This is a genomic window from Paenibacillus sp. PK3_47 (genome assembly GCF_023520895.1).
Lineage (GTDB): Bacteria > Bacillota > Bacilli > Paenibacillales > Paenibacillaceae > Paenibacillus_AQ.
Genome location: NZ_CP026029.1, coordinates 1,901,525 through 2,362,897 on the forward strand (window position 1 = coordinate 1,901,525; position 461,373 = coordinate 2,362,897).

General features: G+C 50.0%; 393 protein-coding genes, 15 tRNA genes, 7 rRNA genes, 1 pseudogene, 3 riboswitches and 2 other annotated features (2 of these 421 only partly in view). Of the genes and pseudogenes, 51 read left to right on the forward strand and 365 right to left on the reverse strand.

Annotation, left to right across the window (positions count from 1 at the left end; translation table 11 throughout):
- The 5 genes from C2I18_RS08560 to C2I18_RS08580 form a co-directional block, all read right to left on the reverse strand.
- Nucleotides 1-521, reverse strand: partial view of a SulP family inorganic anion transporter gene (locus C2I18_RS08560; RefSeq protein ID WP_481857927.1) — the start only. 937 nt of this gene lie to the left of the window's left edge; the window shows 521 of its 1,458 coding nt (coding positions 1-521); it begins with the start codon at nt 519-521; its stop codon lies off the left edge, out of view.
- Between the two features lie 191 nt (nt 522-712).
- Nucleotides 713-1,789 (reverse strand): bifunctional 3-deoxy-7-phosphoheptulonate synthase/chorismate mutase, encoded by a 1,077-nt coding sequence (locus C2I18_RS08565; protein WP_249900809.1) that lies wholly within the window; start codon nt 1,787-1,789, stop codon nt 713-715.
- Nucleotides 1,790-2,238: 449 nt separating this feature from the next.
- Nucleotides 2,239-4,503 carry a PAS domain-containing hybrid sensor histidine kinase/response regulator gene (locus tag C2I18_RS08570; RefSeq protein ID WP_249900810.1) on the reverse strand — a complete coding sequence of 755 codons (2,265 nt, stop codon included), beginning with the start codon at nt 4,501-4,503 and terminating at the stop codon, nt 2,239-2,241.
- A 277-nt stretch (nt 4,504-4,780) separates the two neighbouring features.
- On the reverse strand, nt 4,781-5,206 hold the full coding sequence (locus C2I18_RS08575; protein WP_249900811.1) for a response regulator: 426 nt from the start codon (nt 5,204-5,206) through the stop codon (nt 4,781-4,783).
- A 147-nt stretch (nt 5,207-5,353) separates the two neighbouring features.
- Nucleotides 5,354-6,028, reverse strand: a complete 675-nt coding sequence (locus tag C2I18_RS08580) for a Na-translocating system protein MpsC family protein (RefSeq protein WP_249900812.1) — start codon at nt 6,026-6,028, stop codon at nt 5,354-5,356.
- 206 nt (nt 6,029-6,234) lie between these two features.
- On the opposite strand from C2I18_RS08580, the gene C2I18_RS08585 reads away from it, so the two are divergent.
- Nucleotides 6,235-6,777: a glutathione peroxidase gene (locus tag C2I18_RS08585; protein WP_249900813.1), complete on the forward strand. Its 543-nt coding sequence runs from the start codon at nt 6,235-6,237 to the stop codon at nt 6,775-6,777.
- A gap of 79 nt (nt 6,778-6,856) precedes the next feature.
- Here C2I18_RS08585 and C2I18_RS08590 read toward each other — a convergent pair whose 3' ends face one another.
- The 10 genes from C2I18_RS08590 to C2I18_RS08635 all read right to left on the reverse strand — a co-directional run bounded on the left by C2I18_RS08590 (nt 6,857) and on the right by C2I18_RS08635 (nt 18,099).
- Nucleotides 6,857-7,201 (reverse strand): 4Fe-4S binding protein, encoded by a 345-nt coding sequence (locus C2I18_RS08590; protein ID WP_249900814.1) that lies wholly within the window; start codon nt 7,199-7,201, stop codon nt 6,857-6,859.
- The gene (locus C2I18_RS08595) at nt 7,198-8,802 is read right to left on the reverse strand and encodes an FAD-binding protein (protein ID WP_249900815.1); all 1,605 of its coding nucleotides are present in this window, start codon (nt 8,800-8,802) and stop codon (nt 7,198-7,200) included. Before C2I18_RS08595 ends, C2I18_RS08590 begins: the two co-directional genes overlap by 4 nt.
- A 765-nt stretch (nt 8,803-9,567) precedes the next feature.
- Complete coding sequence (locus tag C2I18_RS08600; RefSeq protein WP_249900816.1) at nt 9,568-10,368, reverse strand: alpha/beta hydrolase family protein; 801 nt, start codon at nt 10,366-10,368, stop codon at nt 9,568-9,570.
- 22 nt (nt 10,369-10,390) lie between these two features.
- Nucleotides 10,391-11,470: an ABC transporter substrate-binding protein gene (locus C2I18_RS08605; RefSeq protein ID WP_249900817.1), complete on the reverse strand. Its 1,080-nt coding sequence runs from the start codon at nt 11,468-11,470 to the stop codon at nt 10,391-10,393.
- Between the two features lie 492 nt (nt 11,471-11,962).
- On the reverse strand, nt 11,963-12,295 hold the full coding sequence (locus C2I18_RS08610; RefSeq protein ID WP_249900818.1) for a 4Fe-4S dicluster domain-containing protein: 333 nt from the start codon (nt 12,293-12,295) through the stop codon (nt 11,963-11,965).
- Nucleotides 12,292-13,902, reverse strand: a complete 1,611-nt coding sequence (locus tag C2I18_RS08615) for an FAD-dependent oxidoreductase (protein WP_249900819.1) — start codon at nt 13,900-13,902, stop codon at nt 12,292-12,294. Before C2I18_RS08615 ends, C2I18_RS08610 begins: the two co-directional genes overlap by 4 nt.
- A 23-nt stretch (nt 13,903-13,925) precedes the next feature.
- Entirely contained in the window at nt 13,926-14,822 is an 897-nt protein-coding gene (locus C2I18_RS08620) for an ABC transporter permease (RefSeq protein ID WP_249900820.1), read from the reverse strand.
- Nucleotides 14,823-14,837: 15 nt separating this feature from the next.
- Nucleotides 14,838-15,641 (reverse strand): ABC transporter permease, encoded by an 804-nt coding sequence (locus C2I18_RS08625; RefSeq protein WP_249900821.1) that lies wholly within the window; start codon nt 15,639-15,641, stop codon nt 14,838-14,840.
- Between the two features lie 116 nt (nt 15,642-15,757).
- Complete coding sequence (locus C2I18_RS08630; protein ID WP_249900822.1) at nt 15,758-16,534, reverse strand: ABC transporter ATP-binding protein; 777 nt, start codon at nt 16,532-16,534, stop codon at nt 15,758-15,760.
- A 248-nt stretch (nt 16,535-16,782) separates the two neighbouring features.
- A complete protein-coding gene (locus C2I18_RS08635) occupies nt 16,783-18,099 on the reverse strand; it encodes a PQQ-binding-like beta-propeller repeat protein (RefSeq protein WP_249900823.1) in 1,317 nt (438 codons plus the stop codon).
- A 286-nt stretch (nt 18,100-18,385) separates the two neighbouring features.
- On the opposite strand from C2I18_RS08635, the gene C2I18_RS08640 reads away from it, so the two are divergent.
- On the forward strand, nt 18,386-19,489 hold the full coding sequence (locus C2I18_RS08640) for an LLM class flavin-dependent oxidoreductase (protein WP_249900824.1): 1,104 nt from the start codon (nt 18,386-18,388) through the stop codon (nt 19,487-19,489).
- 113 nt (nt 19,490-19,602) lie between these two features.
- Here C2I18_RS08640 and C2I18_RS08645 read toward each other — a convergent pair whose 3' ends face one another.
- The 3 genes from C2I18_RS08645 to C2I18_RS08655 form a co-directional block, all read right to left on the reverse strand.
- Nucleotides 19,603-19,881, reverse strand: coding sequence for a hypothetical protein (locus C2I18_RS08645; protein ID WP_249900825.1), 279 nt, complete (start codon nt 19,879-19,881; stop codon nt 19,603-19,605).
- Nucleotides 19,882-20,689: 808 nt separating this feature from the next.
- Nucleotides 20,690-20,929 carry a hypothetical protein gene (locus C2I18_RS08650; RefSeq protein ID WP_249900827.1) on the reverse strand — a complete coding sequence of 80 codons (240 nt, stop codon included), beginning with the start codon at nt 20,927-20,929 and terminating at the stop codon, nt 20,690-20,692.
- A 4-nt stretch (nt 20,930-20,933) separates the two neighbouring features.
- The gene (locus C2I18_RS08655; protein WP_249900828.1) at nt 20,934-21,935 is read right to left on the reverse strand and encodes a TIR domain-containing protein; all 1,002 of its coding nucleotides are present in this window, start codon (nt 21,933-21,935) and stop codon (nt 20,934-20,936) included.
- A 174-nt stretch (nt 21,936-22,109) separates the two neighbouring features.
- On the opposite strand from C2I18_RS08655, the gene C2I18_RS08660 reads away from it, so the two are divergent.
- On the forward strand, nt 22,110-23,252 hold the full coding sequence (locus C2I18_RS08660; RefSeq protein ID WP_249900829.1) for an N-acetylmuramoyl-L-alanine amidase family protein: 1,143 nt from the start codon (nt 22,110-22,112) through the stop codon (nt 23,250-23,252).
- A 65-nt stretch (nt 23,253-23,317) separates the two neighbouring features.
- Here C2I18_RS08660 and C2I18_RS08665 read toward each other — a convergent pair whose 3' ends face one another.
- Entirely contained in the window at nt 23,318-24,889 is a 1,572-nt protein-coding gene (locus C2I18_RS08665; RefSeq protein ID WP_249900830.1) for a response regulator, read from the reverse strand.
- A 51-nt stretch (nt 24,890-24,940) separates the two neighbouring features.
- Nucleotides 24,941-26,761, reverse strand: a complete 1,821-nt coding sequence (locus C2I18_RS08670) for a sensor histidine kinase (RefSeq protein ID WP_249900831.1) — start codon at nt 26,759-26,761, stop codon at nt 24,941-24,943.
- A gap of 118 nt (nt 26,762-26,879) precedes the next feature.
- Between C2I18_RS08670 and C2I18_RS08675 the strand changes: the two genes are divergently transcribed.
- From C2I18_RS08675 to C2I18_RS08685, 3 genes are all read left to right on the forward strand, one after another.
- Complete coding sequence (locus tag C2I18_RS08675) at nt 26,880-27,767, forward strand: carbohydrate ABC transporter permease (protein ID WP_249900832.1); 888 nt, start codon at nt 26,880-26,882, stop codon at nt 27,765-27,767.
- The gene (locus C2I18_RS08680; protein WP_249900833.1) at nt 27,767-28,603 is read left to right on the forward strand and encodes a carbohydrate ABC transporter permease; all 837 of its coding nucleotides are present in this window, start codon (nt 27,767-27,769) and stop codon (nt 28,601-28,603) included. Before C2I18_RS08675 ends, C2I18_RS08680 begins: the two co-directional genes overlap by 1 nt.
- Before the next feature lie 107 nt (nt 28,604-28,710).
- Entirely contained in the window at nt 28,711-30,024 is a 1,314-nt protein-coding gene (locus tag C2I18_RS08685; protein ID WP_249900834.1) for an ABC transporter substrate-binding protein, read from the forward strand.
- Between the two features lie 517 nt (nt 30,025-30,541).
- On the opposite strand, the gene C2I18_RS08690 is transcribed toward C2I18_RS08685, so the two are convergent.
- The 3 genes from C2I18_RS08690 to C2I18_RS08700 all read right to left on the reverse strand — a co-directional run bounded on the left by C2I18_RS08690 (nt 30,542) and on the right by C2I18_RS08700 (nt 35,725).
- A complete protein-coding gene (locus tag C2I18_RS08690; protein WP_249902051.1) occupies nt 30,542-31,822 on the reverse strand; it encodes an Nramp family divalent metal transporter in 1,281 nt (426 codons plus the stop codon).
- A gap of 273 nt (nt 31,823-32,095) precedes the next feature.
- Entirely contained in the window at nt 32,096-33,778 is a 1,683-nt protein-coding gene (locus C2I18_RS08695; protein ID WP_249900835.1) for a glutamine--tRNA ligase/YqeY domain fusion protein, read from the reverse strand.
- A gap of 66 nt (nt 33,779-33,844) precedes the next feature.
- Nucleotides 33,845-34,105 (reverse strand) — a binding site (T-box leader).
- A 63-nt stretch (nt 34,106-34,168) separates the two neighbouring features.
- A complete protein-coding gene (locus C2I18_RS08700; protein WP_249900836.1) occupies nt 34,169-35,725 on the reverse strand; it encodes a tetratricopeptide repeat protein in 1,557 nt (518 codons plus the stop codon).
- Between the two features lie 308 nt (nt 35,726-36,033).
- Between C2I18_RS08700 and C2I18_RS08705 the strand changes: the two are divergent.
- Nucleotides 36,034-36,201, forward strand: a pseudogene (locus C2I18_RS08705) (oxalate decarboxylase); the annotation flags it as partial.
- Nucleotides 36,202-37,281: 1,080 nt separating this feature from the next.
- Nucleotides 37,282-38,349: an LLM class flavin-dependent oxidoreductase gene (locus tag C2I18_RS08710; protein WP_249900837.1), complete on the forward strand. Its 1,068-nt coding sequence runs from the start codon at nt 37,282-37,284 to the stop codon at nt 38,347-38,349.
- A 98-nt stretch (nt 38,350-38,447) separates the two neighbouring features.
- Here the strand turns inward: C2I18_RS08710 and C2I18_RS08715 are convergent, their stop codons facing one another.
- The 13 genes from C2I18_RS08715 to C2I18_RS08775 form a co-directional block, all read right to left on the reverse strand.
- On the reverse strand, nt 38,448-39,413 hold the full coding sequence (locus C2I18_RS08715; protein ID WP_249900838.1) for a glycoside hydrolase family 43 protein: 966 nt from the start codon (nt 39,411-39,413) through the stop codon (nt 38,448-38,450).
- Between the two features lie 52 nt (nt 39,414-39,465).
- The gene (locus tag C2I18_RS08720; RefSeq protein WP_249900839.1) at nt 39,466-40,320 is read right to left on the reverse strand and encodes a carbohydrate ABC transporter permease; all 855 of its coding nucleotides are present in this window, start codon (nt 40,318-40,320) and stop codon (nt 39,466-39,468) included.
- Nucleotides 40,321-40,323: 3 nt separating this feature from the next.
- Nucleotides 40,324-41,295 carry a carbohydrate ABC transporter permease gene (locus C2I18_RS08725; RefSeq protein WP_249900840.1) on the reverse strand — a complete coding sequence of 324 codons (972 nt, stop codon included), beginning with the start codon at nt 41,293-41,295 and terminating at the stop codon, nt 40,324-40,326.
- 64 nt (nt 41,296-41,359) lie between these two features.
- Nucleotides 41,360-42,775, reverse strand: a complete 1,416-nt coding sequence (locus C2I18_RS08730) for an ABC transporter substrate-binding protein (RefSeq protein ID WP_249900841.1) — start codon at nt 42,773-42,775, stop codon at nt 41,360-41,362.
- A gap of 186 nt (nt 42,776-42,961) precedes the next feature.
- The gene (locus tag C2I18_RS08735) at nt 42,962-44,260 is read right to left on the reverse strand and encodes an extracellular solute-binding protein (protein ID WP_249900842.1); all 1,299 of its coding nucleotides are present in this window, start codon (nt 44,258-44,260) and stop codon (nt 42,962-42,964) included.
- A 38-nt stretch (nt 44,261-44,298) separates the two neighbouring features.
- Complete coding sequence (locus C2I18_RS08740; protein ID WP_249900843.1) at nt 44,299-45,099, reverse strand: response regulator transcription factor; 801 nt, start codon at nt 45,097-45,099, stop codon at nt 44,299-44,301.
- The gene (locus tag C2I18_RS08745; protein WP_249900844.1) at nt 45,096-46,856 is read right to left on the reverse strand and encodes a sensor histidine kinase; all 1,761 of its coding nucleotides are present in this window, start codon (nt 46,854-46,856) and stop codon (nt 45,096-45,098) included. Before C2I18_RS08745 ends, C2I18_RS08740 begins: the two co-directional genes overlap by 4 nt.
- 233 nt (nt 46,857-47,089) lie before the next feature.
- Entirely contained in the window at nt 47,090-48,808 is a 1,719-nt protein-coding gene (locus C2I18_RS08750) for an ATP-binding protein (protein ID WP_249900845.1), read from the reverse strand.
- Nucleotides 48,805-49,866 carry a cobalamin B12-binding domain-containing protein gene (locus tag C2I18_RS08755; RefSeq protein WP_249900846.1) on the reverse strand — a complete coding sequence of 354 codons (1,062 nt, stop codon included), beginning with the start codon at nt 49,864-49,866 and terminating at the stop codon, nt 48,805-48,807. Before C2I18_RS08755 ends, C2I18_RS08750 begins: the two co-directional genes overlap by 4 nt.
- Nucleotides 49,867-50,685: 819 nt before the next feature.
- Nucleotides 50,686-51,540 carry an alpha/beta fold macrolide esterase gene (mle, locus tag C2I18_RS08760; protein WP_249900847.1) on the reverse strand — a complete coding sequence of 285 codons (855 nt, stop codon included), beginning with the start codon at nt 51,538-51,540 and terminating at the stop codon, nt 50,686-50,688.
- Nucleotides 51,541-51,879: 339 nt separating this feature from the next.
- A complete protein-coding gene (locus tag C2I18_RS08765) occupies nt 51,880-52,119 on the reverse strand; it encodes a DUF6199 family natural product biosynthesis protein (RefSeq protein ID WP_249900848.1) in 240 nt (79 codons plus the stop codon).
- A gap of 57 nt (nt 52,120-52,176) precedes the next feature.
- Nucleotides 52,177-52,710: a chromate transporter gene (locus tag C2I18_RS08770; RefSeq protein WP_249900849.1), complete on the reverse strand. Its 534-nt coding sequence runs from the start codon at nt 52,708-52,710 to the stop codon at nt 52,177-52,179.
- Nucleotides 52,711-52,723: 13 nt separating this feature from the next.
- Nucleotides 52,724-53,329 (reverse strand): chromate transporter, encoded by a 606-nt coding sequence (locus tag C2I18_RS08775; protein WP_249900850.1) that lies wholly within the window; start codon nt 53,327-53,329, stop codon nt 52,724-52,726.
- A 306-nt stretch (nt 53,330-53,635) separates the two neighbouring features.
- Between C2I18_RS08775 and C2I18_RS08780 the strand changes: the two genes are divergently transcribed.
- The gene (locus C2I18_RS08780; RefSeq protein ID WP_249900851.1) at nt 53,636-54,823 is read left to right on the forward strand and encodes an ROK family protein; all 1,188 of its coding nucleotides are present in this window, start codon (nt 53,636-53,638) and stop codon (nt 54,821-54,823) included.
- Nucleotides 54,824-54,887: 64 nt separating this feature from the next.
- Here C2I18_RS08780 and pgmB read toward each other — a convergent pair whose 3' ends face one another.
- The 7 genes from pgmB to C2I18_RS08815 all read right to left on the reverse strand — a co-directional run bounded on the left by pgmB (nt 54,888) and on the right by C2I18_RS08815 (nt 63,368).
- Nucleotides 54,888-55,565 carry a beta-phosphoglucomutase gene (gene pgmB / locus C2I18_RS08785; RefSeq protein WP_249900852.1) on the reverse strand — a complete coding sequence of 226 codons (678 nt, stop codon included), beginning with the start codon at nt 55,563-55,565 and terminating at the stop codon, nt 54,888-54,890.
- 32 nt (nt 55,566-55,597) lie between these two features.
- On the reverse strand, nt 55,598-57,880 hold the full coding sequence (locus tag C2I18_RS08790) for a glycoside hydrolase family 65 protein (RefSeq protein ID WP_249900853.1): 2,283 nt from the start codon (nt 57,878-57,880) through the stop codon (nt 55,598-55,600).
- A gap of 17 nt (nt 57,881-57,897) precedes the next feature.
- Nucleotides 57,898-58,587: an MgtC/SapB family protein gene (locus tag C2I18_RS08795; protein WP_249900854.1), complete on the reverse strand. Its 690-nt coding sequence runs from the start codon at nt 58,585-58,587 to the stop codon at nt 57,898-57,900.
- 39 nt (nt 58,588-58,626) lie between these two features.
- Nucleotides 58,627-60,300: an ABC transporter permease gene (locus C2I18_RS08800; RefSeq protein WP_249900856.1), complete on the reverse strand. Its 1,674-nt coding sequence runs from the start codon at nt 60,298-60,300 to the stop codon at nt 58,627-58,629.
- A gap of 48 nt (nt 60,301-60,348) precedes the next feature.
- Nucleotides 60,349-61,359, reverse strand: coding sequence for an ABC transporter ATP-binding protein (locus tag C2I18_RS08805; protein WP_249900857.1), 1,011 nt, complete (start codon nt 61,357-61,359; stop codon nt 60,349-60,351).
- A gap of 112 nt (nt 61,360-61,471) precedes the next feature.
- On the reverse strand, nt 61,472-62,566 hold the full coding sequence (locus C2I18_RS08810; protein ID WP_249902052.1) for an extracellular solute-binding protein: 1,095 nt from the start codon (nt 62,564-62,566) through the stop codon (nt 61,472-61,474).
- Nucleotides 62,567-62,597: 31 nt separating this feature from the next.
- Complete coding sequence (locus C2I18_RS08815; protein WP_249900858.1) at nt 62,598-63,368, reverse strand: endonuclease/exonuclease/phosphatase family protein; 771 nt, start codon at nt 63,366-63,368, stop codon at nt 62,598-62,600.
- Between the two features lie 228 nt (nt 63,369-63,596).
- Between C2I18_RS08815 and C2I18_RS08820 the strand changes: the two genes are divergently transcribed.
- Nucleotides 63,597-64,376 carry an AraC family transcriptional regulator gene (locus C2I18_RS08820; protein ID WP_249900859.1) on the forward strand — a complete coding sequence of 260 codons (780 nt, stop codon included), beginning with the start codon at nt 63,597-63,599 and terminating at the stop codon, nt 64,374-64,376.
- 70 nt (nt 64,377-64,446) lie between these two features.
- Here C2I18_RS08820 and C2I18_RS08825 read toward each other — a convergent pair whose 3' ends face one another.
- The 4 genes from C2I18_RS08825 to C2I18_RS08840 all read right to left on the reverse strand — a co-directional run bounded on the left by C2I18_RS08825 (nt 64,447) and on the right by C2I18_RS08840 (nt 69,103).
- A complete protein-coding gene (locus tag C2I18_RS08825; protein ID WP_249900860.1) occupies nt 64,447-65,544 on the reverse strand; it encodes a PRK06851 family protein in 1,098 nt (365 codons plus the stop codon).
- A gap of 141 nt (nt 65,545-65,685) precedes the next feature.
- A complete protein-coding gene (locus tag C2I18_RS08830; RefSeq protein WP_249900861.1) occupies nt 65,686-67,512 on the reverse strand; it encodes an APC family permease in 1,827 nt (608 codons plus the stop codon).
- A gap of 107 nt (nt 67,513-67,619) precedes the next feature.
- Nucleotides 67,620-68,447 (reverse strand): alpha/beta fold hydrolase, encoded by an 828-nt coding sequence (locus C2I18_RS08835; protein WP_249900862.1) that lies wholly within the window; start codon nt 68,445-68,447, stop codon nt 67,620-67,622.
- A 206-nt stretch (nt 68,448-68,653) separates the two neighbouring features.
- Nucleotides 68,654-69,103 (reverse strand): MerR family transcriptional regulator, encoded by a 450-nt coding sequence (locus C2I18_RS08840; protein WP_249900863.1) that lies wholly within the window; start codon nt 69,101-69,103, stop codon nt 68,654-68,656.
- 175 nt (nt 69,104-69,278) lie between these two features.
- On the opposite strand from C2I18_RS08840, the gene C2I18_RS08845 reads away from it, so the two are divergent.
- Complete coding sequence (locus tag C2I18_RS08845; protein ID WP_249900864.1) at nt 69,279-70,130, forward strand: aldo/keto reductase; 852 nt, start codon at nt 69,279-69,281, stop codon at nt 70,128-70,130.
- A gap of 103 nt (nt 70,131-70,233) precedes the next feature.
- On the opposite strand, the gene atzF is transcribed toward C2I18_RS08845, so the two are convergent.
- The 4 genes from atzF to C2I18_RS08865 are packed head-to-tail and all read right to left on the reverse strand — an operon-like array spanning nt 70,234 to nt 76,997.
- Entirely contained in the window at nt 70,234-71,973 is a 1,740-nt protein-coding gene (gene atzF, locus C2I18_RS08850) for an allophanate hydrolase (RefSeq protein ID WP_249900865.1), read from the reverse strand.
- Nucleotides 71,970-75,614: an urea carboxylase gene (uca, locus tag C2I18_RS08855; RefSeq protein ID WP_249900866.1), complete on the reverse strand. Its 3,645-nt coding sequence runs from the start codon at nt 75,612-75,614 to the stop codon at nt 71,970-71,972. The genes atzF and uca overlap by 4 nt, the downstream gene beginning before the upstream one ends.
- Nucleotides 75,607-76,281, reverse strand: coding sequence for an urea amidolyase associated protein UAAP2 (locus C2I18_RS08860; RefSeq protein WP_249900867.1), 675 nt, complete (start codon nt 76,279-76,281; stop codon nt 75,607-75,609). Before C2I18_RS08860 ends, uca begins: the two co-directional genes overlap by 8 nt.
- A complete protein-coding gene (locus C2I18_RS08865; RefSeq protein WP_249900868.1) occupies nt 76,281-76,997 on the reverse strand; it encodes an urea amidolyase associated protein UAAP1 in 717 nt (238 codons plus the stop codon). The genes C2I18_RS08860 and C2I18_RS08865 overlap by 1 nt, the downstream gene beginning before the upstream one ends.
- 79 nt (nt 76,998-77,076) lie before the next feature.
- Nucleotides 77,077-77,185: riboswitch (guanidine-I (ykkC/yxkD leader) on the reverse strand.
- A gap of 246 nt (nt 77,186-77,431) precedes the next feature.
- On the opposite strand from C2I18_RS08865, the gene C2I18_RS08870 reads away from it, so the two are divergent.
- Nucleotides 77,432-78,769, forward strand: a complete 1,338-nt coding sequence (locus C2I18_RS08870) for an APC family permease (protein WP_249900869.1) — start codon at nt 77,432-77,434, stop codon at nt 78,767-78,769.
- A 259-nt stretch (nt 78,770-79,028) separates the two neighbouring features.
- Here C2I18_RS08870 and C2I18_RS08875 read toward each other — a convergent pair whose 3' ends face one another.
- Nucleotides 79,029-80,162: an RHS repeat domain-containing protein gene (locus C2I18_RS08875; RefSeq protein WP_249900870.1), complete on the reverse strand. Its 1,134-nt coding sequence runs from the start codon at nt 80,160-80,162 to the stop codon at nt 79,029-79,031.
- 91 nt (nt 80,163-80,253) lie between these two features.
- Here C2I18_RS08875 and C2I18_RS08880 point away from each other — a divergent pair, with 91 nt between their 5' ends.
- Nucleotides 80,254-80,742, forward strand: coding sequence for a hypothetical protein (locus tag C2I18_RS08880; protein WP_249900871.1), 489 nt, complete (start codon nt 80,254-80,256; stop codon nt 80,740-80,742).
- Nucleotides 80,743-81,369: 627 nt separating this feature from the next.
- Here the strand turns inward: C2I18_RS08880 and C2I18_RS08885 are convergent.
- The 43 genes from C2I18_RS08885 to C2I18_RS09090 form a co-directional block, all read right to left on the reverse strand.
- On the reverse strand, nt 81,370-82,425 hold the full coding sequence (locus tag C2I18_RS08885; RefSeq protein WP_249900872.1) for a hypothetical protein: 1,056 nt from the start codon (nt 82,423-82,425) through the stop codon (nt 81,370-81,372).
- 148 nt (nt 82,426-82,573) lie between these two features.
- On the reverse strand, nt 82,574-84,514 hold the full coding sequence (locus tag C2I18_RS08890) for a UvrD-helicase domain-containing protein (RefSeq protein WP_249900873.1): 1,941 nt from the start codon (nt 84,512-84,514) through the stop codon (nt 82,574-82,576).
- Complete coding sequence (locus C2I18_RS08895; protein ID WP_249900874.1) at nt 84,511-86,496, reverse strand: ATP-dependent nuclease; 1,986 nt, start codon at nt 86,494-86,496, stop codon at nt 84,511-84,513. Before C2I18_RS08895 ends, C2I18_RS08890 begins: the two co-directional genes overlap by 4 nt.
- A gap of 275 nt (nt 86,497-86,771) precedes the next feature.
- On the reverse strand, nt 86,772-88,190 hold the full coding sequence (locus C2I18_RS08900; protein WP_249900875.1) for a TnsD family Tn7-like transposition protein: 1,419 nt from the start codon (nt 88,188-88,190) through the stop codon (nt 86,772-86,774).
- Nucleotides 88,191-88,263: 73 nt separating this feature from the next.
- On the reverse strand, nt 88,264-90,066 hold the full coding sequence (locus tag C2I18_RS08905) for a TnsD family Tn7-like transposition protein (RefSeq protein WP_249900877.1): 1,803 nt from the start codon (nt 90,064-90,066) through the stop codon (nt 88,264-88,266).
- Nucleotides 90,066-91,802 (reverse strand): ATP-binding protein, encoded by a 1,737-nt coding sequence (locus C2I18_RS08910; RefSeq protein WP_249902053.1) that lies wholly within the window; start codon nt 91,800-91,802, stop codon nt 90,066-90,068. The genes C2I18_RS08905 and C2I18_RS08910 overlap by 1 nt, the downstream gene beginning before the upstream one ends.
- Entirely contained in the window at nt 91,795-93,975 is a 2,181-nt protein-coding gene (locus C2I18_RS08915; RefSeq protein ID WP_249900878.1) for a Mu transposase C-terminal domain-containing protein, read from the reverse strand. The genes C2I18_RS08910 and C2I18_RS08915 overlap by 8 nt, the downstream gene beginning before the upstream one ends.
- 32 nt (nt 93,976-94,007) lie before the next feature.
- Entirely contained in the window at nt 94,008-94,847 is an 840-nt protein-coding gene (locus C2I18_RS08920) for a TnsA endonuclease N-terminal domain-containing protein (protein WP_249900879.1), read from the reverse strand.
- Nucleotides 94,848-95,139: 292 nt separating this feature from the next.
- Nucleotides 95,140-96,176, reverse strand: a protein-coding gene (locus C2I18_RS08925; protein ID WP_249900880.1) for an IS630 family transposase whose coding sequence is annotated in 2 segments (ribosomal slippage) — nt 95,140-95,676 and nt 95,679-96,176 — 1,035 coding nt in all. Because the reading frame shifts where the segments join, the coding sequence is not laid out codon by codon here.
- A gap of 225 nt (nt 96,177-96,401) precedes the next feature.
- Nucleotides 96,402-97,073 (reverse strand): dual OB domain-containing protein, encoded by a 672-nt coding sequence (locus C2I18_RS08930; RefSeq protein ID WP_249900881.1) that lies wholly within the window; start codon nt 97,071-97,073, stop codon nt 96,402-96,404.
- Between the two features lie 22 nt (nt 97,074-97,095).
- Nucleotides 97,096-97,536, reverse strand: coding sequence for a DUF488 domain-containing protein (locus C2I18_RS08935; protein ID WP_249900882.1), 441 nt, complete (start codon nt 97,534-97,536; stop codon nt 97,096-97,098).
- 11 nt (nt 97,537-97,547) lie between these two features.
- Complete coding sequence (locus C2I18_RS08940) at nt 97,548-97,991, reverse strand: DUF488 family protein, N3 subclade (RefSeq protein WP_249900883.1); 444 nt, start codon at nt 97,989-97,991, stop codon at nt 97,548-97,550.
- Nucleotides 97,992-98,056: 65 nt separating this feature from the next.
- The gene (locus C2I18_RS08945) at nt 98,057-98,641 is read right to left on the reverse strand and encodes an AbrB/MazE/SpoVT family DNA-binding domain-containing protein (RefSeq protein ID WP_249900884.1); all 585 of its coding nucleotides are present in this window, start codon (nt 98,639-98,641) and stop codon (nt 98,057-98,059) included.
- 1,125 nt (nt 98,642-99,766) lie between these two features.
- Nucleotides 99,767-101,599 (reverse strand): glutamine--fructose-6-phosphate transaminase (isomerizing), encoded by a 1,833-nt coding sequence (gene glmS / locus C2I18_RS08950; protein WP_249900885.1) that lies wholly within the window; start codon nt 101,597-101,599, stop codon nt 99,767-99,769.
- Between the two features lie 656 nt (nt 101,600-102,255).
- A complete protein-coding gene (glmM, locus tag C2I18_RS08955) occupies nt 102,256-103,596 on the reverse strand; it encodes a phosphoglucosamine mutase (RefSeq protein ID WP_249900886.1) in 1,341 nt (446 codons plus the stop codon).
- A gap of 113 nt (nt 103,597-103,709) precedes the next feature.
- Nucleotides 103,710-105,182: a CdaR family protein gene (locus tag C2I18_RS08960; RefSeq protein WP_249900887.1), complete on the reverse strand. Its 1,473-nt coding sequence runs from the start codon at nt 105,180-105,182 to the stop codon at nt 103,710-103,712.
- Nucleotides 105,175-106,005 carry a diadenylate cyclase CdaA gene (gene cdaA / locus C2I18_RS08965; RefSeq protein ID WP_249900888.1) on the reverse strand — a complete coding sequence of 277 codons (831 nt, stop codon included), beginning with the start codon at nt 106,003-106,005 and terminating at the stop codon, nt 105,175-105,177. Before cdaA ends, C2I18_RS08960 begins: the two co-directional genes overlap by 8 nt.
- A gap of 202 nt (nt 106,006-106,207) precedes the next feature.
- Nucleotides 106,208-106,822: a zf-HC2 domain-containing protein gene (locus C2I18_RS08970; RefSeq protein WP_249900889.1), complete on the reverse strand. Its 615-nt coding sequence runs from the start codon at nt 106,820-106,822 to the stop codon at nt 106,208-106,210.
- A 126-nt stretch (nt 106,823-106,948) separates the two neighbouring features.
- The gene (sigW, locus tag C2I18_RS08975; protein WP_249900890.1) at nt 106,949-107,515 is read right to left on the reverse strand and encodes an RNA polymerase sigma factor SigW; all 567 of its coding nucleotides are present in this window, start codon (nt 107,513-107,515) and stop codon (nt 106,949-106,951) included.
- A 620-nt stretch (nt 107,516-108,135) separates the two neighbouring features.
- Entirely contained in the window at nt 108,136-110,928 is a 2,793-nt protein-coding gene (gene ppc / locus C2I18_RS08980; RefSeq protein ID WP_249900891.1) for a phosphoenolpyruvate carboxylase, read from the reverse strand.
- Nucleotides 110,929-111,780: 852 nt separating this feature from the next.
- Nucleotides 111,781-112,065 carry a holin gene (locus tag C2I18_RS08985; RefSeq protein ID WP_249900892.1) on the reverse strand — a complete coding sequence of 95 codons (285 nt, stop codon included), beginning with the start codon at nt 112,063-112,065 and terminating at the stop codon, nt 111,781-111,783.
- Nucleotides 112,066-112,089: 24 nt separating this feature from the next.
- Nucleotides 112,090-112,785 (reverse strand): M15 family metallopeptidase, encoded by a 696-nt coding sequence (locus C2I18_RS08990; RefSeq protein ID WP_249900893.1) that lies wholly within the window; start codon nt 112,783-112,785, stop codon nt 112,090-112,092.
- Nucleotides 112,757-113,149 (reverse strand): hypothetical protein, encoded by a 393-nt coding sequence (locus tag C2I18_RS08995; RefSeq protein ID WP_249900894.1) that lies wholly within the window; start codon nt 113,147-113,149, stop codon nt 112,757-112,759. Before C2I18_RS08995 ends, C2I18_RS08990 begins: the two co-directional genes overlap by 29 nt.
- Nucleotides 113,150-113,334: 185 nt before the next feature.
- Nucleotides 113,335-113,634, reverse strand: a complete 300-nt coding sequence (locus C2I18_RS09000) for a hypothetical protein (protein ID WP_249900895.1) — start codon at nt 113,632-113,634, stop codon at nt 113,335-113,337.
- Nucleotides 113,635-113,712: 78 nt separating this feature from the next.
- Complete coding sequence (locus C2I18_RS29620; RefSeq protein ID WP_275100971.1) at nt 113,713-113,844, reverse strand: hypothetical protein; 132 nt, start codon at nt 113,842-113,844, stop codon at nt 113,713-113,715.
- A 51-nt stretch (nt 113,845-113,895) separates the two neighbouring features.
- Nucleotides 113,896-114,390 carry an XkdW family protein gene (locus C2I18_RS09005; RefSeq protein ID WP_249900896.1) on the reverse strand — a complete coding sequence of 165 codons (495 nt, stop codon included), beginning with the start codon at nt 114,388-114,390 and terminating at the stop codon, nt 113,896-113,898.
- Nucleotides 114,391-114,406: 16 nt separating this feature from the next.
- Entirely contained in the window at nt 114,407-116,449 is a 2,043-nt protein-coding gene (locus C2I18_RS09010) for a pectinesterase (RefSeq protein WP_249900897.1), read from the reverse strand.
- Between the two features lie 12 nt (nt 116,450-116,461).
- Nucleotides 116,462-117,073 (reverse strand): YmfQ family protein, encoded by a 612-nt coding sequence (locus tag C2I18_RS09015; RefSeq protein WP_249900898.1) that lies wholly within the window; start codon nt 117,071-117,073, stop codon nt 116,462-116,464.
- 2 nt (nt 117,074-117,075) lie between these two features.
- Nucleotides 117,076-117,411, reverse strand: coding sequence for a hyaluronate lyase N-terminal domain-containing protein (locus C2I18_RS09020; RefSeq protein WP_249900899.1), 336 nt, complete (start codon nt 117,409-117,411; stop codon nt 117,076-117,078).
- 12 nt (nt 117,412-117,423) lie between these two features.
- Nucleotides 117,424-118,446, reverse strand: a complete 1,023-nt coding sequence (locus tag C2I18_RS09025) for a DUF2793 domain-containing protein (RefSeq protein ID WP_249900900.1) — start codon at nt 118,444-118,446, stop codon at nt 117,424-117,426.
- Nucleotide 118,447: 1 nt separating this feature from the next.
- Nucleotides 118,448-118,861 carry a phosphoglucomutase gene (locus C2I18_RS09030; protein ID WP_249900901.1) on the reverse strand — a complete coding sequence of 138 codons (414 nt, stop codon included), beginning with the start codon at nt 118,859-118,861 and terminating at the stop codon, nt 118,448-118,450.
- Nucleotides 118,862-118,863: 2 nt separating this feature from the next.
- Nucleotides 118,864-119,922: a baseplate J/gp47 family protein gene (locus C2I18_RS09035; protein ID WP_249900902.1), complete on the reverse strand. Its 1,059-nt coding sequence runs from the start codon at nt 119,920-119,922 to the stop codon at nt 118,864-118,866.
- Entirely contained in the window at nt 119,915-120,346 is a 432-nt protein-coding gene (locus tag C2I18_RS09040; RefSeq protein ID WP_249900903.1) for a DUF2634 domain-containing protein, read from the reverse strand. The genes C2I18_RS09035 and C2I18_RS09040 overlap by 8 nt, the downstream gene beginning before the upstream one ends.
- Entirely contained in the window at nt 120,343-120,642 is a 300-nt protein-coding gene (locus tag C2I18_RS09045) for a DUF2577 domain-containing protein (protein WP_342760336.1), read from the reverse strand. The genes C2I18_RS09040 and C2I18_RS09045 overlap by 4 nt, the downstream gene beginning before the upstream one ends.
- A complete protein-coding gene (locus C2I18_RS09050) occupies nt 120,643-121,605 on the reverse strand; it encodes an XkdQ/YqbQ family protein (protein WP_249900904.1) in 963 nt (320 codons plus the stop codon).
- Nucleotides 121,606-121,616: 11 nt separating this feature from the next.
- Nucleotides 121,617-122,372, reverse strand: a complete 756-nt coding sequence (locus C2I18_RS09055) for a LysM peptidoglycan-binding domain-containing protein (protein ID WP_249900905.1) — start codon at nt 122,370-122,372, stop codon at nt 121,617-121,619.
- A 1-nt stretch (nt 122,373) separates the two neighbouring features.
- On the reverse strand, nt 122,374-124,446 hold the full coding sequence (locus C2I18_RS09060; RefSeq protein ID WP_249900906.1) for a phage tail family protein: 2,073 nt from the start codon (nt 124,444-124,446) through the stop codon (nt 122,374-122,376).
- A gap of 192 nt (nt 124,447-124,638) precedes the next feature.
- The gene (locus C2I18_RS09065; RefSeq protein WP_249900907.1) at nt 124,639-125,061 is read right to left on the reverse strand and encodes a phage tail assembly chaperone; all 423 of its coding nucleotides are present in this window, start codon (nt 125,059-125,061) and stop codon (nt 124,639-124,641) included.
- A gap of 107 nt (nt 125,062-125,168) precedes the next feature.
- A complete protein-coding gene (locus C2I18_RS09070; RefSeq protein WP_249900908.1) occupies nt 125,169-125,639 on the reverse strand; it encodes a phage tail tube protein in 471 nt (156 codons plus the stop codon).
- Nucleotide 125,640: 1 nt separating this feature from the next.
- Nucleotides 125,641-126,963: a phage tail sheath family protein gene (locus tag C2I18_RS09075; protein WP_249900909.1), complete on the reverse strand. Its 1,323-nt coding sequence runs from the start codon at nt 126,961-126,963 to the stop codon at nt 125,641-125,643.
- Nucleotides 126,963-127,145 (reverse strand): hypothetical protein, encoded by a 183-nt coding sequence (locus C2I18_RS09080; protein WP_249900910.1) that lies wholly within the window; start codon nt 127,143-127,145, stop codon nt 126,963-126,965. Before C2I18_RS09080 ends, C2I18_RS09075 begins: the two co-directional genes overlap by 1 nt.
- A complete protein-coding gene (locus tag C2I18_RS09085; RefSeq protein WP_249900911.1) occupies nt 127,126-127,557 on the reverse strand; it encodes a phage tail terminator family protein in 432 nt (143 codons plus the stop codon). Before C2I18_RS09085 ends, C2I18_RS09080 begins: the two co-directional genes overlap by 20 nt.
- Nucleotides 127,558-128,029: 472 nt before the next feature.
- The gene (locus tag C2I18_RS09090; RefSeq protein WP_481857928.1) at nt 128,030-128,542 is read right to left on the reverse strand and encodes an ArpU family phage packaging/lysis transcriptional regulator; all 513 of its coding nucleotides are present in this window, start codon (nt 128,540-128,542) and stop codon (nt 128,030-128,032) included.
- Nucleotides 128,543-128,845: 303 nt separating this feature from the next.
- Between C2I18_RS09090 and C2I18_RS09095 the strand changes: the two genes are divergently transcribed.
- Both C2I18_RS09095 and C2I18_RS09100 read left to right on the forward strand, forming a co-directional pair.
- The gene (locus C2I18_RS09095; protein ID WP_249900912.1) at nt 128,846-129,292 is read left to right on the forward strand and encodes a helix-turn-helix domain-containing protein; all 447 of its coding nucleotides are present in this window, start codon (nt 128,846-128,848) and stop codon (nt 129,290-129,292) included.
- Between the two features lie 44 nt (nt 129,293-129,336).
- On the forward strand, nt 129,337-129,750 hold the full coding sequence (locus tag C2I18_RS09100) for an ImmA/IrrE family metallo-endopeptidase (protein ID WP_249900913.1): 414 nt from the start codon (nt 129,337-129,339) through the stop codon (nt 129,748-129,750).
- Between the two features lie 514 nt (nt 129,751-130,264).
- On the opposite strand, the gene C2I18_RS09105 is transcribed toward C2I18_RS09100, so the two are convergent.
- The 20 genes from C2I18_RS09105 to C2I18_RS09200 all read right to left on the reverse strand — a co-directional run bounded on the left by C2I18_RS09105 (nt 130,265) and on the right by C2I18_RS09200 (nt 138,270).
- A tRNA-Pro gene (locus tag C2I18_RS09105) sits at nt 130,265-130,338 on the reverse strand.
- A 16-nt stretch (nt 130,339-130,354) separates the two neighbouring features.
- Nucleotides 130,355-130,428, reverse strand: a tRNA-Gly gene (locus tag C2I18_RS09110).
- Between the two features lie 12 nt (nt 130,429-130,440).
- Nucleotides 130,441-130,514, reverse strand: a tRNA-Pro gene (locus tag C2I18_RS09115).
- A 6-nt stretch (nt 130,515-130,520) separates the two neighbouring features.
- Nucleotides 130,521-130,597: transfer RNA gene (locus C2I18_RS09120), tRNA-Arg, on the reverse strand.
- Nucleotides 130,598-130,603: 6 nt separating this feature from the next.
- Nucleotides 130,604-130,678, reverse strand: a tRNA-Gly gene (locus C2I18_RS09125).
- 7 nt (nt 130,679-130,685) lie between these two features.
- Nucleotides 130,686-130,769, reverse strand: a tRNA-Leu gene (locus C2I18_RS09130).
- Between the two features lie 20 nt (nt 130,770-130,789).
- Nucleotides 130,790-130,862: transfer RNA gene (locus tag C2I18_RS09135), tRNA-Lys, on the reverse strand.
- A gap of 5 nt (nt 130,863-130,867) precedes the next feature.
- Nucleotides 130,868-130,942 (reverse strand) — tRNA-Gln (locus C2I18_RS09140).
- 53 nt (nt 130,943-130,995) lie between these two features.
- Nucleotides 130,996-131,071, reverse strand: a tRNA-Val gene (locus C2I18_RS09145).
- Nucleotides 131,072-131,108: 37 nt separating this feature from the next.
- A tRNA-Glu gene (locus C2I18_RS09150) sits at nt 131,109-131,183 on the reverse strand.
- Between the two features lie 11 nt (nt 131,184-131,194).
- A tRNA-Thr gene (locus C2I18_RS09155) sits at nt 131,195-131,270 on the reverse strand.
- A gap of 1 nt (nt 131,271) precedes the next feature.
- Nucleotides 131,272-131,347 (reverse strand) — tRNA-Asn (locus C2I18_RS09160).
- A gap of 6 nt (nt 131,348-131,353) precedes the next feature.
- A 5S ribosomal RNA gene (gene rrf / locus C2I18_RS09165) occupies nt 131,354-131,470 on the reverse strand.
- 77 nt (nt 131,471-131,547) lie between these two features.
- Nucleotides 131,548-134,473 (reverse strand): 23S ribosomal RNA (locus C2I18_RS09170).
- Between the two features lie 244 nt (nt 134,474-134,717).
- Nucleotides 134,718-134,793: transfer RNA gene (locus tag C2I18_RS09175), tRNA-Ala, on the reverse strand.
- Nucleotides 134,794-134,888: 95 nt separating this feature from the next.
- Nucleotides 134,889-134,965, reverse strand: a tRNA-Ile gene (locus tag C2I18_RS09180).
- A 40-nt stretch (nt 134,966-135,005) separates the two neighbouring features.
- Nucleotides 135,006-135,122 (reverse strand): 5S ribosomal RNA (gene rrf / locus C2I18_RS09185).
- A gap of 109 nt (nt 135,123-135,231) precedes the next feature.
- Nucleotides 135,232-136,789: ribosomal RNA gene (locus tag C2I18_RS09190) — 16S ribosomal RNA — on the reverse strand.
- Together the 16S, 23S and 5S rRNA genes with 14 tRNA genes alongside form the textbook arrangement of a ribosomal RNA operon.
- Before the next feature lie 399 nt (nt 136,790-137,188).
- On the reverse strand, nt 137,189-137,419 hold the full coding sequence (locus C2I18_RS09195) for a hypothetical protein (protein WP_036692450.1): 231 nt from the start codon (nt 137,417-137,419) through the stop codon (nt 137,189-137,191).
- Nucleotides 137,420-137,658: 239 nt separating this feature from the next.
- On the reverse strand, nt 137,659-138,270 hold the full coding sequence (locus C2I18_RS09200; protein WP_249900914.1) for a stage II sporulation protein M: 612 nt from the start codon (nt 138,268-138,270) through the stop codon (nt 137,659-137,661).
- Nucleotides 138,271-138,427: 157 nt separating this feature from the next.
- On the opposite strand from C2I18_RS09200, the gene pdaB reads away from it, so the two are divergent.
- A complete protein-coding gene (pdaB, locus tag C2I18_RS09205; RefSeq protein ID WP_249900915.1) occupies nt 138,428-139,231 on the forward strand; it encodes a polysaccharide deacetylase family sporulation protein PdaB in 804 nt (267 codons plus the stop codon).
- Nucleotides 139,232-139,260: 29 nt separating this feature from the next.
- On the opposite strand, the gene C2I18_RS09210 is transcribed toward pdaB, so the two are convergent.
- Both C2I18_RS09210 and C2I18_RS09215 read right to left on the reverse strand, forming a co-directional pair.
- Nucleotides 139,261-140,079 carry a PPK2 family polyphosphate kinase gene (locus C2I18_RS09210; RefSeq protein ID WP_249900916.1) on the reverse strand — a complete coding sequence of 273 codons (819 nt, stop codon included), beginning with the start codon at nt 140,077-140,079 and terminating at the stop codon, nt 139,261-139,263.
- Nucleotides 140,080-140,220: 141 nt separating this feature from the next.
- On the reverse strand, nt 140,221-140,811 hold the full coding sequence (locus C2I18_RS09215; RefSeq protein ID WP_249902056.1) for a KinB-signaling pathway activation protein: 591 nt from the start codon (nt 140,809-140,811) through the stop codon (nt 140,221-140,223).
- A 127-nt stretch (nt 140,812-140,938) separates the two neighbouring features.
- On the opposite strand from C2I18_RS09215, the gene gerD reads away from it, so the two are divergent.
- Entirely contained in the window at nt 140,939-141,607 is a 669-nt protein-coding gene (gerD, locus tag C2I18_RS09220) for a spore germination lipoprotein GerD (RefSeq protein WP_249900917.1), read from the forward strand.
- Nucleotides 141,608-141,660: 53 nt separating this feature from the next.
- Here the strand turns inward: gerD and C2I18_RS09225 are convergent, their stop codons facing one another.
- The 40 genes from C2I18_RS09225 to C2I18_RS09420 all read right to left on the reverse strand — a co-directional run bounded on the left by C2I18_RS09225 (nt 141,661) and on the right by C2I18_RS09420 (nt 165,555).
- Nucleotides 141,661-142,770, reverse strand: a complete 1,110-nt coding sequence (locus tag C2I18_RS09225) for an Mrp/NBP35 family ATP-binding protein (protein WP_249900918.1) — start codon at nt 142,768-142,770, stop codon at nt 141,661-141,663.
- A 92-nt stretch (nt 142,771-142,862) separates the two neighbouring features.
- Nucleotides 142,863-143,609 (reverse strand): N-acetylmuramoyl-L-alanine amidase CwlD, encoded by a 747-nt coding sequence (gene cwlD, locus C2I18_RS09230; RefSeq protein ID WP_249900919.1) that lies wholly within the window; start codon nt 143,607-143,609, stop codon nt 142,863-142,865.
- Nucleotides 143,610-143,687: 78 nt separating this feature from the next.
- Nucleotides 143,688-144,857 carry a sulfate adenylyltransferase gene (gene sat, locus C2I18_RS09235; RefSeq protein WP_249900920.1) on the reverse strand — a complete coding sequence of 390 codons (1,170 nt, stop codon included), beginning with the start codon at nt 144,855-144,857 and terminating at the stop codon, nt 143,688-143,690.
- Nucleotides 144,858-144,891: 34 nt separating this feature from the next.
- A complete protein-coding gene (locus C2I18_RS09240; RefSeq protein ID WP_249902057.1) occupies nt 144,892-145,584 on the reverse strand; it encodes a phosphoadenylyl-sulfate reductase in 693 nt (230 codons plus the stop codon).
- Between the two features lie 192 nt (nt 145,585-145,776).
- Nucleotides 145,777-146,169, reverse strand: a complete 393-nt coding sequence (gene rpsI, locus C2I18_RS09245; RefSeq protein WP_249900921.1) for a 30S ribosomal protein S9 — start codon at nt 146,167-146,169, stop codon at nt 145,777-145,779.
- Nucleotides 146,170-146,189: 20 nt separating this feature from the next.
- Entirely contained in the window at nt 146,190-146,627 is a 438-nt protein-coding gene (gene rplM / locus C2I18_RS09250) for a 50S ribosomal protein L13 (RefSeq protein ID WP_249900922.1), read from the reverse strand.
- A 186-nt stretch (nt 146,628-146,813) separates the two neighbouring features.
- Complete coding sequence (truA, locus tag C2I18_RS09255) at nt 146,814-147,608, reverse strand: tRNA pseudouridine(38-40) synthase TruA (RefSeq protein WP_249900923.1); 795 nt, start codon at nt 147,606-147,608, stop codon at nt 146,814-146,816.
- A 225-nt stretch (nt 147,609-147,833) separates the two neighbouring features.
- A complete protein-coding gene (rplQ, locus tag C2I18_RS09260) occupies nt 147,834-148,199 on the reverse strand; it encodes a 50S ribosomal protein L17 (RefSeq protein WP_019908254.1) in 366 nt (121 codons plus the stop codon).
- A 43-nt stretch (nt 148,200-148,242) separates the two neighbouring features.
- Complete coding sequence (locus tag C2I18_RS09265) at nt 148,243-149,187, reverse strand: DNA-directed RNA polymerase subunit alpha (protein ID WP_249900924.1); 945 nt, start codon at nt 149,185-149,187, stop codon at nt 148,243-148,245.
- Between the two features lie 129 nt (nt 149,188-149,316).
- Nucleotides 149,317-149,712, reverse strand: a complete 396-nt coding sequence (gene rpsK / locus C2I18_RS09270) for a 30S ribosomal protein S11 (protein WP_062520357.1) — start codon at nt 149,710-149,712, stop codon at nt 149,317-149,319.
- Between the two features lie 19 nt (nt 149,713-149,731).
- A complete protein-coding gene (rpsM, locus tag C2I18_RS09275; protein ID WP_249900925.1) occupies nt 149,732-150,100 on the reverse strand; it encodes a 30S ribosomal protein S13 in 369 nt (122 codons plus the stop codon).
- Between the two features lie 19 nt (nt 150,101-150,119).
- Nucleotides 150,120-150,233: a 50S ribosomal protein L36 gene (gene rpmJ, locus C2I18_RS09280; RefSeq protein ID WP_003322638.1), complete on the reverse strand. Its 114-nt coding sequence runs from the start codon at nt 150,231-150,233 to the stop codon at nt 150,120-150,122.
- A gap of 53 nt (nt 150,234-150,286) precedes the next feature.
- On the reverse strand, nt 150,287-150,502 hold the full coding sequence (infA, locus tag C2I18_RS09285) for a translation initiation factor IF-1 (protein WP_018753971.1): 216 nt from the start codon (nt 150,500-150,502) through the stop codon (nt 150,287-150,289).
- 2 nt (nt 150,503-150,504) lie between these two features.
- Nucleotides 150,505-150,813: a KOW domain-containing RNA-binding protein gene (locus C2I18_RS09290; protein WP_249900926.1), complete on the reverse strand. Its 309-nt coding sequence runs from the start codon at nt 150,811-150,813 to the stop codon at nt 150,505-150,507.
- An 11-nt stretch (nt 150,814-150,824) separates the two neighbouring features.
- Complete coding sequence (gene map, locus C2I18_RS09295; protein WP_249900927.1) at nt 150,825-151,577, reverse strand: type I methionyl aminopeptidase; 753 nt, start codon at nt 151,575-151,577, stop codon at nt 150,825-150,827.
- Nucleotides 151,578-151,581: 4 nt separating this feature from the next.
- On the reverse strand, nt 151,582-152,226 hold the full coding sequence (locus C2I18_RS09300) for an adenylate kinase (protein ID WP_249900928.1): 645 nt from the start codon (nt 152,224-152,226) through the stop codon (nt 151,582-151,584).
- Nucleotides 152,227-152,322: 96 nt separating this feature from the next.
- Nucleotides 152,323-153,621, reverse strand: a complete 1,299-nt coding sequence (gene secY / locus C2I18_RS09305) for a preprotein translocase subunit SecY (protein WP_249900929.1) — start codon at nt 153,619-153,621, stop codon at nt 152,323-152,325.
- Nucleotides 153,621-154,061 (reverse strand): 50S ribosomal protein L15, encoded by a 441-nt coding sequence (rplO, locus tag C2I18_RS09310; protein ID WP_249900930.1) that lies wholly within the window; start codon nt 154,059-154,061, stop codon nt 153,621-153,623. The genes secY and rplO overlap by 1 nt, the downstream gene beginning before the upstream one ends.
- Before the next feature lie 40 nt (nt 154,062-154,101).
- Nucleotides 154,102-154,287 (reverse strand): 50S ribosomal protein L30, encoded by a 186-nt coding sequence (rpmD, locus tag C2I18_RS09315; protein WP_019908243.1) that lies wholly within the window; start codon nt 154,285-154,287, stop codon nt 154,102-154,104.
- A 14-nt stretch (nt 154,288-154,301) separates the two neighbouring features.
- Nucleotides 154,302-154,799: a 30S ribosomal protein S5 gene (gene rpsE / locus C2I18_RS09320; protein ID WP_036652980.1), complete on the reverse strand. Its 498-nt coding sequence runs from the start codon at nt 154,797-154,799 to the stop codon at nt 154,302-154,304.
- A 27-nt stretch (nt 154,800-154,826) separates the two neighbouring features.
- Nucleotides 154,827-155,195: a 50S ribosomal protein L18 gene (gene rplR / locus C2I18_RS09325; protein WP_249902058.1), complete on the reverse strand. Its 369-nt coding sequence runs from the start codon at nt 155,193-155,195 to the stop codon at nt 154,827-154,829.
- Nucleotides 155,196-155,283: 88 nt separating this feature from the next.
- Nucleotides 155,284-155,826, reverse strand: coding sequence for a 50S ribosomal protein L6 (rplF, locus tag C2I18_RS09330; RefSeq protein WP_249900931.1), 543 nt, complete (start codon nt 155,824-155,826; stop codon nt 155,284-155,286).
- Nucleotides 155,827-155,856: 30 nt separating this feature from the next.
- On the reverse strand, nt 155,857-156,255 hold the full coding sequence (gene rpsH / locus C2I18_RS09335) for a 30S ribosomal protein S8 (RefSeq protein ID WP_249900932.1): 399 nt from the start codon (nt 156,253-156,255) through the stop codon (nt 155,857-155,859).
- Nucleotides 156,256-156,287: 32 nt separating this feature from the next.
- On the reverse strand, nt 156,288-156,473 hold the full coding sequence (locus tag C2I18_RS09340; protein WP_036589425.1) for a type Z 30S ribosomal protein S14: 186 nt from the start codon (nt 156,471-156,473) through the stop codon (nt 156,288-156,290).
- A gap of 45 nt (nt 156,474-156,518) precedes the next feature.
- A complete protein-coding gene (gene rplE / locus C2I18_RS09345) occupies nt 156,519-157,061 on the reverse strand; it encodes a 50S ribosomal protein L5 (RefSeq protein WP_249900933.1) in 543 nt (180 codons plus the stop codon).
- A 30-nt stretch (nt 157,062-157,091) separates the two neighbouring features.
- Nucleotides 157,092-157,445 carry a 50S ribosomal protein L24 gene (gene rplX / locus C2I18_RS09350; protein ID WP_019908235.1) on the reverse strand — a complete coding sequence of 118 codons (354 nt, stop codon included), beginning with the start codon at nt 157,443-157,445 and terminating at the stop codon, nt 157,092-157,094.
- A 59-nt stretch (nt 157,446-157,504) separates the two neighbouring features.
- Nucleotides 157,505-157,873 carry a 50S ribosomal protein L14 gene (gene rplN, locus C2I18_RS09355; RefSeq protein ID WP_036680556.1) on the reverse strand — a complete coding sequence of 123 codons (369 nt, stop codon included), beginning with the start codon at nt 157,871-157,873 and terminating at the stop codon, nt 157,505-157,507.
- A gap of 38 nt (nt 157,874-157,911) precedes the next feature.
- Nucleotides 157,912-158,178: a 30S ribosomal protein S17 gene (rpsQ, locus tag C2I18_RS09360; RefSeq protein WP_249900934.1), complete on the reverse strand. Its 267-nt coding sequence runs from the start codon at nt 158,176-158,178 to the stop codon at nt 157,912-157,914.
- A 43-nt stretch (nt 158,179-158,221) separates the two neighbouring features.
- Nucleotides 158,222-158,419 (reverse strand): 50S ribosomal protein L29, encoded by a 198-nt coding sequence (gene rpmC, locus C2I18_RS09365; protein WP_019908232.1) that lies wholly within the window; start codon nt 158,417-158,419, stop codon nt 158,222-158,224.
- Nucleotides 158,409-158,843, reverse strand: a complete 435-nt coding sequence (gene rplP / locus C2I18_RS09370) for a 50S ribosomal protein L16 (RefSeq protein ID WP_249900935.1) — start codon at nt 158,841-158,843, stop codon at nt 158,409-158,411. Before rplP ends, rpmC begins: the two co-directional genes overlap by 11 nt.
- Nucleotides 158,844-158,845: 2 nt before the next feature.
- Nucleotides 158,846-159,511, reverse strand: a complete 666-nt coding sequence (rpsC, locus tag C2I18_RS09375; RefSeq protein ID WP_019908229.1) for a 30S ribosomal protein S3 — start codon at nt 159,509-159,511, stop codon at nt 158,846-158,848.
- A 13-nt stretch (nt 159,512-159,524) separates the two neighbouring features.
- The gene (gene rplV, locus C2I18_RS09380) at nt 159,525-159,857 is read right to left on the reverse strand and encodes a 50S ribosomal protein L22 (protein ID WP_019908228.1); all 333 of its coding nucleotides are present in this window, start codon (nt 159,855-159,857) and stop codon (nt 159,525-159,527) included.
- A gap of 33 nt (nt 159,858-159,890) precedes the next feature.
- Nucleotides 159,891-160,169 carry a 30S ribosomal protein S19 gene (rpsS, locus tag C2I18_RS09385; RefSeq protein WP_019908227.1) on the reverse strand — a complete coding sequence of 93 codons (279 nt, stop codon included), beginning with the start codon at nt 160,167-160,169 and terminating at the stop codon, nt 159,891-159,893.
- 77 nt (nt 160,170-160,246) lie between these two features.
- Nucleotides 160,247-161,077 carry a 50S ribosomal protein L2 gene (gene rplB / locus C2I18_RS09390; RefSeq protein ID WP_249900936.1) on the reverse strand — a complete coding sequence of 277 codons (831 nt, stop codon included), beginning with the start codon at nt 161,075-161,077 and terminating at the stop codon, nt 160,247-160,249.
- A gap of 27 nt (nt 161,078-161,104) precedes the next feature.
- Nucleotides 161,105-161,398, reverse strand: a complete 294-nt coding sequence (gene rplW, locus C2I18_RS09395) for a 50S ribosomal protein L23 (RefSeq protein WP_068727663.1) — start codon at nt 161,396-161,398, stop codon at nt 161,105-161,107.
- The gene (gene rplD / locus C2I18_RS09400) at nt 161,398-162,021 is read right to left on the reverse strand and encodes a 50S ribosomal protein L4 (RefSeq protein WP_249900937.1); all 624 of its coding nucleotides are present in this window, start codon (nt 162,019-162,021) and stop codon (nt 161,398-161,400) included. The genes rplW and rplD overlap by 1 nt, the downstream gene beginning before the upstream one ends.
- A 25-nt stretch (nt 162,022-162,046) precedes the next feature.
- Nucleotides 162,047-162,670 (reverse strand): 50S ribosomal protein L3, encoded by a 624-nt coding sequence (gene rplC / locus C2I18_RS09405; RefSeq protein WP_249900938.1) that lies wholly within the window; start codon nt 162,668-162,670, stop codon nt 162,047-162,049.
- Nucleotides 162,671-162,711: 41 nt separating this feature from the next.
- Nucleotides 162,712-163,020, reverse strand: coding sequence for a 30S ribosomal protein S10 (gene rpsJ / locus C2I18_RS09410; protein ID WP_005544556.1), 309 nt, complete (start codon nt 163,018-163,020; stop codon nt 162,712-162,714).
- Nucleotides 163,021-163,360: 340 nt separating this feature from the next.
- Nucleotides 163,361-164,686 (reverse strand): globin-coupled sensor protein, encoded by a 1,326-nt coding sequence (locus C2I18_RS09415; protein WP_249900939.1) that lies wholly within the window; start codon nt 164,684-164,686, stop codon nt 163,361-163,363.
- Nucleotides 164,687-164,925: 239 nt separating this feature from the next.
- Nucleotides 164,926-165,555 (reverse strand): Crp/Fnr family transcriptional regulator, encoded by a 630-nt coding sequence (locus tag C2I18_RS09420; RefSeq protein ID WP_249900940.1) that lies wholly within the window; start codon nt 165,553-165,555, stop codon nt 164,926-164,928.
- Nucleotides 165,556-165,807: 252 nt separating this feature from the next.
- Here C2I18_RS09420 and C2I18_RS09425 point away from each other — a divergent pair, with 252 nt between their 5' ends.
- Together C2I18_RS09425 and C2I18_RS09430 are read left to right on the forward strand one after the other, a co-directional pair.
- Nucleotides 165,808-166,257: a V4R domain-containing protein gene (locus tag C2I18_RS09425; protein WP_249900941.1), complete on the forward strand. Its 450-nt coding sequence runs from the start codon at nt 165,808-165,810 to the stop codon at nt 166,255-166,257.
- Between the two features lie 44 nt (nt 166,258-166,301).
- Nucleotides 166,302-166,643, forward strand: a complete 342-nt coding sequence (locus C2I18_RS09430) for a cupin domain-containing protein (RefSeq protein ID WP_249900942.1) — start codon at nt 166,302-166,304, stop codon at nt 166,641-166,643.
- Between the two features lie 132 nt (nt 166,644-166,775).
- Here C2I18_RS09430 and tuf read toward each other — a convergent pair whose 3' ends face one another.
- The 25 genes from tuf to C2I18_RS09555 form a co-directional block, all read right to left on the reverse strand.
- Nucleotides 166,776-167,966 carry an elongation factor Tu gene (gene tuf, locus C2I18_RS09435; protein ID WP_249900943.1) on the reverse strand — a complete coding sequence of 397 codons (1,191 nt, stop codon included), beginning with the start codon at nt 167,964-167,966 and terminating at the stop codon, nt 166,776-166,778.
- 106 nt (nt 167,967-168,072) lie between these two features.
- Nucleotides 168,073-170,151 (reverse strand): elongation factor G, encoded by a 2,079-nt coding sequence (gene fusA, locus C2I18_RS09440; RefSeq protein WP_249900944.1) that lies wholly within the window; start codon nt 170,149-170,151, stop codon nt 168,073-168,075.
- Between the two features lie 47 nt (nt 170,152-170,198).
- Nucleotides 170,199-170,669, reverse strand: a complete 471-nt coding sequence (gene rpsG, locus C2I18_RS09445) for a 30S ribosomal protein S7 (protein ID WP_019908219.1) — start codon at nt 170,667-170,669, stop codon at nt 170,199-170,201.
- Between the two features lie 45 nt (nt 170,670-170,714).
- Nucleotides 170,715-171,134, reverse strand: coding sequence for a 30S ribosomal protein S12 (gene rpsL, locus C2I18_RS09450; protein ID WP_068727684.1), 420 nt, complete (start codon nt 171,132-171,134; stop codon nt 170,715-170,717).
- Between the two features lie 133 nt (nt 171,135-171,267).
- Complete coding sequence (locus C2I18_RS09455; RefSeq protein WP_249900945.1) at nt 171,268-171,519, reverse strand: ribosomal L7Ae/L30e/S12e/Gadd45 family protein; 252 nt, start codon at nt 171,517-171,519, stop codon at nt 171,268-171,270.
- Nucleotides 171,520-171,702: 183 nt separating this feature from the next.
- Nucleotides 171,703-175,314: a DNA-directed RNA polymerase subunit beta' gene (rpoC, locus tag C2I18_RS09460; RefSeq protein ID WP_249900946.1), complete on the reverse strand. Its 3,612-nt coding sequence runs from the start codon at nt 175,312-175,314 to the stop codon at nt 171,703-171,705.
- A 104-nt stretch (nt 175,315-175,418) separates the two neighbouring features.
- Nucleotides 175,419-178,964 carry a DNA-directed RNA polymerase subunit beta gene (gene rpoB, locus C2I18_RS09465; protein WP_249900947.1) on the reverse strand — a complete coding sequence of 1,182 codons (3,546 nt, stop codon included), beginning with the start codon at nt 178,962-178,964 and terminating at the stop codon, nt 175,419-175,421.
- Nucleotides 178,965-179,382: 418 nt separating this feature from the next.
- Complete coding sequence (locus C2I18_RS09470) at nt 179,383-179,985, reverse strand: class I SAM-dependent methyltransferase (RefSeq protein ID WP_249902059.1); 603 nt, start codon at nt 179,983-179,985, stop codon at nt 179,383-179,385.
- 135 nt (nt 179,986-180,120) lie between these two features.
- Nucleotides 180,121-180,483: a 50S ribosomal protein L7/L12 gene (rplL, locus tag C2I18_RS09475; protein WP_249900948.1), complete on the reverse strand. Its 363-nt coding sequence runs from the start codon at nt 180,481-180,483 to the stop codon at nt 180,121-180,123.
- A 64-nt stretch (nt 180,484-180,547) separates the two neighbouring features.
- Nucleotides 180,548-181,051, reverse strand: a complete 504-nt coding sequence (rplJ, locus tag C2I18_RS09480; protein WP_249900949.1) for a 50S ribosomal protein L10 — start codon at nt 181,049-181,051, stop codon at nt 180,548-180,550.
- A gap of 64 nt (nt 181,052-181,115) precedes the next feature.
- Nucleotides 181,116-181,267, reverse strand: a sequence feature (ribosomal protein L10 leader region).
- A gap of 68 nt (nt 181,268-181,335) precedes the next feature.
- Complete coding sequence (gene rplA / locus C2I18_RS09485; protein WP_249900950.1) at nt 181,336-182,028, reverse strand: 50S ribosomal protein L1; 693 nt, start codon at nt 182,026-182,028, stop codon at nt 181,336-181,338.
- Nucleotides 182,029-182,109: 81 nt separating this feature from the next.
- A complete protein-coding gene (rplK, locus tag C2I18_RS09490) occupies nt 182,110-182,535 on the reverse strand; it encodes a 50S ribosomal protein L11 (protein WP_042131235.1) in 426 nt (141 codons plus the stop codon).
- A gap of 75 nt (nt 182,536-182,610) precedes the next feature.
- Nucleotides 182,611-183,144, reverse strand: a complete 534-nt coding sequence (nusG, locus tag C2I18_RS09495) for a transcription termination/antitermination protein NusG (RefSeq protein ID WP_020427084.1) — start codon at nt 183,142-183,144, stop codon at nt 182,611-182,613.
- 21 nt (nt 183,145-183,165) lie between these two features.
- Nucleotides 183,166-183,357: a preprotein translocase subunit SecE gene (gene secE, locus C2I18_RS09500; RefSeq protein ID WP_249900951.1), complete on the reverse strand. Its 192-nt coding sequence runs from the start codon at nt 183,355-183,357 to the stop codon at nt 183,166-183,168.
- 20 nt (nt 183,358-183,377) lie between these two features.
- Complete coding sequence (rpmG, locus tag C2I18_RS09505) at nt 183,378-183,527, reverse strand: 50S ribosomal protein L33 (protein ID WP_074086515.1); 150 nt, start codon at nt 183,525-183,527, stop codon at nt 183,378-183,380.
- A gap of 378 nt (nt 183,528-183,905) precedes the next feature.
- Nucleotides 183,906-184,550: an RNA polymerase sporulation sigma factor SigH gene (gene sigH, locus C2I18_RS09510; protein ID WP_020427086.1), complete on the reverse strand. Its 645-nt coding sequence runs from the start codon at nt 184,548-184,550 to the stop codon at nt 183,906-183,908.
- 163 nt (nt 184,551-184,713) lie between these two features.
- Entirely contained in the window at nt 184,714-185,235 is a 522-nt protein-coding gene (locus C2I18_RS09515; protein ID WP_249900952.1) for an NYN domain-containing protein, read from the reverse strand.
- A gap of 2 nt (nt 185,236-185,237) precedes the next feature.
- Nucleotides 185,238-185,999, reverse strand: coding sequence for a 23S rRNA (guanosine(2251)-2'-O)-methyltransferase RlmB (gene rlmB, locus C2I18_RS09520; RefSeq protein WP_249900953.1), 762 nt, complete (start codon nt 185,997-185,999; stop codon nt 185,238-185,240).
- Between the two features lie 33 nt (nt 186,000-186,032).
- The gene (locus tag C2I18_RS09525; protein ID WP_249900954.1) at nt 186,033-186,470 is read right to left on the reverse strand and encodes a Mini-ribonuclease 3; all 438 of its coding nucleotides are present in this window, start codon (nt 186,468-186,470) and stop codon (nt 186,033-186,035) included.
- Nucleotides 186,467-187,873: a cysteine--tRNA ligase gene (gene cysS / locus C2I18_RS09530; protein WP_249900955.1), complete on the reverse strand. Its 1,407-nt coding sequence runs from the start codon at nt 187,871-187,873 to the stop codon at nt 186,467-186,469. The genes C2I18_RS09525 and cysS overlap by 4 nt, the downstream gene beginning before the upstream one ends.
- 55 nt (nt 187,874-187,928) lie before the next feature.
- Nucleotides 187,929-188,618 carry a serine O-acetyltransferase gene (cysE, locus tag C2I18_RS09535; protein WP_249902060.1) on the reverse strand — a complete coding sequence of 230 codons (690 nt, stop codon included), beginning with the start codon at nt 188,616-188,618 and terminating at the stop codon, nt 187,929-187,931.
- Between the two features lie 456 nt (nt 188,619-189,074).
- Nucleotides 189,075-190,538, reverse strand: coding sequence for a glutamate--tRNA ligase (gene gltX / locus C2I18_RS09540; protein WP_249900956.1), 1,464 nt, complete (start codon nt 190,536-190,538; stop codon nt 189,075-189,077).
- Nucleotides 190,539-190,594: 56 nt separating this feature from the next.
- Complete coding sequence (gene ispF / locus C2I18_RS09545) at nt 190,595-191,083, reverse strand: 2-C-methyl-D-erythritol 2,4-cyclodiphosphate synthase (protein WP_249900957.1); 489 nt, start codon at nt 191,081-191,083, stop codon at nt 190,595-190,597.
- A gap of 2 nt (nt 191,084-191,085) precedes the next feature.
- Nucleotides 191,086-191,778 carry a 2-C-methyl-D-erythritol 4-phosphate cytidylyltransferase gene (gene ispD / locus C2I18_RS09550; RefSeq protein ID WP_249900958.1) on the reverse strand — a complete coding sequence of 231 codons (693 nt, stop codon included), beginning with the start codon at nt 191,776-191,778 and terminating at the stop codon, nt 191,086-191,088.
- 93 nt (nt 191,779-191,871) lie between these two features.
- Nucleotides 191,872-192,960, reverse strand: a complete 1,089-nt coding sequence (locus tag C2I18_RS09555; protein WP_249902061.1) for a PIN/TRAM domain-containing protein — start codon at nt 192,958-192,960, stop codon at nt 191,872-191,874.
- Nucleotides 192,961-193,172: 212 nt separating this feature from the next.
- Here C2I18_RS09555 and C2I18_RS09560 point away from each other — a divergent pair, with 212 nt between their 5' ends.
- Nucleotides 193,173-193,568, forward strand: a complete 396-nt coding sequence (locus tag C2I18_RS09560) for a nucleoside triphosphate pyrophosphohydrolase family protein (protein WP_249900959.1) — start codon at nt 193,173-193,175, stop codon at nt 193,566-193,568.
- 110 nt (nt 193,569-193,678) lie between these two features.
- On the opposite strand, the gene pssA is transcribed toward C2I18_RS09560, so the two are convergent.
- From pssA to C2I18_RS09620, 12 genes are all read right to left on the reverse strand, one after another.
- Entirely contained in the window at nt 193,679-194,416 is a 738-nt protein-coding gene (pssA, locus tag C2I18_RS09565) for a CDP-diacylglycerol--serine O-phosphatidyltransferase (protein WP_249900960.1), read from the reverse strand.
- A gap of 65 nt (nt 194,417-194,481) precedes the next feature.
- Nucleotides 194,482-195,558, reverse strand: a complete 1,077-nt coding sequence (gene disA, locus C2I18_RS09570; protein WP_249900961.1) for a DNA integrity scanning diadenylate cyclase DisA — start codon at nt 195,556-195,558, stop codon at nt 194,482-194,484.
- Nucleotides 195,559-195,571: 13 nt separating this feature from the next.
- Nucleotides 195,572-196,939, reverse strand: a complete 1,368-nt coding sequence (radA, locus tag C2I18_RS09575) for a DNA repair protein RadA (protein WP_249900962.1) — start codon at nt 196,937-196,939, stop codon at nt 195,572-195,574.
- A 226-nt stretch (nt 196,940-197,165) separates the two neighbouring features.
- Nucleotides 197,166-199,628, reverse strand: coding sequence for an ATP-dependent protease ATP-binding subunit ClpC (gene clpC, locus C2I18_RS09580; protein WP_249900963.1), 2,463 nt, complete (start codon nt 199,626-199,628; stop codon nt 197,166-197,168).
- A 37-nt stretch (nt 199,629-199,665) separates the two neighbouring features.
- Nucleotides 199,666-200,730 (reverse strand): protein-arginine kinase McsB, encoded by a 1,065-nt coding sequence (gene mcsB, locus C2I18_RS09585; protein WP_249900964.1) that lies wholly within the window; start codon nt 200,728-200,730, stop codon nt 199,666-199,668.
- 28 nt (nt 200,731-200,758) lie between these two features.
- On the reverse strand, nt 200,759-201,283 hold the full coding sequence (gene mcsA, locus C2I18_RS09590) for a protein-arginine kinase activator protein McsA (RefSeq protein WP_249900965.1): 525 nt from the start codon (nt 201,281-201,283) through the stop codon (nt 200,759-200,761).
- A 28-nt stretch (nt 201,284-201,311) separates the two neighbouring features.
- Nucleotides 201,312-201,773 (reverse strand): CtsR family transcriptional regulator, encoded by a 462-nt coding sequence (locus C2I18_RS09595; protein ID WP_249900966.1) that lies wholly within the window; start codon nt 201,771-201,773, stop codon nt 201,312-201,314.
- 348 nt (nt 201,774-202,121) lie between these two features.
- Complete coding sequence (locus tag C2I18_RS09600) at nt 202,122-203,294, reverse strand: GNAT family N-acetyltransferase (RefSeq protein ID WP_249900967.1); 1,173 nt, start codon at nt 203,292-203,294, stop codon at nt 202,122-202,124.
- Nucleotides 203,295-203,711: 417 nt separating this feature from the next.
- Nucleotides 203,712-203,828: ribosomal RNA gene (gene rrf / locus C2I18_RS09605) — 5S ribosomal RNA — on the reverse strand.
- Between the two features lie 126 nt (nt 203,829-203,954).
- A 23S ribosomal RNA gene (locus tag C2I18_RS09610) occupies nt 203,955-206,882 on the reverse strand.
- A gap of 239 nt (nt 206,883-207,121) precedes the next feature.
- Nucleotides 207,122-207,197 (reverse strand) — tRNA-Ala (locus C2I18_RS09615).
- A gap of 96 nt (nt 207,198-207,293) precedes the next feature.
- Nucleotides 207,294-208,849, reverse strand: a 16S ribosomal RNA gene (locus C2I18_RS09620).
- A gap of 409 nt (nt 208,850-209,258) precedes the next feature.
- Between C2I18_RS09620 and C2I18_RS09625 the strand changes: the two genes are divergently transcribed.
- Nucleotides 209,259-210,515: an MFS transporter gene (locus C2I18_RS09625; protein WP_249900968.1), complete on the forward strand. Its 1,257-nt coding sequence runs from the start codon at nt 209,259-209,261 to the stop codon at nt 210,513-210,515.
- A gap of 186 nt (nt 210,516-210,701) precedes the next feature.
- Complete coding sequence (locus C2I18_RS09630) at nt 210,702-211,973, forward strand: molybdopterin-dependent oxidoreductase (protein WP_249900969.1); 1,272 nt, start codon at nt 210,702-210,704, stop codon at nt 211,971-211,973.
- Between the two features lie 96 nt (nt 211,974-212,069).
- Here the strand turns inward: C2I18_RS09630 and C2I18_RS09635 are convergent, their stop codons facing one another.
- From C2I18_RS09635 to C2I18_RS09735, 21 genes are all read right to left on the reverse strand, one after another.
- Complete coding sequence (locus C2I18_RS09635; RefSeq protein WP_249900970.1) at nt 212,070-213,128, reverse strand: hypothetical protein; 1,059 nt, start codon at nt 213,126-213,128, stop codon at nt 212,070-212,072.
- A gap of 13 nt (nt 213,129-213,141) precedes the next feature.
- The gene (locus C2I18_RS09640) at nt 213,142-214,428 is read right to left on the reverse strand and encodes an ABC transporter permease (RefSeq protein WP_249900971.1); all 1,287 of its coding nucleotides are present in this window, start codon (nt 214,426-214,428) and stop codon (nt 213,142-213,144) included.
- Nucleotides 214,425-215,144 carry an ABC transporter ATP-binding protein gene (locus C2I18_RS09645; RefSeq protein ID WP_249900972.1) on the reverse strand — a complete coding sequence of 240 codons (720 nt, stop codon included), beginning with the start codon at nt 215,142-215,144 and terminating at the stop codon, nt 214,425-214,427. Before C2I18_RS09645 ends, C2I18_RS09640 begins: the two co-directional genes overlap by 4 nt.
- A gap of 11 nt (nt 215,145-215,155) precedes the next feature.
- Nucleotides 215,156-216,877, reverse strand: a complete 1,722-nt coding sequence (locus C2I18_RS09650; protein ID WP_249900973.1) for an alkaline phosphatase — start codon at nt 216,875-216,877, stop codon at nt 215,156-215,158.
- 190 nt (nt 216,878-217,067) lie between these two features.
- Nucleotides 217,068-219,080, reverse strand: coding sequence for an NAD-dependent DNA ligase LigA (gene ligA, locus C2I18_RS09655; RefSeq protein ID WP_249900974.1), 2,013 nt, complete (start codon nt 219,078-219,080; stop codon nt 217,068-217,070).
- Nucleotides 219,081-219,179: 99 nt separating this feature from the next.
- Nucleotides 219,180-221,549 carry a DNA helicase PcrA gene (pcrA, locus tag C2I18_RS09660; protein ID WP_249900975.1) on the reverse strand — a complete coding sequence of 790 codons (2,370 nt, stop codon included), beginning with the start codon at nt 221,547-221,549 and terminating at the stop codon, nt 219,180-219,182.
- 61 nt (nt 221,550-221,610) lie between these two features.
- Nucleotides 221,611-222,321: a heptaprenylglyceryl phosphate synthase gene (pcrB, locus tag C2I18_RS09665; protein WP_249902062.1), complete on the reverse strand. Its 711-nt coding sequence runs from the start codon at nt 222,319-222,321 to the stop codon at nt 221,611-221,613.
- A gap of 166 nt (nt 222,322-222,487) precedes the next feature.
- Nucleotides 222,488-223,351: a phosphatidylinositol-specific phospholipase C/glycerophosphodiester phosphodiesterase family protein gene (locus C2I18_RS09670; RefSeq protein ID WP_249900976.1), complete on the reverse strand. Its 864-nt coding sequence runs from the start codon at nt 223,349-223,351 to the stop codon at nt 222,488-222,490.
- A 92-nt stretch (nt 223,352-223,443) separates the two neighbouring features.
- Nucleotides 223,444-224,844 carry an undecaprenyl-phosphate glucose phosphotransferase gene (locus tag C2I18_RS09675; RefSeq protein ID WP_249900977.1) on the reverse strand — a complete coding sequence of 467 codons (1,401 nt, stop codon included), beginning with the start codon at nt 224,842-224,844 and terminating at the stop codon, nt 223,444-223,446.
- Nucleotides 224,841-225,740, reverse strand: a complete 900-nt coding sequence (locus tag C2I18_RS09680) for a glycosyltransferase family 2 protein (protein ID WP_249902063.1) — start codon at nt 225,738-225,740, stop codon at nt 224,841-224,843. Before C2I18_RS09680 ends, C2I18_RS09675 begins: the two co-directional genes overlap by 4 nt.
- Before the next feature lie 226 nt (nt 225,741-225,966).
- Entirely contained in the window at nt 225,967-227,016 is a 1,050-nt protein-coding gene (locus C2I18_RS09685; RefSeq protein ID WP_249900978.1) for a glycosyltransferase family 2 protein, read from the reverse strand.
- 162 nt (nt 227,017-227,178) lie between these two features.
- Nucleotides 227,179-228,042: a dTDP-4-dehydrorhamnose reductase gene (rfbD, locus tag C2I18_RS09690; protein WP_249902064.1), complete on the reverse strand. Its 864-nt coding sequence runs from the start codon at nt 228,040-228,042 to the stop codon at nt 227,179-227,181.
- A gap of 8 nt (nt 228,043-228,050) precedes the next feature.
- Entirely contained in the window at nt 228,051-229,073 is a 1,023-nt protein-coding gene (rfbB, locus tag C2I18_RS09695; protein WP_249900979.1) for a dTDP-glucose 4,6-dehydratase, read from the reverse strand.
- A gap of 74 nt (nt 229,074-229,147) precedes the next feature.
- Nucleotides 229,148-230,341, reverse strand: coding sequence for a glycosyltransferase family 61 protein (locus C2I18_RS09700; protein WP_249900980.1), 1,194 nt, complete (start codon nt 230,339-230,341; stop codon nt 229,148-229,150).
- Nucleotides 230,342-230,354: 13 nt separating this feature from the next.
- A complete protein-coding gene (locus C2I18_RS09705; protein ID WP_249900981.1) occupies nt 230,355-231,662 on the reverse strand; it encodes an ABC transporter ATP-binding protein in 1,308 nt (435 codons plus the stop codon).
- A gap of 16 nt (nt 231,663-231,678) precedes the next feature.
- Entirely contained in the window at nt 231,679-232,458 is a 780-nt protein-coding gene (locus C2I18_RS09710) for an ABC transporter permease (RefSeq protein WP_249900982.1), read from the reverse strand.
- 31 nt (nt 232,459-232,489) lie between these two features.
- The gene (locus C2I18_RS09715; RefSeq protein ID WP_249900983.1) at nt 232,490-234,337 is read right to left on the reverse strand and encodes a class I SAM-dependent methyltransferase; all 1,848 of its coding nucleotides are present in this window, start codon (nt 234,335-234,337) and stop codon (nt 232,490-232,492) included.
- A 14-nt stretch (nt 234,338-234,351) separates the two neighbouring features.
- Nucleotides 234,352-235,953 carry a glycosyltransferase 61 family protein gene (locus tag C2I18_RS09720; protein WP_249900984.1) on the reverse strand — a complete coding sequence of 534 codons (1,602 nt, stop codon included), beginning with the start codon at nt 235,951-235,953 and terminating at the stop codon, nt 234,352-234,354.
- Nucleotides 235,954-235,962: 9 nt separating this feature from the next.
- The gene (locus C2I18_RS09725) at nt 235,963-236,907 is read right to left on the reverse strand and encodes an NAD-dependent epimerase/dehydratase family protein (RefSeq protein WP_249900985.1); all 945 of its coding nucleotides are present in this window, start codon (nt 236,905-236,907) and stop codon (nt 235,963-235,965) included.
- Complete coding sequence (locus C2I18_RS09730; protein WP_249900986.1) at nt 236,904-239,939, reverse strand: glycosyltransferase; 3,036 nt, start codon at nt 239,937-239,939, stop codon at nt 236,904-236,906. Before C2I18_RS09730 ends, C2I18_RS09725 begins: the two co-directional genes overlap by 4 nt.
- 103 nt (nt 239,940-240,042) lie before the next feature.
- The gene (locus C2I18_RS09735) at nt 240,043-241,251 is read right to left on the reverse strand and encodes a glycosyltransferase (RefSeq protein WP_249900987.1); all 1,209 of its coding nucleotides are present in this window, start codon (nt 241,249-241,251) and stop codon (nt 240,043-240,045) included.
- Nucleotides 241,252-241,568: 317 nt separating this feature from the next.
- Between C2I18_RS09735 and C2I18_RS09740 the strand changes: the two genes are divergently transcribed.
- On the forward strand, nt 241,569-244,139 hold the full coding sequence (locus C2I18_RS09740; protein WP_249900988.1) for an O-antigen ligase family protein: 2,571 nt from the start codon (nt 241,569-241,571) through the stop codon (nt 244,137-244,139).
- Between the two features lie 116 nt (nt 244,140-244,255).
- Here C2I18_RS09740 and galU read toward each other — a convergent pair whose 3' ends face one another.
- Together galU and C2I18_RS09750 are read right to left on the reverse strand one after the other, a co-directional pair.
- Entirely contained in the window at nt 244,256-245,143 is an 888-nt protein-coding gene (gene galU / locus C2I18_RS09745) for a UTP--glucose-1-phosphate uridylyltransferase GalU (RefSeq protein WP_249900989.1), read from the reverse strand.
- A gap of 264 nt (nt 245,144-245,407) precedes the next feature.
- Nucleotides 245,408-247,927, reverse strand: a complete 2,520-nt coding sequence (locus C2I18_RS09750; protein WP_249900990.1) for a U32 family peptidase — start codon at nt 247,925-247,927, stop codon at nt 245,408-245,410.
- 264 nt (nt 247,928-248,191) lie between these two features.
- On the opposite strand from C2I18_RS09750, the gene rfbA reads away from it, so the two are divergent.
- Both rfbA and rfbC read left to right on the forward strand, forming a co-directional pair.
- Nucleotides 248,192-249,070, forward strand: a complete 879-nt coding sequence (gene rfbA / locus C2I18_RS09755) for a glucose-1-phosphate thymidylyltransferase RfbA (protein ID WP_249900991.1) — start codon at nt 248,192-248,194, stop codon at nt 249,068-249,070.
- A gap of 21 nt (nt 249,071-249,091) precedes the next feature.
- Nucleotides 249,092-249,646 carry a dTDP-4-dehydrorhamnose 3,5-epimerase gene (gene rfbC / locus C2I18_RS09760; RefSeq protein ID WP_249900992.1) on the forward strand — a complete coding sequence of 185 codons (555 nt, stop codon included), beginning with the start codon at nt 249,092-249,094 and terminating at the stop codon, nt 249,644-249,646.
- A gap of 135 nt (nt 249,647-249,781) precedes the next feature.
- Here the strand turns inward: rfbC and C2I18_RS09765 are convergent, their stop codons facing one another.
- From C2I18_RS09765 to uvrB, 5 genes are all read right to left on the reverse strand, one after another.
- Nucleotides 249,782-251,740: a stalk domain-containing protein gene (locus C2I18_RS09765; RefSeq protein ID WP_249900993.1), complete on the reverse strand. Its 1,959-nt coding sequence runs from the start codon at nt 251,738-251,740 to the stop codon at nt 249,782-249,784.
- Nucleotides 251,724-252,827, reverse strand: coding sequence for a S1C family serine protease (locus tag C2I18_RS09770; protein WP_481857905.1), 1,104 nt, complete (start codon nt 252,825-252,827; stop codon nt 251,724-251,726). Before C2I18_RS09770 ends, C2I18_RS09765 begins: the two co-directional genes overlap by 17 nt.
- Before the next feature lie 296 nt (nt 252,828-253,123).
- Nucleotides 253,124-253,333 carry a hypothetical protein gene (locus C2I18_RS09775; protein WP_249900994.1) on the reverse strand — a complete coding sequence of 70 codons (210 nt, stop codon included), beginning with the start codon at nt 253,331-253,333 and terminating at the stop codon, nt 253,124-253,126.
- Nucleotides 253,334-254,347: 1,014 nt separating this feature from the next.
- The gene (gene uvrA / locus C2I18_RS09780; RefSeq protein WP_249900995.1) at nt 254,348-257,221 is read right to left on the reverse strand and encodes an excinuclease ABC subunit UvrA; all 2,874 of its coding nucleotides are present in this window, start codon (nt 257,219-257,221) and stop codon (nt 254,348-254,350) included.
- 469 nt (nt 257,222-257,690) lie between these two features.
- The gene (gene uvrB / locus C2I18_RS09785; protein ID WP_249900996.1) at nt 257,691-259,682 is read right to left on the reverse strand and encodes an excinuclease ABC subunit UvrB; all 1,992 of its coding nucleotides are present in this window, start codon (nt 259,680-259,682) and stop codon (nt 257,691-257,693) included.
- A 181-nt stretch (nt 259,683-259,863) separates the two neighbouring features.
- On the opposite strand from uvrB, the gene C2I18_RS09790 reads away from it, so the two are divergent.
- Nucleotides 259,864-260,649 (forward strand): flagellar motor protein, encoded by a 786-nt coding sequence (locus C2I18_RS09790; RefSeq protein WP_249900997.1) that lies wholly within the window; start codon nt 259,864-259,866, stop codon nt 260,647-260,649.
- Nucleotides 260,646-261,548, forward strand: coding sequence for a flagellar motor protein MotB (locus C2I18_RS09795; RefSeq protein WP_249900998.1), 903 nt, complete (start codon nt 260,646-260,648; stop codon nt 261,546-261,548). Before C2I18_RS09790 ends, C2I18_RS09795 begins: the two co-directional genes overlap by 4 nt.
- Nucleotides 261,549-262,136: 588 nt before the next feature.
- Here C2I18_RS09795 and gcvH read toward each other — a convergent pair.
- Nucleotides 262,137-262,529, reverse strand: a complete 393-nt coding sequence (gene gcvH / locus C2I18_RS09800) for a glycine cleavage system protein GcvH (RefSeq protein WP_249900999.1) — start codon at nt 262,527-262,529, stop codon at nt 262,137-262,139.
- 182 nt (nt 262,530-262,711) lie between these two features.
- Nucleotides 262,712-262,805, forward strand: a riboswitch (glycine riboswitch).
- Nucleotides 262,806-263,055: 250 nt separating this feature from the next.
- Here gcvH and gcvT point away from each other — a divergent pair.
- Genes gcvT through gcvPB form a run of 3 tightly spaced genes read left to right on the forward strand, consistent with a single transcriptional unit; the run spans nt 263,056 to nt 266,986 of the window.
- Nucleotides 263,056-264,180: a glycine cleavage system aminomethyltransferase GcvT gene (gene gcvT / locus C2I18_RS09805; protein WP_249901000.1), complete on the forward strand. Its 1,125-nt coding sequence runs from the start codon at nt 263,056-263,058 to the stop codon at nt 264,178-264,180.
- Nucleotides 264,177-265,529: an aminomethyl-transferring glycine dehydrogenase subunit GcvPA gene (gcvPA, locus tag C2I18_RS09810; protein WP_249901001.1), complete on the forward strand. Its 1,353-nt coding sequence runs from the start codon at nt 264,177-264,179 to the stop codon at nt 265,527-265,529. Before gcvT ends, gcvPA begins: the two co-directional genes overlap by 4 nt.
- Nucleotides 265,526-266,986, forward strand: a complete 1,461-nt coding sequence (gene gcvPB, locus C2I18_RS09815; RefSeq protein ID WP_249901002.1) for an aminomethyl-transferring glycine dehydrogenase subunit GcvPB — start codon at nt 265,526-265,528, stop codon at nt 266,984-266,986. The genes gcvPA and gcvPB overlap by 4 nt, the downstream gene beginning before the upstream one ends.
- Before the next feature lie 83 nt (nt 266,987-267,069).
- On the opposite strand, the gene C2I18_RS09820 is transcribed toward gcvPB, so the two are convergent.
- The gene (locus C2I18_RS09820) at nt 267,070-267,897 is read right to left on the reverse strand and encodes a helix-turn-helix domain-containing protein (RefSeq protein ID WP_249901003.1); all 828 of its coding nucleotides are present in this window, start codon (nt 267,895-267,897) and stop codon (nt 267,070-267,072) included.
- A 569-nt stretch (nt 267,898-268,466) separates the two neighbouring features.
- Here C2I18_RS09820 and C2I18_RS09825 point away from each other — a divergent pair.
- From C2I18_RS09825 to C2I18_RS09835, 3 genes are read left to right on the forward strand one after another with little or no spacing between them, the layout of a single operon-like run.
- Complete coding sequence (locus C2I18_RS09825; RefSeq protein ID WP_249901004.1) at nt 268,467-269,483, forward strand: ABC transporter ATP-binding protein; 1,017 nt, start codon at nt 268,467-268,469, stop codon at nt 269,481-269,483.
- A gap of 19 nt (nt 269,484-269,502) precedes the next feature.
- Nucleotides 269,503-270,309 (forward strand): ABC transporter permease, encoded by an 807-nt coding sequence (locus C2I18_RS09830; protein WP_249901005.1) that lies wholly within the window; start codon nt 269,503-269,505, stop codon nt 270,307-270,309.
- Nucleotides 270,310-270,327: 18 nt separating this feature from the next.
- Nucleotides 270,328-271,125 (forward strand): ABC transporter permease, encoded by a 798-nt coding sequence (locus C2I18_RS09835; RefSeq protein WP_249901006.1) that lies wholly within the window; start codon nt 270,328-270,330, stop codon nt 271,123-271,125.
- 103 nt (nt 271,126-271,228) lie between these two features.
- On the opposite strand, the gene C2I18_RS09840 is transcribed toward C2I18_RS09835, so the two are convergent.
- The 3 genes from C2I18_RS09840 to C2I18_RS09850 are packed head-to-tail and all read right to left on the reverse strand — an operon-like array spanning nt 271,229 to nt 274,505.
- Nucleotides 271,229-272,392: an ABC transporter permease gene (locus tag C2I18_RS09840; protein WP_249901007.1), complete on the reverse strand. Its 1,164-nt coding sequence runs from the start codon at nt 272,390-272,392 to the stop codon at nt 271,229-271,231.
- Nucleotides 272,385-273,554, reverse strand: coding sequence for an ABC transporter permease (locus C2I18_RS09845; protein ID WP_249901008.1), 1,170 nt, complete (start codon nt 273,552-273,554; stop codon nt 272,385-272,387). The genes C2I18_RS09840 and C2I18_RS09845 overlap by 8 nt, the downstream gene beginning before the upstream one ends.
- 15 nt (nt 273,555-273,569) lie before the next feature.
- Nucleotides 273,570-274,505 (reverse strand): ABC transporter ATP-binding protein, encoded by a 936-nt coding sequence (locus C2I18_RS09850; protein WP_249901009.1) that lies wholly within the window; start codon nt 274,503-274,505, stop codon nt 273,570-273,572.
- Nucleotides 274,506-274,680: 175 nt separating this feature from the next.
- Here C2I18_RS09850 and C2I18_RS09855 point away from each other — a divergent pair, with 175 nt between their 5' ends.
- The gene (locus tag C2I18_RS09855) at nt 274,681-275,835 is read left to right on the forward strand and encodes a sensor histidine kinase (RefSeq protein WP_249901010.1); all 1,155 of its coding nucleotides are present in this window, start codon (nt 274,681-274,683) and stop codon (nt 275,833-275,835) included.
- A gap of 36 nt (nt 275,836-275,871) precedes the next feature.
- Nucleotides 275,872-276,528: a response regulator transcription factor gene (locus C2I18_RS09860; protein WP_249901011.1), complete on the forward strand. Its 657-nt coding sequence runs from the start codon at nt 275,872-275,874 to the stop codon at nt 276,526-276,528.
- 978 nt (nt 276,529-277,506) lie between these two features.
- Here the strand turns inward: C2I18_RS09860 and C2I18_RS09865 are convergent.
- The 5 genes from C2I18_RS09865 to ftsE form a co-directional block, all read right to left on the reverse strand.
- Nucleotides 277,507-278,817, reverse strand: coding sequence for a PDZ domain-containing protein (locus C2I18_RS09865; RefSeq protein WP_249901012.1), 1,311 nt, complete (start codon nt 278,815-278,817; stop codon nt 277,507-277,509).
- 184 nt (nt 278,818-279,001) lie between these two features.
- Complete coding sequence (locus C2I18_RS09870) at nt 279,002-280,468, reverse strand: S41 family peptidase (protein WP_249901013.1); 1,467 nt, start codon at nt 280,466-280,468, stop codon at nt 279,002-279,004.
- A gap of 131 nt (nt 280,469-280,599) precedes the next feature.
- A complete protein-coding gene (locus tag C2I18_RS09875) occupies nt 280,600-281,907 on the reverse strand; it encodes a murein hydrolase activator EnvC family protein (RefSeq protein ID WP_249901014.1) in 1,308 nt (435 codons plus the stop codon).
- Between the two features lie 51 nt (nt 281,908-281,958).
- Nucleotides 281,959-282,873 (reverse strand): permease-like cell division protein FtsX, encoded by a 915-nt coding sequence (gene ftsX, locus C2I18_RS09880; protein WP_249901015.1) that lies wholly within the window; start codon nt 282,871-282,873, stop codon nt 281,959-281,961.
- Nucleotides 282,863-283,549, reverse strand: a complete 687-nt coding sequence (gene ftsE, locus C2I18_RS09885; protein WP_249901016.1) for a cell division ATP-binding protein FtsE — start codon at nt 283,547-283,549, stop codon at nt 282,863-282,865. Before ftsE ends, ftsX begins: the two co-directional genes overlap by 11 nt.
- A gap of 427 nt (nt 283,550-283,976) precedes the next feature.
- On the opposite strand from ftsE, the gene C2I18_RS09890 reads away from it, so the two are divergent.
- On the forward strand, nt 283,977-285,410 hold the full coding sequence (locus C2I18_RS09890; RefSeq protein ID WP_249901017.1) for a VanW family protein: 1,434 nt from the start codon (nt 283,977-283,979) through the stop codon (nt 285,408-285,410).
- A gap of 198 nt (nt 285,411-285,608) precedes the next feature.
- On the forward strand, nt 285,609-286,025 hold the full coding sequence (locus C2I18_RS09895; RefSeq protein WP_249901018.1) for a CBS domain-containing protein: 417 nt from the start codon (nt 285,609-285,611) through the stop codon (nt 286,023-286,025).
- Nucleotides 286,026-286,079: 54 nt separating this feature from the next.
- Here the strand turns inward: C2I18_RS09895 and C2I18_RS09900 are convergent, their stop codons facing one another.
- The 8 genes from C2I18_RS09900 to gspE all read right to left on the reverse strand — a co-directional run bounded on the left by C2I18_RS09900 (nt 286,080) and on the right by gspE (nt 294,745).
- Entirely contained in the window at nt 286,080-286,685 is a 606-nt protein-coding gene (locus tag C2I18_RS09900) for an IseA DL-endopeptidase inhibitor family protein (protein WP_249901019.1), read from the reverse strand.
- Nucleotides 286,686-286,893: 208 nt separating this feature from the next.
- A complete protein-coding gene (pilO, locus tag C2I18_RS09905) occupies nt 286,894-287,550 on the reverse strand; it encodes a type 4a pilus biogenesis protein PilO (protein WP_249901020.1) in 657 nt (218 codons plus the stop codon).
- Complete coding sequence (gene pilM / locus C2I18_RS09910; RefSeq protein WP_249901021.1) at nt 287,534-289,162, reverse strand: pilus assembly protein PilM; 1,629 nt, start codon at nt 289,160-289,162, stop codon at nt 287,534-287,536. Before pilM ends, pilO begins: the two co-directional genes overlap by 17 nt.
- Before the next feature lie 16 nt (nt 289,163-289,178).
- Nucleotides 289,179-289,928, reverse strand: a complete 750-nt coding sequence (locus C2I18_RS09915; protein ID WP_249901022.1) for a prepilin peptidase — start codon at nt 289,926-289,928, stop codon at nt 289,179-289,181.
- Between the two features lie 272 nt (nt 289,929-290,200).
- Complete coding sequence (locus C2I18_RS09920; RefSeq protein ID WP_249901023.1) at nt 290,201-290,674, reverse strand: type II secretion system protein; 474 nt, start codon at nt 290,672-290,674, stop codon at nt 290,201-290,203.
- 131 nt (nt 290,675-290,805) lie between these two features.
- Nucleotides 290,806-292,014 carry a type II secretion system F family protein gene (locus C2I18_RS09925; RefSeq protein WP_249901024.1) on the reverse strand — a complete coding sequence of 403 codons (1,209 nt, stop codon included), beginning with the start codon at nt 292,012-292,014 and terminating at the stop codon, nt 290,806-290,808.
- Nucleotides 292,001-293,062: a type IV pilus twitching motility protein PilT gene (locus tag C2I18_RS09930; protein WP_249901025.1), complete on the reverse strand. Its 1,062-nt coding sequence runs from the start codon at nt 293,060-293,062 to the stop codon at nt 292,001-292,003. Before C2I18_RS09930 ends, C2I18_RS09925 begins: the two co-directional genes overlap by 14 nt.
- An 18-nt stretch (nt 293,063-293,080) precedes the next feature.
- Nucleotides 293,081-294,745, reverse strand: coding sequence for a type II secretion system ATPase GspE (gene gspE, locus C2I18_RS09935; protein ID WP_249901026.1), 1,665 nt, complete (start codon nt 294,743-294,745; stop codon nt 293,081-293,083).
- Nucleotides 294,746-295,113: 368 nt separating this feature from the next.
- Between gspE and C2I18_RS09940 the strand changes: the two genes are divergently transcribed.
- On the forward strand, nt 295,114-299,649 hold the full coding sequence (locus C2I18_RS09940; protein ID WP_249901027.1) for a choice-of-anchor A family protein: 4,536 nt from the start codon (nt 295,114-295,116) through the stop codon (nt 299,647-299,649).
- Nucleotides 299,650-299,751: 102 nt separating this feature from the next.
- On the opposite strand, the gene C2I18_RS09945 is transcribed toward C2I18_RS09940, so the two are convergent.
- Genes C2I18_RS09945 through C2I18_RS09955 form a run of 3 tightly spaced genes read right to left on the reverse strand, consistent with a single transcriptional unit; the run spans nt 299,752 to nt 302,672 of the window.
- Entirely contained in the window at nt 299,752-301,599 is a 1,848-nt protein-coding gene (locus C2I18_RS09945) for a hypothetical protein (RefSeq protein WP_249901028.1), read from the reverse strand.
- A complete protein-coding gene (locus C2I18_RS09950) occupies nt 301,589-302,116 on the reverse strand; it encodes a type II secretion system protein (RefSeq protein WP_249901029.1) in 528 nt (175 codons plus the stop codon). The genes C2I18_RS09945 and C2I18_RS09950 overlap by 11 nt, the downstream gene beginning before the upstream one ends.
- The gene (locus tag C2I18_RS09955; RefSeq protein ID WP_249901030.1) at nt 302,100-302,672 is read right to left on the reverse strand and encodes a prepilin-type N-terminal cleavage/methylation domain-containing protein; all 573 of its coding nucleotides are present in this window, start codon (nt 302,670-302,672) and stop codon (nt 302,100-302,102) included. The genes C2I18_RS09950 and C2I18_RS09955 overlap by 17 nt, the downstream gene beginning before the upstream one ends.
- Nucleotides 302,673-302,857: 185 nt before the next feature.
- On the opposite strand from C2I18_RS09955, the gene C2I18_RS09960 reads away from it, so the two are divergent.
- Entirely contained in the window at nt 302,858-303,643 is a 786-nt protein-coding gene (locus tag C2I18_RS09960; RefSeq protein WP_249901031.1) for an alpha/beta hydrolase, read from the forward strand.
- A gap of 140 nt (nt 303,644-303,783) precedes the next feature.
- Here C2I18_RS09960 and argH read toward each other — a convergent pair whose 3' ends face one another.
- The 26 genes from argH to C2I18_RS10090 all read right to left on the reverse strand — a co-directional run bounded on the left by argH (nt 303,784) and on the right by C2I18_RS10090 (nt 335,853).
- Nucleotides 303,784-305,199: an argininosuccinate lyase gene (gene argH, locus C2I18_RS09965; RefSeq protein WP_249901032.1), complete on the reverse strand. Its 1,416-nt coding sequence runs from the start codon at nt 305,197-305,199 to the stop codon at nt 303,784-303,786.
- A gap of 123 nt (nt 305,200-305,322) precedes the next feature.
- Nucleotides 305,323-306,558: an argininosuccinate synthase gene (locus C2I18_RS09970; protein ID WP_249901033.1), complete on the reverse strand. Its 1,236-nt coding sequence runs from the start codon at nt 306,556-306,558 to the stop codon at nt 305,323-305,325.
- Between the two features lie 1,036 nt (nt 306,559-307,594).
- The gene (gene argF / locus C2I18_RS09975; RefSeq protein WP_249901034.1) at nt 307,595-308,563 is read right to left on the reverse strand and encodes an ornithine carbamoyltransferase; all 969 of its coding nucleotides are present in this window, start codon (nt 308,561-308,563) and stop codon (nt 307,595-307,597) included.
- Complete coding sequence (locus C2I18_RS09980) at nt 308,560-309,846, reverse strand: aspartate aminotransferase family protein (protein ID WP_249901035.1); 1,287 nt, start codon at nt 309,844-309,846, stop codon at nt 308,560-308,562. Before C2I18_RS09980 ends, argF begins: the two co-directional genes overlap by 4 nt.
- Before the next feature lie 138 nt (nt 309,847-309,984).
- A complete protein-coding gene (argB, locus tag C2I18_RS09985) occupies nt 309,985-310,803 on the reverse strand; it encodes an acetylglutamate kinase (protein ID WP_249901036.1) in 819 nt (272 codons plus the stop codon).
- Nucleotides 310,804-310,842: 39 nt separating this feature from the next.
- Nucleotides 310,843-312,075 (reverse strand): bifunctional glutamate N-acetyltransferase/amino-acid acetyltransferase ArgJ, encoded by a 1,233-nt coding sequence (gene argJ / locus C2I18_RS09990; protein ID WP_249901037.1) that lies wholly within the window; start codon nt 312,073-312,075, stop codon nt 310,843-310,845.
- A 21-nt stretch (nt 312,076-312,096) separates the two neighbouring features.
- The gene (gene argC, locus C2I18_RS09995; protein WP_249901038.1) at nt 312,097-313,146 is read right to left on the reverse strand and encodes an N-acetyl-gamma-glutamyl-phosphate reductase; all 1,050 of its coding nucleotides are present in this window, start codon (nt 313,144-313,146) and stop codon (nt 312,097-312,099) included.
- A gap of 180 nt (nt 313,147-313,326) precedes the next feature.
- Nucleotides 313,327-314,211 (reverse strand): YitT family protein, encoded by an 885-nt coding sequence (locus C2I18_RS10000; RefSeq protein WP_249901039.1) that lies wholly within the window; start codon nt 314,209-314,211, stop codon nt 313,327-313,329.
- Nucleotides 314,212-314,311: 100 nt separating this feature from the next.
- Nucleotides 314,312-315,425, reverse strand: a protein-coding gene (prfB, locus tag C2I18_RS10005; protein WP_249902066.1) for a peptide chain release factor 2 whose coding sequence is annotated in 2 segments (ribosomal slippage) — nt 314,312-315,352 and nt 315,354-315,425 — 1,113 coding nt in all. Because the reading frame shifts where the segments join, the coding sequence is not laid out codon by codon here.
- A 482-nt stretch (nt 315,426-315,907) separates the two neighbouring features.
- On the reverse strand, nt 315,908-318,412 hold the full coding sequence (gene secA, locus C2I18_RS10010) for a preprotein translocase subunit SecA (RefSeq protein WP_249901040.1): 2,505 nt from the start codon (nt 318,410-318,412) through the stop codon (nt 315,908-315,910).
- A 284-nt stretch (nt 318,413-318,696) separates the two neighbouring features.
- Complete coding sequence (hpf, locus tag C2I18_RS10015) at nt 318,697-319,254, reverse strand: ribosome hibernation-promoting factor, HPF/YfiA family (RefSeq protein ID WP_249901041.1); 558 nt, start codon at nt 319,252-319,254, stop codon at nt 318,697-318,699.
- A gap of 222 nt (nt 319,255-319,476) precedes the next feature.
- On the reverse strand, nt 319,477-320,937 hold the full coding sequence (locus tag C2I18_RS10020; protein ID WP_249901042.1) for an S-layer homology domain-containing protein: 1,461 nt from the start codon (nt 320,935-320,937) through the stop codon (nt 319,477-319,479).
- Between the two features lie 403 nt (nt 320,938-321,340).
- Entirely contained in the window at nt 321,341-321,538 is a 198-nt protein-coding gene (locus C2I18_RS10025; protein ID WP_068724647.1) for a cold shock domain-containing protein, read from the reverse strand.
- Between the two features lie 228 nt (nt 321,539-321,766).
- Nucleotides 321,767-322,102 carry a flagellar protein FliT gene (locus C2I18_RS10030; RefSeq protein WP_249901043.1) on the reverse strand — a complete coding sequence of 112 codons (336 nt, stop codon included), beginning with the start codon at nt 322,100-322,102 and terminating at the stop codon, nt 321,767-321,769.
- Nucleotides 322,095-322,487: a flagellar export chaperone FliS gene (gene fliS, locus C2I18_RS10035; RefSeq protein WP_249901044.1), complete on the reverse strand. Its 393-nt coding sequence runs from the start codon at nt 322,485-322,487 to the stop codon at nt 322,095-322,097. Before fliS ends, C2I18_RS10030 begins: the two co-directional genes overlap by 8 nt.
- A 27-nt stretch (nt 322,488-322,514) precedes the next feature.
- Nucleotides 322,515-324,407: a flagellar filament capping protein FliD gene (fliD, locus tag C2I18_RS10040; RefSeq protein ID WP_249901045.1), complete on the reverse strand. Its 1,893-nt coding sequence runs from the start codon at nt 324,405-324,407 to the stop codon at nt 322,515-322,517.
- 20 nt (nt 324,408-324,427) lie between these two features.
- Nucleotides 324,428-324,817 (reverse strand): flagellar protein FlaG, encoded by a 390-nt coding sequence (locus C2I18_RS10045; protein WP_249901046.1) that lies wholly within the window; start codon nt 324,815-324,817, stop codon nt 324,428-324,430.
- A 246-nt stretch (nt 324,818-325,063) separates the two neighbouring features.
- A complete protein-coding gene (locus tag C2I18_RS10050; protein WP_249901047.1) occupies nt 325,064-326,116 on the reverse strand; it encodes a nucleotidyltransferase family protein in 1,053 nt (350 codons plus the stop codon).
- A 26-nt stretch (nt 326,117-326,142) separates the two neighbouring features.
- Entirely contained in the window at nt 326,143-326,808 is a 666-nt protein-coding gene (locus C2I18_RS10055; protein WP_249901048.1) for a class I SAM-dependent methyltransferase, read from the reverse strand.
- Nucleotides 326,809-326,828: 20 nt separating this feature from the next.
- Nucleotides 326,829-327,818, reverse strand: coding sequence for a GNAT family N-acetyltransferase (locus C2I18_RS10060; RefSeq protein WP_249901049.1), 990 nt, complete (start codon nt 327,816-327,818; stop codon nt 326,829-326,831).
- A 2-nt stretch (nt 327,819-327,820) separates the two neighbouring features.
- On the reverse strand, nt 327,821-328,900 hold the full coding sequence (neuB, locus tag C2I18_RS10065; protein ID WP_249901050.1) for an N-acetylneuraminate synthase: 1,080 nt from the start codon (nt 328,898-328,900) through the stop codon (nt 327,821-327,823).
- A 2-nt stretch (nt 328,901-328,902) separates the two neighbouring features.
- Nucleotides 328,903-330,069: a UDP-N-acetylglucosamine 2-epimerase gene (gene neuC / locus C2I18_RS10070; protein ID WP_249901051.1), complete on the reverse strand. Its 1,167-nt coding sequence runs from the start codon at nt 330,067-330,069 to the stop codon at nt 328,903-328,905.
- On the reverse strand, nt 330,062-331,231 hold the full coding sequence (locus tag C2I18_RS10075) for a LegC family aminotransferase (RefSeq protein ID WP_249901052.1): 1,170 nt from the start codon (nt 331,229-331,231) through the stop codon (nt 330,062-330,064). Before C2I18_RS10075 ends, neuC begins: the two co-directional genes overlap by 8 nt.
- Nucleotides 331,228-332,226 carry an NAD-dependent 4,6-dehydratase LegB gene (locus tag C2I18_RS10080; protein WP_481857929.1) on the reverse strand — a complete coding sequence of 333 codons (999 nt, stop codon included), beginning with the start codon at nt 332,224-332,226 and terminating at the stop codon, nt 331,228-331,230. The genes C2I18_RS10075 and C2I18_RS10080 overlap by 4 nt, the downstream gene beginning before the upstream one ends.
- A gap of 24 nt (nt 332,227-332,250) precedes the next feature.
- The gene (locus C2I18_RS10085) at nt 332,251-334,068 is read right to left on the reverse strand and encodes a motility associated factor glycosyltransferase family protein (RefSeq protein WP_249901053.1); all 1,818 of its coding nucleotides are present in this window, start codon (nt 334,066-334,068) and stop codon (nt 332,251-332,253) included.
- Nucleotides 334,069-334,191: 123 nt separating this feature from the next.
- Nucleotides 334,192-335,853 carry a flagellin N-terminal helical domain-containing protein gene (locus C2I18_RS10090; RefSeq protein WP_249901054.1) on the reverse strand — a complete coding sequence of 554 codons (1,662 nt, stop codon included), beginning with the start codon at nt 335,851-335,853 and terminating at the stop codon, nt 334,192-334,194.
- 296 nt (nt 335,854-336,149) lie between these two features.
- On the opposite strand from C2I18_RS10090, the gene C2I18_RS10095 reads away from it, so the two are divergent.
- Nucleotides 336,150-337,721 carry a DUF2920 family protein gene (locus C2I18_RS10095; RefSeq protein WP_249901055.1) on the forward strand — a complete coding sequence of 524 codons (1,572 nt, stop codon included), beginning with the start codon at nt 336,150-336,152 and terminating at the stop codon, nt 337,719-337,721.
- Between the two features lie 92 nt (nt 337,722-337,813).
- On the opposite strand, the gene C2I18_RS10100 is transcribed toward C2I18_RS10095, so the two are convergent.
- The 72 genes from C2I18_RS10100 to C2I18_RS10455 form a co-directional block, all read right to left on the reverse strand.
- Nucleotides 337,814-338,578, reverse strand: coding sequence for an acylneuraminate cytidylyltransferase family protein (locus tag C2I18_RS10100; RefSeq protein WP_249901056.1), 765 nt, complete (start codon nt 338,576-338,578; stop codon nt 337,814-337,816).
- Complete coding sequence (locus C2I18_RS10105) at nt 338,578-339,528, reverse strand: Gfo/Idh/MocA family protein (RefSeq protein WP_249901057.1); 951 nt, start codon at nt 339,526-339,528, stop codon at nt 338,578-338,580. Before C2I18_RS10105 ends, C2I18_RS10100 begins: the two co-directional genes overlap by 1 nt.
- A gap of 1 nt (nt 339,529) precedes the next feature.
- Nucleotides 339,530-340,507, reverse strand: a complete 978-nt coding sequence (locus tag C2I18_RS10110; RefSeq protein ID WP_249901058.1) for a Gfo/Idh/MocA family protein — start codon at nt 340,505-340,507, stop codon at nt 339,530-339,532.
- Between the two features lie 207 nt (nt 340,508-340,714).
- A complete protein-coding gene (csrA, locus tag C2I18_RS10115) occupies nt 340,715-340,951 on the reverse strand; it encodes a carbon storage regulator CsrA (RefSeq protein WP_249902068.1) in 237 nt (78 codons plus the stop codon).
- Nucleotide 340,952: 1 nt separating this feature from the next.
- On the reverse strand, nt 340,953-341,399 hold the full coding sequence (fliW, locus tag C2I18_RS10120) for a flagellar assembly protein FliW (RefSeq protein WP_249901059.1): 447 nt from the start codon (nt 341,397-341,399) through the stop codon (nt 340,953-340,955).
- A gap of 126 nt (nt 341,400-341,525) precedes the next feature.
- A complete protein-coding gene (locus tag C2I18_RS10125; RefSeq protein WP_249901060.1) occupies nt 341,526-342,092 on the reverse strand; it encodes a DUF6470 family protein in 567 nt (188 codons plus the stop codon).
- Between the two features lie 15 nt (nt 342,093-342,107).
- The gene (flgL, locus tag C2I18_RS10130) at nt 342,108-343,025 is read right to left on the reverse strand and encodes a flagellar hook-associated protein FlgL (RefSeq protein ID WP_249901061.1); all 918 of its coding nucleotides are present in this window, start codon (nt 343,023-343,025) and stop codon (nt 342,108-342,110) included.
- 14 nt (nt 343,026-343,039) lie between these two features.
- Entirely contained in the window at nt 343,040-344,635 is a 1,596-nt protein-coding gene (gene flgK, locus C2I18_RS10135; protein WP_249901062.1) for a flagellar hook-associated protein FlgK, read from the reverse strand.
- Nucleotides 344,636-344,692: 57 nt separating this feature from the next.
- Entirely contained in the window at nt 344,693-345,193 is a 501-nt protein-coding gene (locus tag C2I18_RS10140; protein ID WP_249901063.1) for a flagellar protein FlgN, read from the reverse strand.
- A 12-nt stretch (nt 345,194-345,205) separates the two neighbouring features.
- Entirely contained in the window at nt 345,206-345,493 is a 288-nt protein-coding gene (gene flgM, locus C2I18_RS10145) for a flagellar biosynthesis anti-sigma factor FlgM (RefSeq protein WP_249901064.1), read from the reverse strand.
- Between the two features lie 108 nt (nt 345,494-345,601).
- Nucleotides 345,602-346,009 carry a TIGR03826 family flagellar region protein gene (locus C2I18_RS10150; RefSeq protein ID WP_249901065.1) on the reverse strand — a complete coding sequence of 136 codons (408 nt, stop codon included), beginning with the start codon at nt 346,007-346,009 and terminating at the stop codon, nt 345,602-345,604.
- A gap of 135 nt (nt 346,010-346,144) precedes the next feature.
- Nucleotides 346,145-347,011 (reverse strand): ComFC family protein, encoded by an 867-nt coding sequence (locus tag C2I18_RS10155; RefSeq protein ID WP_249901066.1) that lies wholly within the window; start codon nt 347,009-347,011, stop codon nt 346,145-346,147.
- A 16-nt stretch (nt 347,012-347,027) separates the two neighbouring features.
- Nucleotides 347,028-349,022 (reverse strand): ATP-dependent helicase ComFA, encoded by a 1,995-nt coding sequence (locus C2I18_RS10160; protein WP_249901067.1) that lies wholly within the window; start codon nt 349,020-349,022, stop codon nt 347,028-347,030.
- Between the two features lie 279 nt (nt 349,023-349,301).
- Nucleotides 349,302-349,748 carry a hypothetical protein gene (locus tag C2I18_RS10165; protein ID WP_249901068.1) on the reverse strand — a complete coding sequence of 149 codons (447 nt, stop codon included), beginning with the start codon at nt 349,746-349,748 and terminating at the stop codon, nt 349,302-349,304.
- A 189-nt stretch (nt 349,749-349,937) separates the two neighbouring features.
- Nucleotides 349,938-350,660 (reverse strand): response regulator, encoded by a 723-nt coding sequence (locus tag C2I18_RS10170; RefSeq protein WP_249901069.1) that lies wholly within the window; start codon nt 350,658-350,660, stop codon nt 349,938-349,940.
- A 4-nt stretch (nt 350,661-350,664) separates the two neighbouring features.
- A complete protein-coding gene (locus C2I18_RS10175) occupies nt 350,665-351,822 on the reverse strand; it encodes a sensor histidine kinase (protein WP_249902069.1) in 1,158 nt (385 codons plus the stop codon).
- Nucleotides 351,823-351,879: 57 nt separating this feature from the next.
- Nucleotides 351,880-354,609: a stalk domain-containing protein gene (locus C2I18_RS10180; RefSeq protein ID WP_249901070.1), complete on the reverse strand. Its 2,730-nt coding sequence runs from the start codon at nt 354,607-354,609 to the stop codon at nt 351,880-351,882.
- Nucleotides 354,610-355,055: 446 nt separating this feature from the next.
- On the reverse strand, nt 355,056-359,108 hold the full coding sequence (locus C2I18_RS10185) for an Ig-like domain-containing protein (protein WP_249901071.1): 4,053 nt from the start codon (nt 359,106-359,108) through the stop codon (nt 355,056-355,058).
- Between the two features lie 205 nt (nt 359,109-359,313).
- Nucleotides 359,314-360,516: a methionine adenosyltransferase gene (gene metK, locus C2I18_RS10190; RefSeq protein ID WP_249901072.1), complete on the reverse strand. Its 1,203-nt coding sequence runs from the start codon at nt 360,514-360,516 to the stop codon at nt 359,314-359,316.
- Nucleotides 360,517-360,716: 200 nt separating this feature from the next.
- Nucleotides 360,717-360,989: an alpha/beta-type small acid-soluble spore protein gene (locus C2I18_RS10195; protein WP_249901073.1), complete on the reverse strand. Its 273-nt coding sequence runs from the start codon at nt 360,987-360,989 to the stop codon at nt 360,717-360,719.
- A 151-nt stretch (nt 360,990-361,140) separates the two neighbouring features.
- The gene (locus C2I18_RS10200) at nt 361,141-361,677 is read right to left on the reverse strand and encodes a hypothetical protein (protein ID WP_249901074.1); all 537 of its coding nucleotides are present in this window, start codon (nt 361,675-361,677) and stop codon (nt 361,141-361,143) included.
- An 82-nt stretch (nt 361,678-361,759) separates the two neighbouring features.
- Complete coding sequence (locus C2I18_RS10205; RefSeq protein WP_249901075.1) at nt 361,760-364,522, reverse strand: autotransporter outer membrane beta-barrel domain-containing protein; 2,763 nt, start codon at nt 364,520-364,522, stop codon at nt 361,760-361,762.
- Nucleotides 364,523-365,032: 510 nt separating this feature from the next.
- Entirely contained in the window at nt 365,033-365,374 is a 342-nt protein-coding gene (locus tag C2I18_RS10210) for a hypothetical protein (RefSeq protein WP_249901076.1), read from the reverse strand.
- 150 nt (nt 365,375-365,524) lie between these two features.
- On the reverse strand, nt 365,525-369,400 hold the full coding sequence (locus C2I18_RS10215) for an S-layer homology domain-containing protein (RefSeq protein WP_249901077.1): 3,876 nt from the start codon (nt 369,398-369,400) through the stop codon (nt 365,525-365,527).
- A gap of 157 nt (nt 369,401-369,557) precedes the next feature.
- Entirely contained in the window at nt 369,558-370,685 is a 1,128-nt protein-coding gene (locus C2I18_RS10220) for a glycosyltransferase family 4 protein (protein WP_249901078.1), read from the reverse strand.
- A 113-nt stretch (nt 370,686-370,798) separates the two neighbouring features.
- Complete coding sequence (locus C2I18_RS10225; RefSeq protein WP_249901079.1) at nt 370,799-371,557, reverse strand: WecB/TagA/CpsF family glycosyltransferase; 759 nt, start codon at nt 371,555-371,557, stop codon at nt 370,799-370,801.
- A gap of 7 nt (nt 371,558-371,564) precedes the next feature.
- Complete coding sequence (gene csaB, locus C2I18_RS10230) at nt 371,565-372,701, reverse strand: polysaccharide pyruvyl transferase CsaB (RefSeq protein ID WP_249901080.1); 1,137 nt, start codon at nt 372,699-372,701, stop codon at nt 371,565-371,567.
- Nucleotides 372,677-374,713, reverse strand: a complete 2,037-nt coding sequence (locus C2I18_RS10235; protein ID WP_249901081.1) for a DUF5693 family protein — start codon at nt 374,711-374,713, stop codon at nt 372,677-372,679. The genes csaB and C2I18_RS10235 overlap by 25 nt, the downstream gene beginning before the upstream one ends.
- 106 nt (nt 374,714-374,819) lie before the next feature.
- The gene (locus C2I18_RS10240; RefSeq protein ID WP_249901082.1) at nt 374,820-376,538 is read right to left on the reverse strand and encodes a phospho-sugar mutase; all 1,719 of its coding nucleotides are present in this window, start codon (nt 376,536-376,538) and stop codon (nt 374,820-374,822) included.
- 49 nt (nt 376,539-376,587) lie between these two features.
- Complete coding sequence (gene fabZ, locus C2I18_RS10245) at nt 376,588-377,010, reverse strand: 3-hydroxyacyl-ACP dehydratase FabZ (RefSeq protein ID WP_249901083.1); 423 nt, start codon at nt 377,008-377,010, stop codon at nt 376,588-376,590.
- A gap of 269 nt (nt 377,011-377,279) precedes the next feature.
- Complete coding sequence (locus C2I18_RS10250; RefSeq protein WP_249901084.1) at nt 377,280-377,513, reverse strand: DNA-directed RNA polymerase subunit beta; 234 nt, start codon at nt 377,511-377,513, stop codon at nt 377,280-377,282.
- An 8-nt stretch (nt 377,514-377,521) separates the two neighbouring features.
- Entirely contained in the window at nt 377,522-378,343 is an 822-nt protein-coding gene (locus C2I18_RS10255; protein WP_249901085.1) for a flagellar hook-basal body protein, read from the reverse strand.
- A gap of 52 nt (nt 378,344-378,395) precedes the next feature.
- The gene (locus C2I18_RS10260) at nt 378,396-379,271 is read right to left on the reverse strand and encodes a flagellar hook-basal body protein (protein WP_249901086.1); all 876 of its coding nucleotides are present in this window, start codon (nt 379,269-379,271) and stop codon (nt 378,396-378,398) included.
- Nucleotides 379,272-379,320: 49 nt separating this feature from the next.
- On the reverse strand, nt 379,321-380,319 hold the full coding sequence (gene mreB / locus C2I18_RS10265; RefSeq protein ID WP_249901087.1) for a rod shape-determining protein: 999 nt from the start codon (nt 380,317-380,319) through the stop codon (nt 379,321-379,323).
- Between the two features lie 182 nt (nt 380,320-380,501).
- Nucleotides 380,502-380,789 carry a sporulation transcriptional regulator SpoIIID gene (gene spoIIID, locus C2I18_RS10270; protein WP_038597396.1) on the reverse strand — a complete coding sequence of 96 codons (288 nt, stop codon included), beginning with the start codon at nt 380,787-380,789 and terminating at the stop codon, nt 380,502-380,504.
- A gap of 218 nt (nt 380,790-381,007) precedes the next feature.
- Nucleotides 381,008-381,745 carry a stage II sporulation protein SpoIIQ gene (spoIIQ, locus tag C2I18_RS10275; RefSeq protein WP_249901088.1) on the reverse strand — a complete coding sequence of 246 codons (738 nt, stop codon included), beginning with the start codon at nt 381,743-381,745 and terminating at the stop codon, nt 381,008-381,010.
- Between the two features lie 61 nt (nt 381,746-381,806).
- Nucleotides 381,807-382,949 (reverse strand): stage II sporulation protein D, encoded by a 1,143-nt coding sequence (gene spoIID, locus C2I18_RS10280; RefSeq protein WP_249901089.1) that lies wholly within the window; start codon nt 382,947-382,949, stop codon nt 381,807-381,809.
- Between the two features lie 155 nt (nt 382,950-383,104).
- A complete protein-coding gene (gene murA / locus C2I18_RS10285) occupies nt 383,105-384,466 on the reverse strand; it encodes a UDP-N-acetylglucosamine 1-carboxyvinyltransferase (protein WP_249901090.1) in 1,362 nt (453 codons plus the stop codon).
- 197 nt (nt 384,467-384,663) lie between these two features.
- Nucleotides 384,664-384,921: a DUF1146 family protein gene (locus tag C2I18_RS10290; protein WP_249901091.1), complete on the reverse strand. Its 258-nt coding sequence runs from the start codon at nt 384,919-384,921 to the stop codon at nt 384,664-384,666.
- 237 nt (nt 384,922-385,158) lie between these two features.
- The gene (locus tag C2I18_RS10295; protein WP_249901092.1) at nt 385,159-385,575 is read right to left on the reverse strand and encodes a F0F1 ATP synthase subunit epsilon; all 417 of its coding nucleotides are present in this window, start codon (nt 385,573-385,575) and stop codon (nt 385,159-385,161) included.
- A 116-nt stretch (nt 385,576-385,691) separates the two neighbouring features.
- On the reverse strand, nt 385,692-387,089 hold the full coding sequence (atpD, locus tag C2I18_RS10300) for a F0F1 ATP synthase subunit beta (protein WP_249901093.1): 1,398 nt from the start codon (nt 387,087-387,089) through the stop codon (nt 385,692-385,694).
- 123 nt (nt 387,090-387,212) lie between these two features.
- Nucleotides 387,213-388,082 (reverse strand): ATP synthase F1 subunit gamma, encoded by an 870-nt coding sequence (gene atpG / locus C2I18_RS10305; protein WP_249901094.1) that lies wholly within the window; start codon nt 388,080-388,082, stop codon nt 387,213-387,215.
- Between the two features lie 247 nt (nt 388,083-388,329).
- Complete coding sequence (gene atpA, locus C2I18_RS10310) at nt 388,330-389,841, reverse strand: F0F1 ATP synthase subunit alpha (RefSeq protein ID WP_249901095.1); 1,512 nt, start codon at nt 389,839-389,841, stop codon at nt 388,330-388,332.
- A gap of 11 nt (nt 389,842-389,852) precedes the next feature.
- Nucleotides 389,853-390,404, reverse strand: coding sequence for a F0F1 ATP synthase subunit delta (locus tag C2I18_RS10315; RefSeq protein WP_249901096.1), 552 nt, complete (start codon nt 390,402-390,404; stop codon nt 389,853-389,855).
- Nucleotides 390,401-390,889 carry a F0F1 ATP synthase subunit B gene (gene atpF, locus C2I18_RS10320; RefSeq protein ID WP_249901097.1) on the reverse strand — a complete coding sequence of 163 codons (489 nt, stop codon included), beginning with the start codon at nt 390,887-390,889 and terminating at the stop codon, nt 390,401-390,403. The genes C2I18_RS10315 and atpF overlap by 4 nt, the downstream gene beginning before the upstream one ends.
- A gap of 97 nt (nt 390,890-390,986) precedes the next feature.
- A complete protein-coding gene (gene atpE, locus C2I18_RS10325) occupies nt 390,987-391,199 on the reverse strand; it encodes a F0F1 ATP synthase subunit C (RefSeq protein WP_039877624.1) in 213 nt (70 codons plus the stop codon).
- Between the two features lie 108 nt (nt 391,200-391,307).
- Nucleotides 391,308-392,075: a F0F1 ATP synthase subunit A gene (atpB, locus tag C2I18_RS10330; protein WP_249901098.1), complete on the reverse strand. Its 768-nt coding sequence runs from the start codon at nt 392,073-392,075 to the stop codon at nt 391,308-391,310.
- 29 nt (nt 392,076-392,104) lie between these two features.
- On the reverse strand, nt 392,105-392,482 hold the full coding sequence (locus C2I18_RS10335) for an ATP synthase subunit I (RefSeq protein WP_249901099.1): 378 nt from the start codon (nt 392,480-392,482) through the stop codon (nt 392,105-392,107).
- The gene (locus tag C2I18_RS10340) at nt 392,475-392,708 is read right to left on the reverse strand and encodes an AtpZ/AtpI family protein (RefSeq protein WP_249901100.1); all 234 of its coding nucleotides are present in this window, start codon (nt 392,706-392,708) and stop codon (nt 392,475-392,477) included. The genes C2I18_RS10335 and C2I18_RS10340 overlap by 8 nt, the downstream gene beginning before the upstream one ends.
- A 178-nt stretch (nt 392,709-392,886) precedes the next feature.
- Nucleotides 392,887-394,047: a non-hydrolyzing UDP-N-acetylglucosamine 2-epimerase gene (gene wecB / locus C2I18_RS10345; RefSeq protein WP_249901101.1), complete on the reverse strand. Its 1,161-nt coding sequence runs from the start codon at nt 394,045-394,047 to the stop codon at nt 392,887-392,889.
- Between the two features lie 63 nt (nt 394,048-394,110).
- Nucleotides 394,111-394,740 carry a uracil phosphoribosyltransferase gene (gene upp / locus C2I18_RS10350; protein ID WP_039877631.1) on the reverse strand — a complete coding sequence of 210 codons (630 nt, stop codon included), beginning with the start codon at nt 394,738-394,740 and terminating at the stop codon, nt 394,111-394,113.
- Between the two features lie 462 nt (nt 394,741-395,202).
- Complete coding sequence (locus tag C2I18_RS10355; protein ID WP_249901102.1) at nt 395,203-396,450, reverse strand: serine hydroxymethyltransferase; 1,248 nt, start codon at nt 396,448-396,450, stop codon at nt 395,203-395,205.
- Nucleotides 396,451-396,538: 88 nt separating this feature from the next.
- Nucleotides 396,539-397,192, reverse strand: a complete 654-nt coding sequence (locus C2I18_RS10360; RefSeq protein WP_249901103.1) for a TIGR01440 family protein — start codon at nt 397,190-397,192, stop codon at nt 396,539-396,541.
- An 82-nt stretch (nt 397,193-397,274) separates the two neighbouring features.
- Nucleotides 397,275-397,357: riboswitch (ZMP/ZTP riboswitch) on the reverse strand.
- Between the two features lie 50 nt (nt 397,358-397,407).
- Nucleotides 397,408-397,995, reverse strand: a complete 588-nt coding sequence (locus C2I18_RS10365; protein WP_249901104.1) for a low molecular weight protein arginine phosphatase — start codon at nt 397,993-397,995, stop codon at nt 397,408-397,410.
- Between the two features lie 51 nt (nt 397,996-398,046).
- Nucleotides 398,047-398,613, reverse strand: coding sequence for a manganese efflux pump MntP (locus C2I18_RS10370; RefSeq protein ID WP_481857930.1), 567 nt, complete (start codon nt 398,611-398,613; stop codon nt 398,047-398,049).
- 596 nt (nt 398,614-399,209) lie between these two features.
- Nucleotides 399,210-400,427: an L-threonylcarbamoyladenylate synthase gene (locus C2I18_RS10375; protein ID WP_249901105.1), complete on the reverse strand. Its 1,218-nt coding sequence runs from the start codon at nt 400,425-400,427 to the stop codon at nt 399,210-399,212.
- A gap of 170 nt (nt 400,428-400,597) precedes the next feature.
- The gene (gene spoIIR / locus C2I18_RS10380) at nt 400,598-401,341 is read right to left on the reverse strand and encodes a stage II sporulation protein R (RefSeq protein WP_249901106.1); all 744 of its coding nucleotides are present in this window, start codon (nt 401,339-401,341) and stop codon (nt 400,598-400,600) included.
- Nucleotides 401,342-401,409: 68 nt separating this feature from the next.
- Nucleotides 401,410-402,603, reverse strand: coding sequence for an FtsW/RodA/SpoVE family cell cycle protein (locus C2I18_RS10385; RefSeq protein ID WP_249901107.1), 1,194 nt, complete (start codon nt 402,601-402,603; stop codon nt 401,410-401,412).
- 209 nt (nt 402,604-402,812) lie between these two features.
- Complete coding sequence (locus C2I18_RS10390; RefSeq protein WP_249901108.1) at nt 402,813-403,997, reverse strand: FtsW/RodA/SpoVE family cell cycle protein; 1,185 nt, start codon at nt 403,995-403,997, stop codon at nt 402,813-402,815.
- Between the two features lie 146 nt (nt 403,998-404,143).
- A complete protein-coding gene (locus C2I18_RS10395; RefSeq protein WP_249902071.1) occupies nt 404,144-405,133 on the reverse strand; it encodes a N5-glutamine methyltransferase family protein in 990 nt (329 codons plus the stop codon).
- Nucleotides 405,134-405,158: 25 nt separating this feature from the next.
- Nucleotides 405,159-406,226 (reverse strand): peptide chain release factor 1, encoded by a 1,068-nt coding sequence (gene prfA, locus C2I18_RS10400; protein WP_249901109.1) that lies wholly within the window; start codon nt 406,224-406,226, stop codon nt 405,159-405,161.
- Nucleotides 406,227-407,134: 908 nt separating this feature from the next.
- On the reverse strand, nt 407,135-408,235 hold the full coding sequence (ychF, locus tag C2I18_RS10405) for a redox-regulated ATPase YchF (protein WP_249901110.1): 1,101 nt from the start codon (nt 408,233-408,235) through the stop codon (nt 407,135-407,137).
- A 332-nt stretch (nt 408,236-408,567) separates the two neighbouring features.
- Nucleotides 408,568-409,041, reverse strand: a complete 474-nt coding sequence (locus tag C2I18_RS10410; protein WP_249901111.1) for a GNAT family N-acetyltransferase — start codon at nt 409,039-409,041, stop codon at nt 408,568-408,570.
- 38 nt (nt 409,042-409,079) lie between these two features.
- Nucleotides 409,080-410,153: a type 2 isopentenyl-diphosphate Delta-isomerase gene (fni, locus tag C2I18_RS10415; protein WP_249902072.1), complete on the reverse strand. Its 1,074-nt coding sequence runs from the start codon at nt 410,151-410,153 to the stop codon at nt 409,080-409,082.
- A 198-nt stretch (nt 410,154-410,351) separates the two neighbouring features.
- On the reverse strand, nt 410,352-411,839 hold the full coding sequence (locus C2I18_RS10420; protein WP_249901112.1) for a phytoene desaturase family protein: 1,488 nt from the start codon (nt 411,837-411,839) through the stop codon (nt 410,352-410,354).
- Nucleotides 411,836-412,984 (reverse strand): glycosyltransferase family 2 protein, encoded by a 1,149-nt coding sequence (locus C2I18_RS10425; RefSeq protein WP_249901113.1) that lies wholly within the window; start codon nt 412,982-412,984, stop codon nt 411,836-411,838. Before C2I18_RS10425 ends, C2I18_RS10420 begins: the two co-directional genes overlap by 4 nt.
- The gene (locus tag C2I18_RS10430) at nt 412,981-413,718 is read right to left on the reverse strand and encodes a lysophospholipid acyltransferase family protein (protein ID WP_249901114.1); all 738 of its coding nucleotides are present in this window, start codon (nt 413,716-413,718) and stop codon (nt 412,981-412,983) included. Before C2I18_RS10430 ends, C2I18_RS10425 begins: the two co-directional genes overlap by 4 nt.
- On the reverse strand, nt 413,687-414,475 hold the full coding sequence (locus C2I18_RS10435) for a carotenoid biosynthesis protein (RefSeq protein WP_249901115.1): 789 nt from the start codon (nt 414,473-414,475) through the stop codon (nt 413,687-413,689). The genes C2I18_RS10430 and C2I18_RS10435 overlap by 32 nt, the downstream gene beginning before the upstream one ends.
- On the reverse strand, nt 414,476-415,351 hold the full coding sequence (locus C2I18_RS10440; protein WP_249901116.1) for a phytoene/squalene synthase family protein: 876 nt from the start codon (nt 415,349-415,351) through the stop codon (nt 414,476-414,478).
- Complete coding sequence (locus C2I18_RS10445) at nt 415,323-416,864, reverse strand: phytoene desaturase family protein (protein ID WP_249901117.1); 1,542 nt, start codon at nt 416,862-416,864, stop codon at nt 415,323-415,325. The genes C2I18_RS10440 and C2I18_RS10445 overlap by 29 nt, the downstream gene beginning before the upstream one ends.
- A complete protein-coding gene (locus tag C2I18_RS10450; protein WP_249902073.1) occupies nt 416,861-418,336 on the reverse strand; it encodes a phytoene desaturase family protein in 1,476 nt (491 codons plus the stop codon). The genes C2I18_RS10445 and C2I18_RS10450 overlap by 4 nt, the downstream gene beginning before the upstream one ends.
- Before the next feature lie 265 nt (nt 418,337-418,601).
- Nucleotides 418,602-419,519 carry a MerR family transcriptional regulator gene (locus C2I18_RS10455; protein ID WP_249901118.1) on the reverse strand — a complete coding sequence of 306 codons (918 nt, stop codon included), beginning with the start codon at nt 419,517-419,519 and terminating at the stop codon, nt 418,602-418,604.
- Nucleotides 419,520-419,896: 377 nt separating this feature from the next.
- On the opposite strand from C2I18_RS10455, the gene C2I18_RS10460 reads away from it, so the two are divergent.
- Complete coding sequence (locus C2I18_RS10460; RefSeq protein WP_249902074.1) at nt 419,897-421,357, forward strand: phospholipase D family protein; 1,461 nt, start codon at nt 419,897-419,899, stop codon at nt 421,355-421,357.
- A 103-nt stretch (nt 421,358-421,460) separates the two neighbouring features.
- Here the strand turns inward: C2I18_RS10460 and cls are convergent, their stop codons facing one another.
- The gene (gene cls, locus C2I18_RS10465; RefSeq protein WP_249901119.1) at nt 421,461-422,969 is read right to left on the reverse strand and encodes a cardiolipin synthase; all 1,509 of its coding nucleotides are present in this window, start codon (nt 422,967-422,969) and stop codon (nt 421,461-421,463) included.
- Between the two features lie 227 nt (nt 422,970-423,196).
- Here cls and C2I18_RS10470 point away from each other — a divergent pair, with 227 nt between their 5' ends.
- Together C2I18_RS10470 and C2I18_RS10475 are read left to right on the forward strand one after the other, a co-directional pair.
- Entirely contained in the window at nt 423,197-424,126 is a 930-nt protein-coding gene (locus C2I18_RS10470) for a TetR/AcrR family transcriptional regulator (protein ID WP_249901120.1), read from the forward strand.
- 54 nt (nt 424,127-424,180) lie between these two features.
- Nucleotides 424,181-427,366 carry an efflux RND transporter permease subunit gene (locus tag C2I18_RS10475; protein ID WP_249901121.1) on the forward strand — a complete coding sequence of 1,062 codons (3,186 nt, stop codon included), beginning with the start codon at nt 424,181-424,183 and terminating at the stop codon, nt 427,364-427,366.
- A gap of 98 nt (nt 427,367-427,464) precedes the next feature.
- On the opposite strand, the gene C2I18_RS10480 is transcribed toward C2I18_RS10475, so the two are convergent.
- Complete coding sequence (locus tag C2I18_RS10480) at nt 427,465-428,160, reverse strand: TorD/DmsD family molecular chaperone (RefSeq protein WP_249901122.1); 696 nt, start codon at nt 428,158-428,160, stop codon at nt 427,465-427,467.
- Between the two features lie 339 nt (nt 428,161-428,499).
- On the opposite strand from C2I18_RS10480, the gene moaA reads away from it, so the two are divergent.
- Entirely contained in the window at nt 428,500-429,501 is a 1,002-nt protein-coding gene (moaA, locus tag C2I18_RS10485; RefSeq protein ID WP_249901123.1) for a GTP 3',8-cyclase MoaA, read from the forward strand.
- A 139-nt stretch (nt 429,502-429,640) separates the two neighbouring features.
- Here moaA and C2I18_RS10490 read toward each other — a convergent pair whose 3' ends face one another.
- A complete protein-coding gene (locus C2I18_RS10490) occupies nt 429,641-430,252 on the reverse strand; it encodes a LysE/ArgO family amino acid transporter (RefSeq protein ID WP_249902075.1) in 612 nt (203 codons plus the stop codon).
- Nucleotides 430,253-430,483: 231 nt separating this feature from the next.
- Here C2I18_RS10490 and C2I18_RS10495 point away from each other — a divergent pair, with 231 nt between their 5' ends.
- Both C2I18_RS10495 and C2I18_RS10500 read left to right on the forward strand, forming a co-directional pair.
- The gene (locus C2I18_RS10495) at nt 430,484-432,010 is read left to right on the forward strand and encodes an aminotransferase-like domain-containing protein (protein ID WP_249901124.1); all 1,527 of its coding nucleotides are present in this window, start codon (nt 430,484-430,486) and stop codon (nt 432,008-432,010) included.
- Nucleotides 432,011-432,076: 66 nt separating this feature from the next.
- Complete coding sequence (locus C2I18_RS10500; protein ID WP_249901125.1) at nt 432,077-432,682, forward strand: TetR/AcrR family transcriptional regulator; 606 nt, start codon at nt 432,077-432,079, stop codon at nt 432,680-432,682.
- Here the strand turns inward: C2I18_RS10500 and mobA are convergent.
- Nucleotides 432,638-433,279 (reverse strand): molybdenum cofactor guanylyltransferase, encoded by a 642-nt coding sequence (mobA, locus tag C2I18_RS10505; RefSeq protein ID WP_249902076.1) that lies wholly within the window; start codon nt 433,277-433,279, stop codon nt 432,638-432,640. The genes C2I18_RS10500 and mobA overlap by 45 nt on opposite strands.
- Nucleotides 433,280-433,432: 153 nt before the next feature.
- Between mobA and C2I18_RS10510 the strand changes: the two genes are divergently transcribed.
- Entirely contained in the window at nt 433,433-434,671 is a 1,239-nt protein-coding gene (locus C2I18_RS10510) for an MFS transporter (protein WP_249901126.1), read from the forward strand.
- A 75-nt stretch (nt 434,672-434,746) separates the two neighbouring features.
- Here the strand turns inward: C2I18_RS10510 and C2I18_RS10515 are convergent, their stop codons facing one another.
- The gene (locus C2I18_RS10515; protein WP_249901127.1) at nt 434,747-436,462 is read right to left on the reverse strand and encodes a glutamine--tRNA ligase/YqeY domain fusion protein; all 1,716 of its coding nucleotides are present in this window, start codon (nt 436,460-436,462) and stop codon (nt 434,747-434,749) included.
- A gap of 198 nt (nt 436,463-436,660) precedes the next feature.
- Here C2I18_RS10515 and C2I18_RS10520 point away from each other — a divergent pair, with 198 nt between their 5' ends.
- Both C2I18_RS10520 and C2I18_RS10525 read left to right on the forward strand, forming a co-directional pair.
- The gene (locus C2I18_RS10520) at nt 436,661-436,906 is read left to right on the forward strand and encodes a DUF2164 domain-containing protein (protein WP_249901128.1); all 246 of its coding nucleotides are present in this window, start codon (nt 436,661-436,663) and stop codon (nt 436,904-436,906) included.
- 39 nt (nt 436,907-436,945) lie between these two features.
- Complete coding sequence (locus tag C2I18_RS10525; protein ID WP_249901129.1) at nt 436,946-437,494, forward strand: GNAT family N-acetyltransferase; 549 nt, start codon at nt 436,946-436,948, stop codon at nt 437,492-437,494.
- A 139-nt stretch (nt 437,495-437,633) separates the two neighbouring features.
- On the opposite strand, the gene C2I18_RS10530 is transcribed toward C2I18_RS10525, so the two are convergent.
- From C2I18_RS10530 to C2I18_RS10620, 19 genes are all read right to left on the reverse strand, one after another.
- Complete coding sequence (locus C2I18_RS10530; RefSeq protein ID WP_481857931.1) at nt 437,634-438,287, reverse strand: MOSC domain-containing protein; 654 nt, start codon at nt 438,285-438,287, stop codon at nt 437,634-437,636.
- Nucleotides 438,253-438,783, reverse strand: coding sequence for a GNAT family N-acetyltransferase (locus C2I18_RS10535; protein WP_249901131.1), 531 nt, complete (start codon nt 438,781-438,783; stop codon nt 438,253-438,255). The genes C2I18_RS10530 and C2I18_RS10535 overlap by 35 nt, the downstream gene beginning before the upstream one ends.
- Nucleotides 438,784-438,860: 77 nt before the next feature.
- Nucleotides 438,861-440,078, reverse strand: a complete 1,218-nt coding sequence (locus tag C2I18_RS10540; RefSeq protein WP_249901132.1) for an MFS transporter — start codon at nt 440,076-440,078, stop codon at nt 438,861-438,863.
- A gap of 101 nt (nt 440,079-440,179) precedes the next feature.
- Entirely contained in the window at nt 440,180-442,273 is a 2,094-nt protein-coding gene (locus C2I18_RS10545; protein ID WP_249901133.1) for a molybdopterin-containing oxidoreductase family protein, read from the reverse strand.
- A gap of 342 nt (nt 442,274-442,615) precedes the next feature.
- Nucleotides 442,616-443,443 carry a formate/nitrite transporter family protein gene (locus tag C2I18_RS10550; protein WP_249901134.1) on the reverse strand — a complete coding sequence of 276 codons (828 nt, stop codon included), beginning with the start codon at nt 443,441-443,443 and terminating at the stop codon, nt 442,616-442,618.
- A gap of 240 nt (nt 443,444-443,683) precedes the next feature.
- A complete protein-coding gene (locus C2I18_RS10555) occupies nt 443,684-445,048 on the reverse strand; it encodes an FAD-dependent oxidoreductase (protein WP_249901135.1) in 1,365 nt (454 codons plus the stop codon).
- Nucleotides 445,049-445,360: 312 nt separating this feature from the next.
- Complete coding sequence (locus C2I18_RS10560; protein ID WP_249901136.1) at nt 445,361-446,995, reverse strand: formate--tetrahydrofolate ligase; 1,635 nt, start codon at nt 446,993-446,995, stop codon at nt 445,361-445,363.
- A gap of 240 nt (nt 446,996-447,235) precedes the next feature.
- A complete protein-coding gene (locus C2I18_RS10565) occupies nt 447,236-447,712 on the reverse strand; it encodes a glutathione peroxidase (RefSeq protein WP_249901137.1) in 477 nt (158 codons plus the stop codon).
- Nucleotides 447,713-447,861: 149 nt separating this feature from the next.
- Nucleotides 447,862-448,200, reverse strand: a complete 339-nt coding sequence (locus tag C2I18_RS10570; RefSeq protein WP_249901138.1) for a DUF3243 domain-containing protein — start codon at nt 448,198-448,200, stop codon at nt 447,862-447,864.
- Nucleotides 448,201-448,348: 148 nt separating this feature from the next.
- Nucleotides 448,349-449,296: a M15 family metallopeptidase gene (locus tag C2I18_RS10575; RefSeq protein ID WP_249901139.1), complete on the reverse strand. Its 948-nt coding sequence runs from the start codon at nt 449,294-449,296 to the stop codon at nt 448,349-448,351.
- A gap of 175 nt (nt 449,297-449,471) precedes the next feature.
- Nucleotides 449,472-451,280, reverse strand: a complete 1,809-nt coding sequence (locus C2I18_RS10580; protein WP_481857906.1) for a DEAD/DEAH box helicase — start codon at nt 451,278-451,280, stop codon at nt 449,472-449,474.
- 257 nt (nt 451,281-451,537) lie between these two features.
- Nucleotides 451,538-453,208: an AarF/UbiB family protein gene (locus tag C2I18_RS10585; RefSeq protein WP_249901141.1), complete on the reverse strand. Its 1,671-nt coding sequence runs from the start codon at nt 453,206-453,208 to the stop codon at nt 451,538-451,540.
- Nucleotides 453,209-453,577, reverse strand: coding sequence for a phasin family protein (locus C2I18_RS10590; protein WP_249901142.1), 369 nt, complete (start codon nt 453,575-453,577; stop codon nt 453,209-453,211). It lies immediately after the preceding gene.
- Nucleotides 453,578-453,645: 68 nt separating this feature from the next.
- Complete coding sequence (locus tag C2I18_RS10595; protein WP_249901143.1) at nt 453,646-454,284, reverse strand: ThuA domain-containing protein; 639 nt, start codon at nt 454,282-454,284, stop codon at nt 453,646-453,648.
- 101 nt (nt 454,285-454,385) lie between these two features.
- Nucleotides 454,386-455,198 carry a uroporphyrinogen-III synthase gene (locus C2I18_RS10600; protein ID WP_249901144.1) on the reverse strand — a complete coding sequence of 271 codons (813 nt, stop codon included), beginning with the start codon at nt 455,196-455,198 and terminating at the stop codon, nt 454,386-454,388.
- A gap of 194 nt (nt 455,199-455,392) precedes the next feature.
- Nucleotides 455,393-455,788, reverse strand: a complete 396-nt coding sequence (locus C2I18_RS10605; protein WP_249901145.1) for a Fur family transcriptional regulator — start codon at nt 455,786-455,788, stop codon at nt 455,393-455,395.
- Between the two features lie 72 nt (nt 455,789-455,860).
- Nucleotides 455,861-456,958 carry a Ger(x)C family spore germination protein gene (locus tag C2I18_RS10610; RefSeq protein WP_249901146.1) on the reverse strand — a complete coding sequence of 366 codons (1,098 nt, stop codon included), beginning with the start codon at nt 456,956-456,958 and terminating at the stop codon, nt 455,861-455,863.
- On the reverse strand, nt 456,955-458,055 hold the full coding sequence (locus C2I18_RS10615; protein ID WP_249901147.1) for a GerAB/ArcD/ProY family transporter: 1,101 nt from the start codon (nt 458,053-458,055) through the stop codon (nt 456,955-456,957). Before C2I18_RS10615 ends, C2I18_RS10610 begins: the two co-directional genes overlap by 4 nt.
- Nucleotides 458,056-459,429: a spore germination protein gene (locus C2I18_RS10620; protein WP_249901148.1), complete on the reverse strand. Its 1,374-nt coding sequence runs from the start codon at nt 459,427-459,429 to the stop codon at nt 458,056-458,058.
- A gap of 156 nt (nt 459,430-459,585) precedes the next feature.
- On the opposite strand from C2I18_RS10620, the gene C2I18_RS10625 reads away from it, so the two are divergent.
- Nucleotides 459,586-461,136, forward strand: coding sequence for an FAD-dependent oxidoreductase (locus C2I18_RS10625; RefSeq protein WP_249901149.1), 1,551 nt, complete (start codon nt 459,586-459,588; stop codon nt 461,134-461,136).
- Nucleotides 461,137-461,233: 97 nt separating this feature from the next.
- On the forward strand, nt 461,234-461,373 hold the 5' end (the start) of the coding sequence (locus tag C2I18_RS10630) for a 3-ketoacyl-ACP reductase (RefSeq protein WP_249901150.1). It continues 580 nt past the right edge of the window; the window shows 140 of its 720 coding nt (coding positions 1-140); the start codon lies at nt 461,234-461,236; its stop codon lies beyond the right edge, outside the window.

Here is a 461,373-nt window from a genome sequence, read left to right on the forward strand (position 1 = left end):
ACAAGTGCAGACGGCACTGCCTTCGTAAAGCGCGGAACTGTGTAGATAATAACCAGTGTTAATGCTACTAAGGCATACATCACCCAGCCCTGTCCCACGAAATGCGTCAGCTGCGCCATAAAAATCAGTATTGCCAGCGCGTTGACAAAGCCGGTCATGACCGGCTGCGGCAGAAAGGTAATGAACCTGCCCAGCTTCAGCATGCCCATTATAATCTGGAAAATCCCGGCGAGAACGGTTGCCGCGAACAGGTACTCAATACCGTGATTCAGCACAAGACTGCCCACAAGCAAAGCCATGGCACCTGTAGCGGCAGAGATCATCCCCGGCCGGCCGCCGGCAAACGCGGTCACAACCGCGATGCAGACAGAGGCATACAACCCTACCATCGGACTGACTCCCGCGAGAATGGAAAAGGCGATGGCTTCAGGAATCAGGGCCACAGCCACGGTCATTCCTGAGAGCACATCGCTCCGGGTGTTGGAAAACCACCCGTTATTTAATTTATACTGCTTCAAAATTAAGCTTCCTCCTGTGTCTGATAAAGTGGTTGGGCTCCTTCACTTAGCCCTGGTCCGGTGCAACGCCAATGTGAATTATTGTACCCGACCTCCCCTATGCGGCACAAAAGGCAAGCTCCATCTTGTAAGCGCTTGTTTCGCCATTTATCTCGCTAATTCTTTTATTATTGCGCAAATACTATAAATTTAACTTAACGGTACAGGCCTGAGGCTTTAACTTCATTGAAGAAATGGTTGAACTCTTCAATGTTCAGCTGCTGCGCAGCATCGGATAACGCTGTTGCCGGATCAGGATGCACTTCAACCATAATGCCGTCCGCCCCGGCGGCGAGCGCGGCTTTGGCGCATGGAATCAGAATGTCCTTGCGGCCGGTGGAGTGGGTCACATCGACCAGCACCGGCAAATGGCTCTCCTGCTTCAGAATCGGTACCGCGGAAATATCCAGCGTATTGCGCGTCCATTTCTCATAAGTGCGGATCCCCCGTTCAATCAGCATGACCTGCGTATTGCCGCGCGACATAATGTATTCGGCTGCATGAAGGAATTCCTCCATTGTGGCCGCGAGCCCGCGCTTCAGCAGCACCGGTTTATCCAGTTCTCCGGCTGCCTTCAGCAGCTCGAAGTTCTGCATATTACGTGCACCGATCTGAATGATGTCCACATAATCCAGCGCAGGCTCCAGATGTGCCGGGTCCACAATCTCGCTGATGGTCAGGAGCCCATATTCGTCAGCTGCTTCGCGGAGGATGCGCAGGCCGTCCATGCCCAGTCCCTGGAAATCATATGGAGAGGTCCGCGGTTTGAACGCCCCGCCGCGCATCACCTTAATACCGGCCTTCTGCAGCGCAGCCGCAACTGTGCGGGTCTGCAGCTCGCTCTCCACAGAGCAAGGGCCTGCAACCATCACCGAAGACTGTCCGCCGATCGCAATGTCACCCGGCAGAACAATAACGGTATCTTCCTTTTGGCTTTTGCGGCTGACCAGCAGGCTTTTCTTATGTTCGGCAGACTGAAGATCAAGCGAAGCGGCGAAAATTTGCTTGAAGAGGCTGCGGATCGTCCCGCTTGTGAAAGGCCCTTTATTATTCGCCACCAGCTTCTCCAGCATCGCCTTTTCACGTTCCGGATCAAATTTAGGTACGCCCTGCTTTTCTTTTACCACTCCGATGGCCTGAACGACCTTGGCACGCTCCGAGATCAGTTCCAGCAGCCCTCCGTTGATTTCATCCAGACGGGCTCTCAGCTCATCCAATTCCACATTACTCATTACCTTCCACTCCCTCTTCTAAATTATTCATTTCTGTGAACGCAAAAAAGCCCCCCGCCGCAAGGGACGAGGAGCCGTGGTACCACCCTTATTTAGAGATTAATCCGAACAATGGCTGCTGAACACAAAGATTCATCCACACAGCCTGGAACCAACTCTCTTATACCCGGTAACGCGGGGCGCGGGCCTTCCTACACATATCTGCTGCAGCAAATACTTTCAGGGACCGACTCGGAAGTGAACTTCAGCGCCAAACGTCTCATGAGGGTGCTCTCAGTCTCCGGCACGCCTTCCCTGTTAAGATCCGCTAATGGTGCTTACTCTCTTCGTCATTGTCATTCATCTTTGGGCTGGCGCGTCTTGTGCACCAGTGATGCTATCTTAATCAATATGAGTTACCGGCGCAAGATATTCATGTACCGCTGGGCAGCTTTAACGCAGTACAATGTTCAGAAAAATTTCCCGATAATTGATGTAACGGCCTCACTCCTCAGCGGCTTGCTGATATATTCATCCATCCCGGCCTCAAGACATAATTCACGGTCACCCTTCAGCGCATTCGCTGTCACCGCAATGATTACCGGCACTTTCCCGGCAGGCAGGGTCTGCTTAATGATTCTGGTCGCTTCCAGCCCGCTCATTCCCGGCATCTGGATATCCATGAAGATCAGATCATAAGCTTTGCTGCCGACCATCTGTACCACCTGCAGCCCATCAACGGCAACGTCGACGTCAAAGCCCCGCTTCTCCAGAATTTTGCGCAGTACGATCTGGTTAATCTCATTATCCTCGGCTACAAGTATGGACAAGGGGCGCCTGACACTGTCTGTACCAGGTAATGCAGGGGTTATGCCGCTGCCGTAGCTGTTCTCCTGTTCAAGTAGCACAACGGTAAAAATAAAGGTTGCACCTGTTTGCGTATTCGTATCCAGTGCAATATGTCCGCCCATCAGCTCGACGAGCTGCTTCGTAATCGCCAGCCCAAGCCCCGTACCTTCATGACGCCTGTCCATAAAATGATCCAGCTGGTAAAACGGCTCGAACAGCCGGCTGCGCGCACCTTCCGGAATTCCGATTCCCGTGTCGGCCACCGTAAATTGCAGCGTGACCCGGCCCTCGGCTCTGGCTGCGGTCTGCACGCTTATGGTTACCCCGCCGGTATAAGTGAATTTGACTGCATTGCCGACCAGATTAAGCAGCACCTGCTTCAGCCGCTCCCCGTCACCAATTAACTGCCGGGGGACATCAGGGCTCACTTTAACCGACACTTCTAAATTTTTCGCCTCAGCTTTCAGCAGCAGCAGCTCCAGCGCTGAGTCAATGCAGTGGCTAAGGACAAAGGGGGCATTATGCAATGCCGTTTTGCCCGCTTCGTTCTTGGAAAAGTCCAGGATATCGTTAATGATATTCAGCAGGGTATCCCCGCTCTGCCGGATGATATCCAGATACTCCCGCTGAATGGTGCCCGGCTCGGTCATATCCAGCAGCAGGTCCGTCATTCCTATGACCCCGTTCATCGGCGTACGGATTTCATGGCTCATCATGGCCATAAATTCGCTTTTGGCCCGGTTCGTATTCTCAGCAGTCTCTTTGGCAATAAGCAGCTTTTTCTGTTCGGTTATGTCCTTGACGATAATGTAAAAGCCGACCGTTGCTTTGTTGATAATGATTGGGGCAATGGTCGTCAGCACCTCGACAGAATGTCCGTCCTTATGCCAGATCAGGTCAATGCTGCGTTCGCTGTGGTTGCTGTGGCTGCTGTTAATGCAATAATGGATAACTTTATCCACGTGATGTTCACCGATAATCCGCCCGATATTCATGCCGATCAGTTCAGGAATGGTGAAGCCGGTTAACTGGCAGGCCTGCTCATTTCCGTTAATAATGTTCCCTTCAAGATCCAGAGAGATAATGGCATCGTGATTATATTTTTTCAGGGACGTATACCGTTCAATGGACTCCTGCAGCTTCTGCTCCACAATCTTGCGTTCCGTGATATCACGCCCTACAGCAAGAATCCCCTGGTTATCCCCGTCTTCTATAAAACGCAAAGTAAATTCTATCCATGCATAATGCCCTTCGGCATGCAGAACCCGCATTTGTATCCCCCGGGCTTCAACTACATTTTGCCTGTTCAGAACAGAAAGGTCGTCATGATGAATGAGTCCGCGGATATCACGGCCAATCAGCATATCCGGTTCATATCCGAGGACTTCCTGAATGGAGGCTGAACAATATTTGCAGATGTTATCCGGCGATGCAAAATACACGATGTCCCTGATATTCCCGGCAATCAGCCGGTACAGGTCCTCCAGCGGCATACCGGAGATTTCCCGGGACGCACTGTCCTTGATTTCTGTTACACGAACCGCGTAGTACGCTCCCTCAGCAGGGTTCTCACCGGCCGTAAAATGAACCCTCACAGGAACCGGTGCGCCGTAAGCATGAACCAATGTTAAACCGCATTCAAAAAAAGAAACCTCTCCAGAGCTGAGAGCCTCCATCATTTCCCTATGTATCTTCACAGAATCGGCGTGCAGCAGCTCACTGAACTCACGACCACGAAGCTGTTCCTCTGTAAATCCGAGCAAAATTGTTATTGCGGGACTTACACTCGTCCATTTCCCGTCCACGGAAAGGAAAGCTGATCCGACCATCCCTGTTTTGGCCATATCTCCAAATTGGGAACCGTCCCCTGCCTGCTGTCTTAACATCTGACCACCGCCTGTGTATGGAGTATTAAACGGTATTCCCTTATCTTAAAATCTTTAATATTAATATCTTGCATATCCGGGTGAAAGTCAATTGATAATCTTACCAAACATGACACCTTTGAATGAATAAAATAACCCATTAAATTGCAAAATTATCCTACGGGCTGTGTTATATCTTCTCATAAAAAAGAAGCCCTGTACAAGCGGCTCCAAAAATAATATTAACTGCTGTTGCCTAAACCGGCCTTCAGGAAGAGCTCTCCCCGGCTCCCCGCCTTTAATTGTCATTTTGTTCCCAAGTCACAGCTATGGATGCGTAATCCCCGGCTAACAGGGATTTCACTAAATTTATAAAGTCTGTAACCTGAAGAGGTTTGGTAATGTAAGCGGCAAATCCTTTTCCCCTGGCACGCTCGACATCCGAGGTTTGGGCAAAGGCGCTGATCGCCACTACCGGGATATGACAGGTCTTTGCATCTAATTTCAAGCATTCCAATGCCTCATATCCATTTAGGCCGGGCAAGCCGATGTCGAGAATAATGAGATCCGGCAGCTGCTGCCCTGCAATACTGAGCCCGAGTTCCGCCGTGTCAGCTTCCAGCAGCAGCACAGATGGCAGCTTTTTTTTGAATATATGGTGCATTAATGCCATGTTGAGCTCATTATCCTCTACATACAGTACGGACTGCCTGTATTCCTCCATTAGCAAAGTCCCCCTACAGTGTCTGCTGCGCATATACCTAAGATCCGGAAAAAATAAAAAGCCGAAGAAAAGGGACAAATCCCCCTTCTTCGGCTCATGTTCGGCTCATTCGCATGTCCGACTCATTTCCGCCTCAAGTATGCTGTTTTATTTAAAAGTATATGCGATCACACTGGTATCTTTGTCAAAATCCCAATCCACATAAATGTCCGACAGTTCTTTTCCGAGCATCGGCGCAATGGTGGTTGTATCCTCAAGATATCGTTTTTCCATCTTCCGTTTGGTTGTCTTCAGTGTATTCTCATAGCCCAGGCCAATTAATTCCTTCTCCAAAGGAATCAGAATACCCTCGCGTTTAATGATCAGTGTACGGGAGCCCAGCCACCAGGAGTCTGTGAACTCAGGTTCCTTCTGCACCTTTCGGCTTACTTCATTGATTTGGGCATGAACTTCGTCTCGTCCGGCGTAATCGTCGATCTCTGCTCCGTTATTCTTGATGAGTGCAACGATCATACCTGATGCATTATGTATACCCCAATCATAAAAAATCTCAGTGACCTCAATAGCCATCTCTTCCTTCAGGTAAGCCGAAAGCTCGGGAAGCAGGGATTTCATCAGCAGCTCCCGCGTGTAACGGAATGCCTGCTCCTCTTCCTTATTTAACAGAAACCTCTCCACTGGCCCGATAAAATTGCGGATATGCAGGGCGATGCATTGCTTCCCGATAGAAGCATGAATGGATTCCGGTCCTTTCCCGAAGCGCTCTCTTAGAAGTCTTCCTGTAAAACTGGAAAGTTGGCTAGTAAGTTCTGTAGTGCTCATTAAATTTCCTCCAGCATTATATTCTTTTATCTGTCCGGGGAGACGCTCCGCCTGCTGAAAAAACGGTTCGTACATCTTAGTATAATCTCAACTGACTCCTTCGTACACAAAAAAATATAAATTCCAGTTTGACAATAACAATTTAATTGTTTACAATTTAATTACCTAAAATATTATTATACATATACTGGAAGGGCGAACCGTCTATGAGCATCTATTCCTACACCGCCCGCAACATCCGCGGCAAAGAAATCAGCCTTGAACAATACAGGGACAAGGTCCTCCTGATTGTAAATACCGCCAGCAAATGCGGCTTCACTCCGCAGTATTCCGATCTTCAAAAGCTCTACGAGAAATATAATGAACAGGGTTTTCAAATTCTCGGCTTCCCCAGCAACCAGTTCGGTGAAGAGCCCGGCACGAATGATGAGGTAGATATTTTTTGCCAGATTAATTATGGAGTTAGTTTTCCCCTTTTTGAGAAAATTGATGTCAAAGGAAATAATAAACATCCGTTATTTGCGTACCTGACAGAGCAGGCAGAGTTTGCCGGCTTTGATCCGGGTCACGCAGGCAGCAGGCTGCTGCATAAAATGCTGGAAGAACATGATCCTGCATCACTTACGGACAATGAGGTGAAATGGAACTTCACCAAGTTCCTTATCGACCGCAAAGGCAATGTGGTGGAACGGTTTGAATCCCCTGTTGATCCGCTGGATATTGAACCGGCTATTGAGCAGCTGCTGTAAAGAAGTCAAAGCAACAAGGGTGTCCGCGGGACACCCTTGTTTTTGCGTGGGATCATACAGTTTATGAATGCCTGGCCTTTCATGGGCTGCGGTGGGCTTCAGTAAACACCTCAAAGAAAGGTGTAGTATCCCGCTCGGCCATTGTGTCAGGCGCTCCGGCGCTCCAGCCGATCTCTGCCCGCCAGCTGCCAAGCAGGCCTGAAGCAATCAGCTCCTGCTCCTCCACCTGAACGGATATCTCGCCTTGGGGCGCTACGTATAACGCATCCGCGGGACAGTAAGCCTCGCACATGAAGCAGGTCTGGCAGTCCTCCTGACGGGCAACGGTAGCAAGCTTGCCGTTCATCTCGAAGACGTTCGTCGGACAGACCTTCACGCACAGCTTGCAGCCGATGCAGCGGTCTGCAATGACCAGTTCAATCATATTGCCTGCCCCTCTCTCTGCACCTTCAGCTCATGGGCATGCGGCACTTGTTCCGTACTAATGCTAATCCTGTCAATCCCTGAGAGGATCAGCCGGTGGGTCTGGCGCGGATCCAGCGCCGGATATTCCGCCAGCCGCTGCAGGCCGCGGCTTTCCTTGCGGGCCAGCGCAGCGGTGTACATCCAGCGCCCGGCCTGAAGCATGGCCGCCGCTTCCCGGGACTGTACGATGCCCTGCACTGTGGCCGGAGGCCGGTGGGTGAGATAGGGCATCAGGCTGTCCAGCCGCTTCAAGGCTGCGGCCACGACGGGTTCGCTGCGGAAGTAGTTAATCTGCAGCGGCAGGATTTCACGCTGGACGGCCGCAATCAGCGGCTTCGGGTCCAGCGCCCCGCCGGCATCGGCGCCAGCCGGCAGGCCATAGCGGCCCGCCGCGGTGAGCAGCCGGCTGTCCGCCCCGCGCGGCTGCGACAGCGCGTGCCGCGCCGCTCCCCGGCCAGCCCAGCTGCCGCTGCAGATGGCCCAGGAAGCGTTATAGGCACCGCCGCCGGAGATGGCGCCGGTTACCTTCTCGCGCGATGCGGCATCTCCGGCCGCATAGAGCCCCGGCACCGTAGTGGCACAATCGGTGCCGGTCAGGCGCAGGCCCCCCGTGCCGCGCATCGTGCCTTCATAGCGGAGCGTAAGCGGAAATTTATCCTTGAACGGATTAATTCCGGCCCGCTCCAGCGGCATGAAGAAGATCGGGTGGGCATTGCGCAGAAACTGCTGCTTCGCCTCCGTATCGGCGAGATCCAGCGAAGCATAGACCGGCCCCTTCAGCATCAGCTCCGGGATGCTGCCAAAGGTCCGGTCACCCTTGTGCAGCGGCCGGCCTTGCGCATCATACAGCGTGGCCCAGGCCAGCATCCGCCCGCGCGTAACCGTTCCCTCAGCGAAGCTCGGTGCATACTGCCGGGTAAATTCCATCCCCGACAGGTCTGCCCCCGCTTCTGCCGACATCAGCAGGCCTTCGCCTGTCAGCACATTGCAGCCGAGGCCTTTGCTGAGAAAAGCGCAGCCCCCGGTGGCCATAACCACTGAGTTGGCCTGGACCTCCCAAGCCTCGCCTGTCAGCCGGTTAATCCCGCGCGCCCCGCCTGCCCCGTGTTCATCATGGAGTAATTCCAGTGCCGGGGACTGGTCCAAAATCTTTACTCCGGCCTTGCGGACGACCCGCCGCATAAGCTTCATATACTCCGGGCCATGCAGATGGGTCCGCAGCGGGTTGCCGTTTTCATCCTTGGGGAACGGATACCCCCACTGCTCCACCAGCTCCAGATTGTGCCAGACCTGATCCAGCACACGGTGAATCCAGGCATTCTCCGACAAATAGCCGCCCGCCTTCAGCCTCGCCTGAACCGCTGCTTCCCGCAGCTCCGCTTCCGGGGGAATGACCAGCAGGGTAGTTCCTCCCGGAGCGGTTGCCCCGCTGGTTCCAAGATACCCTTTGTCGGCCAGAATGACCCGCGCTCCCTGTGATGCAGCACTCCATGCCGCCCAGGCTCCGGCGGGGCCTCCTCCCAGCACGAGCACGTCTGTTGTCCATTGCTGCTGCGGCATTCCAGTCCCTCCTTTAGTTTGTGTCAGCTTCAGTTTGCAGTGGCGCACTGCTTCCATAGATTGCTTAAAAACAAAGGCAAATTCCGTTCTATCGTATTTCGTGCAGATTTGCGTTATATAGATTGAACTTGTGATTCTTCTATTTTGAATCGTCGTGACTCCAGAGAATGTTTGGACTTCCGGCCGCTGCCCGCCTGCAGACTTCTCTTATCTATACCGCTGTTCGCAGTTGAAATCGCAGACTGTCTACGCTTTCGATGCGGGCTTTCCTACAGAAAGCTTTCAGGCGGACGCTATCGCTCCTACAGTCCCAAATTTTTCCTCCGCCCTATTTCCTTATAAAAAATTTTCAAGTTCATTCTATATCGTTGGATTTTCTCCAGCTAAATCTGCCTTTTTTCATCATTAACGATCTTTAGTTGGAAATCCTCCAGTTAATCAGGCGGCTAAGGGCCTTTAATGGCTAATTCAGCGTATTTAGATGGAGTTTTTCCAACAACCATTTTAATACCGGCCTTTATTGGCAGATTAGATGGAGAAATTCCACTTAGCTTAGCTGTCCACGCCTCCTGAGGTCATTCTCCATAAAACGCCCAATCAGCAGCCCTGTATTTCGGTCAGCAGACATTCATGCCGCTCCTTTGGCGGCACTTAAGACGATGAAATTTCGAGGATTCCATAACAATGCCCTCACTGCGGACACTGTTCTTTCAGGATAGAATCCGGGGTGGCGGACGCAAAACAGCAAATCCACCCCGTTAATCCTCAACCCAGCTTTTCCTGTAAAAAAGCTATCGTCTGCGCCAAAGCTTCATAAAGCTCCCTTGTCGCCCCCTCGTAAGGCTCTTTCGTGTTAAAGGTGTGGTCCGCACCCTGCAGTGACAGATAGCGGTGCTGCGGAGCCGTTTCCCGGAAGCCTGCATTCTGCTGCAGCAGCGACTCCCGGTCCTGATCCCCTTGAATGACCAGCGCTGCCGAAGTCAGGCCAGTCAGTGCCTGCTCCAGATTGAACTGCTCCTTATTCTGCTGCTGGTCCTCCTGGATCACCTGTTCCTGGAGCGTAAGCTCCGGTTCGCTGCCCGTCAGCGGCCGGACCGGGGCAGAGCCGCCGTTCCAGACCACCAGCGCCTTCACTTCCGGATGCCGGGCTGCGAACAGGATATTGCTGCCGCCTGCCCGGCTGTGCCCGAGAATGGCCAGGCGGGCAGGGTCAGCCTGATCCGCCAGCGGCAGCCTTCCCGCCTGCAGGCTGTGCAGCACCTGCTCCAGATCCAGCAGCTCACGGCTAAGCGTAGCTGCTTCGGCCGCCTGCTGCGGGCTTATGCCGGCGGCAGTGCGGGCTGCGATACGCGAGAAATTAAAGCTGACGGTGTAGAAGCCGCTCTCCGCAAGCCTGCCGGACACCTCAGGCCAGAAGGCCCAGTCCTTGTGCCCCCTGAACCCGTGGCTGAGGATCAGCACGGGCTTCGGGGCTTTTCCGGAAGATACCTTTACCTCTCCCTCCATATAGAGGCCGTTATCCAACGGGATGCTGAAGTGCTCCACCACCAGTGTTTCCTTGCTCATAAAATCCCCTCCAGGTTCGCGTTTATTGCAGCTGCCAGTCAGTAATATTGAAATCCTTTTTGGCCAGCTTCTCCTCCACAAGGAAGTTCTTCGTGCCTTCCAGCAGCTTCGTGCCCTCCTCAGTGAACGCTGTATCCTTGATATCGCTGATCGGATTCACCTGCTTAGCCAGCTCTGGAGTCGTATCATTAATTTCGGCAAGAAATTGATAGTACTCCTCTTCATGCTGCTTCAGATCGGCCAGCGCCTTTTCACGCGCTTCGTTCCATACCTTCGGGAAATCCGGGAATTTCTCCAGATATTCTTCAGAGACGACAGTGGCGCTAGAACCCAGCAGATCCGGATGCTTGGAAGCATCATCGAGGTGGGTATAGCCTTCCTCGATCAGCTTCAGTGCCGGTACGCCAAGATTCGTTGTCGCATCCACATCCCCGCGGGCGAGCGCCGCAGTAGCATCCGGAATGAGCATGTGGACCAGCTTATAGTCAGTTACACCCTCCTGCTGCAGCAGCCCGACTACATAGCGGTGCATAAAGGAGCCTTTTTGGATCGCAATCGTTTTGCCTTGCAGATCCTTGACGCTCTGCGGGCCGTCCTTCTTGCCGATCAGATAGCCGACCGTATGGGCCGAGGATTGAGAGATGAGGCGTGTTTTGGCACCGGAGGCATAGGCAATAATGGCCGGTGTGTCCCCCAGACTGCCGATATCGAGCCTGCCGCTGATCAGTGATTCCGTCTGGTCCGGGCCGTTCGGGAACCCGGTGAGCTTCACTTCGGTGATGCCGTGTTTCTTCAGCTCCTCCTGGATAATTCCCTTATAAAATCCCCAGCCCTCCGCGCCTCCCGGCACATTCAGCTTGTTGGAACCGATATAGCCAAAGTTCAGCACAGCCGGAACATTGCTGCCAGTCTCACTGCCTGCAGCCTCAGCAGTGTCCGAGCCTCCCGCCGCCGGAGAAGCCCCGTTGCCGGAGCCGGCGTTGCTGCCGCAGGCCTGAAGCACCAGCATAAAGGTAAGTAACCCTGCAAAAAGCATGAACCGTCCTTTCCTCGACTTGCCTTTACCGCCTTTGCTCTCCTGAACCTCTCTGTACGTCTTCATTCCCTGATCTCCCCTTTTTTTTAGGTATATAGATTCAATTGGTAATTTTTCTATTTGGAATTGTTCAGGACTACAGAGAATGTTTGGACTTCCGGCCGCTGCCCGTCTGCAGATTTCTCTTATTTGTACCGCTGTCCGCGGTTGAAATCCGCAGCCAAAGGCGGACGCTATCGCTCCTACAGTTCCAAACTTCTCCTCCGCCCCTCTTTCCTAATAGGATATTTTTCAATTTCATTCTATATAGATTGAACTAGTGATTTTTCTATATAGCGATTGGGGTGACTCCAGAGAATGTTTGGACTTCCGGCCGCTGTTGTCCCCAGATTTCTTGATTTGTACCGCTTCTCGCGGTTGAAATCCGGTGACAAAGGCGGACGCTAACGCTCCTCCAGTTCCAAACTTCTCCTCCGCCACTTTCTCCTAATATCCAATTTATAAGTTCAATCTATATATAGTAAATTATTAATGTCCTTAATCCTGCTTAAAGCTCGCTTAGAACCCTGCCCGGGCCGCCAGCTTTACCATAAAGTCATGACTTGCCACCGGCTTCCTGCCTTTGCCCCAGCCTACCTTTTCCCGGTAGCCGCCGAGCAGTCCCTTTGCCTGCAGCGCTTCTTCAGTCACTCCTGTCACCTGCTCGGAGTCCGGCGCTACATACAAGGCATCGGTAGGGCAATATAGCTCACACATGAAGCAGGTCTGGCAATCGCTCTGCCGGGCAATGACGGGAATTCCGTCCTCTACCCGGTCAAACACATTCGTCGGGCAGACGGATACACACTGGTTGCACTCTACACACCTGGCAGCGCTGATGACTTCAATCACAGTAATACACTCTCCTTTGCAACCTCTTCCGTCTTCACCCAGACCTGATCAAGCCCGCCGCTGATCAGCCGGTGATGCTGTCCGTTGTCCGTTTCCTTGTAATCTTCACGCTTATGCATGCCCCTTGTCTCCGTCCGGGCGAGGGCTGAGCTGTACATCCAGCGGGCCGTTGCTGTCATCGCTTCAGCTTCGCGCGCCTTCACACCCTCCGGAGTCCGCTGGATTTCCCGGCTGCGCTGCTCCTTCCACAGTCCGTCCAGACGGCTCAGCGATTGATTCAGCCCCTGCTCCGTACGGAACAGGTTAATATCATACGGCTTGACTTCATCCTGTACGGCCGAGATAAATTCCGCTGTTCTGGAGGCCGTTCCCGGCTTCACTTCCTGGTGTACCAGCGGCGAGGAAGACAGCCCTTTAGGTGCACGGTCAGCAGCATGCTGCCCGAGACCCGCAGCATAAGCTGCCGCCCCTTCTCCGGCAAAGGAGCCGGAAGACATCGCCCAGGCAGCGTTATGGCTGCCGCCTCCGGTAAATCCGCCGCAGATCAGCTCCCGGGTAGCCGCATCGCCCGCAGCGTACAGGCCAGGAACGCCAGTGCCGCAGTTTTCATCAGTAATGCGGATGCCTCCGGTCCCGCGGACCGTGCCTTCCAGCCGCAGAGTAACCGGAAAGGCATCTTTGAAAGGATTGATGCCCCGGCGGTCAAAAGGCAGGAAGAAATTTGTCTGCGCCACCCGCAGCAGCGGCTGTAAATCCTCGGATGCCCCGTCCAGCTTGGCATACACCTGACGTCCGGCTAGCAGGTTCCGGGCTATGACTGAGCGCCCCTTCTTGGAGCCGGCCCCTTCCACCACACTTCCGTCCTCATAATAGAAGCTGGCGTAGCTGTAATAGGCCGTCTTCGTCACAGAGGAGAAGGTCGGGCAGATCGCATAGGCATTGGAGAATTCCATGCCCGACAGGCTTGCCCCGGCTTCAGCCGCGAACAGGTAACCATCGCCGGTCAGAACATTGCAGCCCAGTGCCTTGCTCAGAAAAGCGCAGCCTCCGGTCGCAATGACTACAGCTCCAGCCTGGACGCTCCAGCTCTCCCCGCTCTGGGTCTGTACTCCCGCAGCCCCGGCAACACCGTGTTCATCAGCCAGCAGCTCAAGCACCGGGCTGTGATCCAGAATCTTCACGCCTGCCTTCTTGACCAGCTTGCGCATCAGCCGCATATATTCAGGCCCCTGCAGGCTTCTGCGGTATTGATTGCCTTCTTCATCCAGCGGAAAAGGATAACCGGATACGCCAAGGCGGTTCATATTCTCATAGGTCCGGTCCAGCACCCGGTCCATCCAGCGGTGCTCTGCCAGCTGTCCGCCCATGGCGTACCGGCTGGCTTTGGCTTCTTCGCGCAGCCTTGCTTCCGGCTTTACATACCAGACACCGGTACCGGACGGAGCGGTTGCGCCGCTTGAGCCGCAATAGCCTTTATCTGCGAGGATCACCTTCACTCCTTTGGCCGCAGCCGTAAGTGCAGCCCATGTTCCCGCCGGGCCTCCGCCAATCACCAGTACATCTGCCTTCAGATTCAAAGCACCCTGCAATGCCGAAGAATTATTCATGTTTCCTAGCCCCCTTGGATGGATTAACCCTGATAGCTGTCACGCCAGCTCAGGAATTTGCGCTCAATGACGCGGAACAGAGAGTCAATCAGCTTGCCGACAACCGCGAAGATAATGATGCCTACAAAGATAACCTCAGTGTTGGAATTCTGCTTGGCTTCATTAATAAGGAAGCCTACACCTGACTGTGAGCCAATCAACTCGGCAACGACCAGCCCGATCCAGGCTACCGCCATCGACAGGCGCAGACCGAGCAGAATACCGGGCAGCGCCGCCGGAAGAATCAGCCGCCGCAGCTTCTGCAGCGGGCTGAAGCCAAGCACCCGGGCAACCTCGAACAGCTTGTTGTCCACTCCCCGGATGCCCATAAAAGTATTAATATAGAGCGGAAAAAATGAGCCGCTCATAATAATGACCACCTTCGACAGTTCACCAAAGCCAAACCAGAGAATGATCAGCGGCGCAATCGCCAAATGGGGAACAAGCCGCAGGACCTGAACACTGGGGTCAAGCAGATACTCCGCCCGGCGGAACAATCCGGTCAGCACCCCGAACAGCAGGCCCAGAATCCCGCCGATCAGAAACCCGGTCCCGGCCCTTCCGATACTGACCCCTAAATGATGGGTAAGTTCACCGGTAGCCGTCAGGCCGGCAAAAGCAGACAGAATGGACAGCGGGGTCGGCAGGAATTCCGGTGAGATAAGCCCGGCGCTGCCGGCCGCCTGCCACAATATAATGACCGCTGCGGGGATGACCACTCCGGTGCCCCATTCCGACAGCAGGGATTTCAGACGCTGTCCCGCAGAGGGTCCTGATTGTTCAGCAGCAGCTGGTAATTTGACGGGTCCTGTTCCGCTGTAATCAAGCGTTTCCCTTACCCCTTTGGCAGTCTTGATGATTGCTTCTACTCCATCGCTCATGACGCTCTTTCCCTCCTATCCTTGATAGCTGTCCCGCCACCGCAGCAGCCGCCGTTCGATCAGACGGACAACAGAATCGCTCAGCAGGCCGGCAGCGGCGAAAATAATGATTCCGACGAACACAACAGGCGTATCAGCGAACTGGCGCGCATCGGACATCATATATCCGATTCCGGAAGTAGAGGCGATCAGCTCGGCAACGACCAGCCCCAGCCAGGATAATCCCAGCGACAGGCGCACACCCAGCATGATGTTCGGCACCGCCGCCGGCAGCACCAGCCGGAGAATCTGCTGCATCCGGCTGAAGCCGAGTACCCTTGAGACTTCAAACAGCTTGTTGTCAGTGCCGCGGATACCCATGAATGTATTGATGTATACCGGAAAAAAAGCACTTTTGGCGATCAGCAGCACCTTGGATTCCTCCCCGATCCCGAACCACAGAATGAACAGCGGCACCACTGCCAGACTGGGGATCATCCGGATCATTTGCAGCGAAGGGTCAAGCAGCTTTTCCGATCTGCGGAACAATCCGACCAGCAGCCCTAACAGAAGTCCGAGTCCGCCGCCGAGCAGAAATCCGGTGAAAGCCCGGACCGCGCTGACCTTAAGATTGCTCCAGAGAATCCCGTCCGCCGCCAGTGTAATGAATGACTGGGCGATGGTATACGGGGTGGGGAACAGCATCTCCGATATGAATCCGTAATGTCCAAGTATCTGCCACAGAATCAGAAGGCTTCCCGGCAGCAGAAGCCCTAGTCCCGCAATGGCTGCTTTTCCCGGCTTACCGGCCGTTCTGACTGCCACAGCCTGATTACTCATATAAGTCACTCCTTTTATCTAACAATTCACATCTACTAAGTCGGGTATAGAACAGTGAAAAGTTGTGTTTTTTTATTAATTAGCTGAATTAACATGACGGAAGGCGTATGCCCTGTTTAAATGCCTGCCCCATCCGTCAGCTCAAGCTCCTCTACCTTCTCAAAATAATTAAGCACCTTCAGGCGCAGCTCCTGGAAAGAGTTCGTTGTTTTTTTGCGCGGATAAGGCAGATCAATCGGCACGATTTTGCGGATTTTGCCTGGACGCGGCTCCAGGATTACCACACGGTTGCCCAGAAAGACAGCTTCATCAATATCATGCGTGACAAAAATCATCGTGGTCTTGTTCCGCCGCCAAATGTCCAGCAGTACAGTCTGCATATGGGCCCGGGTAAATGCGTCAAGCGCCCCGAACGGCTCGTCAAGCAGCAGAATTTTCGGGTTCCTCAGCAGTGCCCTGGCAATTGCTACCCGCTGGGCCATCCCTCCTGACAGCTCGCGCGGATACGATTTCTCGAAGCCTGTCAGCTTTACCAGTTCTATCAGTTCATCTACTTTACGCCGGATATCGGGCCTGCCAAGCGGCAGATCGGACGCGATATTCTTCTCAACAGTCAGCCAGGGGAACAGCCGGTGCTCCTGAAAAATAAATCCTTTGTCGATTCCCGGCCCGAGTATCTCCGTGCCTTCCAGCGTCACGCTGCCGGTATATCCGGTATCCAGGCCTGCAACGATTCGCAGCAGTGTGCTTTTGCCGCAGCCGCTGGGGCCGATCACTGTAATGAACTCCCCTTCCTGTACATGCAGATCCACCGCATGCAGTGCCTTTACCTGCCCTCCGGCAGTGTCAAAGCTCTTATTCAGCTGCGTGATAGACAGTAATGCCTCTCCCATTCCTGCTCCTCCTTGCTGGTCATTAATTTCAGTGAATACAAAAAAACAGAGGAACCTCACGTATAATTACGAGGGCACCTCTGTCTGAACAGTCGGCAGTATATAATCCTGAGTAAAACAATTTGAATTTGTGCATTTAAAATATCATCTATCCGAAAGTCTGTCAACAAAAATACACATTTTAATTTGGATGCAGGTAAAAGCTGCCCTTGCAAAACGGAAGCCTCATGCAGGAGAGCATAGTGCTGTTATTTCACCTTGAGACTGGCCGGTTCCTGAAAAGCCGTAACTTTTCCTTTACTCTGGACCAGGATCATTCCGCTTTCCTGCAGAGTCGGCCCGTAGGCGGGACCCGTGGTTTTCAGCTGCAGTAGTGCCGCTCCGGTCAGCAGGTTCATTGCAATGATCCGTCCATCTGTAAGGGCGATATACATTCCATGGCCGAGCAGGTCGAAACGGGCGATTTTTCCTCCGCCATAGTAGGTGACTAACCCCTGGTTGGCTGTTTTTATGCCATACACACTCTCTCCGTTGCTGAACAGTATACGCCCGTCATAAGGGCCGGCGGCATAGGTAAAGGTCTTATCGGTTCCGGCAACCGAGTAGGCTGTTTTTGTTGCTGTCTGCGGGTCGGCATTCGCCGGATAGCTGTAAACGGTCGGACCTCCATTGATATATACCCGGTTATCGCTGATCCATGCCCGGCCTCCACTGCTGAGGGCATCCACCGGATTGATGTTAAGCGGGTTGTACTCCGCCGATTTCAGCACTTTGCCGGTTTTGGCATCCAGCGTATCCAGTGTAGTCAGCGGCACCAGCTCCATAAGGTTGGCGGTCCGAAGCGAGATCAGCGTCCCGCTGCCGGCGGCAACGGGAAGTGAGTGATTGCCTGAATCCCACACCTGCTTGCCTGTCGTCCGGTCAAAAGCATGCAGTAGCTCATAGGAATAAGCTCCTGATACTGTATTCCCTGCCAGTACAAGATTCCCCTGAACCTGGATAGGCTGCTGCAGCCCTTCGCTGTAATTATCCTTCCACTGGAATTTGCCGTCCTTTAAGCTGTACGCCTGAATGTCTCCGCTAAACGCCAGCAGCTGGTTCTGATCGGCCACAAGCTGGGTTACCGCTTTGCCCGGGACCGCAGACTTCCACTTGATTTTGCCGTTGGCCGCCTCCACCGCATAAAGGGTACCTGTCTGCGAGCCTGCAAAAAGGACTCCGTCCCGGTACAGAATCGGTGCTGTCAGCTTGGAGCCTTGCCTCCATGCAGCCTTTCCGTTCTGCACATTGAAGGCAACCAGCTGGCCTTTTTGAATGCCGTATACTTTGCCGCCGCCGGCTGCTATGGAGCCTCTGCCTGTAGCGTATTCATCACTTTGCAGATCGATATCTGCAGACCAAGCCGCTTTCACACCGGGAAGCTCAGTGTAAGGCTCCGAAAAGTTGTTTCCGATGTAAGAAGTATGGGGATCATAAGCAGCGGACTGTACAGAACTTGCGGCAACCAGCATGCTCAAACCGATAACAGCGGTGAAAGCGGCATTTTTTACATTTATACTCCACATGTTTGTTTCCCTCCCGCACTTCGTATGCAAAAGAACAATTCATTCCTGTGGCCCTCGTTTAAGGAGCTCCACTTCTTGTTCCTATGCAACCTTGAGTATATATCCGGCTCCAAAGTATTTTCAATAATATTCCATATAGAGATATGTTAGCGCTGATAATTAAAGGACATTTATTCATATGCTTACATTTTGTAAGCTGTTATGTTATAATCATCCGTATTCCTTCTAACACCGGACAAGCTTACACATTTACATTAAATATTCTAATAGCAAGGGGTAAGGAAGCATGGAGAACCAAGTTAAACCAGAGGCAGTGCCAGAGTTCGAATTTGGCATTTATACACTGGGTGATATCGTCACCGACTGCCATACAGGACAGAGAATCAGTCCGCAGCAGCGGCTGAATGAAGTGATTGCTGCAGCCAGGCTTGCCGACGAGGCAGGACTGGATATCTTCGGTGTAGGTGAGCATCACCGCCTGGATTTTGTGATCTCTGCAGTGCCGGTAGTACTCGCCGCCATTTCGCAGGTAACAAACAGGATTAAGCTGACCAGTGCGACCACTGTGCTGAGCACCATAGATCCGGTAAGAGTATTTGAGGATTTTGCCACCCTCGACCTGCTGTCAGGCGGCCGGGCGGAGATTATTTCGGGGCGCGGTGCTTTTCTGGAGTCATTTCCTCTTTTCGGATATGAACTCGAAGACTACAAGAAACTGTTTACAGAGAACCTCGATCTGCTGCTTGAACTGAACCGGCACGAGGTGATGAACTGGGACGGCTCCTTCCGTTCTCCGCTTAAAAATGCGGAAATCGCCCCGCGCCCGCTTCAGCAGAAGCTTCCGCTCTGGGTAGGCATCGGTGGCTCGGCGGAAAGTGCCGAAAGAGCCGGCACCCTTGGCGTCGGAATGGCCATCGCCATTCTAAGCGGCAGCCCTGAGCCGTTCCAGAATCTTGCCGACACGTACCGCCGCAGCGGTGCCGCAGCCGGACATGCACCGGAAGCGCTGAAGATTGCCATCACGAGTCACGGCTATATCGCCAAGACTTCACAGCAGGCGCTGGATGAATACTACCCTTACTACTACAGCTACCGCAATGCCATCAGTCCGAAGCCGGGGCAGGATTACAGCGTCTCGCGCAGTGAGTTCGGCCGCTACGTCTCTCACGATAATACGCTTGCCGTCGGCAGTCCCCAGCAGATCATTGAGAAGATTCTGTATCAGCATGAGCTGTTCGGTCATCACCGCTTCATGACCCAGCTGGATATCGGCGGTCTTCCCTTCTCCAAGGTTGCGTCAGCCATTGAACTGCTGGCCACCGAAGTGGCTCCTGCCGTGCGGCGTGAACTTGCAAAGAAGAACAGCGGCTCTGCCTCACAGCAGAATTAATCTGCGTAAAAGCCGGCAAAACTACACAGATTCAACATGATGCATTACCTGAAAACAGATCAACCATGGTCAGATACGGCCATAATTGATCTGTTTTTTTCGCTCAGCGTTATTCATAAATGAGGACTATGGACATGACCATTGGGATCGATCATATATTTGACCGCTGCTTCTGTATCTGAAATAACCATTGTAAATTCATTTTCTGCAAAAAAGTCATCGGGTGCTACACTTACTCTGACTAACCAGACCGGACCATTCATGTTATCGAATTCACCATAGAATTGTATGGAGCGCTCCAAATGATCTGAAATATCACCTGATAACTTATATTTTCTCTTATACGCTTTGGCAATGCTCCGAACTATATCCAAAGTTAATCGGGGATCCACTGTGCTCTCCTCCCAGGCTCTCAATTGAAGTTTATAACTGGCGGTAAAATTCAGCCCCCTTTTGCCCACTTACAGCGGAAACGAGACCAGTGTATGCGAAAAATCGAGTACATTGGGACGCGGCGAAGGAAATTAGCACATTATACACGAAAAACCGAGTACATTGGGACGCTGCGAGAGGAAAGTCGCACATTATACACGAAAAACCGAGTACATTGGGGCGCGGCGAGGGGAAATTAGCACATTGTACACGAAAAACCGAGTACATTGGGACGCGGCAAAGGGAAAGTCGCACATTGTACACGAAAAACCGAGTACATTGGGACGCGGCGAGGGGAAAGTCGCACCGATTATACACGAAAAATCGAGTACATTGGGACGCGGCGAAGGAAATTAGCACATTATACACGAAAAACCGAGTACATTGGGACACGGCGAGGGGAAATTAGCACATTATACACGAAAAAACGAGTACATTGGGACGCGGCGAAGGATATTAGCACATTATACGCGAAAAACCGAGTACATTGGGACGCGGCGAAGGGAAAGTCGCACATTATACACGAAAAATCGAGTACATTGGGACGCGGCGAAGGGAATTACTGTGCTTCAGTTACTGCTGGCCATGTATGATCCGTTCTATCGTTCGAGCCTGAAACTCTCACTTTCTATCGGACAGGTCTTAGTGGTTCCCCGTTCCCCGTTCCCCCCACCCGCACAGCGGGTGGTTTTTGTTTCGCACATTTCACGCACACAACTGGCTAAAGCCATAATAAAAGGGGGCCCCGGCCGGGACCCCCTGTATTATTCAGGCGAACGAAGGCTTGTTATTATCAACCTTCCCGCTGATCAGCTTCTTGTATTCAACATCTCCGCCTTCGGGTGAAGGTGCAATAAAAACATTATGCGGCGAGGCCGCAGGCTTCACGGGGCGGCTGCCTCCAGACGCGCTTCTGGGGCGGCCCGGACGGCCGGAGCTGCTTCCGTTCCCTCCTGCAGAGCGGCGGACAGCACTTGAAAGACTGACGATCCCCTTCATATTCTTCATGCTCTTAGTCCCCTCCCACTAAATGATTGGCGGTACGGAATAAATCGCGGTTATGCGATACAACTGCCGTAAGATCCTCTGCAGACAGTCCGTCATTGCCGGAAAAATGAACCGACAGGACATGCTGCTCACCTAAAGGATAGCATAGGATATAGACCTCCGCAACTTCCGTACGCTGGAAAAAGGTCCATTCCTTGTTTAAAAATGCATCCAGCACGCCGGGTCTATTTCCGGATTGCCCGTTAACAGAAAAGGGATAAAAATGCCCGCGCCCCACATTTCCTCCTACCTGTGCCAGACCTTCATTATTGCTGGCCCGCCACAATGCCGCGCCGCTTACCCGGAAGCCTGCCGGCAGCAGGAAAGAATTACGGACGGCCTCGCTGAGCGCCTGATATTTCTCTGCAGGTTCAGGTCCGGCCACATTGCTATTATATTGCCAAAAGAAGTGAAGGATGCTTTCTCTCCGCTTAATCTCCTGCTTCAGCTGCTCCAGTTCCTTATGCGGATCAGGATAGCTCCCCTGCTCATGAATGCGGTCGATGATCTTCCCGCAGCTGACATCGACGGCAGCCACCGGATTATCATGTTCCCATTCATATTCCAGCGGTGTCAGTCCTGACAGATCGGACAGCAAGTGGTACTCCTCAATATTTTGTCCGGGGATTAAGTCACTCCGGGGTGACACCCGGTCCGGCAGCAGACAGAAGACACGGCTTCTCCGCAGCCTGGCCCAGAACAATCCCATTTCAAACTGCGTATTGTCCCGGGTTACATAATAATATTTCCCTCTGATCCTGGCTACATCATCCGGAGAAAACACAAATACGGCAAAATCACTCTCATCGAGATGCCGCTCAAGCGCTTCCATCGTGTATTCATTGGCGCGGAACGCGTCGGCATACCAGGGATGGACCTGGGCCTCACGCTTCAGCTGCTCATGTATGGCCCGGGCATAACGAATGGATTCTCTGGAAGATCCGATAAACAATTTTGGTCTGGTCACGGCGGCACTCCTTATCTCCCGATATGGAACAATTATACAGGTCATTGCCGCTTTGGAACAGAGGTTCTATCCTGAAACAAAATCATCCGAAATCATCTAAATTTTTAACCAAATCCTGTTCTCCTGCCGAAGAAAAGGGTAATAGAATATATTATGGGGGAAACGAGGTCTGGTATGAACAAAATAATACATATTGCAGTGCTGGCAGCCAGTATGTTGACATCCGGCGTAGTTTTTGCTGCAAAACCGGTGGACGCCGCCTCAGCATATTCTGCAAAAGTGTACGCGAGCTCACTGAATGTGCGCAGTGAACCGGCGGAAAGCGCCGCAATTGTCGGGTCCTTAAAAAACGGGGCGGTTGTCACTGTAACCGATGAGCAGCACGGCTGGATGAAGGTCAAAGCAGGCTCCGTATCCGGCTGGGTGGCCGGCTATTATCTGAAGAGGGTCAGCGGCACAGGCAGCGGTTCCGGCAGCAACTCAGGAGCAGGCACTGTGGTACAAGCATCAGCCCGGGTTAGTGCAAGCAGCAGCGGTACAGCAACTGTAACCGCCAATTCCCTGCGCATCAGGGGAGGACCGGGAACGGGTTACAACGTGATAGGGTCACTGAAAGCCGGAGATTCCGTAACAGTGTTAAGCCGCCAGAGCGACTGGGCACGGATCCGCACTGCGGGCGGAGAAACCGGCTGGGTCTCCGGCCAGTATATCACCGCGGGAGGCAGCAGAAGCAGCGGCAGCATCCGGAATGTAAGCGCCAAACCTTCCGGCAGTATCCGCGGCAAGCTGATTGTCATTGATCCGGGGCATGGCGGCAGCGATCCCGGCATGGTCGGAACCACTTATACGACCATGGAGAAGGACCTTACACTGCAGACGTCATTTTATGTACGCGATTACCTGACAGCCAAAGGAGCCCGTGTGGAAATGACCCGGACCCGCGGAAATCAGAAGCCGACCCTCGCCCGGAGAGTCCAGATTGGCCATTCCCTGTCTGCGGATGCTTTTGTCAGCGTCCATTACAATTCGTCACCGAAGAAGGTGTCCGGCACATTGACCTTCTTCTACTCCGAATCGGATGACTTGCGGCTGGCCCGGTCCATTGAGAACCGGCTCGGCCAGGGCATCGGTCTGCGCAGCAACGGCTTGTCTTACGGCAATTATCATATCCTGCGGGAGAACAGGCTCCCTGCCGTACTGGTCGAGCTGGGCTTTCTCAGTAATCCTTCAGATGAATCCATCGTCCGCACGTCCAGTTATCAGAAAAAAGCAGCCAAAGCAATCGCCGACGGGCTGGCCGATTACTTCGGAGGCTAAAGAGCAACAGACCCGGCTGCCCGCTTGTGCAGATTGCCGGCCGGTCTGTTTCGCCGCCACCTGCCTTACTGCCTGCGGTATTCCCGCGGCGTCTGGCCGGTGGCTTTTTTGAATACCCTGCTGAAATATTTCTCATCCTCATAGCCGACCAGCTCCGCGATCTGCGACAGGCGCAGATTCGTATGCTGCAGCAGCGCCTTGGCTTTGTCTACCCGGAGTCCGGTCAAATAATCGGACAGATTCTCCCCAGTGACCCCTTTGAACTTCCGTGACACATTCTCCCTGCTGATAAAAAAGCGTTCGGCAATATGCTGCAGGGTCATGTCACTGGCATAGTTCTGATTAAGATACTCCCTGATTTCCTGTACCAGCCTGGCGTCCGGCGTCTGAGGATTGCCCCGGGACAGCTGCAGCAGCAGCGCCTTAAGCTGATTGCCCCAGTCTTCCGCAGAGAACAGCCCTTCCCTGTCGTAACACAGCGTAAGCGCAGGCTCAGCCTCCGGTCTCCAGCGGGTAAGCACAACAAGAATCTCCTCCTGCAGGCGCTGCATCCGGCTCTCCGTAAGTACAGACATTCCGGCAAGCCCTCCTGCCCATTCACCGGCAGCCTGTTCCATTTTGTCATCATCGCCTGACAGCACAGCCAGCCGCAGCTTTTCAAGCAGCGGTTCTGCGGCAAATTCCTCCCCGGGTCCCTTCTCCGGTGCAAGCTCCTTATAGCGGTGGATTCTCTCCTCCTTCTGCAGGAGATTACGCCCGTTCAGCGCCTCACGGGCCTGCAGGAAAGCGGTCTGCAGCCCTTCCGGCAAAGGCTGCGCCAGGCTTAGGCCGATGTCCATCTGAATGCCGTAAGTGAGCAGCATGGATTCGTTAATACGGCGCAGGAGGTCCTCCGCTTCCTGGACTCCTTCCGCCCAGAACAGCATCACGACTTCAGCTCCGGCCTGCCAGCTCCGGAAGGCAAAGCCTTGGCTTCCGGGGGAGAGCAGCTCGTTGCAGACATTCGCCAGCACAAAGGAAGCCAGTCCGGCATCGCCATGCAGCCGCTCCAGCAGGCGGCAGTGCGCACCCTGCAGGGAAATAACAGCAATGCGGCAGACTGACGCGTTCTCCGGCATCGCCAGTTCTCCGCATAAGGCCGGCTTTACTTCCAGGAACGCTCCTTGTCCGGAGAGTAGATCCGAGAGTACCTTGTCCCAGTAAAGCGGACGGAGCACGTTCAGCTGCATAGTCTGGCGGCGGACCAGCCTGCGCTCCTCCTCTTCTGCCAGCCACAATTCAAAGGCATGCTCGGCAGCTTCAATCAGCTGCCTGCTGTTCAGCGGCTTCAGCAGATAATCCGTGCCTCCGTATACAATCGCAGGCTTAACATATTTGAAATCCTGATAACCGCTGATCACGATGGTTTTCGTATTCGGATAATGGGCATGCAGCCACTCCAGCAGCTGTGCTCCGTCCATCAGCGGCATCCGCATATCCGTAAACACTACGGCCGGCTGCTGCTCCTGCATAATTGCGGTCGCTTCCTGTCCGTTGGTCGCCTCGTACACCTCAGAGATCTGATATTTGTCCCAGGGGACAAAATAGCGGATGGCTTCCCGCACAGGCTTTTCATCATCTACAATCAGCACTTTCATCGGCCATGCCCCTCCATCCGTGTTGTAATAGTTCTTCAAGCTATATGCTGCTTACTCTCCCGGAGACAGCGGAATCCGCAGTGTAACCGTGAGTCCCGCCCCCTCTTCACTGCACAGCTGCAGCTGCGCTCCGCTGTTCATTTGCAGCTGCAGCCGGGCCAGTACATTGATCAGCCCGATTTCCTCCCGCCCCGTTCTGCCGCTGCTCTGCAGACCGGCCGTAACTTCCTCCAGCCGCTCAGGTGAAAGCCCTTTGCCGTTGTCCTGAACGGTGAGGTTAAGGCAGCCCTGCAGATCCAGGGCGCAGCTTATAGAGATGACTGCTTCATGAATCCCATCCGCAAAGCCGTGTTTGAAAATATTCTCGACAATCGGCTGCAAAATCATCTTTGGTACGATAATCCCCAGCGCAGCCTCCTCTGCGTCAATATCCAGCCGCAGATTCTCCTCCCCGAACCGCTCGGTTTGCAGAATGACGTAATTCCGCACATGCTCCAGCTCATCCCTGAGCGGCACGGCAGCCCGTTCCGTATTCATCGAATAACGCATCATACTGCCCAGCGAATAGATGAGCTCATAGATCTTCGGCGCGTTATACCGCAAGGACAGGCTGGCGATGGACTGCAGCGCATTGTACAGGAAATGCGGGTTAACCTGGGCCTGCAGCGCTTTTAACTGGTTCGTTTTGTTGGCCAGCTCCAGGCGGTATTCCTGGACAATCAGCTCATTGATCGTCCGGGTCATCCCGGTGATTTTGCGGGTCAGCAGGCCGAATTCATCCTCCCGTTCGGCATCGACATGGGCGTCAAGCTGGCCGATCTGCACCTTCTGGGTGAAGGATATCAGCTTCTTGATCGGTCTTGTGAATCCGATGGAAATCAGCACCGCCGTGATTCCGCCAAGAATCAGAAAGATTACGCCGATGACGGCATTGAACCGGGTAATGACCCGCGCATCGCCATACAGCTCTTCGTAGGGAATCAGCTTGATGATGCTGCCTTTGAACAGCGGCTCCTCTATCCGCTGGAACATCACAATTCCGTTGAATCCGTCCTTTTTCCAGGTGTAATGCCCGCTGTCCTGCCCTGCCGGAAGCCGGCTCCAGCCTGCCGTGACCGGCTTGCCGATCCACTCCGGATCTGAAGCGAATAACGCCTGGCCTTGTTCATTCAGCACATAGAGATGCTCCGTATCCGCATTGTATACAGATTTCATGATCCCCTCCAGCTCAGACAGGCGGAAATCAAACGACAAATCAGCCAGAACCTCACTGCTGGGCGCCCGGTATACCGGAAAATGTGCGGTAAAAACCGGCACCGTGCCTGATTTAAGGTTGGGAAAACGGGATTTCACGCCATACTGATGATCCATATGCGTAACTTCGATAAACGGCCGGCCCGAGCCGTCAGGATTGACCGCCGGAACATAACTGTTATTGGTTTCACGGCGGAAAATTCCGCCGTGCAGCAGATTGGACTGCTGTGCAGCCCGGACATACAAATGAATCTGATAGGTATTCCGGTCGGACAGCAACAGGTTAAACAGCTGCGTCGATATGACCGCCCGGTTATCGGGCAGACTTGTGTCAGCAGGGATATTATCGGGACTTTTGGCGGTAAGCAGGGTGGTATAGAACGAGCCGGGCACATTAATTCCGCTGTACATCGACATGGCCCGCTGGTTCATGGTATCAAAGTAGCTGCCGAGATTAGACTCTCCGAGCGTCAGGAGCTTTGTGTTCTGCTTTTCGGACTGCTCGGTCACCGACTGCCTGGTGTAAAAATACGAGAAGGTAACGGATATTCCGGACGGAATCACCGAGGCCAAAAGCACAAGTGCCATAAGCCGGGTGCGGATGCTGTTTCTGAACATGCTGGGCCTCCTGCAATATAATCCACTTTTATAATCATCAAATTGAGTGTTGGCAAAGGTAAGCTGTTCCTATAATGAAGGGGTGAACCGCCAGAAAACTATACAAAGGAGACTCCATATGAGAAAAGCTCTACGCCTGCAAAATGGCTGGGGACAGCAAATTGTGTTCCTTGGGCCCTGCCTGCTCTTTTTCCTGACCATTGTGGTTACACCCTTTATTCTCGGCTTTTATTATTCTTCAACCGACTGGAACGGGCTGGATCTGGACAAAGCGGTCTGGACAGGCGCCGCCAACTGGAGACGGATTCTGAGTGACGACAAGTTCTGGGATTCGCTGCTCTTTACGCTGCGCTTCACGGTTATCTCCGTCATTGCCGCCAATGTGCTGGCGCTTCTGCTCGCTTTTATGCTGATGACCACACTGAAGACCAAGAAGCTGCTGCGCACTGTATTTTTTATGCCAAACGTCATTGGAGGTATTCTGCTGGGATACATCTGGCAGTTCATCTTCACCAAGGGCTTCGCGACGGTCGGCGAGCTTACCGGGATTTCCTTCTTCCAGCTGCCTTGGCTGGGTACGCCGGGTACCGGGTTCTGGGGCCTGGTTATCGTGTTCGTCTGGCAGACGGCCGGTTATATGATGGTTATTTATATCGCAGCACTGGCCGGCATTCCGAAGGATCTCGTTGAAGCCGCCCGGATTGACGGGGCACGCGCGCCGCAGCTGTTCAAAAGCGTCTATGTACCTTTAATCATGCCGGCCATCACGATCTGCCTGTTCCTGACGACCTCCAATGCCTTCAAAATGTTCGACCTTAACCTGTCGCTGACCAAAGGCGGCCCGGGCACGTCAACACAGTCGCTCGCTTACAACATTTATGCCGAAGCGCTGATCAACAACCGTTACGGATTAGGTACGGCCAAAGCCCTGCTCTTCTTCGCCGCGGTCTCACTGATTACAGTCACCCAGGTATGGATCACCAAACGAAAAGAGGTGTCCGCGTAATGAACAGCAGCAGATACCGCCCCCGCAACTTTATGCTGGAGATCATCGCCATTCTGCTGGCGCTCGTGTTCCTGTCACCGTTCTATCTGGTGCTAAGCAATTCCGTCAAGGGACTGAAAGAGATTCTGATTGATGCCGCCTCCTTCCCGCAGGTGTTTCAGTGGAGTAACTATTCGAAGGTGTGGGAAGCTATCGATTTTCCGCAGGCCTTCTGGAACTCGCTGCTGATTACGCTGCTGAGCGTCATTTTCATTGTCCTGTTCAGCTCCACGGCCGCCTACCAGATTGTCAGAAAGCCTTCGCGCTTCAATGCTTTTGTATTTCTGCTGCTCGTCTCTGCGATGATCATCCCTTTCCAGTCGCTGATGCTGCAGCTGGTGCGGGTAACGAGTATTCTGGAGCTGCGCGGCGAGCTGTACGGGATCGTGGCCTGCTATCTCGGCTTTGGAATGCCGCTGTCGGTCTTCCTGTTCCACGGATTTATCAAAACCGTACCGTTTGAGCTGGAAGAGGCTGCCCGGGTGGACGGCTCCAATCCATACGGCGTCTTCTTCAAAATTGTTTTCCCGCTGCTGCTGCCGATCATCGTAACCGTGATCATTCTCAATACACTCTGGATCTGGAATGACTATCTGCTGCCGGTGCTGGTCATCGGGGGCAACAAGGATCTGACTACGCTGCCTGTTGCTGTGACCAAGTTCTTCGGCCAGTACACCAAAAAGTGGGATCTTGCCCTGGCAGGCCTGGTGATGGCCATTACGCCGATCCTCCTGTTCTTTCTGCTGCTGCAGCGTTATATTGTCGAAGGGGTTACTACAGGCTCCATCAAGGGATAAAGCGTTTGCAACAATATCCACTTTTTCAGGCAAAATATTAAGTGTAAGTGTCCGCTCAGATGCATTAGTATCAAGTTGCAAAGAATACAGATCAGGGAGGTTATATTATGAAAAGAAAATCCGCATTCCTTTTGGCAACCGTTTGCACACTTATTATCGCAGGTTGCGGCAACGGCGGCAATACTAATTCCGCAAGCAATGGAACCGCTGCCAATAGCGGTAATACGCCAACCGAAAACACGGCTGAAGCGACCGCCGCTCCTGCCAAAGACGTGACGATCAAGATGTTCCAGTTCAAAGTGGAGATTGCCGAGCAGCTCAATGTCTTGGCCGAAGAATATGAGAAGGAAACCGGCGTCAAGGTTGAAGTGGAAACCCATGGCGGCGGTGAAGATTACGGTGCACTGCTCAAAGCGGAAATCGCCTCGGGCTCCGAACCGGAAATTTTCAATAACGGCGGATATACCGCGCTCGTCCCTTATATGGACCGTGCCACTGATCTCTCGGATGAACCCTGGGCTGCCAATCTGATCCCTACCTCCAAAGCTCCGGCCACTGTAGACGGCAAGCTGTACGGCATGCCGATGAATGTCGAAGGCTACGGCCTCATTTATAACAAAGATCTGTTCGCCCAGGCAGGCATTACGGAAGAACCGAAAACACTGACCCAGCTGAAGGACGCCGCCGCCAAGCTCAAAGCTGCCGGTATCACGCCGTTTGAAGCTACCAATGAATGGTGGTCGATGGGAATTCACCTCGTCAACGTCGGGCTCGCCCATCAGCCGGATCCGAAGAAATTTATCGAAGATGTCAAAGCAGGAACGGCAACGATCAAAGGCAATGCAGTGTTCGAACAGTGGCTTGATCTGGTAGACGTTATTTTTGACAATGCACAGGATAACAAGATGACAACAGACTATGCCACCCAGGTCGCTGAATTTGCCTCCGGCAAAGCGGCAATGATGCTCCAGGGCAACTGGACACAAGGCGATATCGACAAAATCGATCCTGCGCTGAATCTCGGCCTGCTCCCCCTCCCGATCAGCGATGAGGAAGGTACAATTCTTGTAGGCGTACCAAACAACTATATTGTGAACAGCAAATCCGAGCATCCGGAGGAAGCGAAGGCCTTCCTGAACTGGCTCGTGACTTCAGAAACCGGCAAGCAGTATATCACAAAGGAATTCAAATTCATCCCGGCGGAAACGGACATTGAAGCTGCGGCAGAAGACATCGGCCAAGTGGCGGTTGCCGTTCAGGAAAAGGCTGCTACGGCACTGGGCTGGAACTGGGATATGTTCCCGGACGGTGTAACCCAGGGCTTCGGCGCAGCCATGCAGGAATACCTCGGCGGCCAGATCGGCCGTGATCAGCTCCTGGAGAAGCTCGACAAGGCTGTGCAGGATATTGTGAAGCAGTAGCTCATGTGAAAAGGGACCGTCCTTGGGAGGAGGGTCCCTTTTAAGTATTCCGGCAAATGGGATGGTAATAAAGCTGGCCTGTGTTCTATAGCACATTGCGCGGCAGAACTCCAACTCATTAGCCGATACCTGGATTATGAATCAATAATCTATAATTCATTCCATACAGCAGCTTACAATTCATTGTCTTAGATGGAATTTGTCCAACTAATCTCGATCAATATTGAACATTAGCGTACCTTATTGGAATGTATCCACTTACTTTGGCCAGTACGGCGCTTTTCCGGTATATTTACAGGTATTAGATGGACTTTTTCCGACTAAATCAACTTATTTTGCTCATAACGAAGAAATAGCGGGACTTTTTCCATTTAGGAGCTCGAATCATGGTCGCATTAGCTCCCTCAGTCACATTAACTGTTCTTTTGCCACGTTACCTATCCAAGCTGCATTACCGCTCTTTTGCCACGATACATCGTTTAGTCACTCTAGCTATTCTCCAGGCACCGCAGTCATATTACACAAACATCTCCACAATCAGGAACAGATTCAGCGACACCACCAGCGCAGAGATCATCCAGCCGAGAATGGTGGTTATCCGGTGATTGACCAGCCCGTTCATGATCTGGCGGTTGCTGGTGAAGATCACCAGCGGAATGAGGGCAAAGGCAATCCCGAACGATAAAACAACCTGGCTCATCACCAGTGCAGTGGTCGGGTTAATGCCGAAGGCAATGATCGCCAGCGGCGGAATGATTGTAATGGCCCGGCGCAGATAGAGATTGATTCTCCGGTTAATGAAGCCCTGCATCACGACGTCACCGGCCATGGTTCCGACCGAAGAGCTCGACAGTCCGGCAATCAGGAGGCCCAGCCCGAAGGAAATGGCAGTAACCGGTCCGGCCAGCTGGCGGAACTGCTCAAAGGCAACATCCAGATCCTCAACCACAAGCCCGTTCTTAAAGAACAAGGCAGCAGACACGATAACCATCGCCATATTCACCGCACCGGCAATCAGCATCGCAATAACGATATCGATCATTTCCAGCTTAAAAATCTGTTTTTTCTCTTTATCATCCTGTCCCACCACCCGGCTCTGGGTCAGTGAGGAGTGCAAATAAATGGCATGCGGCATAACGGTTGCCCCGAGAATTCCTGCCGCCAGCAGAATGCTGTCCACACCCTGGAACTGCGGCGTAAAAATTCCGGTCACCACCGCCCCTGCATCCGGCTTCGCCATAATTACCTGAAACGTAAAGGCCAGCACAACAACCATGACCATCGCGGCAATTCCGGCCTCAAGCGTACGGTAACCGCGCCGCTGCAGCTCCAGAATAGCGAATGATCCGGCAGCTGTAATCAGTGCGGCGGGCAGCATCGGAATCCCGAATAACAGATACAGCCCGAGGGCTGCCCCGATAAATTCCGCTAAATCGGTAGCAATAATGACCAGTTCACTCTGTATCCACAGAAAAATCGAAGTTTTCTTCGAGAACCGCTCCCGTGCTACTTCCGGCAGGTTCTTGCCTGTGGCAATGCCGAGCTTGGCGGACAACGACTGGATGAGTACGGCCATCAGATTGGAGGCAAAGATGACCCATAACAGCAGATATCCATATTTCGAGCCTGCCGTAATATTTGTCGCAAAATTCCCGGGATCCAGATAGGCCACTGAAGCGATAAAAGCCGGTCCCAGGAAGGGCAGCAGTCTCTTCAGCCCCTTCACTTCCCCGTTTAATACAGCCTGTGCCGACGTTGTGTTCCTGGCATGATTTATAGTTTGGGGCGCTTCCCCTATAGTGTGTTCTGCCACTTGAAAAACCTCCTCTTGCTGTAAAAGTTGTCCCTACACATCAAAGTTTCCCATGTGCAACTTTTAACCTGAATTTATTATATTCCTCTCCTTGAAAAAAGTAAATGTAATTTTCATGGTTACTCTCATGGAAACCATATCTATCTTTAACTCCATTCGGCATCCGGCAATCACCAAATATCCGTACCACACCTCTGCTTTCTGATACGTAAAAAAAAAAGCGAGGCCAGGTATTCCTGACTCTCGCCCTTTCAGCTTCTACTTATTAGCTTTCCACGAATCCTTCAGCGGAACAATTCTGTTGAACACCAGCTTCTGTTCATTGGACAGCTTGTTGTCCACACAGAAATAACCGTGGCGCATGAATTGAAATTTATCCTCCGGCTTGGCAGCCTGCACGCAGGGCTCCAGCAGACATTTTTCCAGGATGGTGACAGATTCCGGGTTGATGACCTCTCCCCATGACGCTGTATCGTCAGCAGGCCCCTCGTGATCCTTTAACAGCTTATCATAGAGACGGACCTCAGCTGCAACCGCTTCTGCAGCCGGTACCCAGTGCAGTGTGCCTTTGACCTTGCGTCCGGTAAACCCGCTGCCGCTCTTCGTTTCCGGATCATATGTGCAGTGCAGCTCGGTGATCTCGCCGGTTGCTTCATCCTTAATTACTTCATGGCATGTAATAAAATAAGCGCCTTTAAGCCGCACCTCGCCGCCTGGTGTTAGCCTGTGGAAGCCCGGGGAAGGCTCCTCCATGAAATCCTCCCGCTCAATGTAGACGGCTCCCGCGAACGGAACCCTTCGGGTACCCAGCTCTTTGTTCTCACTGTTGTTATCAATTTCGAGCAGTTCAGAGGCTCCTTCAGGGTAATTGGTGATTACTACCTTGAGGGGGTCCAGCACGGCCATTATGCTTGGCGCGTTTGCTTTAAGGTCTTGTCTCAGACAGTGCTCCAGCAGGGAGAAATCAACCATTGTCTGATTGCGGACCATTCCGATCTCCCGGACAAACCTTCCGATACTCTCCGGCGTAAAACCTCTTCTGCGCAGTCCGCGCAATGTTGGCAGTCTCGGGTCATCCCAGCCGTCGACGTAGTTCCCGGCAACCAGCTGGCGCAGATATCTTTTGCTGGTGACGACTCCCGTCAGATTTACCCGGCCAAACTCCCGCTGCTTCGGTGCTTCCGGCACTCCCAGTTCATTCAGCACCCATTCGTAGAGCGGACGGTGATCCTTGAATTCCAGCGAGCACAGGGAATGGGTCACGCCTTCAATGGCATCCTGAATCGGATGGGCAAAATCATACATCGGGTAGATGCACCAGGTATCCCCCGTCCGGTAGTGTTCTGCATGGATAATCCGGTACAGCACAGGGTCCCGCAGGTTGATGTTCGGTGAGCCCATGTCGATTTTGGCCCGCAGCACTTTGGCTCCGGCAGGATACTCTCCGTTCTTCATCCCGCTGAACAAGCGCAGATTCTCATCAACAGTACGCCCGCGGTACGGGCTGTCGGTTCCCGGTTCGGTCAAGGTGCCGCGGTACGCCGTAACCTCTTCCGGTGACAGGTCACAGACATAAGCTTTACCTTTACGGATCAGGGACACTGCGCTGTTATAGATCTGTCCGGAATAGTCGGAGCCGTAATATACATGTTCCCCCGGACTGCAGCCGAGCCAATTGATATCTTCAATAATTGCCCGCACATATTCCATATCTTCTTTGAGGGGATTGGTATCATCGAAGCGCAGATGGAACCTGCCGTTAAATTTCCGGGCCATGTCACAGTTCGTATGGATGGCAAAAGCACTGCCGATATGAAGATACCCGTTAGGCTCCGGCGGGAACCTTGTACAGATTTCCCTGCCGTACACGCCATGCTCCACATCTTCGCGGATCAGCTTCTCCATATAATTTTCCGGTGCCGCACCGTTTATATCGCTCATTTCAAATTCCTCCTGTTTATGTGGTAACCGCAAATAAAAAAAGAACCCCACCTCCAAGACATCTGTCTTGGGGACGAGATTCTCGCGGTACCACCCCAGGTTCATCAATATGTCGCCATATTAATCTCATCAAGTACGGCCTCTGCGCGAACGCAAGGCTTATACTCTAGCTCTGTAACAGGAGCACCTGTTGCACCATCCCAGGGATTACCGGTTCCGGTGTACCGCTCAGAGGCTTGGTTCAACCTGTCCTTCCCTGCCCCTTTTCAGCATCCGGGGCTCTCTGTGAGGGAACGGCAGGTCTACTCTTCTCATCATCGCGTTTCATTATTTTGATTAGAATACCTTAAGATTACACAATTTGTAAAGCCTATGCTTAGCCCTTAACTGTCAGCCCTTGCTGAGCGCAGCCAGCAGATCCAGTGCTTCCTCGTGCTCCGGTTCCAGAACCAGTGCCCTGCGTGTGTATTCCAGCGCCGCAGCGTCATCCTCAAGCTCATAGCTGCAAATGGCCAGACAGTACAGTACAGTAACCACCGGCTCCTCTTCAGCCGCCTCCAGCGACTGTTCCAGATACCAGAGGGCATCCTTGTACTGCTCCATCTCGAACAGCAGCAGTCCGCAGTCCAGCGCCAGATCATATCTCTGCGGCATCGGATAGTATCCTGCCCACATGACCCTTATACCATGCTGAAGATCCAGCAACTCTTCTTCATTTGCCTCCGGCAGCAGGGCGGAAATCCGCTCCGCACTTTGAATAAGCATCTCGGCATCGTAACCGCCCAGGCGCCAGAAAGCCAGAAGCTGCTGCAGATTCACCGAATCGTAGTTCTGGTCCACCCACAGCTTCAAGCTGAAGAAATCATCCGGTCCGAAGCGCTCGACATTCCTCCGGTAGGCCAGTCGGGTCTGGGCATGTCCTGCCGGATCTTCTACCTTGAGAATCAGACCGACATTCAGATTCACATAGTGATGGGGAGTGAACAGCGAGAGCGCACCCTTTTGTTCAAAATAAAACTGCATGGCATGATAGTTGGCCGTCAGGGAAATGCTGCCGTGATGCATCAGCTTCGGCGGCTCGGCAAATCCCCAGTTCTCCAGCCGGTGGTCGCCTTTGTCGGCGGTCAGCAGCAGAAATCCGCCTTCAGAGAGCGAATCCAGCCGCTCCATGCAATGCAGCGCTGCTGCCGGAAAAAGGATGTGCGCATCCTCCATCTTTTCCTGATAATATGCGATCACTTCGTGATACGGGTAAGATCTATCCTCGTATTCCGCAGCACGGCGGTAATAATATTCCGGAACAAGATCCCTCAGCACCTCAGAGGTTCCCATGGTGTCAGCTTGTTCGGGATATGTCAGCGATACCTCACACTCATAGATTTTGCCTTCATCCACATACAGCAGCTCCTGCTGGATGCTGTCAAAGAAATAATTGGCGATGACCAGCAGCGGCTGCTTCAGCCCGCCCGGCCGTATTACCGTTCCGCTCTCTGTCAGATGCAGCTCGGTGTCCGCCACGGCATCAAAGCGTGCAAAGTCGAGCAGCCCCTGCTCCACATAAGGGATGAGACCGGGATGCTGCTGCCAGCCGGTGATATTTTTAAGGGGCAGATCACTCATTACATATTTGAACGGCGGCAGTGTCAGGCCCGCATATTCAATCAGCCGGCACAGCTGATGAAGCACATGAAAGGCAAGGCGTCCCGCACCTGCACCCAATTCCAGGATGTATACCGGCTCGTCGGTCCCGCCTTTGGCCGCCCGGTCCTGCAGATAGCCGAAGATGATCTCGGCATAGCCAGTCCCGACCATCGGATTACTCGTAATATACTGCGGGACCTGGTCATTATTCCATGCCTGCATCCCCGCCTCTTCATAATAAGCGCGCTGCAGATCCCAAATCGGGGCTTCACTGAAGCGGTAGCGTTGTTGTCCGCTGTTCGTCATGTTCTTTTAACCTGCTCTCTACAATTCTTGGTGATCAATAACATTGATTATATCCAATATTATAGCCTGTGTCCGCACATTCCATCTCTTGCTCATCATAAAAGTGAGTTTTCCGCATATATATCCTCATTGAAGATTTACGGCAAATACAGGGAAAGGGGCATCCCGATGGCCTCAAATGAACAGGAAGCAGACAGAAACAGGCAGGTTTCCTCAGCCGATACAAAGCGACGATGCGGGCAATGTGGCTCTTGGACCCCGTGATTTTATGCGGGACCGGGAGAACCCCGATATGTTCGCACCCCAGCCGGTTCGCCGACGTCTCTCTAAACCAATGGATGGCACTCACCCCTGAAGAGCTCGTCAGCGGCAACCTGAGCGCCGGTTCGGAGCTGCTTATAGACGCACTGCACAAAGTAAAATGGCCTGTATTGAAATATCCCGGTTATGGATATACGGAATATTTTATCCCCTGAAGTACTAATGGCGTTGGTTTATTCATAGTGTAAATTAGGGGAACGAAGCAGCTTCTTGGAGAGGAGAAAAGGTCCGAAGAGCCATCCTTGCACGGGATTGGAGGTCGGACTCAGATGAGTACAGATCAGCTCATTGCACTGCTCGTTCTTGTTATCATGATTATTCAGCTGGCCGTCAAAAAAGGAAAGTAACAGTATGAAGCCAAGCGCAGCCGGAGTGATCCGGTTGCGTTTTGGCTTTTTGTGCGGTATAAACGGGATCGCCTGCCCTACTCCGTCCGGCCTAACGCTCGGAACTTTTGATGGATGGCAGCGGGCAGCAGCAGCTTTTGGGCATCATACGTCAGGAACTGCTCCGGCAAACTATTTTCCAGGACAGGCCTGAGACAGCAGGCGCTTGAGCGAAGCAAGCTATAGAGACTATATAGATGTAAACGGTGCTTTGGCGAGCAGCACGGGTGTAAAGTAAAATGAATGCGATGGCGTGGTGTGATGACGTAGTGTGATGGCGTAGTGTGGTTGCGTAGTATGGCGGCGTAGTGTGATGGCGTAGTGTGGTTGCGTAGTATGGCGGCGTAGTGTGATGGCGTAGTGTGGTTGCGTAGTATGGCGGCGTAGTGTGGTGGCGTGATGTGATGACGTAGTATGGTGGCGTGGGTGCGATTGCGTGGTGTGGTGGCGTAAGACGATGGCGTAGTGTGATAGTAAAGTGCAATGGCATAGTGTGAGACTATAGTGTAAGGCTGTAACGGACCCAGGATCCGTTATTAACCAAAAAATCAGGGCTCTGTAAGGCTAACGGACCCAGCGGGCGTTATTTCCTGACATTGAGCCCAAATCTGCGGCAAAGTGAGGAAATAACGGAACTACGGTCCGTTAGCCTGCCAAAAAGGCTGAATTACTGAAGATAACGGAACTACGGTCCGTTAGAGCAGCGGATGGCCGCATGAACAACACTTCGGCCAAGCCACTGAGCAAATGGATCACAGTCTAACTTGACTATTTTATTTTCACTTACTAAAGTTGAGAAACATTAAAAAGTATAGTAAACTATTCTCATGAAGAAGGAGGCGGACTAAAATGGGCCAACCGGAAAAAAAGATGGAAATAGGAATCAGCACATTTTTGGAGACAACACCTGACCCGGTAACGGGTCAAACGATGAGCCATGCCGAAAGACTGCGTGAAGCGGTGGAGGAAATTGTACTGGCCGACCAGGCCGGGCTGGACGTATACGGGATCGGCGAGCATCACCGTGCCGACTATGCCGGCAGCGCCCCTGCTGTTGTGCTGGCCGCAGCTGCCGCTATGACGAAGCATATCCGGCTGACAAGCGCCGTGACCGTATTGTCTTCTGACGATCCGGTCCGCGTCTATCAGGACTTTGCCACGCTGGACGGCATTTCAAATGGACGGGCTGAGATTATGGCGGGCCGGGGTTCTTTTATCGAATCCTTCCCCCTGTTCGGCTACAGCCTGGAGGATTATGACGAATTGTTCGAAGAAAATCTGGAGCTGCTGTTGAAGATCAGAGCCTCGGAGAAGGTCACCTGGCGCGGCGGCCATCGTCCGGCCATTAATAATCTGGCGGTATATCCCCGTGCGGTCCAGGACCCGCTCCCGGTATGGATTGCCAGCGGCGGAAATCCGGAATCGGCGATCCGTGCAGGCGTACTGGGACTTCCGATCGCCTTCGCGATCATCGGCGGAATGCCTGAACGGTTTGCACCGCTGGTCAATCTCTATAAGGAAGCGGCCGCAAAGGCAGGCCACAATCCTGACAAGCTGCAGATTGCTACGCATTCCCACGGCTTTGTAGGGGAAACGACCGAACAGGCTGCCGCCCTCTTCTACCCTTCCACCCAGGCACAAATGAATGTGATCGGGCGTGAACGGGGCTGGAGCCAGCCGTATAACAAGGCAACCTATGATGATGCCCGCAGCCTGAGAGGCGCACTGTATGTCGGGGATGCCGAATATGTAGCGGAGAAGATCATTCTCCTGCGTAAAAACCTGGGCGTTACCCGCTTCTTCCTCCACGTCAATGTCGGCACCATGCCGCACCGCGAGGTACTTCGTGCAATCGAGCTGCTTGGTACCAAGGTGGCACCAATTGTTCACAAGGAGCTGGCTCAAAGCGGAATCTGAGCCTTTCATGACAACAGCGGCCGATTAATAGCCGCAACCAATAAAATAAAGAGCCATGTTGAGGAACGGTCAACATGGCTCTTTTTATAGAACAAACATTAAAAGGTCACAGACCGGATTCTGCCGTCCTCTTCATAATGGAGCTCCGTAAACTTGATACTCCGCTTGTGGTCCACACCGCCTGACAAGGATGCGTCATGGTAGAACAAATACCATTTCCCGTTAAATTCAACAATGGAATGATGGGTGGTCCAGCCAACCACCGGATTCAGGATCACACCCTGATAGACAAAAGGTCCGCAGGGCTTATCGCTTACCGCATAGACAATCTTATGGGTCGTACCGGTGGAATACGAGAGATAGTATTTCCCCTGATACTTGTGCATCCACGGACCTTCAAAATAACGTCTGTCCTCATCCCCTGCAAGAATGGGATTCCCTTCTTCATCGATGATGCTGATCTCCTCAGGCTGTGATTTGAAGGACAGCAGGTCGTCACTCAGCTCCGCCACCCGGGGGCCGTAAGCAGGTTCACCCGGTTCTTTTTCCGCCGGATCAGGCTGGTAATTCCCAGTCCCCCACTTTTCCAGTTGGCCTCCCCATAAGCCGCCGAAATACATGTAGGCCCTGTCATCCTCATCAATAAATACGGCGGGATCGATGCTGAAGCTCCCCTCAATATAGTTCTCCTGGGCTTTAAAAGGGCCGGCGGGAGAATCAGATACAGCCACGCCTATGCGGAAAATCCCCTCTTTGTCACGGGCAGGGAAAAACAAGTAATAGCTCCCCTTCCGGTACGCCGCATCCGGCGCCCACATTTGCTTCGAAGCCCAGGGCACGTCCCGGAGATGAAGCGCCAGCCCATGATCCACACAAGGTGACTCCGGACCCTCCATAGACAACACATGATAATCTTCCATTGCATACTGGTCACCGTTATCGTTCGTAGGCCCGTCATGATCGATATCATGGGACGGGTAAATATACAGCTTGCCCTCAAACACATGAGCTGAAGGGTCGGCTGTGTACAGTTCGGTAATTAACGGCTCATTCATTGCTGCCATAACAGGATTCTCCTCTTCATTAAAATTCAAATCATTCATTGGGAATGAAGCCTTACTCCTTAACGCCACCCAGCGCTACGCCCGCGATAATGTATCTGGATAACAGGAAATATACCACAAACAGAGGTAACGCCGTCAGAGCCAGCCCCATGTAAATCGAGCCAAACTCCGTCTTGTAAATATCGCCGCGCAGCAGGCTGACCATTACGGGCATCGTGTATTTTTCCTTCTGTGTGAGCAGGATCAGCGGCATGAACAGATTGTTCCAGTTCGCTACAAAGGCAAAGATAGCCTGTGTTGCCACAGCCGGCATCATCAGCGGAAGAATAATCCGGTTAAAGGTCTTGAATTCACCTGACCCGTCCACGCGCGCCGCCTCCACAATCTCAAGGGACAGGGTCGCGAGCAGGTACTGGCGCATGAAGAACACCACAGCCGGTGCTGCAATGGCAGGCAGAATCAGCGGAAGGAAGCTGTTGGTCCAATGGATTTTATACATAAACTGATAGAACCCGATAGCGCTTGCCTGGGAAGGAATCATCATCACACACAAGATAAAGGTAAAAAACGGCTTGCGCAGCTTCCAGTCATAAGTAACCAGCCCGTAGGCCGACAATGAGGAGAAGTATACCGTTAAGACGGTTGCAGAAGCAGAGATAATGAACGAATTCAGGAACCCCTGTATGGGATCAAAGCTCTTGTCGAGCAGCACCCGCAAGTTATCCATCATATGAGTGGACGGGAGCAGGGAGAGCCCGCTTTGGATTTCAGCTGTAGAGCGGGTAGCGTTGACAAACATGATCCAGAACGGGAGGATACTGAGCACCGCCAAAAAGATGCAGACGATATAGATAATGGTCTTGTTGACTCTACGGGTAACGGTTTCACCTTTAGGACTCGGATTCATGTTCTACACCTCCCTGGCAGCTGATGCTTTGGCAGCTTTTCTATAGTTTTTCTCCGCTTTTTTCAGCTTCCCGGCGTCGCGGTCACGCATTAAATAGAACACCACACTGGACAGTACTGCTGCAATGACGAACATAATCATGCTCGCTGCGGCAGCGCGGTTATACATATAGCTTCCCTTAAAGGCCTGCCCGTAAATGAACATCGATGTAGTAAGCGTAGAGTCATCCGGTCCGCCCGCCAGGAACAGCTGAGGGATATCGAACATCGTCAGACCGCCAATCATTGATGTAATGAGCGTGAACAGCAGAATCGTCCGCAGACTCGGCAGCGTAATCCGGAAAAAGGTCTGGAAGCCGTTCGCACCATCAATTGCTGCAGACTCAAAAAGTGCGGGGTTAATCCCCATAACGCCTGCGACCAGAATGATCATCGTGTTGCCGTACCACATCCAGAACTGGATGAACGCCACAATTCCCCGCGCTGTCGTCTTATCCTGAAGGAAAAAAATCGGAGCATCGGACCAGCCCATCATTTCAACAATGCTGTTCATAGGACCCATCGGATAGGCGAACAGGGTACTGAAAAGTACAGCGATTGTACCTGCAGTGATGATATTGGGCATGTAGAGCAGAACCTTGAATGCTCCCTGTCCCTTTATGTTGAGGCGCTTGTTCGTGAACCAGGCGGTCAGCAGAAGCGCAAGAGCAATCTGAGGAATGAAGTTGACAATCCAGAGCAGTCCGGTGTTAATCAGGGACTTTCTGAAGGAGACGTTGTCAAAGAGCAGGTCTTTGAAATTCTGAAAAGGGTTATCCAGAATATGAATCGGCTTGGGTATTAACCCCTGCATATCAGTGAACCCGATAACTGCGGTATACAAAATGGGATATAACGAAAAAATCAGAAAGGCCAGGACAAACGGAAACGTAAAGATATAGCCGTATTTTGCGTAGTTCACACCTTTGCGGCGCATGATTTCACCCCTTTAGTGGATAGGAAGGGACGGGATCACTCCCCGCCCCTTCACTTTCTTCTTTTTATTCGCTGTCGATACCCAGCTGGTCTTTGACCTGCTGCTTGAAGGTTTCAATCGCTTTGTCGCGGTCCTTGTTGCCGGCAGTATACTCACGGACCTGGTCGCGCCATAACTTGTTAATGGTTTCATCGTACTGTGTCAGGTTCTTACCGGAAGCGTTGGCGTTAGCCGGTACAAATACATCGAACATATTTTGCCCGCCGAGCAGCGGAACTTCGCCATTGGACTTCGACATGACAACAGAGGAAGCCACACTGTCCTTCGTGCCTTGCTCGCCCTCTTTCATCGTTCCGTTAGCCCAGAAATACTGGAGTCCGGTTTCCGAAGAATCGAGTGTTACCCATTTGATAAAGTCTGCAGCAGCTTGTTTTTTGGCATCGTCTTTGGTCACGTCCTGGTTGGCAAGCAGCCAGGTGCCGCCCCAGAAGAAGCCAGTCGGCGGTTCAGTAACGGCCCAGTCACCATTCGTGTCTTTGACTTGCCCGCTCATTGTATAGTTGATCAGCCAGGCAGGACCAAAGAAACCGAAGACCGGTTGCGCGCCGGCGCCGGACATATCAGCGTACCATGCTTCCGTCCAGTCTTGTGTATCATTATGATAGCCGTTATCCTTCAGCTTTTTGGAGAGATCAAGGAACTCTTCACGCTTCGGATCGATATGCAGCTTGCCGTCAACAATCCAGCCTTTTTCAGAACTGTTTTCAATGGCATGCCAGATATCGCCGTCTCCGGACACGATTCCGTATCCTTTGGCTTTCAGCTTCGCCGCGGCTTCGTAGAATTTCTCCCAGCCGGGTCCGACTTCAGCTTTGATGGCAGCCGGATCATCTGTTCCAAAAACATCTTTGGCAATGGAGCGGCGGTAGATGAAAGCCCCGCCTGTCGCCTGATAGCCGAGCCCTTTCAGCTGGCCGTCTTTGCTGCCGATATCAATGGAATACTGGGCAATGCCCGCATCCTTAACCATCTGATCGTCAAGGCCCAGATCTGCATAGTTAGCCGCATAACCGGAAGCATCTCCCTGCGTATATTTGAGGACAAACGCCGCTTCAGCCGCAAAAATATCCGGAGCATCTTTTCCGCCGGCCGCAAGGGCCTGGTCCAGCGCAGGCTGATAGGCACCATCGGTAGTCGCAATAACCGTAGTTTTGAATTCCACATTGGCTTCAGGATGGGTTTCCAGATACTTTTTGGTCATGTTCGGAATTTCGTCCGTGAAGCTCCAGAGATTGAGGGTTACCTTCTCCCCGTTCCCCTTGGCCGGAGTAGTCTCCGCTGCATTGGCTGATGCTGCCGGAGCGGAGCCCCCGTTCGCTGAATTGGAATTTGAATTGTTGTTGCCGCTGCAGGCTGTGAGCGCAGATGACATTACGAGCAGTGTAGAGAGCCCTACCAGAACACGTTTCATGCTTTTCATACTTTGCCTCCCCTTTTGTTTAAGCCTTCGGTTTTATGTAACCGCATACATAATTATATAGCTGATGTCCCCCTTCCATAAGGAACCTGCGATTGGGAAAACTTCCACTATTTTTGGATTCGGCTGCATTTAGGGCGTAAAAAAACACCAGGGGAATCCTCCCCCGGTGTCCTGATGAGCTGTAATCTATTTATCTGCTTTCAGCGCCTCATCCTGCTTCTTGATGAAATCCTCCGGAGTTACCGCTTTACCGAACAGCGCCTGCACCTGATTAATATGTGTGCTGGAAGCCCCCGGCTTCATTTGGGTATCCAGGTAAAGCGTTACTTTATGGGCTTTATTCAATTCATCCAGCAGATCAATAAACAGCTGCGGCAGCTTGATGGATGCAGTATCTACTTTGGTAGCCGGGATTACGCCCGCATCCACCACCGATTGCTCTCCCCACTTCCGGATAAAAAAGCTTACGAACTGCTTGGCTTCCAGGGGATGCGCAGAATTCCGGGATACGAACAGGCCGGTCCCCGGGCCGCCTACCCAGTCATCCACATTCCCTTTGCCGCCTGCAACAGCCGGGAATTTGAAATAGCCGATCTTGTCCTTAAATTCCTGGGGTACCCCCGCAGTTGTCGTATAGTCAGGCAGCTCCCAGGTCCCCGTTGCAAACATGGCGGATTCCCCGCTTATGAACTGGAGCTTGGCCTCCTCATTGGATATCCCGTTATAGCCTTTGGTGAATGTGTTGAGATTTACCAGCTCCTGCACTGCTCTGGCAGCCTCAAGCAGGGAGGGGTCCGTAAAGTCCTGGTTGGCCACGGCTTTATCCATCAGATCCGGCCCGCCGATACGGTCGGCCAGGTACATGTACCAGAAGGAAGACGGCCAGCCTTCCTTGCCGCCGAGGGTAACAGGAGTCACACCGTTTTCGTTCAGCTTGCGGACGATTATTTTAAGCTCACCCAGGGTCCGGGGAGGCTGCAAACCGTATTTCGCAAATATTTCCTTGTTGTAGTAGACAGGTACAATATTCAGCTCCACCGGGAGAGCATAGGTTTTTCCGTCAAAAGAATAGGCTTCCGTAGTACCGGCTACAAACTTCCCGTTCAGCTCCCCCTGCAACAGATCATCCATGCCGGCAAACTTATTGCCTTTGACATAGGGATCCATAAACCCGGCTGCCCAGGTAAAACCGATATCAGGCAGATCATTGGATGCGGCAAGCACGGTAAGCTTGCTCTTGTACTGCTCGGTTTCAAGCGCCTCTGTCTTAATGATAATATCGGGATTGGCTTTTTCAAACTCGCTGATAATGTCTTTAACCATTTTGTTCTGCGCAGAACGGCTGCTGTCCGGCCATAAATGCATGATTTTCAGGGTGACCTTATCGCCGCCCCTGTTCATATTGTCCCCTATATTCTGCCCGTTCCCGCCGCAGCCGGTGACGATCAGCAGCATGACCAGAAGCAGAACACCAGTTAGTCTCATCCTCTTCGTCGGTACCTCCCCCTTCCGGCATCAAGCCTTCACTCGCCTTCGGCTTCCGCATCATTCCTCATGGACCGGAACTGCCCGGGACTCATGCCTTCATGCTCTTTGAACAGCTTATTGAAGTATTTCACAGCCTGATAACCGGTCCGGCTGGCAATTTCCGCTATGGGCAGATTGGTCTTCAGCAGCAGCTCTTTCGCTTTCTGCAATTTTCTGCGGGCGACATATTCACTGAAATTCATCCGGCACTGCTCTTTGAAAAGCGCGCTGAAATAACTCCCGTTCAGATGAACATGCCCGGCGACTTCCTGCAGGCTGACCGCCTCTCCGATATGCGTCTCCACAAAATGAATGGCCTGGCGGACCGGATCGCTTAATGCGGCTTCCTCATTCCTGATGGCCATTAGCTTCGGGTCAGCCATTCTGCGCATGAAAAGGATACGTTCCCGCTCTTCCCCGGCCTTCAGGGCTTTCTCCACAGCTTCTATCAGCTTCTCCCGGCTGACCGGCTTCAGCAGATAGTCCACTACCGACAAATGAATGGCCTGCTGGGCATATTCGAATTCCGCGTAGCCGGAGATGAGAATAACGGATGGCTGCGACCGGGTTTTCTTCTCCCTCATTTGGCTGACCAGCGCCAGGCCGGTGATTTCAGGCATACGGATGTCTGTAATGATGAGCTCCACGGGAATATCCTCGAGCATTTGCATTGCGGCTACTCCGCTGCTTGCGGTCAGGACCTCAAATTGGCCCGCCGCCCAGACGCCAAGCAATTTCTTAATTCCTTCTCTTGATCTCGGTTCATCGTCAACGACCAGAATCGTCCGGCTCTTCATCCTATTTTGCCTCCTTGGACAGGAATTTCGATGTGTATACGGGTGCCTTGACCCTTCCGGCTGTCGATGTGCATCCCGGCACTTTGCATGCCCGTTCCCGGAAAAAACAGCTGAAGCCGTTTCTGCACATTGGCAATCCCGACTCCGGAATTTTTGGAGGAAGTTACCTGCCCGCTGCCCAGCTCTTTCATCAGGGCGCCCAGCTGTTCCTCATCCATGCCTATCCCGTCGTCCTCTACTGTAATAGCGATTCTTTCTTCTCCGCCGGTCACCGTCAGCTTCACCCGGCCGGGCTCAATCCTGCTCTCTACGCCATGCAGTATGGCATTCTCCACCAGGGGCTGCAGGAGGAGCCGGGGCAGATCCACATCCTGAACCTCGGGAGGAGCGTCGATTTCCCATTCCAGACGGTCTTCAAAGCGCATTTTCATGATGAATAAATATCTGCGGATATGCTCCAGTTCATCACGCAGCTTCACCCACCCGTCCCCGCTCTGCCCGGTAATGGTATACCGGAACAAATCAGACATGGCAACGACATACCCGGCAAGCTGATCTTCATCCTTATCCACCAGCGACCAGTACAGCACATCCAGGGTATTGAACAAAAAGTGCGGATTGATCTGGGCCTGAAGGGCCTTGAGCTCGGTGTGGCTCCGGGAGAGTTCCTTCTCATAGACCAGCCCGATCAATTCGTTAATGTTATCAATCATTTTGTTATATGAATAATTCAGCTCCTGAATCTCCATAGTGGATGATACCTTTTCGGTAGGCTTCAGAATGCCAAGCCGGGTACTTCTCATCGCCTTGATCAGTTTAAACACAGGACGCGTAATGAGGGTAGACAGGAAAAAAGAAAGCACGGTGAACAGCACAGTGCCCATAACAGCCGATACGACGATGGTCGTCCGCAGCACCGATGTGCCTTTGGTAATTACGTTAACCGGCGTTAAAATCAAGAGTGTCCAGCCAGTTACGGAAGACCGCTGCTTGACCACAATAAAGGAACGGTCACCGATGGAAGCAACCTGTTCATTGTTGCTTCCGGCAAGCATGGCTGCCGTCTTTTGGGAAATGGTATCATCGTTTGAGGTGATCAGCCGGCCGTCGGAAGCGAGGAGCAGAACCGTCTCCCTTTCACCCTCACCGGCCAGAGAGGCATCCAGCGCAAACTTGCTGCGGTCGGCGCGGATGAGCAAATATCCGCCTGCCGTGAAATACTTGTCAATGAGACTGATCTGCCGGATGGCCAGAAGCGATGTGGAATCATACGGATCGATGCCGTACCAGACCAGGCTTCCTTCCTTGCGGGCCGCCAGCTCAATCCAATCCTCAGGCACTTTCCCCCTAAGGCTGCTGTCATCCAGCGGATACAATCTTGCTCCGTCCCTGTTATACAGCTCAACAGACTTAATGCCATCCGTATACAGCTGGACCAGATTGATAACAGGCGGTAATTCCTGCCGCTCCGCAAAGGTTGGGGACTGGCCCTCTATATCACGTAAAAGCAGCTGCTGGATGTAATCGTTGGTTGATACCAGCGTCGTCAGCGAATTGATCTGTTCCAGAATGCCTTCCAGCCTGCCGTTCGCCTGAACTGCAGTTTGCTGTATATGCTTCTCCGCGTTGTTCTTGAGCAGTGTAGAAACCGAATGGAACGTAATCGCACCGACGAATGTCAGAATGATGAGCATAACGGCGAGAAAACCGAGCAGCATCTGGCTCCTCAGTGTATTTAATTTTAATCTCGATGGCACCCAGCGCACGCGTTCCCTTCCTCCCTCCGCCAGGAGATTATGTACGGTTCATCCGCCCAAGTAAGGGCTTTCAGACCTTTCAGTCACTATATTAGCATGTCTTCCGGATATCCGCTAAGGAAGATTTGTCCGGCCCGCAGAAGCCCCAATACATGCCAAAAAATCCGGGATACCTGTACAGCAGGCCATCCCGGATTTTGGGTCAACTCATTTATATTCAATTTATGCCACCATTACCGCTCCGCCAGCAGACATTCCAGCTCCCGGCTGGCTTCCTCATATGCCGGGGCAAGCTTCGGCAGCAGCTTCGCAGCCTGGTCATATCTCTCTGCTCCGGCATGCTCTTCAAGCAGTGCGCATAAATGGGCAAAATACTGTACGCCGATGCTCAAGCTGCCCGACTTCATATTATGGGCAAGCCCGGCCATCTCCTCCAGGTCCTTCGCTGCTGCCGCCTTATTCAATAAGGCGAGCTTGTGCGGTATGTCATCTTTGAACATCTCCACCAGTGTGCGGAGCAATTGCGGATCTTCCGCATTATCCATTTCCAGGATGCCGGCCAGCGTATCCTGCTGAAGTACCGGGATGTTGTCTTCCTTGCCCAGCCATTCCTCCACAAGCTGGCCCAACTTCTCCAGATTCAGCGGTTTAACCGCCAAATCATCGAGTCCGGAATTCATGAACCGTGCCCGGCTCTCCTCTGTCCCGTCTCCGGTAACGCCGATGACCGGAACTCTAGGCCTTGCCCCGGATGCCTCCAGTTCACGGATGATCCCCACAGCTTCAGCACCGCTCATTCCCGGCAGGCGGCTGTCCATCAGGATCATTCCGTATTCCTTAAGCTTCCAGGCTTCTACAGCTTCGCTGCCGCTGCTTACCACATCCACCCCGGTGATCCCCAGCTTCTTGAGCTGCATCTGCAGCAGGGTGCTGTTCAGCGCGTTGTCTTCAACGACCAGCACCGGCAGCGCGCGGAGTCTGTCCTTGCCCCGTGGCGCTTCCACAGCAGCCTGCGGCTCCTGCACGGCCGGTGTCTTGTTCATCCAAAGCTCAAACCGGAAGGTAGAGCCTTGTCCGGGAGCACTCTCTACTGTAATCGTTCCGCCCATCAGCTCCACCATAGATTTACAGATCGATAAGCCCAGCCCGGTCCCCTCTGCTGCCAGCTCCGGTTCCCGGCTAATCTGCGAGTAAGGCCGGAATAGCGCGGCCTGATCCTTCAGCGGGATACCGATGCCCTCGTCCCGGACTTCAAAGCACAGCTTCTGGCAGCCCCCATCCTCACCGGCCAGACCCGCCTTCACTTCTACTTCACCGCTGCGTGTGAATTTCACCGCATTGCCCAGCAGATTGATAATAACCTGAAGAAGCTTCGCAGCATCTCCTTCCAGTGAATCGGCCACTCCGTTCCCAACCTGCCATTTCAGCGTGTTTCCGCGCTTCGCCGCTGCTGAAGAGAGCAGGCTGGCCGCATGCTGAAGCAGCTTGCGTATACTGAAGGGAGCTGTATTCAGTTCCATTTTGCCGGCTTCAATCTTGGAAATATCGAGCAGATTATTGATCATCTGCAGCAGGTACTCTGCCGACTCATGGATCACCTGCAGGTAACCCTGCCCCGCTTCGCCGAATTCCTCTCCCGCCAGCAGCTCAGCCATTCCCAGGATGCCGTTCATGGGTGTACGGATTTCATGGCTGACCGTTGCCAGAAACAGGCTTTTGGCCCGGTTGGCCTGCTCTGCCCTCTCCTTCAGCTCAATAAGTTCCGCATTCTTCTTGGCCAGCAGCCGCTGCATTGTAATCAATTCATTATTCATCGCCGAGAACTCGGCCAGAACCTCTTCTTCCCTGCGCTGCCCTTCTATCACTTGGTGTGACAGCTTCTCGATGGTCTCTCTCAGTTTGAGGATTTCCTGCTCCTGACCTGTCATCTTGTCATATCCCGCCTTCGTCATACAATAGGGACAAGCTGCTCCGCTATCTCCAGTGCACGTTTCGCGTCCGGTGCATATCCGTCGGCACCGACCTTCTTCCATAATTCGGCATCTATATTGAACGGCATTCCGCCAACCATAATGTTCAGACCGTCAAGTTCGCTATTCTTACGAATGGCGGCAATCAGGCGCTGAGCCTCCGATACATGGAAGGTCATCGTAACAGAAACAGCCAGCAGGTCTGCAGGCTCCTCTTTCAAGTAACGTATCAAGCTTTCCGATGGCATATTGGAACCCAGATAGTAGGTGTTCCAGCCTTCCATTTCGAAGAAATCCGCCAGCATCCGCAGTCCAATCTCATGCAGCTCCCCGCCTACGCCCACCGCCACCATTCTTCTGCCGCCGGTCTGCGCGCGGATCCAGCGCGGGTAGAGCTGGGAGATAATGCTCTGGGTACAGGCTGTGCAGTAATGCTCCTGGGCTACAGTGATCTTTCCCGTCTGCCACAAGCGCCCGATTTCATACTGGCTATCCTGGAAAATATGCAGATAAATCTCCTGGATCGGCACCCCGCTGTCCAGCAGCTCTACGATTAAATCCGATGCCCTGCGCCGTTCCCCGTCCAGTAGCAGCTTCAAATACTGATCCGCCTCACGGAAATAAGGCTTCTCCGGCTGAAGGAACGGAGCAAGACTCACCTCTTCAAGCACATGGTACATGCCCATATCGAGGTAGCTCAGAATCATTTCCTTTTCCGGTGATGGGAGCTCTATGCTTATGGCTTCCTTCATCAAATCGAGATTAACCCGCAGATCCTCTGCTGTAATCTTGTACTGCGCAAGCAGTACTTTAAGCCAAATGATATAGTTTATAAAAAGAAGCGGACTCGCAAGTGACACACTTTCCGCCAAATAGCGCAAATGGTACAGGGAATCCTGTCTTGTTCTTGCTTTTCCGGAGGGACCAAATCTGTCCATTAATTCCGGCTGCCGTTTATACTGGCGCAAAGTGACTTCCTCCGCCAGCTGTTCGGCAATTTGTTTGAGCCGCTCTCCTGCATCCTGCTGATCAGTGTACACAACACCACCCCTTTATTTAACGCAAAGCCGTTAATGTTATGAATCTATCCTATGTCAGGATTGGGGACATGATACGGGGGCCTCAAAGCCTTGAAGCTAAATTAAAGGCCTTTTATCGCGGTATTTTACCCTCTGAGGTACCGCAAAAAAAAAACGGTAACTATGTATATTGTACAACAAATTTGCAGGTTTTACGGGAAAATTAGCAGAAAAGCTGCCAAACTATATATGGGAATATACAAATTAACGCTCCTGACGCCTGTGCCAGCTTACCGCAGTTTATTGATTCTCTCCACTTAAATTCGGTATATTTAATCGTTCACTATGATTAGTTGGAAAACAGGATTAGGCGGAGAAAGCCAGGCTGTCGGGAAAGTTTCGGCAGCCTTCTTTATGTGACTTTGTTTCACACGGTACCGCGTTAACGAAGCCTGCTCCAACCCATCACCTCACGCGCACCAGAACCTATTCATTGCTTGGAAATGCTAAGGCTAACGGACCCTGGTTCCATTAATTTGCCCTAGAGGTGTGTTTTGGGATTCTAACGGACAATGGTTCTGTTATTTCATCCGAAAGGGCTTAATAACCCCATCATTTAGCAGCATAAAGGAACTACGGTCCGTTAGCGATGGAAACGGGGCGATTTTCGGCAAATAACGGACGCAGTGTCCGTTAGCGTGCGAAAGAGGACGAAACTAATAACGGACGCAATGTCCGCAGATATAGAAATACAGCAGCAAAACAAAGGATGCCTGCCTCAGCAGAACATCCCCGATTTTGAAAGCTCAGCTGTAGACAACGGTGTTTACAGAAGCAGATTTACTCCTCTAACCCGGCGGCCGACGTTGCGTGCCTTAACACAGCAGCAATCACCGTATCCCAATCGTTCACATGAAGCTCATGGCCGGTCCCCTCCAGCGTCAGCAGAACCGCCCCCGGGATTTCCTTCGCCAGATGCTGGCCGTGCACATAAGGAATAATCGGATCTTCTGTCCCGTGAATAATGAGCGCAGGCACTTGGATTTCGGCTGTCCGGGACAAGTAGGCTTCTCCTCCGGTCACCAGCTTGTGATTGTCCATACTGGCTATGTTCACACTTCTGCTGAATTCCAAGGCAGCCAATTCATATACCTTCGCTTCATCAAAAGGATGCTTGGAGCCCACCAGTACTCTCGATCTGCCAACCCCAAATTTCGCCACGGAGTCCACATCCGCCCAATCTACCGCATCCATATTCGAAAAATAATCCATCACCCGCTTCTCCATCGGAGGAAGGTCCGGAGCAAAATTGGACGCGGCCAAAAGAGTAATGCTCAGCACGCTCTGCGGATGACGCAGCGCGAGAATCTGAGCAATCATTCCGCCGAGCGACATGCCCAGGATATGCGCCTGCTGAATGCCGTAAGCATCCATAACCCGTACTGCATCATCTGCCATGTCTTCGAACGTATAGCCCGGATAACCAGGTTCATAAGATGTAGAACGCCCGACATCCCGGTTATCATACCGGATGACGAACAGCCCCTCATCCGCAAGCTTCCGGCAGAATTCCTCTTCCCACCAAATCATGGATGACTGTGCACCCATAATCAGCAACATAGTCGGGTTCCCTTCCTCCCCGAAGCTGTCTGTACAAAGTTCAATCCCGTCCATGTGTATAATCCGCTCGTTCATCCCAATCCCCTCCATTATGTTTGGAAAATAAAAAAAACAGGCTGTCAGCCTGTGTATCCAGTGATCGGAGAATCGGAAATGGACGCGTCAGTCTGCAGGAAGAGAGAATCTGACCCTCTACCCTAATCACTGAATAAGGTGTCCATGCAGATAACTATTCTCCGATTACTATTTACACAACATAGTCCTAAACTGCTGTTCAAGTCCCTGTGCAAAACATGCATCGAAAAATTAGTTAGCCACACGTAACCCCTCCGTCCGTATGAGTTAAGGTCATGCTAACATAGAGTCTTTTGGGATGTCAACGACTGGTAAATCAAGCAAATCTCTTTTCTTGCATCATGTATTAATAGCCCGCAGAATCACTACAATTCCCAAAACAGCAAACAGCGCCCCCGCTGCGACTGCCATCAAACCGGTAAACTTGCGGGATTCGATATAAGCTCTGCTGGGCTCGGAATCTCCGCGTACCTTCCAACCCTCATTCATCCGCCACCCGGCTTCCGGATTACGGCGCACGTATACACCGCCGATCATAGCAGCGATTCCGAGCAGTACCATCATTATTCCGCCAGCCATACTCCCATCCCCCTTTTGTGAGTTATACGCAGGAATTTAGGGAATGTTTTCCTTTTTTTAAAATAAAACAATCCCTGCCACCGCCGACAACAGGATGACTGCGAACGGATGGATTTTGTACTTGATCACGGCCATAAGGCAGCCCCCGCAGATCATTAACATCCCCAGGGTGGTCCAGCTGAACAAAGGTTCCCGGGTTCCTCCAGCGCCAAAGTGGATTGCGGCATAGACGATAAGCCCTGTAATGACCGGACGCAAGCCGTAAAAGGAGGACCGGAGCCACCGGTTATCCTGCATGCGGAGAAAAAAAGAGGCACACAGGATGACGATCAGCAGTGAAGGCAGTATGATTCCGATGGTAGCGGCAATTGCCCCGATGATGCCCATCCGGGAATAGCCTATCAGAGTAGCGGTATTCGTAGCGATAGAACCGGGGGCCATTCCTGCGAGGGCAACAAGCTCCTGAAACTGCTGAACCTCCATCCATCCTCTATCTGTAACCTCACGCTGAATAAGCGCTATAACGGCATAGCCTCCGCCGAAGGAGACCGCCCCTACTTTTAAAAATACAAAAAATAAACTCCATAACACACGACCAGCACCTTTATATATAATATTCGGGGTAATTCAGTTCCAGTTTGTTCGGCTTCTCTTCTTTTTCTGTAGGAGCGGAGTAACCCATAGCCCGTTTGACAGAAATCACAGTCACACCCAGGAGCGGGCCTCCGAGAATGAGGTATAGGGAATTAAGCGGTGTAAACAGCAGCACCAGCACACAAATCCCTGCAATGATAAGCGTCGCTGTGTCTATAATGGAAGTCTTCCCTACTTTAAATGCAGCCACTATGATTAAGGCAACCACTGCAGCGTGAACTCCCTTCAGAGCAGCTTCCACCTTGGGAATCTCTTTGAACATCATGCCGAAAATGCTGAGAATAAAGACTATGGCAAAAGTCGGCAGTGTAATCCCTATGACAGCTGTCACCGCACCAAGCACTCCTGCAAGCCTATACCCGACAAAAGCCGCTGAGTTTACAGCCACACCGCCGGGAGCCGAGCCCGCTACGGACACCATATCCCCTACTTCCCCCGGATTCAGCCACTTCTTCTTCTCTACGATTTCCCGTTCAATGGCCGTAATCATGGCATACCCGCCGCCGAAGGTCGAAGGGCCAAGCTTCAGAAAAACAGCAAATAACTGGATAAGCATTGTAAAATTGACGGACTGACTACGCTGTATTTGCATATAGCACCTCTGATCAGGTTATATTTCATCATCATCTAATTATAGCATGTTAATTTCATTCTGGAATTAAGTCTTTGCCTATTCTTTGAATAAAGTTGAAATCGACCTGAAAATGGCTTAAATTATATCCATCAGGCGCATTTTAAGCCCAAGTTAATTCCAATTCACACTAAACCTCATTAAATCTATATTATTTACTGGATAATACGTACTTCCTGGTCTATACTACAAATATCCCGACCCATCCACTTGGAAATGGAGTAAAAATCAATGCTGAAACATTCCCATTTTTCAATTCAAAAGCAAATCTATGAACGGATCGCATACCTCGGAACCGTGTCCAAAGCTGAATTGCTGGAGTTTTTCTCCATAACCAGCAGCAGCATGACCCGCATCCTGGAAGATCTGCTCTCGCAAAAGCTGATTATGGTATCCGGTCTTGGCACATCCACGGGCGGACGTAAGCCTATTCTTTTTCAGACCAACCCGGATTACGGTTATCTTATAGGCCTCGACATTTCGCGGCTCAGTTCCTCGCTTGGATTGTTCGACCTGCATCTGAAACCATTATCTACAGTCCGCTGGGAGATGGACCGGAGTCTCACGCCTGAACGCCTCCTTGAGCTGGTGGCAGATGCAGCCCGGCAGATGTTAGCGGATCATCATATTGCGCATGAGCAGGTCCTGGGCATGGGAGTCGGCGCCGTAGGTCCGCTCGATCCGGCACAAGGGATGATGCTGCAGCCCGAATATTTTCCGTCTGAAGCCTGGAACCAGGTTCCGGTCAGCAGGCTGCTGCAGGAGAAGCTTCATTTCCCGGTACAACTCGATAACGGGGCCAACACAGCGCTGCTTGCAGAATACTGGGCACTCCGCAATGAAGCCTGCAAGAATATGCTGTATGTCCATTCAGGGGTGAACATCCGGTCTGCCATTATGACAGGGGGCCAGATTCTCCGGGGTGCCGCTGACACCGAAGGCGCTGTCGGACAAATGATCATTCAGACAGGAGGGCAAAGACTCAGGGGCAAGGGGAATTACGGCTCTCTTGAAACTTATGTATCGATCCCTTCCCTCGAAGAACGTGCGCAGTCCCAGCTCAAAATAGGCCGTGAAAGCCTGCTCTCAGCGGTCCCTCCGGAGCGCGTGACCTTCCCTGCCCTTGTGCAGGCTCTGGAAGAGAATGACCCCCTGGTAAAAGAGCTGTTCATCGAGACGGCAACTTATCTGGGCGTCGGGCTGGCCAATATGATTAATACGGTACATCCCGAATATGTAATTTTGGGCGGAGCCCTGATGAATGCCAACCCGCTGGTCTATGACACAGCCATTCAGGTTGCCCGCAAAAATATTTACACCTATCCCCGGTACAACCCTGTATTCTCCCCGGGAATCCTGAGGGAGGAAGCCGTGCTGACCGGAGCTGCGCTGCAGATTCTTCAGGGCTGGGAGTGGTAAGCCAGGACCTGTCTCCCTTATAAACACAAAGAAACCAGACCCCTTAAGATCTGGTTTCTTTATATTACGGGATCAGGCTCCGGAAAAAGGAATCCCGGATCTCTTCCCAGCACAGCTGGTCTGTTGACTGGACCAGGTAATCGGACCCTGGCAGCTGTTTCCCTACACCGACGGCGAACATCCCGCTTGCGTTTATCGCCTGGATACCTGCCGGCGCATCTTCAACTCCGATAGAATAGCGGGGATCCGCCCCGAGACCGGCACATGCTGTCAGAAAAATTTCCGGGTCCGGCTTGGAATACCTGATAAGCGCCGCATCTGCAATATAATCGAAAACAGGCTCCAGCTGCAGAGACTGCAGCACTGTTCCGGCATTTCTCGAAACCGAGGCAAGCCCGACCGGAATACCGGCTTCCTTGACCGAAGCGATGAATTCCGGTATGCCCGGCAGCACATCCTCCGGTGTCAGCTGTGTCAGCAGCCGGCAGTAATGCGCATTTTTCTCAGAAGCAAGCTGCTCTTTCTCTTCCGGGGAATAGCGGTCCTGCTGGCCTCCCTCGCGCAGAATCTCCTCCAGGGAATCCATCCGGCTGACGCCCTTCAGCCTTTCATTGAATGCCTCGTCAATCGTGATGCATAAGCGCCCTGCCAGCTGTTTCCATGCCGCATAATGAAACCGGGCCGTGTCTGTAATGACCCCGTCCAGGTCAAATACAACCGCCTCTATTCTTGTATCAGCCATTCCTGCTGCTCCTCCTTCATCCCGCCCGCCGGTCAGCGTCCTTCACCTTGTGAAGTTAAACGGACTTCCTCTCCCGATATACGAATTTTCAATTCATCTCCGGCCAGCAGCTGGACGTTTGTTCCCTTCCGGTCAACAGTGATTGACAGCTGTCTGTTCAGGTACATAATAGTGAATGCATACGAATCCCATTGCTTCGGAAGAACCGGCGCCAGCGACAGCCCGCTGTCCTTGATGCGCAGTCCGGCAAAACCGAATACGATGGCCATCCAGGTCCCGCCCATGTTAGCCATATGGAGACCGTCCTTGGTATTGCCATGGGTGTTGTCCAGATCCATTCTCGCTGTTTCAATGAAATAATCATACGCTTTGTCCACTTCTCCAAGCTTGGAAGCCATAATACTGAAGACACAGGAGGACAAGGAGGAGTCGTGTGTCGTGATTTGCTCATAATAATGGTAGGAAGCCCGGATGACCGCTTCGTCCTGTTCGTCTTCGAGCAGAAAGTGCGCGAGCACCGCGTCAGCCTGCTTGCACACCTGGTAACGGTATAAAGTCAGCGGGTGGTAATGCAGCAGCAGCGGATACTTGTCCGCTGGCGTCCCCTTCAAATCCCATACCTGCTTATGCAGGAACGTATCATCCTGGGGATTGATTCCCAGCTCCGGATCATACGGCAAATACATCCGTTCAGCGGCTTTCAGCCAATCAGCGGTCTCCTCTTCCGTAATCCCCAGCTTTGAGATTAGCCCTGTAAGCGCCTCAGGCGAACACTCCTTCATCTCTGCCACCACACGGGCAGCCCACTTCAAATTATATTTGGCCATCACATTGGTATAGTAGTTATTATTCACAATTGCTGTATATTCGTCCGGCCCGGTTACAGCATCAATCTTGAACTTACCTTCATGGTAGTGCCCGACATCGATCCATAGCCGTGCGGTCTCGGCCAGAAGCTCTGCTCCGTAACGCTCGACGAATTCGAAATCCCCGGTGACCATATAATACTGGACAAAGCTGTAGGCAATGTCTGCGCTGATATGATATTGGGCGGTTCCTGCCGGAAAGTATGAGGAGCATTCACCGCCTGAAATGGTCCGCCACGGAAACAAGGCGCCTTTGGCATGTCCCATTTCCCGGGCGCGCATCCGGGCGCTGTCCAGCAGCGAATACCGGTACAGCAGCAGGGACCTGGCAATCTCCGGGTTGGTCATCAAAAAGACAGGCAGCATATAAATTTCCGTATCCCAGAAATAATGCCCTTCGTAGCCTTCACCTGACAGGCCTTTGGCTGCGATATTGGAATAGCGGTCGCGGCCTGCCGATTGGAGCAGATGGAACAGGTTGAAGCGGATGCCCTCCTGAAGCGCCTGGTCTCCCCCGATTTGAATATCGGTATGACGCCAGAACTCCTCCAGATACCTCCTCTGCTCTTCAGCCGCTTCCTGAAAGGACAATCCGGACAGCCCGCGGCTTACCTCATAGGCTGTCTGCAAAGGGGCTCCGCCATGCCGGAGTGTATCCGTGAACACATTCAGCTTCGTAAAGACAACCTTCTCCAGCAGCCTGAAGCTGATTACCGTCTCGACACACTCATCCGAACGGGAATATTCGAAGCTGTGCTCAAGATTAACACGGCATGTGGAGACACAGGCGGCCTTAAGCCCGGAGCGCAGCGTTTCAGCCTCCATACCGGCCATCTCCCCCTCTGTCTCCGCTGCCGTAACCTGCAACAGCTTGGCATGGCCGGAGCCGACCCGCGGATCATCCGGATCCGAGAAGTTCGTGACATCCCCGCGGAGCAAGGATCTGACAGTTACCTTTCCATTAAAGTTAACGGGCTCAAGGGAGATTTCCTGAATGAATAATTCTTGGCGGCGGAAGGAGACCAACCGTTTGAAATGCAGTTTAAGCTCCTTGCCTTGCGGGGAGCACCAATGAATATACCGCTCACTGTAGCCTTTATCCATGTGCAGCGTGCGGCGGTACTCCACAATTTCCCCTTCCTGGATTGAAAAACGCTCCTTTGCTTCTCCTTCGCCGAGATCAATCAGCACGGTCTGCGCGTCCATAATATTAACAAGCTTCTGCTGGGTTTCGGGAAAAGCGTTCAGCTTCTCCCCGTACGCAATATCTGTGATATCGTGAAAAGCATTCAAATAGGTTCCGCGGATCGTACCGGATGCCGCAGCGGAGGTATCATATTCCTCAAGGTTTCCGCGTACCCCCAAATAACCGTTTCCGGTAAAGTAAAGGCTCTCTTCTTGAAACAAAGCTGTGTAATCTGACTGGTTGGATTGAATAGTCCAAGACATGAGTAACGGGTTCCTTCCTAGTTTGAAATTTCGATCGATACGACTCCATCCATATCAGAGATTCTATGGTATAAGTCGGTAATGGACTGGCTGGAGCTTACTTTGGTCCGCAGCTCCAGCAAATGGACAGCATCCTTCTTGATGTCTTTGATTCTTGAATGCAGGATGCGGATCTTATTGTCCTTGATATTGTCGATAATCTGCTTCAGTCCGTCCGGATTGTCAATGGTGATCAGAATGAGATGCTCACTCCCCAAATGCTTCATCGGCCTGCCGAGCAGGAAGGGAATAAGCTCGACGCTGACGATCAGCAGCCCGACTACCGCGATTGCTTCTTTATAGAAGCCTGCACCGACGGCAATGCCGATTCCGGCAGCCCCCCAGATCATGGCCGCTGTCGTCAGACCTGAGATGTGGTCATTGCCCCGTCTCAGAATAACGCCGGCTCCGAGAAACCCGATGCCTGAGACAATCTGTGCGGCCAGCCGCAGCGGGTCCATTTGAATCACAATACCATGCGTGCTTTTTCCTGCATGATAAGCGGTTTCCATGGAGACGATGGTCAGCAGGCAGCTGATGATCGCGATCACCGAACTGGTTTTCAGGCCCAGCGGCTTTCTCCTGATCTCACGTTCCAATCCGATAACAAAACCGAGCAGTGCGGCGAGGCCGAGCTTCATATAGAGTTCATTGTTCAACCATTCCATGGGACCGTCCTTTCAAGCAGAGCCTCCGGTAAAAAAGCTTCAGCTTTTGCTCCTTCTTCCGTATACAAAATAGAGCGTCAGGGTGGACATGATCATAAGGATCACCGTGTACACGAGAGTCAGCGCCTTCGCATCTCCCATAGCCTGCGGGTCCGTGCTGTTCTTGACTACGATCCCGAGCGGTTCGAACAGCGGATGGTACAGAAACACCGTTACATCATAGTCGGCCAGGATCCCGTTAAAGTTCAGGGCCAGCACGGCCAAAGTTGACGGAAGGACGATCGGAAGCAGTACTCTGCGGAAGGTATAGAACGGCTTCGCTCCAAGATTGCGGGCCGCATCCTCCAGACTGCTGTCTATGCTGAAGAAGGAGGCTTTTACCATCCGCAGCGTAAACGGAATATGGACAATCACATAAGCCAGGAACAGCATCCAGATCGTCCCTACGAGCACGGAATTGCCGACAATCCACCGGGGTACCCCGAACGTCACAATCAGCCCGATAGCAATCAGAGTGGAAGGCAGAATCCACGGTATAAGCAGTGCATACTCCAGCATGGCGGACCAGCCGTTTTTGTATTTATGCAGAATCCGGGAAGCCATCAGGGCAATCGCCACAACCGTGACCGAAGCCGCTGCTGCGTAGCAAATGCTGACCAGATAAGGTCTGAATGCCGACAAGCTGGAGAACACCCGGATATAATTATCCAGACTGAAACTGCTGAAGGACAACGTTCCCGAATAAATTGCCTGGGCGTTGGTAAAGGAGAAAAGCACGATCAGGACAACCGGAATAGCATAAATTAAAAAGACAAAGTAAGCGATAAGGTGTGTGACAATATTGCCCGCTTTATGATTGATTTTTTGCTTGACCAGCTCTGACTTAACCTTGGAAACCGACATGAAATTGCCTTTACGCTCAAAGCGGATCATGATGGTCAGAAGAATCAGGGTCGCAATCCCCAGAATAAGCGCCAGCAAGGCGGCCAAGTTCCGGGAGGTTACACTTTTGGAAAATGTTAAAATCATGGGTGTAATGGTCTGAAAATCAGTACCGCCCAGAATCAGCGGAGCCGATGTCGCCGCAAGTCCTGTCAGGAAGACGAGAATCGTGAGTGCAAAAATGGTAGGCTTCAGGACAGGAAAAACAACGCGCCATAAAATATAGAGGGTGGAAGCGCCCATATTCCTTGCAGCTTCTACCGTCTGGTAATCCACCTTCCGGATGGCATTGCTCAGAAACAGCACATGATTGGATGTACAGGCAAAAGTCATGACGAACAGGACCGCCCAGTATCCGTGAAACCATGTCGTGTCAAAGCCCGGAAAGATTCCCGACAACAGTCTTGTCATAAAGCCTGTCTCTCCGTAAATCAGCTTGTAGCCGGAGACCAGAACCACACCGCTGTAGATCAGCGTCGTGAAGTAGCCGAGTCTCAGCAGCTTCGCACCTTTGATATCAAAATAATCTACGACGAGAACAAGAAAGATGCCTACTACATTCACAGTAACGACCAGGGAACAGGCCAGCAGGAAGCTGTTGTACAAGCTTTTCATCGCCCGTTCCGAACGCATCAGCTTCTCAATCGCTTCAAACGAAAATTTGCCGTCAGAAAAGAAAATTTCATAATAAATATTCAGGTTGGGGTAGATCAGAAAGGCGATGACGAACCAGGCGATCAGCCCGTACATGATCAGGGCTGTCGGCTTCATGGGCAGCCAGCCTTTAATTATCTGCGCTAGCAATCGAATGTCACTCCTCTAGTACTGAAGAATATCTGCAGGGTTGATATACACGTCGATTTCATCCCCGACACCGGGCTGCACCGCTCCGCTTTCGGTTTCCACCGTCTTTAACAGTCCGCCTCCGGCCATCTCAAGCGTATGCTTCGTGTATAAGCCATAGAATTCCTGATCTACAATTCTGCCCTTCAGCTTTACCGTGCCCGGTCTTTGGGCCTCAGGAGAGAGGTTTACCTTTTCATTGCGGATATACGATTTCTTGCCTGGGTCGATCTTGTGCTTCAAATCGCTGCCCTCAATGATAGACGGGTCCATCCAGTTAATATCCCCGATGAAATTGCATACAAACTCGGTTCTGGATTGATTGTAAATTTCACGCGGCGTACCGACCTGCTCGACAGTGCCTTTATGGAACACGGCAATGCGGTCGGACAGCGTCAGCGCTTCTTCCTGGTCATGCGTAACATAAATCGTAGTAATGCCGAACTTCTTCTGCAGCTCCTTAAGCTCATTCCGGAGCTGGACCCGCAGCTTGGCGTCCAGGTTGGACAACGGCTCATCCAGTGCAAGGATGCTTGGCTTGAGTACAAGCGCTCTGGCGATAGCAACACGCTGCTGCTGTCCGCCTGACAGCTCGGATACCTTCTTGGCCAGCTGTTCATCACTCAGGTCGACCTTGGCGGCGATCTCTCTTACCTGTCTGTCGATTTCCGCCTTGGGCATTTTTTTAACCTTCAGGCCAAACTCGATATTCTCATACACGTTCAGTGTCGGAAACAGGGCATAGCTTTGAAACACCATACCAATTCCCCGCTTCTCAATAGAGACGTTCGTTACATCCTTGCCGTTTACCAGGATCTGTCCCTCTGTAGGCTGGATAAAGCCGACCAGACTGCGCAGGATCGTCGTCTTGCCGCAGCCCGACGGACCGAGGAAGGTGAAGAATTCACCCTCTTTAATGTTCAGGTTCAGATTCTTGATGGCATGGAAATCACCGAATTTAATCTGGATATCCTTGAATGTGATCATATATACCCCTTGTTCACTTGTAGTAGTGGAATATCAGCAGACTGCATAACAGCTCTCCTGTATGCAGTCTGCCGGCAAACCCTTAATGATGACCTGCTGACAGCAAATCCTTTTACTTTTTGATCTCGAGCTCGATTTTCTCTACCCATTGCTCGATATGATCAGAGATGAAGCCCCAATCAAGCTGCTGGGCTTTCAAGTCCGCATACAGGTTCTGAACTTCCTCAGGAGCCTTTTCAACAGCTTTGGTATTGGCCGGCATCGCACTGAACTGTGCAGCGAATTCACCCTGAACCTCAGGGGTACCCATCCAGTCTACAAAACGCTCCGCCGTCTCCAGTTTCTTCGTTCCGTTATTAATAGCAGCATGCTCAACAATCATCGGAACACCAACCTCGGGCGCCACAGTTCCTGCCGCTACGCCATATTGCTCGGTCTTATTCTTGAGCGTACCGGATACCACAGTGATGAGCGGAGTTTTGCCGCTGGCCAGGTTGGCATACGGGTCTTCCCCTTCGACTGCCGGAACGCCGTTGTCGAACATTTGGGTGATCTCATCCCATCCCTGCTGGGAAATGCCCATCTCTCCGCTCTCATCGGTATAGCGCGTTAGAATTCCGGCTACTACCAGCTGAGGCGTAATTTGTCCGAGGACTGTTGGTGCCTCATACTTGCCGTGGAACTCCGGATTCTGCCACAGGTCTGTCCAATCCTTTGGCGCCTGCTCAGGCGAGATGATCTCCGGATTATACCCCAGCAGAATCGCCTGCTTGATCAATCCATGGTAATATCCGTCCGGATCGTTCAGGCCTTCCTCCACATCTGCGGCCCAGGAGGGTTCGTACTCTGCAAGCACATTTTCACTCTTCAGTCTTTCGTACAGCATGTTGTTCAGGCCGTAAATGACGTCGGCTACCGGATTGTTCTTCTCCGCAATCAGGCGGTTGGTCAGATCGGCGCCGCCTGCTCCCACAATCTCAATATCAAAGCCCGCTTCCTTCGCTTTTTCGGTCAGCCACTCGCCGCGTCCGTCAGAGTTGGCGTTCGTATAAACGATCAGCTTCTCATTCTTGGCACTTCCGGAGTTTGCTCCATTACTGTTTGCGCTTCCTGTGTCTGTATTGCCGCCGGCCCCCGAGTTACCGCCGCATGCGGTTACAATGAGTGCCATGGATAAAGTCAAAGCTGAGAGCATAAATTTTTTCATCATAGGTGAGTTTCGCTCCTTATAAGGTAAGTTAAATTTCCAGAGTTGCTGTAACAGGATAATGATCCGAAGGGTATTTCCGGTCAAAGCTGTCGGTTACCGTCCGGGTCTTCAGCACTTTCGCCTGCTTGTCTGTAAAAATATAATCGATTTCCTTCAGCTGATCCCATGGAATATCGTAGCGGAAACCGGTGAATGTGCCCCAGGGTCCATAATGTGAATCAGCCGCTCTGCGGGTATCCGTCAGCTGCCCTGTAATCTCCCGGTAGCATCTTTCGTCCGGAAAAGCATTGAAATCCCCTGTCAGTACAACCGGGAGATCCCCGCCGTGATTACGGATCCAGTCCAGAATAATCAGAGCGCCGCGGTATCTGGCTTCCTCGCTGATATGGTCCAGATGGGTGTTCATAAAATGAATCCGGTTCCCGTTTCTTTTGTCCCGCAGCCTTACCCAGGTACAGATCCGGTTGCAATCAGAGCCCCATGACTTGGAAGGAACCTCCGGTGTCTCCGACAGCCAGAAGGTGCCTCCGTCTTCCTTGGTGAATACCGACTTTTTATAAAAGACGGGACTGTGTTCGCTTTCAGGATTATGATCACGGCTGATGCCTTCCACCTCATAATCATCAAGTGCCGCCAGGTCCCTCAGCTGATTGCCCTGCGCTTCCTGCAGTCCGAAGACGTCCCAGCTGTAATGCCTGATCAGGCGCAGCATATGCTCCTTGCGGAACTCCCAACCGTTCTCTCCATCCGCCGGACTGTCAAAGCGGATATTAAAGGAAGCCATTTCGTAAGTAGTCATCGCTGTTCTCTCCCCCCTTAAAAGAGTAGTTTGCAGTTTTTTTGCATCCGGCTTGTAAACGCTTTAATTTTTTCATTGCCTTTCTTATAGCGCACAACTGCCTGCTTTCTTCTTTCTATACCCCTAATGTCAGGAACCAGTTCTGTGTTACATATTGAAGTCTATAAGTTTATGCCTTATAATGCTGTTAAAAAATACAGATTTTTAATAAAAATTAAAGGTGAACCTATGGCAAACTCTATTAACAGTACCGTCAATCCCGTCCCCAAAAAAATCATCAGGCAGTTTATTGAAGAGCGGGTCAAAAACAGGCAGCAGTTCTACGTACATCCTTCCTACAATTCGGAGCAAAAAATGCTGCAGGCCCTGTCCAAAGGGCTGTTCGACGAGGCGGCCCAGGCGCTTGATGCCATCAACCGGCAGGAGCGCGCCACACTGGCCCGCAGCCATGTCCGTTCCTTGAAAAACTCGCTGATTTGCACCTGCACCTTGTTCACGCGTGCCATTATTAACGGAGGCGTCCATCCGGAGAATGCCTATAATTTAAGCGATGTTTTTATCAGGCAGATTGAGGAAACTAACGGGGTGGAAGAATTGAAAGCGCTTGAGTATGAAATGCTCCATTCCTTCTTCTGGACGCTGCGCAAGGAAAAGAAACCGGCCTATAACTCCATCGTCAATAAAACGATTTCTTATATTCATGAGGAGATGTTCGCGGAGCTGACCCTGGAACAGCTTGCAGCCAAGGTAAATGTGCATCCTTACTACTTGTCCGGCCTTTTCAAACAGGAGGTGGGCCTGTCCATTTCCGAGTATATCACCAGAAACCGTATAGAGGATTCCACCTATTTTCTGATTCACAGTGACCTCCGTATCCTGGACATCTCTGTATTGCTCGGGTTCTGCAATCAAAGCTACTATACCCGCCAGTTCAAGAAATATATGTCCATGACTCCGCTGCAGTACCGCAACCGGTATTCGGAGCAGGAGGAACCGCACGCTTTTTAATCCGGAAGAGGCTTACCCTGCGAATGGCAAATACCTCCGCGGAGTAAGCCCAAGGCTGGCTCAGGCAATATTAAATGCTAGCCTGTATACTTCCCAGTTCAGTGGAAATCCGGTTTCTGGCGACATCCACCACGCTAAAATCCATTGCTGCGACATAAATCTTCTCCAGTTCATCCCGGTGCACCTTGGCCTCTGCCAGCGCGGCTATCGCATCCTTCATTTTGGCCTTATATTGTGCGCTTACTTCCTCAAGCGGTCCGGCAAAACGCTCATCCGTTCCCGGTGCAACAATGGCTTCATACGTATCGATGATCACGTCTCCCTCCCGGTCCGGGTAATATTCATGCGGGCTGGTGCTGTCAAAGATCGCAAAATCAAGCTCACGCACAATGACCATATCCAGACTGTGCGGATCAAATCCGCAGTGATAAATTTCCGTATCCAAGCCTCTTTTCTCTGCCTCGGCGGCGATTTTTTTGAGCATGGTCGATTTGCCTGTTCCGGCCCGGCCTTTGATGAAGAACCGTTTGGACAGCCCTTCGGTCAAATTAGGTACAAAGTCAACCGCCCCTGCCGGCGTTGCTGCGCCCAGAAACCGGTGCTTAACGTCAGCACTCTTCTGAAGATGCGCTTCACCAAACAGCTGTTCCAGCATCCCGGCTGTTAATTGATCCGCCTTGCCGAAGTCCATATGCTCAAAGTAAATCTTTTCCCATTCGTCATGAATGTTCAGGGCCTCTGCGAACCTGCTGTACGCTGCCGCGTAGGCATCAGCAACCTTCCGGTTAATTTCCTCAATGATCTCCCTTTGGCCGATAAGTGCGGCAGAGTCCCACGCTTCCCCCAGGTTCACGTATTCCTCAACTGCTCCGGGAGCCTTGGGCTCGATCACATGGGGCGCAGTCCCGTCAACAATGCCCGCGCCCAGCGCCGGAATAATGACCCCGTCAATGGAATCCTTATCCGATGAACAATGGATCAGCTCGATATTGTATCCCCGCTCCGCCCATTCCGTGCCGATCGCTTTCATCAGAGAGGATTTTCCGGTGCCGGGGCCGCCTTTCAATATGAATATCCGCCGGAGTCCCTGAAGATTCGATTCGAACAAATTGTAGAAGCCAAGAGCCGTATTGCCGCCTGCAAAATATCTTGAAATCCTCGCAGCCATACATCCACTTCCTTTCCCGTTGTCGCCTGGCAGGCTTATAACCATACAATATGCGTCAGGTATTTGTGAGGTGCAATTTCACATAACAAAAAGCCCATACCCTTAACTTCTTAAGGATACAGGCCTCTAGAGCAGAACCGTTTATTTTTTCAGATGATAAGGCACAGTAGTCACGATAACATCGCTGCGGAACAGCAAATGCGCTCGGATCAGCAGACTCGACTGGTTATGCAGGATGTTATGCCAGCCTTTTTTCGGAATGAACTGGGGAATAATGACCGTTACTTTATGATTCAGCTCGGCTGCTTTCCAGTTCACCGTATCAATGAATTTGGTAAGCGGCTGAATGATGCTGCGGTATGGCGTATACAGGGTCACCAGACGCACGTCCGGCTGCCACTTTTTCCACTTCTCCTCAAAGGCGGCTTCCTCTTCCCTCTCAAAAGGCACGTACACGGCAATAATCTGCTGCGGATTCAGCGATTTGGCATACTCCAGCGAGTTCTCAACGACATGCGTAACCCCGGCGACCGGCACGATAATGACATTGCCTTCAATTTTAATGGTTTCCTCACAGGTAGTTATTCTAAGCTGATCCGCAATCGCCTCGTAATGCTTATGAATCCGGTGAAAAATCAGCAGTAGAATCGGCAGGAATACAAACACCGGCCACACCTGCGTAAATTTGGTCATGAAGAACATCATGGTTACAATAAAGCTGATCAGCGCACCCACCGTGTTAATAATGAACTTCGGCATCCAGCCTGCCGGCTTTTCCCGGAGCCATTTCACCATCATCCCGGTCTGGGATAACGTAAAGGGAATGAACACACCGACCGCATATAAAGGAATTAACTGCTCTGTCTCTCCCTCAAATACATAAATCAGGAGCATGGAGAGCACCCCGAGGATGATAATGCCGTTGGAATACCCCAGCCGGTCCCCCCGCATCGTGAACATCCGCGGAATGAACTTATCCTTGGCCAGATTTACAGCGAGTAAAGGAAATGCGGAATACCCGGTGTTAGCGGCCAGAATCAGGATTAAGGCAGTAGTTCCCTGTATAAAAAAGTACATCGCATTCCGTCCAAAGGTCTGTTCCGCAATTTGTGAGACGACAGTGACGTCAGCACGGGGTGCAACGCCATAATAGTAGGCCAGCACCACAATTCCGGAGAACAGGACAGCCAATAATCCACCCATGGCGAGTAAGGTTTTGGCTGCGTTGGACGCCTGCGGACTTTTGAAATTGGGAATGGCGTTCGATATCGCTTCTACCCCGGTTAACGCCGAGCTCCCGGAAGAAAATGCCCGCAGCAGCAGGAATAAGCTGATCCCCGCCACCGGAGTGCCCAGAGGTGTATGCAGCTCTGCCGGGACGTTACCTGACAGAATATTATACAGACCTGTACCGATCAGAATGAATAAGGCCAGCACGAACAGATATACCGGATAAGCCAATACGGAGGCCGATTCCGTCACACCTCTCAAGTTCAGGATCGTAATCAGGAGCACGAAAATAATGGCGATCATCACTTTATGCTCATGCAGACTCGGAAAAGCGGAAGTGATCGCATCTGTTCCTGCCGATACACTTACAGCCACCGTTAAAATATAGTCCACTAACAGTGAACCGCCGGCAATCAATCCAGGGTAGCGGCCCAGATTTTCCTTCGATACAACATAGGCTCCCCCGCCGTGGGAGTAAGCAAAGATAATCTGCCGGTAGGATAAAATTAATGCAGTAAGCAGTACCAATACGCCAATCGCAATCGGAATCGAGTACCAAAAGGCTGCTGCGCCTATGGTGACCAGGACAATCAAGATCTGTTCCGGACCGTACGCCACGGAAGACAAGGCATCGGATGACAGAATGGCCAGTGCCTTCTTTTTGTTTAATTTTTGCTCCCCTAATTCGGTGGACTTCAAAGGCCGGCCGATCAGGAATCTTTTTAAAAATGAGATCATGGTTTCTTCACCACTCCTGTGAATAAACAGAATAAAAAAAGACCACAGAACAACATTCCGTGACCGAACACTTCACATGACAGCTCCGCTCTCTCTATGCGTACGGGTTAGATGCCATGTTCTATCAGACGTTTCCGGTTCAGATGCACCTTCTCCAGAAACTGGCTGAGCAGCTGATTGAATATTTCGGGCTGGCACAGGTTGCTGGGATTTAAGGCGTCCGGAATGACGGCAAATTGTGCATGCGGCACCTGCTCCGCCATGTCTTTCATACAAAGAACACCGTATTCCATACCATCTCCCGCCAGAAATAACGCAGGATGAGGATATCCCTTATGAAAAGGGGCAGCATCCGGCCGGGCCATCGCCAGTCTTTGCTTATACAGCTCGCGCGGACGTTTCTCCAGCATGCTGCTGCGGATCACCTGATAGGCCAGCCCCCACCGCTGATACATCAGACGTATGGAAGGCAGCACCAGCTCGCTGGGCGCATAATAGGTGAACCAGCTGCAATAGGCTGCAGCCACCTGAAGCTTATCGATCAGGGAGAAGGAGGAAGAATCCCCCCGGCAGAAGCTGTCCGCGACCACCACCGCTTTGACCCGTTCGGGATATTCCCTGGCAATATACTGTGCAACCAGACCGCCGTAAGAGACGCCGACAAACACTGCATCCCGCAAGTTAAGCTCGTTCAGCAGCATGATCAGATCCGTACCCTGTGTCTCAATAACCTTCTCTTTGGATTGCATCAGCCTGCCCGACTTCCCGTTTCCCCGCAAATCACACAGGATCACCTGATAGTCCTCGGAGAAAAACTCCAGCTGGGACTTGAACATCGTATGTGTCAGACCGTGTCCATGAATAAATACAATTGGCTGGCCGCTCCCTTCCCGCTCATAGTAGAGCGAAGTTCCATTCAGGATTGCAACTGCCAAGCTCATCACCTCATATCAGTTAAAAAAAAGTCCAAACGGAAAACCACCCTGCCCGCATATCACGGGCAGGGTGCATAATCTAATCCCAAACACAGTCTAGCATTTAGAATGTTAATGTAGGATTAGGGATTCCATCAGAGTATTAAGATTGCATTAAGATCCGGCGGAAAAACGGGCTGCTTTGTACTACCGGCGCGGGCCTTCCCTTACGCCTTACGGACAGGAGGCGAGTAGAACACATCCGCATGCATATGCTGAATTTCGTCCCAGTTGGCGGGATTGGCCGAATCCGGCAGGCGCTGCTCCAGAATAGCCTGATACAAGGCCGTTTTTTGTTCCAGATGGGCCACATGCCGTTTGGCTTCTTCGAGCTGGGCAAGTGCCGCTTCTTTATGCTCCATAATGAGTGCGAAGCGCTGCGGAATCGTCTCATCCCCTTCGAGGCAGAGATCGACGTACGTTTTGATGGCTTCAATCGGCATCCCGGATTGCTTGAGGCATTTGACGCCATGCAGCCAGTTGACTGATTCTTCGTCGAACATCCGGATGTTGTTGTGATCGCGCTGCAAGCTTGGCACCAGGCCTTTATCTGTGTAAAAGCGCACGGCATGCTCAGTGAGTCCCGTTAACCGGGCGGCTTCTTTGACTGTATACATAGGAAAACTCCTTGGTTCATGAATTTTTATAAAGGCCGCTTGACTTCGTGTAACACGAAGGTCTTAAGCTGATTGTAATGCAAGCCCGCCGCAAGCGGAAGCCCCGCTGCAGTATCTCCTTCCCGGGATACGCGCCGTTTGCTGCCCTACATTTAAATCACTAGGAGGAATTACAATGCAGACCGTAACATTGAACAACGGAGTTGCTATGCCAATCATCGGCTTCGGCGTCTACCAGATTCCTGATGCTGAAGAATGCGAAAATGCGGTATATGAAGCGCTGATGACCGGCTACCGCCTGATCGACACTGCCGCAGGTTATCTGAACGAGGAAGCGGTCGGACGCGCAATCAAGCGCAGCGGCGTACCGCGTGAGGAGCTGTTCATCACGACCAAGCTCTGGGTTCAGGACGCCGGCTACGAGAGTGCCAAGCTGGCCTTTGCGAAATCCCTGAACAAGCTCCAGCTCGACTATCTGGATCTATACTTAATCCACCAGCCGTTCGGTGATTACTATGGTGCTTGGCGCGCGATGGAAGAGCTGTACCGCGAAGGCAAAATCAGGGCGATTGGCGTCAGCAACTTCCTGCCCGACCGTCTGATGGACCTTATCGTGCATAACGAAATCGTGCCTGCCGTCAACCAGGTGGAGACGCATCCGTTCTACCAGCAGAGTGAAAGCGCCGCTTTTATGAAAGAACAGGGCGTGCAGCACCAGTCATGGGCGCCGTTCGCTGAAGGACTGGGTAATATGTTCGGCAACGAAGTGCTGGCCTCAATCGCAGGCAGACACAGCAAGTCCGTCGCCCAGGTCGTGCTGCGCTGGCTGGTTCAGCGTAATATCGTCGTGATTCCAAAATCAGTGAGAAAAGAGCGGATCGCTGAAAATTTCGCCATTTTCGATTTTGAGCTAAGCGCAGATGAACTCGCGGAAATTTCCGCGCTTGATACCGGGAACACGCTGTTCATGTCCTATCACGATCCGGTATTCGCCAAAATGCTGGGTACCTTGAGAGTCGATTTGTAATATATTTCATCCTAAAAAAAACAAACCTTAATACGGCAAAAAAGCCGTCCTGTATTTACAGGACGGCTTTAACTATTGAAGAGGAGGTTAGCAGCTGCATCGTTTATTTCTGGAAAAGCGTTATTGCATTCCTCCAGCCTCCGGCTGAAGTAATATTCCGCGATTGTTCCGCGGCATAGGACTCGCACAGAAAACCGGATACTTGGCGTCCGTCTGCCAGCTCAATTCTGCCGATTCCCAGAGGCGCCGGTATGGACGCTGTGAAATGTCCGAAGGACGCCGCTGACATCTTCCACAATTCCAGGCGGATGGCAGCTCCATTGCCGGATGTCCTTATCAGCCCCGGCTTTGGCGGACTTGTCGGCAGCATGTATAGTTCATATACAGCGGCCGTTTCAGACTCTTCAAGGAACTCGGCACCCAGTTCAAGCATCTGCCTTTCCAAGGGCATCTCCCGCATATGGAGACCGCATACGGCAACTGTCACGTCCTTTGTTTGGCTTGTCAGTGCGCGGGCAGCTGCTCCAAGATTGGCTTCCTTCTCCGGCAGGGTGAACAGAGTAATGCCAAAAGGCAGCCGTTCTTCTGCTTCACCCGCCGGGATCGAAACGGCACTAAGATCAAGCAGGTTGCAGTGATTGGTGTAGAGACCCATTTTGCTGTTGGCAGCCACAGGATCAGCTGCAACCTGCTCCCGTGTCCATGTGCCGCCTGCTGTCGGCAGGACCAGCACGGCATTGTTCAGCAGCCTGCGGACCTCGCCGCGGATTTCAGCAAGCCTGTGCTGCGAACGGAATAAAGCCGCTGCTGTAAAATCCGCCCGCGAACCCGAGCGGAGGATCTGCTCTGTAACCGGCAGCGCGGAGCCGGGATGGCTTGAGATGAAGCTCTCCAGATCCGCCCAGCGTTCCGCTACCCACGGCCCTTCATAAAGCTGCGCTGCTGCTTCCTGGAACAGTGAAATGTCGGCTTCTTCCACTTTATGCCCTGTTTGAACAAGTCTCTGTTTCGCCCGTTCCCAGGCTTCGGAGTAAGCCTCGGCAAAAGGACCGAAGAATTCCAAAGGACCCTTAGGAATCAGGAACACTTCCGGCATGGCTGCGCGCCCCAGCGGACGGCCGGCAGAATACGGATCTGATGGCAGATGGCCGCGCACCTGTCCGTCGACAGACTCTGCGTCTTCTATTACACGCGCGAATACCGTAACACAATCGAGACTCCGGCAGGCCGGGATCACCCCCGAAGATGGCCAAGCGCCCAGGGCTGGCTTGTAGCCGATCAGTCCGTTCAAAGCAGCCGGTACCCGTCCTGATCCCGCTGTGTCTGTCCCCAGCGCGAAAGCCGCTTGCCCCCGGGCAACAGCAACAGCAGAGCCGGAGCTGGAGCCGCCGCTGATAAGCTCCGGTCTAAGCGCATTATGCGCCGCTCCATACGGACTTCGTGTACCGACTAGCCCTGTAGCGAACTGGTCCAAATTGGTCTTGCCTACCGGTATTGCTCCTGCTGCAAGGAGACGTTCCACTACGGCTGCGTGTTGGCCAGGCTCATAGCTGAAGTCCGGACAGGCAGCGGTGACCGGCCATCCCGCCACTTCAATATTATCCTTCACTGCGAAGGGAATCCCCCACAGCGGAGAATCCTCCGGATTCATTTCCTTCAGGCGTTCCAGATAAGGCCTGATCCTCTCCAGTGCAGGCGGCAGAATCCAGATGGCCATGTCTGCATCCTCCCTGGACCGCTCTATGATAACATCAATAACCTCATCTACCGTAAACCACCCGGAGCGGTAGCCGCGGTGCAGTGCACTTATCGTCACCTGAAAAGGGACTTTATCTGTACTCATGACGCCGCCTCCTCTTGTACCGGATAGATTGCGGCTATAAGATCGCCGGCACGTACCTGATCTCCCGGAGAGACAAATATTTCGGCAATGATACCATCCATCGGTGCCTGCTGCGGGAACTCCATTTTCATACTTTCTTCTATTATAATTGTTTCTCCCTTGCGTACCCGCTGGCCGGGCTCAGCAATAACCTTCCAGACACTTCCCGGCATCAGGCTGTTCACTCCTGCGCTTCCTTCAGGCAGAGAACTGCTTCCTTGAGCAGCCGCCGCTTCCGATTCCGCAATATGCTCGGCAATCCCAAGCTCCTTCCAGCGCTCCCGCTCCTGCTGAAACGCCCCCTGCTGCAGCTCCCGGAAACCCGAGGCCTCGCCTTGAATCGTATCCAGCCATTCCAGATATTCTTTTAACTTAAAGGTGGTTTCTTCTACTTCAACAGTAAATGCTCCCCGCGGAAAGTCTTCTCTCATTTGCAGCAGCTCTTCCTCGGATACCGGATAAAAACGGATCTGATCGAAGAAACGCAGCAGCCAAGGCTTACCCGGCTCGAAATTAGCCGTCTCCCGGAACTTGTTCCACATCTGTACCGTCCGGCCGACGAACTGATAGCCCCCGGGTCCTTCCATCCCATATACACAGAGATAGGCACCGCCAATGCCGACAGCATTTTCAGGGGTCCAGGTACGTGCCGGATTGTATTTAGTCGTGACCAGACGGTGCCGCGGATCAAGCGGAACCGCGACAGGAGCACCCAGATAGACATCCCCCAGGCCCATTACAAGGTAAGAGGCATTAAACACAACATTTGCGACTTCATCAATGGATTCCAGACCGTTCATCCGGCGGATGAACTCCAGATTACTTGGACACCACGGGGCGTCCGGACGTACATTCTGCTGATACCGTTCAATGGCGAGCCGGGTGGCAGGATCATCCCAGGATAAAGGCAGGTTCACGATACGCGAAGGAACTTCAATGGAGTCGAGGGACGGAAGCTCCCGGTCAATGTCCAGGACAAGCGCCGCTGCTTCCTTCACCGTAATCTTTCTGCGGTCCAGATGAATCTGCAGGGAACGGATACCCGGTGTCATCTCAATATATGGGATCAGGCCGCTATCCTGTACAGCCTGCATCAGCACGTAGACCTGGAAACGGTACAGCAAATCCAGCTCGCGTTCCCCGTATTCCACCAGAATATTCTCGTCTCCGGAGCAGCGGATCACAATCCTAAACCGGCGTCCTTCTTCTTCATGGGCCAGCAGCGGCATGTAGCTGCCGGATGAAGCCACAGGCAACACAGGTATTGCAGGAGTATCTTCTTGCTGCCGTTCTGAGCCGATCCAGTCCAGGAAGCTCTCCTGCTCCAGCCATAACTGTTCAGCTTCCTCCACCGTAATCAATTGGAAACGGACCGTATCTCCAGGACGCAGCTGGCCGATCTTCCATAACTCCGCCGTGGCTGTCGTGACAGGGCAGACAAATCCGCCCAGGCTGGGACCGTCCGGTCCGAGTATAATCGGCATATCTCCGGTTAAATCCAGGGCGCCGACTGCATAAGCGTTGTCGTGAATGTTCGACGGATGAAGTCCGGCATCCCCTCCATCCTCGCGGGCCCACAGCGGCGCCGGTCCCACTAATCTCACCCCTGTGCGGGAGCTGTTGAAGTGAACCTCCCATTCCGTCTCTGTCAGCTGCTCCATATAGGCGGGCAGTAAATATTCCTGGGTGCAGTGCGGTCCGGGAATGACACCAATGCTCCATTCCTTTGCCAAAGCTGGACGGGAGATACCGGGCAACGGGTGCATATCCTGTGCGGTGCCTGCCGCAGCTGTACTTGGCTTGATGCGCAGTACGGAACCTGGACGCAATGCGCTGCCGGCATGACCGCCGAAGCCTCCCAGCGTAAACGTCGAGGCACTGCCTAGCGTCAGCGGCATGTCAAACCCTCCGTCAACCAGCATGTACCCGCGCATCCCCAGCTTGGATTCACCCAGGGTAAGCACAGAGCCGGCCGGGGCAATTACCGGCGAATACAGCGGAACCGGAATTCCGTCCAGAGCAGCCCCCATGTCGGCTCCTGTAAGCACGAAGCGGACTTCATCGCGGAAGCGGTAGCTTCCCCCGCGAAGCGTCATCTCCAGCCCCGCGGCCTGTTCCGTATTGCCAAGCAGCCGGTTGCCGATCCGGAACGCCAGCGCGTCCATCGGACCTGAAGGCGGGACACCAATGTCCCAATACCCGATCCGTCCCGGTACATCCTGTACTGACGTCTGGACACCGCCGTCGATAACCTCTATGGCCCGTTCGGCAGAGAGATATCCGTTCAGCATGCTTGTATAGACCAGCCCTTCACGGAAGGAATCCGTCCCGAGAAATGCTGCAATATAAGATTGGTTAGTCGTAATTCCGTATACGCGCAGCTGTTCCAGACTGCCAATCATTTTATGAATAGCTTCTTCGCGGGTGCCGGCGTGTACAATGATTTTTGCCAGCATCGGATCATACAGGGTTGTAACCTGCAGCCCCGGCTGTATCCACGTCTCTACCCGGACCCCTTCCGGCCAGATTACACTGTCGATCCGCCCGTCGCTCGGCCGGAAATCATGATAACAATCCTCCGCATATAACCGCACCTGCAGACTATGTCCCTGAGGCTTCCGCAGCCGTTCCTCCAGCTGATTCAGCTCACCTGCCGCCTCCTGCACCATCCACTCTACAAGGTCAATGCCGCATACTTCTTCAGTAACACCATGTTCGACCTGCAGGCGGGTATTCACTTCAAGGAAATAGTACCGGTCCGCCTCGGGATCGTAGAGAAACTCTACGGTACCCGCATTGCGGTAACCGGCTTCCATGGCCAGCTGTCTTGCACTATCCAGCATTGCTCTGCGCGTCTTCTCCGGCAGAAGCGGCGCCGGTGTCTCCTCAATGATCTTCTGGTTCCGGCGCTGCACGGAGCAATCCCGCTCACCGAGCGCAACCGCTTCTCCGGTGCCGTTGCCGAAGATCTGCACTTCAACATGGCGGGCCCGGGCAATATACTTCTCCAGAAACACACCGCCGTCGTTGAAGTTGGCCGCGGCCAGCCGTGTAACCGAATCATAGGCTTCAGTCAAAGCCGCTTCACTCGGACAGATGCGCATACCGATTCCGCCACCGCCTGCAGTGCTCTTCAGCATGACAGGATATCCGATCTCTCCGGCTTTCCTGACGGCTTCTTCGAGGTTCTGAATCAGGCCGGTTCCGGATAGCAGCGGAACCCCCGCCTGTTCTGCAATCGCCCGGGCCGTGTGCTTGAGCCCGAATAACTCGATATTCCCGGGAGTTGGGCCGATGAACACAATGCCGTTATCCAAGCAGGCTCTCGCAAAAGAAACATTCTCGCTGAGGAAGCCGTATCCAGGATGTACTGCGTCAGCACCCACTTCAAGCGCTTTGCTCAGGATAAGCTCCGCGTTCAGATAGCTTGTTTTTGCTGCCCCTTCCCCGATCAGCAGCGCTTCATCTGCCTGTTCTACATGCAGACTGTCCCGGTCTGCCTCGGTGTAGACAGCAACAGAGGCGATTCCCATCTTCTTCAGCGTACGGATAATCCGCACGGCGATGGCACCGCGGTTGGCAATCAGAACTTTTTTAAACATCGGAACCACCTCCATCCCCATTCCAGATCAATACCTGAGCCGGTGTAGGATTATAAGCATTGCACGGATTGTTAAGCTGAGGGCAGTTGCTGATCAGCACGGTAACCGGAGCAAGGGCAGTCAGTTCAACATAGCGCCCCGGACCAGATACCCCGTCTGCAAACGTCAGCTTTCCATCGGGTGTCACAGGCACATTCATAAAAAAGTTCACATTCGGGGCGAGATCCCGCTTTGTATATTCACTGCGTCCGGACAGCATGAGCATAAATGTGTCACGGCAGTTATGCATCGGCAGCGTGTCGTGCGAGTACCGCACCGTATTGCTCTGGGCGGAGCAGGCTCCGCCCACCGTATCGTGACGGCCGCAGGTATCCGCGGTAATCTTCAGCAGCTCACGGCCGGATTCGGCCAGCAGGACGGAGCCTGCAGTCAAATACAGATTATGCTGATTCGTAATTGTCCGGATGGCGCTGTAATGGTCTCCCGGATCTTCCGTTGAATAAAAGAGTGTGTCAACCGCCTGATTTCCTTCCACATCGACAATCCGGAGAACCTGGCCCGGCAGCAGATCATGCAGCCAGCCTTCCCCGGCCGGAATAATACAATCAACCGCTGCAGACGCAGGGTCCAGTTTACTTAACACAGGCTCAAAAGTATAAGTTGTCATCACAGTCCAGCCCCTCTCATCAGCAAATCGGCATTCCATGTATTCTCAAAGGCTCTTCTGTTCTCCGCGCAGTGCGTTACGCATGGATCATCTTCCTTTACCGCATCTGCCCCGGTTACCTGAATATGAATTTCCGAAGCCGGGTAGCGTGTATCGGGATCCAGCGGATTCGGGGTATTGGAGCATACCAGCAAAAGATCCATCTCCGTGCGGAGCGTTACCGAATGTCCAGCGGTTTCCTGCCGGGCGTAATGCATGGAACCATCCAGCTCACAAATCACTTTGGAGAACAGATTCACCGGAGGGATTAAATCACGGGGTGTCAGCTGGTTCCGGTAGAGTTCAACAATTAAATTCTCGGCACCGCTGCGGTACCATTCATTCCGTTCATTCTGGTAATTGGTCAGCCCGTACTTCTCATCTGTCATTTGTCTCGTTGTGTAACCGGCCAGAGGATCATGCCATCCGGCTGTATCCCGGGTGATAGAGGCCAGCACTCTTCCCTGATCACTCATCAGAACATTTCCCGCCGTCAAAAATGCAGTATGCTGAGCTTTCAGCGTGTCAGGCATGTTATAGCGCTCCGAAGGATACCAGGCGTGGTACAGCAGCACCGACAGATTTGCCCGGTCGCTTTCCGCCGTGAATGTAATGGACTTCCCCTTGGCAATGCGGCCGGACCACTTGCCTCCCGCTTGAATCGTGAATGAGTGCATGAGGATACCTCCTAGTGAATGATAAATAAAAAAAAGCCCGGGAGAAGCTTTCAGAGCACATTGCTGTTGCTCTGTCAGATTCTCCCGGGCTTTTATCCCGCCGTGGACACCGGGTTACAGTCACCCCGTGCGTCTTCTCTCGGACCAGCCGGACAATTCAGTGTCCCGGAACCCTAGAAGACATTCTATAAAGTTTTGATGTCAACAACACTAACACATAAATTTTAAACGGGCAACAAAAAGTTAAATTTTTTCATAAATCAGGCATTTTTATAATAATCATGTTAGGTATTAGAGAAAATTAGAACTTACGTTCCTATTTACAAGCAGAAAAAAAGCCTGTTATAGTCGACTCATTCAATTCGCATGTAAGTTCTTATGACATTTTGTTAATGTGCTGGCGATCGTGTTAAAGAGAGGGAGTTGGAGAACGGATGAAAAATACAGTTACGCTTAAAAGAGATTTATCACTGTCTCATGTCGTTACGATGGGTCTTGCGTGGATGTCGCCGATGATCTTTTTCACCAGCTTTGGAGTCCTGCATGAAAGTTCCGGCGGTATGCTCCTTGCGGCCTATATGCTTGCATTTATCGCTATTTTGTTTACAGCATTAAGCTACGGCCAAATGGCCCGTGCCTTCCCGGTCTCCGGCTCTGCCTACACCTATGTGTCCAAGGCGATGAATCCGTTTCTTGGCTTCTTAGTGGGGTGGGCCATATTGCTGGATTACTTGTTTTCCTGCATTGTGGCAGTCCTGATGTTCGGGGTCAACCTGAATGCCCAATTCCCCGCAATCCCTTCATCCGCCTGGATTATTTTACTGACATTAATCGTCATGATTATAAATATAATCGGGATAAAACCGCTCGCAAACATCAGCAAACTTTTCGTATTTATGCAAATCCTCTTTATTGCCGGCTTCTGCGCCCTGCTCGTCTATAAAGCTCTGTATGGGGGCATTACAGCCGACCTCAATCCGCTGGCGGCACAAGAAGGCGTCTCGTTCTCGGCTATCCTGGCAGGAGCGTCCCTCGTCTGCTTTTCATTCCTCGGATTCGATTCAATCACAACGATGGCTGAGGAAACCAAGGAGCCCAAAAAGACTATTCCACGGGCCATATTGATCATTGTTCTCTCAGCGGGAGTCATGTATTTCATTACAGCGTACCTGATTCAATGGATTGTCCCTTCCTTCGCCTACAGCCATGTGGATTCTGCAGGATATGAGCTGATGCAAAATATCGGCGGAAGTGTGCTGGCGGCAGTATTCACCTTTGTCATTATTTTCTCCATACTATCTCAAGGGCTCTCCTCCATGACTACCGTCACCCGCCTCCTGTTCGTCATGGGCCGGACCTCCCTGTTGCCCGGAAAGTTCGCATCTATCCATCCCAAAACACGTACGCCAGTATTCAATATCGTGCTAATGAGCATTGTCTCACTCTCTGCGCTGTTCATCAGCCTGGAGACTGCCATTAAATTCGTCAGCTTTGGCGCTCTGACCGCCTTCCTGTTTGTGAATCTCTCGGTCATTTCCCATTACATCCTGCGCCAGAAGCAGAGGGCTTTCCGCGATATCCTGATCCGCCTTATCTGCCCGCTGTTCGGCGCCGGATTTGTGCTGTATCTCATTGCCCTGCTGGACTCCGCCTCCCTGATTCTTGGCACCAGCTGGCTGGCAGCAGGCCTTGTCTATTATGGGGTCCGCAGGCTGTCTGCAGCGTCTTTTAGAGAACCGGCTGCGGTTGCGCCGGAGGTTTCGAAGACGTAGCCTCAATGGAAAGGGAATAAAGCATAAGGCTGGACTCAATTAAAAACAGCGGTAGCCTTGGCAAAAAGTCATGGCTTCCGCTGTTTTGTTAAGGTAATGAATTTGTTAATCATTATAAATTAGATATTCTCGTCATATTACTCACTTTATGTACCTGCATACAGAATCATATTCATTTTATAAAAAATATAAAAAAGGCTGTCCAGAAGTCATATCATTGACTTTTAGACCAGCCCTATTTGCTTACTTTAATTTATTCTTAGTTCCAAAGGGTGGTTCCCCACCAGCCTTTAGCAATATTAACAAAAAGGTAATTCCCTCCGCCAACTGTAGGTAATAAGGAGGTATCAATTGTGTGTGGAGTATAAACATATAAAGAATAAGTAGCTTTATTTTTTACCCAGACGTAGTTTTTATAAGTTACTCCATTAGAAGTCACTGTATTCCCAAAATTAATGTTTGTAAATACTTTAGGATATCCAGTTGTCGGAGCTTGATTATATCGGTTTTTCAGTGTAGAGGCTCCACCTGAAATTTGTTGATTAAATCCGCCCTTTGTATAATCATCGCCGCCGTCTGTTGCACCGTATCCCATTGCGTAAAAAAAGCGTCTAGATGAGTACGCTACTGAACCAGGGGTCGCCGAAACTAAGGAAGATTCTTTTTGTAGGGTAGCTAGTATAACTTTAGGGTTTATACCATAGGTCTGCGCACTGCTAGCGATAGATGAAGCGGCGTTAATAGTATCTCCCTTAAAATAGGGTTTGCCAGAAGAATCTAAATAGTAGATCAGTACTGTATCCTTTAGTATTGAATTCTTGGAAGTAAGGAATGACTGGATTGATGCCGAGGTCATGGTTGAACTATTTGTAAATTGAGCGTCTGAAATAAGTTGATTCATATCTATCCCATTAATAATGGTATCCTCATAAACTGTAGTCGATAAAGGAGCAATAAGCAAATTCGTATCAAAAGGAGTGACAATTTCACTTTCTACTCCAATTCCATCAAGTTTCTTTTCCGCCGCCAATTTATTATTATTATATGTCTTAATAACTCTTATCTTTTTTGATTCATCTCTCTCATATACCTGTTTGCCGTTGAAAGCATCTGTAGATTCAATCATATTGCCATCGGTATCATAATGATATTGAATTTCGTTGCCATCACTATGGAATTCATTAATAATTTTTCCAGATTCATCATACAGTAGGATATTAACGTCTTTCTTAATCTTCAAATATTGCCTCATTTCACTAACAGAACTTAGATCATTTCCTTCTTGCGAATTCCCATTTTCCGGTGACGCCAATGTAAACTGTGGTACCATAAGCAAAACAGCAGAGGCAGCGAGAGCAATAGATTTTCTAAAAAAACTAGTAAACGAATTCAAAGAACACACCTTCCTTTTTATATGGTATAATCATAATATTCTAAATATACCATAAAAACCCTTTTATGAGAAAAAAATAAAGGAGAACTCTATGAAAATCAGATTTATTTTCCCTATAATTTTAATTAGCGTTTTGATTTTTACAGCTTGTTCAAAAGGAGCAGACAATAAAGAACAGTCATTGCATAATCAAATCCCAACCACCATTTATATCTCTCTTTACAGAACTGATTCAACTAAAATTCAACCAGAACTAATTGATATGGTAGGGGACTCTCAACTGTTGAAACAATTTTACAATTGGAAAAAAGACGGAATCCAGACTTCCCTGCCTTCTTTTGAAAAAGTTGATCGTATTTATATTCTACAATATTCATACGAAGGAGCCGATTCAAATTCGGAGTATTATATGTACGTAACGGATAACGAAGGGAATAACTATATAAAGCAATTTGAATATAACGATTCCTACGAATCTTATCAGGCTTCTCTAAAAAGGGAAGATATCTTAGATAAGATTGGTTCTGACGACTGGCTTAAAGTCTCTGCCATGGATTTGGTAAATAAAATAAACTTGTAGATTATACAATATGCTGCAATCTCGTGAAAGAGTATCTGACTAATCTCATATACAAAAAAAGTGGTAGTTGTGGATGAAAAAATAAAGATTTAGACTACTACTATTTTATTTAAGTAATTACGCAAAAAAGCATGCAGAGATATGCATGCTTAATGGTAGAGGTAATTCACTAACTAATCCGGTTACATGTCTATTGCACCCAAAAAAGCGAGTGCAATAACCGGGGACACAGCCTTAATTACCCCGTTCATTATAAACACATCATCATTTAACTAATTAATACCTCTCAAACAATACTACCGTAATATTAAAATGAGCCGTCCTATAATTCAGGACGACTCATTATTTAAGGTTCCACACTTTTTTACCTAGTTCCACACTTTTAACATTGGTACCATACTTTTTTTACTGGTTCCTACTTTTTTATCAATGGACAGGTGTTCGGTGACATTAAAGTTGGTTACTTAGAAACTGAGGTAAATCAAGTCTTTTCTGTCTTTCAGCCCACTTTATTAGTTACATTAAAGTTGGTGTCCAAGAAAACCTCCCAAAAACTCTAATTACATTAAAGTTTGTACTCCGAAATAGTAGAACATTTGAGTAGTCCCTCCTATACTCCCAATGTCTTTATGCATACTGAAGTGCCCTCAGCTGATTTTTATTTGTTATAAGCTCCCATACAATTTCATTTAATACTTCATCTAGTCGACAGCAGATATTTAAGTAAGTCCAATTTTCTATGCTATATTCAAATTCATCATATTGGTAATTAATCATAAATTCATCTCTATAACGTTTTAATAACTTTTGTATAGCTCTAAAATCCCCATGGGCTATTTTATTTCTGAGTTGTCTCATTATCTGAGCAAAATTAACTTTTTTAGTAGTTCCTAATCGTAAATCCTTTAAGAATAGGGGTAGCTTTCTTTCTAATTCTCCAACGGTTCTCCCATTTCCTGAAGGGTTTATGATTAACATTTCAATTAAGGACATCACTTTAAAAATATGGTAAGCATTATAATCGCGATCATGATACATTGAATTTATTATGTAATCTAAAATCCAAAAATCCTCTTCCTTTTGCAAATAATCATCTATCTGTGCTCCTACTTTAACTAATGAAGACATACACTCTTTATTATAGTTTTCAAAATCCAATTGTGAGTTTAACATTGCACGAAAAAAATTCAGAATGCGCGGCTTCTCGTTAAATTCATCTGAAGAAAAAGTTGAAAATGGTATCCTTTTGTTTAACGAGTCCTTCCCTTTACTTGAATTTTGAATTTTATTGCAAAAATTTATGAACTTTAGTGGAAATGAAACTTCACATGTAGGGCTATCCATTGCGTCATTTTTTAATTGTAAATATGAATTTTCAAAATCCAATACATCAATGGCGACAAGATTTCTTGCTATTACTTCTAATTCGGAATTATGGTCCTCTAAAGAAATATTCCATTTCGCCTTTTTGACTAACTCAGCAAGATCATAATTACTAAGCTTACTGTTCTTAAATTCTCTTTTTCCCCATATCTTTAAATTATGTTCATATACTAGCATCTCTTCTAGCATATCGTCCTGCAATCCCTTTATCCAATCACTAGGTGGATTTGATATTCCAACACCTAATTTTTTAGATATAATAGTCGGTTCAATATTTCCATAGAAATTTAAAATAATCATGGTTCACCTCCAAGATCTAGTCACCCTTATTATTACATATAATTATATCTCAGAAGATGGTGAAAATATGGCGAACAGTAATTCTTAAAGCTATAAATAAAAAAAACCGGCCATCCAAAAGGGATAGCCGTTCTTCAGAAACCTTCGTTTAGTCTGCTCGTTTAAAACCATAAGATTCAAGTAATTCCCTGTCTTCTTTACTCAATACCGGCACACCCCAAACCAAAGAATACTTGGCCCTAGTATTTGCAACGTATCCTATACGTCCAGATTCAAGTTCTTTCTCGATCCACTTTTTCCAATGCCCACTCCCTGTATTTTTCAGACTAGAAACCACCATTACACTATCAAAAGCTTGCCCTTTAACTGAATGAATGGTGTTGACTGAAATCAGATTTATTTTATCCGGTATGTTGTAAACAGTAATGTCTTGTTTGGCAGTACCTCTAGGTGAGATCATCTTAGGTATTTCATAAAAACCTCTTTTCTCACTATCACAAATTTCTAAGTTTTGATATGCCTCTTGCACTATACTCAAGAAGTTATTATTGAAGTTCTTGTACCACGTTGAATAATTGATACCATCAAATCTTACTAGATCAGAAACTGCAGAACATCCATTCAAAAAATCTTTGATAAAGATTCTCCATCTATAAGCAGAATCAATAGAACTTGGACAATTATAATTTTTCCTTGTCGTTGCTCCTCCAAACCACCTATGCATATATCTACTTGCAAGCTCTAAAGCTAACATTCGTGATCTTGGTGTATTTTCAATCCAAAGTTGCAGAGCATCTAAGATTAAATGTTTACTTTCTCTAAAATTCGTTTCTAAGTCTAGTTTCATGTTTTGTTGTCGGACTAAAATAGCCGAATTATTAAAGGGTATTTCTACTTCCTTAAGAAATTCTATATACTTTTGCTTCAAAGATGCAAGGTCGCGATATTCTAAATAACAAACACTCTTTTCACCATATTTATCAATCTCCAAACCACGTATAGGTAATAAAACACCTAACAACTTGTTAGATGTGTTTACAATAGAATGGCAACTTCTAAAGTTATCAGTTAAAAAATATTTCTCAAATACAGATAAATATTGTTTGGTGGTTACTGGATCTGCATCCTTAAATTCATATATTGATTGATTAAGATCCCCAACAAAATGAAGAAAAGTACCAGCATTCTTTAATTGATCAAGAATATTAATTTCAATCCATGAGAGATCCTGACATTCATCTACAATAATTAAAGGAAACCTCGCAGCCAGGAGTGCAGCTAAATGATCACTCTTCTTTAAAACTCTATATGCTATATAATTCATATCTTCGAAGTTGGCAAACCCATCCTCAAAAAAAGTTTTCTTTATTTTACCAATTTCATTCTTTATAAATTCAAAACTTAATAAATGTTTATTCCCTTTCTTATCGCGAAAGCTTTGGATAAATTCTTGCACCTCAGTTAACTGATAATAGTCTTTTAATGAAATTTTATAGTTCTCCGAATAATGAATTATGATGTCGTTAACTTTATGATCATAATAAATTTGATTTGCGTATACATCTTGACCTGATGAAGTATAGTTTAAATAAGGAATCTTATATTTCTTTAACCAGTGGTTATCATAAACAGCCAAACTCTTATCAATCAGTCTATAAGAAGTGTCGCCTTCCCTATTTTTATGTTTTGAAAATTTATATCCGAAACTCTGCGCAATAAATCCATGTATGAATCCTGATAAGGTTCCTATATAGTGAGGATACAACGAAGTTAATCCTGAAAAGATTTTCACTCGTTCTTTGATAGTATCAGTCGCCTCATTAGTAAATGTAAGCACCGCAATACCACTATTAGTTGAATGCCATTTCCTGATCTCAAATGCAGCTTTCATTCCAACAACCTCGGTTTTGCCACTCCCTGCACAAGCCTCTAAAAAGATGTTTTCCTTGGCAGGTGAGAGAACATACTTTAGTTGCTGCTCTGTTTTTTCCCTCACTTTACTATCAATAAGTGAAATATAGGAATCCACGGCCTCTTTATTCAAACTCAAAGTATGTATTATTTCCTGCTCCATTTCTTCCTTGTTCATGCTACACCACCACTGCATGACCATATTATTGACTTCTTAATATAATCAGGAATATTAATAATTTTGCTTATATTCAAGTAAATATCATTAACGTTTGATTTTGTAGCATCAACTTTATCCAGTTGCTCTCTTATTTGTGACTCCAAATAGTCTGTTAATTTCTGTGCGTAGATCCCTTTTCCGACCTCATCAGTATCAATATGCTTAAAAATAAATTCAGTATCCTCTCTTAGCTCATGTTCATTATCGTACTTATTATTTTTTAAGGATATTGAAGAGCAACGCTGCTTTACTTTCCCCTCAGTAGGCCATATTTCGCCAATTACTTTTGCCATTAAATTCGTGTTTCTATTTATCGCTAAATCGTATTCAAATGTCTTTAACGGAGAAGAAAATAACCGCCCCCATTCACTCTTATTAATATCATCCATTAATTGAAGTGCACTATTCGCTCCAGCAGGAAATTCACTTGGTAAAGGAAATATATCTTGAAGTTTAGTTAAAGGCTCGTCATCTTTATCTGTTTTCAATTCGCCATTTTTATCATACACAAGTACTTCTAGTTTTGGCGGATCATTATCCGTAATTCCTGAACATAAAATTGGTAAATGTATATCACCAGTGCTACCATCACAATTCGAAAAGAATTTCATGAAATGTTTAAAGTTAATTCCATTGATATTTATCGTAGACACGCCAGCTTCCTCTAGAGATGTTGGTAGTAATGTATCAAAATTATCGAGCGCCGTTTTGTTATATTCAGCTAGTACTATCTTTGCTAATGTTGGTATTAGCATAGCCTCGCTAATACCCTCCACAAGAATTATACCTTTTGAAAATAGCAGTGCAGATTTAGTTACATCTAGCCACCTGTTAATATAGTTTTTGCTTTCTCCTAGATCGATTTCTTTTAACGGAATTGCACTAACCCTCTCTTCCTTCTGTGATATATGAATTAAATTATTTATGTCTATAGAAGAAGCAAGTACTGGAGAATGAGTTGTAATAACGACCTGTAGATTTTCCGAGTTTCGGGTTATGTCTTCTAAATACTTTATGAATTTGACTTGAAGCTGAGGATGCAAATGAGCTTCTGGCTCCTCAATTAATAATACAGTCATCATGTTATTGTCTTTTAATAGCTCAAGCTCTGCAAATACGGTAGCTATATATAAAAAGTTATTATATCCTAAGCTATTAACAGCTATATCCCTAAATTTATCGGAGTCATTCTGCTTTATACCAGGAAAAAACACCATTTTTATACTCTCTACAATTTTGTTAAAAGATGTATCCGCAAATTGAAGATTTATACTCTGACCAAGTCTTTGCCCCAAGGTCTCCTCGAGCTTGTTATTAATATTGATTTTTGCTTTTTCAATTTCATTATATTTATTCTCAACATTACTCGTTATTTGAGAATTAAAATCAGTTACGTTCTTCACAAGTGAATCTTTATTATCACCGTATTGTTTTTTTAGTAACTGGGCTAATCTCGATCTCTTTCCATTAACCAATTTCTCCTCTGCGTCACGAAGAGGCGGGAGATAAATACAATCAATACAATCAAAGGTCTCGTCTTCAAAAATGCTTGATTTTGAAGTTCCTCCCCAAACTTCTTTTTTATAATACCCTTTTCTATTAGGATTCGAATTAATCTCTAAATGTAATTGTGCATTGTAGTCGGCATCACACCAACTTAAAAATGTAACCTGTTCATTTGGACTCAAGGACTCGAGTGTAAGATCTATTCTAATTTCCGGAGCAATATATTGCTTGTCCAATGATATATAGAAATCATCTTCATCTATATTCATATATGAAAACTCGTTCTCTCGCAGAACAAGTCTAAGGGCATTAACAATTGTAGTCTTGCCCGAACCATTTTCTCCAACTAGCACATTGAGTCCTTTGTTTAGTCTTATTTCAGATCTATCTTTAGCATTCTTATATCCTGAAATATAAAACTTAGATATATGCACCTATGTCCCACCCTTCTTTTCTCAACAACAAGTTCCTATTATTAACATTATACGACAAAAAAAGAGAATTCCCTCTTGATACAACAATAAAACTAAGATTAAAGAAAGAAACAACTGAATTGGATAAAATAAGAACCTGCTCTTCATATAGTGCGTAGAGAGTATTTCTACTGAAGAATATAACGGGGAGGCTAATGGAGTAAATATCCAGTAAAAAGAGACTGAATGCAATCAAAGTAAACTGCATTCAGTCTCTCAACATATTGAGGTAGGTTTCATTTTAAATTGCTATCTTTGATATTCCCTCGGAAACATTGATTATTTATATCTATTTCATTTATTATGTCCTTCTTTAATTTATCCGCATACGTCTTTCTTAACCCAGCAATTCGGGCGACTTCCCAAGGTTGCACGGCTGCTCTTTCCTTAGTTAATTCCTTTACCGTTTTCTTAATTCTTCTTTTCTGAAAATGTTCTACAGACTCCACTACTTCATCTAGTGCTTTCTTGGATTCTGGTAATTTATCTATAGCTCTTACAAGTAGAGATTGAATTCTAAGACGCCTTCCAATTTCTGTTTTTGTTACTCGTATTGTATCCTCATCAATAAAAATTTGTTCAGCAATCAAACGGATACTCTCAGCAATTTCTGAATCACGTTGTTTCCAATCAACCCTAATATTAATATGACCATCTCCTAAGGTAGGTAACGGCCTGCTAATATTTTTATCATTCTTTTTTTCAATGATGTTGTTCTTAGAAAGATAGTCAAACATGGAGTCCACTGTCTCTCCTAAAAATCCTAGAATCAAAATATGTCTTAATGGATGACACGTCACTCTTGGTGAACGGAGTACTTTATGAAACCATGTATACTCATCACCTACAATAACTTTGCAGTTCAAACTACTTAAAAAGCTTTCACTGTAGAATTGATTAAATTTTGAAATTAATTCAATCCATCTGATTCTCTCTGATTTAGTTATTAAGTCTTTTTCCTTAAGTTTCATTATGTAATATTGCCTCAATCGCTCTAACCCAACTGAACTCACTTTGCTCTTTAATAAATAATACGATTGTTCTGCAATAAACTGATTATGGTCTGAGTTCAATAACTCAACGGCACTCTTCTGAAAATAATGATCATTAGTAAGATAACTGCTCAAAGTCACCATTGCATGCTTATGTCTTTGATTAGTTTCTACATTAGAAAGTTGTAAATGGCACCCATGCTTAAAACATATAGAGATGCTATCTGCTTGGTGAGACCTATGCCAATATGCCTCCCCATATATTTTTTCATCATCAATTACGCAGCTGGAGCAAAATTTTAGAACTTTCGCTTTTTTCATTTCACTCGCTGTTATACCAAGTAACATATAGACAGAAGTTCCGTTGCCGTACATCATAATATCTTTTAATTTTTCATATCTTTCAATCGGAATAAACTTCGCATAGTAAGGAAGGAATGTATTATCTTCTATAAACTCAGATGGAGTGTACGTATTAGGACGGGGTAATCTTTCACATAGATGCTGCAGATGTGTAGGAAATAACTTTGTTGCACAAATATTCGTAGAACCAAACATTTCTAACATTGATATTTTCGGGTTCTCATTCCCTGATATCCAGTGATAGCGTGCCATCACACTATAAAAGAGTTCATCATCATATGTAGTTGGAAAAAATATCATACCCCTCACTCCACCTAAGTAGTATTGGTAGTATCTATTCTTTCCATTTACAACTTTTTAAAACTCTTAATTTTTATTGTATTAGAGCGTTTCTCTCTTCTAGAAATCTAATTATCTCTTTTTCTATTTCAATATTCTCTTCAGCATCCACTTGATAAAAGGCAGCCGTAGCAGATTTAAATAGATAAATGTTCATTGATGTAATGCCACGACTAACTAATTTTCTATAAAATCTCGGTATGCTTCTGATTAGGAAGTCTTTTCTGGACTCAATATACTGTTCTATCTCTTGATAACTTAATGGAAGTAATGGAGCCCTGTAAGTTTTTAGTCTATTACGGTCAGTAGTCTCCAAAAGATTACACACTGTTTGTTTTGTAATTCGAAAAGGGTAGTTCGGATCAATATCTTTAGCAACATTCTTGATTTTAATTAAAAGTTCTTTGTCTAATTGAGCAAAATCTATTTTTCGTGCTTTTTTATTAATTTCTGGTAATCTCGCTTGTAACCATTCTCTATCATGTTTTATTAACCATTCGTACACAGCTATATTTTCATTTCGTATTTTTTTACGATTTTCCAAACCTTTTTTTAAAATGCTAACCATCTTATCTCGTGTATCATTTAGTCTTGCAATGTCTTTTTCTTTATTTCTTTCTTGAGGTCTCAAATTACCTATTTCGATTTCAGGTATTAAATTATTATCTTTATAAGTTGTAATTTTGTAATCTATACCGTTAGAGCCTCTAAACATAGTGGAGCAACCACATTTATGACAGGAATATTTCAACCTATAAACATCGGCACTATAGCCAATTTTCCTTACACATTTTCTTATTAGTGGTATATTATAGTTTTTACAGCGATTATTTTTACAAGCCCATGGTCCATTCCCATAAAATATTGGAGAGGAGATCCCCTCCCTATCAAGAAAAATTATTTCTAATGAACTAGCAAAAAAGCGGATAAGAAGTAAATAAAATGATATGAAATTTGATAAAGATTCTCGTTTAAACAACTGTGCAAAGAAATAGGTGGTTGAAATTTCATCTACTGAAATATTCACCTTCTCAAGGGTATTAGCAGAGTAATAATCTATAAAATCAGCAATCATTTTTTTCTTATAAAAGTTATTTTTTAAACCAATATACCTTCCCTTATATAAAAATTCTATTAATTGATGGTATAGAACATCAACACTTACCTCCATATACCGTTCTCTTAGTAAGACTAAATCATTGAACAGTTGATACTGAAACCTCACTATTTCATCAGCATCATTTACCTTAACTACTTTCAATGCACTCCCGCAGTCACAATATTTAGTTTTCAAAAGCACTCCTGAACTTGCATTTGCATAGTCCTCTCTACATTCAGGGCATTCTGTCACTAACAATACATTATGTTTCGGACATGATTTAAGAAAATCAACTTGATGGCCTCTATGTACATATAATTCACCATATATCTCTTCGTCTTCAGAAACGCATAGAGGGCAGTATTTTATTTCTTTAGACAACACTGATTGAGTTGTACTTTGAGAAAAACCATCAAATACATTTTGGTTATAACTTTCACCGCTAATGATTTTTAGAGTTCTGTTAATACGCTCAGGCATATAAAAAACCTGATAAAGACCGTACCATGTATGCTGATATAGAAGTGAATCTTTGGAAAAGGTATTGCCTATAGGCAGCTTATCTATTAGATAATTAAGTTTCCTTGGGAATACTGTTTGTTTATATGAATTTATACCAAAAAGCTCGAATTTACTTTCAGAAAAATCTGCATTAGCTGAACGTAAATGATATCTGAATATAATGCTCCGAAAGTCTTCATCAGGAAAAGGTTCTGGAAACATAAGAATACGTTTCATCAAATCCTTCCTCTCAGGGCGAAATCATTTAATTCGTCACAACCTCTGACAAGTCCACGCTCTTCAAGTGATTCTTCAGTAGTCATTCCTCGTTGATGACCAACCTTGACCACAAAACGAATATCCTTCTCCTCAAGGGCCGGCTTACGCCTATTTCGCAACTTTTTTTGTTGCGGCAGGCTTTCAGCAGAATCATTCCCCCCCTCTTTTTGGTCAGTTATCTTTATGTCTAAAGCTAATCGAGCTAATTCAGCAAACATATTATCAATATCACCTTTACCATCACTTGCATCACAGACCTGATTAGCAAGAGTCTCCGCTATACTCCTTGATTTAACAATATGAAATGCGAAAGATGTTAATTGCTCCAGCAACTCATTTTTATTCCTCTGTTGCAGAGCTCTTTGCTGTTGTTCAGCTAGATTTCCATGAACCTTTATTCGATGACTTGCTTCCTGAATGTAACCTCTTAAGGGAAGCCAATCAGGTTGGATATCTTCTAATTGGTTATACCCTTCGGCATCTCCACTCCGTATCTTCTGGAAAATAGGCTGTAGTAGTCTCAAGCTTCTTCCTGCAACCTCATTTATGAGATTAACTGTGATTGACTCTGTCCCCCCACTTACAATTGCCCTAGACTGAACATGCATAAAAAGCTTAACGGCAATATCCGGAATCCCCATACTGTGATAATACATAGTATCCAAAATCTCTTCAGTCATTTTCGTAAATGTCTTTGTGTATTGACTATCCCATAAGTTATGAATAAATTCTCCCCACTCCCAACTCTCTTTTAACATGTATCCTGTTATGTTCTCAGAAAATTCGTCCGGTATACCGCGGCGGGTATTTGCCAATGAATTATTAAATAAATACAAGGCTTTATATGAGCCAATTAAAACCGTTGGAATACCTATTGTATTAACTAATTCAGTGATGAAATCAATCATGTCCTCTTCACCACCGGAATAAGCTTTTTGAATTTTTTGTATTTCATCTATGACGAGTACACCAAGATTAATCTGAGTAGCGACTTTTATCATTCTTCTAGCATGTGAATCTAATCTTCCTTTTTTTTCACCGAATTTTTCGTAGAAATCTGTCCCCAATAGCCGATCTACTTCGTAATAAAAGTTTTTACATAAAGCACCGACCGATTTATTAAAGGGACACTCAATTTTCAACCACACAATTTGTGTGTACGGTAACTTCCGACCATTGTATTCAGAATGATGTATAACTTGAGGAAATAGTTGTGTTAACATTCTTTCATATACTTTTGATTTTCCCGATCCACTGATTGCAATTTCCACATGACTTTGAGCTGTTTGCACATTCCCTGCTAAATTTGCACCATTTTCATCTATTCCAGCCTTGAAAATATTGTCCCATCCTAATGCAAACTGCCTATTATACATAGCGTGCATCGGGTTTCTAGATTGATATCCTATTTTAATCATAGTGTATAAGTTTCTATACTTATCATAGTGTGCAGGATATGGGAGCCAAAAGCTTGGTTTTATTTGTTGGACAAATTCTAATCTATCCTCAATGCTTAATAATTCGTAGTCTTCAATTATAGGAGGTACAGAATGTAGTGCATCAATAAATTCTTCCTCGTTTAATCGGTTTGGTATTGCCTCAATAAACGGGTTACCCTGATTTTGAGGAAGAATCTGAGTAATGTAGTTAGCCATACAATGAGTGCCTTTTAAGTTAGTATATTCTTCATTCATCAAGGTCACGTTTTACCCTCCTCTCACTAATTCGTCTTGAAAATAGCGTTTGAGCATCATCATAAAAGTCACTGGTTCTCGTTTCTTCGAGCTTTGCGTCTTGATTTATATGAATTAATCTTCCTAGATCTGCATCATGATTCTTTTGACTCCCCTCACTGGTATTAGTCCAAGCGTATTCCGCCCCCCATCTTCCCTTATCTACTTTTCTATGCTCACGTTTATCCTTTTGTTTAGCATAAAAACTCATTTCCGCCGTCTCTTTTTTTGTTTCGGTCGTTGCAGATCTAGTAAGTGCCTGTGAAAATGCATGTAACTCTGAATTATGTTGTTTCTCGTTCCGTTCCTGCAGCTTAATTTGTTCCTTTCGATACTTCATGATCATTGATATTTCATCAAAATGCAGATCCTTATATTCTTGATATTTTGAAGTAAGTATACATTGAATTAAATTACCATCTTTATGTTTATAGTAAATACTGCTGCAATTTCTAGGGTCATATGTAACCTCTATATACTTGCTACCCTTGCCCCCTTTTTCCTCAAACCAACCTTCCTTTAATCCTATCTCACAGGTATAACATAATCCTTTGAACTCAATTCCGAATCTCGAAACCTTTGCTTGTTCCCGAGGCATTAGATTATAACGAATGAGGTTTCTTGATTTTTCATGAAGAAGTTTTTTTCCGCTCCCCCAATTCCAAACTTTGAGTGGTGTTAGTTCTACGCCCTCTTCAAACATTTCTTTTGTTGGGAGATATTCGCGATTAAGGGCACTCTTGTTATACGTCAAAAAGAAAACAATTAAAAACTGATTGAATTCTTCAATAGTAAGTGCTGCATCTTTAGCCGGATCTCTATCTCCTCTAACAAGTGGCTTAGAACCAATACCTGCAGGTAATAACTGCCTAATTGTCTCATTTGTAATTCTAAACCGTCTTTCTACGAATGGCTTCAAATCTCCCCTATAGGACGGTGCATTTAGAACATCAACTTCAAGATTCACGAATTTTTCCGCATTCTTCCCCTTCAGTTCTCCTCTATCACAGACTAATTTGCGTGGTAAATAATGACATGGCCAATCTTCCGCTTCAATTTGCATATTATATCTGGCACAGTTTTCAACTTTATTAGTTACAGCATTCTCTAATGCAACCATAGCTTCAATCCAGGACGGTGATGCTAAGCTTACGTGGTACCCTACAACAAGAAGACTGAAGACATCTATTACAATATATAGAGTTGGTCTTCCCAGAATTGTTTTCCGATCAAATGAAACTAATGAAATATCTGCTGGTGTGGAGTCGATTTCGAATAACGCACCAATGGAAGTAGCTCTTTCAGATGCATTTCCTTGCAAGGGCCTTACATCAATTGACGCTCTACGTTTTCCATGTCTGTTTGCGTACCTTTTTGAAAATGAAGTATCTTTTTGATACCAATATCTAAATTGACGAAGTGTGGGGGATTTTTCAGGGTTTACTATAGGCACTCTAACACCAAACTTCCTATAGAAGCCACGTTTGTAGAATGTTTCACACATATGCTCATAAGTGGTCTTAATATCCATATTCCTTCGAATATGGAACAAGCGAATTGCAGAGAGAAAAATCTCCTTATCCATTTCAGTGACCAAAAAAGTATTCCCATCTTGAGAGCGAGCTCCCGGTTTATTTTGATATGTCCGCTCTCTTCCAGGAGCTCCACAATCAAAATAATTATCTAACAATCCATTTCTCGTTTTTCCGTAAAACCAATACTTTTTTAAATAATCCCTTATCACTTTTTTTGCTTTACCTGACTTCAAATGCGCTTCTGTTATCAACCTTCCTCTTGAGTCAGAAATATAAATATCTGGTTCTTGGGAAACAATATCTTTAATGATTTCCCATCTGTTATCTCTATTATTTTTATATTTTTCAAGGTAAGAATCTTCAGGTGAAATCAACCTTAAATCAGTCTCCATTGCACTTATTCGACTTTTTTGTTCAGATATTTCTTCTATTAAATCTTCATAGTTCAGAAAAAATGGTAGATCTATTTCACGAGAATTATCAATGTTTATAACAACAATATAATTTTCTTCTTCCCATACCCATAACACTCTAAGTAAGGCTACTGTTTCATTTTCATCGTTCAATCGCTCAATAATCGTATTCTCAACAATAAGCATCGATAAGCATCCCCATCCCCTCCCTCAAAAATTTAAGCTAAAATAATATTTACAAAAGGCTTCTCTATTGGTGAAACTTCTAATGGTTCCATTTCCCGAATGATTTTACTATTCATCTCGCACTTCCATCTTTTATTAGCCAACATATACTGCAAAACAAACATGCACGTACCTGGCTGTAAACCAATATCTCGATCAGTCATCAGGCATAGTTTTCCAACCGCTGTTTGGCATGAATCCTTCAGTAAGACTTGAATCAAAACTTCAGAGGCTAGCAATAGCAGCTCCTCATCCATCCCCGGACGTGTATCAAGGTATCTGGCCTCACTCATCCATTCAACATTAGCAACCAATGTAGTAGGAATTCTATTTTCAGTGATTATGCACCAATCTATTCCCAGTTCTTCAAAAAATCTTCTTTCAATTTCGAATAGCTCTAAAGTTCTCGTATCCAGTTTATGTAAGGGTTTAATTGTTCTGACTGCAGGGGTAGGCCCATTAGTGGTTTGTATAGTGAGCATAAAGTCAGTAGTCATTACGACAGGAGAACCATCAACATGGGCATGTTGGATACCTAATTGGTTAGATATCTCTATAGTTCTCTCCAGTGGAAGAAGGGGAAATTGCTCTCTTATATCAATAACACTATCTAGCCATTCACAGTAGTAGAGATATTTTCTTTCATGTTCCGATAGGGTATGGTGAATTCTTTTGGACTTCCACCCCCTATGCCTTGTTATCCATCCTTCAGATGCTACCTTATTATCATGTGCTTGAATAAAAGGTTGATACTGATCTCCAGTTCCTTGACCCCTACCTTTTTTAATGTAGTTTTCTTGAAGTTTAACTATGCGTGAAGCTCTGCGTGACATATATTACCCCCCCCAGTATTTGATACCATATTCAAACAACTAATGGCCTCGCCCTTAAAAAGGACGAAGCCGTTACCTTCAAGTTGTTTATGTTTATTCTGAGGTGCTATTACTAATCATTAACCTATTTATTTCATTTCAAACTATTTTCTATGGTTTGGTAATTATTTCACAAAGTTAGCGTGATGGGCGGTGTATACAAGGCTCGAAAAGAGTTTTGGAGGGTACTATAGCACACCAACACAGCCACCAGTCTAAAACTTTATTTTTCTATATAGACTGAACTTTTGAATTACATTCGTATACAAAGCCGATCAATGACCTCCATCGGGTTATCATTGACGCGTTTCATGAAAGCAGCGACGTTGATACGAATGTGGTAGAACTTCTTGTAAAATACGTTGTGGACCACGTCGCTTTTTAGCCATTTCCATAGCCCTTCAACCAAGTTGAGCTCTGGTGAGTACTTGGGAAGGAAAACAAACTGCAGCCGTGTATGCTTTTTCAGGTAGGCTTGCACCTGTTCAGCATGGTGAATCCGGCTGTTGTCCAGAATCATTACAATCTTACCTTTCGGATAAGACTTCCGGACGGCATCAAGAAACTGGATGAGTGCCGGGGTGTCGTATCGCTCGCCATCTCGGTAAAGGACATGCCCCGTCTCGTAGTTCAGGACACCAAACAATTTTGCGCCTTCATGCCGACCATACGTCGGCACCTTTCGCTGCTGACCTACCGGAAACCAGGTGTATTGCAGCGACTGATATGCCCGAATCATACACTCGTCTTCAAACAGCAAATGGTCGATTTCATGGTTAATCAGCTTTTTTTTAGTGCAGGAAAGGTTTCTGACCTGAACGTTTCCTGCTCCGCAGGATCGGCCAGTTCCATGGTATAGGTTGCCTTGGTATGGCTAAAACCGAGCCGGTGCAGCAAGACTGACATTCCTTTTTCCGTGTAGGTTTCACCGAATTCCCGCTCGACAAAGAGCATGGCCAGCTTAAGCGTCCAGGTATACTTGGCTTCGATGCCGACGTCGACGGGACGCTTGGTTGCCACGGTATCCGCCAGAGTCTGCTCCTGCTGGTCGGTAAGTCGGCGTGGTTTGCCTGGTGAATGGCCCAGCGTAAGACCTTCGATTCCATCACGCTCATAGCTATGAATGTATCCGGCAGTCGTTTTCTCTGTGCGCTTGATCATCTTGGAAATGTCCTTGATCGTTTGACCTTCAAGACGGTGTAGAACCGCCAAGTAACGCTCAAACATCCGTTTGTCAGAAGTTTCACGAAGAGCCGCTTCAAGCTTCTGTTTTTCATCGATGCTTGTCATGAAATCACGTCCTAAATGGTTGTTACTTTCTATTACCCCATCTAGGAGTGGACGATTTTTCTATATGAAATTCTTTAATTCAGTCTATATAGTCTAACACTTTATTTTCTTCGGACATCAAAAACGATACTAAAGCTTACTGGGCCCTTCACAAAAAGGAAGACTCCCGCCAGCATAATGCCAGTGGGAGTCGGAATCTGGTTTGGAATAATTGAAATCGATTGCTTAGTCAGGATAAGATGATAGCATACTCACTGCTGGTTCAGTATGTAATCCAATAACTTGCGGGTGTTCAATCCCGTTGAATATTGTCGCCAAACCAATACAGAGATAGATATGGTTGTATCTCGCTGGATACGGCGCTCTTTGAAGGACCAGAGCTTCCCACTTACAGTCTTTAACAACGATATCACCATTATTGGTGTGAGGATTTCTTAGATTTAGGCCACGTGCTCTAAATGTCATTTTGGGCTTAGGTTTTTTATCCTCAAACCTTGTGATTTGAGCATCAAACAAATCGACTTTTACTAGACATGTACTTCTTCGATTTGCTGAAAACACATCTGAAAGAGCAGCTTGTCCTTCACAATGTTGCTCCAAAAACGCCATCAGTTCAGCATTACTCATATCCCTTACATAATTATGGCTGCTTAATTCAAAATCTTCCGTATGATTCGGATGTTGAAAATGTTTGGGGGCGTGCCCTTGAACATCCCAAATCTCACCCACGTTTACGAAGGCACCACTTTGATACGTCAGTTCTTGACGTGTCCAAAAACGACCTGAGGATTGTTTAGATATTGGCCGAATCCATTGTCCTTGATAATTCATTCCTGCAATACAAAATAATGATCCATCACTAGAAGCCTTAGTTACCGCCAAAATCACAATTTCCATTTAGATCTCCCCCATGTGATATCTATATCAAATGAAAAACATTGATATCCCGGTTATACTCTTTTAAATACTCGACTAATAACCGACGATGGCAATGATGTGGTTTATCTTCGCTGCAGAGAAAACAAGGCTTACCATCCCCTAATAGTTCTTCTACGTTCTGTTCGATCTTTCGTTTCTTTAAAAGCCCAATATATTTTTGTTCATAATCTTCCCAAGTTATCTTTTTTTTCTTGAAATCATCAAGCATCATTTTGTCTGGTGCTAAATTTAGTTTGTGGCTATACTTAATGCCTACTAAATCCATCACATAGGATAAATCGTCCTTCTTAGCAAATCCTGAGAGCTGTGAGGTATTATTAAGACGAGTATCAATAAGATGTTTAACATTCTGTTTCTGTAATAAATCCACAAAACCTTTTAACGATTTTTTAGCAAAACCAATTGTACATACCTCTGACATGATAATCCTCCCTAAAATAGATTCAGTTGATCCACCAGTATTGGATTCAGCTCTTCTGCCTTTACACCAAACTGTTCAAAGAATTGAGCTACTAAACGTCTATGACAGTATCGATGATCTTTACAGAAACAAACCAAAACCACATCATGTCCCATGATAAGCAATTTATACACTTCACGCAGTGATTTTACACGATCATCCCATTTTAATTCTGCTAAGAATCGTTTTTCATATTTAGGCCACCAAACCTCATATTCCTCTTTATCTTTCCATTCGTTCAAATACGTAAGAAAAAGATCCTGCGATGGCGATAAATCCCGAATTCTCGTAGCATTAGGTACATCATAGCCGGCTCTAGTGATTAAGAGAATATCTGCCTTAAAATCAACCTTATTAAGACCCGCAGGATTACATGTAAAAAGCCTTCCAGGGGGATTCAAATATTTATCATTCAAGATCTACACCGCCTTTCAGATAACAAATCGGTATTGTTATCTAAATTAAAAATTAGATTGATACTTTAGGAAGTAGCCGAAGAAGTCTCTACAAGCTGCTTTAAGTAATTTTCAACAACATCTCGGTATCCCATTGGAGTATTGTTTTCAAAATCAACTGAAACATCATAAGAAGTTGTTTCTCCACCAAAGTCAATCTTAGCTATAGACATTCCATACTTCGTTGCATGCCTTGTCGCTTCTGCAAACTCAATTAATGGTCCTAGAGGGCTTTTTCTTGTTTTCCCTTCGCCTTCACATATTGGACATGTCAGACCATAAATTAACCCTGCTCCGGCACATGGCGCACATTGGATTTTAGGTCCAGCCAGCGCGACCACGATAAATGGATCTTGGATAAAAAATGAAACCTCCCCTTTTTCAGTTAGTCCCCATGCCTCTTTCAGAGGGGCGGGCAACTTGAATTGCCCATTCTTTGTCACTTTACGAATAAAGGACATGCTGTTATCAAGTGGATTATAAATTTTAATTTGATATTTTCCGCCTGTTTCAACTGCAATGATTCCCCCGTCAGTTGGCAGGTTTAAATAATTTCGCACTTGTTTTGGAATTGTGATAAGACCAGCACTTGAAATTGAACCATACAACATCTCATCACCTCATTAATATATTTCTCGGATTAGTCTGGATTAATCCGGATTAATCCGGATTAATTTATTATAAATCCAATTCTTAGTTATGTACAATTATTATTCGCATAATGTGGATTTCGATTTGTCCTTCAAAGCTAGATGAACTCATCGTCATCGATGGCTTCAGATCTGTTAAGTTATGGTAGATAAAAAAGCTCTTGATTCCTCAAGGGCTTTTATCTATAACGATACGGCCATATGATTTCACGCATACGTTTGCTGTGTCGTTTATAAGGTTCTCCTTTTCGCCAGTCACAGCGCCGTCCCAACCGCCTTTCTTTGATGTTCTGTGAGTATATACATTGAGGTCATCTGCCATCTCGGTCTCACCAGTTTCCCTAAGCCCCAATCGCTTCTTCGTGTGGGACTTCCGGCTTTTCATCCTCGCTTTTTCCATCGATCAGCGCTAATAAATCGAAGGATTTTTCCTCACAGTGCAAAACTATATTTTTGCGAATTTCTCATAACAATACCCTCTATCAGAAGCACCTTAAAGGCTACAAAGATCGGGAGGCGATTTGTGCTCTCACTCTTATAGTCGCTCAATTCTCGAATCATTTGTTCGGTCCCTGAAAACACCTGAGAAGTCTCCACAAACCCGTTAAGAATAATAAGCCTGTACGCTTTCATCATTAACGAGAAGAGCAAATTCGTGAAATTAAATTTGAATACCGGGTGCTCCCGTCTGTTTCTTTGCGAACATTACTACCAATAAAATTTCATGTGGATCTCTCTTCTACAGGCACAGATATATCCTTTCTATTCGTTTGGAGTTCAGCGGATGAAACGCTGCTGCTTTGGGATCGCTACCATCCTGCCCTTTAGCTTATTAAACATCGGCAGTCTGATATCTTCATTTCTCCTCACAGTAAAGCTTAATTTTATTTTCTGCTCCTATTTTCCTCTTTGAAGGCATAAAAAAGCCGCTCAAAAACATGAGCGACTTAGCAAGCTAAAATGATTATAAACAGTAATTACAATCTATATTGTTAAAATACAAACATTATTGTTAAGTTACTCACATTAATGTCTAATAACCAACTTTAATGTCATTCAACACAGGGACAAATGATTATTATCCCCCTATTCCACCGTAACACTCTTCGCCAAATTCCGTGGTTTATCCACATCATGGCCCAGGGCCAGGGAAGCGTAGTAAGCCAGCAGTTGGGTAACGACTACGGACAACGCGGAAGTCAGCAGCGGCAGGGTCTTAGGAATAACGAACGCCTGGTCGACGGACTTCAGCAGGTCGGTAACATGCTCCTCGTGAGTGATCGCCAGCACGTCTGCGCCGCGGGCTTTCACTTCTTTGATGTTGCTGACGGTCTTCTCCAGAACGGCTTCCTGGGTAGCCAGGGCGATAACTGGAACGCCATCTTCGATCAGCGCCAGTGTACCGTGCTTCAGTTCACCCGCAGCATAAGCTTCGGAGTGAATGTAGGAGATCTCTTTCAGCTTCAGCGAGCCTTCTTGGGCTACTGCGTAATCAACGCCGCGGCCAATGAAGAACAGGTGCTTGTGGCTGGAGATTTGCTCAGCGTAAGTCTTGATCGCATCCTTCTGAGCCAGGATTTCTTCCACTTGCTCCGGCAGGGAGTTCATCGCTGCAAGAATCTCAGCAACCTGCTCTTCGCTTTGCGTTCCGCGTACTTCAGCCAGATACAGGCCAAGCAGCGTGAAAGCAATGATCTGCGAAGTGTAAGCTTTGGTAGATGCTACGGCGATTTCCGGTCCAGCCAGGGTAACCAGTACGTCATTTGCTTCACGGGCGATGGAGCTGCCCACTACGTTAGTGATTGCCAGTACATGCGCACCGTTTGCTTGACCTTCACGCAGTGCAGCCAGTGTATCTGCAGTTTCACCGGATTGGCTGACTACGATCACCAGAGTTTCAGGTGTTACGATCGGCGAACGGTAACGGTATTCCGATGCGATATCATTCTCTACAGGAATACGAACCAGCGATTCAATCAGGTTGCGTCCGACAAGGCCCGCATTATAAGCAGTACCGCAAGCAACGATCTGGATGTTGCGGATGTTCTTGATTTGTTCTTCAGTCAAATTAAGTTCCGGCAAAATCACTTTGTTGCCTTCGGCATTGATCCGTCCGCGCATAGTATCACGGTAAGCCTTAGGCTGCTCATGGATTTCTTTCAGCATGAAGTGCTCATAACCGCCTTTTTCTGCGGTAACAGCATCCCAATCGACAGTAATCATTTCCCGAGAAATAAAGTTGCCTTCAATCGTCATCAGTTCGACAGCATCCCGTGTCAATACAGCCATTTCGCCGTCGTTCAGAATATATACGTTGCGGGTGTATTCCAGCAGGGCCGGAATATCAGACCCGATAAAGTTCTCGCCTTCGCCAAGGCCGATAATCAGCGGGCTGGCTTGACGCACAGCTACCAGTTTATCCGGCTCATGTTCAGTCAGAACGCCCAGTGCAAACGCTCCGCGCATGTGGGTGATCGCTTTTTGTACAGCTTTAACGATATCCCCTTCATATTCACGGGCAATCAGGTGGGAAATAACCTCTGTATCCGTTTCGGAGGTGAAGTGGCATCCGCCGGCAATCAGCTCTTCTTTAAGCTCCAGGTAGTTTTCGACAATCCCGTTATGCACAACCGAGAACTTTTGGCTGTCATCGGTGTGAGGGTGGGAGTTCTCATCGGACGGCTTACCGTGAGTGGCCCAGCGGGTATGCCCGATTCCGGCACTTCCTGTCAGCGGAGTGGCGTCAAGTCTCGACTCCAGGTTCGCCATGCGGCCCTGTGCCTTAACAACTTGCAGTCCTTCCGACGTAAATACAGCAATACCTGCCGAATCGTAACCGCGGTACTCCAGCTTCTTCAATCCCTCTACCAGGATGCCCTGCGAATTCTGATTACCAATATATCCTACAATACCACACATAATAATTTCCTCCGTCCATTTTATCGTAATGTGGGCGGCCTCAAGGAAAGAAACGTGCCGTGCGGCAAGTTGTAGAGAAAAAGCAAATATTCTGTTGTCTTGTAACGTTCCACAAAATTCAACAAAATAAACCTGTCATCTGCATAGTCCATTCATGACACGCACAGTCTTCTCCTCTGCCGCAGCAGAAACCATTGTTTCTCCCGTTTAGCGCATACCCATGAATTTGTACTATCCCATTTGCACCCACAGTCGCGTTGTGTGACAGGTCGCCCTGTCATTTTCCGCTTCCGTTTACGGCTCTGGTGCATCACCGGGAGGTCCCCGCCGAACATTTCGAACACCTCCACCTCGTCAGCTTACATCTGCCGTGATCCGTTCAAGCCCGGCCATAGTTGGCTTATTACAGGCTCTCCCTTCTCCCCCGCGCAAATCAAGCTCTGGCGCTTGTTATTACAGTAACCTCACAATCCCCGCTTTCCTTCTGGAATGACACTTAATCATTATATGCACCTTGCATCACTTTGGCAATGAAATATAACATGAACATTTCCCCATTATTTTCAGAAAATACTCTGCCAGGCCATTCCAGCTGATGAACGAACGGCTATCACTCTCCATCCACCAGCTGTTATGGGATTATATTATATTAGGTATTACACCAATTCCCGCTTTACTACATCAACAATTTGCCCGACAAAAAGATCCAGCTCGTCCTTATCCGGACCTTCTGCCATTACACGGATGAGAGGCTCGGTTCCCGATGGACGTACCAGCACACGGCCGTTATCGCCCAGCTTGCCTTCCACCTCTTGAATTGCAGCTTCAATCGCCGGATTATTCGGATAGTTGGTCTTATCCTGCACGCGCACATTTACCAGCACCTGCGGGTATTTGGTCATCATCGACTTCAATTCACTCAGCTTTTTGCCGGATGCTTTCATTGTATCAACCAGCTGAATGGCGGTCAGAATGCCGTCACCGGTTGTATTGTAATCCAGGAAAATCACATGTCCGGACTGCTCACCGCCCAGGTTATAGCCGCCCCGGCGCATTTCTTCCATAACATAACGGTCACCGACAGCGGTCTTGGCCGTCTTCAGCGATAATTTCTCGGTCGCTTTGTAGAAGCCGATATTACTCATTACAGTGGAGACGATCGTCCCCTCATTGAGCTTACCTGCACGGTTCATAGCATCTCCGCAGATACAGAGAATGAAGTCACCGTCCACTTCGTCACCGTTATTATCGATAGCAATCAGGCGGTCTGCATCCCCGTCAAAAGCAAGTCCCAAGTCCGCCCCGTGGCGCAGCACTTCCTCGCGCAATTTCTCCGGATGCGTGGACCCGAAGCCGTCATTAATATTCAGCCCGTCAGGCTCTGCTCCAATAGCAATAACCTCTGCCCCCAGCTCTCTGAAGAGGCGTGGAGCCAGCTCATAAGCTGCGCCGTGAGCGCAGTCCAGCACAATTTTGATTCCCTGGAAGTTCTGGGAGATCGTTGTCTTCAGGTATTCCAGATATGAGTATTTCGCGTCATTGTCTACAGTAAGTGTTCCTAATCCGGAACCTGCCGGCCGCGGCAGTTCATCCTTCTCCGCATCCATCAGTTCTTCAATCCGCAATTCCGTTTCATCGGTCAGCTTAAACCCGTCTCCGCCAAAAAACTTGATGCCATTGTCCTGAACCGGATTATGCGAAGCAGAGATCATGACTCCCGCATCCGCCTTCAGCAATCTAGTAATGTAAGCCACAGCCGGTGTGCTGACTACGCCGATACGGATGACGTCAGCTCCAATGGACAGCAGGCCTGCTACAAGAGCCGATTCCAGCAAAGGACCGGAAATACGGGTGTCCATTCCGATAACCACTTTAGGCTTTTCTACATTTCCTGCAAGTACATAACCTCCGCAGCGGCCGATGCTATAGGCCATTTCTGCAGTCAATTCCTGGTTCGCGACTCCGCGAACACCATCAGTTCCGAAATACTTACCCATCTCTATTTCTCCTTTAAGTACGCTGCTTCAGCTTAATGAATTATTCTATGAAGAACATCCTTGTTACGTGTACCGTAAGTACATGTTAAGTAGACGCCTGACGGTATAAAAAGTTACGTTCCGCCTGTATTCCCGGCATTGTTGGCATTACTTGTGCCGTTATTTGACGGTGTGCTGTTACTATTCTCTGCCGCGTCCTCAGTAGGTGAAGGAGTAGGAGAAGGTGTAGCTGCCGCACCTGCTTCACTGCTCGGGGTTGGTTCAGGGACAATTTCATCCCCCGAGGCAGGCTGAGTGCTGGGCTCCGGCGTTAGGGTACTCCCCGTATCCGGAGCTTCAGTGGCTTCCGGGGTTGCCGCCGGGGATTGCAGATCTATCGTAGCCATAAGAGGCTGGGCAGGGCTCACCTGAGAGATGAACCTTGGCAATGAGACCTGCAGAGCAAGCTCATGTACGCCCGCTGCAAGCCCGCCTACATCTGCTATTACACTGATGTTATCCTGGTCCAGCTGATCCAGCAGCGCCGGTGCGCCGGACACCGTCAGGGACACAGCCTGGCCTGCCGGCTGCGTAACCTGTGCAGTGAGATCACTGCCCACACCCTCCAGCTTAATCGGTATATTCTCGATGGTCCGCTCAGCAATTTCAGCAGTCGATACTGTAACATTTACCTCTGCAGGCTCTATTTTGGAGAGCCCCTCAGGCGGTGCCAGCTTTACCTTCAACTCGTCTGTACCGGCTGAACCGATGGCACTGAGGTCTATGGAAGCTTCATAGGTCGACAATGCAGCCAGCGCTTCCTGACTGCCATACACGGTAACGGTATCGGTCTCTGAAGTAATCCTGGATATGACCAGATTGCCCGGCAGCTGGCCGGTAAAGCTGATATCCAGCGGCAGGCTTTTGTTAGGAAGGGTAACCGGGAGCTCCACAGATACGGTAGAAGGCTCAATGAACGCACCTTTTATTTCATTGCCATTGCTGTCGTAGGCGTACAGCCTCAGCTTATTCTCCTGGAACGTATCGTCCTCACCATCCAGTTCAACCGTTGCTTGTACCTTCGCTACATTGGCAAGCTCGCTTGCAGCCATGGTCACTTCTGCCGTCTCAGGCTGAATAACCGGTGTACCCAGCTGATAACCCTCCGCAGGCTTCCCCTGAATATCTAAGGTTACCGGAAAAGATTTGGTAGTTCTAAGCTCCACATGCACATTCACTTCATTCGGATTGATGGATTGCAGTTCCACCCCATTAGGCAGCGAATAATGTATTGGAAGGGTATGATCCCCCGGCCCTACATCACTTAAATCCAGACTTAACGTATAGGCATCCGAGAACTTGAAGTTCAGGTCGGAATTTCTGCCCAGCACCTCTACCCTGGCGCTTTCGGCGTCGAAGGAATATACATATTTATCTTCATTCATACCGATGGTCTCGATGGCCACATTCTCAATTACTTTCGATTGCATGCGGACCGTGGTCGAGCTCGTAGGCTCAGAATCCACATGCACGATGATCCACAAAATAATACTGATCACGAGAGCGAGGATCTTGTTGAAGTTGTTGTTCTTCATCCATTTATCCATTGCTTTTGCCCCCTCTCCGTTTCCAGAAAGCAGAGCTCTTCTCCTTCAGCGAAGAGGCCGCACTCAGCTCTTGATGCAGCTTCGAAATGAGTGATTCCTCCTTAATATCCCTGACAATTTGTCCGTTGAGCGCAAGTGAGATCTGTCCTGTTTCTTCTGAAACAACGACCGATACAGAATCCGCCACTTCACTGATCCCGATGGCCGCACGGTGGCGCGTACCCAGTTCCTTGCTGATGAACGGATTCTCCGACAGCGGTAAATAACAGGCCGCAGCTGCAATTTGACCGTTCTGCATAATCAGTGCGCCGTCATGCAGCGGCGTATTGGGTATGAAAATATTGATCAGCAGCTCGGAGCTGACCGCAGATCCCATAGGAATCCCTGATTCTGTGTACTCATTTAATCCCGTCGCCCGCTCAAAGACAATTAATGCCCCTATTTTTCGTTTGGATAAATAATTCACGGCTTTAATGACTTCACCGACTAATTTGCTGATCTCCTCATCGCTTTCCGAGGTCCGTCCAAAAAACTTGCCCCGTCCAAGCTGCTCCAAGCCCCTGCGCAGTTCCGGCTGGAATATAATAATGATCGCAAAAATCCCGATGGTAAAGATCTGGTTCATGAGCCATTTCAGCGTGTACAAATCCAGCAGCGTACTGATTGCCCAGATTACAACCAGCACCAGAATCCCCTTCAACAGCTGAACCGCCCGGGTACCGCGTACCATGTTAAGCACTTTGTAGATAATATAGCTGACGATCAGAATATCGATTATATCTTTAATGGACTCTTTCCATGTAAGGTCGGTAAAATAGCTCATTGCCCAAAACCCCATTTCTTATTAGCTGGGTTTATGTAAAATCTCTGTAAGTTCTTGATCATATCTAGGTTATAACGTTCACGCGCAGGTTGCAAGTTTTCCGTCTCAGGAATGACTGATTTTTACAGTTACAGGCAACAAAAAAGCGCCATCTTTCCGGAAAAAGAGGCGCTAAGCGTTTTCTGCGTAAAGCAACCATAGATTATCGGTAGGCAACTTCAGAGAACATATTCGTCACTTTATACCAGAGCCAACTTACCGCTTGGTCTATTGTTTTGACTTGCCCGGAGATATGAGCCGTTGAAGCCATGTACATCGAGCCGTCGATCACCGTCACATTGCCGTTGACTTCCCCGTAAACCTGGGTTTTGCCGTTCTCGACCGTCAGATCACCGGTAATGGTTTTGCCGGAAGGGACGATTACCGTATCCCCTTGGATGACAACCTGCTCCAGGTCACTTCCTCTGACTACAAGCTGTCTGTCCTCATTCCAAAAGTTCACAGAGCTCATCAGCATCACGAAGATAAACAGGGAAGCTGCAGTAAGCGCAGGATGCCGTTTGATCCAGGTGATAAAAGCCTTCTCCTTCTTGGGTTGCGGCAGCGAGCCCATAATCCGGTTAACAAGATCATCCGAAGCAACAGGATTCTGGTGCATCAGGGAGAACATCAGCATATCGGTCTGTTCCAATTCCTTGAACTTTGCACGGCAACCCGGACAGGATAGAAGATGCTCCTTCAATTCCCTCTGCTGCAGATCGGGCAAGTCGTCATCCAGGTAGTCATGCATCATAGAGACGGCCAGTTTGCATTCCATAGGAGCCAATCCTTTCATGAGTGCTATTTAATTGTTGAAGCATGATAAAGAGACAGGGCGCATAAGACTTGCTTAACTTACATACGTCGGTCTCCAAAAGATGTTTCATAAAAAATAAATCTATTTTTACATTTTCGGGCCCAATTTTTTACGTAAAAACTCACGTCCGCGATGAACCCGGGTTTTGATGGTAGTTACAGGCATATCCAGCACATCACTGATCTCCTGAAGCGATAAATCCTGCAGATAACGCAGAATCATTACGGATCTGTATTTCACGGGCAGGCTGTCGATGGCCTCATAGATCAGCGTCTGTGTCTCAGAGAGCAGCAGCTCTGTCTCCGGGGTCACATTATTGCTAGGAATCATGGAATAGCCGTCAATGCCTTCCTGATCGTTCATTTCCGCATCCAGTGAATACGTCGGACGCCGTTTACGCAGCTTATCGATGCAGAGGTTCGTCCCGATCCGGTAAATCCAGGTCGAGAACTTCTGTTTGTCATCATAACGGTCCAGATTCCGGTACACACGCAAAAAAGTCTCCTGAACGATATCCTCCGCTTCATGGCGGTTGTTCAGCATCCGGTATGCCAGATGATATATTTTGTCTTTATATAGTTCCACAAGTTCGGCAAATGCCCTTTGGTCGCCCTTCAAGGCGAGCTTTGTCAATCTGCCTTCCAAATTCTCCACCTGTTAACTCCCCCAGACTTGCCGCCCTTGGTATTTCATCTCTTTGAAGACCACGGTACAAGCATATAAATCGTAATTCATGTTCCTCTAAAAATCAAGAAAAGGATTGTTACCGGTATGTAAGTTGGAAATCAGCTTCGCATTGATGGTTACGGTGATTAACCGCAGCTGCGTGAAACATTTGGACTTCCGGCCGCTGTTATTGTCAGATTCCCTGAATATAACCGCTGTCTGCGGTAGGAATACGACAATAAAGGCGGACGCTACTGCTCCTACAGTTCCAAATTTTCTCTCCGCTGCGCCATCACCGGCACTATAATGCTTATGTAATTTAGCCAACTTACATATCGGCAACAAAGGCGGAGGGGCAAAGAGCAGAAAACTGCTGTATTACGGCAGTTTTCCGGGATGAGGTGACGAACCGGCCCTTGTTACCGCCGACTCTCTATAGAAGCAGAAAAACCCCGTCCGGCCTACATAGGAGGCGGATGGGGTTTTGAAGCGGCTTTGCCGACTTCGGAAGTGCACTTAAGTATCAAAGCATCTGACTACTCAAAAACTTAATTTACTTAGGAACACCCCGTGAAGATCGGATCATTTCAGTTGGCGACCTCAAGGTATCAGCCCGTATTCCGCAGACCTGCGGCAATACCGTTGATCGTAAGCAGCACTTCGCGCAGCAGCTCGGCGTCATCACCATCGGCATCACGCAAGGCTCTAAGCTCGGACAAGAGCTGTACCTGCAGGTAGCTGAGCGGATCTACATACGGGTTGCGCAGGCGGATCGACTCCTGAATAACCGGAACGTTATCCAGAATGTCCTGCTGGCCGGTAATTTTGAGGATCAGCTCGGAAGTCAGCTTGAACTCGGCTTCGATCTGTCCGAAGATCCGCTGGCGCGATTCCTCATTTTTGCCCATGGTGGCATATTCCTTTGCGATTACAAGATCCGCTTTGGCAATGGCCATCTGCAGCGTATCAATTAAGGTAGTGAAGAAGGAGAAGTTGGCATACATATGCTGCATGATCTTCAGGTTCTCTTCATTGCCGTCATAGAAGCTCTGCAGACCTGTTCCGGCAGCGTACCAAGCAGGAAGCAGATAACGGCTCTGCGTCCAGGCAAATACCCAAGGAATCGCCCGCAGATCCTCAAACCGGTCGCTGTTCTTCCGCTTGGAAGGACGGGAACCGATGTTCAGCTCGCCCACTTCAGGCAGCGGGGTTGATTCCTTGAAATAGGTCAGGAAATCCGGATCACGGAAGATCAGATCCTGATATTTATGCAGCGAGACTTCGGAAATCCGGGCGATAATCTCATCCCACTTGGCTTCATACAGATCAGCTTGCGGCGTTCTTGCATTAATCGCTGCCGTTACAAGCGCGGATGTGGCCTGCTCCAGACTGCGGTAAGCAATCCCCTGCATCGAGTAACGGGAGGAAATTACCTCTCCCTGCTCGGTAATCTTGATTCCTCCGCCGATCGTCGATGCCGGCTGGGCCAGAATACTGCGGTTCAGCGGCATGCCGCCGCGTCCGAGTGCACCGCCGCGTCCGTGGAAGAACTTCAGCTTGATGCCGAATTCGTCAGCTGTAGCTGTAATTTCCTTCAGCGCTACGCGCAGTTCCCAGTTTGCTGTAACCACGCCGCCGTCTTTATTGCTGTCCGAATAACCGAGCATGATCTCTTGAAGATCATTCATCGCTGTTACAGCCGCACGGTAAATCGGCATTTGAAGCAGCTTGCGCATAATTTGCGGTGCGTTGTGCAGGTCATCAATCGTCTCAAAGAGCGGCACAGCCTGCAAAGTGCAGACGACGGTACCGTCGTTGTCTTTGCGGAACAGACCGACTTCTTTGGCGAACACCATAACCTCCAGGATATCGCTGGCCGCTTCTGCCATACTGATCAGGTAGCTGGTAATACAATGCTTGCCGTACTCCTCCTGAGCCGTGAAAATCGCACGGTATACCGCAAGGCATTCCTCCGTACTTTCACTGTAAGTCTGGTAAGGAGAAGTCAACGGGCGCGGATCATTCAGCAGGTTCTCCAGCAGTGCGATTTTGTCGGACTCCGTAAGACCGGCGTAATCCTGCGTGATATTCATTTTGGCCAGAATTTCCGCCATTGCATTCTCATGCTCCTGGCTGTGCTGGCGGACATCCAGCGTTGCTGTGTGGAATCCGAACAGTTCAACCTGGCGGATCAGCTTTTTGATATAAGTGTCTGCCACGTAGTCCGCATAGTGATGGCGCAGACTGCGGTCAATAATGTTCAAATCGTCTATGAATTCCTGTGGTGCCGAATAGCGCTCAGGAGTACCTTTTTTCTCATCATCCAGCACGTTCTGTGTCTTGGAGATCATATAGCTCAGCTTAATCCGGTAAGGCTCATTATCATTGCGCCAGGCATCGAAGCGGTTCAGCTTGATAATGTCCCTGTCCTGCTCAATGGACTGCAGCAGCTCCGGAGTTACCTTAACGATGCTTGTACTAAAGCTCAGATACTGCATCAGTTCACGCATAATGCGCTGATATTCCCGGATAGCCAGCTTGCGCTGCAGACGCAGCGTCTGCAGGGTTACAGCAGCAGTAACCGAAGGGTTACCGTCACGGTCCCCGCCGATCCAGGAGCCAAACCGCAGATAAGTCGGCACATGCCAGTTCTGGCCCGGATAATATTTGCTTAGACATCGCTCAAGTTCCTGGTAGACGTCCGGCAGCACATCAAAAATAGTCTCATGGAAATAATACATTCCGTTACGTACTTCATCGAGTACGGTAGGCTTGCGGTCGCGTAATTCGTCCGTCTGCCACAGGGTGATCACTTCGTTCAGCAGCTTCTCGCGGAGCTGTTCACGTTCGCGGAAGGTTAACGTCGGGTTATCCAGCCCCATGACATCATCAGCAATCCGCTTATGAATATCGAGGATCGCACGCCGCATCGCTTCCGTAGGGTGAGCCGTCATGACCAGCTCCAGAGACAGGCCGTTCATAATTTCATGAACCTCTTCATGCGAAAAATCCCGTTCACGGAGTTCCTGTATAGCGCTCTCTATCGAGCCAGGCTGTACAGTATCTCCTGCGGAACGTTCATAATCACGCTTGCGGCGGATCCGGTGGTTCTGCTCGGCAATATTCACTAATTGAAAATAAATAGCGAATGCCCGTATCACCTGGTGGCGATTTTCCGGATCCAGTGAATTAATCAGCTCTTTAAATTCATTGTGCAGTTCTGGCAAAAACAATGAGCGCAGCGATTTGCTGGTTTCACGGATCTTTTCTACGATCTCCAGCAGTTCGTTACCGCCTTGATGAACCAAGACTTCGCCCAGAATGTTCCCCAGGAACCGTACGTCCCGCCGCAGCAGATTGTTGGAGTTGCTTTTGCTAACGGTAGTCGTAAGTTCAGTCATGCTGCTCCCCCCATCCTCTTTACGGATCAATGTTTCTAACATTGTCTATTTGAAGCTTCCCTCATACCTGTACATGATAACCTATCGGATATCCCCAAGTTATTACGCTGTAAAGCGTCGCAGTAACTATGATTATACACCAAATCCGTTCTTTATACAGTCTCAAAATATTAATGAATTCCTACTTATTAGAATGGCTGGCTTTCGGGGTGTTTATGTAAGGTATTTGCTGTGGTTTGTATAGCATTATACATCGTCAGATCAGGATTACAAACGATTTTTTTTGTAAAACGGCGTAAATTTTTGTTCAGCCGCCTTGAAGATTCCATAATATAGCACGCAAAACATCCCTACAAAGTGGGTTTTTACACCGGTGTGTATTCAGGTACTTTACAGGGCCCTTTAAATGTAACCTTTCTAAAATGACAAAAAAGCCTGCTCTTTCGAGCAGGCCTTAGAGTGTTGAGAAACCCAGCTCTTTTAAATGGTCTTGGGTTTCTTTGCTGTGTTACCATGTCTGCAGACGCTGCATCCGTTACAGCCTCGTCTTCTTTCGCACGCTAACGGACACTGCGTCCGTTATTTTCCGCAAATCGCTCCGTTTCCATCGCTAACGCACCGTGGTTCCTTTATTCTGCTAAATAATGGGTAAATTAAGCCCTTTCGGATGAAATAACGGATCTAAGGTCTGTTAGGATTCCAAAACACGCGTCTAGCACAAAATAACGGATCTGGGGTCCGTTAGCATTAGCATTTCCCAGTTAATAATATGTTCTGGTGCGTGAGTTGATAGGTCGGAGCCGGCAATCGTTAACGGGTGTCGTATGATATCAAAAGTAGACCTCGAATATATTAATTACTATTCGTATAACCCTGACGGTTATTGAAAGCCAGCTCAAATAATCCGGTAGCCGATAAGCCGGCAAGTCCTCCCGACCATAACCGCAGAATCAGGTCCAGCTCCGTAAAAGGATACGACACAGCTCCAATGAGCAAGCCGATCATTAACCCTATAAAAGGAATGGTATTCCGCGGCAGTTTGATGTTATTTTTGATCAGCTGCACCAGAGCCAGGATAAAGACTGCCAGCACAGATGCAAATGCCATAACGTTATCGAGAATATCAGTATTGATCATGTAAACTCCTCCCTTTTGGCGGGATTAACGGGAGCTGGTGGTAATTTCAACCGTTTTAGCAGCCGCTATATAACCTACTTTTGCACCGAGAGCTTCTGCAATTACACGCACCGGTACATAGGTTACTCCGTTTTCTACTCTGCCGTCAGCAACTTTGACCCCGTTCACTTTTACCGCAGCAATGGTTTCACTTTTCACAGCCTCCTCCTCCTTCTCCTCCATCCGCTTATAAGCGGCAGCAATCTGCGCTTCAGAAGGTCTAAGCCCTGCACGCAGGCCTGAAATCGATATCCCAAAGCTCATTTGAAAATGCGGGTAATCCTTGAAGCTGGTGAAGTCTCCGCCCCACTCCAATCCGATTGCTTTCGCCTGCTTCACTACCTCCTGCCAATCTGCAATACCGTCATTGTTCCCGTCACGTTTCATATCCCATGATGCATGGGAACCGCCTGGCAGCAGCAGCGCAAAGTCTATGGCGAGTCCATAGTTATGGTAACTGTATCCGCCGCGGGCATTGGTGACGATAGCTCCCGGCTTCGTACGTCCCTGGGCGTACAGCGCATCCTGCTCTGCAGCTGTTCTCAGCCCTTGGGTAATGAGAATCGGGACACCGCTAACGTAACAGCGCTCGATCAGCTTCTCGGCGGCGGCGAGCACAACAGGATGCAGGCCGGCCAGACGGGATGCTGACTTATTTTTGATTTGTGTCAGGGTCAGCATGTGTGAGTTCTCCTTTTTTGATCTCGGACAGCACAATGAACAGGTCCTTGCGCTTGCTGTACATTAACCAGGTCAGGATGACCAGTCCTAGTGTTGTTCCAGTCTGGGCAGCTGCCCATGCCTGTGAATAAAGTGACGCCATAACCGTATCCGCACCGGACACCGTATAGAATCTGATCCAGAAAGCGACAGCCATTTTCACGGTGTAAGCCCCCAGAAAAAAGAACGCGGCCAGCATAAACAGACTGACTACGCGTACACGGAATCTTTTGCGGAAATAAAAAAACAGCGCCGCCATCAGCATAAGCGCACAAACAAACGATATGGAATATGCAATGAACAATGCAATATCAATGATGCCCATCCTCTACACCTCGGTCATAAATTAAAAATTCGGCAAATCCGTTGTTCCGGATCTCTTCCTGTATGTCTTCTGAGACATTCTTGTACCGGCGAATCGAGAGAGTGATCCGGCTTGATGCCTGTCTAAGCTCTCTCTCCCTACCGCGATGTAGGGGCGATAGCCGTTTGATCCAGCTGCTCAGCACGTTATCCTCCCCTGTCTTCGTCATTTCCGCTGCCTGCGGCGTGATCAATTTTCAGTCTCTGCAGTACTTCAAGCGTCGGTGCCATGAAATCGGAACGCTCTTTGTCGAGTATATTCTGCAGGCGGTCCCTGTCATCCTCAGCACGTTCCAGCAGCTCGCGCGGCACCAGGTTCCCTTTTACAATCGATCTCAGCAGCACCAGAAAAATCGCCAGCAGTACCAAAGCTACTATATAAGCAAGCCCGTACTGGTCCGCCAGCGGCAGCAGCTTTTCCAAATTCGCAATATCGTTGCTATTCATCCCCCCACTCTCCCTTCTGCCGTGATTGTAAAAAGAAAGCCCCCGGAAGGGGGCAAAATAAGGGCGCTATTGTGGATGCTATTTTTCTGTCAGGTATTCCAAGTCTTTGTCTACCAGAATAGCCTTTACGTCCGGCTGCAGTGTTGCAGGTACCTCGCTATATTTAGTCTTGCCCAAAATAACGCGCTGTGCGAAAAAAATAGCTAACATAATGTTCGCCTCCTTTCAGCTTTAATATGAGCGATCAGATGTTATCGATGATCACTGATACACTTGTGTGGCAAGTTCAGCAATCAGATCTTCGATAAAGTCCGAACGCTCAGACTGGGCGCTGATCTGCGCCTTGAGGAGTTTGTTTTCATTTTCCAGCCGGTCAGCTTTATCCGCGATTGTCTCCGGCGGTTCCGGCTCTGGCAGCTGTTGAAGCTCTTCCCATGCTGCTTCCAGCTCCTCCATTGTCGGCTGGGGAACATCCAGGTTCCATGCGGCGATATATGGACCGCGTTCTACTAGATCGTAATCCTCGCCCACGGTCAGCAGAGAGTAATCCACTCCATAATAGTAGTGAACACCCTCAACATACTCGACCGGAACCTCGGAGTTCTCGCGTTCCAGCTCTTTGATCTTGTAGCGGACGCGGCCCTTCTCTTCAGCACCAGGACGGAGGACAGGCTGCAGCCCGTCGTCCTGGACGATATAGTCATGTAGAGGATCCGCGTTCGGGTATACGTGTTGGATTGCCAGTGATATATTCATTCTTCTTCCTCCTTTGTTATGCTACTCGCGTGATCCAAATGTTGGAGTACGTTCCATCTGAAGAAAGAGTAGCTCCGGATGGTTTGTCCGTCCACAAAAGCACCTCAATAATAGTGCCTGCAGGCATATCGAGCGTAATAGTACCGCCCACAATCACAGTACCGTTAATATTTGATGCCTGTCCCCCCAGCATCCACGAGTGATTGCCGTTTATGTTAAGTCTTAAGTGCGCGTTCATTGCTTCTCCGTTATTATCGAATGCAGTCTTTGCGGAGATAGAATATATGCCAGCCTCCCTGTTAACGAATCTCGACAAGTTATAATCGTATTCGTTACGTTGGTCGCTGTACTCCCCTCCGTAATTGACCTTTGTCCAAGTAAGCCGGGGAACAAATTGCATTGCGATAGGCCCAGCGCCACAATAACTCCGTTGAGATTGTGTATTGTCGCCCCACGGGTTTACAGCGCCCATACCAGTAGTAACTATGCCGCCGTCGTTTGTTCCTGCCTGCACGTTACCCACTATGGAATCATAGGAACCGTGAATACGGCCGCCATATGCCGCCTGGTATATAGTTGCGTTTCCACTGCCCGAATTTGATTGAGATAGTATCTCCCCGTTAGTGTGGGCATAAAGTACCGCCGTCGAACGTCTGGAGAATACACAGTTATTTACATACGCTTTAGCGTTCTCGGCGTGCAAGGCTACAGGCGAACCGCCTAAATCAGAACGGATATACTGGAAAAACGCTTCGGTACAGGATATCGCTTGCATGGCGTTTAACGTCGTATTTGTAAGGTTAAACCCGATAAACTCAGTGCGACAGGTGTTCCGTATAAATGAAACTTGGCCCGTGATCGTGTGCGTGGTAGCGGCGGACGCTGCCCCGGCAATCTTGAGCATTCCGCCCCCGGAAAACCCTCCAACATATACAGGCTCATTATACGTGCCTGGAGCGACGTAGATCGTAATACTGTGGGTGATCACTTGAGGCAATGCCCCAATAGCTGCGCCTATAGTTTTAAATGCGCCACCACTGGTATTCATCAGCCCGTTATTAGCATCGTTCCCGTCTGGCCGAACGTAATAAACCTCAGCCCAAGAAGAAGACTGTGCTACAATCCTCGCGAGTCCGTCTTTGTTCTTAGTCACCAGATTACCAGTCAAGGCGTTTACTTCAAAAGTGTTTAGCCAGGAATCAGAGTTCCCCCCTGGAGGACGATACCACATCCGGAATCCTGGGGATGCCTTAGTCACGTCTACCGCCATTGCAAGAGTAGGCTTCGTGGTATCCTGCTGAGCGCCAGATGCGTTGTTATTCACTCTCAGCTGATAGTCATTTTCCCCGGATCGGTACGCGGACAGGCCGACCGTATCACCGGTAGCTTGATGCGTAATACCTTCCGTACCGTTTGCCGAAAATTTCGGCCCCGTCAGCGTACCCGTTATCACCGTGTCTCCGGATTTTTTGACAGTGTTGTTAATCTGCGTCTGAATGCTGCTCGTCACGCCATCCAGATATCCAAACTCCGCATTTGATACAACACCAGCGCCGATTTTGGCCGCGTCAATATTAAAGGGCAACCGTGCGGCCGGCAGCGTCCCACTGTTCAAATCCCCAGCAGACCGTGTTGCCAGATCTGCGAGTGTTGATCCGGTCTTACTGATCTTCCCCCACCCGATCGCAGCTGTGCTGTTTACATCGGCGTCCACAATTACCCCAGGCGCAATAGCCGTCACGCCGTCCCCCGTACTGGTAACATCGCCCGTGTGATTAGGATGCACATAATTATTCGCCCCCGCAGCCACCCCATCCAGCTTCGCCTTATCCGCTGCAGCCATAAGTCCTGCTGCGCTCGAGGTAGCCGCAGCCGTAGAGGCTTTGGCATTCCAGGCTGTGCGCTCTGCTGCGGTGATATGCTTAACCGCATCGGACACGTGATCCTGCGCAGCCTTGACCGCAGTGTCCAAAATATCCATATTGCCGTTCAGATCAGCGATATCTACGATATCTGTGCCATCCGGCTTTTTCAGACCCAAATTGCCCGTAGTTTTCATAGTTTCACTCTCCTATTTGAATACTCTTAACTCATTCCAGGTTCTTGCATGCGCACCATTCCAGGTCAGGGATTTCACGGAATCCCACCAGGTATAGCTGTACACAAACTCATAGTCCAGATGCGCAGGCTTGATTTCTTCAATGATCTGAATGAGCCCGGCCATATTGGCCGGAATGCCCAGCGTGCCGACAAAACGCACCTGAAAGCTGTACGCTCCAGGCACCTCCACAACCTCTACATCCCCTCCGGAAAAAGCAGACGCCGTCCTCCGGATCATCTCCGGCGTAGTCGTTCCGCTCCCGCGCAGCTTGGCCTTGATCATTTCTCTGCGGGTCGCATAGGCTTTGGTTGTGTCCGTAGTCAGACCCAGCACATTCTCCCAGCGTGACAGCCCCCAGGTCGCCGTCTCCACATGATTCTGCAGTGCGGAATCTTCTATAGAATAAAGAAGCTGTCCGCATTCCATGGCACAGCTGCTCTGCAGCTGCTCCATCTCCACCACGCCCTGGTAATACTCAGGCAGATATTTCATCAAGTCCGGCTGTACAAGCTCTGGTCCTTCCTGATCGGCCGCCTCGGAGGAGTAGGCCAAAATGCCATATAAATGCTCTCCATAAGCCATAGCTACACCCCTTTAAGCTGATTCCAGCTCAGCGGGCCTTTCGGCATATAGTCATGCGTGTGTGCTGCCGGCGGGAAAACGGAAGGCTTGCCGTCCACCCCGGCCCAGGTTACGCTGTCTGCATTTTGCGCATAATCCACCTTGCCGTTGTTATTGGTGTCGTAGATGCTTTTGAGCATATCGCCGGTGCTTTGTGAAGCCACAAGCAGCATGTTCACGCTGCCTGTACCGATATACAGCTTGCCTGTATCGGTACAATAGCCCAGCTCACCGGCAGCAAGAGTACCGAGCGCGCTTTCCGGCCCGCGGCGGATTTGAATTAAAGTCTTAAGCGCCATATCCGTCGCCCCCTAAAATGTGCCGCCGTCAATACTGGCCACCATCAGCCGGTTGCCGCCTGCGGCATCATACACAATACTGCTGCCATCGATATTCACGGCAACTCCGCCTGCATCCACCGTGATTCCCTTGCCGGCGGTAACTGCAATGGCATCGGCCGTAACGGTAATCCCGTTACCAGCCCCGATATTCAGCGTGACTGCATCCGCCTGTCCACCGCCAACTAAGCCGTTACCTGCATTAATAGTCTGCAGGGCTCCGCCGGTACGCACCCAGGCACTGCCGTTCCAGCTGTAGATTTTCTGCTCGTCATCCACATAAGCGGTCCAGCCGACGGCCGGAGCATAATATGCCCATGCTGCGGACTGGTACTCGGCGATTTGACTGCCTTTTCCAGCCCATACACCCGTAGCCGCAGAGGGGATAATATAACGGTCTCCCTCGGCAGGAGCCGCTGGCGGCACAGTCAGATGCTGGTCTTTGACCGAACTCTGCGGCTCAATGTTATGCTTTGCCAGCTCAATCTCATTGCGGATTTTCTGTGCTGACCACAAATCTGTAATCGCTGTCCCCGTATCATTAATGACCCGGTGCTTGGCGGCATCGTCAATATGGGTTTTGATCTCCGCAGCCGTCTTTACATTGGTACCATCCGATACCTTGTTCACATGTCCTGAGGTGATATCTGCCTTCATTACTTTGGCATAGGTTGTGCCGTCGGCAATATCGTCTACAGTCCCTGTGAGATCGGTCAGCTTTTGCGAATTGATCCGCCGCCAGGCTGCCCCGTCATCGAGATACATATATCCGCTGTTTGACCCGCTTGTTACATAATATAAACGGCCTGCGGAGGCCGCTGCCGGACGCGAAGCTTCCGGACCCGACAAGGCCCGTCCAACCATGGAATTGGATGTACCGTCACCGATATACACTTCCTTCGTATCCGTGCAGAACCCCATTTCGCCTGCTTTCAGCACACCATAAGTGGACAGCTCCGCCCGGGTACCGCGTTTCACTTGGATTGTTTGCGCCATTTTACACCTCTCTTCTAAAAGATCCGCCGTCAATCAGTCCCGCTGATTTGTAACGTTCCATTTCGCCTTGTGTTGCTGTCAGCGCTGATTGCAGCGTGTTAATATCGTCCGCTTCCACGGTGTCACCCGGTGTTTCGTAGGTTACATATACCTCAGGCACATCCGCAAAAATCTTAATGATCCGCCGCCAAGGCGCTTCATCCGGAAAAGAAACCGAGAAATTCCGCAGCTCTATCCCGCTGTAATGAGCGCCGGTATACACTCTGATGCTCTGGTTATTGATGTTGTCATGGGTCAGAAAGCCGCTGTAGACGCCGTCTGTAAGCACCAGCTTCTCTTCCACCACATAGCTGCCGCCGCTCGGCTTTTTATTCAGCTTGCTTTTGAATACATCGATTTGTTCCGGATACCCCATCGCTACACCTCCAGCGCAACGCTGCCGAAAAGCGGCACTTCGGTTTCCGTTAAGGTCACGTTTCCTGTTCCGCCGTTCAGCTTCAGTTCACTGTAATCCAGGACACCCTCTGTATCCAGCAGCAGAGAGCCTATTACAGAGTGGCTGATATAGGTGGCAGCAAAAGCCTTGTCCTTACGGTACTTCTCAAGTATCACTTTAAAAGCATTGATGGCCGACTGCAGTGTATACCCCGCAGCTAATGTGACTTTCGCGCTGACTGTAATGTTTTTGCCTGCCGCAGAGGCAACGGTAACTACCGCTCCGATTGGAGCCTGCCCCTCCCCCTGGCCCGGAAGCGGATCAATATATTGCTGCACCTGCGAGACCAGCAGATCAGAGGCCGGTTTCTTCTCGGCATCCACAATAATCACCTTTACCGACTTGGGACCGTTCCACTGCGGAAAAACCCGCGCCCCGCCCACACCTTCAATCTGTGAGGCCCACTCCATGTAATGATATTTGTTGCCGCTTGTGGACGGGCGTCTGGCTGCATCCAAATAACGCTGGCGCAGGCTCTCATCCGTTTCCTCATCTGCACCGGGAATCAGGAGCGCCGTAATCTCTCCGCGTGCCAGCTGCGGAATATAGTCTACCGGCAGCAGGCTGCCGAAGTATTGGTTCCCGGTCACCCCGGCAGCTTCACTCTCCAGACGGTATGCCCCGGGAGACAGCTTCTCCACTGCTGTATAACTCAGCAGACCTAGCGAAAACCGGCTGCCCGGCGGAACATCCACCGGCGCTTCTGCACTGTCAAAGAACACCCCGCGGAGCTGTGCTTTGGTAGCCGGATGGCGGGTAATGCCGGTCCAGGCAATACTGCGTTCCAGATACGCTCCGGATGCTGTATCGGCAAAATATAAATTGCTGTTCACATCCAGCTCGATGTACATTTGGGCCATTTCCGCTGCAGCCGGGGCAAGCGCATCATAGATAATACTGCCTTCGCGCTTATCCAGCCCCTCAGGGACCCGTGCCAGCATTCGTTCCAGCAGCACTTCATACGTCTGATCCTCATACACTGTCACTCCACTCCTTTCTGAGCTCAAAAGTGCCGTAATACGTAACAACCGTACAGCTTAAGCTCACATGATCACCGTCAAAAGTAACCTCCACACCCTCCAGCCCGCGGATCCGTTCATCCTGGAACAGGGCTTCACTTACACTTCTCTTCAGCTCCGATCTGGCCAGCAGCCGGTCTTTCCCGAGCACCAGATTCCACTCGGTGCCATAATCCGTGCTGTAGATCAAAAATTCATAACGCTCAGTCTGCAGCACTTTGACCGCTGCCTGTTTGACAGCATCCAGCCCGTCCACACTGCCGGTGATCCGTTTACGCTCCCAATCCATGCGGTAAGTCAGACTGGGGAGTTCTGTATTCCCCGCAGCCCCCTCACTCTCCAGCAGCGACGTTATGGGCCCCGCCCTGCCAATAGCCGGGATCATGACACCACCAGCCGGTCAAGAACGATGTAGCTTTGTCCGCCCTGCATGCGCAGCAGCAGCACCCGGTCACCGGGCGCAAGTCCCCGCCGCACGATAATCTGCCGGCCTTCCAGCTCAATAGCGCTCTCCAGCACCGATTCCGGAAGGACCAGCGCGGGACCCGACAGGATAAACCGCTGGTCCACCTGGATCTGCAGCGGATCGGCCGCGGTCACCATCCCATAAGAAAAAGCCACCGGATTCGTATTGGATACGGCTCCGAGGCTCGCTTTTTTAATAATATCCAGCATATTCATTTACACCACCTTAATCGTCAGGGACATCGTATGCTCCCCTCCGGATAACTTATGGCTGCATTCATCCACCAGGAACAGCTGGGTCTCGAATTCATCCAGCAGCACATAAATGAAATTCCCCGCTCTTACACGCATATCCCCGATGGCCTGCACGGAAAGGCTGAGCCTCTCCCGGTTATGCAGCTTCAGCAGGTTGTTCGCCTTCTCCTGAATCTGCGCGCTATTAGCCTTATCATCGGCTTTCTGGTACAGCTGCAGGATGCCCCAGCGTTCCACATTGCTTTTATCCGTCACCGGGTAGAAGTCCCGTTTACCGGTTTCCGGATTATCCTTATACAGAAAAATCGTATTATACGTACTCTCGTCGATGCTTCTTTTCAGCGTATAGTCATACAGGTAATGCCCTGCCCCCAAAATAACATTCAGCAGCATAGCCTCCGGCTTCCGCAAGGTCAGCTTCCCGAAGTCATCATAAAAAGCCATCAGCCCTCCCTTATACTGAAGCTCATAGCCGATGGCATTCATGATAATATCAAGCAGCTTCTTGTCATCCTCGATCAGCGAGGGGATCTTATACTCGGCGGTGTCCAGCACCCCGGTCTTCAGACCGTAGTCTTTGGCGATTTTGGCGATCACCTCACTTGCCGTGACATCCTGCAGCACATAGCTGCCGTTGCCTAAGAGATAACGGATCTGATCGTAGGCCGTCAGTTTGATCTCCTGGTCGGACCCGATACCGATCGTAAAAACAAAACCGTAAAACACATCCAAACCATCCTTGCTGAACTGCACTATATCGCCGTTGCTGATGCCAAACTTCGGATGCTGGTAGATCCCGCTGTCCACAAGCGTCACTTCAAGTGTAGCCGGCTTGCCGGAGCGGGAGGTTTTCCACGTTATATCTGCAGCAATCCCGGAAATATCCCAGATCAGCCCTTCTTTATTCTTCACAAGCAGCTTCATGGTTCCCCCTCCTACGGCAGCTTGATGACCCGGCCGACACTGAGCTCCTTCAGTTCACTGTCGGAAATGCCGTTCAGCTTTTGCAGGATTTTGTATTTGCTGCCGTCACCGAGCTTCTTCTGCGCCACCGTCCAAAGGGAGTCCCCGGATTTTAATGTATAGGTGGCTGCCGGAGTTTGTTCACTGGCCCGCTTCTGCTGCACTTTAACCTCATTCCCTGCCACTTTTACCGCAATAGCCTGATAGAACACATACTTTTTGAGGGCCAGCGAATATTCGATATCACCCGAGGTACCGGCACTTAACTTCCAGGAAAAGCTCTCAATGCTCACCGGCATGTTGATTCCGAAATCACCGGTAAAGGTTTGTGCGGCGATTGCACCTGCTTTTTGCAGCCGTTCGGCGGGCGAATCAGTCCCCTCCGTAATAGAGCTTTCCGCCGGCTTCAGTCCGGAGAACACAAATCGGACCGGCCTGCGGCTGACCATCCATTTTTTGATCAACTCTACATACTCGTATGGCTTAAGGAGCCTGCTTGCCTTATCCTTCGGATAGACTACGAACGGGTAATGCTGCGCCGGAAAAAGACTCTCAATGGTGAGCTCCGTCAGCTTCGGGTATGCGATCGCATTAATCACACCGAGGTCAATAATCGAGTAGCTTTTGCTGTCGCCCGCCTCCTTGATTTCAAGCGTCTCCGGATTGACAGGCAGCCTGATAACCTCTTCATAATTGTTGTAGCTTAGGAAAAATCCGTACTCTTCCACGTTACGTATACACCCCCTGGGCTGTAGAGAGGAACTCCTCATTCAGCTTCTGCCCGATCTTCGTAATAATGGAGTCGATATCTCCGGCATTGTTGATATTTCCTGTGGTCACCTGGACGGTCGGTGTAAGCTCCACAAAATTCTGGATCGCCTGAATCTCCGCCAGCTCGCGCAGCATTTTCAGATCATCGCTGGAGATGTCTACGGTATCGTTAATGGAACCGACTTCGTTGACACGGTTGACGTTGTTGAGATTATTCGTGGCTCCACCGTTTGTATTTGAGAAGTTTCCCGGCATTGACGGTGAAGCAGGTACAGCAGGCACTGCAGGCATCGCCGGAGCTTCTGGCACCTTGGGATTTTTGGGAACCACTGAGGTATCACCCGGATGCTCTGTATTCCACTGATTAATCGTGTTCTGTTCGTTTGTAGTGCTGCCGCCGATATTCAGCATGCCTTTTAATTGTTCAACACTGAAATTTTCGGTAGCATCTGCAGCCGCGTTAAAAGTACCGGTAATATCAGCCTTGATATCCTGCTTGAACTGGCTGCTGTCGACATGTTGAAGCTCCAGATTTATCTTCGACTCTATCCCGATTAATTTCCCGATGGCGCCTACAACTTTATTGATACCATCCAGAAGGAAATTGGCTGCATCTATAATTCCGTTAATAAATCCTGTCCACATATCGATGACATAACCCACAAACGCGGCTACATATTGGCCGATATCCCTGAACAGGTTGGCAAAGAATTCTCTGACCGGCTGCAGTGCAGCAATCAACCCTAAAAAGACGACGATTAAACCGACAATTAAACCGATAACCAGTCCGATAGGGTTAGCATTCATGACCGCGTTAAAGATAGCCTGGGCTGTTGTTGCTATGCTGGTGGCAATAGCAGAGAGATTAGTGACAAGTGCTGCCGCACCCATCGCTGCTGCATAAGCCAATACTCCCGCCACAATCCCCAGAATAATCGGCAGTAAGACTGGCAGTGTGCCGCTAAGAACATTCCATAGGAAAAGTGCCCCCTGTACCGCCGCCGAGAAACCCTGCGCAATTATGGCAAGTCCGATGGCGATTCCGTCAACAATCGGCTGGAAGGCTCCGCTAGAAAAAGCCTCGTTCAAAATCATCAGCAGTGGAGCAAGCGCCTGCAGTGCTCCTTCTCCCATGGAAGCTAAAGAGTTGTTATAATTCCCGAGCAGTGTCTGCCATTGATTTACCGGCGAATCCATCATCGTTTGCAGCGCATCGCTCGTCATTCCTGCCGAAGCCATGATAACACCCAGCGTACTCAGAAATGCCTCCATATTTTCCGTCTTTGCTGCCACTTCGAGACCGCCAAGCTCTTCTGGATCGACATTCAGCAGGGAGGCGAGTTCTCCCGTATCTCCTCCAAATGCAGAAGATATCGCGGAAGCAGTATCCCCTATGTCTTTTCCCTCTGGAGACAGCATACTTAATCGGGTTGAGTACTCCATCAGCTTGTCCAGCTGATCCGTATTTTGAGTATCCGGATAGAAGGATAAGGCGCTTTCCATGGACTTATTCACATCCTGTCCGGTTTCCAGGGCTCTTTCCTTAAATTTGTTGAACATGGCCGTCCCGACATCCGCTGAACCGGTTTTGGCTTTGAACATATCTTCCCATTTTTCCTGTTCAGCTGCCGGCTTCAGCACCTTTTCCATCACCGCTTTGACCTTCTCAACACCGGTCTTTACCTTTTCCATTCCGGTTTTAGCCTTTTCAAAGGCTCCGACAACCTTTTCCCACGCACTGGCCTGCTTCTCTGCCTCTTGGGAGCCGCTGTCTGCCGCATCATTCAGCTCCTGCTGAGCCTCAGCAGCCCTGTTAATTGAAGATTCAATCTGCGTATAGGCGGTACTAAAATTATTAACGATGTTATATACAGGTCTATTGACTACCTTCATACTAATCCGGTTTAATGTCGCGCTAAAAGAATTAGAGATGTTCGCAGAGACCTGTGCCGTTATCTGATTAGTAATATCAGTGATCCATTGATTGGATATCTGCTGTATGCCGCCTATGCTATTTTGGATGTCTGCCATTTGTTCACCCCCTTTATCGTTTTTTTCCCTTGCTTCGGGAGCGCTCCCGCTTTTCCTTATCCACCCGCACAGCAATCATCGCATAAATCGCCGCGCGCTCCCGCACCGACAGCCTCATCAGCTCATGGGGTAAAATATGCAGCTCATGGAGGGCGTAATAGGCCAGATTGGCTTCTCCGTCGCCCTCGTTGATTAGTTTTTTACTTCATCAACCAGCTCGTTCATATCAGTGTCGAAGCCGTTCAGTGACTGTACACGTTCACCAAGCGCGGCAAATTCGCCGGGCAGCAGCATTTTGCGCAGCAGTGCTTCAGCTCCAAGTACGCCGTAAGAACGCTGCAGCTCGGAATTCTTCAGATCCGGATGCACCACACTTGCCGTCATGAGCTTGGCCATATAATCGTTGGGATCAATTTCGGAAGTGTAGGTTCCGTTTTTGCCTTTCACCTTGCGGGTAGCCGCTTTACGGCATTCCTGATTTTCGTCCTCGGTCATGCTGCGCAGCTTCCAGGCAATCGCAGTTCCCTCTTTGTCCTTAAAACGCTGCGACACCACAAACTCCTCCGTCGTATCACAAGCCACATTTTGCGCAAAAAACATACTTAATTCGCTCATGGTCTTCCTCCTGTAATTTAGTAGTTAGAGCAGACAGAGAAGAGACCCAGCGCTTACCTGACGTCCGGGCCGTTCTTGCTCGTCTGTTTGATTAATTTCCTGGACTTTTACAGACTGGAGCCCGCCGGAGCTCTGAAGGATTGAACCAGTTCCACATCCTCAAAAGTAAAGCTGACTTCCTCCTCCAGCGCATCCGACTCCGTATCCAGCGAAGCCATGATGACACTGTCCAGATTTACGCCTTTCAGCATGATCCGCTGTGCCCCTACACTGGAGGACGGATCTTCATTCGTAATCTCAATATCGAAGTATTGGTCAATGCCTGTTTTCATGTAGTCCAGCATCATCTGGCGGAACCGGCTTGTCATATAAAAGATCGTCATCGTCCCGCTGCCCGACCAGCCTGTTGCTTTGTGCTGAATGCCCCGGCGTCCCAGTGTTTTCACTTCTGCCTTTTGCTTCTCCACCGTCGCTTCCAGTGTCTTGACATAGAACATTTCCTCGGTCTGAGTGCCGATTGTGGCAAATGCGCGGCCTTCCTGGCCGGACAAGGTATCGCTAGCTTTCAAAAATGCCATCTTAAACCACCTTCACTTTCATATATACTTTTTCAACGGAATCCACCGGCTTCACAGCTACTTCAAGCACCACACTGTCACTGTCTGCACCTGCGGTAACAATAATATCGGTCTGCGAATTAAAGCCTTCGATTGCCCCGAGATTTTGCAGATCATTCATATACGTCACACACTGGGACCAGAACAAGGCCCGTCCGTCTTCATTGTTAGGTACCTTGCCGATAAAATAATTCTCAAAAATGCGCTTCATATCGCCGGCAATTCCGTCCAGCACGCGCAGCACGCGGTTTTTGGAGAAGGCCCTGCCCTTGTCCGGCGCAAAGGCCGTAAAGGTGTTAATATCCTGCTCCACCACTGCCCGGCCGCTGTTATACGTAAAGAGCAGCTGCCCCTCTGTCAAGGCCGACACCGTCCCGGAATGGCTGAGCCGTACATCTGCGTCCACCGCATCATCATACGCCTGGTAGGTCAGCGATTCATTGACTGCAGCTGCGGCTGTTGCACCGGCTACCCAGGCTACCGCATCCGTCTTACTGATCACCGTACCGTCACTCAGCACAACACCATTCGCCACGCTGATCACACCTTCATGGCCGGCTGCTTTATAATCAGACACCACTGCCTGGACCTTCTTGCCTTCCGTATCGCGCAGACGCTTCACATAGGCAGCATACAGCGACTTAAGCGAGCTATCCCCGGACAACAGACCCACCGTCTGGAAGTCCTGCACTTCAAGCGCGGCCAGAAAATCACTGTGCGCCGCATTCGTCACCGAACCATCCTCACCGCCTGCCAGCGGCATACCGGCAGTCACGGTCAGTGTCCCCGGGCCGCTGGCCTTAAACTGTACATAATCATTTGCTGCCAGTTCTCCTGCAGCGCTTACGGTCTGCTTATCCAGCTCTGTGCTGCCGAGCAGTGTTCTTACATCGAATAGATCATTGTCGTCAATATTTTTCTCGATAATTACGGAAAGGTCATTTCCGCGTTTACCGCCATGAACCGCCGTAACCTGGAGACCGTTGTTCGTTACAGCCGCTTTAATTCCTTCATTTAAGCGGTAGAGCAGCAGGGTGCCGGCGCGTTTCAGCGCTTCCCGTACCGGAAGCAGCACGCTGTCTGTCAGATCGTAGCCCAGCAGCTTTTTGAAATCATCCTGCGGAGTGAGCTTTACAATCCTTCCTGACGGTCCCCACGGGAGTTCAAGCGCCAAGGCTGTAATTCCGCGTTCCCCCATTTTACCTGTCATGCTTCCGCTTGAGGCTACATTCACGTATACCCCCGGACGTACCTTGTTTTGTGTTGTCCATGTTCCACCAGCCATTAGATAACCTCCTTATTTAGAAAACGCTCCAATAATTCCTTTGCCTCATCCAGCGTGTAACTTGTGTCTTCAAGCAGTACTACGCCGAGTACATCCTTCTCTTGTGGCGAAAATAGCGCCGAGCCCATCATCTGCCGTTTGCCGAAGATATTCGTATTCGTATCATTTGAACCTGTATTCATTTTTCAGCCGTTCTCCTCCCGTCAGCTGCCCCATTATGGGAGCGCCCTGCTGTGGTTCTCTCTGCAGATACAGCATGTAATCAGCCGTATACAGCGGCCCTTTGCCTTCTGAACCCGCCTCCCAGCCCTGCCGCATCACCCGGAAAGAGGAATGTCCGCTTTCTTTTGCAGCCAGCGCTTCACAGATCCCGTCCGCCAGCGCTTCTGATTCTAAAAGCTTTCCTTGCTCATAACGGATACCGTAGCGGTATATCGCCATGTATCTGCCTTCACGCTGCCGGTCATAGGTTGCCGAGATCAGCTCCAGTGTGAAGTAGGCTGTCTGCGGTTTTTCACCTTCTACATATACCGGCACTTCCGGAAAAAACTGTCCAAGCGCCGCTGTAATATACTCACGCAATTGTTGTACCATCTCCTGGCATCCTCCTTTCCTGTGCTGCAGCAGCAGCTGTTCTTTCATGGATTGAACTTTTAATACCGTAAACTTCTGTTTGTACCCTTCTCCCCCTTCTGTATTGAAAATAAAAACGGACATCATCCCAAAGGGATAATCTCCGTCCTGTATGGCAGCGTAGTAAGGAGCTTTCACCGCGATATCAGTCCATCAGCCGCTGCACGGGCTTGGCATTCATTGGAGCATTCATGCTCCTGCGGTGTCCTTTTGCTTCATTTGCCATGTTATAATCATACCCCCTTTATTTCCGCGTGGAGACGGTATTCCGGCTTGTTTAGGGCGGGCTTTCAGACGGACTCCGGCGGTTTTGGGGAGATAAACGGGCTGCTCTATCCTGCCTTCCCTCCTCCGCTAACGTTCCCCAACCTATCCACGCAAAAAAACCGCATCATCCTCATGGACAATACGGTTTATATTGTGATTTTTATCGTTATCTTAAAGTGCCTGCTATACTCTCCGGAAGCCCGCTTTTCGAAGCTGCTTTATTTTTTAATAGGGAACCCAGTGACAGCATCCCCAGATCGGACAGGGCCAGCGCCATTTTATAAAAAGCCTTGGAACGGATCTTCACGTACGTATCTTTGCTGACCGGCGGATCGAACACATGATTATATACAGTATAGTCGTATATCTCGTCTCTGCGCATATAGCGCTCCCGCACCAGTTGCTGCTCTCTTGTGTCCAGCCTGTCCACTACAGAATCCAATGCGGCACAGTAAGCTCTTCTCGCAGCGGGTACATCTACGTTATGTGCGGCAATAGCAGCTGTCTGATCACTCACCGTGTTGGTGGGTCCATGAAACCTCTCATTATAGGAGTAAGTCACACTCGCTTCCCTGGCCTCAAAAGTAACAGTTTTAAAAATCCGGTATTTCTCCAGCATGCTCTCTATAGTAATCTGCGTCCGGCGGCGGTCCAGTTCGGGTAAAGAGGATAAGCTCATCATCATGTAGATACACTCCTTTTAAGTAAGTAATAGATTCGGTAAATCTTATACAGAAGTTTGCTGGCAGATATGATAAAATGTCCTTGTTCGCATTTTGTTCGTGTTTTTCCAATAATATACCACTTGCCTGGGATTTCGTAAAATCCTGTTTAAGCCTGTTTTTAAGGGTAAATAGTATATAGGCTTCAATTATCTTGCCTTTTGTCACTTTTATAGGCTTTGTTCTTTACCTTTTGGCAAAAATGCTTTATAGTATTGGCAACAATGATTTTGCTTAATAGGGATAAGGAGTGGTAACCGATGGCGGCAACCTTTGGAGAATTTCTAAAACAGCTGCGGGAGCGGAACGGACTGACGATTAATCAGCTGGCTGCTCTGGCCGGTATTAGCGGTTCACAGATTTCACGGATTGAGAATGGGGTAAGAGGTGTGCCGAAGCCGGCGACGTTGCGTAAGATCGCAGAAGCGACAGATGTCTCTTATGAAGAGCTCATGGAGCAGGCCGGATATTTGCCGGATCATGATCAGGGCAGCAGTGAGACTGCAATTCCGGAATGGGCAACGGTTAAAGACAAGCGTGATTTCCGCAAAATGCTGGAGGATGACGGAGAGCTCATGTTTGACGGTATTCCTCTTAATAAGGAGGATAAGCAGAGAATTAAGGATGTGCTCACAGGCCTCTTCTGGGAAGCCAAACAAATGAACAAGCGCAAGAAGCCAGGCCAGGATTCCGGTTCAGATCTGTAACTTTACGAATACACTACCTTTAAAAATTGCTGCGGGTGAAGAATATGGATGAACTAGTCAAGAATCTGATCAAAAAATATAAAACCAACAGTCCGTTTGAGCTGGCCCGTGCGCTTGGTATTCACGTTCGCTTTATGGATCTGGGCACGGATACGAAGGGGTTGTATTACCGGAAGTTAAGGAGAAGGTTTATCGTTATTCATAATGGGCTTCCTGTAGAGTGGCAGCGGTTTGTATGTGCCCATGAACTGGGCCATGACCGCCTGCATAAAGGAATTAACCGTTTCTTTTTGGAGGAGAATTCTTTCTTTTGCCCTGGAAAGCTGGAGCGGCAGGCTAATGTTTTTGCGTTCAAGCTGTTGTCCGCAGGCAGTTCCCCGGATACGGATGAATCCCTGGACAGCTATTACTTACGAATCGGCATTCCGCCGGAGGTTCGTTTTTTTTTGGAGGATTAAAGAACATATGTTCCTAGATATACTTTTTATGTTTTTCATCAAACCTGTTTAAGGTTGCGCTGAAAGTTTGATAATCTAAGTTTAATATGGAGAGTTAGCTATCTGCAGCTAACTGAATCGTTCTTAAAATTTATAACCGTGATGATATGGGGTAGCTCCGGCTCCTTGCTATACTGTAGATTTTGCAAGAGCCAAAGTCACTTAGCTGTAACTGTATTTCATGCAGCTAAAACCACCTATATTTATAGTTGGAGAGCTTTAATTGTATTTTCTGCATTTATAAATTGCCTGCCTTCTTAAAAACAGGCTTTCTGCCATTTTTACTTGTACAAAATACAATTAAGCCTTAAAAATCGGCCATTTGCAGTCATTTACTTGCAGAAACTACAACTAATTGCCTTGCATTACGCACATCGCGCTCCATTTGTTAGCTGAGGCAAGAGGTTTGCTTATTTACATACAACAAAAAACTCTTACCGAAGTAAGAGTTAATTGCCAGCCAGAAGCTGAAGTATCGGGATGACACGATTTGAACATGCGACCCCCTGGTCCCAAACCAGGTGCTCTACCAAGCTGAGCTACATCCCGTAACAATATGAAATTATGGAGCGGGTGATGGGAATCGAACCCACGCTATCAGCTTGGAAGGCTGAAGTTCTACCATTGAACTACACCCGCAAAGATATAAAATCGGGATGACACGATTTGAACATGCGACCCCCTGGTCCCAAACCAGGTGCTCTACCAAGCTGAGCTACATCCCGAAAAAATGGCGCGCCCTAAGAGATTCGAACTCCTGACCTTTTGATTCGTAGTCAAACGCTCTATCCAGCTGAGCTAAGGGCGCAAATTATGGAGCGGACGACGGGAATCGAACCCGCGACCCTCGCCTTGGCAAGGCGATGCTCTACCGCTGAGCCACGTCCGCATATTAGTGGTGCGCGTGAAGGGACTTGAACCCCCACGTCTTACGACGCCAGATCCTAAGTCTGGTGCGTCTGCCATTCCGCCACACGCGCAGAATACAATAGTGTAAAAGTGAGCCATGAAGGACTCGAACCTTCGACACCCTGATTAAAAGTCAGGTGCTCTACCAACTGAGCTAATGGCTCGTACATGGCTGGGGATATAGGATTTGAACCTATGCATGACGGAGTCAAAGTCCGTTGCCTTACCGCTTGGCTAATCCCCATTGATGGATACTTATATATTACCCATAATCTCATCAAAGTATGAGGACGATTATGGTGGAGGCTGAGGGGATCGAACCCCCGACCCTCTGCTTGTAAGGCAGATGCTCTCCCAGCTGAGCTAAGCCTCCATATGTATGCCCTCAAGGGGTAATGATAAGTAAAAAATGGTGACCCGTAGGGGATTCGAACCCCTGTTACCTCCGTGAAAGGGAGGTGTCTTAACCCCTTGACCAACGGGCCTTATAAATCTGTGGAGCTCTCAACCGGATTCGAACCGGTGACCTCTTCCTTACCATGGAAGCACTCTACCTACTGAGCTATGAGAGCATGGCTCCCCGAACAGGACTCGAACCTGTGACAACTCGATTAACAGTCGAGTGCTCTACCAACTGAGCTATCAGGGAATATAAGCTTGGCGGCGTCCTACTCTCCCAGGACCCTTCGGTCCAAGTACCATCGGCGCTGGAGGGCTTAACGGTCGTGTTCGGGATGGGTACGCGTGGAACCCCTCCGCTATCGCCACCAAACGGGCACTTGCGGTGCAAATGCTTCAGGAACTTGATTCCTGAAAACTGAATCCGAAACGAATTTGTGTGTTAGTTTTTTGGATAAGCCCTCGACCGATTAGTATTGGTCAGCTCCATGCATTGCTGCACTTCCACCTCCAACCTATCTACCTCGTCGTCTTCAAGGGGTCTTACTAGTTGGGAAATCTCATCTTGAGGGGGGCTTCACGCTTAGATGCTTTCAGCGCTTATCCCGTCCGTACGTAGCTACCCAGCCATGCTCCTGGCGGAACAACTGGTGCACCAGCGGTACGTCCATCCCGGTCCTCTCGTACTAAGGACAGCTCCTCTCAAATTTCCTGCGCCCACGACAGATAGGGACCGAACTGTCTCACGACGTTCTGAACCCAGCTCGCGTACCGCTTTAATGGGCGAACAGCCCAACCCTTGGGACCTACTTCAGCCCCAGGATGCGATGAGCCGACATCGAGGTGCCAAACCTCCCCGTCGATGTGGACTCTTGGGGGAGATAAGCCTGTTATCCCCAGGGTAGCTTTTATCCGTTGAGCGATGGCCCTTCCATGCGGTACCACCGGATCACTAAGTCCGACTTTCGTCCCTGCTCGACTTGTAGGTCTCGCAGTCAAGCTCCCTTATGCCTTTGCACTCTTCGAATGATTTCCAACCATTCTGAGGGAACCTTTGAACGCCTCCGTTACTCTTTAGGAGGCGACCGCCCCAGTCAAACTGCCCGCCTGACACGGTCCCTGTACCCGCTTAGGGTACCAGGTTAGAACCTAGATACGATCAGGGTGGTATCCCAACGGCGCCTCCACAGAAGCTTGCGCTCCTGCTTCTACGGCTCCCACCTATCCTGTACAGATCGTACCCAAATTCAATATCAAGCTGCAGTAAAGCTCCATGGGGTCTTTCCGTCTTGTCGCGGGTAACCTGCATCTTCACAGGTATTAAAATTTCACCGGATCTCTCGTTGAGACAGCGCCCAAGTCGTTACGCCATTCGTGCGGGTCAGAATTTACCTGACAAGGAATTTCGCTACCTTAGGACCGTTATAGTTACGGCCGCCGTTTACTGGGGCTTCGGTTCATAGCTTCGGGTTACCCCTAACCACTCCCCTTAACCTTCCAGCACCGGGCAGGCGTCAGCCCGTATACTTCGCCTTGCGGCTTCGCACAGACCTGTGTTTTTGCTAAACAGTCGCTTGGGCCTTTTCACTGCGGCCCCCTCGGGCTATTCACCCTACCGAGGCACCCCTTCTCCCGAAGTTACGGGGTCATTTTGCCGAGTTCCTTAACGAGAGTTCTTCCGCGCGCCTTAGAATTCTCTTCTCGCCTACCTGTGTCGGTTTGCGGTACGGGCACCTTCTCCTGACTAGAGGCTTTTCTTGGCAGTGTGAGATCATGACCTTCGCTACTGTAATTTTCGCTCCCCATCACAGCCCAGCCTTACGGTGTGCGGATTTGCCTGCACACCAGCCTCACTGCTTAGACGGACATCCATCAGTCCGCGTCACTACCCTCCTGCGTCACCCCATCGCTCATAGCGGATTACGGTGGTACAGTAATTTCAAACTGTTGTCCTTCGACTACGCCTGTCGGCCTCGCCTTAGGTCCCGACTTACCCTGAGCGGACGAGCCTTCCTCAGGAAACCTTGGGCTTTCGGCGGATCAGATTCTCACTGATCTTTTCGTTACTCATACCGGCATTCTCACTTGTGTACTCTCCAGCGCTCCTTACGGTACACCTTCAACGCATACACAACGCTCCCCTACCCCTGATGCAAAGCATCAAGCCATAGCTTCGGTGGTGTGTTTAGCCCCGTTACATTTTCGGCGCAGAGTCACTCGACCAGTGAGCTATTACGCACTCTTTCAATGGTGGCTGCTTCTAAGCCAACATCCTGGTTGTCTGTGCAACTCCACATCCTTTCCCACTTAACACACACTTGGGGACCTTAGCTGATGGTCTGGGCTGTTTCCCTTTTGACAATGGATCTTAGCACTCACTGTCTGACTCCCGGCAAGAAGTAAATGGCATTCGGAGTTTGACTGAGCTTGGTAACCCTTGCGGGCCCCGCACCCAATCAGTGCTCTACCTCCACCACTCCATTCACCGAGGCTAGCCCTAAAGCTATTTCGGGGAGAACCAGCTATCTCCGAGTTCGATTGGAATTTCTCCGCTACCCCCACCTCATCCCCGCACTTTTCAACGTACGTGGGTTCGGGCCTCCAGTGCGTGTTACCGCACCTTCACCCTGGACAGGGGTAGATCACACGGTTTCGGGTCTACGTCCACATACTCAGTCGCCCTATTCAGACTCGCTTTCGCTGCGGCTCCGGCTTCTCACCTTAACCTTGCATGTTAAACGTAACTCGCCGGTTCATTCTACAAAAGGCACGCCATCATCCATATAGAGGACTCTGACTTCTTGTAAGCACACGGTTTCAGGTTCTATTTCACTCCCCTTCCGGGGTGCTTTTCACCTTTCCCTCACGGTACTGATTCACTATCGGTCGCCAGGTAGTATTTAGCCTTAGCAGATGGTCCTGCTGGATTCATACGGGGTTTCACGTGCCCCGCACTACTCGGGATCCGTCTCGGAGAGAACACAGTTTAGGTTACAGGGCTTTTACCTCTATCGCGGGCCTTTCCAGACCTCTTCACCTACCATATTCTTTTGTAACTCCATGTGAGACGTCCCACAACCCCAGGAGGCAAGCCTCCTGGTTTAGGCTGTTCCGCGTTCGCTCGCCGCTACTGACGGAATCACTATTGTTTTCTCTTCCTCAGGGTACTTAGATGTTTCAGTTCCCCTGGTCTGCCTCTACACATCCTATGTATTCAGATGTGAGTGACTGCGAATTACCACAGCCGGGTTTCCCCATTCGGACACCCCCGGATCAAAGCTTGCTTACAGCTCCCCGAGGCAGTTTCGTTGTTCGCCACGTCCTTCGTCGGCTCCTGGCGCCTAGGCATCCTCCGTGTGCTCTTATTAGCTTAACCAACGCTACGGTGTTTCGCTTGTTCGCTCGTCTTGTTTTGAATAGCGCGTCCGGATCACTCCGTACACTAGAATATTCAAAGCCAAAAGTCGCTTCACAATCGAAAATCTTCGCTTTCAGCATCGCTATTAAATCTTCACTTGTTTACACAAGCTCAGCTTAAAGGAATGTTCTAAAACGCAAATTCGTTTCGGTATCCAGTTTTCAAGGATCAAGGCATTGCATACACTTAAGATAAATCATTATGGTGGAGCCAAGCGGGATCGAACCGCTGACCTCCTGCTTGCAAGGCAGGCGCTCTCCCAGCTGAGCTATGGCCCCATAAATACACCCCAAAAAGTGAAGTGTAGCTTCGAGGTTTATTCCGATTACTTTCCGGGGACCCCGACTACTCATATTAAATTAGGAATGTTATATGGTGGGCCTTGGTGGACTCGAACCACCGACCTCACCCTTATCAGAGGTGCGCTCTAACCAACTGAGCTAAAAGCCCATATAACATAACATGGATCCAACCAAAGGAATGGTTGTCCGCTTGGCAGCGTCCTACTCTCCCAGGACCCTTCGGTCCAAGTACCATCGGCGCTGGAGGACTTAACGGTCGTGTTCGGGATGGGTACGTGTGGAACCCCTCCGCTATCGCCACCAAACGGTTGAAAGGATTGACCTTTCAAAACTGAACACGAGTGAGTGTTTGAAGCTTATGGAAGCTTAGCTTCCGATTTGAATGTTTCCGTTGCAGGAAACGATTCTCCATAGAAAGGAGGTGATCCAGCCGCACCTTCCGATACGGCTACCTTGTTACGACTTCACCCCAATCATCTACCCCACCTTCGGCGGCTGGCTCCCTTGCGGGTTACCCCACCGACTTCGGGTGTTGTAAACTCTCGTGGTGTGACGGGCGGTGTGTACAAGACCCGGGAACGTATTCACCGCGGCATGCTGATCCGCGATTACTAGCAATTCCGACTTCATGCAGGCGAGTTGCAGCCTGCAATCCGAACTGAGACCGGCTTTGCTGGGATTGGCTCCACCTCGCGGCTTCGCTTCCCGTTGTACCGGCCATTGTAGTACGTGTGTAGCCCAGGTCATAAGGGGCATGATGATTTGACGTCATCCCCACCTTCCTCCGGTTTGTCACCGGCAGTCACTCTAGAGTGCCCAGCTTTACCTGCTGGCAACTAAAGTCAAGGGTTGCGCTCGTTGCGGGACTTAACCCAACATCTCACGACACGAGCTGACGACAACCATGCACCACCTGTCTCCTCTGTCCCGAAGGCCGCCTCTATCTCTAGAGGATTCAGAGGGATGTCAAGACCTGGTAAGGTTCTTCGCGTTGCTTCGAATTAAACCACATACTCCACTGCTTGTGCGGGTCCCCGTCAATTCCTTTGAGTTTCAGTCTTGCGACCGTACTCCCCAGGCGGAGTGCTTACTGTGTTAACTTCGGCACCAAGGGTATCGAAACCCCTAACACCTAGCACTCATCGTTTACGGCGTGGACTACCAGGGTATCTAATCCTGTTTGCTCCCCACGCTTTCGCGCCTCAGCGTCAGTTACAGCCCAGAAAGTCGCCTTCGCCACTGGTGTTCCTCCACATCTCTACGCATTTCACCGCTACACGTGGAATTCCACTTTCCTCTTCTGTACTCAAGCGACCCAGTTTCCAGTGCGACCCCAGGTTGAGCCCAAGGTTTAAACACCAGACTTAAATCGCCGCCTGCGCGCGCTTTACGCCCAATAATTCCGGACAACGCTTGCCCCCTACGTATTACCGCGGCTGCTGGCACGTAGTTAGCCGGGGCTTTCTTCTCAGGTACCGTCACTCCGGTAGCAGTTACTCTACCGGACGTTCTTCCCTGGCAACAGAGCTTTACGATCCGAAAACCTTCATCACTCACGCGGCGTTGCTCCGTCAGGCTTTCGCCCATTGCGGAAGATTCCCTACTGCTGCCTCCCGTAGGAGTCTGGGCCGTGTCTCAGTCCCAGTGTGGCCGTTCACCCTCTCAGGTCGGCTACGCATCGTCGCCTTGGTGAGCCGTTACCTCACCAACTAGCTAATGCGCCGCAGGCCCATCCCGTAGTGACAGATTGCTCCGTCTTTCATTCTTTCTTCAGGAGAAAAAAGAAATTATCCGGTATTAGCTACCGTTTCCGGTAGTTATCCCAGGCTATGGGGCAGGTTGCCTACGTGTTACTCACCCGTCCGCCGCTAAGTTAATTTGAAAGCAAGCTTTCAAATTAACTCCGCTCGACTTGCATGTATTAGGCACGCCGCCAGCGTTCGTCCTGAGCCAGGATCAAACTCTCCAATTAGTATTGAAAAGAGCGATAGCTCATTTTGAAACATCTGACGAGAATTTGCATTCTCAGGATGAATTTCTAAAGCGTACGAGACGCTGCGAAAATCATCAATTTTTCGAAATCACCGAAGCGATTTCTCACTCACTCGTTGTTCAGTTTTCAAAGATCAAGCTCGTCGTCGCTTCAATTTTTCTCGTCAGCAGCGACCTTTATAATATATCACAGTGTCTATCGTTTTGGCAAGTACTTTTTTCAAAAAGTTTTTTTCGTTCTTTCTTGCCACCGTCTTCTCTTCAACACATCGAAAAGGAGCGCGAGATATAATGTATCATGCGGCTCCCTTTTAGTCAACCTATTTAATTAATTTTTATGGACAAGCTTAGGGTCACTCTTAATGATCACCCTGCATTCTCAATGTTTGAACTGGGATGACCGCCCGCCCCACGCATACTTGGACAGCTCTTTCTGCGGTGCGAATCGAGCGTACATGCGGAATACAGTTTTATATCTGTTGGCAATAGCATGCCTGATATTTTGGTCCAAACGCTGATCGCTCATATCCAGGAGCATTTCATCAAGCTCTTTACGCAAAACATAGTCAAGCTCCTTGCATTCCTTTTCGTTGAACAACATTCCCAACATATGCTTGGCCTCCTTCACTAAGTTAAACTTACGGTAATTCTTTAATCCTGTCGCTTTCGCGATCGAAGATAGTCCATGATGGGAAACGCTGTGGATTTATCCGCTTACACTAAATTAACCGGGGCACAGTATCCATAACCATAATTATTTAAAATTCAATCTATGGTTACACTGCGTTTGACCGCATGTTATCCCAAAACATGAGTGGCTTTAATTGTTATGCTCATTTCCGGCAAATTTTATGATAGGAGTGCTAATGTAATTGTGCTCTCAATAATGGCTGCGACAAATAACAGGATTGTTATCCAGATGGAAGCCGTTAATGTCTGGCGCATGAAGATGGGCCAGCTGCCGCTCCTCTGCTCTCTCCGGGAAGCTGAACTGAATATCTCCGATATCACTTTACCGCCAAACTGAATTCCGAAGGCACAGGCAATAATGATAGCGGGAATCTCAATGATTCCGTGCGGCAGAAGCCCCTTAACGATAAGCTCAAATAAATCTGCACCTTGGATGGCTGAGATGTGAATCAGATAACCGATAACCGCCCCGTTAATCAATAAGAAAAGTGCCGGCAGTATACCAAACAATGCTCCCAGAAAGATAATGACGACACTCTTAATACTATTGTTCAGGAAAATAAATATGAAAAAGTTCCACTGCGGCTGGTCCGACGAATTAATACTTTGGCTAATTTCACGCAGTCCTTCCAGCTGACCGGCAAGCAGCCGCTGCAGACTTTCTGTGCCCGCCCATCCCAATGCCCCTCCGGCAATGAATAATATAACCGCCAGCAGCAAAGCTTTACGGATGGTTGATAAATCCTTGGCAAAAGTGAATATAGAAAACATGGCAGCCTCCAGTTTTTTTTACAGGCATTGTACTTCATCTGATAATCTTCACACAAGACGCTTAAGGTGATTTATGCACGCCGTGGTCATAAGCCTCCTGTACGAGCATACATTTAGAACAAACAAGCATTTCGCATGGGAGAGGAGCGCTGTCAGTATGAATTCTTTTTATGTATTCAGCGGAAAAAAGATCAAAAGGTTCATTTACATCTTTGCCGCTGCGCTTCTTGCCGCCGGTGTCGTCTATGTCGAGAGGGGTAATATTACTGTTTTTTCTGAAGCAGCCCCTTCTGCGATCTATAGCGTACCGACGGAAAAGAAGCTGATCGCCTTAACCTTTGATATCAGCTGGGGTGAAAAAAGGCCCGAACCCATCCTTAAGGTGCTGGAGGATAAAAAAGTGGATAAAGCCACCTTCTTCCTCTCCTCACCCTGGAGTAAAACCCACCCGGAAATCGTCACCAGCATTAAAGATGCAGGCTTTGAGATCGGCAGCCACGGCCATAAGCATGTTAATTACAGCACTTTGAGCAACGAGGAGATCCGCACTCAGATTTCTACAGCCCATACCGTACTTACCGAGTTAACAGGCAAAGAGCCCAATTTGATCAGAATGCCGAACGGTGATTTTGATAAGAGAGTCCTCCAGGTGGCCAGCGATCTCGGTTACAAGGTTATACAGTGGGATACCGACTCCCTGGACTGGAAAAACATCGGTGTTGATAATATCGTCAACCGCGTAACGACCAAAGCGCATCCCGGAGACATCGTACTCCTCCACGCCAGTGATTCCTGTAAACAGACACACGAGGCACTGCCGATCATTATCGATAAACTGCGCGCCCAGGGCTATGAATTTGTAACCGTCTCCGAGCTGATCAGCCAGGGCAGCGCCGAAGGCACTGAAGTAAGGGATTCCGCCTGGCTGAATGACAAGCTTGAGGATGCTGCCGGGATGTAAACTCTAACTTTGACCTGCGGTACCGCATATTAATGGCGCGGAGAGATAAGCTCCGAGATGTCGGGAGTAGGGCTGTTCAGCTTCGGATAGCTCAGATCCAGACTTTCCAGTGTCTTTACGACAATGGCCAGCGCCAGATAATTGCGGTACCAGCGGTGGTTGGCGGGAATCCAGTACCATGGGGCTTTTTCAATACTGGTCTCCTTAAAAACATCTTCATAGGCTTCCTGATAATCGTCCCAGTACCCCCGCTCCTGCAGGTCACTGGCATCAAACTTCCAATGTTTGGTCGGGTCATGCAGCCGCTCCTGAATTTTCTCCAGCTGCTTATCCTTAGAAATATGCAAAAAGAGCTTAATTACTGTCGTTCCCTCTTCTGCAAGCATTTCCTCAAACTGGCGGATATAGCGGAAACGGCGTTTCGCATCTTCTTTATTCAGACTGCCATGCACCCGCGGGACCAGTACATCCTCATAATGTGAACGGTTGAAGGCAGCGATATAACCTTTCGGCGGTGTTTTCATATGAACTCTCCACAGGAAATCGTGTGCTTCTTCCTCCAGGGAGGGCTTTTTGAAGCTCGTAACGATAAAGCCCTGGGGATTGATGCCGGAGAAAATATGCTTAACCGTTCCGTCCTTCCCGCTGGAGTCCATTCCTTGCAGAATCACGAGCAGTGAATGCTTTTTCTGGGCAAAAAGAATATCCTGCAGCTCGGCGAGACGCTCTTTAAGCTTCTCCATCTTGGCTTCAGCCTCTGCTTTGGATTTAAAGTCACCGGTATCGTCCGGATCAAACTTGCTTAGCTTTTCGTTGGTGTCTTTTATCATATAGCGCTTGATGTTCATATATTCCCCTCCTAAAAGTTTTGTGAAAATGAACCGGTTCTTTAGGATTAACCTCCTTATTCCGATTTTAATCTGGAGCAGCTGCAACAGAAGAAGCCCCGACCTCTCATGAGAGAAGCGGGGCTTTTGAATTAGAAATACTCATGCAGTCTTTGGTTTCAGAATACGGTGCAGCATCAGAATCTGGAATGCATTACAGGCGATAAGCGGAACCACAATAAAAACAGTAGCGCTGTCTACACCTATACGGAGCACACCGATCGTCTCCAGGATAGTGATGGCTGTCATAAAGAAAAATGTCGGAATCCATGCTGAAATGTTCGTGCTTCGCACCTTGAAATAAGATACAACAATAGCGGTAAACAGAATGCCAAGTCCAAGTGTCAGATCAGAAAATACATTCCGGTCTCCCCCGACAAAAGTGCGCAGAAAAATCAGCTCCAGGAGAGCGAGCACCGCCAGCACCAGCTGTATGTACTGCCAGACTCGGCGTGTAAACACTCCGGTTCCCATATAATTCAGGACCAGATAAGCGAAAAAGCCCAGCTGCGAGTAAACGCTCACAAGCATGCCGTACCCAAAGAGAATCAGCGGATAAATCAGCAAGTCTGCCGTGCCTTTGAACTCAATTCCCCCGTTAACTATCTGCAGCGTTACTCCGGCTATTACTGCCCCTCCGGCACCGATGAGAATGGTGGTCCAGAACAAATAAAACCATTTTCTTAAACTCAGCCGGCTCACCTCCTTCGCGTCAGATTTATTTTACCAAGCTTACCGGCAAAAAACCATTACACAGCAACATAAATGTGTGCCCGTGCGGCATACTACAATCAGGAATCCTATAAGGAGGGCAGCGCCAATGAAATGGAGGAGTTTGTGGGCCGGAGGCCTTGCTTTAACGATGGTTATGGCCTTGACAGCCTGCGGGGGAGAACAGAGCAGTTCTTCCGGTCAGATGGGATACAAGGAAATGAAGACAATGGTGGTCGATATATTGAAAAGTGATGAAGGGAAAAAGGCAGTAGAGGAGGCCCTCTCTTCCAGCTCCGGATCCGGAGGGGGCACCAGCACCCTAAGCATGAAAATGATGCCGATGCAGACGACCGAGCAAATCCGGGTCGCCGTGAAGGATACAATTACCGCACCGGAGTATCAAAAGGAAATCGAAAAGATTATGACGGACCCCCAGTTTGCCGGCGATTTTGCCAAAGCGATTAATAAGGAGAGCAAAGAACTGCATCTTCAGCTGATCAAGGATCCCACTTATCAAAAGTCCGTTGAAGAGATCATGAAATCGCCTGAAATGATGAAGATGTTCCTTGATCTTACCAAGACCTCCGATTACCGCAAGCAGTCCATGACAATCATGCAGGAAGCCATGCAGAACCCGATGTTCAGGATGGAAGTCCTCGGGCTGCTTAAGACCGTAGTTCAGGAGGAGCTGCAGCCAAAGACTCAGAAAAAAGGTGAAGGCGGCGGTGAGAGCGGGGGCGGCGGTCAGGAAGGCGGCAGTGATTCAGGTTCATAATACAAAAGAGGCCTTATCCGTAAAACGGACGGGCCTCTTTTTATGTCTGCTAATTACTGTTCATACCTGGCAATAAGCTTATCGGCAACCTCTGCGAACAGCCCGGCAGTAGGTGTCTCTGCTTTGTATACAGAAGGCGAGAAATCCGGCTCCGAAATATGATTATCCGGTGCGCCAAGCGGTACCTGGGCAAGCAGCTCTGTATGCAGCGTCTCCGCCAGCCGCGCTCCGCCTCCCCGTCCAAAGATATAATCCCTCTTGCCGCAGTCAGAGCACTCGTAATAAGCCATGTTCTCAATGACACCCAGAATCTCATGTTCCGTCTGCAGCGCCATAGAGCCCGCTCTGGCCGCCACAAAGGCCGCTGTAGCATGAGGGGTAGTCACTATGATCTCTTTGCTGTGCGGAAGCATCTGGTGCACGTCCAGAGCTACGTCGCCTGTACCCGGAGGCAGATCAAGCAGCATATAATCAAGCTCGCCCCAGCCCACGTCGCTGAAGAATTGGCGGAGCATCTTGCCCAGCATCGGCCCTCTCCAGATAACCGGGCTGTTCTCACGGATGAAGAAGCCCATAGACATAACTTTGACTCCGAAACGTTCTACAGGAATAATAGTTCCTTCCTCAACAACCGGTCCTTCTTCAATGCCCATCATGTCAGGAATGCTGAAGCCGTAGATATCAGCGTCAATAAGTCCGACTTTCTTACCTTTGCGTGCCAGTGCGACTGCCAGATTCACAGTGACCGTGGACTTACCGACGCCGCCTTTACCGCTCGCCACGGCTATAAATTTCACGCCGGAATTCTCATTGATCAGCTGATGCTCCTCAAGCCCCGCTGCATGCCCTTTGAGCTTGCCCTCCTGTTCTTCTTCAGGCTCGTCCGCCACGCTCTCTCCGCGCAATATAGCGCGCTCATAATCGGTGGCATCTCGCAGGCGGATATGTACATTCTCCGCACCGCCCTCCTGAAGCCGTTCACGCACCTGCTGCTCCAGCATCATGCGGCTCGTCTCCTCCGAATCCAGACAAACCAGCGATAAAGAGATCCGGTCTTCCTTGACCATAATATCGCGGATCAATTGAAGATCTATAAGGCTTTTTCCGGATTCCGGGTCTGTGATCGACTGCAAAAGCTCCTGAATTTGTTCCCTGGTCAGCATGGAAAGCACCTCTGTTTCTTTCCGGACGGGTATAACTCCGGCATTTTTGAGTCTATTATAGCACTACCCTTCCGTGAATGAGTAGTCCCTGCTCAGGGCTGTTCAGAGGTATAACGTAAAATGCCCCGGTATATGCTGGTCGCTACCTTGCGCTGGTACACATCATCCCCTAAAAGAGCAGACTCCTGCGGATGGGATAGAAATCCTACCTCGACCAGCGCCGCAGGCATTTTTAAAGCTTTTAACAAATAAATGGTATTGGCTGTTTTGGCCACACGGTCTGTATTCTCAAGCGTAATCCGCAGCTCCTCCTGCATATAATCGGCTAATTTCTTATTCCCTTCGTTACTGGGGTAATAGAAAGTCTGTGCTCCGCTCCAGCGGTTGGAAGGCACACTGTTCATATGCACGCTGATAAAGAGGTCCGCCCCCTTCTCCTCAATGCTTCTGACCCTCTGCTTCAAATCCTCAGTCTTACGTTTGGAATAGCCTTTGGTGCCCTCTCCGGCAAGGTCATAATCCCCCTCACGGGTCATGACAACGATCGCACCAGCCTGCTGCAGATAATCACGCAGATACAGGGAAACGGCAAGATTAATATCCTTTTCAATCAGGCCTTCCCGGCTGACCGCTCCTCCGTCAGGTCCCCCGTGACCGGCATCAATGGCAATGATTTTTCCTGACAGCGGCAGGCTCCAGTAATTCAGCGTCTTCGCTGTAGGCATATCATAGGCAATGATGCCGATCATCACCGCAAGCAGCACGGCTCCCAGCATACTTTTTTTGATACTGCTCCATGTAATCCAGACCGAGACTTTTCCCTGCTTTCGGCCAGACATAACAAAGACCCCCTCGTCCCGATAGATTCTACTCATCTATATGGGACAAGAGGGCCAAATAGTACTTGGCTGTGTTATTTAGGCATTCACGTGCTGGGACATTCCTTCAATCAGAATCTCCGCAACCTCAGGCCGTGTAAATTCAGGCGGCGGGCATTTCCCCTCACGGAGCAGCCCGCGCACTTTCGTGCCGGACAACGTCAAATGCTGATCAGCGGGATGAGGGCATGTTTTGCTGGAAGCCATGTTTCCGCATTTAGTGCAGAAGAAGCTGTGCTCAAAAAATAACGGGGTAATCCCCAGTTCTTCCGGAGTGAAATTCGCAAAGATTTCCTGTGCTTCATAAGTACCGTAATAGTCACCGACACCTGCATGATCGCGGCCGACGATAAAATGTGTGCAGCCGTAATTCTTACGCACCATTGCATGAAAAATCGCTTCTCTCGGGCCAGCATAACGCATCGCCGCCGGGAAGACGCCCAGGAACGTCCGGTCCTGCGGATAATAGTTCTCCAGCAGCGCCAGATAACTCTTCATCCGCACATTCGCCGGCACATCATCCGACTTGGTCTCCCCAACCAGAGGATTCAGGAACAGGGCATCCACAACCTCCATAGCACACTTCTGAATGTACTCATGGGCACGGTGGACAGGATTACGGGTCTGGAAGCCCACAACAGTTCTCCAGCCCTTCTCAGCGAAGATCTGACGGGTCTTGGCGGGATCAAAGTAGAACTCGCCGAACTTCTCCGGACGCGGACGGTTCAGCACCGTAATTGGACCGCCGATATAGGTGGATGGACGGGCAAGCAGCTTGGCTACACCCGGGTGGGCAGGATCAGTGGTCTTGAATACATTCTGCGCTTCAATCTGCTGATCCACACTGTATATGCTCTGTACTTCCAGCAGTCCGTATATCACGCCGTCTTCTTCGCCGGTGAGCGAAACGGTATCACCTACTGCAAGACTGGAAGCTACCGCCTCATCCACTGCCAGAGTGACCGGAATGCTCCACACCGTACCATCAGCCAGACGCATACTTTTGACAACAGAGTGGTAATCTTTTTCGTTCAGAAAACCAGTAAGCGGCGAAAAGGCGCCTACACCGATCAAATCCAGGTCCGAAATGGTCCATGTGTTAATTGCAATTTTTTTATAACCGGAAGCTTGCTGCAGCAGCAGCTCTCTCTCTGCTCCCTCTGCGATACGCTGAACCAGTGTGCCTCCATGTGGAAGTATTGACGTCATTTCTGCTCTCTCCTCCTGTGCGTTGCTAATGTGCTTACTTATGCAGCCCGCATTCCGTTTTATCGTTTCCTGACCATCTTCCGGCACGCGGATCTTCGCCAGGCATTACTGCACGGGTGCAATGCTCACAGCCGATGCTAGGGAAATTGCGGTCATGCAGCGGGTTATATACAACATCGTTCTCACGGATATAATTCCATACATCCTCGGTGGTCCAGTCCGCAATCGGATTAAACTTCACCAGTCCGAATTTGTAGTCGTACTCCACCTTCTTGGCGTTTGCACGGGTCGGGGCCTGATCACGGCGGATACCTGTAATCCAGGCATCGTACTGGGAAAGAATCCGGGTAAGCGGCTCTACTTTGCGGATCGCACAGCATTGGTTAGGATCGACATTCCATAGTGCCTCGCCGTACTGAAGAGCCTGCTCCTGGGGAGTGATCTGCGGGGATACACGCACAAACTCCATTCCATATTTATCAGCCATAATATCTCTGGTCTCGTAAGTTTCTTTGAAGTGATAATCAGTATCCAGGTAGAAAACATCAGTGGAAGGACTCACCTTTTGCAGCATATCGACAAGTACTACATCCTCTGCCCCGAAGCTGCAGGCAAAAGTAATATTCGGAAAGGTCTCTACCGCCCAGCGGATAATGTCTTCAGGCGATGCGTGCTCCAGTTCCTCAGCTTTGACTTTGATTAAATCCTCTTTCTCCAGCAGATTCATAATCATCTTCCTCCATCCTGATATCAGAAAAAATTCATTTCCGTTAATTCCAACTATTCTTATAAGGAATAGTATATAGCATACCGGGCACAAGTCAATGCTTTTTTCCATTTTGGATTAAAGTTGTTTTAGAATATAAAAAAGCCCCTGACCCAAAGGGCCAGAGGCTTGATATCCTTGTGACAAGGAATATTAACGTTTCGAGAACTGTGGAGCGCGACGAGCGGCTTTGAGGCCGTATTTCTTACGCTCTTTCATGCGTGGGTCACGAGTCAGGAAGCCGGCTTTCTTAAGCGTACCGCGGTATTCCGGGTCTACTTTCAGAAGAGCACGGGAAATTCCGTGACGGATGGCTCCAGCTTGACCGGAGATACCGCCGCCGTGTGCAAGAACGATTACATCGTAGTTGCCCAGTGTTTCAGTCAGATTCAAAGGTTGTCTAACGATCATCTTCAGTGTTTCCACACCGAAATATTCTTCCATATCGCGTTTGTTAATGACAATGCGTCCTTCACCCGGTACAAGGCGAACACGTGCTACCGAATGTTTACGACGACCTGTCCCATAGTATTGTACTTGTGCCATGAAACTGTCCTCCTCTATTCTTATCCGCGAAGTTCGTAAACTTCAGGTTTTTGTGCTGCATGTGGATGCTCGGCGCCTGCATAAACTTTAAGTCTCAGCTTCATGTGATTGCCTTGGCGAGTCTTAGGAATCATACCGTGAACAGCAGATTCAATTACACGCTCAGGTTTTGTTTTCAGCATATCATCAGCAGTTGTAACTTTCAGACCGCCTGGGTGCATCGAGTGACGGTAGTATTTCTTGTTTTGCAGTTTCTTACCTGTCAGGTGAATCTTCTCAGCGTTGATAACAATTACGAAATCTCCAGTATCAACATGTGGAGTGAATTGCGGTTTGTGTTTGCCGCGGATCAGGGCAGCGGCTTCGCTAGCCAAACGGCCAAGTGTCTTGCCTTCGGCATCAATGATGTGCCAAGTGCGTTCAACTTCGTTCGGCTTCGCCATATAGGTGGTACGCATGAATGTTTCCTCCTTGTTCTCGTACGAAAATCATATGTTTCGTATATCTTATTTCTCATTGAATTACGATTATGTGAGTTAAAAAAAGCTTGTTGGTTGGCATTTTCTTGATCGGGGCTGTGGGATAGCCATCAAGAAAACACAACTTTTATATTACAGTATAAACGTGACAAGTGCAAGTGATTTTTAAACATGAAGTCTATATTCTTCGCTCTCTTCATATTCAACACTCCAGAGGGCAAGTCCCTTGGCTACTGCCGTAGGTCCCGCCGCCGCACGGTCACATGCAGCAAGAATATCCGCGATCCGGTCCGGGTGGATTTTGCCTTCCCCCACCTGAATCAGCGTACCCATAATGATGCGGACCATATGCTGAAGAAATCCGCTGCCTGTAATATACGTCTGGATAACACCCTGGTCTTTGGAGCCCGGCCGGCACATACTGCTGTCTATCTCCATATGGGCCTCATAGATCGTCCTTACATGCGAAGCCTTAGTAGACTTACGCGAAGCAAAGGATGTGTAATCATGAGTACCCAGCAGATGTTCAAGACCCTGCTGCATAGCAGGAATATCGAGCCCCACCGGATGATGATGCTGCCAGCGCCGCTGAAACGGGTCCGGGAACCGGTTGCCGTTGATCGTGTAGCGGTAAGTTTTACGCTTGGCTCCCCTGCGCGAGTGGAACGAAAGCGGAACCTCCCAAGCCTCAGTCACCACAATATCCTGCGGCAGCCTGGCATTCAGGGCCAGACACCAGCGCTCAAGCGGAATTTGGGAAGAGGTTATAAAGTTAAACGGCTGGCCAAAAGCATGCACCCCCGCGTCTGTCCGTCCTGAGGCGGTAATCTTAAGGGCCTCGCCGGTCAGATGCAGAATGGCCTGTTCCAGCCGGTCCTGAATCGTATTGCCCTGAGGCTGGGTCTGAAAGCCATCATAGTGGGTACCGTCATAATTGACTTTCATCAATAGATTGCGCATTCCGTTCTTCCTTTCAACCTGTTCCTTACTAAAACACAAAACCATCGTCCTTCAAAAAAAAAGAGCCCCGGCGGGAGCTCCTTCTACTCTATACAAGGTGATTCCCGCGGTTATTGGTACAGCAGGGCCTTAGCGCCCCTGCAGCACAATAACATTAATACTTCCCTGCCCATCCCTTAGAGGAATGTGCCTAAAGATTACAGATCGGAAATCATTACTTGCGTCCTACGCACGGTCTACCAGTTCAAGATAAACCATAGGCGCAGCATCGCCACGGCGAGGTCCCAGCTTCAGGATACGAGTGTATCCGCCTGGACGCTCTGTGTAACGAGGAGCAATATCAGAGAACAATTTTTGGATTGCATCTTGTTCACCATCAACAGTCTCGCGACGAACAAAAGCTGCTACTTGACGACGAGCATGAAGATCGCCCTTTTTCGCTTTAGTGATCAGTTTCTCAGCGATGGAACGAACTTCCTTCGCCTTAGCTTCAGTAGTCTGGATACGCTCATATAGGAACAGATCCGTTACCATATCGCGGAACAACGCTTTACGCGCACTGGAATCACGGCCCAACTTTTGGTATGCCATTTGTTTTCCCTCCTTCACTCAAGTACTCAAGTTAATCTTTGAACTATTCTTCTGTACGGAGACCCAAACCGAGCTCCTCAAGCTTCTCTTGAACTTCTTCCAAAGATTTGCGGCCCAGGTTACGAACCTTCATCATATCTTCTTCAGTTTTCGTAGTCAGCTCTTGCACGGTATTAATACCGGCACGTTTGAGGCAGTTGTAGGAACGGACAGAAAGATCGAGTTCTTCGATAGTCATCTCAAGCACTTTTTCTTTTTTGTCTTCTTCTTTTTCGACCATAATTTCGGCGTCTTTCGCTTCGTCCGTAAGTCCTACGAACAAAACGAGGTGCTCGTTCAAAATTTTGGCTCCAAGGCTAACGGCCTCTTCCGGTCTGATGCTTCCATCTGTCCAAACTTCCAGTGTCAACTTGTCGTAGTTGGTCACTTGACCTACACGAGTGTTGGCAATTTCGTAATTCACACGGGAAATAGGAGTGTAGATGGAGTCAACCGGAATAACACCGATTGGCTGGTCGTCGCGTTTGTTCCGGTCTGCTTGGACATAGCCGCGACCACGGCCTGCAAAAATTCGCATGTGAAGTCTCGCGCCAGGTCCCAGCGTTGCAATGTGAAGATCCGGGTTGAGGATCTCAACATCGCTATCCGCACGGATATCACCTGCGGTAACGACGCCTTCACCCTCAGCATCAATCTCGAACACTTTCTCTTCATCTGAATGAATCTTCAGGGAAAGAGCTTTAAGGTTCAAAATGATTTCCGTCACATCTTCCATTACGCCAGGAACGGTCGAGAACTCATGCAGAACGCCGTCAATTTGGACCGAAGTTACTGCAGCTCCCGGCAGGGAGGAAAGCAGAATCCGGCGAAGCGAGTTCCCCAGAGTCGTTCCGTATCCACGTTCCAGCGGTTCAACTACGAATTTCCCATAGGTTCCTTCATCATTGGCTTCTACGGTCTCAATCTTCGGCTTTTCGATTTCTATCACGAGTGTACCCCTCCTTCAAACGTCGCTCCTATATGAAACAGTCACCCATCAGGTGCATCATGTAGTATGCCTAAACACCTATTATTAGCAGATGCGTCAGAATTATACCACAATCACAATTCTGATTTACTATACGCGGCGACGCTTCGGCGGACGGCATCCATTGTGAGGAACCGGAGTTACGTCTTTAATGAGGTTTACTTCAAGGCCTGCGGCTTGAAGGGAACGGATGGCTGCTTCGCGGCCTGCGCCCGGTCCTTTAACCATAACTTCAACGGACTTCATGCCGTGTTCCATAGCAGCTTTAGCAGCTGTTTCGGCTGCCATTTGCGCTGCAAATGGAGTCGATTTACGGGAACCTCTGAATCCTTGACCACCGGAGCTTGCCCAGGAAATTGCATTTCCGTGAGGATCCGTGATCGTAACGATAGTGTTGTTGAACGTGGAACGGATGTGTGCCACGCCAGACTCGATATTTTTCCGGTCGCGACGTTTAGTACGTACGACTTTTTTCGGTTTAGCCATTGTCTCTTATCCCCCCTTATTATTTCTTCTTGTTTGCTACAGTACGACGAGGGCCCTTACGGGTACGGGCATTCGTTTTGGTACGTTGACCGCGAACAGGCAATCCACGACGGTGACGAACACCGCGGTAGCAGCCGATCTCAGTAAGACGTTTAATATTCAAGGAAATTTCACGACGCAGGTCACCTTCAACCTTGACCGATTTGTCGATCGTTTCACGCAGTTTGCTGACTTCATCTTCCGTCAAATCACGGACACGTGTGTTAACGTCAATGCCTGTTTCACTAAGGATTTTCTGGGAAGTCGTTTTACCGATTCCGAAAATGTAAGTCAAGGCGATCTCAACGCGTTTGTCACGTGGCAAATCCACTCCAGCTATACGAGCCATTTTACGCTACACCCCCTTCTTAACCTTGTTTTTGTTTGTGCTTCGGATTTTCGCAAATCACCATAACAGTCCCTTTGCGGCGGATGACTTTGCATTTTTCGCAAATGGGCTTTACAGAAGGTCTTACCTTCATGTTAATTACCTCCTCAAAGTTTTGCGAAGCAAAACTTTCGTTGTAGTTCCCATCTATTTACGGTAAGTTATACGGCCCTTACTTAGATCGTAAGGCGATAACTGCACGACCACTTTGTCTCCGGTTAGGATACGGATAAAGTGCATCCGCAATTTCCCGGACACATGGGCAAGTATTTGATGACCGTTCTCAAGCTCAACCTTAAACGTTGCATTTGGCAACGGCTCAATGACCGTACCTTCTACTTCAATTACATCTTCCTTAGCCACAGTTAGTCTCCTTTCTTGTCAGCACTTATTCCAGCGGGTCTGCCGTACTTCATCACTGCAAAACGCAGCTTTCCGTTGGTTACCCGTCCGGTTTCTTCCAAACTGTCCACAATCTCATTACTGATGAAGGGTATGAGCTCCAGATGCCCGATATTCTTCTTCTTCGGCCCGTCAAACTTTCGTTTGTCCCCATCGGCAATATATACAAATCTGCTATCAACAACTGCGATAACAACGGCAGCCTCTCCGGCATCTTTGCCTTTGAGTATTCTCACCAATTGACCAACCTGCGGGCTGCTCCCAGCATTCACTTGAAGATCACCTACGCATTCAGTTTTGTGAAAATTTCCATGCCATCCGGTGTAACTGCTACTGTATGCTCAAAGTGAGCACAGAGTGAACCGTCAACCGTGACGACCGTCCAGTTATCTTCCAAGGTCTTGACATATCTGTCCCCGGCGTTCACCATCGGCTCAATCGCGAGTACCATACCCGGTTTCAGACGTGGTCCGCGGTCCGCTATGCCATAATTCGGAATTTGCGGTTCTTCATGCAGTTTTGCCCCGATGCCATGACCCACATACTCGCGTACGACGGAGAACCCGGCGTCCTCGATATATGTTTGAATTGCATGGGAGATTGTAAACAAGCGCACATCCGGTTTAACTAACGCCAGTCCTGCGTACAGGGAAGCTTCTGTAACGTCCAGCAAACGCTGAGCCTCTTCAGAAATATTACCCACTCCGTAGGTCCAGGCGGAGTCACCGTGATAACCGCGGTACTCTGCACCGATATCAAGCGTAACAATGTCGCCTTCAACCAGTTTGCGTTTGCCCGGAAATCCATGCACCAATTGTTCGTTGACTGAAGCACAAATGCTGGCAGGAAAACCGTTGTAGCCTTTGAAAGACGGCACAGCACCTTGACTGCGAATGTATTGATCGGCGATTCTGTCAAGCTCTCCGGTAGTGATGCCCGGCTGGATAGCCGCTGCAATCAGACGGTGAGACTCGGCAACAATTCGACCAGCTTCCCTCATAAAGGCAAGTTCCTGTTCGGATTTACAAATGATCATTACATTAACCCCGCAGTAAAGATACGATTTCAGAGGTAACGACATTAATTTCGTTCTCTCCGTTCACCTGACGCAAAAGACCTTTATTCTCATAGAATGCAAGCAGCGGAGCTGTTTTGTTGTCATACTCATCCAGACGCTTGCCTACACTCTCTTCGTTGTCATCCGGACGTTGATACAATTCACCGCCATCAATGTCGCAAATGCCTTCTTGCTTTGGCGGATTGAAAATTAAATGGTAGGATGCACCGCAAACTTTGCAGATCCGGCGTCCGGTAAGACGCGCCATCAGCAGTCCACGGTCAACATTCAAGTTGATTACATGATCAAGGGAAGTACCGACACGGCTTAGAATATCTTCCAGCGCTTCCGCTTGCGAAAGGGTTCTTGGAAAACCATCCAATAAGAAACCTTTTTCGCAATCGGACTGCTGAAGCCGTTCTTCAACAATTCCAATGGTCACATCATCAGGTACAAGCAAGCCTTGATCGATATAAGATTTAGCTTTCAGTCCAACCGGAGTCTCCTGCTTGATGGCCAAGCGGAAAGCATCTCCTGTCGAAATATGCGGAATGCCAAGTTCTTTTACAATTACAGCAGCTTGTGTTCCCTTGCCTGCCCCAGGAGGGCCCATGAATAAAATGTTCACGATTTCTCTTCTCCCCCCGAAACTTCGCCACCAAGCAAGAAACAGCACAATAGGTGCCGGGAAGTCATGACTCTCAGCCTCACCGGAACCTATCGCCTATTTATTGATGAAGCCTTTGTAATGGCGTTTGATCAATTGGCTCTCGATCTGCTTCATCGTATCCAAGGCAACACCGACAACGATCAGCAGTGCAGTACCGCCAATCTGTACTTCACGGGGCAACCCGGACAATGAACCGAAGAGTACCGGCATTACAGAGATCACAGCCAGGAACAACGCACCGGACATCGTCAGACGCGACATTACTCTGGTCAGATATTTCTCAGTAGCTTTACCTGGACGAATACCCGGAATGTATCCACCGTTCTTTTTCATGTTGTCTGCCATTTGCTGCGGGTTCATCTGGACAAACGTATAGAAGAACGTAAATCCGATGATCATGATTACATAAAGCACCATGCCGAGCGGCTTGTCATGAGCAAGATTATTGGTGATCCATTTGGCCCATTCATGGGTTGACCAGAAGCTCGATATTACGATTGGGAATTGAAGCAATGATACAGCGAAGATTACCGGAATAACACCTGCCGCATTGATTTTAAGCGGAATGTGCGTATTCTGTCCACCGTACATTTTGTTACCGACTACCCGTTTGGCATATTGCACAGGAATCTTACGAATCCCTTGCTGTACGAAGATAACTCCGACAACAACTGCCACAAGCACAATCAGTACGATAACGACTTTAAGAATATTCAGGAACATCTGATCCGGCTGAATAAAGCTTGATTGCGCCGTAGTCGCGATATATCCCGGAATGGCTGCGACGATTCCCGCAAAAATCAGGATCGAAATCCCGTTTCCTATCCCCTTTTCCGTGATCTGCTCACCCAGCCACATCAGGAAGGATGTACCTGCAGTCAGTATGATCGCGATCAGCAGATAATCCGCAAAGGTTGCATTAGGAATCATCTCGGCGCCGTAGATCCGGTTAAACCCGATTGAGGTAGCAAATGCTTGAATCAAACCAAGTACCACTGTGCCGTATCGGGTAATTTGCGCCAGTTGCTTTTTACCGTGCTCCCCTTGTTTGGCCCATTCGGCAAACTTGGGAACAACATCCATCGAGAGCAATTGCACGATGATGGATGCTGTAATGTACGGATAAATACTGATCGCAAATATCGAGAAGTTCTTGAGCGCTCCGCCCGAGAAGGTGTTCAAAAGACCCATCAAAGCTTCGCCGCCCTGATTTGCTGTCTCCAATACTTCCTTGTTCACACCGGGAACCGGTACAAAAGAACCGATGCGGTAAATGATCAGAACGAACAGGGTAAACAGGATCTTTTTGCGCAAATCTTCAATATGCCATATATTCTTAAGCGTCTTGAACATTAGATCACCTCGGTTTTACCGCCGGCAGCCTCGATTTTCTCTACCGCAGATTGAGAGAACTTATTTGCTTGTACAGTCAATTTAACGGTCAGTTCGCCGTTACCGAGAATCTTAATGCCGCTTTTGGAATTCTTGACAACACCAGTTTCAATCAGCAACTGTGGAGTCACTTCAGTTCCTTCAGCAAAGCTATTCAGATCTTCAAGGTTCACAATCGCATACTCTTTACGGGTAGGATTGATGAAACCACGTTTAGGCAGACGACGATAGAGTGGGTTTTGACCACCCTCGAAGCCAGGACGGACACCACCGCCGGAACGGGAGTTTTGACCTTTGTGACCGCGGCCCGAAGTTTTACCGTTCCCGCTACTTGGTCCGCGACCAACGCGGTTGCGTTCTTTACGGGATCCAGGAGCTGGAGCAAGTTCATGTAACTTCATCGTTTGCACCTCCTTATGTTTGTTAATTTATGAGAGGCGTTTAGCCTTCAATTTCTGTAACGGACAGCAAGTGGCTCACTTTGTTGATCATTCCGCGAATCGCAGGAGTGTCATTGTGAACCACGGACGAGTTAGTTTTACGCAGGCCGAGCGTCTTAACAGTAACACGTTGTGTTTCTGGACGTCCAATTACACTGCGTACGAGGGTAATTTGCAATTTAGCCATTGACGTTCCCCTCCTTAACCGCGTAATTCTTCGACAGATTTGCCGCGAAGCTTCGCGACTTCTTCAATGCGTTTCAGACGGGAAAGTCCCTCCAAAGTTGCATTGACCATATTCATGGAATTCGAAGAACCCAAAGATTTTGTCAAGATGTCGCCAACGCCTGCCAATTCCAATACCGCACGAACAGGACCGCCGGCGATAACGCCAGTACCTTCCGATGCCGGCTTCAGCAGCACGCGTCCTGCGCCGAAGTGTCCAGTAACCAGATGGGGAATCGAAGTTCCTACGATTGGAATGTGAATCAGGTTTTTCTTGGCGTCTTCAATGCCTTTACGGATGGCATCCGGAACTTCGCCGGCTTTACCGATCCCTGCACCGACGTAGCCATTGCCATCGCCCACAACAACAAGTGCACTAAAGCTGAAACGGCGTCCGCCCTTTACAACTTTTGCTACACGGTTAATGTGAACAACTCTTTCTGTCAGCTCTAAACTGTTCGGATCTACACGCAAGTCGTTAACCTCCTTTTAAGAATTATTCTAGAATTCAAGACCAGCTTCGCGGGCTGCATCAGCCAATGCTTGAATCCGTCCATGGTACAAGTATCCACCGCGGTCAAATACGACCACTGCATAACCTTTAGCTTTAGCACGTTCAGCGATCAGTTGACCTACTTTGCCTGCAGCTTCAACGCTGCCGCCATTGCCGATAGTTGCGCTCAGCTCTTTATCAAGTGTGGAGGCAGATACGATAGTAACGCCTGTCACGTCGTCGATCAGTTGAGCATAGATGTGTTTCGAAGAACGGAACACGTTCAAACGTGGACGCTCAGTAGTACCTTGGATTTTTTTACGAACCCGCAGGTGTCTTTTGAGACGAGCCTTGTTTTTGTCCTCTTTTGTAATCATGACTTCCATTTCACTCCCTTCAGTTTGCTGCGTAGCAGCTTCACTTTACGATGCACGGGGTATCTTACTATGAAGAAGAGTAAGCCGATTATTTCTTCTTACCGGCTTTACCTTCCTTACGGATGATACGCTCGCCTTCATACTTGATACCTTTACCTTTATACGGTTCTGGTTCACGTACGGAACGGATTTTGGCAGCATAAGCGCCTACGCGTTCTTTGTCGATACCTCTAACGATGATCTTCGTGTTCGCAGGAACCTCGAACTCGATGCCCGCTTCCGGTGTAATTTCAACCGGGTGGGAGTAACCAACGTTCAGTACGATTTTATCTCCGGATTTGCTTGCACGATATCCGACCCCAACCAGCTCCAGAGATTTCGAGAAACCTTCAGTCACACCACTCACCATGTTGCTGACAACGGAGCGGGTTGTGCCGTGAAGTGAACGATGCAATTTGTTGTCCGACGGGCGAACAACTGTGATTTCGTTATTTTCAACTGTAACCTTCATGTCTTTATGAAGCTCACGAGTCAATGTGCCCTTAGGACCTTTTACTGTAATAACGGTGTTGTCCAAAGTAACATCTACACCGCTAGGTACTGCGATTGGTTTGCGACCAATACGAGACATGTGTTGCACCTCCTTATCTTGTGACGTTTATTACCAAACGTAGCAGACAACTTCTCCGCCGGATTTTGATTGACGAGCTTCTTTGTCGGTCATAACTCCCTTAGATGTGGAGATAATCGCGATTCCAAGGCCGCCGAGTACACGAGGCACTTCATTGCTCTTCGTGTAAACGCGAAGGCCTGGTTTACTGATTCTTTTCAGACCAGAGATAACGCGCTCTTGGTTAGGGCCGTATTTCAAGAAGATACGGATAATCCCTTGTTTGCTGTCTTCAACGAATTCCGCATCACGGATGAAACCTTCACGTTTCAGGATGTCCGCGATTTGTTTCTTCATAGTAGAAGCAGGCATTTCTACTGTCTCGTGACGCACAGTGTTGGCGTTACGAATACGAGTAAGCATATCTGCGATAGGATCAGACATAGTCATGTGTGTAAACCTCCTTCCCGTTTATAAACTTCTTACCAACTTGCTTTTTTCACGCCAGGGATCTGGCCTTTATAAGCTAATTCGCGGAAACAAATTCTGCAAATTTTGAACTTTTGCAGTACCGAATGTGGACGACCGCAACGCTCGCAACGTGTATATGCACGCACTTTGAACTTAGGCTCGCGTTGTTGTTTAACTTTCATCGAAGTCTTTGCCACTTAGACTGACACCTCCTAAACAGTTTCGGAGAAAATGGATCTCAATTACTTAGCGAAAGGCATTCCCAGCTGGTTCAGCAGCTCACGGGATTCCTCATCCGTCTTAGCCGTAGTTACGATAACGATATCCATACCGCGCACTTTATCCACTTTGTCATACTCGATTTCCGGGAAGATCAGTTGTTCTTTAAGACCAAGCGTGTAGTTACCACGGCCGTCAAAGGCTTTAGTGGATACACCGCGGAAGTCACGTACGCGTGGAAGCGTTACGTTGAACAATTTGTCCAGGAAGTAGTACATACGCTCGCCGCGCAGTGTTACTTTAACCCCGATCGGCATGTTCTCGCGCAGTTTGAAACCGGCGATGGATTTCTTAGCTTTAGTGATTACTGGTTTTTGACCAGCGATCAGCTGCATGTCGTTAACTGCTGCGTCAAGCACTTTGGAGTTTTGAACAGCGTCACCCACACCCATGTTGATGACAACTTTCTCAATCTTAGGTACTTGCATAACAGTTGTATAGTTGAACTTCTGCATCAGAGCAGGTGTAATTTCATTCAAATAACGTTCTTTCATTCTTGCTGCCATGAAGTTTTACCTCCTTTCTTCAAAACTGTATTAGTCGATAATCTCTCCGGATCTCTTTGCTACCCGAACCTTTTTACCGTTATCCAGTACTTTGTAACCGATACGGGTAACTTTACCGCTCTTCGGATCGATGTGCATTACGTTGGACACATGGATCGAAGCTTCCTGCTCGATGATTCCGCCTTGCGGATTCAGCTGGTTCGGCTTTTGGTGTTTTTTCACCATGTTCACGCCTTCTACCAGTACGCGGTTTTCGCGAGGATAAGCAGCGATGACACGGCCTTTTTTACCTTTGTCTTTCCCGCTGATCACAAGCACCACATCATCTTTTTTCACGTGCAGTTTATTGTTATGGGATTCCAGAACTTTTTTAACTCTAGGCATTTATTACACCTCCTATGACTAACCTTCTAAGAACTTCACGTTATCCTGTGGATAACTTATTAGATTACTTCCGGTGCCAAGGAAACGATCTTCATGTAGTCTTTATCGCGAAGTTCGCGAGCAACTGGTCCGAAGATACGGGTTCCGCGTGGGCTTCTGTCGTCTTTAACAACAACAGCTGCATTTTCGTCAAATGCGATGTAAGAACCGTCTTTACGTCGTACGGAACGCTTAGTGCGAACCACAACCGCTCTAACAACATCACCCTTTTTGACAACGCCGCCTGGTGTTGCTTGTTTTACGGAACAAACGATCAGGTCACCGATTGCTGCTGTACGGCGTCCAGTACCACCCAGTACGCGGATACACATCAGTTCCTTCGCACCAGAGTTGTCAGCCACATGCAAACGTGTAAATGGTTGAATCATTATTAATTTCCTCCTTCCGGAAAAACTCTCTGATTATCTTAGATGATAACCGCTTTTTCAACCACTTCAACCAGTCTCCAGCGTTTGTCTTTGGAGAGCGGACGAGTTTCCATGATTTTCACGGTGTCACCAATTTTAGCTACATTCTCTTCATCATGTGCCTTGAATTTCTTCGTGGACTTGATGCGTTTGTGGTACAGGTGATGCTTTTTATAAGTTTCAACAGCAATTACGATGGTTTTATCCATTTTGTCGCTGACCACTTTACCGATTTGCACTTTACGTGCATTACGTTCTTCGCTCATAGTTAGCCTCCTTCCTGATTACGGATCAATTATCCGCCCTCACTTAACTAATGCCAAGTACTCTTTGATGGATTACGGTTTTAGCACGAGCTATTTCCTTACGCACATCACGAATCCGAGTCGGGTTATCCAGTTGGCCGGTTGCCAATTGAAAACGGAGATTGAAAAGTTCTTCTTTGAATCCAGCGATCTTTTGTTCAATCTCGGCAGTGGTTAAGTTGCGAAGTTCATTAGCTTTCATTTGCTTCACCACCCAATTCTTCACGTTTCACAAACTTAGTTTTTACTGGCAGCTTGTGAGAAGCAAGACGCATCGCTTCACGAGCAATCTCTTCCGACACGCCTCCGAGTTCGAACATAATCTTGCCCGGTTTTACTACAGCTACCCATTTCTCAACGTTACCTTTACCACTACCCATACGAACCTCAAGAGGCTTTTGAGTAATAGGCTTATCAGGGAAAATCTTGATCCATACTTTACCGCCACGTTTGATGTAACGTGTCATCGCGATACGAGCAGCCTCGATCTGACGGTTAGTGATCCAAGATGGTTCCAGAGCTTGCAGGCCGAATTCGCCGAAGTTCAGCTCAGTACCGCCTTTTGCCATACCCTTCATGTGACCGCGTTGTTGCTTACGGTGTTTTACGCGTTTTGGTACCAACATGATTAGTTGCCTCCTTCCTGAGCAGCTTGTTTCTTAGCTGGGGGAAGAACTTCTCCACGGTAGATCCATACTTTTACGCCGATACGGCCGTAAGTTGTATGTGCTTCAGCCGTTCCGTAGTCGATATCGGCACGAAGCGTATGAAGTGGAACTGTTCCTTCGCTATAACCTTCTGAACGGGCAATCTCAGCGCCGCCAAGACGTCCGCCAACTTGAGTTTTGATTCCTTTTGCGCCGGAACGCATAGTTCTTTGAATCGCTTGTTTCAGTGCACGACGGAACGATACACGACGCTCCAGTTGTTGTGCAATGCTTTCAGCAACAAGAATAGCATCCAGTTCAGGGTGCTTAATTTCGTTGATGTTGATGTGAACCTTTTTGCCGCCGGCGATAGTTGTAACTGCGCTGCGAAGTACTTCTACTTCTGCTCCGCCTTTACCAATTACCATACCTGGCTTAGCAGTGTGAATAGTAACGTTCACTCGGCTTGCCGCTCTTTCGATCTCAATGCGGGAAACAGAGGAGTCTTTCAACTTACCTTTAAGGTATTCCCGGATTTTGACGTCTTCCATTAAAAGAGTACCGAAATCTTTGCCTGCATACCATTTAGATTCCCAATCGCGAATAATACCGATCCGGAGTCCGACTGGATTTACCTTTTGACCCACGTGTTATCCCTCCTTATTTCTCAGATACCACCAAAGTGATGTGGCTGGTACGTTTATTGATCCGACTTGCACGGCCCATGGCGCGCGGACGGAAACGTTTCATAGTAGGACCTTGGTTAACGAAAACTTCGCTAACGAACAAACTGTTCACGTCCATGGAGTAGTTGTGCTCAGCATTGGCAATCGCCGAGTTAAGCAGCTTTTCAACTACCGGAGAAGCGGACTTTGGAGTGTGGCGAAGAATTGCAATTGCTTCCCCCACTTGCTTGCCGCGAATCAAGTCAACAACCAGTTTCGCTTTGCGAGCAGAAATCCGCACCGATCTAGCATGTGCTTTTGCTTCCATTTATTTTCCCTCCTCTCGAACGAAGACCTGTAATTATCTTCTTGTTTTCTTATCGTCACCCGCGTGGCCTTTGTAAGTACGTGTTGGCGCGAACTCGCCCAACTTGTGACCTACCATATCTTCCGTTACGTATACTGGCACGTGTTTGCGGCCATCGTATACACCAAACGTATGTCCGATAAACTGAGGGAAAATTGTGGAGCGACGGGACCAGGTTTTTACAACGACTTTCTTATCTGCCGCGTTCAATTCCTCAACTTTTTTCAGCAGGTAGCCATCAATGAACGGCCCCTTCTTTAAACTGCGACCCATGTATGAATCCTCCCTTCATCCGGTTCTTCAAACCGCGAATCGACGCTTCGCGTTAAGCTGACTTATAGAGAAGCGTCTTATTTAGTGCGGCGGCGAATGATATATTTATCAGAAGCCTTGTTTTTCTTACGCGTTTTGTAACCAAGGGTTGGTTTGCCCCATGGAGACATAGGCGATTTACGTCCGATTGGAGCGCGGCCTTCACCACCACCGTGTGGGTGATCGTTAGGGTTCATTACTACCCCGCGAACTTCAGGACGTTGGCCGAGCCAGCGACTGCGTCCGGCTTTACCGATTTTGATCAACTCGTGATCTTCGTTACCTACGGAACCGATTGTTGCACGGCATACGCTAAGAATTCTGCGAACTTCACCGGAGTTCAAACGAACGGATACGTATTTATCTTCTTTACCAAGAAGTTGAGCTTCTGTACCAGCAGCGCGAACCAATTGTCCGCCTTTACCTGGTTTCAACTCGATGTTGTGGATAACAGTACCTACTGGAATGTTAACCAATGGAAGTGCGTTACCAATTTTGATGTCGGCATTCGGGCCGGACTCAACTTTATCCCCAACTTTAAGGCCTTTAGGAGCGATGATGTAACGTTTCTCTCCATCAGCATAGTGGATCAAAGCAATATTGGAAGTACGGTTCGGGTCATACTCGATTGTAGCAACGCTACCTGGTATGCCGTCTTTAGTCCGCTTGAAGTCGATGATACGGTATTTACGTTTGTGTCCGCCGCCATGGTGACGAACCGTAATTTTACCTTGGTTGTTACGGCCCGCTTTTTTGCTCAGCGGCGCAAGCAACGATTTCTCAGGCTGGTTTGTTGTGATTTCTTCAAACGTAGACACGGACATAGCGCGTCTTGCCGGAGAGGTCGGTTTGTACTTTTTGATTGGCACTGTAGTTCCCTCCTTACTTTAAGAGTATTATTCTACCGCTTCAAAGAATTCGAGCGGCTTGCTGTCCGGGCTAAGTTTCACGATGGCTTTTTTCCACTCTGGAGTGTATCCGGAGTATTTGCCATAACGCTTCAGCTTACCAGGTACGCGCATTGTGTTCACACTTACTACTTTAACTTTGAAAATAGCCTCGACGGCTTTTTTGATTTCGGTCTTGTTAGCACGAATATCCACTTCAAAAGCATACTTCAATTCGCTCATGTAGTCGGAAGTGCGTTCCGTAATCACCGGACGTTTGATAATATCACGAGGATCTTTCATTACGCGAACACCTCCTCTACCTTCAGAACTGCTTCCTTGGTGATGATCAGTTTGTCGTACGTCAGTACGTCAAGAACATTGATGCCGTCAGCCGCTACAAATTTCACCCCAGGGATGTTGCGAGCGGAAAGTGCCACATTGTCGTCATAGCCAGGAGCTACGATCAGAGCTTTGCTGTCCACTTTCAGGTTGTTCAGAATTGCAGCGAATTCTTTGGTCTTCGGTGCATTCAGTGTCAGGCTATCCAATACGATAATGTCGTTCCCGATAACTTTCGAGGACAATGCGGATTTGATGGCCAGACGGCGAACCTTCTTAGGCAGTTTCCAGGAATAGCTGCGTGGAGTTGGTCCGAAGACTACGCCGCCGCCTTTCCATTGTGGAGAACGGATGGAGCCTTGACGAGCGCGACCTGTACCTTTTTGTTTCCAAGGCTTACGTCCGCCGCCACGAACTTCAGAACGTCCTTTTACTTTGTGAGTGCCACGACGAAGGGAAGCTCTTTGCATAAGCGCAGCTTCGTGCAGTACATGCACATTCGGCTCAATACCGAATACTGTTTCGCTCAGTTCAACTTCGCCAACTTCGTTACCACTGATATTAAAAAGTGTTACTTTTGGCATTTCATGTTCCTCCTTTCTTCAGTAATTATTTCTTAACGGTTTGTTTAACTTTCACGAAGCTGTTCTTAGGGCCTGGGATAGCGCCTTTAACCAGCAGTACGTTGCGTTCTGCATCCACGCGGATGATTTCAAGCTTTTGAACCGTTACGGTCGTGTGACCCATATGTCCTGGCAGGCGTTTGCCCTTAGGAACACGGTTAGCTTGGATCGAACCCATGGAACCTGGTCTTCTGTGGTAACGGGAGCCGTGCGCCATTGGTCCGCGGCTTTGTCCCCAACGTTTGATAACACCTTGGAAACCTTTACCCTTGGTTGTACCTGTTACGTCAACAAATTCGCCTTCTGCGAAAATGTCAGCCTTCAGTTCTTGTCCAACCTCGAGGGACCCGAGGTCAACACCGCGAATTTCGCGAACGTAGCGCTTAGGTGTTGCATTTGCCTTTTTGGCGTGACCCTGTTCAGGCTTGTTGGAGCGGTTTTCCTTCTTATCGGAAAAGCCCAACTGCACTGCTTCATATCCGTCGATATTCAGGTCTTTCTTTTGCAGTACCACACAAGGGCCAGCTTCGATAACTGTAACCGCGATTACGTTACCTTCTGGAGTAAACACTTGAGTCATACCGAGTTTTTTTCCCAAGATACCTTTCATGTTGACACCTCTTTTCTTTTCCTAAATTACTGGTAATGGAATTACAGTTTGATTTCGATATCTACACCGGACGGCAGGTCCAAGCGCATCAAGGCATCCACAGTTTGTGGTGTCGGATTCACAATGTCGATCAGACGCTTGTGAGTACGCATTTCAAACTGTTCACGGGAATCCTTGTACTTGTGTACCGCACGTAGAATAGTAATGATTTGCTTTTCAGTTGGCAGCGGGATCGGCCCGGATACACCTGCACCCGAACGTTTTGCTGTTTCAACGATCTTCTCTGCGGATTGATCAAGAATTCTGTGGTCGTATGCTTTCAAGCGGATACGAATTTTTTGCTTTGCCATTTTAGTCCCTCCTTCTATCGCCCAATTTATTATCGGACATACTCCGTGAAAATTTTCCGACATCGACCTCATGGCAAAGGGGCCGGGTGTGTCAGTAACCTCTCACATCATCGCAACGTCTCAGAACAACATTTATTATTATATATAATAGGCAGATACTTTGCAAGCGAATTTCAAAAACAATGCATATTTTTTTCAAAATATATTTGTTCATGTGTTTCAACCTGTCTTATCTTACAGTATCCATAAAAAAAACACCATCCCTTAATTGAACAGTGCCGGTTTTGCAGCTTGCCGAGTCTTTTCTTTCTATATAAATGCCGTTACTTCAATGGCTCATTCACAGGCTTTCTGTCGCAGTTTTAAAATACTCCGCCGAAGCAGCCGTCTGTGCGGTTGTGGAACCAATGCCTTCTATGGTCTGGATCAGTGTCCGGATCTCTTCTTCAACCGTTACAATCTCTTTGGTGCTCGTGTACATCGAATCCACGATATCCTTAAACAATTGGCTCGTCTGCAGCGACTGCTGCCGGCCGCTGGTGGTCAGTTCCTGTACCTTGCGGATCTCTTCCACCACCTGGCTCGATAAAAGGCCCGATTTACGGGTTAGTTCACCAATACGGATTACCGTTGTCTTGGTGTCCTCAGCAAGGCGGCTGACCTCTTGGGCCACTACACTGAATCCCCTGCCATGCTCTCCGGCTCTTGCGGCTTCTATAGTAGCATTAAGTGATAGAATCTTGGTCTGGTCTGCAATCTCCTGGATAGCAGCTACAATTTTATTGATCTGCAGCGAAGAGCTGTTAAGCTCGTTTACTGATCGCTCCATCTCATGGGTGCTTTCGTAGATCAGGTTAATCCGGCCTGACAGGTTATCCAGCTGCTCTTGCCCCTCCTGAGCCATCCCTTGTGACTCCAGTGCTGAAGATGCGGTGCGCTGAAAGGTATCGTTCACTTCGTTGCTGCTGGCTACCAGCTGTTCTACAGCGGCGTTAGTATCCATACTTAGATCTATCAGTTCTCCGCTAAATTCTGCGATTTTCTGTTTGAGTTCATTTTTCACAATAAGGTACTGTTCTTCCTTCTCCCGGATATTCTCCTTCTCATAGGCTTCCAGCACCAGCTGCTGCTCAAGATTAAGCAGTTTGGTAATCGTCTGGACAACGCGCAATGTTACATTCTCTTTTAGAGACTGCCTGTACACCGCTGTAATAAATACATTCTGCAGATTTTGAAAAGCGGATAAATACCACTTAGGCTCAAGGCCGATTCTTTTATGGATTTTCGCGATATTAAGGCGTTTGGCTATGTACTGCTCATCTACATTTCCGTCGAATATTTCTATAATGTGCTGTTTCAGAGTTTTCTTTAACCGTTCAATGCTGCTGTGCTCAAGAATGATTGCTTCCAGCTTGTTTACTCCAAGCACTGTACTGTAAAACTGGTCGGTGATAGCATCGATATCCCTGACTACAACCGGCTTCAACAAGCGCAACAAGCTCAAGTCTTCCTCGGTCAGATCAATCATTTGCATCTGTTCATTCAGCTCTTCATGCCCTTCGAGGGTGTGATAATTTACTGTGGCTGCGGGGGCAAGACTTCTGCTGTCCTTAGAGTGAGCTTCGGGAGTTTCCTTACTGGTACTGCGCGCTGCCAAATGGTGCATAAAAGAAAAAGGACAATTACCCATACTTCCACTCTCCCTGAATTCCTAAAAATTAACATTGTTATACGAAATCATTCTAACCTACAAACGTGATAAATGTAAAGAATTTTAAGTAGTTTTTTGTAGAATTTTGTTGAATACAGCTCTTTATACAGCATTTCGTGTCGATTTATGTCGTATACAACAAAAAAGAAGATCCACAAACGCATCAAGGCGTTCGGCTCTTCTCCTATTATTCCTTATTTGCTGATCTCGGCCATTTGATAGAGTGCCTGTATATCCAGTACCTCCACCGTCCGCTTTCGCATCTCAATAATATGCAGCGATTCCAGCTTGTTAAGCTTCCGGCTGAGTGTTTCTGCGGTTGTGCCGATCATTGCTGCGAACTCCTTTTTAGCTGCCGGCAACTCTATGCTCATCTCCAAGGACTGCGGAATTAATCCGCTCTGCTTGCGTGAAAGTAATTGAACCAGCAGTCTCGCCAGACGTTTCTCCACCTCAAAAATGTGCATTGCACCAGCCAGCTCTTCCGCCTGCTGCAGCTGCTCACTCATCGACATCAGAAAGCTGAAGGCAAGCGCCGAATTGCGCTCTACTAAGGGAAGAAAATCCTTGCGGTGCAGCCTGCATACATCACTGCCTTCTATTACTTCGGCCTTCACATGATTCTGTTTATTGTGCAGCAGTGCAAACTGTCCGAAATAATCACCCGGAAAAAGAAACCGCAGCGTATGCTGCTTCCCTTCCTTATTGGTTTGTGTCAGCTTGATCAGTCCGCTTTTCACCACAAAAAGCGACTCCGATGGCTCACCTTCCCTGAACACCACACTACCTTTGGCATAGTAATTTGATTCTATTATAGATTCCACGAGTTCTATCTCATTAGCAGCGAGGCTCTGGAATACAGGCACCCCGGACACACAAGAATGCGAGTTGCAGGCAGCACACTTCATTGTAATCACTATCCTTCCTACCGGTCTGACTTCACCATACCAAGGATTGCTCCTCTACCCCGTGATCGCCCTCACAACTTGCTTAAAAACTTGATCTGGATCAAGGAATATCTTTTCATCAACCCTCATAATGGGCTTATAGAGAGATTCAAAGGAGATGAGACATCTATGCTGCAATACACTTATGAAGATATGAAACAGATGGACCGGACACACCTCGGCAATATGGTTCCGCTGGAGCTGTTCAGAACGATCCGGCTGATCGGCTTGAATCAGGGGCTTCCCCTTGGCGGCAAAGGAACTACACTTACAGTCGGCCGCAAAATAGGTGAAAGTCTGCCGGTTCAATCAATAGAAGAACTGCTGCAGCTGTTCGAAGAGCTGAAGATAGGCATTCCCCGCATCCTCAGCGCTGATGAGAGAAAAATAAACATCGCCGTTGAAGACTGCTTCTGCAAAGGACTGCCGTCACTTGAAGAGGAGAAAATGATCTGTGATCTGGAAGGTGCGATTCTGGAGGGCGCATTAACCAGGATCATGGGGCGGAGGGTTTCTGTAAAAGAAGTAAAATGCAATGCCACCGGCCATGAGCACTGTGAGTACGAAGTTAAGCTATAAGCCTTGGTTAACAAAAATAATATAAGAAAGCAGAGTGATTTATTATGGAACTGAAAACCGTTACTGAAGCCATTCAATACCAGGAGGACCGCTTTACTAAAAAAATTCTGTTCAAACAAGGCGACAGTGTTGCCTTTGTACTGAATTTCATGCCTGGCCAGCAGCTGCCGGTTCACAAACATCCTGGTTCCGATGTATATCTCTTAGCACTTAAAGGGAGCGGCACTGTATATGTAGATGAAGTGGAGCATATATTTGCAGAAGGTGATGTCCTCTATATCGGGGGAGAAGAAAGCTTTGCTTACCTGAACAGTGGTTCCTTGCCTGCCAGTCTGCACGTAGTCATTGCTAAAGTCCCGGGTCCGGCTTATACGCAGGAAATATAATAACTGTTCCGGGATGCTCAGACTCTGAACCTGAATCAGGATTAGAGTCTTTTTGTTATATAAAAAACAGGGGCTCTTCGTTAGAAGAACCCCTGCTCTTATATTCGTTCTATCCTAACGGATAGTGCCGAATTATTTAGTGATTGTAGCTACGCTACCTGCGCCAACTGTACGTCCGCCTTCGCGAATGGAGAATTTAGTACCTTCTTCAATAGCGATTGGGGAGATCAGTTGTACAGTTACAGTGATGTTATCACCAGGCATAACCATTTCAGTACCTTCTGGCAGGTTGATGATACCAGTTACGTCAGTTGTACGGAAGTAGAACTGTGGACGGTATCCTGTGAAGAAAGGCTTGTGACGGCCACCTTCTTCTTTTGTCAGAACGTAGATTTGAGCGGAGAACTCAGTGTGTGGCTTAACGGAGTTCGGCTTAGCAATTACTTGGCCGCGCTCGATGTTGTTGCGGTCAACACCACGCAGAAGTGCGCCGATGTTGTCGCCAGCTTGAGCGGAATCCAGCAATTTACGGAACATTTCTACGCCCGTTACTACGGATTTCTTAGTTTCTTCGTGAATACCAACGATTTCGATTTCTTCGCCGACTTTAACTGTTCCGCGTTCTACGCGGCCAGTTGCCACGGTACCGCGGCCAGTGATGGAGAATACGTCCTCGACAGGCATCAAGAAAGGCTTGTCAGTTGCACGTTCTGGAAGAGGGATGTAAGTGTCGATAGTTTCGAACATTTCAACGATCTTGTTAGCCCACTCACCTTCAGGGTTTTGCAGAGCTTCACGAGCGGATCCACGAACGATTGGAGTGTCATCGCCTGGGAAGTCGTATTCGCTAAGCAGATCGCGAACTTCCATTTCAACCAATTCCAACAACTCTTCGTCTTCAACCATGTCGCATTTGTTCAGGAATACAACGATGTATGGAACGCCTACTTGACGGGACAGCAGGATGTGCTCGCGAGTTTGCGGCATTGGGCCGTCAGCTGCGGATACAACCAGGATTGCTCCGTCCATTTGCGCTGCGCCAGTGATCATGTTTTTAACATAGTCGGCGTGACCAGGGCAGTCTACGTGTGCGTAGTGACGGTTAGGAGTTTCATATTCAACGTGAGCTGTGGAGATAGTGATACCGCGCTCGCGCTCTTCTGGAGCTTTGTCAATTTGATCGAATGCTACAGCAGCACCGCCGTATTTTTTGGACAATACAATAGTGATTGCTGCAGTAAGAGTCGTTTTACCATGATCGACGTGACCAATAGTACCGATGTTAACGTGCGGTTTGTTACGTTCAAACTTTGCCTTTGCCATTTGAACAGTTCCTCCTTAATGTGGGGTTCCTTTATATTTGAGCCGCCCGTCTGCTTGTAATTCTGAGATGACTGAAATGTATTCGGACGGCAAGTTAAAAACTGGACTACTCAGCGCCTTTGTTCTTGGCTACGATTTCTTCTGCAATAGTTCTAGGCACTTCTTCGTAGTGCGAAAGTTCCATGGAGAATACGCCGCGTCCTTGAGTACCGGAACGGAGTGTTGTGGAGTATCCGAACATTTCGGAAAGAGGCACCTTAGCACGGATAATTTGCGCTCCACCACGGGAATCCATACCTTCGATCCGACCGCGACGGGAGTTCAGCATACCCATTACATCACCCATATATTCCTCAGGAACAGTTACTTCCACTTTCATGATTGGCTCAAGCAGGACAGGCTTACACTTGTCTTTAGCTGCTTTGAGTGCCATCGAGCCGGCGATTTTGAACGCCATTTCGTTGGAGTCAACATCATGATAAGAACCATCAACGATGGTTGCCTTAACGTCTACAAGCGGGAAGCCTGCGAGAACGCCGTTTTTCATTTGCTCTTCAATACCGGCAAGTGCAGGAGCGATGTATTCTCTTGGTACAGAACCACCGACAACTTTACTTTCGAATTGGCTGCCAGTACCTGGCTCGAGAGGTTCGAATTCAACCCATACGTGACCGTACTGACCGCGACCGCCGGATTGGCGAACGAATTTACCTTCAACACGTGCTGGCGCTTTGAAAGTTTCACGGTAAGCAACCTGCGGTTTACCCACATTGGTTTCTACTTTGAACTCACGGCGCATACGGTCGATGATAATATCAAGGTGAAGCTCACCCATACCTGCCAGGATGGTTTGGCCAGTTTCTTCATCGGTGTGTGCACGAAGAGTTGGATCTTCTTCGGTCAGCTTGCCGAGAGCAACGCCCATTTTATCTTGGTCAGCTTTGGTTTTTGGTTCAACTGCGATTTCGATAACCGGATCAGGGAAGTTCATGGATTCCAGGATAACCGGGTGTTTCTCGTCGCAGAGTGTGTCGCCCGTACTTGTGTCCTTCAGACCAACGGCTGCCGCAATATCACCGGCGTAAACGACGGAGATTTCTTGACGGCTGTTCGCGTGCATCTGCAGGATACGGCCGATACGCTCACGTTTGCCCTTAGTAGCGTTAACTACGTAAGAACCGGATTCCAGGATACCGGAGTATACACGGAAGAACGTGAGTTTACCAACATAAGGGTCAGTCATGATTTTAAATGCCAGTGCGGAGAATGGTTCTTCGTCCGAAGAGTGACGAACCGCTTCCGAACCGTCTTCCAGGTGACCTTGGATAGCAGGTACATCTACTGGAGATGGCAGGTAATCAACAACTGCGTCCAGCATCAGCTGAACCCCTTTGTTACGGTAGGAAGATCCACAAATTACAGGGAAGATTTTAACTTCTACTACGCCTTTGCGCAGAGCAGCTTTAATTTCCGGAATTGTGATTTCTTCGCCTTCGAGGTATTTCATTGTCAGATCTTCATCAAGTTCTGCAACTTTTTCGATGAGTTCTGTACGAAGTTCCTCAACTTTTGCCAAAAACTCTTCTGGAATATCAGTTACTTCGATATTTTGTCCCAGATCATCTTTGAACATATGTGCTTTTTGCTCAACAATGTCGATAATACCAGTGAAATCATTTTCCGCACCAATTGGCAGTTGAATAGCAACCGCATTGGCCTGAAGACGATCACGCATACTGTCGATAACGTTAAGGTAATCCGCACCGATGATATCCATTTTGTTAACATAAGCAATCCGTGGAACGCCGTAACGGTCAGCCTGTCTCCATACAGTTTCAGACTGAGGCTCAACGCCCTCTTTCGCACTAAAAACGCCTACTGCCCCATCCAATACACGAAGGGAACGTTCTACTTCAACAGTGAAGTCAACGTGTCCCGGGGTATCGATGATATTGATGCGGTGACCCTTCCACGCAGCGGTTGTAGCAGCGGAAGTAATGGTGATTCCGCGCTCTTGTTCTTGCTCCATCCAGTCCATTGTAGCAGCACCTTCGTGAACTTCACCGATCTTGTGCGTACGGCCTGTGTAGAAAAGAATCCGCTCCGTAGTAGTGGTCTTACCAGCATCAATATGCGCCATGATCCCGATATTACGTGTATTTTTTAAGGAGAACTCTCTTGCCATGAAATGGGTCTCCCTTCAAAATATAAGTTAGTTGAACTGCTATGATCCTACCAGCGGTAGTGAGCAAACGCTTTGTTCGCTTCAGCCATTTTGTGCGTGTCTTCGCGTTTCTTAACGGAAGCGCCTGTGTTGTTGGAAGCGTCGATGATCTCAGCCGCCAAACGCTCTTCCATAGTCTTCTCACCGCGGTTGCGTGAGTAGTTCACGAGCCAACGTAATCCCAAAGCAGTACGTCTTTCAGGTTTTACCTCGATAGGTACTTGGTAGTTAGCACCGCCGACACGACGAGCTTTTACTTCCAAAACCGGCATGATATTCTTGATGGCAGCTTCGAAAACTTCCATCGGTTCTTTACCTGTGCGTTCTTGGATCAACTTGAACGAATTGTACAGAATGCTTTGAGCGACACCTCTCTTACCATCCAGCATAATGCGGTTGATCAAACGAGTAACCAACTTGCTATTATACAATGGATCTGGCAGTACGTCTCTCTTAGTAACTGGACCTTTGCGTGGCATGGATATCCCCCTTTCTTAAATGCTTATTACAGCATAATGCTTATCTTATTTCTTCACTTTAGGACGTTTCGCACCGTACTTGGAGCGAGCTTGCATCCGGTTGTTCACGCCTGCAGTATCCAGTGCGCCGCGAACGATATGGTAACGAACCCCTGGAAGGTCTTTAACCCGTCCTCCGCGAATAAGTACCACGCTGTGCTCTTGCAGGTTGTGTCCGATTCCCGGGATGTAAGCTGTAACCTCAACTTTATTCGTCAAACGCACACGGGCGTATTTACGAAGTGCAGAGTTTGGTTTCTTAGGTGTCATTGTGCCTACACGAGTACATACACCGCGTTTTTGCGGGGCGCTCAAGTTTGTAGCCTCACGCTTGAGGGCGTTGAACCCTTTTTGAAGAGCGGGAGATTTGGACTTTTCGATTTTGGCTTGACGGCCTTTACGAACCAGTTGATTAATAGTTGGCATGTTGTGCCACCCCCTTCCTGAAATAGTAATCCATTTACGAACTTAAGTCCACAGACCCAGGTGGTTCATAAAAAGACAAATGAAAAGTCTTTGCCGCCGAAGTGTACCCCCGGTACAAAAACAGTTCTTCACGCTATTCTTTTAAGACGGCTGCCATAGCAGCACCAACTTCTATACCGCAGGCTTTGCCCAAATTCAGCATTGTGTCCACATATGTGACCTTCACACCTTGTTTGTTACAAAGCATTACAATTCTTGAAGTAAGCCGTTGATCTCCGTCCTCTGCCACATAGACTTCTGCGGCTTGGCCCAACTCCACCGCCTTGACGGTTTGCTTGGTACCGATCTTGACCTGAGCATCCTGCAATCCTCTATCATCAGTCATGATAAATCATTACCTCCAATGAACAAGAATACAAGGCTGCTCACGCACCTTAGCCATATTAGCATTATCAGCAGATGATGTCAAGAATATCAGATAATATTTTTATCATTATTTATAACATGCAGCCGCGTCACAGATTTTGAGGGCTGTGACGCGTAAAAACTGCTTGTTATAAACAAATTATTATTCGGCCGGAACCGTTTCTAAAGCCTCTTGCTCGCTTTCTTCATTCGGATCGTTCAGCTTCACATTGCGGTAGCGGTTCATACCTGTACCTGCTGGGATCAGCTTACCGATAATAACATTTTCCTTCAGACCCATGAGTTTATCTACCTTGCCTTTGATAGCAGCATCCGTGAGGACACGGGTAGTCTCTTGGAACGACGCAGCAGACAGGAATGAATCCGTCTCAAGGGAGGCCTTGGTAATACCGAGCAGAACCGGTTTGGCGACTGCAGGCTCATTCCCCGAGAGAATAGCTTCCTTGTTGGCTGCTTCAAATTCAGGAATGTCCGCAAAAGAGCCTGGCAGGAGATTGGTATCCCCGGCATCGATAATACGGATCTTGCGCAGCATTTGCTTAATCATAACTTCAATGTGCTTATCGTTGATTTCAACGCCCTGGTTACGGTATACACGCTGTACTTCCTGCAGAATGTAGTTCTGTACCCCGCGGATACCTTTGATGCGCAGCATTTCTTTAGGGTCGATCGAACCGTCTGTCAGCTCATCCCCAGCCTCAATCTCCTGGCCTTCGCTGACACGCAGACGCGAACCGTAAGTGATGGAATAGGTTTTGGATTCAGCTTCACCTTGAACCTCGATTTCACGGCGGTCCTTGGTTTCACGGATTTCCTTGATTACCCCGTCAATTTCACTGATTGTAGCCTGACCTTTAGGGTTACGGGCTTCAAACAGCTCCTGGATACGCGGCAAACCTTGCGTGATGTCATCACCGGCAACCCCCCCGGTATGGAACGTACGCATTGTAAGCTGGGTTCCCGGCTCACCGATGGATTGTGCGGCAATAATACCGACAGCTTCCCCGATTTCCACGAACTTGCCTGTAGCCAGGTTACGTCCGTAGCACTTCTTGCAGACCCCGTGACGGGCACGGCAGCTCAGGACAGAGCGGATTTGCAGTTTGGTTACGCCAGCATTAACAATCTCCTCAGCCTTGTCGGAGTCAATCAGATCGTTACGGTGAACGATGATTTCCTTCGTCTCAGGGTGACGGACAGTTTCGAAGGAGTAACGGCCTTCAATACGGTCATACAGATCCTCGATAACTTCCTTGCCGTCCTGGATACGAGCAACGGTGAAGCCTTTATCCGTACCGCAATCCTCTTCACGGACGATTACGTCTTGAGCCACGTCTACGAGACGGCGGGTCAGGTAACCGGAATCCGCTGTACGCAGCGCTGTATCGGCCAGACCTTTACGCGCTCCGTGCGTCGAGATAAAGTACTCGAGGACGGTTAGACCTTCACGGAAGTTCGCTTTGATCGGCAATTCGAAGATCCGGCCTGAAGGTGTGGCCATCAGTCCGCGCATACCGCCCAGCTGGGTGATCTGCGATTTGTTACCACGCGCTTTGGAATCTACCATGAGCATGATGGAGTTGAAACGGTCCATCGATTTCAGGAGCACGTTGGTAAGGTCGTCCTTCGTCTTCGACCAGATCTCAATTACGCGGTCATACCGCTCGTCATTGGTGATCAGACCGCGGCGATATTGGTTGGCAACCACATCAACCTTGGCTTCGGACTCTTTCAGGATGGTAGCTTTCTCTTCCGGCACGATAACGTCGGATACGGCAACCGTAACCCCTGAACGTGTGGAATAAGTAAAGCCCAGCTGTTTGATTCTATCCAGAACCATGGATGTCTTGGTAGTGTGGTAAGTTTCGAAGCAGCGGGCGATAATCAAGCCCAGATACTCCTTACCTACAGCACTTGCATCCGGAGCGTTCATAATGAGCTCGCGGATATCCGCACCCTTTTCATAGATAAAGTATTTCTCAGGTGTACCTTGCAGCAAGTTGGCTTTGGTAGCTTCGTTGATGTAAGGGAAACTGCTTGGATAAATTTCATTAAAGATAATCTTACCAATCGTAGTGATCAGCATTGCACCTTGCTGCTCTTCCGTAAAGCTGGTTTTGCCCAGTGCCTTAACAGGAATAGCCACACGCGCATGCAGACCAGCCGTTCCGCGCTGGTAAGCAGATACTGCTTCATTAACGGTACGCAGGATCATACCTGTGCCCTTTTCTTCCTTGTTGTCCATGGTCAGGTAGAATGTACCGAGGACCATATCCTGGGAAGGTGTTACAACCGGTTTGCCGTCCTTAGGGTTAAGGATGTTACCGGAGGCCAGCATCAGGAGACGGGCTTCCGCTTGCGCTTCAGCTGACAGAGGAACGTGCACCGCCATTTGGTCACCGTCAAAGTCGGCGTTGTAAGCCGTACATACGAGCGGGTGAAGACGGATTGCATGGCCTTCTACCAGGATCGGTTCAAACGCCTGGATACCGAGTCTGTGCAGCGTAGGGGCACGGTTCAGCAGAACCGGGTGCTCTCTGATTACTTCTTCAAGCACATCCCAAACTTCAGGGCTTACACGTTCTACTTTACGTTTTGCACTCTTAATGTTGTGAGCCAGGCCTTTGTTAACCAGTTCTTTCATTACGAACGGTTTGAAGAGCTCAAGCGCCATTTTCTTCGGAAGTCCGCACTGGTACATCTTGAGGTATGGTCCTACAACGATAACGGAACGTCCGGAGTAGTCAACCCGTTTACCGAGCAAATTCTGACGGAAACGCCCTTGTTTACCTTTGAGCATATGGCTGAGCGATTTGAGCGGACGGTTACCAGGACCCGTTACAGGGCGGCCGCGGCGGCCGTTGTCGATCAGAGCATCAACAGCTTCCTGAAGCATCCGTTTCTCATTCTGCACGATAATATCAGGAGCACCGAGATCAAGCAGTCTCTTCAGACGGTTGTTACGGTTAATAACACGGCGGTACAGGTCATTAAGGTCAGACGTAGCAAAACGGCCGCCATCGAGCTGAACCATTGGGCGCAGTTCCGGTGGAATAACCGGGAGCACATCCATGATCATCCAGTCAGGCTTGTTGCCGGAGTTGCGGAATGCCTCAATAACTTCCAGACGTTTGATCGCCCGGTTGCGGCGTTGGCCTTGGGCCGTGCGCAGCTCTTCTTTGAGGAATTCCAGTTCTTTTTCGATATCAATGTCCTGGAGCAGCTTCTTCACAGCTTCAGCACCCATGCCCGCCTGGAATCCGTAGCCGTACTTCTCTCGGTAGCTGCGGTATTCTTTTTCGGACAGCAGCTGTTTCTTCTCCAGCGGTGTTTCACCCGGATCCGTTACAACATAAGATGCGAAGTAGATGATCTCTTCAAGCGATCTCGGGGACATATCCAGAGCCAGACCCATACGGCTAGGAATACCCTTGAAATACCAGATATGAGATACCGGAGCTGCCAGCTCAATGTGACCCATACGTTCACGGCGAACCTTGGCACGGGTAACTTCAACGCCGCAGCGGTCACAGACTACGCCTTTATAACGGACGCGCTTGTATTTACCGCAGTGGCATTCCCAGTCTTTTTGAGGCCCGAAAATACGCTCGCAGAACAGACCTTCTTTTTCCGGTTTCAATGTACGGTAGTTAATGGTTTCCGGTTTCTTTACTTCTCCGCGGGACCAAGAACGAATTTTTTCCGGTGAAGCAAGCCCGATTTTCATAAATTCAAAATTGTTAACGTCCAACAAGGAGCAACCCTCCTTAACCTATATCCTGATTTAGTACCGGAGGCCCTCCCTTGACGTTAATCAAAAGAGGGCACGGTTCTTTTAAATGAAATTGTGGTACCAGACTACTCTATTCCGACTTCTGCGCCTTCCAGATTGAGGCTCAGCTTGTCGCCTGACGTCTCATCCTCATCATCCAGTTCCTTCATCTCGATCTCCTGCTCGTCGCCGCTGAGGATCTTAACATCCATACCAAGCGACTGCAGCTCCTTGATGAGTACCTTGAAGGATTCCGGAACACCCGGTTCTGGAACATTCTCACCTTTGACGATCGATTCGTACGTCTTCACACGGCCAACCACGTCATCGGATTTCACAGTCAAGATCTCTTGCAGTGTATATGCAGCGCCGTATGCTTCAAGCGCCCAAACTTCCATTTCCCCGAAACGCTGTCCGCCGAACTGCGCTTTACCGCCGAGCGGCTGCTGGGTAACGAGTGAGTAAGGACCCGTGGAACGGGCATGGATTTTATCGTCAACCATGTGCGCCAGCTTGATCATGTGCATGACACCGACAGTAACTTCACGCTCAAAGCGCTCTCCTGTCCGGCCGTCGTAAAGCACAGTCTTACCATTGCGCTGCATGCCTGCTTCTTCCATAGTGTCAAACACGTCATTCTCGCGGGCCCCATCGAATACCGGAGTAGCCACATGGATACCCAGCTGCAGTGCAGCCATACCCAAGTGAACCTCCAGCACCTGACCGATGTTCATCCGCGAAGGAACGCCCAGCGGGTTCAGGACAACCTGTACCGGAGTACCGTCCGGAAGGAACGGCATATCCTCTTCAGGCAGGATACGGGCTACGACACCCTTGTTACCGTGACGTCCGGCCATCTTGTCACCTTCAGAAATCTTACGTTTCTGGGCGATGTACACACGGACCAGCTGGTTCACGCCTGGAGGCAGCTCATCGCCGTTCTCGCGGGTGAATACTTTGACGTCAACAATAATACCGTCACTGCCGTGAGGAACGCGCAGCGAGGTGTCACGCACTTCACGTGCCTTTTCACCGAAGATAGCATGCAGGAGACGTTCTTCTGCAGTCAGCTCGGTTACACCCTTAGGAGTAACCTTACCTACCAGAATATCGCCGGTATTGATTTCAGCACCGATGCGGATAATTCCGCGCTCATCCAGATTGCGGAGCGCTTCTTCACCGACATTCGGAATATCACGTGTAATTTCTTCAGGTCCCAGCTTTGTGTCACGGGCTTCGGATTCGTATTCCTCGATGTGAATCGAAGTGTACACATCTTCCTTAACCAGCTTTTCACTCAGCAGGATCGCATCCTCGTAGTTGTAGCCTTCCCATGTCATGAACGCAACAACTACGTTGCGGCCCAGAGCAAGTTCGCCCATTTCCGTGGATGGTCCGTCTGCCAGGATGTCACCCTTCTTAACAATGTCCCCTCTTTTAGCCAGAGGACGCTGGTTAATACAGGTACCTTGGTTCGAACGCATAAATTTGTGTAATTTATATTTAACGATATCGCCTTTAACTTCCTTGCCGTCGACGGCTTCGACGCGGCGCAGCCAAATTTCATTGGCCGAGGAACGTTCGATAATACCGTCATACTTGGAAACAATACATACGCCCGAATCCTTAGCGGATTTATGTTCCATTCCCGTACCGACAAGCGGAGCCTTCGGAATAAGAAGCGGAACGGCTTGACGCTGCATGTTCGATCCCATCAGTGCGCGGTTGGAGTCATCGTTCTCAAGGAACGGAATGAGCGCCGTTGCGACCGATACAACCTGTTTTGGCGATACGTCCATGTAATCAACACGATTACTTGGCATTGTTGTGATGTTGTCCGAGTCTTTGTTGTAACGGACGATAACCATGTCTTCCTTGAACGTACCATCTTCTTCGATCTGCACATTCGCCTGGGCAACTACATAGTTATCTTCCTCATCGGCAGTCAGATAGTCGATTTGTTCCGTAACCTTCCCGGTCTTCGGATCTACCCAACGGTATGGAGCTTCGATAAAGCCATACTCATTGATGCGGGCAAAAGTCGACAGGGAGTTGATCAAACCGATGTTCGGACCTTCCGGAGTCTCGATTGGACACATGCGGCCGTAGTGACTGTGATGGACGTCACGAACTTCAAAGCCCGCGCGTTCCCGGGTCAGACCACCAGGTCCGAGTGCCGACAGACGGCGTTTGTGTGTAAGCTCAGCAAGCGGGTTCGTCTGGTCCATAAACTGGGACAGCTGCGAACTTCCGAAGAACTCTTTAATCGACGCAATAACCGGACGTATGTTGATCAGTGCCTGCGGTGTAATCGCATTGGCGTCCTGAATCGACATTCTTTCACGCACTACGCGTTCCATACGGGACAGACCTATACGGAACTGGTTCTGCAGAAGCTCACCTACAGAGCGCAGACGGCGGTTACCCAAATGGTCAATATCGTCAGTGTTGCCGATACCGTGCAGCAGATTAATAAAGTAGCTGATTGAGGATATAATATCAGCCTGAGTAATATGCTTGACCGATTTGTCGATGTTGCCGTTGGCAATCAGCTTGATAACCCGGCCTTCTTCGATTGGCGAGAATACGTCAATCGTCTGCAGCGGGATGTCTTCGCTGTCCATAACTCCGCCCGTTACACGGTAAGTTTTGGCTGCAACATCTTTTTCAAAATAAGGAATCAGCTCATCAAGCAAACGGCGGTCAACCATTTGACCGGATTCAGCCAGGATTTCTCCTGTAGCTTCATCGACCAGGTTTTGAGCCAGACGCTGATTGAACAGACGGTTCTTAATGTGCAGCTTTTTATTGATTTTGTAACGGCCGACATTGGCCAGATCATAACGTTTTGGATCAAAGAAACGGGCTACCAAGAGACTCTTGGCATTGTCCAGTGTCGGCGGTTCGCCCGGACGCAGACGCTCGTAAATTTCAATCAGCGCCTTCTCCGTAGAATCCGTGTTGTCTTTATCCAGCGTATTGCGAATATATTCATCATTACCAAGCAGTTCCAGAATCTCAGCATCACTGCCGAAACCAAGAGCACGCAGAAGCACGGTCACCGGAATTTTACGGGTACGGTCGATACGGACATACATGATGTCCTTAGCATCCGTCTCCAGCTCCAGCCAGGCTCCGCGGTTAGGAATTACTGTGGCGGTGTAGGTTTTTTTGGCGTTTTTATCCACTTTAGTGCTGAAATAGACGCTTGGAGAGCGAACCAACTGGCTGACAATAACCCGTTCCGCACCATTGATAATAAAAGTGCCGGTCTCCGTCATCAGCGGGAAATCTCCCATGAACACTTCCTGCTCTTTGACCTCACCGGTCTCCTTATTAATGAGCCGTACCTTCACCCGCAGAGGAGCCGCATATGTTACGTCCCGCTCTTTCGCGTCGTCAACCGTATATTTCGGTTCACCCAGGCTGTAATCAATGAACTCAAGCACCAGATTACCTGTGAAATCCTGGATCGGCGAGATGTCTTGAAACATTTCACGCAACCCTTCCTCCAAAAACCAGTCATACGATTTTTGTTGGATCTCGATCAGGTTCGGGACCTCGAGTACCTCGTTAATTCTCGCATAGCTCCGCCGAGTGCGTCGACCATACTGAACAAGATGTCCTGCCAACTTTACTCACCCCTCATGTCTACTCACTTAAAAATTGATTGCGAACCCTTGTTTGGAACCGTATAATGGAACCATAACACAAGGATTCAGCCATAAATAAAGAAAAGCCCTTATCGAAATCTTTCGAAAAAAGAGCGCATCTATCCACGGCCAAAATACTCCTTATCCAGTAGATTTGCCCAAAACGTACGTATTATACGTCCCCAAGCAACAGTTTATGCGCCATTACCCATCCCCAGGCGATTTCTTCACCGTGATAGTAACATGTAATACTGCTTACGCACAAACTTGCCGAACGGCATGCGCTTGCCGGCGACAATATATCACTTGACATTTCAGCAAACTAAAGACATGGAGCCTAGCTTAATACTGACATTTTATAATAATACCACTAACTATATTACGTGTCAATGGTAAATCAACTATTTTTTTGTGCTTTTATGATACGGTATCCCTTATCCTTACCCACTTCTTCAACTTCCGCGAACATACTTTCCAGTTTGGCTACCGCTGACGGTGCCCCCTGCTTCTTCTGAATCACTATCCACAGGCTGCCGCCTTCATTCAAATGCTCATAGGCCTGCTCAAAAATCTGGTGTACTACAGCTTTACCTGCACGGATCGGCGGATTAGTGAGTACCACATCGAACTTCTGGCCTTGGACGGCTGAGAACACGTCACTCTCCTTAACCGTGACATTGTGTACCCCATTCAACTGTGCATTCTCGCGCGATAATTCTACTGCCCGGCTGTTAATATCTATCATGGTGACATGACCACCCGGATTAAGTATAGCTGCGCTAATTCCTATAGGCCCGTAACCACAGCCGACGTCCAGTACTGCAGAACCATTGGGGATTTCCATCGCTTCGATCAGAGCACGGCTGCCGTAATCAATATCCCCTTTGGAAAATACACCGGCATCACTGGTAAACCGCAGGTTTTTTCCTCTGAGCACCGTAGTTAGCGTACGTCTGTCATGACGCGCTTCGGGCTGCTGGGAGTAATAGTGCTGCGACATAAGATCCTTCCCTTCACTTGGTGAAAATACGGGTGAAAGCGCCTTGTATACAGCAACCCCCTTGAACAAGTTCAAGGGGGTTGCATAAACCGGAAGGAAGACCTTCCTTCCGGGGCATTACCTTATAGCAAAGAACTATTTTACTTCTACAGCTGCGCCTGCTTCTTCCAATTTTGCTTTGGTAGCTTCGGCATCTTCTTTGCTTACTTTTTCTTTGATTGGTTTTGGTGCGTTGTCTACGAGGTCTTTAGCTTCTTTCAAGCCCAGGCCTGTGATTTCGCGAACGATTTTGATAACGTTGATTTTGGAAGCGCCAGCGCTTGTCAATACCACGTCAAATTCGGATTGCTCTTCAGCAACTGCAGCAGCAGCGCCGCCGCCTACTGCAACTGGAGCTGCAGCAGTTACGCCGAATTCTTCTTCGATTGCTTTAACCAGGTCGTTCAGTTCCAGTACGCTCATGCCTTTAATTGCTTCCAAGATTGCTTCTTTACTCATGGTTGAACCTCCATTTTATAATTAAATTTGTTTGTGTTCTTGTTATGATGCCAGAGTCAAAGGCTTACGCGCTTTGCTCTTCTTTCTCAGCGACTGCTTTAACTGCAAGCGCGAAGTTGCGCATTGGAGCTTGAAGCACGCTAAGCAGCATGGAGAGCAAACCTTCGCGGGAAGGAAGTTCTGCCAGTGCCTTGATTTGGTCTTCGTCCACAACACGGCCTTCTACTACGCCGCCTTTAAGCTTCAGAGCGTCATTCTTCTTAGCGAAGTCGTTCAGAATCTTGGCAGCTACTACTGCATCAGTTTCACTGAATGCAACAGCTGTAGGACCAGTCAGAACTGCGTCCAGTTCAGTCAGCTCAGCCGCAGCAGTTGCGCGGCGAAGCAATGTGTTCTTCAGGACTTGAAATTCAACGCCAGCTTCACGAAGCTGCTTACGCAGTTCAGTTACTTGCGAAACGTTCAATCCGCGGTAGTCAGCAACAACAGTAGAAACACTGTTTTGCAGTTTGCCGGTAACAACATCAACCGCATCCTGTTTAGCTTGGATTACTTTTGCATTTGCCAATTGTGTACACCTCCTGAAAATTTATGTGACGGCGTTTCCTCGAATGAATCCCCGCCGTTCCTACGCAGGCATTAGAAAAGCCTCCGCAGAATCACGAAGGCTTGATAAAAGGAAAGTCACAGGCGTCGCCTGGCACTTCTTATTTCTATCACAACACCTCGGTAGGAAATTAAGCCTTGCGGCACCTACTGTCTACGGTAAGCATATTCAAGTTCAAGAATGATCACCTTAATATTTACAACTGTTATAGATTATCAGAGATAACTCCAGGAGTCAACCCCTAATTATCTGTAAGCAGCTGTGCTCACGCGAGCGCTTGGTCCCATAGTGGAAGAAATCGCGATGCCCTTAAGGTATACACCTTTAGCAGCAGCCGGTTTCGCACGGTTCAAAGCATCGATAAGAGCTTTAAGGTTCTCGTTCAGTTGTTCAGGGTTGAAAGACACTTTGCCGATAGGCGCGTGAATTTGACCCGCTTTGTCGAGACGGTATTCGATTTTACCGGCTTTGATTTCTTGCACAGCCTTGGTAACGTCGAAAGTAACGGTGCCGGCTTTAGGGTTAGGCATGAGGCCTTTACCACCGAGCAGACGTCCCAGTTTACCGACTTCACTCATCATGTCAGGTGTAGCTACGCAGACATCAAATTCAAACCAGCCTTGTTGGATTTTGTTGATCATATCTTGATCGCCAACATAATCCGCGCCAGCAGCTTCTGCCTCTTTCGCTTTTTCACCTTTTGCAAATACAAGCACGCGTTGTGTTTTACCAGTGCCGTGAGGCAGGACAACAACACCACGAACAGCTTGGTCTTGTTTACGCGGGTCTACACCCAGACGAACTGCTGCTTCAACGGTTTCGTCGAACTTGGCAGTTGCCGCCTTTTTCACAAGCTCTACAGCTTCTGAAGGCTCGTAAGTTGCTTCGCTGTTGATCAGCTTAGCAGATTCTTGGTATTTCTTACCATGTTTAGCCATGAAAATGTTCCTCCTTTGTGGTGTTAGCGGAAATTCCTCCCACATATTGCGGTCATGAATGACCGTTGTACCGAATACTTATTAGTCTTCGATAGTGATACCCATACTGCGGGCAGTACCTTCAACCATACGCATTGCAGCTTCAACAGATGCAGCGTTCAGGTCAGGCATTTTTGTTTCGGCGATTTCACGAACCGCTGCGCGGCCGATTTTCGCTACTTTTTTCTTGTTTGGTTCACCGGATCCTTTTTCTACTTTAGCAGCAATGCGAAGCAGAACGGCAGCCGGAGGAGTTTTAGTGATGAAAGTAAAGGAACGGTCTTCAAACACTGTAATTTCAACCGGGATGATCAGACCAGCCTGGTCAGCTGTACGAGCGTTGAATTCCTTACAGAATGCCATGATGTTGACACCTGCTTGACCTAACGCCGGACCTACTGGAGGCGCTGGATTCGCTTTCCCTGCAGGAATCTGCAGTTTCACCATTTTGATAACTTTTTTAGCCATTAGTGACACCTCCTTGCAAAAATAGTGGTATTCGAACGACATAATGCGTTCTCCCACAAGAAACCCTTACTACTGTTATATTTTCTCCACTTGAGTGAAATCCAACTCCAGCGGGGTTTCCCGTCCAAACATGTTGACGTGTACCTTGATCTTGCTCTTGTCAGCCAAAATTTCTTCCACGGAGCCCACAAAATTCGCAAAGGGACCGACCATAATACGTACGGATTCCTTGATTTCGAAATCAATCTTCGCTTTAGGTTCAACCATGCCCATATGCTTCAGAATTTGCTCAACCTCTTCCGGAAGCAAAGCGGTAGGCTTGGACCCGGAACCTGTCGAACCGACAAATCCGGTAACGCCCGGCGTATTGCGGACAACATACCAAGAATCATCAGTCTGAACCATTTCGACTAAAACATAACCAGGGTAAACTTTACGCATGACAGTTTTTTTCTTGCCATCCTTGTTTACCAGCTCTTCTTCCATAGGAACAAGAACGCGGAATATTTTGTCTTCCATGCCCATGGACTCAACGCGTTTTTCCAAATTGGCCTTAACCTTATTCTCATACCCGGAATAGGTATGAACAACATACCATCTTTTTTCCATACCAAGCCACCTTGGACCTCTCTAAATAATCGCTTCAATTACAGCGGAAATGATGATGTCCAGAACCCAGAAGTAAACAGCGATAACTACAATAGTACCGAAAACGATCATTGAATAGTTTTTCAGCTCTTTACGGCTAGGCCAGCGAACCTTCTTAAGCTCGCTCCAGCTCTCAGTGAAAAAGGAAAACAAAGACTTAAAACTACGTTTCACGCCGACTACACCTCCAAAAACTATCTGGTTTCGCGATGAGGAGTTTGCTCGTTACAGAACTTGCAAAATTTCTTCATCTCCAAGCGGTCGGGGTGATTTCGCTTGTTTTTGGTTGTCGCATAGTTTCTTTGTTTGCAACTTGTACAAGCCAAAGTGATAATTACCCGCATGATATGCACCTCCCGAAGACGTACTTCTAACTGTTAAATTAGAAGACGCAAAATTGATCCTAAAAAAAACCCGCGAATTTAGGCCTACCTAAAACACTTTAGCATAATGCCAAGCCTCGTGTCAACGAAAGATTTCCCCCATCGCACTGGGTAATTTCGGGTGTTAAAGCCGTGTGACAAACGTCGTTTACGAGCCTTGCCTTTTCCATGCAGATCGCCGTCTCTCTCGATTTGCGCTTCTTAACATTATGGAGCATTCCGGCTAAGTATAAACCTGCCCCAACGGCAGCCGGATTTTTTTCTGCTTCATGATATAAAATTCTAGCAAAGCACTAAAAAAAAGACTCGATGTCCGAGCCTTTCTAGTCCATTATATCATCAATTGTCACGCACTTCCAGATATCTTTCCAATTTCCGTTTCACCCGCTGCAGCGCATTGTCAATAGACTTTACATGCCGCTTCAAATCTTCCGCAATCTCCTGATAGGACCGTCCATCCAGATAGAGCATCAGAACCTTGCGTTCCAGATCACTCAGAATTTCAGCCATCTTATCCTCCAGGCCGATAAATTCTTCCTGGTTAATAATCAGTTCCTCAGGATCAAGCACCTGTGTACCGCAGATGACATCCATGAGCGTACGGTCTGAATCCTCATCATATATAGGCTTGTCCAGAGATACATAAGAATTGAGCGGAATATGCTTCTGACGGGTAGCCGTCTTAATGGCGGTTATAATCTGACGGGTAATGCAGAGTTCGGCAAATGCCTTGAACGATGACAGCTTGTCACCCTTAAAGTCGCGGATTGCCTTATAAAGTCCAATCATGCCTTCCTGCACGATATCTTCACGATCCGCGCCGATCAGAAAATAGGAGCGGGCCTTGGCACGAACGAAATTGCGGTACTTGTTAATAAGATGCTCCAATGCGCCACTGTCGCCACCACGGAAGATCTCGACAATTTCTTCATCGCTTATGAAATCATACTCGGACAGCATTAATTCCTTGAGGTCGACACTCACCAAGAATCCCCCCGGCTGCAACGCAAGACACATCGTTACTTTGCTAAAATATAGGACAAGTATATATTATGTTACCTTCCATCGTCAACGGTTATTGTCCAAAAACAATCTTCAATAACATTTTATGGCATTTGCCCGCGAATTACCGAATATCACGGCACTTTTATTGCCGTCTCCAGTCCTCTAACCGCTTACGCATTTCCGGCGGCAGCTTTTCCTCCAGAGAATGGCGCTTGGAGCTGATGCTCTCCGGTTCAATTGCTTTTTTGACCTGCTTCTGGTTCTCCTCAATTTCTAGCCGCAGCTCTCTGGCCGAAATCCGCAGCGCCCCTTGGGCAAAAATGACGTGCTGCTCCACAAAATCGCTGGTAGCCACGTAGATCTGCCGGCGGCGGTGGCTGAATTCCCCTACCAGCCGTTCGATGCATTCATCAGCAGTCTCTTTTTCCTTGGTGAAAAACACCTGCACCTTGCCCTGGACAAACGACCGGCCGAGTCCCGGCACACGGTAAGCATCGAACACGGCAATGACGCGCCGCCCGGAGAATGCCTGATAATCAGCCAGCAGATCCAGCAGCCGGTCGCGTGCTTCCTGCATGCCCGTCTGCGAGAGTGCCGTAAGTTCCGGCCAGCCGCCGATCATGTTGTATCCGTCCACAAGCAGCACATCCCGCCAGTCAGCCATAACTATCCCTGCTGATGCCGGCGGCGCAGCACCTCGTACATAATAACCCCTGCGGCAACCGAAGCATTGAGGGAATTGATTCTTCCGGCCATCGGAAGCTTCAGCAGCACATCGCATTTTTCCCGGATCAGCCGGCCCATTCCTTTGTTCTCATTGCCGATTACCACAGCTACCGGGCCGGTAAAAATATCCGACTCATACAGGTTTTCATTCGTGTCCACATCTGTACCGACTACCCAGACGCCGAGCTCCTTAAGACGGTCTATCGTCTGGCCGAGATTCGTCACCCTCGCAACCGGAACATATTCCACTGCTCCGGCAGAGGTCTTGGATACTGTAGCTGTAATCTGCGCGGAACGCCGTTTGGGCACAATTACCCCGTGAACCCCCGTGCAATCAGCAGTCCGCAGAATGGAGCCCAGATTATGCGGATCTTCAATCTCATCCAGCAAAATCAAAAACGGCGGTTCACCTTTCGCTTCAGCGGCAGCCAGAATATCGGACACTTCAACATAAGCAAACGGCGCAGCCTGCGCAACCACTCCCTGATGCTGCACTCCCGGTGCCAGCTGATCCAGCTTCCGTTTGTCTACATGCTGAATGACAATCCCCGCTTTTCGTGCCTCGGCGATAATCGGGGCGGTCAGATGCTTTTGCGCCGTTTCGGCTACCCAGATCTTGTTGAGTGTACGGCCGGCGCGAAGCGCTTCGAGCACCGAATGCTTGCCGGCCAGTACTTCTTCCTCAGTCTTATAATCTTCCATAGTCGTGCCTCCTGTTTTGTAACCATCACAGCCTTATTTGGCCCGGTTCATCATATACTCAATGCTGTCATGTACTAGCTTCTGTATTCTTGCCTGCTGTCCCGTGTAATACAAATATCCGATCAGACATTCAAAAGCGGTGGCATGCCGGTATTCGAGCACATCGGCATTTTTGGGGATTGAGCCTGACTTGGCGTTGCGCCCCTGGCGGGCCACATCCTTCTCCTCCTCGGTCAGCACGGGTTCCAGAAAAGCCAGAATCGTGCTCTGCGCCTTGGCTGAGACCAGCCCCGTGGCGGTCCGGTGCAGATGGTTCGGCCGGATATTCGGCAGCGATATCAGGTATTGGCGTACCGCCACCTCATAGATGGCGTCTCCTGCATACGCCAGGACAATCGGCGGGAGCAGCCGGGCTGGCTTGGATGGTTCATACGGAAACCAGGCCTCTTCTAAACGAAACTCCCCGCTCATTTACGGCGCCACCGCATTCCCTGAGGAGTATCCTCCAGCAGAATGCCTAGGCTGCCCAGCTCATCGCGGATTTCATCGGAACGTGCCCAGTTCTTATTCTTGCGTGCCTCTGCCCGCTCAGCAATCAGGCGCTCCACTTCTTCACTGGCAATCTCTTCTTCCTGTTCAGGAACCAGGCCCAGCACATTATTCATTACGGCAAAAGCTTTCAGCAGCGCTGCAAAGTCGGCAGAAGCCGTTTCGTTGTTCGCCAGCGTCTGATTAGCAAGGTTTACCCAGTCAAAAACAGCGGTAATCGCATCAGGGGTATTAAAGTCATCCTGCATTTTGGCGTGAAAGTTGCCGGTTATTGCTGCAAGCCGCTCCGCAACCGCACTGCTTGCTTCGCCTTGTACACCTTCAGGGGCAAGCTCCAGCCGGTGTTTCAAATTGCTCTCTGCCAGAGCGATCCGTTCAGCGCTTTTCTCGGCAGACATCAGAGCCTCTTCCGAGAAGTTCAGCGGATTACGGTAATGGGTGGACAGCATGAAGTAACGGATCGCCCCTGCTTTAAAACGCTGGCGGATATCCTTCACAAGCAGTCCGTTACCCAGCGATTTCGACATTTTCTCGTCTCCGATGTTGAGGAATCCGTTATGCATCCAATAATTCGACAGCGGCTTGCCGGTCAGCGCCTCTGTCTGTGCGCATTCGCATTCATGATGCGGGAACTGCAGGTCCTGTCCGCCGCCGTGAATGTCGATCGTCTCCCCCAGATACTCGCGCACCATTGCGGAACACTCAATATGCCAGCCCGGACGCCCTTCTCCCCATGGGCTGTGCCAATGAACTTCACCCGGCTTGGCTGCCTTCCACAGCACGAAATCCTCCGGCTTCTCCTTACGGGAATCCACTTCCACCCGGATACCGAACTGTAGCTCCTCCAGATTCTGGCGTGACAGCTTGCCGTAATCGGCAAATTTCCCTGTACGGTAATAGACATCTCCGCCGCTTTCATAGGCGTAGCCTTTTTCTTCAAGCTCCTTGATGAACTCAATAATCATATCCATGCTTTGCGTAACCCGCGGATTCATCGTTGCCGGCTTCACCCCGAGACCTTGCAGATCCTCCTGGTAGGCGGCAATGAACATTTCAGCGACATCCGCTACGGTAATGTTCATCTCCTCTGCCTTGCGGATCATTTTATCATCCACATCTGTAAAGTTCGTCAGATAACGGACCTCATTACCGGTCTGTTCCAGATAGTTGCGGACTGTATCAAATACGATAACCGGTCTTGCGTTTCCAATATGCATATAGCCGTAGACGGTTGGTCCGCATACGTACATTTTTACCTTGCCGGGCTCCTGGGGCACAAAAGCCTCCTTGCTGCGGGTCATTGTATTGTAGATTTGCAAAGCCATGTTGTTTTCCAATCCTTTCTGTTGTCTTACGGATTCCCAAGGAATTCCGTTAAGCTTATATTTCATAGTCAATATACTGCTGACTCTCCAGACGCCGCTGCTCGGCCTTTTGCTTGTCTTCGCCTCCGAGGCGTTCCCTGATTTCCTCAATTTCCTTCTGCAGAAAACGCAGGGAATCAACCAGCGGATCCGGCATTTTGGTATGATCCAGCCGGTCGGATACCCGTTCCCCGTTGCGCTTGACGACACGGCCGGGATTACCTACTACGGTGCTGTTGTCCGGGACTTCACGCAGCACAACTGCATTGGAGCCGATATTGCAATTATCGCCGATCCGGAACGATCCCAGTACTTTGGCTCCTGAACCGATAACTACATTATTGCCGATGGTAGGATGACGCTTTCCTTTTTCCTTACCGGTACCGCCTAGGGTAACCCCCTGATAGATAATAACATCATCACCGATCTCACAGGTTTCACCGATAACAATGCCCATCCCGTGGTCTATAAACAGTCTGCTGCCGATTGTAGCCCCGGGATGAATCTCCACTCCGGTCATGAACCTGCTGAACTGGGAAACGATACGCGCCAGAGTAAACCAGCGGCGTTTGTAAAAAGAGTGGGCGATCCTGTGCCCCCAAATTGCGTGAAGTCCGGCATAGGTAAACACAACCTCGAATCTGCTGCGGGCTGCAGGATCGTTGTCGAATACTGCCCTGATATCCGACTTGATATGCTTAAACATCACGGTTCCCCTCTTCTTCACTCCCCCCGCCTCCTGTTAACAGGTGCGCAAAAGGAAGGTATTCTCCCCTGTATCCCTCAACAAAAAACGCCCCTGCAGCATGATGCTGCAGAGGCGTGTAACCGCGGTTCCACTCTGCTTGGATGGCTGATAAGGCAGCCGTGCACGAACCCGGCCGGCCTGTTTTTCCATCCCTCTTGGCGTTGTTAACGGCAACGTCCCGGCACAGTCTAACGTCCCTTCCTGCGGGAGCGCTCAACCATGCAGCTCACAGGCGCATGTTCAGCGGCGGACAAATGAATAACTCCCAGCCTGTAAGGAGACTCCTTAGCGGTTATTCTCTCTGGCAATTGCCCGTATACGCGTACTTTTCCTGATCACAGCTCTTATAATATTCTTCTATATTAGCGAAAAGACACCGTACTGACAAGGGAATTCGCACTGCAAAGCTGCAGCCTATGCCCCTTTGATTTGTGATTTCAGACGTTCGATGACACGGTTGCGGCCCAGAAGGGCAATCGTGATATTGAGATCACGGCCATGCGTCTGTCCGGTCAAGGCGACACGGATCGGCATAAACAGCGCTTTGCCCTTATGTCCTGTCTCTTTTTGTACTTCCTTGATCAGAACCGCCATGTTGGCAGCTGTAAATTCTTCTGCTGCTTCAACCTTGGCCAGGAATGCAGAGAGAACTTCCGGCACCTGGCTCTCCGCCAGGATTTGTGCCGCTTCCGTCTCAAGCTCCACATGGCTGCGGAAGAACATGGCAGACAGCTCGACAATATCCGAAGCGGAGGTCATCTGCTCCTGATACAGCGCTACAAGGCTTTCCGCCCAGGCCTGCTGCTCCCCGCTAAGCTCTGCCGGCAGTCTTCCCGCTTTCTGCAGGTGAGGAATGGCAAGCAGCGCAATCCGTTTCGGATCAGCATTCTTGATATAGTGATTGTTCAGGTGAGCCAGCTTATTCGTATCAAATACAGCCGGGCTCTTGGAGAGGCGGTCAGCCGTAAAGATTGAAATCAGCTCTTCCCGGCTGAAGATTTCTTCTTCACCTTCCGGTGACCAGCCGAGGAGGGAGATGAAATTGAACAAGGCTTCCGGCAGATAACCAAGCTGGTCATACTGCTCAATGAACTGAATGATAGATTCGTTGCGCTTGCTCAGCTTTTTGTGGTCATCGCCGACAATCAGCGTCATATGTCCGAACAATGGCGGCTCCCAGCCAAGGGCTTCATAGATCATCAGCTGGCGCGGCGTATTGGAAATATGGTCTTCCCCGCGCAGGACATGGGAGATTTCCATCAGATGATCGTCAATGGCAACCGCGAAGTTATAAGTCGGAATCCCGTCCTTCTTCACGATGACAAAGTCGCCCATTTCCTTGGTGTTGAACGAGATGCTGCCTTTAACGATATCGTCAAAGGTGTACGTGCGGTCTTCCGGCACCCGGAAACGGATGCTGGCAACACGTCCCTCACCTTCAAAAGCCAGGCGCTGCTCCTCGGTCAGATCACGGTGCTTGCCGGAATAACGCGGGGTTTCACCGCGGGCGGTCTGTTCCTCACGCTCTGCTTCCAGCTCCTCTTCCGTGCAGTAACAGCGGTAAGCAAGACCGCGGTCAATCAGATCCTGCCAGTATATGCGGTACAGATCAAGACGTTCAGTCTGGCGGTACGGGCCGTATTCCCCTCCGACATCCACGCTTTCATCCCAGTCCACACCAAGCCATTTCAGGTACTTCAGCTGGCTTTCTTCCCCGCCGGCCACATTGCGTTTGACGTCTGTATCTTCAATCCGGATAATGAATTTTCCGCCCAGATTGCGGGCAAACAGATAATTGAACAATGCCGTTCTGGCATTTCCGATATGTAAATGTCCCGTAGGGCTCGGTGCGTAGCGCACCCGGACTTGATCAGCCATTGTATTCCCTCCGCTTCAAAATGGTTAAAATAAAGAATCAGGCCGTTCCAGCCATCTCACGATGATATCACATCTTGGATCAGGCAGACAATAGATTGTGCCGCAATTCCTTCACCGCGTCCGGCAAAGCCGAGCTTCTCGGTGGTAGTCGCTTTTACATTAACCTTGGATAGGTCTGCTTCCAGTGCCCGGGCGATAATCTCAGTCATTTCCGGGATATAAGGGGCCATCTTCGGCTTCTGTGCAATAATAGTAGAATCAATATTTCCCAGCTTATACCCGCGTTCACGGGCGAGCGCCCATACATGCTCCAGCAGCTTCAGGCTGTCCGCGTCCTTAAAGGCAGGGTCCGTATCAGGGAAATGTCTGCCGATATCCCCGAGCCCCAGCGCTCCCAGAATCGCATCGCTAACCGCATGCAGCAGCACATCCGCATCGGAGTGCCCCAGCAGCCCTTTTTCATAGGGAATGGTAACTCCGCCAATAATGCACGGTCTTCCCTCTACAAGCTGGTGTACGTCAAAGCCTTGTCCTACAGCTATCATGTCTAACCCTCTCCCCTGTTTCTTTCTGTAAACTCTGCAAAATCGAGATCCTCCGGCGTGGTGATCTTAATATTCCTGTAGCTTCCTTCTACCACAGTAACCGGAATTCCGCTGCGCTCCGCCAGACTGGAGTCATCAGTGCCGAGAAAACCGTCCCGCTCGGCTGCCCCGTACGCAGCAAGCAGGTCGGACAGACGAAAAGTCTGCGGGGTCTGAATCGCCCACAGACTTCGCCGATCCGGCGTAGACAGTACTTTTCCTGTGCTGTCCACCTGCTTGATCGTATCTTTTACCGGCACAGCAAGCACGGATGCCCCTGTCTCCCTGGCCGCCTCGTAACAGGCTGTAATCTCACTGCCCGCTACAAACGGCCGGACACCGTCATGTACCATTACCCAATTGGCCGTCAGTTCCTTCAGCCCCAGATGCACGGAATGCTGGCGCTCGGAACCGCCGGGAATAACAGCCTTCACCTTATCCAGCTTGTAGGCTTGTATCCATTCCCGGCAGCGCTCCAGGTCTTCACGTCCGGTGACCAGCACAATTTCGGAGATCAGCTCGTGCCGCTGGAATACCTCCAGAGTATGAACAATGATCGGTTTGTTCTGCAGCAGCAAATATTGCTTGCTCTCCGCCGTTCCCATGCGCGTTCCTCTACCTGCCGCCACAATCACGGCGCCTACACTGTTTGACATTCTTCTAGGCTCCTGTCCTTCACGTATATCCCCATCATAACGTGTTTGGACGGCATTTCCAACCCATATCGCGCTTGGAGGAACTTTTCAGGTCTACTGGGCCTTTTCCAGAAGCTTAGGTTTGGCAAAAATCATCCGGCCGGCAGACGTCTGCAGCACACTTGTTACCAGTACCTCCATCGTTGTGCCGATATACTCCCGTCCGCCCTCAACGACAATCATCGTTCCGTCATCCAGATAAGCAACGCCCTGTCCATGCTCCTTACCGTCCTTGATGACCTGTACAATAATTTCTTCACCCGGCAGAACAACCGGCTTCACCGCATTGGCCAGATCATTGATATTCAGCACGGACACCCCCTGCAGCTCACATACCTTGTTGAGATTGAAGTCATTGGTGACCACTTTACCATGCAGAACCTTTGCGAGCTTGACCAGCTTGCTGTCCACCTCGGAGATTTCCTCAAAATCCCCTTCATAGATGAGTACTTTTACATCAAGCTCCTTCTGGATCTTGTTGAGAATGTCCAGCCCCCGCCGCCCGCGGTTGCGCTTGAGCAGATCGGAGGAATCCGCAATGTGCTGCAGCTCCTCGAGCACGAATTCCGGAATGACAATTGTACCCTCAATGAATCCTGTTTTGCAGATGTCGGCGATCCGTCCGTCAATAATAACGCTGGTGTCGAGAATCTTATGTTCTTCCATCCCGCGTCCTTCCGGTTCTGCCGCCTGTCCCCAGCGTCCGGTGGTCCATAATGAAGCCAGTTCATCCTTCTTTTCGAGTCCGATTTTAAGCCCCATATATCCGAGAGACAGGGTCGCAGCTACCTGGAGCAGTTCCCCCGCTTTGCCCAGCCAACCCATGGCCGGATAGAGCAGCAGGGACAGCAGCAGTCCTCCCGTCAATCCTGCGGCACCTGCGGCTAATTCATTCATCGGGATCCGCGAGCAGTACATGACCGCTTCCCGCAGCTTTGAACCTGCCCAATCCGCACATAAAGTCCCTGCAAACAAAAAGATAATAGCTCCCAGCAGCGCAAATACAATGCTTCCCTCCACAGGCAAACCTGCCTCAAGCTTCCCCATTCCTGCCGGGAATCCTCTTTCTGCCGTATGGTATAGCGAATAACCGGACCAGGCTCCGCCTAAGCCGGCAAGTGTCAAGACAACTTTTTTCCACATCACCTTACGCACCTCCTTTTATCCATCCTTAAATGATCTATACCTCCCCAGTATGTTCCAATTTTCAGAACGATAATCGCAGGCTGCATTATTTTTTCTGCAGGACAAAGTTACCGCTTATGTAAGGGTTACCAGGAACTCCTATTCCCGTTGAAAAGAGGAAGGGACTCGCATATAATGAACTCAATCAAAAAGCCAGGGGTGAATGGAAAATGAGCGCACCAAGTTTACAGGCCTTTCAGGATCAAGTCTCCGAACTGCTGCTCCGTCACCGCAGTCTGCTCGATGTCATGTCCAAAAACGGGCAGAGCAGCGCATCCGTCAATCGTGCCGTCGTCAAGGCTATCACGGAATGCGGCTGCATCCAGCTGCATGCCACCAAGCAGGTATTCGAGCCTGCCCTAGGACTGGAACAGGCCAAGGAACTCGCGGGAACCCATTTGGAAGGCCAGCCGTGCGAGAACTGCCGCGAGGTGATTGCCTCGGAACTCGGCCGTGAACTGTTCTATATGTCCGCTCTTTGCAACCTGCTTGGCATTAATATGGACGAGGTTGTAGAGAAGGAGTCGCAGAAATGCGCAACGCTCGGACTGTTCAATTTATCTTAATCCCGGCTGGCTGCACCTCCGCTGGCTCTTTTCCGTTCAACAGCAAAAGGCTTTGCCTCCACTGATTTCTCAGGGATGCAAAGCCTTTTTGTGATAAAAACAGCTAAATCTTAGCCGTTCTTGGAATGGTACACCTTGTCTTCCGAACGTCTTCTGCGGCGGTGGCGGCGGCGTGCCGTCAGGCGGTCAATATTCTGCTTGAATCCGTACAGGGCATACAGCGCCAGCAGCACGAATATCATCTTGGCAATCTGTTCAGGGAATATAACTGCAATAGCTACTGCCAGCACAATCACAATCGGCGCACCGATCACCGCTTTTTTGGGCAAGCCGACTTTTTTGAAATTAGGATATTTCACTGTGCTGACCATCAGATAAGATAAGAGCAGGGTAACAACAATCATAAATGGTGCGGACAGATCTTTATTGAACAGAGCCAGCGTGGCCAGAACGCCACCGGCAGCCGGGATAGGCAGACCAACAAAATATCCGGGAATTCCCGGACGGACATTAAACCGTGCCAGACGAAGCGCCCCGAATACAGGGAAAATCGCCGTTACTGTCCAGCCAAGTGCAGGGCTGACGCTCTGCAGACTGGTAAGATATACAATTACCGCCGGTGCCACTCCAAAAGAAACGACATCGGACAGGGAGTCCAGCTCCTTGCCAAACTCACTTTCACATTTAAGCGCGCGCGCAACACGCCCATCCAGCCCGTCGAGCAGCATAGCAATAATCACCATGATAGCGGCCATGCTGTGTTTGCCGTCAAACGCCATCATGATACCAAACATTCCAAGCATCAGGTTACCGATGGTAAAAAGACTCGGAATTGATTTTTGTATCATTTCTTCACCTCAATTGTGCTTACTTTGATCCTAAAGGTAATCAACATTACGTGATTGTATGTGATTTACATTTGCCTGTCAATAAGAACTTGCTTCTGCAGACGTTTGAGACCATCCTGAATATTGCGGGCCCGGGCCTCGCCGATGCCGTCCACCTCATCCAGTTCCGCGATGCTCGCGGTCATCAGATTAGGCAGCATTTCAAACCGCTCCACCAGATTGTGAATGATCACATTCGGCAGACGCGGAATTTTGTTAAGCAGCCTGTATCCGCGCGGGGTAATAAGTTCCTCTGAAGTAATGGCTGTTGAAGAGTATCCAAGCAGACGGGCAATATGATTATCGTCCATCAGCTCATCATCTGTCGCACGCTTGAGTCCGGCAATGATCTCGCGGATTTTGTCCTCTTCCTCTTCTCTTGCATAGTCTCTGTACAGAAGCCATGCTTCTTCCTCTGTATTTCCCACCAGTTCTTCCATCTGCATACTGATCAGCCGGCCTTCATTCCCCAGCTCATTGATGTAGCGTTTGATTTCCATCTTAATCCGCAGCACCATCTCCACCCGCTGAATCACTCCCACTACCTCAGCTACAGTGACAATCCCTTCATATTCGGAAGCGGACAGATTGGTCAGGCCTTGGGTGAGCACTGCTTTGTATTTCTCCAGTGTCTGGATAGCCTGATTGGCCTTGGCCAGAATCGACCCGATTTCTTTGAGCGCATACCGGATGGAGCCCTGGTACAGTGTGATAATGTTCCGGCGCTGCGAAATGGATACGACCAGCTTGCCCGTCTGCTTGGCAACCCGTTCAGCTGTACGGTGACGGATCCCTGTCTCGATCGAAGAGATGGAGGAGTCAGGAATAAGCTGTGTATTAGCATACAGAATTCGTTTCAGATCCTCGCTCAGAATAATGGCACCGTCCATTTTGGCCAGCTCATATAAATAGTTTGGCGAAAAATCGCAGTTAATGGAAAAGCCTCCATCGACAACTTCCATCACTTCCGGACTGTATCCGACAACGATCAGCGCCCCAGTTTTTGCACGCAGCACATTCTCCAGCCCTTCCCGGAAGGGTGTGCCGGGTGCCGCCAGTCTGAGCAGATCATTCATATTTTCTAACTGACTGTGTTCTTTCATGTCCCTTTGCCCCCTAATCTAACGCGACCTTTAGTGCATCTGCTACAGTGCTGACGCCGATAATCTGGATATCCTGCGGATGCTTCCAGCCCTTCATGCTTTTCTCAGGCATAATCACTCTCCGAAAGCCGAGCTTGGCTGCTTCCTTAACCCGTGTTTCCGCACGCGACACGCCTCTGACCTCACCTGTGAGACCCACCTCACCAAAGAAAACATCGTACGGTTTGGTTGAGATATCACGGAAGCTTGAGGCGATACTGACGGCTACAGCCAAATCAATGGCCGGTTCATCCAGCTTTACGCCCCCGGCAACATTCAGATAAGCATCCTGATTCTGCAGGAACAGGCCCATCCGCTTCTCCAGAACTGCGATAATCAGCGCCATCCGCTGGTGATCCATCCCTGTGCACATTCTGCGCGGAGAGGGAAAATGGGTCGCGGCAACCAATGCCTGAAGCTCCACAAGCACCGGCCGTGTACCCTCCATACTTGCCACTACCGCAGATCCCGCTACACCGAGCGGCCGCTCTGACAGGAAGAGCTCTGAAGGATTCTCCACCTCTGTAAGTCCGATCTCACCCATTTCAAAAATGCCGATTTCATTGGTGGACCCGAAACGGTTCTTGACCGCACGGAGCAGCCGGTACGTATGGTGGCGTTCCCCTTCAAAATAAAGTACACAATCCACCATATGTTCAAGCATCCGCGGACCGGCAATTGCCCCTTCTTTGGTAACATGGCCTACCAGCACAGTGGCTATTCCGCGAATCTTGGCGATGCGCATAAACCGGGTTGTACATTCACGCACCTGTGTTACACTGCCCGGAGCACTGGTCACTTCAGGCATAAAGACAGTCTGAATAGAGTCAATGACGAGAAACTGGGGCTGAATCTGTTCAATTGCTTCCTCGATGCTTTCCATATTGGTCTCGCATAATACATATAATTCACCCGACAACGCCCCGAGGCGGTCAGCGCGAAGCTTGGTCTGACGCACAGATTCTTCTCCGGAAATATACAATACACGCAATCCTTGAGTGGTCAGCGCATGTGAGGTCTGCAGCAGCAGGGTGGATTTCCCGATACCGGGATCGCCTCCTACCAGTACAAGCGAGCCGGGGACAATGCCTCCGCCGAGAACCCGGTTAAGCTCTCCGATGCCTGTCAATATTCGCGGCTCTTTGTCACTTTCTATGTTTATGATCGATTGCGCCTTTTCTTTACTCTGAAAAATAGGTGCATTCATCCCTTGTGTTTTGACTACGCTTTCCGTTTCCTCCACCATGGTGTTCCACGCCTGGCAGCCCGGGCATTTCCCGAACCATTTTGGGGATTCGTAACCGCAATCGGTGCAGAAAAATTTTGTTTTTGCTTTAGCCATTTGGTCTCCTTACCGTCCGAACTTGCTTAAATTGCGGATAATTTTCTCCTCTTAAAGTTTACCATTTCTGCACCTTTAACGAAAGGTCACTTCAGATCTACTTTTGGACGGATACCATTAACCTGCCTGAAACGGTGAAAAATTAACCCTAAGGTAAGCAAGTAAAACAAAAAGCCCCCGCCCCTCTATACGGAGGAGCGGAAGCATTGTTTCAAGAACGTGTATATTATTCGGTTCCTGCTTCTTTTTCGAGCGATACCGGTGCATCCACGGTAGTCACTACCAGCTCACCGTTCACCTGATCAATCTTGAGGGAATCGCCCTTTTTGATATTGCCCTTCAGCAGCTCTTCAGAGAGACGGTCCTCAATGTGTTTTTGAATCGCCCGGCGCAGCGGACGTGCACCAAAGGCCGGATCGTAGCCTTCTTTGGCCAGGAAGGCTTTACCGCCCTCTGTAAGCTCAAAGTCGACATTGTATTCACGCAGCCGCTTGCGCAGCTCGTCGGACATCAGCGTCACGATTTCGGCAATATGCTTCTCTTCCAGAGAGTGGAAGACAATGATCTCATCGATCCGGTTCAGGAACTCAGGACGGAAGCTCTTCTTCAGCTCCTCCATGACCTTGCCCTTCATATTGCTGTAATCCGCTCCCGCATCCTGTACCGCTGTGAATCCGAGGGTCGAGTTCTTCTTGATCGCCTGTGCCCCTACATTAGAGGTCAAAATGATCAGCGTATTGCGGAAGTCAACCACGCGGCCTTTGGAGTCGGTCAGACGTCCGTCTTCCAGCACCTGCAGCAGGATGTTAAATACTTCAGGGTGTGCCTTCTCGATTTCATCCAGCAGCACTACGGAATACGGTTTGCGGCGAACCTTCTCGGTCAGCTGTCCGCCTTCTTCATAACCGACATATCCTGGAGGCGCCCCGACAAGACGGGAGGTGGAATGCTTCTCCATGTACTCCGACATGTCAATACGGATAACCGCATTCTCGTCGCCGAACATCGCTTCGGCAAGCGCGCGCGCCAGCTCGGTTTTACCTACCCCGGTTGGGCCGAGGAAGATGAAGGAGCCCATCGGACGCTTAGGATCCTTAAGACCCGCACGTGCCCGGCGGAGAGCCCGGCTGACAGCCTTAACGGCTTCATCCTGGCCGATTACACGTTCATGCAGCAGAGCCTCCATGTTGAGCAGACGGTCGGTCTCCTCTTCCTTCAGCTTGCTGACCGGGATGCCGGTCCAGCTGGCAACAACCTGTGCGATATCTTCGGGAGTTACCTGAGAATCGGTACGGCCCTGCTTCTCTTTCCACTGGTTTTTGGTTGTATCCAGCTCTTCGCGGATCTTCTGCTCGGTATCCCGGAGCGCAGCCGCCTTCTCGAATTCCTGGCTTTGTACGGCGGAATCCTTCTCCTTGCGGATATCATCCAGACGCATTTCCAGCTCTTTCAGATTTGGCGGAATTGTATAAGAGTTCAGCCTTACCTTGGAGCCTGCTTCATCAATCAGGTCAATCGCTTTGTCCGGCAGGAAGCGGTCAGGAATGTAACGGTCGGACAGCTTCACAGCCTCTACAATCGCTTCATCCGTAATCTTCACGCGGTGATGGGCCTCATAGCGGTCACGCAGCCCATAGAGAATCTGTACGGCTTCCTCCGGTGAAGGCTGGTCTACCGTAATCGGCTGGAAGCGGCGCTCCAGTGCCGCGTCTTTCTCAATATATTTACGGTATTCGTCCAGGGTTGTGGCGCCGATGCACTGCAGCTCTCCACGGGCCAGTGCAGGCTTCAGGATATTGGAGGCGTCAATCGCACCTTCCGCTCCGCCGGCACCGATCAGGGTGTGCAGCTCATCGATGAAGAGCACGATATTGCCTGCCTGGCGAATCTCATCCATGATTTTTTTGAGGCGGTCTTCAAATTCACCGCGGTATTTCGTTCCGGCTACAACTGAACCCATATCAAGGGTCATAACGCGTTTATCACGCAGTGTTTCCGGAATTTCATTGTTGATAATCTTTTGGGCCAGACCTTCGGCGATGGCCGTTTTACCAACCCCCGGTTCACCGATCAGTACCGGATTGTTTTTGGTCCGGCGGCTAAGCACCTGGATCACACGCTCGATTTCCTTGCTGCGGCCGATAACAGGGTCCAGGTTACCGTCCTTCGCATACGCGGTCAGGTCGCGCGCCAGGCCGTCCAGCGTCGGTGTGCTGACATTTGCCGGCGTACCGCTGTGGCTGGAAGAAGCTTCACTGCTGCCCAGGAGCTGCAGCACCTGCTGGCGGGCTTTATTCAGGCTGATACCCAGGTTGTTAAGCACACGGGCTGCCACGCCTTCACCTTCACGGATCAGTCCGAGCAGAATATGCTCTGTGCCGACATAAGTATGCCCCAGCTTGCGGGCTTCGTCCATCGACAGCTCAATAACTTTCTTGGCACGAGGAGTATATGCAATGTTTGTTGGCTGTTCCTGTCCTCTGCCGATCAGTGTCTCTACTTCATCCTGAATCTTCTCCAGACCGAGGCCTAATCCGATTAGGGCCTTGGCGGCAATGCCGTCTCCTTCGCGAATCAGACCGAGCAAAATATGTTCAGTACCAATGTTGTTATGTCCCAAACGGACTGCTTCTTCTTGTGCCAGCGCCAATACTTTTTGTGCGCGTTCCGTAAATCTTCCAAACATCATATCTCCTGCACCTCCACGAATAATAAATATCTATAAATTAATGTTGTGATCCCAGTGTCTCCCGGAGCAGCTTCGCCCGGTACATGTCACGTTCAGTGGCCGAAAGCTCGTCGCCGAACATTTTTTGCAGGAAACCAGGCTGTGTCTTAACGTTCAGCTCATTGAGCACCGAGATCGAAGGGCCTTCCAGAATGCCAAGATCCACACCCAGCCGTAAGTCGGATAAACGCTGCGCCGATTCCTTCAGCTCCATAACGGCTGCATAGGACAAAATCCCGTAAGACCGCTTGATCCGGTCAGTAATCCGCAGGGCTGAATCCGCCAGCAGGCGTTCCCGCGCATTCCGTTCATGCTCAATGATCTGGGTGACTACACCGTGAAGATTCTCAATAATCTCATTCTCCGTCTGGCCGAGTGTAATCTGGTTGGAAATCTGAAAGATATTCCCTACTGCTTCGCTGCCTTCACCGTAAATTCCTCTAACGGTCAGGCCGACCTGGTTCACTGCGGTTAAAATACGGTTGATCTGGTGGGTCATCACCAGTGCCGGCAAATGCAGCATTACTGAAGCCCGTAAGCCGGTTCCCACATTGGTGGGACAGCTGGTCAGATACCCTCTGCGGTCATCAAAGGCATAATTGACCGAGGCTTCAAAAACATCATCGATGGCTGTGGCTCTCTCCCAGGCTTCTCTAACCTGTAATCCGGGGAACAGACACTGGATCCGCAGATGATCCTCTTCGTTAATCATAATGCTGACCGACTCGTCCTCATTCAGAATGACGGCTGCGCCGCGTGAGTCATTGGCCAGATTCGGGCTGATGAGATGCTTTTCCACCAGCACTCTTTTATCAAGCTCATCTAACTCATCCAGCTTCAGCAGATGGAAAACCCCGTAATCTGCGGCTGCCTCCCCTTGAAACACGGGTGCAAGCTGATCCAGCGCTTCCTCCGCCTGTTCGGCGGATGCCAAAAGCGGAAAGGGCAGATGTTCCAGATTCCGGGCGATACGCATCCGGCTGCTGATAACGATCTCTGAATGGCTGCCGCCGCAGCGCATCCAGTTGCTGAGCGCTTGTTCGGTAAAACGGAGATTTGACATGTCGTATCCCCCTTATATATGAAAGACTTTACTCTTGTGCCATTTCTTTTTCAAGTTTGCGGATCTGATCCCGCAGCTCTGCGGCAGTTTCAAATTCCTCCTGCACAATACTCTGCTGTAATTCCTGCTTCAGCTCATCAATTTGCCGTTTGCACATAATCTGTGCTCCGGCCCGTTTGGGGAGCTTGCCTACATGGCCAGTGCTGCCGTGCACCCGTCTGAACAGAGGATCCAGCGTGCTGTCAAAATATTTGTAGCAGGAGCTGCAGCCGAAACGTCCAAGCTTGCTGAACTGGGAATAAGTCATTCCGCAATTCTCACAATGTAATCCTTGGGCATTCTTCGTTGCTGCTGTTTTCTCCTTGCCGGCACCTTCAAGATCCAGCAGGCCGGACAGCAGGCTGTGAATGGAAAAGCCTCCTGCAGTACCGGGAATCATCTCGCCCTTCTCCCGGGCACAGCTTTCGCAAATATGAAATTCCGTCTTCTCCCCGCTCACGATCTTGGTAAAGTGAAGAGTCGCCGGTTTGACGCCGCATTCCTGACAAAGCATAAGCGGTGTCCCTCCCTTACGTTAGAGATTATTTGCCGAGCAAAGAGATTAGCATAGCTTTCATAATCTTGGCACGGATCTCATCCCGGTACGGCAGATTAACCGTCAGGCAGTCCCGGGAAACAGCGGCGCGCATGAGACATGCTTCACGTGTAGTTAGAAACCGGGCTTCCTCCAGCTGATAAATCAGACCTTCAGCGGAATTCTGATCAATGTCGTTTCCGATAGTGGATTTAAGATGGGCATAGAGCGCTACATTCTGGGGCAGCTCGAAACGCTGAATCCGGATATAGCCCCCGCCGCCGCGTTTACTCTCCACTATATAGCCCTTTTCCAAGGTAAAACGTGTGCTGATAACATAATTGATCTGTGACGGCACGCATGAGAACTGGTCCGCCAGATCATTGCGCTGAATTTCCACTGTACCTTCGGGACTTTCATGCAAAATATTCTTCAGATATTGTTCGATAATATCAGAGATATTGCGCATCACTCATCCTCCAGTGTGTAGTCCTGTATAGTTCTTCCTGCTGTGCATCCGTCCGGCGGTGACCTCTAATGAACTTAACCCAAGAGCAGAAACGCGAATCCCGGGGCGGCCATCCTTATGACACTGTCCATTAAAAGCATCACTTGCGGCATGCGTTGACTTTGACTTTCTTTGACTTTATTAATATTATACCATATTCTCACTGAATTCCAAGTGCCCACTCTTATTTTTTACTTATTAGATGCATTGTATTCCGAAAACCGGCTGATTCATTAGCTTTTTAAAATTTCTGCGGCGTCAAAAAAAGCCCTTCCGGCCACCTTGTGAACGAAAGAGCTTTATACTGTATCAGAAAAAATCGATTAATGCAGTCTTGGCCTGCGGCAACATCTGCTCGAGCCAATCAACAGCTTCCGGATTGCCGGTCAGAAGGCCGTGACGGTGCAGATCCGCAGGGCGCTTATACCCCAGCATCAATGCAGTCAGCGTACCAATGTTGCAGCTCAGGTCAGCTTGGGAGACTTCAGTATCTGCTTGCTCTAAGGATGCCTCACCTCTTGCGTTCACTGTCCAATTCCATACCCCGTTGTTCCAGGGAGCATGCTTATCCTCAAGCGATAGCGTCCAGCTCCGGACAGCCCCCCCGTTGTTGAAGACGAAATTCTCCACGAAAGACTTGGCATTCACTATACGCGCCATAAAATAAGGATAACTCTCCTGCTTAATCCGCGGATCCGGTAACAGGAAAGGCAGCATATCGTCAGACGGCACTAACTTGAGGGATGCCCCTGCAACCATGGAATCATGGTTGCCGAGAAAAGTCCACAATCCCCTGCGGGCAGTCTCATTCAAGTAGACAAACTCATCGATAACCAGTTCCTTGTTCGCTATTTTATACAGTACATACCCTTCCGGTTCCCCTGACTCTGCATAAAAAACACAGTGATGCATGTCCTCATCCAGCACATTGTTCCTCCACCACTCCTGGTCACGCGCAAGCGTTCCGTTATAAGCGGAAGCAAACTGGCTGTATAAATGCTCAAGGACCTCGAGTTCTGCATAATCACGGCGTACACTGCCTTGTATTTCTGTTTTTAGCGGAAACTTAGCTACCGGAATGTTGTAGCTTTTATATTCACAATACAATTCCCAGCCGAATTTGCGGTAAAAAGGGATCAGGAACGGATGCAGACAAGACAGCACCTGACCGGAATCATTCATCGTTTGCAAAGTGTGGGTCAGCAGCTTGGCCACAAGACCCTGCCTGCGGTTCTCAGGCCACGTGGACACCCCGGCAATTCCCCCCATGGGAATAGCCTTACCCTGCACATATAGGTGAAGCGGAAGTAATGTCAGCTGGGCCCCCAGTTCTCCGTCTTCAAATATGCCCCATACTCTCTCCGGTTTAAATTTCTTTTTTTTCTCCACCCTGTCTTCAGCGGATACTTTGTACTGAAAAGCATACTCCGATAAACGGAGGCCGGCTTCAAATTCATCTGCTTGTAATTGCCTTATTTCCACAAACTCACCTCATCAAAAGGATTAATAGTCCACAACGAGAGTATAACAAGCCCGGCTGTGTATATGCCAACTTTCCTTTCAATCACATTTTTTATTCCCACTTATCCACAACTCATATAAGAAAAATAAAAAAGCCGAAGGATAGATCCTCCGGCCCCTGCATAGTTATCCACATTCCCCTGTATTTTGTCCACATATTCCACAAATTATCCACAAAAACCGTGTATTTCTAAGTTTTTTCCTTGACGAATCATTCTAAATATGCCTTAATCCACAACCGGAAGAGATATATTAAATCTTAAAAAGTACCCACATGTGCGTAATTCAACTGTAAATACGAGAGTTTATCCACAAGATATTCACAACCCTGACAAACGCAAAAAGCCCACTGTCGATAACTCAACAGTGGTCTTAAGCGCTTGGCGGCGTCCTACTCTCCCAGGACCCTTCGGTCCAAGTACCATCGGCGCTGGAGGGCTTAACGGTCGTGTTCGGGATGGGTACGCGTGGAACCCCTCCGCTATCGCCACCAAACATGCGTTTGTGAAACAAACGCTGGCGCTAGAAATTACGTTCATCACAGTTGTGTGAATGAATTTCGTTGCGTACAGGCTTGATCGCCTGAAAACTGAATCCGAAACGAATTTGTGTGTTAGTTTTTTGGATAAGCCCTCGACCGATTAGTATTGGTCAGCTCCATGCATTGCTGCACTTCCACCTCCAACCTATCTACCTCGTCGTCTTCAAGGGGTCTTACTAGTTGGGAAATCTCATCTTGAGGGGGGCTTCACGCTTAGATGCTTTCAGCGCTTATCCCGTCCGTACGTAGCTACCCAGCCATGCTCCTGGCGGAACAACTGGTGCACCAGCGGTACGTCCATCCCGGTCCTCTCGTACTAAGGACAGCTCCTCTCAAATTTCCTGCGCCCACGACAGATAGGGACCGAACTGTCTCACGACGTTCTGAACCCAGCTCGCGTACCGCTTTAATGGGCGAACAGCCCAACCCTTGGGACCTACTTCAGCCCCAGGATGCGATGAGCCGACATCGAGGTGCCAAACCTCCCCGTCGATGTGGACTCTTGGGGGAGATAAGCCTGTTATCCCCAGGGTAGCTTTTATCCGTTGAGCGATGGCCCTTCCATGCGGTACCACCGGATCACTAAGTCCGACTTTCGTCCCTGCTCGACTTGTAGGTCTCGCAGTCAAGCTCCCTTATGCCTTTGCACTCTTCGAATGATTTCCAACCATTCTGAGGGAACCTTTGAACGCCTCCGTTACTCTTTAGGAGGCGACCGCCCCAGTCAAACTGCCCGCCTGACACGGTCCCTGTACCCGCTTAGGGTACCAGGTTAGAACCTAGATACGATCAGGGTGGTATCCCAACGGCGCCTCCACAGAAGCTTGCGCTCCTGCTTCTACGGCTCCCACCTATCCTGTACAGATCGTACCCAAATTCAATATCAAGCTGCAGTAAAGCTCCATGGGGTCTTTCCGTCTTGTCGCGGGTAACCTGCATCTTCACAGGTATTAAAATTTCACCGGATCTCTCGTTGAGACAGCGCCCAAGTCGTTACGCCATTCGTGCGGGTCAGAATTTACCTGACAAGGAATTTCGCTACCTTAGGACCGTTATAGTTACGGCCGCCGTTTACTGGGGCTTCGGTTCATAGCTTCGGATTGCTCCTAACCACTCCCCTTAACCTTCCAGCACCGGGCAGGCGTCAGCCCGTATACTTCGCCTTGCGGCTTCGCACAGACCTGTGTTTTTGCTAAACAGTCGCTTGGGCCTTTTCACTGCGGCCCCCTCGGGCTATTCACCCTACCGAGGCACCCCTTCTCCCGAAGTTACGGGGTCATTTTGCCGAGTTCCTTAACGAGAGTTCTTCCGCGCGCCTTAGAATTCTCTTCTCGCCTACCTGTGTCGGTTTGCGGTACGGGCACCTTCTCCTGGCTAGAGGCTTTTCTTGGCAGTGTGAGATCATGACCTTCGCTACTGTAATTTTCGCTCCCCATCACAGCCCAGCCTTAACGGTGCGCGGATTTGCCTGCACACCAGCCTCACTGCTTAGACGGACATCCATCAGTCCGCGTCACTACCCTCCTGCGTCACCCCATCGCTCATAGCGGATTACGGTGGTACAGTAATTTCAAACTGTTGTCCTTCGACTACGCCTGTCGGCCTCGCCTTAGGTCCCGACTTACCCTGAGCGGACGAGCCTTCCTCAGGAAACCTTGGGCTTTCGGCGGATCAGATTCTCACTGATCTTTTCGTTACTCATACCGGCATTCTCACTTGTGTACTCTCCAGCGCTCCTTACGGTACACCTTCAACGTATACACAACGCTCCCCTACCCCTGATGCATACGCATCAAGCCATAGCTTCGGTGGTGTGTTTAGCCCCGTTACATTTTCGGCGCAGAGTCACTCGACCAGTGAGCTATTACGCACTCTTTCAATGGTGGCTGCTTCTAAGCCAACATCCTGGTTGTCTGTGCAACTCCACATCCTTTCCCACTTAACACACACTTGGGGACCTTAGCTGATGGTCTGGGCTGTTTCCCTTTTGACAATGGATCTTAGCACTCACTGTCTGACTCCCGGCAAGAAGTAAATGGCATTCGGAGTTTGACTGAGCTTGGTAACCCTTGCGGGCCCCGCACCCAATCAGTGCTCTACCTCCACCACTCCATTCACCGAGGCTAGCCCTAAAGCTATTTCGGGGAGAACCAGCTATCTCCGAGTTCGATTGGAATTTCTCCGCTACCCCCACCTCATCCCCGCACTTTTCAACGTACGTGGGTTCGGGCCTCCAGTGCGTGTTACCGCACCTTCACCCTGGACAGGGGTAGATCACACGGTTTCGGGTCTACGTCCACATACTCAATCGCCCTATTCAGACTCGCTTTCGCTGCGGCTCCGGCTTCTCACCTTAACCTTGCATGTTAAACGTAACTCGCCGGTTCATTCTACAAAAGGCACGCCATCACCCATAAAACGGGCTCTGACTTCTTGTAAGCACACGGTTTCAGGTTCTATTTCACTCCCCTTCCGGGGTGCTTTTCACCTTTCCCTCACGGTACTGATTCACTATCGGTCGCCAGGTAGTATTTAGCCTTAGCAGATGGTCCTGCTGGATTCATACGGGGTTTCACGTGCCCCGCACTACTCGGGATCCGTCTCGGAGGGGTTAAACTTTTGGCTACAGGGCTTTTACCTCTATCGCGGGCCTTTCCAGACCTCTTCGCCTAACCTAACCTTTTGTAACTCCATGTGAGACGTCCCACAACCCCAAGGAGCAAGCTCCTTGGTTTAGGCTGTTCCGCGTTCGCTCGCCGCTACTGACGGAATCACTATTGTTTTCTCTTCCTCAGGGTACTTAGATGTTTCAGTTCCCCTGGTCTGCCTCAACACATCCTATGTATTCAGATGTGAGTGACTGCGAATTACCACAGCCGGGTTTCCCCATTCGGACACCCCCGGATCAAAGCTTGCTTACAGCTCCCCGAGGCAGTTTCGTTGTTCGCCACGTCCTTCGTCGGCTCCTGGCGCCTAGGCATCCTCCGTGTGCTCTTATTAGCTTAACCAACGCTACGGTGTTTCGCTTGTTTGCTCATCTTGTTTTGAATAGCGCGTCCGGATCACTCCGTACGCTAGAATATTCAAAGCCAAAAGTCGCTGCACAATCGAAAACCTTCGCTTTCAGCATCGCTATTAAATCTTCACTTGTTTACACAAGTTCAGCTTAAAGGAATGTTCTAAAACGCAAATTCGTTTCGGTATCCAGTTTTCAAGGATCAAGGAAATACATATTGATGAAGTTTGTTGGTGGAGCCAAGCGGGATCGAACCGCTGACCTCCTGCTTGCAAGGCAGGCGCTCTCCCAGCTGAGCTATGGCCCCGCAAATTCCATCAAAACTGAACAAATGAGAACACGTTATTGTGGAAGCTTAGCTTCCGATTTGAATGTTTCCATTGCAGGAAACAATTCTCCATAGAAAGGAGGTGATCCAGCCGCACCTTCCGATACGGCTACCTTGTTACGACTTCACCCCAATCATCTACCCCACCTTCGGCGGCTGGCTCCCTTGCGGGTTACCCCACCGACTTCGGGTGTTGTAAACTCTCGTGGTGTGACGGGCGGTGTGTACAAGACCCGGGAACGTATTCACCGCGGCATGCTGATCCGCGATTACTAGCAATTCCGACTTCATGCAGGCGAGTTGCAGCCTGCAATCCGAACTGAGACCGGCTTTGCTGGGATTGGCTCCACCTCGCGGCTTCGCTTCCCGTTGTACCGGCCATTGTAGTACGTGTGTAGCCCAGGTCATAAGGGGCATGATGATTTGACGTCATCCCCACCTTCCTCCGGTTTGTCACCGGCAGTCACTCTAGAGTGCCCAGCCTTACCTGCTGGCAACTAAAGTCAAGGGTTGCGCTCGTTGCGGGACTTAACCCAACATCTCACGACACGAGCTGACGACAACCATGCACCACCTGTCTCCTCTGTCCCGAAGGCCGCCTCTATCTCTAGAGGATTCAGAGGGATGTCAAGACCTGGTAAGGTTCTTCGCGTTGCTTCGAATTAAACCACATACTCCACTGCTTGTGCGGGTCCCCGTCAATTCCTTTGAGTTTCAGTCTTGCGACCGTACTCCCCAGGCGGAGTGCTTACTGTGTTAACTTCGGCACCAAGGGTATCGAAACCCCTAACACCTAGCACTCATCGTTTACGGCGTGGACTACCAGGGTATCTAATCCTGTTTGCTCCCCACGCTTTCGCGCCTCAGCGTCAGTTACAGCCCAGAAAGTCGCCTTCGCCACTGGTGTTCCTCCACATCTCTACGCATTTCACCGCTACACGTGGAATTCCACTTTCCTCTTCTGTACTCAAGCGATCCAGTTTCCAGTGCGACCCCAGGTTGAGCCCAAGGTTTAAACACCAGACTTAAATCGCCGCCTGCGCGCGCTTTACGCCCAATAATTCCGGACAACGCTTGCCCCCTACGTATTACCGCGGCTGCTGGCACGTAGTTAGCCGGGGCTTTCTTCTCAGGTACCGTCACTCCGATAGCAGTTACTCTACCGGACGTTCTTCCCTGGCAACAGAGCTTTACGATCCGAAAACCTTCATCACTCACGCGGCGTTGCTCCGTCAGGCTTTCGCCCATTGCGGAAGATTCCCTACTGCTGCCTCCCGTAGGAGTCTGGGCCGTGTCTCAGTCCCAGTGTGGCCGTTCACCCTCTCAGGTCGGCTACGCATCGTCGCCTTGGTGAGCCGTTACCTCACCAACTAGCTAATGCGCCGCAGGCCCATCCCGTAGTGACAGATTGCTCCGTCTTTCATTCTTCCTTCAGGAGAAAAAAGAAATTATCCGGTATTAGCTACCGTTTCCGGTAGTTATCCCAGACTATGGGGCAGGTTGCCTACGTGTTACTCACCCGTCCGCCGCTAAGTTAATCCGGAGCAAGCTCCATCATAACTCCGCTCGACTTGCATGTATTAGGCACGCCGCCAGCGTTCGTCCTGAGCCAGGATCAAACTCTCCAATTAGTATTGAAAAGAGCGATAGCTCATTTTGAAACTGACGATTCATTCAATGAATCTTTGTAAAAATTAACGTGTTCCATTTGTTCAGTTTTCAAAGAACTTGCTCCCGGCAATTCAACGTTTCGTGTCTTGCACAGGAATTAGAGTATATCATTTTTCATACTATCTTGTCAACTTATTTCTTCTTCGCTTTTGCATTTCAGCGTCGATGCCTCATAAGCACAAGAGATAATATATCATGCCGGATGAATCTTTGCAACACTTTTTTATAAAATCCTATTAAGAGAAATATTCAGCTTGGCCCAGGTACAAATTTAATTCCCATAATGCTGCGCTTGTGGCTACAATAGACCTTAGTAAACAGATGAACCAACATCCTGCGTACAAGCAGACCGATTAGAAAGGAGTTCAGATGCAAAACAATTCTACACCTGCTTCGCCTCCATTAATAAAGGAAAAGCAGGAGCAGCGGAACCTGCAGCAGGCGACAATCTACCGGATTCTGCTGGCTATAAGCTTTGTACATTTGTTCAATGATTCTATCCAGGCACTGATCCCGGCGATGTTCCCTACCCTAAAAGATAATCTGCTGCTCACTTACGCCCAGGTCGGCTGGATTTCTTTTGCGCTTAATATGACATCATCGGTGATTCAGCCGGTAATCGGCTTTGCCGCCGACCGCAAACCGCGCCCGATACTATTGCCGCTGGGAATGTGCTGCACGTTTGCGGGAGTGCTCCTGCTTGCTTTTGCCGACAACTATATACTCGTCATCCTGTCAGTCATGCTGGTAGGCTTCGGCTCAGCTGCGTTCCATCCGGAAGGCATGCGCGTGGCTCATATGGCAGCCGGACAGCGCAAGGGATTATCGCAATCTATTTTTCAGGTTGGCGGTAATGCCGGGCAGGCTTTGGGGCCTCTTCTGATGAAATGGGTGTTCATTCCCTTCGGACAGATTGGAGCGCTCGGATTCACTGTTATCGCTGCGGCCGGGATCGCCGTACAGACTTATGTGGCCAGATGGTATCGTGAAATGCTGGATGCCGGTTATACTTTCCGCAAAAAGTCCTCCGGCCGCACCATCGACCCTGCACGCAGCAAAAGCATTCTGTATGCAACAGTAATCCTCGTCTTCATCGTCTTTGTCCGTTCCTGGTATGGGGCTTCGATCGGCGGGTACTATGCTTTCTACTTAATGGATAAATACCAGATGCCGCTGGACAATGCCCAGGTCTATATCTTTTTGTATCTCGCGGCCGGTGCAGTAGGCACCTTCTTCGGCGGACCGCTGGCCGACCGTTTCGGACGCCGTAATCTGATTCTCGTCTCTATGATCGGTACCGTACCATTCGCGCTCGCGCTGCCTTTTGTGAACCAGTTCTGGGCGGGTGTCCTGCTGGTGATCTCCGGCTTCGTGCTGCTGTCCAGCTTCTCGGTCACGGTGATTTATGCCCAGATGCTCTATCCCGGCAATATCGGCACGGTCTCCGGACTGATTACCGGACTTGCCTTCGGGCTTGGTGGTATCGGATCTGTGGTGATTGGTGACCTGATCGACAAAATCGGAATTGGAACAGTGTTCGTAGCCTGCGGCTTCCTTCCGCTGCTCGGCCTGCTTGCCCTGCTGCTCCCCGGTGATAAAAAGCTGGAACAATGGGCTGCTGAGTAACCAGTATAGAGTTATTTTCTTATTGCAAGGTCCGTCATTCTCTGTCATGGAGATCGATGGACTTTTTTATTGCAAACTTCCGCTTATCCAGCAGATCCCTGTATTATTCAACAGCCCTTTTTTACGGTACAATTAGTTAAAAGTTTATATATCCATCAATATAGCGCCTTACAGGAGGGATAGCAGTTGAAAAAGGCACTGGCGAACATTCGCAAAGGATACGGGAAAAAGCTGGTTTCAATTCATAGGTGGAATGCCTGGCTGGTGCTGTTTCTGGCCTTGAGCGGGCTGCTGCTGGTCGGCGGATTTTGGCGGGAGCTGCTGGGTGAAGGCAGAGTGTGGCTGAAATGGGCGCATATCGGCTTCGGGCTGGTGCTTTTGGTGCCTGTTATCTATTATCTGCTGCTTGCCGCCAAGCATTGGAAGAGGTTAAAAGGAAAGACCGGCCAAAAGGCCAATGTGATTTTTGTGCTGGTCCTGCTGATTGGATGGATGATATCGGGGATCGTACTCTGGCAGTTCCGGCTTGCCGGTCCAAGAGCGGCCAATGCCGCGCTTCTGGTGCATGATCTGCTGACCTGGATCGGCCTGCCTGTCATTATCTATCATTCAATCACCCGGGTTAAATGGCTGCAGGAGCCTAAAAAGCGCTCTGTATTACCGGAAACAGCTGCTCCAGAAGACCCCGCCGGCAAACCTGTGCAATCTCCTGCCGCTGCGGCAAATCCACAGCCTGTGTACACACGCCGCGGTTTCATCAAGGCAGCTGTAGGTGCCGGGCTTGTGGTAACACTTGGACCTACTTTTGTCCGCTGGGCCGGCAAGACTTTTCAGATGCCCGGTATGGAGGACTTTGCAGCCAGCAACGCCAACGCTCTTATTCCGGATCCTGTACCGCTGGCAGACTCATCACCACCGGTCGGCGGAGGTGCGCAGGGGAATTTCCGTGTATACACCGTAACGCCTATTCCTTCATTTGATAATTCCAACTGGTCTTTTACAATAGACGGTCTGGTCAACAAGACTTTCACCTGGAACTGGGAGGAGTTCCTCCAGCTGCAGCGTGAAGTACAGGTCAGTGATTTCCACTGCGTTACCGGCTGGTCTGTATACAAAAACACATGGGAAGGTCTCCCCCTCTATAAGCTGCTGGATATGGCCGGCGTTAAAAATGAGGCTGTGATGGTAAAACTGTACTCTGGCGATGGCGTATATACGGACTCTCTGACAATGGCTCAGGCGCGTATGGAAGATGTGATGGTTGCCGTCATGCATGACGGAAAGCCGATTCCGAACCAGCTGGGCGGACCGGTACGCCTGGTTACTCCCCAGATGTATGCCTATAAATCGGTAAAATGGCTGAACCGGATCGAGCTCATAGCAGAGGATCATGTAGGCTATTGGGAACAACGGGGATACGATAAGGATGCCTGGCTGCCGGGGGCTAACCGTGTCTAGGGGCAACTGCCAGCCGTCTCCTCTCTCTGCAACTTTTTGAACATAAACAAGCCTTTGTATCCTCACTGAGGAATACGAAGGCTTGTTTTGCTGCTCTTACTTAAGGCTTTTGAAGGAAGCATCGTAGAGCCGGAACATAGTTTTATAGCCGGACTCGTCAATCTTGATGCCCACATCCAGCCGCCCGGTAATTTCCAGCGGATCAGAGGTGTAACGGAGCTTGCTGCCCTCAGGCACAAACACGATCATGATCTTGTTCCAGTAAGTTTCATCACCATTATCGAACGGACACTCCGCCCCCGGCTCGGGAATAAGCAGAAACCAGTTCTTTTCAAAAGAAAGCACCTCGCCCATAAAGCCCTTGATCGTCACTGTACTGCCGCTGAGATCCCAGAATTGCTCGGAGGGCCGGGTCTGGTCACTGCCGTCAAAAAATCCGTTCCAGTCGATTGCTGTATTTCCTGCGGCGGAGGTCACTGATTGGTGGACTGCAGCCGTGCCCTGGGGCGGGCTGGTCTCGGGAGCCGGACTGGCTGTGGCCGCTTCCGAAGGGGCCTTGGGCGGCTGAGCGGCCGCTGACTGGGCGCTGGCAACAGAAGAACCTGCTCCAGGGCTGGGATCTGCTGGCTGGTTGGCAGGAGCCTGCGTGATAGCAGCAGGTTTGGGTGAAGGCTTAGCAGAGGATGTAGACATGGCCGCTGCGTTGTCTTTGGCTGCTGCGTCCTTAATTGATGTGCCTATAACTGGCGTATCCTTGGCTGGTGGGGCTTTGGCTGATGCGTCCTTTGCCGCTATGCCTTTTATTCCTGCGCCTCCGCTCTCGTTTTCAGCATCTTCCGTTTTCTCCGCCTCTTTCACCGGTTCTTTACCCGGCTCAGATGGCGCCGCTGTCTCAGCAAGGGCAGGCGCAGAAGTGGCAGATGCTGCTTCTGCTGTTGGAAGGCTCTCCATGGCAAGAGAACCTTCTGCGGATTCTTTCGGGGATGCACTCACCTGCGCCGCAGTTAATGTCCCGGAACTGTCTGCTTCCTCCGCCGCCACAGCAAAAGCCTCTCCGCTGCCCTCAGAATCCGTATTCTGCCCGCAGGCCTGGAGCAGCAGCATGCCCATAACGGCTGCCGTCATTAAAACCAGCCTTCCCTGTAATCTTATCAATGGTGTATACCTCCTATGATTTGAACAAAGCAATCGGATGCATCCGGTACATCCGGAAAGCTGGTCCAAGTGAGGATAGCAGTCCAACGGACAAAGCTCCCGCTGCAATAAGCCAGTGGTCCGGCGTTAAATGAAAGGGCTCGATCTGGACGCCTGCCTGGGCAAACAGCGCATCCTTCAGCAGGTATGCTCCAAAATGGCCAAGCAGCAGGCCCAGGAACAGTCCGGCCGCTGTCACCAGCAGCCCTTCACTGGTCAGTGTCAGCCACACATAAGCCCTGGATTTTCCGAGCAGGCGCAACAGCCCGACATCCTTGGTCCGCTCCCCGGCGGCCGCGGTCAGAGACAGCAATATGGCAGTACCGGCCAGCAGCACACAAATGGCTGTCAGTACTCCGACAAGCCGGGAGCCCTGATCTACCGCATTCAGCACATCTGACACCGCCTTGCTTGTATAGGCGGCCTGTACTCCATTGCTGCCGTCAAGTGCCTCTTTCAGGTCATGTGCCCCGAGCAGACTGGCCGGCTTGACCAGCACAGCTGTAATCTTCCGTTCCTCAGGCGCAAGTCCATGTACGGCCCAGGCGTAGTCGACGGTTGTAAACACCGCACGGTCATCGGGAGTATGCAGCTCAGGCAAAATGCCTGCAACAGTGTAACGGAAGCTTTCATGGGCATGTTCTGCACCCTGTTCTGCGCCGTGCTCTCCCTCATGCTCTTCGTCCGTGGTATGTCCTGCCGCTTCTCCGGTCTCATGGTTTTCATCGTGGCCAGCTTCAGCAGCTTCATGACCCTCCGCCTGCACCAATCCATGCGCGCCCGAAAAGGTGTCGCCTGCTTTCAGTCCAAGAGTCCGGGCTACATAAGATCCAATGATTGTCTCACCCGTATGGCCGTACATGGAACCATCCTGCAGCCTGCTGTCACCGTACCGAGTAAAGAAGTATCCCGGATCTATTCCGACAATCGGAAACCCTTTGAAGTTATCTCCCGTTGTCATCGCATAGGCAGTATCTATGGAAGGATCGCCCTTCGCCTCTTCCAGAACGTCCAGCGGGATATTCCCGGTTGGCGCTCCGATATGGTAAAAGGTATTGAGTACCAGCTGCGTCTCACTGCCTGCTGCTCCAATGACCAGGTCAAACGGGCCATAGCCTTTCTTGGCCCCCTGCTCCACACTCTCCCTGGATAAGGAAAGGAGCACGATAAAAGCCACTGTAACCGCAACGGCACATACGGTAAGCAGTGACAAAAACCGCCGGTGGAGTACATTACGCAGGGTTAACCGGAACAGGCTCATAGGGTTACCTCTTCCCTAATGCCGCGGGGAATCTGCCGTCCCGGAAATGCCCCACGGCGGACTTCATTTACCTCCTGAATGTTCAGACAGCGCGGAAACCGCCCTGCCATATTCAGATCATGGGTTACTACGATCAGCGTATGTCCATTGGAGGTACTAAGGTTAAGCAGAAGTGAGGCAATCTCCTCTGCCGTCTCCCAATCCAGGCTGCCTGTAGGCTCATCCGCCAGCAGAAGCGGCGGATTGTTCACGAGCGCACGCACAATCGCTACCCGCTGCTGCTGGCCCCGCGACAGCTGGGAAGGCAGATGCCGGCCGCGGTCAGCCAGTCCTGCCTGCTCCAGCCAGCCGTCAACCACCCGCCTTTTTTCCTCATGCGGAAGCCGGGAGTGCATAGCAATCTCAATATTCTGCCTTGCTGTCAATGAGGGAATCAGATGAAAGTCCTGAAGCACATAACCAATGACAGACGCCCGGAAGGCATCCCGCTTCGCCTCGGTCAGATCAAGAAGATGCTGGCCGTTCACAACGATATCTCCGCTGTCTGCTTTCAGGATTCCGCTGATCAGGTGCAAAAGCGTGCTCTTACCGGACCCGCTGGGTCCGGTAATGGCAACATTTTCTCCTTTTGCAACATCCCAAGCGGGGATATCAAGGATCGGCACTGATCTTCCGTCAACTTTGAATTGTTTCTTAAGGTCTCTTATTTGGAGCAATCAGGCCACTCCTATCTCAGAATGATCCGTTCGGACAAAGAGTCCCAGGTTAATGTTGTGCCTTTCAGCTGGTTAAACGCGCTAAGCGGAAGGTACAAGACTCCGTTATCCACATCCACCGTGTACGCTGCTGCTTTACCGTTCAGCTTAGCTGTTTTGTCCGTCAGGTTAACATCAATGGCATTCTTTCCAAGACTGAGCCTGGCAGCTGCGGTATCGCCTTTATAGGTTCCTCCAAGCGCTTTGGCCAGAGCTTCGGCCGGATAGAGGACCTCGTTGTCGCGGCTGATTTTAAACTTCGGATAAACGTATTTGGACTGAAGTTCAGCAGAACGTTTCTTCAAATCAACACCTACTACAGCAGCACCCGCTGTTGCAATCTGAGTATTATCGACCTGCCCTTTCAGCTTGTCCGCAATCGGTCCATAAGCCCAGACCCCTACATCCACCGCAGAGTGGCCGTGACCGGACCAGCCCACAAGCAGGCGTTTGGAAATTACCGCGTTATACGCACCCTCACGTTTGTAGGAGGATCCGTCACCGTTCATGATCTGTGTCACTTCCTCATCGGAAAGATCAGTGATCCACGTATTCGCCGTTACGATACTGCGGATCTCTTCCGGTGTCTGCGCGGCTTCAAGATCGGCTGCCAGGCTTTCAGAGGAATGCTTCTGCTTATTCCACAGGTCAATGTTGATTTCGTAAATATTGTCGCGTGAGAGAGACAGTCCGCCCGTCTCATGGTCAGCGGTGACCACTACGGAAGTGTTGCCGTCTTTTTTGGCAAATTCAATCGCTGTCTTGAACGCGGCGTCGAAATCGAGTGCTTCCTGCACAAGGGTCGGCAGATCGTTGGCGTGACCGGCATGGTCAATACGCCCGCCTTCCACCATCATGACAAAGCCGTCTTTGTCCGCAGATAAAATATTCAGCGCTTTCGAGGTCATGGCCGCAAGGCTTGGCGTTTCAGCAGTCCGGTCCGGAACATAAGCAACATGCGAGCTGCCGAACAGGCCGAGAACTTTACTGTTTTTGGAGGTAAGTGCATTTAAGGCTGAAGTATTCTCAACCACTGTGTATCCTTTGGCTTTAAAATCAGGGAGAAGATTCTTGTCTGTGCGTTTGCCTTTGTCATCCTTGGTTACAAAAAACTGCTTGCCGCCGCCCATCAGCACATCTACGCCGCTCTCCAGATACTGCGAGGCAATTGCCGCTTCATTATCACGGTTGCGGACATGGGAGGCGTAAACCGCCGGTGTGGCATGAGTAATCCGTGCAGTGGTCACCAGACCTGTTGCCTTGCCGCTGTTCTCGGCTGCTTCAATGATGGAGGCAAAGGGCTTGGATACATCTTCATTGGAAACGCTGATGCCTGCATTGTATGTTTTGTGGCCTGTGGCAAATGCAGTACCGGCTGAAGCGGAGTCTGTGACGATCCCGGAAACGATTTTCCCGCCGTCTTCTCCACGGTCCGCATATGTAGTAGCTTGTCCTACGTAGTAAGGGTCGAGGTTCAGGTGACTTACTCCTTTGGTATACTGCTGAAAATATCTTGCTGCCGAAATTTGGGCCGGTCCCATACCGTCGCCAATCAGTACGATCAGATTTTTGGACTGGGCTTTTGCAGCTCCTCCTGTTCCATTAGTGCTTTGCGCAGCACCGGCGAGAGTCGCCCCCGAAACTACAGCTGCAGCCAATCCTCCAAAGACGATGCCTTTCATTAGCTTTTTCATGGTATACCCCTTCCTTGTTATGGTGATTCTTACCACATCTTATTCCTGAAAGATTAAGTCATTGTCAAAATAAGTTAATCATTGTATTAAATTATCAGCTGTTCATATATTGGTTAGAAAATAACAAAAAAAGCCCTGCAACCTTTTCCGCTTAACGGAGGGGTTACAGGACTTCTGAAAAATTAACAGCTTACATCTCCAGTAAACGGATCAGCTCTTCCTCATCCTCAATCACCTGAATGCCCAGCTGCTGGGCTTTGGCCAGCTTGCTGCCTGCCTTTTCGCCGGCGATGACCAAATCGGTTTTTTTGGAGACACTGCCGGAGACCTTGGCACCCAGCGCTTCCAGCCGCTCTGCCGCTTCCTCACGGGTAAGCTTCTGAAGGGAGCCGGTCAGAACGACTGTTTTGCCGCTGAAGAAGGAATCCGTGCTGACCTGACGCGGTGCTTCCGGGGCTTTGGGCTGTACACCCAGCTCCAGCAGCCGGTTAATGCTTGTAACTACAAACGGATCGGCAAAAAAGTTTACAATACTCTCCGCTACAATCCCGCCGATATCCGGCAGACCGGACAAGTCTTCAGCCGTAGCGTTCATGACCGCCTCCAGGCTGCGGTAATGATCTGCAAGCATCCGGGTCGTCGCTTTCCCCGTATTCGGGATGCCCAGGGCGTAGAGGAAGGAGGCCAGATCCCGGCCTTTGCTGTCCTCCAGCGCTTTGAGCAGATTCTCTGCTTTTTTCTCCCCGAACCGTTCCAGCTTCACAAGCTGCTCCGAAGTCAGCTCATATAAATCCGCGGGCTCGCGTACACTTAATTCCTCATACAGCTGCCCGGCAGTTTTGTCACTGAAGGTCTCGATATCCATCGCATCACGGGAGGCGAAATGGGTGATCCGGCTGATAATCTGCGGCTTGCAGTTCAGCTTGTTGTTGCAGAACAGATGCGCTCCGCGCATTTCCAGCGGGAACCCGCAGGCCGGGCATGCTTCAGGGAAAATAATCTCCCCTCCGTCGCTCTCCTCAGTGACCTTGCCCAGAATTTCAGGAATAACGTCGTTGGAACGGCGGATAAAGACCCTGGTACCCAGTGCATGCTTGAGATTCTTCCGCTCGATATCGCCGACATTATTCAGCGTACAGTTCTGCACGGTAACACCGGCCAGTTCCACTGCTTCGACACGCGCCAGAGGGGTTACTTTGCCGGTACGGCCCACGTTCCAGCTGACCGACTCCAGTATAGTAGTCGTCTCTTCCGCCTCGAATTTGTAGGCTACCGCCCAGCGCGGGAATTTGTCGGTATATCCCAGCACTTCGCGGGTCCGGAAGTCCGTCACCTTGATTACGGCTCCATCAATCAGATAATCCAGGCCGGAGCGGCTCTCCTCAATCTCTGCCAGCTGCCCGGTAACCTCATCAAAATTAGCGAAGTAAGTCAGGTAAGGGTTCACTTTGAACCGGTTATTCCGCAGAAAATCCATCATTTCCTGATGATCCGTAAACTGCACGCCTTCAGCATACCCTACGTTATAGAAATACGCATTCAGCCTGCGGCCGGCCGTGACTTTCGGATTCAGGTTCCGCAGTGCGCCGGCGGCTCCGTTGCGCGCATTTTTCAGCGGCTCAGCAGCCTTGCTGTTGTAGTCAGCCAGAACGGACAGATTCATGATGCCTTCGCCCTGTACTTCAATCAGCCCTTCTGTGAACGGTATCGTCAGGGGCACAGACTTGATTGTCTTCACCTGTGCTAAAATACCTTCCCCGGTTACACCATTTCCTCTTGTTGCGGCTTGTACCAATACACCATCACGGTAAGTCAGGTTAAGTGTCAGGCCGTCGAACTTCAGCTCTACTGCATAACAGGGATCAGGCAGCGGGGTATCCGGATTCTTGGCGTTGTAATCATTCACCAGCTTCAGCACCCGGGTATTCCAGCTCCGCAGCTGTTCGATATTCTGTGCTTTGTCCAGACTCCACAAAGGCGCCAGGTGGCGGTGCGGGGTAAAACCCTTCAGCAGTTCGCCCCCTACTCGCTGTGTAGGAGAATCCGGCAGCACAATCCCGCTCTCTGCTTCAAGCTGAATAAGCTTGTCATAGAGCACATCGTATTCCTTGTCGCTGACCTGGGGCGCATCAAGCGTGTAATAGTGGTAATTATACCGGTTCAGCTCGGCTACGAGCTCTTCCATGGTATGCATATCGTCCATCCGGGCACTTCCCTCCGTTATAAGGATACTGGCTAGCGTGACAGCGTAAGCCTCTCTTATCTTTATATTCTAAAAAAGCAATCGTTAACCGTATCCCAATTATTCTACCTTGGTAATCGGGGCAAACCCGGCCAGCAGGCGCTTCACGCCCACCGGTGCCGGGAAGGCAATCTGCAGCTCCGTATCATTGCCGGTGCCCTTCACGGACACAATGGTGCCGGTGCCCCATTTGCCGTGGGAGACTTTGTCGCCGGCCTTGAAGTCTCCCGGCGCCGCAGCCCCCGCTCCGCCAGCGCGCTGCGCACCACTGCCGGAAGTCACGGTCACGCGGCCCGTACTTGCCGCCGCGGACGCTGTACTGCCGCCAAAGCCGGCTGTGGCTCTGCCGCCGCCCGCCGCCGGCGCATTCCCGGCAGCGCCCATCCGGCTGCCGAAGTTCCCTCCGCCGCCGCCGCCGAAGCCGCGGCCGCCATAGGCACCGCCAACCTCCGCGCCGCCGCGCCGGAAGCGGTCCGGAGAATGGCCTGTATCTTCCTTAAGCTCCTCCGGAATCTCCTCCAGGAACCGGGACGGCGGGTTGGCCGTCGTCCGTCCGAACAGCGTGCGGCTCCGTGCACAGCTGAGGAACAGCTGCTTCTCCGCACGGGTAATGCCTACATAAGCCAGCCGTCGTTCTTCCTCCAGCTCTTCATTGTCCTGGAAGGCCCGGCTGTGCGGGAACACGCCTTCCTCCAGGCCGATGATGAACACCGTCGGGAACTCCAGTCCCTTGGCGCTGTGCATCGTCATCAGCACCACTGCATCATCGCGGTCCTCTTCATCGTCACCCACACTGTCGATGTCGGCAATCAGCGCAAGGTCGGTCAGGAAGGAGACGAGCGACTTGTCTTCATTATTCTTTTCAAATTCCATCGTTACAGACAGGAACTCATCAATATTCTCCAGCCGTGCACGGGATTCCAGCGTATTCTCATTCTGCAGCTCCAGACGGTACTGGGACAGCTCCAGAATTTTCTCCGTCAGCTCAGTGACAGACAAGAATTCCACCATCCGGTGCAGCGCTTCGATCATATCGTAGAACTCCACCAGCGCATTCCGCGTACGTCCGGCAAAACCGAGGTCATCCACCGTCTCGAGCACCCGGAAAATCGACACTCCGCGCTCTGCGGCAGCAACTGCCAGCTTGCCAATCGTTGTATCCCCGAGTCCGCGCTTAGGGACATTGATGATGCGGACAAGGCTGATATCATCATCCGGATTGGACAGCAGGCGCAGATAGGCCAGCAGATCCTTGATTTCTTTGCGGTCATAGAACTTGATTCCGCCGACGATCTGGTAAGGGATGTCCGACTTGATCAGAATTTCCTCTATTACCCGTGACTGCGCATTGGTCCGGTACAGGATCGCATGGTTCTGGTAAGGCTGCCCCTGCTTCACGTTCTTGCTGATCTCACCGGTAACAAAATACCCCTCATCATGCTCGGAGTCCCCGCGGAACACCTTGATCTTTGCGCCCTCATCTGAATCGGTCCACAGCTTCTTGGGCTTGCGCCCGCTGTTCAGGGCAATGACCCCGTTGGCAGCATTCAGAATCGTGGAGGTCGAACGGTAATTTTGCTCCAGCAGAATTGTCTTCGCTTCGGGATAATCCTCTTCAAAATTCAGAATGTTGCTGATATCCGCCCCGCGCCAGCGGTAAATGGACTGGTCGCTGTCGCCGACTACGCAAATCCGGTGATGACTGTCCGCCAGCATCCGGCACAGCATATACTGCGCTCTGTTCGTATCCTGATACTCATCCACATGAATGTACTTGAACTTCTTCTGGTAGAAATCAAGCACCTCGGGAACTTCCTTGAACAATTCAATCGTCTTCATGATCAGATCGTCAAAATCCAGCGAGTTGTTGCTCTTGAGCCGCTGCTGGTACTTGGTATAGATTTTGGCGACAAGTCCTTCAAAATAATCTCCGATCTTCTGCTCATACTGCGCCGGGCTGACAAGCTCATTCTTGGCCGTGCTGATGACAGCCTGTACAGCCTTAGGTTCAAATTTCTTGGTATCGATATTGAGATCCTTCATAATGTTCCGGATAACGGACAGCTGATCAGAAGAATCCAGAATCGAGAAGTTGGAGGTGAAGCCGATCCGTTCAATATCCTTGCGCAGAATCCGTACGCACATGGAGTGAAAGGTCGATACCCAGATATCGCGTCCGTCCGGACCGACCAGCTTGGAGACCCGCTCCTGCATTTCCCGCGCGGCTTTGTTCGTAAAAGTAATCGCCAGGATCGCCCAGGGCGGCGCTTTGCGGTTCGCAATCAGCCAGGCAATCCGGTGCGTCAGCACCCGTGTCTTGCCGCTGCCCGCACCGGCCATGATCAGCAGAGGCCCTTCTGTAGTCTCCACAGCCTGGCGCTGCGGGGGATTGAGCCGGCTGACGGCATCATGTATGTTAACAAGTTGCATGTGTAACATGCTCCTTTCCAATGTAAGCTTAGAATGTCAAAAGCAGCTTCATCTATGAACGTTAATCCAGATGAATCTGCGGTGTCTTTTTAACGGCATCTACTGTAAGCAGTGCCTGCTCTATATCACGGTAAATAATATTACCTACAACCACTGTATCGCACAAGGCAGCAGCCTGTTCGGCTTCCTCTCTGCCTATAATGCCGCCTCCATAAAAAAGCCGGCTGTATTCCACACTCTCTCTTACCGTCCGCAGTGTATCCATATCCCCGAACCTTCCGCTGTACTCCACGTATACAACGGGAAGCTGCATCAGCTTGTCTGCAATCTGGGCATACGCACCCGCAGCATCAGCACTAATAGAGCATTCCGCAGCCGTCAGACGGGCTACAGCAGAATCTCCGTTCAGCACGATATACCCCTCAGCCAGCAGCAGCTCCCAGGGAATCAGGCTTCCGAAGCGCTCGATGGCCTTCCGGTGATGGCCGGTCATCCAGGCCGGATCAGGTGTATTCAGCACCATCGGAATCATATATACATCAAAACCGGGCACGATCGCTTCCATATCCGATACCTCCAGCGCACACGGCAGTTCATACTGCTGTATTCTGGAGAGCAAATCAATGGTGTTGTCATAGGTTACTCCGGTGGAGCCTCCCACCAGTATGGCATCCGTTCCGGACAGGCAGATTGCTGCAAGCTCCTCTTCCCCGAGTTCACGGTCCGGATCCAGCTTGAAGATATGCCGCCACGGCTGTATCATTTGCCGCATTTCATTCATTCCTCTTCCACCCTATCCACTGATCTACAGCAAGAATCTGTTCATGCCAAAAACACTCCCGCCTTCGCAAAAGCTATAACTCTAGTCTATGCCAGCACGAAGGGGAGTGTCAATTTAAAGCATGCAAAAAATACGAACGTTTTTTCGCCTTTTTCTGTTACATTCCCCGGATGCTGCCAATGTCATCTTCGGAGACAAAATCGGTATAGAAGCCGTCAACACCGAGCCGGGCCAGCTTCATAATTTCTTTTTCATCATTAAGGGTATGCACGTAGATACGGGCTCCGGCCTCTTTCAGCTTCTTCACAAAACCCTTCTCAGCCCTGGCCGCAGGCATCGTAATATCCACACCGGTCTCCTTGGCGAATTCAATGACAGCTTCGTCGCTGTCCTGGGACTGGTACAGTGTGTAGATCACCTCAGGAAAAACATGCACTTTGTTGACCATATCCAGCATATCCCGGCTGTAAATCTGAGGTACAATCCTTTCCAGCAGGGATGGATCACGGCGCTCAGCCGCTTGGACAATAATCTCAAACTGCCGGGTTACAAGCTCAGGCTCCAGCTCTTTCGTATCTGTGACGATATAGGCATCCGGATACGCGACCATCAGATCAAGTATACGGTCCATGTCCAGCGGAGAATAAATACCCAGAATCGGGCTGTCCATAAACTCCGCATAACTCAGTACGGTTCCTTGTTTGGCCGCAGGAAGCACCTCCAGCTGGCCCAGCAGCCGGCTCATATTCCCGGTCCACTCATGGCGGGCAACCAGCTCCTGGTCTGTTGTAAGCAGAAGATCCGTCTCAAACACACGTGTTCCCTGTTCATAATTGGCGACAAAAGCGTCAAGTGCGTTGGTATAGGTATACCCGTTAATGCCTCCCATAGCGTGTGCGACTACCCGGTGGGCAGCGAAGCCGTTTGCAGGCTCTTCTTCCTCCCCCAAGGTAATCAGGAACAGGAGAGAGAGTCCCAGAATCATGATAACGAATGCGGTTAGCTTTTTTTTGTTCATCATTAATAGTTTCCTTTACCGGTCTGGAATTGGAAAAAGAAAAAACGGCTGTGCCTTATAAAAGGGGAGCAACCGTTTCAATGTCAGGTATAAGATCAGTAAGCGTTTTTGAAGCCGTTGCGGATCGTCTTGAAAATAATCCGGATATCGAACAGCAGCGACCAGTTTTCAATATAGAAAATATCATGCTTGATCCGGTCCTCAATCGACGTATCGCCGCGCAGGCCGTTGCTCTGGGCCCAGCCGGTAATGCCCGGACGCACATGATGCTTCACCATATACTTGGGAATTTCGCCGCGGAACTGCTGTACATAATAAGGACGTTCCGGACGCGGTCCCACCACGCTCATCTGGCCGAACAGCACATTAAAAAATTGCGGCAGCTCATCCAGGCTTGTTCTGCGGATAAACGTCCCAAACCGGGTACGGCGGGGATCTTCCTTCGTACTCCAGCCGGTATCCTCTTCCCCGTCACGCTGCATCTTCATCGACCGGAACTTATACATCATGAAGTTGCGGCGGTTCAATCCCACCCGCTCCTGCTTAAAGATCACAGGACCCGGAGAGGTCAGCCGGACACCTACAGCTACAATCAGCATGACCGGGGACAGCATAATAATCGCGAACAGCGAGAACACAATATCAAACAGCCGTTTGGCCAGCTTGTTCCCGGCCATATCCAGCGGAATATCGCGCACATTGATCATCGGCATCCCGGCAAAGTTGTCAAAGTAAGGACGCGCAGGCAGGTAATCGAAGAAATCCGGGATGATCAGCGTGCGCACACCCGCTTTCTCGCAGGCGGCAATAATGGAAGGATACTTCGAGTGGGCATCCAGCGGGAGCGCCAGGATCACCTCATCCACCGGCAGCATTTCCAGGATTCCGGACAGCTGATCCACCTTGCCGAGAATCGGCTTGTAGCGTTGCTCCTCGATCCCGTCCCACACATGGAAATCATCCAGGAACCCTACAGCCTCATACCCCAGCTCGGGGTATTGCTCGAGATTATTGTAGAATCTTTTGCCCAGCGTGCCTGCACCGATGATCAGTACAAACTGTCTGTTCAGACCCTTTTGACGCAGAGACTTAAGCATTTTTTTGAGCACATAACGGTACAGCATAATGGAAAGAATATTAAAGCCCATGTAAATGGCAAGATATTGCCGGGATACGTCGATTTCCTTCAGGAAAAACATCAGGCCAAGCAGGATGAAGATAGCCATGATATGCACTTGAAAAATCTTGAGGAACTCCTCGACGAACCGCTTCTTGCGCTTCGGGACATACAGGGACAGCACAATCCCGATCAGCACAGCAACCGCAGCATACACAAAACTCCAATAAGCATAGGATTCTACAGGTAGTGTATTATAGGATTCCAGCCAGCCGCTCCGGAATTTCAGCCACCATGCCGCCAGAAAGGACAACTGGATTACCAGAAAGTCGGCAACCATATACAGCTGTGTCAAAAATCTCTGGTTACGGCGAATCATAATCTCACCTCAGCTTTTGATTCATTCTGCCGTCCTGCTTCCATAGACCCTGCCAGGCTCTGTGCCGGGGAAGGCACGGGCCGTGGATTTCTAAGGGCATTTACTCCGAGCGACAGCAGAAACTTGACGCCTACTCCAGCGTATACCGCTCCATTTATCATACTGTTGTACTGCTTGCGATAATGCTTGCGGTGGAACAAAATCATCGCTCTATGAAACTCATAGACGATCTTGAACGGCCTGCGCCGCGCGCTGCCGCCCTTCAAATGCACGATGGAGGTTGCAGGGTAATAGTGGATCCCCCAGCCGGCCTCTTTAATCCGGTAACACCAGTCCAGATCCTCACCATACATAAAAAACGCTTCATCCAATCCGCCAACCTGCTCAATGGTCTCCCGCCGGACCAGCATAAATGCGCCGACAAGGGCATCTACGGGATAATCCTGGTCAGGGTCCAGGTAACCCAGCTGGTAGCCGTTGTATTTGGGTTTATCCGGAAACAGCCTGCTGAAGCCAAACGCATAATAGAAGGAGGCAGACGGCGTCGGAAACCCTCTCTTGCAGGCCTTATCCAGCGAGCCATCCGGCAAAATCACCTTACAGCCAGAAGCACCAAGATCTGGCCGGCTGTCCATGAAGGATACCATCGTCTCCAGCGTATCCCGGCGGACAACCGTATCGGAATTGAGCAGCAGCACATAACGGCCGGAGGCAGCCTCCATCCCCTGGTTATTGCCGCGGGCAAACCCGACATTCTCTGAATTGGCAATCAGCGTGAGGTCCGGAAACTCCCGTCTGATCTGTTCTACCGAATTATCATGAGAGTTATTGTCTATTAAAATAATTTCATAGGAATAGTCCGTTTCCGATTCATATACCGACCTGATGCAGTCCATCGTCAGGCGGCAGGTGTTGTAATTGAGAATTAATATACTTACATCTACATTCACTGCACTACGCTCCTGACAAAAATAGTAATCTATCGACAACCATTATAACATAAAACCCTCCCTGGTAGGCATAGGCCGATAGGGAGGGTTTTACATAAATGCTTTGCGGATACCAGAAAAAACAGTCCAGCTGTTGGCTTCACAGGCAGTAATATCGACTCTGTGTATTTTTCTACTTGCTGGTTCTGCCCTTCGCTGCCGCAGCCTTAGCCTGGATATAACGCCGCTTCCGCTTAAGATTACTAAGCTGTGAGAAAAAGGTAGACCATGCCGTAATCAGCTTGGGTTCCCTAAGCAGCATATACCCGTGGGCAGCAATCTCGTAAGGCAAAGAATAGATTAAGGTCCGCAGGAGCGTGTTTGCCGGTTCATTTTTGTATATCGTTTTATATCGGTTAATGTAGGAAATCCGCCGGATAAACATCGGCTTCCCGCTCCGCCCTGACGTTTTCCAGCCCCGTTCATGGTAACCCACTGCTTCGGCATCATAGTAGCCTTTCCACCCGAACAGCTCCGCCCGCCACGCAACATCTACATCTTCTTTATAGGCAAAAAAATCGCCGTCAAAAAACTCTCCTTCGACAGTGATATCGTCAATCATCTGCCGGGAATACATTGCAGCCGCACCGGAAACGCCGAATACCTCTCCCGACTCCATCCACTGGATGGCAGGTTCACCGGCCCCACGGTCAAACGCCCTCCGGGCCCTATTCATCCGCAGTCCTGTGCTGTCTATCAGAGTAGGATCAGCCTTCAGCAGAAGTCTGCCCGTAGCACTGCCAATCCGGGAGTTAGACTCCATCTGCATGATGAGCCTTGATACATAGTCTGGGGCCAGCGTCAGATCCGGGTTCAGTACCAGCACATAATCTGTATCAGTGGCAGCTATCGCCTGGTTGTGGGCGGGGGCGAAGCCGGTGTTGAGTTTGTTTTCCAGGAGAAGCAGCTCGGGGAGAGCGGTCATGATGGTTTTGTATGCTGCACTATCAGTACCGGCAGCTCCTGAATCCTCAGCACCAGGCTGCTCACCTTGGCGGTATTCTGCCTCTACTCTGCTGTAAAACTCCCGTAGCTTTTGTGCACAGCCATCCTTTGAGTCATTATCCACGACCACAATCTGCTTGATCGGGTAGTTCTGGGCAAGCACCGCTGTAAGACAATCTGCAATATCATCTGCGCTGTTATAGGTAACGATATGTACACTGACTGTTTTGTTGTTCATTTGGGCCCTCTATGTTTTCGTATTCGGTCTTTTTTTGAAAAGCTGCTGCTTTCCATTATAACGAAAACAGAATAGCGCGGCTATGCCGCCTTTCAGGAGTACTGGTTCCACAGCAAAAAAACTCCTTTCCCGCAATAACGGTTAAGGAGTTTCCTTCATACTCTACTCTTTAAGCTCCAGCAAAAAGTCTCTAAGTCCCTCACGCCATGGCCGTATATCCTGGAATCCGTTGGTCCGGATCGACAGATGGTCCATCACCGAGTAGCCTGGACGGGGCGCCGGACGCGGGAATTGATCCGTACCGCACGGTTCCAGCTTAGCGGTGAACTTAAGGCCCAGAATATCTTCTGCCTCAGCAAAGATTGCTTGCGTAAACTCGTACCAGGTACAGGATTCACTATTAGAAGCATGGTATACGCCGTACTTCTCAGTTTGGATCAGCTCCAGCAGGAACCCAGCCAAATCCACTGTGTAGGTGGGAGAACCTTTTTGGTCATTCACAACCTGCAGCAGCGGCTTTTCCTGACCCAGCTTCAGCATCGTTTTGACAAAGTTGTTGCCGTATTTGCCATACACCCAGGAAGTGCGAACAATGAAATACTTGGAGGACAGGGACTGTACCAATATCTCGCCTGCCCGCTTGGACTTGCCGTAAATGCTCTGAGGATCTGTATTGTCATATTCGTGGTAAGGCTTTGTACCTTTGCCGTCAAAAACATAATCGGTACTGATATACACCAGTTTAGCTCCGGTTTTCTCGGCAGCAAGCGCTACATTCCGGCTTCCGGCAGCATTGATCAGATATGCAGCATCAATATCCGTCTCCGCTGCATCCACCGCTGTATGGGCCGCACAGTGAATGACAGCGTCGGGCTGAAATCCTGCGATGACCTGAATACACTGGTCGAGATCCGTAATGTCCATCTCCTGGCGGTCACAGCCGAGCACCTCATGCCCCTGCTTTTGCAGCAGCAGCACAAGGTCCTGGCCCAGCTGTCCGTTCGCTCCCGTAACAAGCACCTTCATTGTGGACATTACAGAGAGTCCCCCAGGCGGCTGCCGTATTGAAGCTCGGCATATTTCTGATATTCCCCGGACTGGATGCGGGTCCACCATTCCTTATGGTTCAGGTACCACTGAATCGTTTCCTTAATGCCCGTCTCAAACGTATGCTTCGGCTTCCAGCCCAGCTCGTTGGTAATCTTCGTCGGATCAATACCATAACGGCGGTCATGGCCGGGACGGTCCTGCACATAAGTAATCAGGGATTCCGGTTTGCCCAACTCCTCCAAAATGGTTTTTACAATATGCACATTCGTCCGCTCATTGTTGCCGCCGATGTTGTACACTTCACCATTAACACCTTTATGAATCACGAGGTCAATTGCGCTGCAGTGGTCCTCTACATACAACCAGTCACGGATATTAAGCCCGTCGCCGTACACCGGCAGTGCTCCATCATTCAGCGCGCGGGAGATCATCAGCGGAATCAGCTTCTCCGGGAATTGATAAGGGCCATAGTTATTGGAGCAGCGGGTAATATTAACCGGCAAGCCAAAGGTTTCATGGTAAGCACGCACAAGCAAATCGCCGCCAGCCTTGCTCGCGGAATACGGACTGTTCGGAGTCAGCGGCGTTTCTTCCGTAAATAGCCCCGTTTCACCCAGCGTTCCGTATACCTCATCCGTAGACACCTGCACAAACTTTGTCACATTGTATTTCTTCGCCGCATCAAGCAGCACCTGAGTCCCCAGCACATTCGTCTTCACAAATACATCCGGCTCTAGAATACTCCGGTCCACATGCGACTCCGCTGCAAAATTGACCACAACATCCACGCCCTGGCCAATCAGCTCATCCATCGCCGCAACATCCGTGATGTCTGCTTTGACGAACGTATAGTTCGGATTACCTTCCACAGATTTCAAGTTTTCCAAGTTTCCTGCATAGGTCAATGCATCTACGTTAATGATTTTGTATTCAGGATGCTGCTGCAGCATGTAAATTACGAAATTGCTGCCGATAAAGCCGGCCCCGCCGGTAATGAGAAGTTTCATGAAAAGGCTCCTTTATTTTTAATTTATACTATGCTTACTCCCACTTAGTTAACATGGATAAAGCTCTGCAGTTTTTATATATTCCGAGCCCTTATTTCTTCTTTAATTATTCTGACTGAATTTTGCTGGGATATAAGCATTTTTCTGTTATGTTTTTTTGCATAAATCCGTGCGAATTTCAAGAAATACCAGATATAATTTTTTATAGTTTTTATATTAAACTGCAAGTTTCGAGGAATAATCATATCTTTTTCTTTTGCAAACCTTTTTAGATTCCCATTAAAACCCATCAAAAATGGACCTAAACCGAAGCAGACAGGGAATAATTTCACATACACATCAATACAGGAGATTTTAACATCCATAATATTATCAATTACCATTTGATAACCGTTCATTAACTCCATTTTATTTAGGACGATTACTTTTTGCCCCTCTTTAGCAAATAATAAATTATGTGTAATACTCCCTGATACTGCTGCCATACTGTCACAATTCCGTAAGTAATAAATTTGCTCACTCAACGTCAATTGCTCAGGAGCCAATACCTTGTATCCATTTGCTGCGAACAAGGCTTCAATCTCTTCTTCTCCACGCTCCTTATTTAGAGCAGCAGAAAATTTCCCGCGCGTAAAGTAAACATGAGAATAAGGTGTTATGTCGGGTACATTAATGTTTGAAACAATAGTACGATAAATATCTTTAAAATCCTCAGTATAATAATTCCTCTCAATGTAGGAAAATTCAGGAATAATCACAGAACGAAACTGCATAGGCTTTCTCACATCAATTAATTGATCCTCACTAAGTCCAAGTAGGTACATAAATTCGAGAAAATTCCCCCACAGACTCGTCTGTTCATTCCCCCAATTCCAACCGCAATAAGCTATCCGCAACTTCTTGACGTCTGGGAGTATAAACCATAATCTTGAAATTTGATCACATATAAAGTGTCCCCAATGAGCTACAAACGGTCCCATAAATACTACAGTCTCATCACATTCCTGCACAGACTGCTTATCATAATCGTAAAAGCCCCCGAAAAGATGCCCATCCCTGGTCTGAGATTCCTTTACGAAATGACCCTCTTTGTCTAGCACCCCACCAAGAGCCCAGGAAACCGATGAATCCCCTTTAGCTGGAAGGATTATCCCCCCTTCAACCTCTTTAACGGTCAGAGGGGTTTTCCTTAGATATTCTTGCTTCTCATTTTCCATGTAAGCCCGGGCATTGTCTTCGTTGACAAACAAGTCTACATACTTTCCCATATCTCGTTCCCCACTATTTTTTGATAATCATCCCGTCTACATCCCAAACGTGGCGCATGCTAACAACACCTGATTCATTTGTTTCTTCACTTTTAATAGATATAGCGACAATTCTTCTGAGAATATCGTACTCAACTCCACTGTTGCCATAAATATATACATTCAAAAAATATTTTCCGTTTACTAAGTTATTGTTTAAAAAGGAAAATTGAATACGTCCCTCTTTCAGAGCTTGAAATTTCCTTCTTGTATCACTTTCAGTAGATACCTCATAACACGGAACACCATCATCTCTGACCAAACCTACTGTAACACTTACAGGTACACCATCCATAGCACTTTTATAGGCCATATTGATTGCAAATGGTTCTCCTTTATCAAAAATCTGTTTTTCTTTCCCCTCTTCATCGACTACTACCACATTTGTGATTTCAACATCTCCATTACCACTTCTACGGGAGTCAGGATCATACTGGGGCGCAATATCACGACATGTAAGACTTCGGTTTTCCTTCTTAGCTAGCCCTACATCTGTACTATTTTTAATGAGGTTTTGATATTCCATTTCAGCTCTCTGTATTCTTAGATTCTCCATTTCTTCAAGATAATTAGGACACACTACCCGAGCCGGGCCATCTTCCCTAATAAGGCCGTTCTCAAGCCAAATTGCCCTATTACATAGTTTCTCTATTTGACTTGTTGTATGAGATACAATTACGATAGTCATCCCGCTGTCCTTCATAGCCATAATGCGATTAAAGCATTTTGTTTGAAATGCTGCATCACCCACACCCAATATTTCGTCTACCAGAAGAATCTCTGGGTCAACATTAATAGCTACTGAAAAGGCAAGACGCATGTACATACCTGAAGAATATGTTCTTACTGGCGAATCAATAAAATCTTCTAGTTCAGAAAATTCTATAATTTCATCAAGTTTTGCATCAATTTCCTTGTTAGTGTAGCCAAATATGGAGGCATTTACGTAAATGTTCTCACGGCCTGTCATATCTGGATGAAAGCCTGCTCCCAATTCGATTAGACTGGATAATCTTCCTCTAATTATTATTTCCCCTTCATTAGGCTTTAGGAGCCTGGAGAGCATCTTTAATGTTGTACTTTTGCCACAACCATTTTTTCCGATAAGGCCTATAACCTCACCTTTTCTAACCTCAAAGCTTATACCTCTTATTATATCTCGCCGCTCAAACTTTGCTCGTTTTACATTAGAGAGGATTCCCTTCAACGTTTGGCTTTTATCTGCAAATAACTTAAAAGATTTTTTCACATTTTTAACTTCAATAACTATATCTTCAGACATTGTTATCCTCCTGTAACTATATCTCTTCCGCAAAACCAGGCTCAAGCTTGCGGAAAATAAACTCAGCAATCATCAATTGGACCAATGCAAAAGCAGCAGCTATCCACAAACTTGATATATCCGGAATTTCCTTATAATAAAGTATTTGTCTATAGGCGCTAATCACTGGAGAAAGTGGATTCCAGGCAAGTATAGAAGCCAAAAACCCATTTACCATATCAGGTTCAAACAAAACCGGTGTTACCCAAACGCCCGCCATCAGAACCATTTGAACAATATACTGAACATCGCGAAAATAAACAGTAACTGCTGATAAGATAATTGTTATTCCCAGAGCCATTATAAATTGGATTGCTATTACCAATGGAAGATAAAGTAATGCCTCGAAGTTGAATCCAAGTCCGCCTATAAAAATCAGCGCGAATATAAGAATAAATGTCAACAATAGATTAATAAATCTCGCAATAACAGTAGATATTGGAATTATTTCATTTGGAAAGTAAATTTTACTCACAAGATTTGATTGTCCTACAATACTTACCGTCCCTTGTGACATACAGTCAGTAAAGGTTAGCCAGGGCATCATTGCTACAACTAAGAATAAATAATAGTTCGGAACATCATATCGCATAACTTGCGAAAAAACCATTATATACACCAACATTTGACAAAGCGGGATAATTAGATTCCAAAAAAAACCCATTACAGATCCCTTGTAACGGCCTCGCAGATCTCTTTTCACGAGACCACTGATAGTTCCTCTATATTGAATAATTTCATTAAATCTACTAAACATGCTTTTCCCCCATTACTCGATCAGTTTTTCTTCAGCTGTTCTGCTGGAAATCCTGAATCATTTTTACAACCCGGTTGTAGTTTTCACTCAAATGAGCGACTTGCTCATTTCTCTCATGAAGCTGTATTTCTAATTGCTCTATTTGTGCTACAACCCTGTTGTAATTCTCACTTAAAAATCCTACTTGCTCATTTCGATGATGCAACTCATCTTCGACTCGTTTTGCATGAGCAGAAAGTGTAGCAAATTCAGCATCTAAATTGCTTTCATTATTCAGAGAAATCTTGTAATGGCTAAGTCGCTCAAAAATCATATTTTTTTCTTCGTCCAGTATTTGATTTTTTACTTTAAAATAGAAATCAGATACTTTTTCTAAAACCGCTATTTTTTCTTGTGAAAACCCAAATCGATCTAAAAGTTCGGTTATTGAATAATACCCACGAACTGTAGGGCACGTCGAATACAGGTATCCTATAGAATTTAAAATTGCATAATCGGTCGGAACTTGCTTAGATTCTTCCCATTCTTGATCAATAATTATATAGCCAGCCTCTCTCTGGAACAAGAGGTTACTTGCGTTAAGATCCATAAGCCCATACTTTAGTACAAAGGTTTCGCCTGAATACACATTTTTTAATTCTTCAATTATAGGCTGATCTAACATTACAGCTTCGCTAAGACTATAAAAATAATCCACTAGACTCTGAATCTCTTCTATTACACTGTCTTTTCCATTTTTTTGTCCTGCCATTTCCACTAAATCAGAGATAGACTGACCCTCAATATACTCAGCATGCCATTCATCATTCGTTAAAGATTTTCGAACTTTGCAAATCCTTATACCTGCATTGTCAATTTTTTCATGTATTTTTCGGTAGTTTTCCAGATGTATCCGCGCTTTCGAACTTCTGGGGCGTTTAATTATCCCCCCACCTTCTCTTTGAATGGAAATAATTTGATAGTCCTCATTTCTTTTCGGCTGAAACTTAGCAAATGTAACATCTGAAAATGAGCTTTCAGTTGTTCCGGCCTCAACCAGAAAGCTGTTTGAAAAAAAGTCAATTTGTCCGTTTTCGGCAATTCCAGCCATTGCTTCCTGAACAGAGAAGTTTACAGGATTACCATAGGTATAGATAGGGAGAAGCGAAGCTTCCGCAATTGATGGAAGCTTTTTATCCGAAAAAATCACTGAAGGTAGCTTGTAATCAGGAAACGGATAATAAAAGTTGGTTTTTGGGAAGCCGGAGTTACTAAGCAATTTCTCCAGCTCTTGTTTTCCATATGTTTTCACATTCATATTAGAGTATCCTGTCAGTGATACATAAGGTTCACCTAGGTGATCTTCGTTAGCTCCAGCAAAATATTTTATACCATAACGATTTTCAATGGCAATCAGTAAGATGCCCTCCGGTTTCAGCAAATTACGTATAGTTTTTAAGAAAAATTCATCCTCCGGATATTCTGAAAAAAATCGTCTTGAATACTCTAGAACCCCAATCAAGATTATATAATCAAATTTCTGTTCAAATGGAATATCTATGATATTTCCAGCAAACACCTCAAGGTTTTCTCTTTCTTTGTGTCGTTCAAAAGTAATTCGTGCACGTTTTTGAGACTGCTCTACAGAAATAACTTTTCTACTAGCATCGCAAAGAGTACCAGTAATACACCCACACCCCGAACCAATCTCAAGAACTTCCTTATTTTCGAATGGATACCAAGCCAAAATATTCTCTCTTTCCGTTGTTGTTAGGTAAAAAAGAGTATCTCGTGGATTTTCGATTTGATTCTCGCCACGGTAATGAGCCAGAAGCATGTCTTCTTCTTTGTCTATATACTGATCGTATCCAATAGAATATTCCAAGTTTAATTTAGCCACTTACACTCATCCCTTTAAAAGTTACTTTTAGCTTTTTTGACAAATTGGCGCCCTTCATATTTCCCATGTTTCTCATAATGCCAGAGCGGATTGATTGTGCCTTCGCGGATGTCAGGATATAGGTTTAAATAACCATCAGTAGAAAAACGCGGAGATGGGTCGTTACCATCTTTGAAGCCAATATATAGATAATGCTCAGCGGGTTCAACATTTTTCACATTGATCATATATTTTTTCCGATACCATCGTTCATTAAAGTAATATGAATATTTTATAACATTCAAATCGGACAGCCTACTTTTGTCCGTGTTAACCATCTCGTGTATCTTCTTCAGTCCATACTTATGAAGCCAATATAAAAAGTGAATTTTCCTTTTTGTTACTTTATTCTGGATTCCCTGTTCATTTTTCAGAAAGAATGAATAGTTTTGTTCAATAATCTTTTTCATATCATTGTAATATAATTCCAATAATGTCGCAGCAGATTCATTTCCGTGATATATTCTGCCCCATTCTTTTAAGAAAGTCGCAATTTCATCATCAGAAATGTGCGAAGAAAAATTATACGGGAACATCCCCGCAATAGTTTGATAGTTAAATAAATTTTCATTAACTGTTACTAAGAATGGACCATTACCGTGAGTAACCGGTAAAAACGTAGAGTAAACATCTATATAAACAGCTTGAATATTTCTGGACTGATGAACCATTTCTTGTGGATAATTTGTTCCTTGCATACGATTAAGAATGACTGCCTTACAACCAGAAGCAAACAAAAAATTATGAGTATTGGACCCACTTAGCCCAGCAACTACTTCTGCCCCTTTTAGTAGAGATACTAATCTTGGCAATGTCTCATTCTCTGGAGCTATGATTTCAAAACCGTTTCTTCTAAAATTATCCTCAATCGCTTCCTCGCCGATAGTATTTCCCATCTGCAGTTCAGCACGGGTGAGGTAAATCTTTTTTGATGGGCTTGCAGTGATGGAGTCATAGATTATATTAAATGGAATTAAAAACTCTTTCGAATAATAAAAATCCCTTGTACTTCCTAATATGCAGGAAGCTTTAGGTACAATTACACGCTTAAACCTAATTGGACGATTCAGAAACATAAGATCATCCTGCTCAATTCCCAGCAGCTCATGAAAGCTCTGAAAATTCCCATCCGGCTTTTTGTTCAGATAAATGCCTGCTAACCTAGTCCCTCGAGCTTTAAAATCCCCCTGTAGGTAGTACCATAATCGGTTGGTTGACTCAAACAAAAAATGCCCCCAATGATAAATAAAAAAACCATAATATACAACTTCCTCATCAATATACAAGCAGTCATCCGGATTGATAACTGGACATTCCGCCATAGACAAAAGTTCTTTCCCAAAATCTAATCCCTTATATAAACCTGAGGATTTAACAAATTCACCCTCAGCATCTAATACCCCGCCACGATATTTATAATTACCTAACTCATCATTAAAAGCTTCTGCCGGGACAATTATACCGTTATCAATACATTCGACTGTCGGCTCCCAGTTCGGCCATAAGAAATTATGCTCCATCATTGACTGGTACTGAGCAACTGTTTCTTGATTCAGGAACTGCAAATCCCCCACCATATCAACAACCTATTCCAAAGAAGAGAGTGAAGATCTTTTTCTGGATTCAAACTCACGAATCACCAACTCTATCCCCTCTTCAATTCCGGTTTTTGGTTTCCAACCTGTGCAGGCAGTAACTTTTTCAATGTTAAGAATATTTTTTATTACATCACATTTTCGAGATGGAGAATATTGAATAGCTGGTGGCAATTCAGGCTTCAACATATTTATTACAAAACTCAAAATTTCATGGATACTGTATCCTATTCCAGAGCCAACATTAAAAATATTCTCGTCTCCTTCATAGTTTAAAATTGCTTCAAGTGCATCAAGTACATCATCTATAAAAATATAGTCCCGAATGTTTTCACCGTCCCCCCATATAGTAACCGGTTCACCCTGCATAACCCTATCTACAAGAATAGGAATCAGACCTTGCATGCGGTTTGAATTACTCATAAACCCGTAAGGGTTGCTCAAACGCACAGTCCGATAACGCAGTCCATGCTGATTTTTATATAACTCTAAGGTATCCTCGATCATTGTCTTAGTAAGGGCATAGCCGCAAAAAGAGTGTTTCGGGTCATCTTCTACAGCTGGAAGCTCCCCTCCTTCTCCGTAAACTGTCCCCCCAGAAGACAGGAAAAGAAGATTTGTTTTAGTTCCTACCATATCTTCTAAAAGACGAATTGTTGAAATAACATTAGCCGACACTTCAGATGCAAGATTATCAGTACCATCTTTAGCAAACAAGGTACTTACCAGATGAACAATAGTATCAGTCTCATCTAAGAGCGGAGCAAAGCTTTCTTCTTCTGTAAAATTAAACTTCACAAAAGAAACATTCTTCATCCCCTCATATTCAGGACTACAAGTTAAATCCGCCACTAATACATAATTATCTTTACTTAATCTACTGACCAATTTCCGACCAATAAAACCACTTCCACCAAGAATTACGTACTTTTTCACTTGTTTTCCTCCGCAAATCGATTTATGTTTTTTTCCATCACTGAGATTAAGTCCACAGAAAATTTCTCCTGAGAAAAATATTTCTCATATGTTCCCCTGCCTGCCGCGCGCAATTTATCCAAAGCATTAAAATTGCTGATGATAAACTCAATTTTCTGTTTTAACTCCAATGCACTCTTGCAACTAAATACAAATCCGTTCACACCATCTTCGATATACCGGGCTGTCCCTGTCATGTCAGAGCAAAGAACAATTTTCGACATCATCATAGCTTCTGTCAAAACAACAGGCAGAGGATCATCGATGGATGGAACAACCACACATGAAGTTTCACGATAAATATTCATCAACTGACTATACGGAACAGGACCGGAAATCTTAACGTTCGGTAACTCCTTAGCTTTGCTTTGCAGCTCTTGGTAGTAGAACTCCTCATTAACCTTTCCAAGCAGCAAGAACTCTGCTTTTTCAGCAAACGCTTGAGGCAACATACCTACCGCTTCCAATAATAACTTTTGATTTTTCCTTGTTTCAAAAGTCGCGGGGAAAAGGAATAAAATTTTCTCAGATAATTCCTTTTCCTCCTCTAAAGTAGCCCTATCTTTCACGCCATACAGAAGCACTTCGGAATTATACCCCTGCCGACACCTCGCCAACACTTCCTGTGCGTATTTGCCACCACAATAAACTGAAATATTACTATTTAATTTTTGAGGCAAATAACGTTTGAGTAAATCTAATCCCGTCGAACCGTCATGAATCCACCAAAGAATACGAATATCCGAACCATTGTAACAATTGATAAGGTTATGACTAACAATAGAGGCGGCAAGCACAAGATCAAATGCACTTAACATGTTATCTATTCCAGGACTTATAGTTTTGGGCACCTCGTTCGGACGATAAGCCCTATATTTCGCAAGATCTCTGTCAATAATGACAGGAATCCCTTCCTCAAATATATCTTTTGAAAGTGGGCCATCTTCAGGTGAGGCCACAACAGGAAAATATCCCGTGTTTTTCAGAACCTTGGCCGCTTCAAATACAACCTGTGGGGAGCCTGTCCGAGACAGTTCATGACTCACAAGCAGAATATTCCCTTTTTCTCCTTGGGGCATTTTTTCAGGAAGGTACAATTGATTAAAAACCAGATCACTCTCTGTAATATATTTCAGCATACTCTTGGAGAAAAAGTTATCTTTTTTTAATTTTGTATTCCAGTGTTTAATCATATATATATAAGATCTATCCCTCGGAATAACGTCTTTAATATTTAATGTTTCTTCAGCAAAAAGGACGCTTGTCGATACAAAAGCACAATTCAGATTCACATTCTGTATTCGAAAACTGAAATCCAAATCATTATAACTATTCGGAGTGTCTCTTTCGTTTAGCCCGCCAACCTGAAAAAAAACATCCTTGCGGACTGAGAAGCAGAAGCTGCTAAGGGCATGGACTTCCCTTCCCATATGGATTGTTAATTCACGCTCATCTTTAGTATAAAATGATTGTCCTGCAAAACCGCTCCAAAACAGTTCACCGCTTTGTTGTCCAATCGTTCCCCCAGCATAAACTATTCTTCCCTCCGGGTTAATAACAGTCGGCGAAACAGCTCCGACACCCGGATAATCCAACGTATTTAAAAGGTGATTTAACCAATCCCTCTGCGCAACGTACATATTATCCCGAAGAAAAACAAGGTACTCTCCACTGGCTCTTTGTGCACCAAGGTTGTATTTCCTTGAAACATTATAAGTCCCATCATAAGGGCAAAGAACTAATCTCTCACCCAGACCAGTTAACAGCTGTCCAATTTGTTCTGTTAATCCCGAATTAGTTACAATAATTATTTCTATATTGGGATATGCAGTATCTCTAAGTAACTGGAGCAAACGATTCATAATAGTAGCCTTATGATCTGTGGATATAATTATACTGACAAGAGGAGCTTCGCTACGGCTCATGGAAATAAAATTATGTCCGTCACGTTCATATACAATTGCCGGATAGTGCATTTCACTCATGTGTTTTGACAATGCATTTGCCTGGCTAGCCAGTTCTCGGGAACGCGCCTCCATTGTCTTCTCCATGGCGTATGTTAAATATAAGATTCGCTCCACATGCTGAATATCTCCTTTATACTTAGAGAGACGCAAAGTTGTTTCAAATATTGAGCTGTGATATGAATCTGTATTAAAACCGCCGCATTCCTGTAAAGTTTTCTTTTCAAATACAGAGAAGTTCCCGGGATAGGCTGAAGTAATCATTAACATAGGAGACCATGCCGGTTTGAAAAAGAACCTAAAAATATCAGAACTCTCATTTATATAGCATTCATCAGAGAAGAGGAGCTTGGTTCCCTCGTTTTCGTTTATATTACAAGCTGCCCAATAAAGAGCATCGAAAGTTAGCTGGTCACCCGAATGCATAAAAAATACAAACTCTCCTGATGCATTGTTCAAAACTTTATTGTAGGCGTCTACTTTATCAGTTTGCCGGCCATCTTGCTCTATGATATTTATGCGATTGTCTCTTTGCGCTTCTCCAATTAAAAAGTTCAGGCTCCTTCTGTCTTTAGAGCCCGTATCAACAACCCATATTTCCCATTCTCCATAAACCTGTGCTTGAATAGATTTTAATGTCTTTCTTAGTAAGCTTACATCAGCACGTTCCAAAAGTATAACAATGCTAAAACGGATTTTTTTCTGTAGCGCAGCAGCCATTTGTGCAATAATTCCTTGGGGATACTCCTCTTGTTGCTGCCTGAAAATTTTCCGCCCAGTGTTATCACCAGCAACAAATTCAGACCCAGTATAAGGGAGTTCTTCCATCGCTTCTTCCCCGAAGTCAACAAGTCCCTCTAAAAGCTGGCGGTTAGATGCTTTATTTTTTATCGCTTTCACCAAACCTACCCATCCAAATCGCTTAAGGACTGCAGAGGCTTTCCTCAAAGCAGCCTTGGTCCTATTTTTATTAAAAAGAACTTTAAATATCTTTAATAAAAGACGGTAAAACCGACCAATCTTATTCATGAACAAACCTCCACCCATTATCATCGCATGAAAACCCTGCCAGTGTCTCAACCATAATAAAGCTCACAAAGCTTTCAGCAGAGCTTATTATTATCATTTACTCTCATCTCTTTATTTTATTTTTCAAGTGATAGATCGTTTTTTTCGCTTTGTAAATAACAGTATCACAAGTACGTAGCAAGAAGTTTTCCTTGTGTTTTTTAACCTTATACGGACTACTGCAATATTCCATCAGATCTTTCATTACAACCTGCCACCGTAAATCATTTTTTATAGAAGCCATATTTGAACTGAATTTCGAGATAGTAGCATCATCATTGGCTAATTTTAAAATCACTGCAGCTAACTGGTCGGAATTCGTATATTCTATGGAAACTCCACATTTCATGTTAACTATAAGCTCATCAGTTAAATAATCACCTTTAGTAGAGACAACTGGAAGTTCACACCAAATATAATCTAAAACTCTAGTTCTATGAGAATATCTTGTCTCTAATGAATCAAAATGAGTAACTAAACCGATATCACTATCCAGCAAATAATTTTGTCGTTCATTATATGGAACCCAATTCCCGAGAAATACATTTTTATTCAGAACACCTTTTTTTTCACATTTCTCTTTAAGTTTATCGTTTTGTTGCCCCCCCATTATGTACAGCTTAACTCTCGGATTAGCTTCCTTAAGCAAAGCAAAAGCATCAATTACAGTATCTAAATCAAGCCATCCCCAAGTGCCTCCACTCCATATAACAATAAAATCATCATTGTGGAATCCCGGTGTATTTTCTCTTAAAATGTGTGGGGTAGTTGCTTCTGGATTTTCATTCGGTATTCCAAATGGAACCAATCCGATAGTATCTGCTATTCTTTTTCTTTGTGCATAATTTTCGACATCTACAGCACCGGAGATCGCCAAAATACCCACCCAGAAGTCCATCTGTCTTTCATTCGAGCAGATGAAGTAATCTCCTTGCATGATCTGCTCCTTCAAAATTCTTAAATCCACATTATATAAGGAGCTTCCCAAAAAGTTATTTGGTCTGATCTCCAGGTTCTCTAATATAAAGGGATCATATAAATCTATGACTAGTATTTTATTAACTTTTTTTAGTTTAGGATAATAAAATAACGTCAACCCCTGAGTGATGACAATATCACACCATTGCAACTGATAATTCAAACTCTTCCTGGTGAGAAGCTCGCATGGCAACTTTTCCGTAAATCCATTCAGTTCGCTTAGTAAAATCCTCACTTCGTGTTGTTTGCTTAGCTCAAGATAGAAATTGTAGTATCTGATACTTGGACCAGCCATTTTATTATCAAATGCCGTAGGAGGTATAAGTAGTATCTTCAGGTCTGTTCACCTCTTCACTGGATATGCAAATGTTGCTTGGTGGAAATAAAACACTATGTTAAAATATTGTCGTACCTACAGGAAAAGGAGATTAAAACGTGTCGAAACCAGTATACGGGAAAAATGCTGTTCAGTCGAGAAAGGTAGAAAAGATACCCACCCCCATATGGGCGTTGGTCGTGGGTTTAATTGTATTTTTGGTATGGACCCCATTTCAGGTGGGACTATTTAACGGACAGCAGATAGACTTTGAGAAACCTATTTATGTATCTGCATTGCTTAGCGGTTTACTGCTTCTGGTATGGATAGGCCTGTACTTTAATAAATTCAAGCTGGAGGATCAGCGTGACCTGCTGGCGGTCGTTTCACTGTTGCTACCTGTAACCTATGCACTGTCGCTCTTTGTCGCCGCTTCGCATTATATGGCGATGAATCTGCTGTTCATACAGAGTATGTATGTTGCAATATTCATTATAGCGTTATATCTCTTGAAGCAAAAGCAACTAAATGTTGTCATTCAAAACGCAGTGCTTGCTGTTGCTTACTTTATCGTAGGCTTTGGACTTCTTAATTGGCTAGGTGGCTCGCGATTGGCCGGCAGTTTGGTAGGGTGGTTCTCGAACACCGTACGGGATGGTATATACTTGGATGCCGTTATGACCGACTCCAACGGTCTGCGGCTGACTTCTATTTTCCAGTATGCAAATACATATGCTGCCTTCCTGATGGCCTTTCTGTTTGTTGCAGTATTTGCTCTTATTCGCTCCAAAAAGTGGTATGGTACGCTGACTCACGGATTTATGCTGGTGCCGATCATCGTCTCGCTGCTGCTGACGTTATCCCGCGGGGGGCTCGTTATGCTGCCTGTGGTATTCATCCTGCTGCTCCTGTTTCTGAAACCTGCACAGCAGATTCTTTGGATTCTTCACCTGGCTGTTTCGGGTATCGCATCGCTTGTAGTTACAAGCCCGCTGACGAATTTGGGAATCGAATTAAATGCTGCATTCACCTCTCCCGCTGCTATCAAGGGCTGGACTTACCTTCTGGGAGCGTCACTGGTAGTTGCCGGACTCGGATGGGTTATTCAGCGTTTTGTAGCCCCATGGCTTCACGAAAAACTCGGAAGCTGGGAATCCCTCAAACTCTCGGGTCTCTGGCTGCCAATTGGTTCAACTGTGCTTGTAGGTATAGTAGCTTTCCTATTGATTGGGACAGGCGTCCGTAACATTCTGCCTGCGAATATGGCAACCCGCCTGGAGAACATTAACTTCCAGCAGCACAGTGTTCTAGAGCGTTTTACATTCTATAAGGATGCTTTGAAGGTGGTTAAGGATCACCCTATCCTTGGTGCAGGTGGTGGTGGCTGGGCTTCGCTTTATGAGCAATACCAGAACAATCCCTACACTAGCCGCCAGGCTCACAACTTCTTCCTGCAGTATTTAATTGAAGTTGGTATTCTCGGATTCATAGTATTTATGAGCTTTATTGGTTATATCTTCTATAAATATATCCGGGGCTACATCAAACGTGAGAAGGATGAGTTCGATAACGGATTCTTTTATCTGATCATCGCTCTTTCAATTCTTGTACACAGTTTGCTGGACTTTAACTTGAGTTACGCATTTATGGGTATCCTTGTCTTTCTCGGTCTCGCCGGAATGGTTGCGGTTATGGACAGTAAGCCGCTGCAAATGAAATGGAATAAATCTGCTTTCAGATACGGTTATCTGGCGGTAATAGCCGCAGGTACTGTATTCCTGCTGTTCATTCAGTTAAGCTATATCAGCTCCAGCAATGCCGCTATTAAAGGCAAAAATCTTAGAGGTGTAAGCAGTTCCTATGAGGAACTCAAGGCACCACTCGTCGAAGCGCTAAAGAACCGCCCGTTTCATCCGGAATCCGCTATCTATCTTTCTGCCATGGACCAGCAGGTATTCCAGCAAATGAACGACGATCAGTTTTTGGAGGAATCGTTCACTGTTGTGTCCCGTGCGCTTGAGGACGAGCCCTACAATAAAGAACTTCTGAAACAACTGGCAAGCTACTACGATCTAAAAGGCCAAAGTGATCTTGCCTTCGCCGTATACAGTGACAATGCCTATAAATTCAATTGGGATATTGATTGGTATGAAGCGCTCATCAGCCGTGCTCAAGCGCTCGCAGCTGCAGCAAATATTCAAAATGATGATACTAAAAAACAGGAACACCTCACTAAAGGCTTGGAAACTTATAATCATGTGCTTGAGGGGATTGAGCACTTGAAGACTCTGCCGCCTGAACAGCTGCAAGGCCGCCCGTTCTCAGTGACACCAACGATCGCCCTGAATGCAGGCAAGCTCCAGCAGCTTGCAGGTGATAACGAAGCCTCAGCAGCAGCTTTGAAGCTGGGCTTTAATGATAGTTACGCAGATATTATCGGCAGTACAATACTCTGGGATACGAACTGGTACAATTCGCTGATTAGCCGCTCATATGAGCTGGCTCAGCAGTCATTTGCCGCGCAAGATGCTACGGGCAAAGCTCTTCATCTGAACATCGGTCTTGCGGCATATAGTCAAGTGTCAGTCGATTTGCAGGCACAATTGCAAGCAGCACCTGCGGCTCTTACACTTAACGCCGGCAGAATCCAGCTCATGGCCGGTCAACTTCCGGCAGCAACTTCTACCTTACAGTCTGGTCTGACTGCAGATTACAGAGATGCGACCAACCGCGAGATTGCCCGCTGGTATCTGGCAGCCCTTCAGAAGAGTGGTACCGCCACGGATCAGGCCGTGTATGACAAGCTGATTGCAGCAGACCCTGCGGAAGCTGCACAAATTGAGCAAATTGCAAATACGCAGTTCTAGGTGCATTCGGGCTGCAATAGCTTAACAAAAAAGGAACGGCCCACTGTGACGTGGGCCGTTCCTTTTTATTTTGCAAAAATATTAACTTGGATAAGACAATAAATCCGTCTATCCCCTTACTTCCCGGCCTTCTCCGCCTCGCTGCTGATAATCTCCTTCAGATAATCCAGCAGCCCTTCCTTCAACTCTTCATGCTGAAGTGCGTAGTGAATGGTGGTTTGAATAAAGCCCATTTTCTCACCGACATCATGACGTCTGCCTTCAAAATCATAGGCAATAATGCGTTCCACTTCACTAAGACGTGCAATGGCATCCGTAAGCTGGATTTCTCCGCCCACTCCGACCTGCTGCTCGCCAAGCATATCGAAGATACGCGGAGTTAGAATATAGCGGCCAAGGATAGCAAGGTTGGAAGGAGCATCTTCGCGCTTTGGCTTCTCAACCAGCCGGTTAGCCTTGTACACCCGGTCTGCCAGTGAAGTGCCGTCTACTAGCCCGTAGCGGGATACTTCTTCCCAAGGTACAGGCTGTACTCCTACAATGGAGGATTTATATTGTTCATATACCTCAATCATCTGTTTGAGGCACGGCTTGTCCGCTTCAACGATATCGTCACCCAGCAGTACGGCGAATGGCTCATCCCCGATAAATTTGCGGGCGCACCAGATGGCATGACCCAGGCCGCGCGGTTCTTTCTGGCGGATATAATGGATGTCGGCCATTTCGGAGGATTTGCGTACAGACTCGAGCAGCTCCCACTTCTGTTTCTCGGCCAGGTTAAACTCCAGTTCAAACGAGTTGTCAAAATGGTCTTCAATAGCGCGCTTGCCTTTACCAGTGACGATGATAATATCTTCAATTCCGGAGGCTACTGCTTCTTCGACAATATATTGAATCGTCGGCTTATCTACAATCGGCAGCATCTCTTTAGGCATGGCTTTGGTTGCGGGCAAAAAGCGGGTACCGAGCCCGGCCGCGGGAATAATCGCTTTACGGATCTTCATGACATAGCTCCTTCTATCTTCTTTTCCTATTCAATTTCATGAAAAAAGGCATATTTGTTCTAATTATAGCAGTTATGGCTGACCCTTGTCAGTTGTGTTGTATAAAACGGGAAGAACTGCATCGCTGCTGTAACAAAAAAGGGCCGCATGACTGAGAAAATCGTTAGATCTTCTTAGTCCTGCGAACCCTGTTAAAAACAAAAGTGGGCAAAGCTCATGTCAGGATGCAAGTTAGCCAAATTAGGATGAGGCTATGCGATCGTTCTACTTCGCATTAACCAGCTGCCCGCGTGTAACCCCAAGCTGATTGGTCGCCTTCAGGCTCTTCCACACCTGTGTCCCGGAGATTTCTCCGCGCAGGGCACGGCTGTACAGGCTGATCACCTCAGCCACCTGCTCCTGTGTCTCTTCCAGGAACTCGATGCGGAACGAGGATACTCCCAGATCACGGAAGTTGCTCAGGTATTCTGCACCGGACTGCTCCACTGCATTGTAGACCGTATTGCGGCAGCCTTCATCGACACGGACGGGATGGGACATGCCGATCCGGTCCTGCAGGGAAGCGCGGTGGTCTTCACAAGGACGTCCGCAGTTCGTATAATCTGTACCTTCACTCATGAAGGTGCAGTATACGCAGTGCTCGGTATGGAACATCGGCAGATGCTGATGAATTACGACTTCCATACGTGAAGTGTCGCTGCGGCCCAGGAGATCGACCATCTGCTGGATGTTCAGGTCATACGAAGGCGTCACTCTGTCGAGCCCCGCTTCCAGGAACAGATCCACCGCCTTGTGGTTGGCGATGTTCAGCGAGAAGTCGCCGATCAGGCGCGGATGCACAGCATCCGGCTGCTCCATCCGGCGCTTCAGGTAGTAATACAGCGCGCCTGTATTGCGTACCAGCACGGCATCCGGCTGCAGGCGCAGAATGTTGGCATGGTAGCCGTTCTCGCCCGGCATATGGATGCGCGGTGTGGCCAGTGCGATGCTGGCCCCGGCAGTCCGGACAGCTTCAACCGCTGCCGGGAACTGCTTGATAAACTCGAAGTCGGCGTAAATGTTCTTCACGCCGGCCTCGAGCGCAGCCTGCACCTGCGGCAGGCTGCGGCACAGCGCGGTGAGCTCCGCCTCACCGCGGGAACCCGCGGCGCTCCTGCGGGCGGCGTCGCCGTAGACCTCGACCGCCCGTTTCACGTACACGGGCGGTTTCGGGCGCTCGCCCGCAAGCAGCTCCACCGCGCGGCGGCGGATGCTGTTCAGCTCGCGCATAGGCACGATCACGTCGCCTTCCAGCTGCGACTCCATGGCCTCAAGCTGGAAGACGGTTCCGCCCAGGCGGCCGAATTGTTCTTCCAGCAGGGCCGCATCCATCGGGCGCTTCTGCGCCGCTTCCAGCAGCAGCTCCGAATCCACACGGACGGTAACGTTCTTCTGAACGTCCGTCCACCAGGTGGCCAGCTGCTCGCCGACGCGGCCTTCCACCTTCACCTGAACCGGGAAGACGCGGTACGGCTTCTCGGTTTCATAGCTCTGGCGCAGCGCCTTGTCGAGCGCCGGGTCATTCGTCTTCCAGATGCGGTCGCCGACATGCAGGCGGCGCAGGTCAACATCATTACGGCCCGGTATGATGTCCACGATCCAGCCTTCTCCGGCTTCGCCTTCCAGCTTCACGCCTTTGCGGCGCAGATCATAGACGCGTCCGCCCTCTTCCTTTTTGGTCGGATCACCGGCGTCAAATACGATGCCGTCCCCACGTTTGAGCGGTGCATGAATACGGCAAACTACGCCATCGCGCAGGATCTGCTCTACTGTACCCATATACACGCCGCGGCTTTTAGGGAATGTGCCGTCGACCAGCTTTTTGTTATTCGTGCCTTCCAGGAAGCCGTGCGTGAATCCTCTGGAGAAGCTCTGCTGCAGCTCGCGGATATCCTCTTTCGAAGTAGGCGACCAATTACCGTCAAAATACCGGTCAATCGCCTTCCGATACTTGCTAACCACATTCGCTACATACTCCGGACTCTTGAGCCGGCCTTCAATTTTGAAGGATGTTACGCCCGCTTCAATCAGCTCAGGCATCAGATCAATTGCCGCCAGATCCTTAGGGGACAGCAGATAAGTGACATCGCCCATCGGCTTCACTTCCCCATCGACCATCAGGTCATACGGCAGGCGGCAGGCCTGCGCACATTCCCCGCGGTTGGCGGAACGTCCGCCCCACATTTCCGAAGTCAGACATTGACCTGAGTAAGATACGCACAACGCACCATGCACGAATACTTCCATCGGCAGGCGGGCCTGTTCTCCAATGGTCTTGATCTGCTTCAGGTTGTTCTCGCGTCCCAGCACTACGCGCTCCAGCCCCCAAGGCTTTGTAAACTCCACCGCCTCCGGTGAAGTAATCGTCATTTGTGTGGAACCGTGAATCGGAAAGTCAGGAGAGATTTCGCGGATCATTTTGACCAGACCCAGATCCTGTACAATCACCGCGTCTACACCTGCATCCACGCACGCATCAATCAGTTCCTTGGCATCTGCCAATTCGTTCTCGAACACCAGTATATTAAAGGTCAGAAAACCCTTCACACCATAGCTGTGCAGGAAGGCCATAATCTCCGCCAGCTCGTCCATCCGGAAATTATTCGCTCTCGCCCGCGCATTAAACTTCTCTACGCCAAAAAAGACCGCGTCCGCCCCGTTCGCCACCGCTGCACGCATGCACTCCCAGTCACCGGCCGGAGCCAGCAGCTCCACGTCTTCTCTGAGTATTCCTTGCTCGTTCATTTATATCCTCCTAAACCGCCATGAGGCGGATATCTATCGTATCTTTAACCTGTTAATTGTATCAAATATCACAGGCATCTACCAGCAAAATAGAAACACTTGGATGTTACTATCAACTCTAAGACAATATAATATGAACAGGTGTTTTTGCCCTGATAGACAAATCAAGAAGATACAGCGTAAAATATGAATTGAAAGCACGAAATCGCAAAAGATCACACCATTTCCAAAATTTACGTACAGCAAGGAGAGTTGAATGCGGTTATGAAGGGCATAATTCTTGCGGGAGGAAGCGGTACACGCCTTTATCCTCTCACAATGGTGACTAGCAAACAATTACTGCCGGTCTATGACAAACCTATGATTTATTATCCTCTGTCCACGCTGATGCTGGCAGGCATTAAAGAGATATTAATAATTTCTACTGTCGAGGATACACCACGCTTTGAAAATTTACTTGGCGACGGCTCACAATTCGGAATATCGCTGCAATATATTGTGCAGCCAAGCCCTGACGGACTGGCACAGGCTTTTATTTTAGGTGAATCATTCATCGGCGATGATTCCGTGGCTATGATTCTTGGCGACAATATTTATTACGGAAATGGAATGACCAAAATCTTAAAACAAGCTGCAGGTAAAGAAAGTGGCGCTACTGTTTTTGGGTACCATGTGCCTGATCCCGAACGGTTTGGTGTTGTGGAATTTGATGAAGATGGCAAAGTTCTTAGCGTCGAAGAAAAGCCCGAGCATCCTAAATCCAATTATGCGATTACTGGTCTTTATTTTTATGATAATCGGGTAGTTTCTTTAGCTAAGGAAGTTAATCCGTCCCACCGAGGCGAACTGGAAATCACTTCAATTAACGAAGCATATCTGAAGATGGGGGAGCTTGATGTTGCCCTGCTCGGCCGCGGTTTCACATGGTTGGATACCGGGACTCATCAAAGTCTAGTCGACGCCACCAACTTTGTAAGAACAATTGAAGATCATCAAGGCGTTAAAATCTCAGCCCCTGAAGAAATTGCTTTTATTAATGGCTGGATTACAAAGGAACATCTGCTTGAATGCGGACATAAACTGAGTAAAACAGGTTACGGACAATACCTTATTAAGGTAGCTACCGGCAAAATCCAATTTTAAAAAGATGAAAGAGTGAGAAAGATGAATTTTACCAAAACCAATCTGGAAGGCGTCTTTGTAATTGAGCCCGCAGTCTTTGGAGACAATCGCGGCTGGTTCATGGAAACCTACAGCGTAGCAAAGTTTAAGGAACAAAATATTGGCTACCATTTCGTTCAGGATAACCAATCCTATTCAGCCGTTAAGGGTACCCTGCGCGGACTTCACTTCCAATTGAATCCAAAAGCTCAGACTAAGCTTGTACGATGCACTCGCGGCTCCATTTATGATGTGGCGGTAGATATTCGTCAAGGCAGTCCTTATTACGGTAAATGGTTCGGTATTGAACTAACGGCCGAAAATAAGAAACAATTACTCATTCCTAAGGGCTTCGCCCATGGTTTTATGACGCTGACTGAAGATGTAGAAGTCCAATACAAATGCGATGAGCTATACGCACCGGAATGTGACGGTGGGATTTTGTGGAACGATCCTGACATCGGTATTGAATGGCCAATAGATGTTATCCCCATACTCTCTGCCAAAGATGAGAAGGCCCCTCTTCTTAAAGACGTTTCTCTTAATTTTGTCTATTAGAAGGATGAGTGTAGAAGTACCTGCGGTTGATTACTTTGATCACACATCTGTTCTATCACATTCTGATAAAGAGCAAATAACGTCCTAAGCCATCAGTGGCCAAGGACGTTATTTGTTCTTTAAATCCCCCTATTATCATTCTCCTTTATTCATTAACCGAAACGACTGAAGCGTCTTTTCAATCAACGCCTGCTGCGCTGCAGTAGCATTAATATCGTTCAGCGTGACAGTCACTGTGAATACGAGATCATTTTTACTGAAAACAATGATTTGCGTGCGGGCTGGAACCCCACCCTTGTTCTGATGAACGGTGAGAACCGTGGCCGGAACGCCGGCAAAAACTGACTCTTCAACCGACTCGATTAACGGGCCGTCAGGATCTTTTTTGCTGTTTTGATAGTAGCTTTGGAGCGTGCCTGCCGTATATTCCACCGAACCTTCCGGGTTCACATTGATCTGCAGCCGCCCGCCGGTAAAGCGGTAATCCACATTCTGCATTTCAAAAAGATCCTGATAGGCTGTCCACAGCCGCGGGATTTTGATACTGTATCCGTAGGTTTTTGAGCTTTTGGTAACGGTCTTGGAGCGCAGTGCCGTATAGTCATCACTCTCCAGTCTGCCGAAGTTTTGGCTGATCGCTGCAAAATCAATGTCGATAGAGGCCAAAATCTCCTTGAATTTCTCCTTATCCTTCGCCTGGCCAGCCGCTGCCACATACTCCACATAATAGCGGTAGCCGTTTTTCAGCAATAAAACCTGGTATTCCGTACTTTTGTCATCGCCTGTACCAAGCTGTATTTCTTTTACCAATGCCGGTTCACCGGAAATTTCTGCAGTAACGCTGTCCCGGATGGTATAGGCATCACTCACATAGCTGTCACGGATTCTTGCTTCCAGCTCCTCTTCCCAGCTTTTTAGCGTGGATCCCGATGGTGCCGAGGTTACTTTAGCCAATAGATGGCTGCCTTTTCCGCTCTCATACAATAAATGCTGGTCATCCATCCGCCAGTCCGCAGGAACGTGCAGCGCAATGCCATAATCCTCATTATAGCCTTCACGCAGCCCATTCTTTACAGTGGAGAGATCACGGATGCTCGTGTCGGCAGGGTCGAAAACAGGCTGGAACGAATTCAGCAGTGAAGCATACTTATCGAGATCCTTGTAGTTAGCCGCGCTGTCATCGGTCAGATACAGCTCATACAACCTTCCGTCCGCATAATACTGCCGCCCTTCCCATAGAGCACCTCCGGAATCCTTACTGACAATGCGTGCATAGGGAACCTTGGCCTCAGGATGCACCGTCCGGTCCAGTATCGTCTCCTCGCCTTCCTGTGCCGCACGGACAAGCCCGTCAAGCAGCTCTTCCGGATCCACAGGTGATTGCTGCGGTGAAGCATGGATTTCGAGATAATATAAATTTTCCGTATTTACAAAAGTGGCAATGGCCTCATTCCCGCCGCTGTCACCCACGACCAGTCCCGACGGATAATTCAGGCTCCACTGATAATAGCTGTTGCCGATCCGGGTTTTGCCTACATTACTGTCGATGCTGCTTTCTGCTATCTCTTCCTCATTCTCCGGAGGGACAAGCGAAATTACCAGCCCGCCTCCATCACCGGGAGTGATCCGCGCTCCCAGCACCCCAGCCACAAAACGCAGCGGCACCATCAGCACTCCGGAAACCATTTGCGGCGGTGCGGTTAGCACCATTTTACTGCCGTCTTTCCACGCTGTGGTGCTGCCGATGACCATCGCCCCGGTATGCGGACCGTACATCACTTTGACTACATCGTTTTGCTCCAGGGTCACCGTGCTGCCGAAGGCCTTTTTGAACACGCCAAGCGGTACCATAACCGTTCCATTTTTAATAAAAGGCTGCTGAATCGTAATGTTCTTGCCATTTACCTTTGCTGCGGTGCTGCCGACCTTTAGGGTCAGCTCTAGCGGGCGTCCGGATGCCGCATTAACCTTTTGAACCGGAAGAATTGTTAAGAGCAGCAAAAGAGGCAGAATGACACAGATTCCCTTGAAAAGTGTACTCATCCGTTCAGCAGTTTCCACCGCCTCTGGCAACGCGTTATTCTGCCTGCTCATCTGCGCCACCTCCCGCTTCATCGTCTTCCATATCCATTAGAGGATCACCTTGTCCAAGCACCAGCTTGCGGGACACGATATCCCCGTCGCTCTGCATAAGCAGCTGCACTGTTTTACCCGGGGTGTAGCTGAGGAACAGCTCATTGATATCGACAAGCGAGGTGACCCGGCGGCCATTGATCGAATACAGCACATCCCCCTCAAGGATTCCCGCTTTGCGCGCTTCTGCCGAAATTACTTTGGTGACGGTTAAAGGGTCCTGTGCAGGCAGTCCGACAATTGCGGACCAGCTCTCCTCCAGCTCCAGGCCAAGGCTTGGCCGTTTCACTTCACCATATTTTAAAAGCTGATTCATTATGTACTGGACGGTATCTGCCGGAATGGAAAAGCCCATATTCTCCACATCTACGGCGGCGAATTTGAGGCTGTTCACCCCCAGCACTTCACCTTTCATATTGACAAGCGGCCCGCCGCTGTTGCCGGGATTGATCGCCGTATCGCTCTGGATCAGCCGGTAGGCTGCATCCACACTGCGGTTAAGTCCGCTGACCACGCCCACTGTAGCTGAGTTACGCAGCGAGAAAGAGATCGGCGTCCCGATCGCGATCACCTTTTCCCCCACCTGAATATCGGCACCCGACTTGGCGAACTTCACCGGCTTCAGCCCTTTGGCATTGATTTTGACCAGCGCCAGGTCGCTGAATGCATCTACATAAGTATCGGTGATCCGGTAAGACTTACCGTCTGAGGTCACTGCTACAGCATTCTGCAGCCCCTCCAGCACATGCGCATTGGTGACAATCCAGCCGTTTGCCTTGACGACAAAGCCGGATCCGTGCGTCAGGTTGTACCGGTCATCCGGTCCGCTGCTCCGTTCTCCGCTGTACTTGCCGATGATGCCCACTACCGATGGAGAGACATCTTTTACCACTTTAGGTACGAGATCTGCTGCCGCTGCCACGCTGTACACATTTGAGGCCATCCGCCCTCCCGGTTGCATATCTGCCCCCTGCGCAAAAAGGGGATCTCCCCCTGCCCCGGACAACAGCATTCCGCACAACAGCAGCCCAAGGCTCTTCTTGATCATCTTTCCCCCCCCATTTCTTCAGCCGTTATCCGTTTATTCCGTGAGTCTCCGGCCAAGCTTGTACACTATAATTCATTCTATGTGTGACGCGATCCTTTTAGGCTAAAATAAAAACGGATCTTCCGCCTTCTGCAGAACGGGTCCGTTTCTGTACTTGCTGTGCCGCTGATTCGGGTCCTATGTAATTGTAAAAAGACGCCTTTATGAGCGCCTGGCGGCGGCTAAAGGAGTCTTTATGGATGACTTACCTCTGCAGTTATTCCTTTACTGAACCACAACACAGCTCTGCGTTCCGCTTAACTTAACCAGTGCATAATCATAGCATAGTCCGAAACCAGAAAAACAAGCAGACTCACCACACCAAAAGCTATGGCGAATTTGTTCTTCTGCGGTGCCCTAAGCAGCCGGACCACTCCCGCAAAGATCAGGATGGTGAACAAGATCATGAATACATCAAAGGTATTAAATTTGGACGCTTCTTGCACTGCGGCTTCGGCAAGCAGCATGGCATTACCTCCTCCAAAAGGATGATGTCAGGCAAGTTCATCAAATCCATTATCTTCTTCTATGTTATCGCTACCATGTAAGCGGTGCAATAGAAATTTCTTTAAAATTATGTAAATGACATCATAAATATTCTTTTCGGCAGGTTTTCGGCTAAAAGTGATGACATTTCTCATTGACTTGCAATTTTTCCATTCGTTTATCAAAGGGCAATTGATGCGGGCATAATCAGATCTGTATGTTATTCATTCAACGCAAAACCCTGTTTTTGAATCTCGGGCTTTAATATATGCCGGGGAGGGAGACGCACATTGTACATGAAAAAACGGGTACATGGAGTCACTGCGAACGGAAGTGAGCCATTGTACACGAAAAACCGAGTATAATGGGCCACCGTGAACGGAAATGAGCTCAATGTACTCGAAAAACCGAGTATAATGGGCCACCGTGAACGGAAATGGGCTCATTGTACTCGAAAAACCGAGTACAATGGATCACCATGAAGCGAGTTGGGCTCATTGTACTCGAAAAACCGAGTATAATGGATCACCACGCAGGGAGTTGGGCTCATTGTACTCGAAAAACCGAGTATAATGGGCCACCATGAAGCGAGTTGGGCTCATTGTACTCGAAAAACCGAGTATAATGGATCACCACGCAGGGAGTTAGGCTCATTGTACTCGAAAAACCGAGGATAATGGGCCACCATGAAGCGAGTTGGGCTCATTGTACTCGAAAAATCGAGTATAATGGGCCACCGTGAACGGAAATGAGCTCATTGTACTCGAAAAACCGAGTATATTAGGCCTCCCACTTTTGTCGGAAGGTTTTTAACGTCAAGCCCTCGTTCCCTTCACCCGAACAGCGGGTGTTTTTGGTCTCTGCCGGTTTTGGTTTTGGTTGGTTTTGGTTTCGCGCGATCGCGCACTTCACCCACTCCACAGGCTAAAGCCACAACAAAAAAGAACGCCGCAGGCGGATACCCGCTCGCAGCGTTCTTCAGGTAAATCAATTCTTTACACCGTATCTGACGTCTGCAGCTCCAGAGCCTTCGTCCGCTCCGTATCCCGGAGCAGGATGGGCTTCAGATATCTGCCGGTATACGATTCCTCAACAGTAATCAGCTTCTCCGGTGTTCCTGTAGCCAGCACAGTTCCGCCGCCGCTTCCGCCTTCCGGTCCCATATCAATGAGATAGTCAGCGGTTTTGATTACGTCGAGGTTATGCTCAATGACCAGTACCGATTCTCCGGAATCCACCAGGCGGTGCAGCACCTCAAGCAGGCGGCCGATATCATCGACATGCAGCCCTGTAGTCGGCTCATCCAGAATATACAGCGTCTTGCCGGTACTGCGGCGGTACAGCTCCGAAGCCAGCTTCACGCGCTGTGCTTCACCGCCGGATAGCGTCGTTCCCGGCTGGCCGATATTAATATAGCCTAAGCCGACATCAAGCAGCGTCTGCATCTTGCGATGAATCTTGGGAATGTTCTTGAAGAACTCGGTTGCATCCTCTACCGTCATCTCCAGCACATCGGCAATACTCTTGCCTTTATATTTAACTTCAAGTGTCTCCCGGTTATAGCGTTTGCCCTTACATACTTCGCAAGGTACATACACATCGGGCAGGAAGTGCATCTCAATCTTGATGATTCCGTCCCCGCGGCAGGCCTCGCAGCGTCCGCCTTTGACGTTAAAGCTGAACCGGCCTTTCTGGAATCCGCGGACCTTGGCTTCATTGGTCTTGGAGAACAAGTCACGGATATCATCGAATACACCGGTATACGTAGCCGGATTGGAACGCGGGGTGCGTCCAATCGGCGACTGGTCAATCTCGATGACCTTATCCAGATTCTCCAATCCGCGGATTTCCTTGTGCAGACCCGGGCGGACCTTCACAGCCCTGTTCAGCTGCCGGGCCAGACTCTTGTACAGAATTTCGTTAACCAGTGACGACTTGCCGGAGCCGGATACCCCTGTCACTGCTGTAAAGACGCCGAGCGGAATCTTCACATTCACGTTCTTCAGGTTGTTTTCTTTGGCTCCGCGGATTTCAATCCAGCGGTCATCCGTGGCACGCCGTTTGCCCGTCACCGGAATAAACTTGCGTCCGCTCAAATATTCACCGGTCAAGGAGTTCGGATCCTTCATGATCTCCTCCGGCGTGCCTTGGGCAATGACCTGGCCGCCGTGAATACCTGCACCCGGTCCAATATCAATAATATAATCCGACGCCATCATCGTATCCTCGTCATGCTCAACAACGATAAGTGTGTTGCCCAGATCACGCATATGCGCCAATGTAGCAATCAGGCGGTCATTATCCCGCTGATGCAGTCCGATACTCGGCTCATCCAGGATATACAGCACACCCATCAGACTGGAGCCGATCTGTGTCGCCAGCCTGATCCGCTGCGCTTCACCGCCTGAGAGCGATCCTGCTGCACGACTGAGCGTCAAGTAATTCAGGCCTACGTTGACCAGGAAGCCAAGCCGGCTGCTGATCTCTTTCAGAATCAGGTGGGCAATCGCCTGTTCCTTCTCGCTCAACTCGATATTCTCAAAAAACTGCTGGCAGTCGCCAATCGAAAGATCCGTTACATCAGCAACATTCCGTTCATTGATTGTAACCGCCAGAATTTCTCTCTTCAGGCGTTTGCCCTTGCACTCATGACAAGGCTTCGCACTCATGAAGCCTTCGATGAATTCACGGATGCCTTCCGAAGCGGTATCACGGTAACGGCGCTCCAGATTGGGAATAATCCCTTCGAAGGCAACCATGGCATCTTTTCTCTGGCCGAAGTCATTTTCATATTTGAAGCGGATCTTCTCACTGCCTGTCCCGTACAGCAGCTTGTTCATCTGATCAGGACTCAGGCTGCTTACAGGTACATTCTGTGGGATCTTGAAGTGTTCACAGACCGACTTCAGGAACTGCGGATAATAATTCGAAGTACTGCCTGTCCACGCCAGGAATGCTCCTTCTTCCACGGACTTCTCCGGATCAGGAATCAACAGCTCGGGATCGACTACCATGTTCATCCCCAGTCCATCGCATTCCGGGCAAGCCCCGAAGGGGCTGTTGAAGGAGAACATCCGCGGGGCAAGCTCTTCAATACTGAAGCCGCACACCGGACAAGCAAAGCTCGAGCTGAACAGCAGCTCTTCCTGCCCGATAATATCCACCAGAATCTGTCCGCCGGAAAGCTTCAGTGCAGTTTCCAGGGAATCCGTCAGACGGGTCTGCACATCATCCTTGATGACAATACGGTCTACGACAACCTCGATCGTATGCTTCTTGTTCTTCTCCAGCTGAATGTCCTCAGTAACCTCACGCAGCTCGCCGTCCACCCGGACGCGCACAAATCCCTGTTTGGAAATGTCGCTGAAAAGACCTTTGTGCTCACCTTTGCGGCCGGAAATGACCGGTGCTAAAATCTGCAGACGGGTCTTCTCGGGATACTGCATAATCCGGTCCACCATCTGCTCAACGGTCTGGGACGTGATCTCGATTCCGTGATCCGGACAATGCGGATGGCCGATCCGGGCAAACAGCAGCCGCAAATAGTCATATATTTCAGTTACCGTTCCTACAGTTGAACGCGGGTTGCGGCTGGTCGTCTTCTGATCAATTGAAATGGCCGGCGACAAACCGTCGATGGAATCAACATCCGGCTTCTCCATCTGGCCCAGGAACTGGCGGGCATACGCTGAGAGGGATTCAACATAACGTCGCTGTCCTTCTGCATAGATCGTGTCAAACGCCAGGGATGATTTGCCGGAGCCGCTAAGTCCCGTCAGCACGACGAAGCGGTCCCGCGGAATCGTTACGTCGATGTTCTTGAGATTATGCGCTCGCGCGCCTTTGATAATTATACTTTCGTTCGCCAACGGTAAAACCTCCATTTGAAAAGAGAAAGATTTTTAAAAACTTTTTCGATCCCTCCCAAACCCTCCCTTCCAAGGGAGGGCCCCAAGGGCTGCGCCCTCTGGACACCCGCAAGGGTGGCGAAGGAGTGGGTGAGGCCGGACTTAGTTACAATGTGTAAGGAGCGCTTACTCCCTGCGGGAACGCTGGAATACGGCGCTCCGGGGGGCTGTCCCTTCGGGATTCGCCAAGTGCTCAAGTGCGAAAACCAGCTGTCCCTTCGGGATTCGCCAAGTGCTGAAGTGCAAAAACCGGCTGTCCCTTCGGGATACGCAAGTGCTCAAGTGCGAAAACCGGCTGTCCCTTCGGGATGCGCCAAGGGCGTACTGCGGAGCTGGCCCGTTGGGATGCGCAGGTGACTATTTAAAAAAGAACGGCCTAAGACAGCGCCGTTCCGTTAGGATCTTAACGAAAGTGTCGCCTTCCGGCCGGTTAATCGGCCCGGAGCTCAAGCAAGGCGTCACGCAGCTCGGCGGCACGCTCGAACTGCAGGTTCTTGGCTGCATCCTTCATCTCGGCCTCCAGACGCTGCATCAGGCTTTGCTTGTCTTTCTTGCTCATCTTGCCCTCCACACCGGTCAGATAATCGGCTTTGGATTCGGCAACCTTGGTTGCCTCGATGATCTCGCGCACTTTCTTGTTGATTGTCGTAGGTGTAATGCCATGTTTCTCATTGTAAGCAATCTGGATCTCACGGCGGCGCTTGGTTTCACTTATCGCCTTCTCCATGGAATCCGTGATTTTGTCACCGTACATAATGACACGTCCGCCGGAGTTACGGGCTGCACGGCCGATGGTCTGGATGAGTGAACGTTCGGAACGGAGGAAACCTTCCTTGTCGGCGTCCAGTATCGCTACCAGCGATACCTCCGGCAGGTCGAGGCCTTCTCTTAATAAGTTAATACCCACGAGGACATGGAACGTACCGAGACGGAGATCCCTGAGAATCGCCATCCGCTCCAGTGTCTTGATGTCGGAGTGCATGTAACGGACCTTGATGCCGATTTCCTTGAAATAATCGGTCAGGTCCTCGGACATCTTCTTGGTTAGTGTCGTGACAAGCACACGTTCATCGCGCTCTACCCGGTCACGGATTTCACTGATCAGATCGTCAATCTGGCCTTCGGTCTTACGCACTTCAATAATCGGGTCCAGAAGACCCGTAGGACGGATGATCTGCTGCACCATGGTGTCGCAGTGCTCCATCTCGTAAGGTCCCGGGGTAGCAGAGACATAGACGATCTGGTTCACCTTATCCTCGAATTCCTCGAACTGCAGCGGCCGGTTATCCAGCGCTGACGGCAGGCGGAATCCATGCTCCACGAGAACCGTCTTACGCGCACGGTCACCATTATACATGGCTCTGATCTGCGGAATCGTTACATGTGATTCGTCAACAACAATCAGCATGTCATCCGGAAAGTAATCCAGCAGTGTATACGGGGTTGCCCCCGGTTCACGGAAAGTCAGCGGCCCGGAATAGTTCTCAATCCCGGAGCAGAAGCCGACCTCCTTCATCATCTCGATATCATAACGCGTACGCTGCTCCAGCCGCTGTGCTTCCAGCAGCTTGCCCGCGTCACGCAGAACCGCAAGACGTTCTTCCAGCTCACGCTCAATGTTGATCAGAGCCACCCGCATCGTCTCTTCCTGGGTGACAAAGTGGGATGCCGGGAAAATCGCAACATGATCGCGCTCACCGATCAGCTCACCGGTCAGGACATCGATTTCTGTAATCCGTTCTATCTCATCCCCGAACAGCTCCACACGGATAGCATGCTCACCCTGGGAAGCCGGGAAAATCTCTATTACATCGCCCCGCACACGGAACGTCCCGCGCACGAAGTTCATATCATTACGCTGATACTGGATATCCACAAGCCGGCTTAGAATCTGGTTGCGCGGCTTTTCCATGCCTACCCGCAGCGACAGCAGAAGACTCCCGTATTCCTTCGGCGAACCGAGGCCGTAAATACAGGATACACTGGCTACAATGATTACGTCGCGCCGTTCGAACAAAGAACTGGTCGCAGAGTGGCGCAGCTTATCGATCTCTTCATTAACGCTGGAATCTTTCTCGATGTAGGTGTCGGAGGAGGGAATGTAAGCTTCTGGCTGGTAGTAATCGTAGTAACTGACGAAATAATCGACCGAATTGCTCGGGAAAAACTCCTTGAACTCACTCGCCAGCTGCGCAGCCAGAGTCTTGTTGTGCGCAATAACCAGCGTGGGGCGGTTCAGCTTGGAAATCATTTGCGCGATGGTAAAAGTCTTGCCTGTACCTGTCGCTCCCAGCAGCGTCTGGTGCTTCTTGCCCTGCCGGATGCCGTCCACTAATTCCTCTATGGCATGAGGCTGATCGCCCTGGGGTGTATACTCGGACTCCAGTTTAAAAGTCTTCGTACTGACGACAATATCACTCATTTGCCCGTCTCCCCTCTATCGTCTAGAATATATTAATATATTGTAAGTGTAACCCTAATTGTTCTGTCTTCATACGATGCTGCAAAATATAGGATATAAGAATACGTGTTCCCGTTTATTATACAGTGTTGCCTACATTGATGCAAACCATAATCCAGCGAAATTTAAGGAGACTGAGCACATGGATATCACCTCGATTATCGGCCTCCTGGCCGGACTGGCCGCACTGATCGGCGGCTTTTCCCTGGAAGGCGGCAGCCTCTCCGGCCTGCTGCAGCCGAACGCTGCTTTAATCGTATTTGGCGGCACCTTTGCCGCTGTTCTCATCAGCTTTCCGGCTTCCAAGCTGCTCCAGGTGCCGGCAGCCCTGCGGTTTGCCTTCGGCGCTAAAGCGGACACAAGGGAAGCAAATGCCGAAGAATTCATCTCCATGGCTGCCGTTACTCGGCGCGGCGGTGTGCTGGCCCTGGAGAAACGGGCGGAAGAGCATCCCGATCGTTTTACCCGTGAAGGGCTGCTCCTGATTGTCGACGGTATTGATCCCGAGGAGGTCCGCCAGATTCTGGAACTGGATATGGATGCCAGGGAGCTTAAGCATAACAGCTATGCCAAGATTTTTGAGGCTGCCGGCGGCTACGCGCCAACCATGGGAATTATCGGTACAGTTATGGGACTCATACAGGTGCTTGGCAGCCTTACCGATCCCTCCAATCTGGGAGCTTCAATCGCAGTAGCCTTCACAGCGACACTTTACGGCGTAGCCAGCGCTAATCTAATATTTTTACCCTTGGCATCCAAAATCAAATCCCGCAGCCAAAGTGAGCTGGCCGGCATGGAAATGCAGATGGTCGGCATTCTCTCGCTTCAGAACGGGGACGCCCCGCATCTGGTGCGCAAAAAGCTGAGCTCGTTTCTGACAGACTCTTCAGCAAGTCGCGGAAGCAGTCAGGACAGAGGCATGTTATGAGACAGCGGGAGCGGCGCAAGCAGCGTACCGGAGAGCGGGAGAGCCATGACCGGTGGATGATCACATACGCGGATCTCATTACCCTTTTGCTCATTTTTTTCGTTGTATTGTATGCCATGAGCAGCCTGGATGCCCAGAAATACAAGATAGTTACCGATTCCCTGTCACAGACCTTCACCAATGGTAACCCTGTAATTGACGGAGGCAGCGGAATATTGGATGGCGGGCAAGGCGGAGAGGGCGGCGGCAATGCCGGAACCGGTCAAAATGGCCAGAGTGGACAGAACAGCAGCAGCGGAGACAGCAATTCAGACAATGCGGAAGGAAACAATACTGGCGGCGGTCCGGACAGCGGTTCTGGGGCACCGGCAGCGGATGAAGAACAGCCTCCTTCGGCACGGGAGCTGGCTTTCCGGGAACAGGAGGCAAAGCTGGCCGCTCTAATGGATGTAATCACCCGGTATGTCGCGGATAACAATCTGGGGGATGAGATTTTTGTGGCGGACAAGCCGCAGGGGATTGCGATTACCCTGAGCGACCAGTTTCTGTTCGATGCCGGCCGGGCGGAGCTGAAAGCACCTGCCTATCCTGCACTGCGCCAGCTTTCAGGGCTATTCAGCGGAATTGGCGCCACGATCAGCATCGAAGGACATACGGACAACACGCCTGTGTCAGCGGGGTCCCGCTACAACGACAACTGGGAGCTGTCAGGTGCCCGGGCGCTGTCCATTCTGCGCTTCTTCATCGACAGCGAGGGGCTTGATCCGGATAACTTTCAATATGCCGGTTATGCCGATACCCGCCCTGCCGCTGACAATACGACCAATGAGGGCAAGCAAAAGAACCGCCGTGTTGAACTGATCGTGCTGCGGCAGCTGCAGGATGAAGAAGCGCCGTAAACAAGGGATTCCGAGTGACTCCGGGAGATTCCGAGGGATTCCGAAAGATTCCAAGAGACTCTAATGGTGCCCAAGAACTCCCGGACGAACTGTCCAACCTAAGTGGAATTTCTCCATCTAATTTGATCCCAAACGCCTAACGCCAGGATTTAGTTGGAAAATCTCCATCTAAAGTTACTGTTTTCATCACCAAAGCGGATATCGAACAGAAATAGGTGGAGAAATTCCATCTAAAGCTATTAAATCGTCATAAACCATGCAATTAGCAGGAGAATTTCCAGCTATATAGATTGAACGATTGAACCAAGGGGTTTTTCTCTTTAGGGATGGTGTGACTTTCAGGTGGATGCTTTCACTCCTACTGTTCCAGACCTCCTCTCCGCCCCTTTCCCTAATACCATATTTTCATTCAATCAGCCTTTTCCCCGCCAATCCATACTTAAACCAACTTAAACCAAAGGGCTTCAGATGCGGACAGCAGCGGAAGCCCTCTTTTTCACAGCTCAAAAACCCACACGAAACAGGACTTCCGGTCAGCCTCAAAAGTCCTATTCTCCCCAGCCCTTCAATTATCCACAATAACCCGGGTTATTCCCCTACCAGCCCGCGGTAGGCGGCAGCGTCAAGCAAGCCCGATACTGCAGCTGCAAATTCCCCGTCAATCTCCAGCTCAAAAATCCATCCTCCGCCGTACGGCTCATCGTTAATCAGTTCCGGGCTGGCTTCCAGGGCCTCGTTTATTTTTGTAACCTTTCCTGACACGGGTGAATATAATTCAGAGACTGTCTTGACCGATTCAATACTGCCTACGCTGTCGCCTGCCGAAATGGCCGAGCCTACTTCCGGGAACTCGACAAACACAATGTCCCCCAGCAAATGCTGCGCATGATCCGTAATACCTACACGTACTGTACGTCCTTCGCTCTGCTGTGCCCATTCATGCTCTTCGCTGTAGTGCAGATTGTCCAGCACCTCACTCATTTCCAGCCGCCTCTTTTCCCAATTTGGAGTGATATAAATTTAGTTATAGCCTAAGTTATCCACTGGCGCAATGTCAATATAACTGACAAGAAATTTAAATTCACCGGCTTTTTGGCACTTTTTGTGTTGACAGTGACACGTATACCCGTTTTAATGGAGACAGCAAAAACATACGAACGCGAATGAAGGCATAGGGAGAGACTGTCTCTTGGAGGACAGCGCCGAAGGAGTAAGCCCGCGGGTGAATCTCTCAGGCAAAAGGACCTTTGCCGGACGCATCTCTGGAGAGCACCCGTACGCTGCAGCTGCAGCGCACCGGTCACCAACGGGGAAACCTGCCGGGATCAGTGGGCAGGGTAACTCTCAGGTACAAAGGACAGAGCGGAAGGTCAGGTATGCGCACCCGCGCATACTTGGCCTCCGCCTGTCCTTTTTTTATATTTGCAACAGCGCTGGCCGCCCAAGGCAATGGCTGCCGCCGTAAGCCCGATATTCCAGCCAGTAACCCATTCTAGGGAGTGACGACATGGAGTCTTTGAAAAGAACCCCGTTTTATGACTTGTATTCCGCCTATCCGGAATCCAGATGCATCGACTTTGGCGGCTGGGAGCTGCCGGTACAGTTCACAGGGATCGTTAAGGAGCATGAGGCCGTACGCCGTCAGGCGGGGCTGTTCGATGTATCGCATATGGGAGAGTTCATGGTGACCGGCACCGGCTCCGAAGCTTTCCTGCAAAAGATGACAACAAACGATGTCAGCAAGCTGGAAGATGGCAGCGCGCAATACACTCTGCTCTGTTATCCGGACGGCGGAGTTGTCGATGATCTGCTCGTCTACCGTCTGGGAGAAGAGCGTTACATGCTTGTCGTCAACGCCTCTAACATCAACAAAGATTTTCAGTGGCTGCAGGAGCATCTTACCGCGGAGTTCGGCGGCGTCAGCCTTAAAGATGTCTCGGAGGAGACACTGCTGCTCGCACTGCAGGGCCCTCTCGCAGAGACAATTCTGGCTGAAGTTACCTCAGCACCGGTCACCGCGCTGAAGCCTTTCCACTTCACCGAAAAAACCGTAGTGTGCGGCGTAGAAGTGCTGCTCTCCCGCACCGGTTATACCGGCGAAGACGGCTTCGAGCTGTATGCTCCGCATAGTGCTGCCGCCACGCTGTGGAACGGCCTGCTGGCAGCAGGTGCGCCGCACGGCTTGACGCCGGCCGGGCTCGGCGCGCGCGACACGCTGCGCTTCGAAGCCAGGCTGCCGCTGTACGGGCAGGAGCTGTCGGCGGATATTACGCCGCTCGAAGCAGGACTCCAGTTCTTCGTGAAGCTGGACAAAGGGAACTTCATCGGCCGCGAGGCGCTGCTGAAGCAGAAGGAAGCCGGCCTGCCCCGCCGTCTCGTCGGCATTGAGATGATTGACCGCGGCATTCCCCGCTCGCACTATCCCGTCTACGCCGATGGCGTGAAGATCGGTGAAGTCACTACCGGAACACAGTCCCCGACACTGAAGCGCAATCTGGGGCTCGCGCTGCTTGAAGCAGCTTACAGTGAAACAGGGTCAGAGGTATTCGTGGAGATCCGCGGCAAGCAGCTGAAAGCAGCTGTAGTCAAAGCGCCGTTCTACAAAAGAACCCAAGGAGTGAAGCCGCAATGAAGCACCGTTATTTGCCGATGACTGCACAGGACCGCCAGGAGATGATGGAGGCCGTCGGAATCCGGTCCATGGAAGAACTATTCGCCGACATTCCGCAGGCTGTCCGCTATCAGGGAACGCTGCCGATGTCGGAAGCTATGGATGAATACGCGCTGCTGCGCCATATGAAGGAGCTGGCCGACCGCAATGCCAGCTTTGACAGCCACACCAGCTTTCTCGGAGCAGGCCTCTATGACCATCATATCCCCGTAGTCATTAACCATGTCATTTCCCGTTCGGAATTTTATACTGCGTATACCCCTTATCAGCCGGAGATCAGCCAGGGCGAGCTGCAGGCGATCTTCGAATTCCAGTCCTATATCTGTGAGCTGACCGGCATGAAAGTGGCTAATGCCAGCATGTACGATGGTGCCACCGCCTTCTCGGAAGCGGCAGTTCTGGCAGCAGGCGCTACCAAACGCAAAAAGCTGATCGTCTCCCGCACGGTTCACCCGGAAGCCCGCCAGGTGCTCCGCACCTCTGCCGGAGCCTGGGGCCTCGACGTCGTTGAAATTGACTACAAAGACGGCGTCACCGACCAGGCGAAACTGGCTGAAGCCATCGACAGCGATACAGCTGCCGTTCTGGTGCAGTCGCCGAACTTCTTCGGCGCCATCGAGGATCTCGGCGGCATTGCTCCGCTGATCCATGCCGTCAAAGGCCTGTTCGTCGTCAGCGCCAACCCGCTGTCACTCGGCGTGCTGGAAGCGCCGGGCAAGCTCGGCGCCGACATCGTAGTCGGCGATGCCCAGCCGCTCGGCATACCCGCTTCGTTCGGCGGCCCTACCTGCGGCTTCTTCGCCGTAGCAGAGCCGCTGATGCGCAAAATGCCCGGCCGGATTGTCGGCCAGACCGTGGACCGCAGCGGCAAACGCGGCTTCGTGCTGACGCTCCAGGCCCGCGAGCAGCATATCCGCCGCGAGAAGGCGACCTCGAACATCTGCTCCAACCAGGCGCTCCTGGCGCTGTGCGCCTCTGTATATCTGTCCGTGATGGGCAAGGAAGGCATGCGTGAGGTTGGTGAGCTGAACATCCGCAAGAGCCATTATGCCGCAGGCAAGCTTGGAGAAATCACAGGTGCTGTCCCTGCATTCACCGCTCCATTCTTTAACGAATTTGTGCTGAAGCTGCCGGAAGGCAGCAGTGTCAGTGAGATTAATTCAAGGCTTGTGAAGGAAGGTTATCTTGGCGGATATGATCTCGGCCGTGATTATCCGGAGCTGGCCGGACACATGCTGGTGGCTGTCACTGAGAAAAGAAGCAAAGAGGAAATTGACCAATTTGCGAGCGTACTGGAGGGCTGTCTATGAAACCCGAACAAAGTCTGATCTTTGAGCTTAGCCGCCCGGGCCGCTCCGCCTACTCCCTGCCGGCATGCGATGTCCCCGCAAATGAGAACATCGGCGCCCTGATCCCGCAGAATCTGCTGCGCAGTGAACCGGTCCTGCTTCCCGAGGTGTCGGAAGTCGATGTCATCCGGCATTACACCGCGCTCTCCCGCCGCAACTTTGGCGTGGATAACGGCTTTTATCCGCTCGGCTCCTGTACGATGAAATATAATCCGAAGATCAATGAAGATGTCGCCCGCTTCCCCGGATTGGCCAAGATTCACCCCTATCAGCCCGAAGAGAGCATCCAGGGTGCGCTTGAGCTGATGTACACCCTGCAAAAAGACCTCGCCGCCCTGACCGGCATGGACGCCGTCTCCCTGCAGCCGGCCGCCGGCGCCCACGGCGAATGGACCGGCCTCATGATGATCCGCGCCTACCACGAGAGCCGCGGCGAGACCCGCACGAAGGTCATCGTGCCCGATTCCTCGCACGGCACCAACCCGGCCAGTGCAGCTGCGGCGGGCCTTGAAACCGTAACGATCCCGTCCAATGCCAAAGGCATGGTCGATCTGGAGGTGCTGAAGGCGGCGGTCGGCAGCGACACCGCCGCGCTCATGCTGACCAATCCGAGCACACTCGGCTTGTTCGAAACGCAAATCGTGGAGATCGCTGAAATTGTCCACGAGGCCGGCGGGCTGCTCTACTATGACGGAGCGAACTCCAATGCGATCATGGGCATTACCCGCCCGGGCGACATGGGCTTCGATGTCGTGCATCTGAATCTGCACAAGACGATGAGCACCCCGCACGGCGGCGGCGGCCCGGGAGCAGGACCTGTCGGCGTGAAAGCGAAGCTGGTTCCGTTCCTGCCGCAACCGGCGGTCGTCCGGAATGAAGACAACAGCTTCTCGCTGGACTACGGCGGCCCGGAATCGATCGGGCGTGTCAAAGCCTTTTACGGCAACTTCGGGATTCTCGTCCGCGCCTACGCTTATATCCGCACTTACGGGCCGGACGGCCTGCGTGAGGTGTCGGAGAATGCGGTGCTTAACGCCAATTATATGATGCACCGGCTGGCGCCGTATTTTGAAATCCCGTATCCCGGCGTCTGCAAGCACGAGTTCGTCATGTCCGGCCGGAATCTGAGGCAGTACGGTGTGCGTACCCTCGACGTAGCCAAACGGCTGCTCGACTTCGGCTATCATCCGCCTACCGTCTACTTCCCGCTGACCGTGGAGGAGTGCATGATGATCGAGCCGACCGAAACCGAAAGCAAGGAGACGCTGGACGGCTTTATCGAAACAATGATCCGGATCGTCAAGGAAGCCGAGGAGACACCGGAGATTGTCATTAATGCCCCGCATACAACAGACATCAGCCGTCTCGATGAGACGCAGGCCGCCCGGAAGCCGGTGCTGAACTGCTCCTGCGGTTAATCCCCTGAATTCCCTGATTATAAGAAAGGAGCCTCAGCTGCATTCTGCACTGCGGGGCTCCTTTTTTCCTTATATAAAGTCGTCTATTTATTGGCGGGATCCGGCGTGAGCTTCTTGATGAACTGCCAGCGGTCCGTCACCTTCATTTTGTTATACATGCTCTTCACCACATTCCTTACCGTACCTTCGCTAATGCCTAACTCGTTGGAAATGTACAGCGCGCTTTTTTCTGCCAGCCACATTTGCGCTACATCCCTCTCTCTCCCGGTCAGACTGTACTTTTCAAAATGGTTTTCCAGCTGAAGCAGCTGTAATTCCGGATGGCTACGCATCCACTTGCCGCCTACATTCTCTGCGATCTGCCGCATCAGCGGGATGGCTAATTCGATCTGCTGCCCATTATAAAAGGAAATATCCACATACCCTTGGATAACACCATCTGAATAGAGCGGTGAACATACGCAGTTCCAGTCAAAAAATAAAGGACTGCTATGCTCCTTCCCTTTAACTACAGCTATGGAATTAAGCTCGGCCGCCAGCGAGACAGCGTTCATTCCCAGGTTTTGTTTGGCCAGACTCATGCCGACTCTTAACCCTGCCCGGTCGAATTCTTCTTGAATAGCCGGGGAGGAAAGCTGTAAATCAATAATCCTCGCCGCCTCATCTGTCAAAAAAAACGCAAAGTCTATCGATATGTATTTTCTGATCTTAAGCAGCTCTTTATGTAAAGAAGTTATCATTGCCTTATGATATACAGATTTCTGCCCCGCGTTCGAAAATGAGGGCGTTTTCGTTTCCTCGCAGTCTGCTGAAGGTTTGGCTTTACCCGGTGAAAAGAAAGAATCCAGCTGTTCCTTTTCCAGATCTTCAGGCGAATACCATACTTTCGGCTGATCATAAGTTGCGGTCAAGTCAGGCCCCTCCTCACTTCCATTATTTACACTATTGAAAAAGGATAGCATTCTGAGTGGAGAATTTCAAGATTTCGGAATCACAAAGAACCGGATATGTAAATACCTATAGCTTGACATTCCTTTCTAAGAGATCTCCTTGTAGAATTCCTAGGGTTAGAGCTTTCTTCTTCGCAGAATCTATCCGAATAAAGTGTATAGGAGCCTGCCGTTTATGAAAAAAAGCTATTGGGGAGTTTTGATTCTTTTTGTATTCGCAGTCCATCTACTAAACTTGATTTATTCTTTTTTTAGAAGTCATACCGTTGAATGGTTTTCGTTGTTCATTGTATTGGTGCTTTTATTGATGTATTTCTATTTCCGGAATCATTCCACAAAGAATAGAACCGAATGAATTCAGCGGCTGCCCGGTCTGATTATAATCCTGGGACAGCCGCTTTCCTCTTCCCGCCATAATTCCATAAACTTTTTCACCTGCCGCTATAATCCGATAGTTTTCGACATTCCACCAGTGCTATATTAACGGAACATGTATTTTATCAAAATGCAGCAGTGAAGGAGGATTCACCTTGAGTATCATTGAAGCCAGAGGGTTGTCCAAGTCTTTCATGCAGGCGGTGAAGGAGCCCGGCCTTAAGGGGGCGGTCAAGCATCTGCTGGTACCGAAGCATAAGGAGAAGATGGCGGTGAAGCCGCTGAATCTCAGTATTGAAGCCGGGGAGACGGTAGCCTATGTAGGACCGAACGGAGCCGGCAAATCCACTACGATCAAAATGCTGACAGGCATCCTGATGCCCACCTCGGGTACGATTTCTGTAAACGGTATCAACCCTTACCGGAAAAGAATGGAGAATGCCGCCCAGATCGGCGCGGTTTTCGGTCAGCGCACCCAGCTGTGGTGGGATATCCCGATTGTGGAGTCTTTTTCGCTGCTGAAGGATATTTACCAGATCCCGGATCCCCTTTATAAAAAGAATCTGGACCAGTTTATCGAGCTGCTCGGCATGAATGAGTTCCTTCATTTGTCCGCGCGCAAGCTATCCCTCGGCCAGCGCATGCGTGCGGATCTGGCTGCCGCCTTATTACATAACCCGCCGATTCTGTATCTGGACGAGCCTACCATCGGACTGGACGTATCGGTAAAGCAAAAAATCCGCGAATTTATCAAAAAAATCAACCAGGAACAGCAGACGACCGTCATGCTGACTACCCATGATCTGGGGGACATCGAAGATTTATGCAAACGGCTGATCATTATCGACCACGGGTCGATTATTTATGACGGCAGCTTGAGTGAGGTCAAAGCGCGTTTTGCCAGAAACCGGATCATTTTCTTCCAGGTGGCGGCGCCCATGCCGGAGCTTTATGAACAGTTGATGCAGACCCCCGGCATGAAGCTTGCGCTGCTGAACGAGCTGGAATTCTCCATTTCATTTGACCGCTACGAACATACTGCCAGTGAGGTGGTCAGCCGGGTGATGAAGCATGGCGAAGTGGCCGACTTCCGGATGGAGGAGACGAACATCGAGCAGGTGATTAAAGCTGTCTACGACGGCAATCTGGACCTGAACCAAAGCGGGGAATGAGGAGGTATCGAAGCAGCTTATGCCTGTTGCCAATCTGAAGAAATACAGAAGCATTATGAACCGTTCGTTGCAAAATGTGCTCGCCTACCGTACCTCTTACATCATTACTTTTTTGGCGAATACGATCAATCTGCTGGCCATCTACTTTTTATGGCAGGGGATTTTCAGCGGCCGGGAGGTTGTGGGCGGTTATACCTGGGACCAGATGAAAACCTACCTGCTCGTTACCTTTCTGGCGAACTCCGTCCTCTCCTGGTATTCAGAGACGGCGATTTCCGGCAAAATACTGGATGGCAGCGTAGCGGTTGACCTGCTCAAGCCGATTGATTTTCAGAGTGCCAGATTCTCGGAAACCCTGGGCTCCAGCCTGCTTGAAGGGGGAATGAGCATCATTCTGCTGTCCCTGTTCTCGCTGTTCCTTTCCGGAATCACGCTTCCCGCTTCGCCGCTGGTCTATCTGCTGTTCGTCTTCAGCCTGCTGGGTGCGATTCTGGTCAAATTCGGTGTCGTTTATCTGGCGGCCCTATTATGCTTCTGGTCTACCGGCTCCATGGGCATTGTCTGGACCCGGATTGCCCTGACTAATCTGTTGTCGGGTGCGCTTGTGCCGCTGGCCTTTTTTCCGGAGTGGCTGGAGAAGCTGGCCCTGCTGCTGCCTTTTCAGAGTATCATTCACACCCCGACAATGATCTTTCTGGAGCAGGCGGATACGCTTGAGAGTCTGAAGCTGATCGGCCTGCAGTGGTTCTGGGGCATAGCGCTTTGGCTTGCCGGAAAAGCCATGTGGAACTGGGCGGTCCGCCAGGTCACCATTCACGGGGGTTAGAGGAAAGGAGTGTAACCGGTGTCTTTATCAAAAATGTTCTATTTATATAGAAGAATGTACGTGCAGCAGCTAAAAGCCATTCTGGAATATAACAAGGATTTCTATATCCTGATGTGTTCGGCTGCGCTGACCCAGGTGCTGGGCTTTGTGTTCCTGTGGGTGATTTATGACCGGATTCCGGACATTAACGGATGGCAATTCTGGGAAGTAACCTTTATGTATGCGATGATTTTTCTGACGGAAGGAATCGCTTCCCTGTTCTTCGAAGGAACGTGGCGTATGAGCAGACTGGTGAATATGGGCGAGCTTGACCGCTATCTGCTGCGGCCGGTTCCCGTGGTGCTTCAGGTATTCTGTACGGGAATCGGCATCAACGGCATGGGCAATCTGCTGATCGGCGGGGTGATTGTCTGGCAGTCGCTGGTCCGCGGGGATGTTCAGTGGACCGCTGCCAAGGTGCTCATTATCCTGCTGCTGCTGGTTACCGCAGTCATTATCCGGGTGTCGATCAATCTGGCCGGCAACTCGGCAGCCTTCTGGATCCGTAACGCCGGGAATGCTTTTCCGCTTATGGTCCACAACCTGGCCGATCTTGCCAAATACCCGATCTCTCTGTTCCCGCAGGCGGTTCGCATCTTTATTTCGACGGTGCTTCCGTATGCTTTTATCAGCTTCTTCCCGGCCACCTATATCTTCGGCAAAAGCGAATGGTCAGGCTGGTGGATGCTCGCCCCCGTTGCGGCCATAGCAAGCGCCGCCTGCGCCTACGGCATCTTCCGCTTCGGGCTGTCGCGTTATGAGAGCACCGGGAACTGAGCGGTATTTCTTGTCTGAGGGAGAATGCATCCAGAATACCAAAAGCCTTCCCAACCGGGAAGGCTTCTTTGTGTACTCTTCTGCGCCGCGCACCCTGTGCAGGTTAAGCGCTGACTCCCGCCTCGTTAGGCCGGAGAATGGCAGAGCCAACCGCCAGAAGGACCGCAGCCATCAGGCCCAGCACGGCAAAGGGCAGCCACAGCTCATTCCAGCCTCCGCCGGCCGCTGCGATATCCACCGCCTGAATGGCCCACTTCTGCGGTGTGAAATTGGCCGCCTTCTGCATGTATTCCGGCATGATCGACAGCGGCCAGAAGCAGCCGCCCAGCATACAGGTCGGTGTAAGGATCAGCGAATTAAGCAAACCGGCATTATTCGGGTTGCGGATCAGGCCTGCTACGGTGCCCGCGATGCCCATTGATACCAGTATGAATGCCGCCAGGATCAGGAAATACAGGTACATCGGAACCTCATAGTCATAACGCAGCACCCATTTGCCCAGCACCAGCACGACCGCAATCTGAATCAGGCCGACAATAAAGCTGCCCAGAAAATTACCCAGGGCAATCTCGTAAGAACGGACCGGCGCACTGAACATTCTCATCATGGTCCGGCGTTTGCGGTCATCCATAATCAGAGAGACGGTACTGGTCACCAGACTCATCAGGAACATCAGAGTCATGCCGGTAATGACTCCGAGCGTCTGGCGCGGATACAGGTTGTAATCCGTGCGGATGCTTCCTACATGATGCTCTCCGGCCCGCTGCAGGATAGCAGCGAACTCTGCCAGCTGCTCCGTTTCCCCTGCACTGCCGGCAGCTTTTACGGTCGCGGCTGCCGACATCATCTCCCGCGCGATGGCGTCGGCCTTCATTTTAACGAGAATGGAACCCTCAGTAGCTCTAAGCTCATACACGGTTACCTGCGGCTGACTGCCGCTTAGCAACGCCTCCGTATAATCCGCCGGAATGAAGAGGCCTGCCGTACCCTTTTGTGAAGTGACATTCTCTTTCAGTTCCTCCTCGCTAATGTTCTCCACAAGCTTGTAATCCCCATTCTTCGCAAGCTCTGAGATCAGATGCTTTCCGCCTGCACCACGGTCCATGTTGCTGTACAGCAGTGTGGCCGCTTCACCGGACATCCCTCCGGTCACTGAAATAATTGCAGACACCACGACGGCCGGCAGCACTATAAATACAAGCAGCCCTTTGCGGGAACCGATTGCCCGTTTGACCATATTCCAGCCGATTGTCATTATATTATTCATGGTAACCCACCTTCCGGTAAGAGAAAATGACGCCGCTAAACAGCACCAGGCCAATCAGCAAAATCACCAGCAGATTAGGTACAATCTGATCCAGCGGCGCATGCAGCATCATCCGGATGATGGCCTGCATAACCCAGTGATTAAGGGTATAGGCTCCCACACTATCCACCCATTCTTCAGGCAGCGGGGCCATGCCTCCGCTAAGAAAGGTCATGACTACGGTGACCACATTGATAACGTTGTTGGCGCCGGCTTTTGTCTTGCTGAATATGCAGACGAGAATCGACAAAGTCATGGAAGCGATGATCATCAGCAGACAGAACAGGATCAGCAGGCCCGGACGGTTGCCCCAATAGACACCGAACAGCACATCGGTGCAGATGATAATCACCGCGCACTGTAAAACCGTAATGATGCCGACGCCCAGCATTTTGCCAACGAACAGCTGCGAACCTTTCACCGGCATCGAGTTGAGACGGAACAGCGTATGATTGTCTTTTTCACTAAAAAGGGACTGGACCACGGTTAGCCCGCTGTACAGCAGGAACATCAGCAGCATGGCAGCGGCATAGTATTGGGAAGCGGTATAGGTTCTGCCGCCGTTATTGAGCTCACCTGTCTGTACGGCCGGCTGTTCACCGGGAACAGCTAACGATACAGCAAGTGCTTCAGGTCCGAGCGTCAGCGCAGCCGCCTGCCTGTAATTAATTGCACTGAGAAAATTATCAAATACGCTGCCGGCAACGGTGTTTTCGTTATGTTTTTTGCCGAGGATAAATTCAAGCTTTGCTTCCCCGCCGCTCTGTACTTTATGGTCAAAGCCCGCCGGTACAATTACCGCATAACCGTATTTTCCTGTACGCAGCCCGCTTTCCGCTTCCTCCCGTGTCGCCGTGTCCTGGGGATTGATGTATTTCTTAACTTCCTCAGACTTCACAAAAGCCGCTATCATTGCAGAACCTCCGGTATCTGTGCCGTCCGAATTAACGACCGCCACCTTGACCGGATCTACCGATTCATCGCCTTGTACGCCAACCACTCCGGACAGCGAAGCTCCCAGCAGGAAAATCAGCACCACCGGCAGCAGGATCATATTCAGCAGCCAGGAGCGGGAACGCAGCAGCCTGCGCAGCTCAAAGGTCATAATGGTCCAAATATTCATATCCATTCTCCCCCTCTAATCCCGTAAGGTCCGTCCGGTCAGGCTGAGAAACAGCGTTTCCAGATCCGGCTCCTCAATGTGCAGGGAGTTGATGCTTCCCTCATGCTTTGCAAAAATAAACAGGATATCCTGAAGCTCACTTTGCGAAGAGGGCAGGTATAACTCCACCGTATCCCCGGAGGCTTCCACCCGGCTGATCCGCGGATGCAGCCCAAGCTCCTGCAGCAGTGCAGGCGTAATATGGGCTGCCTTAACTACGATTTTTTCTTCATGGGCAACTCTTTCCCGCAGTTCCTTCTCGGTACCGCAGGCAATGATATGGCCTTTATCCATAATCGCCACCCGGTCGCAAATCGCCGCTACTTCCTCCATGTAATGGCTGGTGTAAATAATCGTCGAGCCCAGTTTGTTCAGCGCTTTGACCGATTCCAGTATATGATTGCGGGACTGCGGATCAATCCCTACAGTCGGCTCATCCATAATGATCAGCTTTGGACGGTGCATAATGGCACAGGCGATATTCAGCCTTCTTTTCATCCCGCCGGAGAAGGTGGACGGTTTTTCTTTGGCCCGGTCGCTAAGACCGGTAAAAGCAAGTGCTTCCTCTGTCCGCTCCTTGAGCAGATTGCCGCGAAGCCCGTACAGCTTGCCGAAAAATCTCACATTCTCCGCTGCAGTAAGCGTCTCATAGAGCGCCAGGTCCTGCGGGACGAGGCCGATTCTTTTTTTGACCTCAAGCGGATGCTGGCTGACGGCCAGCCCGTCAATTACAATTTCCCCCGAGTCGATATTTAGCAGGCCGCAGATCATACTGATCGTTGTGCTTTTTCCCGCGCCGTTAGGTCCCAGCAGCCCGAAGATCTCCCCTTCTTCGATTTTAAAATTCACATGATCCACGGTCAACTTCTGGTCATACCGTTTGACCACATCCTTCAGCACCGCAAGTGTCATCTCTTTCATCTCCCCTGTCGCTTGAGCTTCTATGTATGTATTGTAGCGTACGGCAAGATGCGGGGAAGGTACGAAAGGTCATTTGTTGAAGGTGACAAAAGTCATCTCCTGAACACGAGGGGGAATATGCTAAGATAATCAGAGAAACAGCACTCAAGAAAGCGTGGTTTCGACATTGACCAGAGAACTGAAGATTTTGCGCTACGGACTGATTCTGGCGCCTGCTGTGATTTCAATATATATCTACGACATAGACTACGATTACTTTACCCTGCACATCCTGCTGCTCCTGCTGATAGCGGCGCTTGGCCTGCGGCTTCCAAAGCCGCTGATCCTGCCGGCTGCTGTTCTGGAGCTGCTGTTCACCTCGTGGCTTTGTTACCGGTACGGCGCACTGCTGATATTTCCGGCGATTGCGGCAATGCTGCATTACACCCGGCTGAAGCCGAGGTTTCTTTCGGTGTTATTGGTGCTGGTTCATATTGCCGTACTAAATGCCGCCTTCATCCATTCTCCCCCGCAGGTAATTGCGTATATGAATGTTACTTTTCTGCTGGCTGCCGCGCTGAATGAGCTATTGTACCGGACCGGCCGCGGACGCGAAGATACATTGTTCCTGTATGACGAGCTGCGCAAAAAGCATTTCGAGCTGGAGGAGGCCCGCAACCGTCTGCAGCAGTTCACTTCACAGGTGGAGAATGCTGCGCAGGCGGAGGAACGTGTGCGGATTGCCCGGCAGCTGCATGATGATATCGGGCACCGGCTGATCCGGGTCAAGATGATGGCCGAAGCGGCAGTGCACACACTCCCGGTTGCCCCGGACGCCGGAATGATTATGATGGGCCAGATCCGCGACCAGCTCGCCGCCAGCATGGATGATATGCGTGCAGCAGTCAAAAAGATCAACTACACTCCGCAGCTCGAAGGCGCTTATGCGCTGGACCGCCTGCTGGAGGAAACCGGACGGGATACCGGAGTACAGACGATGTACAATGTGCAGGGATTACCTTATCCGCTGTACCCCAGCCTCCAGATCGTGCTCTATAAAAATGCAAGGGAAGCCATTACGAACGCCCTGAGGCACGGTAAAGCGACAGCGGTTTCCATATCCCTTACATACAGTCATCACGAGATCTGCATGGAGGTCGGCAACAACGGAAACGTTCCTGACGGAGTACAGCTGAACAGGCTGCAGAGCAGCGGAGGGATGGGGCTGCAGGGCATGTATGAACGCACCCGGCTGGTCGGCGGATCACTTGCGCTGCAGGCCGATCCTGGGTTCTGCGTCATTACCCGGCTGCCGGTTTACAGGCAAGGAGAAATCCACTAGCATAAGCAAAACGATGATAAGGAGACCTGCATCCAGATGATTAAAGTAGTAATTGTTGACGACGATCCGTTTATCCGTGAGAGCCTGAAGGTGCTGGTAGCATTGGACCCGGACATCGAGGTCACCGGCACTGCGGGGGACGGCCACGAAGCCGTGTCCCTGCTCCGGGAGCTGCCGGCTGCTGATGTTGTGCTGATGGATATAAGAATGCCGAACTGCGGCGGTGTTGAAGGCACCAGGCTGATTAAGGAAGCCTGCCCTCAGGTATCTGTGCTCATGCTGACCACCTTTGACGATGATGAATATATCATCGAGGCGCTGCGTAACGGGGCCAGCGGTTATCTGCTGAAGAATATCCCGCCGGACCGGATTATCCAGGGGATCAAAACGGTACACGAAGGCAACATGCTGATCCATCCCGACATTGCCCGCAAGCTGGCCGGCTTTCTGCAGCCTGCCGCCCGCGCTGAAGCCGCACCGGGCGCGGCGCTGGCTTCCTACGGGCTCACCAAAGCCGAGCAGTCCGTAGTCGCCGCCATCGCCAAAGGGTACACCAACAAGGAAATTGCCGCAGAGCTGTTCCTGAGTGAAGGAACCGTCAAAAACTACATCACTGACATCCTCGGCAAGCTCGGCCTCCGCGACCGGACCCAGATCGCGATCTTTTATTTGACGAATCAGCGGGAGGGATGAGGCTTACGGCGGGATGAGCCGGGGCTGGGCTTAGGATGTGAGGCGCTAAAAGGATGTAACAGGATAGACCAGTCGCTGAGATGTTGCTATCGGTGTGAGATAAGTCGAGGTAGGCCATGGCGTTAAGTCGATGGTGATGGCGAAATGAGCCGGGGCTGGGCTTGATGACGCTGATGGCGGATGAGCCGGGGCTGGACTTGATGACGCTGATGGCGGACACAGTTGGTCTCTCAGCTTAAAAATTGATATCAAAAGGCCTGTGTTCCGCAGATGGATGCGGGTCACAGGCCTTTAGTGTAACAGCTAATTTCAGCAGTATGCATAACGTGGTCACATGCAGGTTCCAGGTTAACATGTACAACCTGCCGCCCCACACCACATTATGCTGTAGAGGTTAAACCAGAGAATTAGTTATTCCGAAGACCCTCCATCAGCAACCTGTCACTATTCAGAGCAACGACAGCTTGTACACAAACTTATTGGCGGCTTTAAGGTGGCGCGATCCAAGCCCTTTCCGCAGACAATTCGCGCATGATCCACACACTCTCCTTGGACAGTCTGCGTACGATCCGCACACGGTCCATGCAAACCCACGTTTGTGCATAACCGAATGTAGAATCAGTGTAAAAGTAACCATACTTTGGCTCTAACGGACCCACGATCCGTTATGGACTCGAAAACCGGGAATTAGCTAAGCTAACGGACCGTAGGGGCGTTATTTGGCGAAAATCCACCCAAACTCGCTTCAATGAGAGGCGATAAGGGAACTACGGTCCGTTAGCCTGATCATTGAGATAAATATCAAGAGATAACGGATCTACGGTCCGTTAAAACTGCATTTGGAGCGTTCATTATACTCCGGGTGGAACTGGCGTTATTCACGGACTGCCAGCAGATCATCGGCCTATCATAAATCAGTTTCCATCAGCTTCAATCAGCTTCCATTTCCATTAGCTTGTGCCAGCTTATCATCTTATATCAGCTTCCGGCCGGCTCCTGTTTCGTGTCCCCGGCAGCCGGCTTGGTCCGGCTGAGGCTGGTCGGCGGCAGGCTGCGGCTGCGTGTTCCCGTCTTCATACCGATGATGCTGAAGATGTTGGACGGCTTCGCCTCGGCTGTCACCAGACCGTCGGGGTCCGGCACCAGGATCATGCCGAGCTGGTGATGATCGCCGTCATAAATCGGGCGCTGCAGATACTTGCTCTCGCCCGCCCGGTTCTGCACCTCCAGCTTGCAGAACGCCGGGTTCATGCGCAGCGCCTCATGCAGCTGCGCAGCTTCGGTCAACAGGACCCCGTTGACCTTCAGCAGGATCTCGCCCGGCAGGATGCCCATCTCCTGGGCGGGGCTGCCCGGCAGCACGGCCAGCACCTTGCGGCCGGCCGGGGGATGCACGAAGATGGGGCTCAGGCTGCGCTCCTGCAGAGCGCTGTACCAGCTGAGCCCTTCGTGCAGCAGAAGAGCTGCGAGCGCCGCGACCAGCGTCAGCGGGCTCCACCAGGCGGCAAGTGCGGCGAGGCCCAGCAGGACGCTGCTGTAAATCAGCAGCTGTCCGGCTGTGCGGGCCGCCTTGCGCTCTGGAAGCATGCTCTGGGTCATCCCGCTAAAGCCGATGATGACCGGCAGGGACACCACGCCAAGCCCGCCGCCCAGCAGCGGCTGCCATGGCAGGTCGCCGGTTCCCGTTCCGGCGGGAATCAGCAGGAACAGCGGCAGCGGCCAGAAGGCTTCCAGCCTGTAGCCGCCGACGACCTTGCCGCGCTTCCCGGCGAGGAAGAGCGGCGTGGCCAGGCGCGCGCCCTGCCAGCGCGCAAGCAGCGCCTCCGCGAGATGGAGCAGCCCGGCAAGGATCAGCAGCGCGGGGATGTCCATCCCGCGCAGCGCACCTATGGCAGTGCCGAGGAAGCCGCTCTGCCCGGATTCCGGGAAGAAATTCAGCACAAACTGTACAATGCCCAGCACGCCTATCGAATACGCGAAGCACAGATACCGCACGCGGAATAACATTAATACCAGGCTGGTCACCCAGATGCAGCCGACTGCGGCAGCCGGAAGCGATACGCCCAGCGCCACCGCAGCCAGCGATACCGGAAGGCCGACAACCAGGCCGCTCCACGCGGTACGCCAGGTCTCGCGCCCCCAGCTGTGCAGCTTGACATGGATCAGCTTCCGCTCCAGCAGCACCTGCCTTCTGTAATACAATGCAATAAAGATTAGTGCAATATAGTAATAGGGCTGGATCAGCAGATGTATGACTGCTGTCCCCCAGCTCATTAGCAGATCTGTCATACCATTCAAACCGTCGTCACACTCCTTTTACCGCTGCTGTGAATTCTAACGGGTATAGGCTAGATTATTTTGTGAAAAAAGCCCGATAAAGAGCTGTATATCATGCGTTACTTGGGCAATTTGCGGGTCCTCAATACATCCCGCGAATTCTGTCTAGAAAAAAAGAAGGCTGAGCTCAGCCTTCTTACTTGTTCGACGCTGCTTGTTGGATCTCCTTCTGCAGCTCTGCGATTCCCTTGTTCCGCTGGTTGTCATTGGCCGGGTCCTGAATGACCTTGATCAACGCCAGTTCCAGCGCTTCCGCGGTCTTGGCGTCAATAATACCTGTCGTCTGCAGCTTGGATTCACTCTGGAATTTCTTGACCGCATTCTTCGTGCCGGTATCGAAATATCCGTCCTTGCGGCCGGGCTTGTAACCCAGACCGTCCAGCATAACCTGGGCATTCTTCACGTCTGTACTGTTCATATTGAACTGCAGCGTCACACTTTTGTTAATCGGTGCTACCGAGAAATAATCCGGCTGGGACACGGCGATATCCGGCTCGATGCCTTTACCGTGAATCCATGTACCGTCCGGCGTCAGCCATTTGGCAATCGTAATTTTCAGCAGGCTTCCGTCACCGAGCTGCTTGTCGAAGCTGGTCTGCACCGTGCCTTTACCAAAGGAATGCTCACCGATCAGCTTGGCTCCCGCCGACTGCTGCAGTGCTCCGGCCAGAATCTCCGATGCGCTGGCGCTGCCTTTGTTCATCAGCACAACGACCGGATAATCCTTCTTCGAGCCTTTGGAGGTGCTGATCTCGCGCGACTTGTCCTTGTTCTCTACCTGGACAATGGTTTTGCCCGAAGGTACGAACTGTTCCGCCATCTCAATGACAATCGGCAGCACGCCGCCGGGATCATTGCGGACATCGATAACAAGCCCCTTCATGCCCTTCTTCTCCAGATTAGCCAGCTCTTCCTTAAAGCGCTCACCGGTATTCTGGGAGAACTGGGTCACTTCGATGACGCCGATCCCGTCCTTCTCCATCGCCCCATATACCGTCTCAAGCCTTACATCATCTCGCTTGATGACAAATTTGAGCGGTTCTGCAGAACCGGTACGCTGAATTTGCAGTGTCGCTTCACTGCCCTTGGGGCCGCGGATTTTGGCGACTGCGGCATTCAGCTCCAGCCCCTCCAGGGATTCCCCGTTGACCGACAGAATAACATCCTTGGCCTGGATGCCGGCTTTCTCGGCAGGTGAGCCTTTGATCGGGGATACAACAACAACTTTGCCGTTATCTGAGGAGACCTCGGCGCCAATTCCCGAGAAGGAGCCTTCGATGCTCTCCTCGAATTGTGCAGCCGTCTCTTTGCCCATATAGTTGGAATAAGGGTCACCCAGCGCTTCCATCATACCGTTGATAGCACCGTCTATCAGCTTGTCCCGGTCCACAGTCTCAATATAATTGCCTTCGATCAGACTCAGTGCGGTTCCAAGCTTCTGCGATTCCTTATCCTGCAGGCCTCCGGTCTGCAGCACTGCTGCCAGCCCCTCACCCGCAGCTTGTCCAAAAACATGCGCATATCCGGTCACACCCAGGGTCAGCAGGCTGCCGCACAGCAAGGCGGCGACAATCATAAAGGCCGCTGTGCTTTTCTTTAACATGATGTTCCCACCGTCCCTTCTTGTCTAACCTGTATACCATTTCTGTTAACCAGTATTGCTCCGTTCTGCAAAGAACGGTATCTCTTCCAGTATATGCCGCAGAGCCGGTTTCTATTAATAAATGTCCAAAATTACAGGTAAGGCATCGGATTAACGGTTCTGCCGTCCACCCGTACTTCGAAGTGCAGATGCGGTCCTGTAGACCGTCCTGTGGATCCTGATTCGGCAATGATCTGGCCTCTGTCTACCTTCTGGCCCACGCTTACTTTCAGACCGCCCTCACGAATGTGGCCGTACAGTGTCCATACGCCGCCGCCGTGGTCAATAATAACGCAGTACCCGTACCCGCTCCACCATTCCGATACAAGCACTGTACCTGAATCGGCTGCATGGATGCTGGTACCCTGCGGAACTGCAAAGTCGACACCGGTATGCATTTTGCCGACTTCACCGGTTACAGGATGCGTCCGCTTGCCGTAGCCCGAAGAGATGCGCGCGGAGCCTACAGGCATCAGGAAAGGTCCATCCCCGCCGGAGTAGCCCGAATCTGCCGAGCTTACACTGCTGCTTGAAGCTTTAGCCTTAGCTTTGGCTGCTGCAGCTGCTTTCCGCGCCGCTTCCGCCTTGGCTGCCGCTGCTTTGGCCGCTGCTGCTCTGCGTGCAGCCTCTTCCGCTTTGATCTGATTCTTCTGCTTCTCGAGCGTGGAACGTTCGCTGGCTAACTGCACCAGCTTGGCATCCTGCTCTGCACTGAGGATATCGGTTTGCTCGATCTCTTCATCATAATAGGCAATAAGCTCCTGCTTCTCAGCTTCCTTCTCCTTCAGCACACTGCGCTGGGATTCCAGATCAGTATACAGCTGCTTGGCCAGGGCATATTGCCCTTCGAGCTCCTGCTTCTTTGCGGTCACTGTCTCTTTGTCCTGCTTGTGCTGTTCCAGCAGATCCTGATCCTGATCTACGATCATTTTGAGCGAATCCGCCCGGTCAAGAAAATCGGAAAAACTGGTCGAAGACAGCAGCACATCCAGATAAGACACTGCACCGTCGGTATACATCAGTCTTACGCGTGACTCCAGCAGCTTCTCACGGGAAGCTACCCTTGCCTCTGCATCATCCAGCTCGGCTGCTGTAATATTCAGCGATTCTTCCGTGCTGGCAATTTTACCGGAAATGGTGGTCATCTCACCTTTTACCTGGGCGATCTGATCCAGTACGTACTGGAGATTCAATGTAGTCTTATTCTTGTAGTGCTGGGCCTCCTGATTGCGGGCCTCGGCTTTTTCCTGTGCTGCTTTGGCTGCTTGCACCTCTTGCTGCAGCTTCTTCAGCTGCTGGTCGATTTCAGCAACACTTGTCTTCTTGGCATATCCGTCAGAGGGACCTACTAAAGTGACAGCAAGCAATGCAACAGCCAGTCCGGCGGCAATCTTCTTCAACTCGCACTCCCCATCCTTTGTTCACAAATATTATTTATAATTCCGTTACCTTTACACCTTCAGGAACTTGCGGATCGATACGGTACTGCCCCATACACCGATCAGCACGCCGAGGCCGACCAGCAGCCCGACCAGCATAATCCAGATATCTGCAAAAGGTACAAGCTGCAGGCCCAGCATCGGATCACCTTTCACGGATGAGGACAGGCTGTTGTAGCCTAAGTACAGCATCCCCGATGTAATTAATGATCCGATCAGGCCGATCAGCGCACCTTCAATAAAAAACGGCCAGCGGATAAAATAATTCGTCGCCCCTACCAGCTTCATAATGCCGATCTCCTTACGGCGGGCCAGAATCGTTACACGGATCGTGTTGGAAATCAGGAACATCGACACCAGTGCGAGTCCTGCGACAAAAATAAACCCGATATTGCGCACAGCCTTCGTAATCTTGAACAGCGTCTCCACCGAACCCTTGCCGTAATTGACTTTATAGATCGGCTGTTCTTCGTGGATGTTGTTGAGGTTTTCTATTTTTTCAGCCACGAACGGTACCGTAGTAGGTTCTACAACCTCCACCAGCAGCTTGTCCGGCAGCGGATTATTATCTACGTCAAAGCCTTCCAGCAGCTCGGCCGCATCCGGCCCCATATCTTCACGGAACTCTTCAAGCCCCTGCTCTTTGGAGACAAACTCGACTTTGCTGACCTCCGGCATGTTCCCGATTTCAGTCTGCACCGTTTCACGCATAGCCTGTTCGGTGTTCAGCGTCAGATGCACATTGATCTGCACCTGGCTGTCCGCCTTGTCCGCTATGGAATTCACATTAAGCACAAGCAGTATAAATACACCCAGCACGAAAAGAGAGACGATGATGGACGTGATGGAAGCCACCGACATCCAGCCGTTGCGGAATACGTTTTTGAAGCCTTCCCGCACATGCCGCAAGAAGGTTTTAAAACTCATAACCGTAATCCCCTCTCACCTGGTCTCTGACAATGTTGCCGTTCTCGATGGCCAGCACCCGCTTGCGCATTTTGTTGACAATTTCCTTATTGTGGGTAGCCATGACAATGGTAGTCCCGCGGAAGTTGATTTCGTCAAGGAGCTGCATAATTCCCCATGAGGTCTCAGGATCCAGATTGCCTGTAGGCTCGTCCGCTACAATAACTGAGGGGTTATTGACGATGGCACGGGCAATGGCGATCCGCTGCTGCTCCCCGCCTGACAGCTGTGAGGGCTCACGGTTTGCCTTGCTGCGCAGGCCGACGAGGTCCAGCACCTCATTCACCCGCTTCTTGATGACCTTCTTCGGCGCTTCAATAACCTCCATGGCAAAAGCGACATTCTCATAAGCCGTCAGCTTCGGCAGCAGCCGGAAATCCTGGAACACCACGCCGATGTTGCGGCGCACGTAAGGAATCTTGCGCGGCTTAAGCTTGCCGATATTAAAACCGCCTACAGAGATCTGCCCTTTGGTCGGTGTTTCTTCTCTATAAATTAATTTCATAAACGTAGATTTACCTGCGCCGGACGGTCCGACGATATATACGAATTCATTGCGGTCAATCTTGACGGATACACCTTGAAGCGCATGGGTTCCGTTCGGATAGGTCTTCCATACATCCTGCATTTCTATCATTTTTACACTTCCCGAATTTGACATATATTCCACTTCGCGCTGCCTTTCGACAGCAAACCACGCAGGCTTCCATAAACTGCATGATTTATCGCAGGCGTATCTATTGTAACAAATTCGTAACCGCTTGAGTACCCGAAAGTTTTACAAGAGTATTACATATCCCTCTAACAGAAAGAGATTTCCCCCTATTCTTAATAGACTGTTTCACTTTTTCCGGGAAATATTAGGACAGATTGTCCGGTGTACAGCATATAGATTCCTTATATATAAAAAAGCATCCTGCGATGCTTCACGTGCCTTCAAAGGATGCCGTCTGCCGGATAATGGTGTGCCTATTTCTATATATCGGCAGCAGAAGCATATAATTGAGTTTTGGCTATCTTTAACTGCACAGCAGGCTTACATTGTCACGGAAGGAGATCATTTTATGAAAAAAATCCATGCCGCCCTCATCGCAGCCGCCGCCCTTCTCCTGGCCGGCTCGCTGCTTGCCGGCGGACTGTACATATACGGAAGCCGGCAGACGCTGCCGGAAGGCACCGTCATTGCAGGCTGGGAAATCGGCGGAATGGAATTTGCCGAAGTCCGCAGCGGACTGGATAGTCGGCTGGAGTCGCTGGAGTCGCTTCCGCTTGTCCTGAAGGCGGAAGGAAGCGCAGACCTTACCCTCACCCTGAAGCAGGCCGGATTCACCTATGAAGCAGAGGACTTCCTCCGCGGATTGAATGAGCTTGCAGATGGCAGCCTGTATGACCGGATCCGGGCACGGAGAACCTTTGCACGCAGCTGGAATATCGGTGTCCATCTGGAAACCGGGCAGCTGAAAGGCAGGCTGGGCCCGGACTGGGAGAATGAAACGTTCGGCATCCCTATAGATGCTGAGCGGCGCATTACAGCGGATGACCGTGTAGTCTATACAAAGGAAACGACCTCTTTTCAAGTGGATTGGCAGCAGCTGGAGTTGCTCCTTCGGACGGCTATGCCAGGCAGCTTAAGTGCAGCCACTACAGGCACAGGGCAGTCTGCAACGATTACGCTGGAAGTCCCCCTGACTGTGAAGGAGCCTGCTGTCACCCTTAAAGCGCTGCAGGACCAGGGGATCGAGCGAAAAATAACACAGTTCAGCACCTCGCTCGGCGTTAGCGGCCCCGGACGGACTTTTAATGTCGAAGCCGCAGCCAAAGCCGTAAACGGGACGATCCTGCCGCCGGGGGCTGTCTTTGATTACGGCAAAGCCATTGAAAAAGCTCAGGCCCGATACGGATTCCGGGAAGCGCCGGTCATTGTGGACGGCAAGCTTACGCCCGGCACAGGCGGCGGCATCTGCCAGGTCTCCAGTACACTGTATAATGCCGCCATCCGAACCGGTTTGGAGATCGTAGAGCGCCGGAATCATTCCCTGCCGGTCAATTATCTGCCCAAGGGCCAGGACGCCACTTTTGCCCAAGGCTACATTAACTTCCGCTTCCGTAATAACACCGGCAAATATCTGATTATCAAAGCAGCTGTCCAGGGACGGACGTTAACCGTCAAGCTGTTCGGCACTTTTCCCAGAAATGTAACCTACTCCGTCCAGTCGCGGACTGTCGAAGTGCTGCCGCCCGCCGATAAGTATGTAAGTGATCCTTCCCTGCCTCGCGGCGGCACACGGGTGCTTCAGAAGGGCAAAACCGGTTACGTGGTCGAGACCTACATTACCCGCTATGTTGACGGTAAAGAAGTGGAGAAGAAAAAACTCTCCCGGGACGTATACTACGCCCAAAAACGGGTCATCGCCATTAACCGCGGAGGCATGAGCCAGACCGTCCAGCCACAGCCCACGCAAAAACCGCTGATAGAGGACGGGGTCCGTGGAGGCTGATACAGGATTCAGGTTCAATTGGAATGCAGAAGTCAGCGCAAAAAACGGCTGGATCTTCCTTACACTGAGGAGGATGCAGCCGCTTTTGTCTGTACAGATATTTAGTTTATTTTACATTGCCGTTACCTGGGTGGTCACCGCAGTTAATATAACAGCTGTACGCTGGAATCAGACTAACATTTGAAAGGAAGATCCGACATGAGCACAATATCTGTCTCCGGGTTATCTGCAATTCTGCGCAGCGCCCCATCCGTATCCCTTTCCCATACCTGCCGTGAAACCCTGCGCGTCATGTTCCAGCATCCGGAGTCCAAATGCATTGTGGTCTGCAACCCGTCGGACGAGCCGGCAGGACTGCTGATGAGCGAACGTTTCTTTTTAAAGGCCACCGGACGGAAGGGTACTGGGCACTTTTACAGGGAATCTGTAACGAAGCTGATGAACCGTGCACCGCTGACTGCAGACATTTATGCCCCGCTTGCCTCTTTATACGAAGAAGCGATGAGACGTCCGGATGTCATGAAGAATGATTGCATAATAATTACGGATAAAGGTAAATTCACCGGAGTCGTCTATCCTTCGGATCTCAGAGACAGCATTTGCCAGCTCCCCTAAAGTCTCTCCTCTTCAGCCATTAGCCCCGGCTCTGTTATACAAGTGGTTTCGGTCTTAGAAAAGGGTATCCGGCGACATATCGATTCTCCAGTACCCGTTCACCTTCTTAAGCTTAACTTCGAACAGCTGTTTATCCCCTTGGCCTCCGGCTTGCGGCACACTCAGCTCAAATACGGCAGCAGTTGCAGTCTTGGACAGCATTCTTGCCGTGGCTTTGCCGTAATCCAGCTGATTGCCTAAATCGGCGTTAACCTGAGCCATTCTTCCGTTCTGCTCCAGGAACTGTGTCTGCACATAAAAAGCAGCGGCGTTGTGGGTAAAGCCTCTTTTTATGTAATTCATCAGCTGCTGTTTCGTGCCGAGGTCACTGGAGAGGTAGCGGTATTCCGTTCCTTTATATTGAAAAACTTCCGGCTGGAACGTATTCCCTCCCTTATGCGAATAATCATACAGCTTCTTGGCATGCACCACCAGCGGAATAACGCTTCTTGCTGTCAGGTTATTGATCGTTGCAGGACCCTCTTGTCCCGGCAAGGATGCAGCCACAGTTCTCACCGCACTGCTCCCTGTAAACGGCGAAGCCGCCATTGCCCCGCCCCCTGCAGACACCAGCCCCATAGCCAGGGCTAACGAACCAACCATCCATTTCTTTTTGCTCATCACAATTCCTCCTTATTATACTGCTTACGTTGTAGGTTGCATCTGTTCTTGCGGCAGCGATAAGTACTATATAAGTTACGGCAGCCTGTAAGCTAAAATACCCAATACCTATAGGAATGAAAACGGATTTTTGTATAAAAAGGGTACAAAAAAACGGCCCCGCTGGGAGGCCGAATAGGAATGTACTTTAAAATGTAAATAATATACATTAGTTGTCAGCATATGCAGTAGAAGCAGGATCTCCGGCAGCCATTGGCGCATTTTCCGTTTCCGTATCCGCTGCATCTTCGAAGTAGGCGGTGAACGAAACGTTCGCTGTAATAATACTTGAGCTTCCCTGTCCATTGCCGCCCGCCGACGAACGCTGGAACGTGAACGAGTCGACATTGACAATGCGGGGCAGTGACTGAAGTGCAAGCAGCCAGGCGTTCACGCCGGTATAATCACCTTCCACGACAGCCGTCATATTAAGCTGCTTAACCGTAGGATACACCACCGTGCTGGATTCAGTCATGACTTGTATCGGATTTTGTTCGCCGACGCTGAAGCCAATATCCTTCAACCGGGTTCCGGTAGCGGAACCGATGGCGCGTAAATCCAGAATCAGCTGCTCGCTGTTGTCCCCTTTGGGAAGCTGGGCCAACAGTTCTGCTGCCTCTGCCTCCTGGGAAGTGTCAGCCATCCGCTCATCGATTTTACTCTCCAGCAGATTGTTCTGCTCATTTAACTGGCTGAGCTGCAGTTCCTGATCCTTGAGCTCCTGATTGGCCGGCTGCAGGCCCAGCATAAAGAAGGCGAACAGCAGCAAAAACAGAATTAACAAGCCCAGCACAATAGGTGAACGGTATTTATTGATTTGTTCCACTGCCATCCTCCTCTCCAGCGGCATTTTGGCCTTCGCCTTCGCCAGCCGTTCCGTTACTGCCTGCAACTTTCACCAGATTCACATGATAAACTGCAGTGTAGGCTCCGTAAGCACCGGCTCCTCCCGCCGACTCGGCTGCAGTATCCCCTTCCGTCAGCTTCTGGATCTCGGCGCTTGAGGTAAAGGACATCTTCCGCAGGTTAGCCAAATACATGGAGGCCTCCTCCATGCTAGCAACTCTTACCGTAAGATCGATGGAGGTGCGGTACGTATAATTAATGTTCCGCAGCAGGCTGCCCGGCGGCAAACCGTAGGCCAGTTCGTTCAGCACGGACACGATATTCATTTTATACGTAAGAATTTCATTGATGGCCGCTCTTCTGTTCAGCTGCCCCGATGTTCCGTTTAACTTAGCAAGTTCAGCCTGCAGCATCAGGGAACGGTCCTGTGCCCCCTGAATCTGCTGCTCATTATTGGCGATTTGTCCTTTATCCGCTGCATAAAAAATACCGGTTCCTATCGCACCGAGCAGCCAGATTCCAACCAGTGCGACTGCGATGTAAGGGAACAGGACAGCCTCGCGGTCTTCCCGGGGCAGCAGGTCGATCGTCAGAAGCTGGCTGCTTCGCAGCGCCGCACCTGCCGCAACCCGGTAATCATTCAGCTCAGGGTCGGAAATGCCGCCGTCCGCAAGCTGCTCCAGTCCGGTCGTGGATACCTCGAGCTCTGTTAAGGACTGATTTAATTCCTCATACAGCTGGTTACGGATATGCCGCGGGCCAGCGATCAGCACGTTCTGAATTCTTGTGCTCCCGTCATGAAGACTGTATTGGTAAAAGTTCAGCATCCGGGAAATCTCGGCGGTGATCTCTACGATCTGTCCCGTCGTCAGCAAATCCTCAGTAAATTCGGAGGCTGCCGCCGCTTCCTTCGCATACCCTCTATCCGGATGAAAAGCAGGCTGAATTCCACTGTTCAGGTCACCCTGGTTGATGGTCCGGATAAATACCGGGTTGCCGCCGCGGAACATATAGACATCCAGGACTGAACGCTCGACGTTGATGACCATGGTTTCCTCGAACCCGGCATGCTGGCCAAGCGTCAGGCCGCGGGCAAGAGCGGTCGCGGCAATCTCCACACTGCCTACGCGCAGGCCTGCACCTTCCAGGACATCTATATAATCCTGAATCGGCTTGCGGGGCGCAGCGAACACCAGTAAATGGCTGTTCTCCTCATCGACCTCGATCGTGACATAATCATAGACCGGGCTCTCAAAAGGCAGATGCAGCCCCGTCTCCACTTCCAGCTTCACCAGCTGCTCCACCTGCTTCGGGTTCGTGCTGGGGATACTCATTTTGCGGATGATGATCTGTGACGGCGGAATGGAAAGGGCGACCCGGCTGCCGCGCAGCCCTTCCTTTTTCACCCACTGCTTGACGCTCGCAAGCAGCGCTTCGCTGTCGGCAATCTGATTTTCCACGATCATGCCCGGCGGAAGAGGAAGGTAACGCTTTTTGCGGACTTCCCATGACTTTTTGTTCTTTAAGCTGATGTAGCGGATTCCCGTCTGCTCAATCGCAAGACCGGCCGCAGGATTCTGAAGTCCAAGCATATGAGCTATAATCCTCCTAATGGATAAGCGAGAGATACCCGCTGATAATCTGTGAGCCGTAGCCGTAAGCAAGCAGCGCTCCTACAGCAAGCCAAGGGCCAAAGGGAACCGGCTGTCCGCGCTTAACGGTACCCGTCAGCTGCAGCGTACCTCCAACCAGCGTACCCAGCAGACAAGCCGTCAAAAAAGCGAGCAGCACGCCCGGGAAGCCGACAACCAGCCCCAGCAGTGCGAACAGCTTGACATCGCCCATGCCCATTCCGCCGAACCAGGCGAACAGGAAAATCCCCCCGCCTCCTACGACCGCCCCCAGCAGGTAAAGCCAAACCGGGCCATCGGCGTTCAGCAGAGTGAGCACAAGCAGGAGCGGTGCAAAAAAGAGCAGTACTTTGTTCGGAATCAGCATATATTTGAGATCTGCTACCGTTACGATCACGGCCAGGCTTGCCAGCACCACCGCTGTTAATCCTCTGACGGTAAGCCCGAACTCCAGATAGGACCACAGGAACAGCAGTCCGGTCGCTAATTCTCCAAGCGGATAAAGCACGGACACTTTGGCACCGCAATGTCTGCACCTGCCCCGGCTGAACAGCCAGCTGAATACCGGCACCAAGTCCCTCGCCTTCAGGCGTGTCCCGCATCCGGTGCAGTGCGATGGCGGATGGCTCAGCGATTCCCCGGCCGGCACCCGCAGCGCAACGACATTATAAAAGGAGCCCAGAATCAGTCCGAGCAGCGTGATGTAAATGGCGATAGTGATGGTCATGATCGTTTCCTTTGTGTGGGATGGTAACTCTAAAAGAATACTGCCGGGATGGGAGGGAACTGCAGACATTTGGGCTTCCGGCCGCTGTTGTTTTCGGATTTCAGGAATGAATAAGCAGGGGTAGAAATCCGAAAACAAAGGCGGGCGCTCCCGCTCCTCCAGCTCCAAATGTCCTCCGTTCCCGGCATCCTGGCAGGATTACTTTTAGTTTAGTTGTGTTGTAAAAAAGGAATCGGAATGGTCCGATTCCTTAATTATAAGTGAGGATTCTATTAATTTTTCTTGGCACTTAATACTTCACTAGCACTAAAGCTCGCTGATGAGGCGGATGTCCCGGTTCCCGTAGTAAAAGACACTGCTCCCGTTGCAGTCGTTCCTGAATTGGCTAGTTGACCTTGATCATTAAAATTAACTGTTCCCCCTGTGATTTCAGCTTTTGTACTTGGGAGTGTGATTGGATCATCTAGATAACCAGCCTCCTGCATTTCATCAATTGTAACTCCCCCAGCTGCGTTAAAGTCGCCATCTTCTTCACCAATTACATACAGTCTGGCTGCGTCATAAACTTGACGGGCAGTTGCTACATCTGCATTGTCCTTAGAATTATTAATAATATTCCCGATCAACGGAATCGCAATAACCGCAATAATCCCCAAAATAACGATAACCGCCAAGAGCTCAATCAGCGTAAATCCCTTTTGTCCTTCTTCTTTATTCAATCTCTTTTTAATAGCATTTGCCAACATGTGTTTTCCTCCTAAAATAATATAATGAGTGGATGACTACCTACTTTTCTTAGTTGCTTTCAAATCTCTTATCTCGTCAGTACGAAGGTTACCTTCCCCCGCCCGGCGTCACCCCTCTCACAATAGTTCCTTTATGACATATTGCTATAAAGACTAAACATCGGCAGCATGATCGCCGCCACAATTACCCCGACAACTCCCGCCAAGAAGGCAATCAGCAGCGGCTCCAGCAGTGACTTCAGCCGGTCGACTGTATTCTCGACATCCATTTCGTAGAAATCAGCTACCTTGGACAGCATCGTATCCAGCGCTCCGGTTTCTTCCCCGATAGCGATCATCTGCGTGACCAGCGGCGGAAATACCCAGGCTTTCTTCAGCGGTTCGGATAGAGGTTTACCTTGTCTGAGCGAATCACCAGCGCTTCGGATATATTTTCCGATTACTTTGTTGCCGGCAATTTCTTCAACAATCGTCAGCGACTGCAGAATCGGTACCGAACTGGCATACAAAGAGGAGAATGTCCGGGTGAACTGGGCAATAGAACCCTTTTGGTTCAGCTTTCCGAACACCGGCACCTTTAGCTTCGCATAGTCCAAGGCATAGGCGCCCTTCTCCGTACGCTTAGCAATCTGGAAAGCAGCAATAATGATGATCACACCAAGCGCCCAGAAGTACCACTGCCCCTGAATACTTTTACTTAGGGCCAACACCATCTTCGTAATTGCCGGCAGCTCAGCGTTCATCGACTCGAACATCGTTACAAACTGAGGAACAATCGCCCACAGCAGATAAATCACCGCAGCTACCGCCATGACGGCAACGGTGACCGGGTACATCAGTGCGGATTTGATTTTCTCGGTAGTCGTATGCTGCTTCTCAAAATACATCGCCAGCCGCTCCAGCGTCCCTTCCAGGTCACCGGATTCTTCCCCCGCCCGCACCATACTGACGAACAAGGCCGGAAAAATCTTTTTGTGATCCAGCACAGCCTGCGAGAAAGCTACCCCGCGCAAAAGGCTTGAGCTGACATCCTGCAGTGCTTTGGCCAGCGGCTTGCTTTCCGTCTGCTCAGCCAGAATCCGGTTGGCATCAACAATGGAGACACCTGCACGAATGAGAGTTGCGAACTGGCGGCAGTAAATAATGAAATGAATCGTTTTAACGGGATTCCCAATGTAAATATCCATCGACAGGATGGAATTCTTCTGTTCATTCAGCGAAAAAACGGTAAGCCCCCGCTTGCGGAGCTCCTCCATCGCCGACGGCTTGTCCAGCGCAGTAAGCTTGCCTTTGAGCTGTTTGCCGGCCGATGTCTTGACCTGATACTCAAATTGCGGCATCGGATTTCACCTCCGCAAGATAGGCTTTGGCGGCAGCCGGTTCGATGAGTCCCAGACCCAAATAGTCGCGGATGCTCATATCCAGCGTATGCATCCCCTGAGCTTTGCCGGTCTGCATAATATTCTTGATCTGGTGTGTCTTCTCGCTCCGGATCATGTTGCCGACCGCAGGCGTATTGATCAGAATCTCGGTCGCACAGAGCCTTCCCTGTCCCTGGGACCGGGGGAACAGCCGCTGTGAGATCACCGCCAGCAGAACGGAAGCCAGCTGCAGACGAATCTGATTCTGCTGATGCCCCGGAAAAGCGTCGATAATCCGGTCGATCGTCTGCGGCGCATCGGAGGTATGCAGAGTGGCCAAAACCAGATGACCTGTTTCCGCTGCGGTCACCGCTGCCGAGATCGTCTCCAGATCCCGCATCTCTCCAAGAAGAATGACATCCGGGTCCTGGCGGAGCGCAGCCCGCAGGCCATTCGAGAAGCTCGAAGTGTCGTTTCCGACTTCTCTCTGATCAATAATGCAGGTTCCATGGCTGTGCAGAAATTCAATCGGATCTTCCAGTGTGACAATATGCTTGCGCTCACTCCGGTTCATATGATGGATCATCGCCGCAAGTGTCGATGACTTGCCGCTGCCTGTCGGACCTGTTACCAGGATCAGGCCCTGCGGCTTCATCGCCAGCGAGGATAGAACCGGCGGAAGCGCCAGACGTTCCAGGGTCGGGATATCCGCAGGAATGCTGCGGGCAGCAATACTGATGCCGCCCCGCTGGCGGTATACGTTCACGCGGAACCGGGCGCCTCCTTCCAGCGGATAGGAAAAGTCATACTCCCCCGCTGCACGGAACCCGGGCTCTCTGTCCGGTCCCAGCAAATCCAAAGCCATTTGTTCTGCTTCGCCGGGTCCGACCACCGGGCCTTCCACGTTCTGAAGCTTGCCGTCGATCCGCAGCACAGGAGGCGCACCTACGGAAATGTGTAAATCGGATGCTCTGGAGGAGTACGCCATGTGCAGCAGCTGTGCTATATTTCTGGTTGAAAGCGGCATTTATGTCTCCTCCTCGTTTTAATGGGATACCGTCTCACGCAGTACTTCCTGCAAAGTGGTCATCCCTTGGGATACCTTCAGCAGACCATCTTCCATCAGCTGGACCAGGCCATTTTCTCTGGCGGCAGTGCGCATTTCTTCCACTGAAGCCGAATCTGTAATCAACTGACGCAGCTGATCATCGACGCTCATCACTTCATGAATGGCGATCCGTCCGCGGTAGCCGGTAGAGTTGCAGCTTCCGCAGCCTTTGCCCCGGTGAAGCATATCAGCCCGCAGGCCATACCTTTCCAGCAGGATGGCTTCCTGAGGGGACGGCTTATAGGTTTCCTTGCAATCCGTACATATTTTGCGTACGAGCCGCTGAGCGACGACACCAATTAAAGACGAAGCGATCAGGTAAGGCTCAACGCCCATATCGCGCAGCCGGGAGACACTGCTCACAGCATCGTTCGTATGGAGCGTAGACAGCACCAGGTGACCTGTCAGCGAAGCTCTGACTGCAATTTCCGCAGTTTCTGTATCCCGGATTTCCCCTACCATTACAATGTTGGGATCCTGACGGAGAATGGAGCGCAGACCGGCCGCAAACGTAAGGCCGATCGCCGGGTTAACATGTACCTGATTGATGCCTTCCAGCTGATATTCAACCGGATCTTCAACGGTAATGATGTTGACACTTTCCTGATTAAGCTGGTTCAGTGCCGAGTACAGCGTGGTCGTCTTCCCGCTTCCCGTCGGTCCTGTAATCAGCAAAATCCCGTAAGGACGGCTGATCATTTCCTTGAATGACACGGCATTGCTGTCACTAAATCCCAGTGTATCGACTGATTTGACGCCCGTGCTGAGATCCAGCAGCCGCAGTACGATTTTCTCCCCGTGCATCGTCGGCAGCGAAGAGACACGGATATCGATCATTTTGTAGTCGAACTGCATCTTGATCCGTCCGTCCTGCGGAAGACGCCGTTCGGCAATATTCAGACGGGCCATAATCTTGAGCCTTGCAGTAATAAAGCCCTGCATCTGCTTCGGAATCAGCCGTTCAGTCCGCAGCGTACCGTCGACCCGGTATCTTATCGCCAGATTATTCTCTCCGGGGTCAACGTGTATATCGGATGCCCGTAGCTGAACCGCCTGCTGAATCATCTGGTTAACAAGCCGGACGATTGGTGAATCCTCGTCGGTAATTTCCGTCTCTTCAATTTCTTCCTGCGTCGGCAGCTCGACAAGCATCTGGTTCATGGAGTCACGCATTCCGTAATGGCGGGCAATCGCGCGCTGCAGCTCATCTCTGGTAGAGATCGCCGGCTCGATCCGGAAGCCTGTGCTCATCCGTAAATCTTCTATTGCAAAATAATCCAGCGGATCCGCCATGGCCACCATCAGCTTCCCGCCTTCTTTCATAAAAGGAAGAACCTGATAGCGTTTGGCCATGCTTTCCGGAATAATCTGTGTGATCGCCGGATCGATCTGATATTTAAAAAGACTGACATGTGGAATGCCCAGTTGGAATTCAAGTACCTCTATCAGCTGCTGCTCTGTAATATAGCCTTGCGAGATCAGCAGGTCACCAAGCTTGCGTTTGGATTTGCGCTGGTCTGCCAGCGCCTCCTGAAGCTGTTCCTGCGATATAATCCCATTTTCTACAAGCAAGTCTCCAAGTCTCTTCTTAACAATTGCCAACTTCAACTCATCTCCATGCCATGTAGTGTATGTATGGTTTATCGGTACACAATCTCTAAAAATGAAGGATTTAAATTATACTAAATACCTACATTTTACACTTAAAAATGCCGATGAATTTCGTATGTATGCCCTGATTTTGTAATTCTTAATATTTTAATAGTTTATTTTTAAGAAACTAATTCCCTGGTCTTATTTTTCAGGGTATTTTTACACATTCGTTCATTGCCTAACTGTGAAATTTATCCTAGAATGATATATAGCATATTATAGGTAATCTTACAATGAATCTAGGCAAAAAATGCTATTTTTCGAGACTAATTCATCTATAAAACTAATTTTTTTTGAAAACTTGGGGAGCGATGTCGATGAAAATGTTCAAACAAAGAAGGTTTGTATTTCTTTCTGGAGCCGCGGCATTGGTATTGTTAATAGTCTTGCTGGTCCAGCTCTTCAGTCCAAACGTTGAAGCATCAGATAACAATTATCCGATTCGCATTCTGGAGATCACAGACCCTACCAGTGCCAGCTTGGGAGCTGACGGCAGCGAACTGGACGAGCTCAAGCAGCTCTCCAACGTTACCGTAGATACGGTGACAATGAAGAAATTCGTCTCGCTTCGCGAAGATTGGGACGGCAAGTATGATGCCATTTATGTGGGACGGGGAAATTTCAATAAAGCGTTGATCGCCAGTAATTCGAGTACGAACGATTCTAATCGGGATAAGGCTCATAACACGCTTGCTGTTCAGAACGACATTACCAGTCTGAAAGCGAAGGAAATTATCGACTACTACATTAACAAAGGCCTGTATGTATTTTTCCAGGAAGAAACATTCTCCGCTCAGGCAAAAGATAATGCTCTCCAAGGGAAGCTGTACACCTCATTTAATGTTTACCGCACTGCTTCAGGCCAAAAAGCCAATGTGCTCTTTCTTACTGATAACAGCCGGAATAACCTGATATCCGTAATTAAAAACCGGACGTCACCTTATATTACCGGGCTTACACGGCGGCCGCAGCTCACCATTACTAATAAATCTGAAATCAAAAGTTATCTCACTAATGCTGCTGAAACTTATCAACAGGGGGATTCCCTTATTTTTAAAATCAAACTCGGTAACGTGCCTAATATTTCAGCCTCACCTGTCAAAGTACGCTTGTACATGAACGTAGATTCTTCAATTCCTATGACTGAGGATCATGTGGTTGCTTCTCTTGATATGAATTCTAACGAGGGAACGCTGCGCTATACACTGCCAGAGACTTACTCAGGACCACTGTACTGGAAGCTTGAGGTAACTGATACTTCAACCAATCTAAAAGCTTTCGACCGTGACGTTATCCGTTTCACCGGTGTAAGGCCTGAGATCAAGGTGCTCCAGGTCATGCCTTCAGGCCGTTCCGACAGCTCGCTCCTGAACAGTATCAATATGAATCAGAGCTACCTGAACAACAGCAATTATCAGCTGTCTATTTCTACGATGAACATGGGGGATTTCAATACTTATATCAAGAACTCCAGCAGTCCGCAGCGCGGGCTTAACGGTGTATATGACATGATCGTCTTTGGCTTTCAGGACATGTATGACCGGGTGACTAGCCCTATGATTTCCAAAGAAGCCGCCCAGGCAGTTTTCGATTTTGCTAACTCAACCAAGCAAAGCATTATGCTTACACACGATACAATTTTTATTGATGACCCTAAAGATTCGAATTATTGGGGTGATTACTTCCGCGAGCTTGTTGGACAGACATCAAGAACGTACCTGGGTGGGAATGCCGTAAATCCTTCATCTAAAGTTGTTCCCGTCAACAACGGCCTGCTGACCCAGTACCCTTTTAATCTTAACAGTGCAGGCAGCGCCTCCTATCCGGTAGCCCAAACGCACGATCAATTCTTCATGCTGGATTTGGAGCGGGCCGATGTGGTGCCATGGTACAACATTAAGAGCGAATCGAACAAGACACAGCGGGATATCGATGACAGCTACAACCATTTCTATACTTATTCTGTCGGCAGCATTACTTTCTCCGGAACAGGTCACAGTAAAAAAGGGAATATCAACAGTGACATCCGATTCCCCGACTGGGAGCAGAAGCTGTTCGTCAATACGATGTACCGTGCTTTCGTCGGTGCCAACCATGCTCCGAAAATCACAGTGAATGCACCTGCCGAAGGCAGTATAATCCCATCCTATGCCAATGAAATTTTGGTCGACTTCAGTGCAAAGGATTTTGATTTGAACGACAATACCCTGTCGTCTTCTATTCGTTTTAAAACCGGAGGTAATTATATAAACGGTTTAGGTGTGGATAATATAAGTCTCAAATCGGGGCAAACTATCAGCCGTTCCTTTACCAATCCGCTTAACAAGGACGGAGATCTGCAGATCGAGATTAAGGTCTGGGATAGTCAGGGAGCGATGGCGACCGAAATCATCAATGTAAAGGTCAAAGAGGCGACAGCCAGCGTATTGGCTACGCGGTCGTTACCTGCAAGCCTTGTGAACAATGAAGTTATACGCGGAAAAGATGTCGCCGTAACATACACAGTTACACCACAGCCAATTCCGTTTGCCCAGGCGAACATTGCAGCAAATGTTGGAGACAGTCAGCTGATTTCCAATATCAGCTTCATGGATAATGTTCCAGCTGGACTGGAAATTAAAGGGGCATCTACGCCGATTACAAGCACAGGATCAGCCGCTACCGGCTACAGCGTATCTAAGAAACTAGATGACATCCGCTATACTTTGCAATCTGGAGCAAACGGCGTTAAAACATTTGTACCAGATGCTGGCCAGGAGGTCACCTTTACCATTACAGTGTCTCCCCAAAAGGCCGGAAAATATTTATTCGGTACAGCTTCTTTACAATACGATGAGATTCATGCCGCAACTGAAGGTTCGTTACTTGGTGCCGTACGCGATTATAACCTGGTGGTTGTCGGTCTCGAGAACACTGCCCAGTCCACAACGATTAGTAATCTTTCTATTAAAGGACGAGTAGCAATAAGCGGAAACGTCGATTTCCGTAACATTGGCGGAGGCGCTGAAATTAACAACGGCGGTACCTCTTCCCAGGATGCTCTGGTCGTAGGCGGAGATTTGTACTACAACAACAATATTACTATTAACGGTAATGCTGTGTACGGGGGCAATTATTATTACAACGGAAATGCCGATACCCAGTCTATTAGGGGAAAGGTATTGAAGGGCTCCCCTATCGACTTCGCTTCACTGCGTGAGCGGATGACAAGTCTTTCTGCAAAATTGGCAACCTTGAATGATAATGGTTCTATGAAATCTGAATATGGCACAGTTACTCTGACAGGTACAAGCGATGCTAAGCTGTATGTATTCAGCGTTCCAGCGGATGTGATCTCTTCTGCGCACAGCTTGAATGTATCGGTACCTCAAGGGTCAACCGTTCTAGTCAACATTGGAAATAATGCCAATGGTACAGACGGCAGTAAATATGTCAAAATGGCCCTCAATACCAATCTTACCGGCGTGGAGGCTAATCACATACTATATAACTTTCCAAGTGCAGAAACAGTTGATTTACGTAACACTCTAAACGGTACCTTCTTGGCACCACGCGCTACCGTCGGATTTGATAACGGGCAGCTGACCGGACAAGTTATTGCTGGCGCAGCTTCAAGAATGACAACATTATTTTACTCGCCGTTTAATGGAACGATTCCGCTGAATGAAGCACCTGTGCGGGGATCTGTGCTGTTTTCTCCTTTGCAATTAACGCTGAATGCAGTAATCAAGGTAGAGAGTATTACGCTCCCTAATACGGAGATTCTGTTGAATGACAAACCATGGCCTATTACACCAGTGATTGGACCAGAGGACGCAACCAACAAAAAGCTAACCTGGAGCTCTGCCGATCCTCAAACTGTATATGTCGATCCTTCTACCGGCAATGTAACAGGCAAGAAAGTGAGTTCCAATCCCGTTGAAATAACGGCAGCCGCTACTGATGGAAGCGGAGTAGTAGGAAAAGCCCTCGTTACCGTCAAAGACCGCACGCTGCGGATTGAAGGTAAAGACTCCGTCAAACCTAAGATTAATCTGGCACTGACCGCTATTTATGAAACCATTCTCGAGGACAACATCACTTACCGTTGGGTGGTCAACGATAAGGAAGGGAAAGACGTCAGCAGTTATATTACAGCTACAGATCAGAACGCGACATTTAATGCTCCCTCATCTGGTGCTTACACAGTTACGGTCTATGTGTCCAGTGACAAAGTTAAAGATGTATTCGCCAGCAAGACTATTATTGTCGCTAACCCGCTCGAATCCCTTACGATTACAGGTAATGGAAACTCAATGCCGGTAAAAGGCTCTCTGGATCTTACGGCCAACCTTAAACCAGGCGACGCGGATGGTACCGATCTCGAATGGCTCTTCGTTAATCCGGATGACAGCCAGTATGCCGAGCTAAGACCGGTTCCCGGAACAAACCAAGTCCAGATGATTGCCAAAGGCATTCCGGGCAAGACGATCCAGGTGATTGTAAAAGACAAAATTACCGGAATTACCAGTCCGCCTTATTCAGTAAGCATTACCGGTCTTAACGGTTTAGAGTTCAGCAAGTTCAGACACACCATGTATGTTGGGGACACCTTTAATCTGATGGATTTGTTATGGACGATTCCTCGCACCATTTCCTTGGAATCTATCCAGAATGATTTGACCTGGACCAGCGATAAACCTAACGTTGCCTCCTTCGCCAATTCAAAACAAGGAGTCATTACAGGGAACAAGAAAGGCTCTGTCATTGTTACGGTCACTTATTCAATTCCTGGACTGGATCCTGTGACTGCAACCATTGAAGTGGTAGTCGAGAACCGCCAGTCTAACCTCAATGAAGGAGACCGTTACTAATAAAACTGCTGAATCCTTCTAACAAGAAAAAGGCTTTCCTGGACTCCTCTCTTTGCGGTCTGTCCAGGAAAGCCTTATTTTTCAGCTGATTCTAACTTCTATTTAATCTATACCAGTAGATTGACGCGGGGTATTAACCAGCCTCATGGGGCTTACAGAGATGTTAACCTTACGAACCCGCGGTAGACTCGACTGTTGATCAGTGTATACATTATGATTATAGATTACTCGAAAACGTTCCCGTGCTCTTGGGTCAGTAACTTGCGGATCGGAGATGATCAGTTCATCTCCGATTACCGCGCCTGAAGGCTCATCTGCATTTCCCAATACTGCATTTACCGTCAAATCTCCCTTGGAGAAAAACCCGCCCTTCAGCCAAAAGATCGAGCCGACCCCATAAAGATTCGCTACATCATCCGTATAAAAAAAGGCGTTCATTTCTGCCGGATCGGTATTAGTAAAAGCGTCAATCCGGTTTACCAGCACCGGCCCCTTAGAAATTAGAACCAACTCTTTTTGATTAGCTCCTGTACCTAATCCGCTTATGACTGCATCCTCCACCGTGGTGCTTCCCAGCACGAACATCGTTGAATCAAAAGATACATTGCCTTTAATCGTGACATCACCGGTGACCAGTATATTCGCCTTAATAGGGACAAATTCGGCTCTGTTATTAATAATGTTCAAGTTTCCATCTATAACCAGCCATTTGGGCAGGCTACCTCTCTTGGCAGTTTCAATGAAAGTCAAACCATAATAATCGCTTCCGTCAATTGTCAAATTGCCGTCAACCCGGTGAGATTGATTCATATCCATGAAGTAACGATGGTAGTCCAAGAGCTCACTGTTATACTGGTCAAGTCTTGCCTGATATGCTGCATCGCTTTCCTCGTCGTTCTGTTCAGGTTTTACCGGAGGGGAGGTTACCGGTCTGGCTGCAATGAGACTGCCTGTACGCAGCCATTCCGACAGTTCGCCTTTACTTTTACCGCCTAGGCGCTCCCGAAGCTGCTCTGCCGCAATATCATTAGCTGGTGAGGTAGCTTCGACCAGCTTATCGATAAACGATTCTTCCACATTAATCTGGACGAACTTTTTCTGATCCTTAATATTAATTTTATCCAGATTTATATCCAAAATATTTTTTACTGTTTGACTCATATCCGGGCTGTCAGCAAGAATTTTGGCCTCTCCCCCGTTTCCGGACGGGTCATATACATGATATTCAATATTTTTGAGCGATTGTACAAATACTTCACCGGAATTTGCAGTGTCAGCACCATTAGGCTGTATCTGGGGGAACATTGTTACCTTCGTGAGACTTGAATCTCCAAGGTACGTATATTGGGCCCTATTGGAAACAATCAGCTTGTTGCCTGCGTATATATTACCTTTGAGCACCGGTGCCCCATTCAGGTAGACATTCTGCTCAGAGCCGAAGGCATATTTCAGAAAGTCCGGGTAACTGTCGACGGTAATCCGCTGCTGCAGCGTACGTTGAACTCCGTTTACCAATGCTGAGGCTTCTACATCAATATAATATTCTCTCAGCTGCCCAACAAGTTTTTTATTTTTGTATTCAATATAGTCAATCGTACCGCTGTTACCGGCACCAAATTCTGTAGATACATTCAGCCCCTCCTTATCCAGCCCGCGCAAAACATCCTCAAGCTTGTCCGGATTAATATCCGTCATCTTCGCTAGCCGGGCTTGAATGTAAGCTGTGGCCTCATCCAATCCTTTTTGCGCCAAATGCAGACTCTGGACATCATTTTCTCTGGTCTCCGTCCGGACCGCTCCGCCAACTGTGGCACTAAGAACGCCCATCCCGAGGATGGTTAGCAGCAATACGATGAACATGACCAGCACCAGGGCAGAACCTTCCTCTGAGCGTAACTGCCGGCTTGATCCCCCGGCCCCAATATCCTCCGTACGCTTCTTAGAATCCAAATTGGCTATCCACACTTAGCTTTTCCTCCTCCGATACTCCACCCCGGTGGTTTAACTCAAGCTGAATTTCCACCAATCCTGATTCATACAACGTATTCAGATTCGGTGTATCTTCATCTACTTTTTTGACGGTTATAGTTGAGCCATTTAAAGCGGAATCCAACTGAAGCGCCGCTGTACTTCCCGGGCCGATCCGCCTGTCACCGATTACGATATCGCTGCCTTCCACTTGAATCTGCACCGGGTCACTGTCTGATCTTTGCAGCATAATTCCTGAATTCGTATTACGGATCTCCTCAGGGCCGTACGTATACAGCTCCGTTATAATTGAAGACATTACAAGATCAGCCTCGTCGCGCAGCTTATTTTCGACCGTGATTTTTTGATAGCTTTTAAAACCGAACATGGTGACCGATCCGATAATACCGGCCACAATCGCAAAAAGGCTGATAGCGGCGATTAATTCGATTAGGGTGAAACCGTGCTGCCGTGCTGCTGCTTTAGCGAATTTCTTCATTGCTGATATATCCCTCCACCTCTACCGGTGCGGACTGGCCACCCTCTGTTTTCCGTGTAACAACCACCTTGACCGGAATCAGATATTCACTAATATCCTTTTTATCCACCCCGTTAACTGCCTCGTCTTCTGATTCTGGTTCTTTTAATAGTTCTTCTTGAAACACGACATTGATGCTGTAATCAATTCCGTTTACTGTCGGGTTCAGCACATGGGCCAAAGCCTTCGTATCAAAAGACTGCTGATATGCAATCCCTTCGGCCGTACCATCACCACACGCATCAATCAGGCATTTATCAGCAGAAAGTTTATATTTGTCAAAGAACTTCTGCATCTTCTCAAAATCCTGCTTCTCCATATAAAAAAGCGCGTTCCGCGCCAGATTGACCATAATCGTCTTGTTCTGGTTCGACTTGGAGTAGGAGAGGGCGTTGGTAAAATACGATGTCAGCACCAGCGATACAATCGACAGAATGACGATAGCCGCCAGCACCTCGATCAAAGTAAAACCCTGCTCCTTGTTCCGTATCGTTCTCCATTTATCTTTTAAAAGCATCCGGTCTGCTCCTTATCCCAGTATTACCTGTCTTGAGTCCTATTTCTTGACACTCTCTGAATCTTTCTTCCTACTTTCCATTATATTCTTAGAGCTGCCGCCCCAGCAATCTATTAATCACATTCTTCTATACTATATATCGGTTAGCGGCTGTGCTATTATTTGGCTAAAAGGAGGAGAAAGAGATGGCTTTAATCGAATGCAAATTTTATTCTGATGTGCTGGGGCTGAGTACCTCCATGACGGTTATTCTGCCGCAGCAGACAACTACACAAATCGGGCTTAACAATGTCGCAAAAGGAGGGCTTCACCCGACACTCTATCTGCTGCACGGTTTATCTGATGATGATTCGATCTGGCTGCGCCGGACCTCTATTGAACGTTATGTAGCTGAGATGGGGATTGCCGTTGTCATGCCGCAGGTGCACCGCAGCTTTTATACCGATATGGCTTCCGGGGGCAAGTACTGGACGTTCATCAGCGAAGAGCTGCCGGCGTTGGCACGCTCCTTTTTCCCGCTGTCAGCTAGGCGCGAAGATAATTTCGTAGCTGGACTCTCGATGGGCGGTTACGGGGCAGTGAAGCTGGGACTGCGCAAGCCGGAGGCTTGGGCTGCTGCAGCGAGTCTGTCGGGGGCACTGGATATGGCGAACCACACCATGAACTGGGAAGATCCTTCGAAGAAATCACAGGAATATATCCGGATTTTTGGGCAGGAGGATATCGCGGGTACGCCGGATGACCTGTTGTGGCTGCTGGGAGAAGCGGACCGTTCAGAAGGACCCAAACCGCTCCTCTATCAGTGCTGCGGCACAGAAGACTTCCTGTACAAAGACAATCAGACCTTCCGTGAAGCCTGCGCCAAGACCAGCCTGTCCCTCACCTATGAGGAAGGCCCCGGGGCACATGAGTGGGGATATTGGGATACTAAAATTCAGGATGTACTGGCCTGGCTGCCGCTTGGAAAATAGTTAATTTTTATTTAAAACGTTCACATTTATCATGCATTGCACACTTTGAGTGAAACAACATATGCCAAAAAACTGTCCTCCCCGCATCCCAGGATACGGTGGAGGACAGTTTTTTATGAGACCGCACTTATGAATGACCGCTACTCTAATGCGTTTGCGTGCTGCACGACCCATTGATTAGCTTCAGCCAGGGCAGCATCAGCCCGCTCAATCGCCGCTTTTACCTGAACGGTTGCCGTACCACCGTAGACATTACGCGCATCCACTACAGCCTCAGGCTGCAGAACGGCATAAATCTGGTCGTCGAACAGCGGTGAGAACTGCTTGAACTCATCCAGTGTCAGATCCAGCAGGAATTTGCCTTCGTTAATGCAGTACAGTACGGTTTTGCCGATCACTTCATGCGCCTGGCGGAAAGGCAGACCTTTGCCTACCAGAAAATCGGCGATATCGGTAGCGTTGGAGAAATCCGTATTGACCGCTTCGCGCATCCGGCCCTTGTTCACCTTCATGGTGGAGATCATTGGCGCGAACAGCTGCAGTGCACCAGTCAGTGTAGCTACCGTATCGAACATGCCCTCTTTGTCTTCCTGCATATCCTTGTTATAGGCCAGCGGCAGTGATTTGAGCACAGTCAGGAGGCCAATCAGGTTGCCGTAGACACGGCCTGTTTTGCCGCGTACCAGCTCCGGAACATCCGGGTTCTTCTTCTGCGGCATAATGCTGCTGCCGGTGCAGAAGGCATCATCCAGCTCTACAAAGCTGAATTCTGTGCTGCTCCACAGCACCAGCTCTTCACTTAGACGGGACAGGTGGGTCATAATCAGCGAGGCATTGGCCAGGAACTCAACGATAAAGTCACGGTCGCTGACAGCATCCAGGCTGTTCTCGTATACACTGTCAAAACCAAGCTGTTCCGCGACAAAATGGCGGTCAATCGGGAATGTCGTTCCCGCCAGCGCCCCTGCGCCCAGCGGCAGTACGTTGATCCGCTTGTAGCTGTCGGTCAGACGCTCCGCATCGCGGCGGAACATGGACACATAAGCCAGCAAATGATGAGCGAACAGAATCGGCTGTGCACGCTGCAAATGCGTGTAGCCTGGCACAATGGTCTCCACATTGTCTTTGGCCTGCCCGATCAGCGCTCCCTGCAGCTCATGCAGCAGCCCGACCAGCTCTACTACCCGGTTGCGCAGATACAGGTGCATGTCAGTCGCCACCTGATCATTCCGGCTGCGTCCCGTATGCAGCTTGCCGCCTACCGGTCCAATCTCTTCGATCAGATTTTTTTCAATATTCATATGAATGTCTTCGTCAGCTACCGAGAACACAACCTCGCCCGCACGGACCTTCTCCAGCACCTTGTTCAGTCCGGCCTTGATCGTCTCCACATCTTCCTGCGGCAGAATTCCGCATTTGCCGAGCATGGTCACATGCGCCAGACTGCCCTGCACATCCTCTTCCGCCAGTGCCTTATCAAATTCAATAGAAGCTGTGTACTCCTCGACCAGCTTGTTGGTTCCTTTGGTGAACCTTCCGCCCCAAAGCTTGCTCACTAGATGTATCCTCCTCTGAAGGACGCCAGAGGGCCGCTCCTGTCCAGACGGGAGGAACGGCCTTCGGATGTCCGTTTATATGGTATGCTTTATGGTTATACAACCGCCGAGCGGTTAAAGCTTTTATTTGTTCGACTCCGCCACACCTGCCGAGACCTTCAGACGCAGGGCGTTGAGACGGATAAAGCCTGTCGCATCCCCCTGGTCATAAGCCTGGGTCGGATCGGCTTCCATAGTCGCGATATCCGGATTGTACAGGCTGACCGGACTCTTCACGCCGGCACCGATGATGTTGCCTTTGTAGAGCTTCACACGCACCGTACCGGTTACGTTCTTCTGGCTCTCCTCCACCAGTGCCTGCAGCGCCAGACGCTCAGGTGCAAACCAGAAGCCGTTATACACCAGTGTGCTGTAACGGGTAATCAGGCTGTCGCGCAGATTCATGACTTCACGGTCCATGGTGATGGACTCCATTTTGCGGTGAGCAGTGAACAGGATGGTACCGCCCGGTGTCTCGTATACGCCGCGGCTCTTCATGCCGACAAAACGGTTCTCCACCATATCCACGCGTCCGATGCCGTGCTTGCCGCCGAGCTCATTCAGCCTCTCCATAACTTCCAGCGGAGTCAGAGGTTCACCGTTCAGCGCGACACAGTTGCCCTTCAGGAATTCCAGCTCCAGATATTCCGCTTCATCCGGAGCATCCTCCGGCGCGTTGCTGAGCAGGAACATCCCTTTGTTCTCCGGTGCACTCGGATCAAACCAAGGATCCTCCAGCACGCCGCTCTCATAGCTGATGTGCAGCAGGTTGCGGTCCATGGAATACGGCTTCGCTGCCGAGGCTTGAACCGGAATCCCGTTCGCTTCGGCATAGGCAATCATCTCGGCCCGGCCCGGGAACTGGTTGCGGAACTCTTCCAGACGCCAAGGTGCAATGACCTTGATGCTTGGTGACAGTGCCGCTGCATTCAGCTCAAAGCGCACCTGGTCGTTGCCTTTACCAGTCGCGCCGTGGGCAATGGCTGTGGCGCCCTCAGCGATAGCGATGTCTACCATACGCTTAGCGATCAGCGGACGGGCAATGCTGGTGCCGAGCAGGTATTGGCCTTCATACAAAGCGCCCGCCTGGAACATCGGGTAGATGAAGTCATTCGCGAACTCGTCGCGCAGATCGTCTATGTAGACCTTGGATGCGCCGGTGGCCAGTGCTTTTTCCTCCAGGCCGTCCAATTCTTCCTTCTGGCCGATGTCCGCTGTAAAAGCGATGATTTCCGCATCATAAGTTTCTTTCAGCCATTTCAGGATGACTGAGGTATCCAGCCCGCCGGAATAGGCGAGTACGATTTTTTCTTTTGGCATGGGGTGTGACTTCCTTTCGTTTGGGGGTATAGGATGGAACTTAGTTAAGGGCCGAATTCCGGTGCCTGGGCGCAAGCTGCGTGAATGTTTGGACTTCCGGCCGCTGTTATAATCAGATTTCCATAATTTCAAGCTCGCAGACGGCGGGAGAAATCCGATTATAAAGGCGGACGCTATCGCTCCTGCAGTTCCAAACTTCACTCCGTTGCTTCGCACCGAAATTTTAACGTTCGTACCTAAGTTCATCCTATATAGTGTTTTATATAGTATAAGTGCAGACGGGGCCTTGCCAATTCATTGCAGGTTCGCTGAATAAGGCGTAACACAAACAAACAAGTAATGTACTTTGGATGTATAAACTGCGACTGCAAATGACACATTTAGCTGCGTGCGCCCACTTGAGTAAGGGATGACGACAAGGCCCCTTCGTTGAAATTACATCCTATGGAGAACAAGTAACGTGGTCGTTTGTCGCACTTATGCCAAATGCAATTTGGCATTGACGATAAAAAGGTTACTTCTAAAACCCACGAATCAAGTTCACAAACTACGCTCGCGAACTCTAACGGACCGTAGATCCGTTATTTGCCCTTAGAGATGCAATTCGCCGCGCTAACGGACCGTAGTTCTCTTATTCTGCTGGAAACAGGCATCTTCAGGGTGAAATCACCTGAATAACGGAACCAGGGTCCGTTAGCTGGCTGAAAAGTTACTTTTGAGGGAAATAAGGGATCCTCGGTCCGTTAGCCACCGAAGAAGCTGCGCTTAAGAATCGCCAATAGAAGAGGCAGAGCAGCAGTCAATTAGCTGGCAAGTTAATCCTGCATAAACGCTGCGGGTTGAGTGAAGGCAGCCGTTCTTTGCCAGAAAATTCACACCCAACAATCGCCGATCGCAACAGTAGAGCAGCAGAACGTCAGCCGCGAAAGACTGCGCTCACCAACCGATAGTCAAAAGTAGAGCAGCGGTCAAATGCCCAGCGCTTCTCAGCAGCCATAGCGCACAATAACCATAGCAGCCAACTGGCAGCCTGGTTTTAACCCATCAAAGCCGCCATCAGCGCCTTCTGTGCATGCAGGCGGTTCTCCGCCTGGTCAAAGATGACCGAGTTCGGGCCGTCGATCACGCCGGTGCTGACCTCTTCCTCACGGTGGGCCGGCAGGCAGTGCAGGAACAGGTAGTCGCTTTTGGCGCCTTTGACCAGCTCCTCGTTGACCTGATAGTCCTTAAACGCCGCTTCACGCGCCAGCTGCTCAGCCTCGAAGCCCATGCTCGCCCATACATCGGTGTAGATAACGTCCGCATCCTTCACCGCTTCCTGCGGGCTGCGGGTGATAACGATCTCCGCGCCGGTCTCCTTGGCGATCTCGCGTGCTTCTGCTACAACAGCGGTATCCGGCTCATAACCTTCCGGTCCGGCAATAGAGACATGCACACCCAGCTTGGCGCCGCCGATCAGCAGCGAATGGGCCATGTTGTTGCCATCGCCGATGTACGCCAGCTTAAGACCCTTCAGCTTGCCTTTGTGCTCATAGACAGTCTGGTAGTCCGCCAGCACCTGGCACGGATGGGCCAGATCGCTCAGGCCGTTGATCACCGGTACCGATGCGTAGCGAGCCAGTTCTTCCACTTTGTCATGACCGAACGTACGGATCATAATGCCGTCGAGGTATCGGGACATCACCTGCGCTGTATCGCCGACAGTCTCGCCGCGTCCGAGCTGGATGTCATTTTTACTGAGGAACAAGGCATGGCCGCCAAGCTGGTACATGCCGACTTCGAAGGATACGCGCGTCCGGGTCGAGGACTTTTCAAAAATAAGCCCGATCGTCTTCCCCTTCAGCGGCTGGTATACCTCTCCGCTCTTCTGCTTGCGTTTCAGCTCAATCGCCAGCTCGATCAAATAAGTAATTTCCTCCGGGCTGTAATCGTTCAGCTCCAGCAGGTCACGGCCCTTCAGACCCTGTGCAATTTGCTCTGTACTGCTCTGTAGACCCTGGCTCATGAAACTGCCTCCCCGTTTCCATTGTTAGCATAAGTATGAATGAGCTGCACGAGAATGTCCACCGCCTGGTGGATCTCATCGACGCTCACATATAGATTAGGCAGCAGACGAATCACATTCGGTCCGGCCTGTACGAATAATAGCCCCTGCTTCTGTCCGGCCAGAACAATATCGCCTACCGGCTCAGCACATTCAATTCCGATCAGCAGGCCTTTGCCGCGGATTTCCTTTACAAAGGAGGTGTCTGCCAACTTATCGCTCAATAACCCCCGCAGATATTCTCCCATCTCTTCCGCACGCTGCGGCAGTTCATCCTCCAGCATCGTCTCGATGGTTGCTTCCATCACCGCTGCGGCCAGCGGAGTTCCGCCGAAGGTGCTGGCATGGCTGCCGGGGCTGAACGCTTCACGCAGGTAGCCTTTGCCCAGCATTACACCTGCCGGGAAACCGCTGGCTACGCCTTTGGCAAGCGTGAAAATATCCGGCTCAATGCCGTAGTGCTGATGCGCAAACAGCTTGCCTGTGCGGCCCATGCCTGTCTGCACTTCGTCAACGATCAGCAGCAGCCCATGCTCTTTGCACAGCGCAACTACTTCATTCAGGAACTCCTGCTGCACTTCCAGCACGCCGCCTTCAGCCAGCACCATTTCCATCATGATTGCGGCAGTGTTGTCAGAGATTGCAGCCTTAAGCGCATCCAGATCATGCAGCGGAACGGTCTTGAACCCTTCAGGAAGCGGGAGGAAGCCTTCCTTGACCTTTTGCTGGCCGGTTGCTGTCAGTGTAGCCAGTGTCCGTCCGTGAAAGGACTGTTCAAACGTAATAATCTCATACCGGCCCGTGCCCTTCACCTTCTGGTGGTAGCGGCGCGCCAGCTTGATTGCCGCCTCATTCGCCTCAGCCCCGCTGTTGCAAAAGAACACCTGATCCGCACAGCTGTTATCCGTAAGCAGCGCCGCCACCCGGTCCTGTCCGGGAATATGAAACAGATTGGAGACATGCCACAGCGTATCAATCTGTGCCTTCAGCTTCTCGCCGACCTTCTCCGGAGCATGACCCAGACTGGTTACGGCCAGACCGCACATGAAATCGAGATATTTGTTGCCCTGATCATCCCAGACCCAGCTGCCTTTGCCCTTGACCAGGCTGAGATCATATCTGGCGTAGGACGGAAATACCGCACTCAGCTTGGCAGGAGCAGCCTCCTGAACCTCTGTCCCTGCTGAACGTTCCTGCGCCGCCCCTGTCAAAGAATCTTTGTCCGCTTGCGTAAGCTTACTCATTTCTTAGTCACTCTCCCACCATGCTGCTGCGGTATTCCGTCAGCGCTTTTTAATAATTCTATATAGATTGAACTTGTAATTTTTCTGTTTTGGGACTGGGTGGCTTAGCCAGCTAAATCTATAACTCTACCAGCCGCTCTATGAACGGATAATTCTCGTCCCCAGCTCTTCACCCTGCAGCACCCGGCTGAGCACCTTAGGCTCCTTGCCGTCTACAATCACTACTTCGGACACGCTGCCCTGAATGCAGTCCATTGCTGCCCGCACCTTTGGGATCATTCCGCCGTAAATTTCACCGCTGTCAATCAGCTCTTCAATCTCAGTTACCGTCACCGACGGCAGCACGATCTTTTCCCCATCAATCGTCCGCATAATTCCGGGAACGTCCGTGACCACAATCATGGAAGGCGACTCTACAAAAGAAGCCACTGCCCCGGCCGCAGTATCCGCATTAATATTGTAACGCTGTCCCTGTGCATCCGCGCCAATTGGTGCAATAATCGGGATGTAGCCGAGATCCAGAATGCCTTTTACAATCTCAGCTTTTACTTCCGTCACTTCACCAACCAGCCCGACTTCAGCGCTGTTCGCCACCGGCTTTGCCGTAATCAGGTTCCCGTCCACACCGGATAAACCGAGCGCCTGCCCCCCGCTGCCCTGGATTCTGCGGACAATCGCCTTATTAATGCTTCCCGCCAGCGTCATCTCCACAACATCCAGTACTTCTTCGGTCGTTACTCTGAGTCCATTAACAAAACTGCTCTCAATGCCAAGCTTGGCAAGATTGCCGGAAATCGCCGGACCGCCGCCATGCACAATCACAGGCTGGACACCGCTGCCCTGCAGGTCCCTCAAGTCTTCAAAAAAAGAATCCGGCAGCGCAGCCAGCGTACTTCCGCCGCATTTCATGACAAACAGCCCGCCTGCTGTGCCGCCCTTTATAAGTTCATCATTCATCTCTATAATATCCTCCTTATGCAATTATGCCAGCCGCCATCAGGTCCGGTAAGCAGCATTAATACGCACATAATCATAAGTGAGGTCGCAGCCCCACGCTGTAGCGGTTCCGTCCCCATCCGACAAAACCACGCTGATCAGCACGGTATCGCTTTTTTGCAAATAACGCAGTGCCTTCTCTTCATCAAAAGCAACCGGCCGCGACTCACGCAGCACTTCAATGTCACCCAGCGAGATATTCACATTGTCCGGCGATACCGGAACTCCAGCGCGCCCTACAGCGGCAATGACCCGCCCCCAGTTCGCATCCGCTCCAAAAATTGCAGACTTTACCAGGCTGGAGCCGACTACCGTCTTGGCAATCGCTCCTGCAGCTTCATCATGCACCGCTCCGGAGATCTGCACCTCAATCAGCTTGGTTGCACCTTCGCCGTCCCGGGCAATCGCTTTGGCGAGATGACGGCACACATATGTGAACGCAGCGGCAAAAGCATCCCAGTCACTATGCAAACGTGTCAGCTTCTCATTACCAGCCAGCCCGCTGGCCATCGTAACTAACATATCATTCGTGCTTGTATCTCCATCCACCGTAATCATATTAAAAGTAGTATTCGTCGCAGTCCGCAGCAGGCTCTGCAAATCCTCAGCGTCTATAGCGGCATCTGTCGTCATAAAGCCCAGCATCGTGGCCATATTGGGATGGATCATCCCTGAACCTTTCGCCGCCCCGGCAATGGTAACCTCTACGCCGTCGACTGTGACTTTTACGCAGCATTCTTTTTTGACCAGATCTGTAGTCAGTATAGCCTGGCAAAATTCCTCCGCACCGGAAGCCCCGCCATCCAGCTTCTCCGGCAGACCGGCAATTCCGCTGCGCACACAGTCCATCTTCAGCAGCTCACCGATGACACCTGTCGAAGCGACAGCCACATCATGGTCATTTACCCCTAAGTAACGGGCCGCTGTGGCACGCATCTCATAGGCATCCGCTTCGCCCTGAACTCCGGCGCAGGCATTCGCATTCCCGCTGTTCACGATCACGGCCTGCAGGATCCCATTCGCCAGACTCTCCCGCGTTACCTTCAGCGGAGCAGCCTGGAACACATTCGTCGTATACACCGCTGCCGCCGTCGCCGGCACCTCGCAGAGGATGGCCGCAAGGTCATTTCGGTCGGTTTTTTTGAGGCCGCAGTGCAGCCCTCCCGAGATGAACCCTTTAGGTGTAGTAATACTTCCGCCTTCCACGACGGTAAAAGCTGTATGTTCGCTCATGTCCTTGTTGACCGCTGAGCCTTACGGATACACAGGTGTGTAGCCAAGGCCGCGGGTTTCCTCCCATCCCATCATCAAATTCAGGTTCTGAATCGCCTGCCCTGCTGCACCTTTAACGACATTATCGATCACGGACACAATAGTAACCCGGCCTGTACGGGCATCTGTGGCAAAACCGATATCACAATAATTCGAGCCGCTGACTTCCTTCGTTGCCGGGAGCACACCTGCTTCACGAATCCGCACATAAGGTCTGCCGCTGTAATACTTCCGGTACAAGTCTACCAAATCCTGCTCGCTGTAAATACTATTCAGTGATGCATACATTGTGCTCATAATGCCCCGGGTCATCGGCACCAGGTGGGTGGTGAACGTTACGGTTACCTTTTCTCCGGCTATATCTGTAAGCACCTGCTCAATTTCCGGAATATGCTGATGCTTGTTGACTTTATAGGCTTTAAAATTCTCATTGATCTCTGCATAATGCACCATCAGACTCGTGCCCCGCCCGGCCCCGGAAACCCCTGACTTTGCATCAATAATGATACTGTCAGGCTTGATCCAGCCCTCTTTAAGCGCGGGAATCAGCCCGAGCAGCGTAGCTGTGGGATAACATCCGGGATTCGAGATAAAATCCACTCCGGCCGCACGTTCCCCATACACCTCACATAATCCGTAGACCGCCTGTTCGAGATAAGCTGCCGGCGGAGCCGGGTGCTTATACCATTCTTCATATTCCGCGCCGTCCTTCAGCCTGAAGTCACCGGACAAGTCGACAACCTTGAGGCCTGCCTCCAGCAGCTGCGGCACCAGCTTGGCACTTACACCGGACGGTGTGGCCGTGAATACAACATCAGCTCTGCCGGCAATTTCCGCCGGGTCTACGCCGTCCAGCTTCCGCCCGATAATACCTGTCAAATGAGGAAAACCGCTCTCGATCGGCTCCCCCGCACTTGAAGAGGAGATGACCGATGTAATCTCTATATCAGGGTGGTTCTGCAGCAGCCTGATCAGCTCCACGCCCCCGTAACCCGTTGATCCCACAATCGCCGCTCTCAGCTTGCTTCCCATGGTTATTCCCCCACTCCCCGGCTGTTTTATGTAATGAATACCGCCCTGCAAATATGTATTATTATACAACTCAATTAATATAAATACAACACGTTACGTTAACTTTATTTGTGGAATTTAATAGGCTGGTCCATTCTGTCCGCTAAAAAAAAGAGAAGCCAAAGCCTCTCCACGGAGAGACTATGCTTCTCTTTTGAATCCTTCACCCAGCACCTCGTGGGCCTCGGTAATAATAACGAACGCACCCGGATCTACCGAGCGCACGATGGTTTTCAGCCGCGTAATCTCGCTTTGTCCGACGACCACCATCAGCACCGTGCGGTTATCTCCGGTGTATCCGCCCTGCGCATTCAACTTGGTCAACCCGCGGTCCAGATCATTTAATATGGCCTGAGAGATTTCTTCCGTGTAATCGGAAATAATATACGCAACCTTGGTCACACTGAAGCCCATTTCGAGCGCATTAATGACCCGGCCGGTGACGAATAAACCGATCAGCGCATACATCGCCTGCTCCATGCCAAGCACGAAGGCAGCGAGTGTAATCACCGTTCCGTCCAACAGCACGACAGAGAGCGAGAAGCTGAACCCGGTAATCTTTTGAATAATCTGCGCCAAAATCGTAAGCCCGCCTGTAGATCCCCGCCCGCGGAAAACAAGCCCCAGCCCCAGTCCTACCGCTATCCCGCCGTAAATGGAAGCAAGCAGCGGGTTGGTTGTCGGTACCGGACCGTCTTTGGTCAAAAAGATAAACAGCGGCAGCACAAAGCTGCCCAGCAGGGAACGCATCCCGTACTGTTTGCCGAGGAACACGACACCCAGAATGAACAGCGGGATATTCAGCGCCCATTGGGTGAACGCCGGCTCAGCGCCAAACCAGGCCTCAGCGAGTACGGACAAGCCCGACACCCCGCCGGAGGCAATCCGGTTCGGCAGAAAAAAGAGGTTAAACCCAAGTCCCGTAATCAGCGACCCGATGAGAATTAAGGCGATATCTACCGTATGGCGCAGCGGCCCGTTCAGGGGAATCAGCGGCGGTTTGTTGCGCGAATTGACTTTTTGCATGTATAGCTACTCCTTGAGTTGTAATGTGATTTGATCAGTGTGTCCCATTCCACGAAAAAATTCCTACACCTCCGAAGACGCGTAGGAATCTATATTTCTGTTATTCAACTTCTGTTTTGATCTGGCTGCGCAGATAGCCGTCAATAAACAGATTGATATCGCCATCCATTACAGCACCCACGTTCCCTGTTTCCACGGAAGTGCGGTGATCCTTTACCATACTATAGGGATGGAATACATAGGAGCGGATCTGACTTCCCCATGCAATATCCGATTGCTCGCCGCGGATCGCATCCAGCTCCTGCTGCTGCTCCTGCAGTTTGCGTTCGTAGAGCTTGGAGCGCAGCATTTTCATCGCCTGCTCCCGGTTCTTGATCTGTGAACGTTCGTTCTGGCAGGTAACGACCACCCCGCTCGGAATGTGCGTAATCCGCACGGCGGAGTCTGTGGTGTTGATATGCTGACCGCCGGCGCCGCTGGCCCGGTACGTGTCGATCTTAAGATCCTCCGTACGGATCTCAATCTCGATGTCATCATTGATCTCCGGCACCACATCACACGATACGAAGGAGGTATGACGTCTGCCCGAGGAATCGAACGGTGAAATACGCACCAGACGGTGGACACCTTTCTCCGCCTTCAGATAACCGTAAGCGTTGAAGCCTTTAATCAGCAGCGTAACACTCTTGATCCCTGCTTCATCACCCGGCAGATAGTCCAGCACTTCGACCTTGAAGCCGCTTTTCTCGGCCCAGCGGGTATACATCCGCAGCAGCATTTGCCCCCAGTCCTGGGACTCTGTGCCGCCTGCACCCGGATGCAGCTCCAGAATCGCATTCAGCTTGTCATACGGCTGGCTCAGCAGCAGCTGGAGCTCAAAGTCATCCACTTTCGAGACAATGGCCTTAATGGATTCGGCCGTTTCGTTCGCCAGCTCTTCGTCGCCTTCTTCTTCGGCAAGCTCCGCCATCATGGCCGCATCATCATACTCCTGCTGCAGCTTTTCGTATGCATCCACGGTGGATTTCACAGCGTTCATCTCGCTGATTACGCCCTGCGCCTGCTCGGGGTCATCCCAGAAGCCGGGGGCGGCCATCTTTTCCTCAAAGTTGGAGATCATCTCCTGCTTGAGATCTAAGTCAAAGAGACCCCCTAAGGTTGGTTAGTTTCTTGCTTATTTCACGCAGGTCCTGCTTTACGTTAGCGTCGATCATGGAGATCACTTCACCTTTCAAAATAAAATATTGCGCCGGGCGTTGGTTGGACTTTGTCGGCAATGGCATCCGCCAAGCTTCGCTGGCGAATTGTTCCTTTAAACTTACGTGTTCGGTGATTACCGCGCTCCAGGGAATGTTTGGACTTCCGGCCGCTGTTATGTTTCGATTTCCTGATTTAAACCGCTATCAGCGGTAGAAATCCAAACATAAAGGCGGACGCTAACGCTCCTACAGTTCCAAACTTCCCCTCCGCTGCTACACCTGAACTATAGTTTCCAGAACGATTTCCTCAGCATCGCTTGCTGATTACATTTTACTCAAAATCCAAAAAAACGGCCGGGCCGCAAACGGGGAGTACCCGGGCCCAGCCGCTTATTATTGTCATTATAACCCTGCTTACAGCATACAAAACATAGCGGTAAAAGGTGCTCGCAGCAGCTTCGGCTGCTCGCTGTTTTACCAAAAAAGACCATTATAGATTAAGCTTGGCCGTGGCAGTTTTTGTACTTCTTGCCGCTTCCGCAAGGGCAAGGGTCGTTACGGCCAATCGCGGTCTCCACGTGCACTGGACGCTTCTCAGCCGGTTCGGCGTTGGTGGAGATTTTGTCCTCTTCCACGACGGATTGACGCTCCTGATTCGCTTCGATATGGGCCTTCATAATGTAAGTAGCCACTTCTTCCTGAATACTGGCAGTCATGGCATTGAACATTTCGTAGCCCTCGAATTGGTATTCGCGGAGCGGATCGGTACCGCCGTAAGCACGAAGGTGAATCCCTTGACGAAGCTGATCCATTGCATCAATATGATCCATCCACTTGCTGTCAACGGAACGGAGCACGATAACCTTCTCGAATTCACGCACCAGCTCAGCGCCAAGGCGTGCTTCACGGGCATCGTATTTCTCCATGACACGGCCGAAGATGAATTCAACAATCTCTTCAACCTCTTTGCCCCACAGGTCATCACGGGTCAGGGCGCCTTCGTCCAGCAGCTTGCTGTTGACGTAATCAGCAACCTCCTGCAGCTCCCAGTTCTCCGGAATATCATCCACGCAGTGAGCCTGAACCACACGCTCGATAACAGGTTTGATCATTTCTACTACGATATCTTTGATATTGTCAGACTCCAGAATTTCACGGCGCTGCTTGTAGATAATTTCGCGCTGTTGGTTCATGACGTCATCATACTGCAGTACGACCTTACGGATATCAAAGTTATTGCCTTCTACCCGCTTCTGCGCTGATTCAACGGCACGGGTAATCATCCGGCTCTCGATCGGCTGATCTTCTTCAAATCCGAGACGGTCCATCATGTTCAGGACGTTGTCTGCACCGAAGCGCTTCATCAGCTCATCGCCCAGCGACAGATAGAACTGTGTAGAACCCGGGTCACCTTGGCGTCCCGCACGTCCGCGCAGCTGATTATCAATCCGCCGGGATTCGTGACGTTCTGTACCGATAATATGCAGACCACCTAGATCTCTTACGCCTTCACCAAGCATAATGTCTGTACCGCGTCCTGCCATATTGGTGGCAATGGTTACTGTTCCTGGTTGGCCGGCATGGGAAATAATTTCGGCCTCGGATTCGTGATGCTTAGCGTTCAGTACCTGGTGTTTGACACCTTTGCGCTTCAGCATTTCGGATACGAGCTCGGAGTTCTCAATGGATACTGTACCTACCAGTACCGGCTGATTCTTTTTATGGCGTTCTACAATCTCAGCTACGACCGCATTGAATTTACCGTTCTCGCTCTTATACACTACGTCCGGCATGTCCACACGCTGGTTCGGTTTGTTCGTTGGAACCTGCAGAACCTCCAGGCCATAGATTTTCTTGAATTCTTCTTCTTCCGTCTTCGCAGTACCGGTCATACCACCCAGCTTACGGTACATACGGAAGTAGTTCTGGAAGGTGATCGTAGCGAGCGTCATGCTCTCGTTCTGAACTTCGATCTCTTCCTTCGCTTCAATCGCCTGGTGAAGGCCGTCGCTGTAACGGCGTCCTGCCATCAAGCGTCCGGTAAATTCATCGACAATGACAACCTCATCGCCATTCACGACATAATCCACATCACGGCGCATAATAACATTGGCCTTAAGGGCCTGTACAATGTGATGGTTCAAGGTAACATGGCTGTGGTCATACAAATTCTCAATTCCAAAAGCGCGTTCAGCCGTAGCTACGCCCTTCTCGGTCAAAGCAACGGATTTCACCTTGATATCAACGGTATAATCCTCTTCGGCAGTCAGCTTCTTCACAAAGCGGTCTGCTGCATAATAAAGTTCAGTGGATTTCTCGGCTTGACCGGAAATAATGAGCGGCGTCCGGGCTTCATCGATCAGGATGGAATCCACTTCGTCAATAATACAGAAATATAGCGGGCGTTGTACCATTTGTTCCTTATACAGGACCATGTTGTCACGCAGATAGTCAAAACCGAATTCATTATTGGTTCCATACGTAATATCGCAGGCATAAGCCTCTTGTTTATGAGCATGATCCATGCCGTTCAGGTTCACCCCGACCGTCATGTCCAGGAAGTTATAGATTTGTGCCATTTGCGCACTGTCGCGCTGAGCCAGATAATCATTGACTGTGACAACATGCACACCTTTGCCCAGCAGAGCGTTCAGGTAGACCGGAAGCGTTCCTACCAGTGTCTTCCCTTCACCTGTCTTCATCTCGGCGATCCGGCCTTCATGCAGTGCCATACCTCCGACCAGCTGAACGTCAAAATGCCGCATGCCCAGCGTCCGTTTGGATGCTTCGCGTACGGTTGCAAATGCCTCCGGAAGAAGTTCTTCCAGGGTTTCGCCCTTCTCAATCCGGGCACGGAATTCTGCTGTCTTGGCTTTGAGTGCCTCATCCGAAAGAGCCACAAAATCCGGCTCCAGTCCATTAATTACATCGACCGTCTTCATCAGACGTTTGACATCCCGTTCATTGGTGTCGCCGAATATTTTCTTCACAATACCTAGCATGGTTAACCCCTTTCATGCAACACAGATGGTGGAACCGAGCCCATCCCCACAAAATTGAAAGGGCCATATATGTTTTCGATTCCGCTGCTTCATAAATTGTAACAGTTTGTAAGAGAAGCCGCAATACAAGCAGCCGCAACCTTATTTTGCAAACTGTGATAACTATACTCTTTATATACGCACAAGAGCCCTATTCGCTTCAGGCGAATAGGGGCTCGGTTAATTTTCTACGTCAGACTAATACGAACAACTCGCCCCAAGCCTATGAATTGTTGGTTTCGGGCCTAGTTCTGCTCGATCAGACCATACTTGCCGTCATTACGTTTGTAAACAACACTAACCTCAGAAGTGTCAATGTTGGAGAATACAAAGAAATTGTGTCCAACCATGTTCATTTGCAGAATCGCTTCTTCCACATCCATCGGTTTCAAGGTGAAGCGCTTGTTGCGCACCACTTCCAAATCATCATAATCCGGTTCCTGTTCCTCTACGGCTACAGCACTAGGAGATCCTTCCACAAACAGCGTCTTCAGGCTTCCCTCCTGGCGGAATTTACGATTGAGCTTGGTCTTGTGCTTCCGGATTTGGCGTTCCAGCTTGTCCACAACAGCATCAATGGAGGCATACATGTCATCGCTGCGATCTTCTGCACGAAGCGTTACACCCGCCAGCGGAATGGTAACTTCCACCGTATGAAGGCCGCGGACCACACTAAGCGTCACAAAACCTTCAGATGTAGGGGGTGCATCAAAATACTTTTCAAGTTTGTTGAGTTTCTTATCAACATAGTCTCTCAAAGCGTCTGTCACTTCAATTTGTTGACCTCGAATGCTGAATTGCATGGGCACTCCTCCTTTGTTTACATCTCCATTATAGCAAATTGTCACGGCTAAGTAAAAACTTTAACAGGATGTTCATTACATTCAGCTAACACAAACTGTCATCCCGTGTGAATAAAACAGCCCGGACAGAGTCATAGGAATGCCCCTATCCGGACCAGGTATAACAGCAGCATTATTGCTCATTAATTAACCTTTTTCGCGTAATTTAAATCCTCAAGCAAATTAAGACTGTTTTGTCTGAATCCGCAGAATTTCTACCGGTGACCAATGGCTTCCGCTGCCTGTTATAAAATACACCTTGTACCCGGCATTGGTAGTCAGTCCGGTTAAGTTCAGCGTCTGTCTTATTCCCGGAGCCGGTGTGATCTGACCCGTCCAGGGTGCTGCTAATTGAACGCCTAGACTGTTTTGTCCGGCAGCAATTTGAACAGCAGTCGGATCTGCTGCATTAGCCGGAACTACAACATATCTAAGCGGTGCGGATGTCCCTCCTTCTGTTCCATAGGTCACATACACATCGGCTGTCACTGTGCCCATATTCCCCGGAGCTACACGGTTAATCGAAGTAGCAGTAGCTGGAGCAGTCTTCAGCTGGACGGAGGACACTGTGGACCAGTTACCTGATGAATCAGCAAGAGCCACATAAGTTATATAATCAGTATCAGGCGTCAGGCCATATACCGAGAAGGATACCGTCGTATTGGCAGACGCAGCGGCCTTGCCGTAATTTACAGCTGGTGTTCCAGTACTGGTCTGGCCGTTTTTAATTTGCTCTGCAGTAGGAGCTTGAACACCGCTGCTGTATGGTACCACAGCATAATAGACAGATCCCGTTACGGAAGGTGTAAGATATACATCTGCTGTAACTGAACCGACATGCCCGTAAGTCACGTTGCTTACAGATGGAGCAGTAATTCCGCCGCCACCGCCACCACCACCGCTACCTCCACCACTTCCTCCACCCGTTACCGGACTGGTTGGGGCTGGGGTTGCTGTTGCCGTTGGAGCCGGTGTTGCTGACGGGGAAGGTGTTGCCGTTGGAGATGGGAGTGGATTCACCGAGCCACCCGCTGCAGGCTTATGGACTACCGAGTTGCCGATAATTCCGACAGCCTCTGCCCGGGTAAGTGCCTTCTTCGGACCAAAGGTTCCATCAGGATATCCGTTGATCACTTTCAGGTTCGCTGCTGCGGCTACCGCACCCTTTGCCCATCCAGCAATCTGCGCGTTGTCTTTGAAGGTAAGGGACGTCGTATTTGTATTCAATCTAAGGACTTTAGCGGTAATTACCGCCGCTTCTTGTCTGGTCAGCGGATTGGATGCACGGAAGGTATTATTTTCGTACCCGCCGATGTATCCCGCTTTTACAGCTTTGGCTACTTCACTGTAGACCCAGTTGGAGCTTTTGACATCCTGAAAATTAATCGTCGCTGTCTCTGTAAAGCCAAACAGCCGGTTTACAAGCGCCACATACTCACCACGGGTAATGGGCTTGTTCGGTTTTACGGTACCGTCAGGGTATCCGCCTAAGTAGCCTTTATTTAACCACTCCTGTAACTGGCCTTGCGCCCAATGCCCCTGAATATCCTTTGGCACAGGTGCGGCAGACACGCTGCCCAGGGAACCGAACAACATGCCGACACCGAGAATACCAGTCATAAGACCACGCCAAGTTTTTTTCATTCTCCTGCTCATCCTCCTAAAAGTTTTGTCTGCCTAGGCGGTATAAAAGGGATCTCGCAAACTCACTCCGGAAGTCTAATTTTTGTTTGCCGGGCATGAACTTCATTTTTACGCTGGTTACACCTTCTCTTCCGAAGCGTACGCCTAAGCTCAATAAAGTGTGCATCCAGGCAGATATAAGGCCCAACGTCTCTTATTACCCAAATTATGGATGTTGTAAACGCTTTTGTACGAAAAAAACTTTTTTTTCTGTTTTCCCAGCTACGTATAGCAAGGGTAAAAGTTAACCCCACGGATAAATTAAGCAACAAAAAAGGACCCCGGGAATGATCCCAAGGTCCATGCTAGCGTAGTCTCAATTGCTAACCATCTACCATATATGTAGGTCGGCTAAGCCGGATGATTATAATTTGATGACGTTAGCTGCTTGTGGTCCGCGTGCGCCTTCTACGATGTCAAACTCAACGGATTGACCTTCATCCAAAGTCTTGAAGCCTTCAGTTTGGATTGCGGAGAAGTGTACGAATACGTCGCCACCATCGGCAGTTTCGATGAAACCATAACCTTTTTCTGCGTTAAACCATTTAACTTTACCTTCCATTGATTAAACATTCCCTTCGTCATCAGATGAACGTGAGTCATGCTCACAACTCGACTATACCACCGCAGCTTCTTTATTGTCAATTGGAATAGTAAATGGTTACATGCAATTATTTACCATTGTTTAATTTAACATTAAAGAACACTTTCACAGGAGTAAATTCATCAAAAAAGGAGCAGACGCTATATAATACCCGCCTGCTCCTGAGATGAAACATATGGAATTTAGTTATTTTTTGCGGTCCATCAGGATGCTGTCGGGGGTGTAGGCGGATTCGTAGGCGTTGCGCTGCATTTTGGCTTGTCCGCGTTTCATCAGAAAGTCCTGCGCTTCGAGACGAAGGGCATTCATCCGGCCCAGAAGCTCATAATCCTGCTCCAGAATTCGATTAATTTCGCTTTGTTGTGCAGGAGAGAGCTGACAAATTACCCTCTTTTCTGCGATGCCATCGACAAGCTTCTGCCGCTCCTCAACGAAAGCTTCAAGCTCCTCGTAAGTCGCTTCCTGAAGCCGGTCTATAATCGCCTTAGTGAGCTGATCCAGGCTGCGGATAAGTTCATCCATTGGCAATCTCAGATTGACTCGCAGCAAGCTTAGAGGCCTGCAGCCAGGTTTCGCGGAGATCGGTAAGATAGCCGATAGCCTCTTCGGCTTTCGCCGGGTTTTTGTGAATGTTGGCTTCTATTAATAAGTGGTTCGTGTATTCATAGAGAGAGTAAAGGCTCTTAGAAATTTCAATGGAGTAATCCAGTGTGCTCATTAATTCACTGATGATCGTCTGAGCTTTACCAAAATTTAAATTCGATTTCTCCAAATCTTGCTTATTCAAACCGTCAATAGCCGTCTTCGCAAAACGTATAGCCCCATCAAACAGCATAATCACGAGTTGAGCAGGTGTTGAGGTTTGAACTGATGACTGACGATATTTATCGTATGGAGATTTAAGCAATTATTTCACCCTCTATTTAAAAGTTTCTTAGCTACTTGCAGAAAACAGGTTGGTAGCTTGAGACTGGAGCCTATTCATGGCAGTTTCCATGGCTGTGAATTGTTTATAGTAACGGGTTTCAGCGTTATTCAGCATCGTTAGCATCGAACTTATTTGTGCATTGTATGCCTTCATCTTCCTTCCCATTACACTCTCTTCCTTAAAAGTACTAGTAAGATCCATAGAGAACCGGTTAGTTCCTGCCCGTTCAGAAATCTTATCAATAGCAGAACTTACTTTATCAGCAAACCTGTCCAGAATTCCTTCTTTGGGCGCATTAGCCGGTCCTTGCAATATATCCATAGCAAGCTGTGGATTAGCGCTGATTGCGTTCTTTAACTTAGTCTCGTCCTCAATGACCAGCTTGCCATTTTCTAAATAATTTCCGGTTGTAATTCCAAGCGAGCTCAGTGGACCGAGCTTCTCAGTGATAATGCCGCGCATTTCGGATAATAAGGATTTGATAATATCATCATTCTTAAAAAGACCACTTTTCGACTTCTCGGTCCAAGCCTTAATATCTTCCTCGTTCATTGCGCTCTTCTGCTCATCCGTTAGAGGCCTAAAATCGCGGTATTTTGCTTCATCGATTTTAGCATTTAAGGATACGATCAAGCTATTGTAGTCTGCAATAAAGCCTTTAATAGTCTCCACTGCTTTATCAGGGTCTGTTTGTGTTTTGATGATAACAGGCTCATCAACAGAAGATGCATCCTTTTTAGTCAATTCCTGCAGTGTCAGCTGCACTCCGTTAATAGTAAAGGTATTGCTGTTAACATTATCAATTGCTACATCATTAATGGTTACTTCCGCATTTACCCCATCTATGGTCTTTGTCATGGAGTTATTATCTGCAGGATTTGACTGTCTTCCATTAAAGAGCTTCATAAACTCAAAAGAATCTCCGCCGAGAGTAACAGGCCCCCCAGAATCACCAACAAGCTTCAAGGTACCATCTGCAGTGAAACTGGCACTTACTTTGGCACTCGCATCCCATGTCTGGTTATTAATTGCATCAACAATATTTGCAATGGAATCCGAGCCTTTAACCGTGAAATCTTTGCCATTAATTGTAAATTTAATATCTTCCACATCTGCATCAACCAGGGCACTGCCGTCTCGTTTGTTTATAAGCTCAGTTACTGTAGTTGCAGTAGTAACATCCGTTACTTTATTTGTTTCCACTACATTGCTCTTCGAGAACAAACCAAGTAAAGTATTACTGCTTGCAGGTGTTCCCAAGGTAACGGCGCCATCTTTGCCACTGGTTTTGGAAGCAATAATAAGCTTGCCTGTGATTTCATCATAGCTGGCAATAGCATTAGCTTTGGCAGAAGAGTTAATAGTAGCGACAAGTGTTGAGATTGTGGTGAGACCATTAAAGAGGGAATTCCCATCCTTGTCTTTGAACGTTTCACCGTTAATGTTAATATCAAAACCTTTTTTCAGATATTCGGTTTGTTCAGATGAAGACAAACTAGAGAGATTAACACCATCTAATGATGCTAACGATGTTGTAGCCGGCTTGCCTTGTCCTAATCCTGTAGTTTCATAAGTTGTTCTTGTTGCCAGCTTGGTAACACTAACCTTCATATCCACTCCGCTGGCCGTTGCCAAGGCTTCAGCTTTTACAGCAGTTGTATTTCCGCTAATCATTGCTTTCTGAGCATTAAGTGCAGCATTTCCTCCATACTTAGTTATTAATTTATTTGTCCGGAAATCGTAAAGTTTGCTGTTCAGCTCGCGGTATCCTTCACGTGTCCATTGCAGGATCTGTTTATCCTGATTTAGCTTGTCCAAAGGCACCCTCTTAGTAGCCATCATACTCTTAACCATACTATCAATGTCCATACCTGAAAATCCGTTGATCCGTGTTACCAACAAGAGCACCTCCTATGTAATCAGATTTTCTCGTCTACGAGTATTCCGGCTATTTCCATCATCTTAGCCACAAGATCCAATGTCTTCTCCCGTGGAACTTCCCTTATCAACTCACCAGTATCTTTATTAAGAACCTTTACCATAATGTCATGTGTCTTTTCATGGATGCTGATTTCCAGCGTAGTCTGGGGTCCTTGCAATGATTTAACGGCTTGCTCAATCGTGCGGATCAGCTGTTCCTCACCAACCGATACCTGGCCAGTCTGCTTCTCTTTCAGACTCTTATCATCCTTGATTGCTGATTCCTGACCTACAGGCATCGCCGTTCCACTTCTCGGTGCTGTTGTTACTTCCGCTCTGCCCAGTCCGTTTGTTGTCGAACTTGCAGTAAGTGAAAACTGTACATTCATTAACCCCGACCTCCACCAACACTCGTTTTATACTCTATATATCGGTTAGATTCAGGGATAATTTAGGATTTTGGTTGAAGTCAAGAGAAAAAAGCCCAAGTTAAGAAAAATAACCAGGGCTTTAAAAAACATTATAAAATCTTGAGGGCGTTTCTACAGAATAACTGACTCCAACAACACCCAACAGCCAATCTAAGTATTAATCCTATTGGTAGAATTCGTATAATTACTTCCGCTCAAGCTTTATCAATCATAAAAAACACCTTTATAATCCCCATTGGCCTTGTCATAATCTGCCGCTTGTCCAATATCAAGCCAATATTCTCTTAACGGAAAAGCAGATACCTCTTTATTCATCATAATTAAATTCTTAAACAGATCAGGCATATCATAGAATTCATCTTCAGGAACATATTGCAATATTTCAGGATTAAGCACATAAATGCCTGCATTGACAAAACTCTTATGTTTTGGCTTCTCTACAATAGAGAGCAAGCGGTGTTGGTCCGTTTCTATCACACCATAAGGAATCTGATATTCATATTCTCTTACACACATAGTAGCCATCGAGGCTGATTCCTGATGAAAATCCAACAACTGCTCATAATTAATTTTGGTTAGGAGATCCGAATTCATTACAAAAAAAGGTAGTTTAGGCTGCTGTGTCAATAAGGAGAGAGCGCCAGCCGTCCCTAATCGCTTGCCTTCTTCAATATACTGGATACGAACGCCAAAATGCGTACCATCCTGAAAATAATTTTCAATAACTTCTTTTTTATAATTAACTGACAGCAAAAAGTTTGTAAATCCGAAACTCTTAAAGCTCTCAATAATTGTCTCTAAAATAGGTTTGCCGCCAACCTTCAACATTGGTTTTGGGATATCGTCAGTAAGAGGACGCAACCGTGTCCCCATTCCTCCAGCCATCAAAATAACAGTGTTCTCTTTCTGGAGAAACTTAAGAATATCTTCTGCAAAAAGAATGTTTTCAATTTGTTTTCTTCCATTAACGATTGGCAGTTGCTTCAGTTTCTTCTCTTTTATTAACTCCTTATAGTAAGAAGCTCGCTTCCCATATCTCTCATACACTGGATTGTTATTCATTACCTGCTCAATAGCCGTGTCTAGGGGATGTCCGCGTAAAATGCCTCGACGAATATCTCCATCCGTCACCGTTCCGAGCAATCGGTTTTCTTTATCAATTACCACTGCGAACTGCAATGATGATTTATCGATAATTTCCATAACATTTAATATAGTTGTTTCTGGAGCAATTAATATTTCTCTCCATTTTTCCATCTGCATCGCTCCTTGAAGTACTCTGTTCATCGCTTAGAAGCAATAATAACCCACTCTATAATTTTTTCACTCAAATTATTGCATGTTTTTATAATTTGCTCCAACTCTGTGATTTCGTACTTTTCAAGTAGATTCTTAATGTCCTTTTCTGTTGAGAATCTGGTAGTTCCCTTACCATATGCTGGTCCTTCACTGACTACCCATAAACCAGGTGCAACCTGTTCACCTGTTCCGTCTCCCCAACTACCAGCAGCAAAGGTTCTACTATAAAGCTTCCCTTTAGGTTTCAGCACTCTATGGATTTCATTGTAAATAACTTGAGAATTTTCGTAAGAGTTTGAATATACTGCCTCATTATCTATTACAGCATCAAAAAAGTTATCTTCATAGGGTAGTGAAATAAAGTCTCCTACAACTAACTGTCCTGACCAGTCTTCCACTTCTACATCTAATCTAGTTTTAGCAATTTCAATAGCTGTTTTAGAACCATCAATTCCGTAAATAGTAAATCCTTCCCTAGCTACATACCATAGGTTAGCCCCAGTCCCACAACCCACCTCTAATACTTTGACTTCCTTTCTATCCCTAGCTTGGTAAAAGTTCCTTGCAATAAATCGAATTAAATCCTCTGAAGGATACTTCCCCCACCCCTGACTACTAAAAATATCCTCCCATATATTATCCCAAGCCATCTATATATCGCCTCTCCTCTTTATCGATAAAATAGCACTAACTGTTCCTTACCAGGATTATCTTTTAAAAATTCACATCTCATATTCTCATATGCTACTTCATTATGTTTATAATTCCCTATTTTAAATTGTGATTCTAATCGGGAAAAACCTCGTTTAAAGAACAGCAATGCATTCTTTTCTGATCGGTCTGTTCCTCCACCTAAGTATAATGATTTAGTCCCCTTACTCTGTGCGTACTTCGCAAATTCATAAATTAATAGATTGGATACTCCCTTAGAGCGCCCTTCATCATTCGATGCCGAAAGGTGATATTCAGCTATTTGGTCAACGACAAAAAAAATCGAAGCTCCTATAACTAAATCTTCCTCGTTCAATACACTAAGCAAATATACATTATCATTCTTTAACAGATCAACAAAGTATTCTTTACAGAAATAATAGGATCTGTCAGCTTCTTTTCCATCCATTAATTTTACATACAACTCAATAAATTGCTTAACTACGTTTTGAGATTTAGAAAAAGTTATACTTAACGAACTCTTCTGAGCCTTTCTAATAGTCGTTCTGACACGGGTACTGAATTCTGAAAACAAATCATTAGTAGTAAGATTTATACTAACAACGGTTCTATTATAGGAAACCTCCCCATAATACGTCCTATCATTTTCTAATAACGGGTGGAATCGTATAAATTCAATTAATACATAGTTGCTTACGCACCATTTTTTATACGATTCAATGCATTTGTCAATAAAACTTTGATTTCCTATCCCTATAGGTCCTCCATAACCATAAGGGGATTGTACATCAAAAAATATCGTTCCTGGTATTTCCCCCAACTGAAAGGCATGGTAATAGATATTATCGCCATCTTCTTTAGCAAAAAAGACTGGCCTTACTCCCTTTTTATAGAATGTATCATTAATCACATAATCCGGATGGAAGTAAAAAGACCGTTTGTCACTCGGAATTCGATTATATATTTGCAGTGCTTCTTCTACGGACACTATCATAATCGACTCAACGGCTCGTCTTGGTTAAAATCCTTAGACGCTTCCTCTGTTAACATCTCCCAATATTCGAATGGAGATATTCCGTTACCAGGACGCTTGATGGTAATATTATTCAAAGTTAGTTTCTCCCCCACTTTGATTTTTTTAGATGCAACAATGCTTTTACGGGCAATTTCAAGATTCTTAAGTTCCGATTTAGCCGGAATTTTAATTCCTGTTCCTTTTGCTAATTCTACTTGTCGAATACTTTCAATTAATAATTTTAGCTCATCTGGAGAAAGTGAAGCTTTGTGATCAGGGCCTTCCGCTTGTTTATTATGCGTAATATGCTTTTCAATAATTCTAGCACCTAGAGCAACAGCGGCTACGGTAACTGCTATCCCCTCTGTATGATCTGAATAACCTACTGGAAGACCAAATGCTTTCTGCATAGTTTCAATAGCTAATAGATTTACATCTTTCACAGGAGCAGGATATTCAGTTGTACAATGCAACAATTTCACTTTCCTTTGTAGTTGTTCCTGCCCTTCTGGAGATAAATACGCTGCCCGGAATGCACTGACAGAAGGTTGATCATGAGCCGAGAGTAAACCAAAAGCGATTACACCAAGCGCAGCCTCTACCTCACTTAGTGTAGCCATTCCTGTGGACAGAATGATATCAGGCTTTTTACAGGCAATATGATAAAGCAATGGAGCATTTGTAATTTCACCAGAGGATATTTTAATAGTTCTTAGTTTCAACTCATCAATTAAAAAGTCCGCACTCTCTATATCAAATGGAGTTGACAAAAATTCAATCCCAGAATCTTCACAGTAATTTTTCAGTTCACGAAATTGATCGAACGAAAGTTCAAGCTTTTTTACCATTTCAAATTGCGACTCTTCTTCACCAGTCGTCTGCATCTGATATTCAGCTTTTGGTGCATGCTTACTAATAACAAGCTCTGTCTTAAAGGTTTGAAACTTTACAGCGTCAGCCTTGCTACTCACTGCAATATCTACTAATCGTTTAGCTAGCTCCAAATCCCCATTATGATTTACACCTGCTTCTGCAATGACAAATGTAGCGTTCATCACTATACCTCCGGAATAGTTAAGAATGATTTTTGTATAATGTTTCTTAAATCTATTGTTTTAAGTATCTGGGTGATATCGACAGACGTCGTTTCCCCATCATACTTCAGCACAGTATCCTTTGCCTTCTGTTGAAATGGTGGAGAAATCGCTTTATGAATCGAATCCCTGATATCTTTTTCTTTGGGTGCGCAGTCAATGATAGAGTTAGCTTTAAGCCTACCCTTCTGCCTATCCCCGATATTAATCGTCGGCTTTAAGAATACGGGAGCTTCAATAATTCCACTCGAAGAATTACCAATCACTGCTGAGCAATACTTCATGGTACTCAGATATTTCAACTGGCCCAAAGAGAAGACTGCTCGGACACGATCCGAATGAATTGCAGCGTACTCATCTATCCGCTTATTTATAATTCTTCCATCTGTATCAGCATTAGATTTAGTAAACACTATATTGTACTCCGGAAAATGGTCCAATGCAGCTAACAACTCTTCAATCTGCTTTTCTGCTGTTTGCACTTCAAGTGTAACTGGATGGAAAGTGATTAGAAATAACTTATTTAGAGAAAAACCATAAAGTGTTGAAAGCTCCTTTTCCGTAAATAATGTCATCTTACGAATGGCTTCAACACCAAGATTCCCCACTTGAAATACCCGTTCACGTTGCTCACCTAATTGAATTATTCTTTGAGAATATTCATTTGTAGATGGGAAGTGAATGTGGCTCATTTTGGTGATAGCATGGCGTATAGAATCATCAATTGCTCCTTCTGTTAATTCCCCCCCGGAAATATGGGCAACGGGAATCCGCATAACCAGAGCAGTCTGAGCTGCAGCTAACATTTCGAAGCGGTCTCCAAGTAGAACGATTACATCTGGCTGCAGACGCTGAAAAGAATCTGCGTATCCCAAGACCCCTATTCCCATTGATTTAGCAATAGATGAAGGCGTATCGGCCGACAGAAGCATTTCAATCTTCTCATTTATGATGAAGCCGTCTTGCTCTATCTGCTGATATGTTAATCCAAATTCCGGTGACAGGTGCATCCCTGTTGCAATGATCTGCAATTCTAAAGCAGGGTCTGATTGAATCTCTTGCATCAGGTAGTATAACAAGCCATATTCCGCTCGCGTTCCTGTAACTACACATACTTTTCGATTAGACATCAGTTTCTCCTTTCAGCGGCGTTGAAGGAATATTAATGATTTGCCGCTTCAATTGATGTGTAACAGAAAGATCAGCCTTAGGATAACCAGCATACGGGGTCAATTCATCTAACGGTGTCCAAATCGGACGTGCCATTACACCCTCAGCATGCAGTTGTTCCAATACGTTATCCCTGTCATAAAGCCGCTCATCCAAGAGCAGAGTCTGCAACCAATAGTTGCTTGAATTATGCGGTTGCTCCAGGAACAAATCTACACCTTCAATGCCTTGGAATAAATCGCGGTACTTCTCTGTCAGTGCACGTTTGGACGCCAAAAATCCCGGGAGTTTATCTAACTGGGCGCAACCAAGTGCAGCATTAATATTTGGCAGTCTATAGTTATAACCAACTTCATCATGCTGGTACTCCCAACGGTGGGGCGTTTTGGCTGTAGTAGTAATATGCTTGGCATAATCTGCAAGCTCCACATCATTCGTTAGAATTGCCCCTCCCCCACCTGTAGTAATAATTTTGTTACCGTTAAAGCTTAACGCGCCCACAAGTCCAAATCCGCCTGTATGTTTACCTTTATAGTAAGAGCCCAATGACTCTGCAGCATCTTCAACCATAACCAGACCGTAATAATGACAGATTTCAATTAAAGCATCCAATTCGACCGGATGTCCGAACGTATGCATCGGCAGGACAGCACGAATGATCCTGCCTGTCTGTCTGTTCACAAGATACCCATCTCTTCGCTCGCCAATCTCTTTGATATGCTCAGCCAGCTTCACCGGATCTATACCCAAAGTCTCTTTAGACACATCGACGAAGTGTGGAACAGCCTGCAAATAAGTGATTGCATTAGCTGTTGCAACAAATGTAAGAGCAGGCATGAATACTTCCTCATTAGCCTGTACACCAGCTATTTTTAAGGCTATATGCAGTGCAGCTGTACCATTAACAACAGCTACTGCTCTACGTACTCCTGCATATTCCGCCAGTTTTTCTTCAAACTGATCGACATACTTCCCTACAGACGATACCCAACCGCTCTGGATACAGTCGGTTACATATTCCAGTTCGAGTGAGCCAAATGTCGGTTCATGCAAGGGAACATTTGAATGCACACCATAGATTCCCTTTACATTTACCGCAATATCCTGCCACATTGTACTCATATGTTGTACACCGATTCCTTATACTGAGATAGATGCTTCTTATCTCCAAACCAATCAGCTGTTTCTTTCAATCCCCGTTTTAATCCGGCAATACCACCATAAGAAGGTTCCCAGCCCAGCAGCTGTTTTGCTTTTACATTATCTGCCCAAAGCCTTTCAACTTCACTTTTCTCTGGCCGTATACGTATCTCTTCCGTTTCAATCTCTACCTTTTTCCCCATTACCTCCGCGATCAAGGCAACTGTATCACCAATAGAAATTTCATAATTGCTACCTATATTTATCACTTCTCCGATTGCCTTATCACTGTTCAAAATTGAAATGAATCCGTTGACCGTATCTTGAACGTAATTGAAGTCCCTTGTTGGACTCACTGCACCTAGCTTAATTTTTTCTTTGCCTGCTGCCAACTGAGAAATAATGGTCGGAATGACTGCACGCGCAGACTGGCGGGGACCATACGTATTAAATGGCCTAATAATTGCAACCGGCGTATCGAATGAGCGATAAAATGAGAGTGCCATCTGATCGGCACCAATCTTGGATGCAGAATATGGTGATTGTCCCTGCAGTGGATGAACCTCATCTATAGGCACATATTGTGCTGTTCCATACACTTCACTTGTAGATGTATGAACAACTTTGGAGACACCCAACTCACGGGCAGCTTGTAGTACATTTAGAGTACCTTTGATGTTGGTATCAATATAGGTATCAGGAGAATGGTAAGAGTATGGTATCGCGATTAGCGAGGCTAGATGTAGCACTCTATCGCAGTTTTTCATTGCTGTCTTTATTCCAAAAGGATCACGGATATCTCCAGCAAATACTTCAAACTCCCCTTGATACCGTGAATGATCCAGCCATCCCCAAGAATTAAAAGAATTATAGTACACGAAGGCCTTAACATCGTACCCTAACTCAACCAACTTTTCTGTTAAATGCGACCCGATAAAACCATCCGCACCTGTAACCAGTACTTTTCCCATTTTCATCATTTCCACACCCCGGCGATTGTATTATGACTGTAATTCTTTAGCGGTTGTTTCTAATATAGAGACAATTTCACTCAAAACATAAACACTGATATCCAGAAAACCAAGATTGACATCTTTGGCTGTAATAACATTATCAGGAGTGGCCACCAGTTCAATTTGATATAAGTTCCACACTGAATTAATTGTGGCAGGCTGCAATAGGTGTCTTAACAACCAATTATTTAATACGATGTTAAAAAATTTTTCTGTCTGGTCAATTTTATCCAACGCCAGCTTCAAATCACTTTCAGGCGTATATTTACTAAGTTTTAGACGTTTAACCGTTTTGCGTTGTTTTTCAAATTGTTGTTTAAGCTCAAGAAAATACTTGTACTGCTCCTTAATCACTTGCTGCATATGAGATCCACTTAGTGGGTAGTTTGCTATTTCCTTCAGCACCTCGGCTACAGGCTTAATTCTATCGTTACAGAACTGATCGTTCACTTCGTGCAAAGGCATTTGCTCTGTATTATCAATTCTCGCTCCGCCTTCAGTTGCATTGATGACACGAAGCCGTTTGTTTACAATTTCAATTTCAAGCCAGGTTCGGAAGGCATTCCATATTTCTGTAGTAGCAACTTCCCCACCATTATAACCCTCCGTTTTTAACGTTTTCATAACAGGGGTCAAGCTATCCGCTAATTCCTTATCATCATATATAGTCCCCCCAGCATGTGTTTCCTCCTCGGAGGTTCCATATGCTAAGTCTTGTCCTACTAGAATTATAGGTGAGGCACCTAAGTGCTCAGCAACACCTAAAGCTACGTGAGCACAAGACAGACCAATACTTATAGTATAATCCCCTTTAAGTTCTAGAATCTCCTTGAGCCAAATAAATTCCCCTACTCTTTCCCGCATGGGAATAACCAGTTCGCCAGGATACTCTTCAAAAATCTGTGGGTAAAGAACAAGCGGACCAACAAGCGCAGATTCAACAGGGTATGTCTTGCCCTCATAAAAATAGGTATATGTTTCTATGCCTCGCTCAATAGAGCAAATAAAATCAGGAATTATTCCTTCATTGCAGAGCCTCTGCGCTATAGTATCTACGGCAATTATGATGGCTTTATCCTTCAACTGAAGTAATTCTTTAATATTTTTATTTAGAGAAGGGCCAGCTGCTACAACGACAGCAGGTACATTGCGCATTGCATTTTTCAATAATGATATATCTTTTGAACGGCTGAGATGTTTTAAATTCTTCATATGGTGTCTGAATCCGATTAAGCTATCCTCTACTGAGTTTCCATACATCAATCCTTTATAACCGACCATTTCTTTTATCATTCTCACAATGGCTATGCTACTGTCAATTCCATGTTCTCTGTAAAAATAAGTAAAGTAAAATTTAATATTTTTCAAGTAGAAAATTGCATCTGACAAAAAAAACATATCAAGAAATGACGGCAAGTTATCCAGATTATCCGCATAAAGATATATATTGGGCGACTCAAAAAAGGATAGATCCTTATTGTGTAAAGTATAATTAAACACAGAAGTGTTAGGCTCAATAATAACAATTAAAGATTGATTATTAACCATACTGATGAGTTTTCTGATTTCTTCAACTGAATAAATGCCAATAACAAAAATCAGTTCACGCTTAAACGAATTAGGCTGATTGGAGTCGTCAAATTCACATTTTTGCACGTATGCCTTGTTATCGATAAATAATATTTCATTCCCTGAATCATCTGTATCACTTACTACCTGCTTAATCTTACTTGTGTCCGGCATTCCAATTGTATATTTAGGATTATTAGACAAGATGTCTATATTACTGTTTAAAACGTCAACCATCCCATCAGTGCTCCCTTACTTAATATTCATTTTTATCAAAAACAAAGTATAGAATCAGTATAACAAGAAAGCCCCACAACGTGGGGCATTTCTTTAATGATTATAAATTTTCTATTAATGAAATTATCTCAACAGTTGCAGTACGCCTTGTGGCTGTTGGTTAGCTTGCGCCAACATTGCTTGTGCAGCTTGAGCAAGAATGTTGTTCTTAGTTTGGGCCATCATCTCTTTAGCCATATCAACATCACGGATACGGGATTCAGCGGCTGTCAGATTCTCAGAAGCTGTTCCCAAGTTGTTGATAGTGTGTTCCAGACGGTTCTGAACAGCCCCCAGTTTAGCGCGTTCGCTGGATACGAGGGAAGTAGCTTTGTCCAGAACGGCAATTGCCTTGGATGCATCCTCACGGGTTGCAATATTCAAAGCAGCCTCGGATTTAATATCGTTAGAACCGTTGGTAACAGCATTCTCTTTAGTGAAACCAGCTTGTCCTGCATTGCCAGTAATACCAAGTGCAGCTGCACGAACATCATTGATTTGCAAAGACATGGATTGACCAGTATTGGCTCCAATTTGGAACTTCGTGGAGAATCCAACGCCTTGAGCTCCAGCGCCTACGACTTGTTCAACGTTATCAACAGCCGCAAATCCGGTACCGACTGCTGCCAGTGCTCCGCCAGCACCATCAGCCAACTTGATATCTTTACCCGTTTCAGAAATGAATTGAATTTCATTATCTTTGGACAAAGATGCCGTTACTTTACTATCTAATCCAGCCTTTTGCAATGCTGCATTCAGATCTTTTACCAAATCATTCATTGCTGCTTTTGCTACGTTTGCATCTGCGTCATTTGTTTTGTAAGTTTTAGCTGCAGTATCGGAGTTAAGAATAACCTCCACTTCACTCTCAGAACCCACAGTGAACTTAAGCGACGCTTGTGATGCGATAGTAGTCGCAGCAGCTGTAAGGGAGTTCGTACCTTGAAGACCAGCACGTTCTACAGTAGAAGGCGCACCCTGTGCCACACCTAAAGAAGCGGATACTCCCAGAGCTGCGTCAGCACCACTAAACTTAATCTCACTGGAGGATCCTGAAGATTTAGCAGTAAATGTAAGAGTAGTGCCATTCAGCTTAATGTCAACCAGACTTGACAACTTAGTACCACCAGAAGTTACATTACCCAGTGCAGTAGCCAATTTCTCAGCATTTGCAGCGTCAACTGTCGAGATTGCACTAACTCCAGAAAGATCAAATGTGATATCGTCTACTGTCAGCTTAGCAGTGATTGCTCCAGTAGTAACTGCACTAGAAGCAACAACCTCAGCACTTGTTGCCTGAGTCAGCTTACCGCTTTCACCGGATCCAATGCCGCCGTTAAGCAGTTTCTGAGTATTGAATTCAGTAGTATTACCGATACGGTTGATTTCGGATGTCAGCTGGTTCATTTCGTCTTGCAGTGCTTGACGGTCAGCATCAGTGTTCGTTCCGTTCGCGGATTGGTTAGCAATTTCGCGTTGACGTTGCAGGATCGAATGAGTTTCGTTCAGTGCGCCTTCAGCTGTTTGAATCAAAGAGATACCATCCTGAGCGTTACGGGAAGCCTGATCCAAACCGCGGATTTGACCGCGCATTTTTTCAGAGATTGCCAGACCAGCAGCGTCATCACCAGCACGGTTGATGCGCAAACCAGAAGACAATTTCTCGATATTTTTGCTAGTATTAGCTGTGTTGATCGACAGTTGGCGGTGAGTGTTCAACGCCGGAATATTGTGATTGATAATCATTGAATATTTCCTCCCTGAAATAAGTTAGTTCCACATCCATGTGGTAAACGCTGATCCATTAAGGTCGGCCGCCCTGCCGGATCAGCGTCTAAATTATATATCGTCAGAGAGCAGCTAGTTGTTTATAGCTTTTTAAGACTTTTTAAATTTAGAGTTTAATATAGATTTAACTGAACTTAGACTTGCTTTCCTACCACTTTCAAACTATACAAAATACTCCCCCCTATTCCGATAATTATGGATACTGCGAGCTTGTCAGTTCAGTACAATCACAATTAATTGGGAGGCGGAAACTATTGAAAGCACTTTGCTTTAAAATCAAACCGCATAAAGATATCGAATTAGGCTTTACCCGAGAAGAACTAGATTATTATGTAACCCTCCCCTCTGAAGGTATAACTGAATCCACTGGAGTTATTTTAACAATTCCGGGATTTGGGGGGCTTGCGAATACAACCTATCAATTAGAGAAGTTAAATCCTTACCTTGCCGAAAAATACAAGTGTGCAGTAGTATCCATTAATTATTTTGGTATATATAGAGGAAGTGATACCAAAACAGACAGCCTCTTCATACAAAACACAGAAAAAATATATGGAACTCCAAGTACCTACTGGAATGACATTTCATCTGAAAATGATTATTACAAAAAGGTTTGGCAGCTGTTAGAAAGCAAAGGGCTTTCTCATCTAGATCCTCGGTGTCAAGCTTTAAAAATCACACTTCGGAACGAATACCAATCCTTTGGTTTTTTACCCGCCTTAGATCATTTAACGGTATTAGGTGACCTGCTCAAAAATTATCCTCTTCTAGATAAAAAGAGGATAATCGCCTACGGTTCCTCATACGGTGGTTATATTGCAATGCTGTGTGGGAAGTTTGCACCCAATACTTTTTCAGTCATTATCGATAACTCGGGGTTTTCTCGTGCAGAATTGAAACATATTGCAGGCAGAGAAATCTTCGAACCCGACTTTGCTGTTAATCTGGAATTTAACAACAAATCTTATACTCTTCATTATGCATACAATAATCCATGGACAATCTTGGATGAGACTTCTCCTTACTATTTTGGAGATTCTCATAAACAGATCCGGAATCTATTAACCAGAGAGCATAGAGTATCTTCGGAAACACGTTATTATCTTTTCCACTGTGAAGAGGATCATACTGCCTCGGTAAATGATAAGGATAAAGTAGCTGCTCTATTGTCTAATTACAACTTCACCTACTACAAACGGGTCGGAGAAAATGACCTTGATGGCGTTCTTTTTAAAGAATACACTCATGCAATGAATGCCTCTTTACGCAAACTATTTGACTATGTTGCCGACCTGGATCTGAAATTCGGTTTGGCGAAGGAAAACCACGAGAATGAATTTTCAAATAATACAATAAATACTTTGAACTGCGGAAGTGCAAGTTACGTTTTTGAATTCAAGGAGAACTTCACTCTGAATGTTAGTCTCGATCAAAAAATAAAAACAAATTATAATTTAATTCATTCTTTTCAACTAATGCACAGTATTATGGATATCTTCGATTCGATAGAGGAAGGTTTCGATTTTATTGTTAATAAGATTGCTGAGCAAAATTATAACGAGGCAGCTATAGTTATGCAAGATATACTAAATGCCCACACAACTACAACTCTACAAATAGATACATTTTCCATGTATCTCAGCAATAACAACTTTCATGCACTAGAGACACAGTTAAAAACCAGCCTTATGGAGGCTGTTGTTTATTTTAATGATGACTCTTGGAGCTTATTAGAAAATCATTTGTCTGAACGAGTTATTCCCCACTTCCTCTTATGGAAGAATGAACTACACCATACTTTTATTCCCTATCTGAATCACAACTAATTGATCTTACTTCAAAGTAATATTTATAACAAAAGGCATGAGCCGAACATTTATTAATTGTTCGGCTCTCTTTAGCTTGTATAATCTTTTTATTAAATTTTCGTCACTTCACTAATGTTCCTTCTCACTATATCCATCTCTTCATAAGACCTAAACAAATATTCCGCAATGACCTCCATAAGTTCAAAATCATTCTCATTGTCTATATCTAATACAGCTGTATCCATCATTCTAATTACTTCACATCTGCCTTCAAATATCCCTTTACCGCTTCTGAGAAATGACGGGGAGTAGGCATATAGCGAGGCGTTCATATCAAAAATCTCAGGAGCTTCCTGCCGGGCGTTAAAGGACGACTCAATTACTCTTACATAACCCTCAGCAGATTGCTTAACCATATTGAAATACGGATTGCGTCTTGAATCAGTCACTGAAAAAACTACATCAGCATTACATTCAGTTTTCTTGTCTATCAGTGATTGCAAATCCGCAACGGTTCTTAATGGGGAGGTGATATCAAGATCCACTACCATATCGTAGTTTTGTTTGTTTCTCTCCTCCATGATCTCAAGGCTGTTCTGTATCACAGCTATTTTGGGCGTATAATCTTGTCCCAGAGCAGGATCTCTATCGATAAAATCAATTTGTAACTTTAGATTCTGATGAATTAGGTTCATTAAATCTTTACTGTCTGTATTTACAACGATATCGCAGTCTACACGGGAGTTTTGTTTCATGAATAAATCAATTACTGATGCTGTATAAAAAACCAACGGATAGCCTAAGAAGTCTTTAAGGTTTTTATTCTTAATTCCTTTGGATCCAGCCCTTCCGCAAATCGTAAATAAAATTCTCATTACAGGCTCCCCTCCTTTGCAATTTTCAAAGTCATGATGGCCGCCGCTATATCGTTTGGATTACTGAGCTTTCCTTCTATTACATCAAAAAACGAGGAGATTTCTTTGAGTTGGTAATCATTTCTGGACTCTGCAAAGGAAATCATTTCATTCCGCTTCAAATAAGTTATTCTGCTGTTAGCGATATCTGCAATAATAGTATCTTCATCCGTAAATAGCTGAAGCTCTCTAATTGTCTGAATCCCAAAGTAGTCCAAATGAACTTCTGCCATCATATTTCTGTACTTAGCAATGTATATTGACAAATCATCACTATCAATTTCGAGATGCGAAACCTTCCCTCTAAAGTTTTCTACTCTGTCAGGATGCCCGAACAGGTACACCAAATAATCCCATTCGTGTATAAGATCAATGGAGACACCGCCCCCTTCGTCCGCATGAGCGCTATACGTGTCCCTGTAATCTACTCCAGCTCTCCATTGGGGCAAATAGCTGGAACAAATTGCTCTAACGCTATAAACTTTACTTAAATTAATCTCATGCTTAACATATTGTATAACATCGGTGTACCTTAGAGGGCAAGCAATGTAGTAAATACCATTTTCATTAAGCATTAGCTCTTGAATTGCGACAGCAGGATCACTGAAAACCGGCTTTTCAATGAACATATGTTTTGTTTTGGGGATATAGCTTTTAACCGTATCAAAATGTAAAAATGTTGGATTTGTTATAAAGATAACATCATAATCATCTGGTACATTAAAATAATCTGTATACACATCATTAATGATTGATTTAATATCTTCGGTGATCTCATTATTAAAATCTCTTCTAATCAAATCTATAGAATAAGAAATATCCCTCGCATCAAGAACTTTTACAATATTAAATAAATGCCTTCTCCCAATAGATCCAAGTCCAATTATCGCAATCTTGTAATGAGCTCCCATATTAAGCCTCGATCTCATCAATTAAGTTTAAGATGGCCTTGTCCTTTGAGAAGCTATATAAAGGCTCTTCTCCCTTTTCAATAACTGCAAAAAAAGATGCTATCTCATCGAAGTACGCATTTTCAACCACAAATTTACTGTATTGTTCCAGTTGATCTACGGTTTCATATAATTGAATCTTTTTTTCTTCTTTGCGATCAAAGTCGTATACTTTAATTCCTTCGGCAGAACCATCCCACAGCAAAAAAAGCTCCTCGCCAAAAAGTTCGAAATTTCTTACCGCTTTTCTTGAAACCACATCTACTGCAAGCATCCCTTTATGCCCATCAATGTGTTCAATCATCACCATATAATTATCATTATAATCAATATCTAGCGAGCTGATTTTATTCTTCATGACATGCACCTTACTTATGGTTCCAAAGACATCTGTCAGCCACGGAAGCTCAATAGCAAAGATCTCCCTGCAGCCATTTGAACGTTTGGCTCCTACAAAGTAATCTTTATAGTTCTCCCACGGATGCCAGTCGGGTAAATATTGACCAATATGATAAGTATAATTTAAGAGGCACTCACTTTCTTGAACCAACTGTTTAATCCTCTTCACCTCTTGCCGATACAAAAACGTAGAAGACAAAAATAGAATTCTATTATTTTCTTTAGCAAGCATTGTGTTCTCATCGTACCCGTCGGTCACCAAGTTCAATTCAGTAAATACATGTAATCCTATTTCAAGACAACGGCTGATTATTTCACTATGGGACAGCGGAGAAGTACAGATAAAAGCACAATCAAGTGAGTTGTTCAGGAGCAGCTCATCTACATTTGCAAATGTCATAATACCATATTCTTTTTCACTAGCCCTCCTGCGTTCCTCGCTGGAGTCAATTCCAAATATTTGATACTGATTATTATATTTTTTGATTAATCTGATTCTTCTTTTCCCCATCGAACCTAGTCCAATGACTACAACATTCACAACAAAGCACCTCACAATTATATTAGCTCTAATTAGTAATCAGATAAGTCTATACCCGTTCTCATAATAAACTATCCTTTTGGATATAAACAGGTCTCGGGTAAGAATCAAGGTATAACCCCCATAACAAAAGCCATGCAGTGGTTATTACCACTGCCATGGCCCATTCCTGTGTTTGTTCACCTAAGCACTTGTTGTACCCAAGGTTTATTTTTGCGGCCCGCGCAGCCGGTCAATCAAAGCATTGAGATCAGATTGCACGGGTGCAGCCGATTCACGGTTAGTTTCCTGGATAGACAGATATACTTCTTTTCGAAAGATGTCAACATGCTTCGGCGCCGAAATGCCGATTTTGATTGTATCGCCTTCGACCGACAATACCGTCAGCTCAATTTGGTCCTGAATGATAATAGATTCACCTTTTTTACGGGACAACACGAGCATTTCATCCACCATCCTTTCCGTCAATTACCGGCTGCTCCTGAAACAAACTATGCTTCGTATGATATGGGGCATTATGCAATACCACCTGCTTACCTTTCAGTGTCTCCGGGTTCAAAACAATCGGTGCCAGCAAATTGATTGTGGACTCTTCCACTCGTTCTTTGAGAGTGATTATGCATCGTACTATTATCTGTTCAACAATCGCCAGTTCCTCAGCCTCAGCACTCGGAAGTTCAAATTCATAATCTCGATAGAAAGCAAACGGATCACCTAGAAGAAATGAGAGGTTTTTATTTTTGAGGGACTGTAACACCCAGAAGGCTGTATCCTCCATAGCAACCAAAGCGAAATCAGTATCTTCTTCAAAACCGGGAATTCCTTTGGGGAAATGATACAATTGTTCCTCTTGTACTTCAAGTTTTCCCCAAGACAGTGTCTCAATAATCAAATTTTTCACTCCTCAAACAGTTTTGCTGTGCAAAACCTGGTTATTTAATTTAGTGGACATCTTACTGATACTTAAACAGAAAGAAAAGCTATAGAGGTGCTTTCCGGCACATCTATAGCTTTATAGCTACAATTGAACATTCACCTCTGGCGGGATATACTGCACGGAAGCATACTGCTGCATATAGATATTTAACTTACCACGGGTGTACTCTGTCTCCGGTCTATGCCTTTCCACTTGAATATCAACCTGTGCTGCCCGGAAGCTGATCTCAGGAGCTTTAGTATCAAAATGAATATCTACATTGTCGTAAGACGCCGGACCTAAGGGCTCTGGGAAAGAATTCGGTTCAGTGTCTGTACCGTAGACCTCAGCAATCGTATTTCCTGGTTTAAAAAACTCAGCCATCCGGTTCCCCTGCTCAACTTTTCGAGCCAGACCTTGAAGGTATAGTTGCTGAATGCCTGAATAAATTCTTTTATTCATATCCAAAACACTTCCGCCATAATAAGCAGCGCGGGCCCGGGTCTGATCAATTGTAAGCTCTGGACGTGACGACTGAACGTTTAACTCTCCAGGCGTAGTTGTGATATTAACTTCAGCCTTTGGCTGAGTTATGGAGAATGTGCCAAGATCAGCATCAATACCAATCAGGGCAGGAGTCTGTCGAATTTGCAGAATAGGCTGCAACAACGAGCATCGCCTCCGTTATCTAATGAAATCTACTAAAGTTGTAGAGATAATCTTAGCCCCCACAGAAAGTGAAGCATTATAAATATTCTCCTGAATCTTGGACTTCATAATGAGTTCCTCGTAATCCGCATCCTCAGTTTTAGCCTGAAGATCTGTCAGGTTTATATTCAAATCGCTCAAACGATCCTGCATCAGTTCTACACGATTTGTCTTTGCTCCTATCTCAGAACGGGCTGATAGAATGGTCTCTACACGGGTGTCAATTTTATCGAGCTGCCCGGATACAGCTGTAATGTTCCCTGATTTCAATCCTTCAGAAATATTATTTATAATTGAGAACAGATTATCCGCTTCCCCATTATGACCGAATACATCATTACCAGTCATATTAATAGGCATTTGCACACCTTCACCAACAATATACTGAATCTGACCGGAATCTGTGGTAACAGCCTGTGTTGTATCATAGGTGCCATCAGCACCTTTGGCAAAATCATAAGGTTTGGTAGTATACTGCTCTCCATTAAAAATATATTTGCCATTGAGCTTACTATTGGAGATATCTACGAGTTGTTCCTTAAGCTGCATCACTTCTTCATTGATACTATCCAATGCTGACTGCGGGTTACTTCCTGTCGATGCCTTCACAGTAAGCTCCCGCAAGCGTTGAACCACATCCCCAGCCTGTCCCAGTACAGTATCATTATAATCCAGCCAAGACAGCGCACTGTCTACATTCTTGGTGTATTGTTCATTAGATGAGAGCTCCGCACGGTAACGCAGGGAATAAGTAATGCCGACAGGATCATCGGAAGGTTTGTTGATTTTGCGGCCGCTTGAGAGCTGCAGCTGCGTATCGTTCATAGTACGTGCGTTACGGTTCAGGTTAAGCAGCAGCTGTGAACTCATCATATTGGAGGTGACCCTCAACATTAGATACTCCTCCTTTATCTGCCGACAGTGCCGGTAGAATTAATTAGTTTATCAAGCATTTCATCATAGGTAGTCATAAAACGCGCAGCAGCACTATATGCATGCTGGAATACCAGCATGTTTGACATTTCTTCATCCAACGAAACCCCACTTACCGATTGACGCCTGGAATTCACCTGTTCTACCAGATAATCGGAGTTGCTTGCCTGGCGTGCAGCTTCTTGGGATTGGATACCAAGTTGGCCTACCATGGAGCTAAGATAGGAACCTACAGTACCGGTTTTGGTACCATCGGATGTAGTGAAAGTACTGTTATCCTTCATATTGCTGAATAAAAGTGCCAATGTGTTATTCCCTTTAATTACGGATACATTCCCGTCACTATCTGTAGTAGCCCGAAGTGAAGTCGCAAACAAAGTAGGATCAGCAGCGATTTCCGGATTCAGGCGGAGATTGGCCGCAGTGATTGGTTCTCCGGAAACAGAAGGTGTAAAAAAGGCGCGTCCCGTACTGCCATCCATGGCGTAGCCTAACTGGTGCAGTCCATTCAATCCTTTTACAGTAGTCTTCAAATCACCCGTAAGCGGCACGGGAACTGCTGCACCTGCCAATAAGGTAGTCTTGATTCCGTCTGGATTAATAATTTCAGAATCCTTAAGCACTGTAGTGCCTGCAGGAAGCGTTGACCCCGCCGGTATTGTAACCTGCACCTCGCCATTAGCGATGGTGTTGGCCATATCATCCAACTGCTTCTTGTAATCTGCAACATAGGTTCTACTGGAAAAAATCATTCCGTAGGCTTCACCAGCTCTCAGATCTCCGGAGGCAAACGCATTATTAAGAAATGCACTATCTACAGTTGCCGCTACTGTCTGCCCTTGAACAAGCGGCTGTCCGCCGAGCGAAATATTGTATCCGGCATCCGTATCTACAACAGTGATATTGGCGACCTTGGAAAGCTTGTCTGTCAGTAAGTCCCGCTGATCCCGTAAGTCATTGGCCTGGTCACCCATACCTTCAATTTTGGCAATAGACTGATTCAGATCGGCGATAGAGCTCAAATAGCTCTGGATCTCTTTCCCTTTAACATCAATATTAGTGTTAAGATCACGGTCCAAATTACTCAGCTGGGTACTCATGTAATTCATAGCATCTGTAAGAGCTTGCGCAGTCTGCACTACAATTTTGCGGGCTGTTGGATCTTCGGGGTTCTTACTGAGATCCGACCACGACTTCCAGAAGTTATCAAGAACGGTTCGAATCCCTGTATCTGAAGGTTCATTAACAATAGCTTCCAGTTTATCGAGTGTGTCCGACTGGATCAACCAGTTCCCGCTCGCAGCATTCTCCCCGCGGTATTGATCATCCAGAAACATCTCCCGGATCCGTTCGATCGAGCTGAATTCTACACCGGTTCCCATTTGCCCGGGCAAGGTAGAATTATTAAGGCCATAGGCTTCAATTGGAATCGCTGCCTTCATATTAACACGCTGGCGGGTATACCCTTCGGTATTGGCATTAGCGATGTTATGTCCTGTTGTGTTAAGCGCAGCAGTCTGAGTGAACAGGCTTCGTCTTGCCGTCTCTATTGAATGAAATGTAGATGTCATGCTCTCGGTTCCTCCCTATGATTGCTCCGGCAAAACGTTCTGCAACAAATAGTAGTACTATCCGCGTGCGTCAAAAAGGCCCGGTCTAGCACTGCTGCTGCCCTTATCGGACGGATGGTGGTAGGTAAACTCCTGGTTCGGTCTGCCGACAAGCAGATCCAGGGAATAATCTATAAAGGTAAGCGACTGCTCAATCAGCTTCTGGTTCAGCTCATTGGCTTGTTTCAAGCGCTCCAGTGTGCCGGAAAGCCTCTGCTGAATTTGCAGCAGCCGCGATTTTTCCTCAGGGTCAAATACAAGCCGGGACAGCTCGGTCAGATTCAGGTTCAGATTGGAGCGTATGCCGACACCCTGTAAAAATGCATACGCCGCCTCTGTACGCTGCTCTTCGAGCTGTCCGATCAGCTTCATCAGCTTGGACTCACGGTTCATGATATCAATCAGACCATCAACCTTGTTGTCCATTATCGTCTGCTTCTTGACAGCGGCCAGATCCAGCATTTGATGATGCACTTCGTCCAGCCGCTCAAGCAGTTCTAACAATCTAATCAATGACATGGGTGTGTTCACCTAATTCTCGGAGGTTTGCTTGAAATAAGGGGCGAGTTTGTCAGCGAGTTTGGCTGCATCAATCTGGTAGGTACCTGCGGATACTTGCTGTTTCAGGCTCTCAATCTTAGCGGAACGGTCGGTATCAACCTTGCTGCTGTTCTGAGCCTGCAGGAGCTTGATCGCCTCGTCCGAAATTGAAACCTCATCCTTGCGTGTAGTCTTCTTCATTTGGTCCTGCCTTTGAGCTTCCGCACTGCGTTGATACGGATTAACTCCGTGAATTCGTCCGGTCTCGTTAATTTTCATAACTTCCACCTTCCTTTCGGTATAAAAAAACCGATAAATCTTTACTAAGTTTATCGGTCTTTATTGAATCATACTTTATAGCTGCAAGCGTTTTTTTGCAAATGAATTTTAGTTTCGGAACTTGTCAACAGCGCGATACGCTGAATCTGTACGCTTAACAGAGCTCTCTTCCCCACTTTTTTCCTTAGCCGCATTTGCAAGTTCTTTGGTCAAACGGGTCCGGCAGCTGTCGCACATATGCCCCTCTCGGATTAACGTTCCGCATATCTCACAGGGCACCATCATATTAGGCGCATTAGCTATGGAAATCCGGCCTTCACGGATAAAACGGGTAATTTCCTTGATGGATATATCCGTGGCATCCGACAGCTCTTGGATATTGGTTCCTCTGTTCTTCCGCAAATATTCTACACATGTCTCATAATGATGCTCCAATTCTTTCACACACGGTTGGCAAAGCTCTCTGATGTTCTTAACATATAACCGGCCGCACCTTGGACAATTATCTACGTTCATTTCAGCAGCGGCTCCCTTCCATACATTTTGTGCAGCATAGTAATTTCTTATGCTTAGATTACATGATCGAAGAAACTTAGTCTATTAATAGTATCGGCTGTAGAAGAATTTTATTTAATATAAAATACGCCTGCCCTATGAACGGGCCCACGTCAGACTGTAGATCTCCGACTCCCGGCCATAGCTTTCGCTTATCTGCTTTACAGTTTCAGCACAAGCACGGATGGTACTTCCTGTAGTGTAGATGTCATCAACTATTATGATCTGCAGCGGGCGGTTTTCCGGAACCCTTGCGTTGATCAAACCGCTAATTCTCTCTTTTAAATTCATATCCGGATTGGCCGCAAAAGCATGCTTCATATCATTCAGCCGCTCCGCCCTGCTCTTAAAGCTCTGTTTGCCGGTATGATGAGTGCGGATCAGCAGCGGAAGCTGTGGAATTCCTCTTCGGCGTGACAGTACATCAGCGAGCCGCTCTGCCTGATTGAACCCTCTCTCATTCAGTCTGGATTCACTGACCGGAACGGGGACCAGCAGATCAGCCTGCCATTGTCTTGTTGATCGGTTGCCGGTAAAAAAGCGGGGAAAGGGTTTATGTATAGAGTCCGGGCTCAGGCTGCGCAATTCACTTTCCTTCTCCTCCTTCAGATTGCCATACGCCCTGTCCAGCATCAGGCCAAGTAATAGAGCGAGGCGCTCATTCCCGCGGTATTTATATTGCCCCAGCATCTCCCGCATCTCACTTGTATAAGCAACTGCACTGCGGTTGCAGACAATCGGCCCTTCTTCTTTGCTGCGGGTGCAGTCGGGACAGCCTACATGGCGTCCGCATTTGCTGCAGCGCGGTTTACGAATCCAGGGAATTGTGGCTGCACAACCTGCACAAATTTCAGGCAGCTCCGGGGATGATGGTGCTTTTTTGCTGCAAATCAGGCATTGCGGATATACCGGAACCAGTAATGCTTGGGCATGTCCTGACCATGCTTTTATATGCTTTAACATTCTCTGCCCGCCTTCTCTATTTCTTTATATACCCTTGTTTACGGGCAATTGCATTCATTGTACGAATCTGGGACAGCGCGCCGCGCTGGGATTTGGTCCACTGCGGTGAAAAGAACATAACCAGTCCGGCCGGATCTTCTGCAGAACGGCCTGCCCGGCCCGCCATCTGGACGAGAGAAGCCTCATCGAACAAGCTGCTGTCTGCATCCAGAATAAACACATCACTTCGCGGAACGGTGACGCCCCGCTCCAGGATCGTGGTGGTAATCAGCATAGAAATACTGCGGGCACGAAAAGCCTCCACCTTGCCGGTCCGTGCGGGGTCCTGGGAAGAAGTCCCCTCAATGGCTGCTTCGGGAAAGCTGCTTCGCAGGAGAGACAGGAGACCCGCTATATGAGCAATACGAGATACAAACAGGAAGATTTGAGCCCCACGGATAAGGGAACGCTGAAGAGCCTGGAGAAGTGCTCTAGGAAGGCTTCTGCGCTTCAGGCAGGCATTTACCGGTATCATGGTTATATGGCGGGGTACAGGCAAAGGATGGCCATGATAACGCACTGGTACTCTGGCATGGGGCAGTCTGCCGCTGCCGGCCTTACGCTGCAGCTCCCGGGGAGGCGTGGCGGACAGATAAATAAAAGATCCGTCCTGTTTGCAGGCATGCTCTGCAGCAAAAGCAAGCCTGGGATCATTATGGTAGGGAAACGCATCTACCTCGTCCAGTATGACCAGGTCAAAGCTCTGGTAGAACCGCAGCAGCTGATGGGTCGTGGCGATGATGAGCCGTCCCCGGGCCCAGCGGTCCGTGCTGCCGCCGTACAGCACGACAGGACTCTCGCCCGGGAACGCCCGGGCCAGCCGGGGCGCCAGCTCCAGCACGACGTCGCGCCGTGGCGTGGCCACCAGCGCCCGGCCTCCGGCTGCGAGCACTGCCTCCAGGAGCGGGAACGTGATCTCCGTTTTCCCCGCTCCTGTGACCGCCCAGAGCAGAAACCGCTCTGGGCCTGCCTCTGCGGAGCGCTCACGCCGCTCCGCCAGAAACCCCAGCGCAGCCCCGGCCGCTCCCGCCTGGGCTGCGCTTAGCCCCCACCGGCGTGCCGCCGCGGTGGGGACCGCTCCGGCCGTGCAGCGCACGGCCGGCAGTGGCGCGCTGCGCAGCAGCAGCGCGCAGGACCGGCTGCGCCCGAGCGCGAGGCAGGCCTCGCAGTAGGCGCAGCCGGCCAGGCCGCACGCGGCGCAGGCCGTGCGGCCCGTGGGTGCGCTGCCGCAGCGCAGGCAGCGCGTACTTGCGCGGCGGGCGGCAGCGCCGCGCCAGGGCAGACGCAGCTGCGGCAGGCGGAGCGCCGCAGACCGCCAACCAAGCCCACCCATCGCCCGCCCGTCTGCACCCCACATCGTCCAACTTCTCCTATTCCCGCCACAGCTCCGCCCCGCCTCCCCGCTAATCCCGGCCTCCAGAATCAGCCTCCCCTGCAAATGTGCAAGCTGAACAGCCTCTCGCCATTGCCCGGCCAGCCAGGGCAGTCGTTCAGCCACGAGCGCTTCGGCTTCAGGCTGCAGCAGAGAGCAGCCTTCGAGCTCTGCTGCAATCTGTTCTGTCGCCATTCCCAGAGCGGGTTGATCCACAATAACGCCCTCGTCCCTGCCATATAGGTCATCCCTGCTACTCATAACAGCAATCTCTCCAAAAGGCCATCCCTTAGGCCGAACTCCTCCAGCCTCTATTTCTTCTTTAATCTCTTCCTTCAGAATATCTGCAGCATAGCTTCTCCAATTCTCTCCCTCCCACTCTGACATCGCCTTGTGTGATCTGAAGCTGCCGCGCAGCTTCACAGCCCACCCAAGAGGTACAGCAGGCGATAACAGCACCAGACGTTCAACAGCTTCCGTATTCCAGCCATCCTCGCTTCCCCCTGCTCCCATCCACCATAAATAATCCACCTGAATATTGAGTGAAATACATACTCCCCAGCTCCCGCCGCAATTTACTGCATACACTGCTACCTTCATAATTCCCCTCCTATATTGGACAAATTGAACATAAGTGCTATCTTCAAATGTGTTCTCTATGAAAAGCTTTAAAACCTGATAACGCTCCTCCAGGACCCTCCGTCACGTCATTTCTTTACTCATTTTTTAATTCCGGCTTATATAACAGCTGACTTTAGAGCATCCGCATTCAAGGAAGGATTCCCACTTTTCATCCCTCTCCCAAAAAATCCGCACAAAAAAAACACACTCCCCCATTCATGGAGAGTGTGCTTCACCCGGTTCCTGCATATTTAATTATTAATCGCTGTGTTTCGATCCGTATCCCCCGCTTCCTGGCATCCGCAAAAAGGAGAGCGGAATAAGCTGATCCGGCAAGCGCAAATCGACTACAACATTGTGCTGTGAACCGCTGTCCGTCCGCACATCATGTCCCTGTATCACCGGGGCAAACTCAATATTTCCACCGCTATTTAAAGCGAGCCTTGAAGCTACCGCCAGTGTTCCATCCATCGAGCCGTCATCCATTACCGTCACCCGGAATAACTGTCCGGTCAGAAAGGCATGAAGCCCTATTCCCCGGATATACCACTCGACAACAGCTTCATGATTACGGGTAATCAGCAAATAATGAATCCGCTTTCCGCTCCAATTCTTATGCCTGGTTCTCTTGCGGTGCTGCAGGATATGAACAAGGGCTACAGCAGATCCGTAAACAGCCGCAATCCATAATAACTGGGCTACCATGGAGATGCACCTCCTCTGTATACCGACACTATATGCCGGTGAGAAAAGGTCGGTGACTGCCCACATCCCCATGAAGCGTGCCCGCTGCTTTATCAGCATCTAAATTCATTATACGCTATTTACAAGCCATACTTTTGACTGCAGCCGCCGGCTGCAATCGACATATGTAATCTTCCTTAAACGAGCTGCTTATAGAGTTACCCATCCGTATTTGATCGAATTGATTACAGCCTGGGTGCGGTCGTCGACTTCCATCTTTTGCAGAATGCTGCTCACATGGTTTTTGACGGTTTTCTCGCTGATAAAAAGATATTCGCCGATCATCTTGTTGCTCTTGCCTTCGGCCATCAGCCGCAGCACCTCTGCCTCGCGTCGGGTCAGCGGATTGTTGTCGCCAGCGACAAATTTGACTCCAGCCTCCTTAGCCGGTGTTTCGGCCATAGCTCCCGTCTCATTAAGATAAGTCATACGGCGCAGCTGGTTAATCAGTTTGCCTGTTACCTTAGGATGAATAAAAGCATGTCCTTCACATACGGAACGGATAGCATTGATCAGTGACTCAGCCTCCATGTCCTTAAGCAGATAACCGTTGGCTCCCTTGCGCAACGTCTCAAAGACATAGCTCTCATCATCATGAATCGATAAAATAATCACCTTAACATCAGGGAACATCTCGCGTACCTTCTGGGTAGCTTCTACACCATTTTCGATAGGCATGTTGATATCCATGAGCACGATGTCCGGCTTATTAATGTTGCAGAATTCCAGCACCTGAATGCCGTCACCGCACTCGCCGATGACCTCAATGTCATCCTCCATATTTAAAATGCGTTTTAGTCCTTCACGAAACAGCTGATGATCATCCGCTAAAAGAACCTTAATGGGTGATTTGCCTGCGTTCTGGTTCTCCATCACATTACTCCTTCCCCTTCTCCACATTCGTCGGAATGTGAATTACGATTGTTGTGCCCTGATTCTCTGCGGACTCTATTTCCATTCTTCCTTCGAGCAGCTCCACGCGTTCCCGCATGCCTACAAGCCCGAAGCTTTCACGGTTGCCCTGCTCGCTTACCTTCTTGACATTAAAGCCCAAGCCATTATCCTTAACGACGATCTTGATCAGCTGTGCCTGATAGGTGATTTCCACCAGCACATAACTCGGAAAAGCATGCTTGGCCGCATTGGACAGACCTTCCTGTACCAGACGGTACACTGCCGCCTCCATGGCTGAGGTTAACCTGTGCTCCTTGCCTCTTGTTTCAAAGACGGTCCGGATCTTGGTCTTTTCCTCAAAGTCATGCACATATTTCCGGAGTGTCGGAATGAGCCCCAAATCGTCGAGCGCCATCGGACGCAGATTAAAAATAACCTTACGCATCTCTTCCAGGCTGTACCGCACTTGCCCTTTTAAGTCTATTACTTCGTCCTGCACCAGTCCATATTCCTGCTTCACCAGCATTCTTTCTACAATTTCCGTCCTAAGGACTAAATTAGCCAGCATTTGGGCAGGACCATCATGAATTTCCCGGGCAATTCTTTTGCGTTCTTCTTCCTGGGCCAGGATTATTTTCAGGCCGATCATCTGTCTGTTTTTCGCATTTTCGACAATTCTCGTCACTTGTCCCAGTTCTCCGGACAGATATTCCAGGACCACGCTCATTTGCGAACCGATGGATTCAGCGCGTTCCACTGAATTCTCCACACTGCGTACACGCAGCTGCAGCTCATCCCGTCTGCTCCGCAGATAGATCTCGCGTTCTCTGGTCATCATCAGCTCCAGTTGAAGCTCCGTTGCCTTTTCATAAGCAATCCGGATGTCTTTTTCGGTATAGCGGACAAAATCCCGGCTGACCTCAGTCAGCCGGATCCGGGAGCGGTGGTACTGCATCTCCAGTTTGTCGACCTTTTGCAGTGTTTCATCCGTTTCTTCCATAACCTTCTGCAGTTCTTTGGTGAGTGCAACAAGCTCATCCCGTGCAACCTGCAATATTTCAAAAATCTGATACTTGCTGCTCTCCATCACGTCGATGGTATTCTTGATGACGCGATCTATCGCATCGGCCTGAAATTCCACGGATGCTTGCCCCATTTCTATCGAATCGTATTAAAGGCTTTCCTTTATATTAACATATCACGATTCAATAGTTACGGTCTTCGTGTTCTGTTCCCATTTTACATTGAGCCCAAGCTGCTCCGAGACTAGTCTTAGCGGTACTAAAGTCCTGCCTTGCAGGATCATAGGAGCTACTTCAGCGCTATACAGCTTCCCGTTCAGCACAAATTCCTTCTTGGCAACGGTCAGATCCAGCGCTTTGGCTCCACGTAACACCATAATCTGCTTGGTCGTCTGATTCCAGGCCGCGCTTCCGCCAAATGCATCCAGTACATATTTAATCGGCACATAGGTAGTACCGTCCTTATTGATTGGTGCTGCATCGATCGCTTTTTTCGTGCCATTAACCGTCATGGATTTTGAGCCGATTACCATGGAGGCTGTTCCTTTTGGAAGTCCGGCTTCACTGGAGAGTGAGGGCATTACAAAAGAGATATTGTCAAAAGCAACCGTACCGGTCTTGGCCCGTTCATCCTGGCCTTCCTCTACATTGACCACATACATTCTTTTCAAGGATGCCGGGAATTTGATTCCTGAGCCCGACAAGTCAATGTTGATGCTCTTCCAGCCATTCCAGTCGATAACCTTGGCCAGATCTATATACTTTGTAGCTCCGCTGCTGTCAACCACTTCAGCCCGCAGCCAGTTCAGGCTCATATCACCCATAACATCAACGGACATGGAGGTCGCCGCTGCCGGAATGCTCTTGCCGGTTGTTCCGTTGAACTGGGCATAGGCATACATTTTACCGGTACCTGCTGTCATATCGTAGCTGAGGGACAATACCTGGGAGCCTGCCCGTTCAGCACTTCCGGCAGCAACAGCAGCAGTTCCTTTAACCGTGTTCACATTGGAAGTGAATGCGATCGGATACGATACTTTTTCGAAATCCTCCCATGCCGTAGCGGCTGCAGTCGATAAAACCACTGCCGTACTGTATCCGTCATACCGGGCAATGGCATATCCGGTCGTTACACCGGGATCTACAGAGGACACCGTAAGCTTGCCGTCCTGTACGCTGCCCTTGAAGCCAACAAATTCCCACTTCAGCGCCGAATTGGGTACCGTGATGCTTGCCCCGCTCTTAGCTACGGCTGTTACAGGCACAGATACACTGCTTCCTGCTGTGAGCGGCGCTGTAGCCGTTCCTACAGACAAGCTGGTAAGATCATCGCCGCCGAGGACCGTAACTTCAGTAGAAGCTTTGGCGGTACCGCTGGCAGCTGTAAGCGTTGCTTTACCCGGCTTAACAGCTGTCACCACACCTGCACTTACCGTAGCGCTGCCTCCGCTCGAAGTCCAGGCCGGGTTTGCTGCTGCCACATCTATCGGATTATAGTACGTATCATAGCCTTTTAACGTATAGGTAGCCTGCTGCCCGATCAGCAGTACAGAGCTGCCGCTGATCTTGATTCCCTTTACCTGGCCCTGCGGAGCCGAAGTGTATACTCCAAGTGCGTTGACAATGCTGCGCTGCTCTTTGCCATACTCGGTGTTAAAGGTGAGCGTGGAAGCCGTTTCGGCAAGCGGCCGGTCTACCATCGTTGTAGAGCCGCCACCGTCCAGATTTATTCCTTTCCAGACCCCGATCTGGGTCATAAAAGACTGCAGCTCGGTCAGCGACATCCCCGTACTGTTGTCATTCTTCTCCACTGCAATCAAATATACATATTGTCCATTCTGCGAATATCCCAGTGCCGTACGCGCACGGTAGCCGCCGATGCTTGACGTCGAACGGGAAAACGAAGCCGCTTTGCCGCCGTTCACAAGGATGGTATGTCCGCCGATCATCATCTGCAGGCTTGCCGGATCCAGCTCCTGCTGAGTGGTTTTGGAGCGCAGGGAGTAGTCCGTAGCCAGCTTCTGTCCGACGGTCAGGTGAGATTTAACGAACTGCGCAGCAAGGCCATGGGTCCGTAAAATATATGCCCCTTCCGGAACAGACATGGCGAGCGCTGCATCAGGTGAGATTTGTGTAATGACTCCGTTCTCTACCAGCACCTCCGTAGGTGTTGTAGAGCTGTTCTTCGGCCGTTCCTTTGCAGTCCAGGCATCGGTGTATATATAGGCGGCATTGGCATGGCTGTATGTGGAGCTGCCGCCTTCCGGGCTGTAAGCGCCTTTGTTTACTCCGGATAAAGGAAACTGTGCGCCGTCTTCAGCGGTTACCATGCCCTCAAAAGTATATTCGTCAATGACAGGCTTGCGGTCCTTAGTGACAGCAAAAGCGTACATTCCGTCAAGCTGGGAAGGAGTGGAGACAAGCACGCCTCCAGATACCTGCCCGCCGATCGGCGCGCCTTCTCCGCCTGTGTTGAAATAGTCGCCGTTAATCGCAGCTACTGCCCCTGTTTCCACAGCCATTCCGCCAGTGCTCTGCCGTGTGGTCAGATTCCCGCCCTTACCTGTCATCACATCCAGTGATACGTATGGATTGTTCAGGTCCACACGGACGACATCGGCAAGTCCGCTCACCGTTTTGCCGGAACGGACCGTATTATATTTATATTTCATCATAATCGCACCGGATGTAATCACTTCTTCACCCAGCTTGGTTACGTTTACGGATGCTGCTGCAGCCTCAGCCCTGAACGAAGTACCTGTGCCTAATCCGGAAAATTCCCCGTTTCCAACGACCGGCATAATCCACAGCACCCCTGCAAGGGATGCGGCAATCCACTTTTTGGCTGGCGACATTCTCATTCCACGTACTGCCTCTTTCTTCTTCCCCATGAAAACCTCATTCATTTCAGTGTAACTCTCCCATCTATTTATACTCTTCATTCTCGCGATCACCATCTGGATATCAGTTCCTACGATTAGACTACTTCTTTAATAGACTGATTTTTAGCCAAAAAGTTGCGATTTTAAGAGATTACTAGAAGGTTTTGTCAACATCGGGACTCCTGCCGGAAACGCAATTGAACGCCAAAAAGCACCCGGCCATTAAGCCGGATGCTCTGCTGTTAAATACAATCTATATAGATTAAAACTAGTGATTTTTCTATTAACGATTGGGGTGACTCCAGAGAATGTTTGGACTTCCTGCCGCTGTTGTCCCCAGATTTCTTGATTTGTACCGCTTATCGCGGTTGAAATCCGGTGACAAAGGCGGACGCTAACGCTCCTCCAGTTCCAAACTTCTCCTCCGCCACTTTCTCCTAATATCCAATTTATAAGTTCAATCTATATAGTTACAAGTAGCCAGCCATATTGAGCATGCGCTGCAGCATCACTGCCGCCTGGGCACGGGTAGCGTTGCCCTGCGGCTGGAACTCTGTTGGGGTCATTCCCAGGATAATGCCTTCCTGCACAGCCTTGGCCACAAACTCGGCACTTTGGTTCTGGATTTTATTCTTATCCTTAAAGACCGTAAGTGTTGAAGAGGTTGTGCCGCTGAGTGTGATCGGATTTCCTGTATACTCCATAGCGCGGATGATCATAATGGCGAGCTGTTCACGTGTAATATTGGCATTAGGCCGGAAAGTTGCATCTGTATTTCCTGTAATAATCCCGGCCTTGGCAGCAGCACCGATGTAATCTCCAGTCTGAGTGGACGGCTGGACATCGCTGAACCGCTGCGCAGTCTCACGGTCACCCGGCAGCCCCAGACCCCGGCTGAGCATTACAGCGAACTCTGCCCGCGTTATTTTCTGTTCAGGCTTAAACGTGGTTCCGTAGCTGCTGTCGATAATATTCTTGGCGCCCAGCAGACTTACAATCGAATTGCTCCAATGCCTGCTCATATCCGTGAAGCTGCGGGTAGACAAGAATGTCCCCACTACCGGATTTCCTGTTGTAACAGCGCGGATAACCGTGTAGCTGCCCGCTGTACTGATTTTGGTCGGCAGATATGGAGCATCATAATAGACAAGATCCAGTCTTGCTGCCAAAGTCTGATCACTATTCAAGGTGGATGTTGTACGTACTGCATACTCACCTTTTACGTTTAACGCTGTTCCGCTGGAATTATTACCGTTTACCCCGGCACTAAGGCGTATATCCACGAGACCTGTAACGCCCTGCATTCCCTGTGTTCTCAACTTTTGCTCAAAGGGTGTAAACGTACCTGCCGGGGCCTTTTCCATCCTGAACATCAGGGAGATATTGCTGCTGTCTGCAATGAGAGCTGCTGCCAGACTGTTCATATCGATATCGTTTAATGCAACATTGTAGAAATGATCCCCGTGACGGATGCCAAAGGTAGCCTTACTGTTTCTGTTAACTGCATCGAGCAACGGCTTAAGCGGCACAGATACATTGGCTGCCAATTCTGTGGCAGGCACTTCAAAAACAAGCGAAGGTGTTCCCAGCTTATTCAGATATTCGTAGCTGGCGTTCAGCCGGTCTGCAGCAAGGCTATACTTCTTCACCAGCTGGCTGTAGACTGAACGGTCATCGGATGCTGAGGCAGAGTCACTTTTCAGAAGCGGATATTCCTTGCCAAACTCACCTGCCGCCAAAGTACCCATATATGAAGGGCGGTTGGTGGATGAGGCGGATGACGATGTCCCCGTTGCATTATAAACTGAAAGCGCCGTAAAAGACGGCAGAGGAACTCCATTCAAATCGGTAATCGCACCAGATCCTGACATATAGGACAAATCAACAGTTTGCCCGGTTCTCACTACCGTGGACAATGTAAGCCTTAGGACATTCTCTGATACATAATATGATTGTACACCGACACTGCTGCCGTCCACTCTGACGCCAAACTGACTTGTATACACTGCAGTTGAAGAAGGACGCATGTTCTTGCTGAATATTACTGTGATTTCATCACCCGTTACGGTCGCTGAGTTGATATCAGGTACAGACGTTCCTGAGCTCCCGGATACCGCAACTGCCTGCAGATTTAGATACGCAGCCCGGTTGCCGTTTAGATCGCTGAGCCCTGCGCTGCCCGGCACATATGACACAGTAGTATATTGGTTGGCTGTGAGTGGACTCTGAAGCGTAAGTGTAACCTGATTGCCGTTTACCGAAACGCCGGTAACATAATTAGGGGTACCGCCAACAAGAACAGAGAACTGGCTGTTCAGCGGCAGTGCCGATGAGGACATCCCTTCATTATAGGTGAGTACAATTTTACTTCCTGCACCCGAAGCACTTTGAAACACCGGCGCTGTTCCATCACTGGTATTCCGGATATAAAAGTCATTAAAATTTGCGATGTTCTGGCTGTACAGATCCTGAAGAGGATAAGAGCCGGTGTAATAGGTCACACGTATAGTCTGGCCGCTGGATGCAGCATTGTCGAGCCCCAAGACAACAGTTCTCCCATTTGAACTGATGCTGTTCACCCCAAGGGAGACACCATCCGCGTACACATAAAATTGGCTGTAAGCATGGGGGGAAACTGTTTTAAGCGCATCATTGAAGTTTAGCGTTACTGTCCTGCCGGACAGACTGCCATCCTTAGGTGTCGGCAAGGCGGTTTGAATCGGATTCGTAACCTGCTGCAGACCGAAAGTGCCGGCTGCATTCCCGGAGGTGTCCTGAATCGTACGCAGACCCCCTGTATAGCTGATTTTTACAACTTGTCCGACTGCTACTCCTGTATTCAAAGTGACATACACACTGTCTCCTTGAATATATATGTTTTCTATAGCACGATTCTCATCGTTTACGGTTACAGCGAAGCTCGAATAGAGCAGGGCAACTCCGGAGTTAAGTGTTTCGTTATATTTCAGGCGAATCGTCCGGTTATTCTCCAGTTGTGCTGAAGCCATTACCGGAGCTGTTGTATCCTGAGCTGCCGTTTTAAAGCTCCATGAATGCTTGCCGCTAATTCCGTCATACACGACTCCAGCCGCGTTCACATCAGTAAATGCACCTTTAACGATATCAACATAATAGGTTGTGTCTGCTTCAAGAGTCGTTGCTGGGGTGATGATATATTCCTTAGCCGAGGTTCCCTTGCTCACTGTAACTGGAACTCTGGTACCACTGCTCTTATATAAAGCCACACCATCTGTAATATCGCTGTTGTGAGCAGCATCCCGGTTAAATGTTATTTTCATGGATTGGGACACGCTTACAGACTCACTCCGGTCAGAGGGAGAAAGGCCAGTTGCACTAAGCCCAGAGAGCGGAGTAGTCGTAAACGTCCATGAATAGGGTCCGTTGGCAGGGAATACATTCCCGTCCCGGTCGTAAAAAGCCCCCTGGGGAATAGTGACCGTATAGGTCGTTCCGCTTAACAGCGGCATATCCGTAGTAGCAGGTGTAAATTGAATAGACTTCTCCCCTCCGCCAACTACTGAGGTAGAGTTCACATTTACCCATCTGGTCCGGGGATCATCCGTTGTACCCGGCGAGACCGTTATGTACCCGGATGCCGGCATCATTGGCCGGTCAAAAATAAGCCTTAACACTTCAGTGGTAGGTACATTTACAGCCTTGTTATCCGGAACTGTAATAACGTTTTTCGCTTCTCCTCCTACTGTGGAAAAACTCCATACATTACCACTAGAGATTCCGGCGAAGGTACGCTTATCATCGGCCTTGAACGCATAGGAATCTATCAGGATATAATAATTACCGCCTGGTGCAACTTTATTAGCAGTTATCGACAGTTTCACCGTTGTTGATGTGGCATCGCTTTGGACATCTACTCCGGGAACATCATCCCCTATTTTAAATTCCTGGATAGTATCATTGCTGTAGGAGGACATCAGGCGAATCGTGCCACCGCCCTTTTGCAATTTTTTGTTCAGCTTAAAGCTTAGTTGGGTCAACCCTGCTGCATTTACTCTGCTGTTATTTGCCGGTGCAAATTCACTTGCTGTGATTGAGCTGTCAATATCCGGTGCTGTTACGAATGACCATGTAGTTACTGTGGACTCTGCTCCTGCATTGTCTTTGAACAACCCTTTAGGAATAGATACAGTATATTTCGTATTTGGGGCTAATTTACGGTCCGCTCCCCACTTAATATCATAAGCAGCAGAACTGCCTACCAGGCCATAACTGCCGATAGGAATCTTCACAAACTCAGCTTTTGTCTCACTGTTTATAATGGTGATTTCGCCGTTCTGAGGATTTACCGGGCGGTCGAAATTTAATTTAAGATTCGCCCCCGTACTTACATAATAGGCATCAGGCGAAGGTGATACAGTGGGGATGCCAAATTCAGCGGCTGCATATACTGCGGAATTCGGGAACTGACCCGTTCCCTGCCACGATCCCATTATCATGCTGCCTGACAGAATAATCGCTGTCCAGATTGAAATTTTCCTTTTCATTCCCTGATAGACTCCTCTCAAGCCATGCTCTCGTCTTTATATATCCTTTTATTTCGGTTAAAAGGCTTCCAAAGTTTAGAAAGGTTTCCGGCCCTTGATTTATTTCACCCATTTGGGTTCTTTATATGAACACAAATAAGCCCGCAAGATTAGCCTCCCTATCGGGAGAGCTATCTTACGGGCTTGTCCTTTAAATGTAGAATAATTAAATTCCAGCCTGCTCCTTAAGCATTTCGGCTTTGTCTACGCGTTCCCACGGAAGATCGACATCTGTACGTCCGAAATGGCCATAAGCAGCTGTCTGTCTGTAGATCGGTTTGCGAAGATCCAGCATGGAAATAATACCAGCCGGGCGGAGATCAAAGTTACTGCTGATCAGCTCAGCTAACTTCTCTTCGCTGATTTTACCTGTTCCGTATGTATCTACATTAATCGAGACAGGATTAGCCACACCAATGGCGTATGCCAATTGAATCTCACACTTGTCGGCAAGGCCTGCCGCTACAAGATTCTTGGCAACATACCGGGCTGCATATGCAGCAGAACGGTCGACTTTAGTCGGATCTTTACCGGAGAATGCGCCTCCTCCATGACGGGCATATCCGCCATATGTATCCACAATGATCTTACGTCCGGTCAGACCGGCATCCCCTTGCGGACCGCCAATAACAAAACGGCCTGTCGGGTTAATGAAGTATTTAGTGGTTTCATCAAGCAATTCGGCTGGAACTACAGGCAGGATTACATGTTCTTTAATATCAGCCTGAATCTGTTCGAGTGAAATTTCCTCAGCATGTTGGGTCGATACAACGATTGTATCCACACGGACAGGCTTGTCATCCTGATATTCGATCGTAACTTGTGTCTTACCATCTGGACGCAGATACTCCAAAGTCCCATTTTTGCGGACCTCGGACAAGCGGCGAGCAATGCGGTGAGACAAGGCAATTGGCAGCGGCATCAGCTCCGGTGTTTCGTTCGTAGCAAATCCGAACATCAGACCTTGGTCGCCCGCGCCAATATTGGCAGTTTCTTCAGCAACTTGAGCAGGATCACGATGTTCCAATGCAGCATTTACACCTTGCGCGATGTCTGCCGACTGTTCGTTGAGTGAGCTTAACACCGCACAGGTGTTATAGTCGAAACCGTATTTTGCACGTGTATAGCCAATTTCTTTGATGGTGTTACGGACAATTGCCGGAATATCCACGTATTCCGATTTCGTGCTGATTTCCCCGATTACAAGTACAAGGCCTGTTGCTACAGCAACCTCGCAGGCAACACGGGCATTCGGATCATTAGCCAAAAATGCATCAAGCACCGCATCAGAAATCTGATCACAGATCTTATCCGGATGCCCTTCCGTTACGGACTCAGAAGTAAACAAATGACGTCCTTTTATAGACATGTACATCAACCTCCCTTTATAGATCATCTGACACTGTATAGAAATTAATTCTTTGGTGAATAACAGGCCAAATATAATAAGAAATATTAGAGAAATAATAAAAATATCTTAAAAAAAACCTTCTCCAATTGGAAAAGGTTTAGGGTTTTCCTCAACAGCCATATTAACTTATTTACCGGATGGTGTCAATTAAAGGCAGCTTATCTGAAAAGAGACTGCTCGGCCTGCTTCACAAGCCTCTTAGTAATTTCTCCGCCAACTGATCCGTTATCTCTGGAGGACAGATGCCCAAGGTATTGTCTTTGTCCAAATCCGCCTGAGCCACCCAAGGCTCCCAGCTCGGAAGCAAATTCCGTATCTGCCCCTCCGCCATAAGAAGCACCATATAAACCGAACTCTGAAGCAATTTCATATTGCATTTGTTTAAGCATGGCCCGGCTCTCCGGTACCACTGTGCGATTATTTCGTGCCATGTTCCAGCACCTCCTGAAAATTTATAAGATCACAGGAAGTATTGTGCTCGGTTGACAGTCACATCACTCGGCTCAATGTTTGTCATTAGAGGCAAAGTGTGCCGGAGTATGATTTCCTCATTATTGGGACATCCTTATTGATATATGAATCCTACTTTAATGTATATGCTCCACGAACCATTACGACAAGACCTAAGGTTTGGCCTTCCTGCACGGTAATACCGCGGCCATCACGTGGAAAAGAGAGTAAATGATTGGTTGGTGCGGCAACACCGTTAGCAAGATCAACGCCATCAGTTAGATCAGCGACACCGTTGACGTCTTGAGAATAAATAACTGCTTTACCTGCCCGGACAATAAATTCTGCGCCTGCTCCGGCAATTAAGGTTTGGCCTGGTTTAACATCAACAATTTCGGATTCATCGCTGTTAGCTGCCGGCGCTGATGATGGAGCAGGGGTAGCTGCTGGCGCTGTAGTTGCAGCAGGCGCTTGAGTTGCTAAAGTCCCGCCTTGAAGTGCTTTCTGTATTTGCTGATCTACATAACTCTTAGTTACCACCGGATCATCTGCTGTCCCTGGCTGCGAACCGACGCTTGCACCTTCGGCTGTTACGTTTAGCAGTGAACCAGCCCAGATGCCTCCAGCCAGCAGTCCAGTTGCCATGGATACTTTCCATACGGTTTTCATTAGTTGCCTCCTTATTAGGAAATATGGCTATAAAAAAAGGATAGCCTCCGAAGAGGCTATCCTTGATTGCAGTAATCGGAGATTACTTAACGTTGATAGTAGTACCAGTGTTAACTTTGTTTCCTTCATCGTCAGTGATGGAGTTTTGGAATCCATTCTCAACATTGTCTTTAACTTTAACACTCAGAGTGTAAACAGTGTTACCGTTAAGGTCGATAACTTTTCCTGCAGCATCTTTGAATGTTACATAGTATTTATCAGCCAATGGAGCGTTACCGATAGTATCGAACGATGCTGGTGTTACCACAACATCATTAAGCTTGAACTCCAGATCATCCAATTGAGCATTCTTAACTGCCTCGGAGAATGTCAGGATCAATGTGTTGGAATCGGAAGCAGAAACAACAGCAGTGGACAGGGAAGGTTTTACTCTGTCACCCAGTTTGATTTGTTTTACAAATGCATTTTCCAATCCATTTCCTGCAGTGTCAACAACGCCGGCTACAGTGAACTTGTAGTCTTTAGTAGCATTGATGCTGGACTTAGGAATATGAACCGCAGCAGTTTTCAAGATATTAGTGCCATTAGGCAAGATAGTAACATAAGAACCTACTGGAAGTGCAGTGTCATTCAAAGTATAGCTGTTGTTGTCTTGGAGAGACTTAGTGCTAATCTCTGAGTTATCAGAAACAGTTACATGGATAACATAATCAGCGCTATTAGCAACTTCTGGCTGGTAAACTGCACTCACAACTGTAGGTCTGTCAGAATCCGAAGAAGCTGTGCTTCCAGTCACAGGCAATACAGTTGCAGCAGACTTGTTCTTAGCAAAGCTAGTATCAGCTACCAAGCCAGCTGGCAGACGAAGAGTATGAGCTCCTGTTACAGTTCCGTTTACACTGAATGTCAAAGACTTGCCATCATTAGAACGGCTAGTGTAAGTCAGAGCAGTATTAGCAACACCAGTACTGTCATTGATCAAAGTCAATCCAGAAACATTAGCATAAGTAACTTCTTCAGAGAACTTGATAGTGATACCAGTTCCGGATTTGTAAGTTACGCTAGTTACTGTTGGAGCTACTGTATCCTTAGTGAAGGTGATAGGCTGGGACAATGCAGTACCCAAAGTGTTGCCAAGTGTATCACGTACACTTGCTCCGAATACAATTGTTCCTGTGAATGTGCCGTTGTCAGGCAGAGCTGCCAGCGGAGAATTCAGGATAAATGTCTTGCCATCTACACCAGCGTTAATTTGGAATACACCTTTGCTTTCACCGTTAGGATCAAGCAGGCGTACACTACCTACCAAAGAATTGAAGTCAACATTTTTGTTGAATACAATTTGAACCTTCTTGTCGCCAAGTGCAGTTGCACTTACGATTGTAGGAGCAGCTGCGTCAGCAGTTACAGTAACAGAAGCTTTAGTTGGATTAGGGTTAGCAACATTTCCAGCATAATCAGTCAGATTAGTCAGGGAAATATCATAAGTAGCACCGCTAGTTAAAGCAGAACCAGTGTTCAAAGTAACTTCATCAAGTGGCGCATAAGTATCACGGCTCACACTTGCAGGAGCACCGTTAACATACGCAATCAGTCCAGCAGTTTTAACTGGCTCACTCAACTTAACATATACTTTGTTAGTTGTTGTCTTAGCAACCGAAGATACAGACGCAACAGTTGGAGCAGTAGTATCAGCAACAGTCACCAGGTTAGTGAAAGCAGGGATAGCTTCTCCAGCAGTTGTTTTCACGCTGTCATTAACTACAACAGTGTAAGTTCCTTTAAGATACTCGTTACCAGCAAATGTGATCCAAGCTTCTGTACCATCGGAAGCCAGAACTACATTAGCGTTGTTAGCATTAACCAGTTGGTCACCGCTGTTAACGCGAGTTACTTTAATAACATCATCGATCAGCGATGCGCCAGCAGCGCTGTTTTCAACGATAGTTTCAGCATCAACTGCACGGTTGAATTTAACAACCAGTTGCTTAGCGTTTGGAGCTGTTACGGAAACAACCTTAGGCGTTTGCAGAGTTACTTTTGCAGTGTAGTCTTTTTCCAGGTGTTTGAAGTTGATTGTAGTTTCAACGCCTGCTACCAGAGCAGTTGTCAAAGTTACAGTTGTAGTTGTTTTGTCAGAGAAAGTTACTACTACGCTTGTTGGGCTTACTGCTTCAGCAGAAGCTACAGTCAGAGTAGGAACTGCACTCAGTTGGTCAACTGCATAAGCTGTTTCTACTACCAAAGAGCGGGTAGCGTTAGCTTTGAAGTTGGTGTTTTGAGCAACCAGACCAGCGTTGATAACTGCTTGTGCATAGCCTTTAGCCCATACAGATGCAGAGTTATCAGTTGTAGTAGGTTGTTCCAGATCCAAAGCGCGGAACAATACAGCCGCTACTTCTTCAACTGTTACTTTACCGTTGTAGTCGAAGATACCTTTAACAGTATCTTTACCTTGCATCAGGTTAGCTGCAGTAACAGCTTCGATGTAAGGAACTGCCCAGTTAGTAGCTGTGTAACCTTTGTCTTTGTAAGTCAGCTTGCCTGTTACTTCAGTAAGGTTGAACAGTTTAGTTACGATCTTAGCGAACTCAGCACGAGTCAGATCTTTTTCAAGGTGAGCTTGACCGTCTGGGTAGCCGTTCAGGATACCTTTAGCTGCCAAAGCGTCGAATTTCGCTTGTGGAGTTGTTGCAGTTTCACCAAATGCTACAGAGGCAAACATCGAGAATGCCATTGCTGTAGATAATGCTACGGATAAAATTTTCTTCATAACCTTTTTTTCTCCTCCTTGGACATTCATGAACTTAGTATTTTCTTTAGTTGGGTAGCTCATGTTACTCATTAGCCGATGCACCCCCTTTCCCGAGTTGAGCATGTAAGTATAAATGATGTCTGTGACGGGTATCACAGAAACTTGTAAACAGTTTACAGGCACAACAATACTAGATTCCTAATTCTACCTAAGTATTATACAATGTGCCTCAAGTCACGTAAAGCTAATTTTTCCAGAAGACAAAGCTTTTACCCTTTGGGATAATGCTTATTGCCCTGTGTAAGTGACTCTACATCTTAAACGCAGGAGTTTCTAAAAAGTTGCGCTTCACCCAAAATAATTTTTTTCTTTTGAATTCTTTGCCTAAGTATTCTTGGAACTACATATGTCTGCATGTTCTACTAACTATTGCTAATCATGGTTGACTACGGAAGTTAGTATAGCACAGAGCATTCCAATCGTCATTAAGCAATATTTGTTAAGTTAATAAACAGATTTATCCTGTTTCAAACTTGCGGATTACTTCTCTGCACAAAATAAAAAGCGCCGGTTACGGCGCTTTTCTTCTATACATATGAACTATCGGATCTTCATCGATAATTGAATCAGTTCCTGACGCTTCTCAGGACTGGCATTCACGTTCTCATACATGGCATCAATCGCCACTCGGTTCTCACGATAGTTCTTCTCATGTTTAATTGTAGAGTGAGACCATTCAATCAGGGCATTCTCAGCAATGACAAGCTCATTGTAGGCGTCATGGAATCCTGTAGCCTGTACAAGCTCCTCCATGACCTCTTGGGTAATTTCCATAAGCGCACGTTTAGCGGCGATTTCTTTCTCCAACACTTTTGCTCTATTCTCAAACATGTTCTTAGCTTTCGTGTAATCCAGCTGTGCTTTTGATAAAATCGGTTTCATCGATGGCTTTCACCTTTCAGAAAATATTATTTTCTAAGTTATTGTAACGTAAATCGCTGCAGATTACAAAGTTAATCTGGACTGTATGTAATTTTATTACAAAAGAGCCGGCCCGCGATCAGTTTCGCGGACCGGCTTTTGCAGCTTATTTTAATTGAAGTTTTTAGGGAAGATGCTGGTGCTCTTCTGCAAAAGTGCTACAGCGATCTTGCCGGCCTCTGCTCTTGTAAGCTTACCCTTAGGGTTAAAATTATATACAGGCTTGGTCTGTCCGGTAATGGTTACCGCACTGCCTTCCATAATCTTGGCCTTCGATACTGCCTCAATCGCAGGACGGGAGTAAAAGTCCATGCTTCCGGAGTCTACAAAGGACTTGCTGAGGCTTGTTACAAGCTTGGCGTCATTCGCATTCATTTTCAGCTTCAGCGCCCTTGCGATCATTACAGCCGCCTGCTCTCTTGTCAGAGCCTGATCCGGGCCGAAGAAGCCGTCGCTTAGGCCGGTAACAATCCCCGCTCTCGCAGCCGTCTCAATGCTCTTGAAATTCCATGTAGTCGAAACTGCTTCCGGTACAATATCAAAGAACGTCTGCTTGTTAGCATCATAATCCAGCGGGATGTTGAGTCCTTTGACCAGCAGTGTAGCAAACTCACCACGGGTAGTTGTATCATCAGCACCAAAGGCATCTGAACGCAGGTTAGTCATAATTCCTTTGGAATACAATCCGTTCAGGATATTTCTTGCCCAAGGATGGTTCGTAATATCTGTGAAACCGCGGCGAAGCTTCATTACTGTATAATAACCAAACTCATCGAAAGGAACAGTTACCGTATGATTTTTGGTATCCACTTCTCCGCCAACGTTCTCCCATTTCCCTGCATCAGTATAGCGGAATACCGTTACAGTTGAGCCCACCTCATCCACAACGTTCGGGCTGAAGCTGAGCGTCAGTTCACCGCGCTGCGAAGGGAGGATTTTGCGGGACTGGCTGATCTGTGTGAAATTCCCTTCTGTCGAATATGGAGCCACACCATTTGTGGCCGGTACATAGTTATTGCTTCCCTTAGTGCCGACTTCTCCAAGTCCGCCGCTTAACCAGTAAATATCAGACACGCGGGAGAAATTGTTGTTCGTTGCGCTTGATGTAAAACGGAGCACAAGCTCCTGCAGGATAACCAGCTGTTTCTGGGCTCCTACATATCTTTCATCATAAGGGCTGACGTTGATAATATTCCCGTAATCATTAGTGCGTTCCACAACACCGTCGGCAGGATCGGCAATACCGAACAGCAGCTTCGTGTCAGGATAGTATTTGGCCGCTCCGGAAGAAGTATAGCCCTTCATCAGTGTACCCTTAGGGAAGGTCAGCGACAGCTGTTTGTTGAAAACAGTATATTTGTTTGCAACCTTCTCTGCCATGTACTGCGTATCAATCTGGACAGCACTTGCATAATAAACCGTTACCGTGTCAGACAACGTGGAATCTTCACGGACGATCTGTATTTTAATAGAAGTTGCTTTATCTGGTTTCAGGCCTACATAGTCGTAGGTGAAACGGTTAGGCTTATCTGAACGGGGAACAGCCTCATACTTATCAATAATGACCTTCGAAGCACCCTCTGCTTCAATATCAAAGCGTACAAAGTTCTTGTTAACAACAATCTGATCACCGACTGTAGCCACAGGAGCGAGAATGCGGTAAGGAAGTACTTCACGGACAACTTCAATCCGCTGGGTCGTTCTTGCACCTGTCTTGTTGATGAGCTCCAATGTGTACACATGGCTTCCTGGCGCATCAAATTTAAGGTCGCGGATACGCAGGAGGAAGTCCTTCGTAGTTCCTACATAGTCATAATATAATGAACCGTAGGTTCCCGGTGAAGTATGATAATCTTTTGCATCTTCTTTCAAAAGATTATTATTTCCTGCAGTAGTAAAGATCAGGTCAGAACCACTATATAGATTTAAAGTTGTGGCTCCTCCGCCTTGCAGCACCAGATCATAATTGTCCCGGGTAGTTATATACTTATCATCTTTAAAAGTAATTTCTGCCGGTAAAGCCAGAATCGTATTCCGCTTCGTTTCGTTTGTCCGGGAATCCGTTTCAAACATCGGACGGTTCGTTCCCAGCGTCGGATGGAATTGTGATAGGTTAGATACGTTGGTATCAACAATATAGATGCGCAGTTCCTTGGTAATTACACGTTCATTCCCGCCTGCATCTTTGGAAATCCCCGTAAATGTGAGGGTATTTTCACCGTATACAAGCGGTCCTTGCTGAGAAATATTAAGGGTTACATTGAATTTTTTATTATTGTCATTAACAGCAAACTGAGGTGTGCTGCCAGTATCCCATGTTGCACTATCTTTACCGTTGATTTGGAATTGAGCACTGTTGATATTCTCAAATCCAATGTATTCACCTGATACAGTAATGCTCTTTTGAGTATTGGAGTTATACTCAATGGTCTGTCCATCCTGCAGATTGCTTACATAAATGTAGTTCTTCGATACGTAGGAAATGTCGGCAATATACACCGATTTGGATGTACCGTATTTAAACTGTACCTTTTGCTGGCCATTGGAAAAGCCTGTAACCTGGTATACCCGCTCCGTGGTGGAAACGTTCGTAACTAGTTTAAGCTCCAGACCCTTTGTACTTAAAGGCAAATACATCGCACTCAAGTCACCTTTTGGAGCAACATTACTCTTAACGAGGATATAAAAGTTATCCTTTTCCATTTGCTGCCCGTTTAGCGGAAGCTTGGATATTGTAGTCATATCAGCACCCGCTGCATAATCAGGAAGATAGTAAATATTATTTATCACTGTCTCACCCGGGACGTAGTAATACGTTTTTACAAGTGAAGAAGTGTATGTTCCATACTCTACAGTCAAAGTGAAATCATTACTTCCCTCAGCAATCGGAACCTCTACAGGTGTGGTGAATTTGACCAGCCTGTAAGCAGGTGTAACACCGTCAGGACCAGGAATGATCAGCTCTTCACCGTCAGGGATGATCGAAGATATCTTCACTTCGCTGGTAGTATTGGCATCAATCGTCATTTTCCCGGCACCTGATGTTCCGGCGAATGGTGCTGTATTATAAGGAACTAGAATTTGACCGGACAAAGCGGCTCTATAGGTGTTTTCAACCGACAAGGTCGGTGTATTGTCCAGGATTGAATATTTAGTGCCGGCATGAACCAGATCTAATGATGCGTAAGGCTGATTTGTATCAAAAAAGTATACATTCCGGTCAATTGTAATTTTGTCGGAAGCGTTCTGTACTACAATTTGAAGTGTGCTCAGCCCTGGTTGGAGAGTCAAAGCCGGTGTGAAAAAAGTACCATCTTCAAGCAGCGAGGTCTGAAGCGCTGTTCCACCGTTCAGAGCAACCGTTACCTTGGTAGCATTGGCTACTTTACCTTGAAGTGTAATTGATGATACAGGGACAACTACCTGTGTTCCCTCATTTAAATTAAGCGCGGCAGGGCCGCCCAGCACCTGCAGTGAAGTTACAAACGGCACACGGTCAAACAATACATAAAAAGATTCCGAACGCGTCAAATTCCCCTGCATACCGGAGAAGGTAACTTTATTATAACCCGAGTACAACGTTACTCCGCTGGTTGTAAAACGGTTGCCTGGACTATTCGCATCTACTGTGACCGTACCCGTTGTCAGACGCGTAGGATCGGTTACCCACTTGCCTAAGTTATCCTGTGACAGCTGCTCTACAACAACCTTCATCGTTGAGGCTGTTACCTGCGAATAGACACCGGTTATATTAAGTGTGCCATTACTCGTTAAGTACACTTTATCACGGCTGATTGCATTAACGGATCCTGAAGTCGCACTAGGGTCTAAGGCAATCGTCGAACGCAATGTCTGATCATCCGGAGTAAAGTACGTCGTGGTGACAGCATTCGCTGCAGCTGCTACGGGCACATACCTGCCTGGAAGCATAGAGACGACCAGAGCGGCGAGCAGCAGCCATACGAAGGGCTTCTTAAAGCGTTGCATGTGTATAATCTCTCCTTTGAGTTTGAGTTCTCTTAACCTTCACTTTGTTCTTTATCGGTTTGTCTCTGGTATATTTTTAGGGAAACAGCAAAAAACTCATCCTGAAAAGGATGAGTTTTGTTAATTAAGGAAAAAAATAGCTTATTTATGAAGCCTATTAAGATTTGGAACTGCGCTCCGGATCCACCTTCATGCGCATTCTCAGGAAGAAATCGATCATCGGACGTTTGGTTTTGCTGATTACACCGGTAATTTCAGCACCGATCTGCAGGAAGAAGAGCATTACACAGATCACTACAAAAGTAACCCAGTTAGCTTCATACAGCGATGCTGAGGTCTGGATAACAGCCAGAACCCCAAAGAATGCTGCAATTCCGTAAATAATCAGAACAGTCTGGCGGTGGCTGAATCCAAGCTCGCGCAGGCAATGATGCAGATGCCCTTTGTCCGGCGCAAAAATCGGTTTCTTCTGCAGCTTGCGGCGAACGATTGCGAAGAACGTATCAGATAAAGGAACACCGATGATCAGGAGCGGTGTAATAAAGGACACAACTGCAATCTGCTTAAAGCCAAGCAGCGCAAGCAGCGCAAGGCAAAATCCTAAGAACAGCGAACCGGTATCACCCATAAAGATTTTAGCCGGATGAAAGTTAAAGAACAGAAATCCTACAATGCTGCCCAGCAGCAGCAGGCATAGGAGAGCAACCATTGTATTGCCCATCAGAAAAGCCATGACAGCAATCGTAGCAATCGCAATGCCGGATACGCCGGCTGCAAGCCCGTCCAGCCCGTCAATCAGATTTACGGCATTGGTGACACCGACAATCCAGAAGATCGTGAGCGGAACAGCAATCCAGCTTTCCAGTGAGGAGTACGTATTATTAAAAGGAATATTTACGAAATCAACAGTAATGCCGAATCCAAAAACGACAATGCAGGCTGCGGCAATCTGGCCAAGCAGCTTTACCTTTGCTGAAAGCTCGAAGCGGTCATCCAGCCCCCCGATAAGAACAATCAGTCCGCCGCCGCAGAGCAGCGCTTTGATGAAATTGGCCTCCCGCGGAGTGAACTCGTAAGGAATAACCGGCAATACGGCAAGCAGGCCTAACACAAACGCCAGGAAAATACCGAGTCCGCCCATACGGGGCATAATTCTGGTATGCACCTTGCGGGCATTCGGCACATCGGTTGCGCCAATCTTAACAGCGAATTTCTTCACCAGCGGCGTCAAGAGAAGTGCGAGTCCCATGCACACAATAAATCCGGCGATGTATATGATTAACATTTGATCAGTCGACCCCCATTTCTCTACCGCATTGAATTATACGCTGAACCCAAAACAAATTCCAATTCCGTTTTTAGGCTGTTGTCACGATTTTTTCGGTAAATATGCGCAAATTAATGGTCTTTTGTCACTTTATCTTTCTCACGCATCACTTTTACTGCGAATTTCGGCAGCGCAAGCATTCTTTTGTAACGTGTCGGCTCCTTAAGGAGGCGGTACAGCCATTCAGCACGGAGTTTTTGGAACGCTTTAGGTGCACGGCGGCTCTTGCCCGATATTACATCAAAGCTTCCTCCGACGCCCATCATCACAGGTATATTGAGCCGGGATTTGTATTTGGCAATCCACGGTTCCTGACTGTCCGCACCTCTGGCTACAAACAGCAGGTCAGGCTTAGCTTCCAAAATTCCGGCGATGATCTTCTCATCCGCATCCGGGCCGAAAAATCCGTCATGATAGCCGGCAATAACGACTCCGGGATATTGACTTTGTAACCTTGAAGCCGTCTCCCGAATCACTTCCGGAGTGGATCCCAGCAAATATACTCTCCAGTTATAGGTTTCTCCTACACGCAGCAATTCATGTAAAAGATCAAAGCCGGCTACCCGTTCCGCCACCGGCTCATGGCAATATTCTGCGGCCCAGACGACGCCGGTCCCGTCGGGAACAACCAGCTCTGCAGATTTCATAATCTCCATGTAGCCCGGATTCTCCAGCGCGGCCATCACCATTATCGGATTAGCTGTAATGACCTGGTGAGGTTCGCGGTTACGGACAGCTTCTGTTAGATAAGATACCGTAGCCTGCATATTGACTTTGGATACCCGGATGCCAAAAATCGGCACCGTCGGCAGCGTACTATCTGCTTTCACTTGTCTATCATCCTTTGCGGAAAAATTGTGCAATTTGCCGGGCAGGAGCCTCGGCCTCATTAATCAAACCTGAAATCAGCGGTTCACGCTCACGCCGCCAGTCTTCTGCGGAATCAAGAAGTCCAAGCAATTCATTGGCAACTTTACTGCCATCCAGGGAAGCTGTCGTGCCTACCGGCTTACAGCGGATGCGGTCCAGAAAATGGTCGATCTTCGGGTCGTAAGACACACCCATTAAAGGAACACGTCTTCCTGCCGCATAGATCAGGCTGTGCAGCCGCATTCCGATCAGAGCATCGCAGCCGCCTACCTCGCGCAGCATCTGCAGCGGATGGAGCGCGTCCTCGCAAATACTGACCGCTCCGCCCTGCTCTTCAGCACCCTTCTCCAGCTTCTGCATCACATACCTGGAAGCCTCATTATCCAAAGGATGATGAAACGGCAGAAAGCGGAGGTGGAGAGGCTGCTGTGCACAGGCTCTCAGCAGCCCGTCTGCAATGGCATCCAGTTCACGGCGTGATTCTTCCCAGTAGCGGACTGATATCCCAACCATCTTCATACGGTTTTCCCCGGTAACAGCGCCGGGACCCTTTCCGTCCGTATCCTCCGGCAGCGTCAGCCCCATAACAGGATCTGGAACAACCATGATCTGTTCTCCGCGAAGTCCCATATGCTGGAGAAGCTGGCGGGACTGCTCGTCCCGCACGGATACAAAGGTACACTTGCGGAAGACCGATTTGATCATCGGATGAAACAGTTTGCGGTTAACCGGCCCAATCCCCTGTGCATAGATAAAGGTCGGTTTCCCCATCCACTGCGCCAGCTTAATGATGCCCAGATAATACGGGATGGTCTTGCTGCCGGTTACATCCTGCAGCAGGCTGCCTCCTCCGCTGATCAGCCCTGTACTCTCCGCAATCGCCCGGCGGACTTCTCCGAGCTTCATCCGGTGTACGGCCTTCACTCCATAGGTGGCAGTTGTCCATTCCGGATCTATCGACAGGACAACCGGCTCAATCGTTATTCCCGCAGCCTGTGATTGCTTCTGCAATGCAATCAGTATCGATTGCAGCACCGCCTCATCACCGCTGTTGCGGAACCCGTAATAGCCCGAGATAATTATCTTTTGAGCAGCGGTGACCATCGTTTCCAACACCTCTCAACAATTTGCCATACGCCAACGGCAATAATCCCGATAACCAGGCCCAATCCCAGTCCCAGCAGTCCGCGGATCAGCGAAATCATCACCGGAGAATGAATATGGGCAAAGGTATCCACCATGGATAGCTGGCCGATTACTGCAATAATCATAATAAACGCGGCATTACGGTATTTATAGGCCATAAAGGCTCCAAGAATAAACAGCGGATGGGCCAGCAGGAACTCTTTGTTGCGCGGCCGTACGCCAACCGTATTCTCCAGGAAGGTACGGAAAGCTTTTTCAAATGGAAGGGTGCTGCCGCTGTTGCCTGTACGTGTCAAATAGTACCAGCCAATGATTGCAACTACACCGGCAACAATAACCCAGGCCAGTGTAATCGGAGTGCGGATCAGCTTGCCTGTCTTATTAAAGGCAAACTCGCCACGGTAGAGCAGCACATACAGTGCAACCAGCCCGATGGGCGCCAAATGCAGCAGGCTGACACCACGGAATTGGTTAAGTACCAGCGCATAGGTGATGTTATTGAGCAGCGCAATGACAAACGGTACCGCACTCAGAGAGATCAACGCGGTCTTCACATACAGCACCAGACTGTGTGTTAAACGGCGCTTCGGACTCATCACCTTATAGCCAGCCCCTTGCCCGCGCAGCGGAGGACCCTGCTCATTGATTTTACGGACCGCCAGAATAATAGCAACTGTAGGCGCACTGATCGCAACAGCCAGGGCAAGCGCCTGCTCAAACAGCGCAGGTCTCACCAGCAGAAGTCCGGCACTTCCAAGCAGCCCGACTGCCCATGCCGGAAGAGTCAGCCAAGGAATGAAGTATGACACCAGCAAAGCCACCATAGAAACCGCACCAATCACGGCGACCAGCTTGAAATAACGCTGCCAGGAGGAATCCACTACTTCAAAAGCGGTAGCCTGTCCAAGCGTAAATCCGTTATCTTCAATTTTCGCCACCGCACCGTCCGGCCCGCTAAGGCTTTCTACAAGATTATCCAAGGTATCGGTAATCTGTGCTTTCGTGGTATCCCGGGCAGGAATGGTATTCAGATAGATCATCCGGATATTGCGGTCTTTGGTAGCAAGCGCGAACCGGTCGGAGATAACCTCCGGGGACAACCGTGAATCCCCCTCGCTGAGTGAATACAGCCGTGTTACATTATAATCGAGCTGATAGGCCAGTTTACTGAAGCCCTTTTGCTGTGCCTTAATGTTCTCAATAGCTGCAATTCCGATGCCCCGCTCTTTCAGAAGTTCGCCAAAAGAGGTTAAGCTGTCCATTTCCGGGTCATCTGTAAAGCCTTTAACAGACTCCCCCTCGAACAGAACACGTTTGACTCCGAGCTCAGCGTAACGGTCCAGCAGCTTCTCCACCGCTTCCTGATTATAGACCAGGGAGTCCACGAGACGCGGAATAATGGTAAAGCCCCTGTCATGCAGCATTTCCAAAGTAATGGGATCCGGCTGCAGCGGCTTAAGCGTGGCGTCTTCAAGCGGTGTTTTTATAATCATCCCTTGCTGTCCGCGGAAGTTCCAATCCTCTGTAGCGATGTTAAGCCCGCTGAAAACCTCCTTAATCACTGGCTTAAGCGCTGCGCTATTTTCCGCACTTGTAAAGAGGACATATGTATAGTTCTCATTCTGCGGAATGACAGTATCGGTAAGATTGGCAACGTCGGCTGCTCCCCACATCATAAGGCGGCGCGCCCTGCGGAAATCCTCAAGCGTGTTCTCATATATAGCCATGCTCTGCACGCCGGCTTCCTTCAGACGGTCAAGCTGCTCCGAAATATAGTCCTGAGGGTTGGCACGGTAGCTCGCTGCCTCCACCAAATCACGGTAATCAAATACAAATTCAACTGTTTTGGATGACTTCTCTGTCTGCAGACGGTCATAAACCACCGGGAGAGCGGCAAGCACACCGATCACTACGATAATCCACAACCACTTGCGTGAAGCTGTATTCCAATGTTGCCATTTCTGCTGCACTAAAGTACCTCCTCTTTCACTTTAAAAACAATCCATACTCATGCAGAAACGGATGTGCTCCTGGCAGGAGCAGTATCCGTTTCTGAAAAGATATTCGTGTATTGTATTATTTCCCGTCAACGCGTGCCATAACCTGCTCTGTCAATGCAGCCACCTTGTCTTTGGCATCCTGCAGCGATTCCCCGCGTACCGCAAAGTATACTTTAATTTTTGGCTCCGTGCCCGAAGGGCGCAGGCAGAACCAGGAACCGTCTGACAGCAGATATTTCAGTACATTTTCTTTCGGCAGCCCGTTCAGTCCGAGAGAGTAATCGAGCACTTCAGTTACGGAAGCACCAGCAATTTCCTGCGGCGGGCTGGTGCGCCAGTCATTCATAATGCCTTGAATTTGCGCAACGCCGTCTTTTCCTTTCAATGTACGTGACTCCAGGCTTTCGAGGAAGTAGCCGAACTGCCCGTAGAGCTCCTGAAGCACATCATACAGGGTTTTACCTTGTGCTTTGTAATAGGCACCGGCTTCGGCAATAAGCATGGAAGCAAGCACGGCGTCTTTATCACGCGCATAATTTCCGGCCAGGTAGCCATAGCTTTCTTCGTAACCGAAGAGGTAGGTATAGTCCCCGGATTGCTCAAACTGGTTCATCTTTTCACCGATGTATTTGAAGCCGGTCAGGGTGTTAAATACGGTAGCCCCGTAGTAAGAGGCAACAGCAGCACCCATTTCACTGGTGACGATAGTCTTGACTACAGCACCATTGCTTGGCAGCTTGCCTTGCTCCTGCAGCCGGCTCAGGTAGTAATGGATCATCAGTGCACCGGACTGGTTGCCGGACAGTACGACGAATTTGCCTTCATTATCACGGACAACCGCACCCATCCGGTCAGCATCAGGGTCTGTTCCGATCAGCAGGTCGGCATTTAATTCTTCTCCAAGCTTAATTGCCAGTGTGAAAGCTTCACGCTCTTCCGGATTCGGGGACTTCACTGTAGAGAACTCGGAATCCGGCTGCTCCTGCTCAGGCACCACGTGAACTTCAGTAAATCCTACCTTTTTCAAAACACTGCGGACCGGCAGGTTGCCTGTTCCATGCAGCGGTGTGAATACAATTTTGAAGTCACGGCCAAGGGTAGAGGTGATCTCCTCACGGGCAACGCTGACAGCAGCTACCGTATCCGTGAAGGCTTCGTCTTCCTTCTCTCCCAGCCAGTGAAGCAGTCCCTGGCTCTCGGCTTCCTCTTGGGAAATCCGTTTCACGCCATTAAAGGAATCCACTTCAAGAATACTTGCGATCACTTTCTCCGCTTCATCAGGCACAAGCTGTCCGCCGTCTGCATTGTATACTTTATAGCCGTTATACTCCGGAGGATTGTGACTCGCAGTGATGACAATACCGCCGGAAGCCTTCAAGTGGCGCACGGAGAAGGATAACTGCGGAGTAGAGCGCAAGGAGGGATACAAATGTGCTTCAATACCGTTACCAGCCAGTACCAGCGCAGCCTCCAGCGTAAATTCAGGCGAAAAGCGGCGTGAATCATGGGCAATGACAATAGATGGACGGCCTTCTCCCTTATGCTGCTCCAAAATATAATTAGCAAAGCCTTGGGTAGCTCTGCCGACAGTGTAACGGTTAATCCGGTTGCTGCCTGCACCGATAATACCACGGAGTCCGCCTGTTCCGAATTCCAGATCTCTGTAAAAGCGTTCCTCCAGCTCCTGCGGCTCATTGGCCAGCGCATTCAGCTCCGCCTTGGTATTCTCGTCAACAGAAGGGTCCTGCAGCCAGCGGGACAATACTTCTGCCGCTTTCGGGGTTAATTGAGTCATGTGGAATCTCTCCTTCTCCATTTATAATGTATGATTGAATACTGGATTCTTAGCTTAGTGCAAACATGATTTCCCCGGAAGCTACTACCTTATCATCCACCTTAGCGGTAGCCTGTCCTTTTCCGATGCTGCCCTTTAGCCGGGTAATCTCTACTTCAAGCGTCAGCGTATCTCCCGGTACAACCTGACCCCGGAAGCGGAACCCATCCAGTCCTGCAAGAAAACCGATTTTGCCGCGGTTGGCTTCCACGCCAAGAATGGCTACAGCGCCAACCTGAGCCAGCGCTTCTGTAATCAGTACACCCGGCATTACCGGGTACCCCGGAAAATGCCCTGTAAAGAACGGTTCATTTACCGTTACATTCTTGATGCCTACAGCGCGTTTGCCCATTTCTATTTCAGTGATTTTGTCCACCAGCAGAAATGGGGGCCGGTGGGGGATTATTTCTTGAATTTGATTGATATCGAGCATTATCGCAAAGCTCCTTTCGCATAACCGCGTGTGACTTTAGCTTTATTCTTTGCAAAGTCTGCATAAATATGGGCAGCTTCGGCAAAAATTATTACTATCCTTCACCACCTGCAGCAGTGGAGGTTAAGATAAGGGGGCTTTCTCCACCGCTCGCGGCAGCAGTGGGGAGGGCCCTTTTTGGCGTCCTGCAGTCCCCAATCATTATACATTTTCCAGTATAAAAAAGAAAACTCCCCTGTACAACAGGAGAGTTCCAAACCGCTTCATCTTTAGGGCGCAAATACCAGATCATATACATGCTTCCAGGTGCTCCACATCAGCACATCGCCGAGTTCTTTTTTGCCCAGAATAACGTAACCGGCGACAAGGCCGCCCCCCAGTGCAGCTATAAGCAGCAGCGGGATCAGAAACCACTGGATCATCGTCCACCTGGACGTCCTGCGCTGCCGGACAGGCGGCTGCTGCTCCTCTTCTTCGGGTCTGTTAATGTTCTGACGATTCATCCCTTCACCTACCCGCGCATCGAATTAGCCAGGCCAAGCATCTGGTCACTGGAGGAAAGCGCCCGGGCTGCAAGCTGGTATGTGCGCTGAATCTGCATCATTTCTGTCATTTCCTTGCTGAGATCCACATTGGATTGCTCCAGGTAGCCGGAACGCACACCTACATCAGAAGCTTCGCCCGGTGCTCTCTGGATAAAGGCCTGAGCAGCTGTCACGCCTTCAGGAAGCACATAGAAGTTACCGTCTACAGCCTGCAGGGCACTCTGTCTCAGCGGTTCCACAATCATAATCGTTCCTGCTACCGTGACCGGTGTATTCTCTCCAGTCTTCGTCAGCACCCGGCCCTTCTCATCGATAGCGGCACTCACATTGGCCGGCACCGTCAGCGGATTTCCTTCGGTATTAAGTACAGGATTGCCTGTATTATCAACCAGCATCATATTCGCGGCATTAGCAGCGTCGGGGACAAAATGAAAATCACCCTGACGGGTATACGCCGTGCCCCCGTTCACCTGAACCCCGAACAATCCGTTGCCCTGCAGCGCCAGATCCGTCGGATTCCCCGTTTCCTGAAGCGGCCCCTCTTCCCAATTGGTTGTAACTTCAGGTACGCGGACACCAAATCCCATGTTGAAGCCCAGCGGCATGCTGCGTCCCGGCTGATCGTAGTCCCTGGACTGCTGCTGTACACGGGTCAGCACATCTTCAAAAGACCCTTCTTTGCTCTTATATCCGTTAGTATCCATATTGGCAATATTATTTGCGATAATTTCCAGCCGCCGCTGAAGGCTGGCCATAGAGACAGATGCACCGATTGTTGAGTTATTCATAAATCAGACCTCCTAAAAGCTGTACGTGCAAAGCTTACTTCATAAGTATAGCCTATACCCTGCCAACTTCATTTACTGTCTTCTGCAAGCTGCTGTCGTAAAACTGGATGACCTTCTGGTTCGCTTCATACGCCCGGTAGGCGGCGTTCATATCTACAGTCACTTGTGTGGCATCTACATTGGAGCCCTCCAGATACCCCTGCCGTACCTGCAGATTGTCATTGGCATCCGCAAAGCGGATGCCTGCTGCATCTTCATCATCAGCGTGGAATACCCCGTTACCGTCACGCACCAGCTCCTGCGGGCTTGCAACTACACTGATGCCGATTCTTGTCCCTGAAGGAAGCCCAGTGGCCGGGTCCAGCAGGTTACCCTGCCCGTCCACTTTAAGATCTTCCTGGGGACCTGTCAACACAAGGGGGTTGCCATTTGCATCCAGAACATTAAAGCCCCCGGAGCTCAGTACCTGTCCGGTTGCACTTACTGTGAAGCTTCCGTTCCGTGTATATAAATTGTTGCCTTCATTATCCTGTACAGTAAAAAACGCCTGCGGACGGTAAGTTACCTCACCCTCAGGACTTACATATTTGCCTGAACCGTCAAATACAATAGCGTCCCCGGTAGCAGGGTCCTGCATCTGAAGATCCGCAGACAAAGCAAAATCAGCAGGCTTTCCGCTCTCAATCAGATCTCCCTGCAAATACTGGGAAACAGATTGTTCTGCAAAAACCCCTGTATTCATCCGTCCGATCTGCTTCGCAGTCCCGCCGCTCATGGCAGAGATCAGGACCTCGGGAAAGGCATGGGTGACACTGTCGACCTGCTTATATCCCGTTGTATTCAAATTGGCAATGTTCTGAGTTGCCGTGTCATGTCTGCGCTGCTGAGTAACCAGACCGGCAGCGGCTGTATATAATCCTCTAATCACGAGGGCAATTCCCCTTCCTGAATCTGCTGTTATCCTTATTATCGGCAGTTCAGAATTTTTTCTTAACGGCCTTGTCCAAATGGTTCAGCATCAGTCCGGTTCCTTTAACCACACAGTGCATCGGGTCTTCCGCTACCCACACCGGAACATGCAGCTCCTCCGAGAGGAGCTCGTCCAGCCCGTTAAGCAGCGCACCGCCTCCAGTCAGAACAACTCCCCGGTCGATAATGTCTGCAGACAGCTCCGGAGGTGTACGTTCCAGCACCGATTTGGCCGCAGCCACAATCGAGGATACCGGTTCCCAAAGGGCTTCCTTCACTTCACCCGAAGTAATTGTAAGCGTCTGGGGAAGCCCGCTGACCATATCCCGTCCTCTGATATCCATCTCGGCTTTCATGAGACCCGGGCGCACCGTTCCAATGGACACCTTGATATCCTCAGCGGTACGTTCACCGATGAGCAGTTTATATTTGGCCTTAATATATTTTAAAATGGCATCGTCGAACTTGTCCCCTGCGACTTTAATCGAGGAGGCGGTAACGACGTCGCCCATAGACAACACGGCTACATCCGTCGTTCCGCCGCCAATGTCGACGACCATATTTCCGCTAGGCTGGTAAATATCCATTCCCGCTCCGATAGCAGCGGCTTTGGGCTCTTCTTCCATAAAAACTTCCTTGGCCCCGCTGCGCTCGGCCGCTTCCCGGATCGATTTCTGTTCAACTGATGTTATATTAGTGGGGGCACAGATCAAAATGCGGGGCCGTGCGTACCAGGTACGTCCGCCAACACTATCGATAAAATGCTTCAGCATCATTTCAGTAATGGCAAAATCTGCAATAACACCGTCCCTGAGCGGGCGGATCGTTGTAATGTTACCAGGTGTCCGCCCCACCATCCGGCGTGCCTGTTCACCTACCGCAAGGACTCTCTTTGTATCACTTTCGAGCGTGACCACGGAGGGTTCATCCAGAACGACTCCCCTTCCTTTGACATGTATGAGCACATTGGCCGTGCCGAGATCGATTCCGATATCCTTGCTAAGCATAATGAAAGAGCCCCCAAAGTGTTATTTTAGATGAGAATAGTTAGTTGTAGAACGTGAACTTAATAATGCTGAAGCGATTCATTATTAAGTTCATCTTGTGCAGTACCAAATTTAAAAATACCATACTTTAGGGGAAGTATTCAATGAAATATAGCTTAATTATTGCCTAAATTCTAAAAATCTTACGGCTTGGCGGCTACGGCTACTTCGCGTTTTTTACCGGTTGTTTTTTTATATTTAATTTTGGTGGCTTCTCCTCCCCGCAGATGACGGATTGATTTGTGATATTCGAGAATGTGCTTGACCTGATCGGCCAGATCGGGGTTAATCTCCGGTAAACGTTCGGTTAAGTCTTTATGCACCGTGCTTTTTGAAACGCCAAATTCTTTGGCAATCGTTCGGACCGTATGCCTGGTTTCCACGATGCAGCGTCCAATTTTGATCGTACGTTCCTTGATGTAATCGTGCACGCTCCCGCCTCCCAACTGTGGATAGTTTGGTACATTATATGAGGGGCGGGCCTATATATTCGCGCTTTCAGGGTGTGACAAGCCCGGGAAGGCTCATTTTATTTCCTGGACAACCTGAAAAAGACCTATTCGGGGATAAAAACGTCCATTCAAAGACCTATTGCCGGTAAAATAACAAAAAACAGGAGGCTTCTCGCCCCCTGCAAATAAGATTCGGCTTAACGCTGCGGCAGCAGATCCGAAGGATTCACTACCTCGCCGTCTTCGTACACTTCAAAGTGCACATGATTGCCAAGATTTTTCTCAATTTCACTGCGTCCGGCTGTAGCCAGCGTGTCGCCCTGCTTCACTTGGTCGCCCTGCTTCACTTTGGTGTCGCCGAGGCTTTGGTACACGGTCTTCAGATTGCCCGGATGGGTGATCTCCACAACCTTGCCAAGCACTGCAACATCTTCTACTCTGGTTACTTCACCGCTCAATGCAGCTTTTACATCAAACGTCTTGTTATCCTCACGGGCGATATCGATACCTGCATTCGGCACGAAGGTGTCATTATACTGCACCATGGCGGCCACGTGATTTTCTTCGGTACCATTTTCATCATAGAACGGCTTAACAACTTCTACTTCTCCGGGGTTGGCCACTGGCCATACCAGAGTCTCTGCTGAAGCGACTACTTCAAGTGCGGCAGGATCTTCAGCTGTTCCGGCATTTTGCCCGGAGAGAGCGGAGTCCTGGTTAACCACGGCGGTGTCTTGAGTCAGCGGCTTTTGGCCGGCATCCTGATAGACCCACACCAAGGTTAGTATAATTGCCGCTGCTGCCGTGTAGACTGCCGGGAATACCCAGCGTTTGGATAAAGCCTTGCTCCATGAAGATGGCTTTGCGCCTGAATCTCCCTGCTTGTTTTTGAGAGATTCATCATGGTTTGTTTTGTTTTTGTCTTGTTCATTCATATGTTTATCACCTCAATAACCAGTGTTACCGGGCGATTGGCTTTTATACGTATCTTCCAAGTTATTTTTTCAGGAGAGTTGAGACTTGGGCAAAGGAGACCCCGCTGTAATAGTGTTTGAGAATCTGCGTGGCCGTACTGCCTTCCCTGGCCATACCGTTCGCTCCCCATTGGCTCATGCCGACGCCATGCCCGTTTCCGTAGGTGGTGATCAAAATATCGTTCCCCTGCCCTTTCCAGGTGAACTGGCTGGAACGCAGCCCCAGCTTCTCACGCACTTCCCGTCCGGTAAACACCTTTCCGCCAATGGAGATCTCCTTCACCCGGTGTCCGGCGGTCAATGAGAGCACTACCGCAGGCAGCCGCGATGAAACCGATGATACCGGCTGTGCCTGGCCGGAAGTGCTGGCAGCGAGCGCCTTGGCACCAAGACCCAGCTTGCTCATTACCTCAGCAGTGCTGAAGGTATAGTTCACTGCCAGATTAGGCGTGATCTCCTGCTCCCAGGGACTCGCTACACTCCGCAGGTAAGGTACGGCTGCATTCCAGTAGTCTTCCGAATTCTCCGTATAGCCTCCGCTGGAGGCGAAAAAAGAGGCCGTAATCGGCTGGCCCTTATAGGTCATGATGACGCCGCGCGTTTCTAAGGCCGCGCGGCGGATCTTGGCCAGCCCGGCGCTTTTGCCGCCGTGCTCCCATTCCCGTTCCAGCGTGTCCTTCGATACGTAAGCCTGGTGGCTTACCGTATCACTGACATCCGCCTCCGGAACGGGCACCCCGCTGTGATCGCCGGCCGCAAGGCGCCGGGCGATAAAGGTGCGGGCGGCCACGGCCTGGGCTTTGAGCGCTTCGAGCTCAAAGTCTGCCGGCATCTCGGCCGCCAGCACGCCGCTGACGTAGTCCTCCAGCGGCAGGGTCTCTATTTGTCCGCTTTGCGACAAATAGACGGATACCTCCGGCTGCGGGGCTTCCGCAGCAGCCGGTGCCGGCGGCGCCGGGACGGCCGTGGCCGGCGGCACGGCCGGGGGCGCCGGTTGTCCGCTGCGCAGCGGGACAACCGCCAGGGGCAGCAGCAGCGCCGCGAGCAGCGGCGCGGCCAGCCAGGCGGCAGGGGCAAGCCGCCTGAGCCGGGGCGAAAGCCGCCGCTTGCGTGCATAGCGGCTGCGCAGCTTCATTTTGCGTCCAGGAAAGCGGAAATCTTTCATTTCTATAACTCCCTCCGTAAGCAGCGGTGATTCTTATAGATATGAGTTTCCGCAGGCTGATAGAACGCTATTCTAAGAGTGAGAGAATGTACGAAAAAAAGACCGCCCCGCAATCACGGGACAGTCTTTTCTCGATATTATTTAAAGATTATACATTATACCCAGGTCGGTTGAGCCTGAAAGCGCGGCTTAAGCTCCTCGCCCTTGGCACTTTCCGGTTTACGCGCTTCTTCCTTGGCAGCTGGAGCAGGCGACTCTTCCATGGAAATCCGCCATATATCCGCACCAAGTCCCGACAGCTTCTCAGCCAGATTCACATAACCGCGGTCGATGTGATGGGTGCCGCTGACTTCTGTAGTACCGTCGGCAACAAGGCCCGCCAAAATAAGCGCAGCACCTGCACGCAGGTCCGTAGCGCAGACTTTGGCACCTACCAGCTTAGCATTTCCGGTGACAATCGCAGAACGGCCTTCAATTTTGATCTCGGCATTCATATTGTGGAATTCATCCACATGCATGAAGCGGTTCTCAAATACAGTCTCGGTGACCACACTGGTACCTTCCGAACGGAGCAGCAGCGCCATCATCTGGGACTGCATGTCGGTAGGAAAGCCCGGATAAGGCAAAGTCTTCAGATCCACAGCCTTCAGCGGCTTGTCGCTGATAACGCGCAGGCCGTTTTCGTCAGGAATAATCGTAACGCCCATTTCCTCCATCTTGGCAATAACAGGTCCCAGATGATCGGCAATCGCGCCTTCAACATACACGTCACCTCCGGTAATTGCAGCAGCAGCCATATAGGTGCCTGCTTCAATCCGGTCCGGAATGACATGATGTTTTACGCCGTGCAGCTTCTCCACACCTTCAATACGGATGACGCCGGTTCCCGCACCGCGGACAATTCCGCCCATACCGTTCAGGTAATTGGCCAAGTCAACAATTTCGGGTTCTTTTGCAGCATTCTCTATTACTGTTACACCTTCGGCAAGTGCCGCGGCCATCATTATATTTTCAGTCGCGCCTACACTGGCAACATCCAGATATACCTTGGCGCCGCGCAGCCGGCCGTTCGATTTTGCTTCAATGTAGCCTTGGCCCAAACTGATCTCAGCGCCCAGTGCTTCAAACCCTTTGAGATGCTGGTCAATCGGCCTTGTGCCGATCGCGCAACCGCCCGGTAAGGAAATGCGCGTATGACCCATGCGGGACAAAAGAGGGCCCATCACCAAAAAGGAAGCCCGCATTTTCCGCACCCACTCATAGGGCGCTTCACAGGTAGCGATGTTTCTGGCATCCACTTCGATGATATCATTTTGATATGTAACACCCGCACCCAAAGATTCCAGCACTTTGCTGATGGTCATTACATCGTCTAGCGGAGGTGCGTCTACAATGACGCTCACTCCTTCTTCTGCCAATAGAGAGGCGGCTATGATCGGTAGTACGGAATTTTTTGCGCCGCTAACTTTCACGCTCCCGGTCAATCTGTTGCCACCGCGGACGATAAATTTGCTCATACGGTTTCCCTCCGCGTCCATTATTTCTGAATTTTAATTTTGAAGTTAATAATCATCTGTTAAATACCGGATATTCCGTCATGGAGACCTGTGTGCAGGCGTCTTCCTTAAGCCTCAGTGTTGACATAATAAAACCTTATTATTCGACACCTTTTTCACTCAGCGGCCTACGACAGATATAACCAAACCGACCGTCATTAAAACATGTTGCGTATCATCCCGCTCCAGCCCAGATAATCAAGCAGAAAGCCCGCCACGAAATGCCCAAGAACGATAGCCAGCAGTAAATGCAGCAGTCTCCCTTGCGGGCTCTTGGGATATCTTATGACCAAATCCAGCTTAAGGTTCTGAAGTGCCCACCAAGATAATACAACACAGAGCAAAGAAACGATCATGGCCACCAGTCCATTGGTACCGATCGTGCTGGAAAGGTCATCGTACAGCAGTTGTTCCATGTTAACCCTCCGTGTGAATGTTTCTTGGAAATCGACTCTTATATCATACTTGCGCAAGTGAAAAGAATCCAGTACTTTTACAAACTTTTAAACTTTTCGACCCGGTAAAACATGGTAATTACAGCTTCTTAACTTCTTAATTTATCATAATTGTACAAAAGTTCACAAGATTAGGAGATGCAGATCCTCCTCTTAACAAAAAAAACAGCCAAGCCCAGGGCTTGACCGTAATTTATATTACTTTTGTCCTTTTCCAGTGGACACTTTAATCCGTGTAACCGCACGCTGCAGTGACAGCTCAGCACGGCGGTGATCCACTTCATCCTGTTTGCTGCGGGTTTGAAGACGGCGCTGTGCCCGCTCTTTAGCCGCTTCCGCGCGTTCAACATCAATATCTGTAGGCAGCTCTGCGCTTTCAGCCAGAACTGTCACTTTGTCTTTATGCACTTCTACAAAACCGCCGTGAACGGCGATTGTAGTTGTAACACCGTCGGATTTAACAGTGAGTGGAGCAACCTGGAGTGGAGTCACCAGCGGAATGTGTCCCGGCAAAATACCCAGCTCGCCATTAACTCCGCGTACGGTCAGGCTAGTAACCTGCTTGGAGTAAACCAGACGCTCCGGCGTGACAATTTCAAGCAGAAAGGTATTCACTTCCATTCCTCCTAAAAGCTTAACTTCGTTAAGCTCACATCGTAAGCACAGGCTTAAGCTTTACGAAGTAAAGCTTACATCGAAAGCATAAGCACAGGCTTAAGCTTTACACAGCATTACAAAGATTTTGCTTTTTCAACCGCTTCTTCAATTGTACCTACGAACAGGAAGGCCGCTTCCGGAAGATCATCATGCTTGCCGTCCAGAATTTCCTTGAAGCTGCGTACGGTTTCTTTGATCGGCACGTATTTGCCTTTGAAGCCGGTGAACTGCTCTGCCACGTGGAAAGGCTGGGACAGGAACCGCTCAACCTTACGGGCACGGGCTACAATAACCTTATCCTCTTCACTCAGCTCATCCATACCCAGGATCGCAATGATATCCTGAAGTTCAGTATAACGCTGAAGCAATTGTTTTACGCCTTGGGCTACATTGTAGTGCTCATCGCCTACCACTTCCGGAGCCAGGATACGGGAGCTGGAAGCCAGCGGATCCACGGCAGGGAAGATACCCTTCTCGGAGATTTTACGCTCCAGGTTAGTTGTCGCATCCAAGTGGGCAAATGCCGTGGCCGGAGCAGGGTCAGTGTAATCGTCCGCCGGTACGTAGATCGCCTGGATGGAAGTAACGGAACCTTTTTTGGTAGACGTAATCCGCTCCTGCAATTGTCCCATTTCTGTTGCCAGCGTCGGCTGGTAACCTACTGCGGACGGCATGCGGCCGAGCAATGCGGATACTTCGGAACCCGCTTGGGTGAAGCGGAATATGTTATCGATAAAGAGCAGCGTGTCACGGCCTTCGACATCACGGAAATATTCCGCCATGGTCAGACCGGTCAAAGCTACACGAAGACGTGCGCCCGGCGGCTCGTTCATTTGTCCGAATACCATAGCCGTTTTCTTGATAACGCCGGAATCGGTCATTTCATGGTAAAGGTCATTACCTTCACGGGTACGTTCACCAACACCTGCGAATACGGAAATACCGCCGTGCTCCTGCGCGATGTTGTTGATCAGTTCCTGGATCGTAACTGTCTTGCCTACGCCCGCACCGCCGAAGAGGCCGATTTTACCGCCCTTGGCATAAGGAGCAAGCAGGTCAATAACCTTAATCCCGGTTTCCAGAATCTCCGCTTGTGTCGACAATTCATCATAGGTCGGAGCAAGACGGTGGATCGGGTTCTTCTCAGCAACTACGGCAGCGCCGTTGTCGATCGGATTACCCAATACGTTAAATACACGGCCAAGCGTAGCTTCGCCGACCGGAACCGAAATCGGTCCTCCCAGGTCCATTGCACCAAGCCCGCGAACCAGGCCGTCCGTGGACGACATGGCGATACAGCGGACCAAATTGTCACCCAGGTGATTGGAAACCTCAAGTGTCAGATCAATAGTGCGGCCGTTTTCCAAGCTGGTTTCAATTTTGATGGCGTTGAAAATCTCGGGCAGCTGGCCGCGTTCAAATTCAATATCGACAACCGGACCCATAATGCTTACAACGCGTCCTTTGTTCATCTTATATTCCCTCCTCGAAAGCTGTTACATTGAGAAGAAACGATAGTGCCGCTCCAAAGAAGGGGCACCCGTTTCCGGTAAAAATATAAGGAGTTAAGCACACTGCTTAACCTGGCTTATACCTCAAGACTGCGCGTTTGCTCCGGCCACGATCTCGGTAATTTCCTGCGTAATAGCCGCCTGACGGGCGCGGTTATACGTAAGGGTAAGATTACCGATCATTTTGGACGCGTTCTTTGTTGCACTGCCCATCGCTGTCATTTTGGCACCCAGCTCACTGGCCTTGCCATCCAGAATAGCGCTGTAAATCAAAGTCTCTGCGTACTTAGGCAGCAATACTTCCAACACTCCCGCCGGAGACGGCTCGTATTCATAGCTTGCTGTCGGACCTGTATGCCCCGCTTCCCCTACTGCATCCATCGGCAGCAGGCGGTCTACGGTCGGCACTTGGCTGATGGCATTCACGAAACGGTTGTAACAGATGTACACCTCGTCATATACGCCGGTTTCAAACTGCTGAACAGCCGAATATGCAATCGACTTGATGTCGGAAAACTTCGGTGTATCGGACAGCTCGGTAACTTCCTCCATAATCGGATATTCACGGCGGCGCAAAAAGTCACGGCCCTTGCGGCCGATGACGAACAGACCGTATTCATCCTTGGATTTATGGCGTTCTGCCAGCGTCATCGTCACTTTACGCAGAATGTTGGCGTTATAACCGCCTGCAAGACCTCTGTCAGAGGTAACGACAATATAGGCCGTTTTCTTGACAGGACGGCTGACCAGCATCGGATGGGAAATGCCGTCTGTACCGGAAGCAATGCTCGCCACCACCTCTTTGAGCTTCTCCGAATACGGGCGGGAGGCTTCAGCCTTCTCCTGTGCCTTACGCAGCTTGGAGGCAGCTACCATCTCCATTGCTTTGGTAATCTGTCTGGTGTTTTGAACGCTTTTGATTTGACGTTTAATATCACGCATGCTTCTTGCCATGATTTCACCACCTTAAAGCTTTGGCGAAGCCAAAGCTGGCTTCGTAAGCATAATCTTAGCTTTGGCGAAACCAAAGCTACTTCGTAAGCATAATCTTAGCTTTGGCGAAACCAAAGCTACTTCGTAAGCATAATCTTAGCTTTGGCGAAACCAAAGCTATCGTAAGTATTATCTGAGCTTTGGCAGCAGCCAAAGCTCAACTCGTACAGCATATATTCAGCTCTTTATGCAGCATAAATGACGGGGATTAGCTGGTAGCGAAGCCTCTTTTGAACTTTCCGATAACATCTTTAAGTGCAGTCTCGTTATCTGCAGTCAGATCTTTGGTATCGGTGATAGATTTCAGGACTTCAGGAGCACTCGTATCCACAAACGCCAGGAATTCCTTCTCAAAACGTCTTACGTCTTTGACAGGGATATCATCCAGGTGGCCTTTGACAGCCGCATACAAGCTGATGACCTGATGTTCTACAGACAGAGGCTGGTTAACGCCCTGTTTGAGGATTTCCATCATACGGGCACCGCGGTTCAGACGGGCTTGCGTAGATTTATCCAGATCAGAACCGAACTGCGAGAACGCTTGAAGCTCGCGGTATTGGGCCAGATCCAGACGGAGTGAACCGGCAACCTTCTTCATGGCTTTGATCTGTGCAGAACCCCCTACACGGGATACAGAGATACCAACGTTGATAGCGGGACGCTGACCGGCGTTGAACAGGTCGGACTCCAGGAAGATCTGACCGTCAGTGATCGAGATTACGTTCGTAGGAATGTAAGCCGATACGTCGGAAGCCTGTGTTTCGATGAACGGCAGCGCGGTTAATGAACCACCACCAAGCTCATCGCTCAGTTTAGCTGCACGCTCCAGAAGACGGGAGTGCAGATAGAATACGTCACCAGGGAACGCTTCGCGGCCCGGAGGACGGCGGAGCAGCAGGGACAATTCACGGTAAGCCGAAGCCTGTTTGGAAAGGTCATCATAAATGACAAGGACATGCTCGCCTTTGTACATGAAATATTCGCCCATTGCGCAGCCTGCATATGGAGCAATATACAGCAGCGGGGACGGCTCGGAAGCCGACGCAGTTACAACGATTGTGTACTCCAGCGCGCCGTGGCGGCGGAGTGTTTCTACAACCTGTGCTACTGTGGATTGTTTTTGGCCGATGGCAACATAGATACATTTCATTCCGTTGCCTTTTTGGTTGATAATCGCATCAATTGCGATTGCCGTTTTACCGGTTTGGCGGTCACCGATGATCAGCTCGCGTTGTCCGCGGCCGATTGGAACCATTGCATCAATCGCTTTAAGACCAGTCTGCATCGGTTCATGGACCGATTTACGATCGATAACACCCGGTGCATTGTTTTCAACCGGACGGAACTCAGTTGTTGCGATTGGACCTTTACCGTCCAGCGGCTGGCCCAGAGGATTAACTACGCGGCCCAGCAGGGCTTCACCCACGGGTACCTGCATGATTTGTCCCGTACGTTTAACTTGATCGCCTTCACGGATTTCCTTGTACTCACCCAGAATAACAACGCCGACGTTGCTTTCTTCCAGATTGAGTGCCATGCCTACTACTCCGTTGGAGAACTCCAGCAACTCGCCTGCCATTGCGTTTTCCAGACCGTAGACACGGGCGATACCGTCTCCGACTTGAATGACGGTGCCAATTTCGGCCACTTCGATATCGGCTTTGTATTGCTCAATTTGACTTTTGATCAAAGTGCTGATCTCTTCAGGTCTGATGCCCAATATCCTCACCCCTATCCTCTATGCTTATCGTTAAAAGATTTCTCAAGACGCGCAAGTTTGCCGGACAAGCTTCCGTCATACAGCGTATCGCCGATGACGACCTTCAGTCCGCCGAGCAGGCTTGTGTCGACCAGATTAGTAACCCGGATTTTGCGGTTGGTAATCTGACTGAATTCTGCCGCTACTGTATTCTGCTCTGCTTCGCTAAGCGGATAAGCAGAGTATACAGTTGCATCGCCGATGCCGAGTGCGTCTCCCTCTATTTTGATGTAAGTTTCCAGCAGATCAGCGAACAGTTCGGTTCTGCCCCGCTCTACCAGCAATTCTACCGTGTTCATCACCGTTGGAGACAGCTTATCTTGAAGCGCTGTACGCAGCACCTTCAGCTTGTCGGACTGTGAGATCCGCGGTGCATGAATGAACCGTTTGACCTCCTGGTCAAGATGCAGCACCTCAACCACTGTCTTCAGCTGTTGTTCCACTTCAAGTGTAATGCCTTTCTTCACCGCTGCACTGTACAAAGCTTTGGCGTAGCGGCCGGCAACTACTGTATCGCGGCTCATGAGCGGCCTCCTACCTCTTTGAGGTATTGATTAACCAGCTGCTCCTGTTCACCGTCAGCCTTGACTTCCTTCTCAAGCAGCTTGGAAGCAATGCGGACCGATGCAGTTCCCAGCTCGCTGCGCAGAGCTTCTACTGCTTTGTTCTTCTCGTTGGAAATATCACGGACAGCCTCATCCTTCAGACGGGCAGCCTCTGCTTTGGCCTGATCCAGAAGACGGTCAGCCTGATTGCTGCTGGTAGCCTGGGACTGCTGAATAATCTGCTGTGCTTCCAGGCGCGCCTGCTGCAGAGCCTGCTTCTGTTCTTCAACATAAGCGACCGCCTGCTCTCTGGTCTTCGCAGCTTCATCCATCTGCTGCATGACCAGTTCACGGCGTTTCTCCATTACGCCAAACAACTTGCTGAATGCAAACTTACTAAGCAGGAAATATAGAATCGCAAAAGCTATAATTGTAAAAACTATATTGCTCCAAACTATCTCCACTGAGGTCACTCCTTTCCGTTACCGCGAAGCGCGGACATATACAAAAGTAAGGCGCGGATGGCACTTGCCCTCCCCGCCAAACCGTAGGAACGGTTTATTAAGAAAACATGATCAGGAATGCAATAACTGTTGCCGCCAAAGGAATAACTTCGACGATACCTACACCGATAAACATAGTTGTCTGCAAAGCGTTGCGTGCTTCAGGCTGACGGGCGATAGATTCTACCGTTCTGCTGACGATCATACCGTTACCAAGACCTGCACCGAGTGCGCCCAAACCAACCGCGATTGCTGCTGCCAAAAATTCCATTTGTAAATATCCTCCTTTAAATTCGGTTCATTTTGTATTTGTTTAATGATATAAAATATCTCCCGCGAAGCCAGTTCCGGCTGTGCCGCTGATCTTCACGGCAGTTCATTAATGCGCTTCTTCCTCGTGGATCGTCATCTGAGCGATGTACACCATCGTCAGAATCGTAAAGATAAATGCCTGAAGTGCTCCGACGAAAATACTGAATCCCTGCCATACTGCCAAGAATGGAATACTGAGAACACCCAGCTTCAGAATGACCGTGATCAGAACCTCACCGGCAAAAATGTTGGCGAACAAACGGATAGCCAGAGCTACCGGCTTCGCCAGATTCTCGATAATGTTCAGCGGCAAAAAGATGGGAAACGGCTCAACATAGTGCTTGAAGTAATGTTTGCCGTTCAGCTTGATCCCCAGATAGTTCATCAGAACAAAAACGATAATCGCAAGTCCGGCTGTAACATTGATATCTGCAGTCGGTGATTTGTACCACAGGATATGGGCATGCTCGCCATGCGTCAGGTTTCTGGTTGCTTCGATGACATGACCGAAGACAGTAACCGGTTCGTGGGCTTCAGTGATGACGGAGAACGGAAGACCGAGGAGATTGGAGACAAAGATAAACAGTATCAGCGTCAATCCCAAAGCTATGTAAGGCTTCCCTTTCTTCAGGTCCATCGCACTGCTGATAAGTCCCTGTACAAATTCTACTACCCATTCCATGAAATTCTGGAGCTTGGACGGGTTCTCGACTGACAGGTTACGGACGGACAGCATAACCAGAACGAACACCAGAACCGAACTGATAAGCAGCATCAGGACAGCAGATAAATCAATAGGTATTCCGCCGACATAGATTAAAGGCATTTCGTGCATTGTATCATCCCCCTTTCTCTTTAATCTGGTTACAGCTTGTTCTTAATACTCAGGTATATCCCTGCCGGGATAGCGAGAAGCTGGGGAATGAACAGGCCGGCAATGGTTGCCTCCAGCGAGAAATGCTCGATCTTGACCGAGAACATGGTGACCAGAATCGCAAAGCAGATCCGTGTAACAAAACCAAGGCTGAATGCCTTCCCCTCATGGTTCGCAACCGACTTTGATACCTGCCTCACCTTGACGGCAAGATACCGGAAATTCACCAACCCCGCTAGCAGACCCAGCGTCATACCGAGTGTTACAGCCCGGGTCTCATGGTGGAGAGCCCAGCCCATTAACAGCCCAGCCATGATGCTGAGAGTGATTCTGGTCACGGTGCTGATCATGGGAGTCATATTATCCATTTTGCTCCCCCAGAAATTTTTTGATTAACAGGACGACGTTCACGATACCCAGAATCATTCCGGCGATCGTGCCGACAGCCAGCCAATATTTGGGGCCTTCCATCAGGTTTTGAAGCCACCTTGCCGCGTAGAATCCTATAATAATGTAAGCGGCTAACAAAGTGCCTGCACTACCAATGACCAAAGCGGTTTTTCCCAGTCCAGCTTCGTCCTTTTGTTGTTTCATAGGCTCAATCCCAACTAATTTTACTGAATACCCAGACTCTTTGTCAATTCACCGAAAATTGCTCAAAAGTGTGTGAAAACATGAAAATAATCACAGCAAAATCATTCAAAACCATATAAACCGTACAGTTTCACTGTATGCTGTTTTTATTCACTTTAGTATATTAGTGGTTATGTCCTCAATTATTATTTGTGAACATTCTGTGAAACTCTTCGGGACGCTCTTCAATCGCTCCAAAATGGTGCAAAATCGCATTGACAATCCTCTTGGAAGCATTGCCGTCCCCATACGGGTTGGCGGCCCGGCTCATTGACAGATACAGGTCCTGATCCGTCAGCAGAGCATGTGTCCGTTGATACACCTTCTCCTCGTCCGTCCCCACAAGCTCCAGTGTTCCGGCTTCGATTCCTTCCGGGCGTTCCGTCGTATCACGCAGTACTAGCACGGGAACTCCAAAGGATGGAGCTTCCTCCTGCAGTCCGCCGGAATCGGTCAAAATCAGGTGGGTATGCGGATAAAAGTTATGCAGGTCAACGACATCCAGCGGATCAATCAGCTTGATTCTCGGATGCCCGCCAAGGATCTCGTGGGCCGGTTCCTTCACGGCCGGACTCGGATGCACAGGATACACAATGGCTACATCTTCAAATTCATCAGCGATTCTTTTGACAGCACGGAAAATATGACGGTGCGGTTCGCCTTGAGACTCCCTGCGGTGCGCCGTCATCAAAATAAGCCTTTTTCCTGCCGCAAAATCCAGTACAGGATGCCGGTAGTCCGGCTGTACGGTATATTGAAACACATCGGTTACCGTATTGCCTGTGATATAAATGGTTGACTCTTTTTTGTTCTCGTGTCTCAAGTTTCCGGCTGACCAGTCGGTTGGTGCAAAGTGCAAATCAGCAAGCACACCTGTGAGCTGACGGTTCATTTCCTCCGGATACGGGGACAATTTGTTCCAGGTCCGCAGACCTGCTTCAACATGCCCAACCTGAATCTGCTGCAGGAACGAAGCGTAGCTGGCCAGAAAGGTCGTAAGTGTGTCGCCGTGCACCAGCACCAGATCAGGCTTGGCCTCACGAAGCACAGGCTCGAGCCCTTCAAGGACACGGATTGTAATCTCGTTCAGTGTCTGGCGGTCTTTCATCACATCCAGATCATAATCAGGAGTGATCTTGAACACCTCCAGCACTTGATCCAGCAGTTCACGGTGCTGTGCCGTTACGCAGACAACGGATTCAATCTGCTCGGGGTGCCTGTTCAGTTCCAGGACCAGAGGCGCCATCTTGATCGCTTCGGGGCGCACTCCGAAAATCGTCATTACTTTAATTTTGGACATAACCCCTACCCTCTCTTCTAATGTATACAGTATTGCTTCTGTTCTATAGTACTTGTCTGCACATTATTTGGTTCCATATAAACGGTCACCGGCATCGCCAAGTCCCGGAACAATGTAACCATGATCATTCAGATGATCATCAAGCGCCGCAACGTAGATATCAACATCCGGGTGGGCAGCCTGTACCGCAGCCACACCTTCCGGAGCAGCAATCAGGTTCATCATCTTGATCTGGGTGCATCCGCGGTTCTTCAGCGATGTGATTGCGGCAATGGCAGAGCCGCCTGTAGCCAGCATCGGATCAATAACGATCAGCTCGCGTTCCTGCACATCGGTAGGAAGCTTAATGTAATATTCAACAGGCTGCAGAGTTTCCGGATCACGGAACAAGCCTACATGTCCTACTTTTGCCGCCGGAAGCAGCTTCAGCACCCCTTCAGTCATGCCAAGGCCTGCACGGAGAATCGGAATCAGCCCGAGCATTCTCCCCGAGATTACCTTGCTCTCCGTCTCAGCTACAGGCGTCTGTACTGTAATTGTCTCCAGCGGAATATCACGCGTAATCTCATAAGCCATAAGAGTGGCCACTTCATCTACATGTTCTCTGAATTCTTTCGTGTTTGTCCGCACATCGCGGATAAATGTCAATTTGTGCTGAATCAAAGGATGATCGCAAATCACCAATTTTCCCATTCTTGTCCCTCCGGTAATTGTAAGTCTTGTCAGCCGCGGAAAGCGCTTTTCGCCCCCTGATGGCTAAATCCTGTCTATTATATCATCACCGCCGCCGCTTTTCACCTTCAAAGGGAGTGAGCAATATTCCAATTATAAACTGCCGCAATGTCCGGTTTCCGGTAAAGTTTATAAAATTCTCCTCGGGGATTGCCTGATACGCGCTGCTTAGTTTATGCCGTTTTATACATTTCATACTTTTCACATTCTTTTCACCTTTATTATTGAAAATTCCATGAACTTTCATGAATCTTTCAAGATAATCAGCGGGTTTTTTCAGCAAAAAAATGTGAACATTGTGCAACACTAGAGTTTTCCCTGATCTTTGACCGGATAAATATAGAAAAAGCCTTCGCAGGACGGAACATACCGGCGCTGCGAAGGCATAAGAGCATTGTAAAAATAACGGAGTCAGGACCCGCTTTAGTACTGCAGTCCAGGATAGATAGGGAATTTCTCGGTCAGCGCAGCTACATCGCGGGCTGCCTCTGCCAGCTTCGCCTCATCCTTCGGATTCTTCAGCACACTGGCAATAATACGGCCAATAGTCACCATAGCCTCCTCGTCCATTCCGCGGGAGGTAACCGCAGGCGTACCGATCCGGATGCCGCTTGTTACAAACGGGCTCGTAGGATCAAACGGAATTGCATTTTTGTTCACGGTAATGCCGATGGAATCCAGTACTTTCTCAGCGTCTTTACCGGTAATGTTAAGTCCACGGGTATCCAGAAGCATCAGGTGATTGTCTGTACCGCCGGATACAATGTTCACACCCTCACCGACCAGTGTCTCAGCAAGTACTTTCGCGTTCTTCACTACATTCTCCGCATAAGTTTTGAAGGATGGCTGCAGGGCTTCACCAAAGGCTACGGCTTTGGAAGCTATCACATGCATCAGCGGTCCGCCCTGGGAGCCCGGGAATACCGCTTTATCAATGGCAGCAGCCCATGGCTGTCTGCACAGAATCATGCCTCCGCGTGGTCCGCGCAGGGTTTTGTGTGTGGTCGTAGTCACAAAATGAGCATGAGGAACCGGATTCGGATGCAGCCCGGCAGCCACCAGACCCGCGATGTGGGCCATATCTACCATAAACAAAGCGCCGACATCATTCGCAATAGAACCGAGCGCTTCAAAATCAATGGTACGCGGATATGCACTCGCCCCGGCTACAATCAGCTTCGGACGGTGTTTGAAAGCCGCTTTGCGCACTTCATCATAGTCGATCAGGAAAGTATCTTCCTGCACTCCGTAAGCTACAAAGTTATAGAGCAGGCCGGAGGCATTGACAGGACTTCCGTGCGTCAAGTGGCCGCCATGCGCCAGATTCATACCCAGTACAGTATCACCCGGATTCAGGGCAGCTAGATATACCGCCATATTGGCTTGGGCTCCGGAATGCGGCTGAACGTTGGCATGGTCTGCACCGAACAGCTGCTTGGCACGGTCGCGGGCCAGATTTTCCACGATATCTACATCTTCACAACCGCCGTAGTAACGCTTGCCGGGATACCCCTCCGCATATTTGTTCGTCAGTACAGAACCCATAGCTTCCATTACAGCTTCGCTGACGATATTCTCAGAGGCGATAAGCTCGATATTGGCGCGCTGGCGGCTCAACTCCAGCCCCATCGCTTCCAGTACTGCTGGGTCACTCTTACGCAATTGTTCCATGTTAATCTTTTCCTCCCTAGGGTTTATAGATTTATGTTGTGATCGAGAACATACATGGTCTTTATCCTTCTATACAGGATCCATCCCGTCAGTCGCACAGCAGCGAACCGCTGGTTTCCGGATTCCGGTACACCGCCCGCTCCCCGCCGATCAGCGGCGGCCTGGTCCAGGCGGCATTCACTCTGGCTGAACCGACATAACGCAGGCTCGGACGAAACGGAACTGCTACCCGGCGCAAATGCATGCCGATCAGTGTCTCGCCGATATCAATTCCCGCATGGGCCTCTACTGTCTCGGCCAGAACGGGCTCTGTCATGGAGCGGTACGCCGCAGCAGCCATAGACCCCCCCGCTCCCGGAACGGGAACAGCCGAAACTTCCCTCAGCCCCAGCGATTCCAGCAAAGACCGTTCCATGACAAGCGCACGGTTCAAGTGCTCGCAGCACTGGTATACCAGGTGAAATCCCCATTTGTCCGCAGCCTGACGGATACCCTGCAGCAGCTGATCCGCTACCTCAAGCGCACCGCCGGTGCCGATCCGTACCCCCGCCACTTCACTTGTGCTGACACCGACAACAACAATTTTACCGGGACCCAGCCTGCCGGCTTCCGCCAGCTCATTCACAATAACGGCGGCTTGAGCAGCCAGGGAAAGATCCCCCTCTGTCCTGCCTTCTGTTTCCCCGGCGGCGTTGCCGGAGGCGCGTTCTTCCCAGGCTCCCTGCTTCTGCATATCATCCATTCTTCTGCCTCCCTATGGCCAGCGGCACATAATTTGGTGATTTTAAACAAAAAAGAGCAGTCCGCAGTTGGCTGCGGATGTGCTCTTTTGCCCAGGCGACCGGCCGTTTATTCCAGTGCTCCATCGTGGTTTCATCCACACTTGTCGCCAGTTACACCGGAACCGGATAATATTTATTTCATCTTAAAGGATTGTTCGTAAAAAATCAACCATCTTTACAGCCGGCGTAAGGATTCCAGCTTATCGATCAGACTGTGCAGAGCCGTACGGATTTCTGCCGCTGCAAGCTCATAATCCTCGCGCGAGCCGCCGAACGGGTCAGTGATATCAAAGCTCGGAATCCGCTGGCGGATTTCGATAATCCGCTGCAGCTTTGCAGCATCCGGCTCACCGCCCAGCGCAATCGTCAGCTCCGCATCGGCATACAGGCTGTCCAGCTCGCTGATATCACGGTTAACCGCCTCTTCATTATGGACATATTCCTTCAGGGTATGTGTCTTTGATACCGCTTCAGGGAAATATTGCAGCAGGTGCCGCTTGTGTCCGCCCGTAAGCGTCAGTATCAGATCCGCCCAGGCCACATTCTCAGCGTTCAGCTGGCTGGAAGTTATATGATCATGAATCCCTTCATCCAGCAGAATCGCCGAGGCATGCCTGGATATGGAAGTTCCGGAAATGGCCGAAACGCCTGCAGACCGCACCTCGAGATCCACTCCGCGCTCCTTTGCAAGCTTCCGCAAAAGCCCTTCAGCCATCGGACTGCGGCATGTATTTCCAGTGCAGACGAATAAAATACGCATCATGCTTTCCACCTCCAAGAAGGATATATAATAAAATGTTGTGCCGTAATTGTATCAAAAGATGAACAGCATGCCAAACGCCAGCAGGATCGCCCCGCCCAGCGCCTCCCCGTAACCGCCCAGCTCACGGCTGACTCTTCTGCCCAGCAGCAGTCCGACAATGGACATCAGGCCGCCGCAGGCTCCGAAAGCAAGTATGGTTACAGTTATGCTATTCACGAACATTCCAAGCGATACACCGACTGAGAAGGAATCTATACTCACACTGAGCGAAATAAGCAGCATTCCCCACAGATTCCGGTGATCCAGCGACCGGTTGGCACCCGCCTCTCCGCGAAAGGAATTGTAGACCATATGCCCCCCGAGCAGAACGAGCAGCCCCCCGGCAGCATAGGTGGTAACCTGGCCCAGCAAATGCCCGACATAGCTTCCGGTAAACAAGCCCAGCAAAGGCATCAGCACATGAAAAAAAGCAATCAGCAGGCTGAGCTGCAGCACATGAAGCAGACGGATTCCTTTCATCCCGATCCCTACACCGAGCGAAAAAGCATCCATCCCCAGCGCAACTGCCATAATGGCAATGGTTACTATCTGCCCCAAGCCAGCAAATCCTCCCGCCATACCAATGCCCATGCCCATCCCCATACCCCCAAAGTCCGAAAGTCTTGTACAACAACGATATGCGGACAAGAAGGCAATCATGACTGACAAGAAGGCAATCATGACTGAATGGGGCAGGTTAGGATTTTAAGGCCATACGCTGACTGAAGGTTGCTTCACTGACCGGGCTGACTTAGGGCAGGACAGCAGGCTATGGGCCGGATTCCCTCACGGACCTGGCTGTGATTCAGCTGTGGCGTTACCCTTCTTGGTTTTATTGCATTTCGTGCAGCTATAATGTTAAATTTCTGCGCGGGGAGAGTTTCAACTGCAGTTTCTACAACTAAATTTCCCGATATTTCATATAAGAAGGCTATCTGCCTTTTTTAATTGCACAGAATACAGCTAAACTTCAGAATCCGGTTTTTCGCAGTCTTTTAACTGTATAAAATACAACTATACGTTAGTCGTTAGTCGTTCGTTGTTCGTTGTTCGTCGTTATACGTTAAACGTTAGTCGTTACACGTTATCAATTCCCGGTTACGCTCATTAGACGAACCATACTATGGTTCATTAACAGACTTGCCGTCCTCAAGGGTAAGGCGTTATCCGCCGGATTAGACGGCGTCGATCACGGACCCGCCGGCTGCTTTCATCAGCCGGTTCATGATGGCGGCGCCGAGGCCGGTCTCCGGGCAGGCCTCGGCCAGAATGTAGGTCGCTCCCGCTTCATCGAAGCGCCGCAGGGCGGCATACAGGGAGCGGCCCGCTTCCTCCGGCGAGCTGAGCGAGCCGAGGGATGCTACGCAGGCAGCCGGGACGGCGGGGTACAGGTCCCTGTGCTCCTCGAAGAGGAGCAGGCCTGTTACCTCGCCATCCCGCTGCGCCGCCTGCAGGAGGCCGGCGGCAGTCTCCGCCACGCGCAGCGGGGAGCTGCCGCGCACGACGCCGAGCCAGCCCTGCGGCGCGTAGTGCGTGTACTTCATGCCCGGCGCGCGCGGCGCCGGGCTGCCGCCTGCCCGCACGGAGCCGGCACGGCCAGCACCAGCTTTGCCCGCGTCTGCGGCAAAGCCTACCTCAGCACCCGGTGCCGCATCGACCGCACCGGGACCGCACACCGCCGCCAGCTGCTCGGCGGTGATGCCCCCGGGACGGAGCACCGCGACCGTCCCGTCCGGCCGCACCTGCACCACGGTCGACTCCAGGCCGACTCCGGCCGCGCCGCCGTCCAGAACCCCGCCGATATATCCGGCGAGGTCTTCCATCACGTGCGCGGCCGTCGTCGGACTCGGCCGCCCGGAGCGGTTGGCGCTGGGCGCAGCAACCGGACAGCCGGCCGCGCGGAGCAGCGCCAGCGCAACCGGATGGTCCGGCATCCGCACGCCGACCGTATCCAGTCCCGCCGTAACCAGCGGCGAGAGCACATCAGGACGCACCGGCAGCACCACGGTCAGCGGACCGGGCCAGAAGGCATCCATCAGCGCCTCTGCGACCGGATGCACTTCTGCAACCAGCACATCCACGGCCTCACGACTGGCAACATGCACGATCAGCGGATTATCGGAAGGACGGCCTTTGGCCGCGAACACCGCTTCTACAGCTGAGGTATTGCGGGCATCGGCACCCAGCCCGTACACCGTTTCGGTCGGAAACGCCACCGTCTCTCCTTCAAGCAGCATCGCTGCCGCCGCCGTTATGGCATCCTGGTCATTCCCGCTGTGCTTCGCCGGGAAGGAGACTCCAGCTTCTGCCCCATCCAGTTTCCAGTACACAGTAGAATCTATAGTTCCGCTCCGGCGCTGGGCCGCGAACGGCTGATCATGACGTTCGTTCATTTTTTATCACAAGCTTTCTCCAAGGGGTTGTCTTGCCAATCTTAAAAACGGCCCCACCAGGTGGAGCCGCCAAAGCCGAATATCCGCTCAAGTCCAGCATTTATAGTAACATATAACGCTGCAAAACTGTAGATTCCAATCCATTGCCCGCAGGCGTTATCAGATACAGCTTATGACCACAGCCCGCTGATCCAGCTCCATAATTTGCCCAGCAGCTCCCAGACGAAAAACTTCACTTCAGGCGCATCCGCGTCCCCGTCCGTACCCGTGCTGTCTGCCGATACCGTCTGTACGTTACCTTCAGCCGCAGCCTTCACTTTATCACTGCCATTTGCACCGGCGGCAGAGGCTGTTCCTGCACCCTTGGCTGCAGCATCCCCCGATCCGGCATCAATGAAGCACAGCGGCGGGAACAATACACACCACCAGTTTTGCCCTTTTCCGGCACCCAAGGTAACACGGACAGCTTCATAATCGCCTGCGGGATATACGGTTCCTCCATACAGTTTGGTCGGAAACGGAACCACACCGAGTTCGACTTTATAGGAATAATCGATGCCGCGCTGTGCCAGCTCTTGTCCGACAAGCTCGTTCAGTTCCGGCAGATGCGTGCGGATCAGCGCCCGCGCCTGCTCCAGGCTCTGCGGATCCTCCAGCGACGTGACCCACTGGTTCATCTGTTCGACGATTTTATCGCGGATCTGGCTTTTGACCAACTGGTCTCCCGCGCCGTCAGAGTTAGCCAGAATCCGCAGACGGATAGACTCTTGGGGAATCAGTGCCTCCGCTACCGCCGCATCGCTTTTTTGACCTTCCCAGGCCATCATCAGAATCATAAAAAAACAAATTAAAATGGCAGTATACTTAAAAGTAACGCGTAATGATTCCTGTATTTCCGATTGCTTGAATCCCATCTTCAGCAGCCCCTCTCCCTCTTAAACTCTCATGTCCCCAGTATGCCCGGGAAGGAGGGGCTGCAAACCTAGTAATCTAGCATTTTATTTCGGACAGGGGGAATGGCGGGAACCGGCAGGTCATCCTCCACATCCTGGCCATACAGCAGTACGCTCATTGCAATGCCCATACTGGCCATATTAATCAGGACTGAAGTCCCGCCAAAGCTGATAAACGGCAAGGTTATTCCTGTCAGCGGCATCAGTCCGATATATGCCCCGATATTCTCAAGAATCTGGTACAGCAGCATCGCGACAATGCCGACAATCAGAAACGGTCCCGCGCGGTCACGGCACGATAGGGCAATCAGAATCAACCGGTGGATCAGGATAAAAAACAGCAGCAGCAGCACCGCCGCACCGATAAAGCCGTACTCTTCGGCAATCTGCACAAAAATTGCATCCGAATACGTAACCGGCACCCGCCCGGACTGGACAGAGCTGCCCTGCATATAACCTTCGCCGCTCATCCCGCCGGAGGCAATGGCCACCTTGGCATTACGGGTCTGGTAGCTGGCATCACTGCTGGCCAGTTCGGGAACGAGCCACGGGTCAAACCGGGAAATAAAGTGCTCGCGGCCGATGGTTTCTTTTATAAAATGCACAGTCTGGTCATGGTATTGGGTATAGCTCACAATAAAGCCGGCCAGCGCTCCCCCGCACAAGACAAAGCCGATCAGGGCATGGGTGAATTTAATCCGGCCGATCCATAAAATACCGAGCAAAATAACAATATAAGCGAAGGCATTGCCAAGGTCATTCTGGATAATTACAATGCCAAAGGGGAACAGCGCCAGCAGGCTCAGCGGAATGACATCACGCCAGAATTGGAGCGTATGTTTATTTTTGCGTACCAGCACGGAGGCCAGAAACAGAATTAACACCAGCTTGAACAGCTCGGCCGGCTGGATACTGAGACTTCCGATGATAATCCAGCCCTTCGCCCCGTTCTTCACCGCTCCGATCAGACTGACCAGCAGCAGTATCCCGATCCCCGCGATATAGATATACAGCCCGTATTTCACCAGCAGCCGATAATCAAACACAGACAGCAGGAAAAAGGCGATAAAGCCCAGCACATAATATTTGAGCATCTGAATATGGTAGCCGTCGATATCCTGCCTTCCATGCGTGACACTGTATATTGAAAAAATACTGATGCCCATCAGCAGAACCAAAATGAGGATAATTACTCCGTCTACCTTTTTAATCCTTTGAAGCATGGGACCGCTCCTTCTGCATATAGATTGGATGCTCTTCGCCGTACAGCGCCATATATGAACAGCCACTTATTTCCATTGTAATGCAAGCCGGCCCCCGGATACAATTTTATATATTTTGCCCACAATATCCCTGATGACGCAAAAATAAACCGCCGGAGTGCTCTCTGCAGACGAGATGCATTCCGGCGGTTCTTGATTCCATAATAATTTTAGCCCTGTTTGGCAGCGGCAGGATACACAGCAGGACCCGGCAGGTCTTCCTCCACTTCGCAGCCGTGAAGGCGCACGCTCATCACCAGACCGATGCTGGCCATGTTGATCAGAAGCGAGGTCCCCCCGTAGCTGATAAACGGCAGGGTGATGCCGGTGAGCGGCATGAGGCCGATAAACGCACCGATATTCTCAAAAATCTGATACAGCATCATGGCGACGATGCCGACAATCAGGAAAGGTCCGCCCCTGTCCCTGCATTCCAGCGCAATCAGTATCATCCGGTGTATGAGTATGAAATAGAGCAGCAGCAGCAGCGCAGAGCCGACAAAACCGAATTCCTCGGCAATGGCTACAAAGATCGAGTCTGAGTAGGTGTACGGCACACGGTCTGTCTGCACAGAGGTGCCCTGCATATACCCTTCCCCGCTCATCCCGCCCGAGGCGATGGCCAGCTTGGCGTTTTTGGTATGATAGCTTGCTTTGGCGGTCGCCTTATCCGGAACAAGCCACGGGTCAAACCGTTCCACCCAGTGGGAGCGCCCGATATCCGTAAAAAATTCTTTGATATTATCATGATAATGAATGTAGCTCATAATTCCGGCCGTTGCCGTGCTGGCGATCACCAGCAGTCCGATCAATGCATGAGAGAACTTGATATTGCCGATCCACAGCAGCCCCACCAGGATTACAAGGTAGGACAGCGCGTTACCCAGGTCATTCTGGCTGATGACAATCAGAAACGGAAGCAGGGTGAGCAGAGTAAGCGGCACAACATCCCGCCAAAAGAGAAGCTTGTTCTTCTTCTTGCGGACAAGCACTGCCGCCAGAAACAGAATCAGGATCAGCTTGAACAGCTCCGCAGGCTGCAGGCTGAAACCGCCGAATTTGATCCAGCCCTGGGCACCGTTCTGTTCCGCCCCGATAAAGCTGACCAGCACGAGAATCCCGATCCCGGCAATATAAATATACAGGGCGTATTTGACGAGTATCCGGTAATCCACAAAGGTGAGCCCGGCAAATGCGATAATCCCCATGATATAGAACTTGACCATTTTGAGATGGGAACCGTCCAGCTTGTCTCTTCCGTGAGTGACACTGTATATCGAAAAAATACTGACAACCATCAGCAGTACAAGAATCACTACGATGACGCCGTCAATCTTTTTAATCTTCTGAAGCATATTCTGTCTCCTTACTCAGTACTGGGCTCCCGTTCACTACGCTTCAGGTGTCCCGTCCATTCTATTGTAAAGGAAGGGGCAGCAAAAATACAATTCCACAACGTTCCAGCAGGCGGCAGCCTGCTGCAGCCGGATCTGGACTTCCGCTAACGGGCGATCCCCAGCACATGGCGCGGAATCCCGGCGAGATCATCGATCGTGATGATCTCGTTCCAGTGGCCGGCCGCGCGGAGCAGGCCGGCTACCTGCCCGGCCTGGCCCTGGCCGAGCTCGAAGCCCACCAGCCGCGGCGGCGCGGGAAGCAGCGCCAGCTGCTCCATCATGCGGCGGTACGGGTCGAGCCCGTCACCACCGCCGTCCAGCGCTGTGCGCGGCTCATGGTCGCGCACTTCCCGCTGCAGCCCGGCGATGTCGCCGCCGGGAATATACGGCGGGTTGGAGACGAGAATATCCGTCTCCATCCCCGCGAACGGCTCGAGCAGGTCGCCGAGCCGGAAATCCACAGCTGCGCCATGCCGCCCGGCATTGCGCGCAGCCACAGCCAGTGCGCCCGGCGAAATGTCGCCGGCGCACACCCGCCACGCCGGCGCTTCGGCCGCCAGCGTGACGGAGATCGCTCCGCTGCCGGCGCCGATGTCGACGGCGGTCAGCGGCCGCGGCGCGCGCGTTCCGGCCGCGCCGCTTTCCCCGCGGGCGGCAGCCATGCCGCCCGCCGCTTCAGCCGCAGCGTCCGCATCCGCTGCGCCAGCCTGCGCCGCTCCGCCCGGCGCAGGCACCATCCCGTCCGGCCACAGCTGTGCGCCGTACTTCAGGACCGCTTCGACCAGCAGCTCGGTCTCCGGCCGGGGGATCAGCACATCCGGCGTGACCTCGAAGGCACGGCCGTAAAATTCCTGCTCGCCGGTAATATACTGCACGGGCTCGCCTGAAGCCCGGCGGGTAACCCCGGCTTCCCAGGCCTCCTTTACCGCCTGGGGAAAAGGATCCGCCAGCGCCATATAATACGCCGCCCCGCTCAGCCCCAGTACATGCTCAAGCAGCAGCTGGGCACTGCGCTGCGGTTCATTGCAGCCGTGTGCGGCCAAAAAAGAAGAAGCCTCCGCAAAGGCTTCCCGGATGCTTTGCACGTTAGGCATGACATAAGCGTCGTGTTTCAAAGCATTATTCTCCTTTTTCCATCAATTCAGATTGCTCTGCAATCGACAGCGCCGAAATAATCTCGGCGATATCCCCGTTCATCACCTGATCCAGACGGTGCAGTGTGAGGCCGATACGGTGATCGGTTACACGGCTCTGCGGGAAGTTGTAGGTGCGGATGCGCTCACTGCGGTCACCCGTACCGACTTTGCTCTTGCGTTCCCCGGCATATTTCGCTTCCTCTTCCTGGCGTTTCAGGTCAGAGATCCGGGCGCGCAGCACCTGCAGCGCCTTCTCTTTGTTGGAGTTCTGCGATTTGCCGTCCTGGCAGGTAGCCACAATGCCTGTAGGCACATGCGTTACCCGGACTGCCGACTTGGTCGTATTAACCGACTGGCCGCCCGCGCCGCTGGAACAGAAGGTATCGACACGAATGTCCTTGTCATGAATTTCAATCTCGAACTCTTCCGCTTCCGGCATAACAGCCACAGTGGAAGTCGATGTATGAATCCGTCCGCCGGATTCGGTTGTCGGAATACGCTGTACACGGTGTGCACCGCTCTCGTATTTCATCTTGCTGTAAGCTCCGCGTCCGTTGATAAGGAAGATAACCTCTTTGAAGCCTCCGAGGTCGTTGGTGTTCACATCCATCAGCTCAATGCGCCAGCCCTGGGCATCCGCATAACGGGTATACATCCGGTACAGATCTGAAGCGAACAATGCCGCCTCGTCCCCTCCGGCTGCGCCGCGGATTTCCACAATAACGTTCTTGTCGTCATTCGGATCCTTAGGCAGCAGAAGAATCCGGATCTTCTCCTCCAGCTCCACCTGGCGCGAGGAAAGGTCTTCGATTTCCATCTTGACCATTTCTTTCATCTCGTCATCCAGCTTCTCAGCCTGCATCATCTTCGCAGCCTCAAGCTCTTCCATAACATTTCTATATTCAACATAGGCCTCATAGGCAGGCTGCAGATCAGATTGTTCTTTGGAATAATCCCTCAGTTTCTTACTGTCGCTTGCAACATCCGGGTCACAAAGCAGTTCACTGAGTTTCTCATAGCGGTCCGCCAGGGATTGCAATCGGTCCAACAAGGGAATTCACCTCTCCTGATTCAATATTATATTGCATACATATGCTTGAATTTTAACACATAGGATTTAAAAGAGTAGTTGAGATAAAAACAGATATACGACTTTTTATTATATCACCGATTATGCTGATTGGCTACAGTACCGCGAGCATAACCGGGTGAATTTTCACAAAAAAATTGGCAGCTGATGATCTTTATAATGCGCTTCGCTTATTCGGCAGAAATCGACGGACTGCTTATGCTTCCATTGCAGGTCTCATGCTTCGGTAACATGATATTCCGTGTAAAACCTTCCGTCAATGTACTTTGCAGGGCACCCCGAACAGCGCGGTCTTCGGTAAAGTCCGCACCAGTGATTGCACTGCTGAGCTGAATTGGATTTTCTCCGCCTAATTCTATCCTTTGTCTCCATTTATAATTTTTAGTTGGAAATTCTCCAGTTATTGCGGTGGAAATATGCCTTTGGTGACGATTCCGGTATATTTAAGTGGAGTTTTCCCTGCTATTATTGTAAAACCTGTATTTTCCGGAGAATTAGATGGAGTATTTCCATTAAACTCGATTTGCACACACACTCTGAAGCCGTCTCCCGTCACATGGCTAATCAACAAGCCTGCACAAAGTGTAGAGCCAGTCCCCCATCCCAATAGTGCTGGCAGATACGCCGTGCTTGCTCTAGTCCGGTACAGGATACAGCATTCCGGGATTCTGTCCTGAAATTGCGCTGCCCCTATAGAGGACAGGCTACGGCTGACGCGAAGGGACGGTTGCCCGGGCATCCGGCCACTCCTTAGTATGCAGATTCCCCTGTAATATTATTCCGCCTGTATTGCACAAAAAGCCACTCCGCAGCGGATACCCGCCACAGAATGGCCTCTCTATGTCTAACCTTCAAGCCTTCAAGCTGTTTTATACGTTGAACCGGAAATGCATAACGTCGCCGTCCTGCACCAGGTATTCCTTACCTTCCAGGCGCAGCTGCCCGCGCTCCTTGGCCCCGTTCATTGAACCGGCAGCCACAAGATCGGCGTAAGCAACTACCTCAGCCCGGATAAAACCGCGCTCGAAGTCAGTATGGATTACACCGGCCGCTCCAGGCGCTTTGGTTCCCTTACGGATGGTCCAGGCACGGACCTCCTGCACGCCGGCTGTAAAGTAAGTGTATAGTCCAAGCAGCTTGTAGGCAGCCTTGATCAGGCGGTTCAGCCCGGATTCCTGCAGGCCCAGCTCTTCCAGGAACATGGCTTTATCCTCGCCTTCCAGCTCGGCAATTTCCGCTTCCACCTTGGCGCTGATCGGCACGACTTCAGCATTCTCGGCAACAGCAAAATCACGGACCTGCTGAACATAAGGGTTCTCATCGGCAGTAGAAACCTCGTCTTCCCCTACGTTTGCTGCATACAGCACAGGCTTCAGAGTCAGCAGATGAAGATCGCGTACGATCAGGCGCTCGTCATCGGACAATTCCACGCTGCGCACCGGTTTGTCTTCATAGAGGGCTTCCTTGATGCGTTCCAGCAGTTCAACTTCCTGGGCGTACTTCTTGTCGCCGCCTTTAATGTTCTTGCGGGAGCGTTCGATCCGCTTCTCGACACTTTCCAGGTCTGCCAGAATCAGCTCCAGGTTAATTGTCTGGATATCGCTGACCGGGTTCACTTTGCCGTCCACGTGCGTTACATTCTCGTCTTCAAAACAGCGCACAACGTGAACAATGGCATCTACTTCACGGATGTGGGCCAGGAACTTGTTGCCCAGGCCTTCGCCTTTGCTTGCGCCGCGCACAAGACCGGCAATGTCAACAAATTCAAATGCAGTCGGCACGGTCTTGTTCGGCTGCACCAGCTCAGTCAGCTTATCGAGACGTTCGTCCGGCACTTCCACGACACCGACGTTCGGGTCAATCGTGCAAAAAGGATAGTTGGCGGATTCTGCACCCGCTTGCGTAATTGCATTAAACAATGTGGACTTACCAACGTTTGGCAATCCGACGATACCAGCTTTCAAAGCCATTTATATGACAACTCCTATTTTCGGTTGTATTGATCCACCGCATAATTACCGACTTGATCTAACCCATTATATATTAGAACAAAACCGCCAGCAACAGCAGATGTCCGGCGGTTATGGCAAATGCGGGGCCGTTTTGAATTCCTCGTTCGCAGCGCCGTCTGCGGTCTAGCCCGGCACAAACGGAAAGTTCAGCACGTCCCCCCTGTCCGGCATGACGGCTATGGGCGGCGCGGCTTCTTCCTCCGGACAAGCATCTGAATGTATAGAAACGCCAAAAAGACCTCATGTGAGGTCTCCGCCAGTGCAGTTCGCATGGCCTTCTATTACAGCTTTTACAGCGTTTTTGACATCGTGATGTCCGTTACGAGATAGCCCATTTTTTGGTACAGCTCAAAAGCGCGGGTGTTCTGTCCGAAGACATGCAGGCCGATTTTGGTCACGCCCATCTCCCTAGCCTTGTCATCCAGAGCAAGCAGCGCCTGCTTGCCGTAGCCTTTTCCCTGAAACGGCTCAAAGATATAAATATCATAGATGAAGGCTTCCCGTCCCATCGGCCCTTCGGTCACATTAAACCAGAGATAGCCTGCTTGAGCACCGCTTTCGTTCTCTACAGCCGAATATAAAAAGGCTCCTTCTGTCTGCAGACCCTCCGGTAAAAACCGTATCATTGCTTCTTCGGACAGTGTCAAAGCTGCCCCGGCATCCCATGCACCGGCCTTAACCTTGTCCTGTGCATAATCACGTACCGATTGTGTCCAAAAAAACTGAAATCCCGTTTCGTCCATTCTGACCAGGCTGATTGTCATTTTCCATCCCTCTTTACCTTATAAAATCCCAGCCGCACCTATTTCCGGATCAGGCGCGGACTGCCGCGCAGCGCAGCCAAATCCGGCGCTCCGATGCCGAACATTGCGGTCCGCAGCTCCAGCTCCGCCTGGGCCAGCGCCCGGTCCAGCGCTTCTTCCGACTCTACCGCCGGGCCCAGCAGGCTCCGGCCGAAGCCGGCCAGATCTGCACCCAGCGCCAGCGCCTTGGCTGCGTCCACACCATGCTTCAGCCCGCCGCTCCCGATGAGACCGCCCTGCGGAGACGCGGCACGCACTTCAGCAATACATTCGGCCGTCGGAATTCCCCAGTCGGCAAAGGCCTCTGCCGCTGCACGCCGCACCGGATCCTTGCTGCGGAACTTCTCCACCTGGCTCCAGGAGGTGCCGCCGGCACCGGCAACATCGATAAAGGCTGCACCCGCATTGTACAGCCGCACAGCCGTCTCCCCGTCAATTCCCCAGCCGACCTCTTTAATGCCTACCGGTACCCCGAGCACCCGGCATACTTTCTCAATTTGGCCCAGCAGCGAGGCGAATCCGGTATTCCCCTCCGGCTGGAACACCTCCTGCAGCCCGTTGAGATGCAGCACCAGCCAGTCCGCACCGGCGATCTCGACTGCCCGGCGGCATTCATCCACCCCGAAGCCGTAGGACAGCTGCACAGCGCCTATGTTGGCAATAACCGGGATGCCGGGAGCCCAGCTGCGCACCTGGAAGGTCTCCGCCAGCTCGGACCGCTCCACGGCAGCCCGGACCGAGCCTACCCCAAGTGCCCAGCCCCTGCGCTCCGCTGCCGCCGCCAGCCGTTCATTGATGGCACCCGTAGCCTTGCTTCCGCCTGTCATAGAGCTGATCAGCAGCGGTGTGCGCAGCTTCCGGCCCAGAAAGGTCGTATCCAGCGAGATATCTTCAAAGTTGAGCTCCGGCAGCGCATTATGCCGGAACCGGTACTGCTCGAAGCCTGTAGTAATCCCGCTGCCCCCGACCTCTTCGTTCAGGCAGAGCCGCACATGTTCCAGTTTGCGTTCTCCCGTTCTGGATGAAGGCAGCAGAGATTTATGCCCCGCACTGCCGGCAGACTGCGGTTTCATATCTGGCCCCGCGGCGGACGGTACCTTAATACCCTGCTGCAGTCCTTCCTGCGGCATATTATTCATGCTGTCTCCCTCCCTTTCAGTGCTTAACCGGTCTTTGGTTATAAGGATGCCCTAAATTCCTGCCGTTCTGCAATAAGCACGTTTCATTATAGCATGGGGTGCAGGGCAAATCACAAAAAGCCGGGATGCTGCTCAAATGTAGCTGGCAATATGGCCGGCAATATGCTCACCCACCAGCCTGCCGGACAAGGAAACTACAGGTGTGCCGCCACCGGGATGCGTGGTGCCGCCCACATACCATAAGCCCTTGATATCTTTGGACTGGTTACCCGGACGGAAAAAGGTCTGCCGGACAGAGTTGGAGGAGATGCCATAGATGGCTCCCCGGTGAGCCAGCGTATCTTCAGCGATGTTCTGCGGCGTATACCGCTGAAGGACCTCTGCCTGGCGAAGCCCTGTAAGGCCGTGGTGCTCAAGAACCCCCAGCACCCGTTCCCCGTATGCTTCAGCTTCTTCGTTCCAGTCACAGGCTTTGCTCAGATAAGGCGCGTTGGCCAGAATAAAGAGGTTGCTGCCGTCTACGGGTGCCATCTCCGGCTCGGAATAGCCTGAATAACAGACATAGACCGCCGGCTGCCGTGGAGGACGTTTGCGCTCAAAGATGTCCCGGAACTCCGGTTCGTACTGTTCAGGGAAGAAGACGGTATGATGCAAAAGCTGTTCATATTTCCTTCTGACTCCGGCAAGGGTGACCAGACCGGACAATGAAGGCTCATACTTGTCGATCCGGCGGTTGCTCATGCCCTTACGGCTGGCCTCCGGAAGCAGCCTCCGGTTAATGCTGAGCACATCGCCGCCGGCGATCACCGTACGGGCGGGATAAAAGCCGTTTACGGTATCTACACCCTCCACGGAGCCGTTCACCGCCGAGATGGAGGTTACCTCCGTTCCGGTGACAATCCGGACACCAAGCTGTTCCGCCACGGCGGTCAATCCTTCCACCAGCTTGTATGTACCGCCGCGGACTCCGTATACTCCCTCTCCGCCCTCCAGATACCCCAGCATGGCAAAGATCGCCGGGGATTGATAAGGGGATGAGCCTACATATGTAGCATATCGGCCCATCATCGCCAAGGTATGGGGATGCCGGAAATAACGCCGCAGCAGGGACTGCAGACTGAGGAGCGGACGGACACGCATAAGATCGCGAACCAGGGAGGGGGACAGCTTATCCCTCCAGGAGAGCAGCAGACGGCTCAGAAACTGCTGTTCACTGAGACGGTACAGTGTCTTGGCCCTGTCCATAAATTCCGAATACTGCGAGGCATCACCGGGGCTGTAAGCGGCAATCTGCTCCTCCATATATGCATTATTCCGGGAGAAATCAACCACCGTCCCGTCGGCAAAAACATTGCGTGTGCGCGGCTCCAGCTCGTATAGCTGGACATAATCCTCCATCCGGACCCCTGCAAGCTCGTAGAGCGAGCGGAACACATGGGGCATCGTAATGGTGCTGGGCCCCCGGTCGAACGTGTAGCCCTGCTCTGTAATGCGCTGCAGCTTGCCTCCCGTACGTTCCTGGCGCTCCAATACCGTTACTTCCCAGCCCTTGGCAGCCAGCGTAACCGCACAGGAGAGCCCGCCGAAACCGGCGCCGATAATCACTGCCTTCTGCTTCATCGGTAATGCCTTCCTTTCCATTCGTAGCCTTCTTGAGATTTGCTGCCCCGCCAGGAAGCCGCCGAGATGGCTGTAAGACATACTATAGCGGCAGGCAGAAGCAGACAGAACCATAGCGGCTGCCTGCCGGCAGCATCTGCGGTCCGCTTGATGCCGATGCCGCCGCAAAGCGCAGCGGCCGACCACAGCAGGGCCGTATAATCCCCTGTCAGCCAGGTAAAGACAGCTGTCAATGCAGGCACCACATACAGAACCGTATAGAATAACAGCACAGCCAGCAGCAGCCATGGTCTGCGTCCCAGGCCGGCATATATATTTTTACGGTAACCCTTCCATACTTCCCGGGCATTATGATACATCCGCATGTCGGCATACCGGGTAATGTCAGCCAGAGTTACAGGCTCTCCTGCCAGCTTGACCGCCCGGGCCAGCGCCATATCATCCACCAGCTGGCCCCGGATGCCGGCATGGCCTCCGCAGCGGGCATAGCTTTCCCCGTGGATCAGCATAAAACCGCCGTGGGCGGCGACAAACCGGGGATCCCCTGAACCCCGGACAAGCGGAACCGGCAGGTGGCAGATAATAGTAAAGCTCATCAGCGGCACAACGAGCCGTTCCAGCCACGAGCCGGTCATCTGCCGGGGAAAGCCTGTGATCAGTCCGCTGCCCTGTGCTCCGGCTGAAGCAAGCGCAGCCGCCAGCGCCTCCGGCTTCAGCCGGATATCGGCATCCAGGAACAGCAGCCATTCACCGGTTGCCGCTTCCGCCAGCTGCAAGCAGGCATGGCATTTGCCGAGCCAGCCTTCCGGAAGCCTGCGGCCCGTCAGCACCCGGGTCTGCCCTCCCCCGTTAGCTTTGGCGATGCTGCCGGTTCCGTCCTGTGACTGATCATCAAGCACGAGGATCTCCAGTTCGGTTCCATCTGTGCGGCAATTCAGCACCGACCTAAGGCAGTCCGCAATGTTATCCGCCTCATCCCGGGCAGGTATAAGTACAGATAAGCGCTGCACAGGTCTCCCCGGTTTACTGCCGTACCTCTCTTTGCCCCGCACCGAACCGAGCACCGGAAGCCTGGACGCGTTCCACAGCGCAAACAGCAGCTGCAGCAGTACAATGCCTGTAATAACCTGGAGTACAGTAATCATCGGCTTGCCCTGCCACGCCAGGCGTCAAACCATTCATTGGTTGATCTTCCTGCTGTCATAAGCGGCCTGAAGCTTTCCGGCATACGCCCTTTGTGAATCAGGATGGAATGGCGGTGTTCGTCAAGCTGCTGCTGGAGAACAGCCTGCAGCATACCGTTGATGCTTTGCCTGTCCATATCCTTCCACGGGCGGATAACGGGCTGGCCCGCAAGAAGCGTCGCTTCCGGCTTGGAGTGAAAAAACAAGCCGTGATAGAGTGTTACCGGTACAACAGCTGCCTCAGGACACAGACGGAGCACCATTGCCGCGCCTTCCTTCAGCACAAGCGGACGATGCTCAAGCGGCAGAATTTCCCCTTCGGGATATATCCACACATTGCCGCCTTCCCGCAGCAGTTTTGCCGTATACCGCAGGGAGACCCCGATATCACTGCTGCTGTGCCTATTGATTGAATAGGCGCCGATTTTGCGGAAAAATGCATACTTGCGGAGCTGCTCCTCTTCCATCATGTAATAGTGGTCGCGGCCGCCGGACCTCCCGGCAGCGTGATAGGCAAGCAGCCCATCCCACCAGGAGCTGTGGTTCATCAGATACAATACAGGCCTGTCCGCAGCTTCCGCCGGCTGCAAATCGCCTGAGATGCCGATGAACCGGAAATGCCTGCGCAGTAAATAAAGCGAATTGTAGCGGTAAAATAAGGCGTTAAACCTTTTGGATCTCGCGGCTTCCAGCATAACGCAGACTCCCTTCAGCAAGAGCGGCGGCAAGTCCGGCGATGACCATACAGAGCGGCAGATCCTCGCGCAGCCCCACCAGTCCGAACAGGATGACAAACCCCTGGTACAGGCGGGTCCCCCGGCGGACAGCTGCGGCAGATATCCGGGCGTTCGGCAATACCAGTGAAAGCAGCGACCCGATCAGCAGCCAGCCGGCAAAATTGCTCCAGGGCACCCCGTAAAATCCGCCCGCGTTGCTCCCCCATACCCAGAACTCCCTGGCATGGGCAACCGGATCCAGGACGAGATCAAGCAGTACCGTCCAGAATCCGACCTGCAGGGCTCTCAGGACCAGGAACCTCCAGCCGGACTGGCCGAAATCCCGGCTCAGAAGAGCGGCATTACATACGACAGCGATCCAGGCGAAGCCCAGGGTGACCGGGACTCCAAACAGCAGCGGACCGAGCGCATCGGAATATTCATAGGCGCCGAAGAGGTGCCCGGTATGGACCCCGAACCACTCCACAGCCATTCCGCCGGTCCAGATCACGAGAAAACCCAGCCAGAGGGAAGGCTTGCGCAGTTCTTCCGAATAAATGACTGACCGGTCGGCCATTAGTGGGTACTCCCGTCCCTTAATCAGCAGATCACCGGCATATGCCGCATAAAAAACCAGAAACAGGCCGCTTGAGAACTTCAGACTTTCCGGAATACTGAACAGGACCAGCAGCAGTGCACCGATAAAGTACCAGATCCAGAATACCGTCCTGACCATCTAGGACACTCCCGCTTTGCTTGATCCCTCTTCAAGCCGCGAAGCATATCGTGCCGCTGTACGCATGAACATCTGCAGCTTAGCCTCATCGCTGACATAAGCCCGTCCGCGGAACACATCATATCCGGCAGCTGCTACGGAATCAAGAATTCCGGCGTAAAAGGCGGCGGCAAGCTCCACAGCCATACCGCTTTCAGGCGGATATGTCTCTACATGGGCCAATCCTTTTTCAAACCAGTGCAACGCTTCAGCTCTTAGTTCCTGCAGCAACCCGACGAATGCCCCGTTAACCAGGCCGCTCTCCAGATCACTTTGGCTGTAACCATGCCTGAGCATAAGCTGCAGCGGCACATATCTGCGTCCCTTGCCGAGATCCTCACCCACATCACGGATGATATTTACAATCTGCATCCCGATCCCCAGCGCAATACCCGCTGTCCGGGCGTCTTCATTGGCATCATCACGCAGCACGGGAAGCAGCATTTCCCCGACGGTGCCGGCCACCAGATAACAGTAGCTTTCCAGCTGCTCCATCGTATCATAGTGTGTAAAAGACAGATCCCTTATCTGCCCCTCCATCTGCAGCAGAAACGGTTCACGGTCAAGCTGCGGGAAACCCGCGAACAGCCAGCGCAGCGCAGGCCAGATAAAATGACCGCCCGCCGTCTCCAGCTCGTTAAAGTGGCGGCGAAGCTCGTAAATGCTGTAAGGCGAACGCTCCGGCTCATCCACACTGTCATCAATCATCCGGCAAAAGGCATAAATGACATGCACAGCTTCACGGCGCGGACTCGGCAATCCGGCAAAAGCTTTATGAAAGGATGAGGATCCCTTCTTCATCAGCTCTTCACATTGCCCCAAGATTTCTTTGTTCATCGTCACTCAGCTCCTTTATCATTTCATGAACGGCCATCCGGGCTCCCTGCATTACAATCGGTACGCCGCCCCCCGGATGCACGGAAGCGCCTGCGGCATAAAGGCCTTTAATGGGATACGGCTTCGGCTGGGGACGGAAAACGCCCAGCTGGCTAAGCACCGGCGCAATTCCAAAGCTGCCTCCTCCGAACAGTCCTTCCTGTTCTGCATCTGCCGGTGTACGGAGCTTGCGCCAGACAAGACTTGCGGAAAGGCCGGGAAAACCTCTTTCCTCTGCATCAGCCAGTACCCGGTCTGCCAGCGGTCCGGCAATTTCATCCCAGTTAAGACCTGGATCAGCCGGGACGGGGATAAGGAAATACAGCACACTTTCTCCCGGAGGAGCAGCCTGATCATCGGCCATAACCGGGTTAAATACATAATAAGAGGGCAGATGCGAAATCCGGCCGTGATCGAACAGCTCGCGAAGATTGTCATCCAGGCTCTCCGGCAGGAAAAACTGGTGGGTCTCCGACTCCGGCCACCGTCTGGAGGCCCCCGCGTAGATCAGCAGGCATCCGGAGGAGGGCTGGTAATTCCCGCGCGGAATTTTCTGTCTGCGCGCAGCATTCATCTTCTCCGCAGGCTTGGCGGCAGGCTGGCTTGTCTTGAACAGCTCCTGAGGCAGAAGCTCTTCCAGGTACGGAAATTCACCGTTATATAATACAGCGTCGTACCTTGTCTCAGCGCCTCCGGTCCTTATACCCCGGCAGCGCCCGTTCTCTACAATCAGCGATTCGACTTCAGTATCCGTATAAATCTGCACGCCTCTGCGGAGCAGCTCTGCAGACAGGATCTGCGGAAGCATTCCGTATCCGCCCTTCAGCATCCAGATGCCGAAGGCACTCTCGGCATAAGGCAGCATGGTATAAATACCCGGGGTACGGAAAGGGGCACCTCCGATATATAAACTTTGGAGTGAGAAGGCGTCACGCAGCTCCTCGCTGCGGAAATAACCGCCGACTGCCGAACGGAGGCTTTTGTAAGCCCGCAGGCGGGTCATCAGGGCAAGGTTGGCCGGGCTGAAAAATTGCCGGCGGTACGGATAATCCCGTTCCAGAAAGGATGCCTTGCCCTGCGGGTATAGCCGGGCCATGTCCTTCATAAACCGGAGAAAGCCTTTGCCTTCACCGGGATACTGCCGCTCAATCTCGGCAGCCTGCTCCTCTGTTCCGCCGAGCTTGGTCAGGACGCGTCCGCTCTTGAAGTGAATCCGGCAGAGCGGATCACAGCGCAGGAGCTCCAGGCTGCCGGGCGGGAGCCCGCCCTCTTCCAGGATGCCGGTCAGCATCTCCGGCAGGAGGACGATCGTCGGGCCGCGGTCAATCCGGTACGGGCCCATCTCTTCAAAAGCGACCCGTCCGCCGACCTGCCCGGCACGTTCATATACGGTAACCGCGTGCCCGCGGCGGCTGAGCAGCAGCGCAGCCGTCAATCCGCCGATCCCGCTGCCGACAACGGCGACCCGGCTCACAGGGACACCCCCGGGCCGGCGGCCACCTGTACGCTCCGCCCGCGCACTGCGCGGTCATGCTCCTTCAGCAGCCGGGCACTGATCTTGGCCGACTCGAAGATCGTCGGCAGGCCGCTGCCGGGATGCGTTCCGCCCCCGACAAGCCACAGATTGCGTACCTCCTGGAAGGTGTTGTGCGGGCGCAGATACATCATTTGGCCCAGGTCATGGGCCAGATTAAAGGTTGCGCCGTTATATACGTCCAGTTTGTACTGCCAATCCATCGGCGAGAAGAAGAGGCGCTCCTCTACTCTGCCGGACAACCCGGCCAGGGACGGAATCTTCTCCAGCCGTTCCATCATCCGGGCCTCCACGGCTTCCTTCTCCTGCAGCCAGTTGATTCCGGACGTCAAATTCGGCACCGGCATCAGCACATAGAGGGAAGACTTGCCTTCCGGCGCCAGTGTCGGATCAATGGCCGACGGGTTATGAACATAGATGGACGGATCATCGGACAGGATGCCCTGGCGTGTAATCTCGTCTACATTCCGGCGGTAGTCCTCGGCAAAATGTACGGAATGATGGCCCAGCCCCACAGGGCCGTCCACGCCCAGATACAGCATTGCCGTTGAGCAGGAGTAGCGCTTGCGGGCGATTTTATCCGGTGCATAACGTTTCAGGACGCCTGGCTCGAACAGCCGGGTCATCGCAGAACCGAAATCCGCTCCGATCACCACATAATCCGCTTCCACCTTGTCGCCGTTCTCCAGCAGCAGCCCGGCCGCTTGCCCGTTCTGTACAATGACGCGCTGCACGCCGCACGAAGTATGGACACGTCCGCCATGCTCGGCAATCACTTCGCCCATAGCCCGAAGCACCCGGTTAATGCCGCCAATGGGATGATAAAGCCCGTAACGGTGCTCTAAAAATGAAAGGATGGTGAAGGTGCCGGGACAATCCCATGGCGACATTCCCAGATATTTGGCCTGGAACGTGAATGCCCAGCGCAGCCGTTCGTCATCAAAATACTTGGACAGCCGGTTGTAAACGGTATCCGCCGCATGCAGCTTCGGCAGCGCGTGGAATACATCCTTTTTGACGTAGTCCCCCAGCTTTTGAAAAGGGCGCTGCAGGAGCGGCATTACTCTCTCGAACTTTTCAGCCTCGTCGGACATAAATCGCCGGTAGCCTGCCCCGTTGCCGGGAAACAGCCGTTCAATCTCCCCTGCCGTTCTTTCCTGGTGGGTGGAGGGGGTAAATACGGTGTCTCCGAAGTGCAGCGAGTAGAGCGGGTCAAGCTCTTTTAAAGAAACATAAGAACTCAGGGAGCGGCCCGCAGAAGCAAAGAGCTCCTCCAGCAGGTGGGGCATCATCAGAAAAGTGGCTCCGCGGTCAAAGCGGTATTCCCCGAGCCTTAGCTCTGCGGAACGCCCGCCAACATCATCCTGCTTCTCGTAAACCTCCACTTCATAGCCCTCGGCCGCAAGCAGCATGGCAGCAGCAAGCCCTCCCGGACCCGCCCCGACCACGGCAACCCTTGCGGTGCTGTTTCGTCCAGTCAAATGTTCTCCTCCTCAAAAACCTTATACAATCACTATACATAAATAATACAAATATCATACATACTTTCAACAAGGTTGTAAACATTCGGTCATTGTACATTAACTCACCCTGGCGGAAAGCACGCTTATTCCTATAAAAAAAGCCCCTCCAGCCGCTTTACAGCGGCCCGGAGGGACTACATGCCCGTTTTTACCGTTAATATTTAATTTTAATGCCCGGAAACACCTGTTCATACCATTCCTGCCAGCGCTCCGAGGACCCGCTCAGCACATGAAGCCTGCCGGACGAGGGAACTTCAGCCTCTTCATAAGCTTTGCCGCCTGCTATGAACTGCAGGTCCGGAAAAGACTCCTGCAGACGGCTGATCAGCCCTTCGCAGTAGGTAAGCCGCTCCTTGTCTGTGAGCGACAGGCAGACCACGCCAATGCGGCTCTGCTTGGCCAGCATGGCTGTCACCCCCTCCTCCGGCGTGTTGGCCCCCAAATAAATGACTTCCACCCCGTTCTTCCGCAGAAACAGCGAGAACAGCAGAAGCCCCACCTGGTGATGCTCACCCTCGGGACAGAAGGCCAGCACCTTGGGAAGATGAGCATAAACCGGAAATACGTTAAAAAACTGATAAAACCTGTTCGAAATCATATGTGTCATATAATGCTCCTGCGCCACCGTCGCTGTTCCTTCCTCCCAGGCATCGCCAACCCGGATGAGGACCGGAACCAGCACCTGGTGGAACATCGTTTCGTAGCCGTACAGCGAGAAGCCGAAATCAATCAGCGCATTTGCCCGTTCGCCCTGAAATTCGAGCAAAGCGTTATAGATCTGCTGTTTCATTTTGCCGATGGCTTCCTCAGGCGTTCCGGCCGGCAGGCTTATCCGCTCATCCAGCCGCTTCTCCTTGCCCGCCTTCAGCAGCCGGACAGCGTGAGAAATACTGATCCCCTGCTTCTCGGTCTGCTCCTTCAGATAACGCAGGTCCTCGATATTCTCCTGGCTGTACAGCCTGTAGCCGGAATCCGTCCGTTCAGGAATCACCGCCTGGTATCTGCTTTCCCAGGCCCTCAGTGTGACGGACGGAATGTCCAGCATTTCGACAACCTGTTTGATGGAGTACATCACTGAATCTCACTCACTTTCCTTTTCCGCTCCTAAAGCAGTGTATCCCACATAACTTAAACCTTATACAAATCATTTACGCTAATTATACAATTGCTTGTATAGAATGTCATTACAGGAGAACTCCCCCTGGCCAATGGTCTGATATGGATAAGGATGTCCGGCTTATGCCACACTGTAAATTATGGTGTTTTTGCAGCGGCTGCTTCACTTCTACTTCACGGGTGTTAATAGGTAGATACAATACCGGAGCGGGCACGTACAGCCCGCAGTTCATGCACACTCAGGAGGGCTATTCCATGAATCCAGGCAAACATCCCATTCATCCCGAACACGGCCCTGCCGATTCAGCTGTAAATGGAACAGACCCGTCCTCTATGCCCGGACAGCATTCCTCACACAAGCGTTCCATCTGGCTCCCGGCTGCTGCCGTGCTGATCCTGTGGCTGATCGGGGTAATGATCTACCAGACGCATAAGCCGCTGCCTCCCGGGCTTTCTTATGAAAGCCCTCTGTATAAGGCCGAGCGCGTACATCTATGGCATGACCTGACCTACCAGGACGGCAGCGCCGGAGGACAGCGTGAAGAGCAGATTCTTCCGAGAATTCTGCAGATCATCGATGAATCGCGGCAGTTTCTTGTGATCGACCTGTTCCTGTTTAACGGCTATACACACAAAGACCAGCAGTTTCCGGCGGTCAGCCGGCAGCTTGCCGATAAACTGGTTGCCCATCAGGCAGCCCATCCTGCGATGGAGATCGTCTTTATAACAGATGAAGTCAACACCAACTACGGCTCTGCCCCGAATCCGCTGCTCGAAGATATGAAAAAGGCCGGAATCAAGGTGGTAATGACCGATGTAGATGATCTCCGCGACTCCACTCCGGCATATTCGGCAGTCTGGCGTACCTTTATCCAATGGTTCGGACAGTCCGGAACCGGCTGGATTCCGAATCTTATGGCAAGCGGGGGACCGGATATTACGGCCCGTTCTTATTTAAAGCTGCTGAATGTAAAAGCCAATCACCGCAAGGTGGTCGTCAGCGAGAAAACCGCACTGATCTCCTCCGGCAATATTCACGATGCCAGTGCCTACCATTCCAACATCGCCCTGGAAGTGCAGGGCCCGATCATCGGCGATATTCTGCAGACAGAGCAGGCCGCGGCCGATCTTTCAGGTGCAGGACCGCTGCTCAGCAAGCAGCCTGTTTTTGAACAAAACAGCACAAAGGCGGACGGTCCGCTGGAAATCCGCTATCTGACCGAAGGAAAGGTTAATAAATATGCGCTGGAGGCTATCGGCTCGGCCGGGCAGGGAGACACCGTCTGGATGGGGATGTTCTACCTCGCTGATGATGATATTATCAATGCACTGCTTACGGCCTCCGGACGCGGCGCCGAAGTGCGGCTGCTGCTGGATCCCAATCAGAATGCCTTCGGACGTGATAAAATCGGGATTCCGAACCGGCCGGTAGCCTGGAATCTGATACGCCGCTCCGGCGGGAATCTCACTATCCGCTGGTATAACACAGGCATGGAGCAGTATCACACCAAGCTGCTGTTCGTATCCAAAGCCTCGGGCAATTCCATCATTCTTAGCGGTTCAACAAACTTCACCACACGTAATCTGGATGATTACAATCTGGAGAATAACCTTTGGGTCGGTGTCCCGAAAGACCAGCCGCTGTACAGCGGGCTGGAGAGTTACTTCAACCGTCTGTGGAACAACGAAGGAGCGGAATACAGCCTGCCGCTGGATGATTATCTGAGCGATGCCACATGGCTTAAATATATTGTTTTCCGGATGCAGACTGTCCTTGGCTTTACTACATTCTAGTTTGAACACAGCAAAGACCGCCGGCAAGCTTATACAGCTTTCACCGGCGGTCTTTTGTATGTTGATTGGCCTATCCTTCAGCCTGCTGGCGATGCCGGAGAGGCTAGAGCAGCGGCGACATCAGCCGGGCCGCAGATTCCAGCAGCCGTTCCAGCAGCCGTTTGTTCATAAAGGTCTCATGCACGATCTGGCGCGTGGAAAGCAGGTCACGTTCAAAATCAGCCACGACGCGCGCCACGCTCTCTGTCTGCAGCAGCAGCGCATTGACCTCAAAATTCAGATGGAAGCTGCGCATATCCATATTCGCCGTACCGATCGTGGCCACCTCACCGTCGGTGATCAGCAGCTTGGAGTGAATGAAGCCCTTCTCATATTCATAAATCTTTACGCCGGATTCCAGCAGTGCCGGGAAGTAGGAATGCGAAGCGAGAAATGGAATCCATTTGTCCGGCTTGGCCGGGAACAGGAGGCGCACATCCAGGCCGGACATGGCCGCCACACGCAGCGCAGTCAGGATATCCTCGTCGGGAATGAAATACGGGCTGGCAATCCAGACCGATTTCTCCGCAGAGGTAATCATGGAGAAAAATATATTTTTGAGCGCCCGGCGCTCGTTATCCGGTCCGCTGGCGATAATCTGCACGGCCCCGTCACCTGTTGTGAAGCGCAGCTGCGGGGAGAGATAGTCCTGCTCCAGTATTTTCTCACCGGTCGTATGCATCCAGTCCTGCAGGAATATAATCTGCATGGTACGCACCGCTTCGCCTCTAAGCAGCATATGCGTATCGCGCCAGAACCCGTAGGTTTTGCTGCGGCTTAGATACTCATCGCCGACATTGAGCCCGCCCATAAAGCCGACATCGCCGTCAATAACGACAATTTTACGGTGATTGCGGTAATTGACCCGGCTGGAGAAAAAGGATGTTGAATTTCCGTAGGCCGCTACCTGTACACCCGCATCACTCAATTCCTTGAGAAAAGCTTTGGACAGCTGCATACTGCCCACCGCGTCATACATGAACCGGACCGCAACGCCCGCCCGGGCCTTCTCGATCAGAATCTGCTGGATCCGTGTGCCGATATGGTCGGCCCGGAAGATATAGTATTCCATATGGATATGATGCTGCGCCTGCCGCAGCTCCAGCAGCAGGGTCCCGAAGGTCTCCTCCCCGTTGGTGAGAATTCGGGTCTCGGAGCTGAACGATACCGGTGTGCGCGCAAGCCGCTGTGACAGCCCCAGCAGCTTCTGGCGGGAAGTATCAAAGACCGACCAGTCATGGTGCATGCGCAGGGCATCATTTTCGATCCGCTCATAGGCCATCAGGTCGCGCTGTGCTTTTTTATCATACTTGCGCCGCTTGAATACATTTTGCCCGAACAAAAAATACAGGACCAGTCCAACCACCGGAATCAGCGCCAGCAGCAGAATCCAGGCCATCGTAGTGGAGGGGTTGCGGTTCTCCATGAAGATTCCCAGCCCGATGGAAATGACTGTAAGGGTGGAAAAGATACTGATTATCGTGCCGGCCGTACTTCCGAAAATGCCGAAACCAAAATAATAAAATGCCAGCAAAGCCCCGATAATGACTATAGCCTGCAGCCCTCGTCTCATATGCGATCTACCTTCTCTTTCTACCGTTCATCACTAAAATGTCACATTTATATATTACATGATTAATGATTTTCTTCCTACAGATAAACACTCCAAAACGGCAATTACAACAATAATGTAACCAGTATGCACCGGAATTTGTGTTAGTTAAAAATTTATACTATAATCGGTTTGACTCCAGGGTCAATTATAGAACTTATGGGTCAAAGAAAGGAGTTAAAGACTCTGTGATCGACAAAAATGCCGGCAAAAAAGAACTGATTATCAAAACAGCTATGCAGCTATTCGCTGTCAAAGGCTCCTCTTCCACTTCGATGCAGGAAATTGCCGAGCTGTGCGGGATCTCCAAGGGCAGCCTGTATCTTGTGTTCAAATCCAAGGAGGAGCTGGAACGCAGCATTTACATATATTGCTTCCGCATGATCCGCGATCCCCTTCAGCAGGAAGAGCTGGAGACAAGGAGAACTCCGCGGGAAAAGCTGCGCAACCAGATCGAAATTCTGCTTAATCATGTATACGAGCTCCGCGAGTTTTTGCAGCGCCAAATTCAGGAATTTGCCGGAAAAGACGGAATGGAACTGCCGGAATGGCTGCGCAAAACCAACGGGCTGCTGCTGCTCTGGTTCCAGAACAGGCTTAAGAATATGTACGGGGAAGAAATTCTGCCCTATACCGGGGACCTGGCTTTGTTCGCGAACGGAATGATCGCTTCTTACCTCAAGGTTATTTTTGGCCGGGATGTCCCTGTATCCATACCTCATGTAGCTGATCACCTGGTGGACCTCATGGACATTCTCGTATCAGGTCTGCTGGCATCACGGCCGACTCCGCTAATCTCTGCCGCCGTGCTTGCAGGCTGGGTGGAGAACTCGGAGGAGGGCCAGCGGCACAATCCGCTGCAGCTCATCAAAACAATGAAGTCAACCATCGCCTCCGGCCCGGGACTGGGACCGGATGATGAGGAAGAGGCGCTGGAATCGCTGACCATTCTGGAAAGCGAGATTCTTATGCCCCAGCCGCGCAAAGCAATCATTAATGGGATGCTCTATAATCTGCAGAATTATCCCGCGCTCGCCGCAGAGCTTTCAGAGCTGAAGGTGCTCATTTCCCCTTACATGCAGGGCTCCTGCGGTTTGCATGCCTCACGGAATAAATAAAATTATAGGAGGCCTTTCATCTGAAAAGGCCCGAGAGGAGCAGAAACACAGCTGATGAAAAGCCTGATTAATTTTTCGCTTAAGAACAAGTTCGCCATATGGCTGTTGACGATTATCATTACATTCGCCGGCTTGTACAGCGGTCTGACCATGAAACAGGAGACGCTGCCTAATATCAGTATTCCTTATCTCAGCGTAACAACGATTTATCCCGGTGCTGCACCTGAAGGTGTCGTTAACGATGTCAGCAAACCGCTGGAGCAGAAGCTCCGCAACGTCGACGGTGTCAAGCTGGTTACTTCCACCTCGCTGGAGAATGCCTCAAGCATTCAGATCGAGTTCGATTACGGGACCAATCTGGATAACGCCACTGCAGCGGTTCGTGAAGCATTGAACGATGTGCCGCTGCCGGACGATGCACAGAAGCCGCAAATCTCCCGTTTCAGCCTCAGTTCACTTCCGGTTGTCTCCCTCAGTCTGACTGACGGCGAATCAGGTGATCTGGAGGATCTGACACGCATCGCGGAGAATGATATCCGCCCTGCACTGGAGGATCTCGAAGGTGTAGCTTCCGTACAAATTTCCGGACAATATGTGAAGGAAGTTACTCTGGAATTCGACCAGGCGAAGCTGAACCAGTACGGCCTGACCGAAGATACAATTAAAGGGATTGTTCAAGCTTCTTCCCTGCGCGTTCCTCTCGGACTGTTCGAAATGGAGGAATCACAGAAGGCAGTTGTGGTTGACGGCAATATCACTACCGTCCAGGATCTTGAGAATCTGGCTATCCCGCTTGTTCCGTCTGCTGCGGGTGCAGGGGCTGGGGCTGCAGGGGCAGGGGCTGGGGCTGCAGGGGCAGGGGCTGGCGCAGGAGCTGGTACGGATGCCGGTGCGGGTGCCGCCGGTGCAGGGGCAGGAGCTGCTGCAGCTGCCGGTCTTCCGACAGTGAAGCTGGGCGAACTTGCCGCCATTGAAGTGGTCGGCAAATCGGAGTCTATTTCGCGCACCAACGGCCAGGAATCGATCGGGATCCAGATTGTTAAGGGTAACGATGCCAATACCGTTGAAGTGGTTAACAGCGTCAAGGATACTGCGGAAGAATTGAAGCAGCAGTACAAATCCATCGATCTTACCGTTCTCCTCGACCAAGGCAAGCCGATTGAGGATTCCGTGCATACCATGCTGTCCAAGGCAGCGTTCGGCGCCCTGTTCGCCGTGCTGATTATTCTGCTGTTCCTGCGGAATATCCGCTCTACTATTATTTCAATTATTTCCATCCCGCTGTCGCTGCTCATTGCTGTTCTGCTTCTGCGCCAGATGGATATAACGCTCAACATGATGACACTTGGCGCGATGACCGTCGCTATCGGCCGGGTAGTCGATGACTCCATCGTAGTTATTGAGAATATATACCGGCGGTTGGCACTTCCCGGCGAGAAGCTGCGCGGCAGAGAACTGATCAGTGCGGCCACGCGTGAAATGTTCGTGCCGATCATGTCCTCTACAATCGTAACGATTGCCGTGTTCCTGCCGCTTGCATTTGTCAGCGGTATGGTGGGCGAGCTGTTCCTGCCGTTCGCATTGACTATGGTCTTCGCTCTGCTGGCTTCACTGGTTGTAGCGATTACCCTTGTGCCGGCACTGGCGCATACCCTTTTCCGGAACGGTCTGAAAAAAGGCAAGAACCAGCATGTGGAGAAACCGGGCAAAATGTCCGTGGGATATCAAAAGATTCTGAACTGGTGTCTTAACCACAAGCTGATTACATTCGGCGCTGCAGTTCTCCTGCTGGCAGGCAGCCTGTTCCTGATCAAGCCGATCGGTGTAAGCTTCATGCCTTCCCAGGAAGACAAGAGTGTAATCATGACCTTCTCGCCAAAAGCAGGCCAGACAACCGAGGATGTCCGGGAGCTGGGCCTCAAGGCCGAGAAATATATTCTGGCACAGGAACATATCGACAACATGCAGTATTCTATCGGCGGCGGCGGATTTATGGGAATGGGCTCCGGCAATTCCGGGCTCTTCTACATCTCCTATGACAGCGATACGCCGGATTTCGAAACCGTCAAAGAAAATCTGATTGAAGGTCTGGCCCAGGAAGTGCCTGAAGGCGAGTGGGGAGACATGTCCGGCATGGCCGGAGGCGGTCTTGGCGGCAGCACGCTGACCGTGAATGTATTCGGCGATACCCTGGATCAGCTCAAGCCGGTAGCCGATGAGATTGCCGGCATCGTGAACGCTGACACCGATAACTTCAAGGACGGGGAGACCAGCCTCACTGAGGCTTATGAGCAGTACACTGTTGTAGCTGATCAAGCCAAACTCAGCGCTCTCGGACTGACTGCAGGGCAGATTGCCATGAAGCTGAGTCCGGTTAATACCCGCCCTGTACTGACTGAAGTGGATGTGGACGGCAAGAACTACAATGTGTACATTGAAGCTGACACAACCACTTACAGCAGCATTCAGGAAATGGAAAATGCGACGCTGGCCTCACCGCTCGGCTTCACAGTGCCGATCAGCCAGGTGGCGACCATCGAGAAAGGAACTTCGCCGGATTCGATTACACGCATTGACGGCAAAATGAGCGTGGATGTTACTGCAGAGATCATTGCTGCAGACGTAAACAGCGCGTCCAACAGCGTCAAAGAGAAAATTGAAGCACTCGATCTGCCGGATGGCGTGACAATCAGCTTCGGAGGGGTTACCGAGCAAATCAATGAAACGTTCGGCCAGCTCGGCATTGCTATGGCAGCAGCTGTCGCCATTGTGTATTTTGTGCTCGTCGTTACCTTTGGCGGCGGGCTGGCACCGTTTGCGATTCTGTTCTCCCTTCCTTTCACTGTGATCGGAGCGCTCGTGGCACTGCTTCTGGCCGGTGAGACGCTGAACGTCTCCTCACTGATGGGTGCACTTATGCTGATCGGTATTGTCGTTACCAATGCGATCGTATTGATCGACCGTGTTATTCATAAAGAAAATGAGGGAATGCCGACCCGTCAGGCCCTGCTTGAAGCCGGAGGCACCCGCTTGCGTCCGATTCTGATGACAGCCCTTGCTACCATCGGCGCTCTGCTGCCGCTGGTTACGGGCCTGGAGAACAGCGCGGGCATTATCTCCAAGGGTCTGGGCGTGACCGTTATTGGCGGTCTGATCAGCTCCACACTGCTGACACTGGTCGTTGTGCCGGTCGTCTATGAATTCCTGATGAAGTTCCGCAGCAAAAAGGTTATTGACTAACAGCACTGTATACAGCAGCAATACAACAAGAAGGCGCCTTTCCCGAACCGGGAGGGCGCCTTCTTGTTGTATGTGTATTTGTTACCGCAGCAGGCAGACTAAGCCATCTCTGCAGCACTGCTCTCCAGGTAAGACTTCCAGGCCTTCAGCATCTGCAGATCCTGCGGCAGGAATTCCTCCAGCATATGGCTCAGACCGAGATACAGCGGGCTGCTGGTCACGGCGTTCAAGCGTTCGCAGAACTGCGGTGTCCATTTCAGCAGATGCTCCTCCAGAAATGCCTCCTGGATTTCCAGCAGTTCCATGGCACTTCTGACTGAGAAGCTGTTAAACAGCATCCGTTCATGCATGACAGCCATGAATTCCAGCTCAATACTGATATGGTCATCAGCTTCACCGCTGCATTTCTTGAACACGATGCCGGCAGAAGCATATACGTCCGAAATCACGTTGCAGAACTCCTTCTCACGGCCCAGCTGCGCTGCTTCACGCGGCGCAAAGCTGCTCACCGCAAGCTCATTCATCAGCCGGTTATACTCCAGGCTCTCCTTCTCGCAGATCTGCGGCAGCATAGCGGGCTCCTGGCTGCAGAGGTAGCGCTTCAACTCCCGTCCGCCTTCTGTCATTTCCGCGGCGGTCCCCATCTGGCGGTTACGGCTCCACTGTGCAACCAGTGAAAGCGACGGCTTTCTTCCATAAAAATCTACCAGTATCTGATATATTAATCCCCGGCTTTCCAGCCAACGGCTAAAGGCCTCCGGCACGACAAGCGATGGAACGGTTGGTATAGTCATTTTGCAAATCCTCCCTAATGGTTTTACCGGGCGCAGTTGACGACTGGCCTCCGCGCACCTTCGGTATCATAGCTGTACTCTTCGCAAAAATGCAAGCAAAATTGAATTCAATTCTTATACTTAAATTATATCGAATATGTTAAGCGCTTTCGGTGAGCATTTTATGGCTATTCCCAGGAATTGTCGTACTTCTGTCAAATTTAGACTCTGCCTTCGGTCTTCGGTCAGCTATCATTTAGGTTGTTCTTTTCCGCCACTTTGTGCATTGACGCCGGAGAAACCAGTCTTTAAAATTTAAAATAGATCAGAACTAATACTGCATTTGAAGGGAGCATCGCTATGGAGCCGCTGACGGACCCTTTTGGGCGTTTACATGATTACCTCCGCATTTCGGTTACAGACCGCTGCAACCTGCGCTGCATTTATTGTATGCCGGCGGAAGGAATGCAATTCCAGCCGCAGGACGAGATTATGAGTTATGAGGAAATTACCGCTGTAGTGAAGGCGCTGGCGCCGCTCGGGCTGCGCAAGGTCCGGCTGACCGGCGGCGAACCGCTTGTGCGCAAGGACCTGGAGAACCTTGTAGCCATGATTTCGGCCATTCCCGGCATAGATGATATTTCGCTTACTACTAACGGGCTTATGCTCCCGGCCAAAGCAGCTGTGCTGAAGCAGGCAGGCCTGTCCCGGATCAATATCAGCCTGGATTCACTCCGCCAGGACCGCTTTGCCATGATTACTCGCGGCGGGGATGTCGCCAAGGTGCTTAAGGGAATTGAGGCTGCCGAAGCTGCAGGGCTCTCGCCGATTAAGCTGAATGTCGTACTGATGAAAGGCATCAACGATGATGAGATCAAGGATTTTATCTCGCTGACCCTGAACAGTCCGCTGAATGTAAGGTTCATTGAATATATGCCGATCGGCAGTGCCAGCGATTCCTGGCGCCAGACTTACCTGCCGCTGGAGACCGTGATTCAGGCGTGCACAGAAGCGGGCTGGGCAACCGAGGAAGCCGATATGCCCTCAGGCAACGGACCCTCGCAGAACCGGCGTGTTCTGGGGGCGCAGGGCACCTTCGGGCTGATCCACCCGGTAAGCGAGCATTTCTGCGACAACTGCAACCGGCTGCGGCTTACCGCAGACGGTCATATCAAGGCCTGCCTCTATTGGGCGGATGAATATAATGTACGGCCGCTGACGGGCGACCCTGCGGCGGTGCAGGCGCTGTTCCGCCAGGCGCTCGGCAACAAGCCGCATAACCACGAAATGGCGCTGGCCCTGGAGAAAAAGGCGCAGAGCCACACCCCGACCGCCCGGCGCATGTCCCAGATCGGCGGCTGACCCTTCGTGTAAACCAAACAGCAGCCCTTCCTCAGCGGAAGGGCTGCTTGTGTTTTTAACATATCAGAAAGTATATATTGGGGGTCCCGGCAAAGTGCCTGAATCGCATTGAAGCAAAGCTTCACTTTGTGGGGATTTTTTATAATGACTCCCGCAACTGCATACCCATATAAACGGCAATTCCCCAGATCAGCACAGCAGAGGCCTTGTTAAGCAGCCTGATTCCCTTGCCTGACGAATCCGCTTTGCCAAGCAGCCTGCCGGCTGCCGCAAGACCCAGGAACCATATCCAGGAGACCCCCGCCGTTGCAGCGGCGAACGCCCACCGTTCAGCACCGCCATATTGCAGGGAATTCGTGCCGATGACGCCTACAGTATCCATAAGTGCATGCGGGTTCAGCAGTGAGACGGATAACGCATACCCCACCTGTCCTTTGAGCGACAGCCTTTTAGCCTCCCCTTCCGCCGGAGCTGCACTCCATATTTTCCAGCCCATAATGAACAGAAATACCATCCCCGCACTGTAAATGACCGGCGTAAGCCAGTCCAGCGAGAGAATAACCAGTGAGACTCCGCCGACCGCAGCGGCAATCAGAAGCGTATCGCATATGGCCGCTGTCACAATAACAGGCAGCGCACTGCGGAAGCGCGGATGCAGCGCCCCCTGATTAAATACGAATATATTCTGCACCCCAAGCGGTAAAATAAGCCCAAAGGCCAGTATCATGCCATGTATTATTGCTTCCTTCATAACTGCATTCTTCACCTGCTTCTTGATTTATATAGAGATGTCTACCGGCCTGCCGGCATCCGGAACCGCACTTCTGATAGTACCCCCGAACAGCCGCGCGGTAACCATCCAAACTTAGGCACACTACCCAACCAAGTGTAAAACAGCAGGCGAAACATGCTATAATTTCAATTGAAATGTATAGCACGGACCGGTCTATTATTGCATTTTTTCATAAAAGGAGGCTGTCCCTTGTCTAACCAGTACCGCCCGGATTATTCACCGGCTAACCTGAACGGGCTCTGGCGGCCTGATCCCGCTCTGCCGCTGCCGCTGCACAGTCAGATTACCGCCTATTTCAGAGACCAGATCATGAGCGGGGCCCTGCCGGCAGGCACGAGGCTGGAACCGCAGCGTGAGCTGTGCCGCCGGTTCGGCGTTAACCGCAGCACGGTGGTGACTGCGCTCGGCCAGCTGGCTGCATTAGGGCTGATCGAAGGAAGGCGGGGCGGCGGAACACGGGTCACGGCGCAAAGCGCTGCAGGGACTTCCGCCGATCCAGGCCCCGGTGTCAGCGGGATACCGGTCTTACAGCAGTCCGGCAGCTGGAATGATTATGTGGAGGAGGGCAGCCACTATCCTAATCTGCCTGCCGTGCAGGCAATCAACAGGCTGGAGTATGAGCCGGGACTGATCCGGCTTGGTACCGGAGAGCCGGCTCCGGAGCTGCTGCCCGTTGAAGCCATGGGCCGGGTGCTTGCCGAGCTCTCGCAGAAGGGGATGCCGCCGCTCTCCTATGAGGAGCCGCTGGGCAGTTCCGGGCTGCGCAGCGCCATCAGCCGTGAGCTGGAAAAGAGCGGAATCGAAGCTGATCCGGCTTCGATTCTCATTACCTCAGGCGCGCTGCAGGGCCTGCAGCTTATTGCACTCGGGCTTCTGCCCCGCGGCTCGACCGTTCTGCTCGAGAAGCCCTCTTACCTCTATTCCATTCACGCCTTTCAGTCAGCCGGCGTGAAGTTCAGCGGCCTGCCGGTGGATGATGGCGGCCTGGTGCTGAAGCGCCTGGCCCCGGAAGCGCGGCGGACCCGGGCAGCGATGCTCTATACCATCCCCAGCTTCCATAATCCTACGGGGCTGCTGATGGATGCCGGGCGGCGTGAAATGCTGATGGATACAGCGGAAGCACTCCGCCTTCCGGTTCTTGAGGACGGCGCTTACCAGGAGCTGTGGCTGGATGCTCCGCCTCCGCCTCCCTTGAAGGCAATGGACAGCAAAGGCAGCGTGCTCCATCTCGGCACCCTGTCGAAGGCCGCCAGTCCCGGACTGCGCATCGGCTGGATTGTCGGTCCGGAGCCTGTAGTCCGCAGGCTGGCCGATATCAAAATGCAGACGGATTACGGCGCAAGCTCCCTGTCACAGCTTGCTGCTGCCAGGTGGCTGGATGGCGGTTATCATGAAGAGCATCTGCTGCTCCTGCGCCGGAAACTCCGCCGGCGGCGTGACTTCATGCTTCAGCTGCTGCAGGCCCATTTCACAGGCTTGGCCTCCTGGAGCATTCCTGCCGGGGGCTTTTATATCTGGCTGTCGCTGAACTGGCCCATTCCCCAGCGCCGTCTGTTCGCAGCAGCATTACGGGCCGGACTGCTGCTGAACAGCGGCGATCTGTATGACCGCAGCGACAGCAGCCATCTCCGGCTGTCATACGCTTTTGCCTCTTTTGAAGAAATGGAGTCAGGAATGAAGAGATTGGCCGGAATTGTAAAAGGGGCACTTAACTGACATTAATCAATTTTTGTCACCCGAAGGGGATTATGATAAGCTGAGTTTCTGGAAGGGAGTTATGCAGTGAACAGATCAGGATCTTTTTTAAGCCGGATGGAGATATTGGATGCGGCTGAACAGACGCTGCGCCGATATGGTCCGGGCAAAGCCTCGGTCACGGATGTCGCCAAGCTGCTGGGGGTGAGCCACGGCACGCTGTACAGGCATTTTCCGAGCAAGGCTGCGTTAAGAGAGGCTGTAACCGAGAGGTGGCTCGAGGAGAAAATTGTTGCCCCGCTGGCTGAACTGGCCGGCTCTGCAGCGGACAACCCTTTGGAACAGCTTCACCAGTATATCGTCAGGCTGATAGAGCTGAAAGTTCATTATGCCACCCAGGATTACGAGATGTTCAGAATGTACGCTGCGGTTACCGAAGAGGCCGCTGATCTGGTTGAGGCCCACATTGAGCGGATTATCAGCCAGATCAGCATCATCCTGAACCGCGGCATTGAGCAGGGAGTGATCCTGCAGCTGACCGGGACTACGGCGCTGGCCCGTTCTGTTTTCCATGCGACGGCCCGGTTCCATCATCCCTCCCATGCGTATGAGTGGCACAGCAGCAGCATCAGCCGGGAGTTTGATGAGTTATGGAGCCTGCTGGTCAGAGGTCTGGCTGCCACCGTGAAGTAGGGACGCAGCCTCATAATCGTCCGGTGTATTCATATTCAGCAGTCCGGCTTCAAAGGCACGGAAGTCTCCCGGATACTCTTCTGCGCGGACGTAGTGTACAGCAAGCCCGGCCAGCCAGTCCATTACCCGGAGATGTCCGGTCTGCAGCGCCCGGTCCAGATCAGGAAGGACGCTGTGATGGTACAAAGCCAGCAGCGGCTGGACCTTGCCCGCAGCATTTACGGGCACTATGGCCTGCAGTGTGTTCGGACCTGCGGGACAGGCAGCTGCAAGCTCCGCCATATACCGGAACAGCGCCCCGGGAGCCAGCGGCAGATCGCAGGCCAGTGCGGCGGTCCATGCTGTGCGTGATTCCTGCAGTGCGGCATGCAGACCGGCGAGCGGTCCTTGACCGGGATACCGGTCCGGGACCATGGTTAAATTAAGAAACCGGTATTCCTCCCGCTCCGCCCCGCCGCAGGCAATAAGCACAGGGTCCGCAAGCTGCGACAGCAGCTCTGCGCTGTGCGAGATCAGCGGGATGCCTGCCAGCTTCAGCAGCGCTTTGTCAGCGCCCATCCGCCGCGATCGGCCGCCGGCCAGAATAACGCCTGTCATCTTCAACAGTATCCACCACTTTTCTATATATTTTTGTTAATAAGCTCAAAAGTTGGTTTGTATCCCTTTTCAACAAATGTTACAGTGATAAAAAGGGCCTGTCTAGGCCGCAGCAATGCATGCAAGGCATCTGGCGGGAAAGGAGTGCCCAATTTGCGGGAGAACCTTAATAAGCAGCTTTCCTTCACCTCTCTGAAATGGTTCAACTTCTTTGTGTATGGAACTGTCGTTCTTTTCACCAGCTTCTTCCCCCTTTATCTGCAGGATGTCGGGATGAACAAGCTGGAAATCGGGAGTTTGATGTCAGTAGGTGCACTCGTATCAATTATTGCCAACCCTTTCTGGGGCATATGGAGTGACCGCTATCAGAATTTACGGCGGATTGTCCTCGTCATGCTGACAGGGACGCTGGTCCTGTCCCAGCTCGTTTTTCAGGCGCATACATATGAAATGATTTATGTCTCTATCCTGTTTTTCTATTTCTTTCAGGGTCCGCTGTTCGCGGAGAGCAACACGATGATTCTCAGCTATATTCAAGGCACGGGCCACCGCTTCAGCTCTTTCCGGCTCTGGGGCTCGCTGGGCTGGGCCCTGACTGCAATTCTCGCAGGCCCGGTGATCGGCTGGGCCGGCGTTTCGGTGCTGTCCTATCTTTTTGCGGCGCTGATCTGTGCAGCCATGCTTGCACTCGTTGCGCTGCCGAAGCTGGATCATTCCATCGGAACCGCACCGCTGCCGTTCAAAGGCTTCCGTCAAATCTTTTATAATCCGTTTTTTCTGTGCTTTATCTTTTTTGGCATTCTGGTATCTATCCCCAATACAATGAACAATACCTTTGTGTCGCTGTATATTACCGAGCTTGGCGGCAGCAAATCAATGATCGGCTTCGCCGTATTCCTCTCCTCTATTCTGGAGATGGCTGTACTGCTGCTCTGCGACCGTTTTTTGAAGCGCAGAATCCCGGTGCTGCTGGGCTTGCTGGCACTTGTCAGCATCCTGTTCGTCATCCGCTGGTGGCTGATGGCCGGTGCGACAACACCGCTGCAGGTCGCTTTTATTCAGATTCTGCACTGCATTACGTTCGGCGGCTTCTTCTATGTCGGGACACAGCTGACCATGCTGCTCGTTCCGCGTCCGTACCGTTCCTCGGGACAAGCTCTTTATACGCTGACCTGGAGCGGGATATCCGGCATTCTCGGCGGTGTTCTCGGCGGATGGCTGTATCAGAATCTGGGGGCCCAGAGCATGTATCAATCCGGTGTTTTTCTTGCCCTCATCGGCTCGCTCGGCTTTGGCTGCATGTGCCTGTTCATCAGCGGCGGCGGCTACGGGCCTTCCCGCGGGCAGGAGGACGAGATTACGGATATTGAGCTTGAACAGTATCCCCGCTGATCTTACAGCATACATAATAAAGCAGGCTTGGCTTCCCGGAGGAGGCCAAGCCTGCTTTATTATACCGGGCCCGGCTCAGCCCTGCTTAGGAGGCTGGAACGAGCTTTTCAGTGATACTACAAGATTGAATACTGGATGTCCGGGTGTAGAATATTTGCTGTCCACATTAAAATAGCCATGGCGGAAGAACTGGAACTTGTCATGCGGCACGCTGTCCTTGAGGCCCGGCTCGACAAATCCCTGGAGAATCTCGATCGATTTCGGATTCAGCTGATCCAGGAAGCTCGGCTCCGGTTTGTCCCCGGAAACTTCCATTCCCTCGACCTCAGCCTCCTGCTCCGCTTCCTCGGCAGAGATCAGCGGCTCATACAGGCGGAACTCGGCCGGCACAGCCTGGCTGGCATCGACCCAGTGCAGCGTACCCTTAACCTTGCGGCCGGTAAATCCGCTGCCGCTCTTGGTCTCCGGATCATACGTGCAGTGCAGCTCAACAACTTCGCCGTTCTCATCCTTGATCACATCGTTGCACTTGATGAAGTAGGCATGCTTCAGGCGAACCTCGTTGCCGGGGAAGAGGCGGAAATACTTGCTCGGCGGATTCTCCATGAAGTCATCGCGTTCGATATAGATCTCACGGGAGAACGGAATCTGCCGGTTGCCCATTTCCTCATTCTCCGAGTTGTTCTCTGCTTCGAGCAGTTCGCTCTCGCCTTCCGGATAGTTCGTGATGACCACCTTGAGCGGGCGCAGAACAGCCATGGTCCGCGGTACGGTCAGCTTGAGATCCTCGCGGATGAAATGCTCCAGCATCTGCAGATCGACCAGCCCCTGGCTCTTGGAGATCCCGGTTTCATGCACGAAGCTGCGGATAGCTTCCGGAGTATATCCCCGGCGGCGAAGCCCGGAAATCGTCGGCATGCGCGGATCATCCCAGCCGTCTACATGACCCTCGTCCACCAGCAGCTTCAGCTTGCGCTTGCTGGTTACGGTCTGGGCCAGGTTAAGCCGCCCGAATTCATACTGGCGGGGAACTGCCGGCATTTCACATTCCTCAACGACCCAGTCATAGAACGGGCGCTGGTCTTCGAACTCAAGGGAACAAAGGGAATGGGTCACGCTCTCAATGGCATCCTCAAGCGGATGCGCATAGGTGTACATCGGATAGATGCACCATTCATCACCGGTATTGTGGTGATGGGAGTGGGTAATCCGGTAAATGACCGGATCACGCAGGTTGATGTTCGGTGAGGACATGTCGATTTTGGCACGGAGCACCTTTTCGCCGTCTTTGAATTCACCTGCACGCATGCGGCGGAACAGGTCCAGATTCTCCTCTACGCTCCGCTCACGGTAAGGGCTGTTCTGTCCGGGCTGCGTCAGCGTACCGCGGAATTCGCGGATTTGATCCGCACTGAGATCATCCACATAAGCTTTGCCTTTTTTGATCAGCAGTTCTGCCCGCTCGTACATTTCCCCGAAATAATCGGAGGCAAACCGCATTTCTTCCCATTCATAGCCGAGCCACTTTACATCCTCCTGAATGGAGTTGACGTATTCCAGATCCTCTTTGACAGGATTGGTATCGTCGAATCTCAGATGGGTTTTGCCGCCGAATTCATCGGCCAGCGTAAAGTTGATCCAGATCGCCTTGGCATGACCGATATGTAAATAACCGTTCGGCTCCGGCGGAAAGCGGGTGATGACTTCCTTGACCTTGCCCGAGCGGAGATCTTCAGTTATAACGTTCTTGATGAAATTGGAGGGTGTTCCACGGTTCTCCACAGTTATCAACCTTTCGCTTCTGTATTGTTCTACTATCTTGTATGAACATGTTTCCTACTAATATACCCGTTAACTGAAGAATGTTCAATAAAATGGCTAACGCCGGAGTGCTGCGCAGACCTTTTGACTTCTCTCCCGGTGATAGAGTAGCATTGGATTTATAAAGCTATATTCCAAGTTTATCTACATAAAAGGGGGCCTTAATTCATGAAACCGGTCAAGCTGCCCAAAGAACAGCGTGAGATCATAACAGAGAATATCCGTGCCTACTTCGAAATGGAACGCGGGGAAACCATCGGCCATCTGGCGGCGGATAATCTGCTGGAGTTTTTCCTGAAGGAGCTGGGCCCGGCCATCTACAACGGAGCGCTGAGCGACTGCCGTATGCTGGCCGTACAGCGGATGCAGTCTCTGGAAGAGGATATTTACGCGCTCGAATGGAAAAAGCGTTAACCATGATATCAGGCCTAGCGCCGGAGAGGAGACAGCAGCTTGTTTAATTATGTCATAGATGAAGAGCTTGTGCTGAAACTGCTGATGCCGGAGCATGCCCGTCATATGTACCCGCTGGTTGAACGTTCACGGGAGCGGCTCAGGCAGTGGCTGCCTTGGGTGGACGGCGTGACCGAACAAGCCCATATCGATGCTTTTGTTAAAAATGCGGTCAGACAGGGCAGCGAGAACGGCGGCTTTACTGCCGGACTGTGGGTCCGGGAGGAGCTGGCCGGGATTATCGGCTACCATGAGATCGACTGGCAGAACCGCTCTGCAGGCATCGGCTACTGGCTCGGGGAAGGTTATGAAGGCAAAGGATACATGACCAGCGCCTGCCGGGTCTTTGCCGATTATGCGCTGCTGGAGATGGAGCTGAACCGGATTGAAATCCGCTGCGCTACCGGAAATCTGCCCAGCCGGGCAATTCCTGAACGGCTGGGCTTTATCTTCGAAGGGGTGATCCGCCAGGCGGAGAAGCTGCCGGCCGGATATGTGAACCATGCCGTGTACGGGCTGCTGCGCAGCGAATGGAAGCTTCTCAGCTGAACCGGAGACAGCAATTCCCTGCGGGCACTTAGCTTTTAAGCGCCAAATAGCCTGGAGGCTTGTCCTCCAGGCTATTTGGCTGCGCGGCTCCCGGCAAATTGCCGTAATTATCAGCTGTGCTTTGAACCAGGATGCTGACTTACTCCCGCTCAAGCCATGTCCGGAAATCCTCGCGGATCTCCCCTGTCAGCGCACTGATCTCAGCCAGCTCCCCGAGATCCGACTTATCCTTCCGGCCGACCTCCATCGCCTTGAGCACGCGCCGGACGTTAATGCCTTCTTCTCCGGACCCTGTCTTGATGACAGTGTCACCGGCAACAATCTCGCCCCCGCGCAGTACGCGGAAATAGAAGCCGCTGTAGCCCGTAGCCAACACCTTGGCCGGCATATCATTTGCACCATGCTTCTGTGACAGCTTGAAGCACGGGAAGCGCGGCTGGCTCACCTGCAGCACTGCCGACCCGATTTCATACACATCTCCGATACATACCTCGGTTTCCAGCAGTCCGCTGACCGTGAGGTTCTCCCCGAAGGCGGAATAATCCAGTTTTTTGCCGAGCTGCTCCTCCCAATAGGCATAATGCTCAATGGGATAGACACAGACTGCCTTGTCAGGACCTCCGTGATTGATCCGGTCGGCCTGGCCGTCCCCGTCAAACCCTTCCGCCCCGAGCTGCACCGGACCGGCTGCCGGATTCTTGTAGATCCCTGTCTCCAGCGGCTTGCCGCGGTAATCAACCGTTACCGGCTTACCTACGTTAAGTGAAACGACTTCCATCTGCATCCCCTCCAGTCAGCATACAGTACATAAATACTTCGTCGACATAATGCCCGCCAAGATAAAATTCTTCCCTCAGCCGGCCCTCTTCACAAAAACCGCATCTGCGGTAGAACGACAGGGCGGTCTCATTGCTTGACAGTACCCGCAGGCGGAGCTTGCGGATTCCGTTCGCCGCAGCATGCCGCTTGATGGCCGCAACCAGCTGAGTGCCGATGCCCTGCCGCTGAAACCGCGGATGCACGGCAATATTGATCTCGCACACATGCCGGTGGGATTCCATTCCGGTAGGGCAGCCGAAGCCCACATATCCGCACACTTCCCCGTCCTTCAAGGCTACCAGCTGCGAACCCGGCGGGGCATGCAGCAAATAATCCTCCCGGGAACGCCACATTAGCGGCCCCGGGGTTGTCTCTTCCGTCCAGATCATATGATCCAGAATGATCAGCTCACGGGCATCCCTGATTTCCGAAGGACGGATCGTAAGCGAGCCCCCGTTAATTTGCTGCATAACTGCTCCACCCCTTGCCTTACCTCTGATTCTCTCTCTGGTCTATAAGCTTTTCCGGTTTGTTCCGGTCTTGTCCATTATACCGCACTTTGCTCCAGAGTACGGGCTGAACGGTTAGCATAAGCGTGGAATACAAAGAACCCTACCGCCAGCACCGCCATAGCACAGGCCAGCCATCCGGTGGGCGCAAGCCCGCCCTGGTCGAACAGGCCGCCCATCAAAGCGGGGCCGATTACCCGGCCAACCGCCCCTATTCCCCCGCTGAGCCCCAGATAGAACGGTGCATTGCGCCCGGCGGCCTCCGAGATAAAGGCTGGTGTTGCCGGCGAAATCAGCATTTCACCGAGCGTTGCCAGTGTCATCGCCAGCACCAGGCCGGGATAAGTCGGCATCAGCAGAATAACTGCGTATCCGCTGAGGTAGAACACGGCGCTTGCCGTCATCTGGGCATTGGAGGTTCCGGCGAACCACCGTTTGATTAGGCTTACCACAGGCTGGGCGGCAAAGATCAGAATCCCGTTGAGTGTCCATAAAAAGCTGTAGAGGCTCTTGGACCAGCCTTCCGAAATGATAAACGGCGATACGCCAGTATTCCAGACCGAGTTGCCGATCAGCAGAAACATCGTACCCAGCGACATATACAGATAAATCCGGGTATTGCCCATCAGTCTCCAGCCGGACAGTTCACGGTGCGGCGTTCTGCGCGGCACTTCCCCCTGCACAGGCACACTGCTGATTTTCCGCAGATAAAATAAGAAAAACACAGCAAATACCGCAGAGGTCATCCCATTCATCACAAAGCTCAGCATATAGGATATGTCGGCCAGAAAACCGCTGAGTATGGTCCCCAGCGCCACCCCGATGTTATTCGCGACATAGATGATATTGAACAATTCGGCGCGCCGTTCCGAGAAGCGGAAGCCGACAAACGCCTGTATGGCAGGCTGGGCCATAGAGTTGAACAGTCCGACCAGGCCCATAATGACCATGAACACATACCAGTTCAGGCTCGCGGCAGGCAGTGCGAATAACGCCAGTGCATTCATGGCCAGCGCGCCGACAATGAGGCGTTTAACCCCCAGCTTATGATACAGCGAGCCGCCCAGCAGCTGTCCGGCAATGCCTCCAAGCGACTGGATGGCAATAACAATCCCGGCCTCCTGCATGCTGCGTCCCAGTTCCTCAAACACATACATTGTCACAAGCGGCCACATCAGCGCACTGCCGGTCGCATTGACGAGACTTGCGATCAAAAATACTTTAACTTCCCTAGGATAGTCCTGCAAAAACTTCATGGCTTGTCTTTCATCCCCTGTAATCTATGTGTAATCAATTCCATCCAGTATCAGCCCTAAACAGGGTGAAGGGCAAGCCTATGCATCAACGCTTTATCGCGTTATTCTATTGTAGCACTCAAAGCCAGTTCCCGCTTTTTCACTTCTACCGTTGCCGAGAAAAAGGTCGCACCGCCGCCCATATCACTGAGCCGGTCCGGGGTAAGCACATTGACCCGCTGCTTCGTTCCCTTGCCGTCCCACCAAAGCCCCTGGCTGATGACGGTGCCCGGCAGCATTTTGTCCGTAACCATAGCCTTAATTTCTACTATACCTCTGCTGTTATATACAGTGATTTCATCGCCGTCTGCGATGCCCCGGGCTGCCGCATCGCCGGGATGAATCTGCAGCACCGGTTCCTTCTCCAGCTTCCGGTGCTTCTCCACATTCCCGAAGGTGGAATTCAGGAAATTGTGGTTCGGCGGCGAGATGAGCATAAGCGGATATTCGGCGTCCCGCGCCGGCTGCCGGACACCGTCATAACCTTCTTTAAGCGGCGTATAGACAGGCAGCGGCGGCAGTCCGGCCAATTCCATCGCGTTGGAATACAGCTCGATTTTGCCGGAAGGTGTCGGCAGTGTATCCAAATATGCCTCCTGACGCGACATGTCCAGCTTCACGAACCGCTCCGCCTTCAGCCGCTCCAGTGTTACCCCGTTCAGATAAGGGTTACGCGGATAATCCAGCGCCTCCGTGATCATCTCCTCTTCGGACTGGCCAAAGACTTCGGGCTCAAAGCCCATGGCCTGTCCGAGCAGCGAGAACAGCTCCACATTGCTCTTGCATTCACCCTGCCGCTCCAGAACCGGCTCCTGAAGCTGCATATAGTGGTGCCAGTAGGAGCCGTATAAGTCGGTGTTTTCAAAGGTAGAGGTCGCAGGAAGCACGATGTCGGCGTACATTGCCGTATCCGTCATGAACAGATCATGCACGACTGTGAACAGATCCTCCCGGGCAAAGCCTGCCTTGACTTTATCAGCATTAGGCGCCACTACGAGCGGATTGCTGCAGTAGACGAACAGGCTCCTGACCGGCTGATCCTCCTGCCCCAGCACCTCGCCGATGCGGTTCATGTTGATGCTGCGTCCGCGCGGGTTGCTGCGCAGACCCGGCCGGGACAGCTTCCCGGAATTAACAGCACTGTAATAGCTGTTGGACCTGATAGCCCCGCCCCCCGGCTTCTGCCAGGCACCGACAAGCGCCGGCAGGCAGGCGATGCTGCGGACATTCATTCCGCCGTTGTCATGATGCTGCAGACCGTTGCCAATATGGATGTACGGTACCTTGGCTTCGCCGTACATCCTGGCCAGCTGCTCGATATCTTCTGCAGGCACCCCCGTTATCTCCGAGACCAGCTCAGGCGGATACTTACGCGCCTGCTCGCGCAGCTCGTTATGTCCCACGGTGTACTTCTGCAGAAAGGCCTCATCAGTCAGGCCGTCCCGGAACAGGATATGCATCAGGCCAAGTGCCAGTGCTGCATCTGTTCCCGGATAGAGCGGCAGGAACCAGTCGGCCCACTGGGCGGTGCGGTTGCGGTGGACATCGATGACCACGACCTTTGCGCCGCGTTTGCGCGCCTGCTCTGCAAAAATAACCTGATGCATATTCGTGCTGACGATATTGCCGCCCCAGACAATGATCAGATCGGCGTTTACCGTCTCCTCCGGATTGGTTCCCCCTTCCATACCCATGGTGTAATTCCAGCCCGTTACGCCGGCGGCGTTGCAGATTTTGGCGTCCAGCCGGCTGGCGCCCAGCCTGTTAAAGAACCGGCGGTCCATGCCGCCCACGCTAAGTACACCCATATTGCCGTAAAAGTAATAGGGAAGAATGCTCTCCGGACCGTATTCCGCAGACAGCGCTTTATACCGGCCGGCAATCTCCGAAACCGCCTCATCCCAGGTAATCTGTTCAAAGGCCCCGCTTCCCTTCGGGCCTGTGCGGCGCAGCGGGTGCATCAGCCGCTCCGGATGATGCACCCGTCCGGCCATATTGCGCACCTTATTGCAGATCGCTCCCCGGGTAACCGGATGAGCAGGATTTCCTTCGACTTTTACAATCTTCCCGTCCTGCTTATGCACCAGCAGTCCGCAGGTGTCAGGGCAGTCCAGCGGACATACCGCCGGAAAAATGCCGTCGCTGCTATGCTTCAAGGCAGAAGTCCCCCTTATTTTCCAACAGATTATATTTCATGGAATTACTCATCTGTTCATTGTATAGCGGGCTCTTCCGGCCGTAAAGAAAATCACTGCATTCAGCCTGATTCGTTTCTGGTATACCAGGGTAATAAAGAGCATGAAACACTCCCTATTGATTCGCCGTGAGCCCGATTTCGTTCCCCCGAGTCGGATATGCACGGCGAATTTTGTTATGTCTGGATGATCTCCCCAAACCAAAAAACACTCCCTGCTGCTTCCCTAAAGCACGTAGGCCGAAGAGAAAATCACTCAGGAAGTGTTCTGAAGGCCTGCCGATCCGGCTGGCCCGTTCTATCATTAAGCGTGTTTCTTGATGCCGGCTGCCGGAATGTCCTGAGGTGCCGAGACCACAGCCGGAGCCTTGCGCAGATATGCCATATAATAAGCAGCAGCGACGAAAATTGCCCCGCCTGTGAGATTGCCGAGCCAGACAGGAACAAAATTGCCGAAATATTGTCCCCATGTAAAGTGGCCTTCAAATATAGCAGCAGGGATCAGGAACATGTTCGCTACAACGTGCTGGAAGCCGATTGCTACAAAGGCCATCGTCGGGAACCAGATGCCAAGAATTTTGCCGCTGAAATTATCCGCCCCGTAGGAAAGCCATACGGCCAGAGCCACCAGCCAGTTACAGCCGATCCCCGAGACGAAGGCCTGCAGGAAGGTTACATCAATCTTGTGCTCTGCCATATCAATCAGCTTATCCAGGTACACTCCGTCTGCCGTCAGTCCTACCACATGACCGAAGAAATAGGCGACGAACAAGGCGCCTGCCAGATTGCTGACTGTAATCAGCACGAGGTTCTTGACAACATCCCATAATGAGATCTTCTTGGCCAGAAAAGCCAGCGGCACCGCCATCATATTGCCTGTCAGCAGCTCGCCCCCCGCCAGCAGCACCATAATCAGTCCTACCGGGAATACCGCTGCCCCGATAAAATTAGCTATGGAGCCCCATTCAGCCGGTGCACCGGCTATGACGCGAATATCCAGCAAAAATCCGAGCGAAATAAAAGCCCCCCCCAGAAAACCGAGAATGAGCACGGCCGCAAGCGGATTATGAACCTTCTTGATTCCGTTCTCAACCGTTACCTCGGCAATCTGCTGCGGTTTGTTGTATGCCATGATTCCTATCCCCTTTATAATGACTTATTACTTAAAATTTGTTCCTTTATGCCATTGTAGCGTGATCCCAATCACAATTACGTGATAAATATCACCTCAGGAAAGCTCACGTGAAAGTTTTCACTGACATGTCAAATTTACCATAATGGGTTTAACGGGGATGTGCAAAAAGGCATAATCCGCTGAACGAAACAAAAAAAGCCCGGAGCATGAAATGCTCCAGGCTTCGCACTTTATCTGTTATACATTGACTGTTTCCTTAGCTGCGGCAGCTTTAGGCAGCGCCTGAAGTCCTGCAGTGTTGAGGAAGTTCCAAGGCTTGTTGTAGTGCGGCTGGAAGAAGAAATCGATGAAGGCCAGCTGATCCACTGTCATTTTGTTCTGGATGCACACGGACACGGTGTTGATCGATTGCGTAAGGTCCATCTTGGACATGATCTGCGCCCCGAGAATCCGGCGTGTGGCACGTTCGAATACTACTTTGAGCTGCACTTCTTCAAAAGTAGGCATGAACTCCGGACGGTAGTTGTCGGTAATCATGACGCTGTCGGCTTCAATACCTTCCGCCTTCGCTCCGGCTTCGGTCAGACCTGTACCGGCAATGTTGTCCTCATAAATTTTGATCCCCGAAGTGCCTTGTGTTCCCATATAAGGAATGGTCTGAGCCACCAGATTGCGGGCGACCAGCGTACCCATCCGTACAGCGTTAGTAGCCAGCGGGATGTAAGCATGCTTGCCTGTCGGGTTGTAATGGATGGCGCAGCTGTCACCGGCGGCATACACATCCGGAAGGCTGGTCTGCATGTAATCATTGACGATAATAGCGCCGTTAGGCAGCATATCCACCTGGCCCTTCAGCAGCTCTGTATTCGGACGGAAACCGATGCAGAGGATAACCAGATCCGTCTCATGCTCCCCTTTGCTCGTGATGACCTTGGTCACTTTACCGTTTTCTCCGGCAAAAGAACTTACCTTCTCGCCAAGGGCCAGCTTGATTCCGTGATCCTCCAGCGACTTCTCGATCGGTGAAGTGAATTCCTTATCGAGATATTTGCTCAGAATCCGCTCTTCGCCATCAATCAGGGTAACCTGCTTCCCGTTCATTTGAAAAGCTTCCACGAGCTCGACCCCGATGTATCCCGCGCCGATCACAGTGATTCTGTCCACTTTCTGCGCTCTTTCAATAATCGTGTTGGAGTGGGCGTAATTCTTCGACAGCAGGATGCCGTCCAGTTCCATGCCTTCCAGCTTCGGAATAATCGGCCACGAGCCGGTAGTCATAATCAGTTTATCGTAAGTGTCTGTATGCTCCATGCCTGTTGCCAGGTTGCGGGCACGCAGTGTTTTGGCTTCTGTATCTATATTGATAACTTCATGGCGCATATTCATCTTCACGCCCAGTTCGGCAAGCTTCTCCGGCGAGGAGTAGAACAATCCTTGAGCATCCTTTACCACTCCGCCTACATAAAGCGCAATGCCGCATGACAGGAACGACACGTTATCATTTTTCTCGTACACCGTAATTTCGGCATCCGGGTAAAGCTGGGCGGTATTCACAATGGCTGCGGTTCCGGCGTGTGTACATCCAATGACTGCTACTTTCATGATTTCATCCTCCTCCAAATTGGTAAAGCTATTTATTTATTTTCTGGTATTTGTGATTAATTTCACTTTATACATTGATTATATTGTGATTTTTCTCACAACACAAGTGTAATTGTGATTTTTCTCACATTGTTCACAATTTGGATTATCTTCTACATGGTTAGACGCAGTATGTGCAGGCAACACGTTGCTCTAATTGTATTTTACCCAGGCGGGAGGACTTTATATCTTTTTACAGCACGATAAAAAAAACCAATGCCGCGGGAAATCCGCCTGGCACTGGTTTCTCATACAGCAGATCGGGGCAGCCTGCTACTCCAGGCCGTGAATCCTTCCGTCTTCATCCACCTGCAGCCCTTCGGCAGCCGGCCTGGCCGGAAGACCCGGCATGGTCACCATGTTACCGGTAATCACTACAGCAAAGCCGGCACCGAGCGATAAGGTAATGTCGCGGACACCCATGGTGAAGCCTTCAGGCGCACCGAGCAGCCTGGGCTGGTCCGAGAAGGAATACGGCGTCTTGGCCATGCATACCTGCAGATGCTGCAGGCCAAGCTTTTCAATAATAGCCAGACTGCGTTTGGCTGCAGGAGAGAAGGCTACATCGGCGCCGCGGTAAATTTCTGTGACGACTTTATTGATTTTGGCCGGAATATCGAGGTTATCTTCATAAAGCGGTGCAAACCTGCCCCCGTCCTCCCGGTCCAGCAGCTTCTTCAGCTCCAGTGCCAGCTCCAATCCTCCGGCTCCGCCTTCCGCCCAGACCTTTGATACCGCAGCAGGCACACCCAGCCGGCGGCAGGCCTCCAGCACTTCATTGACTTCAGCCGGGGCATCCCCTTCGAAATGATTGAGCGCGACCAGCACCGGAACGCCGAATTTGCCCAGATTCTCGATATGACGCTCCATGTTGGATAGCCCGGAGAGCAGCGCGGCCCGGTTGCCGGCATACAGCTCCTCCTTGCGGACACCTCCGTTGTACTTCAGTGATTTGACCGTTACTACCAGCACAGCTGCAGAAGGGGCAAGTCCAGCCTGGCGGCATTTGATATCCATGAATTTCTCTGCGCCAAGGTCGGCGCCGAATCCGGCCTCCGTTACTACTACATCGCCCAGCTTCAAAGCGTGCCGTGTACCGATTACACTGCTGCAGCCGTGCGCGATATTGGCAAAAGGACCCCCGTGTACAATCACCGGTGTACCTTCAAGAGTCTGTACCAGGTTCGGCTTTACAGCTTCCTTCAGCAGGGCGGTCATCGCCTCCACAGCCCCCACCTCCCTGGCGGTTACCGGCCGGCTGGACTGGTCATACCCGATCAGCATCCGGCCCAGTCTTGCCTTCAGATCAGCCAGATTTTCGCACAGGCATAATACAGCCATAATTTCCGAAGCGGTCGTAATCTGAAAGCCGCTCTCACGAACCGTTCCGTTCCCGTCGCCAAGGCCGGTGACAATGCTGCGCAGGCTGCGGTCATTCATGTCCATGACCCGTTTCCAGACAATACGCTGCGGATCAAGGCCCAGCTCATTGCCCTGGAAAATATGATTGTCGATCATCGCGGACAGCAGATTGTGGGCTGAAGTTACAGCATGAATATCTCCGGTAAAATGCAGATTAATTTCATCTGCCGGAACAATCTGCGCCTTTCCGCCGCCGGTGGCCCCGCCCTTCATGCCGAGGCATGGACCCAGCGAAGGTTCGCGCAGCGCCGCTACAGTCTTCACCCCCGCGGCATTCAGCGCCTGGGCCAGTCCGATGGTTGTTAATGTTTTGCCTTCGCCTGCGGGCGTGGGATTGACGGCTGTGACCAGCACCAGCTTCCCGTCCGGCTTCTGCTTCAGCTCTTCCCAGAGCGAAGGTGCCAGCTTGCTTTTATATTTCCCGTAAAGCTCCAGATGATCTTCATGAATTCCTGCTGCCGATGCCACCTCTGTAATTAACCTCATGCCCTTTTAAAACCCTCCTGCCGTTATTATCCTGCTTCATTCCGCGCTTTATGCAACCGTTTCTGATGGGTTCTGGGTGTAGTTTTTCCTCTTCAAAGGATACAGTGTCCCTGAAAACCGTCAAGGATTATTTTCACAGTATAATGCCTGTTCAGGCTTCACCCGTCTACAGAACCAAATTAAAAATCCCTCCGGGCACCGGATATACCGGCTCAGAGGGATCTTATTCTTATAATGCAGCTACAGCAGGGATTCGATGAGCCCTCTCATCGTCTCCGGCGACTCCCTGGGCTCTACCCGGGCCACTACTTGACCACTGCGGTCCACCAGAAATTTGGTGAAGTTCCACTGGATGTCGCTGCTCTCCCCCGCACCCGGCTGCTGGCCCTTCAGATATTTAAAAAGCAGGCTGGCCTCCGGACCGTTGACATCGGTTTTGGCGAAAACCGGAAATTTGACTCCATAGTTAACCTGGCAGAATGCCTCCGCTTCTTCACTGCTTCCAGGCTCCTGGCCGGCAAACTGGTTGCAGGGAAAGCCCAGCACCACAAGGCCCCGGTCCCCATAGTCCTCATAGAGCTTCTGAAGCTCACCGTATTGCGGGGTAAGCCCGCACTGGCTGGCCGTATTGGCGATCAGCAGCACCTTGCCTTCATATTCCTTGAACGGAACCTCTGTACCTGAAGGCGTAACCCCGGCGAAACTGTAGATTGACATCCTGCTTCCCTTCCTCTCTGCATTCCAGATTGTGATTTCACTCTTACCTTAGCATCACCGGACAGCCAATTGCAAAAGGGGCCCTTCCCTGTCTGACAGGAAAGGCCCCTTATTTGCTGAATACACAATACTGTTTACGCCAAGCGAGCTTAGTCCTGCACCAGCTTCACCAGCATATGGGCCAGCTTATGGCGCTCCTCTTTGTTGCCGACCTTCCACAGCTCCAGCAGCAGCTGCTCCTCGCTGTTGCGCGGTTCTTCATGTGCCGCAAGATAATCGGCTATTTTTTCTGTAGCTACAGCCAGCTGTTCTTCGTTCAGGCCGATCTTTTGCGCCAGTTCGATACGTTTGCTCAAATAGCTCTTAAATTCCTGAAAGTTGTTGAGGATCATTTCTCTTTGCTGGGGATCAATCCGCTCCACGGCTTCATTGATCCTGTTCATGGTGACTTCCCCATCCTTGCTTACTACATGATTATGTTCGGACATGATGTACGCCTCCTTCATGTAATCAGACTGGTTTCCCCCACTACTTAACCAGCGGTTACCCAGGTGAACCGATACGCCAAAAAAAACGGCCCCGCCATGGCGGAACCGCTTCTGCTTCTGCTGTATTGCTAATTCCGAAGAAAGAGCATCATTGCGACACCGGAACAGCATCGTAATATTCTTCCAGCGTAATGCCGCGGGCCGCGATGTCAGCGGCAATCTCCTTGCCCACATAACGGACATGCCAAGGCTCGTACATGTAGCCGGTAATGGCCTCCTTGCCTTCCGGATAACGGATAATGAAGCCGTACTCCGCAGCATGCGCTGCCAGCCAGTCCGCTTCCTTCGTTCCCCCAAAGCAGCTCTCGGCCGCACACTTGCCCTCACTGCCGGAGATATCGATAGACAAGCCCGTCTGATGTTCACTGTGGCCGGGTACTGCACTGTACGTCCGGGCTTTCTCCTCCCCGTCCCTGGCCACATAGTTGTTAAAGAGTACCGTTTGCGTCTTTTCGGAACGGTACGCAGAGACGCCCGCCAGGTATATGCCGTCCTTCTCGGCCCCGGCGAACATTTCCTCCAGAGCGGTGGCGGCGGTGCGGCGCATCATCCGCTTCTCGATTTTTTCCGAGAAAATAAATCTCACATCCGGATACACCAGATCAGACGGCTTATAGTTATCAGGCAGCTTGTACTGCTTATTGACCATTACGGTCAGGCTGTCCGGTTCGGCGGCAGTCATCACAGCACCGTTATTGCCGGGGCCGCCGGAACTGGCCGGCTGCGGCGTCTGCGACGGTTCTGCGCCTGTATCGCCGCCGTTTCCGGCATCAGACGGCCCTGCCGATGCAGGGGGAGAGGCCTCTGCACCTGTGCCTGTATCATTCCCCCCCGGCGCTTGTCCCTGGCTGTCCGGATTCACAGTAGGTACTGGAGACGGCTCGCTGCTTGCCGCAGGCTGGCCCTGAAGGCCGCTGCCTCCGACTACCGCAGTTTCATTATTCTCTGAAGCGGATGGTATGGCATATTTGCCGATTCCCCAGCCTGCGGCGATGATGACAATAAATAAGATGACGATCTTGCTGGTTCTGGACATGCTGTGTGAAGCCTCCTATTAAGTGAATCTATGAGGATGTTCTCTTTATCTATTAGACAGGCCGCAGCCCAAAAATGTTTCAAGCTGTGCCTAAAACAAATGTTACCACGGGCCGCCAGCCAATCCGGCTGACTACCCCATGGTAACATGTCCACTCTATGAAAGCCCGCGGCCTTTATCTGGAAGAGCCGCGTCCGCCCCGTGAGCCGCCGCGCGAACCGCTGCTGCGCCCGCCGCGCGAAGAACCGCCGCCGCTGCGTCCGCCGGAGCCAAAGCCGCCTTTGCCGCCCTTGGAGCTGCTGCCGCCGGCATTATAACCGCGTGAGCCGCCGCCACTGGACGCCGGAGCGCCATAGCCCCCGGCTTCGCCGCTGCGCGCCACATGGGCCCGGTGTTTCGGGCTGGCCTTGGCCCCGCCCGGATTGTAGCCGGCGCCTGATCCGGCGCCCTTCGAGGCGCCGTAGCTGAATCCGCCGGCTTCAGACCCTCTGGCTACATTGGCACTGTAGCCGCTGCTAGGGCCGCCCTTGCCGGCGGCCCCCCTGCCGCCACCGCGCCCGCCGGTGGCTTCGGCGCCTCTCGGCGCAGCCGCGCCATACGCGCTGCGCTTGCCGCCGGCCGCATCGCTGCGGCTGCGGCCGCCCTTCTCGGCAGGCGCTTCCCAGCTGCCTGCTTCCTTCACGCGGTCACGGCCGCGTCCGCCCGGCCGTGCTCCGCCTTCCGCACGCGGCGCTCCGCCGCTGCGTCCCTGCCCGCGGCCGCCGCGCTCGCCCCGTCCGGCGCGCGCCGCATCAGGTGCGGCGTTCCTGCGTCCGCCGCGGGAGGAGCCGCCGCCCTGTACAGAGGTGAATTCGCCTACGCCGAATTCATCCTTCTCATAGCGGCGGCGGTCCAGCCGCTGGGTGGTTCCGTGCTCGATGAGGTCGAGCAGGTTGTATTCACGCGGCGAGGCCAGCGTAATCGCCAGACCCTTGCCGCCTGCGCGGCCGGTCCGGCCGATGCGGTGGATATAGCTGTCCGAATCCAGCGGCAGATCATAGTTAAATACGTGGGTGATGCCTTCCACGTCAAGGCCGCGCGCGGCAACATCCGTTGCCACTAGCAGCTGCAGCTTCGCATCGCGGAACCGTTTCATCACCGCTTCCCGTTTGCCCTGCGACAGGTCGCCGTGCAGCTCATCGCAGTCATAGCCGGCAGCCTGCAGCGCTTCGTTCAGCTTCGAGACCCGGCGCTTGGTCCGGCAGAAAATAATGGCCAGGTAAGGGCGGTCCCGTTCGATGAGCGCGATCAGCGCCTCCTCCTTGTTGCGGTCGGAGACCTCCACGACCTGCTGCTTGATATTGTCCAGCGGAATCGGTGAACCGCTCTTGATCACAATATCCAGCGGCTCCTTCATGTAATTGGCTGCCAGCCGCTTGACCGGGTCCGGCATTGTTGCGGAGAACAGCATCGTCTGACGGCGGTAAGGCACGGCCGTAATAATCGATTCCACGTCCTCCAGGAAACCCATGTGCAGCATCTGGTCGGCTTCATCAAGCACGAGCATCTTTACGCCGCCCAGCTCCAGGGTTCCGCGGCGCATATGATCCAGCAGCCGGCCCGGTGTGCCGATGATCAGATGTCTGCCGCCTTCCAGCTTGCGCAGCTGCTTCTCCACATCCTGTCCGCCGTATACCGCCAGAATCTTCACTCCGGTGTGGCGTGCCAGCTTGCGCGCCTCTTCGGTAATCTGCAGCGCCAGCTCCCGTGTAGGCGCCAGAATCAGCGCCTGCGGATACGCGTTCTCCACGCGGATCTTGTCCATAATCGGCAGCAGGAAAGCCAGCGTCTTTCCTGTTCCTGTCTTGGCTCTTGCAATAACATCCAGTCCCTCAACCAGCGGCGGAATCGCTTCTTCCTGCACCGGCGTCGGCTTAACGATGCCCTGGCCCTTCAGCAGGCCGTTTAATACTTCTGATACTCCCAGTTCCTTAAAACCCGGCAATGTCTCCACCTCACTCATTCTTTGGCTTTTGCTTAACTGTGCAGCGCAATTTATAGGTATCCGTGTTCTTGGAGTCAAATACGCCTCTTACTGCTTGTACAAAGCGGCGGCATCAGCCTGATTTCTCATATTCCCATAATAAAAGCGGAAGAACCCGTTACCGGAGCTCTTCCGTTACACATGCTTATACATTGTACTTGATATGGCGCGGTTTGTGTGCAACTGCGGAATAATAATTATTCCCCTGCCTTGCACCGCTAAAACCTGCCCGATTTAAATATGGAAAAGAGCAGCCATAAAATCATCAGCAGCGCAACGACCGAGCCGATCTCCACTGTCGGAAAGTCCCAGATCAGCGACGGCTCCCCGCGCAGGGAAGATCCGATAATCAGGCCGGCCATAATGATGCTGAAGGCCAGCAGCACGATACTGAAGGACAGCCGGTTGCCGACCCGGCTGAATTTATGCTCCAGATCCTTAAGCTCCGGTACGCCGATCTCCACCTTAAGCTTGCCCCTGCTGATCAGTGCGGACAGCTGCCGGGCCTGGGAAGGCAGCTCGACCAGGCTTTCAGCAAGATCAGCAACTCCGCCGAGCAGCTTGCGCTGCAGCCGGCTGCCGCTGAACCGCTGCTTCACCAGCCGCCTGCCGAAGGGCTCGGCCATCTGCACAATGCTGAAGGAAGGATCGAGGCTCGCGACAACCCCTTCCATCGTCAGCATCGTCTTGCCCAGCATGGCGAGATCGGGGGGAATCACCAGCCGGTGCTTGCGGGCAATGCCGAACAGGTCATTCAGCGCCGTCCCGATACTGACCTGATTGAACGGAATATCATAATAGGCCTCGCGCAGCCGGTCCATATCCTCATGGAGCGCTGCCCTGTCGGCATCCTCCGGGATTACCCCCAGGCGCAGAACCGCCCGCACCATGGAATCGGTGTTTCTGCGCATAAGCGCGATCACCATCGCGGAGAGGCCGTCCTTCATATCTTCGCTCAGCCGCCCGACCATCCCGAAGTCAATCAGTGCAAGCTTGCCGTTATCCAGCAGCATTACATTGCCGGGATGGGGGTCGGCATGAAAGAAGCCGTGAATAAAGATCTGGTTCAGCATCATCTCTACAAGCTGCTGGGCCACGGTCTTCAGCTTGACCCCCCGGGCAAGCAGCTCTTCGCGGCGGTTCAGCGTAAGGCCGCTGACATATTCCATGGTCAGCACCCGGGCCGAGCTGCAATCCCAGAATATTGCCGGAATATATACCTTATCCTGTTCAGACAGCTGTCCGGCAATACGCTCGGCATTGCGGCCTTCCTGGCCGTAATCAAGCTCGGCCAGCAGGGAACGCGAGAATTCCTCCACCATGCGGGTCAGGCCGTACTGTTTCGCCCAGTCCAGCCTTTTTTCGGCAAGAGCACTGAGGTCGTGAAGAATTTCCAAGTCCCGGCTCATCGTCCGCAGGACGCCGGGACGCTGTATCTTAACCGCGACGCTCTGTCCGCCGTGGAGCACCGCCTGGTGCACCTGGCCGATAGACGCCGCAGCAATCGGTGTATTGTCAAAATGCTGAAAGATTTCATCCAGGGGCTGATCCAGCTCCTGCTCTATAATGCTCCGTGCAGTCTCCGCCGGGAACGGGGCCACACTGTCCTGCAGCCTGATTAGCTCCTGGATAATGGAATCGGGCAGCAGATCGGAACGGGTGCTGGCAAGCTGGCCCAGCTTGACAAAGGTCGGGCCCAGGTCCTCCAGCACCCGGCGGACCCGCTCTCCCAGCGTAATATTCTCGTGAGCCTCATGCGTCATGATCCGGCGCGGCAGGGAGAGCAGGTGATGCAGTCCCAGTTCCTCCACCATATAGCCGAAGCCATGGCGCATAAGCGCCATGGCAATCGTCCGGTACCGTCCGGCATGTCTGATGCGGACCGCCATTTAATCCGTGCGCGTGTCCGTCAGGGGCTCTTCATCCGCCAGAGAATGAACCTCCGGCGCGGATTCCGCCTCCAGCTCGGCCACACGGCGCTCCAATACGGCAATTCTTGCTTCCAGTCCGGCTATGTCGTTATGCCCGGGAACGTTCAGGTCTTTAAGCACACGCTGGACCTGTTCCTGAACGGCCGCCTTGAACGCGCCCCGTTCCTCTTCGCCGCGGTCGACCAGCCGGTCGATAAGCGCCTTGGATTCCGAGGGGGCCAGCTCACCCTTTTTGACGAGCTCTTCGACAACCTTTTCTACCTTTTCCTTGCTGACAATGGTGAGGCCTACTCCTAAAGAGATTGCTTTTTTGAACAAATCGCTCATGGCTCTTTCCTCCCATATATTCCAGTTATGGTTAGAGTATAACCCCTGACGGGCTTTTTCACAAAGAATCAGCCTGTTCTGTGAATTCTTGCCGCCCAGGTGGCGGCCCGCAGAATCAGCTCGCGGACCGCCGGATGACGGAAGGAAGGCTCGTGATGGCCCGGCATGATATAGACTACACGCCCTTGGCCATAGCTGTGGCACCAGGCTGCAGGCAGCCTTTCGCCGTCAGCCTCATACTCAAGCAGAATGGTCTTCTCGGTAAACGGATCGAACTCGAAGCGGTAAGGCTCCTCATCCAGCTGAAAGTCCTCCATGCCCTCGGTAATATCATGTTCCAGGACCTTGAAGTTCAGCGGTGTATATGGCGGATGACCTGTAAACCGTCCGCCGATCAGATGGGCCAGCTCATAACGTTTGGCCAGTGACACTCCGGTATGCAGCACAATCAGGCCGCCGCCCCCGCTCACATAACTCAGCAGACCGGCGGTCTGCTGAGGGGACACCGTTTCATTCCACAATTCATTGTATGCAATACATAGGTCATATCCGGCCAAATGCTCGCTGAGCAGCAGCTTTTTGTTCTCCGAACACTGCACTGTCAGCAGCTCATTCAGAATTTCACTGATTTGCTTGTCCACACCCTGCAGCGGATGGAACCGGGGGTGGGTATAGTCACCCAGCAGCAGGCATTTTCTCTTATCCATAGGGATCCTCCTCCTGATATCTTTTATCTTGGATTACCGGTTAAAACAATATCCCGCCCATTCAGGAGCGGGAATTTGACATTATTGTGACTCTATAACGGTCAGCGGCTTGCGGCAACATACCGCCCAAGCTCCACGAACATGCTGCCCATGCGCTCATGCTCAGGCATTACAATCCGCTGGATGCCTTCTTCCTTCAGTGATTCCGTAGTGATTTTGCCTACGGAAACAGCCAGTACTCTGGTTTCAAAAGCTGTAATGAGCTCTTCCAGCCTGCCTTGCTCCCTGGCATGCTGGGCCAGAAACCTGAACTGTGGCGCACTTGTAAAGGCAACGGCATCCACTTTGCCTTCCGTAATCTCGGTGAGCAGCAGCGCAAGCGCCCCAGGCTCCGGCGGGGTGTGGCGGTAGGGCTGAACCTCACGGATAACGGCACCGGCCTCTGTAAGCCAGGCTATCAGCCGGGGAGCAGGATCGCCATGCAGCTGCAGCACGACCTCTTTGCCGCGCAGGTCCCAGCCCGCAAGCCCGCGGAGCAGCCCGGTGGTGCTGCCGTCATCGTCCCGTACCTGCGGCACAATTCCGCGTTTTTTCAGGGCATTAACGGTCTTGTAGCCCCGCGCGGCAACCGGCGCTCCCGACAGAGCTGCCAGAAAGCGGTCGGCAAGCCCCAGGCTTTCCGCCTGTTCGAACAAAGCCTCCAGCCCCATGCCTGTCGTCAGGATCGCCAGATCCGGCGGATGCTCGGTCCAGGATAAAAGCGCCTCACGCAGTGCCCCGTCATCCAGAAATACCGTCCCCTGGGCAGGGCGGTGAAGCGCCGTACCGCCCATATTCGTAACCAGTCTGGCCATCTCTTCCGCCTTGCGCGGACCGGCAAGGGCAACGGTCAGCCCCTTTAATTGCTCTGCCATGAACATCTCTCCCCTTCTTTAGCCCAGCTTTATTGCTTATCAGTATACTTGGAAAGGGCCTGAAAAGAAAAGACACAAAGACAAATCAGGACCCATTGCTTACGGGAGACACAGCAAAAAGACCGTTTTGCATTAAACGGTCCCCGTATTTATTATGCTGCCTTTGTCCGGTGCCTTCCTGTCCGCTGCTGATTCTAGTTCGCTGCTTTTCTCTGGCAGTCCGGACATATGCCTCCGAATACCACATGAGCGTGAGAAATGGAATAACCGGTGTCTTTGGCTACTGCATCTGTCCACTCCTGGGGAACTTGGCTCATGACCTCGTCCACCGCACCGCACACTTCGCAGATGATATGCTGGTGGTCATCCATCCGGGCATCGTATCTGCTGGCCGCTTCACCCAGTTTCAATTCCCGGATCATCTGTTTATCTGCAAGATAACGAAGCGAATTATATACGGTACCATAAGCCAGGTTATGCCCCTGCTCAACGAGCCGGTTCATTACCTCCGCAGCGGTAGGATGATCATGCGCATTGCGGACGATATCATAAACGGCTTGACGCTGGGAGGTCAAATTCAGATTTCTCATAGTTATCATCCTTTTACTTGTTATTAGATCAAGTATAAATCTTGAATGTCCCAGCGTCAATGTTATATGCCATTATTTAATCATCCCTGAGTATTTCACATTCACGTCAGCCTTTACTTCAAAATCAAGTTCCGGATACATTGCGCTCCATACCTGCATCTCCGTATCGTTATTCCAGTGCCGGGAGCCATAGTGCAGGCCCCAGCCCAAGGGATCCAGACCCGAATCCCGGATTTTGGTCAGCAGCTCATGAACCTCCCTGACCAGCCACTCCTCCCCCGAAGATGAAATCCTCCTCATTAAATCGGGGGTTACCACATCCTCTGTACTGTTTTCCTCCACAATCGCTTTGATTTTAATAGTATAGCGGATAAAGGGCTTTCCATCTTCCGGTGTAACAATCTTGTAGCTTGATGAGCTGCTCTCCGTATAATACTGGTACATCTCGCCGTCTACGATGGCCGGAAAGTTGCTCCGCAGATTGGTACGTGCCAGCAGATTAAACAGCCGGGACTCGTCCGGGGACAATTCAAGCCTGATTCTTTGCTTGTCCATCAGAGCGATTTTATTGATCAGGAACTCTTCCTTCCCCTGTGCTTCAATAACAGGCATTATGGGATCCTGGCCCTTCTCATACACATCCCGCATCATCTGGTAGGCAAATACGCTGGTAATGAAGGGGGATTCCGTCCCCTGTCCGCTCATCGCCAGAATCAGCGAGTTGGACGGGATGCGTTCCGAAGGGGGTTTTACCTTCAGTACCTCCAGAGCCCCGGGACGGCCCACCGCAAAGTTAAGAATAAGCTGAATATCCCGGCGCCGGACCGACCAGTCGATGACATGCCGGACATCCTTCCTGGCAAGGCCCTCACCTAAAATGAGTGATTTGCAGTGCACATAGTCCAGTTCCTTCTCTACTCTGGATTTCATCCTGCGCAGCGCTTCGGAAATACTGGTCGACTCCTCGGTTAAAATCAGCATTTTTTCATCAATCTTGGTGACGTCACCCTGGGGAACAGCCAGCTTCAGGCTGACTTTAAAGAATCCTTCCTGTGTTCCCGGGTCAACACCAATTGCAACGACAAAGATGCGGCGGTCAATATCCTTGAACTCGCAGCCGGTCAATAAGAGCAGCAGTATGCATGAGATGCACAGCAGCATTTTCCTCATATCTTCCGCCTCCTCACATCCAGGTAGCAATAGAACAGCACAGCACTGATTAGCAGTTCCCCTGCTCCTCTCGCATTCAGAAAAAATACCCCCAGATTGTTGAGCTGGTACTGGTCCAGGTTCATCAAGGTTAACGTGACCGCGCAAAAGAGGCTCAGTATAATTGCTTCCTGCCACCGTTTTGCTCTGGATACTTTGTGCTTTGACGGGGGGAACAGGCTCATCAGCATCTCTTTACCGACATGCCAATGGATAATGACGCTGACCAGCGACATGGTAACATAAGCGAAATAGAAGATGTACAGCATTCGCTCAATCAGGAAGCTCTCAATGCGGATACTGTCCGCAGTAGAAAACCATGTGTAGACATGTCTCTCCACCCCCATCGTGCCGTAATACCCAATGGGCACAAAAAAAGTCAGCAGCAGCACAAAAAATCCCTGCACTCCCATAATCCAGCGGTGCTTCAGCTTCAGCTTATGGAATACCCGGTTAAATATTGCCAGATTGACGTAACCGCTGAAGGTGAATGTCGCTGCCATAACACTTTTCAGGTCCGGAGCATGAGGGGCAAAGGTCATAATCTGCAGTACCGCGTCCCAGTTAAAATCCCGGTTAATTACCGCTTTGAAGGTTGTGTAGAGTATGAGCGGCAGGCTGATCCCCAGCATCATCTCAAGCCCGTACAGCAGCGAGAGCGAGTCCATGCGCGCACATAAGCAGACTACGAACAAAAAGCTGATAATGATGTAGTACGGTCCGGTATCCGGGCTGATAAACCGCAAAGTAATGTCCACAAAGGACAGCAGCGTAATGATACCCGCCAGGCACCAGAGCAGCGCAAAAATAACAATAAGCGGAGAGGCCAACAGCCTGGGAAGGGATTTTTCATAAATTTCAGGAACGCCCTTGCCCGGGAATTTACTCATCAGTGAGGTGAACAGGTAGATCAGAAACGTACCCAGCACCGTTGCGAGAAGAATGGAGGTCTGTGCTCCTTTAAAACGGGCATCTATCAGCTCTCTCGGTACAAAATTAATAATGTTGATCAGGCTGTTCATCAGAACAAGCCAATAGAGATACCGGGTTGAGGCCATTTATCTCCTCCCGCCTTTCTTGTCCATGAAAGAAACTGCGTTATCTATTACGAACAGCCTGAAGTACGGCTGTCCGAAGCTGCGAAGGCTGCATAAATACATCGTGAACCCCACAAGACAGATAACTACGCCAATCAGGCCAACGGCAGCGGCAGCAAGCACGAACACATATTTCAGCACACGGATCGAAAAGCTCATCATATTCAGCGGAACCATAAAATTGGAAATGGCCACGGCCGATACCAGAATGATCATAATGTTGCCGACCAGCCCGGCAGCCGTTGCCGCCTGGCCCAGAATCAGACCTCCGACTGTTGTTGCCGTCGGACCTATGGCTCTGGGAAGACGCAAGCTTGCTTCCGTCAGAAACTCCATCATCATCAGCATAATAAGCACTTCCACAAAGGAGGGGTAGGGTACCGTTGCCCGGCTTCCGGCAATCAGCAGCGCAATCTGCACCCGTACAATCTCCGGATTGTACGAGGTGAACGCCACATAAAGCGCCGGCAGCCAGAGGGTCATTGCCACCCCGATGACCCGCAGCATTTTCAGGAACCGTCCTACTATAGGAACATGTATTTTATCGTCCATCGCCGTGAAGAAATCGCTGAAGATGGCCGGCAGCACGATGGCATATCCCGTCGTATCCATCATCACCACCACTTTTCCCTCCGCCAGATTAAACACCACTCTGTCCGGTCTTTCCGTTACGATCGTTTTGGGAAATATCCGCACCCTGTCGCTGTTTAGATATCTGTCCATTTCTCCTGCAGCCTGTACAATATCCAGCTCCAGCGTGTCGAGTCTCTCTTTAAGCTCCTTTAATACTTGGGAGTCCACCCTTGTGTCATCATACAGGATCGCCAGCTTTGTTCTGGACAGATTACCGATGACCATCGATTCCATCTTGAGATCTGCTGACTGGTAGCGGCGGCGGATCAGGTTCAGGTTGACGGTCAGATTCTCGGTCAGGGCATCGGAAGGCCCTTGGGTGATACTCTCCGTCATCGTTTCCTTGACGCTGCTGTTCTCTGCCTTGAGCACCTCAAAGAAACACAGCTCTCCGCCGCTTTCTATGCAGGCATATCCGCTTAACAACAACACATTGGCCTGTTCTCTGGTTGTGGCAGGCTCACTGCCCGGGTAATCCGTCAAGTAACGGAAATATGCTTGTATATCATCCATTTCATAAAAGGGTGTGATCAGCCGCTGGCTGACCGCCTGCGAATCTGTAATGCTTTTGACGAACAGCAGGCTGATCTTGCCGGAAGGGACAGTCAGCTCAACATCCTCCAAATCGGCGAAGTTCTCAAACTGCTTCCTGATCCATTCCAAAGAAACCTCTTCTTTTTTCTGCTGCTTCTGTTCCGGCATGGACAATCCCCCCTGTGATCCGGAATTCTCCCGGAAACTCGCCCTTATTTTGGCACGGTTGCCTGCATTTCATGCACAGGGGCTTCAGCCGGGTTTCTTTTACCGGGAGTGTGGTAATAAATGAAATGACAATTACTAGTTGGAGGGATGTATGAGATGAGTTCACCGAACCAAGTGCCGCAGGGTCTTCCGCAATTTCCGGAATCGTTATGGAGAGACACTGTAGATCTGCCTTCTTTTCCGAAGCTTGCGGAAGATCATGTTACGGATGTCGCGATTGTCGGAGGCGGAATTACCGGAATTACCACAGCCTATCTGCTGGCTAAGGAGGGCTATAAAGTTACCCTATTGGAAGCCGGGCGCCTGTTTGACGGCACCACCGGGTTCACAACCGCCAAAATTACCGCCCAGCACGGCATGATCTACAATGAGCTGGTGAAGAATTTCGGCGAGGAGCAGGCCTGGGCGTATTTCCGTTCCAACAATGAAGCCATGGACTGGATCGTTGCCACAGCGGGGGAGCTGGACCTGTCCTGCGGGTTAGTTCGCGAAGATGCCATCCTGTATGCAAATGCCGGAGATGATAAGACGCTGAAACAGCTGGAAGCGGAGTTTGAGGCTTATCAGAAGATCGGGATCCCGGGGGAATGGCAGGATAACATCTCGCTGCCGCTGATGGCTGGAGGAGCCATTAAGCTTTCGGGCCAATACCGTTTCCATCCGCTGCAGTATCTTAAGGGACTGCTGGACGTCGTCCTCGAAAAGGGCGGTGTCGTCTTCGAGCACACCACGATCGGGGAGAAGGTGGATAAAGACGGTCTCCTCACGCTGCACACCGAAGGGGAGGAGTACACCATCAAGTGCCGCCACGCCGTTTCGGCTTCCCATTTCCCTTTTTATGACGGGGGCGGCCTTTATTTCACGCGCCTGCATGCGGAACGTTCCTACGCTCTGGCCATTCAGCCTGAAGCTGATTATGAGGGAGGGATGTATCTGAGCGCCTCAACCCCGACACGCTCCCTGCGGGCAGTGGAATGGAACGGCCAGAAGCTGGTGCTCGTCGGCGGTGAAGGGCACAAGACCGGTCAGGGCATCTGCACCTTCGGCCATTACGAGAATCTGGAGGTGTTCGCCGGCGAACTGCTTGGCATCAAGGGCATTCCTTACCGCTGGTCGGCCCAGGATCTCATTACGGTGGACAAAGTTCCTTACATCGGCAAGCTTGATGATGAAGAAATTTATATTGCCACAGGCTTCGCCAAGTGGGGCATGACCAACGGAACACTGGCGGCACGCATGATTACGGATCAGATCACAGGCAAGGGCAGCCCATACACCGAGCTGTATGATCCTTCCCGCTTCAAGGCCAAACCCGGTATCAAAAACTTCATTGTACAAAACAGCAATGTAGCCAAAGAGCTGGTAACCGGCAAGCTGGAATTTGTCCACAAAAAAACACGCGATCTGCAGGCCGACGAAGGTGCCGTTGTATTCCATGACGGCAAACGGGTAGGCGCCTACCGCGATACCGGGGGCAAGCTCCATCTTGTGGACAGAACCTGTACCCATATGGGCTGTGAATGTGAATGGAATGACGGGGAACGCTCCTGGGACTGCCCTTGTCACGGCTCCCGCTTCTCCTACGATGGAAAAGTGCTCGAAGGTCCGGCTACGGTACCGCTGACCAAGATTGAGGCGGAAGAATAAGCGGCTGCGGCGTGATTGCCTGGCTCCGCTCAGGTATAATAGTAGCTGAACTGCTTAATCACTAATTAAGTATGCAAAGGGAGCGTGAGTACTGGTTATGGATTTAAGAGGAAAAAGCATTGTAATTACCGGCGCAGGCAAAGGGATCGGTAAAGCTCTGGCGATGGCACTGGCCAAGGAAGGCGCCAATCTGGGCCTCGTCTCCAGAACAGCTGCAGATCTGGAGGCGCTGAAATC

Bases quoted from the DNA above. Each gene is read 5' to 3' on its own strand.
- C2I18_RS08565 (WP_249900809.1), bottom strand. From the start codon at position 1,789: ATGAGTAATGTGGAATTGGATGAGCTGAGAGCCCGTCTGGATGAAATC.
- C2I18_RS08570 (WP_249900810.1), bottom strand. From the start codon at position 4,503: ATGTTAAGACAGCAGGCAGGGGACGGTTCCCAATTTGGAGATATGGCC.
- C2I18_RS08575 (WP_249900811.1), bottom strand. From the start codon at position 5,206: ATGGAGGAATACAGGCAGTCCGTACTGTATGTAGAGGATAATGAGCTC.
- C2I18_RS08580 (WP_249900812.1), bottom strand. From the start codon at position 6,028: ATGAGCACTACAGAACTTACTAGCCAACTTTCCAGTTTTACAGGAAGA.
- C2I18_RS08585 (WP_249900813.1), top strand. From the start codon at position 6,235: ATGAGCATCTATTCCTACACCGCCCGCAACATCCGCGGCAAAGAAATC.
- C2I18_RS08590 (WP_249900814.1), bottom strand. From the start codon at position 7,201: ATGATTGAACTGGTCATTGCAGACCGCTGCATCGGCTGCAAGCTGTGC.
- C2I18_RS08595 (WP_249900815.1), bottom strand. From the start codon at position 8,802: ATGCCGCAGCAGCAATGGACAACAGACGTGCTCGTGCTGGGAGGAGGC.
- C2I18_RS08600 (WP_249900816.1), bottom strand. From the start codon at position 10,368: ATGAGCAAGGAAACACTGGTGGTGGAGCACTTCAGCATCCCGTTGGAT.
- C2I18_RS08605 (WP_249900817.1), bottom strand. From the start codon at position 11,470: ATGAAGACGTACAGAGAGGTTCAGGAGAGCAAAGGCGGTAAAGGCAAG.
- C2I18_RS08615 (WP_249900819.1), bottom strand. From the start codon at position 13,902: ATGAATAATTCTTCGGCATTGCAGGGTGCTTTGAATCTGAAGGCAGAT.
- C2I18_RS08620 (WP_249900820.1), bottom strand. From the start codon at position 14,822: ATGAGCGATGGAGTAGAAGCAATCATCAAGACTGCCAAAGGGGTAAGG.
- C2I18_RS08625 (WP_249900821.1), bottom strand. From the start codon at position 15,641: ATGAGTAATCAGGCTGTGGCAGTCAGAACGGCCGGTAAGCCGGGAAAA.
- C2I18_RS08630 (WP_249900822.1), bottom strand. From the start codon at position 16,534: ATGGGAGAGGCATTACTGTCTATCACGCAGCTGAATAAGAGCTTTGAC.
- C2I18_RS08635 (WP_249900823.1), bottom strand. From the start codon at position 18,099: ATGTGGAGTATAAATGTAAAAAATGCCGCTTTCACCGCTGTTATCGGT.
- C2I18_RS08640 (WP_249900824.1), top strand. From the start codon at position 18,386: ATGGAGAACCAAGTTAAACCAGAGGCAGTGCCAGAGTTCGAATTTGGC.
- C2I18_RS08650 (WP_249900827.1), bottom strand. From the start codon at position 20,929: ATGAAGAATATGAAGGGGATCGTCAGTCTTTCAAGTGCTGTCCGCCGC.
- C2I18_RS08660 (WP_249900829.1), top strand. From the start codon at position 22,110: ATGAACAAAATAATACATATTGCAGTGCTGGCAGCCAGTATGTTGACA.
- C2I18_RS08665 (WP_249900830.1), bottom strand. From the start codon at position 24,889: ATGAAAGTGCTGATTGTAGATGATGAAAAGCCTGTGCGGGAAGCCATC.
- C2I18_RS08670 (WP_249900831.1), bottom strand. From the start codon at position 26,761: ATGTTCAGAAACAGCATCCGCACCCGGCTTATGGCACTTGTGCTTTTG.
- C2I18_RS08675 (WP_249900832.1), top strand. From the start codon at position 26,880: ATGAGAAAAGCTCTACGCCTGCAAAATGGCTGGGGACAGCAAATTGTG.
- C2I18_RS08680 (WP_249900833.1), top strand. From the start codon at position 27,767: ATGAACAGCAGCAGATACCGCCCCCGCAACTTTATGCTGGAGATCATC.
- C2I18_RS08685 (WP_249900834.1), top strand. From the start codon at position 28,711: ATGAAAAGAAAATCCGCATTCCTTTTGGCAACCGTTTGCACACTTATT.
- C2I18_RS08695 (WP_249900835.1), bottom strand. From the start codon at position 33,778: ATGAGCGATATAAACGGTGCGGCACCGGAAAATTATATGGAGAAGCTG.
- C2I18_RS08700 (WP_249900836.1), bottom strand. From the start codon at position 35,725: ATGACGAACAGCGGACAACAACGCTACCGCTTCAGTGAAGCCCCGATT.
- C2I18_RS08710 (WP_249900837.1), top strand. From the start codon at position 37,282: ATGGGCCAACCGGAAAAAAAGATGGAAATAGGAATCAGCACATTTTTG.
- C2I18_RS08715 (WP_249900838.1), bottom strand. From the start codon at position 39,413: ATGGCAGCAATGAATGAGCCGTTAATTACCGAACTGTACACAGCCGAC.
- C2I18_RS08720 (WP_249900839.1), bottom strand. From the start codon at position 40,320: ATGAATCCGAGTCCTAAAGGTGAAACCGTTACCCGTAGAGTCAACAAG.
- C2I18_RS08725 (WP_249900840.1), bottom strand. From the start codon at position 41,295: ATGCGCCGCAAAGGTGTGAACTACGCAAAATACGGCTATATCTTTACG.
- C2I18_RS08730 (WP_249900841.1), bottom strand. From the start codon at position 42,775: ATGAAAAGCATGAAACGTGTTCTGGTAGGGCTCTCTACACTGCTCGTA.
- C2I18_RS08735 (WP_249900842.1), bottom strand. From the start codon at position 44,260: ATGAGACTAACTGGTGTTCTGCTTCTGGTCATGCTGCTGATCGTCACC.
- C2I18_RS08740 (WP_249900843.1), bottom strand. From the start codon at position 45,099: ATGAAGAGCCGGACGATTCTGGTCGTTGACGATGAACCGAGATCAAGA.
- C2I18_RS08750 (WP_249900845.1), bottom strand. From the start codon at position 48,808: ATGACGAAGGCGGGATATGACAAGATGACAGGTCAGGAGCAGGAAATC.
- mle (WP_249900847.1), bottom strand. From the start codon at position 51,540: ATGAACGAGCGGATTATACACATGGACGGGATTGAACTTTGTACAGAC.
- C2I18_RS08765 (WP_249900848.1), bottom strand. From the start codon at position 52,119: ATGGCTGGCGGAATAATGATGGTACTGCTCGGAATCGCTGCTATGATC.
- C2I18_RS08775 (WP_249900850.1), bottom strand. From the start codon at position 53,329: ATGCTTATCCAGTTATTTGCTGTTTTTCTGAAGCTTGGCCCTTCGACC.
- C2I18_RS08780 (WP_249900851.1), top strand. From the start codon at position 53,636: ATGCTGAAACATTCCCATTTTTCAATTCAAAAGCAAATCTATGAACGG.
- pgmB (WP_249900852.1), bottom strand. From the start codon at position 55,565: ATGGCTGATACAAGAATAGAGGCGGTTGTATTTGACCTGGACGGGGTC.
- C2I18_RS08790 (WP_249900853.1), bottom strand. From the start codon at position 57,880: ATGTCTTGGACTATTCAATCCAACCAGTCAGATTACACAGCTTTGTTT.
- C2I18_RS08795 (WP_249900854.1), bottom strand. From the start codon at position 58,587: ATGGAATGGTTGAACAATGAACTCTATATGAAGCTCGGCCTCGCCGCA.
- C2I18_RS08800 (WP_249900856.1), bottom strand. From the start codon at position 60,300: ATGAAGCCGACAGCCCTGATCATGTACGGGCTGATCGCCTGGTTCGTC.
- C2I18_RS08805 (WP_249900857.1), bottom strand. From the start codon at position 61,359: ATGATCACATTCAAGGATATCCAGATTAAATTCGGTGATTTCCATGCC.
- C2I18_RS08810 (WP_249902052.1), bottom strand. From the start codon at position 62,566: ATGAAAAAATTTATGCTCTCAGCTTTGACTTTATCCATGGCACTCATT.
- C2I18_RS08815 (WP_249900858.1), bottom strand. From the start codon at position 63,368: ATGACTACTTACGAAATGGCTTCCTTTAATATCCGCTTTGACAGTCCG.
- C2I18_RS08820 (WP_249900859.1), top strand. From the start codon at position 63,597: ATGGCAAACTCTATTAACAGTACCGTCAATCCCGTCCCCAAAAAAATC.
- C2I18_RS08825 (WP_249900860.1), bottom strand. From the start codon at position 65,544: ATGGCTGCGAGGATTTCAAGATATTTTGCAGGCGGCAATACGGCTCTT.
- C2I18_RS08830 (WP_249900861.1), bottom strand. From the start codon at position 67,512: ATGATCTCATTTTTAAAAAGATTCCTGATCGGCCGGCCTTTGAAGTCC.
- C2I18_RS08840 (WP_249900863.1), bottom strand. From the start codon at position 69,103: ATGTATACAGTCAAAGAAGCCGCCCGGTTAACGGGACTCACTGAGCAT.
- C2I18_RS08845 (WP_249900864.1), top strand. From the start codon at position 69,279: ATGCAGACCGTAACATTGAACAACGGAGTTGCTATGCCAATCATCGGC.
- atzF (WP_249900865.1), bottom strand. From the start codon at position 71,973: ATGAGTACAGATAAAGTCCCTTTTCAGGTGACGATAAGTGCACTGCAC.
- uca (WP_249900866.1), bottom strand. From the start codon at position 75,614: ATGTTTAAAAAAGTTCTGATTGCCAACCGCGGTGCCATCGCCGTGCGG.
- C2I18_RS08860 (WP_249900867.1), bottom strand. From the start codon at position 76,281: ATGACAACTTATACTTTTGAGCCTGTGTTAAGTAAACTGGACCCTGCG.
- C2I18_RS08865 (WP_249900868.1), bottom strand. From the start codon at position 76,997: ATGCACTCATTCACGATTCAAGCGGGAGGCAAGTGGTCCGGCCGCATT.
- C2I18_RS08870 (WP_249900869.1), top strand. From the start codon at position 77,432: ATGAAAAATACAGTTACGCTTAAAAGAGATTTATCACTGTCTCATGTC.
- C2I18_RS08880 (WP_249900871.1), top strand. From the start codon at position 80,254: ATGAAAATCAGATTTATTTTCCCTATAATTTTAATTAGCGTTTTGATT.
- C2I18_RS08885 (WP_249900872.1), bottom strand. From the start codon at position 82,425: ATGATTATTTTAAATTTCTATGGAAATATTGAACCGACTATTATATCT.
- C2I18_RS08890 (WP_249900873.1), bottom strand. From the start codon at position 84,514: ATGAACAAGGAAGAAATGGAGCAGGAAATAATACATACTTTGAGTTTG.
- C2I18_RS08900 (WP_249900875.1), bottom strand. From the start codon at position 88,190: ATGATATTTTTTCCAACTACATATGATGATGAACTCTTTTATAGTGTG.
- C2I18_RS08905 (WP_249900877.1), bottom strand. From the start codon at position 90,066: ATGAAACGTATTCTTATGTTTCCAGAACCTTTTCCTGATGAAGACTTT.
- C2I18_RS08910 (WP_249902053.1), bottom strand. From the start codon at position 91,802: ATGAATGAAGAATATACTAACTTAAAAGGCACTCATTGTATGGCTAAC.
- C2I18_RS08915 (WP_249900878.1), bottom strand. From the start codon at position 93,975: ATGCTTATTGTTGAGAATACGATTATTGAGCGATTGAACGATGAAAAT.
- C2I18_RS08920 (WP_249900879.1), bottom strand. From the start codon at position 94,847: ATGTCACGCAGAGCTTCACGCATAGTTAAACTTCAAGAAAACTACATT.
- C2I18_RS08930 (WP_249900881.1), bottom strand. From the start codon at position 97,073: ATGGAAATTGTGATTTTGGCGGTAACTAAGGCTTCTAGTGATGGATCA.
- C2I18_RS08935 (WP_249900882.1), bottom strand. From the start codon at position 97,536: ATGTCAGAGGTATGTACAATTGGTTTTGCTAAAAAATCGTTAAAAGGT.
- C2I18_RS08945 (WP_249900884.1), bottom strand. From the start codon at position 98,641: ATGTTGTATGGTTCAATTTCAAGTGCTGGTCTTATCACAATTCCAAAA.
- glmS (WP_249900885.1), bottom strand. From the start codon at position 101,599: ATGTGTGGTATTGTAGGATATATTGGTAATCAGAATTCGCAGGGCATC.
- glmM (WP_249900886.1), bottom strand. From the start codon at position 103,596: ATGGGTAAGTATTTCGGAACTGATGGTGTTCGCGGAGTCGCGAACCAG.
- C2I18_RS08960 (WP_249900887.1), bottom strand. From the start codon at position 105,182: ATGGATAAATGGATGAAGAACAACAACTTCAACAAGATCCTCGCTCTC.
- cdaA (WP_249900888.1), bottom strand. From the start codon at position 106,005: ATGAGCTATTTTACCGACCTTACATGGAAAGAGTCCATTAAAGATATA.
- C2I18_RS08970 (WP_249900889.1), bottom strand. From the start codon at position 106,822: ATGGAATGCAAACTGGCCGTCTCTATGATGCATGACTACCTGGATGAC.
- ppc (WP_249900891.1), bottom strand. From the start codon at position 110,928: ATGACTGAACTTACGACTACCGTTAGCAAAAGCAACTCCAACAATCTG.
- C2I18_RS08985 (WP_249900892.1), bottom strand. From the start codon at position 112,065: ATGATCAATACTGATATTCTCGATAACGTTATGGCATTTGCATCTGTG.
- C2I18_RS08990 (WP_249900893.1), bottom strand. From the start codon at position 112,785: ATGCTGACCCTGACACAAATCAAAAATAAGTCAGCATCCCGTCTGGCC.
- C2I18_RS08995 (WP_249900894.1), bottom strand. From the start codon at position 113,149: ATGGGCATCATTGATATTGCATTGTTCATTGCATATTCCATATCGTTT.
- C2I18_RS09000 (WP_249900895.1), bottom strand. From the start codon at position 113,634: ATGAATAGCAACGATATTGCGAATTTGGAAAAGCTGCTGCCGCTGGCG.
- C2I18_RS29620 (WP_275100971.1), bottom strand. From the start codon at position 113,844: ATGTTAGCTATTTTTTTCGCACAGCGCGTTATTTTGGGCAAGACTAAA.
- C2I18_RS09005 (WP_249900896.1), bottom strand. From the start codon at position 114,390: ATGAATATATCACTGGCAATCCAACACGTATACCCGAACGCGGATCCT.
- C2I18_RS09010 (WP_249900897.1), bottom strand. From the start codon at position 116,449: ATGAAAACTACGGGCAATTTGGGTCTGAAAAAGCCGGATGGCACAGAT.
- C2I18_RS09015 (WP_249900898.1), bottom strand. From the start codon at position 117,073: ATGGCTTATGGAGAGCATTTATATGGCATTTTGGCCTACTCCTCCGAG.
- C2I18_RS09020 (WP_249900899.1), bottom strand. From the start codon at position 117,411: ATGGCGCTTAAGACTTTAATTCAAATCCGCCGCGGGCCGGAAAGCGCG.
- C2I18_RS09025 (WP_249900900.1), bottom strand. From the start codon at position 118,446: ATGGCGCAAACAATCCAAGTGAAACGCGGTACCCGGGCGGAGCTGTCC.
- C2I18_RS09030 (WP_249900901.1), bottom strand. From the start codon at position 118,861: ATGGGGTATCCGGAACAAATCGATGTATTCAAAAGCAAGCTGAATAAA.
- C2I18_RS09040 (WP_249900903.1), bottom strand. From the start codon at position 120,346: ATGATCCCGGCTATTGGCAGGGCGGGGCCCATAACGTCGCTGCTGGAG.
- C2I18_RS09045 (WP_342760336.1), bottom strand. From the start codon at position 120,642: ATGAATATGCTGGATATTATTAAAAAAGCGAGCCTCGGAGCCGTATCC.
- C2I18_RS09050 (WP_249900904.1), bottom strand. From the start codon at position 121,605: ATGAAGCTGCTTGTGAAGAATAAAGAAGGGCTGATCTGGGATATTTCC.
- C2I18_RS09060 (WP_249900906.1), bottom strand. From the start codon at position 124,446: ATGGCAGACATCCAAAATAGCATAGGCGGCATACAGCAGATATCCAAT.
- C2I18_RS09065 (WP_249900907.1), bottom strand. From the start codon at position 125,061: ATGAGCGAATTAAGTATGTTTTTTGCGCAAAATGTGGCTTGTGATACG.
- C2I18_RS09070 (WP_249900908.1), bottom strand. From the start codon at position 125,639: ATGGCATTTTTGAAAGCTAGCGATACCTTGTCCGGCCAGGAAGGCCGC.
- C2I18_RS09075 (WP_249900909.1), bottom strand. From the start codon at position 126,963: ATGGCTGGTGGAACATGGACAACACAAAACAAGGTACGTCCGGGGGTA.
- C2I18_RS09080 (WP_249900910.1), bottom strand. From the start codon at position 127,145: ATGAATACAGGTTCAAATGATACGAATACGAATATCTTCGGCAAACGG.
- C2I18_RS09085 (WP_249900911.1), bottom strand. From the start codon at position 127,557: ATGGTACAACAATTGCGTGAGTATATTACAGCGGCGCTTGGACAGTTT.
- C2I18_RS09090 (WP_481857928.1), bottom strand. From the start codon at position 128,542: ATGAGCTTATCCTCTTTACCCGAACTGGACCGCCGCCGGACGCAGATT.
- C2I18_RS09095 (WP_249900912.1), top strand. From the start codon at position 128,846: ATGGCGGCAACCTTTGGAGAATTTCTAAAACAGCTGCGGGAGCGGAAC.
- C2I18_RS09100 (WP_249900913.1), top strand. From the start codon at position 129,337: ATGGATGAACTAGTCAAGAATCTGATCAAAAAATATAAAACCAACAGT.
- C2I18_RS09195 (WP_036692450.1), bottom strand. From the start codon at position 137,419: ATGTTGGGAATGTTGTTCAACGAAAAGGAATGCAAGGAGCTTGACTAT.
- C2I18_RS09200 (WP_249900914.1), bottom strand. From the start codon at position 138,270: ATGTTTTCTATATTCACTTTTGCCAAGGATTTATCAACCATCCGTAAA.
- pdaB (WP_249900915.1), top strand. From the start codon at position 138,428: ATGAATTCTTTTTATGTATTCAGCGGAAAAAAGATCAAAAGGTTCATT.
- C2I18_RS09210 (WP_249900916.1), bottom strand. From the start codon at position 140,079: ATGAACATCAAGCGCTATATGATAAAAGACACCAACGAAAAGCTAAGC.
- gerD (WP_249900917.1), top strand. From the start codon at position 140,939: ATGAAATGGAGGAGTTTGTGGGCCGGAGGCCTTGCTTTAACGATGGTT.
- C2I18_RS09225 (WP_249900918.1), bottom strand. From the start codon at position 142,770: ATGCTGACCAGGGAACAAATTCAGGAGCTTTTGCAGTCGATCACAGAC.
- cwlD (WP_249900919.1), bottom strand. From the start codon at position 143,609: ATGTCTGGCCGAAAGCAGGGAAAAGTCTCGGTCTGGATTACATGGAGC.
- sat (WP_249900920.1), bottom strand. From the start codon at position 144,857: ATGACGTCAATACTTCCACATGGAGGCACACTGGTTCAGCGTATCGCA.
- C2I18_RS09240 (WP_249902057.1), bottom strand. From the start codon at position 145,584: ATGAATCTGCTGGAGAAAGAGGATTTAATCAAAGTCAAAGCTGAGGAA.
- rpsI (WP_249900921.1), bottom strand. From the start codon at position 146,169: ATGGCACAAGTACAATACTATGGGACAGGTCGTCGTAAACATTCGGTA.
- rplM (WP_249900922.1), bottom strand. From the start codon at position 146,627: ATGCGTACCACCTATATGGCGAAGCCGAACGAAGTTGAACGCACTTGG.
- truA (WP_249900923.1), bottom strand. From the start codon at position 147,608: ATGCGCAATCTATTGATGAAAGTCAATTATGACGGTACCCACTATGAT.
- rplQ (WP_019908254.1), bottom strand. From the start codon at position 148,199: ATGGCATACCAAAAGTTGGGCCGTGATTCCAGTGCGCGTAAAGCGTTG.
- rpsK (WP_062520357.1), bottom strand. From the start codon at position 149,712: ATGGCTAAACCGAAAAAAGTCGTACGTACTAAACGTCGCGACCGGAAA.
- rpsM (WP_249900925.1), bottom strand. From the start codon at position 150,100: ATGGCTCGTATAGCTGGAGTGGATTTGCCACGTGACAAACGCGTTGAG.
- rpmJ (WP_003322638.1), bottom strand. From the start codon at position 150,233: ATGAAGGTAAGACCTTCTGTAAAGCCCATTTGCGAAAAATGCAAAGTC.
- map (WP_249900927.1), bottom strand. From the start codon at position 151,577: ATGATCATTTGTAAATCCGAACAGGAACTTGCCTTTATGAGGGAAGCT.
- secY (WP_249900929.1), bottom strand. From the start codon at position 153,621: ATGTTCAAGACGCTTAAGAATATATGGCATATTGAAGATTTGCGCAAA.
- rplO (WP_249900930.1), bottom strand. From the start codon at position 154,061: ATGAAGTTACATGAACTTGCTCCAGCTCCTGGATCCCGTAAAGAACGC.
- rpmD (WP_019908243.1), bottom strand. From the start codon at position 154,287: ATGGCTAAATTGCAAATTACCCTCGTACGCAGTGTAATTGGACGTCCA.
- rplR (WP_249902058.1), bottom strand. From the start codon at position 155,195: ATGATTACAAAAGAGGACAAAAACAAGGCTCGTCTCAAAAGACACCTG.
- rplF (WP_249900931.1), bottom strand. From the start codon at position 155,826: ATGTCTCGTATTGGTCGCAAACCAATCGCAGTACCTAGCGGTGTAGAT.
- rpsH (WP_249900932.1), bottom strand. From the start codon at position 156,255: ATGACTATGTCTGATCCTATCGCAGATATGCTTACTCGTATTCGTAAC.
- rplE (WP_249900933.1), bottom strand. From the start codon at position 157,061: ATGGCAGCAAGAATGAAAGAACGTTATTTGAATGAAATTACACCTGCT.
- rplX (WP_019908235.1), bottom strand. From the start codon at position 157,445: ATGCCTAGAGTTAAAAAAGTTCTGGAATCCCATAACAATAAACTGCAC.
- rplN (WP_036680556.1), bottom strand. From the start codon at position 157,873: ATGATTCAACCATTTACACGTTTGCATGTGGCTGACAACTCTGGTGCG.
- rpsQ (WP_249900934.1), bottom strand. From the start codon at position 158,178: ATGAGCGAAGAACGTAATGCACGTAAAGTGCAAATCGGTAAAGTGGTC.
- rpmC (WP_019908232.1), bottom strand. From the start codon at position 158,419: ATGAAAGCTAATGAACTTCGCAACTTAACCACTGCCGAGATTGAACAA.
- rplP (WP_249900935.1), bottom strand. From the start codon at position 158,843: ATGTTGGTACCAAAACGCGTAAAACACCGTAAGCAACAACGCGGTCAC.
- rplV (WP_019908228.1), bottom strand. From the start codon at position 159,857: ATGGAAGCAAAAGCACATGCTAGATCGGTGCGGATTTCTGCTCGCAAA.
- rpsS (WP_019908227.1), bottom strand. From the start codon at position 160,169: ATGGGTCGCAGTTTAAAGAAGGGGCCGTTCATTGATGGCTACCTGCTG.
- rplW (WP_068727663.1), bottom strand. From the start codon at position 161,398: ATGAAAGATCCTCGTGATATTATCAAACGTCCGGTGATTACGGAACGC.
- rplD (WP_249900937.1), bottom strand. From the start codon at position 162,021: ATGCCAAAAGTAACACTTTTTAATATCAGTGGTAACGAAGTTGGCGAA.
- rplC (WP_249900938.1), bottom strand. From the start codon at position 162,670: ATGAAAGGTATCTTGGGAAAAAAACTCGGTATGACTCAAGTGTTTACT.
- rpsJ (WP_005544556.1), bottom strand. From the start codon at position 163,020: ATGGCAAAGCAAAAAATTCGTATCCGCTTGAAAGCATACGACCACAGA.
- C2I18_RS09415 (WP_249900939.1), bottom strand. From the start codon at position 164,686: ATGCACCATTTGGCAGCGCGCAGTACCAGTAAGGAAACTCCCGAAGCT.
- C2I18_RS09425 (WP_249900941.1), top strand. From the start codon at position 165,808: ATGCTGCAATACACTTATGAAGATATGAAACAGATGGACCGGACACAC.
- C2I18_RS09430 (WP_249900942.1), top strand. From the start codon at position 166,302: ATGGAACTGAAAACCGTTACTGAAGCCATTCAATACCAGGAGGACCGC.
- tuf (WP_249900943.1), bottom strand. From the start codon at position 167,966: ATGGCAAAGGCAAAGTTTGAACGTAACAAACCGCACGTTAACATCGGT.
- fusA (WP_249900944.1), bottom strand. From the start codon at position 170,151: ATGGCAAGAGAGTTCTCCTTAAAAAATACACGTAATATCGGGATCATG.
- rpsG (WP_019908219.1), bottom strand. From the start codon at position 170,669: ATGCCACGCAAAGGTCCAGTTACTAAGAGAGACGTACTGCCAGATCCA.
- rpsL (WP_068727684.1), bottom strand. From the start codon at position 171,134: ATGCCAACTATTAATCAACTGGTTCGTAAAGGCCGTCAAGCCAAAATC.
- C2I18_RS09455 (WP_249900945.1), bottom strand. From the start codon at position 171,519: ATGACTGATGATAGAGGATTGCAGGATGCTCAGGTCAAGATCGGTACC.
- C2I18_RS09470 (WP_249902059.1), bottom strand. From the start codon at position 179,985: ATGTCGCAGCACTATTACTCCCAGCAGCCCGAAGCGCGTCATGACAGA.
- rplL (WP_249900948.1), bottom strand. From the start codon at position 180,483: ATGAGTAAAGAAGCAATCTTGGAAGCAATTAAAGGCATGAGCGTACTG.
- rplA (WP_249900950.1), bottom strand. From the start codon at position 182,028: ATGGCTAAACATGGTAAGAAATACCAAGAATCTGCTAAGCTGATCAAC.
- rplK (WP_042131235.1), bottom strand. From the start codon at position 182,535: ATGGCTAAAAAAGTTATCAAAATGGTGAAACTGCAGATTCCTGCAGGG.
- nusG (WP_020427084.1), bottom strand. From the start codon at position 183,144: ATGGAAAAAAGATGGTATGTTGTTCATACCTATTCCGGGTATGAGAAT.
- rpmG (WP_074086515.1), bottom strand. From the start codon at position 183,527: ATGCGGGTAATTATCACTTTGGCTTGTACAAGTTGCAAACAAAGAAAC.
- C2I18_RS09515 (WP_249900952.1), bottom strand. From the start codon at position 185,235: ATGGCTGACTGGCGGGATGTGCTGCTTGTGGACGGATACAACATGATC.
- rlmB (WP_249900953.1), bottom strand. From the start codon at position 185,999: ATGGAAGATTATAAGACTGAGGAAGAAGTACTGGCCGGCAAGCATTCG.
- C2I18_RS09525 (WP_249900954.1), bottom strand. From the start codon at position 186,470: ATGAGCGGGGAGTTTCGTTTAGAAGAGGCCTGGTTTCCGTATGAACCA.
- cysS (WP_249900955.1), bottom strand. From the start codon at position 187,873: ATGGCTTTGCAAATCTACAATACAATGACCCGCAGCAAGGAGGCTTTT.
- cysE (WP_249902060.1), bottom strand. From the start codon at position 188,618: ATGTTTAAGCATATCAAGTCGGATATCAGGGCAGTATTCGACAACGAT.
- gltX (WP_249900956.1), bottom strand. From the start codon at position 190,538: ATGGCTGATCAAGTCCGGGTGCGCTACGCACCGAGCCCTACGGGACAT.
- ispF (WP_249900957.1), bottom strand. From the start codon at position 191,083: ATGATAGCTGTAGGACAAGGCTTTGACGTACACCAGCTTGTAGAGGGA.
- ispD (WP_249900958.1), bottom strand. From the start codon at position 191,778: ATGTCAAACAGTGTAGGCGCCGTGATTGTGGCGGCAGGTAGAGGAACG.
- C2I18_RS09555 (WP_249902061.1), bottom strand. From the start codon at position 192,960: ATGTGGAAAAAAGTTGTCTTGACACTTGCCGGCTTAGGCGGAGCCTGG.
- C2I18_RS09560 (WP_249900959.1), top strand. From the start codon at position 193,173: ATGAGCGCACCAAGTTTACAGGCCTTTCAGGATCAAGTCTCCGAACTG.
- pssA (WP_249900960.1), bottom strand. From the start codon at position 194,416: ATGATACAAAAATCAATTCCGAGTCTTTTTACCATCGGTAACCTGATG.
- disA (WP_249900961.1), bottom strand. From the start codon at position 195,558: ATGAAAGAACACAGTCAGTTAGAAAATATGAATGATCTGCTCAGACTG.
- radA (WP_249900962.1), bottom strand. From the start codon at position 196,939: ATGGCTAAAGCAAAAACAAAATTTTTCTGCACCGATTGCGGTTACGAA.
- clpC (WP_249900963.1), bottom strand. From the start codon at position 199,628: ATGATGTTTGGAAGATTTACGGAACGCGCACAAAAAGTATTGGCGCTG.
- mcsB (WP_249900964.1), bottom strand. From the start codon at position 200,730: ATGTCAAATCTCCGTTTTACCGAACAAGCGCTCAGCAACTGGATGCGC.
- mcsA (WP_249900965.1), bottom strand. From the start codon at position 201,283: ATGCTTTGTCAGGAATGCGGCGTCAAACCGGCGACTCTTCACTTTACC.
- C2I18_RS09595 (WP_249900966.1), bottom strand. From the start codon at position 201,773: ATGCGCAATATCTCTGATATTATCGAACAATATCTGAAGAATATTTTG.
- C2I18_RS09625 (WP_249900968.1), top strand. From the start codon at position 209,259: ATGCAAAACAATTCTACACCTGCTTCGCCTCCATTAATAAAGGAAAAG.
- C2I18_RS09640 (WP_249900971.1), bottom strand. From the start codon at position 214,428: ATGAGCCTGTTCCGGTTAACCCTGCGTAATGTACTCCACCGGCGGTTT.
- C2I18_RS09650 (WP_249900973.1), bottom strand. From the start codon at position 216,877: ATGAAAAAGCTAATGAAAGGCATCGTCTTTGGAGGATTGGCTGCAGCT.
- ligA (WP_249900974.1), bottom strand. From the start codon at position 219,080: ATGGACGATATGCATACCATGGAAGAGCTCGTAGCCGAGCTGAACCGG.
- pcrA (WP_249900975.1), bottom strand. From the start codon at position 221,549: ATGCAACTTGTTAACATACATGATGCCGTCAGCCGGCTCAATCCCCCG.
- pcrB (WP_249902062.1), bottom strand. From the start codon at position 222,321: ATGCGGCAAATGATACAGCCGTGGCGGCATATCTTCAAGCTGGATCCG.
- C2I18_RS09670 (WP_249900976.1), bottom strand. From the start codon at position 223,351: ATGATGAACAAAAAAAAGCTAACCGCATTCGTTATCATGATTCTGGGA.
- C2I18_RS09675 (WP_249900977.1), bottom strand. From the start codon at position 224,844: ATGATTCGCCGTAACCAGAGATTTTTGACACAGCTGTATATGGTTGCC.
- C2I18_RS09680 (WP_249902063.1), bottom strand. From the start codon at position 225,740: ATGGACTGCATCAGGTCGGTATATGAATCGGAAACGGACTATTCCTAT.
- C2I18_RS09685 (WP_249900978.1), bottom strand. From the start codon at position 227,016: ATGAACAACAAAACAGTCAGTGTACATATCGTTACCTATAACAGCGCA.
- rfbD (WP_249902064.1), bottom strand. From the start codon at position 228,042: ATGAAGGTGCTTGTTACGGGAGCGAACGGACAGCTGGGCCAGGACCTT.
- rfbB (WP_249900979.1), bottom strand. From the start codon at position 229,073: ATGAAACTTCTCATTACCGGCGGGGCCGGCTTTATCGGCAGCAATTTC.
- C2I18_RS09700 (WP_249900980.1), bottom strand. From the start codon at position 230,341: ATGGGAAAGTATGTAGACTTGTTTGTCAACGAAGACAATGCCCGGGCT.
- C2I18_RS09705 (WP_249900981.1), bottom strand. From the start codon at position 231,662: ATGTCTGAAGATATAGTTATTGAAGTTAAAAATGTGAAAAAATCTTTT.
- C2I18_RS09710 (WP_249900982.1), bottom strand. From the start codon at position 232,458: ATGTTTAGTAGATTTAATGAAATTATTCAATATAGAGGAACTATCAGT.
- C2I18_RS09720 (WP_249900984.1), bottom strand. From the start codon at position 235,953: ATGGTGGGGGATTTGCAGTTCCTGAATCAAGAAACAGTTGCTCAGTAC.
- C2I18_RS09730 (WP_249900986.1), bottom strand. From the start codon at position 239,939: ATGAATAAGATTGGTCGGTTTTACCGTCTTTTATTAAAGATATTTAAA.
- C2I18_RS09735 (WP_249900987.1), bottom strand. From the start codon at position 241,251: ATGGCTGGTCCAAGTATCAGATACTACAATTTCTATCTTGAGCTAAGC.
- galU (WP_249900989.1), bottom strand. From the start codon at position 245,143: ATGAAGATCCGTAAAGCGATTATTCCCGCGGCCGGGCTCGGTACCCGC.
- C2I18_RS09750 (WP_249900990.1), bottom strand. From the start codon at position 247,927: ATGAACGAGCAAGGAATACTCAGAGAAGACGTGGAGCTGCTGGCTCCG.
- rfbA (WP_249900991.1), top strand. From the start codon at position 248,192: ATGAAGGGCATAATTCTTGCGGGAGGAAGCGGTACACGCCTTTATCCT.
- rfbC (WP_249900992.1), top strand. From the start codon at position 249,092: ATGAATTTTACCAAAACCAATCTGGAAGGCGTCTTTGTAATTGAGCCC.
- C2I18_RS09765 (WP_249900993.1), bottom strand. From the start codon at position 251,740: ATGAGCAGGCAGAATAACGCGTTGCCAGAGGCGGTGGAAACTGCTGAA.
- C2I18_RS09770 (WP_481857905.1), bottom strand. From the start codon at position 252,827: ATGATCAAGAAGAGCCTTGGGCTGCTGTTGTGCGGAATGCTGTTGTCC.
- C2I18_RS09775 (WP_249900994.1), bottom strand. From the start codon at position 253,333: ATGCTGCTTGCCGAAGCCGCAGTGCAAGAAGCGTCCAAATTTAATACC.
- uvrB (WP_249900996.1), bottom strand. From the start codon at position 259,682: ATGAGTGATATTGTCGTCAGTACGAAGACTTTTAAACTGGAGTCCGAG.
- C2I18_RS09790 (WP_249900997.1), top strand. From the start codon at position 259,864: ATGGATATCACCTCGATTATCGGCCTCCTGGCCGGACTGGCCGCACTG.
- C2I18_RS09795 (WP_249900998.1), top strand. From the start codon at position 260,646: ATGAGACAGCGGGAGCGGCGCAAGCAGCGTACCGGAGAGCGGGAGAGC.
- gcvH (WP_249900999.1), bottom strand. From the start codon at position 262,529: ATGAGTGAGGTGCTGGACAATCTGCACTACAGCGAAGAGCATGAATGG.
- gcvT (WP_249901000.1), top strand. From the start codon at position 263,056: ATGGAGTCTTTGAAAAGAACCCCGTTTTATGACTTGTATTCCGCCTAT.
- gcvPA (WP_249901001.1), top strand. From the start codon at position 264,177: ATGAAGCACCGTTATTTGCCGATGACTGCACAGGACCGCCAGGAGATG.
- gcvPB (WP_249901002.1), top strand. From the start codon at position 265,526: ATGAAACCCGAACAAAGTCTGATCTTTGAGCTTAGCCGCCCGGGCCGC.
- C2I18_RS09830 (WP_249901005.1), top strand. From the start codon at position 269,503: ATGCCTGTTGCCAATCTGAAGAAATACAGAAGCATTATGAACCGTTCG.
- C2I18_RS09840 (WP_249901007.1), bottom strand. From the start codon at position 272,392: ATGAATAATATAATGACAATCGGCTGGAATATGGTCAAACGGGCAATC.
- C2I18_RS09845 (WP_249901008.1), bottom strand. From the start codon at position 273,554: ATGAATATTTGGACCATTATGACCTTTGAGCTGCGCAGGCTGCTGCGT.
- C2I18_RS09850 (WP_249901009.1), bottom strand. From the start codon at position 274,505: ATGACACTTGCGGTGCTGAAGGATGTGGTCAAACGGTATGACCAGAAG.
- C2I18_RS09860 (WP_249901011.1), top strand. From the start codon at position 275,872: ATGATTAAAGTAGTAATTGTTGACGACGATCCGTTTATCCGTGAGAGC.
- C2I18_RS09865 (WP_249901012.1), bottom strand. From the start codon at position 278,817: ATGACAGATCTGCTAATGAGCTGGGGGACAGCAGTCATACATCTGCTG.
- C2I18_RS09870 (WP_249901013.1), bottom strand. From the start codon at position 280,468: ATGTTAAAGAAAAGCACAGCGGCCTTTATGATTGTCGCCGCCTTGCTG.
- ftsX (WP_249901015.1), bottom strand. From the start codon at position 282,873: ATGAGTTTTAAAACCTTCTTGCGGCATGTGCGGGAAGGCTTCAAAAAC.
- ftsE (WP_249901016.1), bottom strand. From the start codon at position 283,549: ATGATAGAAATGCAGGATGTATGGAAGACCTATCCGAACGGAACCCAT.
- C2I18_RS09890 (WP_249901017.1), top strand. From the start codon at position 283,977: ATGAAAAAAATCCATGCCGCCCTCATCGCAGCCGCCGCCCTTCTCCTG.
- C2I18_RS09895 (WP_249901018.1), top strand. From the start codon at position 285,609: ATGAGCACAATATCTGTCTCCGGGTTATCTGCAATTCTGCGCAGCGCC.
- C2I18_RS09900 (WP_249901019.1), bottom strand. From the start codon at position 286,685: ATGAGCAAAAAGAAATGGATGGTTGGTTCGTTAGCCCTGGCTATGGGG.
- pilM (WP_249901021.1), bottom strand. From the start codon at position 289,162: ATGCTTGGACTTCAGAATCCTGCGGCCGGTCTTGCGATTGAGCAGACG.
- C2I18_RS09915 (WP_249901022.1), bottom strand. From the start codon at position 289,928: ATGACCATCACTATCGCCATTTACATCACGCTGCTCGGACTGATTCTG.
- C2I18_RS09920 (WP_249901023.1), bottom strand. From the start codon at position 290,674: ATGTTGGCAAATGCTATTAAAAAGAGATTGAATAAAGAAGAAGGACAA.
- C2I18_RS09925 (WP_249901024.1), bottom strand. From the start codon at position 292,014: ATGCCGCAATTTGAGTATCAGGTCAAGACATCGGCCGGCAAACAGCTC.
- C2I18_RS09930 (WP_249901025.1), bottom strand. From the start codon at position 293,062: ATGCCGCTTTCAACCAGAAATATAGCACAGCTGCTGCACATGGCGTAC.
- C2I18_RS09940 (WP_249901027.1), top strand. From the start codon at position 295,114: ATGAAAATGTTCAAACAAAGAAGGTTTGTATTTCTTTCTGGAGCCGCG.
- C2I18_RS09950 (WP_249901029.1), bottom strand. From the start codon at position 302,116: ATGAAGAAATTCGCTAAAGCAGCAGCACGGCAGCACGGTTTCACCCTA.
- C2I18_RS09955 (WP_249901030.1), bottom strand. From the start codon at position 302,672: ATGCTTTTAAAAGATAAATGGAGAACGATACGGAACAAGGAGCAGGGT.
- C2I18_RS09960 (WP_249901031.1), top strand. From the start codon at position 302,858: ATGGCTTTAATCGAATGCAAATTTTATTCTGATGTGCTGGGGCTGAGT.
- C2I18_RS09970 (WP_249901033.1), bottom strand. From the start codon at position 306,558: ATGCCAAAAGAAAAAATCGTACTCGCCTATTCCGGCGGGCTGGATACC.
- argF (WP_249901034.1), bottom strand. From the start codon at position 308,563: ATGAGCCAGGGTCTACAGAGCAGTACAGAGCAAATTGCACAGGGTCTG.
- C2I18_RS09980 (WP_249901035.1), bottom strand. From the start codon at position 309,846: ATGAGTAAGCTTACGCAAGCGGACAAAGATTCTTTGACAGGGGCGGCG.
- argB (WP_249901036.1), bottom strand. From the start codon at position 310,803: ATGAATGATGAACTTATAAAGGGCGGCACAGCAGGCGGGCTGTTTGTC.
- argJ (WP_249901037.1), bottom strand. From the start codon at position 312,075: ATGAGCGAACATACAGCTTTTACCGTCGTGGAAGGCGGAAGTATTACT.
- argC (WP_249901038.1), bottom strand. From the start codon at position 313,146: ATGGGAAGCAAGCTGAGAGCGGCGATTGTGGGATCAACGGGTTACGGG.
- C2I18_RS10000 (WP_249901039.1), bottom strand. From the start codon at position 314,211: ATGCAAAAAGTCAATTCGCGCAACAAACCGCCGCTGATTCCCCTGAAC.
- secA (WP_249901040.1), bottom strand. From the start codon at position 318,412: ATGCTAGGTATTGTGAAGAAAATATTCGGCGACACCAATGAACGGGAT.
- hpf (WP_249901041.1), bottom strand. From the start codon at position 319,254: ATGCAATTCAGCATTCGAGGTCAACAAATTGAAGTGACAGACGCTTTG.
- C2I18_RS10020 (WP_249901042.1), bottom strand. From the start codon at position 320,937: ATGAAAAAAACTTGGCGTGGTCTTATGACTGGTATTCTCGGTGTCGGC.
- C2I18_RS10025 (WP_068724647.1), bottom strand. From the start codon at position 321,538: ATGGAAGGTAAAGTTAAATGGTTTAACGCAGAAAAAGGTTATGGTTTC.
- C2I18_RS10030 (WP_249901043.1), bottom strand. From the start codon at position 322,102: ATGGATGAACTTATCCGCAGCCTGGATCAGCTCACTAAGGCGATTATA.
- C2I18_RS10045 (WP_249901046.1), bottom strand. From the start codon at position 324,817: ATGAATGTACAGTTTTCACTTACTGCAAGTTCGACAACAAACGGACTG.
- C2I18_RS10050 (WP_249901047.1), bottom strand. From the start codon at position 326,116: ATGGAAAAATGGAGAGAAATATTAATTGCTCCAGAAACAACTATATTA.
- C2I18_RS10055 (WP_249901048.1), bottom strand. From the start codon at position 326,808: ATGGCTTGGGATAATATATGGGAGGATATTTTTAGTAGTCAGGGGTGG.
- neuB (WP_249901050.1), bottom strand. From the start codon at position 328,900: ATGAACGCTACATTTGTCATTGCAGAAGCAGGTGTAAATCATAATGGG.
- neuC (WP_249901051.1), bottom strand. From the start codon at position 330,069: ATGTCTAATCGAAAAGTATGTGTAGTTACAGGAACGCGAGCGGAATAT.
- C2I18_RS10075 (WP_249901052.1), bottom strand. From the start codon at position 331,231: ATGAGTACAATGTGGCAGGATATTGCGGTAAATGTAAAGGGAATCTAT.
- C2I18_RS10080 (WP_481857929.1), bottom strand. From the start codon at position 332,226: ATGAAAATGGGAAAAGTACTGGTTACAGGTGCGGATGGTTTTATCGGG.
- C2I18_RS10085 (WP_249901053.1), bottom strand. From the start codon at position 334,068: ATGGTTGACGTTTTAAACAGTAATATAGACATCTTGTCTAATAATCCT.
- C2I18_RS10090 (WP_249901054.1), bottom strand. From the start codon at position 335,853: ATGATTATCAATCACAATATTCCGGCGTTGAACACTCACCGCCAACTG.
- C2I18_RS10100 (WP_249901056.1), bottom strand. From the start codon at position 338,578: ATGAGAATTTTATTTACGATTTGCGGAAGGGCTGGATCCAAAGGAATT.
- C2I18_RS10105 (WP_249901057.1), bottom strand. From the start codon at position 339,528: ATGGGAGCTCATTACAAGATTGCGATAATTGGACTTGGATCTATTGGG.
- csrA (WP_249902068.1), bottom strand. From the start codon at position 340,951: ATGCTCGTGTTGTCCCGTAAAAAAGGTGAATCTATTATCATTCAGGAC.
- flgL (WP_249901061.1), bottom strand. From the start codon at position 343,025: ATGTTGAGGGTCACCTCCAATATGATGAGTTCACAGCTGCTGCTTAAC.
- flgK (WP_249901062.1), bottom strand. From the start codon at position 344,635: ATGACATCTACATTTCATTCAATAGAGACGGCAAGACGAAGCCTGTTC.
- C2I18_RS10140 (WP_249901063.1), bottom strand. From the start codon at position 345,193: ATGTCATTGATTAGATTGTTAGAACTGCTTGAGCGGCTGGACGAAGTG.
- flgM (WP_249901064.1), bottom strand. From the start codon at position 345,493: ATGAAAATTAACGAGACCGGACGAATTCACGGAGTTAATCCGTATCAA.
- C2I18_RS10150 (WP_249901065.1), bottom strand. From the start codon at position 346,009: ATGAACGTAGATAATTGTCCAAGGTGCGGCCGGTTATATGTTAAGAAC.
- C2I18_RS10155 (WP_249901066.1), bottom strand. From the start codon at position 347,011: ATGTTAAAGCATATAAAAGCATGGTCAGGACATGCCCAAGCATTACTG.
- C2I18_RS10160 (WP_249901067.1), bottom strand. From the start codon at position 349,022: ATGAAGGTAGCAGTGTATGCAGTAAATTGCGGCGGGAGCTGGGGAGTA.
- C2I18_RS10165 (WP_249901068.1), bottom strand. From the start codon at position 349,748: ATGGTAGCCCAGTTATTATGGATTGCGGCTGTTTACGGATCTGCTGTA.
- C2I18_RS10170 (WP_249901069.1), bottom strand. From the start codon at position 350,660: ATGGAGAACCAGAACGCAGGCAAATCACCCATTAAGGTTCTTTTAGCG.
- C2I18_RS10180 (WP_249901070.1), bottom strand. From the start codon at position 354,609: ATGAATGAGGTTTTCATGGGGAAGAAGAAAGAGGCAGTACGTGGAATG.
- C2I18_RS10185 (WP_249901071.1), bottom strand. From the start codon at position 359,108: ATGAAAAGGAAAATTTCAATCTGGACAGCGATTATTCTGTCAGGCAGC.
- metK (WP_249901072.1), bottom strand. From the start codon at position 360,516: ATGTCTATAAAAGGACGTCATTTGTTTACTTCTGAGTCCGTAACGGAA.
- C2I18_RS10195 (WP_249901073.1), bottom strand. From the start codon at position 360,989: ATGGCACGAAATAATCGCACAGTGGTACCGGAGAGCCGGGCCATGCTT.
- C2I18_RS10200 (WP_249901074.1), bottom strand. From the start codon at position 361,677: ATGAAAACCGTATGGAAAGTATCCATGGCAACTGGACTGCTGGCTGGA.
- C2I18_RS10205 (WP_249901075.1), bottom strand. From the start codon at position 364,522: ATGAGTAACATGAGCTACCCAACTAAAGAAAATACTAAGTTCATGAAT.
- C2I18_RS10210 (WP_249901076.1), bottom strand. From the start codon at position 365,374: ATGAAACCGATTTTATCAAAAGCACAGCTGGATTACACGAAAGCTAAG.
- C2I18_RS10215 (WP_249901077.1), bottom strand. From the start codon at position 369,400: ATGCAACGCTTTAAGAAGCCCTTCGTATGGCTGCTGCTCGCCGCTCTG.
- C2I18_RS10220 (WP_249901078.1), bottom strand. From the start codon at position 370,685: ATGTTAATCATATACATCGCCGGATTTATTGTGTGCATGGGACTCGCA.
- csaB (WP_249901080.1), bottom strand. From the start codon at position 372,701: ATGGTCACCGCTGCTCAAAAGATAATTATCTCGGGCTATTACGGGTTC.
- C2I18_RS10240 (WP_249901082.1), bottom strand. From the start codon at position 376,538: ATGACTCAATTAACCCCGAAAGCGGCAGAAGTATTGTCCCGCTGGCTG.
- fabZ (WP_249901083.1), bottom strand. From the start codon at position 377,010: ATGCTCGATATCAATCAAATTCAAGAAATAATCCCCCACCGGCCCCCA.
- C2I18_RS10250 (WP_249901084.1), bottom strand. From the start codon at position 377,513: ATGAATCGTCAGAACATTAACAGACCCGAAGAAGAGGAGCAGCAGCCG.
- C2I18_RS10255 (WP_249901085.1), bottom strand. From the start codon at position 378,343: ATGAATAACTCAACAATCGGTGCATCTGTCTCTATGGCCAGCCTTCAG.
- mreB (WP_249901087.1), bottom strand. From the start codon at position 380,319: ATGCTTAGCAAGGATATCGGAATCGATCTCGGCACGGCCAATGTGCTC.
- spoIIQ (WP_249901088.1), bottom strand. From the start codon at position 381,745: ATGAATGAACAAGACAAAAACAAAACAAACCATGATGAATCTCTCAAA.
- spoIID (WP_249901089.1), bottom strand. From the start codon at position 382,949: ATGAAAGATTTCCGCTTTCCTGGACGCAAAATGAAGCTGCGCAGCCGC.
- murA (WP_249901090.1), bottom strand. From the start codon at position 384,466: ATGAGCAAATTTATCGTCCGCGGTGGCAACAGATTGACCGGGAGCGTG.
- C2I18_RS10290 (WP_249901091.1), bottom strand. From the start codon at position 384,921: ATGGAACAACTGCTGTACGATGACCTTTCCAGCACGATCGGTACCAAT.
- atpD (WP_249901093.1), bottom strand. From the start codon at position 387,089: ATGAACAAAGGACGCGTTGTAAGCATTATGGGTCCGGTTGTCGATATT.
- atpG (WP_249901094.1), bottom strand. From the start codon at position 388,082: ATGGCAAGAAGCATGCGTGATATTAAACGTCAAATCAAAAGCGTTCAA.
- C2I18_RS10315 (WP_249901096.1), bottom strand. From the start codon at position 390,404: ATGAGCCGCGATACAGTAGTTGCCGGCCGCTACGCCAAAGCTTTGTAC.
- atpE (WP_039877624.1), bottom strand. From the start codon at position 391,199: ATGGAATTTTTGGCAGCAGCAATCGCGGTTGGTTTGGGCGCACTCGGT.
- atpB (WP_249901098.1), bottom strand. From the start codon at position 392,075: ATGCACGAAATGCCTTTAATCTATGTCGGCGGAATACCTATTGATTTA.
- C2I18_RS10335 (WP_249901099.1), bottom strand. From the start codon at position 392,482: ATGGATAATATGACTCCCATGATCAGCACCGTGACCAGAATCACTCTC.
- C2I18_RS10340 (WP_249901100.1), bottom strand. From the start codon at position 392,708: ATGAAACAACAAAAGGACGAAGCTGGACTGGGAAAAACCGCTTTGGTC.
- wecB (WP_249901101.1), bottom strand. From the start codon at position 394,047: ATGTCCAAAATTAAAGTAATGACGATTTTCGGAGTGCGCCCCGAAGCG.
- upp (WP_039877631.1), bottom strand. From the start codon at position 394,740: ATGGGAAAATTGGTGATTTGCGATCATCCTTTGATTCAGCACAAATTG.
- C2I18_RS10355 (WP_249901102.1), bottom strand. From the start codon at position 396,450: ATGGAACAATTGCGTAAGAGTGACCCAGCAGTACTGGAAGCGATGGGG.
- C2I18_RS10360 (WP_249901103.1), bottom strand. From the start codon at position 397,192: ATGGATGATATGCAGAAGCAGGGAGCCTGGGAAGAACGCGCCTCCGGC.
- C2I18_RS10365 (WP_249901104.1), bottom strand. From the start codon at position 397,995: ATGATGCGTATTTTATTCGTCTGCACTGGAAATACATGCCGCAGTCCG.
- C2I18_RS10370 (WP_481857930.1), bottom strand. From the start codon at position 398,613: ATGGCGGGAGGATTTGCTGGCTTGGGGCAGATAGTAACCATTGCCATT.
- C2I18_RS10375 (WP_249901105.1), bottom strand. From the start codon at position 400,427: ATGAACGAACGTCATGATCAGCCGTTCGCGGCCCAGCGCCGGAGCGGA.
- spoIIR (WP_249901106.1), bottom strand. From the start codon at position 401,341: ATGGGATTCAAGCAATCGGAAATACAGGAATCATTACGCGTTACTTTT.
- C2I18_RS10385 (WP_249901107.1), bottom strand. From the start codon at position 402,603: ATGCTTCAAAGGATTAAAAAGGTAGACGGAGTAATTATCCTCATTTTG.
- C2I18_RS10390 (WP_249901108.1), bottom strand. From the start codon at position 403,997: ATGCTTCAGAAGATTAAAAAGATTGACGGCGTCATCGTAGTGATTCTT.
- C2I18_RS10395 (WP_249902071.1), bottom strand. From the start codon at position 405,133: ATGCCTAACGTGCAAAGCATCCGGGAAGCCTTTGCGGAGGCTTCTTCT.
- ychF (WP_249901110.1), bottom strand. From the start codon at position 408,235: ATGGCTTTGAAAGCTGGTATCGTCGGATTGCCAAACGTTGGTAAGTCC.
- C2I18_RS10410 (WP_249901111.1), bottom strand. From the start codon at position 409,041: ATGACAATCAGCCTGGTCAGAATGGACGAAACGGGATTTCAGTTTTTT.
- fni (WP_249902072.1), bottom strand. From the start codon at position 410,153: ATGAAACCGCAGTCTGCCGGCAGTGCGGGGCATAAATCTCTGCTGCCT.
- C2I18_RS10420 (WP_249901112.1), bottom strand. From the start codon at position 411,839: ATGAAGCAGAAGGCAGTGATTATCGGCGCCGGTTTCGGCGGGCTCTCC.
- C2I18_RS10425 (WP_249901113.1), bottom strand. From the start codon at position 412,984: ATGATTACTGTACTCCAGGTTATTACAGGCATTGTACTGCTGCAGCTG.
- C2I18_RS10430 (WP_249901114.1), bottom strand. From the start codon at position 413,718: ATGCTGGAAGCCGCGAGATCCAAAAGGTTTAACGCCTTATTTTACCGC.
- C2I18_RS10435 (WP_249901115.1), bottom strand. From the start codon at position 414,475: ATGGTCAGGACGGTATTCTGGATCTGGTACTTTATCGGTGCACTGCTG.
- C2I18_RS10440 (WP_249901116.1), bottom strand. From the start codon at position 415,351: ATGAACAAAGAAATCTTGGGGCAATGTGAAGAGCTGATGAAGAAGGGA.
- C2I18_RS10450 (WP_249902073.1), bottom strand. From the start codon at position 418,336: ATGCTGCTTGCGGCCGAGGGCTATGAAGTGGAGGTTTACGAGAAGCAG.
- C2I18_RS10455 (WP_249901118.1), bottom strand. From the start codon at position 419,519: ATGTACTCCATCAAACAGGTTGTCGAAATGCTGGACATTCCGTCCGTC.
- C2I18_RS10460 (WP_249902074.1), top strand. From the start codon at position 419,897: ATGCCCGGACAGCATTCCTCACACAAGCGTTCCATCTGGCTCCCGGCT.
- cls (WP_249901119.1), bottom strand. From the start codon at position 422,969: ATGAGACGAGGGCTGCAGGCTATAGTCATTATCGGGGCTTTGCTGGCA.
- C2I18_RS10475 (WP_249901121.1), top strand. From the start codon at position 424,181: ATGAAAAGCCTGATTAATTTTTCGCTTAAGAACAAGTTCGCCATATGG.
- C2I18_RS10480 (WP_249901122.1), bottom strand. From the start codon at position 428,160: ATGACTATACCAACCGTTCCATCGCTTGTCGTGCCGGAGGCCTTTAGC.
- moaA (WP_249901123.1), top strand. From the start codon at position 428,500: ATGGAGCCGCTGACGGACCCTTTTGGGCGTTTACATGATTACCTCCGC.
- C2I18_RS10490 (WP_249902075.1), bottom strand. From the start codon at position 430,252: ATGAAGGAAGCAATAATACATGGCATGATACTGGCCTTTGGGCTTATT.
- mobA (WP_249902076.1), bottom strand. From the start codon at position 433,279: ATGACAGGCGTTATTCTGGCCGGCGGCCGATCGCGGCGGATGGGCGCT.
- C2I18_RS10520 (WP_249901128.1), top strand. From the start codon at position 436,661: ATGAAACCGGTCAAGCTGCCCAAAGAACAGCGTGAGATCATAACAGAG.
- C2I18_RS10535 (WP_249901131.1), bottom strand. From the start codon at position 438,783: ATGCAGCAAATTAACGGGGGCTCGCTTACGATCCGTCCTTCGGAAATC.
- C2I18_RS10540 (WP_249901132.1), bottom strand. From the start codon at position 440,078: ATGAAGTTTTTGCAGGACTATCCTAGGGAAGTTAAAGTATTTTTGATC.
- C2I18_RS10550 (WP_249901134.1), bottom strand. From the start codon at position 443,443: ATGGCATACAACAAACCGCAGCAGATTGCCGAGGTAACGGTTGAGAAC.
- C2I18_RS10555 (WP_249901135.1), bottom strand. From the start codon at position 445,048: ATGAAAGTAGCAGTCATTGGATGTACACACGCCGGAACCGCAGCCATT.
- C2I18_RS10560 (WP_249901136.1), bottom strand. From the start codon at position 446,995: ATGAGGTTAATTACAGAGGTGGCATCGGCAGCAGGAATTCATGAAGAT.
- C2I18_RS10565 (WP_249901137.1), bottom strand. From the start codon at position 447,712: ATGTCAATCTACAGTTTCGCCGGGGTTACGCCTTCAGGTACAGAGGTT.
- C2I18_RS10570 (WP_249901138.1), bottom strand. From the start codon at position 448,200: ATGTCCGAACATAATCATGTAGTAAGCAAGGATGGGGAAGTCACCATG.
- C2I18_RS10575 (WP_249901139.1), bottom strand. From the start codon at position 449,296: ATGTCCAGAACCAGCAAGATCGTCATCTTATTTATTGTCATCATCGCC.
- C2I18_RS10585 (WP_249901141.1), bottom strand. From the start codon at position 453,208: ATGGCGGTCCGCATCAGACATGCCGGACGGTACCGGACGATTGCCATG.
- C2I18_RS10590 (WP_249901142.1), bottom strand. From the start codon at position 453,577: ATGAGCGATTTGTTCAAAAAAGCAATCTCTTTAGGAGTAGGCCTCACC.
- C2I18_RS10595 (WP_249901143.1), bottom strand. From the start codon at position 454,284: ATGGATAAGAGAAAATGCCTGCTGCTGGGTGACTATACCCACCCCCGG.
- C2I18_RS10600 (WP_249901144.1), bottom strand. From the start codon at position 455,198: ATGGCAGAGCAATTAAAGGGGCTGACCGTTGCCCTTGCCGGTCCGCGC.
- C2I18_RS10605 (WP_249901145.1), bottom strand. From the start codon at position 455,788: ATGAGAAATCTGAATTTGACCTCCCAGCGTCAAGCCGTTTATGATATC.
- C2I18_RS10610 (WP_249901146.1), bottom strand. From the start codon at position 456,958: ATGAGGAAAATGCTGCTGTGCATCTCATGCATACTGCTGCTCTTATTG.
- C2I18_RS10615 (WP_249901147.1), bottom strand. From the start codon at position 458,055: ATGGCCTCAACCCGGTATCTCTATTGGCTTGTTCTGATGAACAGCCTG.
- C2I18_RS10620 (WP_249901148.1), bottom strand. From the start codon at position 459,429: ATGCCGGAACAGAAGCAGCAGAAAAAAGAAGAGGTTTCTTTGGAATGG.
- C2I18_RS10625 (WP_249901149.1), top strand. From the start codon at position 459,586: ATGAGTTCACCGAACCAAGTGCCGCAGGGTCTTCCGCAATTTCCGGAA.